Genomic DNA, 461,373 nt, shown 5'->3' with positions numbered 1-461,373 from the left:
TTTTCTATCCCAGCTCTTCCTATTTCTTGCTTTGATGGACGATAAGATGCCGGAATTGCTGCATCACCAAAGTTATTTAGTGAATTTCCTTGAGAAAGGCAAGTTGGATATAACGCAGAATTTTATGCTAACTCTCCTCTGCCTTATCGCACTTATCTTTATCCTGCTTTCTTTCCCCAGCTTTCTAGCTGTTAAGGGATTGCGCGATCTCGCTCAGAATAAAGCCAGTGTTTCTGTTGCTTTTGTGTTGAGTGCAGTGTTTGCCCTTGTCTTTAACTATACAATCCAAAATAGTATCCGAGGAGATGTGATTGTTTTGGATCAGTATCTTTTCACTGGAGCCAGTCTCTTTCAAATCATCGTTTTTTTCATGATTTTTATGGCTCTTTACCTGATTTTCAATCATTTTCTTTTGCCAACCATGCTGATAACAGCGCTAATAGTGGTTGCTACCATAGCCAGTAGTCTGAAATTTCAGTATCGTCAAGAGCCAATATTGCCTAGTGATATGGTCTGGCTGAGAAATCCCAAGACCCTCTTTGACTTTCTCGGAGGCAATTACGGATTTTATGCTATCTTGGGACTAGTTGCTTTAGGCGCTCTCTACTGGTATTTGCGTAAGAAAATCTTGCCAGGCAAGCTCATTACCGTTCTTAAATACCAGCTCCTCTTGCTAGTCCTGCCCCTGGTCTTTTTCTTGGGAGTCATGGATATATTTGCTACTAAAAAGAATGGCAAAATAGTAGAGAATATCCCAGTCATTTCGATCTTAAATAATTACCATGACCTGACATGGATGGGAAATACTGTCAATTCACAGCTTCGCTCCCTTTCTTTTGTCTGGTTTTCACAGATGTCGGATACAACCATGATTGAGCCGCGTGGCTATTCCAAGGAAAAGATTCAAGAGATAGAAAGAAAGTATAAGAATGTTGCGGAAGCTATTAACAAAGAACGCCAGAATAAAATCGAAGATCAAACGGTAATTTATCTTCTGAGTGAAAGTTTTTCTAACCCTGCTCGGGTTGACGGCGTTACCATGTCTGAAAATCCAATTCCTTATATTCAGGAAGTTAAAACTCGCACCACCAGTGGACTTATGAAGTCAGATGGTTATGGTGGGGGAACGGCCAACATGGAATTTCAAACTCTGACTGGTTTGCCTTTTTATAATCTGTCTCCATCTATTTCGGTTCTCTATACTGAAATTGTCCCGAGGATGAATAGATTCCCTTCCATTAGCGATGCTTATTCATCTAAGAATCGGACAGTAATCCATCTGGCCTCCCCTAGCAATTATGCCAGAAATGTCATTTACCAGGATTTGGGATTTGATACCTTTATTCACTATGGTACCAAAGGCCTGAAGGGGGATAATATAGGTGGTAATTACAGCGATAAAACGACTTATAATCAAGTCTTGGAGCATTTGAATGGCAAGCAGGGACAGTTTTTCTCTGTCATGACCATGCAGAACCACATGCCTTGGAGTGAGCCCAATCCTGTCTACATGTCTGCCAGCTATCCTGACTTTAGTAAGGAAGGGAACGAATCTCTTTCCAGCTATGTCAGAATGCTTTACCATACAGATCAGGCGACCAAGGAGTTTTTGGAGAAGCTTTCAAAGGTAGATAAAAAAGTAACAGTCATCTTTTACGGTGACCATTTGCCTGGTCTCTATCCTCAGTCAGCCTTTAAAGAAAATCCAGAAAGCCAATATCTGACAGATTATTTCGTTTGGAGTAATTATGAAACTCCTAAACTCGATTATCCAAGAGTCAATTCTAGTGATTTCTCCGCTCTCTTACTGGAGCAGACAAATTCCAAAGTATCACCTTACTATGCTTTATTAACAGAAGTATTGCATAAAGCCAGTGTCGATAAAAAGGAATTGGACGAAGAAGCTCAAGAAATAGCAGATGATTTGAAACTGATTGAGTATGATATGGTCAGAGGCAAGGGCTACTTGTCTGATAGCTTCTTTAAGACAGCAAAATCATAAATAAAAAATAGAATAGGCAAGTCTACCTGTTCTATTTTTTCTTAATTTATGCTAAACTAATAGTATGGGGGTGTGAGCATGATAAAGATTTTCGGTAAGGTTCGCTATCACTGGCAGCCAGATGTAGCTATCCTGATAATATATTGGTCTTTATCGGTCATTCCGATTTTTGTTGGCCTGGCTTTGATGTATGAAAGCTCACGAGTGCCGACTCTTGTTCTGTTTTCTTTCTTCTTGTTCATGGTTTTGCTGGGAATGGGAGTTCATCGTTATTTTACCATTTATGATGATGGAACCTTGCGAATTATCACAGCTAATCCCTTTACTCCGATAAAGGTCAAGATTTCAGATATTGAAAAAGTCGAAGTGACTAAGACGTCAATTACCTTATATTTTAAAGGGCAGAACCGCAGCCGGAGTTTTTGTATGCGCAAGTGGCCTAAAAAATATTTTGTCAATGCCCTAGCCCTTAATGAGCATTTTAAGGGTGAAGTAGAATTAGTAGATAATTTTACCCATATTGATTATTTTGAAGCTTACTATGGCAGTCAGTCCAAAAAATCCTAGTCTTTTAAAAGAGCTCGGGTTGGGCAGTTTTTGATGGCTTCCACGACATCGGGATCCTCAGCGATTTCCTTTTCTAGGAGCTGGTCGTCCTGGTAAAATTTGACGATGCCATTGTCATGATAGTCAAAAAGATCTGAGTAGGTTTGACAAAGCCCACAGGCAATGCACCGTTCGGGAATGAGTGTTACTTTCATACCCATATTGTAATAAGATTTTAAGAAAAACTCAAGGAGGAAGTCATGGAAAAAGAACCATGGGAAGAAGATGTATACGATAACGGAGAAGATAAGTTGAAACGAACTAAGAAATTTAGCGCCTTGAATGCAGACCGCTTGTTGACCATATTAACCATTATTTTCTGTATTTTAGTGGTTGCGGTGGTGTGCTTCCTGACCTATCTGTCTACTGGAGGAAGTAATAGACAGACCCAAATGGAAGGTTTCTACGGCACTTCAGCAGCAAGTTCCAGCAGTGAAGCGTCTTCTACAGCTGAGCAGACAGCGGCAAATACCACAGAATCATCTGAAGGAACTCTGACGGTTCAGCCTGGTGAAGGTGAGGCAGCCATTGCAGCGCGTGCAGGTATTTCCATTGCCAAGCTGGAACAGCTTAACCCTTCTCATATGTCCACTGGTTCTTGGTATGCCAATCCAGGTGATGTTGTGAAGATTGAGTAGGAGACAGCCATGAGACAGATTCAAATTGCGATTGACGGTCCTGCTTCCAGTGGAAAATCGACCGTTGCCAAGATCATTGCTAAGGATTTTGGCTATACTTATTTAGATACAGGAGCCATGTACCGGGCTGCAACCTATCTGGCTTTGCGTCATCATCTAACAGAAGCGGATGCCACTGAAATTGTAGACTTGCTCAATAATCATTCGGTCAGTTTTGGCCGAGCAGAAGATGGTGAGCAGCTAGTCTTTGTCGGCGACGTGGATGTGACTCACCCAATTCGGGAAAATGAAGTTACCAATAATGTTTCCTGGGTATCAGCCATTCCTCAAGTACGTGAGAAGCTGGTGGCCTTGCAGCAGCAAATTGCAGCACAAGGAGGGATTGTCATGGATGGCCGTGATATCGGAACAGTTGTCTTGCCTCAAGCTGAGCTCAAGATTTATCTGGTAGCCTCGGTTGAAGAAAGAGCTGAGCGCCGTTACAAGGAAAATCTATCTAAAGGCATTCCAGCTGATTTGGAGAAACTGAAAGAAGAAATTGCCGAGCGGGATTATAAGGACAGTCACCGCGAGGTTTCGCCACTGAAACCGGCAGAAGATGCCCTTCATTTTGATACTACGGGTGTTGGTATTTCTGAGGTTGTTGCCTTTATCGAAGAAAAAGCGAAAAAAATCATTGACAAATAAAATGAAACTTGGTATGATAGTAGAGTTGAGAAAAGCAGAAGTGAGAGCTTCTCGCCTTGCGACTAACGTTGTCTGGCTCTACAGGATTCAGTTTCAGTAATGAAATACTATCGTGTAGTGCGGGTTTGCGTTAGCAGGTCCGCACTTGTTTTTCTCTAAAAATAAAAAAAGAGGTGAAAACCATAGCAAAACAAGACTTATTCATCAATGATGAAATTCGTGTGCGTGAAGTTCGCTTGATCGGTCTTGACGGCGAACAATTAGGTATTAAACCACTTAGCGAAGCGCAGTCTCTTGCGGATGAAGCAAATGTCGATTTGGTCCTGATTCAGCCACAAGCTAAACCACCTGTTGCAAAAATTATGGACTACGGTAAGTTCAAATTTGAGTACCAGAAAAAACAAAAAGAACAACGCAAGAAACAAAGTGTTGTTACTGTGAAGGAAGTCCGTCTCAGTCCAACCATCGACAAGGGAGACTTCGACACTAAACTTCGCAACGCACGCAAGTTCCTTGAAAAAGGAAATAAAATAAAGGTATCTATCCGCTTCAAAGGCCGGATGATTACCCACAAAGAAATCGGGGCTAAAGTTTTAGCAGATTTTGCTGAAGCGACTCAGGATGTTGCTATCATTGAGCAAAAGCCTAAGATGGATGGACGTCAGATGTTCATGCAGATGGCGCCAATTCCTGACAAAAAATAGATTGTCAGAAAGATAGAAAAAGGAGAAAACATTATGCCAAAACAAAAAACACACCGCGCATCAGCTAAACGTTTCAAACGTACAGGTTCTGGTGGCTTGAAACGTTTCCGTGCTTACACTTCTCACCGTTTCCACGGAAAGACTAAGAAACAACGCCGTCATCTTCGCAAAGCAGGAATGGTGCATGCAGGAGATTTCAAGCGTATCAAAGCAATGCTTACAGGTTTGAAATAAGAACTACTGTAACGATTATCTAGGAAATATTGGAGGAAATATAAATGGCACGTGTTAAAGGTGGCGTTGTATCACGCAAACGCCGTAAACGTATTTTAAAATTAGCTAAAGGTTACTATGGAGCAAAACATATCTTGTTCCGTACTGCAAAAGAGCAAGTAATGAACTCTTACTACTATGCATACCGTGACCGTCGTCAGAAAAAACGTGACTTCCGCAAACTTTGGATCACTCGTATCAATGCGGCAGCTCGTTTGAACGGACTTTCATACTCACAATTGATGCATGGTTTGAAGTTGGCTGAAATCGAAGTGAACCGTAAAATGTTGGCTGACTTGGCTGTTAACGATGCAGCAGCTTTCACAGCTCTTGCAGATGCAGCTAAAGCTAAGCTTGGTAAATAATTAAATAAGAACCGAGGATTTCCTTGGTTCTTTTTCGATAACTCTTAATGAAAAGTATAAAGAGAGAAATAGCCTGCAATGTACTTATAGTATAGATAAAGGCTTGTTGCAGATGAAATAGCTCTCATGATAAAGCTAGTTAAAAATAGGGATTTGCGATATAATAGAAAAAACAGACGTTTATGTAAATAAAAAATCAGTAGAATGGAGAAATTATGTCAGAGAATCGTTTGGCTTGGGATCAGTATTTTGCGGCTCAGGCTCTCTTAATCGCTAATCGCTCAACCTGCAAGCGGGCCAAGGTTGGCGCTGTCTTGGTCAAGGATAATAAGGTTATTTCAACTGGTTACAATGGCTCAGTTTCAGGGACTGAGCACTGTATTGACCATGAGTGTTTGGTTATTGACGGTCACTGTGTACGGACCTTGCATGCTGAGGTCAATGCCATCTTGCAAGGAGCCGAGCGGGGAGTTCCCAAGGGCTTTACGGCTTATGTGACCCATTTTCCCTGTCTCAACTGTACCAAGCAACTGCTTCAGGTCGGCTGCAAGCGGGTAGTCTACATCAACCAATATCGGATAGATGACTATGCTCAATATCTCTACAAGGAAAAAGAGGTGGAATTAGTTCATCTGCCGCTGGATGATGTCAAGAAGGCTATCGCTCAGACGGATTTGGTTTAGTGTACTTTAAATTTTTAAGATTAGTAGTCTACTTATTCCAAGTAAATCTAAATAATAAAGCTATAGTTTCTGGCTATAGCTTTTTCTATTAAAAAAATTCTGAACTTTTTAGGGAAAAGTGGTATAATGAGAAAGTTATATAGTCCCGATAAGGTGGTAGGAAACTTCTATCAGTACTTTGTAACTCGCAAACAATGACGGCTCCAAAAGTCGCACGTCATTCTACGGTTACCGCTATGCTGCGCTCACCCTATGCGCCTTACTAGCTCAGAAATAAAAAGGTATCGTTTTTATTTCTGAGCGTCGTAACTCGCAGGTGACAAGATTTTCATCATTTTGGAGTTTGTTTATTTGTTTAATATTTTTTAAGGGGGGACATTTCTATGTCAGAACGTAAACTTTTCACGTCTGAGTCTGTATCGGAGGGGCATCCCGATAAGATTGCAGACCAAATTTCCGATGCTATTTTGGATGCTGTCTTGAGTCAGGATCCAGATGCCCATGTGGCTGCTGAAACAGCCGTTTATACGGGCTCAGTTCATGTTTTTGGTGAAATTTCGACCACAGCTTATGTAGATATTAACCGTGTGGTTCGTGATACCATTGCAGAGATTGGCTACACCAATACAGAATATGGATTTTCAGCAGAGACAGTTGGTGTGCATCCGTCTTTGGTAGAGCAGTCGCCAGATATCGCTCAGGGTGTCAATGAAGCCTTGGAGGTTCGTGGGAATGCAGATCAAGATCCATTGGACTTGATTGGCGCTGGAGACCAGGGGCTTATGTTTGGCTTTGCTGTGGATGAAACGCCAGAGCTCATGCCGCTGCCTATCTCGCTCAGCCATAAGCTTGTTCGTCAATTGGCAGAGTTGCGCAAATCAGGAGAGATTGCCTATCTGCGTCCAGATGCTAAGTCACAGGTGACCGTTGAGTATGATGAAAATGACCAGCCTGTACGCGTGGATACAGTGGTTATTTCGACCCAGCATGACCCAGAAGTGACCAATGAAGAGATTCATCATGATGTGATTGAAAAGGTGATTAAAGCAGTTATTCCACCCCAGTATCTGGATGATAAGACGAAATTCTTCATCAATCCAACCGGACGCTTTGTAATTGGGGGTCCGCAAGGAGATTCTGGCTTGACTGGCCGTAAGATTATTGTGGATACTTACGGCGGTTATGCTCGTCATGGTGGCGGTGCTTTCTCTGGTAAGGATGCAACAAAGGTCGACCGCTCAGCTTCATACGCAGCTCGTTACATTGCTAAAAACATCGTGGCTGCTGGACTGGCCAAGAAAGCAGAAGTGCAGTTAGCCTATGCCATTGGTGTGGCTCAGCCGGTTTCTGTACGCATCGATACTTTTGGCACTGGTGCTGTTGCAGAAAGCAAATTGCAGGAAGCAGTTCGTCAGATTTTTGATTTGCGTCCGGCCGGTATCATTCAAATGCTGGATCTAAAACGACCAATCTACCGTCAGACAGCAGCTTATGGCCACATGGGTAGAACAGACGTTGACCTGCCTTGGGAAAAGTTGGATAAGGTAGAGGCATTGAAAGCAGCAGTGCAGTAAGATGACAGTTCTCAATCGTAATGGTTGAGAGCTTTTTTATATAGGTGGCTTTTACAAGGCAAGCAGTCTAGCCTTGCGCTTCTCTCAGTCTTGGTAATACTGTATTTTTCTGAAAGAACTGTTGAAAAAACCATTTTCCCTGTTTCATTTTAATTTCAATTGTCTTATTTATCTAAAAGTATAGGAAATTTCCCGAATCTGTGGTATAATAAATGGCAATACCTTGAAAGAGCTTTAATTTAAACATGAAAAAAATTGTAATACATGGTGGTCGCCCCTTAAAAGGAGAGGTGACTATTAATGGTGCTAAAAACAGTGTCGTTGCCTTGATTCCGGCTGTGATTCTGGCGGATGATATTGTAACGTTGGATGGTGTTCCGGATATTTCGGACGTGGATAGTCTGATTGATATTATGATTGCCATGGGGGCTAGTGTTACTCGCTCTGAGGACAGTCTGACGATTGATCCGCGCGGTATCCAAAACGTCCCTATGCCTTATGGAAAGATCAACAGTCTAAGAGCTTCCTATTATTTCTATGGTAGCTTGCTTGGTCGCTATGGTGAAGCAACGGTAGGTCTGCCTGGTGGTTGTGACTTGGGGCCGCGTCCTATTGACTTGCATCTCAAGGCTTTTGAAGCAATGGGAGCTAAGATGACCATGGATGGCAACTACATGAACCTATCTACAGAAGGTCAGCAGCTGAAAGGCGCTAGCATTTATATGGATACGGTCAGCGTGGGTGCTACCATCAATACTATGTTAGCTGCTGTCAAGGCCAAAGGTCGGACCATTATTGAAAATGCAGCGAGAGAGCCAGAAATCATCGATGTGGCAACTCTCTTGAACAATATGGGAGCGCACATCCGCGGAGCAGGAACTGATATTATTACCATTGAGGGGGTTCCACACCTCCATGGAACGCGTCATCAAGTAATTCCTGACCGTATCGAGGCAGGAACTTATATCGCCCTTGCTGCAGCTATTGGTCAGGGAATTCAGATTAATAATGTCCTTTATGAGCATTTGGAGAGTTTTATTGCCAAGCTTGAGGAAATGGGTGTTCGGATGACGGTTTCTGAAGACAGCATTTTTGTCGAAGAGCAGCAAAATCTGCGTGCTATAAACATTAAGACTTCTCCTTATCCAGGCTTTGCAACTGACCTACAACAGCCCATCACTCCGCTCTTGCTGACAGCTAATGGCCACGGAAAGATTACGGATACCATTTATGAGAAGCGGGTTAACCATGTGGCGGAGCTGGCTAAGATGGCAGGAAAAATTTCGACCAGTAGTGATCAGATTGTCTATGAGGGACCAAATCAACTGCAGGGAGCTCAGGTCAAGGCGACCGATTTACGAGCAGGAGCTGCCTTGGTTATTGCTGGTTTGATGGCTCAAGGAAAGACAGAGATTACTAATATCGAGTTTATCCTGCGCGGCTATTCCAATATTATTGAAAAATTAACAAATCTGGGTGCAGATATCCAGTTGATAAAAGAATAAGCGTTTTTCGCTTATTTTTTGTAGAGGTAGCAGATGAATTTATGGACACATTTAGCAGCTTGTTCATTTATCGAGACAGAGCATGCTTTTTTGCGGCCCATTGTATTTGAAGATGCAGGAGCCCTATATAAGATTGCGTCCAATCCGGAAAATACTCAGTTCATCTTTCCGACAGAAGCAAGCCTAGAGGAAAGTGAATACGTCATTGCCAATTTCTTTATGAAAAATCCTCTGGGGATTTGGGCTATTTGTCACAAGGAAACGCAGGAAATGATTGGCTCTGTCAAGTTTGAAAAGATGGACGAGATTAAGAAAGAAGCTGAGTTAGGCTATTTTCTGCGGCAAGACTACTGGGGACAAGGGCTGATGACGGAAATTGTTCGGGAAATTGCTTTTCTATCTTTTACCCGCTTTGACTTCAAACGTATTAGCATTATCACTCATGCAGAGAACCTAGCTAGTCAAAAGGTAGCTCAAAAATCTGGCTTCAGTCTCTACCGGCAGTTTAAAGGGAGCGATCGGTACACGAGAAAGATGAGAGATTATTTGGAGTACCGTTATGAGAGAGGAGATTTTAATGAGTAAGCATCAGGAAATTTTAACCTATCTTGAAAATCTTCCAATCGGCAAGAGGGTCAGTGTCCGCAGTATTTCAAACTATCTGGGAGTCAGCGATGGGACGGCCTATCGAGCTATCAAGGAAGCGGAGAACCGCGGTATTGTTGAGACCAGACCTCGGAGTGGTACGGTTCGGGTTAAGTCCAAGAAAGTGGTCTTGGAGCATCTGACCTACAAGGAAATCGTTGATATTACTGGCTCAGAAGTATTGGCCGGAGAAGATGGTCTGGAAAAAGAATTTAATAAATTCTCCATCGGAGCTATGACGGAGCAGAATATCCTGCGCTATCTGACAGAGGGTGGTCTTCTGATTGTCGGAGACCGGACGAAAATTCAGCTCTTGGCTCTGGAAAATGAGAATGCGGTGCTGGTAACCGGAGGCTTTGAAGTCAGCTCGGAAGTTCTGAAGATGGCTAATCTGCTTAATATACCGGTTCTCAGGACCAAGCACGATACCTATACCGTTGCAACCATGATTAATCGGGCCCTGTCCAATATGCAGATCAAGACCGATATTTTAACAGTGGAGCAGGTCTATCGCTCCAGCCACGAGTATGGCTTCTTGCATGATACTGATACTGTTCGTGACTATTTGGACTTGGTTCGTCGCAATCGTGCCAGCCGGTTTCCGGTTATCAACCAGCAGCAGATGCTGGTAGGAGTAGTAACCATGCGAGACGCGGGGGATAAGTCTCCTCTGACAACCTTGGACAAGGTCATGTCGAAAAACATCTTTATGACAGGCCTATCTGCCAATATTGCTAATATCAGCCAGCGCATGATTGCAGAAGATTTTGAAATGATACCAGTAGTGCGCAGCAATCAGACCTTGCTAGGTGTGATTACGCGGCGGGACATTATGGAAAAAATGAGCCGTTCTCAAATTTCTAGCCTGCCGACTTTCAGTGAGCAAGTAGGACAGAAGATTAGCCGTCAGGATGATTTGTTTTCATTTACCGTTGAGCCTTTTATGCTGGAGCAAAATGGTGTGCTGGCCAACGGTGTGCTGACAGAAATTTTGACTCGGATTACCCAGCAGCTCATGGTCAACAGCGGCCGCAGCTTGATTATCGATCAACTGATGATTTATTTCTTTCAGGCGGTCCAGATTGATGACCTGCTGCATATTCAGCCGCGCATTATCCGTCAAACTAGGCGGACAGCCATTATTGACTTTGAGATGTATCTGGAAGCGATGCTAGTTGCCAAAGCGACGATTACAGTGAAAATTAATTAAGAAGAGGAATTTAGAGAAAGAATGATTACTTTAAAATCACAGCGTGAAATTGACTTGATGGACAAGAGTGGAGATTTTCTGGCTTCGGTCCATATTGGTTTGAGAGACTTGATTAAGCCAGGAATTGACATGTGGGACATCGAAGAGTATGTCCGCAAGCGTTGTAAAGAAGACAATGTGCTGCCTCTGCAAATTGGTGTTGAAGGCTCTATCATGGACTATCCTTATGCTACTTGCTGCTCTCTTAATGACGAAGTGGCCCATGCCTTTCCTCGTCATCAGAAGCTGGTAGAAGGTGATGTCATCAGCGTTGATATGGTGGTTGGCTTGGTCGATAAGGCAGAGCTGGATGTGTCCAAGCTAGATTTTGACAATATAGCACAGATGAAGCAGCATACAGAGAGCTTCCGAGGCGGTGTGGCAGACTCTTGCTGGACCTATGCAGTAGGGAAGATTAGCCCAGAGGCTCAGCAGCTGATGGATGTGACCAAAAAATGTCTCTACCGTGGAATTGCGGCAGCTAAGGTTGGCAATCGTATCGGTGACATTGGCGCAGCAATTCAGGAATATGCTGAAAGTCATGGCTATGGCGTTGTGCGGGATTTGGTGGGGCACGGTGTTGGCCCAACCATGCATGAGGAGCCTATGGTGCCGCATTACGGTCGAGCAGGACGCGGCTTGCGATTGCGTGAGGGAATGGTTCTGACTATCGAGCCCATGATCAATACAGGTACCTGGGAAATTGATACGGACTTTGAGACCGGCTGGGCACATAAAACGCTGGATGGCAGCCTATCCTGTCAGTATGAGCATCAGTTTGTCATTACAAAAGATGGTCCTGTCATTCTGACCAGCCAGGGAGAAGAAGGGACTTATTAGAAATCAAAGGCTGGGCAGTTGTCTCAGCTTTTTTTGAAGGAGAAGAGAGTGAAGAAATTATTTAGTAAGGTTCGGGAAAATCAGTTTTTAAGAGAATTTTTCCGTTTTTATAAAGAGGCAGATAGTGAGCTGAGCAGCGTTGCAGTTGCTTATTATTGGCTGATTTCCGTTTTTCCCTTGCTCTTAATTGTGGTGAATATTTTGCCTTATTTTCACATTCCGGTGACGGATTTTCTGACAGCTATCAAGGACATGCTGCCAGAGACTTTATATGATGTTGTAGCAAAAGTCATGCGTGAAGTGCTGACCCAGCCTTCGACTGGCCTGCTGAGTTTCTCAGTCTTGTCGGCTCTTTGGACTTTTTCCAAGTCCATGAATTTCCTGCAAATTGCCTTTAACAAAGCCTATGGGGTAGCCAAGAGCCGGGGGCTGATTTCTCATCGCGTCATGAGTCTCTTTGTGAGTCTAGGTCTGCAGATTCTCTTTGCCTTGGCCCTCTTTCTGTCCATGTTTGGCCATATGTCGCTTGATTTCCTCCGTACTTATTGGAAGCTAGATAACCAGCTTTATCAACACTTGCAGCATTTTACGGAGCCATTGATTTACGCCTTACTCTTTGCGGTTTTGGTCATGTTCTATTATTTCCTGCCTAACGTGAAAATCAACAAAAAACGCTATGTTCTGCCTGGCAGCGCCTTTGTGCTCCTGACCATTCTGGCTTTACTGAATATCTTTTCTGTTTACATGGATAATTATTTAAATCACCTAGTTGATGTTCGCTTTTTCAGCTCTATCATTATGGTTGTGATGATGTTTTGGTTTATCATGATTGCTAAAATTTTGATTGTCGGCGCAGTGCTTAATGCCAGTATCCAGAGCTATTGTGAGTCAGGGTTTCAAGTTGAAAGCACTGGACGCTTTACTTTCAAGAAGAAAGAGCAGGATGGGGAAGAGGACTGATGTTGTTTTGGAGTGGAAAAGGATAAATAAGTATGAAAAGTAAAAAACTAACTAAATGGAAGAGTATTGTGGTCGCTTTGCTCTTGCTTCTAGGAGCAGCGGTTTATTTCCTTTGGAGCAAGGAAGAGGCAAAGAAGTTCCAAGAAAAGTACGGGCAGTTTACATATTATGTTCCAGAGTATGAACCAAGGTTTAAAATTTTTGAAAATGGCAATGCACTTGCTTACCATTGGTCAGTAATTCATTCTGAAGAACAGGAGCAAATGTCAAAAGTAAAGTCCTATGCTTCTGTGAAATTTGATGTGATAATGTATTTTGAGAACGGATATTTTGCAAATAGTTTTATGAAACTGAAGGATAATCCATCCCGAGAAAATGTCGAAAAATTTAATCGTAACATACCAGAGAAAGGGGAATATTGGAGATTAGCCATTTATAAGCTTAATGGCCAGAAATTAGATAAAAAAGAGCTAGATATCTTTAAATTGGTCCGTTCCTATAATAAAGACTTAATTCCCTCCGAGCTGAATTCGAAGGTGGTCTTACTAGACTATTCAACTCAGAAAAAATACATTCCGATTCTCCTCCACCATCGTATAGAAAAAACTAATCGGGTTTATTATATTGATTTGAAAGAAGATAAAGTTGTTCATGCTGATGAAGTTCATATTCAAAAGATGACAGACAATAATAATTTCGTTTATCAGACGAATCTATCAGATAATCTTGAGAGAAAAGGCATAACTTTGTTTTCGAAAGGGTTGTATTTAGGTGAAACTTACTTAAAGAAAAATTTAGGTAAAACACTACTAGCACAAAAGTATCCTGAAATATACAAAATCATGCAAGGTGAGGATGCTCGTGTTACTTTCTTAAATAGAGAAACCGATGTTGAATTAGTAAAAAACGTAACTGAACTCTTCTTTCCGCCAGGAACGAATGTATTTGAGAACGTGACTATCCCAGCTAAATATTCAGTAGATGGACAGGAGCATGTCATTAATTCAGCGGAAGAATTGCAAAAATACTATAAGGAAGGAGAAAACTAGAAAAAGATATTTTTGCCAATTTTAAAGAGGATTTTCCTCTTTTTCTTTTAGTTAACTTTATTGCATTTGCAACAAAATATGATATAATATGTTTAAATAAAATTTGAAAGGAGAAGATATGTCAGTATTGCGGGAAATTGGGATTATCGCCCGGGCTTTGGATTCCATTGCTAATATTGAGTTCCGTGACATAGAGCTAGCACGAGGTCAATATCTTTATCTGGTACGAATCGCAGAGAATCCGGGGATTATCCAAGAGGAACTGTCGGAGCTGCTCAAGGTGGATCGCTCAACTGTTGCCCGTTCTGTCAAGAAGCTAGAAGCCAAGGGCTTGGTGCAGCAGAAGGCAGCCAAGGGCAACAAGAAGAACAAGGAATGGTTTGTGACGGAAAAAGGGGAAAAACTCTATCCTTTTATCCTAGCTGAGAATGCCTATTCTGAAGAGACATCCCTGCAGGGCTTTTCTCAGGCGGAAGTTCAAGCATTGGAGAAAATGCTGGTACGAGTGCGTGAAAACATCACAGGTGACTGGGAAGCAGTCAAAAAAGGACAAAAAAGAAAGTATTAAGATTAAAGAGGTGCATCATGAAAGTTACAGTTGAACATGAATTTTGGCAAGTATTTCCGGAAGCTCAGATTAGTATTTTAGTGGTCAAGGAGCTAGATAATAGTGTAGATGAAAGTAAGGACTCTTATTTCAAATCCCTGCTGGATAAGGGAGCGAAGCGAGCTGAGGACTTTATCTTAGATGAGAACTTCACTCAGAATGAAGTCATTCAGGAGTGGCGGCAGGCCTTCAGTCAATTCAAGACCAAGAAAGGAGCGCGTTCCTCTATCGAAGCTCTGCTCAAGCGGGTTAGTCAGGGGCGTGAATTTCATCCAATCAATCCTTTGGTTGATATCTATAACAGTGTGTCGCTGTCTTATGCGGTTCCATGTGGCGGTGAGGATTTGGATAAGATTGTTGGAGATTTACGTCTAGGAAAAGCCAAAGGTGGGGAAGCCTTTTTCCCACTGGGTGCTGAGAGTGACGCACCGGCACTGCCAGAAGAAATCATCTACTATGATGAAGAGGGAGCTATCTGCCGTTGCCTTAACTGGCGAGAAGCCCAGCGGACTATGCTGACAGAGGAGACTAAGGATGCTATCTTGGTCATTGAGGCCATCAATGAAGAGCAGTCAGCGCGTGCCCGAGCAGCTATGACAGAACTCCAGACTCTGATTGAGGACTATTTTGGTGTCAAAGGTGAAATCACCCATCTGACGCTTGATAATCCAAGCTTGGAAATTTAGGAATAAAAAAATCTGGATCAGAATTATCTGGTCCAGATTTGCTTTTATAGGGTGAAATAGACTGATTTGTTGTTATTTCTCCTTGATTTTAAAGACAAAAATCTTACTAAAGACATAGTTGAGAACGATGATCAGTACTTGAGCAATGAAAGTTTCGATGGTATTGACCATTTTGATATTGTTATTGACAAACTGGCCTATGATCTGTGGGAAACTAGTGACAAAGATAAAAGTTAACAGTAAATTTAAGCCCATAGTAGCCAAACGTGCAGTGAAAAATTTGACCAATCGGACTGGCCAGCCCTGTCTTTTCTGCTTGAAAACGATAGTATCGTTGGTTACAAAAGCAAAAAGGATCCCCAAAACATCACCGATGATTGTAGCCAGTAGTTCGTTTCCCGTCAATTCATAGCAGAGCATCCTACTGACAACGGATACGACAGTTGTTGCCACACCAAAGAAAAGATAGGACAGAACCTCATTGTCAAAGAATTTTTTGATTAAAGTTTTCATAAAGATAGTCTATCATATTTCTAGGATTTATGCTATACTAGTTGGGTTGCCAAATCTGTGGAGGAATCATCTAATGATGCTCCTCTCATGTGACGCAACCCTTGGCGCTTAGCTTCTTTCGCCAAGCATATTACACGCGGTAAAGCCGCTAAAGGAGAAAACATGAAACAAGAAAAACTGACAGTTCGTGATTTGGCTCAGATTGCCATTGTTGCTGCCATTTATGTAGCTCTTACGATTACGCCCCCTTTAAATGCTATAAGCTATGGTGCTTACCAGTTCAGAATTTCTGAAATGATGAACTTTATGGCCTTTTATAATCGGAAATATATCATGGGTGTGACCATTGGCTGTATGATTGCCAATCTCTATAGTTTTGGAATCGTTGATGTCTTTGTCGGTGGTGGGTCCACCTTGGTCTTCCTGTCACTGGGTGTCTACCTTTTCAGTCGTTATAAGAATCAATATCTGATTAAAGGTCTGATTCGTTTGGATCATTTCTATTTTGCAGTATTCTTTTCTATTTCGATGGTGACAATCGCTGCAGAATTACACTTCTTGCAAGGCCTGCCATTCTTCCTGACTTGGTTTACAACGGCCATTGGAGAATTTGCTTCTTTGATTGCTGGAGCTATCCTTATTAACCAGATTGCGAAAAGTATTGATTTGACAAAATAAAACAGCAGAGAGCGGAATTTCCGCTCTTTTTGTATCCCTTTCTTTTTTAGGAAGAATTCGGAACAAATAGAGGAAGATTTTGTGTATTTGTGATAAAATAGAAGTATGAAAGAAAGAATGTCAGAATTAGTAGAATTGCTCAATCGATACGCCCATGAATATTATACGGCAGATAGGCCAAGCGTATCGGACAGCGAGTATGACAGACTCTATCGTGAGTTAGCGGAGTTAGAAGAAAAGTACCCAACCGATATCCTGCCTGACAGTCCGACGCATCGGGTGGGAGGGAAGATTTTAGAAGGATTTGAAAAATATCCACACCAGTATCCTCTCTTTAGTTTGCAGGATGCTTTTTCACGTGAAGAATTAATAGCCTTTGACCAGCGAGTTCGTAAGGAGTTTCCTCAGGTCTCTTATCTTTGTGAGCTCAAGATTGACGGGCTCTCTATTTCCCTGACCTATGAAAAGGGAATATTGGTAGCAGGGGCGACTCGGGGGGACGGCTCTGTTGGTGAAAACATCACTGAAAATCTCAAGCGGGTCAAGGATATTCCGCTGACCTTGAAAGAGCCGCTGGACATTACCGTTCGAGGAGAGTGCTACATGCCCAAGGCTTCCTTTGATGCGGTCAATCAGCTGCGGCAGGAGAATGGTGAGCCAGAGTTTGCCAATCCTCGAAATGCGGCAGCGGGAACCTTGCGCCAGCTGGATACAGCAGTTGTGGCCAAGCGCAATCTAGCAACCTTCCTCTACCAAGAAGCCAGTCCGACTCAGGCTGACAGCCAAGAAGAAGTCTTAAACAAGCTGGCAGATTTGGGCTTTTCAGTCAATCCTACTCATATTCTGGCGGATTCTATCGAAGCAGTTTGGAAGTTTATCGAAAAGATTGCTCAGGAGCGAGACAGTCTGGCTTATGAGATTGACGGTATTGTCATCAAGGTTAATGACTTGGCGGTGCAAGAGGAGCTTGGCTTTACTGTCAAGGCACCTAAGTGGGCTATCGCCTATAAGTTTCCAGCTGAGGAAAAGGAAGCCCAGCTTCTATCTGTTGACTGGACAGTGGGTCGGACGGGAGTTGTGACTCCGACAGCTAATCTGACGCCTGTCCAGCTAGCGGGAACGACAGTTAGCCGAGCGACCTTGCACAATGTGGACTACATTGCCGAGAAGGATATTCGTCAGAAAGACACCGTTATCGTCTATAAAGCAGGAGATATTATTCCAGCTGTCTTGCGAGTGGTCGAGTCCAAGCGGGTGTCAGAAGAGGCTTTGGAAGTGCCAAGCCATTGTCCAAGCTGCGAGAGTGAGCTAGTGCACTTTGAAGACGAAGTGGCTCTGCGCTGCATTAACCCGCTCTGTCCAGCCCAAATCAAGGAAGGTTTGATTCACTTTGCCAGCCGGGATGCCATGAATATTACTGGCCTAGGTCCAGCAGTGGTAGAGAAGCTCTTTGCTCAAAATCTGGTCAAAGATGTGGCTGGAATCTATCGGCTGACGGTAGAAAATTTACTAGAACTAGAGAACTTTAAGGAAAAATCAGCAAATAAATTGTATACTGCTATTCAAGCTTCCAAAGAAAACTCGGCTGAACGCCTCTTGTTCGGTTTGGGGATTCGCCATGTGGGAAGCAAGGCCAGTCGAATTTTGCTGGAGAAATTTCATGATATTCCTAAGTTGTCTCAGGCCAGCCAAGAAGAAATTGCAGCTATTGACAGCCTTGGAACTGTGATTGCTCAAAGCCTGCATACCTATTTTGAGCAGGAAGGCTCTCAGATTCTTTTGGCGGAGCTGCAGGAAGCAGGTGTGAATCTAGACTATCTGGGACAAAAAGCAGCAGCTGATGCAGCCCTATCTGGTATGACGGTTGTCTTGACTGGTAAATTACAAAAATTGACACGCAATCAAGCTAAAGAAAAATTGCAGAGTCTAGGTGCTAATGTTTCCGGATCTGTTTCTAAAAAAACGGATCTGGTAGTGGCTGGCCAAGATGCCGGCAGCAAGCTGGCCAAGGCTCAGGAGTTGGGAATTGAAATTCGGGATGAAGATTGGCTTGATAGCTTATGAGGCTGAAGTATGAAGGATAAGATTAAACGAGCACGATTGATTTATAACCCGACTTCGGGACAGGAAATTATTAAGAAAAATATAGCGGAAGTTCTGGATGTTTTGGAGGATGTGGGCTATGAAACCAGCGCCTACCAGACCACTCCAGCGCCTCTTTCTGCTCAAAAAGAAGCTGAAAGAGCAGCAAAAGCAGGATTTGATTTGATTATTGCGGCAGGCGGCGACGGTACCATCAATGAGGTAGTTAATGGCGTGGCGAATCTGGATGAACGGCCTAAACTGGCCTTTATTCCAACTGGCACAACCAACGATTATGCGCGTGCTCTGAAGATTCCCATGGGAGATCCGGTAGCGGCAGCCCGCATTATTGAAAAGAACCAGACCATAAAGATGGATATTGGCCGGGCCTATGGGAACAAGTATTTTATCAATATTGCAGCAGCTGGAACCTTAACAGAGCTGACTTATAGCGTACCTAGCGAGGTCAAATCCCGCCTAGGCTACTTTGCCTATGTCGCAGAAGGAGCAAAAAAGCTCCCTCGCTCTAAGTTCCGCAAGGTCCGTATCAAGCACGATCACGGTGTCTTTGAAGGGAAGATTTCGCTGATGTTTGCGGCTCTGACCAACTCTATTGGTGGTTTTGAAAAGCTAGCGCCAGATACTAAATTAGACGACGGGAATTTTACCTTGATTTTGGTCAAGACAGCCAATCTCTTTGATATGCTGAGCCTGATGATGCAGGCTATCAATGGTGGTCAACACGTAGGGGACATCAATGTAGAATACCTCAAAACAAGCAAGCTGCAGCTAGAAATTTTAGACAAAAAAGGTCCATTTATGCTGAATTTGGATGGAGAATACGGCGGTGATACGCCTGTTGAACTGGAAGTGCTGCACGGACATTTGGAATTTTTTGCCAATATCGATGAAATCAGTCAGACGGCCCTTTCAATAGAATAATTATAGATGAGAGATGAAAGAACATGCTAGACTATAAAGTCTTAGTCCATTACCACAATCCTACTGGAGATTATTTCTCCTATGATATGTGGCAGTGGCAAATAAACCAATGGGGAAAGGAAGCAGCCTTTTCCAAACTTGATTATTTTGGTATTCAGGGAGAATTATCATTTGAGACTTGGGAGCCCTTAAATCACGCTCATGTGATTATCAAACGTTCAGACTGGTCTAGCCAGTCCTGTGACTATCATATTGATTTGTTGCCTCCTCATCTGGTGACGGAGATTTGGCTGATTGAGGGAGATGCTCAGGTGTATTATTCCCTGCAGGCTGCAACGACAAGTCACCAGTATTCACGCCGGCGTCCGCATAACTTTGATATGGCCTTGAGAACAGACTATTTTGATGAATGCTGGGGCTATCAAGGCTGGTTGGGACACCGTCAGACGGACGGCGAACATACTTTCAAAGTTTGGGCACCGACAGCTAGGAAGGTAGAGTTGGTAGTCTATGAATCGGCTGACAATCAAGCTCCTGTTTATAGAATCTTCCCAATGCAAAAAGGAGACCGATATTCTCACGACCATAAGGAAAACACCATTGGTGTCTGGTCAACTGAAATAGCAGAAGACTTGACCGGAAAGACCTATCACTACCATGTTAGCTTTGAATACCGCAATTTCTATACTCGAGATCCCTATACCACTGCAACCAGTCCAGATGGCAAGCGCTCAGCGATTCTTGGAGCGGATGAGACAGAAGTAGCTGGTTTTCAAGTTCTGCAAGGCAAAGAAGCCGTCTGGCGTTTGGACAATCCAAATCAGGCAGTGATTTATGAGATGCACATTCGGGATTTGACCAAGTCGGAGACTTCAGGCGTGGACAGTCAGCTGTGCGGGACCTTCTTGGGAGCCTGTCAAAAAGGCACTACCAATCATCAAGGGCAAAAGACAGGCTTTGACTATATCAGTGATTTAGGCGTTAATGTCGTCCAGCTTCAGCCTGTCTCTGACCGTCACAAGGACTATGATGAAAATGGAGAGCTAATCTACAACTGGGGCTATGACCCGCAGAACTATCATGCTCCAGAGACGAGCTTTTCCAGCAATCTTGCTGACCCAGCGCAGGCTATCCGTGATTTGAAAACAATGATTCAGGCCTACCATGATGCGGGAATCTCTGTGACACTGGATGTTGTCTACAATCACATCTACTCGACCTATGACTCAGCTTTTCAGGCTACGGTACCGGATTATTATTATCGGATGAATCCTAACGGCTCTTTCCAAAATGGAACTGGAGTGGGGAGTGAGACGGCCAGCGAGCACGAAATGTTTCGCAAGTTTATGATTGACTCTCTGCTTTACTGGGTAAAGGAGTTCAATGTAGATGGCTTCCGCTTCGATTTGATGGGAATTCATGATGTAGAAACGATGAATGCTATTCGTCAAGCTATGGATGAGGTGGATCCGCGAATCCTGCTCTATGGAGAAGGCTGGGATATGGGGACGGGCCTGAGACCAGAAGACAAGGCCAAAAAGGACAATGCTTATCAGTTGCCGCGGATTGGATTTTTCAATGATACAGAGCGAGATGCAGTCAAGGGAGCAGAAGTTTACGGTGGCATCAAGGCTGGTTTTGTCAGTGGTCAGGCGACGGAGGATATCGTTGCTAAGTCTATCCTTGGCAGCAGTGAGCTAGGCAGCTATCTCAGTCCTGATCAAGTCCTTAACTATGTGGAGGCTCACGATAATTTCAATCTGCATGATTTGCTTGCGGAGCTGCATCCCGACGATGATGCTCTGACTCGCACCAAGCGGATTGAGCTAGCAACTGCCATGAACCTACTCATGCAAGGTATGGCTTTCATGGAGGTTGGACAGGAATTTTCTCGTACCAAGCTCGTAGCTACGGGGGAGGACGGCCAAGTCCTGCATAGCGATCGCGAAAGGGCTATGAACAGCTACAATGCACCAGATGCAGTCAATCAGGTGAATTGGGATATTTTGCAGGACCATCAAGAGAGTATTGATTTTATCAAGGACATCATTCGCCTCAAGACAAGCTGCAAGGCCTTTTCTTATCAGACCTATGAAGACATTTATAAGCATGTCTTTGTCCAATCAGCAGAGCAGGGCAGTGGCTTAATTATTTTTGAGATTAAGGATGACAAGCATTACCAAGTTATTTTTAATGCCAGTGGCCTACCCTATTATCTGCCTAATGCAGATAAGCTGCGCCTCCTAGTAGGCAATAGTCGTCACAAGAAGCCTTTCTATGTTGAAAATCTGACGGTTTCTGTTTTTGAAGTTATTCAATAAGTTATTAGCTACATAAAAAGCGGCTCTTTGTCAACTGTAGTGGGTTGATGAAAAGTTATAATCTGGAGAGGACTAAATCAGTCCTCTCCTTTTTGATATTCAAAGCGATGAGGATTCTAGTTTTAAAATTGTCAAAGTTCCGAAAGCCAAAAGCATTTCGCTCATTCCTACAGTGGTTTTACCCACTACAGAAATTATAGAGCTACTTTTTCTACCACTTACCTGCAGAAACTTACCACTTACCGAAAAAGGGTAGATTTGGCGCTGCCCTTTTGTTAGGATAAGGGTGCAAAGGGGAAGGCAGTTTAAATTCTAAGGAGGCAATCATGAAAACATCATTTTTGAAAAGCGCTGTGGCGCTGGTAACATGTGGCTTGGTGGCTTTTGGAGCAGCGCAAGTTCGAGCTGACCAGCAAAAATTGCCGTCGGGCACGCCTTATGACCAAATCGGTCAGAAAATTGAAAATTTCCACAAGGAACACGAAAAACCAGCGCGGGACTGGCGGCAGCAGTCTTTGATAAGGACGGCCAAACCATTTACCAAAAGAACTTTGGCTATATGGACAAGGAAAAGAAGCTGGCTGTGGACGACAGTTCAGTTTTCGAGTGGGGCTCTGCCACCAAACTGACCGTCTGGCTCAGCGTCATGCAGCTCTGGGAAGAAGGAAAAATTGACCTAAAAACAGATATAAAAGAGTATCTGCCCAAGGATTTCCTGAAACACCTCAAATACGACAAGCCCATTACCATGCTTGACCTCATGAACCACCAAGCGGGTTTTGATGAAACGCCGCTGAGCACAGGAGCAGGCAAGAGCTTGGAAGAATTACTAAAAAGCCAGCCCGCTCAAACTTATGAGCCAGGGACGGTGACATCCTATTCCAATTACAGTACAGCTCTAGCAGGCTATATCGTGGAGCGCATCAGCGGACAGGACTTTGCGGCTTATGTCCACGAGCATATTTTTCAGCCCTTGGGTATGGAACACACCGCTCTCTTACCTGATTTGTCGGACAATACCTATGTCCGAGACAAGCGGCAGGGCGAGAAAACCTATGATACAAATGGAAACTTATATCTAGATAAATTGCTTCCCGCAGATATTTATCCAGCGGGACAGGCGACAGGGACTTTTGCCGATTTCAAACGGTTCGCGCAAGCTCTTTTGAGAAAGGAAAAGCTCTTTAAGCGCCCAGAAACCTGGAATGAACTGTATCAGACAACTTCTACATTCTCAGATAAAGCAGTCGCTAAGAACGCTCACGGCTTTTGGGTGACAGAGTATGAGACAGGGGCGATTTTAGGACACGGCGGCTATTCTTTTGCCGGTTTTTCCACCCTGATTTCGCTAGATTTCAAATCGGGTATTGGCATGGTTACTATGGTAAATCAGAGAGAAGAAGCCACCTATTCTTTTGGTCTACCCGATTTGGTCTTTGGTAAGAAAAAGCAAGCCCCTAGCCAGTCTCAAAAAGACTTTCAAGAGGGCATGTATCGAACTTCTCGCTCCATTCAGCAAGGCCCGACCTCTATTTCGCGCCTTGCCCCCGCTTATACCTTTTATGTGAAAGATGTGATAAAAGACGGTCATTTATTAGTCAGCAACTATTGGCTTTTGCAACAGCGCCAAGGCCGAACAGAAGTTGAAACAACCTATAATCATTTAGAAAAGCTCTCGCTTTGGGAGGTGATAAAGGATTATGGCTCTGTCGCTCTGCTGGGTCTTGCAGTTGTTTATGCTGTGCTTGTTCTTTTGTTAGCTGCTTTGGGTAAGGTGTATCGCTTGCTTTTTGGGAAAAAAAGTAAAAGAGCGACTCCAAGAAGTTGGAAAATTTGGCATTATGGCACTTGCGGACTGATTTTGGTTAGCCTAGTCAATCTAGCAGGTCTCGTCATAGTTGCCGTTTCGGGGAAGTACATGCCCGATTATCGCTGGCAAGCCATTCTCTTTGCCCTGCTTGCACTGATTTTCTTAGTCAATGCTGGGTTGCCAATCTTTCTGCGTTCAAAATTCCAAGTGAGCAAGGGTCGAAAAATCTTGACCTACTTGACCAGCAGCGCTTCACTTATCGTCGTTCTCAATATCCTTTATTGGAGCCTTTACCAGTGGTGGGCACTTTAATAGAAAGGTAAGTATCATGAAAACATCATTTTTTAAACATTGCTTAACTGTGCTGACTTGCGGCTTGCTCGCTCTGGGAGCTGGTCACGCTTACGCTGACCAGCAGAAGTTGCCGTCAGGCACGCCTTACGACCAAATTGGTCAGAAAATTGAGGATTACTACAAGGAACACGAAAAAACCAGTGCGGGACTGGCGACATCTGTTTTTGACAAGGACGGACAAACCATTTACCAAAATAATTTTGGCTATGTAGACAAGGAAAAAAAGTTGGCGGTGGATGACAACTCAGTTTTCGAGTGGGGCTCTGCCACCAAGTTGACCGTCTGGGTCAGCGTCATGCAGCTTTGGGAAGAAGGCAAGATTGACCTTAAAACAGATATAAAAGAGTATCTGCCCAAGGATTTTCTCAAAGGCAAGCTCACATACGACAAGCCAATCACCATGCTGGATCTGATGAACCACCAAGCAGGCTTTGGAGACACGGGGCTTGCCAAGGGAACTAGTAAGAACTTGGGAGATACGCTCAAAAAAGTACATATCTATCAAGCCTATGAGCCGGGAACAGTGACAGCCTACTCTAACTTTGGGACGGCTCTGGCAGGATATATCGTCGAGCGGATTAGCAGACAATCTTATGCTGACTATGTCCACGAGCATATCTTTGAACCTTTAGATATGAGGCACACCGCTCTCTTACCCGATTTATCAGATAATCCCTATGTAGTAGAAAAACGTAAGGAAGTCAAAGGTTACACTAGAGACGGTCGGTTGATTGGCGAAGCTCCATATCTAATAGAAATGTACCCTGCTGGGCGAGCAACAGGAACCTTGGAAGATTTCAAGGCATTCGCTCAGGCACTCCTGCAAAAGAAGACACTTTTTAAGCGTTCAGAGACTTGGGACACCCTTTATACAGCAACCTCTAACTATCCTGATAGCGATCTTCCTACCAATGCTCATGGTTTTTGGAGTGACCTTTATCAAGACCAAGTTATCCTCGGGCACGGTGGTAATACAGCTGGTTTTTCATCAAGTTTGACCTTAGACTTAAAATCAGGTATCGCTGCTGTCATTTTAACGAACCAACTGGGCGAGAAAAATTATGTTGAGAAAATTCCCGAGCTGGTCTATGGGCAAAAGAAAGATGTTCCCAACAAAAAGAAAGAAGAACTCAAACCCGGCTTTTATCGTGACGCTAGTCAATTCTTTGGGCCTTTATCCATTGCGCGACTAAATATGGCGACCTTCTATATTGATAAAAATAGTGAAAATCGATTTTACTGGAGCTTGGAGAAAGTCGGTAAGCGAGAATTTATCAAGCGCCCAGTTTCTGATTACTTTAAACTATCTAACTGGGAAGTTGCCAAAGAATTCGGCAGTGTCATCCTATGGGGGTTAGCAATCTTCTATGCTCTTCTTAGTTTGGTATCTGCTTTACTGGTCAAGCTCTACCGGCTCCTTGCCAAGCGGACAAACCGCAAACCTGTGACACTTGCTTGGTCGCTCTGGCATTATCTGACTTGCGGACTTGTTTTGTCCACTGTACTCATAACCATTCTCATCGTGCAATATAATATGAACATCAGCGGCTCGCCAAATAACAGTGCTTGGCTCTATGTCATCTTTGCAATAACGGGTCTGCTGCTTCTTGCTAGTTCTGTTTTGCCAATTCTTCTGCGTTCAAAATTCCAAGTCAGCAAAGGCAGAAAAATCTTGACCTACTTGACCAGCAGCGCTTCACTTATCGTCGTTCTCAATATCCTTTATTGGGGCCTGTACCAATGGTGGGCACTTTAATAGAAAGGTAAGTATCATGAAAACATCATTTTTGAAGAGCACTGTGGCGCTGCTGACTTGCGGCTTGCTCGCTTTTGGAGTAGCGCAAGTTCGAGCCGATGAGCAAAAATTGCCGTCGGGGACATCTTACGACCAAATCGGACAGAAGATTGAGGATTATTATCAGAAAAACGAGAAAACCAGCGCAGGACTGACAACATCTATTTTTGATAAGGACGGTCAAACCATTTACCAAAATAATTTTGGCTATGTAGACAAGGAAAAAAAGTGGGCGGTGGATGACAACTCAGTTTTCGAGTGGGGCTCTGTAACGAAATTAACCGTCTGGGTCAGCGTCATGCAGCTCTGGGAAGAGGGGAAAATTGACCTAAAAACCGACATCAAAGAGTATCTGCCCAAGGATTTTCTCAAAAGCAAGCTCAAATTTGACAAACCCATTACCATGCTTGACCTCATGAACCACCAAGCAGGCTTCGCAGATGTTGACTTGGCCAAAAATGAAGACAAAGACCTAGCCCATACGCTACAAAAGGCGCCGATTATTCAAGCCTATGAGCCGGGGACAATAACTGCTTATTCCAATTTTGGAACGGTGCTTGCTGGCTACATCGTCGAGCGGATTAGCGGACAATCTTACGCTGACTATGTGCACGAGCATATTTTTCAGCCCTTAGGTATGAAGCACACCGCTATTTTGCCCGATTTTTCGGATAATGACTATGTGGTCGAAAAACGCAAGGAAATCAAGGGCTACACCTCAGACGGTCAGCTGATTGGCGAGGCAAACAAGCCTAATCCTTACTATCCGAGCGGGCGAGCAACAGGAACTTTGAAAGACTTTAAGACCTTTGCCCAAGCACTCCTGCAAAAGAAGACACTTTTTAGGCGCGCGGAAACTTGGGACACCCTTTATACGGCGACTTCGACTTTTCCTGATAGCAAACTCCCAATCAATGCTCACGGATTTTGGAGTGACCTTTATCAAGACCGCGTTATCCTCGGTCACGGTGGTAATACGGCTGGCTTTTCATCCATATTAACTTTGGATTTCAAATCAGGTATCGCTACCGTCATTTTAACCAATCAACAATACGAAAGTAACTATCTTAAAAAAATTCCTGAGCTGATTTATGGAAACAAGGCACCTACTTCAGAGAAGATAAAAGCAGAGTTTAAACCGGGCGTTTATCGCTCAAGTCGCGTTTTCACCAATGCCTTATCAATCACGCGCATTGCTCCGCCAATAACTAACTATCTTGAGAAAAATAGTAAATTTGTCACTCAAAAATACTGGGAATTGGAGAAAAACGGCAAGCAAGAACGGCTGAAATTGCCTATCGCAGACTACCTTAAACTTTCCACATGGGATGTAGTCAAGGATTACGGCAGTCTCGTCTTGTGGTGCCTCGCTGCTTTCTATGCCCTCCTCATCCCTGTATCTGCTTTACTGGTCAAACTCTATCGGCTTCTTTTCAAGCGGAAAAATCACAAACTTACACCGCTTGCTTGGTCGCTCTGGCAATACCTGACTTGCGGGTTCATTCTATCTACCATGCTCCTGCTTTACTTTTTTATCCAAAGCGTCCTGAGTCTACATTCCTCACCAAACAGCCGTGTTTGGCTTTCTATGGGCTTTGCAGCTGTGGGAGTTAGCCTCCTGGTTAGCCTTATTGCCTCATTCTTCCTGCGCTCAAAATTCCAAGTGAGCAAGGGTCGAAAAATCTTGACCTACTTGACCAGCAGCGCTTCGCTTATTACAATACTCAATCTCCTCTACTGGTCTCTTTATCAGTGGTGGACGCTCTATTAAAAGAAAGGAAAGCTATGACCCATTCTCAAAAAATCGAAACGATGATCCGAAATGGCTCCGACCAGCTCTACACCATCTGCTACCCCAATCCCGACAAAGAAACGATTATCTTGCTACACGGTGGACCGGGAACGCCTGATGACTTCAAGCTCTTTATCCCTAAGCTCGAAAAAGATTATCAACTGATTGTCTTTCACCAGCGGGGAACGAGGAAATCGCCCTGTCCGAGTGGCGACTACAGCATGGAGGCCTACATTGCAGACATCAACACAATCGCCGACCACTTCAATGTAGATATATTTCACCTTTTGGGGCATTCCTGGGGTGGATTGTACGCGCAAATCTACGCCAGCAAAATCCCTGAGCGGGTTCTTAGTCTCTTTCTTTCCTCTCCGGGAACAGGCACGAGCAAGCAGTGGCAGCAAATGGAAAAAGAGATGATGAATTACAATAAAAATCACTGCACGACTATCGAATGGCTAAAAATGGGAATCTATTCTCTGCTCGGCAATCTTGGTAGTTCCAAGGCTTCGCAAGCTCTCTTTCGCCAAGTTGTCCGTAATTACAATGCCGACTATCCAGCCTTTCATGATGTGAAACTAGACATGAGCAATGTTTCAGTCCAAGCAGGCAATCAGACAAGAAAGGAAATTATGGCCTATCCTCTCTTGCCCCGACTAGAAGATCCTGCTTTTCCTATTACCGTGACTTTCGGTGACAATGATATTTTTGGTGCTAGCATGCACTTTGTCATCAGCCGCTATCCCAGCGCTCAGGTGTTCACCATTAAAAACAGCGGCCACTTCCCATTTCTCCACAATCCAGAAGACTACTTTGCTATCTTGCACCAGCATTTTCAACCTTAGCATGAGCCTCTAAAGTTTTCCAACTTTAGAGGTTTTCACTTATCTGCAACTTATCCCTTTTTTTCGGGCTCTTTGTCAACTGTAGTGGGTTGATGAAAAGTTATAATCTGGAGAGGACTAAATCAGTCCTCTCCTTTTTGATATTCAAAGCGATGAGGATTCTAGTTTTAAAATTGTCAAAGTTCCGAAAGCCGAAAGCGTTTCGCTTGATGACCTTGATGAGGTTGTTAGTAGCTTCTAGTTTTGCGTTTGAGTAGGGCAGTTCCAGCGCGTTCAAGATCTTGTCCTTATCTTTCATAAAGGTCTTAAAAACAGTTTGAAAGATAGGCTTCACACACGAAATGTTATCTTCAATGAGTCCAAAGAAATGTTCAGCTTGTTTCTTTTGAAAATGAAAAAGTAAGAGTTGGTAGAGTTTATAGTGTTCTCTGAGTTCTTGAGAGTACGAGAGAATCTTTTCAAGAATCTCTTTATTAGTTAAGTGCATGCGAAAAGTTGGACGATAAAAACGTTTATGGCTTAGTTTTCGACTATCCTGTTGAATGAGTTTCCAGTAGCGTTTGATGGCCTTATATTTGTACGATTTTCTATCCAACTGATTCATGATTTGGATGCGGAGGCGGTTCATAGCCCGGCTGAGATGTTGTACAATGTGAAAACGATCAAGGACGATGTTAGCGTTTGGAAATAGTTTTCTGGCAATATCGTAGTAGGGGCTAAACATGTCCATTGTAATGATTTTCACGCTATTTCGGACCTGTCTGGAATAGCGCAGGAAGTGATTGCGAATCGTTGCTTGAGTCCGCCCATCTTAAGATAGCTATAATCTTTCTGGAATCGAAATCCTGTGCAATAAAGCTCATCTCTATCTGCCGATTGAAACAGTCACTTCCCTGACTGTTTCCACATCCCAGCTCATGTGTTCTGGAAGGTAGTTGAGGTTCGCCTTGAACTCAAACTCTTTCAATTTACGAATGATGGTGGAAGTGGAGATAGCTAGGCTTTCAGCGATAGCTGTCATAGGGACTTTCTCGATTAGCTTTTGAGCGATTTTCTGCTTGACGATGGTTGCGATTTGGTGATTCTTCTTGACTAAGGAAGTCTCAGCGACAGCCACTTTCCTGCAGACTTTACAGCGGAAACGGCGTTTCTTTAACCGAATCAGGGTTTTGTATCCCGCACACTCTAGATAAGGTATTTTCGATTCTTTCTGGAAGTCATATTCAGCCATTTGTCCTTGGCAGTGAGGGCATTTAGGAGCTAGATAATCTAGCTTAGCGGTGATTTCTTTATGAGTTCCAGCATCTAGAACATCCAAGATAGTGATGTTAGGGTCTTTTATTCCCAGTAAGTTTGTGATAAAATTGAACTGTTCCATAAGAGTCTTTCTAATGATAGTTTCATCGCTTTTCATTATAGGACTTATGGGACTTTTTTTCTACAACAAAAGAGACTCCATCATTCCTACAGCGGTTTTACCCACTACAGAAATTATAGAGCCTGAAAAGCCTTAAGTCCATTGGACTTAAGGCTTTTGCTATCTATGGATTGGCTGTGGAACTAGAGCTGGAAGAGCTTGAGTCTTCTTGACTGCTGTCTTCGTCGCTGCTGCTAGTTTGGAACTGCTCTGGATGCAGTGCCCTATAGCTTGGCGAATTAAATAGATCCACAGTGGAGACATTGCCTCGCTTGGAGTAAAGACTGGTTGATTGGTCGCCTTTTTCTTTTTCAATAGCCAACAAGGCTTTCATTGAATTGAGATAAGAGTAATCTTTAGGGTTGACCTTGCCTAAGTCATTTCCTTTGTAGAAGCGAATCAAGTCACCGGTTTGAATAGCGTCACTCATCTTCAGCTGAGTATTGGCGGCATTACGAATCTCATCTAGCTCTTTCTTGATGGTTTCGTCTGGATTGGTAATTTCCTCACCGGTCTGGGTGTAGTAGGTTCGTCCGTTGAAGCTAGTGTATTTTGGAGTGACAAAGTTATTGCTGGATCGGAATGCTGTGATTTGTTGATGCTGAGATGACAGCAGGTCTTGTCCAACCTGAAGGTAGTTTTTAGAGTCAATGCCCAGCAAATGCTCCAATGTTGGCAGCATATCCACTTGACCGCCGTAGGTATCAATGATCTTTCCTTTGTCCATGCCAGGTACCACTACCATGTATGGTACGCGCTGCATCATAGCATTGTCATAATTGGACCAAGTCTCAGAGGATTTGCCTACAAGAGGGGCCAAGTTAGGATTGCGGGTTTGGGAAATTCCAAAATGGTCTCCATAGAGAACGATAATAGAGTTGTCATAGAGGCCAGATTCTTTGAGATAATCAAACAAGGCCTTAACAGAAGAATCTAGATAGTTGGCAGTGGCAAAGTAGCCGTTGATGGTTTCATCCTTGGTCTTAGCCAGCGGGAAGCCAATCTCGTCACCAATCAAGCTAGTCGTGTAAGGATAGTGGTTGGAAACCGTGATATACTTAGCATAGAAAGGCTGCTGCAGGTGTTCCAGATATTTGATGGAATCTTTCAGCATAATCTTGTCGTTCAAACCATACTGGAAAGAGTTGGTGTCGTCCTGCTTGGTAAAGTAAGACGCATCGAAGAAATAGTTATAACCCCATTGCTTGTAAGCTGTATTGCGGTTCCAGAAGCTTCCAGTATTTCCATGGAAAACAGCAGAAGTGTAGCCGCCGTTTTTGGAAAGAATAAAAGGTGCAGCTTGCTGGGTATTGGTACCACCGTAGTTGACCATGAAGGATCCTTGATTGAGACCGAAGAGCCCAGTTTCAATCATAGTTTCAGCATCAGAAGTCTTACCAGCCTTGACCTGGTTGAAGACATTAGAGAAAGCCAGAGTCGAATTGGAGTGGTAGAGGGAGTTGAGAAAAGGTGTCACCTCGTACTCTTTCCCATCTGCCTGCAGCTTATAGTCAATCAGGAACTGCTGGAAGCTTTCCAGATGGACATAGATAACATTGCGACCCTTGGCAATCCCGTAATATTCTGGATTAGGCTCCGCATAGTGGGATTGGATATATTCTGTTACTGGTTCCAAGTCTTTTTCAGAAGCTTTGGAGCGCTCACGATTGGCGGTATATGTCTGGTTAGCACTGTAACCTAGAAAGGCTGGCAAGCCCAGAGCACGAACAACATAATAGTTGGAAAATCCACGTGACAAGAGCTCAGGCCGGTCAATTTCAGCCAAGAAAAGGTTGGCAGAGAAAAGCATGGCGGACAGGGAGGTCACAGCAAAGCTGGCGCGTTTATTGAAAGGCCTGTCATCCATGCGGATGTATTTCTTAAAGAATAAGAAGGCCAAAATCGGGAAATCAATCAGATAAAGAATATCCCAAGGGCGGAAGAGCTCAAGTGCTGCTTCCCCAAGTCCAGCTGAAACGCTGCTAGAAGCCAGCATAGTATTGACTGTGACAAAGTCACTGAACTCGCGGTAGTAAATGGAGTTAGATACCAGCCAAGCAAAGAGGAGAAGATAGATTCCGAAGGCTAGGCTGTAGAATAATTTGGTTCGTTTTACATAAAGTGCCAGTCCTAGCAGCAAGAGGCTGATAGGGAAAGGGTTTATAATAGCTAAAAATACTTGATAGGCACCTTGAATATCAAGGTTGAAATCAATCGTGTAGGCCCACATGGTTTTTATCCAATAGAGGACCAGTAAAATCAAGACAAAACCTAGTCTCGTACTCATGAAATTGAGTAAATTCTTGGTTATTTTTTTCACAAAAAGTTACTTCCTTGTCTTATTTCCTAAAAATTTTCTCCTCTAAGTATAACATAATTTCTCCAGTTAAGGAAAATTTGAGCCGCATTTGAGATATTTTAAATCGGCGAAATTGTAATATTTCTATAAAAGCCTTATCCCCTCTATGGAGAGGTTTATAGTCGTTTTGCACTCGTTTGTGAAATCTTTTATTAACTCAAATGTAAAATATGTTTTGAGAATTTTCACAATCTTTGGTATAATATAATTTATGAATAAACTTACTGTTAGTCAAGAGGCAGAAGAAAAACTGAGAAAGGGCATTCTTTTATTAGATAAAAAGGATTTTGGCGCTCTTTCGCTTCAAAATCAATGTGTGGAGCTGCAAAACCGTCAGGGAAAGTTCTTAGGCACAGCTTATCTCTCTCCGCAGAATAAAGGAGTAGGCTGGCTGATTTCCCAGAAGAAGGTAGAGCTGAACTCGGATTTCTTTCAAGGCCTCTTTGAGCAGGCTAAGAGCAGACGTTCTACTTATTTCCATTCGTCTGACACGACAGCCTTTCGACTCTTTAATCAAGAGGGGGATGGCTTCGGCGGCTTCACGGTGGATTTCTACAATGACTTTGCGCTTTTTTCTTGGTACAATGACTTTGTCTTTGCTATCAAGGAGCAGATTCTGACAGCCTTCGCTAAGGTTTTCCCAGAGATTCAGGGAGCTTATGAAAAGATTCGTTTCAAGGGTTTGAACTACGAATCGGCCTATCTCTATGGAGCGGAAGCACCGGAAACCTTCACAGTCTTGGAGAATGGTGTTCGCTATCAGGTTTTTTTGAATGATGGTCTTATGACCGGTATCTTTCTGGATCAGCACGATGTGCGTGCAAGTCTGGTAGATGGTCTGGCTGCTGGTAAAAGTTTACTCAATATGTTTTCCTACACAGCAGCTTTTTCAGTAGCAGCAGCTATGGGCGGTGCCAGTCAGACGGTCTCTGTGGATTTAGCCAAGCGCAGCCGTGAGCTGTCAGAAGCTCATTTTCTGGCCAATGGTTTGACACTGGATCAGCATCGCTTTCAGGTGATGGATGTCTTTGATTATTTCAAATACGCTAAGCGTCACGATCTAAACTTTGATGTCATTGTGATAGATCCGCCTAGCTTTGCTAGAAATAAAAAGCGCACATTCTCAGTTGCTAAAGATTATCATCGTTTGGTTGCACAAGCTTTGGAAATCCTGAATCCTCAGGGAATCATGATTTTAAGTACCAATGCAGCTAATCTTTCCAAAAGTAAGTTTAAACAAGAAATTGAAAAAGGCCTTGCCGGCAGAAAGCACCGCTATCTTGCGGAGTATGGCCTGCCAGCAGACTTTGTCTATAATAAAAAAGACGGGAGCAGTAATTACCTCAAGGTATTTACAATAAAGGTGGACCAATGAAATTAGTCGTTTCTGTAATGCCCAAGAGTTTAGAAGAAGCTCAAGAAATTGATGTATCACGCTACGAAGATGCGGATATTATTGAATGGCGGGCAGATTTTCTGGCCAAGGATGACATTTTAAATGTTGCGCCAGCTATTTTTGAAAAATTTGCCGGACGTGAATTGATTTTCACCTTGCGGACCCGTCAGGAAGGCGGAGAAATCGAACTGTCCGATGATGAATATGTAGCTCTCATCAAGGAAGTAGCCGGGTTTTACCAGCCGGATTATATCGATTTTGAATATTTCTCTCACAAGGGGAAATTTGAAGAGATGCTGGAGTTTCCTAATCTGGTGCTGAGCTACCACAACTTTGAGGAGACGCCTGAAAATATGATGGAAATCCTGTCTGAGCTGACTTCTCTGACCCCTAAGGTTGTCAAGGTTTCTGTCATGGCTCACAATGAGCAGGATGTGCTGGACTTGATGAACTATACTCGCGGTTTCAAGACCTTGAATCCTGAGCAGGATTTTGTTACCATTTCCATGGGAAAAATCGGCAAAATTTCACGCATTGCGGCTGACTTGACAGGTTCCAGCTGGTCATTTGCCAGTCAGGAGATGGCGTCAGCACCTGGTCAGATTTCTCTGAGCAATATGAAGAAAATCCAGGAGATTTTGAATGAGAATTAATGGCCACACCCGCATGGCTGCTGTGGTTGCCAAGCCAATTAAGCACAGTATTTCTCCTCTTATTCACAATATGGCTTTTGAAAAGACTGGTGTCAATGGTGTCTATCTAGCTTGGGAAGTAGAAGCAAAGGATCTGCAGGCCAGTATAGAAAATATCCGCAGATTCGATATGTTTGGTGTCAATCTTTCCATGCCCTATAAGCAGGAAGTGATACCTTATCTGGACGAGCTTGATGTCAGCGCCCGCCTTATCGGAGCGGTCAATACGGTTGTGAATAAAAATGGAATTTTAGTTGGTTATAACACAGATGGCAAGGGATTTTTTAAGAGCTTGCCTTCTTTTGCTATTCGGGGCAAAAAAATGACGATTTTGGGAGCAGGCGGAGCAGCGACAGCTATTATTGCTCAAGCAGCTTTGGACAATGCCGAGGAAATTTTTGTTTTTACCCGGAAGGCTTCCTATGAGAAGACAGTCAGCAAAATGGAAGTTATCGGCCACCAAACCGAGAGTCGTATCCAAGTACTAACCTTGGAGGATACGGATAGCTTGCAGGATAAAATCAACCAATCAGACCTTCTGGTCAATGGGACTAGTCTAGGCATGGATGGCATCAGCATGCCCCTGCCTGAACAGATTGAACTGCCCAGCCAGATTTTAGTTGCAGATGTTATCTACCAACCTTTCGAAACGCCCTTTCTCAAATGGGCCAGAAATCAAAATGTCACAGCAATCAATGGACTTGGTATGCTGCTCTATCAGGGAGCAGAAGCCTTTGAGCTTTGGACCGGCAAGCCTATGCCCAGTCAGGAAATTTGGCAATGTTTAGAAGAATTGTATAAATAAGGAGGCGCTTATGAAACTGAATGTGAATCTCCCGCATCATCCCTATGATATTCTCATCGAAAAGGGGTCTTTATCTCAGGCTGGAAGTTGGCTGAGTCAGCTTTGGCAGCCTCAGAAGGTAGTTATCGTCACGGACAATCGAGTGGCTCGACTCTATGCGGAAAAGGTCAAGCTGAGCTTGGAAGCGGCTGGATTTGAGACTTTTGTCTTTGACTTTTTGGAGGGTGAAGCCAGCAAGAACTTAAAGACAGTCAACAAAGTCTATGAGTTTTTGGTCAAGGTTGGTCTGACCCGCAGTGATGGTATCGTGGCCTTGGGAGGTGGCGTTGTTGGTGATTTGGCAGGATTTGTTGCTTCTACCTACATGCGGGGCATTCATTTCGTGCAGATTCCGACTAGTCTGACTGCTCAAGTGGACTCCTCTATCGGTGGTAAGACAGGTGTCAATACGCCTTGGGCTAAGAATATGGTCGGCACTTTTACCCAGCCTGACGGAGTTCTGATTGACCCTCAAGTTTTGCATACCTTGGGCCAGCGGGAACTAATCGAAGGCATGGGCGAGGTGGTCAAGTACGGCTTGATTGAGGATAAAGAACTCTGGGATGAGCTGTCAAAAATGTATGGAAGTCCAGAGTCGATTTTAGAGCATGCTGAAAGCATCATTTACCATTCCTGCGATGTCAAGCGTAAGATTGTGGTCGAGGACGAGCTGGATAATGGCGTCCGCCTCTATCTGAATTTCGGCCATACTATTGGGCACGCTATTGAAGCGACAGCGGGCTATGGAAAAGTCATGCACGGTGAAGCTGTGGCGATTGGCATGGTACAAGTTTCCCGCGTCGCTGAAAAGCAAGGCCTTATGCCAGCTGGGATTACAGAAGACATCATCCATATGTGTCAGAAGTTTGGCTTGCAGGTGGATTACCAGCCTTGGAATGAAGCTGCTCTCTATCAGGCACTGACCCATGATAAGAAGGCTAGAGGCAACTCTATAAAGCTAGTACTGGTGCCCGAGCTGGGCTCGGCTAGTATTCACCAGATTCCTCTGGAAGAGATGAAAGAATTTCTGAAGAAATAAGTGCCAGATGGAGTTTAAGACGATTGGACATTTTAGATGAAAAATAGACGGGGTGTCCAGTTTTTTTCCATCCCCAAAATAGGAGAAAATGTATGAGATACTTAACAGCAGGAGAATCGCACGGACCACTTCTGACAGCTATTATTGAGGGAGTGCCAGCTGGTCTTCCTTTGACCGCTGACTATATCAATGCTGAGCTCAAGCGCCGTCAGGGTGGGTACGGCCGTGGTGCCCGCATGAAGATTGAAAGCGACCAAGTCGAGATTACGTCTGGAGTTCGGCATGGCTTGACCATGGGCGGTCCGATTACCCTCAATGTTACAAATCTGGATCATCAGAAGTGGCTGGAGATTATGAGTGCGGCTGATGTGGATGAAAAGAAAAAAGGGCTGCGCAAGATTACTAAACCACGCCCTGGCCATGCGGACTTGGTTGGTGGTATGAAATACCGCTTTGACGATTTGCGAAATTCCCTTGAGCGCTCTTCTGCGCGTGAAACGACCATGCGTGTAGCAGTCGGAGCAGTAGCCAAGCGTTTGCTGGAAGAAATCGGTGTGGAGATAGCCAGCCATATCGTAACCTTTGGTGGCATTGATATTGATGTGCCAGACAATCTGACTGTAGCAGAAATCAAAGAAAGAGCTGCCCAGTCAGAGGTTTCCATTGTCAATCCCGAGCGTGAAGAAGAAATCAAGACCTACATTGACCAGATTAAGAAAGACGGGGATACCATCGGTGGTGTTATTGAGACTGTTGTTGGCGGTGTGCCGGTTGGTCTGGGCTCCTATGTCCAATGGGACAAGAAGCTGGACGCCAAGATTGCTCAAGGAGTCGTGTCCATCAACGCTTTCAAGGGAGTCGAGTTTGGCGTGGGCTTTGAAGCCGGCCGTCTCAAGGGCAGTCAAGTCATGGATGAAATCCTCTGGTCTGAGGAAGATGGCTTCACTCGCAGGACCAATAATCTAGGCGGCTTTGAGGGTGGTATGACCAATGGTCAGCCAATCGTGGTGCGTGGTGTTATGAAGCCCATTCCAACCCTTTACAAGCCACTGATGAGCGTGGATATTGAGACCCACGAGCCTTATAAGGCGACAGTGGAGCGGAGCGATCCGACGGCTCTGCCAGCGGCGGGTGTTGTCATGGAAAGCGTGGTGGCAACAGTTTTAGCCACCGAAGTCTTGGAGAAATTCTCTTCGGACAATCTGGAGGAACTAAAGGATGCGGTAACCCGCCATCGGGACTTTGTCAAGAACTTTTAGAAGTAAGGAGAAGGGCATGGAGAGAAAAACAGTCTATATCGCAGGTCTGGGACTGATTGGAGCTTCCTTGGCTCTGGGCATCAGGCGAGCTCATCCTGAGATTGAAGTTCTTGGCTATAATAGAAGTGAGGAATCGCGCAGAGTTGCATTAGAGCGGGGAATGGTAGACCGGGCAACGGATGATTTTGTCGCCTTTGCTCCATTGGCTGATGTGATTATTCTGGCTGTGCCTATCAAACAGACCATAGCATTTATCAAGGAACTAGCGGAGCTGGACCTGAAGGAGAATCTTATCATCTCTGATGCTGGATCAACCAAGGCTGAGATTGTGGCAGCTGCAGAAAAGTATCTGCAGAATAAGCCCGTCCGCTTTGTCGGTGCTCATCCTATGGCCGGAAGTCATAAGACCGGAGCCAAGGCGGCCCATGTCACCCTCTTTGAAAATGCCTATTATATCTTCACCCCCTCTAATCTGACCAAGCCGGGTACGCTTGAGGAAATGAAAGATTTATTGAGTGGTCTTCAGGCTCGTTTTATTCAGGTAGATGCAGCCGAGCACGACCGAGTGACCAGTCAAATCAGCCATTTTCCGCATATCCTAGCCTCCAGCCTTATGGAGCAAGCGGCAGCTTATAGCCAAGAGCATGAGCTGACCCAGTCTTTTGCCGCTGGTGGTTTTCGAGATATGACGCGGATTGCGGAGAGTGAGCCGGGTATGTGGACCTCTATTCTCTTGACCAATCCTCAAGCTATCTTGGATCGGCTGGAAGATTTTAAAGACCAGTTGGACAAGGTTGCCGCAGCGATTGAGGCTAAGGACGAGATAGCTATCTGGGAATTTTTTGACCGAGGACGGCAGAGCCGCAAGCAGATGGAAATTCATAAACGAGCTGGTGTGGATAGCTTTTATGATCTCTTTATTGAAGTGCCTGACGAAGAAGATGCGATTTTGGGTATTTTGGAACTTCTGCGCGGAATTTCAGTCGTCAATATTCGTATTAACGAGGAAAACCGTGAAGATATCAACGGTATTCTGCAAATCACCTTTAAAAATCACCAAGATTTAGAAAAATCTGCTAAAATAGTAAGAGAACATACGGATTACCTAGTGTCCGTAGACTAATATAGATTGGAGAACTCTATGTCAAATATTTATGATTTAGCCAATGAACTGAGCAGAAATCTGCGTGATTTACCTGAGTACAAGGCAGTTGCAGAAAGCAAGAAAGCAGTGGATGCTGATAGCGAAGCGAAGGCAATTTTTACAGATTATCTGGCATTCCAGCAGGAGTTGCAACAGCTGGCTCAGACTGGTCAGGTACCGACTCAGGAGGTGCAGGACAAGATGACTGCCTTTGGCGAGAAGATTCAGGGCAATGCTGTTCTTTCTGAATTTTTCAATAAGCAGCAGCAACTGTCCATCTATTTAGCGGACATTGAGCGTATTATCTTTGATCCGGTGCAGGATTTGCTTAAGTAAGCTAATAAAAAAGAAGAATCTGGGATGAATACCCGGATTCTTTTAGCTTTAGCTAGGATTCCAGAAATTTTAAGAATTTCTGGTCTTTTTATGATAAAATAAGAAGCAACAAAGGAAAGTACGAGGTCATCTATGAAATTATCAACTAATATAAGAGGCCTGAAGGGCCGTATCCGCGTACCTGGAGATAAGTCTATCAGCCACCGTTCCATTATTTTTGGCAGTTTGGCCAAGGGGGTCACTACTGTTCGCGACATTCTGCGAGGAGAAGATGTGCTGTCTACCATGCAGGTTTTTCGTGAGTTAGGAGTCCAGATTGAGGACGATGGAAATCTAGTCAAGATTCATGGTGTAGGATTTGAAGGTCTGCAAGCACCGAAAAATAAGCTGGATATGGGCAATTCTGGAACGTCTATCCGCTTGATTTCTGGTGTTTTGGCCGGTCAGGATTTCGAAGCGGAGATGTTTGGTGACGACAGTCTATCCAAGCGGCCTATGGATCGGGTGACCATTCCTCTGCGGCAGATGGGAGTAGAGATTGCTGGTCGGACTGAGCGTGATTTACCACCGCTCAAGATGAAGGGGAGCAGGGAACTGCAGCCTATTCATTATCAGCTGCCAGTGGCTTCTGCTCAGGTTAAGTCGGCCTTGATTTTTGCTGCTTTGCAGGCTCAGGGAGAGTCGGTTATTATTGAAAAGGAAATCACCCGTAATCATACAGAAGATATGATTGCCCAGTTTGGTGGGCGAATTGAGGTTGAGGGCAAGGAAATTCGTATTCAGGGCGGTCAGGAATTCACTGCTCAGGAAGTGACGGTTCCAGGTGACATTTCCAGTGCGGCCTTCTGGCTGGTAGCTGGATTGATTGTGCCGGACTCTAAGATTGTTTTAGAGAATGTCGGCATCAATGAAACTCGTACAGGTATTTTAGAAGTGATAGAGGCTATGGGCGGACGGATGACGCTGTCAGATGTCGATCGAGTAGCCAAGTCTGCAACCATCACCGTTGAGACGTCTGTGCTTAAGGGCACTGAGATTGGCGGCGAGATTATCCCGCGCTTGATTGATGAGTTGCCGATTATTGCGCTTCTGGCGACTCAGGCTCAGGGTCGGACTGTCATTCGTGATGCAGAGGAGCTCAAGGTCAAGGAAACCGACCGTATCCAGGTAGTGGCAGACGCTCTAAATAGCATGGGCGCAGCTATTACCCCGACGGAAGACGGCATGATTATCGAAGGGGAAACAGCTCTTCGCGGCGCTCAGGTCAATACCTTGGGAGACCATCGCATTGGGATGATGACGGCAATTGCTGCTTTATTGGCTCAAAGCGGTCAGGTGGAACTTGAACGGTCTGAAGCCATTAAGACCAGCTATCCAAGCTTCTTCAGCGACTTGGAGGGCTTGATGCATGGCTAAGATATTGCTGGGCTTTATGGGAGCCGGAAAATCCACAGTGGCCAGAGGCTTAGCCCAAGATTTTGTCGATATGGATGAACTGCTCTGCCAGCGGCTGGGTATGTCTATCAAGGACTATTTTGATCAGCATGGTGAAGCGGCCTTTCGGGCTGCTGAAACCCAGCTCTTAGCTGAGCTGATCGATACGGACTTGGTCGTCTCAACCGGCGGCGGTGTAGTCGTCAGCCCTGAAAACCGCAGATTACTGGCTCAGAATGCTGATAATATCTACCTGAAAGCAGATTTTGAAACGCTCTATCAGCGAATTCGGCAGGATGCTGAGCAAGAGCGGCCCCTGTTCTTAAACCAGAGCAAATCAGACTTGCAGCAGATTTTTGAGCAGCGTCAGGCCTGGTATGAGGAAGCGGCGACCCAGATTGTCGATACGAGGCTCAAAAGCCCGCAGGAAATTATTGAGGAAATTCAATGAAAATAGCATTTTTAGGTCCTAGAGGCTCCTTTTCTCACCATGTAGCCCAAGCTGCCTTTCCCAGCAAGGACTTGGTGCCTTATCAGAATATCACTGAGGTCATGAAGGCTTATGAGGCTAGAGAAGTGGATTACTCGGTTGTTCCGGTGGAAAATTCCATTGAGGGTAGTGTCCACGAGACGCTGGACTATCTCTTTCATCAAGCAGATATTCAGGCAGTGGCAGAAATCGTTCAGCCCATTAAGCAGCAGCTTTTAGTAACTGATTTAGAAAAGCCAATTGAGAAAATATTTTCTCACCCGCAGGCTATTGCCCAAGGAAAGAAATACATCCGCCAGCATTACCCACAGGCTGCCATTGAGGTGACGGCTAGTACGGCCTATGCAGCTCGTTTTGTGGCAGAGCATCCTGAAAAGAATTTTGCGGCTATTGCCCCGCGCACGGCTGCAGCAGAGTACGGGCTCAAAGTAGCAGCCAGCGATATTCAGGAAATGGAAGAAAATTATACCCGCTTTTGGATTCTAGGCCATGAGGTGCCAAAGCTTCAACTGGCTAAGACAGGAGACAAGCAGACACTGGCTTTGACCTTACCGGACAATTTGCCTGGTGCTCTCTATAAGGCTTTGTCGACCTTTGCTTGGCGTGGGATTGACCTGACCAAGATTGAGAGCCGGCCTTTAAAAACGGCTCTGGGAGAGTATTTCTTCATTATTGACATTGACAACGAGCAGAAAAAATTGGCGGATTTTGCCTATCAAGAGTTGACAAGTCTTGGAATTACTTATAAAATTTTTGGTAGCTACAGTGTGTTTCTGATTCAGGACAAGTAGCAGTAGATTGGAGAAGAGATGAAGAAACCAGAAAATCTTAGCCATCATGAACAGCTCCGCTTAGATTATCTCTATAAAAATTATTATTATCTAAACGATAAAGAAAAGAAAGAATTTGACTATCTGCGTCAGAAGTCCAAGGGGATTGGCGGTTCAGCCAGTGTGCCCGACCATGAAGAGCAGCCGCATACAGTTAGCGACGCCTATGAGCAAGAGCCAGTGGAAATGGATTCTTCTGGCCTCTTGCCCAAGTACCCTGAGCGTTCTTCTCGCAGCAGAAAGCAAAAGAAGGCGCCTGAAGCTCTGGCAGGAGCTGGTCTAGGACAAGACAAGCCTAAGAAGCCCCGCAAAAAAATCCGCTTGAAACGGATTCTGCTTTGGGTAGGGATTTTCCTTCTTATGGTCTTGGGCGGCATGATTTTCATGTTTGTCAAAGGACTGACGACAGCTCACACTGGAAATTCTAAACCAGCAGAAACAGAATTTTTTGACGGTAAGGATACTAAGGACGGAGTGAATATCCTCATTCTTGGGACGGATGGCCGGGTTGGTGACGACTCGACTGAGACGCGGACTGACTCTATTATGGTCTTGAATGTCGGAAATAAGGACCACAAGGTGAAATTGGTCAGCTTTATGCGTGATACTCTTATTCACATTGACGGCGTCAGCAATGAGTACACGGATCCGTCGCAGGCAGATTACTATGACCAAAAGCTCAATTCTGCCTATACGATTGGGGAGCAAAACCACAACCGCGGTGCAGACTATGTCCGCCAGATGCTCAAAGATAATTTTGATTTAGACATCAAATATTATGCACTGGTGGATTTCCAGACCTTTGCGACAGCTATTGACACCCTTTTCCCAAATGGCGTCAGCATGAATGCCCAGTTCTCAACGATTGATGGGGAAAAGGTGACAGAAGTTGAAGTGCCAGATGACCTGAATATGAAGGACGGTGTGGTACCCAACCAAACAATCAAGGTCGGTCAGCAGCAGATGGACGGTCGGACCTTGCTCAACTACGCTCGCTTCCGTAAGGATGATGAGGGCGACTTTGGCCGGACCCGCCGCCAGCAGGAAGTTTTGACGGCTGTCTTCCAGCAGGTCAAGGATCCGACTAAGCTCTTTACCGGGTCAGAGGCTCTTGGTAAGGTCTTTGCCTTGACTTCGACCAATGTACCTTACAGCTTCCTTTTGACCAATGGTCTCTCTATGGCTGGAGATTCCCGCAATGGAGTTGAGCGCCTGACGATTCCGGAAAATGGCGACTGGGTGGATACCTATGACATGTACGGTGGCCAAGGACTTTTGATTGACTTTGAAGCCTATAAAGAAAGACTGCAGCAAATGGGTCTCAGATAAGATATATGATATAATGAAAGGTAGGACGATGTCCTGCCTTTTCTTTTGGTAAATGGCAGAGCGATAAAGCAGAAAGAGAAAAATATGTTAAAAAAGAATGATATGATTGAAGTTGAAATCGTGGATCTGAGCCACGAGGGAGCAGGGGTGGCAAAGGCAGAAGGCCTGGTTTTCTTTGTGGAGAATGCCCTGCCGGGTGAGCTCATCCGCATGCGTGTACTCAAGGTCAACAAAAAAATCGGCTTTGGCAAGGTGGAGGAATTTCTCCGTACTTCAGACCAGCGCAATGAAAATCTTGATATGGCCTATCTGCGTACGGGGATTGCAGACTTGGGGCATCTGAACTATCCAGCCCAGCTGGACTTCAAACGTAAACAGGTCAAGGACAGTCTCTATAAGATTGCTGGTTTGTCTGATGTTGAAGTGCCGCCGACACTTGGTATGGAGCAGCCGCTGGGTTACCGTAATAAGGCTCAAGTGCCTGTCCGCCGTGTCAATGGCCAGCTGGAAACAGGATTTTTCCGGAAAAATTCCCATGACCTCCTGCCGATTGAAGATTTCTATATCCAGGATCCAGTCATTGACCAGGTTATCCTCTTTACACGCGACTTGCTACGTCGCTTTGACCTCAAGCCTTACGATGAGCAGGAAAAGACAGGACTCATTCGCAATCTAGTTGTTCGCCGTGGGCATTATTCAGGGGAAATCATGGTAATATTGGTCACAACTAGGCCTAAAATTTTCCGAGTAGAGCAGCTGATGGAGCGTTTGACAGAAGCCTTTCCATCTATCAAGTCTATCATGCAGAATATCAATGACCAGCCGGGTAATGCGATTTTCGGAAAAGACTGGCGAACGCTTTATGGTCAAGATTACATTACAGACCGCATGCTGGGAAATGACTTCCAGATTGCTGCTCCGGCCTTTTACCAAGTCAATACTGAGATGGCAGAAAAGCTTTATCAGACAGCTATTGACTTTTCCGAGTTGACTGCAGATGATGTGGTGCTTGATGCCTACTCGGGTATCGGGACTATCGGTCTATCAGTTGCTAAGCAGGTCAAGCAGGTCTATGGTATGGAAGTGATTCCAGAAGCTGTCGAAAATAGCCGAAAGAATGCAGCAATCAACGGCATTACCAACGCCAGCTATGTCTGCGCTCCTGCTGAAGAAGCCATTCAAAACTGGCTTAAAGAGGGTATCCAAGCGGATGTCATCCTAGTCGATCCACCACGAAAAGGACTGACGGAGAGCTTCATCAAAGCCAGCGTCAGCATGGAGCCCAAGAAAATCACTTATATCTCCTGCAATGTCGCAACCATGGCGCGTGATATTAAGCTCTATCAAGAATTAGGATATGAGTTGAAGAAAGTCCAGCCGGTGGACTTATTTCCGCAGACGCATCACGTCGAGTGTGTAGCTCTGCTCGTGAAAGCCTAGAAACCTTTTAGCAAAACGCTTTATAAAGTCACTGGAACCAGTGGCTTTTTAGTTTTAGTGGGGATGTATTAAAGTAACCACTCAAGTTGAGGTAGTTAAAATGATACTATATGATTTGAGTCATGAGTGATTATTTATTTCCATAGACTCATGTAGGGGCATCAAATATATAAAAAAGCTCAAAAATTGATAGAGTTTAAGAGCTTATAGGCGATATGAAGTTTGATTCAAAGACAATATTTGTATAGTAAACTAATATTTAAAAATCTACTTTTTAATTATATTAAATTCCTTCAGACTGACTATATAAATATCCTTTATATCAACTATTATCACAATATCAATTGAAGAGCAACTACAGTTACTTTTGTCTTTATTAAAATTTAATTGATAAGACCATTTTAATATAGGAACGGTGTGCTCTATTGAATAAATCTTTTCATTTTTATGAGTGATTCTAAAATAGTGGAATATTTTATTATTAGCTTCTTGTTTTACTAATTTTAAAACTTCAGACAAAATATTTTTTGGAAGATTTGTATTTATTTCTTTTGATAGATGTAGTTTCATGCTTAGCCTCCAATTCACATGTTACCTCTGTTCGCATATATTATCAAGAAAATTTTGACAAAAATTTAAAAAATGATAAAATGTTTAGTGGGCAATAATTAGTATAAAAAACGCTTGATTTCAATCATTTTTAATACTTTATATAGAAGGATTAAAAATATAATAATGGGCATTTAGGAGGAACGATGTTAAATAGATATAATGAAATTAGTAAAGCAATCCAAGATATAAAAGATGAATTAGAATTATCAGAACTTGAATCCGTTATGAGATCAGGAAGATGGAAAGATTTAATGTTTTTTTTGAGTGATGATATCAAGACAGCCGCTTTGAATGCAAATTCTGAAAGTGATATTGCATTTAATTTTGATAAGGTTTTAGTAAAAATATCTGAAGATATCCTTCGTCCTTCAGGTTTTGATGGTTATGTTCCTCTTAGAGAAAGACAAGTTGATTTAATAAACGATTCTTATACTCAAACAATTAGTAAAAAAGGAAGAATTGATAGTAAGTACAATAGTTTAATCATTGAATATAAGAAACCTCAGAGCTATAAAACTATAGCAGACTTCGAAAAAGCTGAAAAACAAGCTATAGAATACTTAAATGCTTTAAATCAAGAGGAGCAAGGAGATTATGCTGCTCTTGTCACAGATGGTTTACGATATCAATTCATTGAGTTCTCAAGTGACGGGCTCAGTATAGAGGCAAATAAAGAGTTTAATGAAGAAGCTCTAAATAGAATAATTAAATCAATAATAAAACTTACTGTAAAGACTTTGGATTCGAAGAATCTAATTTATGATTTATTGAATGTTCAATACTATGGTTCAAACTTAATCAATACACTAACAAAGACAATTCATGAGTCGCTGAAAAATATGAATGCCTCAACAATTATTTCATATGAATCTTGGTTGGATAATTTCGGGTTGTCTCACGAAGATGCTTCTAAACAACAAGCTATCGAGGCAAGAAGGGCCGATTTGGCAAAAATTGTAGATAAACAGGATATTAAGCAAGACGAAGAGTACAAAATATTATTTGCACTTCAGACTTCAACAGCAATTATTGCCATGCTTATTGCTTATAAAGCTGTTTCTATCGTTAAGGGAAAAAAGAATGAGTACTCGTTAAAAAGAATGCATAACATTGGAGTCAGGAATTCTAGAATAGAACTTTACCACATTGCAAGTGGAGCAATCTCCCAACAGACAAAAATCCACAATCTATTAGAAATTGGATGCTTTTCTTGGGTATTTCAGGAGGAACAATGGTCTGAGGAAATTTATTTAGCAATAAATAATATTATTGAAGTATTGTTGAAATACGAAAATATGCCTGAGATAACTGAACACACAGATGATATTTTTAGAGAATTATATATGGCTATTATGCCTACCAGTGTAAGACATTCAATGGGAGAATACTACACTCCAAAATGGTTAGCACGAAATGTTATCACTGATGGATTGAGATATGTACCAGTAAATCGGAAAGATCATGTTCGTATTTTAGACACTGCAGCAGGTTCGGGAACATTCCCTCAACAGGCAATTCTTATGAAAAGAGAGATTTATAAGGATGAACCTAAGAATAGTGCGTTAGATTATATTTTAAAAGAAGTTGTTTCCATAGATGCGAATATTTTGGCTGTCATTCTCGCTAGAATAAATTATTTTATGGCAATTTCTGATTTAGTTGATAGCCAAAAAGCATTATATATTCCAGCTTTTATTGGTGATTCTACTGTTCCGACCTCGGATAAGATTTCTGAAGACGGGGAGTATTTTGTTAGCTATCTACAAGATTCAAATGGAAAAGAGATAGAATTTCGTGTTCCAATAAATTCTGTTTCCAATACCGAGCAGTTTATTGAAACTTTTCAATTTTTAGAAGATATTAGTGAAGGAGCTGCATTAGATGATATTAAGGAGGCATTATCAAAAATCTGTACAGATAGTGAACAGTTGGAAGAAATGACTAAATCTTGGTACAGTTTACAATCCAATGATCTGATAACCCCTTCTATTGTTAGCAATATTATCAATTACTTTTTACTTTGTTCTTTAGGAAAATTTGATATGCTTGTTGGCAATCCACCATGGGTTGATTGGAAAAGCCTTCCCTCAGTACATAGAGAAAAGATAAAAGAAGCGTGTGTAAGCAAGAATTTATTTTCAGGAGATGGGCGTACAGGAGGAATCAACCTAAATATCTGTGCTCTGCTGACAACCATTTCAATTGAAAATTGGCTTCATAATGATGGAGTAGCAACAGTATTAATGCCACAGAATTTGTTATTCCTACAAAGTTATGAAGGCTTTCGTAATCTTAAGATTTCGGATAATAGAACTTTGTATATACAAGAAATTATTGACTGGGAAAAGTCTGGACATCCTTTTAAACCTGTACAGCAATTATTTTGCACATATATTTTATCTGAACGACAACAGGACTATTTCGAAGGAATCCCCTCGAAATGTATTAAAATTAAGAAAGGAATTAAATTAACTAATTCTAGTTTGAATATCAATAGTGAAAACTTTTCTGACTATTTTGATATTGAGAATAAAATCCTTGGGCAGACCACTCCTCAGAGGACCGCATTTACATACGCTATGTCTAAAGAAGAATTAAAGGATTTTCAACTGATATCAGGAAAAACTGACTATTTAGGAAGAGAGGGGGTAGAGTATTACCCACAGGAACTTCAACTATTTAGTTTAGTTGAGAAAACTGGACTAGAAATAGTTAAGCTTGAAACCTACCAGAGTAATCGTTCCAAATATTCAATACCAATTCGTAGACCAGAGATTGAGATAAAATATTTAAGACCTTTAATTAAGGGAATTAATATTTCTAGATTCCACGTTTCAGATTCAGAGTATATTGTGGCATTTCCTTATGATAAGACATCACCAAAGATACCAATAAATAAAACCGATTTAAGAAAACAATCACCTTTATTGTTTAACTATTATAAAGAAAATCGTCAATATCTCGAATTACAAACGGGATATAGTGATTCAATTATAGGTAGTAAATCTGCAGAGTATTACGCACTAGCTAGAACAGGTCACTATTCTCATGCACCGTGGTATGTCATTTTTAGAGATAATACAAAATGGGTCTCTGCTGTTATAGGTGAAATTGATACTGCTTGGGGGGGGAAAAAGTTACCGGCTTTTCAAAATCATTGTGTCTCAATCTGTGAACGACCTGATGGGAAATTTATAACAGAAGATGAAGCGCACTATATTTCAGCTATTCTAAATTCTCACATTGTTGAAGACTTTATTTTATCAACATCAGATAAAAGGACATTTAAAATTCGTATACCAGTTGATATACCGGTGTTTGATATAAAGAATACGACTCACAAAAAATTAAGTAATTTGTCAAAACGTGCACATGAAGTATATGATGATACAGAAAAAGTTGAGAAAATTAGAGACAATATTGATAAACTCTATATTTGTTTATTAAAGGAAAAAAGTTGAAATTAATAATCAATAATTATGGAAATCCATAGTATTGTACCCTGGATGATAGAGGACTCCAATATTTATATCGAAAATCTCTCGGTTATTAATACATATTTAAAATCAAAGCGCAATAGTATTGATTTTAAGAAATATGGCTCAATAATTGAGTCATTTTTTTATTACAGTTTCGTTAATACTCTTTTGATCAGCTTTCCCTTTTCTTATAATAAAGATGCAGATTTCTGGAAAGGAGGAAAAATGGTCAGAAGGAGTTCTAAAAAATTAACGAAGAAGCAAGAGCGTATTCGTAATGCCTTTGAATCCGAGAGAACTGTAGAGGTGATTCCGGCAGTCGTGCAGAATGTTAGCTCAGGACAGCAAAAGACTCGTGTTGCAGCGTATTGCCGGGTGAGCACCTTTGATGAATCCCAATCAGGCAGTTTTGAATTGCAAAAACAAACTTACCTGGAACGGATTCAGAATACTCCGAATTGGGAGCTGGCTGGTATTTATGCTGATCAGGGGGCATCTGGTACTACCATTAAACATCGTGAGCAGTTTCAAAAAATGCTTGAAGACTGTAGGCAAGGAAAAATCGATTTGATACTGGTAAAGAGTATCAGTCGATTTGCCAGGAACCAGCTTGACTTCATCAGCATCTATCGGGAGCTGAAAGCTTTACCCCATCCAGTAGGTATTTTAATAGAGGACATTAATCTAAACACGCTGGATACCAAAGGTGAGTTGGTGCTGGGTGTCATGTCTATCGTGGCTCAAGGCGAGAGTGAACAGAAGAGTGCTTCTATTACCTGGTCGATTATTGAGCGTTTCAAGCGTGGTATCCCTATTATCCCTACGCATAATCTGCTTGGCTATACCAAGGACAAGTACGGCCAAATCGTGATTGATGATTCGGAAGCCAAAGTAGTAAGGTATATTTATGATTCCTACATGAATGGCAGGACTGCGCATGAGATTGCTGATGCGTTAATGGAACATCATATTCCAACGGTCACTGGACTTGAAAACTGGTCTACCCTTGCTGTTAATAACATCCTTAGGAATGAGAAGTATAAGGGTGAGATTATCATGCAGAAGACCTATACGGTAGACTGCTTTAGTCATAAGACGAGGAAGAATAATGGTGAGCGTCCGAAATACCGACTGAGAAATGGAATTCCTTCAATTATATCTGACTGGAGTTTGGTTCAAGAGCTGCTCTCTCAACCGAGAAGAAGAACGAAATCTGCAAAAGTAGCTCTTGTACCAAAACTCTATGTAAAAAGGGTGAAGTCAGGTATATTGAAGGATTTTATTGTACTCGATTCTTCTTGGAAGAAGAAGGAGATTCAAACTGTATTTAAAGGAGAAAAGCCATGAGATTTTCAGACTACGATTTACAAGTTATTACCATTGAGAAAACTGCTAGTGATTACAGCATGACTGTCAATAAGAATTTCGTAACATTCAGCAAGGCCATAGCTGCTGAGCTGAACTATCCTAGTCATGTCATTGTGGCATTTAACAAAGACACAAAAGTCATGGGGATTCAGGTATGCCATGCTAATACCAAGGGGTCTTATGAGTTCTGCAAGTCAAAAAAGATTAGAAAAGGTGTGGTTCAGATGATGAATAAGAATCTGAAAGAGGCTCTCTTTACCATTATGCCAGACTGGGAGAGTGGGAAACGCTATAAAGTACCAGGTATATACATTGCTGAGGATAGGGCCTTTGTCTTTGAGTTGAAAGGCTATGAGGTTCTTAAACCTTATCGCAAAAAAGGTTGATTCTTACTAGGTTTATGGTAGAGTTGATATTGGCTCTACCTTTTTTATATAAAACTATCAATTAAAGTCTAATCGATTACTAAAAATGGTATTACTTTAGCTAAGTCTAGAGCTTGGATTTTTTTAATAGAACTCAATTTCAGTTTGATTGGTAATAGTTTCGTGGTATAATAGCTTCAATTAAGAAGTCTTAGGAGATAGTGGTATGAGAAATGACATTCAGCCCAATTTACAAACAATAAAGGAGTATTTCACAAAGTCAGAATTTTATATTCCGACCTATCAACGTCCATATGCTTGGCAGGTGGCACAATGTGAACAGCTGATTGAAGATATTAACGTACATATGGAAAATTTTGATGATTCTGTTCAAGATAATTATTTTTTTGGAGCGATACTAATCGCTCAAGAGTCAGGTGAGGAGCATGAGGTTGCTCTGATTGATGGTCAACAAAGAACTACAACGTTTATGCTGTTATTAAAGGCATTGCTTTTGAAAATAGAGAATGAGCTAATTGTCCAACCATCAACGGATGCCGATGGAAAAAGAATCATCAAGCGGTTGAACGGACTTAAGGAACAGATTTCAGTTATGTTGTTCAATTTATCTGAAGATGAAAAGGATGATTTTGTTGAGGGAGTTTATTTCCCTACTAAGGATAAGATTAAATATTTTAACGATTCGATTTCTGAGAAGTATGCAAATGATATGAATGTTGTACTTCTTGGGAACGATTTCGATAGTATCAAGAATTCAGCTTTCCAAATATATCGTCGACAGAAAGATAATAGGTATACCAATTTTTTCAAAAATTTCCGTTATTTTTATAACTGGTGTAGTAATCTTAGTGTACTTAGTTGTATAAATTTTGCAAATCATTTTATTAACAGCTGTCAGGTAATTACGATTACTAGCTATAATACTGATCAGGCTATAAACATCTTTAACTCCTTGAATGGTACAGGAGTTCCTTTGACACCAATTGAAGTAATTGTGTCTAAAACCACCGCGAACGCAAAAGATAGAAAAATTTTTGAAAGTAATTGGCAAAATATTGTTGCTAGAACGGATGTATCACGGCTGGACTTAAATACACTTATTACTCATTATATCTTTGTGAAACTTTCTGAACAAAATGGTTCTGATCGAAGAAATCCTGGGATTCGTGCTTTCTTTGCTAAGAATAAGGAGCTTTTAAATCGAGATACATTATTCACTAGTGAGCTAGAAAAAATACTAACAAACTTTGATATTTTTTCTGAATCTATGCTAGGTCAAGTTATTAGCAGACTCAATGGCAATTTGAAGCCGTTTGTTAGTAGCTACTTATTTTATCGAAATGATATCAGCTATCTTGAAGAGTTGTTAAAACTTGGACTTCTCATTGAACTTTCAGAACTCTCGTATAGCCATAGACTGTTTAAAGGGTTTCTTGAAGAAATAAATTTGAAGTATAGTCAAGTTACAACAATTGCTACTCAGGATTTAATTTCTAATATAAAAGACCATATTGAAAATAATTTTGATTATAATAGCATCAGACAGACTCTATCCGAAAGTGGGGTTCCGAATTCGATTCTTTATGTGAATGAGTATCTTTACGCTCTTGAACAGGGCAAAGAATATAATCTTGAGGGCGGTATTGATATTGAACATATTATGCCTCAAAGTGGTTTAAACAGGGAAAACATAATGGCGGATGCTGGTTTTTCTAGTCAAGAAGAATTTCAAGAATATGCTGAAAAACTCGGAAATAAGATTCTTCTCGAATCGGTTATTAATAGAGGTATAGGGGATGCATGGTTTAGAACTAAAAAGGAGAATAATATAACGAGTGGCCGAGGCTACATTGGCAGCAGGTTTCCAATTGCTCATTCACTTGTAAACTATGATAGTGATACTTGGACGAAAAATGATATTGATAAAGCCACAGAGAAAGCTGCAGAACGAATTGCAAATTTTGTATTCAGTAAATAGTTCACATTTTATATTTCGATAATATAACAGCTCAGCACAATTATTGTGCTGAGCTATTTTATATGTGTTACTGTTTTTTGATAACTATACTTCCTGATTAACCTTCCATCATTTATTGTTTCTATATTAAATACAAAGTAATGATCTCGATTGTCTATTGAATTCTCTTTATTTAACTTAAAAAAATTCTTCATGGATTTTGCCATGGTTAGCATGATGTCATCAGTAAGAAAAGTAAGCGGAGTATTTAAAGCAGAATAGCGATAAAAGTCAGTTTCAAATTTTCTGTAGCTTTCACTGAAGTAATCCATCTGCAATTCGTTTCTATTAGATTCAAGCTGTTTCATTCTCAAATTCCTCAACTAATTCTATAGTAAGTATATCAGCTAATTTTAGAGGTACATACCCTTCCGTGCTCTTTAAGAGTATTCTTTCATTATTAACTGTTGAGACAGTACCAAAATAAGATATAGTTTGTTCTAAGTATTTGCTGCGGATACAACTAGTTAGTTGATTTACATAAAGCTGGTTCAATAAAAGTAATTTTTCTTCAAAAGACAATTCGAACTTGAAAGGAGCCTTGTTGCTATCCTCTTTCAAGGCAGAAGTATGTTCAGACAAGAAAAATCCCATCCATTTTGCCATTTTTCTATCATGATATTGTCGGGCATCTGGAAAGGGTAAATAAGAGCGGTCAATCATTTTAATCCCTCCAATCCACCAGCAGAGTGGCCACCAATTAATTTACTACGAGCAATGCTTCGAGAGCTTTCTAGAAGAGAAGTAGCTTTTTGGATTGCTAGGAATCCAAATTCGTTTCGAATACTATCAATGGATTGTTGAAGTTTGTCTTCTTTTTCAATACTCTCATAATCATCGAATAGTGAAAGTAGGCTAAATGATTCATCCACAAAATCATCATATCTCACCCCAATTTGTCTAACTGCCCCTCTTGAGTATTTACTACGAAAGAGAGATAGGACCGTTTCTGTTAGTATTTTTGTGTTATTAGTTGGCTCTATTTTTCGCTGAGTGCTAATTGGTTTTTTATTTTCGATACGAGAATATCCCACAAATATAGAAACAGTGCTAGCTTTTTTATGAGCCTTTCGTAACCTAATTGATACTTGTTCAGCCATCTCGCTTAAGACAATCTCTATATCACGTTGTTGTATATAATCCTTTGGTAGAACTTGTGAATTTCCAAGCCCCTTAGATTTTGGCTTATACGCTATATGAACATTACTTTCATCAACTCCATTTGCGTGAAACCAATGCTGAAGTCCGATAACACCGAATTCTTTTTTTAAAATGGCAGGATCACAATTCGCCAATTCTTTGATTGAAGTAATGCCTAATTTGATCAATCTTTTTTCTGTTCTTGAACCAATCCCCCAGAAATCAGTCATTTTGGGAATAGACCAGACTTTTGTTTCGACATCTTCATAAGACCAATTTGCTCTCATAGTTCGAGTCTTTTTTGCTTCGTTATCCAATGCTAGTTTTGCAAGTAGAGGATTAGCATTGCTCATGCCAACAGTCGAATAGAGACTTGTTTCTCTCCAAATATCGTGCTGAATTTTTGCTGAAATATTATCCAGTTTTTCTCTCCGAGTTAATGTATTTCCAGGAATAAAGTAATTGAGTGAGGATGTCAAGTCGATAAATCCTTCGTCAATTGAATAAGGTAGTATATCTTTGTGACTGGCATAATTTTGAAGGATATTTTGTATATTAATGTTTTTCTTTATGTATAAATCCATTCTAGGCGGAACAATTAAGGTTCTCTTTGCCCAATGTTCAATATAAAAGATATAGTCGTATGAGATTTTAATTCCTTTCTGCTTAGCATTCAGATAATTAAATTGCCTAGTTTTAATATCAAATGGTAAATCATAAGAACGACCTACATTGGATTTTCCAAATACTTTTTTAAACATAGGTGACGAAGCTAAAATAAGTCCTTCAGAATTATCCGCTCGACTCATAACACAGAGTGAAGTAGTTAGTGGGTTTAAACCTCTGTCAATACACTCAACGGAAGCATAGAATGATTTTATATCAAAGAAAGCTATGTCAGAATGAGGTTCTTTTGAATAGTCAATATAAGCCATAATTTACCTCGATTTCATACTTTCCAATTTTGCAATTAGAATATCTAGGTAATTGGTAATATCATATTCAAATAAAGTCAAAGAAATATAAATTCGATTATCACTTAGATAAATCATATCTGTATGTTTTTTGACCATAGTTATCCTCCGATCACAGGCATAAAATGCCCAACAACCAAGCCAACAATTCTTGGTTCGTCCTCAAATGGGATAAAACGATCTGAATACTTTTTATTTAATGAAACCATCCTAAAACCATTTTCTTCCCGATATAGTCGTTTTATATAAATAGACTCATTCCAGGAAAGAGCATAAACTGCCCCATCATAGTCAAAGCCAGTTGCTCGAATTAACGCAATTTCTCCATCTTCGTAGACAGGTTTCATTGAATCCCCCTGTATCCAGGCAGCGACATCATATCCGTATTGTTCCTCATCTGAAAAGACGGTTTCAGTTTCTTGTTCATCAAAGAATGCTTCACCTGCACCGGCTGAGAGAGCAATATCCGACAATACCTTAACAGCAAAAAGCTGAATAGTTTTCTTTTGTTCCTGTGACTGTAGCAAGTCTTCGACATATGTGTCAGCTTTTTGTTGATTCATAGGGTTCAGTTGAAGATAATGATTCATAATGTCATATTCAGACTCAAAATAAGTATCTGAGACCCCAAGGATAGAAGCAAGAGCTGAGAGATTTTTTTGGTTAGGTTTTGCTCGTCCAGATTCCCAACTGTTGTATGATGAGCGATTTATACGGATGATATCTGCTATTTCAGCTTGCGTCATTCCTTTTTCTATACGTTTTTGTTTTAGTCTTTTTCCCGAAAACATGATATAATACTCCTGTGTTGTTTTATAAAACAACACCATTGTATCAAAAAGAAATTTAGTTTTCAATCATTTTTATCAAAAAATATTTTATCTGAGTTTCGTTTACTATGAGTTTAAAAGGAAGTATATATAATATCATCCTATAAAACTTAAGAAATAATGTATTTTTTGATATACTGAATATATTGAAAAACGGATTAAGAAATTTCTTTTGTGATTTATATGGAACTACAACTCAAATTTGTAGAAAATTTATTAAAAAGGGAGATTGTTATGTCATTTAAAACTTTATTCCAAAATACATTTTATAATGAGCTTTTTGCTAAGATTAATTCGTATGTTTATAACTCTAGAGAATCCTTAAATCTATCCTCGTATTTAATTGATGACACCAAGTTTACCAAACTAGATGACTTCTCTATAAAGAGTTTCCATTCAAGTAATAAAAGTGGAGATTTTATTGTTTCGGATTTACTTGTAATTGGTTTTTTAAATATTGGAGGTCATAGCCAATTTGGCTATGAAAAAGAAAGTGCTGAAATTTGGCTTTCAGTAAAAGTGAAGTATTTATTGGCTGATGGTCTTCATCAATTCTCTGTTTTAAAGATCAAGCCTTATGTTCCTTCAAGTGAGAAGGGCCCTACTCCATATTTTTCAAAAGAATTTGTGCCCTATGTTAGCGCGAAGAATATGGATAAAATTGCTGAAGACATTTTAGAACAATATTATCCAGAAATGTTGCAAGCTCCTATGGCACTGCCCATCTATGATTTTGCAGGGAATATTGGAGTTGAGGTTGAAGAAGGTACTCTTTCCTCAGATGGCTCTATTTTTGGTGAGATGGTTTTTAAAGATAGTCTTGTGACTTTCTTTGATGGAGATCAAGAAAAAGAACGTACTGTGAAGGCCGGAACTGCTCTTGTTGACCCTCAGGTAAAAGGACTTCGGAATCAGGGAAGTTTTAATAATACCATTATTCATGAATGTGTTCACTGGCTTCTGCATCGTACTCACAATGAATACAAGAGTTTATTAGGAGCGAAAGATACCAAAATTTCTAGTCGTTTAAATCGCTCAGCTATCAAAGAAGATAAATGGAGTACTTATGACTGGATGGAGTGGCAGGCTAATGGCATTGCGGCGAGGATTTTGATGCCTAGAAAAACCACGAAAATGATGGTCCAAGAACTGTTTCTCAAATATTCATTAGTTTTTGATGAAGATGAACGGATCACTATGTTTGAACAGGTGATTGATGATTTAGCTCAATTCTTTCAAGTGTCTCGATGGGCTGTTAAGATTCGCATGATGCAACTTGGTTATACCGAATTTGAAGGCATCTACAAGTATGTGGGGCATGAATACATCAAGAGCTATACCTGTGAAGCGGATGCGATTCAGAACAATCAAACCTTTACCATCTCTTTTAACAATGCTTGTTTTTTGAACTTCAAGAATGAACGTTTTAGAGAGCTAATGGATTCGGGAAAATATGTTTATGTAGATTCTCATTTTTGCATAAACTCTGAGAAGTATGTTCGTATGGTAGAATATGGAGTTTATCAAATGACTGACTATGCATACTCTCACATGGATGAATGCTGTCTTATTTTTGATATCCACTATGCAGGCCGAAAAAGTATTAGTTATAAGGATTTCAACGATTATATTTTGTATCGTGGAAATTTGCCCGAACTAAAAATTGAGATTGATTTTTCAGAACATATCATTGAAGTCAACTCAATCCCAGAATACTCTGGTCATATTTTTTCTGAGATTCAGCGCATTATGGAATCTCTTCCGAATCATTTTTGTGGGACATTGCGTTTCCATCGAGACAGAAAAGATTGTTCGAGAGAACAATTGGAAGAATACAGTGGTGTCAGTGTTTCTACAATAGAAAGAATGGAAACAAAGCACGGAGAGAATGGGAAGTTGAAGAACATAATTGCTGTCTGTATCGGACTAAAGCTGTATCCAGATTTTAGCTTTGATTTGATAGGAAAGAGCACTCATAGCTTAAGCGATATGATTCCACATCATAGTGCTTATAAAATGATTCTCAGAAACTGTTATCATCTTTCAGTGGAAGAAGTGAATGAAAAGTTAAAATCCATGAATATAGAAACAATTTAAAAAATTTTATTTTTACCCCTCATTTTTTGAGGGGTCTTTTTTGCGTTTTAACAGTCTTTCTAGTTAAAGGTCTACCTACTAACCCCGCATTTTTCGGCTTAAAACCCCTCATTTTTTGCTCTGTTGACTTTCGCCAAATGGTTTTATACTAGTCTTGTGAGTCGGAGATGGCCATCGACAGTAACTCCAAAAAATGATGAAGGACGGATTTTTCCGAATGAAAACAGTGTTTATATGTTCACCCTACAGAGGGAATGTTGCAGAAAACGAAAAGAAGGCACTTGCTTATTCCAAGCAAGCTGCTAAGGCAGGTTATGTGCCCATCGCTCCGCATTTACTTTTGACACAGTTCTTAAATGACCGAAATCCCGATGAGCGAATTCAAGGGCTGACTATGGGACAGGAGCTTTTAAAACGATGTGATGAGATTTGGGTCTATGGTCCCAATATCTCTCAAGGTATGAAGTATGAGATTGAAACGGCGAAAGAGCTGGGAAAAACTTTCCGATTATTCCATGAGAATGGTCAGCCTATTAATCCACATACCATGGAAATTGATGACCGGGTAGAACCTTTATTTGCACTCCAATGCAGCGGACATAAGGTTCGCTATGCAGGAGAAAAAAATCCAAAAGTGACGACTGCTAAAGATTCTGTTTGGTCGAAGTTTCCAAGCATGTTCTTAGAATAAGAAAGGAAAAAGCTATGGCACAAATGAAAAAACTAGAAACCGTTATCTCCAACTTACGGATGCTGGCAGACAGTCTGGAAGAACTATGTGGTGCAGTCAACATTACAGATGAAGTATCTGTTAAAAAAACTGAAAAGGTTTCATCACCAACTATCTCCATTGAAGATATCCGCAAAGTCCTGGCTGAAAAATCTCGGGCAGGCAAGACAGAACAGGTACGAGAACTCCTTCAAAAGTATGGAGCAAACAAGCTCTCTGCGGTAGAAGAAAAGCGCTATTCTTCCCTTCTTGAAGATGCGAAAGGACTCTGATATGGCAGAAAAACAACACGCTCTATTATCAGCATCCTCCAGCCACCGCTGGCTGACGGTGCCGCCTCTTGCTCGCTTAGAGGAGTTCTTTGAACACAAGACTAATCCTGCAGCAGAAGAGGGGACACTGGCCCATGCTCTAGCTGAGTATAAGCTGAAAAGTGCACTTCGGATAGAAGCAGAAGAACCTGAAGGTGAATTGACGCTTGAGATGGAACAAGCCACGGAAGATTATGTTGCCTTCATCATAGATGAGTTTGAACAACTGAAACAAGGTACCAGTGATCCAATTGTTCTTATTGAGCAGAAAGTTGACTTTTCGCGCTATGTTCCAGAAGGATTTGGGACGGCTGACTGTGTCATTGTGGTAGACAGCACCCTGCATGTTGTGGACTTCAAGTATGGCAAAGGGGTGCTGGTCGAAGCCGAGAACAACCCGCAGATGAAGCTCTATGCCCTGGGAGCCTTGGAGTTCTACGATGCTCTCTATGATATTGAAGAAGTCAAGATGACCATTTTTCAGCCACGAAAAGGGAATATCTCAACGGCTATTTTACAACGAGAAGATTTGCTAGAGTGGGCTGAGACGGAGCTGAAACCTAAGGCTGAACTGGCCTTTAAAGGCGAAGGGGAAGTCACCTATGGCCCCTGGTGTCAGTTCTCACCATGTAATGCTGTTCTTCGGGCACGGATGGATTATCATAAAGAGCTTGAACAATTCCAACTGGCTTCTCCTCATCTTTTGACGGATGGCGAGATTGAAGAAATTCTTCTTCATGTGGATGACCTGGTCAAATGGGCGACAGAGGTGAAAGACTATGCGACAAAAGTAGCCATTAATTCTCATAAATCATGGAATGGGTTTAAGTTGGTTGAAGGTCGCTCTATTCGCCAGTTCACTAACGAAGATGAAGTAGCTAAACTTGCAGAAGCAGAAGGCTTCACCAATATCTATAAACAAAGTCTGGTTTCTCTGACTGAACTCGAGAAACGGATGGGAAAGAAAGAATTTAATCGAGTGTTAGGTCACTTGGTTCGCAAACCTCAGGGCAAGCTGACCCTTGTTCCTGAAAGTGATAAACGAAAAGAATACATTCCAGCAGCAGCTGAATTTGGAGGAAACTAATATGTCAAAAGAAACAAAAGTCATTGTTCCTGGTCGCCTGTCCTATGCCAATGTATGGGAACCGCAATCTATCAACGGTTCAGAACCGAAATATTCTGTATCGGTTATTATTCCAAAGAGTGATAAGGCCACCATTCAGAAAATCCAACAAGCCGTAGAGCAGGCCAAACAAGAAGCTATCTCAAAATTTGGCGGGAAGATTCCAGCCAATCTGAAACTGCCACTCCGAGACGGAGACATTGACCGGCCGGATGATGAGGCCTATGCCAATAGTTATTTTATCAACTGTAATTCCAAACAAAAACCCCAGGTCGTAGACCAGCAAGTACAGCCAATCCTGGATCAGACAGAAGTCTATTCAGGCTGTTATGGCCGAGTGTCTGTGACCTTCTATGGATTTAATTCCAATGGCAATCGTGGGGTGGCAGCTGGTCTTGGCAACATTCAAAAATTGAAAGACGGAGAGCCGCTAGGTGGTCGAGTTCGAGCAGAAGATGAATTCGGAACCGTTGATGATGACGACTTTCTAGCCTGAGGTGGGTCTCCACCTCTTTACCTATTGGAGGACGGATGAAAACTCTAAGCATTGATATTGAAACTTATTCAGATGTAGACTTAACAAAATGCGGAGTCTATCGCTATGTGGACAGTCTAGCCTTTGAGATTTTGCTCTTTGCCTATAAGGAGGACGAAAACGAAACGCAGGTGGTAGACTTAGCTCAGGGAGAGCAGATTCCTGAAGAGATTCGTTTAGCTCTATTAGATGATGCCATTATAAAAACGGCCTTCAACGCCAACTTTGAGAGGGTCTGTCTTTCCAAGCTTCTAGGAGAGCATCTTTCAGCTAATTCCTGGTCCTGTACGGCAGTGCTTGCAGCAAGTCTAGGCCTACCATTATCCCTTGAAGGAGTGGGCCGAGTTCTCAACATAGAAGAACAAAAGATGAAAGAGGGAAGCAGGCTTATTCGGTATTTCTGTCTGCCCTGTAAAGCAACGAAAGCCAATGGTATGCGCGAGCGAAACTTTCCTCATCACGCACCAGAGGACTGGGAACTGTTTAAAAGCTATTGCAAGCGAGATGTAGAGGTGGAACAAGCCATTCGAGTTCGTTTAAGAAACTATCCCTTGCTTGAGAGTGAGCAGTTTTTCTATCAGCTGGATCAAGAAATCAATGACCGAGGAATAGAGGTAGACCAGCAGTTGGTTGAACAGGCCATTCTTTGTGACCTCTCTTATAAGGAGCAAGTGACGAAGCGTGCCTATGAGCTAAGTGGCCTAGAAAATCCTAACTCTGTCTCTCAACTGAAAGGCTGGTTAGAAGAACAAGGAGTCTTCATGGACTCGCTGGGAAAGAAAGAGGTAGCGAAACATCTCAAAGAAGCAGATGGAGAAGTGCTTGAAATGTTAAAGCTACGTCTCTTGATGTCCAAGACCTCCGTCAAGAAATACCAGGCTATCGAACGCTGTGTTTGCTCTGACGGTCGGGTACACGGTCTCCTGCAATTCTATGGGGCAAACCGTACCGGCCGCTGGGCTGGACGGTTAGTCCAGGTACAAAATCTCCCTCAGAACAAACTCAAGGATTTGTCCCTTGCTAGAACGCTTGTCAAAGAAGGGCAGTTTGAAACCTTGGATACTCTCTATGAGAATGTCCCGGGTGTCCTTTCTGAACTCATCCGGACTGCCTTTGTCCCTAAAGCAGGTCATCAGTTTATCGTCGCTGACTTTGCGGCGATTGAAGCTCGGGTATTGGCTTGGCTATCTGGAGAATCTTGGCGGTTAGATGTTTTTGAACAGGGCGAGGATATCTATTGCGCATCTGCGTCTTCTATGTTTGGAGTACCGGTTGAGAAACACGGTGTTAATAGCCACCTTCGTCAAAAAGGTAAGATTGCGGAGCTGGCTCTTGGCTATGGTGGTTCAGTTGGTGCTTTAACCGCTATGGGAGCACTGGATATGGGACTGGAAGAAGAGGAGTTGCAGCCGCTCGTCAATCAGTGGCGGTCAGCCAATCCACATATTGTCGCTTTTTGGTGGGAGATAGATAAGGTCGCAAAGCAGGTATACGAAACAAGAGAACCGAAGAAGATTAAGAATCTAGTCATTAGTTATCAATCGGGAATGCTCTTTATTACGTTGCCTTCAGGTCGTAAATTAGCCTATGTTAAACCTCGCATGGGAATGAACGCATTCGGCAAGCCCGGCTTGACCTATGAAGGGATTGGAGAGAGTAAGAAATGGACAAGGCTTGAGACCTATGGACCAAAGTTAGTGGAAAATATTGTTCAGGGTATCGCCCGAGATTTATTGGCCTATGGCATGATACAGCTCAAGCAAAAGGGATTAGCTATTGTTCTTCATGTGCATGATGAAGCGGTGGTAGAAGTGAGAGAAGAGAGTGTGGCAAAAGTCTGCCAGCTACTTGCCACAAAGCCGGACTGGGCCGAAAGTCTGCCTTTACGAGCAGACGGCTATGCCTGTGAATTTTATAAGAAAGATTAAGGAGGAACGAATGGAACTTGCCATTTCATTAGGAAACAAACGAACCGATAAGATTTGGACACAAACCAGTTATAGCTTGGAGCAGTTTGAAGCCCGCATTTCAACAACTATTCGAACGGCTGAAACGGTAGCGGAATATAAGAAATTTGCTAAATCAAAGCAAGATAATATTAAAGATGTCGGTGGCTTTGTTTTAGGAAAGCTAGCCAAAGGAAGACGAAAGAAAGATGCGGTATTATCTCGCTCGGCTTTGACTCTGGATATGGACTTTGCGACACCAGGCATTATAGATGAAGTAGAACTATTCTTTTCTTTTTTTGCCTATTTCTATTCAACGCATAAACATACCAAAGAGCATCCGAGGCTGCGTTTGATACTCCCCTTATCTCGGGAAGTATCGGCTGATGAATACCAGGCTGTTGCCAGAAAAGTAGCTGAAGGCATTGGTATGGAGTTGTTTGATGATACGACCTATGAACCGAGTCGACTCATGTATTGGCCTTCAACCTCGCAAGACGGAGAGTTTGTCTTCAAAAAATTAGAGGGTGACTTCCTCAATCCAGATACGGTTTTAGCACGCTATCAAAACTGGAAAGATACGACTGAGTGGCCTGTATCCAGCCGGCAGAATAAACTGCTGGAGCGAGCCATGGCCAAGCAAGCAGACCCACTAGAAAAGACAGGCTTGATTGGGGCCTTCAATCGCACTTATACAATTACTGAGGCAGTCCAAACCTTTCTTTCAGCAGTTTATCAGCCTTCCAGCATCCCAGGGCGCTTTGACTATGTCCATGCGACAACGAGTGCTGGCCTGGTTATCTATGATGATAAGTTTGCTTATAGCCACCATGCGACCGACCCTTATGGTCACAGGCTTTTATCGGCTTTTGACCTGGTTCGCCTGCATCTCTTTGGTGATCAGGATGATGAGGAAAAGAAAGACTCAGCTAAGCAACCGTCTTATAAGGCTATGCAGGATTATGTCCTAAAAGATGATGCGACCAGGGAAACACTGGCAAAAGAGCGCTTAGCAGATGCGACTTTGGAATTCGCTGATACGGAGAATTGGCAGGCGAGCTTAGAGCTGGATAAGACTGGCCGTGTTAAGGATACCTTATCCAACATTGCGACCATTCTCCACTTTGACCCTAACCTTCAAAATATTGTCTACAATGAATTTAAGAATGTCATTGATGTGATTGGTGAGCTCCCTTGGAGACGGTCACGCCCAGGCTGGAATGATTCGGACTTAGCTAATGCCAAACTCTACTTTGAGCGTGTCTATGGTATTTGGTCACCAACCAAGTTCAAGGATGCTCTTTTAGCTGTGGTGACTTCTTACCGGATCTACCATCCCATTAAGGAATACCTAGAACCTTTGGTTTGGGATGGGGTTGAGCGTATTGATTCGCTCCTTATCGTTTACCTTGGTGCAAAGGACACAGCTTATACACGAGCAGTCATGAGAAAAACCATGGTGGCTGCGATAGCAAGAATTTACGAACCAGGAATTAAATTTGATTCTATTCTTGTACTAAATGGACCGCAGGGGATAGGAAAATCAACCTTCTTTCTCAAGCTAGGCAAAGATTGGTTCTCGGATTCTCTGGCGATTTCAGACATGCGGGATAAGACTGCAGCAGAAAAGCTGCAAGGCTATTGGATTCTTGAGATTTCCGAGATGACTGGAATCCGAAAAACAGATGTGGAGACTGTCAAATCCTTTATATCTCGCCAGGATGATAAGTTCCGTCAAGCCTATGGGGTGAATGTCGAAAGTCACCCACGCACTTGTATTATTGTGGGTTCAACCAATTCAGAAGGTGGCTTCTTGCGAGATGTGACTGGGAACCGTCGCTTTTGGCCGATTCGAGTGTCCGATGCCAGTCAGTTAAAGCCTTGGGAGCTAGTCGATGTAGACCAATTGTGGGCAGAAGCCAAGGTCTATTATGAAGCAGGAGAGGAATTGTTTCTAAAAGGAAAAGCAGAAAATGAAGCGAATAAAGAGCGACAGGAAGCGATGGAATCGGATGACCGAGAAGGCATTGTGGCTGAGTATCTGGATACTTTATTGCCAGATAACTGGTCCAAGATGGACTTATATGAGCGCCGGACTTTCTTGGCTGGGAGTGACTTTGGCAGTCAGACTTTGAAGGGAACTGAGCAACGTGAGCGGGTCTGCATTATGGAAATTTGGTGTGAGTGCTTTGGCAAGGAACGGCAGAATATCAAAAAGGCTGATTCCTATGAGATTGAAGGGATTCTAAATAAAATCGGTGGCTGGAATAAGTACACTGGAAACACGACTGGTAAGATGAAATTTTCCCTGTATGGTACTCAGCGCGCTTTTGTCCGGGTGCCGTAAGGCAACTTGGAAAGCCTTAGTTGGTTTCCAAAGGTTTTCGATTTTACCTTTTAGCAACCAAATGGGAAACTGCTCAAAGCTATTGCCAATAGTGGTTTCTCTAGTACTAGTTTCCTTAGTTGCCTATCTTTTCTAAGAGAGTAGTGTTACTACTATTAAAATAGGGGTAATGGGCACCCGTACGCGCGTAAGGAGTTTGAACCCTTTTGGCAACCCCTATCGGAAACCCTGGGAGGAAAAGAAATGCGAGAAAGAGAAATTGAAGAAAAACTGAGAGTAGAAAGTCAGAAGCGAGGTGGCCTTGCCATGAAGTTTGTCTCGCCCGGCTTGATAGGAGTGCCTGATCGAATCGTGGTTTTACCTCAAGGCAGGCTTGGATTTGTGGAGTTAAAAGCCCCAGGAGAAAAGCCTAGAAAGATTCAGGTCAGGCGCATGGAGCAGTTAAGAAAGCTAGGTTTTCTGGTTTATGTGTTGGACGATAAAGGAAAGATTGGAGAAATACTGGATGACATACAAGGCATATCCTTATCAAGAGGTGGCGACTCGATTCATTGAGGAGCATGAGACAGCTTGTTTGATTCTTGATATGGGATTAGGAAAGACCGTGATTACCTTAACGGCATTGTGGAATTTGATATTGGATTCATTTGAGGTCAGAAAAGTCTTGGTCATTGCCCCGCTTCGAGTAGCCAGTCATACTTGGAAGAATGAGCTGGATAAGTGGGAACATTTAAAGGGGCTAGATATTTCCATTGCCATTGGCAGTGAATCAGAACGGAGAGCAGCTTTATCACGTGCAGCCTTTATCTATACGATTAACCGAGAAAATGTTGTCTGGTTGATTCAGAATCAACTCTTTGATTTTGATATGGTGGTGATTGATGAACTCTCTAGCTTTAAGTCTTATCAGGCTAAACGCTTCAAGGCTCTTAGGAAAGTTCGATTTAGAATCAAGCGCATGGTTGGGCTGACGGGAACTCCTGGAAACATCATGGACCTATTTTCTGAGATTGGCATTTTAGATGGCGGACAGCGCCTGGGACGCTTCATCACAGCTTTTCGCAATCAGTATTTTGACCCCGACAAACGAAACGGTCAGGTTATCTTTTCTTATAAGCCAAAGGATGGCGCGGAAGAAGCCATCTACGATAAGATAGCAGACATGACTATTTCCATGAAAGCAGTGGATTATCTTAATATGCCAGAGCGAGTGGATAATGAAGTCCTTGTTGAGATGTCGGAGCAAGAGCTGGCTGTTTATAAGGAGTTTAAAGCAGAAATGGTGGTTTCACTTAAAGGACAGGTGCTGGATGCCGTAAACAGTGCTAGCCTTTCGAATAAATTACTGCAGATGGCCAATGGCATGATTTATGATGAGAATCGGGATACTGTACTCTTGCATGATCAGAAGTTAGTGGCTCTGGAAGAAATGGTGGAGAGTATGAATGGCCGGCCTTTGTTAGTCGCTTATTGGTTCCAGCATGATTTGAAACGCATCAAGGAACGCTTTCCAGAAGCTAGAGTGATTCAAAGCAATCAGGATATTGAGGAATGGAACAAGGGAAAGATTCCCCTTGGCTTGATTCACCCAGCAAGCAGCGGTCATGGGCTTAATCTTCAAGCCGGCGGCCATACCATTTGTTGGTTTGGCTTAACTTGGTCTTTGGAGCTGTACCAGCAACTTAATGCCAGGCTCTGGCGTCAAGGGCAGAAAGAAACGGTGGTTGTTCACCACATCATTACGAAGAATACCATAGACGAACAAGTCATGAAACGATTGAAAGAAAAGGACATCTCTCAGCAATCCCTGATTGATGCCGTCAAATATGAATTGAGAGAGGAGGAAGCGGATGGATAAAATAGAGAGCCTTTTCTATGATTACAAGAACATGGAAAAGGAGATGAAGCTCTTACGCAGCCAGTTGGACCAGTTTGTCGGCATCTCAGAAAACGAGATGCTGGACATCATGGTCTATGGTCGGTCTGATGAACCAAAGGTACAAACCAGTAAGAATCCCTATCGCAGTGAGGTCATTGCTCTGTCCTACAAGGAAGAAACAGAAAAAGCCAATCGGGAGCTTTATCAATATTTATCAAAGCGCTACTGCCGTTTAGTTCAGGAATTGCATTTCTTTGAAGTAGCTGTCAGTCAGCTTCCGGATGATTTAGCAGAATTTGTGACGGATTTAGTTATTGAGTCAGAAAGCTGGGACAACCTTATGGTCAAGTACCATATCAGCCGGAGTACTATTAGTAGGTGGAAGCAGAAGGCTGTTAAGGAACTCCGTTTGATTTATGCTATCAGAAACCAGCAATTAGAAGATTTTTTACTTAGTTAGAGGAGAATCATATGTGCAAACGAGGCGATATATATTACGTAGATTTTGGAAATCAGAAAAACAGTCATATCCAACAAGGGATTCGACCGGCCATCGTCGTCAGCAATAATAAAGCTAATGACCATTCTCATTTGGTTACGGTTGTTCCCCTAACCAAGCAGGTTCAAAAGAAAAAGCACCTGCCTACTCATGTGTATCTACCTAAGAAAGTTTTCAAAGGGCTCAAATGGTCCAGCTTGGTTTTAGCAGAACAGATCCTTACGGTGGATAAGTTTCAGCTGAAAAATAAGGTCATGACTATTCGAGAAGAAGCCTGGCTGGTGCGGATTGACCGGGCTTTACGGATGCAGATAGGAGTTTAAAAAATTTTATAATTCCTCACAGTTTCATAGTTTTTGAGATATTTCGAAAATGTTTTAAATAAAAATCATCCATAGTATTGAAGGTGCTATCAATCTTAATCCTATAATAATATTGAAGGTATCATGCTTAAACATCTGACAAAACTGAAAAATAACTAAAATAATAATTAAATAACAAACTAAATATAACACTGAAATAATAATTAAATTATAAACTGAATTGACAACTGAAATTAATTTTGTTATTATGTAATTAAATAATTAATAAGGAGGAATTATCATGTCAAATGATTTAATTGTAGCTTATAAATTTGGAAGTCAGTTTGATGGACAACTTAGTGCTAGAGAAGGGATCAATTTATATAAATTGCATGCTCAAGAGCATGAAGGAAAAGTTTTGTTTACCATCAACAAAGCTCCTAGACCTGAGTTTAGAGATCGAATAAAAAAGATTATCTTAATGACAAGAGACGGGAAGTTTGCTATAATTGGAAAAGTTAATGACCTCGGAAAGGGAAGTATTATTAAACCTTCAAACGAATACACAGCTCCATCTATATGGGATAACGAGGACAGGAGTAGTATGGGCTGGTTTGCTATAGAGGATCTGGAACAGATTCAAATTAATCCCGGAGATTTCACTTCAATAAATGGGAAAGATCTTCTCGATAGTATGAGTGCGAATGCTTATATGACCTATATTGAAATTTAATTAGATATTAAGTAATAGGGAAAAACAATTGAAAAAAAAATTAAATTTTATTGATATTTCAGAAGGGTTTCATTAACCGTTAAAAAAATGTCTGAGGTACAGGAAATTGTCATTTCAGACATTTTTTTGTACATTTTGGGGAAAATCAAACCATGATCAGTTGTTTTTAGTTATACTATAAATATTAACAGAAAGAGGTACTGTATTTGAAAATTTTAGAAATTGAAGTTCTATCAACTTTATATGTTTCAGGAGTTTATATCTACCATATCGAGGTTCAATTCCTGTCGATTTATAATCAGGAAACCCACAGTTTGCGGGTTATGCCAGTTACTAAGGAAGCCATTTCTGACATGGCGGCATACATGATGGAGAACTATTACACTCGTCTGGTTCGTTGTTCTTTGGAAAAAGATTTTACTTGCATAGCTATCTGATATGATGTATAATATAATCATAGATAAGGAATATCTATTTCATCGCCATATGAGACGAGTGACGGTTCTGACTCGTCGGTAAAATAAAAATTGACCGAATGATGAGACGAGTGACGGTTCTGACTCGTCGGTAAAATAAAAATTGACCGAGCGATGAAATAAGGCGAGAGAGTCTGGATGATTCTCTCGTATTTTTTTGAGGAACACCATGAATAATGTTTTTGATATTTATAGGCTGAGTACTAAATTCTACAAAGATTACCCTAAAAAACAGTTTCCTGAAATATTAGTTAAACAAGAACGACCTTATAACTGTATTGTTTTTGAAATCCATAAGGATTATTATGTTTGTATTCCTTATCGAACAAATATTAGGCATAGGAACGCATACCATTTTAAAAGTTCCGTTCGCTCTAGAAAAAATCATTCAGGTCTAGACTATACAAAGCTTGTAGTCATTAACGACGTGGAATATTTAGACAAGAGTCCTGACCCAATAGTCGACCATGATGAGTATCTTGAAACAGTACGGAATATTAAAAAGATTGAAAATGAGGTGTTACAATATTTAGATACTTATTGTCAACATCATAATAAACAAAAAATATTACATCCGAGGGAATACAAGCGTAATTATGGTTTTACTACGTTAGACTATTTTCAAGATTTAATACTGTAATAGAATCAACGTAATAGAATAAACCAATTATCGAAAAGTTTTTCTATTGCGTAAATTGCTTACTTTAGGTATAATGATGTCATTACTGAGGCGATTCGCTGCCTATATCCCAAATGCGAGCGTTAAATGAGTTCTATCTTTTACAAGATAGAACTTTTTTATTTGTCAAGCAAAAACTACAAAAATAGAAAAGACGGAACTACCCTGGTACTAATACGGTACTAAGTCGGTACTTCTTTGCACGAATAATTGTGATATGATTAAGATGTGAAAGAATATAGAGAGGGGTGAATGCTATGCCGAGACGACCCGCTCAGCCCTGCAAATTTCCAAACTGTCCAAGGCTCGTACCTTATGGTTTTAAGTACTGCGAGGATCACCAGTGTGTTCTCTCACTTGAGGCGAAGTCAACAAAAGCTAAAGGTTACGACTCTCGTTGGAATAAAGCTCGGATCCGTTTCTTGAAGACACATCCGCTTTGCGTAAGGTGTCGGGCGAAAGGAATGATTACGCCTGCAACAGTGGTGGATCATGTCACTCCTCATCGAGGGAACCAGAAACTCTTTTGGAATCAGGGCAACTGGCAACCTCTTTGTAAGTCTTGTCATGATAGAAAAACTATGATTGAAGACCGTACTCCTGTTTATAGATACTAAAAAGGTGTATAATATAAGTAAAACATTAGATATAATTTTAGGAAAATAGTGAAATGAATTATGAAGAATATGTTGAAGAAAAAATAGATTTGCCCACACCTTATCCAATTTCAACGTCTGCTAAAAATGAAAAATATTTTGAGGCACTTCAAAGATATTGTGGATATCGGTTTGATTACATTAATAGTTTACTTCGTTTAGGGAAGATACCTAATGCTGATGCTAATGCTGTAAAACAAACGGAGCAAACAATTAAGTGTTTGGATGAAATTATTAATGAAGCTCCTCAAGAAAATCACAAGATTTTATACAGAGTCGTTAGCAAACAATTTTTTGAAGAATTAAAATACTTTAGTGTATTATAGCACACTGTGTTTAATCAACTTTTTCAGTAAATCAAGTATTAGCAAATGTTAGTTTTTAGAAATATAATAATTTACCTCTTTAAAACGGATTTAGTATTAAGAGGTATTTTTTATTTTAGTAGTATCACTTTTTTTAAGGTGATTGTGAGCTTCATATGTGTTAAGTAATTGAGATTAATTGGCAAAACTATTGACAAAGAATAATTATCGTATTAGAATAATCTTGAAAAGAGAATTATTCTAATACGATAATTAGAAGGAGGTATACATATGGATAAACTTTTAACGAAAATTGGAGTTATTCTATCTTTTGCACGGTACCTAATTTTTCTGCTTATTTTTCTATTGTTAGTAGGAGTAGCGGGAATTTTCTTTGGAGGGCAGAATAGTCAGGGGAATTTTATATTTGACTATGGGGATTTCATAATTGAAGCACCAATTATTTATCCCTTATTAATTCTTATAATGGCAATAGTTATATGCTTTATATTTATAAAATTATTAGGGATATGGAGTAGGTTATTGTTAGAGTTTAGCAACGATAAGTATTTTAAAATTAAAAATTTAAAATATCTAAAACAATCCTTTCTATTTTTAATTAGTTCAACAATTTTACAGTTATTAATTAATCTAGTTATTAATATTTTGAATATAGATAATGTAAGTAGCTTGTTTGATTTTTCAATAAAAAATTACTTGATTAATATTTTATTTTTGGCATTAAATTATTTTTTAATTATAGTGTTTAAAAAAGGATATTATATACAGAAAGAAAATGAGGAGATTATTTGATGAGATGGAAGAAATTAAGATAAATTTAGATAAAATAATTAAATCTAGGAATATCACTTCTAAAGAATTGGCAAATAGAATCAATATTACAGAAGCGAATTTATCAATATTAAAAACAGGAAAAGCTAAGGGGGTACGATTTGCTACATTATTAAATATTTGCAGAGAGCTTGATTGCCAACCTGGTGATATATTTGAATACAAAAGGAGTTAAGATAATGAGAAAACAAAGTATATTTATAGGTATGATTTGTCTAATCGCTTCATTCATACTTGTATCATGTGATTTCGGCGCTAACGATACCGTGCAAGATATTAAATCAGAAATCAATCAAGAGACCCCCAAAGAAGATATTGAGGATCTAGGAATAACTCAAGTATCTGAGCAAAAGATTGGGGATGAGTTGGCTATAAGTAGTAATTTTTCTGGATATGTTTATGTGATGAGCACAAAAGAAAACATTGAAACAATTAGGAAAACAGACTTTAGTTTTAATAATAACCCTTTTAAATCTGTAGAAAAAGGTTCTTATCATGATTTTAATATTCGTTATCAGGGTAAAACATATTTTGCAATAAAACAGATAAAAGTTGAGTCGATTAATTCATTGAAGATTTCCTCAGATTATACAGGTAAGATTTTATTGGTTCTGAGGGGAAATAATAGTTAGTAGCAGTTTAATTATTTGATCTCATTTCTTATGAAGTCCCGTAAAGATTAATTTATCGGGACTTTATCTTATCGACAGGGTTTTGGATAAACAAAAATCGCGACCTATGGCTTTCTGGGGTTAATGAAATTGTCAAACTTAAAATGACAAGTGGAGAATAATAAAAGGCCCTCCTACCACTATGACCTAACTAATTGCTCAGAGTAGTTGAGAGCCTGAAATTCAAACCATTATAATAAATAACGAATATAGAGTTTGTTAACACAGTCTTTTATTTATTTATAGAGAGGGGTGAAGACCATGCCGAGACGACCCGCTCAACCCTGCAAATTTCCAAACTGTCCGCTGCTTGTTCCTTATGGCTCTAAGTACTGCAAGGAACACGAGAGTGTTCTCTCGCTTGAGGTGAAGTCAACAAAGGATAAAGGTTACGACTCCCGTTGGAATAAAGCTCGGGTTCGTTTTTTGAAAACACATCCGCTTTGCGTGAGGTGTCGGGCGAAAGGAATGATTACACCTGCAACAGTGGTGGATCATGTCACTCCTCATCGAGGGAACCAAAAACTCTTTTGGAATGAGGGCAACTGGCAACCTCTTTGTAAATCCTGTCATGATCGAAAGACTATGACGGAGGATCATAATCCGATTTATGGATATGATTTTTGGTGAGGGGTAGGGGGGATCAAATCTCTGTGACTCACCTCTCAAAAGACCGTGGCCCCCTCAAACGTGCATTTTCGCAAAATGCAAAAGGGGTATATTTTTTGAAGAAATAAATAACTGAGAAACAAGCTGTAACAAGATGTTATGGCTTATTTTTCTTTCGTTTTATGGTTTAAAAGATTAGAGATTTCAGTAAAGAAAGGAGGCAGAAATGGACGATTTTCAACGAAAACAGATTAGAAAACTACGTTCTGAAGGTTTGGGATACCAATCAATTGGAAAGATAGTCGGTTTGTCTAGGGATTCTGTTCGCAATTACTGCAAACGAAATCCGGAACTATTGGGCTATCGAAATGCCGTCACAAAGATGATGAAAGACCAAGCCAGCGGCCTTCCTTGTTGCCTTCACTGTAAAGAAACCTTTATCCCCAAAGGAACTGGTCGACCTAAGAAGTTTTGTTCGGATGCCTGTCGGAGATACTGGTGGCAGAACCATCCAGAATTACACCAGAAACAAAATACAGCTTACTATGAATTGACTTGCCAACATTGCGGTAAGTCTTTTTTATCATACGGCAATGCGAACCGGAAGTTTTGTAGCCATGCCTGCTATATTCAATCTCGTTTTTACTAAGGAGGTAGTATGAAAGTCACACAAGATATGACATGGGTTTCTTTACCCATTGACTCTTTAAAACCAGCGGCTTATAACCCACGAAAGAAACTCAAGAAGGGTGATAAGGAATACGAAAAAATCAAGAAATCCATTGTGGAGTTTGGTTATGTTGACCCAATTATTGTTAATTTCGATGGCACTGTAATTGGAGGCCATCAACGACTGACCGTCTTATCTGACTTAGGCTATAAAGAAGTTCAATGTGTTCAGGTTCGGATTGATGATGAGAATAAGGTAAAGGCCCTGAATGTTGCTTTAAATAAAATCACAGGCGCGTGGAATGAAGAACTTCTCGCAGACCTGATGGTGGACTTGCAAGATGCGGATTTCAATTTGGACCTAACCGGTTTTGAAGCCCCGGAAATCGATCAGCTATTTTCTAAGGTTCACAACAAGGAAGTGAAAGAAGATGACTTTGATGTAGATGGGGAGCTGACAAAACCGACTATCTCGAAACAAGGAGATATCTGGCATCTTGGGAAACACCGAGTGATTTGTGGTGATTCTACAAAGCTAGAAACTTATCAGCTTCTCCTGGGAGATAAGAAGGCCAACCTTGTCGTAACTGACCCTCCTTACAATGTTAATGTGGAAGAAACAGCGGGAAAAATCAAAAATGATGATATGTCCGATGCGGATTTTTATCAGTTCCTTTTTAACATGTTTGTCAATGTAGAACAGTCCATGGAGGATGATGCTTCCATCTATGTTTTCCATGCAGATACAGAAGGATTGAATTTCAGAAAGGCCTTTAAGGACGCTGGCTTTTATCTGAGCGGTTGTTGCGTTTGGAAAAAGAATGCCTTGGTATTAGGTAGAAGCCCTTACCAGTGGCAACATGAACCTGTGCTCTATGGCTGGAAACAAAAAGGAAAACACCAATGGTTTTCTGATAGAAAGCAGACGACCATTTGGGAATATGACCGTCCAAAATCCAGCAAAGAGCATCCGACTATGAAGCCTGTTCAGCTTATGGCTTATCCGATTCAGAATTCTTCCATGCGAGGGACACTTATCCTGGACCCATTTTTAGGCAGTGGCTCTACCTTAATTGCGGCTGATCAGACCGGTCGGGTTTGTTATGGTATTGAATTGGATGAGAAGTTTGTGGATGTTATTGTCAAACGTTATATGGAAGCGACGGAAAAGTCAGATGTGCAGCTAATCCGTGAGGGCAAGACCTTAGCTTTTGAAGAAGCAGTTAGTAAGTATGAGAAGGAAACAAGCGAAGCATAAGAAGGTGACGGAAACAGAAGCCCTCCAATATCTCAAGGGACTGTCTGAACAATTGGTTGACTTATCACAAGATTCTCCTGGGGTACAGGAATTGAGGAACGCTATAGAGCGTGCTCGTAAGACTAGACAATTTGGATGTTTGGAACTAGAGTATTTGGACCAAGCGATGAAAGAACTTGAATCAAAATTTCAAAATTAAGCATAATAATTATCTATTATAACTGGATAAATATGCAGATTAGAGGTATTATACCATTGACCAAATTAAATCCCCCAAAGGAGAAACATATGATGCTCTATTCAAATGCAGAAGCCAACCTGATCTTGGAACAAGCTCGTAATCGTTTAGCCCTCTTATCCAAAGGATTTATAACCTTGGCTCAGGAACAAGAGTTGGACAGTGTAGAACAGGAAGATGCAACTCAGGTTCAGAACTTACTAACTTCTATTCAAGAAGCCGATACGAGTGGAAAAATGGCTGATATGGAATTGCAGCTGATTGTTGAGGATACTAATCGTATCTGGGAAGAAGTATCTTTCACTTAGACGATGGAAGGAAAATAAAAATGAATGCGAAGATTGTAGAATTACTGAAAAGGCGCTATCCTGCTGGAACGAGAGTTCGGCTCTTAAAAATGGAAGACCCGAATCCAGTGCCAGTTGGTATGTTGGGAACGGTGGAAGATGTGGATGATATTGGTTCCTTGATTGTTCAATGGGACAATGAACGGCAACTCCATGTGTTGCATGGTATTGATGAAGTCGAGAAAATCGATTCATAAGAAATAAAGCCTTCGGGCTTTTTTCTTGTGGACTGAAGGAGGTGAGGGCATGGCACAAAAGGGCAGAAAGCCCAAACCAACTAGTTTGAAAATCTTAGAAGGTAATCCAGGCAAGCGCCCACTTCCAAAGAATGAAATTCAGCCTAAGAAGAAAGCTCCTAGATGCCCTTCCTGGCTTGAAGAAGATGCCAAAAAAGAATGGAAGCGTATGGGCAAAGTCCTGGAAGGGTTGGGACTTTTAACTGATATGGATATGATGGCTTTTGCAGGTTACTGCCAAGCTTATGCACGCTGGAAGGAAGCAGAAGAGTTACTTTCAAAACACGGCTCTATCATCAAAACTCCCAATGGCTATCTCCAACAAGTGCCACAAGTTTCCATTTCTCAGACTAATCTCAAAATCATGCTCAAGTTCTGTGAGCAGTTTGGTTTAACTCCATCTGCCAGAACACGGCTGGCTTCAATGGATACAGAAGTGGGGTCAGGTGATGAAATGGAAGATTTACTAGGAGAGCGCTTATGAAGTATCACTATATCCCTTCTCCCTTCATGCTTCCAACTTCTCATTATGATGAGAAAAAGGCAGACCGGGCAGTAACCTTCATTCAGAATCTCTGCCACACCAAAGGGCGCTGGGCGGGAAAGAAATTTTTATTATTACCCTGGCAGGAACAAATTGTACGTGACCTTTTTGGTATCGTAAAGGAAGATGGGAATCGACAGTTCCTGACGGCCTATGTAGAGATTCCCAAAAAGAATGGGAAGTCTGAACTGGCTGCTGCTATTGCTCTTTATCTCTTATACGCAGACGGGGAAGCTAGTGCCGAAGTGTATGGAGCGGCTTGTGACCGAAATCAGGCTTCTATTGTTTTTGATGTGGCCAAGCAAATGGTTTTGATGAGTAGGGCTTTAGAAAAACGCTCCAAAGTCATGGGTGCCACTAAACGTATCATCAATTATTCCAATGCAGGCTTCTATCAAGTGTTATCGGCTGAAACTGGGACCAAGCATGGACTCAATGTATCAGGTTTAGTCTTTGATGAAATTCATGCTCAGCCCAATCGCCATTTATACGATGTCTTAACCAAAGGGAGTGGTGATGCCAGGGAGCAGCCCCTCTTTTTTATTATCACGACAGCAGGAAATGACAAAAACTCCATCTGCTATGAACTGCATACCAAGGCCTTAGATATACTAAAGGGGCGAAAAAAAGATAGTACCTTTTATCCAGTTGTTTATGGCCTTTCAGAAGAAGATGATTGGAACGATGAAGAGAACTGGCTAAAGGCTAATCCTTCCCTTGGTCATACAATTGGGATTGACCGGGTTCGGGAAGCTTATTTGAATGCCTTAGATAACCCAGCAGAAGAAAATGTATTCAAGCAATTGCGACTCAATATCTGGACAAATTCAGCTGTGACTTGGATTCCGGAACATATCTACGATAAGGGGAGTCAACCGATTGATGTGGAGATTTTAAAGGGCAGAGATTGTTATGCTGGTCTGGATTTATCTTCCACTTCAGATATTACGGCCTTTGTCCTAATTTTCCCACCAAGACGTGAAGTAGAAAATTATCAGGTTCTTCCCTTCTTTTGGTTACCTGAAGATACACTAGCTCTCAGGTCCCGACGAGATCATGTGTTGTATGATGTCTGGGAAAAGCAAGGCTTTCTTCTTACCACAGAAGGGAATGTCGTTCATTATGGTTTTATTGAACAGTTCATTGAAGAACTGTCCACTATCTACCATATCAAAGAAATTGCCTATGACCGCTGGAATGCGACACAGATGGTTCAGAACCTAGAAGGCATGGGCTTAACAATGGTTCCATTTGGTCAGGGCTATAAGGACATGAGTCCACCTTCCAAAGAGTACTATAAACTCATGATGGAAGGTAAAATCCAGCATGGAGGTCATCCGGTTCTAAAATGGATGGCCCAAAACGTAGTCATGAGACAGGATCCAGCCGGAAATATTAAGCCTGATAAAGAAAAATCTGTCGAAAAGATTGACGGGATTGTCGCAACCATTATGGCTTTAGACAGGTGCATTCGACATCAAAAGAATGACGGTAGTATTTATGATGAGCGAGGAATCTTATCCTTTTAAATTTGTTAGATTTTCCACAATTGAAAGAGTGATTGTAAAGCATCTCAAGCGAGGTGCTTTTTTTCATGCCTAGAAAAGGAGATGACTATGGGAATATTGGAACGATTAGGACTAAAACGACAGAGGGGAGAGCCCGAAAATAAGTATGAAGGAAATGACTTTTCGCTACTCTTTGGTCGAACCACGAGTGGGAAAACTGTTAATGAACGGACGGCATTACAAACGACAGCGGTTTATGCCTGCGTAAGGATTCTGTCAGAGACCATTGCGTCTTTACCTCTTCATGTTTATCGATACACCGAAGGAGGAAAAGCAAAGGATACGGAACATGTCCTTTACACGCTTTTGCATGATGAGCCGAATCCTGACATGACATCTTTTGTCTTTCGGGAAACCTTGATGAGCCATCTCTTGATCTGGGGAAATGCCTATGCTCAGATTCTTCGTGACCGTTCAGGTCAGGTGATTGGGCTGTATCCTTTGCTGCCGGATCAGATGAGTGTCCACCGAAGTGAGAAGGGGAAGCTCTTTTATGTTTACAACCGCTATGAGGAAGATAATCCTAATTTTCAGGAAAAGGGAAGCATTGTTTTATCGCAAGAAGAAGTGCTTCATATTCCGGGATTAGGGTTTGATGGTCTGATTGGTTATTCTCCGATTGCTCTGGCGAAGAATGCGGTGGGGATGACGCTTGCTTGTGAAGAATATGGCGCTAGTTTCTTTGGAAACGGTGCTAACCCCGGTGGAGTGCTCGAACACCCGGGGATCTTAAAAGACCCTGCTAAGGTCCGAGATTCCTGGAATGCAGTCTATCAGGGGACACGAAATGCTCATAAGGTAGCTGTCCTGGAAGAAGGGATGAGCTATAAGCAAATTGGGATACCGCCTGAAGAAGCACAGTTCTTGGAAACCCGTAAATTTCAAATCAATGAGATTGCGCGTCTCTTTCGGATACCACCGCACATGGTAGGAGATTTAGAGAAGTCCAGTTTTTCTAATATTGAGCAACAATCTCTTGAGTTTGTTAAGTATACCTTGGACCCTTGGGTCGTTCGGTTTGAACAAGCCCTTAAGAAAAGTTTGCTGCTGCCAGAAGAAAAGAAGACCCATTTCATTAAATTTAATGTAGATGGCCTGCTTCGTGGAGACTACCAAAGTCGGATGAACGGCTATGCGATTGGCCGACAAAACGGCTGGCTCTCGACAAACGATATCCGGGAGCTAGAAGAACTCAACCCTATCCCGCCAGAAGAAGGCGGTGACCTTTATCTCATTAATGGCAATATGACCAAGCTAAAAGATGCAGGAGGATTTATGAAAGATAACCATGAAGGAGAGAGTCATGAATAAATTTTGGAATTTCAGCGAGGATGAAACGGGGCGTGTGCTGCATCTAAATGGTACGATTGCTAGTGAATCCTGGGTGGATGATGATGTTACTCCGCAAATTTTTAAGAATGAACTCATGAGTGGCACCGGACCATTGACCTTATGGATTAACTCACCGGGTGGAGATGTCTTCGCGGCAGCTCAAATCTACAATATGTTAATGGACTACAAAGATGACGTCACCGTCAATATTGATGGAATTGCAGCTTCGGCCGCCAGTGTCATTGCTATGGCGGGAACCACCGTCAATATGAGTCCGGTAGCTATGATGATGATTCACAATCCGATGACCGTCGCAATTGGGGACTCTAAAGAAATGGAGAAGGCTATTGCTATGTTATCGGAAGTCAAAGAGTCTATTCTCAATGCCTACGAAATTAAGACTAGCTTGTCTCGTGTGCAGTTGTCCCACTTGATGGATGCTGAGTCTTGGTTTAATGCTAAGAAGGCTCTTGAACTTGGGTTTGCGGATTCTATTTTGTATGAGCCTGTACCTCATGAAGATGGGACGGTTCAAAGTATGATGTTTAGTCGAGCAGCGGTGACCAACCAGCTGCTTTTAAAATTGGCTGATAAAAAACCTCAGCCCAAAACACCAGTTTCTCAGTTAGAGAAACGGTTATCACTCTTAAAATAAGAAAGGAATAACCATGAGTAAAATTTTACAATTGCGGGAAAAACGAGCACAGGTATGGGAGAAAGCAAAAAGCTTTCTGGATACCTGTCGGGATGATAAGGGGCTGGTTTCTGTAGAAGATACGGCCCGTTATGAAGAAATGGAAGATGAGGTTGTTCGCCTTGGTAAAGAGATTGAACGTTTGGAGCGGCAGGAAGCACTGGACAAGGAATTAGCCAGTCCGGTTAGTCAAGCCATTGTTGCCAGTCCAACCGTAGGCGGAGGAAATCCAAAAGGCGGACGTTCCTCTAAAGCCTATAACACAGCTTTTTGGAACAATATCCGCAAGAAAAACTTCTATGATATCGAAAATACCCTCAGTATTGGAGACGACTCACGTGGCGGTTACTTGGTTCCAGATGAATATGAGAAACGTCTGATCCAGGCTCTTCAAGAAGAAAACTTCATGCGGAGTCTTGCAACGGTCATTCAGACTTCAAGCGGGGAGCGGAAGATTCCAGTTGTGTCAGGGAACGGTGAAGCCACTTGGATGGATGAGAACTCTAAGTTCAAGGAATCAGAAGATACCTTTAGTCAAGTAACGCTTGGTTCCCATAAGGTTGGAACAGCTATTAAGATTTCTGATGAGCTGCTCTATGATTCCGTCTTTGATTTGGAAAGCTATATGGCTAATGAATTTGCTCGTCGTATTGGTGTGAAGGAAGAAGAAGCTTTTCTGATTGGTGATGGAACAGGTAAGCCAACTGGAATTTTTCAAACGGTCACTGAAGGGGCGACTAGTGGTGGTGCGACGATTACCTTTGACGATGTCATGGATTTGTATCACTCGCTTAAATCGCCTTATCGGAAAAATGCAGTATGGATTTTGAACGACTCCACCGTAAAAGCTTTACGGAAACTCAAGGACAATAACGGCAACTATATCTGGCAGCCATCTGTTCAAGCTGGTGTACCAGATATGATTCTGAATCGTCCCTATTTCACCTCTAGCTTTGTACCAACGATTGATACAGGTAAAAAAGTTTTGGCTTTCGGTGACTTTTCTTACTACTGGATTGCGGACCGTCAAGGACGTTCCTTTAAGCGTCTGAATGAGCTCTATGCAGAAAGTGGTCAAGTTGGCTTCCTTGCTAGTCAGCGTGTGGATGGTAAGTTAATTCTGAATGAAGCGGTTAAAGTTTTGACCATGAAATGAGGCTTCTCATGAAGATTAGTTTGGAGGAAGCAAAGAACTATCTAAGGGTTGAACACTCAGAGGATGACCACTTGATTCAAGTTATGATTTCTGCCAGTGAAGAGTTGTGTTCCAGTATCCTACGCAAGAATCTGGAGGAAGTGACGGAGGAGAAAGAAGTTGACTTCCTTCAGACGATTGTTTTGTTTGGGACAGCTTATCTTTATGAGCACCGAGAAGAAGGAGGGCAGGATAGTTTGGTAGAACTCCTCAAGGCTCTTCTTTCTGCTCACAGAAGGGATGTGTTCTGATGAAGATAGCTCCATTACGCAAACGGGTTTTCTTTGAAAAACGAGTCATTGTGCAAGATGCTATTGGCAATGAAAGCAGTCAGTGGCAGCCATTGTTTTCTAGGTGGTGTTCCTGCAAGGTACTTCTTGAAACGGAAGGCACTGCAACAGTAATGGTCAAGAATATTCATCAGTTACGCTTTACGCTACGCTACGACCCTGCTATTCAAGAGTTGGATAGTAAAACCACTCGTCTTCGCTTTGAGAATAAGGTTTATAATATCAAGGCCATTGATTCGTTGACTTATCCTCAGAAGATAATCCTGATAGATGCGACAGAGGAGGTACAATATGCCAACAATTGACCCGTCTAACCTAGATCGAGCTATTCAAAAGGAGTTAGAGGATTATGTGGAAAGGTCTACTGAAACTGTGAAAGCAGTGGTGGAAGACAGCACAAAGGAAGCCGTCAATGAGTTAAAGCAACATTCTCCGAAAAAGCGGGGAAAATATGCACGAGGCTGGACCTCTACTGCGACTAAAGAAACGAATCTAGCTTTGACAAAAACGATTTATAATCGAACACCAGGACTGACACATCTCCTTGAAAATGGTCATGCTAAACGAGGCGGTGGTAGGGTGGAAGGAATTCGTCATATTGCTCCTGTTGAAGAAAAGATGATTCGCCAATTTGAAGAGCGCTTGAAGGAGAAATTATGAAGAAAGATGAGTGGTTTCCATTTTTAAGCAGTCTAGGTTTGCCCTGTGCCTATCATCATTTTGAGGAGGGGCATAGTCCAGCTCCTCCCTTTTTGGTGTATTGGTTTCCTGCTTCTCAAAATTATGGTGCAGATAATCTGGCTTATCACAAAGGAAGTCAAGTCAGACTGGAGCTTTATACTGAGAAAAAAAGCCTTGAATTAGAAGAGAAAATAGAAGCCAAACTCGACAGTCATTCTCTCTTTTTTGACAAGGAAGAAACCTATTTGGATACAGAAAAGCTGTATCAGGTTATTTATCATTTAAGTCAATAGAAAGGAAAAATCCGATGGAGAAAAATAAAGTCACCTTTGGTTTGCAGGATGTCCATTGGGCAGAAGTAACCAAAGAAGGAGATGATGGGGCGCTGACCTACGGGACAGTGGAGCGACTTAGGGGTGCCGCAGAGCTGACCTTGGAGCCACAAGGCGATTCTGGTTCATATAAAGCAGACAACATCAATTTTTATACGACAGAATCTAATGATGGCTATGAAGGAACTCTGAAACTGGCTCTTTTGACACAGGAATTTTTGACCCGAGTGTTGGGAGAAACGATTGATGCCCAGAGTAAAGTCATCTCAGAAATTGCAAGCAGTGAGAAGAAAAACTTTGCTTTAATGTTTCGCTTTGAAGGGGATAAGAAAGAAACGCTCCATGTGCTCTATTATTGTTATGCAAGCCGGCCAACAGTAGCTTCTAAAACAAAGAGCGGTTCAGACATCAATGAAGTGGAATTGAAATTCAAAGCCAGTCCTCGGCCGCTTGATAAGCTAGTCCGTCGCAGGACCACAGAGGATACCCCAGAAGATGTCAAAAAGACTTGGTTCGCAAAAGTCTATGAACCAACTGTGAAACCAGGAGGTTAATCATGAGGAAAACGATTCAGTTATCAGGTAAGAACATTGAGCTAGCTAGTAATGCTTACACACCGATTGCCTATAAAAAAGAATTTGGGAAAGATTATTTTCAGGATCTGTTTCAAATGTTGCAGGCAGAGTCGATTCTAAAAAAAGCTGAACAGCTAGAAGAAGGCAAAACTTTATCTGCATCGGATGTGGATATGAGCATGTTAGCGGATTTTGATATGACGTTTTTCCACCGGATCTTTTGGGTTTTTGCCAAATCAGCTAACCCATCTATTGAACCTTTTGAAGAGTTCTTTATGGGCTTAGAAGAATTTCCGCTTCAAACAGTAGGACCGGTTCTGATGGAATTGTTAAATCAAGGAATGACCACCAGAAAAAAGTCGATGCGTCGGAAGAAGCGAGTAGCGAAACCTTCACGGTAGAATCCTATCTTCACTGTTGTAAAGAGACAGGACTATCCATGTCAGATTTAAAAGAGATAACGATTGGCATGGCCTTGGACTATCAGACAGACTATGTGGAAGTGCGTACTAAAGAAGCAGATAGAACTCGCAAGGCTACGCAGGTAGACTTTGATAATTTTTGATGTGGTGGTAAGGAGGTGACGGTATGGCTGGAACGATTAAAGGAATCACAATTGAAATTGGAGGCGATACCCAGCCCTTACAAAAAGCTCTAAAAGGGGTGAACCACGAAGCCTTAGAAGCAAGCCGAGAGCTGAGACAAATTGATAAGGCACTAAAATTTGACACAGGCAATGTCACTCTCTTAACTCAGAAACAAGAGGTTTTAGCCAAGCAAGTTCAAACAACCAAAGAGAAGCTAGAGACACTACGTCAAGCCCAATCTCAGGTAGAAGCTCAGTTTCAAAGCGGGAAAATCGGAGCTGATCAGTATCGGGCTTTTCAAAGAGAGGTCGAAATCACTCAGAACACTCTCAAAAGCTATGAAAATAAGCTAGAGGGTGTCAACCGAGCTTTGGAGCAAAATGGCTCCAGTGTCACCAGCAACAAAAGTAAACTAGCTGCTTTAGGAGCTGAACAAAATCAACTAGCATCAGAGAGTGAGAAAGTCGCTTCCTCCTTTAAGTTGCAAGAAAGTCAGCTAGGTCGTAATGCCAGTGAATCTGAAAAACTGGCCCTTGCTCAGAAAAAGGTTGCGGCTCAGTCAGAGATTGTCGAGAAACAGATTGCCAATTTAGAACGACAGTTAGAGTTGACCAAGGCTGAATACGGTGAGAACTCAGTTGAAGCCAATAAGCTAGAGAAGTCTCTCAATGAAACCAAGACGGCTTATCATCATTTGCAAAATGAGATGGGCAGCATGAGTGGGGCAAGTGATAATGCCAACCACAGCTTAGCAGAAACTAACAATCTACTAAGGTCTGAGATTCTAGCCAACTTCAGTGAAAAACTGAGCGAAATCAGTCAGAAACTGATTGACTTCGGAAAAGCAACACTGGAAGCTTTTCGGGAAGTGGACGAAGGGATGGATATCATCGTCACCAAAACTGGTGCCAGTGGAAAAGCGCTGGATGAGATGACAGATATTGCAAAAGGTCTTGCGACTGAAATTCCAACGGACTTTCAAACAGTGGGCAGTGCTGTTGGTGAGCTTAATACCCAATTTGGGTTGACTGGTGATGCCTTAAAGGACGCTTCTGCGACTTTGATTAAGTATGCGGAAATTAATGGTTCGGACGTGACGGAATCAGCCATTTCCGCAAAACAAGCCATTGAAGCATATGGACTTGAGACGAGTGATTTAAATCGGGTCTTAGATACCGTCACTTATACGGCCCAGGCGACTGGTGTCAGTGTTCAGGATTTGATGACCAAAGCCATTCAAGGTGCTCCACAAATTAAGGCTTTAGGACTTTCGTTTGATGAGGGTGTTGCTCTTATGGGGCAGTTTGAAAAAAGTGGGGTCGATTCTTCGGCTGCTCTTTCTTCCCTCTCCAAAGCAGCAGTCAACTATGCGGCTAAGGGCAAGACACTGAGTGAAGGCTTAAGAGAAACGGTTGAACAAATCCGAAACAGCACTAGTGAAACGGAAGCCTTAACGCTTGCATCCAGTATCTTTGGTACTAAAGCTGCTCCACGGATGGTGGATGCCATTAAGCGGGGGGCTCTATCTTTTGATGGTTTAGCAGGAACCGCAGAAAAAGCAAAGGGAGTGGTTGCATCCACCTATGAAGCAACGCTTGACCCTATCGATCAGTTCACGCTTGCACAAAATGCAGCTAAAGAGGCCATGGCCGAAGTTGGAGGAGCGATTGCAGAAACCCTAGCTCCGTTTCTTCAACAACTTGTTCCGCTTTTAAAAAGTGTTGCGGAATTGTTCGTGAATCTTCCGGAACCTGTGCGGGAGTTCATTCTGGTTTTGGGTGGACTGGTGACTGTTGCGGGTATTCTCTTACCCATTATTGTGGCCTTACAAGCTGCAGCTTTAGCTCTTGGGACGACGATTGGAGGAATGTTAGCTGCGGCTGCTCCGATTGTAGGGATTGTTCTTGCGGTTATAGCAGCTGTTGCTTTATTGGTCATTGGCATTAAGGAACTGTGGGAACATAATGAAGCTTTCAGAGCAGCTATTACGGATGCTTGGAATGCTATCTATTCAGCTATTTCTTTCATCGTTCAGCAAGTTGTGGACTTTGTGATGGAGATTTGGGGAACTTTGGTTTCTTGGTGGCAGGAAAATCACCAGTTGATTCAAGATGCTGCAACAACAGTCTGGAATGCCATTTCGACGGTAATCACCACCATTATGGATTTAATTGGCCCTTATCTAACAGCCGTTTGGGAGAATATCAAACTCGTTGTCACAACAGCCTGGGATATTATCAAGACGATAATAGAAACCATCCTAAATGTTATTCTTAGCATTATCACATTGGTCATGCAGGTGATCACTGGGGATTGGTCTGGTGCCTGGGAAACCATTAAGCAAATTGTATCTACCGTATGGGAAGGGATTCAGTCCATCATTGGCACCATTCTTAATGCCATCTGGCAATTTATAGTGAATAGCTGGAACGGTATCAGAGATAGTGTTTCAAATATTCTATCAGCCCTTTCTTCTTTATTTTCATCCATTTGGAATGCCATTCAATCCACGGTGACAGGGATTGTTCAGGGGATTGCAAGCACACTATCCAATATCTGGAATGGGATCTTGCAGACCATATCAAATGTCCTAAACAACATCTTCTCAACTGTTCGAAATATTTGGGATGGAATCAAAAATGCCATTTCTGGAGCGATTGATGGGGCTAAAAATGCCGTATCCTCTGCAATCAATGTCATAAAGAATCTCTTTAATTTTCATATCTCTTGGCCGCATATTCCATTGCCGCACTTTAGTGTCAGTGGATCCGCTAATCCGCTTGATTGGTTAAAGGGGGATATTCCACGGATTGGGATTGAATGGTATGCCAAGGGTGGGATTTTAACCAAGCCAACCATCTTTGGCCTAAATGGTACGAATCTCTTAGCAGGAGGGGAGGCAGGCAGAGAAGCGGTTCTTCCCTTAAACAGAGAAACATTGGGTCAGATTGGTCGTGGAATTGCTTCTACCTTGGATGCTCTGCCACAGATTACCATTACGATTTCAGATGTTGTAATCAGAGAAGAAGCGGATTTAGAACGCTTGGCAGAACATGTAGCAGGAAGATTGGCAGATGAACTCGCTAGGCAAAAACAACTGAAAGGATTGGGAACATGATTCGATACAATGAATTAGTCATTGATGGAGTGCATACTTCTTCGTTTCCTTTTAAGGTAATAGTGGAAAACAGTCCACCGATTGTCATGAAAAGCAGCAAGACTCAGCTCCTTGAGCATAGAGGTATCAGTGGTGCCGTCGTGGAAACCAACAAGCATCGCAATGTGATGGAGTTAGGTTTTAAAATTTATGTAGTCAAACCAAGTGAAGACCAACTCTTCCAGTTTTTGACACTCTTTTCTAAAGAACAGTTTTGGCTGGAGAGTGAGCAGTTGAAGACAGTCCGGCTTTGGTGCTATAAGGTCCTTGTTTCAAAAATGATAAAGGACAAGCACGGAGTTTATGAGATGGAAGCGACTTTTCAATGCCATCCCACAAAGTTCTTTAAAGATACAGATAGTCAGTCATTCACTCAAAATGGTGCTTTGAGAACTGCGGGTTCGGCTTTGGCTTTTCCCAAATTGACAATAGTTGGAAACAACTCTAGTGAAACCAGTTTTACGGTTGGCAGTCAGGTTATTCGTTTGGAGAAAATAGAGTCTGGTGAAACACTGGTGATGGATAACAACCCTGCCAAACCAAGTTTTAGAACCTTATCGGGTAAACGAGTCAAGTGGTCTGGTGACTTTTTGACGATTGACCCTTCAAAAGATAAAACAGTGGGCGTCGTATTGGGAACTGGGATTCAGTCCATTCGTTTTGAGATTGTCTGGGGGTGGGCTTAATGCTTTATTTATTGGATAAGGAAGTACGGACCGTTAAATGGAACGGTATTCCTCTTTATGAAGCCCTATCTGCTAAGGTAAAGGAAACCTTGAATGGAGATTTTACCTTAACCCTCAAGTATCCTATAACGGACAGCCATCTTTATCGTCTGTTGAAGGTAGATAAACTCATTAAGGCTCCTGTACCTGAACTGGGAGAACAGCTGTTTCGGATTAAGAAACCAGTTGAGATGGATGAACATGTGGAGGTACTATGCTATCACATTACGGATGATGTCATGCAGCATTCCATTAAGCCAATTGGAAATTCTCAAGTAGGTTGTATGACGGCCTTGTCTAGCATGGTCCAGGCGGCTAAGACAAGTCTTGGGCCTTATTCTTTCACAAGTGATATTACCAAACGCAGGGATTTTAACACGACTGAGACAACTACGCTTTATAAGGTCCTGTTAGATGGTACTCATTCTATTGTAGGAACTTGGGAAGGGGAGCTCATTCGAGATAATTTCTCATTCTCCATTCAAGAGCACAGAGGAGAGAATCGTGGAGTCATTGTTACGACTCATCAGAATTTAAAAAACTACAAACGGAATAGAAGCTCACAAAATGTTGTGACCCGTATCCATGTCCATTCGACCTTTAAACCAGAAGGGGCTAAAGAAGAAAAAACGTTAACCGTGACGGTTGATAGTCCTTTACTTGATGCTTATCCTTATATCAACGAAAAAGAATTCACGAATAACAATCTTAAAACCCTTGAGGAATTGCGAAAATGGGGTGAGAGTAAATTCTATCATGATAAGATTGACCGAGAGCAAGATGCCATTGTGATAGAAGCTTATGAGCTAGATGGTCAAACGGTTCATTTAGCCGACTGGATTACTCTAAAGAGCAGAAAACACCATGTAGATGTCATCAAACAAGCAGTAGCTTATGAATATGATGCGCTGACTAAAGAATATATCTCATTAACCTTTGATGATACTGCAAAAGTAAGTAGCCATGGGAGCTCTTCAAATATAACTGCTGCAGCACATTCCATTTTGAATCTTGCTCAAGGCAGTCAAGAGTTGATGATTGAACGAGCCTTAGAAAATGCCAATCGAGCCTTTGATACAGCTTTTGAGAAGCAAGAGACTAGGGTATTAGATGGCATTGAAAAGGCAAAAGCAAAGGCAGAGGAAATTGCAGCTCAGACTCGTGATCAGATTCAGAGTTCGTTTACTGCTTTTACGAAAACGACAGAGTCGTCTCTTCATACGATTACTCAAAAGACGGAAGAAGCCTTAGGGAAGGTAGGAGCCACTCAGAAAGCTCTGAACAACGTCCAAGAAGTAACGAATCGAACAACAGCAGAGTTGAAAGTTTTTCAAACAGAAACTCTTCAGAAAATGGGAACTTTTGTCAGTAAGACAGAAGTCAAGCAGACTCTATCTGGACTTGAAACAACGCTCCAACAGGTTCAGGGGTATGTTTCAAAAGATGGAGAACGGCAGGAACGACTGGAGCAGTATGTACGGACGGAAACAGCCAATCAGGCCAGAACTGTCCGAGAGCAAGTGGCGATGGACTATGTCGCAAAAGTCTCCTATTCAGAAGATGTGAAAGGTTTGAATCGTCGCTTTGAGAATCTGCAGATTGGTGGGCGCAACTACATCCGTCATTATGATTTTGATGGTCTGTTGCCACTCTCGTCTAATGTATCAGAATGGAAGTTTGAACGGGTATCGGATACGAATGCCAAAAGTGGATACTATCTCAAAGCTACTTGTACCAAAGCAGGGAATGGTGGCTTTCATAAGCCCATTTTTGATTTAAGGGGGGCTGAATGGCAAGGGAAGAAAATGGTCTATTCGGCCGACATGAAATCGAGTCGGTCGGTAGTTGTTCGGTTTGGTTTTGAGACAGGTGGTGTTTCAACCGTGACACTTCAAACTGAATGGAATCGGTTTGTTCATCCTTTTACCGTGAAGTTTGAGAGATATTGGTCCTGGGTATGTTATTCGAATGGCTGGCTTGTTGGTGATGTTCTTTATATTCGGGATCCACAATTGGAAGATGGGACAATTGCGACGACACCGAGTCCAGCTCCAGAGGATGACCGGCAGTACACAGAAACCAAGATTGCCTCCTATTCTCAAACAGTGGAGGGACGCTTTTCAGAAATTTTGCAGGCAGTCAATGGCAAAACCAGCAGCAGTGACTTTCAAAAGGTTCAGGAAACAGTTAATCTGTACTCACGGCTCATTGGCTCAAAGGAAGACAGTGTCAAACATAACTTGGCCCAGATTGTCCTGACAGATTCTTCCTATGTGACCAAGGTGACGGATTTGACCCAGAGAGTTTCTACTGTTCAAACTCAGCTCGCAAACAGTTGGTCGGTTCAGCATTTGACTTCAAGTGGGGCAGTACTAAACAGTTTGAATCTATTAGCGAATGGAGTAAATCATATCCATGGTAGACTCACTCATATCACAGGACAAACTTTAATTGACCATGCTGTGATTAAGTCTGCCATGGTGGATAAGTTAAAGACAGCCAACTTTGAATCGGGATCAGTCACAACCGCAATCTTAAGTGCAGAAGCAGTAACGGCTGAGAAACTGAAAGTAGATGATGCCTTGTTTAACAAGCTATCTGCGACCGAAGCTTATCTGAGGAAGCTTTTCTCAAAGCAGGCATTCATCAGCCAGGTGCAGTCGGTAACTTTATCTGCGAACAAGATATCAGGTGGTATCCTAACAGCCATTAACCGAGCTATGGAAATCAGTCTCAATGCGGGTCAAATTTTGTATTATACAGACCAAGCTGCCTTGAAACGAGTTCTGACTGGTTATCCAACCCAGTTTATTAAGTTTGCGACAGGGAATGTCGATGGCAAAGGAAGGGCTGGTGTGACAGTTATTGGGTCTAATCGCTATGGCAGTGAAAGCTCAAATGATAGTGGCTTTGTCGGTATTCGAGCTTGGAATGGGTACAATATTGATTCACTTGATCTGGTTGGGGATGAATTGTCCTTTGCCAGTTCTGCCTATGATAATAAAGATGGTTGGGTCATGACTACAACAGGAAAACTTCAACTGCGTCCGAGCAGGAAACAGGACAGAAGGGATTCAACCATTAATACAGGCGATGTTTGGCTCTATTTAGATACAAGCGGTAATTATGTTTCACTTCACGAGGTATTACTACGGATGTCTAATAGCATTGGGGCGCTCTATGAATACAGGGCTAGCCATAGTGAAGGGCATCCAGCCTGGTGGGATACCAGAAACTTAGTGGGACATTTATAAGAAAGGAAACAAATGAACCCAGAAGAAATTAATCAGGCTCTTCGTTTGACTATTGAAGAGCTGACCAGAAAGCTGGCTGATGAGGTAACATCAAAGAACCTCTTAGCCATTCAATTGACGCAGAAAGAGGAAGTTTACCAAGTTCTCTTTCAGAAGAAAGAAGAATTGGAAGCTAATCTCAAAGAAGCAACTACACCATTAAAAATAGATGGAGGAAAGAAAGATGGAAGAAAAGGAATTACTACCTGATCTAAGTAGAATTACAGAACCTTTTGATTTGGTGGCGGCACTCACTTATATGCGCGAGAATGGTGAGTTCATTCGCTGCAAGAGTGAGGGGGAGGATTTTTATATGTACCGAGAAGTACAAAAGCGTCCCGTGATTAAAGAAGGTCGACGTCAGTTGATGGAAGTCGAAACAGTAGGAACTCTTACTCAGTGGGGTGCGACAGTCTCTACCATTAATCTGGCTGAATTATTTCATAAAAACTTTTATATCATGCAATTTGATGAAAAAGGAAATCCAGACTGGAGAGAACCTCATAGAAAGGAAAATGCATCATGAAGCAGTTAATTTTTGCGAATAAAGTCTTGTTTACCACAGTAGGAGGACTTTTAGGAAGTGTTTTTGGTGATTGGGATGGTTTTATTTTTGCCTTGATTGTCTTCATATCTATTGATTATATTAGTGGGTTGATGGCAGCCATTGTTGAGAAGAAACTTTCCAGTGCAGTTGGTTTTCGAGGACTGTTTAAAAAAGTCATCATCTTGATGTTAGTGGCCATGGGGCAGATTATTGATACCCATATTCTAAAACAGGGCGGCATCGTCCGAACTGCTATTATTTTCTATTACTTGTCTAACGAGGGGCTCAGTATTATAGAAAATGCAGCACGGATTGGTCTGCCAGTTCCAGAGAAACTCAAACAAACTTTGAAACAATTAAAATCGGAGGAAAAATAAGATGGCATTATTTGGAGTAGATATCAGTGAACACAATGGCTTTATTGATTTTGATCAGTTGAAAAACAATGTTGACTTTGTCATTATCCGTTCGTCTTGGGGTAGCTTTGCGGAAGATTTACGAGCCCGGAGGAACGCATCTGAATGTGAACGGGTTGGTATTCCTTATGGCTTTTACCATTACAGTTATGCTCGAAACTTGGGAGAAGCACAAGCTGAGGTCAATGCATTTTTGAACTTTGCAGGACAGTTCCATCCCAGCATGCCTCTTTACATTGATATGGAAGATGCGGACGGCTGGAAAGCCAACAATGGAGGTGTCTCTTGGGAGACTTCTACGGCTATTTGTCAACTGTTTTGTGACAATGTAGAAGCCGCTGGTTACTGGGCTGGTGTGTATGCGAGCCTGTACTGGTTCCAGAATATGGGCGACTTATCCCGCTATACGAATTGGGTAGCTCAGTGGCAGGTAGCTGCTTGTTCTGTTACAACAGATATTTGGCAGTTTACCAGTGACGGAGTTGTTGGCGGTATCAGTGGTCGAGTGGATTCCAACTATATGTATAGGGATTTGCGTTCTGTTTATACCGGACAGGTACCAGAACCTCGGTCAGAAGTTCCGCAACAAGCAACAGCCCCAGTGTCGACTGGGACTTACACGGTTCAAGAGGGGGATACCCTATCAGCTATTGCGTCTCTTTATGGAACAAGTTATCAGGAATTAGCGGCAATCAATGGGATTGACAATCCTGACTTGATTTATCCGGGGCAAGTTTTGCAGGTTACGGGAAGTGCTCAAGTATCCAGTACTACCACCTATACCGTTGAAAACGGAGATACGCTTTCCGCTATTGCAGCTATGTACGGCACGAACTACCAGTACTTAGCGGCTATCAATGGAATTGAGAATCCGGATTTGATTTATCCCGGTCAAGTGTTACGAATTGAATAATCCATCAAGGTCTGTGTGGTTGTCCATGCAGGCCTTTTACATAGACAGCATTTCAACTAGAAAAATGCTTGAATGAGTGGGCTGAATACTTGATAAATTTAGCCTTTAGAGTGATATATAGTAAGGAAGAAAGGAGAATGGGATGAAGCCAGGAAAGATAAGAGTTTGTGCCTATGCGCGGGTTTCAACCATGACAGAAAAACAGCAGGATTCCCTCACTAATCAGCAAGCCTACTATAATCATTTTTTTAAAAATAAAAAAGATGTCGAGTTTGTCGGAGTTTATTATGATCAGGGGATTTCTGGAAAACTGGCCAAGCGTCCAGGCTTTCAGCAGATGTTGGAAGATTGTAGGGCGGGAAAGATTGATGTCATTCATACTAAGTCCATTTCTCGCTTTGCCAGAAACACTGAGTTATTACTTGCAGTAAGCCGGGAACTGAAAACTATTCAAGTGGATATCTTCTTTGAAGAACAAAATCTCCATACCTTATCAAACGAAGGAGAGGTCATGCTTACGGTTCTGGCTAGCTATGCAGAAGAAGAACTGCGCAACATGAGTGAGAACCAACGGTGGGCTTTTCAGAAGAAGTTCCAGCGAGGAGAGCTAGTGATTAACACTAAGCGCTTCTTAGGCTATGACAAGGATGAGAATGGCGAGTTAATCATCAATCCTGAAGAAGCTAAAATCGTCAAACGGATTTATAACCTTTATTTATCTGGTATGGGAGTTCATGTTATCGCAAAGCTATTCAATGAAGAGGAAGTTCCTACAGTAGACGGTGGGCGATGGTATTCAAGCACCATTACCAATATTCTAAAAAACGAAAAGTATAAGGGAGATGCAATCCTACAAAAATACTATTTTGCGGAAATCAAGGCCAAGCAACGGCTCAACAAAGGTCAGGTGCAGCAGTACCTGATTACAGATAACCATGAAGCTATTGTATCCAGAGAAGATTGGGAAGCCGTTCAAAAGCGTCTGAAACAGAATAGAAAGGCAAACCTAAGCATCGATTACAATCGGCGATATCCTTTGAGTGGCTTATTGAAATGCGAGCATTGTGGCTCTACTTTAAAACGGCAGAAGTACTACAAAGGAAAGGTTGTGTGGGCCTGTAGTAAGTACATCCGAGAAGGGAAGGTCGCCTGCATCGGCATGCGCGTGCCTGATAGTGTGGTTCAAGAATGGCATGTGACAACACCGACCATTGTAAAGGAGGAGATCATCAATGGCAAAAAACATTACTGTTATTCCAGCAACGAAAACGATTCACGTGGAAACAGAGAAGCAGGTTCAGAAAATCAGAATGGCGGCTTATTGTCGAGTGTCTACCGACCAAGACGAACAGCTATCAAGTTATGAGAATCAAGTTCGGTATTATCGGGAATACATTAACCAGAATCCCTTGTATGAGCTAGTAGGCATCTATGCGGATGAGGGGATTTCAGGAACCAACACTAAGAAACGTACCGAGTTTAATCGCCTGATTTCGGATTGCCGGCAAGGGAAGGTCGATCGGATCATTGTCAAGTCCATTAGCCGCTTTTTCAGAAACACGCTCGACTGCTTGAAGTATGTGAGGGAGTTAAAGGAACTGGGGATTGGGGTCACCTTTGAAAAAGAGAATATCGACAGCCTTGATGCCAAGGGGGAGGTGCTCTTGACGATTCTGTCCTCCCTCGCTCAAGATGAATCCCGATCCATTTCAGAAAATGCGACCTGGGGGATCCGCAAGAAGTTTGAGCGAGGGGAGGTTAGGGTGAATACGAAAAAGTTTGTAGGGTATGATAAGGGAGAGGATGGGAACCTCGTCATCAACCCGCAGCAAGCCAAAATAGTCAGAAGAATCTTCCACGACTTTTTAGAAGGGGAATCACCGGAAAGTATAGCGAAAACCTTAAGAGAAGAAAGGGTTCCTGGCTGGACCGGCAAGCCCAACTGGTACCCTAGTAGCATCCAGAAGATGCTTCAAAATGAGAAGTATAAAGGTGATGTGCTCCTCCAGAAAACCTATACGGTTGATTTTCTAACCAAGAAGCGCAGTGCGAATAAAGGGCAGGTAAATCAGTATTATATTGAAGGGAACCATGAAGCCATTATTGCCCCAAAGGAGTGGGAGTTGGTACAACTAGAGATGGAGCGAAGAAAGCAGTATCGAGAGCAATACGGGGTGAAAAACTACATCATTCAATGTGCCCAGAATCCCTTTATCAGTAAGGTCTATTGTAAAGAGTGTGGCGGGCAGTTTGGACGGAAGAACTGGACGACCAGTCGAGGAAAACGGCCGGTCTGGCAATGCAATAATCGCTATAAGATAAAAGGAATCCAGGGCTGCATTAACCGCCACATTGATGAAGAAACTCTCCAGCAGGCTTTTCTCAGAGCCTTAGAAATTTTGAGGGAAAACAAGGATCCGCTTTTAGAAAAATGGGCCAACTTTAGTGAGGATCAAAAGCTCGAGAAGTACCATTCGGAGCAACTGAAGAAACTAGTTGAGAGTGACAATACTGCATTTGATGGACGAAGGATGTGCCAGGTGTTAGAGAAAATAGCACTCGGGGAAGACGGCAGCATCAGCATTAAATTCTTAGAAGGAACAGAAGTAAGTTTTTAAGGCCATAGTAAGGAGAGGTTCTTGCTATGGCCTTTTTGTTTATTTGGTGCGCTTTTGTGATATAATACAGTTAGATTTGAGTATGATGTGATTATGGATAGAAACATTCCAGATTCTTCATTGTCAAGATACAGCGTATTTTGATAATGAAGAATCATAGAACTGGTTGGAGGTGGACTAATAATTATGGAAAAAGAGACTTATCGTCAGAGATTAAAAAGCTCTGAGTTTGAAGAAGTAATTACACCTATTTTTGATTTCTTTGAGCCCTTTATCAATCAAGAACCAAAATTTAAAGAGAGCATAAATGAAAATTATAACGATGAAGAAATACTGAACTATTATAATATGCTAATTGAGCAGAATATTGAAGTAAGAATTTCAGCTTTACGTAAAAAAGTTAGTACAGAAAAGTATGTAGCCATGAGAAGCTTTGTGCTATCTCTTCAACAAAATACAACTCAATTTTTATCCAATGAGAAGTACAGATCGAGAGTAAAATGGAAAAAGATTTTGAATTCCTATATAAATGTTTCGAGATTTGTTTTGGAAAACGAAAAAATACAACTTCTTTGGGATGGTTTTCCTGATGTTAGTCAACAATTAGTTGTTGCGATGAGTTTGATAGACCTAAAAGAAGACGATATAAAGGCAAATGACGAAATTGAAAAAATATGTGATTTGTTTAAAGATAATCCAAATGTAATAGTTGTCCCTATCCATGGATGTTCTACTGATGTTTTTAGAACTATTTTGGATAGATTTCCAACATTGAGTATGATTCACTTAGCAGGTCACACCTGTCAGAATTCACGGGGGCAGGTATTATTGAGTTTTGTAGATTCAAATATGACTTTTATGAGATTTTGCAATTTTATTTCTAACTATAGTTTCCATTGTTCATTTCTTAATTGTTGTTCAACTTCAGAATTTGTATCGGATTCATATTTACTGAATTCAGAACACTATATCTTACATAGAGGGGAAGTTTCTTCAACAGTAGCATATGACTTTGCTCAAAATTTCTATACAGTGATTTCAAGCGGTGGAGATTTGGACTATGCTTGGGACCTAGCTGTTTCAAATTGTAATGAGAACCCATTGAATTACCTACGGAGTACTATATGAAGGAGGTAGTCGGTGGTATGGCGAGTAATACTGAGAGAAATGGTATTCATAATTGTGGAAAGAAACAGTTAGATGCTTAGAGAGCAACCAGTTGATGACATAGTCATATGTTAGGTTATCTGCCAGCATTTAAAAATTGGCATGCATGACTATTTGAAAATGGATTTATTGCTGATGTACCAAATCCAATAAACGAGTTTGTAGCAAAGTTCTACGGAATTGGACCTATTTGAAAAACTCCATATTTAATTAGGGATAGTTGTAAGAGTAGAAGATGATGATAATTTACTACATTGTTATGGAATGTAGTAGTAAAAATACAAGTTTTAAACACACAATTTAAGGAGATTATTTAAATGAGCGAGAATCTAGATCCTAATATTGACTCAAAACTTAATTTTAAGCAATTAAGACCAGCTTTAATTATTAAAGGGTACATAAAAAATGAAGCAAGTTGTAACTATGAAAACTATTTACTAGAGTTACTGAATCACTCTTCTTACTTCAGAAGCAAAGGGAAATCAAAGTATAATAAGCCTGTAAATGAGAACAATGGTCAGTGTGATGCAATAGCCAAAAATTATGAACTTGATTTTAAACTTTTATTAGCTGCTACGAGTTTACAAGCTAGCAATATTTTTTCTCCTAGTATTAACAATGTCGGGAATGGTATTACTACCCATGGGGAATGTAAAAATCCAAACGGTGAGATTAAGGCAACTCAAATTCAGGTTGCTTTTCGAACGAGGAACTTATCTGATTTGTTACAGCTAGAAATCAATTATACTGGTGTTAGAAAGCAATGTATAGAGACGGATATTTTAAAAGTTTTAAATAATCTTAAAACTTCAAAGAATCTACTACTGTACTTTCCAGTAAAATTTTGGTTTGATGAGATTGATGTGCCCTCAAAATCTGAGGCTTTAGAAAAAATAATGCAAGCTTTGAATTATGACTTTGAATCTTTATTTGAATATCGCAATTATGTTACGGACAAATTTGACACCTATTTTGTAACAATTTACTTGGATTCATTTTACATATTTAAAATAGAGGAAAATAAGCTAAAGATCATAGACAATATTAAATTTGAGAAGCTACCAACCTTTATCAAACTGAGTAACTATCGTCTATTTTAAAAGAAGATACTGCTAGGTACCGACTCTGAAGTATTGTAAGAACGAATTGTTTATGATTTTTAATGCTGTTCGGTATGTGGAAGATATGCTAAATAACAGGATAAGTTACGTTTAATAGTTTAATTCAAATATCCAGACGGTCTTTATTTCGTTTCATAGTATAGGAAATAACAGTCAAGACATGTCGAGTGTGTAAGCTTGTTAGTGAAACGTAGCTAATCCTCAAAAGGTTCCCCAAACCTTTTGAGTTCCGCAGACGCATCATGTTGAGGCGGTATCACTGCTTGTAAAAGCCTAGAAACCTTTTAGTGAAAGTAATTTAAAAATCCTTGTTTTTAAATTTTTGGCAGTGTAAGTATTAGTAATCGAAATAGGTTAATGCGAGTATGAATGAAATTATTGTAAGCAATCTAAAGAAAAATTTTCGTGGTAAAGTTGTATTGGACATTCCTAGCTTTGGATCGCATTCAGGAGAGATTGTTTCTATAGTGGGCACCAATGGTGCGGGTAAATCAACTTTCATAAAAATTATCTCTGGCTTAATGTTACAAGATGCAGGTGATGTATTTGTTTTTGGCAGTAAGAATACTTCGAAAGATATTCATAACAATGTTAAGCTCGTACTAGAAAGCGGTAGAGGCTACTATGAATATCTGACGGCAAATCAAAATATTGATTACTTTTTACATTTGAATAAAATTTCGCGTGGTCAGGTTAAGGATGAATTGGAGGATTTATTTAATAAACTAGCTTTCCATCCCTATGTTGATGTATTGGTGTCCGAATTGTCACAAGGAACGAGACAAAAATTGTCTTTGATCATTGCCTTACTTTGTAAGCCAAAAGTATTGTGTTTAGATGAGCCAACAAATGGTCTGGATGTCATTGCCAAAAAGCAGTTTGCGAAATTATTACTAACTCTCAGCCAAGAAAAAGGAACTATTGTTCTCATGACTACTCATGATATCTATTTTGCAAAAGAAATATCAACAAGAATTTGTATCATGAGTAGAGGGAAAATAATACAGCAAGGTAGTTTTTCAGAAATCTTTGGGAAAAATACTAGGTGGATTAAATATAGAATTGGTATTTCAGATTCTGAAAAAGATGCTTTTGAGAGGCTGTTTCCTGATTTATCTTATCAAGTAGAAAACGGAAGGTTGATTGTTGAAGTAAAAGATAGTCAGTTAAAAAATAATATCTTTAATAATTTTGAGATTTTATTTTTTGAAGAAGTTGAGGAAAGCATCGAAGAAATATTGTATGAGGTTATCAATGATGATTAAAGAAATAAGAAGGGAGTTAAAGAGGCAGCTGCAAGAGATGATGCAGTTTAAATTTAATTTATTTTTTTCAAATTTTGGAATTTTGATAATGGTTTCAGCTTATCTTCAATACTTTAAAGATACACAAAGTAAATTTTTATTGTTATGTTTGTTATTTACTTGGTATTTTACGAGTCATAGTATTACGCATCCAACTTTTTTTATTGAGGATGACCTTTATGACAGAACTTTGATAAGTGTAATCCAGAGTAGTAAGAGTGTTTTTCATGTTTTAATGTTTAAAATTATTGTTCAGATATTGGTGGATCTAGTTAAAGCCATACCTATATTTATTATTTTATCCACGTTAAATGATATTGATTTTCCGGATAGTATCTTAAAGTTAGTTGCGAGTCTCGCTGCATGTATGCTAACTATTATTAGCATATATGGTTTAGGCTTTTGCCTATCAAGCCTCTGCTTCATTTTTAATCGTACTTCTAGCATTACATCGTTAATTTCTTATTTCATGCTGTATTTTACTGGCATACTAACACCGCTAGGTGGTTTATTTGGCTTTATAGGAAAGCTATTCCCTTACTATGCCTTGAGAAATTTTATTATTTCTCCGTCCTATCAGAGTATCTTTTTTATTATAGTTTATTGTGTAGTATATTGGTCAGCTGGAACTTTCCTATTTTTCACTTTATTGAACATTGCTAAAAAAAGAGGGAGTCTTTTCCATGTTTAGTGAATTAAGAAGATATTTTAATTATAGAGTTCGATACACGTTTGATAGTATTTGCGAAGTGATTTATTCGATGATTTTTATTACAGGAATCATTATTATTTTCAATAGTGATAAACCGATAAACCTACTCTATTTTTTTATTTATTATTCTATAACTAATGTGATATTGATTGCTAATGAGGAGTTGGAATTTGAAATTCGCACTAATCAATATATAAATATCAAAACAACTAGACGGACACCAATGATGATTTATATTGCTAGATCAACAACTTATTTTATTTGGTCGACACTCATTTTTTTGATTTCAATCGTTCTATCGCATCTGTTTTTTAATGGAAAATTTTTTATGCCCTCATTACATTTAGTGGATTTGATTTTGATGTCAATACTTAATTATGCTGTATTTTTTGTCTTATATACCATGGCAATTAAGTTAACAGAACGCTTTAAACGAGTATCCGTCCTATTGAATTTATTTAATACCATAATGTTATTTTATTCTGGACTAGTATTTCCTGCTCCCTTTGTTAGCTATGCAGATGTGTTGGATATATTTTTGAATAAAAAATAAAAGTAAATTGATATGTTTAGAACTAGTTATTTAAGTCTTTTTCGAAAGATTATAAAATAGCAGCCCTACGTTTAATGCTTTCATTCAAATATTCAAGCTCCTATTTTATCCCTGTCTAGAGAAAAAAACGACCATCTAAGTTGGTAAATAACTTCAGGAGGTTTATACGCTATGCTTAGATCTTATGTAACTAAAAAGTATTTATTCTTCTATTTTGTGGCAATTATGATTACTTGGCTGGAGGCTGTTATTACACCAGCTTTGATTCAGTATATTGTCTCTAGTTTTACCAATCACCAGTTGCATTTGCTGTGGCAGGTCTTGATTTGGGGGATTGTGGGGAATTTGATTCTCTTGCTAGGTTTGGCGGGGAAACGCTATTACTATGCACGAGTGCTGACGGACTTCAAGTTGGGGATTAAGCAGGCTATCTTTCAGACTTTCTTATATAGCCGTCGGATAGCGGATGAAGAGGTTTTGTCCAATCTGGAAAATGATGTGAAACAGCTAGAAGATAACTATATTGAGCCGACTGTCATTATCATTTCTTCTTTGGGATTTACAACCGTCTCCATCTGCTATGCTCTCTGGACAAATTTTTATCTAGGCTTGCTCTTTATCATTTTTTATTCGATACCGGTTCTTTGTAGTGGAATTGGCTCTAAACACTTGGATACGATTACTAAGCAGAAGTCCCTAGCTAACCAAGGCTACGTCTCTCAAGTGACCAATATGATTGCGGGTGCTCGTTCCATACGGCATTATCGGGGACAAAGCTTGTTTTACAAACTGTTTTCTAAAGATTTACACAAGGCTTTAGAGCAAGAAGTCGCCTATGAAAAGCAACGGACGCTAAACAGTCTCTTTATCAATGGGATTGATGCCTTTTGCTCGGTCGCGCCGATTGTGATTGGTGGTTTCATGACCTATTATAATTACCTATCTGCAGCCAGCTTTGTTGGGATTTACTTAGTATCGCATAATATCGGCTACCAATTTCAGGAGCTATCTTACTTTATCAATACTAGAAAATCAGCCAAGTCTCTCTGTAATAAGTATCAAAAATTGCTGGGAGAGGAGTTGACGCTGCCTTCTGTTCTTGAAAGTTCCGTCTTTCCTATCCAGCTGGAGCAAGTCGGCGTAGAGCGTGATGGTCAAGAAATACTAGCCCCTTGCGACCTTACTATTGAGGAAGGGGAAAAGATTGCCATTATCGGAGAAAGCGGGTCTGGGAAAACGACCTTACTGAACCTCATCTATGGTGAAATCATGCCTAGTCAAGGTCGAATTCGCTACCATGGACAAGAGCTAAACTCGGATGAACTCTATCAGGCAGGAGCCTACATTCTCCAGTCAAGTCATATCTTTGATGGATTGACACTAGAAGAAAATATCGCTTTGGGACAAGAACTTGATTCCAGAAGGATGGAAGAGATTCTGCAGCAAACCGGTTTGAAAGCTCTCCAAGGCAAAACACCCAGCAATCAAACTCTGTCAGGCGGTGAGAAGCAGCGGCTAGAAATTGCCCGTGCTCTCTATCACAATCGCCAATTTATCCTGGCTGATGAGGTCAAGGCCAATCTGGATCTTAAAAACCAAGAGAAAATCAATCAACTTCTCTTCTCTCTCCCACAAGCACTCGTAGAAGTGATTCATCACTATAGCGAAGAGGACTTGAAGCGCTATGATAAGGTGATAAAATTGGATAGATTTGAAAATATTAGTACAAAAATGTCAAACGAAGATTATGTTGAAGAACTTGATGAACGACTGAATAATTTTAAAAGCTTAAAAAATAAAGCGATTTTCTTGAATTAGAGTTTGAACTATATAGTAATCTTGTAAAGTTAATCGAGGAGTTATTGATGGAGTTTATTAGTAAGATAGCCATAAGTAAAGGCTGGTCAGATGATAAAAAATATTGTGTTACAGACCAGAACCAGCAAAAATATTTATTGCGTGTTTCTGATAAAGAGAAGTTAGATTCTAAGAAAATTGAATTTGATATGATGGAGAAAGTTGCATCTCTTGGAGTTCGTATGTGTAAACCGATTAAATTTGAATTCTGCGGTGACGAAGTACATTCTATACACGAGTGGATAGACGGAAGAGATGCAATAGATACAATTTTAACTTATTCAGAAAAACAACAATACACTTACGGGATAGAAGCAGGAAGGATACTTAGAAAGATTCATACAATTCCTGCTACAGAAGTATGTGAAGACTGGGAAATCTTTTTTAATCGAAAAATTGACGATAAAATCTCCAAATACAAAGAATGTCCCGTCCAATATGAAAGTGGTCAAATCTTTATTGATTTTTTGAATGAAAACCGTGAACTGCTAAAGAACAGACCCCAAGTTTTCCAACATGGAGATTATCATATTGGGAATTTCATGATTGGAGAAGATTTTGAGATTTATGTGATTGACTTTGATCGTTTTGACTTTGGAGATCCTTGGGAGGAGTTCAATCGTATCGTGTGGTCAGCTCAAGTATCTCCCTCTTTTGCATCAGGTATGATAGATGGATATTTTGATGACAAGGTTCCAGATTTATTTTGGAAACTTCTTGCCGTTTACATTCTAAGTAATCTAGTTGGTGCTCTTCCATGGGCTGTTCCTTATGGAGAAGAGGAAATATCAGTAATGCAAAATCAAGCTAAGGAAATTTTAGAATGGTATGATGATATGAACCGATTAGTCCCAAGTTGGTATATGAACAAGAATAATACTGAATAAGCGTTGGAATATCAATTTGGAAAAAGAATAGAAGTAAATAAAATCTCAAGATAGAAAACTACTAAAAGCCTTGTCCTCAAGGCTTTTTAATATTGCCCACTATACCTTTTATTTCCCAACTTGAACAATAGCTTGCAATCATTTTTTTAAAATAGTATACTAGGGCTAAGCTATGGAATCGTTTGCATAAAGTTGCGATGAATTTAAAAAGAGAAATCTAGGAGATGAAAAGTATGGAATTAACAGCCATTTATCATAGACCGGAGTCGGAGTATGCCTATCTTTATAAAGAAGGTCAAGTGCATATCAGAATTAGGACTAAGAAAGAGGATGTAGAGAAAATCGTTTTGCACTATGGCGATCCCTTTATTTTTCTTGAGGATTCTTATGAAGATGTGAAAGAGATGGTCAAAGTGACCTCTGATGCCTTATTTGATCATTGGCAAGTGGCTGTCTCTGTGCGCTTTGCTAGGCTCCAGTATCTTTTTGAGCTTAAGGATAAAGAAGGTCAAAGCATCTTGTATGGAGATAAAGGTTTCGCTGACAATAGTCCAGAAAACCTTGCTTTAGAGGGCAATGGTTTTAAACTCCCTTATATTCACGAAATCGATGGCTGCCAGGTTCCTGACTGGGTTTCAAAAACGGTCTGGTATCAGATTTTCCCAGAACGATTTGCCAATGGAAATGCTGAACTTTCACCAGAAGGAGCTCTAGATTGGGATTCGTCAATCACACCTAAAAGTAGTGATTTCTTTGGTGGGGATTTACAAGGGATTATTGACCATCTGGATTATTTGCACGACTTAGGGATTACAGGGCTTTATCTCTGTCCCATCTTTGAATCTCCAAGTAATCACAAGTACAATACGACAGATTACTTTGAAATCGATCGACACTTTGGGGACAAGGAGACTTTCCGTCAACTTGTGGAGCAAGCTCATCTGCGTGGGATGAAGGTCATGCTGGACGCGGTTTTCAATCATATGGGCGATCAATCCGCTCAATGGCAGGATGTTCTCAAGCATGGTGAAAAGTCAGCTTACAAAGACTGGTTCCACATTCAAAAGTTCCCGGTGATGAATGAGAAGCTTATGAATCCCAAAGAACTCCCTTATCATACCTTTGCCTTTGCCAGCTATATGCCTAAGTTAAATACGGCAAATCCTGAGGTGAAAGACTATCTCTTAAGCGTTGCGACCTATTGGATTGAACATTTTGACATTGATGCTTGGCGACTGGATGTAGCCAATGAGGTTGATCATCAATTTTGGCGAGATTTCCGCAAGGCCGTTTTGGCCAAAAAACCTGATCTTTATATTCTTGGAGAGGTTTGGCATACCTCTCAGCCTTGGTTAAATGGAGATGAGTTTCACGCTGTCATGAACTATCCTCTATCCGATAGTATCAAGGACTACTTTTTGAGCAGGAGCAAGAAGACCAGTCAATTCATAGCTGAGATTAATTGCCAGTCCATGTACTACAAGCAGCAGATTTCTGAGGTCATGTTCAATCTCTTGGATTCGCATGATACGGAGCGTATTCTAGCGACTGCTAAAGGTGATATCCAGCTTGTCAAATCCGCACTCGCCTTTCTCTTTTTACAAAGGGGGACGCCTTGCATCTATTATGGGACCGAGCTAGAATTGGGTGGAGGTATGGATCCGGATTGTAGACGGGTCATGCCTTGGGACCGAGTTTCCAATGACAATGACATGCTCAATTTTATGAAGAACTTGATTCAGCTTCGCAAGGATGTTGTGGGCATTATTCAGCATGGGAAATTTACCTTAGAAGAAATCGCTCCTGATGTGCTGGCTTTAGAGTGGGAAGATGATCATCAAACAATCCGGGCCGTTTTTAATCAGTCCAAGGAGAATTATCTGTTAGACAGAGATTCAGCTGATTTAGTGAGTCGTTGCCAAACTGATGATGAGAAACTTGTCATCTTACCAAAGGGATTTGTAGTTTATTGTGATTAGTCTAAAAAGTAATGGAGTAGAAACAAAGGAACTCGGACAAACAGGCTCTTTGAACCTTCTTTTTTAAAGTGGTAGAATTTTTTCATGGTGGTGTAAGATGAAATCAAAAGGACTTCTGAAGAAAAAGTTGACTAATCTAGCTAGTGGGGAGTTGGTCGCTGTTTTAGTATTTTGGCTGAATTTTTTCCTGCTTAAAAAGTGGATTCTCGCTACTAAAGACTTCATTTCTATTTCTTTCTCCTTGTTTCTCCTAACTTTTATCTTGATACAAGCTTCCGTTTTTTGGTGGATTTTAATCAAGAGGATTTCCAATCCAGGATTTGCTGAAAAGTATACAGGACAAATTTACAAGATATTGAAGAAATTGGATTTTATTTTACTAGCAACGGGAATTTTTGTGATATTATTGAATCACGGAGAGTTTTCTACGTTTATCATCTCTTTTGCAATTTGGATGTTTGCTCTTATAGAGTGGATAAATTACTATCTATTGCAATTGTCATACAGCTTGAATCCTGCTGTTTTATGGAGATACATTAGACATAGGAAATTGAAAAAGAGTAAAATAGCAAAAGAAATTGAGAAGAAACTATAAACGCTGATGATTTGCAAAATGATTTCCAAGAGCCGAAAGATGCAAAGGAGTGCAATCTTATGCCTAGACCGAAAACTAAAGAAGATTTGATGCTAGCTGCTAAGGAAAACTTTGAGAAGTTACAAACTCTCATTTCCAAAATGTCTGATCAAGAGTTAAATACGACTTTTGATTTTTCTCGGGATGAAAAGAAGAAGGAGGCACATTGGAGACGAGATAAAAATGTAAGAGATGTTTTGATTCACCTCTATGAATGGCATCAGCTCTTGTTGAATTGGGTGCATTCCAATCAAAAGGGTCAAGAGCAGCCCTTTCTTCCTGCACCCTATAACTGGAAGACTTATGGAGAGTTGAATCTGGAATTTTGGAAGAAGCATCAAAAGACTTCTCTAAAGGAGGCAACTGAGATCTTTCGTCAGTCCCATCAAGATGTTTTGGACTTAGCCGACACATTTACAAATGAAGAATTATTTTTAAAAGACGTATATAAATGGGTCGGAGGGACTGTACTAGGTTCCTATTTTGTAAGTGCCACCTCCAGCCATTATGACTGGGCCATGAAAAAATTGAAGGCTCATCAGAAAAATTGTAAATTAAAATAGTTAATTGAATACGAGTAGTGGAGAAGAATAAAATATGAAAAAATACAGCAAAATAATCATGTCCTGCGCATGCCTAGCTTTAGCTTTTGGGTTGGCGGCCTGTACTAGTTCGCAGAAAAATAATCAAATAAGTCAAACTACATCGACTTATTCAAATCTAAACAGTAAAAAGAGTGTCGAAGAAGTCAAGAGTTTGTTATCAGCTCATTTGGATAAAGATAGTGTCGATAACTTTGTCAATCTAGTCAATGACTACAATGGACTTGTTGGCTCTACTGGATTAAGGGGCGATTTCACTAAGTTTACCAAAACCGAATATAATGTAGAAAAAATCAATCCTTTGTGGCAGGCCAAGAAGGGCGATTTTATCGGGACAAATTGTCGGATTAATACTTACACTTTGCTGAAAAATAGCATCGAAATCCCTCAAATCGAAAAAGATGACGAACTCTTGTTCATAGATAATGATTCGATTGACAAGGGGAAGCTCTTTGATGCAAAAGATAAGGAAGATTTTAATATTCTGTTTTCAAGAGTTAAGACTGAAGCGACTCAAGATGTCAAAGTCCATGCTAAGAAGATGGAGGAATACTTCAAACAGTTCAAGTTTAATGAAAAGGCTCGAATGCTTTCAGTCATTGTCCACGATAATCTTGATGGTGATTCTCTCTTTGTAGGGCATGTCGGCGTCTTGGTTCCAGATAAAGATGGCTACTTATTTATCGAAAAGCTGACCTTTGAAGAGCCTTACCAGGCTATCAAGTTTGCGACCAAGGAAGATGTCTACAAATACTTGCAGACCAAATATAAGAACTACACAGGGGAAGGTTTGGCCAAGCCCTTTATCATGGACAATGATAAGTGGGTAGAGGGTAAGTAGTGTGCTTCAGTTAGTATTAAGAAAATAGAACTGGGAGATTTAGCGTATGGAATTAAATGATTTTACTGAAAAAGAGCAAGAGCAGATCAATCAAGGGCTCAGCACCGCAGAAATTTCTGATAAGGAAGCTGCCAAAAAGATTCTTGCACTCGTGCCCAAGGAATGGATTAAAAGGATTCCTTTCTTCGTGAGAGGGCATGCGACGACCAAGACGGTTGAGCGAGTTGCCAAGCAATATCCTCAGCTATACGCTGTCGCTAAGCGGCAAGGCGAACTTCCGGACAAGGAAAGAGAAGAATTGCGCGTGATTATGACAAGCATTTTTGAAGAAAAGATGAATAAGCATAAAATCAGATGAACTCCTACTTTGAAAAAAATGAGAGCCTTAGAAAGTCACTGGAAGCAGTGGCTTTTTCGTTTTTTATGGAAATGACGAAGCTATTCACTAACGCTATCTTTGGATGCAGGCTTCTAATTGGGCTTTGGGACTATTCTCCATGAGAATTATTGGCAAAAATGGTATAATGTTCCTATATTTTCTAGAGGAAAAGGCAGGCTATGAAATTACTTTATACAGATATTCGCCATTCTTTGACCAAGGTTTTAGTGGCTGAGGCTGAGAGCTTGGTGGCGGCTGGTAAGCGAGTCTTTTATATTGCGCCAAATTCGCTATCTTTTGAGAAGGAGCGAGCGGTTTTGGAGTGCCTGAAGACCAAGGCTTCCTTTGCCATTACGGTGACGCGCTTTGCCCAGATGGCTCGGTATTTTGTCCTCAATCATGTTCGGCAAGGGCATAGTTTGGACGATATTGGTCTGGGAATGCTGATTTATCGGACCTTGACAGAGCTGGATGATGGAGAGCTTAAGGTCTATGGCCGGATTAAGAAGGATGCCCAGTTTATCCAGCAATTGATGGATCTTTATCATGAACTGCAGACTGCCCAGATGTCCTTTGCGGATCTGGAATTTCTCGAGGAGCCTGAGAAGCGGGAGGATCTGGTCAAGATTTTTACAGCGGTGACTGCTGCTCTGAATAAGGACGATTTTGATTCGTCTTCTCAGATTGCTGCTTTTGCCCAGCATATTCTGGCTGGTGATACGGATGAGGAGTTGGAGAATTTGGCCCTGGTCATTGATGGCTTTACTCGTTTTTCTGCCGAAGAGGAATACTTAGTCGGTCTTCTGCATCGGAAAGGTGTGGAGATTGTCATTGGGACCTATGCCAGCCAAAAAGCCTATCGAGCAGCCTTTCGTGAGGGCAATCTCTATCAGGCCAGCGTGGATTTTTTGAGAAAGCTGGCCGAGGACTATCAGGTTAAGCCTGACTATATCCCTCATGCGGAAGCAGAAGATGCCTTTGGTCGAATTTCCAAGGTCTTGGAGAGTCGCTATGACTTTTCAGAGCCAGCTGTTGAAGTTAGTGAGACAGACCGGTCACAGCTTCAGATTTGGGCTACTATGAACCAGAAAGAAGAGCTGGAGTATGTGGCTAAGTCCATACGGCAGCGGGTTCATGATGGTGTACGCTATAAAGATATTCGTCTGCTTTTGGGAGATGTGGAAGCTTATCAGCTTCAGCTCAAGACCATTTTTGACCACTATCAGATTCCCTACTATCTGGGGCGGAGCGAGTCGATGGCTCAGCATCCGCTGGTTCAGTTTGTTGAGTCCTTGGAGCGGCTCAAGCGCTATAACTTCCAACTGGAAGACCTGCTCAATCTCTTAAAGACGGGGCTTTATGGCGATTTGACTCAGGAAGAGCTGGATCATTTTGAGCAATATCTGCGCTTTGCGGACATCAAGGGAGCCGGCAAGCTAGCAAAGGCTTTCACGGCCAATAGCCAAGGGAAATTTGACCTAGACCGTCTCAATCATATTCGTCTTCGGGTTATGACTCCACTGCAAGACTTTTTCAAATCCCGCAGTCAGACGGCATCAGGGCTCTTGGCTAAGTTCACAGAGTTCGTCCAAGCAGCCCGCTTGTCTGATAATTTGACAGCTCTGCTACAGGGAGCAAGTCAGCAGGAGCAGGAGCGTCATGAGGAAGTCTGGAAGGCTTTCAGTCATGTTCTAGAGCAGTTTGCTCAGGTCTTTGCAGATAGCAAGGTCAAACTGGATGATTTTCTGGCCTTGGTCTTGTCAGGTATGCTTTTGTCCAACTACCGGACGGTGCCGGCGACTGTAGATGTGGTCAAAGTCCAGTCTTATGACCTGATAGAGCCTTTAGCAGCTCCTTATGTCTATGCGATTGGACTGACACAGGAGCGTTTTCCGAAAATCGCGCAAAACAAGAGTTTGCTCAGTGATGAAGACCGGGCTCGGCTCAATGACGCAACGGATTCTCAGGCGGAACTACAGATTGCCAGCTCAGAAAATCTCAAGAAGAATCGCTATACAGCCCTGTCGCTGATGAATTCTGCTACCAAAGAGCTGATCCTGTCTGCACCAGCCTTGGTCAATGAAGTAGAGGACAGCATGTCGACCTATCTACTGGAATTGACTGCAGCTCCGCTTTCCTTGCCCATCATTGTCAAAAAGCCTCAGGCTTCCAGTGATGATATTGGCAGCTACCGTGCTCTCTTGTCTCAAATCATCGAGCTCCATCAAGAGGAGATTGATCGAGAGTGGACAGCAGAGGAGCAGACTTTTTGGGCGGTAGCTGTCCGGGTTATCCGCAAGAAATTGGCAGCAGAAGGCATCAGCATTCCGCAAATCAGCAAGGAACTGAAAACGGAGTCTTTGCAACCTGAAACTCTGCAAGCTCTTTATCCAAAAGATCAGCCCCTCCGACTTTCAGCGTCAGCTCTAAACGAATATTTCCGGCATCAGTATGCTTATTTTCTCAAGTATGTTCTGCGCCTGCAGGAAGAGTGGACCATTCATCCAGATGCTCGAAGTCACGGGATTTTCCTTCACCGGATCTTTGAAAGGGTCCTACAGGATGATTCGTCGGCTGATTTTGACCGGCGTTTAGCGCAGGCTATGGAAGAGACCAGTCGAGAGGCCGAGTTTGAGAGTATCTACAGTGAGTCAGGTCAGACCCGTTTTGCGCGCCAACTCTTGCTAGATACGGCTCGGGCGACCGGCCGGGTGCTGGCTCATCCAAGCGGGATTGAGACCATTGGCGAGGAGACTGGCTTTGGAACTGCTTCTAAGCCTTTCCTGATCTTGGAAAATGGCAGAGCAGTGACCGTGAGCGGTAAGGTGGACCGGATTGACCGTCTGACCAAGACAGAGAGTTTGGGAGTGGTGGACTATAAGTCTGGCGATATTAAGTTCAGCTTTGAAAAGTTCTTTAATGGACTGAATTCTCAGCTGCCGACCTATCTGGCAGCGATTGAGGAGTTAGCAGACTATAAAGAGGATAAGGGAACTTTTGGCGCCATGTATTTGCAGATGACCGATCCGATTGTGGCGCTTAAAGATACCAAGACCTTGGCGGATGCAGTCAGTCAGTCTATGAAGCCACTGCAGTACAAGGGACTTTTTGTGGCTGATGCTGTCAAGGAGCTTGGTCCGCTCTATGAAAAAAATAAGACCAACTTGCTGAGTCAGGTAGACTTGGACTTGCTCCTGACCTACAATGCTTATCTCTACAAAAAAGCTGCAGAAGGCATTCTATCAGGCCACTTTGCAGTCAATCCTTATACAGAGAATGGGCGAAGCATTGCACCTTATGTAGAGCAGTTTAAGGCCATTACTGGCTTTGAAGCCAATCTCCACTTAGGACAGGCACGCCAGCTGGAAAAGCTGGATGCAAGCAAGTTTGATAGGCGGCCGACTGGTGAGAAGTTGCGCCAGGCCTGGCTAGAAAAGATGAGGGAGGAGATGGAAAAATGAAGAGAATTCCTTTTTTAACTGTAGAAGAGATTGCTCTTAAGCAAGCCCAAGAAGCTGCTTCGGACAAGCCACAGAAAAAGACGGCAGAGCAGATTGAGGCCATCTACTCCTCTGGCCAGAATATTCTGGTCTCCGCTTCAGCCGGATCGGGTAAGACTTTTGTCATGGTCCAGCGGATTATAGACCAAATTCTTAGAGGTATTGCTGTCAGTCAGCTCTTTATCTCGACCTTTACTGTCAAGGCGGCAGGAGAGCTCAAAGAGAGACTGGAGAAGGAACTGGGTCAGGCCTTGAAAGAGGCTGAAAGTCCTGAACTCAAGCAACATCTAGCCCAGCAATTAGCTGACTTGCCCAATGCTGACATCGGTACCATGGACGCCTTTACCCAGAAAGTGCTGAGTCGCTATGGTTATCTGCTTGGGTTAGCACCAAATTTTCGGATTCTCCAGTCTGCCAGTGAGCAGCTGATTCTGCAAAATGAAGTTTTCAGCCAAGTGTTTGACCGTTACTATGACAGCGAGCGTCAGGCTTTGTTTAGCCGTTTGGTAAAGAACTTTACTGGTAAGCGCAAGGATTTATCAGGCTTCCGGGAGCAAGTTTATCGGATTTACAGTTTTCTGCAGTCAACTAGCAGTCCTCAGCGCTGGCTGGAGGAGACCTTCCTCTGTGGTTATGAGCACAGTGACTTTTCAGCAGAGAGAGAGAGGATATTTGACCAAATCAAATCAGCCCTTTGGGAGCTGGAAGCCTTCTTTTCCGCCCATTTGGAGCATGAAGGAAGAGAATTTGCGGGTGCTAAATATCAGGAAAATGTCCAAAATGCTCTGACCCTTTTATCAGGCTTGAATGAGCTGTCCTCGATAGAAGAAACAGATCAGGTTCTCAAACAGATTGTGGCACTTTCCCAACTGTCCAATGGCCAGGCCTTTACAGCTCGGGTTGGCAAGAATGCAGACGAGCTCAAAAAAGAGATGGCCAAGGACTACAATGAGGCCAGGAAGCCTATGATTGAGCGACTGCGAAGCTTTGACCAGCAGCTTTATCAACTGGACTTTATTGAGCAGCATCAGGATGAGTGTCTGCCTCTGGTTGAGCTTCTGCGGGACTTTGTGGCGGACTTTGCACAGGCTTACTTGGAGCGTAAGAAGGCAGAAAATGCCTTTGAATTTGGTGACATCAGCCATTTTGCTATTGAGATTTTAGAGACATTCCCAGAGGTGCGTCGCTTTTATCAGGAACGCTACCACGAGGTCATGGTAGATGAGTATCAGGATACCAACCACACGCAGGAGCGCATGCTGGACTTGCTGTCAAGAGGGCAAAATCGCTTTATGGTGGGGGATATCAAGCAGTCTATTTACCGTTTCCGTCAAGCTGACCCGCAGATTTTCAGTGATAAGTTTAAAGCCTATCAAGAGGATAGCAGTCAGGGCAAGCTAATCGTCCTTAAGGAAAATTTCCGCAGTCATCTTGAGGTGTTGGAAGCGACCAATGATGTTTTTAAACGCCTGATGGATGAAGAGGTGGGAGAAATTGACTACAATGAAACCCATTATCTGGTGGCTGGCAATCCAGCCAAACGTGAGCCTAATCCGGCTAACCGCGCTTCCTTCTTAATCTATGAAGGCTCCAAGGAGAGTCCGGAAGATGAGGCTGATGAAGGCTTGCCACAGGCAGTATCAGCTGGGGAAGTGGACCTAGTCATCAAGGAAATCATCCGCCTGCACAATGAAGAAGGAGTGGCTTTTAAAGATATTACGCTGCTGACGGCTTCCAGAACCCGCAATGATTTGATTTTAGCTACCTTTGAGCAGCACCAGATTCCGCTGGTACCAGATGATGGCGCCGCAAACTATCTGCAGTCAGTAGAGGTATTGGTTATGCTAGATACCCTGCGGACCATCAATAATCCGCTGAATGACTATGCCCTGACCGCCCTTCTCAAGTCTCCCATGTTTGACTTTGGCGAGGACGAGCTGGCTCGGCTGTCCCTGCAGGCCAGTCAAGAGCATTCTCAGGAAAATCTTTATGAAAAGCTGGTTAATGCCCTTGAAGGAAGAGGTTTGCACCCTGCTTTAGTCACCCAGGAACTGCAGAAAAAGCTGCAGCATTTCCATGATACCCTGCAAGGCTGGCGGACTTATTCCAAGACGCACTCCCTGTATGATTTGATTTGGAAGATTTACCAGGACCGTTTCTACTATGATATGGTGGGGACTCTAGTCAATGGTGCCCAGAGACAGGCCAATCTCTATGCTCTCTCTTTGCGGGCCAATGAGTATGAAAAGTCTAGCTTTAAAGGTCTCTCTCGCTTTATCGGGATGATTGACCGTATCTTGGAAAATCAGCATGATCTAGCCAGTGTGCCAGTGGCGGCGCCCAAGGACGCCGTTCGTCTCATGACCATTCATAAGAGTAAGGGACTGGAGTTTAAGTATGTCTTCCTGCTCAATATGGACAAGGCCTTCAACCGTCAGGATAGCAGCTCTGCTATTATCCTTAGCCGAGCCAAGGGAGTCGGCATCAAGTATGTGGCGGATGTATCGGTGTCTGTGGAAGACCCCTATGCGCCAAATCAGCTGCGCATTTCCATAGATACGCTGCCTTATCAGCAGAATCTAGCGGAGCTGCAGTTGGCTAGTCTGTCTGAGCAAATGCGCTTGCTTTATGTGGCCATGACGCGGGCTGAAACCAAGCTTTATCTGGTCGGGAAGGGCAGTCAAGAGGCCTTGGAGAAGCGTCAGTGGGGCAAGAGCCAACAAGGGCGTTTGTCTGCCAGTCTGCGCAGCCAGCTCAACAATTTCCAAGACTGGCTCTATGCCATTCAGGCTGTTTTTTCTGATGAGAATCTTGCCTACGAGACCCGTTTTGTCACTGATGAGGAGCTAACTGCTGAAGAGATAGGGCGAATTAATGAGTCTGTGCTCTTTCCAGCGGATGATTTGGCAGATAATCGTCAGTCGGATGATATTCGTCGGGCTCTGGATATTTTAGAAAGCGTGGATCGACTGAATAGCCAGTATCGCTCTGCCATTGAGCTGCCAAGTGTGCGAACTCCAAGCCAGATTAAGAAGTTTTATGAGCCAATCATGGATATGGATGGTCTGGATATCATGGATGAGCGAGCAGCTTTTCGGCCTCAGCCTAACTTTGACTTGCCTGATTTTGGCAAGAAAGCCAAAGTGACCGGGGCTCAAGTCGGCAGTGCCGTCCATGAGCTTATGCAGCGGATTCCTTTAGATCAGAAGCCGGACATGGCAGTTTTAAAATTAAGTTTAAGACAAGTTCAAGCAGAAGAGTCTGTGAAAAAACAGATTGACCTCAATAAGATTGCCGGTTTCTTTGAGAGTCAGCTTGGTGAAATCTTGCTAACTAACTCGGATAAATTGAATCGTGAGGCACCATTTGCCATGCTCAAGAGAGATGAAGCTAGTGGTCAGGAATTTGTCCTTCGGGGGATTCTGGATGGTTACTTGCTCTTTGAAGACCGAATTATCCTCTTTGATTACAAGACGGATAAATACAAGGAAGCATCTGAGTTGATAGCTCGCTACCACAGTCAGCTAGACCTATATGCTCAAGCTCTCAGTCGTTCTTATGGCATTTCTCAGATTGAAAAATATTTGATTCTGCTGGGAGGTGAGCAGTTGCAGGTGGTTCAGGTGGACTGATTGGTTGGTTGATTTCAGAAAGGAAAGAATTAGATGGAGCAGTTAGAACGAATTCAAAAAATGGAAGGACATCTGAATAAATATGCTCAAGTCCTAGCAGATGCTCAGAAAGCTCTAGATCAACTGGAGCGCTGCCAGTCAGATTATATCCAGCTGAGGGACTACTATACTGGTCAGAAATTTTTTGATGATTTAGAATACTCAAATAGTCCAGAATTCCCTGAAAATATAGCTTGCGGCGTCTTAAGCGAAGATGCTGTCTATGACCTGATGGGGGAGCATTTTGAAACTGCAATTAATCTGTTGGATTTGTCTAGCTCTATGCTGAAAGAACGTTAATTTATTTAGAAAGGAAAAAATAATTAATTTTTTTCAATTTTCCTCTTGCTTTTTAATAAAAATTCATGTAGAATATTCAACAATAAATTGAAAGCGATGAGAGAAAAAGTCTAAGACAAGAAACAGAGAGTGCCTAATGGTGAGATGGCATGCAATCCTTAGACGACACATTCTTGAGTGCGGGTGCGAAATCAGTCAGCAGTCTGAGACTAGTGTCCGACGGCTGATTGCCGTTATCAATCTGGAGTCTCGTACTCCCAGAGGGTCCTCAGGCGACTGAGGTCCGAATAAAGGTGGAACCGCGTGTCAACGTCCTTGCAAAGTTTTTTTGCGAGGGCTTTTTATTATATTTAAATTAGAAGATTAACCTATTTTCCTTTGGCAAAGCGGTAAACTTCGTCTTCAATTTTTTAGAAGTCCAAAAATAAGTGTCAGATAATGGCTAGTGTGTGAAAGAGAGGTGGCAAGATGGTTATGCTAAAAGGTCTCAGGCAGATCAATCCCTATGTAGCGGGGCAGCAGCCCAATGAGCCAGACATGATTAAGCTCAATACCAATGAAAATGCTTATGGACCGAGTCCTAAGGTGGCAGAGGCCCTGCAGAACTTTGATGCCCAGGACTTGCGCAAGTATTCCAGTTTGGATCAGGCAGAGCTCTGTCAGGCTTTGGCGACAAACTTGGGTGTATCACCCGACCAGCTCATTATCGGCAATGGGAGTGACGACATCTTGTCCATGGCTTTCCTGGCTTTCTTTAACAGCGGCGAGTCGGTCTTATTTCCGGACTTGACCTATGGTTTTTACAAGGTCTGGGCGGACCTCTACCATGTTCCTTTTCGAGAAATCCCACTGACAGCTGATTTTGAGGTCCATCCGTCAGATTATTTTGGAGATAACGGCGGCATTATCCTAGCTAATCCCAATGCCCCGACGGGGATTTATCTGCCACTGGATCAGTTGGAAGAAATTCTAGCGTCCAATCAGGATGTGGTAGTGGTGGTGGATGAGGCCTACATTCACTTTGGCGGTCAATCTGCTCTGCCTCTTCTAGACACCTATCCCAACCTCTTTATCACACGGACCTTTTCCAAGGACGCAGCCTTGGCTGGTCTGCGGGTGGGCTACGGCATCGGGCATCCAGACTTAATAGCTGTCATGAAAGCCGTTAAGGACTCCATCAATCCTTACTCAGTGGATATGTTAGCAGAGCGCTTAGCCCTTGCGGCAGTGGAAGATTGGGATTATTATCTCGAGACCGGTCGAGCCATCCAAGAGACCCGAGATTGGTTTGTTGAGGAATTGGCTGCGCTGGATTTCCAAGTCCTGCCCAGTCAGACCAACTTTGTCCTAGCGCAGCCTACTAGAATCTCTGCAGCAGAGCTTTTCCAGCAGCTAGAAGAGAGTCGGATTTATGTGCGGTATTTTCCAAAAGCAGAACGAATCAAAGACTTCCTGCGTATCTCTATCGGACGGCGAGAGGAGATGGAGACAGTTCTAGCAGCTATCAAAGAAATTTGCAGCTGCTGAGAGTTTGACTCAAAGCCAGCCAGTGTAAGAATAGAGCAAGAAAGGAAAGCAGCCTATGAATAAAATCACCCTTCCGATTGGCATGCATGACAAGCTTTTCAAGAGGGCGCGTGTGACTTACGAGATTGAGCGGGACATCAGTGATTTCCTGATGGCTCAGGGCTTCAATCGGATTGACACGCCGACTTTGGAGCACTTCGAGGTCTTCAGTGACCATGTGGAGCCCCATCATTATCATCTTTTCGATAAAAAAGGCGAGCTACTGGTACTACGGCCAGATGTGACCAGCCAGATTGGTCGGGTTATTGCTTCGACCAGGGTGCATACGCCGACCAAGTTTTCCTATTCGGGCAAGGTATTTCACTATCAAGAAGAGCTGCGAGGTCTTGCCAACGAGCTCAGCCAAGCTGGTATTGAGATTATCGGCTATCCAGCTCGCGAGGCGGTACTTGAGGCTATCAAGACAGCCAAGCAGTCGCTGGATTTAGCGCAGGTTAAGTCTTATCAGTTTGAGTTTTCCCATGCAGCAATCCTGAAGACAATTCTAGAGAGTCTGGCCTTGGATTCGCATGATGAGGCCCAGCTGCTAGATTATATTCGCAAGAAAAACAGGACGGGAATCTTTGAATTCACCCAGACCAGACCTAGTGAGTTTGATGATTTTTTGCAGGAGCTACCCTATTTGTTTGGTCCTAGCCAACAGGTTTTAGCTAGGGCCAGAGAGATTGTTGACAACGAGCAGATATTGACGGCTCTAGATGATGTAGAGCAGGTTCTGCAGAGCCTATCAGGCTTGCTGGAGCAGACAACCATGGACTTGGGGCAGGTAGCAGCTATGCCTTACTATACTGGTCTGACCTTCAAGGTCTTTGGCGACCGAGTGCCAGATGCCTTTCTATCTGGTGGTCGCTATGACCAGCTTTTCAAGCGCTTCGGGGCAGCAGAGCTGACAGCTATCGGCTGGTCCCTAGACATTGACAGTGTCTATCAGGCCATTCATGATGACCTACCTGACGAGAGCGGAAAGGAAGGTGATGGCAGATGAGTCAGATTACCATTGCCCTGACCAAGGGGCGGATTGAGGAAGATACGGTCAAGCTCTTGACCCAGGCTGGCTTTGATATGTCCTTCATGGCAGACAAGGGGCGCAGCTTGATTTTTGAAAGTCCAGACAGTCGTTTTCGCTTTCTCTTGGTCAAAGGGCCTGACGTGACGACCTATGTGCGCCATGGAGTCGCTGATTTGGGCATTGTCGGCAAGGATATTCTCTTTGAGCATCCGACCGGCTATCTGGAGCTGCTGGATCTGAACTTTGGCCTTTGTAAATTCTCACTGGCCTCGGTGCCCAGCTATGACTCTCATGATCACAAGCGCAAGCGGATTGCGACCAAGTACCCGACGGTGGCAACTGATTATTTTAATCAAAAAGGGGAAGATGTGGAAATTATCTCCATCCAAGGTAGTGTGGAGATTTCACCAGTTCTGGGCTTGGCGGATGCCATTGTTGATATTGTGGAGACGGGGCATACCCTGTCAGCTAACGGCCTGCTGGTTTTTGAAGACATTTGCCGAGTATCAGCCCGGCTCATTGCTAATCAGGCTTCCCTGAAAAATAACCCGGATATCATGCCTTTTGTGGCAAGGATTGAATCCCTAGTAGGAAGAAGAGAGGTGGCTTTTAAATGACAATTATCAAGCGTTTAAGCGGAAGTAACGAAGAAATTTCACAGATTTTATACGAAGAGCAGCTGCAGCTTAGTCAGCAGAACTTAGATGTGGAAGAAGCAGTGGCTGAGATTATAGAAACAGTCAAACAAGACGGTGACCAAGCTTTAAGAGACTATACCATGCTCTTTGACAAGGTTGAGGTGACAGATTTTGAGATTGGGCAGGAGCTGATTGATCAGGCTTTTGAGGAGATTGATTCAGAGGTCTTGGCCGCCCTGAAAAATGCCCAAGCTAATATCGAATCCTACCACCGCCAGCAGTTGGAGACTGGTTTTGAGGACAGTCCCAGCGAGGGCGTTGTCCGTGGTCAGTTGATTCGGCCGATTGAGCGGGTCGGCACCTATGTACCTGGCGGCACCGCAGCCTATCCGTCCTCCGTTCTCATGAATGTTATCCCAGCCAAGATTGCTGGTGTCAAAGAAATCATCATGATTACACCGCCCCAAGAGCACTTTACTCCAGCGATTTTGGTCGCTGCCAAGCTGGCAGGTGTGGATCGGATTTTCCAAATTGGCGGAGCCCAAGGTGTAGCAGCTCTGGCTTATGGAACGGAGACCATTCCCAAGGTGGATAAGATAACGGGACCAGGAAATATCTTTGTGGCTACAGCCAAGAAGATGGTTTATGGTGTCGTGGGAATTGACATGATTGCCGGACCTTCGGAGATTGGAGTCATTGCAGATTGCTCAGCCAGTCCGGTCTATGTGGCAGCTGACCTCTTGTCGCAAGCTGAGCACGACAAGCTGGCTCGGGCTATTCTGGTGACCGACTCGGAGGAGCTGGCAGACCAAGTCGAAGCAGAACTGGACAGACAGCTGAAAGAGCTGCCGCGAGAGAAAATCGCGCGTGCTTCGATTGAGAACAACGGCCGCATCATCCTTGCACCCTCGAAGGAAGCCATGTTTGAGCTCATGAATCAGGTGGCACCGGAGCATTTGGAAATTGCCATGGATGATGCTTACAGCTATCTAGATCAGGTTGAAAATGCTGGCTCTGTCTTTCTGGGGCATTATACTAGCGAGCCAATCGGTGACTACTATGCGGGAGCCAACCACGTTTTACCGACCACTAGCACCAGCCGTTTTTCATCAGCTCTGGGTGTCTATGACTTCATCAAGCGCATCCAGTACACCCAGTACAGCCGTGCTGCTGTAGGAGCAGCTGACAAGGATATTACCAGTCTGGCCTATGCAGAAGGCCTGCAGGGACATGCCAAGGCCATAGAAGCCCGCAGACAGGAAAAATAAAAGGAGTTGCCATGAGACAAGCTGAAATTAAGCGTAAAACACAGGAGACCGATATTGAACTGGCTGTCAATCTGGACCAACAGGAGCCGGTAGCTATCGAGACCGGTGTCGGATTCTTTGACCATATGTTGACACTTTTTGCCCGCCACAGTCGGATTTCTCTGACGGTCAAGGCTGAAGGCGACCTTTGGGTGGACAGCCACCATACAGTTGAGGATGTGGGTATCGTGCTGGGACAGGCTCTGCGTCAGGCCTTGGGAGACAAGGCAGGTATCAACCGCTACGGAACTAGCTTTGTGCCCATGGACGAAACGCTGGGTATGGCCAGTCTGGACCTATCCGGTCGCTCCTATCTGGTCTTTGAGGCGGATTTTGATAATCCCAAGCTAGGGAATTTTGATACCGAGCTGGTGGAGGAATTTTTCCAAGCCCTAGCCTTTAATCTGCAGATGAATCTGCACCTGAAAATCCTTCATGGCAAGAACTCCCATCACAAAGCGGAAAGCCTCTTTAAAGCGACTGGACGAGCTCTGCGGGAGGCTATTACGATAAATTCAGAAATTCATGGAGTCAACTCCACCAAGGGCTTGCTCTAGCTTGCCCTTCTGAGTGAAAGGAGTTGATGTAGAGATGATGATTGTTATTGATTATGACGCGGGAAATACTGCCAATGTTCTCCGTGCTCTGGCTCAGGTCGGAGTAGAAGCGCGCCTGTCAGCTGATCCTCAGGAAATTTTGGACGCTGATGGATTGATTTTACCAGGTGTCGGTGCTTTTCCTGCGGCTATTCAGGAGTTGGAAAGGCGAGGGCTGGTCTCCGTTATCCAGCAGGCTGTGGCCGATGGCAAGCCTCTCTTGGGCATTTGCTTAGGCATGCAGCTCCTGCTGGAGTCTGGATTGGAGAATGGTCAAAGTTGTGGACTGGGCTTGATTCCCGGTGTTTGCCGCCGGATTCCGGACCAGGCTGGTCTGCCTGTGCCTCACATGGGCTGGAATGACTTACAGGTCCAGCAGTCGTCTGCTTTGACAGCTGGTCTAGAGGGCCAGTCAGTCTATTTTGTCCATAGCTACTATACAGATGTTCCGGAAGAGTACTTGGATGTGACGGCTGATTATGGGCGACCTATCCCAGCTATGATTCACCGAGGATCGGTCTTTGGCTGTCAGTTTCACCCAGAAAAGTCAGGGACTGTCGGTCTCGGTATCCTAGAGAAGTTTAAGGAGTATGTCTATGAAAATACTGCCCGCTATTGATATCAAAGACGGCCAGGCCGTCCGCCTTTTTAAAGGGGATTTTAGTCAGAAGACGGTAGTCAATCCCGATGTCTTGGAGCAAGCTCGAGTTTTCAAAGAAGCCGGTGTTACCATGATTCATGTGGTTGACTTGGACGGAGCCTTAGAAGGTCGGGCGGCCAATCGAGATCTGATTGCCCAGATTAAAGCGGAAACTGGCCTAGCTATCCAAGTCGGGGGCGGCATCCGTAATCTGGATCAGATTGAAGATTACCTGGCGGTCGGTATTGATCGTGTCATTATTGGCTCTATGGCTGTTAAGAATCCTGATTTTGTAGAGACCGCACTGGAGTACTTTGGAAGCAGCAAAATCGTGATTGGCATTGATGCGAAAGAGGGGCTAGTTGCGACTGAGGGTTGGCTGGAGACCAGCAATCAGAACTATATCAGCCTGGCGCTGGCCATGGAAAAAATCGGCGTCCGACTCTTTGTCTATACAGATGTGGACCGAGACGGGACTCTGACTGGTCCCAATATCCAGCATTACAAAAAATTGCTGGCGTCCCTCAAGCATGCTCAAGTCATTGCCTCTGGTGGCATCCAGTCAGCGGATGACTTAGAAGAACTGAAAAAACTGGGCTTGGCTGGTGCCATTGTGGGCAAGGCCTATTATAGTGGACGAATTAGCCTAAATCAGATCAAGGAAGCAGAAAGGGGCTAGCCATGCTGAAAAAACGAATCATTCCCTGTCTGGATGTCAAGGACGGTCGGGTGGTCAAGGGCATCAACTTTGTCAATCTGACTGATGTGGGAGATCCAGTTGATGCGGCCAAGGCCTACTATGAAGCAGGCTGCGATGAGTTGGTCTTTCTGGACATCACCGCCACCCATGAGGAGCGGGACACGACGGTCGAGATGGTCCGGCGCGTGGCGGAGCAGGTTTTCATTCCCTTTACAGTCGGAGGCGGCATTCGTACGGTTGAGGACATGAAGCGGATGCTGCAGGCTGGGGCGGATAAGGTTGCAGTTAATTCATCAGCATTGGCAAATCCTCAGCTTTTAGCTGACTGCGCTGAGAAATTCGGCAGTCAATGCGTGGTGCTAGCCGTGGATGCTAAGAAAGAAGCGGATGGCAGCTGGCATGTCTATCTGGCTGGCGGCCGTAAGGACAGCGGTCGCGACCTGTTAGACTGGGTTCAAGAAGCTGTCAGTCTTGGAGCGGGGGAAATTCTTTTGACCAGTATGGACAAGGACGGGACAAAGTCTGGTTTTGACTTGCCAATGCTGGAAGCTGTCTCTCAAGTGGTTTCCGTTCCTATCATCGCATCTGGTGGTGCTGGCAGTAGCCAGCATATCCTTGAAGTTTTTGAAAGGACTGCAGCGACGGGTGCTTTGGCAGCTTCAATTTTCCATTATGGTCAGGTCTCCATCACAGAGACCAAAAAAGCCATGCAGGCAGCTGGATTGGAGGTGCGCATCTGATGACAGAAGTAAAGTTAGATTTTCAAAAGCAAGGCGGTCTCATACCTGCCATTATCCTAGACCACACCAGCAAAGAAGTCCTTATGCTGGCCTATCTCAATGAAGAAGCCTACAAGCTGACCCGCACCAGCGGTCAGATGTGGTACTGGAGCCGGTCACGTCAGGAGCTTTGGCATAAGGGAGCCACCAGCGGCCACTACCAGACTGTCAAAAAAATCACAGCTGACTGCGACCTAGATACCCTGCTGATCGAGGTAGACCAGCTGGGAGCAGCCTGCCACACCGGTACCAAATCTTGCTTTTTCCATACAATCTGGGATGAACAAGACAACAAAACTGACTAAAAGCTCCCTTGCTTTATTATTTGGTTAATGCAAAAATAAAACTAAGAAGTCAGTATCGAGCCTCCGGTCCGCCATTGGAAAGAATTGCTTTTTATAGTAAAATAAGGACAGTAACAAGGAGATACTATGCTAGAAACCCTCTATCAAGAAGCCCTCAAACGCAAAAAAGAGCCCAAGGAAGGCTCCTATACCAGCTATCTCTATGACAAGGGGCTGGACAAGATTCTCAAAAAAGTCGGTGAAGAAGCGACAGAAGTGGTCATTGCGGCTAAAAATGATGATAAGAACGAGATGGCCAATGAGACAGCTGATCTGCTCTACCATCTGGCGGTCGCTCTCGTCGAGACTGGCGTCAGTCTGGAAGAGGTAGAGACCGTCCTCCAGGCTCGACAGGGCAAGCAGAGCCGGATTCACGACCGACCTGAAATTGATAATTACTAAAAGGACACGAGATTTGCAGAAAGGCGGTCCAGCATGCGCGACAACCATCTTCACACCTATTTTTCCTATGATTCTGAGGCGGATTTCTGTGACTATCTGGACCATTATGAGGGCGAGATTGTCACCACTGAGCACTATGATTTGTCAAATCCCTACCCCTACGAAGCGGCTTCACCCCACGATGATGTGCCTGACTATGCGGCCTATTCAGCAAAAATAGCAGAGCTGAACCAGCAATATGGCAACCGCATCAAAAAGGGCATTGAAATTGGCTATTACGCTCCGCGTAAGGACGATATCCTAGCTTTCCTAGCGGACAAGGATTATGATCTCAAGCTCCTGTCTGTCCACCACAATGGCAGTTTTGACTATCTGGAAGATCCTGTCCTGCAGCTGGATAAGATGGAGTTAATTCCCTCCTACCTGAGAGAGTTAGAAGAGGCTATCGAGGCTGTGCCAGCAGATGTACTAGCTCACTTTGACTATGGTTTCCGAAAATTTGCGCTTACCGTAGAGGAGTTAAAAACTTTTGAACCAGAGCTACGACAGCTTTTCCAAAAGATGATTGACCACGATTTGGCCTTTGAGCTCAACTGCAAGTCCATGTACCTCTATGGACACGAGGAACTCTATATCTACGCTCTCTCTCTAGTCAAGGAGCTGGGAGGTCAGCGCTTTTCAGTGGGATCAGACGGCCACAAGCTGGAGCATTTCCGCTTGCAATTTGACCGAGTTGCCAAAATCTTAGCGGAGGCCGGCATAGGCGAGGAGCAGTTGATCTAGAAGGAGAAATCATGGCCGAGATTAGGCCCTTAAAATCAGAGGAAGTCCCGCTCTTAGAGGAATTTCTTTACCAAGCTATTTTTATTCTCCAAGGTCTAGCGCCGCTTTCTAGAAGAATCCTGAAAGAGTCAGATTTAGAGATGTATATCAAGGACTTTGGCAAGCAGCCAGATGATTGGGCTTTAGTTGCAGAAATGGACGACCGGTTGGTCGGAGCCGTTTGGATTCGCATCATGAAAGATTACAGTTATTATGACGACCAGACGCCCTCTCTGTCCATTTCATTCCTGCCTGAGTTCAGAAGCCAAGGACTAGGCCAGCAGTTGATGACGGCCATGCTGGACTTGCTCAAGGCTAAAGGCTACCCAAGTGTCTCCCTCTCCGTTTCCAAAGATAATCCCGCCGCTCACTTTTATAAAAGATTGGGCTTTGTTACGGTTGAAGAGAGGGAAGATGACTATTTGATGCTGTGTCGATTGTAATAAGAAAAGAAAACTCATGAAATTAGAACGATTAATTTATATTTTATTAGCTCTTTTGAACAAGAAACAGATAACAGCTAAAGAAATTGCTGAACGTTTTGAAATATCTACCCGCACAGTATATCGAGATATGGATACGCTCAGCTTAGCTGGAATCCCTATCTACTCTGAACGTGGGGATAAAGGTGGTTTTTATATACCGGATGACTACAAGATGGACAGCAGCTTTTTCACAGAAGAAGAAAAGCAGTTTATCATCAATATGAGCCAAAATGTTGGCAAAATTGTTGGACATCCTAGTTTTGATAATATTGAGCATAAGCTTGTTTCTCAAGAAGCGGCCGATAAGGTTAATCCTTTTTACTTCGATCTCAGTTCCTGGTCCCTCAATACAAATTATTTACTTGAAATTGAGCAGGCTATACAAACAGGGAAGAAAGTTTCCTTTTCTTATTTTTCTAAAAAACAAGAACGAAGTCGGCGAACGATTCTTCCTCATCGACTGATTTTTAAACTAAATGCTTGGTATGTTATCGGCTACTGTTTAGAAAAGTTAGATTTTCGTTTTTTCAAACTCAGCAGAATTCGTGATTTGCAGCCAGCAGAAGAGGCTGTCGATGTTGGAGATTACCCACTTTTATCTCAAGAAAAGCTAGATCTTTTTCTAAATCCGTCTAAAGATAAAGTTGAGGGCAATAAAGAAGAAGTAGAGTTGATTTTCACAGAATCTGCGCTTCCAAAAATTTATGATCATTTCACAGAACAAGAAATCACTGTTGAGCAAACAAGGATAAAGGTACATGCTTTCAGAGCATTAACACCGGCTTTTTTTGAATTGATTTTAAGTTTTGCTCATCAAGTAAAGGTCATATCACCAAAAATCTTACAGGATAAATTAATTGATTCTCTTCAAAAAAATCTTCAGCAATATGACAGACTGTAGTCATATTGCTTTTTGTATACTCTTAAGTGGGCATAAACTTTCATTGGTTTGAAAACAGCCTAAATAATTTTTGGAGGTTCCAAATGGATACAAGAACATTAGTAGAAAGCTATTTTACCGCAGTCAATAAAGGTGGCTGGGAAGATTTCGTAGCTGAAAACTTTGATTATGGGATGTGCGACAGTCAAGAAATCAGGCAAGGTCGTGATGTTTATCTGCAAGGTGCAGGTCAATTCTATGCTTTAAGTCAACATCTTGAAGTGAAGAAGTTATTGGTAGAGGGACGAGAAGTAGTGGCTTTAAATCGCTATCGCCTGCAGTCGCCACACGGAAATGAACTAGAGTTGGATGTGGCAGAATTTTTAAAATTTGACGAATCAGATAAATTGATTGCGTCTACTATTTACTTTGATACTCATCGTTTCCAAGAGTTTATGCAAGGGAGATAGGCATGTAGAAAAGTCACCGAATGGTGGCTTTTTCAGTAACCAATGACTTCTACAAATGCTTTATCGTATTATTTGTAAGTTTTCTTGCCAAGTGGTAAAATAAAGCCGAAATAAAATATGTTCTCCTAGAGCAATCTAATCGATTAGGAACAATTAATTTGACTGTTTTTCGTAGTCATTAAAGGAGTTGATTTTATGTCTAATACTAGGCGAGCAGTGCTAGCACTGAGCTTGGGTATTTTGTTATTGCTAGCAGCGGGAGTTCTACTGCAGGTTCATTTTTGGAGAATGATCATTTTGCTAGGTCTATTCTTTTTTGCGGAAGTATTTATCATCTGGTACTCGGGAAGCAAGTCTAAGTCGCAGATTAATGGCAGGCAAAGCCTTGACCTCTTCTGGCTTTATATCAAACGCTTGAAAATTTTTTATATTACAATTATGTGTGTCGCAATTCCTTTCGTTTCTCTGTCTTCCAATCCTGCTTTCGATTTGTTTTTTGTTCTTGAGCTGTTAGTATTCTTACTCTTAAGCAATTATATCTTAAGCTCTCATGGTATTCAACCGCCCAAGAAAGAGAGGGCTCTTAGAGTCTAATTGCTTTGTTTGCAGCAGTCGATTTGATTGCTGTTTTTTCAAAAAAAGCCTGGATTTTTCCAGGCTTTTTAGTGAAATGTGCAGGCTTAGTGTGCTACACGTTTGCGAGCTGCTTTTTTACGGTTTTCTTCGATGAAAGCTGCTTTTTGTTCTTCAGGTTCGATGACTTTTTTCTTAACTGCATATACTGCGCCTGCCACAGCAGCAACAGTAGCTGCAACTCCTGTAAGAACGCCTTTTCCAAATCCTTTAGCCATGTGATTTCTCCTTTTCTGAACTTTTATTATTTATGTTATAATTAATAGTAACGAAAAATCAAAATTTTTTCAAGGAAAAAAGATGAAAACCAAGATAATTGTGATAGTGGGGCCTACGGCAGTTGGAAAAACAGCTCTGAGTATCGAGGTAGCCAAGCGCTTCAATGGCCAGATCATCAGTGGTGACAGCCAGCAGGTCTATCGTGGCTTGGATATTGGTACGGCCAAGATTCGTCCTGAAGAGCAAGAGGGCATTCCCCATTATCTGCTGGATGTGCGGGAGGTTGGAGAAAGCTACTCGGCCTATGATTTTGTGACTGGGGCGGCTCAGGCAATTCGTGAGATTGCGGCTCAAGGTCAGCTGCCCATCATTTGCGGTGGCACAGGGCTCTATATCCAGAGCTTGCTCGAGGGCTATCATCTGGGCGGCTCCGTTCCTCACGAGGAGATTCTGGCCTATCGGGCGCAGCTGGACAGTTGGTCAGATGAGGATTTGTTTGAAAAAATAGCAGGGCTGAGTATCGAGATTCCCCAACTGAATCGACGCAGGGCTATGAGGGCGCTGGAGATTGCTCAGTTAGGCGGGCAACTAGAAAACAATCAACCAGACTATGAAGCCCTGCTGATTTGCCTAGATGATGAGCGAGAGCGACTTTATGATCGAATCAATCAGCGAGTAGATCTGATGCTAGAAGCTGGACTTTTAGAAGAAGCCCGTTGGCTGTTTGAGAAAGCTCCGACCAGTCAATCCAGCAAGGGTATCGGCTACAAGGAACTTTTCCCCTACTTTGAAGGTCAGATAAGTCTTGAAGAGGCAGTGGACAAGCTCAAGCAGAATACCCGTCGTTTCGCCAAGCGCCAGCTAACTTGGTTTCGCAACCGGATGTCCGTGACCTTCTATCAGGTGGGAAATCCAGACTATAAAAATAAGGTCATGGAGGACATCAAGAATTTTCTGGACAAGTAGCTGGCTGACCAAGTCTTAGTAAGGATATGAGATGATAGAAACAGAGAAAAAAACAGAGCGTGTCTTTCTGGTCGGTGTGGAGCTAGCAGACACGGAGAATTTTGACCTATCCATGGAGGAACTGCAAAGTCTAGCTAAGACCGCAGGGGCAGAGGTAGTCGGGTCTTACAGCCAGAAGCGGGAAAAGTATGATAGCAAGACCTTTGTCGGTTCTGGCAAGTTAGAAGAGATTCGGCAGATGGTTGATGCCGAGGAGATTTCGACCGTCATAGTCAATAACCGACTGACACCTCGCCAAAATGTCAATCTGGAGGAAAGCTTGGGCGTTAAGGTCATTGACCGTATGCAGCTGATTTTGGATATTTTTGCCATGAGAGCTAGGAGTCATGAGGGCAAGCTGCAGGTGCATCTGGCCCAGCTTAAGTATCTGCTGCCTCGCTTGGTTGGTCAGGGAATTATGCTCAGCCGTCAAGCTGGTGGAATCGGATCCCGCGGTCCTGGTGAAAGCCAGCTGGAGCTCAATCGACGCAGTGTCCGCAATCAGATTCATGATATTGAGCGCCAGCTCAAAGCAGTGGAGAAAAATCGGGCTACCGTTCGTGAAAAACGGCTGGAATCCAGCATTTTCAAAATCGGCCTCATTGGCTATACCAATGCTGGAAAGTCTACAATCATGAACTGCTTGACCAGTAAGAGCCAGTATGAGGCCGACGAACTTTTTGCGACGCTAGACGCTACGACTAAGAACATCAACCTCAGTGGTCAGCTCAATGTCACTCTGACGGACACAGTTGGCTTCATTCAGGATTTGCCTACAGAGCTGGTATCTAGCTTTAAATCCACACTGGAAGAGAGTAAAAATGTCGATTTGCTGGTTCATGTCATTGACGCCAGCGACCCTCATCATGAGGAGCACGAAAAGACTGTCCTCGACATCATGAAAGAGCTGGACATGCTGGATATTCCCCGGCTGACTCTCTATAACAAAGCGGACAAGGCGGAGGATTTCACTCCGACCTTGACTCCTTATTCTTTGATTTCGGCTAAGGCGGACAATAGCAGAGCTCTTTTGCAGCAAGTCCTGCTGGAGCGGATGAAAGAGCTTTTTTTGCCTTTTAGCATCAAGGTAGCACCGGCTAAAGCCTACAAGATTCATGATTTAGAGAAAGTCGTGATTATGCGAAATCGAGAATACATAGAGGATGTTGAAGTCATTTCAGGCTGGATTGCCGAGAAAAACAAATGGAAACTGGAAGAATTTTATGACTGATTATATTGACCTGGCCCTGAATTACGGCGGTTTTACAAGTCTAGACAGGGTCTACTTAGAGCAAGTATTGGCTGGACTGACAGAGGAGCAGAAGCGTAGCTTCATCACTCCTCCGCCCAGCGTTATCAATGCTTACTTTGCTGAGCTTTATCAAAAGAAAAGTCCGGAAGCCGCGTCAGCCTATTTTCTAGAAATTACTCAAGCGCTGGACTTGTGGAATCCAAAGCCCAGCTTTCTAGAAACTAAACCTTTTGTCCGACTCAATCTTTCTGGCAAGTCCTATGGATTTTGCTATGAGAGTGAGGAAGTCGGCTTGGTCTTCCCTGAAAAGCCAGAGCCGGTATCAGCTGATTTACTCTTTGAAATTGCCCAAGTCTTTCCACAGTACTTGGTCTACGAAGAAGCTGGGAGAATAAAAATGGCACCTCTCAAAGCAGAATCTCAAGTCTTGGACAGTCAGGCGCTGACTGCTTTGACCGATTGGCAGCAGCTGGCGGATGGCAGCCAGAGAGTTCTTGGCTACAATCAAGATGAAGTCAGTCAGCTAGCCCAGTCCTATGCTGGCAGGAAATACTATCACTCGCAGAATCGCTCTGCCATGATTTATATCATTTAGAAAGAAAAACATGCAATTACAATTTTTAGGAACCGGAGCCGGTCAGCCGTCCAAAGCCCGCAATGTGTCCAGTCTTGTCCTCAAGCTGTTAGAAGAGATCAATGAGGTCTGGATGTTTGACTGCGGTGAGGGGACCCAGCACCAGATCTTGGAGACGACGATTAAACCGCGCAAAATCAGCAAGATTTTCATCACGCATCTGCATGGCGACCATATTTTTGGCTTGCCGGGCTTTTTATCCAGTCGTTCTTTTCAGGCTAATGAAGAGCAGACTGACTTGGAAATTTATGGTCCCAAAGGCATTAAAAACTTTGTCCTGTCTGGCCTGCGCGTGTCTGGTTCTCGTCTGCCTTATCGGATTGATTTTCATGAGTTTGATGAGAACAGTCTGGGCAAGATTCTGGAAACGGACAAGTTCACTGTTTATGCGGATAAGCTGGATCACACGATTTTCTGTGTGGGCTATCGGGTGATGCAGAAAGATTTGGAAGGAACGCTGGATGCAGACAAACTACGGGCAGCGGGCGTACCTTTTGGTCCCCTCTTTGGCAAGGTCAAGAACGGTCAGGATATCGTCCTAGAAGATGGGACCAAAATCATCGCAGCCGACTATATATCAGCCCCTCGTCCAGGCAAGACCATTGCTATTCTGGGTGATACTCGGAAGACTGCTGCAAGCGTTCGCTTAGCAGTAGCAGCAGATGTGCTGGTACATGAAGCGACCTATGGCAAGGGAGACGAAAAACTGGCCCGCAATCACGGTCATTCTACCAATATGCAAGCCGCAGAAGTAGCCAAGGAAGCAGGTGCCAAGCGCCTTCTCCTCAACCATATCAGTGCTCGCTTTCTAGCTAAGGACATTAGCCAAATGCGCCGCGATGCCAGCGCTATCTTTGAAAAGGTCCATGTGGTCAAGGACTTGGAAGAGGTGGAGATATGAGAACCATCATCATCACTGGGGCTAGCGGTGGACTGGCCCAAGAAATGGTTAAGCTCTTGCCCCATGACCGACTGATTTTGGTCGGACGGAGCAAGGCTAAGCTAGAAAAACTATATGGAGAAAGGGAAAATCTTGACCTAGTGGAGCTGGATATCACAGACAGCTCAGCTTTGGAAAGATTTGCTGAGCGGATTGACAGTCAGTACGGTCACGTAGATGTCCTAGTCAATAACGCTGGCTATGGGATTTTTGAAGAATTTGACAAAATTAGCTCAAACGATATCGAGGCCATGTTTGAAGTCAATACCTTTGCCCTGATGAACCTGTCTCGTATCTTTGGGGCTCGTATGAAGCAGGAAGGTCAGGGACATATCGTCAATATCGTTAGTATGGCCGGCCTCATTGCAAGTAGCAAGTCAAGTCTTTACTCAGCGACCAAGTTTGCAGCTATTGGTTTTTCCAACGCCCTGCGTTTGGAACTCTTGCCTTTTGGGGTCTATGTCACGACGGTGAACCCAGGTCCTATCAAAACTTCCTTTTTCGATCAGGAAGATCCTGATGGTTCCTATGTAAAAGCAGTGGATAAGTATATCTTGGAGCCTGACTTTGTAGCAGGAAAAATCGTCAGTTCCTTTGGCAAAAAGAGGCGGGAAATTAATCTACCTGGGATTCTCAATCTAGCTCACAAGCTTTATACCCTTTTTCCAAGAATTGCCGACAAGATGGCAGCTAATATGTTTAACTATAAGTGAGGTTTCATGACAGCAAATCTACAAGCTTACAAAGCTCATCTGCAGGCGCCTTGGGGCAAACTTCAGTATGATATTATTTTTGCCTTTCTTGAGTCGCTGAGGGGCCAGAAAATTCTTGATTTCGGCAGTGGTTTTGGAATTGTGGCTGATTTTCTAGCGGAAAAGAACCAAGTGACCGCCATTGAGCCGAGCCCAGAAATGATTGCCGAGCGCAAACAGGACTTTTTCTATGAGCAATTGCAAGGCAGCTTGGAGCTTCTGCAAAATCTGCCGGACCAGTCTTTTGATGTCATCGTCTGTCATAATGTCTTAGAGTATGTATCTGACCCTGCTCTCTATTTGACAGAATTTTCCCGCCTCTTAAAAAAGGACGGCAAAATTTCTCTGGTCAAGCATCACGAGGTCGGGCGTATTATGCATACGGTGGTTTTTGAAAATAATCCAGAAAAAGCCCAGCAGCTTTTGGCGGGTGAGACATATCAAACCCACAGCATGGGAGCTGCTAAGGTCTATCAGATACAAGATGTGATTTCAGGTCTTCCATTAGAAGTTGAGGATTATCAAGGGATACGGATTTTTTACGGCTTGCAGGCCAATGAATATAAAACTGCCCCTAACTGGGCTGAAAAGATGCTTGAGATGGAGCTGGCAGTCTGCAACCAATCTCCTTATCGGGACATCGCTGCCTTTCAGCATGTTTGGCTAGTCAAGTCCTAGGTCAAAGGAAAAAAGTTCTCATTTACATCTTAAACAAACCTCGTAAGGAGAAAGCTTGATGCAAAAGAGAGAAGTCATAGGGCCAAGGCAGCCAGTCAATTATGCCCTCCTCAGCCTTTTTCAATATATCGCTTCTATTTTGGTAATTCTGGTTCACTGCCAGAGGCTTTTTGAACATGAAGCTCTACATTTTATTCAGAAGAGTATGTTTGGCCGCATGGCGGTCCCTTTCTTTTTAATTTCTTCAGCCTATTTTTTCCGAGTACGCTGGAAGCGAGAGCACGGTTCTACGAAACTGACTCTGTATATTAAAGGAATTTTAAAGGTCTATGGCTTTTGGAGCTTGGTCTATCTCCCCTATGCTTTGACTTATTTCCAATCACTGCATTTGCCCCTCTACCTAGCTCCGCTGGCTATATTAGCAGCGCTCCTCTACATCGGAATGAGTTACCAGCTCTGGTATATCCCCGCCTTTCTCTTAGGCTTGCTGCTGGTCCATTTTTTGTATAGGAAGTTAGGCTCTAAGAAAACATTTGTCCTTTTACTGGTTCTCTATGCCTTAGGTGCTATTGAGACTTATCACGCCTATTTGGCTCCTAGTCTGCTGACAGACTGGTATGATGCCTATGCCAAACTCTTTTTCACCAGCAGGAATGGCCTCTTCTATACGCCCATTTTTATCTATTTAGGCTACTTTCTAGCTGATTATGGGCAGGTAGCATTATTTCAGAAAAAACGCTGGCTATCTCTTCTGCTGGCAAGTCTTTTCCTGGTAGGTGAAGGAGTTCTGGTCTACACCAGGCAGGGACTGGATAAAAACTTTTTCTTTGCTCTCATTCCCTTTACACTTTTCTTATTCAATTGGCTGTTAAAAGCAGAGTGGAAGCGCGAAAAAAACTGGCGACATTTAAAAGATCTAAGTATCCTTTATTTCTTCCTCCATCCTATCTTTATTGAGTTATCTTTCTTTCTGCTCAAATCCCAGCAGCTGACCAAGTGGGAAAATGGCCGTTGGGCCTTCCTTCTGACGATTATCCTGACCCACCTGATGTCAGAGTTGGTGATTGGATGGCGAGGGAAAGGTTAAATGTATCACTAAAAAATTTGTCATGTTTAAGATGAATAGTTACTACTTCTTTATCTAAAATAAAACACACGCATTAAGTTTAGTTTAATGCGTGTGTTTTTAGTTAAGGAATAAGTTAAGCAGAACACCTTTTATATGTCCTTCTACGATTTCAGTGAATTATCCTTTGTGTTATCTCCTTCAGCTATGCCATAGACTGTTGCTAACTGGATTATTTTCTTTGCCCATTTACTATGCGGCTTCATTTCATTCATCCGGTTTTCTTTATATCCTTTTATTACACCAATTTGCTGCTGATTTGTATTAAGAATTGTCAGAGCATCTTGGTAGTCTTCTAAACTAACAATGTTATTCTCAGCAATAAGGCTTAGCTGAGAAGGATGGATGCAAGTTTTTCCAATGAATCCATTAAGTCTGTCTAATTCTAGCTCTTTTTTCAATCCATGAGCCCAATTCCCGTCTTGAAAACGGCTATTAAAGTATTCCCATACTGGTCCTGAACAGATATAATCAGCGGAAAAAATATTTAATATATCTGTTAGACAGTCAGCAATAAGTTTAACATCGTAGATAGTCTGGTGAACATTACGACGAATACCGAAAATATTGCTAAAATCAGTTGCTCCCACACGGATATTTAAAACTTTCTCTTTATAGGGTTTTAATAACTCTGATATAAAAAGAAGTTCTTCCATTCGGGTATTCTTTTTCATGATGCTTTCGCTTTCAAGAATTGGCATTATGTAAAATGTTTGATTCGTTCTTTTGCTGAATTTGTCGAAAACTTGAAGGTAGGTAGCAGCAGTAGTAGAATCAAATTTAGGAAAATTAAATCCAGAAACTAGTTTAAAGATATCAGGAGAAGAATGGTCGAGCATCTGATTAAATTGTTGGGAAGAACGGACTCGGATAAAAATTAAAGGAAGAGAATCAAAATCTAGTTGGCCGGTTTCCAAAGCTTGATTCAGTTTGTCTAAAGTCTCAAAGAGCTGTGATTCAGCTTGATGAACAGTTCCATCTCCGATAGAATCTTCTAGATCTAGACAGATTGAGCTACAGCAAGGATGGAGGCCAGCAATGATTTCATCAACTATCTGAGTTCGATGAGCGGGCATATAAAGAAGTCCAGATATTGCATATTGCAATAAATCTTTAGGGGAATTTTGATTAAATTGGCATCCTTCTTTAAATAGGGGTATAGAATCATAAGTAAATTTCATTCAAATCTTCCATTCAACACTTTTAAGTTTTTTGTTCGAGGACTACTGAAAGAATATCCTCAGCGCCTTCTATTCCTTGATTAACTATCATATAGTCATCTTTATTATCGATAAGCTGGTAAACTTCACTGTTCTTTGGTATCATTTTTATATCGCCTAAAGATAAGAATCCAGCATCTAATTTTCCGTCACCCGAAGTAATAAGAAATTCTTCTTTGAGATAGTCTTGTAAAAAAGAAAGAGCGTTTTCTTTAGAAATTTCTTTAGGGATGATGTAAAGTTTAAGCCCCTGAAGAGTGAAAGTCCATTCTAAATTTTTTAAATCTTTTTCAAGACTTGGCAAGATAAACTCTTGAACGATATCCTGATCTTCGGTAACTTTAGTAAAAAAGAATAAATTGTCAACCAAAGATGGAGTTCTAGTTAAGTATTTTTGATATTTAGTTAAAATGTCTAAGATTTTAGGATAATCTAAAGCTTGTATTTGTCGAGTTCTTTCGATGTGTTCCTGCCAGACTTTTAAAGGTTGACCGTTATGTAAAATGATTCCACCATTAGCAACAACAGCATAAGGGCAGTCCTGTAGGGGTATAATTCGGGAGAATTGCGCTAGAGAGCGAGTTGTAATTGGAAGTAAATGGATATCGGAGCGGTTTTTAACTTTTGCCAGTAATTCCAATGCTCTATGGCTCATATAGGAGATTTCACGTCCGTCTAGATGTTCTACACAAGAAACAGTCTGATAATTTTCAACAAACTTATTAGAATAAATAATGGTTCTATCTAAATCAGTAGCAAAAAGCATAATATTCCTCTCTTTATTGGGACTGATATTTGTAAAGGTTTAATTGAAAACAAAATTTTTAAAATTTTAATCAGTTATATTTAATAGTTATTACAGTTAGATTGATTGTCTTAAATTTTTGGTCAAACTAAAATGATAGAATAGTTTAATCTCAAATGTCTTAAGAGAATAAATTTTAGTTTTCAAAGAGTACAATTCATCAAACTATACCAATCTTACTATAAATGAGCTAATAAGTCTAGTCTTCAAGTATTTTATAAAAAAATTCTAGAAGATTATTGGAATGTATAATTAAAATGAGCAATTTTTCCTATTTATTAAACATTCATACACACTTCTGCAAAAAATGATAAGTAAAAGGCCGAAAAACTAGTGTTTCAGCCTTTTCATAACTAACATTTATTTTGTAAGAGCTTTTCGAATAAAGTCTATAGGAATAATCAGAACAGCAATAGCAAGAGCTACAATATAGTGTTCAATATCCATAGGAACTGTGTTGAAGACCTGCCCACCAAACTGAATGATTAAAGATTGGACGATAGCAATAGAAATCATAACAATAGAGAACTTTTTGTTTTCTGAAATATGTTCAAAAACATTAAGTCCGGTACTTCGAGTATTGAGGGAATTGAAGATAATCGCATAGATAAATACAGTAAAAGTGAAGGTAGTTACCATTTCAAAGTTTCCGCTTCCATTAGTAATAAAATCTTGAATACCAGCTACATTTTTAAGAATAGCAAGACAAACAATAGTAATGAAAATGCTAGCAACTCCAATAGCAGACTTCATATACTTTGTTAGGATATTAGCTTTTTTAGCTACTGGCTTTTCATTCATATACCGTTCTAAGGTAGGTTCTTCACCAAATGCTAGAGCAGCTAGAGTATCCATGATAAGGTTAATCCAAAGGATTTGAATGATTGTAAATGGCTCTTTCAGACCAAAAAGAGGAGAGAGAAGAGACATAGCAATAGTAGTTAAATTAACTGTCAGCTGGAAAATAATGAATTTGCTAACTGATTTGCTCATTGTCCGGCCGTAAAGCACAGCTTTTTCGATAGACGTCAAACTATTGTTTAAAATAACAATATCAGAGGCTTCACGGGCAACCTCAGTTCCGTCTCCCATAGAGAAACCAACATCAGCAGCTTTAAGAGCAGGTGAGTCGTTTACTCCATCACCAGTCATACCACAAACCATATCAAGGTCTTGTGCTGCTTCGATTAAGCGCTTCTTATCCATAGGTAAGGCGCGGCTTACTACTTTCATATTAGGGAGTTGCGCTTTTAATTCTTCGTCAGAGAGGTTTTCTAGCTCATCATGAGTTAGGATTAAATCTGTACCACTGGTAACAATTCCTGCTTCTTTAGCAATGGCAATAGCTGTTTCTTTACGGTCTCCTGTAACCATAACTACTTGAACTCCAGCTTTGTTCATTGTTTCAACAGTTTGTTTAATAGAATCTCTTACATTATCTCGAATACATACAATAGCAATCAAGATTTTATCTGAGCCTTCTTTTTTAAGAATAGCAAGAAGACGCATAGAACGATTAGCCTGTTCCAAAGAGAGTGCAGAGAATTTATCTTTATCAGCTGCAGTAAAAGCAGTCTTATTTCCGTCTTTATCAAGATAGAAATGACAATCGTCTAAAATAAATTCTGGTGCTCCTTTGATGTAAATTTCGCCTGACTTAGTTGTAACACTAGCATATTTTTTAGCAGAATTAAACTGTTCTTTTTCAGCAATAGTGTTTGTATCGAAATCTAAGAGATTACGGTTGATTAGAAAATCTAAAAGAGCACGGTCAGTTGCGTTACTTCCGACAGCTATACCGTCTGCAACATTAGCGTCATTATTCAAACCAATACCATGAATAACTTGCTTGAGTAACTTTTCAGACATACTAGAGAAATCAGCAGCAGAACTCTCATCAGTTGTCTCATAAAGAGTTCCATCGCCAAGGAAGAAATCAACAACAGATAGTTTTCCTTCTGTAATTGTTCCAGTTTTATCGCTGAAAAGGATATTCATATAACCTGCTGTTTCAATAGTATCTGGATGGCGAACCAGAATATTCTGAGCTAGCAAGCGGCCTGAGTTCATTGAAGACACAAGAGCCAGCATCATAGGCAATCCTTCTGGAACTGCCATGATAATGATAGTCACTGCAAAGAGAATTGTTTCAATGACTAATAAGAAAATAGATGAAAGATTCAAATTGTTTGCAGCATTTAAAGCAAGAAAACCAAGAACAAGGTTGATGACAGAGTAAGCCGCACCAGCACTGTATCCAAGAACGCCAATATTTTCTGCCAGTTTATTCAATTTCTCTTTCGATGGAGAATCTTTCCCATCCTCTTGGAGAGAGGTATTGATGCTTCCAAGAACAGTATGGTCACCAACCACAGTCGCTTCCATAACAGCTTCACCAGATGTTACCACAGTTCCACGGAAGATTTTTAATTCTGTAAAGAGGTCCTGACTATCTGGTTCTGCATTATCACCTAAAGCGATTTTTGTAGCATCTTCACTTTCTCCATTCAAGACAGCTTGATTTACCTTTAATTCTCCAGCAAGAATAATACCATCAACAGGAATTTTATCACCAGTTTGAAGAAGAATTTGGTCTCCTTTGACAATATCATCTACTAAAATTTCTTTAAGTTTACCGTCACGATAGACTTTAGCATTTGTTTTGCTGGCTTCTTCTTGTAACGTATTAAACTTTTGCTCATTCTGATATTGTGAGATAGCAGAAAATCCTGTTGACAGGAGAATGGCAAAAATCAAGGAAATTGCTTCGTACCAATTTGCTTCACCAATACCTGGGAAGAGCATGCCTATGAAGTTAAAAATAATTTTGAGTCCTAAGGCTGCAAGCAGAATCAAAATCCACTGATCCTTGAAAGCTTCAATAAAGATTGAAAGAAGTGAGTTGGCTTCTTTACTGGAAAGTTTATTATCTCCATGGGCTGACTTGCTTGCTGCAACCTCAGCTGAGCTTAGCCCTTTAAAGTTATTCATTTGGTTTATTTGTCCTTTCTAAAAATAAAGAGGCTGAGACAATAGTGTTCAGTCTCTTTTTTATATTTCAATAAAACTTGATATGGCAACTGTTTGTCTTTAGCTAAAGAGTGCAGCTATACCATTTAAATCAGCCTGCTTACCTTCCCCAATAGTGTGGAAGGCCCAAGTTGAACCATCTTTTACAAGTTCTGCAAAAACAACAGCTGTATCAGTAGAATAATCATCTTTAAGCTGGAACTTGCAAAGTTCAGAATTGTTCTCTGCATTAACTAAGCGAACATAGGAATTATTAACCATGCCAAATGTTTGACGACGAGCGATAGCCTGATCGATTGTAACAGCGCAAATGACCTTATGGGTACTTGGTGAGAGAGTAGCTAAATCCAAATTGATAACTTCATCATCACCATCACCTGCACCAGTACGGTTATCACCATTTAAGTGAATACCGGGAGCAGTTTTGTTATTATAAAAAATAACATCATTAGCAGAAGTAATTTTACCTGCCTCATTCAATAGGAATGCAGAAATATCAAGGTCAAAATCTGCACCACCAGCAGAGATATCCCAACCAGCGCATAAGTCAACTTTTGTAAGGCCTGGAGCCGCTTTAGCTAAGTCCAGAATAGTATTTTTTTCTAAATCAAGAGACACACCTCCTGCTGCAGGAGCAACTTCAGTGGGTGTTGGAGTAGGATTGGCAGGTCCGCCAAGTGAAGTGAAATTAATAGCCATTAGAGATTCCTTTCTGATTAACGGTAAGATTTTTCAATATCTTGGATTGAAGCGTTTAGGTATTCACCAACTGCTTTGAAGGTCCACCCATTGACAGTACGTGTAAGTTCAGCAAATTTAACGGCCGTCGCTTTGCCACCATCTTCTGATAGATTGAAGCGAGCGATTTCTTTTTCAGGACGTTGTGCCTGATCAACTAAGCGAACGTAGGCATTCTTTACTTGACCAAAATATTGTTTGCGATTTTGACCAGAATAGATAACAACTGCTACAACGATTTGAGCCACGTCTGGATGAATATTATTGAAATTCACAAACATGTTTTCATCATCACCGTCACCAGCACCGGTGAGGTTATCATGATCTAATTGAATACCTTGAGATTTCTTCTTGCTGAAATAGACAAGATTATTAACAGAGCGGGTAAGATGTCCAGAAGCATCAAGAAGGAAGGCACAAAGATCAAGGTCAAAGTCAGAGCCAAAGAGACTTGTCTTAACATCCCATCCTGCTGATACACGAATATTTTCTAAAGAGAAATCTGTTTTAGAAAGATTAAGGAAGTCATTTTTTGCAAGGTTAAGCATGCCTCCTTTATTTAAATCGAGTGTAACTTCACGCCCTTCCGTACTAGCTGTTTGAATAGGTGTGTTAGAAGCAGGAGCTTGAGTTTGTTGCTCATCTCCACCAAATAATTTACCAAAAAGTCCCATAATATTTTCCTTTCTATTTTCCTAATTACATATAGCGAGACAAGAGTTGGTTGAGGTCAGCGATAGCTCCCTCACCGATTGCTTCAAAAGCCCAGCCATTAGCTGTCCGACTGAGGGAACAAGCTGTTACAGATGTATCAGCAGAATAACTGTCACTCAATTCATAGCGGCAGATTTCCTGTTCGTTATTATCGGCATCTAGAAGTCGGACAAAAGCATTTTTAATCATGCCAAAAGTCTGACGTTTAGTGACTGCGTCAAAAATAGTAATGAAGAAGACAATTTTCTTAATTCGAGGTTCGATTGCATCAAGATTAATTTGGATTCGTTCATCGTCGCCTTCGCCTTCTCCAGTACGATTATCACCTTCAAGACGAATTCCAGCTGCAGACATATTATTGAAGAAAATAACATCATTCGGTACTTGTGCAACACGACCGCTTTCTTCAACTAAGAAGGCAGCTAAGTCTAGGTCAGCAGTTGGTCCTGCAACAGCCATATCCCAGCCGCCGCCTAGAATACAATTTTTTAATGCAGGAGCCTGCTTTGTTAAATCTAAAACGCTCCCTTTAGAGAGGTTAAGAGGAGCAGCAGAGCTGCCAGAGTTTAAATTAGTGAAATCCATACAGATATTCCTTTCTGAATCATAATATTATTAAAGCTCTTTAGCTTAAGGGAAGCCAAGTAAGAGTTATCGTTACCATATTTTAAGTCTTATCAATGACCGCTTATAAACCCTTTTTCAGCCATGTCAGATTTCATATGTTCTAACTCAATAGAATCACTTTTTCGTTTTTCAGCAATTTGATTGTTGATTTGTTTAGTTTCTTCAATTCCTTTTTTGATTGTCTCATAAGTTGTACGAAGAGTCTCCATTTGAATAGAGCTTCCTCCAGCCATACGAGCAATATTTACAGATTGATTTGCAGTATTTTGTGCATTACGAATTAGAAGTTCGTTGGTCTTCTCATCTAACTGTTTGATAGACTTAGCTTGAATTTCCTGTCTTTTTAATTGGATAGCTTGAACCAAACATTGCTTGAAGATTGGCAAAGTGATAATAAAGGAAGAATTGATTTTCCGCATCAGATTAAAGTTAGACATTTGCATGGTCTGAATCATAGGACAGGTTTGCATTGCCACGTTTTCAGCAATTTGCAAGTCATATGTTCGCTGAGCAAGCATATCTTTAATCATGCTTAGCTTTTGCTGTTGCGTTTGTTTTTCTTGCTCTGTTATATCAGTACGAGCCAAAATCTGATTACTGTATGCTTCGATTTCTTCTTGAGCAATCTCACCAGCAACAATATATTTTTCTAATTCTTCATAGTAGGCTACATTAGTTTTATATTGTTTTTCCAGATTTTCTTGAGTTTGGTGAATTTGAACTTCATATTGCTTCAATATGGTATAAATCTGATCAACCTCTTTACCCATATCTTCATATTTGGCAAAAAGTTTATCAATACTATTCTTTATTTTGCCAAATAATTTTTGCAGAGCAGATGCTTTTTCTGGATTTTCAATTTCTTTAATATCGAATTTATCCATGATTTTAGTAAGTTGAACGAGCATTCGAGAAGCTTCCTCTGCATCTACCCTTCGCATGGAAGATAATAGAGCATCAGACATTTGAGAAATCCCTTCACTCGGTTTTTGACCGAAAGCCATAATAGAGTTGACATTAGTAATATCAATCTCATTGGTGAGGTTCTGAACCTCAGGCAGTGTTCTTAGCTTCTGCTTATAGGCTAAGTTGTCAGCTAGGACTTCTGGTTTAGCAAGTTCAAGTTCAGTTGATTCAATCTCTTGCGGAGTCGAATCAAAACTTCCTGTGTTGATAGGCATATTGTTTTCCTTTCTTTAATTAAAAAGTTTACTGAAGAAATTTTGTTTTTTCATCTTTCGTTGAATAGCTTGAAAACTTTGCTCATAGTTTATAACATCTAATCTGACAGTGTTAAAGTACTCTGCATTAATGTAAGAGTTCAGGTCAGATAAGCCGGCAGGTGAAAAAATGATGATGTCAAAACCAATTTTTCCAAGATAGGCAAGGACATAGCACGTATTTTTTGATAACTGAGTTTCGCCTTCCAAGAAAAAGACAATCTTGGGTATAAAGCCGGTAAAATCAAAGCTATCTATGAGTCGTATTACTCTTTTATCCAACTGTAGAATCAACAGTGCAAAGTTTAATATTTCTTCTTTGGATACTGTCAATGGTTGTTTGAACAGTCGAGTATCTGCAATGGTTTCGTTAATCTTATTGAGAAGGAATTTTTCTGTTTCATCGTTATAAGGAGCATAGCGATAGAATGGGAGCTTCATAATCTCCTCAATATCAAAACTTCCATTACTGAGTTGACAAAACATAAGCTGATATTTATCGGAATCATTTATTTCATGAGTAATCAGTTCATCACCATTGGATGTTAAAACGAGCGTATTGTCAGACGAAGAACAGATATTGACCAAATGGGCGTACTTGTCAATTGGATTATATTCTCCCTCTATTTCAAAAAAGAAATGTGGGACGTAGACTGTTTTCTCAACGGTCTTAAATCCGTTCCGAACTTTTGCGGGTGCGTTCCAATTTTGTTCTACATCAATTAAAGTTGAATTGAAAAAAATGGGGCTTGTCGTTCCATTTCGGAACTGCCAAGGTCTATAGATGCCAGAATTTGTAAATAACTGTTCTTCAATTTGTGTTTCTATATCCAGTGTAATTGAACGATTTTCCTCTATAATTTGTCCATTTTTAGCTCTTTCTGCCCAACTTTGGATAGGCAGGATTTGAGTGTTTTTATGGACAGTACTGATTTGATCAGAGTCAACTTGAGCAAAATTTTCATCATCTTTTAGTGGATTAATATAAATGACATCAAAACCAAAGCGATTTAGTAACAGCAAGAAATATATATCGTGTTTGGAAATACTACCATAGTAGATGCACTTGTTTGTAAGGTAATCTCTATCTTGATAGGATAAGCTGAAAATATGTAAGTATGCATAGAGTAGCATTTTGCATATAAAATTATTTCTCACGCTGTTATTCAGGAAATTTTCCTGACGGATAGCAAGATTTGTTATATATTCAAGAGCAATCAGAAATTGATGATTGAGCTCTGCATTTTCAAAGAGTGTAATATCCTGACTGGCTATTTGACTAACTTCCATTGAAGCAAGCTCGTTTTTTATGCTGTTAATGAAATCAAAATCTGCATTCATTGGGATTTGGCCGTCAAAGTAAATAGTGTGAGTTGAATCCTCTTGAGCTTTTACCAAAATAGTTTTTAATACACTATCATATTTACTTTGATTTTCAACCCCGATATATCGTGTAAAAACAGGAGCGAAAGTGGCTTGTATTCCTTTTCGTTCTGTGATTGAACGCCAAAGTTCAAAGGGCAGATTTTGCAGACTGGTCGACATGAAATATACCTGCTTTCTACGATTATAATGTCACATCTTTTGTCTTCTTTGTATAAAAGTTAAACGAAGAGTGCAGATGGTTTGCTTTGTACCTCCTAAATCACTGGAGATAGCTTATTAAAGTCTGCTCTCCCCTGCTTTATAGATACCATTGTATATTTATAAAATGGTCTTTGTCAAGAGATAAACTATAAATCAGCGACTTCCTTTATAATGCCACAAACATTATATTTCTGTAGGTTGACATATTCGATTGGGATTTGTTTTTCTTCACATAATTGAAGGATATGTTTAAGGTATTTTTGATTAGCCTTTTCTCTAATTAACACTCTGTCTGGAAGGCGCCTAAGCAGAACTCTAGTTGTCTCACCAACTCCTGGTTTTATTTTATTGATATCACTAATGTTGTAGGATTGGGCGATTTTCTTAACTTCGTCCAATCCTTTGAAATCCTCATTGAGCTCTTCTTGTGAAGGATTGAAATAATCTAATTGAACTTGGTCAAAATAGGATTGCACTTTATCTAAGAATTCCAATGAATGGTCGTAAGCTTCGTTTTCTGCATAATAAACAGCTCCGTGAAGCTCGTCATCTTTCATTTCTTTTAATTTGACCGTCCTGCTGACGAGGCCGCTGACAGTAGCATTTAAGCAAGCGCTAGGGATTAAAAAGTCCTGACGAGTACCATAAAGCGGTGTTACCGAAGCTGGATCACTGAGTACAGCTAGAGTAGGATCTAGTTCGGAAAAGAATTTGTTTTCCTCTGCTAACCTCTGGCAGGCTTCTTCAAGGACGGTATTTATTGCTCCTTTTCCAACCCAACCATCCACAAATTGAATATCTTTAGGATGGTGCTTGTTGGCTATAATATTCATGGCAGCTATGTCAATCCCTTTACCCCTAATGATAGAAATACTATAATGCGGCACATCAAGCTGATATTTATAGTGAAGGTACCTTTTTATTAGAATACCTATAGGAGTCCCTGCCCTTGCTAAGGAAACTAAAACAAGATTTTCTCCTTTTTTCTTAAAAACCTTTTCAGAAAGACTTGCTATAGCGTTAGCAGTCTCAAAAGAAAGAGTTGCGAGGCTTTCTTGATAGATTTTCATATAGCGCTCTGTTGGGGCATATTCTAGAGGTAGCATTTCGGAATAATGAACGCCCTGTTGATTTAACTTTTCTCTTTCAGCAGTGTCTAATACAGGAACCTTTCCACGCACATCTTGTAAGAGGATGGTTACATCGGATTCAGGGTAACTAGTTTTTACTAAATTCATAAAAGCCTTTCTTATTGTTTAACAAAAATTAGTGTTTGCTTACTAAAGGGCTGCAGTTTATTTTGAAGAGTTGCTCGAAATGCATCAGTCATAACCTCATAGACGATGATAATTTGGTCATAATGACGTTCAATATCGTAAAGGAAAGTCATTCTATTAGTTTCGTAAGCACTGGCCAAAGCTATGCCGTTATGGAAAAGATAGTTGTCTTCATTGGAGAGGGAAATAGGACTTCTTGTAGTGGAGCGAACCTCTGCATCAAGTTCTTGGGCTAGCCTAATTGGTAACCACATATTTTCCTCAGTTCCAATGACAGCTATTGTTTCTTCTTTAGATTTCCGAGAGACTTGCGAAGTCAATCGATTTAGAGCAGTTTCTTGGAAGACTAAAAACTCTTCTTTAGTGAGACCTGTTCGAGGATTGAGCTTGTCAGATAAATGATAGTGAACGTCTGAAGTTAGTCTTGGTTTTTCCAGTATTGTTTCTTTCAGCTCTATGAGTGGAGTATTATCTCTCATTTGACCACTGACTAGGTATATTCTTTTGATTCCTTTTTCTTGAAAAATCTTACGATTCTTTGTATTTTGCCAGTTTAATATAGAAGCGGCTGCAAAAGAAATACCGTCTTTAATTTTTTGAAATTTTTCAATAAAGTTAACAATTGTATTTCCTGTTGTTATTTCATCTTCGATAAATAAGACAGTATCATAGTCAGGAATATCTGATCGGTAATATAATTTTTGTGTGCTTGCATGTGAATGCTCTTCTTCGAAAGAGATATTTTGGATATCCGTATTAATGCTTTCTCGAGTAGTCTGTAAATAAAAGACAGTATTCAAATCTTTGTTTTCCAAGGCAATATGCATGATTGCCTGGGCGATTCCAGTAGCCGTCTCAGAAAAACCAACAACTAAAATACGCTTGTCAGAAGGAATTTGCCTTTTTATTTCTTGATAGAGTTCGGAAAATAGCTGAAGCGTGTTATGGGCTTTAACAGGATAATGTTTAGCTTGATATTTATTAACAAATAAATAGTCTCGATTGGGATTATTACTTCGCTTGCAAATAGCAACCATATCATTGATAACGAAGGAACTCTTATTTTCTTCTATATTAACAAAATCTTCTACTTTTAAAAGATAGGTCATTATTATTCCTTTCAAAGTTTGCAATTAATTAACCTTTATTGTCTTAGTATATCACTAATTAGCTCAACTGTCACTTTAATACTTCAAACAAATCTGGACAATCTTATTAGTGCTATTGTGGTATAATAATAAAAACATTTCAAAGGAGTTCCACATGCTTGAACGTCTACAGCAGCAGTTAGCTTTTACCAATGAGCTGGAAAAACTGAAAGCCACTCATCGCAACAATCGGACCTTGGACGCTTATCGTTTTGAGAATTCTGCTGAGCATAGTTGGCAGGGTGCGCTCATGGCGCTAGTCTTTCAAGAATATATTCCCGAAGAAGTTAATCTGGAAAAGGTCATGTCTATGTTACTGATTCATGATTTGGGCGAAATATATGCTGGTGATACCTTTATCTTTGACGACGTGGGCAAGAGCGATTCTTACGATAGAGAGCTTGAGTCCTTGAAAATCAGTTTGGATAAGCTGCCGTCAGATCAGCAGGATACCTTTTTAAAGCTCTGGCAGGAATTTGAGACCGGCATTAGCATAGAGGCTAAATATGCCCGAGTGCTGGATGCTCTGGTTCCCCTGCTCAATCACTTGGAAGTCGCTCAGCCCCATGACAATCCTCATAGCCTGACCAAGTCGCAGGTCATCGCTAAGAAATCCTTTATCCAAGAAACCTCTACAGCACTTTGGGAATTGGCTCAGGAAGTTATTAATCAAAGTGTTGCTAAGGGACTATACCTGGATGAATGAGGTCGGGGACCTTGCCCGTAGATAAGAAGTTTGAGACTGGTTGAACCAGTCTTTTCATGTTATAATATTCAGACAAGATTGAACGGAGAAAGTGTTTCACTTATCATGATTAGCTCAAAATACGACTGGCAGTTTGCCACAAATTTTACAGACGAAAAATTTTTAAAAAAGGCCAAGAAAGCCGGATTGGAACCCGCCGCTGCCAGTCTTCTTTACCAAAGAGGTGTGCAGACTGAAGAAGCTTTACAGGAATTTTTGGAGCCTAGTTTAAACCAGCTTCATGACCCTTATGACCTGCATGATATGGAGCGGGCAGTGGAGCGCATTCGTGCAGCGATTGAGAATTACGAGCAGATTTTGATTTATGGCGATTATGATGCTGATGGGATGACCTCAGCATCTATTGTCAAGGAAGCCTTGGAGCAGTTGGGGGCTGAGTGTCAGGTCTACTTGCCTAATCGCTTTACGGATGGTTATGGTCCTAATAGCAGTGTTTATAAGTATTTTATTGAAAATCAAGGTATTTCGCTCATTATTACAGTAGATAATGGAGTGGCCGGCATTGAAGCTATCGAGCTGGCCCAGTCTCTGGGTGTGGATGTCATCGTGACGGATCACCACTCCATGCCTGAGGAGTTGCCAAATGCCTATGCGATTGTCCATCCGGAACATAGCGGAGCGGATTACCCTTTCAAGCATCTGGCTGGCTGTGGGGTGGCTTTTAAGCTAGCAACAGCCTTGTTGGAAGAAGTCCAAGTCGAACTTTTGGACTTAGTGGCCATTGGGACCATCGCTGATATGGTCAGTCTGACGGGGGAAAATCGGATTCTGGTTAAATATGGCCTTTCTGTTCTCAAAAATACCCAGCGAGTAGGTCTTCAGGAACTCTTCAAAATAGCTGGTATTCAGCCTGATGAACTGGATGAAGAAACGGTTGGCTTTCAGCTTGCCCCCCGACTCAATGCCTTGGGACGATTGGATGACCCCAATCCAGCGGTTGAGCTTTTGACTGGCTTTGATGATGAAGAAGCTCGTGACATTGCTCTCATGATCAACCAGAAAAATGATGAGCGCAAGGAAATCGTCCAGCAGATTTATGAAGAAGCACAAACCATGCTGGATCCTAAGAGACCAGTGCAGGTGCTGGCTAAGGAAGGTTGGAATCCTGGAGTGCTAGGGATTGTCGCTGGGCGCTTGCTGGAAGAGCTGCACCAGCCAGTCATAGTGCTCAATATTGAGGATGGCATCGCTAAGGGCAGCGCCCGCAGTATTGAAGCGGTCAATATTTTTGATGCCTTGGACAGTCATCGTGACCTTTTTGTAGCCTTTGGCGGCCATGCTGGAGCAGCTGGTATGACTCTTGAAGCAGACAAGCTAGAAGAGTTGTCTGATATTTTGACAGCTTACATCTCAGACAATGATTTGGATTTGACTGGCAAAACAGTCCTGTATTTGGACGAGGAGCTGCACCTGCCAGAACTGACCCTGGATACACTCAAAAGTTTTGAAAAACTGGCGCCTTTTGGTATGGACAATAAGAAGCCGCTTTTTTACCTCAAGAACTTTAAAGTGGACAATACTCGGACTATGGGGGCTGGCAACAGTCATCTTAAGCTGAAAATTTCTCAGGAAGATGCATCTTTTGAAGTAGTAGCTTTTGGGCAAGGAAGCCTGGCGACAGAGTTTGCCCAGACCAAGAATCTGGAGCTGGCTGTCAGCCTCTCTGTCAATAAATGGAATGGACAGACCAGTCTCCAGCTCATGCTGGTAGATGCCCGTGTGGACGGTGTTCAACTTTTCAATATCCGCAGCAAAAATGCGACGCTGCCTGATAAGGTTCCAGTCTTGCGTTTCACAGAGGAATTGCCAGATTTGAGAAATAGCAGGGCAGTTGTGGTTTATGACTTGCCTGATGATTTGCAGGATTTGAAGACGATTCTTCAGTCTCAGGATTTCGAAGCTATTTACTTTAAGAATGAGATTGCCAAGCCTTATTATCTGACTGGTTATGGCAACCGTGAGCAGTTTGCCAAACTCTACAAGACAATCTATCAGTTCCCCGAGTTTGATGTACGCTATAAGCTCAAGGACCTAGCAGCTTACCTGAAAATTGACCCAATTCTCTTGGTCAAAATGATTCAGATTTTTGAAGAGCTGGGCTTTGTCAGCATCACCGAAGGCGTCATGACGGTCAATAAGGAAGCTGAAAAGAAAGAAATTGAAAACAGTCACATTTACCAAGACCTCAAGCGCCAAGTCAAGGAACAAGAACTCATGGCACTGGGCACCGTGCAGGAGATTTATGATTATTTGATGGAAGCTGACTGAAAATTGTGCAGGTAATCTCGTTAAAAAGTGAGTGTCTTGGACCTATGGCTCAGCATGTTAGGGAAAAGGAAGTTTCGCTCTTTGAGTTGACAGAAGAAGAAATTATAAAGAATAACCAACTTAATCCCGGCCTCAATGTGATGGTCTATGAATGGCTCAGACATGATTTTTCAGATTAAATAATAGATACCAATAAAAAGTAAGTTTTCTGTTACCATTTGGATGAAAAAGTGATATAATAGAGAGTAAAAAAATTTTTTGAAAGAAAGTATATCATGAATTTAAAAGACTACATTGCAACAATCGAAAATTATCCAAAGGAAGGCGTGACATTCCGTGATATCAGCCCATTGATGGCAGATGGAAATGCTTATAGCTACGCTGTTCGTGAGATTGTGCAATATGCGACAGACAAGAAGATTGACATGATCGTTGGACCGGAAGCTCGTGGCTTTATCGTTGGCTGTCCTGTTGCCTTTGAGTTAGGAATCGGCTTTGCTCCAGTCCGCAAGCCTGGTAAGCTTCCTCGCGAGGTTATCTCAGCTGACTATGAAAAAGAGTATGGTATGGATACCCTGACCATGCATGCGGATGCTATCAAGCCAGGTCAGCGCGTTCTAATCGTAGATGATCTCCTTGCGACTGGTGGAACAGTGAAGGCGACGATTGAGATGATTGAGCGCCTTGGTGGCGTGGTGGCTGGTTGTGCCTTCCTTATTGAGCTGGATGAGCTCAAGGGTCGCGAAGTTATCGGCGATTACGACTACAAGGTTCTGATGCACTATTAATACATAGTTTCTAACTATATCTAGTTAGAGAAAAAGTATAATTGAAAACTATATCTCCTTTCAGTATAATGAAAGTATATTGGATAAACAAAGAATAGGCTGGAAAAGTATTTCCAAGCCTTTCTAACGATTGAAGGAGATATTTTCATGCCAATTAAGATTGATAAGAAACTGCCAGCTGTTGACATTTTAAGTTCTGAGAATATCTTTGTCATGGATGACGATAGGGCGGACCATCAGGATATCCGCCCTCTGAATATTCTGGTACTCAATCTCATGCCCCAAAAAATGGTGACAGAAACTCAGATACTGCGCCATTTGGCTAATACTCCGCTGCAGTTAACTATTGACTTCCTCTACATGAGCTCTCATCAGTCTAAAACGACACGCGCAGAGCATATGGAGACTTTTTATAAGACTTTTGATGAGGTTAAAAATCGCTATTTTGATGGCTTGATTATCACTGGTGCACCGGTAGAGCATCTGCCTTTTGAAGCAGTGGACTACTGGGAAGAGTTCCAACGGGTGATTGAATGGTCCAAGACCCATGTCTTTTCGACTCTGCATATCTGTTGGGGAGCTCAGGCTGGACTTTACGCTCGCTACGGCGTGGACAAACACCAGATGACACGCAAATTATCGGGTGTTTATAGCCAGTCAGCTGACAGCAGCAATCTGCTTTTCCGTGGCTTTGACGATGAGTTTTATGCGCCGCATTCCCGTCATACTGAAGTTCTGAAGGAAGATATTGTCAATCTGACCAATCTGGAAATTCTTTCGTATGGAGAGAATACGGGCCTCTCTGTGCTGGCTAGCCGGGACTTGCGAGAGGTGTATAGCTTCGGTCATATGGAATACGACCGCGATACTCTATCCAAGGAGTATTTCCGCGACTTGAAGGCAGGGAAGAATCCACACATTCCAGAGAATTATTTTAAAAACGATGATGTCCATACGACACCGGCCTTGTGCTGGAGTTCGGCCGCTGCACTCTTTTTCAGCAATTGGGTCAATTATGCTGTCTATCAGGAGACGCCTTTTGACTGGGAAAGTCCTGAAAATGATGTATCGTTTTTTGCTTATCTATAAGAGGTGACATGACTTATTTATCAGCTTTTAAATCGGGCAATCTAGTAATCCCGAGTGCCCTTCTTTTACATTTTAAGGACATCTTTGATTCCAGCGATGATTTTTTGGTCTGGCAGTTTTTCTATCTGCAAAATACGACTTCTCTGGAAGAGCTGGCGCCTAGTCAGATTGCGGAGCATATTGGCAAGACCCTGTCAGAAGTCAATCGCTCTATGTCCCATTTGACGGAGAAAGGTCTCTTGCAGTATAAGACCATTGAGCTGAATGGAGAGACAGAGGTTATATTTGATGCTTCACCGGCTTTGGAAAAGCTGGATGAACTGCTGGTAGCCAAAAGTGGTCATCAGACTGTGGCAAAGGCACCTCAGAATGTCTTGAAAGATTTGGTTGAGACCTTTCAGCAGGAGTTGGGCCGTCTCTTGACACCCTTTGAAATTGAGGACTTGACCAAGACTGTCCAAGACGACAAAACCAATCCTGACTTGGTCAAGGCTGCTCTTCGTGAGGCTGTGTTCAATGGCAAAGCCAACTGGAAATATATTCAGGCTATCTTGCGCAATTGGCATAAAGAAGGCATCACTACGCTTGCTCAGGTAGAAGCCAAACGGGAAGAACGTGAAGCAGCTAATCCTCAAAATGTGACAGTTTCAGATGATTTCCTCAATGCCATGAATTTGTGGAAGGACTGACTTTATTAGATTTATGGTGGCCTGTTAGATATGACAGGCCCTTGGTTTTATAAAAAAGGAGAAAAGTATGACCTATCAATTGCCGAAAGTCTGGTCTGCTGCGGACAGCGACCAAGGAAAATTTTCAGGTATCAATCAGCCTACTGCTGGCGCGCGCTTTGAGCAGAAGCTTCCTGTCGGTAAAGAGCCTTTTCAGCTATATTCACTTGGGACTCCTAATGGGGTCAAGGTGACGATTATGCTGGAGGAACTACTGGCAGCGGGTGTGACAGAGGCAACCTATGACCTTTATAAGATTAGCATTATGGACGGCAACCAGTTTGGCTCAGATTTTGTGAAAATCAATCCCAACTCTAAGATTCCGGCCTTGTTGGATCAGTCAGGTCATAAGCCGATTCCTGTCTTCGAGTCAGCCAATATTCTGCTCTATCTGGCAGAGAAGTTTGGGAAGCTGATTCCGTCAGATTTGGCTGGTCGGACTGAGGTGCTCAACTGGCTCTTCTGGCAGACAGGCGCGGCGCCCTTCTTGGGTGGTGGGTTCGGTCATTTCTTTAACTATGCACCAAAAAAACTAGAATATCCTATCAACCGCTTCACGATGGAAGCCAAACGACAGCTGGATTTATTAGACAAAGAATTGGCTAAGAAAGCTTATATCGCTGGAGAAGACTACAGTATTGCTGATATTGCTATCTGGTCTTGGTATGGTCAGTTGGTCCAGGATAAGCTCTATCCAGGCGCAGCTGAGTTCTTGGATGCCACCTTCTACAAACATCTATCTGCTTGGGCGGAAAAGATTGCGGCTCGTCCGGCAGTCCAGCGGGGGTTAGCTGCCGAGTATCAGGAAATCAAATAAAAAAGTGATGGGCAGAACACCCCATCATCAAGTGGCGAGACAAAATCAGTTTATCAACAGGCTGATTTTTCCTCCGCTGCTTTTTTTATACCCTTAAAAATGATATACTGAATACAAGAATGTTTAGAAAAGAGTAAGCAATGCAAAAAAAGACTATTTCCCAACGCTTGGAGCGAGTAGCAGCTTTTGTGCCGGATGGGGCAAAGTTGCTGGATGTTGGGAGCGATCACGCCTATCTGCCTATTTACCTGATTCAGGAGGGGCGGATTGAAAAGGCTCTGGCCGGAGAAGTGGTAGAAGGGCCTTTTCAGTCTGCTCAGAAAAATGTGGTAGAGCATGCTCTGACGGAGCAGATTGAGGTTCGCTTGGCCAATGGACTGGCTGCTTTTGAAGCAGAAGATCAGATTGACACCATCGTTATCGCTGGCATGGGTGGTCGATTGATTTCAGAGATTTTGGAAAATGGCAGAGCTAAGCTTGGAGCCATTTCCCGCTTGATTTTGCAGCCCAATAACCGAGAGGATGAACTTCGCAGCTGGCTGGTATCTAAGGGCTTTTGCTTGCTGGCTGAGGATATCTTAGAAGAGGCTGGCAAGTTTTATGAAATCCTAGTGGCAGAAGCAGGCCAGCAAACTTTGACAGAGCAAGAAAAGCGTTTCGGGCCTTTTCTGATGAAGCAACAGTCACCTGCTTTTCAGTTAAGATGGCAGAAAGAACTGAAGAAACTAGAAGGAGCTCTAGCCCATATCCCAGAAAAGAATCAGCTGGAACGCTCTGCTATGTCCCAAAAAATCGAAAGTATCAAGGAGGTGCTCCATGCTAGCAAGTGAAATCATCGCCCGTTATGAAGCCTATTGCCCGCAAGAACTGTCCATTGAAGGCGACATTTCAGGCCTGCAAATCGGGACTTTGGATAAGGAAGTGGACAAGGTTCTAGTGGCGCTGGATATTCGGGAGCAGACGGTGGCGGAGGCTATTGAGGCAGGTGCTGGGCTGATTATCGTTAAACATGCACCTATCTTTCGCCCGCTAAAGGACCTAGTAGCGGATAAGGCACAAAATCAAATCGTTTTAGACCTCATCAAGCATGATATTGCTGTTTATGTCAGTCATACCAATATAGATGTTGTGGAGGACGGGCTTAATGATTGGTTCTGCCAGCTTTTAGAGATTGAGGAGACAAGTTTTCTTAGTCAGACGGGGCCAGATTACGGTATTGGCCGCGTGGGGAAGATTGCTCCTCAGACTTTTGGGAATTTTGCGGCTAAGGTCAAAGAAACTTTTGGACTAGATAGTTTGCGTCTGGTCGCTTATGAAGAAGCGGATCTCGAACGCGTGATTGAGCGTGTAGCTATCTGCGGTGGCAGCGGTCAGTCCTTTTATCCAGAGGCTATTTCCAAGGGAGCGCAGGTCTACATTACAGGTGATATTTACTATCACACAGCCCAGGAAATGCTGACAGAAGGTCTTTTGGCGCTGGATCCTGGACACCATATCGAGGTTCTTTTTACGGAAAAATTAAAAGAAAAGCTTGATACTTGGAAGGCAGAAGAGGGCTGGGAGATTGAGATTCTGGCTAGTCAGGCTTGGACCAATCCTTTCCGACATATTTGAGAGGAAGCGATATGAAAAGAGTAGCAGTGATTGGAGCTGGGATTGTCGGATCAACAGCGGCTTACTATTTGTCCAAATCCCCAGATGTGGAAGTGACTGTCTTTGATGACCGCAAGGGGCAGGCAACCAAGGCAGCCGCTGGCATTATCAGTCCTTGGTTTTCCAAGCGTCGAAACAAGGCTTGGTATAGGATGGCGCGTTTGGGCGCTGATTTTTATCAGGACTTGATTGCGGAACTGAAAGAGGCTGGAATCCAGACAGACTTTTACCAACAGACAGGTGTTTATCTGCTGAAAAAGGATGAGAGCAAGCTGCAGGAGCTTTATGATTTGGCTTCTAATCGTCGGGAAGAGTCGCCCTTAATAGGGGACTTGAGTCTTCTCAACCGTCAGGAAGCTCAGGAGAAATTTCCAGACTTGCAAGGCTTTGCTCAACTTCTTTATGCTTCCGGCGGTGCCCGGGTGGAGGGAGCACTCTTGACGGAGACGCTTGTGAAAGCAAGCAAGGCAGAACTGGTTGAGAAAAAGGTAAGCCTGGCAGTAGAAGGAGAGCAACTTCTGGTGGATGGTTGTAGCTTTGACTGTGTTGTCTTGGCTGTAGGGGCTTGGCTGGGAGAAATCTTGAAGCCACTGGGCTATAAGACAGATGTTCGGCCGCAAAAGGGACAGCTACGTGATTTTAAACTGGCTGACCAGACGGATGACTACCCAGTTGTTATGCCTGAGGGCGAGCTGGATATCATTCCCTTTCTGGCGGGCAAGGTCAGTGTTGGTGCCAGCCATGAAAATGATCAGGGCTTTGATTTAACGGTAGATAAGACGGTGCTGAATCAGTTGCAACGAGAAGCGGAAACTTACTTGCCAAGGCTGTCTAAAGCAGAGATTTTAGGCGAGCGCGTGGGAACACGGGCTTATACAAGTGACTTTGCGCCTTTCTTTGGGTCCGTTCCAGACTTGCCGCATATCTACGCTGCCAGCGGATTAGGCTCTTCTGGTCTGACAACTGGCCCGCTCATCGGATGCCAATTGGCTCAGATGGCTATGGGAGAAGCGGGACTGCTGAATACAGCTGACTATCCTATTGAGCGGTATGTGGAGAAGGTTTGAGAATTTTTATAATGAAAAAATTTTATGACCGAAATTATTTTTTTAAAATTTTTTGTGCTATAATTATACTTATACGTATGGCTAGATTTTTGACTTATGATTCGTAAGTTTTTAACTAAGGGTAGCTAGATTTTGCCTTTCTTATCGATAAACAGAAGAGAATTTTTAAATTATTCAACACTGTTTTATGCAGATTCGACTGCGTCGGCATAGTGAGTTGCCATACGTTTTTTTATTTTGTGAGGAAAACAATGGATTGGAACGAGATAAAGAGTTGCCGAGATTTTGCAAGATACCTGAATATTCCTTATAAGCATCTTACTTATTTGCTTTATAATCGAAAAATTGATAAATTATATGAAAGTTTTGAAATTCCCAAAAAAAACGGCGGAATTAGGATTATTCAGGCTCCTAAAAAAGAATTAAAAGAAGTTCAACAGCAAATTTTAAAGATACTAGAGAAGCGTGCTTTATCTCTCGAAAAAGAGAATAAGATTTCTTTTAGATTATCCCATGGCTTTATAAAATATAAAAGCATTATTACAAATGCAGAGAAACATAGAAATAAAAAAATAATTTTAAATATTGATATTGAAAATTTTTTCCCAAGCTTTCATTTTGGTAGGATTGTAGGTTTTTTTGAAAAAAATAAAAATTTTAAACTTCCAAAAGAAGTAGCAATATTTTTAGCTCAACTTACAACAGTTGATGGCTCGTTACCTCAGGGAAGTCCCTGTTCTCCAATAATTACGAATTTAATTTGCCAAATTTTGGATTTTCGAATTAGTAAATTAGCGAAGGAATATAAATTAAATTATTCTCGCTATGTAGATGATATGACATTTTCGACTAATAAAGAAAATTTTTTGGATTGTTATCCTGAATTTTTTAGTAAACTTAGTAATGTTCTGATTAAAGCTGGTTTTTCAATTAATGATAAAAAAACAAGAATACATTTTAATAGGAATAAACAAATAGTAACAGGACTTGTCGTGAATAAAAAAATAAATGTTCAAAAAAATTTTTATAAAAATACGAGAGCGATGGCTCATAACCTTTATAAACAAGGGACATTTTTTATTGACGAAAAAGAAGGAACAATTAACCAATTATTAGGGAGATTTAACTTCATTGATCAGCTTGAAAGATATAACAATAAAAACAAAAAGCAACTATCTCTTCAAAAAAACTATATAGAACAACAAAAATATTTGACTAAAGGACAACAGGAAATTAAAGGAGATTTTGGTTATTTAGGAAAATTGTCTTCCAGAGAAAAAGAATATCGTAAATTTTTATACTATTTTCATTTCTTTTCAAGTTCTAAGCCAGTCATAGTCACAGAGGGAAAAACAGATAGTAGGTATCTTAAGGCTGCTATGAAGAAATGTTTTGAAGATTTTCCTAATCTAATTCAGAAAAATGAAGATGGAACCTTTTTGTTCAAAGTAAAATTTTTAAAAAGAACCTCGTTATTGAAATATTACTTTAAATTTTATGAAGACGGTGCAGATTCTATGAAAAACTTATCTAATTTTTGGCTTACTGGAGAAGAGAACAAGCTTTTTCCGAATTACAATAAGTTTTTTCAAGAATTAACTGGGAGGGTTGCATCGAATCCAATTATATTTCTATTTGATAATGAATTAAGTAATAAAAAGAAGCCAATAAGAAATTTTATTAATCATATTTTAAAGAGTTCTCCAAATGAAGCTGATTCACTAAGAAATGAGATAAGCAATGTAAAATATATAAATATAGTTGATAATCTCTATATGCTGACACATAATTCTTTATCTGGAAATGAAGATGACGAAATTGAGAATCTGTTTTCAATTAATGTATTAAATCATAAAATAAATGGAAAATCTTTTTCTAAAGAAAACGACTATGATTCTACTAAGTTCTATGGGAAGAATGATTTTTCAAAATATGTACTAAAAAATTATAGAAGTATAGATTTTCAAAATTTTATTCCACTACTAAATAATTTAAATAAAATAATATTAGAATATAACTCAAAGTTAACTTTTTAGCTTGCTATTGATTTTTTATTTAAAATATTTTATAAGGAGAAGTTATGGATTGGTTACAATCTTAGCCTGTGGTTATGCAGGCTTTCTTGGCTGGGCTTTTCACATGGGGATGTACCATTGTAGGCTCGGCTGTTGTTTTTTTCTTTAAAAAGGTCAGCCGTAAGCTGCTGGATATTATGATGGGCTTTGCGGCAGGCGTTATGATTGCGGCTTCATTTTGGTCGCTTTTAGCACCGTCGATTGAATATGCGGAGGTTTCTTATGGTAAGCTATCCTGGCTGCCGGCAGCGATTGGTTTTCTAGTGGGAGGTTTTTTCCTGTGGCTGATTGATGCGGTGGTGCCTCACTTGCATTTGAGCAAAGACATTTCGGAGGCTGAGAGTGTTCCTGAGCATAGCCGAAAGAAGCTGTCCAAGACTGCTCTGCTCTTCTTAGCCATTACCATTCACAATTTTCCAGAAGGTTTGGCAGTCGGAGTAGCCTTTGGTGCTTTGGCCGCCAATCCTAGCTCAGAAGCCTTTGTCGGCGAGATTGGCCTAGCTTTGGGAATTGGCCTGCAAAACGTCCCAGAAGGAGCGGCTCTATCCATTCCGATTCGGACGGACGGCAAGTCTCGGCTTAAAGCCTTTTACTGGGGCTCTATGTCTGCTATTGTGGAGCCAATTGGTGCTGTTCTGGGAGCTGTTGCAGTTCTGGCTATGACGGCGATTCTGCCTTATGCTCTATCCTTTGCGGCAGGGGCCATGATTTTTGTGGTGGTAGAGGAATTAATACCAGATTCGCAGACCAATGGCAATACCGATGTGGCTACTTTAGGTCTCATGGTGGGCTTCGTTCTCATGATGGTCTTGGATGTGGCTTTGGGTTGATACCAACTTAGAATCAAAGAGCGGAAGAAAGCGGAATTTCCGCTCTTTTTCTTTTATTTAAGGGTAGTGAAAAGGATGACATCCGCTTTCAAAAATGGTAGAATAAGGAGAATACATTAAGAGAGGAAACTCATATGAAAGGTATTATTCTTGCAGGTGGTTCTGGTACACGTCTCTATCCATTGACCCGCGCTGCGTCAAAACAGCTCATGCCGGTTTATGACAAACCCATGATTTATTATCCACTATCAACTCTTATGCTGGCTGGTATCAAGGACATCTTGATTATCTCAACTCCGACAGATTTGCCTCGTTTTAAAGATCTGCTGGGTGATGGCTCTGAGTTTGGTATCAAGCTCTCTTATGCAGAGCAGCCAAGTCCAGACGGACTGGCGCAAGCCTTTATCATTGGTGCGGATTTTATTGGAGATGATCGCGTGGCGCTGATTCTTGGGGATAATATTTACCATGGCCCAGGTTTGAGTAAAATGCTCCAAAATGCTGCTGCTAAGGAAAAAGGAGCAACTGTTTTTGGCTACCATGTCAAGGATCCAGAACGCTTTGGTGTAGTAGAATTTGATGAGAATATGAATGCTATCTCCATCGAAGAAAAACCGGAACAGCCGCGCTCTAACTATGCAGTGACTGGACTCTATTTCTATGATAATGATGTCGTAGAAATTGCCAAGAACATCAAACCAAGTTCTCGCGGTGAGTTGGAAATCACTGACGTTAATAAGGCTTACTTGGAACGTGGCGATTTGTCTGTTGAGCTCATGGGACGTGGTTTTGCTTGGTTGGATACAGGAACTCACGAAAGTCTCTTAGAAGCTGCTCAATATATCGAAACAGTTCAGCGTATGCAGAATGTTCAGGTGGCAAATCTTGAAGAAATTGCCTATCGTATGGGCTATATCACTAAAGAGCAAGTGCATGAATTGGCGCAGCCGTTGAAGAAGAATGAATACGGACACTATCTCTTGCGCTTGATTGGAGAAGAATAAGAAGATGACGGAACAATTTTTTGATAAGGAATTAGCAGCGCGTGAGGTTCCCGGAATCCCTGGAATGCTGGAATTTGATATCCCTGTACGCGGGGACAACCGAGGCTGGTTTAAGGAGAATTTTCAAAAGGAAAAGATGCTGCCGCTAGGCTTCCCTGAAAGCTTTTTTGCAGAAGGAAAACTGCAAAATAATGTCAGTTTTTCTCGTAAAAATGTCCTGCGTGGTCTTCATGCTGAGCCTTGGGACAAGTACATTTCTGTTGCAGATGACGGTAAAGTGCTAGGCTCATGGGTAGACTTACGTGAGGGTGAAACCTTTGGTAACACCTACCAGACAATAATCGATGCCAGCAAGGGAATTTTTGTGCCACGTGGTGTAGCAAATGGCTTCCAAGTCCTTTCTGACACGGTTTCCTATAGCTATCTGGTGAATGACTATTGGGCTTTGGAACTCAAACCTAAGTATGCCTTTGTCAACTATGCAGACCCAGCTTTAGGCATCCAGTGGGAAAACCTAGAAGCAGCAGAAGTTTCAGAAGCAGACAAGAACCATCCATTACTTACGGATGTAAAACCACTAAGAAAAGAAGATTTGTAAGAAGAATTCTTTTCTGATGCATTAATTGATACTAAAATATATGATTTAGCTCAGCTCCTATCCGAGCGAAGCGAGTGGAAGAAATAATTGCCGCTGTGGTGTAAGTCAAGTAACAAATTATTTAGTTTGTTACATGACAGGGGATTTTTGAGACATGAGGCTCAAAAATAAGCAATGAAACCAGAGGTTTGCTTGCGTCCCCACCATTTGAGGCAATTATAAAAAAGTTAAGGAATAAAAATGACTGAATACAAAAAAATTATCGTGACAGGTGGAGCTGGTTTTATTGGTTCTAACTTTGTCCATTATGTTTATAATAACTTTCCAGATGTCCATGTGACAGTGCTGGACAAGCTGACTTACGCTGGTAATCGTGCCAATATTGAAGAAATTTTAGGCGACCGTGTTGAGCTGGTTGTTGGAGATATTGCTGATGCAGCCTTGGTTGATAAGCTGGCAGCTGAAGCTGATGCTATCGTTCACTATGCGGCAGAAAGTCACAATGATAACTCGCTCAATGACCCGAGCCCATTTATCCACACCAATTTCATCGGAACTTACACACTTTTGGAAGCAGCACGTAAGTACGATATTCGTTTCCACCATGTGTCGACTGACGAAGTCTATGGGGACCTGCCTTTGCGTGAAGATTTACCAGGTCATGGAGAAGGTCCAGGTGAGAAATTTACGGCTGAAACCAAGTACAATCCAAGCTCGCCTTATTCCTCAACTAAGGCAGCTTCAGACTTGATTGTCAAAGCTTGGGTGCGCTCATTTGGTGTGAAAGCGACTATTTCTAACTGTTCAAACAACTATGGTCCTTACCAGCACATCGAGAAGTTTATTCCGCGCCAGATTACCAATATCCTGAGCGGTATCAAGCCAAAACTCTACGGTGAAGGCAAGAATGTCCGTGACTGGATTCATACCAATGACCATTCATCAGGTGTTTGGACGATCCTGACCAAGGGTCAAATTGGTGAAACTTACTTGATCGGTGCTGACGGTGAGAAGAATAACAAGGAAGTGCTGGAGCTGATTCTCAAGGAAATGGGACAGCCAGCTGACGCTTATGACCATGTGACAGACCGTGCTGGCCATGACCTTCGCTATGCCATTGATGCCAGCAAGCTCCGCGATGAACTAGGTTGGAAGCCAGAGTTCACCAACTTTGAAGCTGGTCTCAAAGAGACGATCAAGTGGTACACGGATAACCAAGACTGGTGGAAATCTGAAAAAGAAGCAGTCGAAGCCAACTATGCTAAGACTCAGGAAGTGATTAAGTAAGGATAGGCTATCTATGATGAGCCTTGTAAAACTGGCGCTATGTGATTGAGAGGCTGGGATTATCTGTCCCAGCCTTTTCTCACAGGATTGTTAGCTTTTTAATATGTTTGTTACAGAAAATTATGCAAAAATAGTGTAAAATAAGATAAATCCTTTCTGTGTTTTTAGTTAGAGGGATTTTCTCAAATTAAAGGAATACAAACATGAAAATGGTAAAAAGAGTAGTGGGAATTGCTTTGGTGCTGTTGCTTGCGGCGGTGCTGTTTCTGGTTCCTGCATCTGTTAATCAAAATGAACAATTAAAAAATGTTCAAGGCAGTGCTTCCTGGATGAGTATTATTGAGCCGGCTTTGAGCAATGCCAATGTGACGGCTCAGGGAGTCAGCACGGAAGTTTCTCTCAATAGCGTCCAGCTTAATCAGGTGCTCAAGTCTTCTCTGACTGACTCTGAGAATCAGGAGCTGCTGAACAGTGTTTACAGTATTGAAGGCAATAAGCTGCGCATCCAGTATCCGGTCAAACTGTTCTTCATTGACAGTAAGCTGGACTTAGAGGTGGATGTGACGGTGAGGGATAATGTCTTACACATCACAATCGATAGTGCTAAGCTGGGCTCTCTTCCTATCCCTAAATCTTGGGTGACAGGCATGCTGAAGCAACAAATGCAGGCCTCTAATTCATCTATCACGACCGAGGGAGATAGTTTCCTTCTAGCTCTGCCGCAGAGTCAATTCAGCATTAACAAAATCAGCTTCCAGAACGGAGCTGCTAAAATCCAGTTCAGCATGGGTTATGGAATCTAAAAAAAGAAAACTTCATTTGAGGAAGAAGTCTTCCGAATCAAATGGAGTTTTTATACTATTATTTGAGCAATAGCATTGTGAGGGAGAAAAGATGCCTACAGAACCGCGTTTTGTCCAAGGAAGACTATCAGATCCATTGGCTTGATTGGTGTAAAAGAGAAGCTAGAAAATTTGATAAGAGCTGATATCGCGAAGCTCTTGTGTTATAATAGGTAGAGGGAATCAATATATTAAATCAGAGGTGAGATGATGCTTTATGAATTTTGTGCGGAAAATGTAACCTTGTTAGAAAAGGCTATGAAGGCGGGAGCCCAGCGTATTGAGCTCTGTGATAATCTAGCTGTCGGTGGTACGACGCCCAGCTATGGCGTAATTCAAGCAGCTGTTGACTTAGCCAAGCTTTATGGTGCGACTGTGATGACCATGATTCGGCCTCGGGGCGGTGATTTTGTTTACACTGACTTTGAGATTGAAATTATGCTAGCTGATATCCAAAAAGCCAAGGAAGCCGGCAGTCAGGGAGTTGTTTTTGGTGTCTTGACGGAGAAGAACGAAATAGATGTCCCGAAGATGCAGCGCCTGCTGGAGGCATGCAAGGGACTGGAAGTAGTCTTCCACATGGCTTTTGATGCGATACCGGCTGAATACCAGTTTGGCGAAATGGACTGGCTGATTGAGAACGGCGTCCAGCGAATTTTGACCCACGGAGGGCCTGCTAATGAGCCGATTGAGGAGCATTTTGCTTGGCTGGACGAATTAATCGAGCATGCTGCTGATCGGATTGATATCATGCCGGGCGGTGGCATTCATCTGGGCAATCGTCAGGAAGTTATAGATAGTCTGGCAGTGGACCAGCTGCATGGAACTAAAATTGTATTTTAAGGAGGGGTAAGCTGCGCTAGCAGCGGCTAAGTAGATGTTGGAACTATTTGAAAAATACAAGGCTAATCTAGACAAGCTTCAGACTTACGGCTTTAAGGAGTCTGATGGAGCTTACCGTTTCTCGCAGAAGATTATGAAGGGTGACTTTCGCTTGGAAATAACTATTAGAGATGGGAACCTGGACTATCAGGTCTTTGACTGTGATACTGATGACGCCTATCTGCAGGTCAAGATGGAGCAGGTGACGGGTGAGTTTGTCGGTCAAGTTCGTGAAGCTTGTCAGGCAGCTCTGCTGGCTATCCGTCAGCACTGTTTTGACGAGGTTGGCTTTCTCTATGAGCAGAGTAAGCGACTGCGGGATCATGCGGCTGAGGTTTATCAGGGTCAGATAGAGTATCTCTGGGAGAAGTCTTCCAGAAAGAGCTCGACTAAAGCAGGGGTTTTCCGCCACCAGGACAGTAAAAAATGGTACGGAGCCTTTCTGACCACAGACTGGTCTAAGTTTGAAGCAGACAGAAGCGGCGCTATTGAGGTGCTGAATGTTAAGAATGACCATGTGACAGAGCTGATTCAGAAAAAGGGCATTTACCCGGCCTTTCACATGAATAAGAAATATTGGCTCAGTCTGCCCTTGGATGATAGACTGAGCGATCAGGAAATCTTTGATTTACTGGCTGTTAGTTACCAGCTGACCAGTAAAAAATAGAATCGAAGCACAGCGCTCCAATCCGCTGTGTTTCATTTTTCCTCAAAAAACAGTATAATAAAAAGACTAGTAAGAATAGGAGAAATTATGAACCTCATTAGAAAATTGGCCTGGTTTTTTAAGTTGGAAAAGCGGCGCTATATCATCGGTATCTTGGCCTTGTCCTTGGTCAGCGTCTTCAACCTGATACCGCCCAGAGTCATCGGTCAGGTTATTGACCGAATTGCTAGCAAACATCTGACTTCTCAAGAGCTGCTCTTTAATTTGCTGTTGCTGATTGCTTCAGCTTTTATCATGTACGGCCTGCGTTATGTCTGGCGCCTTTATATCTTAGGAACGTCCAATAATCTGGGACGGATTCTGCGTTCTCGATTGTTTGAACACTTTACTCACATGTCCCCCTCTTTTTATCAGAAATACCGAACAGGGGACTTGATGGCCCATGCGACCAACGATATCAATGCAGTTGTCAGTCTGGCTGGTGGCGGAGTCATGTCAGCTGTGGATGCTTCTATTACAGCCCTGGTGACCCTTCTGACTATGTTTTTCGTTTTGGACTGGCGGCTAACCTTGATTGCCATTGTGCCAATGCCCTTCTTGTCATGGGGCACGGGCTTGATTGGCCGAAAAAATCATGAAAGTTTTAAGGCTGCTCAAGAGGCATTTTCGGATTTGAACAATAAGGTTCAGGAGAGTGTTTCAGGGATTCGAGTGACCAAGTCCTTTGGCTATCAGGAGGCGGAGACTCAGTCTTTTGCCCAAACAAATCAAGAGGTCTACGAAAAAAACGTTTTGGCTGCCAAGTACGATTCTCTTTTTGACCCCTTGGTTTTGCTTTTTATCGGTCTTTCTTATGTTTTGACCTTGATTTTCGGTGGAATTTTCATCTCCCAAGGGCAATTCACCATAGGAGAGTTGGTTACCTTTATCACCTATCTGGATATGCTGGTTTGGCCGTTGCAGGCTACAGGCTATCTTTTTAACATCGGCCAGCGAGGGGCTGTTTCTTATGAGCGGATTGAGAAACTGTTGGCTCAGGAGTCAGATGTCAAGGAAGCTGAACAACCCCTTTCTCATGCGGAAAATGGTCGATTAGATTATGACATTCAGAAGTTTGCTTATGCAGAGGAGACTAGTTTATCGGATATTCATTTTTCCATTGAGCAGGGACAGACACTGGGAATTGTCGGTCAGACGGGCTCTGGGAAGACCACTCTTCTGCGCTTGTTGCTGCGGGAGCAGGATATTCAGGAGGGGGCTATCTATCTGAATGGCCATGATATCCGAGACTACCGCCTCAAAGACTTGCGTCGTCTCATCGGCTATGTACCACAGGAACAGATGCTCTTTGCTCTGTCCATTCGAGACAATATCCGCTTTGCGAATCCCCAGCTGACAGATAGTCAGGTTCTAGCTGCCGCTCAACTATGCGGTGTGTATGAGGATATTCAGGCTATGCCAGAGGGGTTGGATACGATTGTCGGTGAGCGTGGCTTGTCTCTGTCTGGTGGGCAGAAGCAGCGCTTGGCGATGAGTCGGGCTATTATAACTAATCCTGATATTCTGATTTTGGATGACTCTCTGTCAGCTGTTGATGCTAAGACGGAGCACCTGATTTTAGAAAATCTAAAGTCTGAGCGTGCTGGCAAGACAACCATCATCACAGCTCATCGGCTGTCGGCCTTGGTGCATGCAGACTTGATTTTGGTCATGGAAAATGGTCGTATCAAGGAAAGAGGCACCCACCAAGAGTTGCTGGAGCAAAAGGGCTGGTATGCTCAGACGTACCATAATCAGCAGCTGGCAGAGAGCTTGAAGGAGGAAGATTAACATGAAAAAGAAAGCAACTTTTCATCGCCTCCTAGGCTATATGTGGCGCTACAGGATAGTGAGCAGCATGGCCTTGACCTTCATCTTGCTGACGACTCTGGTCACAACGGCATTGCCGCTCTTGGCCCGCTATTTTATTGATCAGTTTATCGGCCGCAATCAAGCCTGGGCTGGCCTGCCTCTCTTGGCTCTTTACTACGGTCTTTTCCTCTTGCGGGTGCTTTTTACCTTCTTGGGAAAGTATTTCTTTGCACGTGTGGCTCAAAGCGTGGTTCGGGACTTGCGACAGGAAAGCTTTGCCAATATTCAGCGGTTGCAAATGGCTTATTTTGATAGAACGCCAGCTGGTGCTATCGTTTCCCGCCTGACCAATGATACTCAGGCAGTCGCAGATATGTTCAGTGAGATTTTTTCTAATTTTTTGAGCTCCTTGCTGATTTTAGTTGTTACTTTGAGCGCTATGTTTGCTCTCAACTGGCAATTGACCCTGATGATTGCTCTCTTTTTACCTCTGATGGCAGCCTCTATCTTGCTCTATCAGCATTTATCTAATCATCAGCTGAAGCAGGTTCGGAATAAGCTCAGCGATTTAAATGTTAAGCTATCTGAGAGTATTGAAGGGATGCGGATTATTCAGGCGTTTGGGCAAGAGAAGCGCTTGTTGCGGGAATTTGAAGAAATTAACGGTCAGCATTTAGGCTTCACCAATCGCTATCTCAATATCAATAGTCTCTTTCTGAGGCCGGCCATGTCCCTGCTGAAAATCTTGACTTATGGAGTGATTCTGACTTACTTTGGCTTGACTTGGCAAGTGGCGGGAATTACGGCTGGTATTATGTATGCCTTTATCCAGTATGTCAATCAGCTTTTTAATCCTTTGATTGATGTTATGCAGAATTACTCTGTTCTGCAGACATCTATGGTTGCTGCGGAGCGGGTTTTTGAAATCATGGATCGCACAGATTATGAGCCTGAGCAGGCTAACCAAGACTTGCAAATCCAAGATGGCAGCATCGAATTCAAGCATGTTTCCTTTTCTTATGATGGAAAGCGAGATGTTTTGCGGGATATCTCCTTTTCTGTCAAAAAAGGGCAGACGATTGCCTTTGTGGGTTCGACTGGCTCTGGCAAGTCCTCCATTATCAATCTTTTCCTTCGTTTTTATGAGTTTGAGCGGGGGCAGATTTTGATTGATGGCCGTGATATTAAAGACTATAGCCAGGCGGAGTTGCGGCGAAAGATTGGCCTTGTTTTGCAGGATCCCTTCCTTTATCACGGTACAGTTGCTTCCAATATCAAGCTTTACCAAGAGCAGCTGACGCGAGAAGAAATTATAGAAGCGGCTAAGTTTGTAGATGCTCATGGCTTTATCAGTCAACTACCCCAAGGCTATGATGCCCCTGTGACTGAGCGGGGAGCGACTTTTTCCAGCGGTCAACGGCAGCTTCTAGCCTTTGCTAGGACCATCGCCACCAAGCCTAAAATCTTGATTTTGGATGAAGCGACGGCCAATATTGATTCGGAGACAGAGGAGCTGATTCAAGCCTCACTGAGAAAGATGCGGCAGGGTAGGACAACCATTGCCATTGCTCACCGTCTGTCTACCATTCAGGATGCCGACTGCATCTATGTCTTAGATAAGGGCCGCATTATCGAATCCGGCAGTCACGAAGAATTGCTAGCACGGGATGGCACCTATAAGAAAATGTACCAACTGCAGGCTGGAATGATGGAATCTTGAAAAGCCTGATTATAAATAAAAGGTGTAGAATTCATTTGGAATTCTACACCTATTTTAAATAGTCTTTTAGTTTCTCTACATTTTCTTCTAAGTTATCATAAGACAGCTTGGCATACTGATAAGGGCAGCTAGCAAGGTAGCTCTGTTCAAAGAAGTCAAGCGGCAGACTGCTGTGTTTTAGAGCACTGACGGAAGAAAGTGACCTCAAGTCTAACAGAATGCCGTCCTTTGTCAGATAGCTGGATAGTGGCAGCTGAGCTTGCTCCAGTAGTATCTGCGCCTTTCTTGCTTCCTCTTCTTGAAGCTGCAGCAGCGCCAGCCTATTTTTTTCAAACATGAGACTGTCGATATAGAGTGATAGGGCCTTCTGCATGATGAGGTTGCTGTCGTAGTCCACGGCGCTTTTGTAAGCGATAAAGGTCTTTTGAATCTGGGGCGGAAGGAGTAGGGCGGTAATCCTCAGGGCTGGGAAAAGGCTGGTTGAAAAGGATTTGATGTAGATGACTTGCTGACTATTGTCTAGATAATGAAAGGTTAGCTCCCGCCGGCTATCAAAGTCCGATAGATAGTCATCTTCTACGATATAGACATTATAGAGCTGTGCCAGCCGAAGAATTTCTTCCTTTTCCTGCCGACTGTAGGAGTGGCCCAAGGGATAGTGAAAACGCGGAATAGTGTAGAAAAACTTGATCTTTCCGCTTTGAAAAATCCTCTCCAGCTCTTGCAGATTAATTCCCTGCGGAGTCCTTTCAATGGTTTCATAAGGAAGTTTTTGTGCTAGCAGAAGATCATTAATCCGATGGTAGGTCGGCTGCTCCACCAAGATACGCTCTTTTTGGTTGGGAAAGTCAATCTGTGAAAGGATATAGAGGGCCTGTTGGGTGCCGGAAGTCAGTACCAACTGATCCCTAGAAGCATAAACAGCAGAGTCCAGCATTAGCTTTTGCACAGAGCGGCGCAAATCCTCCAGTCCTTCCTGCTGAGGGTAATAGTTGAAGAGATAATTTTCCCGGCCTATCAGAGTTTCATTTACACAGAGTCGGAAATCTTCATAAGCTTGATGGCGGTCATCCCTCACAGGCAACTCCAAATCTTGCTTTTTTTCCTGAGCATTCTCCAGCACATAGTAGCCGCTTTTGGGAACGGCATAGATGTACTTCTGATATTTGAGCTCAATCAGAGCCTTCTGCGCAGTATCCTTACTGCAGTGGTAACGCTCTGCAAGCTTCCGGACAGAAGGAATTTTCTGACCAGTTGCCAATTTTCCCTCTTTAATATCCTTAGTAATCTTATCAATTATGCGTTGGTATTTTGCTTTAACCATAAAACTGTCCCCATACAGATTTGATTTTTTCATATTGTAACTCATTTTCAGATATTTTACAATAGAGAGCAAGTAGGAGGAGTCATGAAAACAAAAACAGTCATTCTAGCCACAGATATTTCTGGCTTAGGTAAGGTTGCTGCAACAGCTGCCTTACCACTCTTTGCAATTTGCCAGTTAGAAGTCGCCCTGTTGCCAACCATGATTTTGTCGTCCCATACAGGCGGTTTTCCAGACATTTATATAGATGATTACACGCATGGGATGCTTGCTTTTTTGAAACAATGGCAGAGCCTTGAGTTCGACTTTTCAGCTCTGGTAACAGGATATTTGAAGTCTGACATACAGGTGGAAAATTTGCTGCACTTTAAAGAGGAAAAAAGCTTGCCCCTTATCGTGGATCCTATCATGGGAGACAAGGGGACTTTTTATCAGGGATTTTCAGATGCCCATCTAGACCATATGCGTCGCCTCTGCCGTCATGCCGATTTGGTTCTGCCCAATTTGACGGAAGCCTGTTTGTTGTTGGAAGAACCCTACGAAGAGAGTTTATCAGAAAGTAGATGGGAGGACTATAGCAAGCGTTTGGCTGAGTTAGGACCGAGCAAGGTCTTGCTAACTGGCTTGCCCATGAAAGAGAAGCAGATTGGTGTGGCCTATTTTGATGCGGCAACAGAGGAGTTTAACCTCTTTTCTAGTCCAGCTTTGCCCCAGCAATTTTTTGGAACGGGTGATATATTGACGACACTTGTAGCTGCGGCTTTTGTTCAGGGGATTGACATCAAGCAAGCCCTGCCGGTGATTTTGAAGTTTATTGAAAAGAGCTTGGTACTTAGCTTTAAAGAGCAAATAGATCCAAAGAAGGGCGTTTTTTACCAGCCCTACCTAGGAGAGCTTTTCGCTGATTTTCAAGCCTTAATGGAGGAAAGAGATGAAGAAACAAACACTTGATTTGCAAACCTTAACCATGATTAGTTTATTTGCTGCTTTGATTTTTCTGAGCATTCAGTTTTTCAAAATTCCTGTCGGAGCTCAATTTATTCATTTTGGGAATGCACTGGTGGTAGTGGGCTGTCTGATTTTTGGCAGTAAACTCGGTTTTTTAGCGGCTGCTATTGGACTGGGAATATTTGACTTGCTGAATGGTTACGCCGCGGAAATCCCAATCATCTTGTTAGAAGCACTTGCAGTAGCCGTGGTGATTCATTTTCTGTATGAAGGACTCTTTCAGAGAAGGGATAAACTAAGAAATATTCTTGTGACAGCAGTAGTCGCAGCTTTGGTGAAGATTGTGCTTAATATCCTCAAGTACACTCTGACAGGAACACTGTTTGGCGGGAGTAGTTTACCAGCAGCCTTTTTGCTGGCAGTAGCTAAGATTACTGGTACATTTGGCTCCAGTCTAGCGACAGTCATCGCTGTCCCAATCTTATATCCAATCTTTAAGCAAGTCAGAAAAGCTCACAAGCAAAGAAGGACTCTGGAAAAGCAAGGATGAATCAATAATCAGCAGAAAAAAAGAAACCGTCTGAGAATTCTCGGACGGTTTTAGTGTATTTGTCTTACATAAAATAAACGATAGCAAGGTATTGCAGGGAAGAAGCCGCTAGAATGAAAAGATGCCAAATCATGTGGAAGTAGGGCTTCTTTTGAGCATAGAAGCCGGCTCCTACAGTATAGCAGAGGCCACCAGCCAGCATGAGTCCCCAGAAGACAGGTCCGGTTTGACCGATAATCTGCGGAATGATAAAGACCACCAGCCAGCCCATAATCAAATAGAGAGCTAAGCTGAATTTTTCATTAACCTTCTTAGCGAAAATCTTATAGAGAATACCAAAGATGGTCGTGCCCCACTGGATAGCAATGATGAGATAGCCAAACCAGTTATTCATCAGTGACAGCACGACTGGCGTGTAGCTGCCAGCGATGGCGATGTAAATCATGGAGTGGTCGATAATGCGCAAGATATACTTGTGGGTCGAGCCATAGGACATTGAATGGTAGACAGTTGAAGAGAGGAACATGAGAAAGAGGCTGATAACAAAGATAGAAGTTCCGACAGCAGCCACCAACCCATGCCCTTCATAGCTATAAATAGCTGAGATAGGCAGCAGAATCAGCATCAGGACGGCCCCTACCGCATGGGTAACAGCATTGGCGATTTCCTCTCCGAAGGATAGTTTTTTACTGAGTTTAAGCGCGTAGTTCAAGATTTTCTTCCTCCTCATTTGGTACTTGGATTAGGGATAAGGTCTTTTGATAGAGTTTAACCGTCTGGCAAGCAGTGGAAATGATGGGTGCCACCTCTAGCTTGCTTCCGTTCATATAGTCTACAAAGTCGTCATAGAGTTCTCGCGAATCTGCTTCTTTATGCAGCATATTTAAAGTAGTTGAAATTTCCTGAATAGAAAAGACCGTTTTTAAGGTTGTTATGGCAATCAAGCGAGCTACTTGGCGACGTTGATATTTTTTCTTGACCGGCTTGGCAATATAGCCATGCTTGACATAGTTGTTAATCATAGAAGCGGTCAGTCCCTTGTCAGCAGCTGAAATAGAAGAGCCACAGACATTGTTTACATAGAGCAGGACTTGGTCCAAATATAGCTCCAGATCTGGTAATTCGTCCCACTTGGGAAAAACTTGTTGAGCGTTCAAATCTTTATCACTTTCTTATCTAGTCTTTATAACTAGATGATAACATCTCTGTAAATCAAAGTCAAGCAAAAAATAGAATGTCCCATTGAAATTTGATATAATTTTAAAAAGAAGAAAGGGAGGTTTCAGATGAAAAAACAAACAATCTTTGATATGGCAGCCTTCCTAGGCAGTCTGATTTTTTGGTCTTGGCTCTATATGCGCTTTTTTTATGCCTATGTAGCCGTCGTCTTTTACAAGAATCAGCCAGAGTGGAACCTGCTGATACCAGCTTCTATCATCCTAACATTGACAGCCATTAGCTCGCTTTTTATTCGCGGCCTCTATAGTCGGCACATTCCTCGTTGGCTGGTGCTAGCCAGTTACACACTCTATTTTCTCATTCTATTCTATGCCCTCTTTTTGAAAAATATCGGCAGGCAGGGCTTCAGTCTGGATCTGCAATCTTTTACCTATAATTGGATTTATGGAGATAAGCTGGTACCCACCATGAATATCATTATGTTCATTCCGCTGGGCTCTCTCTGCAAGCTGTCATGGAAACATGTGGCTTATTTTACCTTGGCTATCAGTCTGGTTGAGGGGAGCCAGTATCTCTTTCATCTTGGCATTTTTGACTTGGGTGATATCTTGACTAATCTGCTAGGCTTCATCATCGGCAGCTATCTACTAGAGACAGCCTTGGAAAAATGGGTTGTCCGCCATATTCACTAAATGAAAGAAGGAAACTATGAAAATTCTTATCCCAACTGCGAAAGAGTTGAATCTAACTGCGCCATCTGCAATCCCTAATCCATTTTCAGAACAAACTCAGGCTGTGTTGGATGAGTTGGCAACCATGCCAGTAGCTGACTTGGCATCATTTTATAAAATCTCCCCAGAAAGAGCAGAGGTAGAGTGGCAAGCCATTCAGGCTCTGCGAGAAGGAACTGCGCAGCACGCCCCAGCACTTTATCTATTTGATGGCCTTATGTACCGCCATATCAAGAGGCAGGACTATACCAAGGAGGAAAGTCAGTATATCAAGAAGCATCTTGCTATCACATCAGCGCTTTACGGTGTCATCCCAGCCCTGGAGCCCATAGCGCCCCATCGCTTGGACTTTATGATGCCACTCAAGTTAGATGGAAAGAGTCTCAAGGCATTTTGGAAAGAAGCTTATGACCAGGCTCTGGCAGAAGATGAGGTGATTTTCTCCCTTCTGTCCAGCGAGTTTGAAACAGTCTTTTCCAAGGAAATCCGCCAGCGCATGATAGGCTTCAAGTTTCTGGAAAACCGAGGCGGCAAGCTAAAAGTTCATTCGACCATTTCTAAAAAAGCGCGTGGTGAGTTTTTAACAACTCTAATAACTAACCAAGTGACAGAAGTCAAACAGATGAAAAAATTAAGCTTTGCAGGCTTTACCTACCGACCTGATCTATCTAGTGAACAAGAGTTGGTTTATGTCAAGGAAGTGTGAAAAGGGAAATCAATTTTTGTAATATCTACGTAATATTTTTGTGATAAAATTGTTATAAAACAAATGAAGTTTCTAAGGAGTTTCAGAACTATGGGAAAAATCAAGTCGGATACTATTTCCGCTCAGAATGCTATCAGTGAATTGGTTGGGGTAGATACAAGCGACAAGCAAAATCAGCAGGTAGAGTTTAGCTATACAACAGAGATTGCTGGGATGGAAGCAGGCCGTCAGGTATGCAATCAAATGCTGCAGGCTGTCAGTGACTTTAGCGTAGCTGTCCTGGCTCAGGCTAATAAATTTCCTGATATAGCTTATAAAATTGAAAAGCGTGATGTAGAGCAAGCGCAACGTTGGAGCAACTGATGATAAAAGATAAAAATCAAGAAAAACGTGGGCAATTACATGAGCAGATTATTCACCTTGAGAATCAAGAAGAAGATCTTTTAGTTCTCAAAAGGCGTTATGAAGAGAAGGTAATGGATTTTCGTACAGATATTTGGACGATGAATGCCCAAATAGAAAACTTGATAGATCCCGTATCAGAGACTAGTTCTACCAATCGTAAAATATGGGAAGAAAACCAAGCCTTGCAGCAAGCAATTGACAGCTACGTAGAGCAAGAGTTGGACAATGTTTCCAAACAAACAAGGAAAGTTCGGCAAAAATTAGATGAAAATCGAGAAAAATTGACGAAAGAAAGGAACTCTTTACCATGGGAGTAAAGTACAGTGCGTCAGAGTCTTCACAGCTGATGGAGGCAATGGCTAATAATATTCGAGTGGCTAATGAGGTGACAGACCGATTATCTCAGGGATGTGATCACCTGATAGCTACCCTAGACTCTGGAGAACTCATGGGAGCAGCCTATACAGCAGGGAAAGGCCTCTTTTCAGAGATTATCATTCCTGCCATTAAGAAGCTACAGGCTGCAGTGGACGACATTCAAACGGAGTTAAATTCATACAGAGCTGCAGATGCTCAGGTAGCTGAGTACGGAAACCTCGACCTGGATCAGCTGAAGAAGACAAAAGAGTTGAGAGAGCAGCAGCTAGCCTCTGTCAAAAAGGCTATTGAAGCAAAAGAATCATTCTTAGAGCGCATGAAGTCTATTGCTACATTTAATATCGTTTCTCACATGCAGTCTCTGGTGATTCTTTCTAGTGCAGAATCGCAAATTGAATCACAAATCAAAGAATTGGAAGAGAAGATTGAAAAGCTGGAGTTCTTTGTCGCTCAAGTCTCCCAATATTTCAGCGATAGTCTAGAAGTTCTTCGTCTAGCTATCCAAGGAGCCAGCCAGCTAAGCCAAGTCCTAGTTGATAGTGATGGAAACTACTCAGTTGATGGTGTAGATATGAGTTGGGCTATTAAAATGAAGGGGCAGAAGATTGAGACATACATACCAATAACTAAAAAAGAGAAATTTATTCAAACTATTAGACAACAGTATGGATTTAGTCGAACTGAATCAGAGATATTACTAAATTTATATCAAAAGCTAGAAAAGGAATATGGATCCAAGAAAGCAAATATAGAATTCTTTAAAATAGTTGCATCTTACTCTTATGGTGATAAATCTTATGGAGCTTGGCAAGTGGTCGGTGGATTATATAGCCCGAATGGGGTAAACGGTATAAATGTTGGTATTAATTATAGAATGAAATCTGTTTTGAGAAAATATGGCTTAAAAGATGATGAAATTGATACGATTCAGAAAGCTATTCAGAATCAGCATAATTTTACTAACCTAAAAAAGATTCAGGAAACAGATTCAGAAGCAGAACTTACTCAAAAACTAGATGCTGGTGCTTCAAAGGCATATGGGAAAGATGTTAGATATGCCGATTTAGATGCCAATCAAAAATCTAGAATAAGAGAATTACTATCTCAATTTGGAGGAACCACAGACTATTCCCATATGGCCGCAACTATTTCCGCACATTATACAGGTAATCATTTTATTGAAAATGAAGATGATTTAGCGGGATGGCAAGGTGATGTAGCTGGTACTATGGGACTTCCGCCGAGTCTTGGTAACGATGACTATCGTTCAGATTTAGATGCTGTTAATATTTACAACAAAATGAAGAATGGAGATAGCGTAGTTGATGTTACAAACTCATATTACGATAGTGTTGAGAGAACATCTGGCTATAGAGCTTATGAATTTGTTCAAAATATTGGAGAAGGGGATTACACGAAAGGAATGAATAAATTAGAAGAAACTTATAAATTATACGTTTCTTCTCATTCTAGTGAACGATCATCAAACTTCGAAAAATTCATGAATGCTATCCAACATTTCCAAAAGGATTTAGACAAACCCAATCCCTCTATCGGAGAGTAAAATGTTAAAAAAAATGAAAAACTATTATAAAAACAAACCAACTCAAGCTTTCTTAATGCTCATAGTTCTTATTTGGTCAGTATACGAGATTGGTGCGACTAGTTTAGCTAACAACTCGGCCTTGACCAAGGAATTCATGCATAGTCGGTATGTTATGGTTTGGCCAATAGTAGATAGAAAGGCGAATCTATACCACTATGCGGAAGAATGGACTAGTAACATCTTGGATGGCATTATGCATCTAGACTATGAAAATATAAAAATGACCTGTTACCCTAGTAAATATGATGATCAGGTTTCCGCTGAATACAATCGGATTCCTAATAAGGAAAATTATGCGATATTATTTCCTTTAGACGGGTCGTTGTCCAAATCAAATTTTTCGACATTAGACACTAGATACTATCTAATATCAAAGAATGCAGCTATTGTGGAGCAAAAGACAGGTAAGACTATTGAGGAATTAACCCATGAGATAGGGTATGCAAGGGAGGAGTTTTTGTCTGCTCTTGGTAAGATGAAAATCCTTCGTTTGGTCTATTTGATTCTTCGTATGATAGTACTGTTGCTATGTATCATGTTGTCGGGTCAGCGGAGAAAAAGGAAAGAAAACGAAATCTTACAGAATGGATAGAGCTCCAAGATGGTATGACGACTATAAGGAGATTCACAAATGACCTTGAAAAAAAATTGAATTGGAATTTAGGTTGTAGTTTATTGCTTGTTGGAGTTCTGGCATCTGCTTTTCTCTTTTATTTATGGGCACAAAATCTTGGTAAATATACCTTACAACCTGGCCAGTCTATTAGTCTGAAAGTCAAACCTCGGACACAAGATGTGGAATACTATTCTGTATTAATTTTGAAGAAAAATAATAATAATAAGCTTAAATTATCAGGTTCAGGAGTTTGGTTTGAGATGCATGGCGATATTTTTTATGATGTTGAAGGGCAAAAACTTGTTCGAAGCCATCATTCAGAAGATGCTGATGAAGAGTTACCCAATAATCAAAAAGATATTAAATTAGTGCAGGATGGAATTGTTGTCAGCTACCAGGGGGAAAAAGCTTTTAATGTAACTAATAACAAGTCCTACACGATCACCATCAGCAATGTAGACGACAAGACAGCTCACTTTGAAGCTCAAGTGGTGGACAAGTAAGGTAAAGCGTTGGCAACAACTTAGAATTAGCAATCAAGTTACAGACCGACTGCCTAAAGAGCGTGACTACCTGATAGCTACTCTAGCCTCTGGAGAACTCATGTAAGAAGCTTGTACAGCAGGTGGACAATTTATCAAACATGGCAAAAGATGGGATTTCTTATGGAAACCAGATACGGATGAGCATAAAAAATCAAAAGAAGATTTTTATGATTATTTGAAGCGAGGAGAAGATAAAAATGTCGGTACGTAAAAAAATAATAAGCATCCTACTTTTGATAATAACTGCTTTTGTCATTTGGTTGCTCTTTGGGCCTGATGATAAACCTGAACCAGATTTTTCTTCTGCCAATAAAATTGAACTACTGGCAAGTATTCTCGCAGGTAATAACGAGGATATTATCCGAGATGCTGGCTATGGAATTCCGGATGACCCGGTGATTCGGCGATGGGGAATAAATGAACTTAAAATACCTGGTAAATTAAACTTGGATGTACGCCCACCGACTAGTTTGGAAGACAGTGAGCTTCTGATTAATTTTTCTACTACAATTGATGGTAAAGAAATAGATGCAGGTTTTTTCGTGGATAAAGAATTAAAATTGACTTATTCAAGATATACTTATATAGATAAGGATGCTATTAGGAAAAAAATTGAGATAGATGAGACTCAAGAAAAAGAGCTACTACGTCAGGTTCAAACAGAATTGAATCAGTTTTTTGAAAAAATGAAACAGCAACTAGCTTCTAAATAAAGTGTGAGATATTACGGACAGGGAAGAGTGAAGCCTTTCTTGTAGATCATGGTAAAACTGTTGAAGAGGAAAAATCAGGAATACTTTTTGACTATTTTGAAAGAGGAGCTGATACAAATGTTTGTTAAATTCAAACGCTATAAATTCCTGACTATTGTTTTGTCCTTACTTCTGATCCTTATTCCTTCCTATTTTGCTTATGAACAAAAAACAACTGGATATCTTGAGGTGATTGGATGAAGAAAAAACGATTATTCGTTTCGTTTAATTTACAGAATTGGGGAGAAGTAAAATTTAGAGATGTTTGGAAAACAGAATAGGGAAAATGATACTAAGGTTAGCGTACTTCAGAATCATTTCAAAACAAAACCTGCCCAAACTTTTTTAATGATTATTGCGCTTGTTTGGTCTTTATATGAGATTGGTGCGACTAGTTTAGGTAGCAACTCGGCCTTGACCAAGGAATTCATGCATAGTCGGTATGTTATGGTTTGGCCAATGGTAGATAAGAAGGCAACTCTTTATCACTATGCGGAAGAATGGAATAGTGACGTCTTGGATGGCATTATGCATCTAGACTATGAAAATATTAGAATAACTAGTTTTCCTAAAAAATGGGAGAGTGAAGCTGAAATATACTATACTCTGTCTGAAGATAAGTATGCTGATAGAGTATATTTTTTCTTAGACGAGCCAATATCCAGAGCCTATACCACTAGTTTAGAGCAAAATTATTATTTGATTTCAAAGAATGCAGCTATTGTAGAGCAAAAAACGGGTAAGAATATTGAGGAATTAACTCAGGAGATAGGGCATGTAAGGGAGGACTTCTTGTCTGCTCTTGGTAAGATGAAAATTCTTCGTTTGGTCTATTTGATTCTTCGTATAATAGTACTGTTACTATGTATCAGGTGGTCGGGTCAGCAGAGAAAACGGAAAGAAAACGAAATCTTACAGAATGGATAGAGCTCCAAGATGGTATGACGACTATAAGGAGATTCACAAATGACCTTGAAAAAACAATGGAATTGGAATTTAGGTTGTAGTTTATTGCTTGTTGGAGTTCTGGCAGCTGCTTTTCTCTTTTATTTATGGGCACAAAATCTTGGTAAATATACTCTGCAGCCAGGAAAGTCGGTAAACTTCACAGTAAATCCTCGGATACAGGATGTGGAATATTATTCAGAGTTAATTCTAAAGAAAAATGATAAAAATAAACTAGAGTTAAATGGCAGAGAGTATTGGTCTGTAAGTGGTAGTGAGTTACATTATGATTTAAGTAATCAAAATGTGTTCAAATGGGTTAGAGATGAGTCAGGAGAGTTGACTGAATCTTATGTAGAAAATAGTGATTTAGCTGATATTTATATAGAAAAATCAAATTTAATTATTCAGTATCAAGGAGAAAAAGTTTTTGATGTAACTAACAACAAATCTTACTCCATCACCATCACCAATGTAGACAATAAACCGGCTATATTTGAAGCTCAAGTGGTGGATAGGTAAAGTTTAGGAAGGATTTGAGTCCTCTCAGCCCTAATTTTTTTATTAATATGATGGTATTGAAAAATGAAGAAAACGAAATCTATGATTATCATAGGCGGCTTTCAAGGTCGAAACATCTTTTATGATGCAAAAAGAAAAAAAGTATATTCTAATAAAGTAAATGAGAGAGTTTTTCCTAATCTCAGGTGGTTAGTAGTAGCGATTGGAATTTTGAGAAATGCCTTTCTCGTTCAAGTAAACAATATAAAAATTGAATCCCCTATTTTTAAAGTAATTGTTTTGAGTGCGTGTCTTATTCTTATATCTTTGGTTTGTCACTTTGGATTTAAAGATGAGTATTTAGGGCAAAACGTTGAGGCCTTTAATCCCAAATTATATGAACATGTTGGTTGGTTGAATTTTTTAGCAGGAGAGAGAAACCGATTATACATTCTTCTTATTACATTTGCAGTGAGTTCTTTCTTAACTGTTTTTCAAATGAGAGAATATTTGAACGCTCCTACCATGACAAACTTAATAGAAGTTATTGCCTTTTATTTTATATTTTATATGGTAATAGCAAAAAGCAATTTTATGAAAAGAATGACGGCAATAAAGCAATTGATAAAAAATAAATAAAGAGCTTTAGCTTATAATCTATGGATCAAGGTAATGTATGACCAATTACTTACTGAATGGAAGTGCTATGATTATGAACCGTCGCCACTTGGAAGAAATCAATGAATAAAAATGTATTTTGGTTGGGTAATTTCAAAGATAAGAATATTTTTTATGATAGAAAAACTAGAGAACTATACTCTATAGATAAGAAAGAAGAGAAAGCTCCTAATCTCACTTGGGCTATTCTTCCTGCTTCCTTTCTTTTACGAAACATTTATTCAGAAGCAACAGCACCTCAGGTTGCCAGTGTGCCTATCAGAATATTTATTTTGTGTTCGACTGTTCTCTGCGTTTTAGTTTTGATAATATTTGTTCTAAGAAATATTAGAAAAGGAACTATGAAAAATTTTAATCAGAAACTTTATTTTGACTGGCCTAATTTTCTTTATAACCAACAAACACAATGTAAAGGAATATTGTTTTTTGGGACTATACTATTTTTTACGTCAATTAAATTTATAATTGATTATTATTTTTCAGGAAGCTTTATTTCTTTTATAGCTATCATTGGTTTTCTCCCAGTATCTGGGCTCTTATTATTTGGAAATAGGCCATTAGAAAAATTGATTATCCTTAAAAGGTTGGAAAAGCAATTGAAATGAAGGAAAAAGAATATTTAACCTATCTCTTGACCTTTCAAGGTAGAAACTATTATTTAGATCTAAAAACTAATAAAATTTATGCAAATGTTCATAGTCCACAATTCCATCTCGATCTCACGAAATATGTTCCCGCAGTGAGCATTCTGCTGCTACATGGATTTACTTCTATTTCGAATAGCCGCTTGTCCTTCCTATGGAAAATAATCTTGTTAGTTTTGGGTTATGTTATTGTTGGGTATCTAGTAGAATTGCTTGCAAGGACAAGGAAAGAGCCGTCATTTAAAGAGTTTCATTTTGAAACACTACCTATAAAAGATGAGTTTTTATATATTTTTAGTCGAAATATATATGGGAAGTTTGGAATTGGCTTGATTTTTGCTGTTTTTGCCATCTATCAATCTGTTGAGTATTTAAGCAAAGGCAGCTATTTGTCTTATTTGCTAAGTGACATGGGTTTCTTTCTTGCTTATTTTTGTCTCATAAGATCCCATTTATTCAAACAGATTAAAGTTCTAAACAGATTAAAAAAGAAGAATACTTAGAATTCGAGAAGATTTTTAAAGGAGGTTTCTAATGACTGAGCTACTACCGATAGGGAGTGTTGTCCAACTTAAAAATGGACAAGTAAAAATTATGATTATTAACCGTTATCCTCTTTATGATAATAAGGGTGAAATTGGTTATTTAGACTATTCCGGTTGTGTATATCCTTTTGGTATGACGGATAATCAAGCTTGCTTTTTTAACCAAGAAGATATTGAAAAAATTTGGTTTGAGGGGTATATAGATGAATCATAAGAGAAAATGCTAGCAAAAATAGAAGATAAATTATCTCAAATTCCTTATCCTAAATATTCTTTAGCTGATTTATAATACCTGTTCCTGTCAGTAAAGTATTCTAAAACCCCTCGCAATTTTTGCGAGGGGTTAGTGTCTTATAAGTTTTCTTTTCTTTTTATAATCTTCTCTTTTTAGTTAAGGGCTGCTAAAAGAGCATCAGCCTGTGCTGAGAGTTCAGCAAATTTATCTTCTGCGACAGTCAGTTGACCAGTTCCCCATGCTTCTGGGTTGATACCAACACCTGTGAATGGTTCTACCACATTCATACGAATGAATGGCAGCAGGCTGCGGTAGTGCTTGAATACTTCGTCTGGTGATGTGCCGTTAGCTACAGATGAAACTGTAACAGCCTTAGCATTCAGAGCGGATGGGCCAGTTGGGTCTGACAGATCCAGAGCGCGTGAAGCCCAGTCCAAGAGGTTTTTCACTACTCCTGGAATAGCCCAGTTGTAGACAGGTGAGAAAATCCAGATGGCATCAGCGGCCAAAATTTCTTCACGAACCTTAGCAACAGCAGCTGGAGCAGGACTTTCGATGTCTTGATTGAAGAATGGTACATCTTTGTAATCAAGATATGAAACTTCTGCCTTGCCAGCCAAAGCTTTTTCAGCTTGCTCAGCCAATTGGTGGTTGAAAGAACCTTGACGAAGCGAGCCGACGATGAATAATACTTTAGACATTGCATTGTCTCCTTTTTTATAAAATAAAGAGATATTTCTCTTGTTACAATATATGTTACAACATTAATTACTAGTTAGCAATTATTTAGCTCAATTTTTTGAAATTTTTTAAAATGCGAATCAAATCTTGCTTATCGTCTTCTTCGAGAATGGACAGAGCTTGCTGGATATTTTTAATATGATCAGGCAGGGCGGCTTCAATTTTAGCTTTACCTTGTTCCGTCAAGCCAATCAAAAAAGCCCGGCGGTCATTTGGGTCGCAGGTGCGGACAATCCAGCCGTCGCGTTCCATATTTTTGATGACGACAGTCATGTTGCCAGAAGTAGCCAATATGCGGTCAATCAGGTCCTGAATACGCAGTTCTCCTTTGCTGTACAAGGTTTCTAAGACGGAAAACTGAGTAGGAGTCAAATCATGCTTTTTAAAAATCTGGGCTTCAATGGCACGGATGGTTCTTGCTGCCTTGTGAAAGACAATCATGGTTTTCAAATCAAGCAGAGTTTCTTTGCTTAAATCGTCTGTAATCTTCATAACAATATTTTACCAATAAATAGTATCATATGCAAGGATATTGCTTTAGAATTTTACGAATATTCTCATCAAAAAAAGATAGAAAAATAGGAGTATTTGTAGTATAATGACGGAGTGAAATATAAAAATAGAAATAAAGCCAGTTTTCCAATTTGGCAGTACCTTATCGGTATTTTTATCGTTCTCAGCGTTCTTGTCTTTTCATTTTTTGCTGTTTTGCAAGTGTCTATGCAGCCGAGGCAGTCAGCTAAGGAAGCAAGCAGACGCTTGGCCAAGGAATACGCAGATCTTGAAAAAGTGGATTCTTTTGCCATCTACAATGGGCAGGAATCCTACTACAGTCTGCTTGGTAAGACCAGTAAAGGTGTCGAAAAAGCTGTTTTGATTGCCAAAGATTCCAATGAGATTCGGGTCTATCGACTTGACCAAGGTGTCAGTCAGACAGAGGCGGAGAGCATTGCCAAGGAAAATGGAGCCGGAACTATTGATAAGGTGACCATGGGCTATTTTCAGGATCAGCCCATCTGGGAAGTCAAGTCGGGAGGCACCTACTACCTGATTGGTTTTGAAAGCGGACAGTTGGTCAGCAAGGAGGGACTATGAAATTATCAAATCGTGTCTTAAAGATGGAAGAAAGCGTGACTTTGGCAACAGCAGCGCGTGCTAAGACTTTGAAAGCGCAGGGGCGGGATATTCTGTCTCTGACTCTGGGAGAGCCGGATTTTCCGACGCCTAAGAACATCCGAGATGCGGCTGTAGCTGCCATTGAGGATGGGTGTGCTAGCTTTTATACGGTGACTAGCGGTCTACCAGAGCTAAAAGAAGCAGTGGTAGAGTATTTTGCCAACTATTATGGCTACACCATCCAGCCGAATCAAGTGACGGTGGCAACCGGAGCTAAGTTCTCCCTCTACACCTTCTTTATGAGTGTGCTCAACCCAGGTGATGAAGCTATCATTCCGACGCCTTATTGGGTAAGCTACGGCGACCAAATTAAGATGGCCGAGGGGATTCCTGTTTTTGTTCAAACCACTGAGGAAAATAATTTCAAGGTTACGGTGGAACAGTTGGAAGCTGCTCGGACTGATAAGACCAAGGTCTTGGTTTTGAACTCGCCGTCCAATCCGACTGGTATGATTTATACAGCGGATGAGCTAAGGGCGATTGGAAACTGGGCTGTGGAGCATGATATTCTGATTTTGGCAGATGACATCTATGGACGTCTGGTTTATAACGGTAATAAATTTACACCAATTTCCAGTCTGTCCGAGGAGATTCGCAAGCAGACGGTGGTCATCAATGGTGTCTCTAAGAGCTACTCCATGACAGGCTGGCGGATTGGCTATGCAGTTGGTGAGCCGGAGATTATTGCGGCCATGAGTAAGATTGCAGGTCAGACGACTTCTAACCCGACAGCAGCGGCTCAATATGCAGCAATCGAGGCCTTGACTGGCAGTCAGGAAACGGTTGAAACCATGCGCCAGGCCTTTGAAGAACGTCTTAATACCATCTATCCACTCTTGGCTCAGGTGCCAGGATTTGAAGTGGTCAAGCCGCAAGGGGCCTTCTATCTCTTTCCAAATGTCAAGAAAGCCATGGAAATGAAAGGCTACACAGATGTGACCGAGTTTACGACAGCAATTTTAGAAGAGGTTGGCGTGGCTCTGGTGACTGGAGCAGGATTCGGTGCTCCAGAAAATGTCCGTCTTAGCTATGCGACAGATTTGGACACGCTCAAAGAAGCCGTTCAGCGCTTGCAGCAATTTATGGAGAGTAAATAAAGCTCTCAATCTTACACTACTTTCGAAGATTTATAAACGATAAATAGGGATGAACTCAGCGTTCGTCCTTTTCAATTTATTTTTGACTGTACTGGTAATGAGTTAAATAAAATGGTAAAATAATATAGGATGCCATAAGATTGCTTTCAAATTTTCTGGTTGAATTGAGAAGATTTTGTTCAGAAAATAAAAGCTGGGAGCAGTTGGAATTTAGCTGTCTGGGCTTGCAAACGGGAGTGAAAGGAGAAGGATATGAAACGACATTTATTTTTCTTATTCATGGGAGTCAGTTTGGTTTTATTGGCTGCTTGTTCTGTTGTTGATTCAGAGCAGGGATGGACCACAATTTCTGAATCCAATGGCTATAGTCTGCAAGCCAAAGGTCATCGCTATCGTATCCAATATTATGAGAATGACTCTGCCCGAATAGACTGGTATTTGAACAATTACCAGCCAGAATTGAATTTAAATATGAGAATCTTAGAACGCCCAACTGCTCCAGGTTCTTACACTAAGGAGGAGATATCCGGACAAGGATCTGCACGCTTTTTGATGGTTTGTAGAACTTGGGGTTCTGCAGAGAACAGTCAAAAGTTTTTAATTAAACGTGCCTATTATAAGGTTGATATTAAACTTAATAAAAAGATGGAGGTAGATACTGAGAAGAGCAGTATGACCTACTGGAAGACGGAAGAAGAGGAAAAGGATGATCCGCCTATTGATTAAATAGCGGCTATAATGGTAGATTAAGTTAGTAGGAGTAACTTTCTGATAGAAATCACCACACGACTTATAAATTTGAGGAGTATTTAGTTGAAGATGATGGTGTTTCGGTGTATAATAAAAGAAGTCCATTTGGTCTAGCCCTGCATTCTATTCACATGCAGTGTCTTCCTCATGGTCTTTTTACTTAAGTAATAATAGGGATGAAGATTATTTTGTACAAAAGGAGATAAAATGGGATTTATCAGAAAGGAAATAGAGGAAAGAGAGAAGAAGATTCTCGAGGATTTTTCGATTGCAGAAAAAGAATTGGCTTTGCCATTTTTACTAGAGGATGAGAAGAGAGGAATTTTTCTCTGCGTCAAGCAATTTCGTATCGGGGAAGGGAAATATCAAGTCTTAGCCATGATTCTCGGAGGGCACTTGCTTGAATTTCGCCTAGAAGAAGAACGGGCCGATAGATATCCAGTTCGCAATAAGGAAGATCAAAGTGTAAAAGGTCTATCAACAGAAACAATCTCCCAGCTTGTGATTCCCAAGGTTTTAAAGGGACGAGAGGACAAGATCGTAACAGTGATTCAACATGCCCTGTCGCAGATTAACCCTTATTATGATACGAAGATAAGGGAAGTAAACCACGTGGAGTACAGATAAAGAGGAGATAGGATATGGGATTATTAGAAAAGTGTCTGGATTTTTTACCGACTAGGCGGGCTGTCAGTGACATAGAAGAAGATATGACTTGGGAGGAAGAATTTACCCCTAAAAGAGTTCCCCATAAAGCAGTCAGTAGTAGACCTCAGAAGGAGACTGAGGGAACAGCGACTCTTCCCCAGGAAGGAAGTTGGAAGTTCGTGCACGAGATGATTTCTGAAGAAGGGATTGAGATTTTAAAGGAAGCTGGTATTGATGACGAGCTAGTTTTTGAGACGGGCGATTGGGTTGCAGATCATGATTTGGGGATTTATCTGGTCCTTTATCGCTTTGGTGGCAGAACCAACTGGAAGAAGACTTATAAGCTAATCTTGCAAGGACAGGTGATTGAATTTAAGACCAAGACCATTTTTCATCAGCAGGATTTTTCTTATGAAGATGGGGAATTCACTAAGGGAGTGATTGTCAAAAATGTCTCTAATATGCTCCTGCCCTCGGCTTTCGAAGGTCAACAGCAGCGCGTGCTCCATATCATTCAAGCGGCTCTCTCAGCAGCTAGCCCAAGCTATGATACGGTTATTTACAGGGCGAACTTTGATTTGGTTTAGGAGGGGAAGATGATATATATTACAAAAGAAGATGTTTTGACTTGGCTGGACAAACATGAGCCAGTAGCCAATCGTCAGAAAGACATTGCGACCTTTCATAAGGAACTGTCGTTTCGCCTGCAAAGAATGGACTTTCGACCGTCTACCAGTTCTAAAGATCCTCAGAGAAATGTTTGTGAAGATCCTGACCAAGAGCTCACTGTAGCCTTTACTCAGGATGGGGAGGGGAATTATGCGACGATTGACCAGAGTCCAGGAGGTCAGATTCTCAGTGATCAGCGCTTTAAGATGGCTTTGAAAAAAGTCTTGAACTATGATGATGACATGGTTGATCGACTGCTATATGGAACGAAAAATTAGTCCTCTTATTCAGAGAGAGTTATCCGCCAGCCTTTAGGAGGCTGGTTTTTTAATTTTTCTGAGATTTAGCCTCTTCAAGGATAGCTATTGCAATCGCTTTATGGTAAAATATAGAACAGATGTCCAAAAGATTTGTCTTGAAATAAAGTGACATTTAGCAACCAATCTAGGAGGCAGATATGATTGATCATTTTGAGATAAAGGTCAGGAATCTACAAATTTCAAAAGACTTTTATACAAGTTTTCTTTCTCCTCTAGGCTACAAATTGGCTTTTAGAAGTAGTTCTCTACTCAGTTTTGTTGCTCCCAACAGCCCACATCCTGGTGGAGATTTTTGGTTGGGGGAGGGAGAGCAGTCTCCGATTCACTTTGCTTTTTTGGCAGAAAACCATGAGCAGGTTCAAGCTTGTTATGAGGCTGGTTTAAAGGCAGGGGGAAAAGACAACGGTGCGCCAAATTATCGGGGGAACCTTTCATCATATTATGCAGCCTTTGTCTTGGATCCAGATGGTAATAATGTCGAGGCAGTCTGTCATAAAGAATAAAAAATAGAAAAGAGAAAAAACGTGTCAAAGAAAATCGTAACAATTATTGATGTGAAAAATTATGTTGGTCAAGAAGTGACCATTGGTGCTTGGGTTGCCAATAAGTCAGGTAAGGGTAAGATTGCTTTCTTGCAGTTGCGCGATGGCTCTGCCTTTTTCCAAGGGGTGGCCTTCAAGCCTAACTTCATCGAGAAATTTGGCGAAGAAGAAGGATTGGCGAAGTTTGATACGATTAAAAAGCTTAGCCAAGAAACTTCTGTCTATGTGACAGGGGTTGTCAAGGAAGACGAGCGCTCAAAATTTGGTTATGAGTTGGACATCACCGATATCGAAATCATCGGCGAGTCAAATGACTATCCAATCACGCCCAAAGAACATGGCACTGACTTCCTCATGGATAACCGTCATTTGTGGCTGCGTTCTCGTAAGCAAGTGGCAATGATGCAAATCCGCAATGCCATCATCTACGCTACCTATGAATTCTTTGACAAGAATGGCTTTATGAAGTTTGACAGCCCAATCTTGTCAGGAAATGCAGCAGAAGACTCAACTGAGCTCTTTGAAACAGACTACTTCGGAACTCCAGCATACTTGAGTCAGTCAGGTCAGCTTTATCTGGAAGCAGGTGCTATGGCTCTTGGTCGCGTCTTTGACTTTGGTCCTGTATTCCGTGCCGAAAAATCAAAAACCCGTCGTCATTTGACTGAGTTCTGGATGATGGATGCAGAGTACTCATACTTGACGCATGATGAGTCACTCGACTTGCAAGAAGCTTATGTTAAAGCCTTGATCCAAGGTGTTCTTGACCGTGCTCCTCAAGCTTTGGAAACCTTGGAACGTGATGTAGAACTTTTGAAACGCTATATTGCAGAGCCTTTCAAGCGTGTTAGCTATGATGAAGCGATTGACCTCTTGCAAGCGCATGAAAATGATGAAGATGCTGACTATGAGCATCTGGAACATGGAGATGACTTTGGTTCACCGCATGAAACATGGATTTCAAACCACTTTGGTGTACCAACCTTTGTCGTGAACTACCCAGCAGCTATCAAGGCTTTCTACATGAAGCCAGTTCCTGGAAATCCAGATCGTGTCCTCTGTGCAGACTTGCTTGCTCCAGAAGGCTACGGTGAAATCATCGGTGGTTCTATGCGTGAAGAAGATTACGATGCCCTCGTTGCTAAGATGAATGATCTTGGTATGGATACGACAGAATATGAATTCTACCTGGATCTTCGTAAGTATGGAACAGTTCCGCACGGTGGATTCGGTATCGGTATCGAGCGTATGGTAACCTTTGTAGCAGGGACTAAGCATATCCGTGAAGCCATTCCATTCCCACGTATGCTGCACCGTATTAAACCATAAAATGATTCAAACGCCCATGTGGCGTTTTTTCAGCAATGAACTATGAAATAATCCAAATATAGAATTTTAGAGAAAGAAGAGGTAGAGGTCATGTGAACAGCGGATTAACAAGTGATAAAGGATAAAAATGAAGAAACACTTGTTAAAGGAGAAAATATGTTTAAAAGAAGTTATCGGAAAAATATCGGTCTTATGGCCGGTGTAGAATTTTTTGCCTTTCTAGGCATTACTAGTTTTTGGATTTTATTTCTAAGTCAAAATGGCATGTCCCTTTGGCAGATTGGGCTTTTGGAAAGTATTTTTCATGCGACCAGTGTCATCTGTGAAATTCCTTCTGGGATGTTGGCGGATCGCTTTTCCTACAAGACCAATCTGTATCTGAGCCGGATAGCCGGGATTGTGTCTTCTGTTCTCATGTTGGCCGGGCAGGGGAACTTTTGGGTTTATGCACTGGCTATGGTGATTAGTGCTTGGTCCTATAACTTTGATTCGGGGACAAGTGCGGCCATGGTTTATGATTCTTCTGTAGAGGCTGGACTCAAGGAACGTTACCTGTCCATCTCCAGCTTTATGTCTGGAGTGGCTGAAGCGACCCGGTCTTTGGGAACAGTCTGGGCTGGATTTTTTGTCCATGGACAATTGCATCTGACCTACTATATCATGATTGGCACCTCTGTCATCGTTCTGTTCTTGACCTGGATGCTAAAAGAACCTAGTGTCAAAGCAGAGAAAGCGGAACGTCTGACTATGAAAAAGATTATCTGGGCTGTCAAAGAGGAGTTGCAGAGAAATCCTAGCCTTTTTATCTGGATGATTCTGTCCCAAATCATCGGAACGCTGATGTGTATGTTTTATTTTTATTATCAAAATCAATTGCCGGACTTAAAAGATTGGCAGATTTCAGTAGTTATGCTAATTGGCAGTGCTTTGAATATCTTAGCGGTCTATCTGGCGAGTGTGATTGGAAAGAGATATTCTGCCCTAAAACTTTTCCCTTCAGTGGTACTTTTAACTGGAGCAAGCTACCTGCTGTCCTATTTTGGCACGCCAATCATCTATATTGTGATTTATCTAATCAGCAACGCCTTGTATGCACTCTTTCAGCCGATTTTTGACAACGATTTGCAAAAGCAGCTGCCAAGTGAAGTACGGGCGACCATGCTCAGTGTTTATTCTATGATGTTCAGCTTGAGCATGATTGTCATTTTCCCTGTGACAGGCTGGTTGATTGATTACTTTGGCTTTGACTGGACTTTTATAGCTTTAGGCGGCTTCTTATTTGCTGTAACGCCATTTTTGTATATGAGTCTAAAGAAAATAAGCCAGAACTTACAAGAAGTCTAATATCAATGTTCTCTTTCTGCTGGTCAGAAGGAGAATATTTTTTACCCTTTGAAAATTATGGTAAAATAAATACAGTTTAATGGAGAAGTAGGCGGTATGAAAGATTTATTGAAATATTTCAAGGGCTATATCAGAGAGTCTTTGCTGGGGCCCTTGTTCAAGCTCTTGGAGGCCAGTTTTGAACTCTTGGTTCCGGTTTTGATTGCGGGGATTGTGGACGAGACAATTCCTAGACACGACAGCTCCCATCTCTACTGGATGGTTTTTCTTTTGATGGGCTTGGCTGCGCTGGGCGTGGTGGTAGCAGTGGTAGCCCAGTATTATTCGTCAAAGGCGGCAGTGGGCTTTACTCGCCAGATGACAAGCGACCTCTATCAAAAAATCCTGCGCTTGCCCAAGGCTAGTCGGGATGAGTTGACAACTTCTAGCTTGGTGACTCGGCTGACGAGCGACACCTATCAGATTCAGACGGGCATCAATCAATTTCTTCGTCTCTTTCTGCGGGCGCCCATCATCGTTTTTGGATCTATTATTATGGCCTTTACTATCAGTCCGGTCATTACCTTGTGGTTCTTGCTCATGGTAGCAATTTTAACGGCTATTATCGTTTTCATGTCTCGTCTTATGAATCCTCTCTACGCTAAGATTCGCCAACTGACAGATCAGCTGGTCAATTTGACTCGTGAGCAGCTGCAGGGTATGCGGGTTATAAGAGCTTTCGGTCAGACCCAGCGTGAGGTTCAGACCTTTCGCAATCGCAACGAGCTCTATAAAACTTGGCAAATCAGGACGGGAGCTCTGGCTAGTCTGATTAGTCCTCTGACCTTTCTTACGGTCAATGGTACTCTGATTGCTGTCATTTGGCAGGGGAATACCTTTATCGGCAAGGGCTTGCTGACCCAGGGGATGCTAGTGGCTTTGGTCAATTATTTATTGCAGATTTTGGTGGAATTGCTCAAGCTGGCTATGCTGGTCAACTCGCTCAATCAAAGCTATATCAGTGCAGGTCGTATCAGTCAGGTCTTCGAGCAAGCAGAAGAAGATGTCCTGCAGGAATTAGTGCAGGAAACAGCTCTGCCAAATCAAGCTATTAAAGTCCAGCAGGTCAGCTTTTCCTATCCAAATGCAGCTAGTCCAGCCTTGACTGGTCTGACTTTTGATTTGAAAAGAGGTCAGACTTTGGGAGTTATTGGCGGGACAGGTTCAGGTAAGTCTACTCTGGTTCAGCTGCTGGCTCATCTTTATCCTGTGGCTGCTGGTCAGTTGACCATCTTTTCCCAAGGACGCAGTCCTAAAAATCTCAGAGAATGGCGGTCTTGGATTAGTCTGGTGCCTCAGAAGGCGGAGCTTTTCCAAGGAACCGTCCGATCCAATCTGACTTTAGGATTGTCAGCTAAGCCAACAGACGCAGACTTGTGGCAGGCTTTAGAGATTGCTCAGGCGGCGGACTTTGTCTCTCAGAAGGAAGGTGGCTTGGATGCGACTGTAGAGGCCTTTGGTCGGAATTTTTCTGGCGGTCAGCGTCAGCGTTTAACCATTGCCAGAGCTGTCTTGCGGAGGGCACCTTTCTTGGTTTTAGATGATGCGACATCTGCTCTGGACTATCTGACAGAGGCTAGACTCTTGCAGGCTATTAAGAATGAATTGACTGAGACCAGTCTGGTCTTGATCTCTCAGCGGACCAATAGCTTGCGCTCAGCGGATCAAATCTTAGTCCTAGATAAGGGAGAACAAGTGGCTCTTGGTCGCCATGAGGAACTCTTAGTCAGCTCTGCCATTTACCGAGAAATCCATCACTCACAGCATAGTCAAAGAGAGGAGGGCAAGCATGAAGCATAAGACATCACCTAGCAGCTTGAAGCGCTTGACTCGCGATTTGTTGCAGGCGCGCTGGCTTTTTCTCCTAGCTAGTCTGGGAACGGTGGCTCAAGTGGCTCTGACTGTTCTTCTCCCAGTTTTAATCGGGAATGCGGTCGATAGCGTTCTTCTGCCTCAAGCGGACCAGCATTTGGTGCCGATTTTGGGCCAGATGTTGTTGGTCATCTTAGCCAATACGCTGATTCAGTGGCTCAATCCCTTGCTCTATAATCAGCTGGTCTATCGCTATAGCCAGCAGCTCCGACAAGGTGTCATCAAGAAAATTCATTATCTGCCTTTGGCTTATCTGGATCGACAGGGAACCGGAGACTTGGTTAGTCGGGTGACGACGGACTTGGAGCAGCTCAGCAATGGCCTACTTATGATTTTTAATCAGTTTTTTGTGGGTTTGCTGACCATCTTAGTCACTATCATTAGCATGGCCCGGCTGGACTTTTTCCTCTTGCTTTTGGTTCTGCTTTTGACGCCCCTTTCTCTCTTCTTAGCTCGCTTTATAGCCAAAAAGAGTTTTAGCTTTTTCCAACGTCAGACGCAGGCGAGAGGAGCCCAGACCCAGCTAATTGAGGAAAGTCTGACCCAGGAAAGTCTGATACAGGCCTTTAATGCTCAGGAGCAGTTTGATACAGCTTTTACTCGAAGTAATCAAACTTATGCAGACTATTCTCAGGCGGCTATTTTCTATTCTTCGACAGTCAATCCTTCGACTCGTTTTATCAATGCCCTGATTTATGCTTTGATTGTGGGCTTTGGGGCTGTACGAATCATTCAGGGAACAGGCTTTACGGTTGGGCAGCTGGTGACTTTCCTCAACTACGTCAACCAGTACACCAAGCCTTTCAACGATATATCGTCAGTCATGTCGGAATTGCAGAGCGCTTTAGCTTGTGCGGAGCGAATTTACAGCGTTTTGGACCAAGAAGAAATAGCAGAGTCTGGTCAGGAAATCCTCCAGTCGGAAGATGTCAGAGGACAGATTAGCTTTGAGCATGTGGCTTTTGGCTATGAGCCTGGAAAAGAGCTGATTCAGGATTTGAATATAAGGATTCCAGCAGCTAGCAAGGTCGCAATTGTCGGGCCAACTGGTGCTGGCAAGTCTACCTTGATCAATCTCCTCATGCGCTTTTACAATGTAGACAGTGGTCTTATTTCTTTAGATGGTATTCCCATCACGCATTACTCCAGAGCCTCTTATCGTCAGCAGTTTGGTATGGTACTGCAAGAGACTTGGCTCAAGACGGCGACCATTCATGACAACATAGCTTTTGGCCGGCCAGACGCCAGCCGAGAAGAGGTCATTGCAGCTGCCAAGGCGGCCAATGCGCATTTCTTTATCCAGCAGCTGCCTCAGGGGTACGACACCTATCTAGCGGATGCTGGGGACTCCCTTTCTCAAGGTCAGCGGCAGCTCTTGACCATTGCGCGTGTCTTCCTTGCTGTTCCTAAAATCCTAATCTTGGATGAGGCGACTTCCTCCATCGATACCCGGACAGAAGTCTTGATTCAGGAGGCTTTCAGCAAGCTCATGGTGGGACGGACTAGCTTTATCATCGCCCACCGCCTGTCCACTATTCAAAATGCTGACATCATCCTCGTCATGGTAGATGGTGATATCGTCGAACACGGCAATCATCAGGAACTCATGGCAGCCAGAGGTGTGTATTACCAAATGCAGACGGCGCAGGAGTAGAAGGGGAGCTTTATTAAAGTTCACAGATTGATGCTAAACAGAATTAAAAGAGTTGGAATTTCCAACTCTTTTTGCTTATAATTCAACTTCTTCAAACCCTGTCTCCGTCAGTTTATAAATCTTTTGGCAGACTTCTTTGAGAAAGATTCGGTCGTGGGAGACAGCTATGATGGCGCCAGGATAGGTCGCCAAAAGCTGGCGAACCTGAGGCTGAGAGGTGGGAGAGAAGTTGCGGGTTGGCTCGTCCAGAAGGAGGACATTGGGGCGGTCTAAGACTAGTTTGAGCAGGAGGAGCTTGGCTTTTTGGCCACCGGAAAGCTGTCCAATCGGGTGCCTGGCCTCGTCGCGCGTGAACTGGAGACTGGCTAGATGAGTCAGGATTTTCTCCTCCTGGGACTTGTCGCCAGAGGGAGCCAGAAAGTCCAAGGGACTGCTCTCATCAGCCAGCAAGTCACCATAATGCTGGGGCATGTAGCCTACTCGCATGTCTGTCCGCTCACGCAGGATCTTCCATATTTCCTTCAGCAGAGTAGACTTGCCTGCGCCATTAGCACCAATCAGCCCGATTTTTTCCTGGCCACAGACCTCCAGAGTCAGGTTCTCCGCCAGTTGTTGTTCGTCAGTTTCCAGTTTCATTCCTTCTAATTTCAGGATTCTTTTGGTCAATGGCAGAGCTTCTATGTCTGAGAAGTGAAGGCTGATGGCATCTTCCTGTGTCGGAATTTCTGTCATTTCAGCACCTGCCTTTTCAAATCGTTTGCCCTGCGAGAGGACGTTTTTCATTTTCTTAGCCACCAGTCGACCTGCAGTAGCATCATGGGTGTTTCGTAAAGTATGCTCCACACTCTGCTTAACCTGTCGGTGTTTTTCCATGGTCTTGGCGTGTTCTTCTCGCTCTTTCCGTGCTAGTTGTCCCTGTTTTTCAAAGGCCTCCTGACGCTGATGGCGGTAATTTTCATAGTCCAGACTCTTGGCGCTGGTTCTGGCCTCCTGCTTCTTTTTGATTCGCTCCAGATGAACAATCTTGGTCGCAGCTTGAGCGAGAAAGTGCTCGTCGTGAGAGACGAAAAGGACCGTTCTCTGGCTGTGGCTGATAAAGTTTTCCAGCCAAGTCAGAGTCTCAAGGTCAAGGTCATTAGAGGGCTCGTCAAGAAAGAGAATATCCCAATCACTGGCTAGTTTCTTGATGAGCTGGACCTTGAGCTTTTCTCCTCCAGATAGGCTAGAGAGCTGCTGCTGACTGGCAAAACGCTGGCTGTCAAAGTTGAGCTCTCCAGCATAGCGGTAGAGCTTGGCATAGTCCAGATCGGTCTCAAAATCTGCAAAGAAATAGTCATTGAGCGTCAGTAGGGCATCCTCTGAAGGCAGCTGCTGGGGCAGGTAGACAGCAGCAGTATAGGACTTATCAATCTGTCCGCTGTAGCTGACATAGGAGCTGACCAGTCGCTCGTCTAGCAAGAGCTTGAGCAGGGTGGATTTGCCATTGCCCTCCTCACCGATAATAGCGACCTTGTCTCCTTGATTGACAGTCAGTGACAAATCTTTGACTAACTCTTTCAGGTCTTTTAGATGGGTAATGGTTAGATTTCTTATTTGAAGCATAGATGTCTCCTTCGTTTTATAACACAAAATACAGCCCTGCTTTATTTAGCAGAGCTGTTTTTAGTTGCACAAAGCAGACACAGGAGTGTCTAAGTAGGATTATTCGTTCATAGGCTTCCAGCTTACACTGTCATAGGAGTGACAGGATTGACCTAAAGATAAGCAAAAAGAAGCTAGAAAGCACAAAAAACGAACATCCCGCGGATATGCAGAAACATGACAAAATCTACTAAATAAAGTTTCCTTTAAAAAATAGACTTAATTTTTCATGTCTCCGTGTACCTCCGAAATAGTTCTGCTTTAAGTCTAACAGAAGAAAGTAAATTCGTCAAGCGCTTTCAAAAAAATAAAAATTTTTAAAAGATTTTTGGAGCAAATTTTTATAAACCCTCTAAGGATATTGATTTCAAGGCTTTTAAGCTGATTTTGATATATAATTTTTTAATTATATAAAAATTTGACATATACCAGAAAATTATATATAATCGTCTTGTATATAAAAATTATATATATAAAATGATTATACAAATAGGCCTAAAATTTGTAAAGGATAAGAAGAGCTGGAATGGGATAGATTCCAGTCGTCATTTTAAATTGTATCTAAGGAGTAAGAAACCGTGCCAAAAACGTTATTTCTCTGGCTTTTGACAGTCCTAAGCTTAGGGCTAGTAAAAACGCCTCAAGCTAAGACGATGGAGCAATCCTTGAAGTCTAATACGGTGGTCATTCAGATTAGCCAAAAAATTCAGGACCATGTCAAGAAAGATGATGCGACAAGAGTGGCTGTAGAAGCAGTGACTTTTGATTAGATGATGCAAATCATTACTTAAGAAAGGAGAAAGATATGCTAAGAATTTTTATCCGAATGGTATACAGAAGTATCGCCTATGCGATTGTTGAAGCTAAATAGAAAGGAAATATCATGAAAAAATCATTTATTCTAACACTTTTAACGATTATAACTCTAGGACTCTTCCGGCCGGTTACAGCCTTGGCTGAGGATCAGAAGTTGCCGTCTGGTACAGAGCGCAGCCAAATCGGTCAGAAAATCCAAGACTTTGTCAAGGAACATGAAAAGACAACAGCCGGTATGGCAACAACCATTTTTGACAAGGACGGGACTATTTACCAAGGCAGTTTTGGATATATGAACAAGGAAAAAGGCATTAAAGCCGACGACAACAGCGTCTTTGAATGGGGCTCAGTCGGAAAACTAGCTATCTGGGTCTCTGTCATGCAGCTCTGGGAAGAGGGTAAGATTGACCTTGACGAAGACATTCGCACCTATCTGCCAGAGGGATTTATGAAGACTTTGCGCTACGACAAGCCCGTTACTATGACAGACCTCATGAACCATCAGGCCGGCTTTGGCGAGTCTACCCATGCCTACAAGGAAGATAAGGGCTTGTCTATTGAGGAGATTCTGGCAGTTAATCAGCCAGAACAGTCCTACGAGCCCGGCACCATGACAGCCTACTCAAACTTTTCTGCTAGTCTGGCAGCCTACATCGTCGAGCGAATATCTGGTCAGGACTTCTCAGCCTATGTCCATGAACATATCTTCCAACCACTAGGAATGAAAGACACTGCTCTATCAGCCGACTTTAAAGAAAATCCAAAGATTTACCAGAAGCGGATGGAGCAAATCTCTTATCGGGCGGACGGGACATCTATGGGAACTAGCTATTTTCATTTAGGACTTTACCCGGCAGGGAATGCCGTCTCTACTCTGGCTGACTTCCAGAAGTTTGCCCAAGCGCTTTTGAAGAAAGAAAAGCTTTTCAAGCACGCTGAGACTTGGACAACCCTTTACACGGCAACCTCGAATTATCCAGGAACGGATATGCCGCTCAATATGCACGGATTTTGGACACGGGAGTACGGCACGACGCTTGTTGGCCATGGAGGAAACTCAACTGGCTACTCATCTTATATTCTGCTGGACTTGAAAAATGGTATAGGTATGACTATTATGACGAATCAAGATCATGAGTTGGTTTATAACTATGAAATGCCAGCCTTGGTTTTTGGACCTAAGAAAAAGACGGACTCAGCCACCTTTGACAAATTCCAGTCTGGAAATTACCGATCTGCTCGCTACTTTGCCAGTGGTCCTATGTCTATCTCCAGAACCTTGCTTTACACTCAGTTTGTTGAGAAATCCAAGGACAATCCGCTTTTGAGTCAGAATTTTTCAGTAGTCAGCGGTAGTGGAGACGAGACTAAGGTAACAGCTTCCTATGGCGATAACTTCAGAGTCAAGGATAGCGAGATTCTGAAAGACTGGTCCTTGCTTATTTCAGCGGCAGTCGGAATTGTTTTCAGTATCATTCTCTTTTTGGCACGGGGCGGACTGGATCTCTTCCGCTTGGTCTTCAAAAAAGGTCAATCTAAAACACCAAAACCTCTTCGTATCTGGACTTACCTAACTTCTTTAGCTGGAGTAGGTGTGGCTATAAACTTCCTCCTCCTCTTTAACACATTTGCTACCAGTGATCTGACCTTTTTAGCTAGCTGGCGCTACATTGTTTTTGCCGGTCTGGGATTGATTCTGGCTGGCTGTGCAGTCTTCCCACTTCTGACCAAGGCAAGAAAAGGGCTGAGTAAGAGCCGACTCTACCTGACTGTCTTGACTAGTCTGTCAGCTCTAGCTATCGTTGTCAATATCCTCTACTGGTCGCTCTATCAGTGGTGGGCATTGTGATTATTTTCCCGCTTTCTTTTTGGGAATGGACTAGCTCATGAGGTAAATCGTTTGATTAATTCTTTTTACAATTTTAAGGTTAGTGATTTTTCAACAGGAGCTGAAGTACAATAGCTGTCTTTTATACAGAGCGCGGCTAAATGAGGCAAAAAAATCAAGGACTTTATCAGACTACAAAAAGCAAGCAGATAAAACCAAACCATTTCATTTAAAGGAGAAAATCAGATGACCAATGAAACAAGAAGCAAACCACAACCAAAACTAGTCTGGCCTTTCCTAGCCTGGAACTTCGGATGGACTTGGGGATTTATGTTGCTAGCTATCATTCTCAAAAATCTCTGGCCGGAAAATCCACCTGTACTCTATCTGGCTCTGGAAGGCCTCCTAACGAGTCTCAGTATGTTCGGACCGGTGATAGCAAGCCTAATAGTGCTGAAAATAAAAGGCTTCAAAGCCATTTGTTCCTTTATCTTCTCAAGCAAGAAAGGGACTTGGCTCTATCTCCTACTCTTCTGTGGAAGTCTGGCTGTGACTTTTGCATTAGCTTCCGGAGGCAAGCTAGTAGATGGAGCTCTGCTTTCATTTATTGGATCCTTTATCTACCTTATGACCTTGGCTGGTGGCATGGAAGAGCCTGGTTGGCGAGGGTTTCTGCAGCCGGCTTTGGAAAAGAAGTTCTCTATGCTTATCGCCTCCTCGATAACTGGACTAGCTTGGGCTTGCTGGCATATTCCTCTCTGGTTTTATGACCGCTTTTATGATCGAAGTCAGAATCCCTTTCTAGTCTATACCATTGTAACTATAGTCCAGTCCATCTGGTTTGCTGCGCTGCATAAGAAGACGAAGTCTGTCCTTGCCTGTATGATTTTCCATGCCCTGCTAGATATTCTGATAGCAACGTTTGTCGGCATCAACCTAGCTGATAAGTTTGATTTCTCTCAGGTTAACTCCCTCATTTACCTTGGCGGCATGGGCATTATGACCCTTTACAGTATTTATCTCTGGTATCGGGCGGATAAAGAAGAGAAAAACGCATGACTAAAAAATAAGAATAAGCTGATTCTAAAATTAAAAGGAGACTGTACAAATTATCTGACCTTAGCTCATGTGAATCTTTGAGTCGAACAGAAAGGAAATGCTATGAAAAAATCATTTATTCTGACACTTTTAACGATTATAACTCTAGGAATCTTCCGGCCGACAGCTGCTTTAGCTGACTCGCAGAAGCTGCCGTCTGGCACGGACCGTAGCCAAATCGGTCAGAAAATCCAAGACTTTGTCAAGGAACATGAAAAGACAACGGCCGGTATGGCAACAGCAGTCTTTGATAAAAACGGAACCATCTACAAGGGAAATTTTGGCTATGTGGATAAGGAAAACAAAGTCAAAGTTGACGATGATAGTGTTTTTGAATGGGCTTCAATCACTAAACTGACGGTTTGGGTATCGGTCATGCAGCTCTGGGAAGAGGGCAAAATCGACCTAGAAGCAGACATCAAAACTTATCTGCCAGAAGGCTTTCTCCGCAATCTTCGCTATGATAAGCCTATCACCATGCTGGATCTGATGAACCATCAGGCTGGCTTTGATGAAATGCCACTCTATAAAAAGGGAGACAAGAGCGACTTGGAAGAGCAGTTCCGTGATTACCAGCCTATTCAGTCCTTTGAGCCGGGTACGACGACATCATACTCTAACTTCAGCACGGCTTTGGCATCTTATATCGTGGAGCGGATATCTGGGCAGAAGTATGCAGACTATGTCCATGAGCATGTTTTTGAGCCGCTGGACATGGATCGGACTGCTATCTTGCCGGACTTATCGGACAACGCTTATGTACAGGAAAAGCGCAAGGAGGATAAGGGCTATGATGACCAGGTTAAGCTCTTGGGTGGTACACCATTTAAGCTCTGGATGTACCCAGTCGGAGGGGCTGTGGGGACTCTAGGAGACCTGCAGAAATTCGCCCAGGCCTTGCTGGAACGTAAGACGCTTTTTCATCATCCAGAAACTTGGACCGAGCTTTACTCAACAACCTCTACTCACCCTGGTACGGATATTGTTCGTAATGCTCATGGCTTTTGGGCCAGTCACTACGGTGTTACCTTGCTGGGACACAGTGGTAATGCTGATGGCTTTTCTAGCTATCTCTACTTAGATCTGAAAAATGGCATCGGCCAAGTCATCTTAACCAACCAACTATATGAACAAGTTTACAATGTTCAAATGCCGGAGCTGATATTTGGCAAGATGCAGACTGTCAGCGAAGCTACTAAAAAGCAATTCAAGCCTGGCTCTTACCACTATCTGAGAAGCTATAATAGGGGGCCACTGTCCTTCATGCTCATGATCCCTAGGGCCATCCAAAAGATCAATAAAGTATCAGATCAGCCAGATCTGCTGAGCACTTTCTGGACCATTGACCGAAGCCAAGGTGCTGACCGCCTCGAATTCGGTGTTCTTAATGCGGAAAGGATTTCCGATTCAGTTCTCTTTAGGCATTATCTAGTCGTGTTTCTCGGAGGTTTGGCGCTCGTGTTTGCTCTGGGAAATGTCTTGATTAGTTTTCTGATTGGCGGTTTCCGTCTCATCCTGCGTAAAGCAAAAAGTTCGGTTCCTCGCTCTTGGAAGGTCTGGAATTGCCTGACCTCTCTAGGAATGCTGCTGTTTACTGGCAATCTCATTCTGCTTTTACTAGCTGCCATGAACCAGGACTACTCAATTGTTCAATCTTGGCGTTATATGGTCTTTGCCGGTCTGGGACTGTTCTTAGCAGGATGTGCGGTTTATCCGCTCTTTAGCAAGACTCGAAAGGGTCTCGGAAAAGGTCTTCTCTTCCTGACAGTTCTGACTAGCCTATCTGCCCTAGCTATAGTAGCCAACATCCTTTATTGGTCTCTTTACCAGTGGTGGGTGATGTGATAAGTTGCCTGTCTTCCTTTGGGAAGGCGGGCTTTGCCTGCATAATTCTGCAAAGGAGTATCTCATGAAAAAAACATTTATTTTCACACTTCTAACTATTTTGACATTGGGGCTTTTTCGCCCAGTCACTGCGCTAGCTGAAGAGCAGAAGCTGCCTTCGGGCATAGAGCGCAGCCAAATTGGCCAGAAGATTCAAGACTATGTCAAAGAGCACGAAAAGACAACAGCTGGTATGGCAACGGCTGTCTTTGACAAGGATGGTACCATTTATCAAGGAAATTTTGGCTATATGAACAAAGAAAAGGGAATCAAAGCCGATGATGACAGCGTCTTTGAATGGGGATCCGTGACTAAGCTGACCGTCTGGGTCTCTGTTATGCAGCTCTGGGAGCAAGGTAAGATTGACTTAGAAGAAGATATTCGCGCCTATCTGCCAGAAGGCTTTCTTAGAAATCTCCGCTATGACAAGCCCATTACTATGCTAGATCTGATGAACCATCAGTCTGGATTTGATGAAGCCCCTCTCTATATGCAAGGGGGCAAGAGTTTAGAGGATTTGCTGCTCCAATATCAGCCGGCTCAGTCCTTTGAGCCGGGTACAACGACAGCTTATTCCAACTATAGTACGGGGTTGGCTGCCTATATTGTGGAGCGAATTTCTGGGCAATCCTTTGTTGAGTATGTTCATGAGCATATCTTCCAGCCTCTGGGCATGGAGAGAACGGCCATAGCTCAAGACTTGTCTGACAATGCTTATGTCCAAGCCAAGCGCAAGGAAGTAAAAGGATATGCGACAGATGGCAGCCTGTTAGGCGATGCACTTTATGAAGTCGGCCTGTATCCAGTTGGTCGAGCCACAGGAACATTGAGTGATTTTCAAAGATTTGCTCAGGCCCTGCTGAGTCGTAAAAGTCTCTTTACTCGGTCGGAGACTTGGACAACTCTCTATTTGACAACAGCAACCTATCCTGATACAGATATTGTTCGTAATGCTCATGGCTTCTGGGCCAGTAAATTTGGCGTTACAGTGCTAGGGCACGGAGGGAATACAAATGGTTTTTCCAGCTATCTCCTGCTGGATCTGAAGGATGGTATCGGCCAGGTGATCATGACCAATCAAGGTGTGGAAGAAATTTATAATGATGGCATGCCAGAATTGATTTTCGGAAAACGTTCGACAGCCAGTGCAGAGACTCAGAAAAAGTTCGAACCTGGCTACTATCAAATCCTTCGGAATTTTAACCAAGGTCCGCTTTCTTTGTATCAGCTCTTTCCAGGTAATTTGCTTCATATGAAGAAGCCGTCTTCGGAGCGAATGGATCGTTCGTTTTGGACTATTTATAAAAGTGGAAATGGCAAAACGCGAATCGCTACTCCGGTCAGTGATTTCGAGAAAGTCCCTGACTGGGAAATCTGGACTAAGTTTAGCTTAATTGCTTTGGCTGCTCTTAGTGTCGTTTACGCTTTGGGCAATCTACTTGTGCGATCTGTGCTAGTCCTTTATCGACTGGTTTTTGGAAAAGAAAAAAGCAAGCAAAATCGAGCTTGGAAATGGTGGAACATCTTGACAGCTGCAGGAGTAGTGGCCTCAGCTGGCAATTTACTCTTGCTCCTACTTAGCTCAAGTGCAACGGATCTCAGTATCATCGCCCAGTGGCGTTATATGGCTTTTGCAGGTTTGGGACTGTTCTTAGCAGGATGTGCGGTTTATCCGCTCTTTAGAAAGACTCGAAATGGGCTCGGAAAAGGTCGTCGCTTCCTGACAGTTCTGACTAGTCTATCCGCCCTGGCCATAGTAGCTAATATCTTCTACTGGTCGCTTTACCAGTGGTGGGTGATGTAGTTTAAAAATTTTGAAACAAGAAAAGAGCCGGCTTATAAGCTGGCTCTTCGTTTGGTTTTATACATTCAGTACCTTGTCCAAGAAGTCTTTAAGACGTGGGTGCTGTGGATTGTCAAAGATTTGGTCAGGCTTGCCGTCTTCTAGGAATTCACCGTCAGCGGTAAAAATAACGCGGTTGGCTACTTGACGGGCAAAGCCCATCTCATGGGTCACAATCAGCATGGTCATACCTTGCTGGGCCAGATCCTTCATAACGTTGAGAACGTCGCCGACCATTTCAGGGTCAAGGGCAGAAGTAGGCTCGTCAAAGAGCATGATGTCTGGATTCATGGCCAGACCTCGAGCAATTGCCACCCGCTGCTTTTGACCGCCGGACAGGCTGTCTGGACTAGCATCTGCCTTATCAGCTAAGCCGACCTTTTCCAAGAGCTCCATGCCCAGCTTATCTGCTTCGGATTGAGTCAAGCGCTTATGCTCAACAGGAGCAAAGGTGATATTTTCCAGAACAGTCATGTGCGGGAAGAGGTTGAAGTGCTGGAAGACCATACCGATATTTTCACGGACCAGATCCACGTCAGTCTTCTTGTCCGTCAGATCAAAGCCGTCAACCGTGATAGTCCCGCTGGTCACTTCCTCTAGCAGGTTGAGACTGCGCAGAAAGGTTGACTTACCAGAACCGGAAGGACCGATGATGCAGACCACATCGCCCTCGTAGAATTTAGCAGTAATCCCCTTTAGGACTTCGTTTTCCCCGTAGTATTTATGAAGATCGTTCACATCGATTTTTAATTTTGCCATTACTTAATCCTCTTTTCTAAGCGTTTTGCCAAGCGGGTCAAGAGCGTGATAATGATGAGATAGAGCACAGCTAGGATAGCATACATCCGGAAACTCTGATAGTTGCGGGCGATGATGTCCTTACCCGTTTTGAAGAGTTCGGCCAGTCCAATAGCTGAGACAATCGTTGTATCCTTGAGTGCGATGACAAACTGATTGACAAAGTTTGGCAGCATAATCTTGGTTGCCTGTGGCAGGATAATCTTGCGCATGGTCTTGGAATAGGAAATCCCCAAGCTACGGCTGGCTTCCATCTGTCCAACTGGAACGGCTTGGATACCTCCGCGGACAATTTCTGCGATATAGGCGCCGGCATTGAGAGAGAGGGCGATGGTTCCTGCGACGAAAGCATTGATTGGGCTTTGTTGACCAGTCATGGATTCGATTAGGTTAGGAATCCCCCAGAAGATAAAGGCTGCCACAATCATCAGCGGAATACCACGAATGACATCGACAAAGATTTCTGCAATCCAGCGTAGCGGTTTATAAGGGCTGACGCTGAACATACCAAAGATAATCCCGATGACCATAGCAATCGCAAATGAAATCAGTGCCAAAGCAATCGTCACTCCCAGACCTTTAAGAAGTTCTTGGTAGTTGTTTTGCAGCAAGCCCCAAATAGTGGACTCATCTACAGTGGATTCCTTTTCTTCGCTAGCCAGATACTTGTCTAAAATCTCTTGGTATTTGCCACTTTCTTTGAGGTTGGCCAGTCCATTGTTAAACATCTCAATCAGCTCAGGATTGCTGCCTTTTTTGACTGCGAAAGCGACTTGGCCGCTTGGGGTGCCTTCGATAGGTGTTTTAAGCTTCTTACCTTGTTTGATAGCGTATTTGACAACGGGCTCATCATCCATCACAGCTGCGACAGAGCCAGTATTGAGACTGTCATACATGGAAGCTGCGTCTGAGAAAGTCTTGATAGAGTAGCCGTACTTGCTCTTGTTTTCCTCAAGGAAAGTCTGAGAAGCGGTACCAGTTTTGACACCGACTGTCTTGCCTTTGAGTTCTTCGTAGGACTTGATATTGCTGCTGTCCTTGACTGCCAAGATAGAGTTGGCTGTGTAGTAAGGGTCAGAATAATCAAAAGTTTTCTTACGGGCATCTGTGACAGACATACCGGCGATGATTCCGTCAGCCTGACCGGTCTGAACGCTATTAATAGCTGCATCAAAGCCAGGGTTGGTTACTTCCACGGTAAAGCCTTGGTCTTTGGCAATAGCCTTAATCAGCTCCATGTCAATCCCAGTGTATTGGTTGCTGTCATCTTGGAAGACAAAAGGAGCAAAAGACGAGTCGCTGGCAATGATATATTTGTCTTTTGTAGGAGTAGCTTTTTGACCGGCAGGAGTAGAAGTCTCTGGAACAGCTGAGTCAGAGCTGCCTTTAGAAGCCGTCCATTTATTGATGATTTCATCCAGACTGCCGTCTTCCTTCATCTGCGCCAAAGCTTCGTTAAACTCAGTAACTAAGTGCTCGTGCTTGCTGCCTTTTTTGACACCAAAAGCAAAGCTTCCTACAGCCTCACCCTTCATAGAAATTTTCAGGTTTTGGCCTTGATTGATGGCGTACTCAATGACAGGCTGATCATCCATCACTGCATCGACATCACCAGCAGAAAGGCTGTTATACATCAAGTCACCCGTGTCAAAGGTTTTGAGGGTGTAGCCGTACTTATCCTTGTACTTCTCAAGGAAGCGTTGGGCAGCTGTACCGGTTTTGACACCGACTTTCTTTCCTTTCAGCTGTTCATATTTGCTGATGGTGTTTGCCTTGGTCGTCGCGATAACGACCTTAGTGTCATAGTAGGTATCAGACATGGTAAAGACTTTTTCGCGCTCGCTTGTCTTGGTCATACCAGCCATGATGGCATCCGCCTGGCCAGCTTGGACTGCATTGACAGCTGCATCGAAGCCCGGGAAGCTCATGTCAATGTCCCAGCCTTTGATTTCTGCGACCTTGTTGATGATATCAACGTCAATCCCCTTGTAAGTCTGATCAGAATCTTTAAATTCAAATGGTGCGTAAGCAGTATCGGATACGATTTTGACTGTATCTGCCTGGGCTGTCGCCCCTAACGCAAAAAATGGAAATAATGTTAGCAAAACTGCTAAGAATTTTTTCTTCATTTTCTTCCTCCTTTTTAGCATTCTAGCATTATAGCAAAAAATCACTGATTAGGCAAATTTCTCCTGTTTTTATGTTAGGTTTTCTGACATATAAACTCTGAATTTCTCGCAAAAATAGCCGCAACTTTTCTTTGTTCTTAGAGCAAAGTCTGCTATACTGGAAATAAATGAAAGCAAGGATAGAATGAGGTTCTTATGAAAAAATCACGTATCTTGGACGGAGTCAATCAAGCTCGCTTTGTCCCTCCCTATCTGTTGTCGCTAGTGCTAGCAGTTGTTTTCGTGCAAGGAGGACAACAATTGGCCTATCTGGCTTTGGAGCCAATTTCGGCTGGCCTCAGTCTTATGCTAGGTTTCTTAGGGCAAGGAGGATTCTTTGAAATCTTCTTCAATTTTGCCCTGCCTTTTCTCTTGTTCGGCTTTGTATTTATGATACTGGCTCTCTTTCTTTGGGTGCGCTGGGCTGAAGGACGGCCGCTCGCGACTCTAGGCTTTGTCAAAAAAGGAAGCTTGGTGGAGCTAGTCAAAGGATTTGCAGTAGGTTTTCTTCTCTTTAGTTTAGTCGCTCTGCTTATGCTGTTGAGCGGAGCTGGCTCTTTCGAATGGGGACAGCTGACACTGGAACCTTTTCTCTATATCTTGATTTTGCTTCCGCTTTGGATGATTCAGGGTGGAGCAGAAGAGCTAGTGACACGGGCTTGGCTGCTGCCAGTTGCTGTCAAAAAGACCAACCTGCCCATCGGTTTGCTGACTTCGAGCCTGCTCTTTGCACTTTTGCACCTTGGCAATCCAGATATTGGTATTCTTCCCATTCTTAACATTGCTTTATTTGGCCTCTTTGCAAGCCTCTATCTGCTCCGGACGGACAATGTCTGGGGGATTATAGGACTTCATGCTGCTTGGAACTTTAGCCAAGGCAATATCTACGGTTTCAGCGTTAGTGGTACTGGTGTGGACGCGGCAGTCCTGAACTTTATTCCAAAGTCAGAATGGAACTGGTTGACTGGTGGAGCTTTCGGCGCTGAAGCCTCTGTTTTCAGCTCGCTCATTCTCTTGATGGCTGTCCTCTATTTGATTCTCAAGATGAAAAAAGACGGTAGTTTGACTGAGTTAGTGGAAAAGAACTAGAAACAGTACGAACGGTTCTCTTTTGCTCATCCTAAAATAATATGCTATAATAAAGTAAAACAAGGAAAGGAATGTGTATATGTTTAAATCTCGTATGTTGGATGCTATCAAGCAATCGCGTTATATTCCGCCGATTTGGTTGGCTATCTTGATTGCTATAGGTTTTGTTTATGTAGGTCGTTTTGCTGGAATGTTCGGAATGTTTCCGATTGGGCTTGTTATTGGTATTTTGTTCCGTGCGACAAACCCCACTGGAGGCCAAGCAGCACTTATGGAATTTTTCCGTCACTATAGTCTATTTTTTGAACTATTTACTTTCTTTTTTATCGCTCTTACTGTCTTTCTCTGGGTTCGATATCGTGAGAAGCGTCCTTTTTCTAGTCTGGGATTTTATAAACAGGACTGGTTCAAAAATCTCCTTAAAGGCTTCCTTATTGGAGCGGTTCAGTTTTCACTGGTTGTTGTCTTGCTCTTGGTAACGGGGACAGGCAGTCTGACATTTGGTCAGCTTAACTTGCAGTCTTTGATTTTTGTTGTAGCTATCATTCCTTTCTGGATTCTCCAAGGTGGGACAGAAGAGCTAGTGACGCGTGGTTGGCTCTTTCCAGCAGTTAGCGCTAAGTCAAATATCTTCATTGGTATCTTGATTTCTAGCGCTCTATTTGGGGCTCTGCACCTCTTTAATCCTGGTGTGACCGTTCTTTCTATTGTCAATATCATACTAGACGGTATCTTTGCTTGTTTCCTTATGCTCAAGTATGACAATATGTGGGTACTGGCTGGTATGCATGGCGCTTGGAATTTTGTGCAAGGAAATATCTATGGTATTCAGGTCAGTGGTCAAGGAGCATCTACCTCAATTTTGAACTATAGCTCACAATCTTCTGTGGATTTGCTATCCGGTGGGGCTTTTGGTGCTGAAGGATCTATTTTTGCCAGTATCGTCCTGATTGGCTGCATTGCCTATCTTTACTGGTCACTCAAGAAAGAAAATCGCCTGCCTCAGGCGCTGATCTTTAAGAAATAACCATTTCGCCCAGTTGAGCTGGGCCTTTTTTATGTCTTTAAATGAAATGTGTGACCTGGGACAGACGATGGTAGAATTGCGGGCCACTAGCTCACACCCAAATCCAGAGAAAATAGGGCAAATATGGTAAAATGATAGAAGCACAATTTAAGGAATAAAAGATGATTAACAGAATAACAGATAATAAATTTGAATTGGTTTCCAAGTACGAGCCTTCAGGTGACCAGCCTCAAGCTATCGAGCAGCTGGTGGATAACATCGAGGGGGGCGAGAAGGCCCAGATTCTCATGGGGGCGACTGGTACTGGTAAGACCTATACCATGAGTCAGGTTATCGCTCAGGTCAACAAGCCGACTCTGGTTATCGCCCATAATAAAACGCTGGCCGGCCAGCTTTATGGTGAGTTCAAGGAGTTCTTTCCCAATAACGCTGTGGAATATTTCGTTTCCTACTATGATTATTACCAGCCTGAGGCCTATGTGCCTTCCAGCGATACTTATATCGAAAAGGATAGCTCGGTCAATGACGAGATTGACAAGCTCCGTCACTCAGCGACTTCTGCCCTCTTGGAGCGCAATGACGTGATTGTCGTGGCTTCGGTCTCTTGTATCTACGGTCTGGGTTCGCCTAAGGAATACTCTGATAGCGTGGTTAGCCTACGTCCTGGACTAGAGATTTCTCGTGACAAGTTGCTTAATGATTTGGTAGATATCCAGTTTGAGCGCAATGACATTGACTTTCAGCGGGGGAAATTCCGGGTTCGAGGCGATGTGGTGGAGATATTCCCAGCTTCTCGTGATGAGCATGCCTTTCGGGTAGAGTTTTTCGGAGATGAAATTGACCGGATTCGTGAGGTTGAAGCCTTGACAGGTCGAGTCTTGGGTGAGGTGGACCATTTGGCCATCTTCCCGGCCACTCACTTCGTGACCAATGAAGACCACATGGAAGTAGCCATTGCCAAGATTCAGGCCGAGCTGGAGGAGCAGCTTACTATCTTTGAGAAGGAAGGCAAGCTGCTGGAAGCCCAGCGCTTGAAGCAGCGCACGGAGTACGATATCGAAATGCTGCGTGAAATGGGCTATACAAACGGCGTTGAGAACTATTCTCGCCACATGGATGGTCGAAGCGAAGGAGAGCCTCCTTATACCCTTCTGGACTTTTTCCCTGATGATTTCTTGATTATGATTGATGAGAGTCACATGACCATGGGACAGATTCGGGGTATGTACAATGGCGACCGCTCTCGTAAGGAGATGCTGGTTAATTATGGTTTCCGCTTGCCGTCTGCCTTGGACAACCGTCCGCTGCGCCGAGAAGAATTTGAAAGCCATGTTCACCAGATTGTCTATGTATCGGCTACGCCGGGAGACTATGAAAATGAACAGACGGACACTGTTATTGAGCAGATTATCCGGCCGACAGGCCTTCTGGATCCAGAGGTGGAAGTCCGCCCAACTATGGGACAAATTGACGACCTTTTGGGTGAAATTACTGCGCGTGCAGAGAAGAATGAGCGGACCTTTATCACAACCTTGACCAAGAAGATGGCGGAAGACTTGACGGACTACTTCAAGGAAATGGGTGTCAAGGTCAAGTACATGCACTCGGATATCAAGACCTTGGAACGGACCGAGATTATTCGAGACCTGCGCTTGGGTGTCTTTGACGTTCTGGTTGGGATTAACCTGCTGCGCGAGGGAATTGACGTGCCGGAGGTTAGTCTGGTGGCAATTCTTGATGCGGACAAGGAAGGTTTTCTGCGCAATGAACGTGGTCTGATCCAGACCATTGGACGGGCAGCTCGCAACAGCGAGGGGCATGTTATCATGTATGCGGATACTATGACCCAGTCCATGCAGCGAGCTATTGATGAAACTGCCCGCCGTCGGGCAATCCAGATGGCATATAATGAAGAGCATGGCATTGTACCGCAGACCATCAAGAAAGAAATCCGAGACCTGATCAGTGTGACCAAGGCTGCCCTGCCAGACAAGGAAGAAACAGTCGAAATCGAAAGCCTCAACAAGCAAGAGCGCAAGGACATGATCAAGAAGCTAGAAGGTCAGATGCAAGAAGCTGCCGGCCTTCTCGACTTCGAGCTGGCCGCACAGATTCGCGATATGATTCTGGAAATAAAGGCGATGGATTGAGGGATAAATATGATCTGTTTAAGAAAACTAGTGGAAGAAGATTTAATGCCTTTGTGGGAGATTGCTTATTCGCATCCCAATCCAATTTGGAAACAGTATGATGCACCTTACTTTGATCATTATCAGTATTTTCCAAATTTTGAAGAGTTTAAACTACAAAAATCAGAATATTTTCTAAATAACTCGAATCGTTTAGGAATTTTTGTAGATTGTAAACTAGTTGGAACTGTTTCACGTTATTGGGAATGCCAGCAAACAAGATGGATGGAATTAGGAATTGATATCTATGAGAGTGAATACTGGAATGCTGGCATAGGAAGAAATGCTATGTTGCAGTGGATAGATAGGACCTTTCAGGATTATTTAGAGCTAGAACATTTGGGTTTGACGACATGGTCAGGAAATTTTAGTATGATGAAATTGGCTGAAAAATTAAGAATGAAAAAAGAAGCTCATATTCCAAAAGTTCGTTATTATCAAGGTGTTTATTTTGATAGTATTAAATACGGCATTTTGAGAGAAGAATGGGAGAAAACAAATGGTCATCACAATCAAAGCAATGGAAACAGCTGAGGAGATAGAAAGTAAATCCTTCGTTCATTGGCAAACGTGGCGAGAATCTTATGATGAGATTTTGCCTGCGGAATTTCAAGAGCAGATGACTTTGGATAAGTGCCGGTTTTATACTCAAAAGTATCCTGAAAATACCTTGATTGCCTTGGATGATGCTAAAGTGGTCAGCTTTGTTAGCTACGGTGATTTTCGAGATTCAGCTAGGATAGCTGGTGAAATTTTCGCCTTGTATGTCTTAAAAGATTATTATGGCAAGGGTATAGGACAGCAGTTAATGCAGGCTTCTTTTGCTGCTTTGGATGGTTATCAAGAGATTATATTATGGGTTTTAGAAGATAACAAACGTGCCATCGCCTTTTATGAAAAAATGGGTTTTGTTTTTGACGGCGAGGAAAAGGTCATTGACCTAGGAAAAGCCATGAAAGAAAAACGGATGGTTTACATTAGAAACTCTAACAGTTAGTTTGGAAATAATAGATATATTTTTAAGGAGCACCACATGCGTTATGCACTTTTACTCCGTGGCATCAATGTCGGCGGGAAAAACAAGGTCATTATGGCTGATTTGAAGAAAGATTTAGCTGGGTTGGGGTTTGAAAATCCAGTTTCCTACATTAACAGCGGCAACCTCTTCTTTGATAGCGAGGAGCAGGAGGAGAGGATTCGGGAGATCTTGTCGGCTTATTTCAGTCAGTCTTACGATTTCCCTCTGCCTTTTGTCCTTGTCAGCTCTGCCATGCTTGAAAAAGAAACAGCAAATCTGCCTACTTGGTGGCAGGATGAAACAGCCTTTCGGCGAGATGTTCTCTTTTATCTGCCAGAAGTAGACAGGGAAAGTGTTCAAGAGCTAGCAGGCAGTTGGGCTAATGACAAGGAGCAGCTGCATTTTGGCCAGACGGCTTTCTTTTATAGCAATGCTGACCAAGCGGACTATCTCAAGTCCAACTACCATAAGAAACTGCTCAAGTCTAGTTTCTACAAGCAACTGACTATTCGAAATGGCAAGACTTTCCAGAAGATTGTGGAGTTGGTGAATGAGTAGTAAGACCAAAAAGAAAAATAAAAACAAGAGAAAAGTAAAAGCTCAGGGAAACAAGTTTATCCTTTGGTTGGAAAAACATTGGATAGTAGAAGCTCTTTTAGGTTATATATTCTTTATAATGGTTGCGATTGGAGTGGGATTTTTAACATTTGGAAATAAGTCTATTCCGGGTCCGCTTCGTGAGTTTAAATATATTAGCCCTTTATATTTAAATTTGACACTTTTGATTGTTCTCCCATATTATTCCTGGTTTGGAAGTCTAAGAGAAGAAGGGTTCAACACACTAAAAGGTTTTTCAGAATTTTTTCTTTATCTTAATGGTCTAGTTTTTCTTTTGCATTATTTTGTAGGAATAGAATTAGAAGACGGAGAGGGGGTTCTGCCACCATTGTGGAACCTGAATCCTCGCTATGTTTGGTTTCCGATTGCTACCTATCTAATCTTTTTCTTTATACCAGCATTAACGATGTTGATTTTGAAATATAATGAAATAAAGAGGAAAAAACATGACCAAAGAAAATCTCTCTAAGTTATTTTCATTTAAAACACTCTATCTGGCCTTGTTAACCTTTGTCATTCTTCATTTGATTTTGTTAGCTTTTGGTCTATCCTTTACTCCGGTTTTGTGGAATACTTGGTTTTTTATTCTTTGTTTGACCTTCTTTATCCATTCTTGGATAGTCTTTTTTAGGATAAGAGATTTTCATTGGTATCACCTCATTTTTGAATTATTCAGTGCACTAGTGGCACTTTATCTTTGGTTTTCGGCATTCTTTGCTTTGTCAATCATTCCGAATACTGCCATGCCCATCAATATAGACTATCATATACAAGATAAAGAAATCATTATTGTCAGAGGTTTTGTGGTTCATAGTACCTATGAGCATCATGAATTGATTAATCCCTTTGTCATGAAGTTAGAAGTGAAATATAATGAAGATATGTTTTAATAACTTAGAAAGCGAGTGAATCCATGTCCCGTGCCCAAGAAACAATCCTAACAAACATCTGCCTTGTTGAAGATAAGGCGCGAGGTAAAGTCCTAATGCAGTATCGCTCTCCTGAGCGCTATCGTTGGTCTGGATATGCTTTCCCAGGTGGGCATATTGAGAAGGGTGAGTCTCTCCATGATTCAGTTGTCCGTGAGATTTTAGAGGAAACGGGTTTGACTATAACTCATCCGAAATTGGTTGGGGTTAAGAACTGGCATACGGATGAAGGGATTCGCTACATCGTCTTTTGTTACAAAGCGACTGAATTTTCTGGTCAGATTCATTCGACAGAAGAGGGCAAGATTTCTTGGGTAGACAAGGAGACCCTGCCACAGCTGGACTTGGCCTACGATATGCTTGAACTCCTCCGTATGATGGAAGATGAGGAACTGTCAGAATATTACTATCACGAGCGGATCGAAGGTGGCTGGCGCAAGAGTATGTATTAAAAAATGTTTCCTTTTGTGTCTGAAGTGCAAAGATAGAAAGGTGGATGACTGTCATGATTTCATTATGGATTGCTATTGTTGCATTTTTTCTTTTGGGCTTAAACTATTTTTTTCCTTCTAGAAATGCTGGATTCGGTTTGAGATTTCCATTTGCTTTTCATACTTTAAAAGGATGGAAGCAGAGCCAATCTAGGTTTTATAGATCAGTGATTTTGCTTAATTTGCTCATTTTTCTTTATTCTTTGTACACAGATTTAAACGAGAATAGGGTCTTGGCCTTGTCAATTATTAGTATTGTATTTTCTGGGATATTAATTTTTTTAATTTCTTTTAAAGAATAGTTTGATTGTTTTATCAGTGATTTTTATAGCGACTATCTATCATTTGAAAGCCGGTTGGCGCAAAAGTATGTACTAAAAAGACTGACTAGGTTGGGACCTAATCAGTCTTTTTCTTGCTTGTTATTTATCCTGTAAAAATCCTAGGTCTCTCAAGGCAGCTTCTACATAGTCCAAATCCTGCTGGGAGTCGGCTTGTACTAGGTGATAGTGAACTCCATCTATCAGCTCAGATAAGGGGCGAAAGGCACAGGATGCGACTTGTTGGAGAAAATGCTGGACATCTCGGCGGCAGGTCAGCTTCAGGTAAGTCTGAATTTCGCCGTAAACCGGGTGCTCAATCAAAATAGTCTGCACGCGGCCGCCATTATCCACGATAGCCAGCAGCTCGGCCTCCATATCCTCAGCCCCATGCTGAACCTTGAAGAGCTGATGGACAGCAGCATTTTCTTGGCGGTCTTTATAAAGATAGCCACGATTGGTTGAGAGGATGGGGGCACCATCAGCCCGTAAGAGGGCAATATCTTGCACGATAATCTGTCTGGTCACATGGAAATGCTCCGCCAGTGACTGGCCATTGAGGGCAGCAGATGATGTTTTCAAAAGGTCTAATAGTTCTTCTCGTCTTTGCTTGGTCATAGCTTCATTGTAAACCAAAAGTCAGGAATCTTCAAGCTCTAGCGAATCTTTTTCAGCGCTTTATAGATGAACTTAGCAATGACAAAGTCGACCATGCTATGAATGACCGTACCAAGTCCAACCAGACCAAATAAGATATAGAAAGCATTAGCAGGATAGGCAGACGTTGTGTAAAAGAGGATGCAGACGACCACTTCGCCAAAGGCATGAATCAAGGCTAGTAGGAAATTAAATATCCAAGTCTTCTTCTGGCTGTCCAGTGTGTCTGGGTTCTTTTGCAGATAAAGAGCGCCGATGCTAGCGAAGAGCAAGTGGGAAAGAGCTCTAAGCGTGATAATAAAAGGAAGTCCAGACATTCCAAATCCAATAGCAGAACCAATCACGACAATAACCGTCATGAGAGGGGAGATAAACATAGCCAGAAAGATAGCGACGTGGCTGGCTAAGGTGAAGGAAGCGGGCGGAATGACAATTTTAATTGGCATAACTAGTGGGATAACAATAGCTAGTGCAGTCAAAAAAGCGGTCAGTGTCATAAACTGATTTTTAGATCTTGGTTTCATAGTGACTCCTTTTTATCTGTATATACACTAGTATAGTACACTGTTTTTGCTGAAAGGTCAAGACATATAAAAATCCTAAAAGAGATTTGTCAAAATGCTCAAAATAGCTTATACTAGAAAGGTATGGAAATAGGAGAAAACTAGATTTTTAGGATTTAGTTGACCTTCACATGGCTTAGTGTTCTGCTGGATTTGAAAAATGAAAGAAGAGCTTAATCATATATAGAAGGCTGGTATGGGAATTTAGCAGCCTTGACTAGAAATGGAGAAGAAAATGAACAACTTACCAAACTGCCCCAAATGTAATTCAGAGTATGTCTACGAAGATGGAACGCTCTTGGTCTGCCCAGAGTGCGCCTATGAGTGGAATCCAGCTGAGGTCCAAGAAGCAGAAGAAGGCCCAGTTGCAATCGATGCTAATGGCAATAAGCTGGCTGATGGCGATACAGTTACCTTGATTAAGGACCTGAAAGTCAAAGGAGCACCCAAAGATCTCAAGCAGGGAACGCGCGTGAAAAATATCCGCATCGTAGAAGGCGACCATAATATTGACTGTAAGATTGACGGCTTCGGTGCGATGAAGCTCAAGTCAGAGTTTGTTAAGAAAATTTGAGGTCTCTATGAATCGTCGTTTTATCTTAATTTATCGAATTATTCTTTTTATCCTGGCCTTTTTGGGTGTGTATCTGGAAATCACTAAGTATGGCGTAGGTATGCTCATGTACTATACGGTTTTGTCCAATCTCTTGGTCCTGCTTTTTACGGGCTATCTGGTCTATCTGATGACGAGACCTGGCGATGCTTGGAAAACGCCGAAAATCTTGCGAATCAAGGGCGGGGTGACCATGTCCATCATGATTACTTGCGTCGTTTACCACCTCTTGCTGGCTCCCATTGCGACAGATTTTTACCGTTTAGAGAATTTTCTTTGTCATTATATAGTCCCCTTGGCTTTTCTTCTAGATACAGTAATCTTTGACAAATCGCGTCAGTACCGCTGGTTTGATCCGATTTCTTGGACAAGTGTGCCTTTGGTCTACATGGCCTTTGCTCTCTTTAATGGCTTTTTCCTGAAAATAAACATTCCAAGATCCAAGGACAATCCATTTCCTTACTTTTTCCTCAATGTCTTTAAGAAAGGTTGGCCTTATGTCATCCAGATGTGTCTGATTATTTTTGCGGCCTACCTAATCTTTGGTTTTGTCTTTTACGGGATAAAGTCCATCTCTTCCTCAAAGAAGAAGACTTCTTAAAGACATGTACTTGTAGATAAAAAACAGATTTCACTAATCCTTATCCAGTTAAGCAGAAAAAATACAATTTTTTCTTGAAATAGTTTTGAAATTGTGATATAGTATAAAAAATTAAATAATCCTTTAATTCTATCCAGAGAGATAGACAAGGAGCAAGTAAAAAGATGGGTGGAGTGTAAGCAAGTGCGTCTTGTTTTAGCTTGCCTGACTAGATTTTTCTAAAGTCTCCTTGTAATAAGGAGACTTTTTCTTGTTTGAGGAGGAAAGAATGAAAACAAAAGAAGTTGTCGATGACATCACCATGAATCGCGCGATTACGCGGATTACCTATGAAATCATCGAGCGCAACAAGGACTTAAATCAAGTGGTCTTGGCTGGGATTAAGACCCGTGGGGTTCACTTGGCTCACCGGATTCAGAAGCGGTTGGCTCAGTTGGAGAATATCGATATTCCAGTCGCTGAAGTAGACACTAAGCCTTTTCGTGATGATATCAAGGTTGAAGAAGATACGACAGTGATTCCAGTAGATATTACCGACCGTCAAGTAATCCTGATTGACGATGTCCTCTACACAGGCCGGACCATCCGAGCGGCTATTGACAATCTGGTCAGTCATGGACGGCCCTCTCGGGTTGGTCTGGCTGTCTTGGTTGACCGAGGTCACCGCGAGCTGCCCATTCGGGCAGACTATGTCGGAAAGAACATTCCGACTAGCCAAACTGAGGAGATTGTTGTTGAGATGACCGAGACAGACGGTCAAGATCGCGTTTTGATTATGGGGGAGTAATTAGCTAAATGAGTCAAGATGTTAAGTATGATGTGCATGATATGCCAAAGCCAGGTCTGCTTTTAGGACTATCCTTTCAGCACTTGTTCGCCATGTTTGGGGCGACAGTTTTGGTACCAATTCTGGTCGGAATTGACCCAGCGGTAGCTCTTTTTTCCAGCGGTCTGGGGACATTGGCCCATCTGACTGTTACCAAGTACAAGATTCCAGCCTACATGGGATCCAGCTTTGCTTATATCGCAGCAATGCAGATGCTGATGAAGACAGATGGTATCGGAGCGGTAGCTCAGGGAGCCATCACCGGTGGTTTGGTTTATTTCATCGTAGCCCTGATTGTCAGGTTTGCTGGCAATGCTTGGATTGACAAGGTGCTGCCGCCAGTAGTGGTAGGACCCATCATAATGGTCATCGGTCTGAGCTTGGCTGGAACAGCTGTTAGCGATGTGATGAATAAGACTGCAGCTAATGGCGAAAAGGTTTATGATTTGACCTACTTCATTATTGGTATGGTTACTCTCTTGGCAGTCATTCTCTTTAATATCTATGGTAAGAAGATTGTGGGAATTATCCCAGTCTTGCTAGGCCTGATAGTTGGCTATATCTTTAGCTTGATTCTAGGAGCCGTGACTGGGCAGGAAATCGTCTCTTTTGCCAAGGTAGGAGAAGCTTCTTGGTTCCACCTTCCGCCAATGAGCCTGCCTTTCTTGGACTATGATGTGAAATTTTATCCTAGTGCGATTTTAACTATGGCGCCTATCGCCTTTGTAACTATGACAGAGCATTTCGGCCATGTTATGGTACTAAATAGCTTGACAGGAAAGGACTTCTTCAAGGATCCAGGACTGGACAAGACCTTGACTGGTGATGGTCTGGCTCAGATTATTGCAGGGCTTTTCGGAGCACCGCCAGTGACTAGCTACGGAGAGAATATCGGAGTTATGGCGCTCAATAAAATCTACAGCGTCTATGTCATTGCAGGTGCAGCAGTCCTGGCTATTGTCATGAGCTTTGTGGGTAAGGTCTCAGCCTTACTCCAATCCATCCCGAGTCCTGTGCTGGGTGGTATTTCCATCGCCCTCTTTGGGGTAATTGCTTCTAGTGGTCTCAAGATTCTGATTGAAGCACAGACCAACTTTGACAATAAAAAGAATCTCTTGATTGCCAGTGTCATCTTGGTATCTGGTATCGGTGGTCTGACCTTGCAGCTCTCGGGTCTGCAAATCTCAGGAGTTGCCTTGTCAACTATTCTGGGAATTGTCCTCTATCTTGTCCTGCCTGAGCCCAAGGATTGAGCTAGGTGCTAAATCATTAACTTTCGTTCAAAAATAGCTTGCTCTCAGAGCGACTTTACTTGCAGCACTCTGGAAGCCCTCATTCTTTCATAAAGGAGAATTACATCATGTCATCCAATCAAATCGCTCTTAAGAACCTCGTTTCTATGGAAACTCTGTCAAATGAAGAAGTTATGGCCTTGATTAAACGCGGAATCGAATTTAAAAATGGCGCTAAAGTCCATTATGATGAGCAGCATATCGTGTCTAACCTATTCTTTGAACCTTCGACTCGTACCCACAAGGCCTTTGAAGTAGCAGAGTTGAAGTTAGGTTGCGATCTTCTGGACTTTGATGTCAAGACCAGCTCAGTCAACAAAGGAGAAACCTTGTATGATACTATCCTGACAATGTCTGCCCTAGGCGTTGATGTCTGTGTCATTCGCCACCCAGAAGTAGATTATTACAAAGAGCTAGTTGAAAGTCCAACTATTACGACTTCCATTGTTAACGGAGGAGACGGTTCTGGTCAGCATCCTAGCCAGAGCTTGCTGGACCTGATGACTATTTACCAAGAGTTTGGTCGCTTTGAAGGCCTCAAGGTTGCGATTGCTGGTGACTTGGACCATTCGCGCGTGGCTAAGTCAAATATGCAGATTCTCAAGCGCTTGGGTGCAGAGCTCTACTTTGCTGGTCCGGAAGAATGGCGGAGCCAAGAATTTGCGGACTATGGTAAGTTTGTCACTATTGATGAGGTGATTGATCAAGTGGATGTCATGATGTTCCTGCGCGTGCAGCATGAGCGCCATGACTACGAGTCCATCTTTTCTAAAGAAAATTACCACAGATTGCATGGGCTGACTCAAGAGCGTTATGACCGCATGAAAGATACGGCGATTCTGATGCATCCGGCTCCAGTTAACCGTGATGTAGAAATTGCGGATCATCTGGTCGAAGCACCAAAATCACGTATCGTTGAACAAATGACCAACGGCGTCTTTGTCAGAATGGCTATTATCGAAGCAGTTCTGAAAGGCCGTCAATAATCTCGGACAGTAGGCCGGGAGTGGGTGAAGCTGTGTGAAGCAATCCCACTCCCTATTATTATATGTTGATGTGGAGGGTCGACAGGCAGTCTGCATCTTGGACAGGAGGGAAGAATGACAAAGAGACTTTTAATATTAGAAAACGGCATGATTTTCGAAGGGGAAGCTTTTGGAGCGGATCTTTTTGTGACAGGTGAAATCGTCTTTAACACAGGCATGACTGGCTATCAGGAATCGATTACGGACCAGTCTTACAATGGCCAGATTTTGACCTTTACCTATCCCTTGGTTGGAAATTATGGTGTCAATCGGGACGACTATGAATCCATTCTGCCGACCTGTAAGGGAGTGGTGGTCTATGAGTATGCACGCCGTGCCAGCAATTGGCGCCAGCAATTGTCTTTGGATGAGTTCCTCAAAATCAAGAAGATACCAGGCATTTCGGGAATTGATACAAGGGCGCTAACCAAGATTATCCGCCAGCATGGAACTATGCGGGCGACCATTGCCAATGCGGATGATAGTATTGAGCATTTGCAAGACCAGCTGCAGGCTACAGTTCTGCCGACTGATAACATCAAGCAGGTGTCTACCAAGCAGTCTTATCCAGCTCCGGGAACGGGTCGCAGCGTGGTATTAGTGGACTTCGGTCTCAAGCATTCTATCCTGCGGGAGTTAGCCAAACGCAACTGTAGTGTGACAGTAGTACCTTATGATACCAGAGCTGAGGAAATTCTCCAGCTCAATCCTGACGGCGTCATGCTGTCCAATGGACCGGGAAATCCGGAAGATGTGCCGGAGGCTCTGGACATGATTCGTGGTGTTCAGGGCAAGATTCCAATTTTTGGGATCTGTATGGGACATCAGCTCTTCTCCATGGCTAACGGTGCCAAGACGCATAAGATGAAGTTCGGTCACCGTGGCTTCAACCATGCGGTGCGTGAGATTGCGACAGGCCGAGTTGACTTTACCAGTCAAAATCACGGCTATGCAGTCAGTCGTGAGGATTTGCCAGAATGTCTAATTGTGACTCATGAAGAAATCAATGATAAGTCTGTCGAAGGTGTGCGCCATCGGGACTATCCAGCTTTTTCTGTGCAGTTCCACCCGGATGCTGCGCCGGGACCGCATGATGCAGATTATCTCTTTGATGAGTTTATGGAAATGATGGATGCCCATCAGGCTTACTAGGAAGCAAGATTGAGAGGTGCACTATGCCAAAACGTAAAGATATTCAGAAAATTATGGTCATCGGTTCTGGTCCGATTGTTATTGGTCAGGCTGCGGAGTTTGACTATGCTGGGACTCAGGCTTGCCTGTCCTTGAAAGAAGAGGGCTACAGTGTCGTGTTGGTTAATTCTAATCCAGCGACCATCATGACGGACAAGGAAATTGCAGACCGAGTTTATATCGAGCCTATCACGCTGGAGTTTGTTGCGCGGATTTTGCGTAAAGAGCGCCCGGATGCTCTTCTGCCTACTTTGGGCGGCCAGACCGGACTCAATATGGCCATGGAATTATCAAAGTCAGGGCTTTTAGAAGAGCTGGGAGTGGAACTCTTGGGGACAAAGCTGTCAGCCATTGACCAAGCGGAAGACCGGGATCTCTTCAAGCAGCTGATGGAAGAGTTAGGCCAGCCCATCCCTGAGTCAGAAATTGTCAATACAGTTGATGAAGCACTGGAATTTGCGGCTGGCATCGGCTATCCAGTCATTGTCCGTCCGGCATTTACACTGGGAGGAACTGGCGGCGGTATCTGTAGCAATGAGGAAGAGCTGCAGGAAATCGCAGAAAACGGCCTCAAACTCTCTCCGGTTACTCAGTGTCTGATTGAGCGCTCCATAGCAGGCTTTAAGGAAATCGAATACGAAGTCATGCGGGATGGCGCCGACAATGCGCTGGTCGTATGTAATATGGAAAACTTTGATCCAGTCGGCATCCACACAGGTGATTCTATCGTTTTTGCACCTAGTCAGACTATCTCAGACTATGAATACCAGATGCTGCGGGACGCCAGTCTCAAGATTATTCGAGCGCTGAAGATTGAGGGCGGCTGTAATGTGCAGCTGGCTCTGGACCCGTATAGCTTTAAGTACTATGTCATTGAGGTCAATCCGCGGGTTTCTCGCTCATCAGCCCTAGCCTCTAAGGCGACTGGCTATCCGATTGCCAAGTTGGCGGCGAAAATCGCAGTCGGACTTACATTGGATGAAATCATCAATCCAGTGACAGGCTCTACCTATGCTATGTTTGAGCCGGCTCTGGACTATGTAGTCGCTAAGATTCCACGCTTTCCATTTGATAAATTTGAGCAGGGTGAGCGACGTTTGGGAACCCAGATGAAGGCGACAGGGGAAGTCATGGCTATCGGCCGCAATATTGAGGAGAGTCTGCTCAAGGCCTGCCGCTCTCTGGAAGTTGGTGTGGACCACAACGAGTTGCCTGCTCTCAGTCAAGTAAGCGATGACGAGCTGATGAGGAAGATTGTCAAGGCGCAAGACGACCGGCTTTTCTATATCTCAGAGGCTATTCGTCGTGGTTATAGTCCGGATGAAATTGCCGAACTGACCAAGATTGATGTCTTTTTCCTAGATAAGCTGCTCCATATTTACGAAATCGAGCAGGAACTGGCCAGTCATATCGGAGATAGTTATGTGCTCAAGAAAGCAAAACAAAATGGCTTTGCGGATACTAAGATTGCTACCTTGTGGGGTATGACAGCTGAGCAGGTGCGTCGCATGCGGCAGGAGCAGAAGATTGTGCCGGTTTACAAGATGGTAGATACCTGTGCTGCTGAGTTCGAGTCTGCGACGCCTTATTTCTATTCCACCTATGGCTTTGAAAATGAATCTGTCAAATCCAGCAAGGAATCTGTTCTGGTGCTGGGCTCTGGTCCTATCCGAATCGGGCAGGGAGTTGAGTTTGACTATGCGACCGTCCATTCTGTAAAAGCTATTCAGGCAGCTGGCTATGAAGCGATTATCATGAACAGCAATCCGGAGACTGTATCGACTGACTTTTCTGTCTCTGACAAGCTCTACTTTGAGCCGCTGACCTTTGAAGATGTCATGAATGTCATTGAGCTGGAGCAGCCTAAAGGGGTTATCGTTCAGTTTGGTGGGCAGACAGCCATTAATCTGGCAGAGCCACTGTCCAAGGCTGGTGTTAAGATTCTAGGTACCCAAGTGGCGGACTTGGATCGGGCTGAGGATCGGGATCTCTTTGAGCAAGCTCTGAAGGAGCTGGATATTCCGCAGCCGCCAGGTCAGACGGCCACTAATGAAGGGGAGGCAGTAGAGGCTGCTCGTAAGATTGGCTTCCCCGTTCTGGTACGGCCTTCCTATGTCTTGGGTGGCCGTGCCATGGAAATCGTAGAAAACGAAGCAGATCTACGCTCTTATATGCGGACAGCGGTTAAGGCCAGTCCAGACCATCCGGTTTTGGTGGATTCTTACATTGTCGGTGATGAGTGTGAGGTAGATGCTATTTCCGATGGCCGTCAGGTCTTGATTCCAGGAATTATGGAGCATATCGAGCGGGCAGGAGTTCACTCAGGAGATTCCATGGCGGCCTATCCGCCACAAACCCTATCGCAGAAAGTCAAAGATACCATTGCAGACTATACCAAGCGTTTGGCTCTGGGACTGAACTGTATAGGCATGATGAATATTCAGTTCGTCATCAAGGATGAGCAGGTCTATGTCATTGAGGTCAATCCACGGGCCAGCCGGACTGTTCCTTTCTTGTCCAAGGTGACCGATATTCCAATGGCGCAAGTAGCGACTCGTTTGATTCTTGGGGAAACTTTGGCAGAGCTGGGCTATAAAGATGGTCTTCATCCAGAAAGTTCCATGGTTCATATCAAGGCGCCAGTCTTCTCCTTTACCAAGCTGGCGAAGGTCGACAGTCTTTTGGGACCTGAAATGAAGTCTACTGGTGAAGTCATGGGCAGTGACCGAACCTTAGAAAAAGCACTCTACAAGGCTTTTGAGGCTTCCTATCTCCATCTGCCAAACTTTGGAAATATCGTCTTTACTATTGCAGGCGATAGCAAGAAAGAAGCCTTGCAGCTGGCTCAGCGTTTTGCCAGTATTGGCTATGGTATCTGGGCAACCAAGGGAACAGCCTCTTATTTTGAAAATCATGGCCTACACGTCCGTCTGTTGGAAAAAATCGGCAGTGATGACAACAAAGATATCCCAGCCTATATCCGCAAGGGCAAGGTTCAGGCTATTATCAACACGGTCGGAACCAAGCGGACAGCTGACAAGCATGGTCAAATTATCCGTAGCTCAGCTATTGAGCACGGAGTACCCCTCTTCACCGCCTTGGACACGGCCGATGCCATGCTGAAAGTGCTGGAAAGCCGTAGTTTCACTACAGAAGCGATATAGAGCTGGAGTTTTCAGTTCCAGATTGTCATTTGACAGTCTGAAAAGTAATCTCATACAGCTAAGCTTGAGAAAAGCATCAGTCCAAGCTTATACTGTCATTGAATAGTAATAGCAAATAATGTTTCAAATATATTGAAATTAAAAGCAAAGTGGAAGTGGGAAAGAATCCTACTTCCTTTTTGCTTTATTTTCTTAAAAAGCTTGACAAAGAAGTTGACAAAGTGTATTATATTAACCAGTTAATAAACCGGTTAATAATGAGTTAAGGAGATATTGTGAAACGAGCTTTAAAATTCTTAGCCTGCCTTAGTCTGCTGGCCCTGGCCTTGTGTCTATGGGCTTGTCAGTCTCAAAAGGAATCCAGTCCCTCGCAAGGATTGAGGATTGTAACCAGCTTTTATCCTATCTACTCTATGGTCAAGGCTATATCGGGCGATCTGAATGATGTGCGCATGATTCAGTCTAGCAGCGGCATTCATGATTTTGAGCCTTCAGCCAATGATGTGGCAGCCATCTATGATGCAGATGTCTTTGTCTATCACTCACGGACCTTGGAGTCCTGGGCTGGCGAACTGAATCCTAGTCTCAAGAATTCCAAGGTTCAAGTTCTTGAGGCTTCCCAGGGAATGGAGTTGGATCGAGTCGCTGGCTTGGAAGATGTCCAAGCAGGAGAGGGAGTGGATGAGAAGACGCTCTATGACCCTCATACCTGGTTGGATCCTCAGAAGGCTGCGGAGGAGGCCCAGATTATCGCTGACAGGCTGTCGGAGCTGGATAGTGACCATCGGGATACTTATCAGGCCAATGCCCGAAAATTTCAAGACGAGGCCAAGGAGCTGACAGAACGCTATCAGGATATTTTTGATAAAGTGCCCAACAAGACTTTTGTCACCCAGCATACAGCCTTTTCTTATCTAGCCAAGCGCTTCGGGCTGACCCAGTTGGGCATTGCTGGTATTTCACCAGAGCAGGAGCCTAGTCCGCGCCAGCTGACAGAGATAGAAGACTTTGTCAAGGAGCACAAGGTGAAGACCATTTTTGTGGAAAGCAATGCTTCTTCCAAAGTGGCTCAAACCTTGGTCAAGGCGACCGGTGTACAAATCAAGGAGCTGAATCCTCTGGAAGCAGACCCAGCCAACCAACTATCTTATTTAGAAAATTTAGAAAAAAATCTAGCTGTTTTAGCTAAAGATTTGAAAGGATAAAAGACAACCATGAAAAAGAAATATTTCCTTGCTTGTTCTGCTGTATTAGCTCTCGGTCTCGGAACTTACGGGCTTATCCAATGGCAATCTCAGCCCCGACCCCAGACCAAAAATAACAAAGTAGCCTATATTGAGGACAAGACTTCGGGTGACAAGACGGATAAAAATAAAAATTTGACATCTGAGCAATTCAATGATGAGGAAGGTATTGAAGCAGAGCAAATCGTCGTGAAAATCACAGATCAGGGCTATGTCACTTCCCATGGAGACCATTATCATTACTTTGATGGAAAGGTGCCTTTTGATGCCATTATCAGCGAAGAGTTGATTATCCGAGATCCTAACTACACGCTGCAGGAAGCAGATATTGTCAATGAGGTCAAGGATGGTTATATCATCAAGGTGGAGGGGAAGTATTATCTCTACCTCAAGGATGCCAAACATACCAGCAATGTCCGCTCGGTGGATGAGATTGCTCGGCAGAAGAAGCTGCATAAGACCAAGGAAGAAGGCGATAGTGGCAAATCTTCCACTGCAAAATCAAGCAAGACTCGCGATTTCAGCCAGCCTAGCAAGTCCCTCGCTGCGGGAAAGACAGCCGCAGATCTCGCAGGAGTTTCTTACCAAGGTCAAGGGGGATATAGGACGGATGATGGTTATATTTTTAGTCCGTCTGATATCATTGAGGATACTGGCGATGCATTTATCGTGCCGCATGGCGGGCATTTTCACTACATTCCTAAGAGTGACTTGTCGCCAGCAGAATTAGCTGCGGCTCAGAGCTACTGGAATAGCAGGCAGGCTGGCGGAAGGGTGAATCCGCCTGACTACGGCAGGACGATTGCTTCTTCCAACACATGGAATCAAAATAGTGCTATCAATCAGGGTGGAGCCGTCTCAAATCCGTCTCCACAGCTGCCAAATCATTCAAAGATTGAGCAGCCAAGTCCTGGCTTAGCGGTTACTCAGCCGAGTCCATCCAATCCGCTTCAGCCGTCTCAACCATCTCAGCCATCCATATCAAGTCTGCTGCAGCAACTCTATGCCCTGCCTCAGTCTCAGCGCTATCATGAAGGAGACGGCGTGGTGTTTGACCCGCTGAAAATCAGTCGTCGGACAGAAAATGGAGTCGTTATACCCCACGGAGACCACCATCATTTCATTCCTTATGACAAGCTGTCAGACTTGGAAGCGAAGATTGCCCGCTTGATTCCTATTGGCTATACTTACGAGCCGCTGGGCGATCCACTGCAAGCTTTGAAGCCTCAGCTACCGTCACAGCCTGAGCACGACCATGGTTTTCATGCGGAGGCTGTTATTGGCAAGGACGACCAAGGCTACATGGTATCGCACGGAGACCATGCTCATTACTTTTACAAGAAAGACTTGACTGCTGAACAGATTCAAGCAGCTGAGAAGGTCTTGGCCAAGCAGCAACCAGTAAAACCGTCAGCAGCAGTCAATGACGCTGAACGCTATTCACGCGATGCCAGCGATGAGGAAAAGATTGCTTATATCTCCCAGACCTATGGCGTTCCCAAGGAGGCGGTTCGCATCTCAAACGGTTTCTTTGTCTTTAATAACCCTGACCAAGCCTACGATCCGACTCATATCCACCCCTATGCTGTTCGCAAGGAGCATGTTCGTATTCCTCTGGTAACGGGTAATGCAGAGCTGGACTTCATGAATGAACTCTACACAACAGCCTTGCGCTCAGGTCTTTCGCCTTACAGTCTGCAGGTGGAAGATGGTCAGTTTGTTATTCCTCATGGCGACCATAACCACTATATCAAAATCCAGTCCAAGGGCGCAGCAGAAGCCTTGAAAAATCGTCTGCCTCAGATTCAATCTAAGTATGAGCAGGGCGATTATGATGAGGCTGCTGTTTTGCAAAAAGTAGAAAGCCTAAAATCGGACAGTCAGCGTCTCTATGCCGATGATCTTCTTATGCAGCGGCGGATTGAGCTTGCTTTGGGGCAGTTTGTAGAAACCATGAAGAAGCTGCCAAGCAACTCAACTGCTGGCTATCTGAGCAGTCTAGATAACTTTGATAAGCAGTTTATCCATGTGGATCAGACTGTCAAGCCAATCCAAGAGACCGAGCTAGACAAGACCTATCAAGGACTTTTGGAGAGAATGAACCGGCTTGACACGGATAGCTATGGGCTGAAGAAAGCTGACTTGCTACAGCGTCTGCAAAATGCTTATGCTAGGCAGAATCAAGTTGAAATGGCAGAGCTAGGACAATTACTATCCGCTTTAGAAGATTATCATGATCGGACAGGCGTCACAGCGGTTGATTATATTCGTTATTTCTACCAAGCTTTAGAGGATGGGCGTTTGAGCCCTGAGCTGCGCAGAAAAGCAGCTGGGCTGACCTTGACACTCTATAAGTCTCAAGCCTTTATAGAAGCGACCAATCTTCAGCAGCTTTTCCCTGCCCTCTATCAGACTAAGAAAGAGATTGCAGCTGCCCTTGCTAGCGGTCAGCCTTCTGCGTCCTCTGAAAAAACAGAGCTGGATCAGGGAGAGCCAAATCAGCCAACCTACAAAGCCATGATTTATGACTTTTTGAAGGGGATTTATGATGATTTTGGCACCTCGGATGAGAGCGAGAAGAGTGCTCAAGCCCTTGTCTTCCTTGGAAAAGCGCAGGAACTGCTTGGAGAAGTAAAGAACCAAAACAGCCGAGCAGACTATGCAGCTAGAATCTTAGAATTAGGCAAGGAGTTAAAGAGCAGCAGCTCAGATAAGCAAGCTCTGCTGGCAGCCAGTCAGAAGCTTTTGGAACAGATGAGCCGGACCATTGCCGGACAAAAGGAAGAGCCAGCTAATACGGAAAATCAGGAAGTTTATCAACAGCTTTATAATCTGCTCATGTCTATTCATCAGTATTTGGAAAAGAATCAAGGAAGTGAGCAGCAATACCAGCAGCTGGACCAGCTTTTTGATAAGCTCGGACAGAGAGCTACAGACAAGAAAGAGCTGCTTAAGGAAATCCTGGCCTTCCAGAAGTCACTCGTCCATCCTGAGGGGGCAAACGAGTCTGATTCTCAGCATAGGGACGATGATGGCTATCATTTTAATCTTCAGGATATGGTCGGAGCGGACGAGCAAGGCTATCGGGTAGCTCATCTGGATCACGAGCACTATATTTACAAGAAGGACTTGTCAGAAGCTGAGCGTCAAGCAGCAGATGCCTATGCGGTGCAAAAAGGTTTCTTGAAAGCACCGGTTGAACAGCCTTCTTCTGCTCAGCCAGCAAACAGCAGTGCTCCAGAAACTGCGCAAAATGGCAATTTACCTTCCGAATCTGCCACTAGAGAAGCAGCCCAAAACCAATCTGACAAACCAGCAGAAGCTTCGACAGCTGCAAATCCAGCTGGTCAATCAAGCTTAGCAGCGAGTTTCGGCATGTCAGAGGAAGCATTCAACCAGAAATTGCAGGAGCTTTCTCAGCTCTACGGTGTCAGCCCAGAGACTTTCAGCTATAATGCAGCAACCAGAAGCATCAGCTTTACAGGAGTTGATGGCCAACTGAAAACTGTTCAGATTAGTTAATACTACATTTTGATGTAAAACAACAATAAAACGAATGATGAAGACCAAGCCAAGTCTAAGATCATCATTCGTTTTTGATTTTGACAACCCTATACTTATTTGCATGATATTGTGTTAAAATAAACAGAGACTGATAGATGTTGAACTTCCATATTCAATAAACTAATGGTTTATTGAATATGGACAAAATGCCAGAATAATTAAAAAGGTGAAAAAATGATTAGAGCAAAATATGGTGAAAATATTGTTGTCGCTTTTAAATACCAAAATCAGTATTCTTGGTATATTTCTGACTTGGAGCTATGGTATATTAATTACGAAGAAGCGGGATATAATTTAGATCAGATTGATAAAGAGAGATTACGCTCTCCGATTTTACTGCCTGAGAATATTCTCTATTTTTTAGAAGATATGCAAAAATATAGTTGCGATCTGTCAGAGTTAAGGAAAGTCTTTGCTAATGAGTATAAAATGGATAAATTGAATGCTATTTATGATTTCGCTCCATCTTTATTAGTTGATATGGATAATTTGTTACTGTATTCTAATTATGCAGAATATATTTCTTTTGAGGAATATATCTCAGCTCCATGGATAGGGAAATATCAACATTTCCTAGATTTAATTCCGAAAGAATATAAGTTTTGGGCAGACATAGGGGATAATGTGTTTGACAAAAACATAAAACGTGGATAGAACAAAGAAAATAAAGAGAATAGAGGGAATAAAATAAATGAATGACGACAAAATGACTGTAATTCAAGAGATGTTTAAAAAAGGTGAAACAGATGAATTAGTTCCTGCAGTTACTGTGATACTGGACGGAAAAATTAAAGGTGTGATTGATATCTTGATGGAACAAAAAGGTTATGACGGATATCCAGAAGCTATATCTGATATTATCTTTAAAGGCATTTCAACAATAATTGATCACGAATAAATTAGGCTAATCTTACCGTCAAAATTTTGAAAAGTTGATTCCTAAAAACGAACGATATTAGATAGTAAAGGAAGGTAAATATGATGTCAGATAATAAATTAATTATTTTAAACGAGACATTTGGCAAGGAAGGCTCAGATCAGAAAGTCGAAGGTTTAACTTTAATTGTAGATGGACAAATTAAGACTGCATTTGATGCGATTAAAACGAAAAAAGACTATAGTAATTATAACGAAGTCTTGAGAGATATTGTTTTTGTCGGTTTAGAAAGTATATTGAGAGAAAAATAGTAAAAAATTATGAGTATGAGAGAATCAAATCGGTTCTCTCTTTTGGATATTAAGAGAGATGAGAGCATGCTTATCAGAGTGATTTAAGGGGAGCGAATTTTTGCTTTCTTTTTATGCTCTTTGGGCCTTCATCTCTTGTATGGTATAATGAGATTTGACAATACTAGGACTGAGATTTAAATGAGATTTGTTAGATACAAAAATCGTGAAATTACTTTGCAGGGATTAAAGGACTTCCAATGTAATCCAAATCATTTTAGATTAGAAACACTTTCTGCTAATAGAAGTCATAAGTTTGAATAGGAGATAAGATGGATATTTTCGATATTGTTCAAAATGGGACATATAATGATTTTATAGAGAGTTACAATGGTGACATAACACAAATTGATAAATATACAAACCTTAATTTGTTATGCACGGCAATGCTTAACGATGATTTACCGGAAGAGAAATTGAAAATTATTAAATATCTGCTGCCTGAGAAGGTAGAGGTGAATTTTTTGTCAAAAAAAGAAAACAGAAATGCTCTTCATTATTTCTTCCAAGCTAATTGGCGGCCTAAAACAGCATATGCATATGAGGTGGTGAAATTACTCATTGAGGCAGGAATAGATGTAAATGCTGTTGACAAATTTGGTTCTATTCCGATGACTTACTCAGTAACGTTATTAAAATTAGCAACGGAAGAGTTAGAACCTCTATATAAGCTTTTACTGGAGGCTGGTTCAGATTATAAGTTAAAAAACAAATCTGGTAAATCGTGTCTAGACTATGCGGAAGAATATTCTTGGAGAAGTAGTCTGCTTGATATTATAAAGGAGTATGAAGATGGTAGAAATTAATAACAATGATTTTGGTGGTTTCGTTGTTTCAAACAATATTCTTGATGGAAAAGCTATTCGATATTCCTATCGTGAGAAATCTGCTATTCCCCAATTAAATGGTTGGACACTTTTATCAATCGACGATGACGATGCTTACTTGTCTAATTCAAAAAATTTCTCAATCTTAGGAGCAAATAGCATTGTAAAAATTGCTCCGGTTATGCTGGAAATTTTTGAAGCTCCATACGGTACAGACTTATGCTGGCTATATGAGGAGGGTGTTCATGTAGGATTTTATGATTTGATGAGAGATAGAGAGACCACAATCGAGGAGATCGTTAATTGAGTATCATTTGTATCTCGACTAAGTCTCTATGATGTAGAGTAAGGAACTTTGTCAGCTAAAGTAGAATAGTTTTTTTGAGAAAATTGCATTCTGTGTTTTGGATTAATTGAGGAATTTTAAATGGCATTAGATAAAGAAAAAATACAGGAAAATTTTGAGGAATTTATGTTTTATATTGATGATACCTTGGATGCAATAAAGCAAAAAGCTAGTAAGCAAGGTTATCATCTAGATATGAGTTTAGAAAGCTTGAAGGATTTGGCTCAATTCGTTCGAGAGAATGATGTCAAAAATGATCCTGAAAATATTGACGATTTCTTTAATAGCTGGGTTTATCTTGGTGAGGTTTTTCGCTTACAAGCTAAAGGAGCCTACTGGACAGTTGGTACTGAAAATCCGAAAAACTTAAATTATGGGTTAGAGTATTTGACGGGTTATAATACAATTGGTTCGGAATTTATTCCGTTATTAATTATGAATAACTTTACTTTAAGTTCACCTGATAGGTTAAATAATAATTTTTTTTATGAATTAGTATTGAAACGTTTAAATCCTAAACCAATAAATCTAGATCATCTTCCAACTGAAGAGAGTTAAAGTGAAATAAAGGTTGTTTGGCATTAATAAAGGAAATATAAAATGGCAATACGAGATACTTTAATTACAGAAAAGAATTATAAAGATGGCCTAATGCCAAATAAAGAGGCATTGCAGTATTTTCATGAGAAATTAATAAAACTTCAAATTGATTTAGATAATTGTACATAGAGGCAACGGATTTATTGTATATGAAACAGACGGCTATTACGAAATTAGCTTTTTTAAAGAAATTGGCGGGGTCATGGGACCAGAAGTTCGCTATCCTATTACTAAAGAACTGATTGATAGAGCATTTGAATCTTCTAGGGGAGCATATGAAGTTATGATTTATGCTGAAACAGGGCACTGGCCTTTATAGTAAGGTGGATTACATCATAAGAACAGCCAATAAATAGGGAATAAACAATTAGTAGATATTTGGTAAAAGCCAAAGGAGATAAGAATGGAATCAATTTATGTAAGTCAAAAAGACATGTTGGAAATCTGCCAAGATGGTGATAAGTATTTCTTGCGTTATCCAACTTTTAATATTACCTACCCAGAAGTGATAAGAGAAATCCCCAAAGAAGCTGCAGATAGTTACATGTCGGGAGAACATACTGGCAAAGAGTTGATGACTTATGCGCAATATGGTTTTTGGAAATCTAAAAAACAGTATACACGAGAAGAATCTGGTAAGCTCTTCATCGAAGATCATCCTTCCTTTATTTTGAAGAATCCTAAAAATAGCCGTCGTCTTTTCACAGCAGAGGAATTTACACAAATTGTCACCCAAGCCATTGTTTCAGAACTGGAACCTAGCGAGCTTGACGCTATTGGTATAGTTGATAGTCATTTAGAGCTTCTTCTGGTGGATTCAGTTGGCTGGGAGGAAGAAATAGAGGCAGTCCATCTGGAAATTCTGCAGGAAAAAATTAACAATTATATCTACTTCCTCGAAAGCAAGCAATATGTAGAACGATATGGCGATAGCTTTAATAAAAAAATCATCCATATCACATTCCAGTATTCTCCATCGGATAATGGACTAGCCTTTCTAGCAGCTGTTCAGAAGATATTACAGAATACGGATATGATTTTGAAGATAGAATTGCCGGAGCGAAAAGACTAGCGAAATATAGAGGAGACAATCATCTTCTCTTTTTTAGAGCACTTTGTTTTTTCAGTACCACCTAAGTCCCAATATGTTATAATAAGCAAAGGTAAAATTTCCGATTAGTAGCTTTTAATGTGTCGGAAACGTCGAACAGATTTCTATTTTAATTTGGATTTAGAAACTAAAAAATGGATAAAAGATGTCGTAGCCTATTGAGGAAGAGAAATAGAAGGCTGATTTTTATGATATTTAATGATGAGAGTAGAACTTGCACTAGGAGAATACAAATGAAACCAACAAAACTACAATGGGAAGATGTTATCCAATTTGAAGAGGTAAAAGGTTACGGAAAATCCATCTGGAGAAATGATAACAAGTATTATTTAGTTTCAGAAGAGGGAACCGTAGCTTCTTGGTTAGTTGTCTATGAATTACCACAAGAATTATTTACCTTACTAGAGAGTGGAGAACGGACTCTACTTGAAATATCTTGGAAGGTTCAAAACGATTGTTGGCCACCGACAGAAGAAGAAAAGAAAGCTAGTGAGAAACGATTTATAGAAGAGAGTCCTACATCATTAATTGATTTACCTGAAACTAGAGAGTTATTTACTCAGGAAGAGCTTGAAAGATTAATTCCAATTGCTGAGCAAATGTGGATTGACTGGAGAGGCAAACTTCCAGATGATTATGTATCACCACTTAAGTAAGGAATGTATAAATGAAACCAACAAGACTACAATGGGAAGATGTTATCCAATTTGAATGAGGTAAAAATAATGCAGTTAAAGCAAGAATTAATGGAATTGCTATTAAAAATAGGGGAGACAAATCTTAATCAGTCGGATTTATTTACAGAAGAAAAACCATCTCTATTCTTACCGGAAGGACGTACTATTTATTTAGAGGGCGATCATTACTACATTGTTGGTGTCGAACGTGGCAAAATAAATTCTGAGAAAAAATTTGATAATAAGGAAGATATTCTTTATTATCTTTTGCAATCATATGTTACTAGAATAGCATCAAAGAATGCATGGACTAATGCTAATGGAGATTTTGAACGTTATAATAGCCTTCTTCAAGAAGAACAAATTCGTTTATTTAGTATAATTAATCCTAAGTATGGAGAGAGAAGAAGGAAGGAAATAGACATAAATTAAATTGAAGGGAAAAATAAAGAATTTTAGAGTATATAAAAGTAGGAGATGTTCTATGTGGGGATAAAATACGGAACAATGGATAGAGGAAGCTTTAATGGAAAGCATGTTTATAATACATTCCAAGAAGCAAAAACAAAATTTTTAGATTTTTTAGCAGACATAGTTATTATTAATCGATACTATGCCAAGGAAGGAATGCCCGTTAACTATCTATCCCCCCTCTGGGATGATACCACAGAATAACAAATAGTTCCTTCTTATGATAGAATAAATGAAGCAAGAGTTTATGTATCACCACTTAAGTAGAAAATGCCTGTCATGTGTTGAATACGTGGAGGGATGATGGATAAATTATACATAGTGGTTGATGGAATTGAACATCAATACTTTGATTGTGATAGTACAGGATATTATTTGATTTCCTATGATCCTTTATCAGAGAATAATGGTTATAAATTATTTGATTCAGAGTTGAAACAATATAGAAAATACTTGACAGAAAAACAGGTTGAAAAAAATATAAAATTATAGATCATATTTGGTTTAATGAACAAAAATGGGATATTTTTCAACGAAGTGATGATAATTTAGATAAACCTAATTCATGGGTAACGATTGTTTCTGACGATATAGAATTTTTAAATAGAAATGGACTATGGAAGAAGGATAATTTAGTTGAAAGTAGGTATGGACATTTGTATTACTGTTCTTTACCAATCGAGGCAGAAAAGTTTTCTCTAATTCGAACTAGAAAAATCTCCCTACATTGTTAAGATAGTAAGAAAGTAGTTTATGATGAAATCAGTTATTTTTACAATTACAAAAATTTAACACTATTGTTCAACAAATAGACCGAGTAATTATCTAGAATTGGGTTGAATAAATCAATGGAGTAAATAAATGCAGACATATAAATTGAAAAATAAAGAAAATTATCAAAATTTTGTAAAAGACTATCGTGAAATAATGAAAGAAGGAAAAGAAGCTGAAGTTTTTCTAGGGACGGAAGCTAGGTATCGTTTTCGACAACGAGATTCTTATGAACTTGATAGTACAGATATTGGAGTATTGATAGAATATTGCTTATATCCTTTGTATGTGGAAGGTGATAGGGATATAGCGCGCAGAACTTTTGAAATCTTGAAAGATTTTAGCTTATCTAATGATCTAATGAAATTAAAGAAGGTCACTCAATATATTTCTAATCAAAAATGGTTTGTAACGAATTATTATGATATTCCCTTTGTTATTGAAACAGATGAATTGGTAAGAAATATTATAGAAAGCACTTCCCACCTATCAGATAATCAAAAACGAACGTATACCTATGAAGGGTTGTGTAATGTATTAGAACGTAATCCAGAATACAGACAGTGTGACGAAGAAAAGGTAGAGAAGATTCTCAAGGAATTCAAGGAAAAATACTACAATCCACCTAAGGTAGTAGAAACCATTAAAACAGTTGAGAAAATTGAACTAGACGTTACAAGCATCGATGCTATGGGTGTTTCAGATGACCATCTAGAGTTGTTGTTGATTGATGAAAACAAATGGATAGCGTCATTAGAAGAAGAACATCTGTTGAAGCTTCAAGAAAAACTCAACAACTATATCTACTTCCTTGAAAGCAAGCAGTATGCGGCACGATATGGCGATAACTTTGATAAAAAAGTCATCCATATCACATTCCAGTATTCCCCTTCTGACAACGGATTAGCCTTTCTAGCAGCTACTCAGAAGACATTGCAGAACACAGATATGAGTTTGAAGGTAGAATTCCCAGAGTGAGAAAAAACCACAGAAATCCCTCGTGAACTTCTGTGGTTTCGTTTTTTTACTCTTGATAGGAAACAATACCGATGATGGTATCGACAGCGCGTTCCATGGTTTCTAGGCTGACATACTCAAAGCGGCCGTGCATGTTCTCACCGCCAGCAAAGAGGTTAGGTGTCGGGATGCCCATAAAGGAAATTTTAGAGCCGTCAGTTCCGCCACGGATTGGCTCGATGATAGGCTGGATGTCCAGACTTTCCATGACTGTTTTGGCGATATTGACGGGTGTCATGTCTTTTTCAATGACCTGTTTCATGTTGTAATACTGGTCTTTGAGGGTCAAAATAACACGCTCGCTGCCCAGCTCTTGGTTCATCTTATCAGCAATAGCCTGCATAGAAGCTTTGCGATTTTCAAAAGCCTCTGTCTCAAAGTCGCGGACAATGTAGCTAGCTTGAGCTTCTTCGACAGTACCGGTCAGGTTCATCAGGTGGTAAAATCCTTGGTAGCCCTCGGTCTTCTCTGGTCGGTCGGTTTCTGGCAGCTGGTTGTGGAAGTCAATAGCTAGCTGGAGAGCATTAACCATCTGGTCTTTAGCAGTTCCTGGGTGGACATTGCGGCCTTGGAAGGTCAGCTCTGCTCCAGCAGCGCTAAAGGTTTCGTACTGGAGCTCACCTAGAGGTCCGCCATCTACTGTGTAGGCAAAATCCACATCGAAGTTTTCAGCGTCAAACTTATCAGCGCCGATACCGATTTCTTCATCTGGTCCAAAGCCAACTCGGATTTCTCCATGCTTGATTTCTGGATGGGCAGACAGGTATTCGATAGCAGTCATGATTTCAGCAATACCTGACTTGTCGTCTGCTCCCAAAAGGGTTGTTCCGTTAGTTGTAATTAAGGTTTGGCCCTTGTATTTATGGAGACTGGCGAAGTCCGCAGGATCTAAGTTAAAGCCAGATTGCCCCAGCGGAATCACACCGCCGTCATAATTCTCGATGACCTGTGGCTGGATGTTTTCTGCGTTGAAGTCTGCTGTATCCATGTGAGAAATAAAGCCAATCTTGCGGGTAAAGCTAGGGTCGTTGGCAGGCAGAGTTCCAATCGCAAAGCCGTTAGGCAGGTAGTAGACATTTTCCAAGCCAACCCGCTTCATCTCAGGAATGAGGACATTGTTGGCAAAGTCCACCTGACTCTGGGTGCTGGGTGTAGTAGTAGATGTCTCGTCTGAGCGCGTGTTGACCTTGACATACGTCAGGAAACGCTCTAACAGATTAGGATATTTCATAAATGCTCCTTTTTCATTTCATTTAAATCTATTTTAGCATATTCAGGGGAGAGTGAGAAATGTTTTTCGTTTCTTGAATGCAAAGGTAAAATCTAGCAATTAGTTTTATATCTTGTCAAAATCTGGTAAACTATATCTATGCAAATGGAAAAAACGATCAGCAAAGCTGTGATTTTGGGGGCTTCGGGAGGTATAGGTCGTCAGCTGGCTAGAGAACTGGCTCAAAGGACAGACCAGCTGGTCTTGGTTGGCAGAGATGAAGTTAAACTCACCCAGTTGCAAGAGGACTTGTCAGGAGCTAGGGCTCAGTTGTCCTGTAGAGTTTTGGATTTTCTGGATGCGGCTGCGGTAGACGATTTTGCCCAGCAGCTAGAGGCGGATTTACTGATTAATTGCTGCGGTGTGGCGAATTTTGGTCCAGCGCTATCTCTTTCGGAAGCTGCTGAAAATGCCCTCTGGCAGGTCAATTACCAAGCACCGATTCGGCTGATCAAGCAAGTTGCGGAGCGCAATTGCAAGATAAGACTTGTCCAGCTTTCATCACTAGCGGCACTTTGTCCCCATCCTTATCTGGCAGCTTACAGCGCCAGTAAGGCCGCTTTGCAGACTTACTGTCTAGCCTTGCAAGAAGAGATGCGCCTCAAAGGCTCTGAAATGAGAGTTTGTCTTTATATACTGGGACCGGTTCGGACTGCCATCTTTCCTCCAGAGTTACAGAATGCTTTAGGTGGAAGTCAGTTGCAAATGAGCCCGAAGATAGCAGCACGACGCATCATCGGACTGCTCCAGCAAGGCCGTTCCTATGCTATAGTGGGCAAGAGATATCGACTACTGGCTTGGCTCATGAAGCTACTTCCGCAAAGATGGATTATCCGTTTGATTGGCGCTTATCTACGAAAGGGGCTTTGATCATGAAACTTATTTTTTTCTTGCTGGCTGCTGCCTATTTGCTTCTCTTTATCTTGCGTTGGCTCTTGTCTTTGGCTTATTTGAAAAAAGGGCAGAGCTCTTCATCGGACTTTCAAGAGGAGCTTTATACGGTGGTCCAGCCCATCCTATCTGGTGATCCTCGTTTGGAAAATGATTTATTAGCCAATCTCCAACAGACAGAAGCGGTTGAGTTTTACTGGCTGATTGATCAGTCTGACCCAGAGGCGCAGCGAGTGGCTGATAAGATTTGTCAAAATCCCTCTTATGCCCAGCGTATTCGCGTTTTTCTCATGGAGGATGTCCCTCAGGGGATTAATCCTAAGAGTTATAAGATTGAGCAGGTCATAGATGAGCTGACCAGGCCATATCTGATTGTTCTCGACGACGACAGTGTCATTGATTTTTCAAAAATGGGAGAGTTGACAGCTCATCTAGGTGAGAATGTTATTTTGACCGGCATTCCCTATAATCAAGAGCGAAGTAATTTCTGGTCCAAGCTAGTGGCAGCTTTTGTCAATGGAAATTCTTTCATTACCTATTTTACCATGGCAGAAGTCAAAGCTAACCACTCGATTAATGGAATGTTCTACATCCTGCCACTTGAACTGGTTAGGGAGCAGAAGCTCTTCAGTGCTATTAAAGACTATCTTTGTGATGATTTGGCTGTAGCGGATTTTTTACGCAGCAAGGGAGTGGAGATTATCCAGACACGGGTGACTTGTAATGTTCGGACTACGATTAAGGATGCCAAGCAATATTTGCTGCAGATGAAGCGTTGGCTGCTTTTTAGCTCTATCTATCTGAAGGAGCACTTGGACTGGAAGGTTATTATTTTAATTGCTCTGCCTAGTTTTCTGCCGCTTCCTGCCTTGCTCATTAGTTTCTTTCTTGGCTGGCCTTTTGTGCTGCTGGCTTTGCTTTTACTCTTGATCAAGGCGGTTTGGATGCTGGCTTATCGTCGTCACATTCTATCCGGTCGGCCGCATCCTGATGAGGTGTTCTACGAAGTCCTGAATGATTTACTCTTGCCTTGGCTTTTCCTCTATGTCTTGCTTAGTCCGCGGGTGATTAACTGGCGAGGAAGGAAGATTCGAGTGACGGATGGGAAAATCCGCTATGAGTAAGATGAAGCAGTACTTGGATAAGTTGGATGCTCTGTCGCTAGATCAAACCTTGATAGAATCTAGTAAAGTCTTGCTTTTTCTCAGTGGCAGCAGTCATTTGAACTGCGCTAGTCTGACCGCAGGACAGCTTGAATTTCTTGAACAGATTTGTCCATCGGATTTCTCAGTAGTGCCTAGTAATTTTCCGTTTAACCAGAGATTTGAACATGAGCGACAAACCCAAGTTTCTTTGTTGACAGCTTCCATTTCCAATATCCGTTACTATTGGCATACTCTCTACAATTCTCGCTTTCAGGAGGCTTTGCAGCGACATTTGTCTCCTTTACTAGATGCTGAGGAGGCTGTCATTATCTGCAAGAGCTCAGGGCTCAATATGCTGACCCAGTGGCTGGAGGGCTTGGGTGAGGAAAATCTGCCGATCAGACTGAGAGTGATTGCGCTGGGGCCTGTTTCACGGAGACTCCTAAATCGCAAGGATATTGACTCGCTGGTCATCAAGGGCAGGAAGGATATTTACAGCAGATGCCTAGATGGCCATCCAGCTGATGTGATGGTGGATAGCAACCATTTTGATTATGAATACAGGGAAGATGTGAAAGGATTAGTTCATGACTGGATTAGAAAAAGTGATAAAGATTGATGTGATTAGTGTGCCATTTAGTGGCCACCTGCTGCCTACTTTGACCTTAGTCAAGCCTCTGCTGACGGATCCGCGTTTTCGGATTCGGGTCATTACTGGCTGCCAAAAGAAAGAGCTAGTAGAGGAAATTGGTTTTGACTGTCTGGCCCTCTTTCCAGAAAGACCGACAGTGATGGAAGACATCGCCAATACTCCGCAGCAAAGCAATCTTTTGATTGCCTATCAGCAGTTTCGGGCCAATTCTAGGCTTATTCCAGAGGTTATAGACGAATTAAATCGAATTTGGCAAGAGGGTGGTAAACCGGATTTGGTCATAGCGGATTTTGTTGCTTCACCAGCAGGCTTGATTTCTGATCGCTTTGGTATCCCATGGATAACCACGATTCCGAGTCCGGTTGCGATTGAGTGCCGGACGACAACTCCGACCTATTTAGGGGGCTGGAAACCTCATCAAGGCGTCTTATACAAATTCAGAGATGCTTTAGGCAGGCAAGTTATTCGCTGTGGAAAGAAAATGGCCTTTGCCTTAGTTCGGAAGAGTTTGGGAGACTATCAAGATTTTAAACTCTATAGGGAAGACGGCACAGAAGCTATTTACTCGCCTTACTCTATCTTGGCTTTGGGCATGAAAGAGCTGGAGTTTCGAGATGATTTTCCTAAGCAGCTTCGCTGGGTTGGCTACAAATGCTTTTCCTTTGATTGTCTGCCTACAGATCATGAGTCTTATTTTGAGACTGATAAGAAGCGGGTTTTAGTGACTTGCGGAACGCATTTAAAATGGGAGAAGGAGCGCATGGTGGAGCGAGCGAAAAAGCTAAGCAAACTCTACCCAGACTATCTTTTTTACGTCACCTTGGGAGAAGCTAGTGGCTTGGGTAATGCTCCGAAGAGACTTGCGGAAAACCTGTTGCTCTTTGACTATCTGCCTTATACAGATATTCTGGATAAGATAGATTTTGCCATTCATCACGCAGGGACGGGTATCATGATGGCCTGTATTGAGCACGAGATTCCCAGTCTTATTTTGCCTCAGGATTATGACCAGTTTGACAATGCCGTTCGTGCTGAGCTAGCTCAGGTGGGGCTAGTTGCTCGCAGAAAGACCGATGCAGAAGTGCAGCGCCTTTTTAAGGAATTGACGAATCGCCCGGACTGGTCTCAGTTGAAAACTCTTGCCCAGCAAAGCAAAGAATATCAGCCTACAGAAATTCTCTATCAAGAGCTTGGGCAGCTGCTCAAGGTTGATTTATAACTGGAAAACTCAACAAACTATTAAAGCATACTTCCAATATTAAAGTGTCTGAATTATTAAATTTCCCTATTCTTTTCAAGGAATAGGTTTTTTGGTCTATTCAAGTCTTTTTTAAGATGTTAAAATGAAAGTGATTACAAGAAAGTCGTTGGAAAGTCAACTTGGCTTTCTCTGAGTAACTGAAGAGGAAAGATAATGAAGAAAGCAATTCTAATGATGACTTTTGGCTCGCCAGAGGAGATTAGCTTTGAGGGAGTGGCTGAATTTTTTACCAATATTCGCCGCGGTGTCAGGCCGCAAGACCATGAAATTCAGACCCTCTATGATAACTATGTCCTCATCGGTGGAACGCCTCTGCAGCGTATCAGTCTAGAAGAGGTGGAAAAGGTCCGTCAGCGTTTGGCTGGCGAGTATGCGGTTTATTTTGCCAATAAATTCTCATGTCCTTTTATTCCTGATGTGATTAAGCAGATGGAAGAGGATGGTATTGAGCAATGTATCTGTTTGATCCTAGAGCCTCATTTTTCTTACTATTCTGTCATGGGTTATGAGAAGTTCATCCAGAGTGATTCCATCCGCTTTAATATCATTAAGGAATGGTATCAGGAAGAAGCTATCCTTGATTATTGGGCAGAGGAGCTGAGAAAGATTCTTACAGAAGAGGTTAGAGAAGAGACCTTCAAGATTTTCTTTTCAGCCCACAGTGTGCCTATTCTGGCCTTGGATTTCGGAGATCCTTACATTGATCAGATCTATGACAATGCCCGTTTGATTGCTGACAGGTTGGGTTTGACAGAAGAGGATTATCTCAACGTTTGGCAGAGTGAGAGTGACATTGGGCTCCCTTGGATCAAACCTGACGTGCTGGACTACATGCGCCAGCAAGAAACACATCCGCAGCATTATATTTTTGTGCCGATTAGCTTTATCAGTGAGCATATAGAGGTCCTTTTTGACAATGATGTGGAGTGTAAGGAACTTTGCGATGAACTGGATGTTGCTTATCATAGACCGCCTATGCCCAATGCAGACGACCGTTTAATTGACGCCCTGATTCAAACTATCCGCCACCATGAGCATAAACCCTTCAAAGAATGTTTTCCAGAAGAAGAAACCTTCGATGAATTGCAGCCGTCGGAGGAGAGCTGCCAGATTCTTGCAGAGGATGCAGAGCTGAAAATGCCAGATTTCGTCAAGAAGTTGATTGAGAAAAAGGGGCGCGAGAATGTTAAGATGCCATATTTTGTCAAGAAAATGCTGGAGAAAGCAGGAAAACTGCCCAAGAGTTGATTGTTCATATTCGTTGATGATTCTATAAGATTATTCTAGAAGGAGAAAACCGTGAGACTTTGGCACCAAGATTTAATTGAAAAACTTCCGCGCCAGCAGCTTTTAGGCCAGCACCGAGAGTGTGCAGCCTTACGTGGACGAGGGTGGGGCAAGCCGCATGCGACGGTCAACTATGTTTTTGAGCACAGCCCTTATCGCCTGTATGCTTATCACCTGCTGATTATGGAGGAGATGCAACGACGGGGCTATCAGCCGGATACCCTTTGGCTGGATAGGGACTATCGTGGCAAGACCTGTCCACCTTACCAGAAGTTGCCAGCTGAGGAGCTCGAACATCCCATTTATCTGGAGCATGATGAGGCCTATCTGCAAGAATGCTTGGAAAATCTGAAAGAAAAGGGAATAGAAATTTTTTGATTTCCAAGTGTCAAGACGGCATAGTATTAAGGTTATAGAACGAAAAAGGAAGAGACAGTGCTCTTCCTTTTTGACTTTTACGAATTCAAAATAAACTTTTCAATAGCTGTAGCGACCCCATTTTCCTCGCAGCTGTCTGTGACGGCATCAGCTAGGCTTTTGACATAGTCTGAAGCATTTCCCATGGCAACACCGAGTCCTGCATATTCCAGCATTTCGATGTCATTGTTGGCATCACCGATTGCCATGATTTCTTGAGGATTGACGTCTAATTGTTTAGCCAATCGCTCTAGGGCAAAGGCTTTGGTCACACCAGACGGCATGGCCTCGTAAATGACTGGCTGAGAACGAACACCGCTGAAACGCTGGCAGATTTCTTGACCGAAGTCGGCTTCAAAAGCATCTATCTGCTCTTGGCTGCCTAAAAACATAGCTTGAAACATTCTGTGTTGACCGCTGCAAGCTTCTTCTAGGCTAATCTCGGTTGGAGTAGTGAAGACCAAGCTAGCATCATTCACGACATGGAAACTGGCTTTTTCTCCGACGACGAAATAATGATCCTCATCAAAGAGAGTCAGCTGGACAGGGCTATTTTCAGACAGGCTGTAGAGATAGCGAATATCCTGACCGCTAAGCTCTTGCCAGTCCACCAAACTCCAGTCGCTGGTCTGATGTGTAGCGCAGCCATTGTCCACGATGACATATTCGTTTTCTTGTGCAAGGCCCAGCTTGTTGTAATAAGGCTTGACGCCGACCAAGGGGCGACCTGTACAAAGAACCAATTTGACTCCTTTTTCAATAGCTTGGTGCAGAGCTTCGATGTGAGCCTGGGGAATTTCTTTTTTGCTGTTGAGCAAGGTGCCGTCCATATCAAGTGCAAGAATTTTAATCATAAAGTGTCTCCAAAATTATTCTGTGATAAGTATAGCATAATTTACAGAGAAAGTCCGAGTCTATAGGAAAAATCACTGGTCTTGTGTTATAATAAATAGAATACCCTAAAAGGATGAGAAAAATGAATTTAGAAGATTTGAAAAAACGTCAGGAGAAGATCCGCAATTTCTCCATCATTGCCCACATTGACCACGGAAAATCAACCTTGGCCGACCGGATTTTGGAGGCGACGGAGACGGTTTCCAGCCGGGAAATGCAGGCCCAACTTTTAGACAGCATGGACTTGGAGCGGGAGCGCGGTATCACCATTAAGCTTAATGCCATCGAGCTCAATTATACTGCCAAGGACGGTGAAACCTATATCTTCCACTTGATTGACACGCCGGGACACGTGGACTTTACCTATGAAGTATCGCGGTCATTAGCGGCCTGCGAAGGGGCTATTTTGGTCGTGGATGCGGCTCAGGGGATTGAAGCTCAGACCTTGGCTAATGTCTATCTAGCGTTGGATAATGACTTGGAAATCTTGCCAGTCATCAATAAGATTGACCTGCCAGCTGCGGATCCAGAGCGGGTGCGGGCAGAGATTGAAGACGTGATTGGACTGGATGCTAGCGAAGCCGTATTGGCTTCTGCAAAGGCTGGCATCGGAATTGAGGAAATTTTAGAGCAGATTGTGGAAAAAGTTCCAGCTCCGACTGGAAATGTAGAAGCACCGCTCAAGGCCTTGATTTTTGACTCGGTCTATGACGCCTATCGTGGGGTAATTCTGCAAGTGCGGGTTATGGACGGTGTGGTTAAGCCGGGGGATACCATTCAGCTCATGAGCAATGGCAAGACCTTTGATGTAACAGAGGTCGGTATCTTTACGCCCAAGGCTATTGGACGTGATTTCTTAGCGACAGGGGATGTTGGCTATATCGCAGCCTCTATCAAGACGGTACAGGATACTCGGGTCGGAGATACAGTGACCTTGGCGGATAATCCAGCTGCAGAGCCACTAGCCGGCTACAAGCAGATGAACCCGATGGTCTTCGCCGGTCTCTATCCGATTGAGTCCAATAAATACAACGATCTGCGTGAGGCGCTTGAAAAGCTCCAGCTAAACGATGCCAGTCTGCAGTTTGAGCCAGAAACATCTCAGGCATTAGGATTTGGTTTCCGTTGTGGCTTCCTGGGCTTGCTGCACATGGACGTCATTCAGGAGCGTTTGGAGCGTGAGTTTAATATTGATTTGATCATGACGGCGCCATCCGTTATCTATAAGGTCAATATGACGGATGGTGCTTCAATTGATGTGTCCAATCCGAGCGAGTTTCCGGATCCGACCAAGATTGATTCCATTGAGGAGCCTTATGTCAAGGCGCAGATTATGGTACCGCAGGAATTTGTCGGAGCGGTGATGGAGTTGGCTCAGCGTAAGCGCGGTGACTTTGTGACCATGGATTACATCGATGATAATCGGGTCAATGTCATTTATCAAATCCCACTTGCTGAAATCGTCTTTGACTTCTTTGACAAGCTCAAGTCCTCTACTCGTGGCTATGCTAGCTTTGACTATGAAATTTCTGAGTATCGCTCGTCCAAGCTGGTGAAGATGGATATTCTCCTCAATGGCGACAAGGTTGATGCTCTCAGCTTCATTGTTCACAAGGAATTTGCCTATGAGCGTGGTAAGCTGATTGTAGACAAGCTTAAGAAAATCATTCCTCGTCAGCAGTTTGAAGTACCCATCCAGGCAGCCATCGGACAGAAAATCGTGGCTCGGACAGACATCAAGGCCCTGCGTAAAAATGTCTTGGCCAAGTGTTATGGTGGTGATGTTTCTCGGAAGCGCAAACTCCTAGAAAAACAAAAAGCCGGTAAAAAACGGATGAAAGCTATCGGTTCTGTCGAAGTCCCACAAGAAGCCTTCCTCAGTGTCCTGAGTATGGATGAGGAATAAAGTCTTATATCTCTAGGTAATATATCCCAAAAGGAGAAAATCATGAAACGATCGTATCTGCTTGGAGCAGTTCTGGTATTAACTTCACTTACTCTTGCATCGTGTGCCAATTCTGGACAAAAGCCTGATCAATCTAGTTCTTCGACTAGTTTCAGTGCACAAGTGAAAAAGAATTCTTCAAATTCTTCTTCTAAAAGAAGCAAGAACAAAACCAATCAAGAAACAAAACGTGTTGGTTCTCCAGAGTTTGGTTATATCGATATCCCAAGTAAATGGATTAAATTTTTTGATGCAGAAGTTGAAGGACTTATCCAATATACCGACGGTTCTGCTTATAATATCGTTACCATGAATGCTGTTTCTAAGGCAGAAGCTGAAGTAGCAGATGGTGAGACTTTCAATGCAGAAACAATTGCTCAACATGTAGCCTATAATTGGAGTCAAAAAGATAATATTGAGAAGATGTGGGGCTCTAAAAGTACTGTCTCAGGAATAGAAGCCTTTCAAATAAACATCATTCTGAAATCGGGACAACTTGCTAATACATTAGTTTTCCAAAAAGATGACAAAGTCTATATACTATCCTTTGAAGGCGACGAAGAAACTCTTGATGATTTCATTACAAACATGAAAGATACTTGGAGCCTTGATGGCAAGGGAGCAGTCAGCGAATAATAGTTTAAAAAACAAGAGGCCTATTTATTAAGTCTCTTGTTTTTTTCAGTGTAGAAGCCAATTATGTTTCACAAAAAGATAGTGATAAATCAGAAAAAACGTTCGACTACTATCAAATCCAAGCAAAAAGGCTTACAAAAATTTGTAGGCCTTTTCTTGAAATCCGAACGTTAGGAAATCTTTTTTAGATTTTACTTGACATTTTCTGAAATAGGAATATGATAAAATGTGAACACTGTATAAGACAGACCTTATGCGTGTTCGAAAATAATAGAGCGTTGCATCCGTAAGTCAATTTGACACGGCTCTTAAAAAACAAAAGGAGAAAGAATGAATACTTATATCCAAAAGAAAATCGCAAACATGAAGCTGACGCTTTCTGAAATGTCTGGTGGCTACAAACGAATGGTGACTAGCATGAAGAAGCTCGGCTTTTCTGGTACCTTGAAGCTTATCTGGGACGATTTGTTTGCTCATCGCAGTCTAGGTCAATGGTTTTATCTCTTGATTCTAGGGAGTTTTCCGCTCTGGCTGGAGCTGATATATGAACATCGCATCGTGGATTGGACGGGGATGATTTGCAGTCTAACCGGGATTATCTGTGTGATCTTCGTTTCTGAAGGACGGGCTAGCAATTACCTCTTTGGTTTGATCAATTCTGTGATTTACTTGATTTTGGCTTTGCAGAAAGGCTTCTATGGCGAGGTCCTGACGACTCTTTACTTTACCATCATGCAGCCAATTGGACTCTTGGTGTGGATTTACCAAGGTCAGTTCAAAAAAGAAAAGCAAGAGTTTGTTGCTCGTAAGCTAGATACCAAAGGATGGACAAAATATCTATCACTCAGTGTGCTTTGGTGGTTGGTCTTTGGCTTGATTTATCAGTCCGTGGGTGCCAATCGTCCTTATCGTGATTCAATCACAGATGCGACAAATGGTGTAGGGCAAATCTTGATGACGGCTGTTTATCGCGAACAGTGGATTTTCTGGGCAGCGACCAATATTTTTTCTATCTACCTCTGGTGGGGTGAAAGTCTTCAGATTCAAGGGAAATATTTGATCTATTTAATCAACAGTTTGGTAGGATGGTACCAGTGGAATAAGGCTGCTAAAAAAGCATAGTCCTACAAACAGAAAAGCAATCGGATGTGACAATGTCTCTCTTTCCTTTCGTTCTAAAAATATGGTAAACTAGTATTAGTAAAATTTATTAGATTTAGGAAGGAATGACCATGAAAAAGAAGTACTTTTTGCTCTCCCTGACAATCTTAGCCGGTCTGTCTCTGTCTTCCTGTAGCCTTATTAAGAGCTATAGCAGTCGGAAACCATCTGATTCTTCCAGTCGGGTTTCTCTGAGAGATGACAGCGATACAAGTAGTAGCAGTCGTAGAGAAAAAGATTCGTCAAAGACTACTGGTACGCAGCGGGTTGGCTCTGATGATTATGGCTATATCAGTATTCCTGATAATTGGATTAAGTTTACAGACGTAGATGGTGGCGACAGCGTCCAGTATACGGATGGAAGTGGCTATAACATTGTCACGATGAATGCTTATACAAAAGAAAAAGCCAACATCGGAGAAGGGGAAGAATTCAACGCTGAAACCATTGCCCAACGGATTGCTTACCACTGGAAGGATAATAAGGAAGTCGATGACTTTTGGGGTGCAAAGAGTACTGTAGCCGGCAATGAAGCCTTTCAGATTAATGTTATTTTAAAATCCACTCAAAACTTAACGGTTTGGGTCTTCAAACAAGGCGATAAGGTCTATATGATGTCCTTTGAAGGCGATGAAGATACTCTGTATGAGTTTATCCCCTATATCGAAGAAACTTGGAGCGTCAGCAAGGACGGTGGAAAAAGCATTTAGCAACCGCATGTGATGATTGCTCTCTAAGTTTATAAAAAGCAAATCTGGGACTTATTCTCAGATTTTTTTGTGAGATGAAAAAGCTAATATTCTTTAAGTTTGACAACATTTAAGAGCGCTCATTTTATGATATAATAAAAACAATTTGAATACAGAAAGAAAAATATATGACCCAAGAAATCGACCTTGAAAAATACCATCAGCTAGCCCTGCAAAAGCAGAAAGAGCATCGAAAATTTTTAGCTAGTCTTAAGAAAAAGCCCCCAAAAAATCTAGATAAGATTGCCCAGCAAATTCATGATGAGGTCTTTGAAGAGATTGACTGTACAGCCTGTGCCAATTGCTGCAAGACGCTGGGACCAGACTTTAAGGAAGCCGACATTGTCCGCATTGCCAAGTATTTCAAGATGAAGCTGCCGGCTTTTGAAGAGGAGTTTCTGCAGGTGGACGAAGACGGTGACAAGGTTTTCAAGGCGATGCCTTGCCCTTTTTTAGGTGGAGACAATCTCTGCTCTATCTACGATGTCCGTCCAAAGGCTTGTCGAGAGTTCCCTCACACAGACCGTAAGAAGATTCATCAAATTAATCATCTGACAATCAAAAATACCCTGACCTGTCCTGCGGCTTATCTCTTTGTGGAGAAGCTGCGGGATAGTTTGTAAAATCCTCCTCTAAATCTTGTACAAAAATTCTAGGGCGGAAGTATCTTATATCTGTTAGATTATAGTTAGAATTGAACACGGCCTAAAAGCTGTGTGAAAAAGACAAAATTTTCTCGGAGCAGGAGCCCCTCCGTCAATTTTCACTTTGTTTTTAACGGCCTTAATATCTTTTGTGAGGTGAAAAAGAATATGATGCATCAATTCAATCGAACCATGGAATATTTGGAAAGTAAGTTGGACGCGGAAGTGGACTTGCAGCAATTTCAGCAGCTATCGGGCTATTCTTATGCTCTCTTTAGCAGGCTATTTTCCATCCTTGCGGATATGACTTTAGCGGAATATCTACGCAATCGCAGGTTGTCAGAAGCTGTGACGGACTTGCGGGAAAGCTCTGAGAAAGTCATTGACATAGCGATGAAATACGGCTATGAGTCTGCGGATGCCTTTAGCGCAGCCTTTAAGAAATTCCATGGTACGACTCCCTCAGAAGTTCGAAATGGAAAACCTTATCGGGTCTTTCCTCGACTTCAGTTATCCCTAAAGATTACAGGAGGAAAGAACATGGATATCAAGATTCAAAAGAAACCTGCTTTTACCGTAGCAGGCGTCCTATTGGAAGCTATTGACAATAGCCAGTGCCCGTCTGCATGGGAGCAGCTTTATGCAAATCACAGCTTTGAAAGCCTGGAAAGTTTGGGCAGTGGTCAATCCTTTGGCGTCTGCTCTGATGTCAAAGAAGGCGAAATCATCAACTATATGGCCGCTTATGATGTGACGGATAAAGCTAAAGCAGAAGAACTAGGTCTGTCAATCAAAGAAATCGCAGAAGCTGAATATGCTATCGTACCAGTCAAGGGGACTATACCAACCAGCATCCACCATGCTTGGAAATATGTCTTGGAAGTCTTTTTCCCAGAAACTGGCTATCGCCACTCAGGAGCACCAGACTTTGAAGTCTACACCGAGGGTGACATGTACTCCCCAGACTATCAAATGGAACTCTGGATACCAGTGGTTAGATAAAATGCTGATTTCAAGTTGTTTTTTAGCTGTCGATTACAGAGGAGGGTGATGCTATGCAGATGTATTTTGGGGACGTTTCTCTTTGTTATACATATTCACTTGCGATGGCGCTGTATTCGTATGGTTATGATGTTCGCCCTGAGTTTTTGGAAGCCATTATGGTGATGGGAAATGGCGCTAGTATTGTAAAGGAAGATGAAAAACACCCCTTAGTTTTCTTTGATAATGGGATGCCAGATAGTTCTATCAGCCATTCTTTAGACATTCTGGGTTTTACATATGATGAATACTATATAAAGGATTCTAATACAGTGAATCTTCTGTCTATCAGAGAAATGTTAAGTAAGTTTTTGCTAAGTGGCCCTGTTGTTCTTGGCCCTTTGGACATGGGTTATCTCACTTATAATCCCAATCATATCCATTTGTATGGGGTGGACCATTTTGTTTCAGTTTATGATCTAGACGGTGAGTTTATCTATTTTCATGATCCAGCAGGCTTTGCTTGTATGAAAATGAGTTTCTCAGAATTTTTAAAAGCCTGGGAAGCTAAAAATATCGGCTATAAAAGAGGTTCTTTCTCCATGTGGGGAAACTTTAAAAAAATCAAATCTCCTACTTCCAAAGAGATTTACCAGGAAACATCTATGCTGATGAAGCAACAATATGAACGTGGCGAGGAGAATGTGATAGCAAGATATGCTAAGTCGGTAGCGGAGAATGGCTTGAATGAAGAACAAAAACGTCTTCATCAATACTTTAGTTTCAAATTAGCTTCTATCAGAAATCTATACATGAGCAACGTCTTAAAAGAATACGATGCTGTCAGATCAGAAATAAAAGAAAATTTAGCAAGATTGTTTGGTCAAGCTCATCTATTTTGTATCAAGGAAGATTATCAGAAACTATCAGAAGTCTTGTTTGATATTGCAGCGCTAGATAATAAATTTAGAGATTTGTGTGTTCACTATAAAGTAGAGTAGAAGAAGTGGGAAAAGCGAAGATGCTGTTTGGTAATGTAGCAGGATCGAAAGAAAGGACTCCAAACTATCCAATGGACGCTCTGGATACCAGTTGTGAAGTAGATTAGAAACCAGTCGTTCGTTTTTGAGCGGCTGGTTTTTGTAGCTTGTGGTATAATGGATTTGGGTTAGAATTTACTGAGGAGTTTTTTATGGAAAAGCAGACAATTATTTACTGTTATCGTATGACACATGATTATGGAATTAATCCGTGTGTATTTACAGAAAGCTATGAATCAACACCGGAATTATTAACTGAAGGTGGCTGCATGGTACAACTGCGTCGAAATTTGAAAAGGAACTGGGCTGATAGAATTAATTCTGGTGAAGTTAATGCATATGTTATGGCGATAGCAGGTCATTCGAATGATGGTAATAAGTGGCGTGATGACCAAGGAATGTTCATTTCTCCTAAATATAATCACTTGATTTTTGTGGCAAAAATTACAAAAATTGACTCTATTAGGAATTATTTGAAGTCAGATTGCTCAAATAATCGACGTGATGCCTATGCTTATAATTATTATATTGATCATGAATGGTGGAGTCAAAAAACTATTGATGAACCTATTATTATTTCTCATCGGTTTAAGTATTTTGGTAAATCTCCTCTGGAAGTACCGAGTTCAATATTAGATTTTTTCCCGATGGGAAATCGCGCACGTTTAAGCGGAAAACCATTTCCAAGATGGAATACTAAAAATGGTTTTTATAATTCAAATGAGCGGCCAAATGATGTTGAGGAATTATTAGCTTTTATTACAGAGACTATTGGTGATAAAAACGAAATAGTTGACTTGCCTTATCACCCGTTTTTTATTGGAGGAACACATAAATGAAAATCATTTTATCCAGAAAAGGATTTGATGGTACGGCAGGAGGAGTTCCTAGTCCAATAATGCCTGACGGAACGTTATTGTCCTTGCCGATACCAGCAAAAATGGACAAATTAAGATATTCTGACATACAATACGAAGGGGTTTCTTATTCAGAAATTCTAAGACAATTAAAACCTAAAGATAGTAAAATAGGAAATTGGAATTGTCATCTAGATCCAGATATTCGAGATGGAGTTAGATTAGATAATATCAATGAATGGAAATCTATATTCGGGCAATGTGATACCGCTCAGTCTTATCTAAAAAATCAACAAGTTGATTTAGGCGATTTATTTTTATTTTTTGGATGGTTTAAGCAGACTGAGGGAAATCTACATGATGGTACTTTACGTTATGTGAAAAAAGCGCCGAATTTGCACATAATATTTGGTTATCTACAAGTTGGAGAGATAATTATTGACAATGTACAAATTAAAAACAATTACAGTTGGCATCCACATAGCTTTAATCATTTTATTAATAAAAAATGCAACGCTTTATATCTCCCAACTGATTTTTTGAGTTTTGATAATAGAAAAAAAGGCTATGGAACTTTTAAATTTTCTGAGGAAAAAATTTTAACTTTATCGGGTAAAACTAGAGCTACGTGGAAAGAAATTTCTGCTTTGCTCCCAGATAATATTAGTCGCAATGTCAAAAATTCAGCCAAAAATGAAGGGATTTATTATTCAGGGCAGTGGCAGGAATTGGTTTTGAAAGAAACTGCTATTTCAGAAAAATGGGCAAAGAGTCTGTTTTAAAAAAGTCTTATCATACTGCTTAGAAAGGAAAAAATAATTTGTCATACAAATTTCTACTTTTCGACCTTGACCATACCTTGCTGGATTTTGATACGGCAGAAGACATCGCCCTGACTCATTTTTTGGAGGAGCAGGGCGTGACGGAGATTCAGACCTACAAAGACTATTATATTCCCATGAACAAGGGGCTTTGGCGGGAACTAGAGCAGGGGAAAATCACCAAGCCTGAGCTAGTCAATACTCGCTTTTCTCGTCTTTTCGCTCATTTTGGCATTGAGAAGGATGGCGCCGAGTTAGCCCTTCTCTATCAGCAGCATATTACTCAGCAAGGCCAGACTTACGCTGGAGCTAGCGAGCTTTTGGACAACTTGACAGCAGCTGATTATGAGATTTACGGAGCGACCAATGGCATCACGGCTATTCAGACTGGTCGCATGGCTCATTCCGACATTGCGCCCTATTTTAACCATATTTTCATCTCGGAGCAGATGGGGACTCAGAAGCCCGAAGCCTTGTTTTATGAAAAAATAGCAGAGCAGATACCAGATTTTGACCTGTCTCAGACTTTGATGATTGGAGACTCCTTGACGGCAGATATTGCAGGCGCTAATAATGCTGGACTGGACTCTATCTGGTACAATCCCAAGCAGCTAGAGAATAAAAGTCTTGTTCGCCCGACCTATACCGCCTATTCTTATGTCGACATTATCAGACTCTTGGTTCCATAAGGAGACTGCAAATGAAAAAAACAGTTGCTTTATTTTCACTTCTTGCCAGTTTGTTGCTACTGACAGCCTGTTATGCTAAGAAAGAAGAAGTTGATGAAAGCATTCGAACAACGAAGGCTCTTTTTAAAAAGCTCCCTTTTCAGCCCGTCAAGGTTAGTTCTGATGGCAGTTATCATTACGAGGGAGGCGGTGCGACAATCGATTTGTATTTCACCGAGGAAGATATCCAAAAGTACGCTATTCTAAAATACCACCCAGATCGAAAGGGCAGTAAAATCGAATTTTATGAGATATTTTACGGAGAGCGAACAGCAGATCAGTTACTGGATTGTTTGGTAGACCAAGAAATAACTAGCTTAATTGATGAGATTAAGGGTGAGACGGAACATGACATGACAGCTGAATACCAGCAAAAATCAGAATTTGACAGAGCTCAATTTCAGACTATAAGCGTGTCGTCCTCTAAAAAAGTTGATGATTCAGAAAGTCTAAATAAATATCTCATGCTATATAGTAAGTTTTTAGTCGAATTCAGGAAGAATCCAGAAAATCATGATAAGCTAAAAGAGATTGTCCAAAAAATGGATAAAGCTGATCTATTAAAATGGTCTTTCGAATTTCATTCAGACCAAGTGCTGGATGAGAAAAGTATATCTGAAGATGAAGTAAAAACTAGGTCCTATAATAGTCGTAGTGGAGACACAGAGTATTATGCACTGGAGACCATTAATAAGTATATGGATTTAGATGCTTTTCCTAAAGACGCTTCAGTCAAATTGTTTTTTAAAAAATATGAAAACCTTTCTGAACAGATAGTTTTAAACAACCAAAAAGACTAATCTAAAAAATTTTTAACTCTGTCAAGAAAAAAACTTGACAGCTGTCTTTAATCTGCTATAATAGAACATGTGCTTAATAGCTCTGCTATTTCACCAAAAGAAAAAAATAAAGAAAAGAGACCTTAATAATGGCAGTAAAAATCCGTTTGACTCGTATGGGTTCTAAGAAAAAACCTTTCTACCGTATCAATGTTGCAGACTCACGTTCACCTCGTGACGGACGTTTCATCGAAACAGTTGGTACTTACAACCCACTTGTAGTTGAAAACCAAGTGACTTTGAAAGAAGACCGTATCCTTGAGTGGTTGGGTAATGGTGCACAACCTTCTGATACTGTACGCAACATCCTTTCAAAAGAAGGCGTATTGAAGAAATTCCACGATTCAAAATACTCTAAATAATAGAAGCGTAGGTTGACATATGGACACGATTGAAAATCTAATTATTGCGATAGTGAAACCTTTGATTTCACAGCCAGATGCCTTAACTATCAAGATTGAGGATACACCTGAATTTTTAGAATATCACCTGGATCTTGATCAGAGTGATGTTGGACGTGTAATCGGTCGTAAAGGTCGTACTATTTCCGCTATAAGGACGATTGTTTACTCTGTCCCAACTGAATACAAAAAAGTTCGCATCGTTATTGATGAGAAGTAAGAAGAACGGGACCGGTGTGTCCCGTTTTTTTCTATTTCTCTTAGCGAGCTGAGTACGTGGCTCTCAAGTGAGCTTAGAGAAATTGATGCCCAGCTAAGCGTTGGTACAAGGCCCTTAATGAAACAAGCCGTTAGGCGCAGTTGAATTTAGTAGTATTGATGCAGTTCGAGCGTATGCGAGAACTATCTAGCTTAGCATCTTCAACGAGGAAAGCGAGAAGCGTGGAAAACGGAGGAAATATGAAGTCAGAAGATTATGCTTGGAACGCCCATGAACGAGAGTGTTATGAGAATGGACAAGTGAGTCTACCCAGTCCTTACAAGCTAAAGATTCTTGATAACGGTCAGAAAAGGTTGGAACTGGAACAAATCTTGGTCCAGCTTCCTCAGAAGCAGCTTGCCCAATGGGCAATGCAGCATGCCACTCGCTATATAGCTCTGATAGATATTGGTGATGATATTGAAAAACAGCAAATCTTGACTCAGGTTCAGGAAGTGTTTGAAGCGCGACTTGCGGGAAATGTTTCTGCCTATGAGCTGAGGAAGGCTGGTTTCTTGGCTCAGCAGCTGTCGCAGCAAGCCAAATCACCAGTTAGCAAGTATGCTGCTCGTGTCTTTTCCCAAGCAGTCGCAACAGCCCACATGCGAGGTCATGCCATTGTCTCGGCTGATTATGCAGTGAAAGTAATAAATATGCAGAGTCCAGATGATATGAAAGCAGTTATCAGCGAAAGAAAACAACAGATTCGATTGGCCAAAGAATGGCAGAAATGTATAAATGAGCTGTAGAATGGAGGCAATAGGATGGACCATATCGAAAGAACCGATGCTAAGATATTCTATCGGATAGAAGGGCGAGGTCATAAAGAAACAATCGTGCTCCTGCATGGTCTGAGTGCTGACTCGGGCATGTTTCAGCCTCAGATAGATTTTTTTAAGGATCGCTATCAGGTTATTGCGCCTGACCTACGTGGAAATGGGCAATCAAGCCAGCTGACTTGTCAGGTGGATCAGGTTCTAGATATACAAGCTGCAGATGTGCTGGCGATTTTGGAAAAAGAAAGCATCAGCCAAGCCATTATCGGAGGGACTTCCTATGGCGGTATTTTAACCATGCACCTCATGACTCAAAATCCGCAAATCTTTAAGGGAGCTTTCTTGTGCGATACTTTTTGTGCGACGGATTTGTCACCAATGATGAATACTCTGGCTCAACTTACAGCTCCTTTAGTGAAATACTCATGGTTTATGAAGCTATCAACCTTGCCAATCTATAAACGCTGGCCTTTAGCTCGCTCTTATTTTGTTGATTTATTCGACCGGATGCGACCTGAGGAGTCTGTTTTGCAGCGCAGGGCAATTGAAGCCATTGATTATCGTGCTGCCTTGGGTAAGTGCAAGATTCCTACACTTTTGCTGGCGGGAGATTTTTCAGGAAAATTAGTCCAAATGATGAAAACAACCAAGGAACATCTGAGGCTTGCTCAGGATCTTGTCATTGCTGATTCTTTTGATCCGTCGAATCTATGCCAACCAGGCAAGTTTAATGCTTTGCTGGAGAACTTTGCTAAACAGGTTTTCGAAGAGAGGTCTTAATGCTTTTAAGGCAATACTAGCAACTGCCTCTTGTAACACAGTCCTTGGTTGAATATGAACAAAATCTGGTATAGAGGTGTCCTTATTCCACTAGTAAAATAGCTATCTCTCAGATAGTAGTGTGTGCCCAGATAATTTTTTTTAGAATTGATTAGAAACATTATGAAAGAAAAAATAATCAAAACAAAAGTAGGACAGCTATTTATATCTTATCAACCTGCGGAAAAGATTGCTGTATTTTTAAGCGGTGCAGGGAGTCTGCCAACCTATGAAAATTTTTTGCCAGTTATTCGGAAGTTACCTAAAAGTTGGGGCTATTTAACAATAGATTACCCTAATGCTGGGCAAAGCCCACTGGAAAATCAAGAAAATTTTGTTTTGGACGATTTGGTCCAATCTATTATAGAGGTTTTATCGCATTTTAAAGTTATTCAGTATGCTATTTGCGCGCACAGTATTAGTGGCCTTGTAGCAGTTAAAGTTGCTGAGTCAAAGACGTTTTGTCAGGGACTAATCTTGATTGAGCCGACCACTTATTCTGTTCTATATGGAGAATTAGCTCAGAATCCTTATCACGAATTTTTATCCTTACAGGAGAAAGTTCAGATGCTCGGTGGTGGATATGAATATCTGAAAAAAATAGGACAAGAGAGTTTTCCAGTAGCTGATTTTAAAATCTTATGGGCTAAGGCAGAAAAGAGTTCAGATAGATTAAAATCTGTACAAGAAGGATTTCAACATTACTGCAGTATCTCAGAAAATGATTTTCAGAACTTAGATATCTCTTTTCAATTCTCGGTTTTTATCCTTAGTCTGGCCTATCGAGAACAAGAATATAAAGATTCCGAATTTGCTTCACAAAATACCCAGATTATTTTAGGAGGCAACCATCATTATTTACATTGGAGTGAGTCAGAAAAGATAGCTGAGCTTCTTTTAGAAATGTGATGAAAAGTTGTATGCAAACTTTAATTAGTATATCGAAAGCGGGAGTAAATATACATGCAAAATAGCTGAGATTTTAATCTCAGCTATTTAGTACGTATTTATGAGAGTCTATCCTAGAATCTCAGCAATAGCATCTCGAATTTCCTGAACGGTTGCGGATTTGCTATGGTCACTGGTATCAAACTCAATGTATTTGCCATAAGCATCAACAGTTCCACCTACAGGCCCTTCGGATCCGTCCACAGATGTTCCGATGGCTGGTGGCAAACTTTTATCCGCATCATCAGTATCAATAACTATGATGCGAGTATTGGACTCGAGATCATCTATCATTGGAAGAGACGATGCGGAGGTCATGTTCTGACTAGCATAGTATTCTAGAAAAGCCTTGATGGTTCGATTGTCAATTTGAGCAATTTTTTCATCAAGGGCTGAGAGATTTCTAGTTTCCCTCGTTTCATTTTCCATTGCTTGGCCTTTTTTGACCTGTGTCAAAGCAGTCAGACTGGCGGCTGTTGTGGCTAGAATAGCAGTAGAGAGCAGGAGTTTACTTAACTTTTTTCCCATAGTCGTCACCAACTTCTTTCTAGTTTTGCGTAAACACACTTGAGTGTTTATAGTGTTGTGGCTCTGTATGTATAATTATACGTTAAATAGCAACTTTAATCAAATAAATATAGGTAAGGGAATTCCCTCTTATCTCGCTTGTACATTCCCCTATATCATGATAAAATACTAGGCAGAGTATAATATGTTGGAGTCGAGATGAATTATTTTAATGTTGGAAAAATCGTCAATACGCAAGGTCTGCAAGGTGAGATGCGGGTTTTGTCAGTGACGGATTTTGCAGAAGAGCGTTTTAAAAAAGGTAATACCCTTGCCCTGTTTGACAAGAAAGATCAGTTTGTCATGGACGTGGAGATTGCCAGCCATCGCAAGGTTAAGAACTTTGATATTATCAAGTTTAAGGGGATGTACCACATCAATGACATTGAGAAATTTCGTGATTTCACTCTGAAAGTCCGAGAAGAAGATTTGACGGACTTGGAAGACGGTGAATTTTACTACCATGAAATCATCGGCCTTGAAGTCTATGAAAATGACGTTCTTATTGGTAGGATTAAGGAAATTCTGCAGCCAGGAGCCAATGATGTCTGGGTGGTCAAACGTAAAGGCAAGCGTGATTTACTTTTACCATACATTCCGCCAGTTGTGCTGGGGATTGACATTAAGCAAGGTCGGGTTGATGTTGAGATACCGGAAGGACTGGACGATGAAAATTGATATTTTGACTCTCTTTCCGGAGATGTTTGCGCCCTTGGAGCACTCGATTGTAGGTAAAGCAAGGGAAAAAGGTCTCTTGGAAATCAACTATCATAATTTCCGAGAAAATGCAGAAAAATCCCGGCATGTAGACGACGAGCCATACGGCGGAGGTCAGGGTATGCTGCTACGGGCTCAACCTATTTTTGATGCCTATGATGCCATTGAAAAGAAGCAACCGCGCGTGATTTTGCTAGATCCTGCTGGTCGGACTTTTGACCAAGCCTATGCTGAGGAGTTGGCTAAGGAAGAAGAACTCATTTTCATCTGTGGCCATTACGAAGGCTATGATGAGCGGATCAAGACTTTAGTGACAGATGAGATCTCGCTTGGGGACTATGTCCTTACTGGAGGAGAATTGGCGGCCATGACCATGATTGATGCGACCGTTCGCCTGATTCCAGAGGTTATTGGCAAGGAAGTCAGTCATACAGATGATAGTTTTTCATCTGGGCTCTTGGAGTATCCTCAGTACACTCGGCCCTATAACTACCGAGGTATGGTCGTTCCGGAAGTCCTTATGAGCGGCCATCATGAAAACATCCGCAAATGGCGTCTCTATGAAAGTCTGAAAAAGACCTATCTAAGACGACCTGACTTGCTGGAACACTATGAAATGACGGCCGAAGAAGAAGCGATGTTAGAAGAAATTCGACAAGCTCAATCGGACTGACAAGCAAGGTTAACTCTTAGAAAGGATCTAGGAGTTTTTGCTTTATTTGATAAAGAAATGCTCATTTTTGTTGGAAAAACCAGCTTATTTTTCTAATAAAACATTTTTGTAACTAAAATGTAATAAAAAAACTATTAAAACAATACGTTTGCTACTAGTTAATACTAGCGTTTTGTGATAGTATATTACTATGTGGGCTACTATACCCAGGTTAATTATAGTATGTGAGATTATAAAAAGGAGATTGATTATGGAAAAGAAAATAGGCAAGTCTGTTGTAGCGACTGGTATCGCGGCTACAACTATTATTTCTGGTGGACTGACCCATCAAGTGCACGCGGATGAGTTGGTTGAATCAACTGTAACAGCTCCAAAAGCGACTGAAGTAACTGAGAAACCAGTGACAGCAGCAGATGTAGCTGTTGCCCAAGAAAATGCTGAAGCAGCCAAAGCTAAACTTGATGAGCAAAGATCGATAGTAGATACTGCTAAAACAGAAGCTGAAGATGCAAAAACTAGCGTGAAAGTGGCTGAAGCCGCTGTTGAGACTGCTAAAGAAGTGCAGGCAGAAGCAACAGAAGAAAATGTTGCTAAGGCGGAGACGGAAGCAAAAACAGCAGACCAAGAGGTTGGCGCAAAAGACACTGCTGTTCGAGAAGCAGCGGCTAAGGCTGCCAAGGCAGACCAAGCTGTTAAAGATCAAGCGAATACTATTAAGGCGAGCCAATCTCTGGTAGACATTGCCGAGACTGAATTGAAACAAGCTAAAACACCACTTAACTCAGAGGAGCAAGCTGTAGCAACTGCTAAGAGCCAGCAAAGTCAAGCACAGACCGCTTTAGACAATGCAAAGACTGAGTTGACAAAGGCGGAACAAGCAGCGTCTTCTGCTCCACAAGTGCAGGCTGATATTCAGAATAAAATCAATCAGGCAAAGGCATCTTTGAGCCAAACCAATCAAGCTATCAGCTCGCTTGAAGGACAGATTCCGACTGCCGAGAAAGCAGCATCAACAGCTCCTGTTGACCTTCGCAATACGACTTATTCCCAATTTTTAGAAAATGTTCGTAACAATGCGGCTAATCAGGAGATTCGTGATGCTGCCAATAATGCTCTTGCAGTTTATCAACGTGGACAAAATGAATTTGGTATCTCAGTTAATTCTGACCCAACCAGTCCAGCTAATCTAGAAAATAACCTGCAAGCTTTAGAGTTGGTTAAGGCGATTAATGCTTACCGTCGTAATGCCGGCTTACAAGAGTTGTTGGTTGATCCGTATGCGAATGTGGCTAACCAGATTCAGACTATCTACTTTGAGCGCAATAACTGGCATATGGGTAAGCTGATTGGTAATGAGAATGTGGCGATTAGTTTTGACCCGCAAGGGGCTGTCAATTTCTGGCACAAAGAAAAAGAAAAGTATCAAGAGATTGCGGCGCAATATGGACTGCCTACTGATGAAACTCAGATTGATGCTAATGCTATCTATATGAGAGTTGGAGCGGGTGTATTTGCTCAGATTGGCCACTATGTTCAGATGATGGACAATAAAGCCAATGCTATCTCAGCAGCTTATGATAAACATCCAAATCAATGGGGCACTCCTCATGGTACATCCGAGGTTGGTTTCCATCACATTAGCAACTTTGACCAGCGTGTTAATAATGGTACGTTGCTGACTGTTGCTGCTATGGAGCAGTTGTTGCGTGCTGGTGGTGGTCGTTCTGCAGGTTCTAACGCTAATGTTACAGCACTTAAGAATCAATTAGCTGAACTTAAGGCTCAAAAAGTTGGTCAGGAATCAGCTATCAATATCCTAAATGCTCAATTAGCTGATGCTCAAAAGACAGCGGCAGCTCAAATTGCAGCAGTTGAAGCAGCTCGTCAGAAGGTAGCAACTGCTGAAAATAATCTAGCCTTGACCAAGCAAAATGTTGCCCTTAAGCAGGAAGCTCTCGACAGAGCGACAGCTAAGATTGCAGCAAACCTAGCACCTTATCAGACTAACTTGAGCAATGCTCAGGCAGTTCTAGCAGCAGCTAAAGATAAGTTGGTAGAACTTCAGGCAGCTCAAGAAGCTGCAAAAGCTAATTTGGGAACTGCTCAAGAGGACTTCATGGCTGCTCAAAAGACATTAGCAGCAGCTAAAAAGAAAGTTATTGACCTTCAGAATGCTCCTCAGTTACTTGCAGAAGCAGAGCGGGAGTTGGCAGAAGCGCAGCTTGATTATGAAGCTAAACAAGCAATCTTAAATCAAGAGACTGCAACTTTAGCTGTTCTTGAGGAATCCTACAACAGTCTTCAAGCGAATTATGAAACTCTCTTGAATATCTTGAATCAAGCAGCTCTCCTGTATGGAAATGCTCTGAATAGTAACTATCGCTCAGGTGAAGATAAACAGACTCTAACTGCTGTAAAAGGCGGAGCTGCTGGTCCAGGTGCAGAGGATGAATCTAAGAAAGATTCAGATGCTAAGACTGCAGAAGTTCATGCGAACACTCGTGAAGTCAAAGGAGCAACTACAGGTGCTGTTCAAGCGGCAGGTAGTGACGTATTCACTGATTTTGTTGTAAATCCTGCAGCTCAGCTTGCTAGCGTGGCTACAACTGCCGATAAGGCTCCAACAGTTCCTGCTATTCTGCCAAATACTGGTTCGGAAGCAGAACGCCTTGCAATTTTTGGTATGGCACTTGGTGCAGCTGCCTTTTTGGGAACCAACAAGCGCCGTCGCAGAGACGAAGATTATAATTAATGAATACAAAATGAGTCTGGAAATTATTCCACACTCATTTTTTGTGTTTACAGCAAATAACCAATCTCATATAAAAGGGATGAGGAGTTAAGTTCTGCATTTTCTAAGAAAGATAAAAACTTCCGATATTAACTGTCGGAAGTTTTTGATATACATAATAGATTCTATTTGACTGCTCCACCTGTAACACCTTCTACATAGTATTTCTGCATGAAGATGAAGAGAAGAGTAATTGGGATAGCGATGATAATCGCTCCAGATGTGAAAGGTAAGAACCATTTATTGATGGCGTCCTTATTAAGCATTTGGAAAAGTCCCAAAGCCACTGTGTATTTTTCCTTGACATCGCCTAGGATGACAGAGGCAAAGATGAAATCAACCCAAGGTCCCATGAAAGCCATAAGCGCTGTATAAACGATAATCGGTTTTGAAAGCGGCAATGTAATAGTCCGAAAGATTTGGAAGCGAGTCGCTCCGTCGATCATAGCGGATTCGTCCAAAGAATATGGGATAGTATCAAAGAAACCTTTAGCAATATAGAAGCCTAGAGCCGCTCCAGCCGAATAAACCAGAATCAATGAAGTCAGGGTTTGTGTCAAATTGAGTGCTTTCAAGATGTAGTAAACCGCAATCATAGACATGAAGCCTGGGAACATGTTAAGTACCAGAGCCAGCTTGAGGAAACGATTTTTATGCTTGAATTTGATACGGCTGAGTGAGTAAGCCATACCCACAGTAATCAAAGTAGACAGGATACAGGTCGCTGTCGCAACAATCAGGGTATTCATAAACCACTGAACAAAAGGATAAGTGTTGTTATTAAACAGTCTAATATAGTTGTCAAGAGTATAAGTCTTAGGGAAGAAGTAAGGGACTGCATTAGATCCTTCACCACGGAAGCTGGTCAGAAAAATCCAGATAATTGGTGTAAGCCAGATGAATGCTAAAACAGCCAGTAAGACATAAATCCCTAATAAACTGAGTTTTTTTCTATTTTTCATTATTTAGCAGTTCCTTCCTTGAATGATGCGGATCTAGTATAGGCTAAGAGACTGAAGGCTGCAGAGATTGCAAAGATCAGGATACCGATAACAGATGCCAGATTGTAGTCCTTGGCTGAAACGGTCAGTTTATAGAGCCAGGTAACCAAGAGGTCAGTTGAGCCTGCCTGATAGTAGGAAGAGTTAGTAGGTCCACCACCTGTCAGGAAGTAGATAACGTTGAAGTTGTTGATGTTCCCGATAAACTGCTGGATAAGTGATGGCGCCATAATCAAAAGAATTTGAGGGAAAGTAATGCTCTTGAAGATTTGAAGCTTGCTAGCTCCATCAATCTCAGCGGCTTCGATTTGCTCGCTAGGAAGGTTCATGATAATCCCGGTTGCCACCAGCATGGTAAATGGAATACCAATCCACATATTGACAAGGATGATTGAGAACTTAGCCCAAACGGGATCACTCAGGAATGGAATTGGATTCTGGATGAGATGGAGGCTTTGCAATAGTCCGTTCAAAGGTCCATTGTCATTCAGGAAATTGCGCATCAAGAGCAGGGATACGAATTGGGGTACAGCAATAGTGATAACGAAGAGCGTGCGCCAAACTTTCTTGTACTTAAGCCCTTTTGTATTGAGCAAGAGAGCGAGAACAATACCGAAGAAGAAAGTCGTAGCTGTCGCAGCAACCGCCCAAATCAAGGTCCAGCCTAAAAGTGGGAAGAAGGTGCTAGCCATGCGACCTGAGAAAACATCACCGAAGCTAGAGAAGCCAACCCAGTCAAAGAGTGACTTAGGAGCTGGATGGTTATGGTCAAAGTTAGTAAAGGCCAAACAGATCATATAGATCAGAGGCAGGATGGTAAAGAGCAGTACTCCGATAAGAGGGATGCTCATTAGGCCCATGTGGAAGCGGCCGTCAGCCAGCGTCTTGAAGTCTTCAACGAAGTTAGGAATTTTCTGACCGGACTGCTTGAGAGCCATTAAGTGACGAGCACTTTTCAGGTTACACCAGTAGATGTAGGCGAAGACTGCACAGAAGATGAGAGAAGCAAGTCCAAAAATCAGCATCAGCATAGAGTTGTCACCCGCTACTTGAACGGTGATTTCCAAGCCGTTAACTTTTTTGATAGCCTCTCCTTGTTCTTGAGTCCCCAATGTAATCATGCCGCCAATAGCTGGTATGATTTGGACTGCAAAAGCAATCAGGAAAGCAATTTCTGAGAAGAGGAAGAGCAGCCCCTTGATGAACTGTTTATGTACGAGGTTGCTCAGTCCCATTACCAGAAAAGAGAGTTTGACATCCCAGGTTCCCTCTTTAAAGACCTGAACCATGGATGCATTGTCATAAGATGACTGAGTCATAGTATTCTCCTTATATTTACAAAGAAAGAAGTGAGGAGGCTGCCCCCCTCACTTCAATGCTTATTTAAATTTGCTTGAGTATTATTTAGCTGCTGCTAAATCTTTATCAAACTGTTGTAATTTTGCGAGGTATTGATCTTCACCAAATTTACCGTTGTAAGCATCGCTGAGGATTGCAGCACTTTCAGTCCAGAAGACAGACATTTGGCTAAGTTTAGGCATAACTGTTGTGTAGGTATCAGAAGAACCCATTGTGATAACAGCTTGTGCCAAGGCATCTTTCTTCACATCTTCAGACTCTTGTACTTCTTTGTTAGCTGGGATGATGTGACGTCCTTCAAACTTGAATTGGTTTTCTTGGCTTTCTTTGCTAGTAAGTGCTTGAGCCAGTTTGTAGCTTGCTGCGATACGTTCTCCGTCACCGTTTGAAGGTGTTTGGTTAACTGCGTAAAGTTTTACACCAAGGAAGGCTTTTTGTTGAACATCTTGTCCACCGATGTTAACAGTTGGGTAAACAGAGATACCAAGGTTGTCTTTGCCGACAGCTTTTTCAGCAGCTGCGTAGTCCCATGGACCTGATTGGAAAGCGTCAACTGAACCATCTTCAAATTTAGCAAGAAGGTTAGAAGCATCTACGTTTACAAAACCGCTGTTATTCTTTTGAGCTGCGATGAACTTCAGAACGTTCACACCGGCTTCGTTACCCCAGTTTGTTCCGTCTACTTGCTCACCATCTTTACCAAAGAGAGTGTCGCCAACAGAAAGGAAGAGTGGAGCAGTGATGTATCCATTAGCCTCTTTCAAGTTTCCACCAAATTTAGCTTTAGAAGTGATGGTTTCATAAGACTTAACATCATCAGCGGAAAGCTTTGATTTGTTATAGTAGGTTACTTGTGATTCGATACCGTATGGGAAAGCATAAGTTTTGCCTTTGTATTGAGCACCAATAGCTGCTTGTTCTGTATCGTTCTTCTTGATTTCTTCTGCCATATTAGAAGGAACTTCTTGGATAGCTCCGGCTTCAACTAATTTACCAAGTTGGTCATGTGGCAGAGAGAAAACATCGGCAGCAGTACTAGCATCTTTTGTCAGATTTTCCTGAGCGTTTGGATCTTCCATTTCGACTACGTCAACCTTGTAGCCTGATTCTTTCTCGAACTTGCTAACTGTATCAGAGTAAGAATCTTTAGCACCGGTTGGTACCCAAAGTTTCAAGGTCTTGCTATCGGCTTTAGAAGAAGAGCTCTCCTTGCTGCTATTCGAGCTACAAGCTGCTAACAGCGTTCCTGCAGCCAGCAAGCTGACACTGCCTAATACCACTTTTTTCCATGTTTTCATTCCTATTTCCTCCCGGAATTTTTATTTACAATTCTATTATGCAACCGTTTGCAATTTTTGTCAAGTCTTTTTTTGAAATTTTTTTAAAAATATATTAATTTTTCTAAAATTTTTCTATTTTATTTCTGTTTATATAATAAAAGCCTATTAAAATGGCTGTGCAATCGCTTGCTTGATTTTTACCTAGAAAACGCTTTATTATGAAGAAAATCATGTTTCTTTTGAGATAGATTTTTGGTACATGCAAGAAGATATAAAGACAAGTTATAGTTCAGCATTACCAAAGAAAGGAATCAAACTTATGATTTTCTAATAATCTAGTGTCTACCTGTTGAATGCTTCTCTTTTCTGCTATAATAGACCTATGAATAAGCTAATCCAATCAAAGCTGGAACTGTTGCCGACTAGTCCCGGCTGTTACATTCACAAAGACAAAAACGGTACCATTATCTATGTCGGCAAAGCCAAGAACCTTCGTAATCGGGTTCGTTCTTATTTCCGTGGCAGTCATGACACCAAGACTGAGGCCCTGGTTTCCGAGATTGAGGATTTTGAGTTTATTGTCACCGAGTCTAACATTGAGGCTTTGCTTCTGGAGATTAATCTAATCAAGGAAAACAAGCCTAAGTATAATATCATGCTCAAGGACGATAAGTCCTATCCATTTATCAAGATTACCAACGAAACCTATCCGCGTCTGATTATCACGCGCCAAGTCAAAAAGGACGGTGGGCTTTATTTTGGTCCCTATCCTGATGTTGGTGCGGCCAATGAAATTAAACGTCTCTTAGATCGCCTCTTTCCTTTTCGTAAGTGTACCAATCCACCTGAAAAGGTCTGCTTTTACTACCATCTAGGGCAGTGCAAGGCCCACACTATTTGCCAGGTAGACAGCCAGTATTTCAAGGACTTGGCTCAAGAGGTAGCAGCCTTTCTCAAGGGCCTGGATGACCGGATTATTGAGGATTTACGGGGGAAAATGTCTGGCGCTGCGCAAGCTATGGAGTTTGAAAAGGCAGCTGAGTACCGCGACTTGATTCAGTCCATTGGCACCTTACGAACCAAGCAGCGGGTCATGGCCAAGGATTTGCAGAATCGCGATGTCTTTGGCTACTATGTGGACAAGGGTTGGATGTGCGTGCAGGTCTTCTTTGTCCGCCAGGGCAAGTTAATCGAGCGTGACGTCAATCTTTTTCCCTATTACAATGATCCGGACGAAGATTTTCTGACCTATATCGGCCAGTTCTACCAGGAAAAATCCCACCTCAAGCCCAATGAAATTTTGATTCCAGCAGATATTGACGAAGAAGCTGTCCGAGCCATGGTGGATACCAAGGTGCTTAAGCCCCAGCGAGGCGAAAAGAAACAGCTGGTCAATCTCGCTATCAAAAACGCCCGAGTTAGTCTCCAGCAGAAATTTGACCTCTTGGAGAAATCTATTGAAAAGACCCAAGGTGCTATTGAGAATCTAGGGCAGCTCCTTAACATTCCAACGCCTGTTCGTATTGAGTCTTTTGATAACTCCAATATCATGGGTACCAGTCCTGTATCAGCTATGGTAGTCTTTGTCAATGGTAAACCTAGCAAGAAGGATTATCGCAAATATAAGATCAAGACTGTCGTAGGACCTGATGACTACGCAAGTATGCGTGAGGTCATCAAGCGGCGCTATAGTCGGGTGATTCGAGATGGACTGACTCCGCCTGATCTGATTGTCATTGACGGTGGACAGGGCCAGGTCAATGTCGCTAAAGAAGTTATCCAGGATCAGCTGGGACTAGATATTCCCATCGCTGGACTGCAAAAAAATGACAAGCACCAGACTCATGAATTGCTCTTTGGTGACCCTTTACAGGTTGTAGAATTATCCCGAAATTCGCAGGAATTTTTCCTACTCCAACGTATCCAAGATGAGGTCCATCGTTTTGCTATTACCTTCCACCGCCAGCTCCGGTCTAAGAATTCCTTCTCATCGCAGCTAGATGGCATTGAAGGCTTGGGACCAAAACGCAAGCAAAATCTTATGAAACACTTCAAATCTCTAACCAAGATTAAAGAAGCCAGTGTCGACCAAATTGTCGAAGTCGGTGTACCGCGAGCAGTGGCAGAAGCAGTGCGGGAGAAGTTGAATCCGAAAACTCAGGAGCGGGAACAAACACAGTTGCAAGAGGTGGCGGAGCCAGTTGTAGACATAGATTGAAAGATTAGTTTATCGGATTTTAGAGAGTCTTATAAAATAAACTTAAATGAAAGCTTTTCAAAAATTGGGAAAATTATAACTGTTATAATGGAGTTGTCTTTGGGAATGGATAGTCATCAGTTGCAAAAAATATCTGATATCTTGTATGCTGAAAGCAATGCTAAAGCTGTATCGTATATTAAGAGTCTTCAAACCGAAGATGAACTGTTTGTTTTACTTGATAATTTTAACTGGGATAATGGTTTTGAAGTACCCCAAGCAGTTATTGAACATTCTAAGTGTACTCTTTCAATTGTTTTATTATCCTCTTATCGAGCAGCTGGCATCAGGTATTTATTAGAAGCAGAAGCAGCCTTTGTAAATTCTTCATCTAAGGAGTGGGAAGAATTTGTAAAAGATGTCTATGATAGAATTATCAGAAGGAAATTTCCGGATGGTAATATCTCTTTTCGACCCGAAATAACGAGAATTCAAAAGTTCAAACTTAAAAAATTAAAATCGGCATTAAATCCACTTTTCATTGATGGAGTTTCTGGAAAAGATTTGAATATAGTAATTTAATTAAAATAACCATCCAGACATTGTGGATGGTTTTTGTGTTATGTCCTAAAGCCATAATAAAAGGATTGGCGAGCGCCAATCCTTTTATTATTTCAACTCAGAGGAATCTGGTAGGTAGGAACCACCAAGGTAGGTATTGCTGAGTTTTTCAAGGCTTCCGTCTTGATAGAGTTCTCTTAATGCATTATCAAATTGTTCCTTGAATGCTTTTTCTTCGCTAGAAAATATAATATAGTTGTTAGGACTGTCAGTGGAAGGAAGATCAACAACAGATAGATCCAAGCCACGTTCTTTAATAATTTTTTGAACGGAAACTTTGTCAAAGATTAGGAAATCAAAGTCACCATTAGAAAGGTCAAAGATACGTTTTCCTATATCTTCTCCTGAGTAATGGATAGTGGCTGGATTTTCAGTGTGTTTTTGATTCCAATTGTTGATGAATTGGGCGTTCGATGTTCCGATATCCTCTTGAGTTGTTTTACCAGCAATTTGCTCAAGAGAAGTTAAAGGATTCTTCTTATTACTAACGAGTACTAAAGGATTTTTTGAGATAGGGAGTGAGTAGAGGTATTTATCTGCTCTCTCTTTTGTGTAACTCAAGTTATTGGCTGCAGCTTGATAGTGACCGGAATCAAGTCCTGGGAAGATACTTTCCCAAGCGGTTCTTTGAAAGTGAATTTCGTAATCACTGAGCTTCTCATCAATTGCTTTAAGTACTTCAATATCGTAGCCAGTCAGGTTGCCGTTTTCCTCATAGGCGAATGGTGGGACATCGCCAGCTGTTGCAACAGTAATTGTTTTTGGGGACGAATTTTTTTGAGGTGTGCTCTGGTGACTGCAAGCGGCTAACAGTGGAAGGATGATTAGTAACAGGACGATTTTTCTCATGTTTTACTCCTTTCAAATTGGTATTATTTTATAGCTTATCAGAAACTATCTTGATTATCCAATATATATTTTTTATAGCTGCGATAAGAAACCTTAATAATGAAAAACTTCTGCAAACTCTTACAAAATATGATAAAATGAAGTTAGTATATTTAGAAAAGGATGCGACTTATGAAATTTCTAGAACTCAATAAAAAGCGTCATGCAACCAAGCATTTCAACGACAAACCTGTGGATCCAAAGGATGTTCGCACAGCGATTGAGATTGCAACGTTGGCACCCAGTGCTCACAATAGTCAGCCGTGGAAGTTTGTAGTAGTACGAGAGCGCAATCAGGATCTAGCAGAGACAGCTTTCGGTGGAAATGTGGACCAGATTAAGGAAGCTCCAGTGACTATTGCCCTCTTTACAGATACAGATTTGACCAAGCGGGCTCGCAAGATTGCGCGTGTAGCTGGAGTTAAGAATTTCTCTGATGAGCAGCTCCAATTTTACATGCAAAATCTGCCAGCTGAGTTTGCTCGCTATAGCGAACAGCAAAAGAGCGATTATTTATCTCTCAATGCTGGTCTGGTGGCCATGAATCTTGTTTTGGCTCTGACTGACCAAGGTATCGGCTCTAATATCATCTTAGGTTTCGATAAATCTAAGGTTAATAAGGTTTTGGAAATTGATGAACGTTTCCGTCCGGAACTCTTGATTACGGTTGGTTATACTGATGAAAAACTAGAACCAAGTTATCGTTTGCCGGTTGATGAAATTATTGAGAAACGTTGATATAAAAGTGTTTACGATTTAATTCATAGTTGAAATGATTTAAATCGAATTGGAAGTTGGGGTGAAATAATGACAATTGATTTTAAAGCAGAAGTTGAAAAACGAAGAGAAGATCTCTTAGCTGACCTGTTCAGTCTTTTGGAAATCAACTCAGAGCGGGACGATTCCAAGGCAGACAAGGAGCATCCTTTTGGACCTGGACCTGTTCAAGCTCTGCATAAGTTTTTAGAAATTGCTGAACGCGATGGTTATGAAACGAAGAATGTGGACAATTATGCTGGTCACTTTACTTTTGGTGAGGGTACGGAAGAACTTGGGATTTTTGCCCACATGGATGTAGTCCCTGCCGGGAGTGGCTGGAATACAGATCCTTACAAACCTGAAATTATTGATGGTAAGCTTTATGCGCGTGGTTCATCTGACGATAAAGGTCCAACTATGGCTTGTTATTATGGTTTGAAAATCATCAAAGACTTGGGATTGCCAGTGTCTAAGCGTGTGCGTTTTGTAGTGGGAACAGATGAAGAATCGGGCTGGCAAGATATGGACTATTATTTCAAACATGTTGGTCTGCCTGAGCCAGACTTTGGTTTCTCGCCAGATGCGGAATTTCCAATTATTAACGGTGAAAAAGGGAATATCACAGAATACCTCCACTTTGGTAACAGTAATGATGGCAGCTTTAAACTCAAGAGCTTTACTGGCGGACTTCGTGAGAATATGGTGCCAGAATCAGCGACAGCTATTTTTACAGCAGCAGTTGATGCAGCGGAATTGGATAAGAAATTACAAGACTTTGCTTCTGCCCACAAGGTTTCAGCTAGTCTGAGAGCAAATGGCGACGCTCTTGAAGTGACAGTCATTGGGAAGTCAGCTCATGGTTCTACACCAGAGGACGGTATCAACGGAGCAACTTATCTGGCTCTCTTCCTCAACCAATTTGACTTTGCTGGTGATGCCAAAGCTTATCTGGAAGTGGGAGCTCAAGTTCTGCACGAGGACTTTACTGGTGAGAAGTTAGGAATTGCTTATACAGATGCTAAAATGGGTGCTCTCAGCATGAATGCTGGTGTTTTCCATTTTGACAGTGCCAAGGCTGACAATACTATTGCTCTGAACATCCGTTACCCGCAAGGAGCTGATCCGAAAACAATTCAGGCCGGTCTTGAAAAAGTTACTGGTGTTGTGTCTGTGAGCTTGTCTGAACACGGACACACTCCACACTATGTTCCAGCAGATGATGAATTGGTAGCAACTCTTTTGAGTGTTTATGAAAAACAAACAGGTCTCAAAGGACATGAGCAAGTCATTGGAGGTGGAACCTTTGGCCGTCTTTTGAAGCGCGGTGTGGCTTTTGGCGCCATGTTCCCAGACTATGTCAACACTATGCACCAAGCCAATGAATTTACAGATGTAGAAGACCTTTTCCGTGCTGCGGCCATTTACGCAGAAGCTATCTACGAATTAATCAAATAAAAAATAAGAACTCGTTTGGTCTTGCCAAATGAGTTTCTTTGCAAGGAGCTATCATGCAAACAATAGAGGATATTGCTAAGGCCATCATGGCCGACCCAGAAAATAAAGAATTTACGGAGCAGGGAATCAAGCCACTCTTTGCGGCACCAAAGAATGCTCGGATTAACATTGTTGGTCAAGCGCCGGGACTGAAAACTCAGCAGGCAGGGCTTTACTGGAAGGACAAGAGTGGTGATCGGCTGAGAGAATGGCTAGGTGTCGATGAGGAGACTTTTTATCATTCTGGTTACTTTGCTGTTTTGCCCATGGATTTTTATTTTCCAGGACATGGGAAATCTGGTGATTTACCGCCTCGTAAGGACTTTGCGGACAAATGGCATCAGCCGATTTTAGAGCTTTTGCCAGATATTGAGCTGACTATTTTGATTGGTCAGTATGCACAGAAATACTATCTGCATCAAAAAGGAAATATCAAGCTGACCGAGACAGTTCAGCATTATCAAGACTACCTGCCTGATTTTTTCCCTTTGGTACACCCATCGCCCCGCAACCAAATCTGGATGGCTAAAAATCCTTGGTTTGCAGAGCAGGTTGTGCCAGACTTGCAAGCATTGGTACAAAAGATTATTCATTAATAAAGGAGAAAAACCATGGATGCTTATCAACAAGTGGCTAATAAATTGCAAGAGTTGGGGATCGCATTTGATGTGGTGGAGCACCCACCTGCATTTACGACAGAGCAGGCAGATGGTTATATTGAAGGTATGGAAGGCGTTCGAACCAAGTCCATGTTCTTGACCAATAAGAAGAAAACTCAGTATTATCTTCTAATTATGGATGACAAGAAGAGTCTGGACATGGATTTGTTTAAAGAGCTGGTTTCAGCCAATCGTATTCGTATGGCTTCAGCAGATTCTCTCTTTGAAAAAATGCAGCTGCCTCCAGGAACTGTATCACCTTTTGGTCTGCTTAACAATGAGGAGAAGGACATCCATGTTTATTTCGATAAAGAGATCATCGACGAAGAACGCATGACTTTTCATCCTAATACCAATGAAAAGACCATCTTTGTCTCTACAACAGATTTGTTTAAATTCTTGCAAGATTTGGGTTATTCTTATCAAGTTCTGGAGCTTTAACTAGCTGTTTTGCTAAGTTAGAGGAGCGTTATCCAGCTTCTCTCTCAGGTGGTCGAACCGAGTGTCTTGTCCCTCTATCTTGAACTTGGATGAAGGACGTATCCAGCAATTTGTTTTCTTTCAGGAGATTCTCCAACAGTCAGCCAATGATTTTGTCAAAGTTCAGTTTGATTTTCAGAAGTATCTGACTGTCTTTTTGATAAGTCTAAGCTTAGAATGCTAAACTTTGTAGAAAGCGAGGTGATTCTATGGAAACGATGAAAGCTATAGTCATTTACGAAGCGGGTGGCCCAGAAAAGCTTCTGCTGGAAGAAAGACCGATTCCAGAACTTCAAGAAGGCTGGACCTTGGTCAAGGTCAGAGGGTTTGGGATTAACCGATCGGAGATTTTTACTCGTGAGGGTTTATCGCCTAGTGTCGCCTTTCCTCGGATTTTAGGTATTGAGTGTGTTGGCCAAGTGGCCAAGACGACTCGAGAAGATTTAAAGGTCGATCAAAAAGTGGTTTCCATCATGGGAGAAATGGGGCGAGCTTTTGATGGTTCTTATGCTGAGTATGTTCTCCTGCCGAACGATCAAATTTATACAGTCGAGACCAACCTGACCTGGACAGAGCTGGCAGCAGTGCCAGAGACCTATTATACTGCTCTAGGTTCTATGAAAAATCTGCGCATTGAGCCCAATGACAAGATTTTGGTTCGGGCTGCCACTAGCGGTGTCGGTTTGGCCTTTGCTCGTCTGGTCAAGGCACAGTTTCCAGACACACATATCGTTGGTTCGGTCAATAGCGGTTCTAAACAATTTCTGCTCAAACACCAAGCTTACGACGATATCATTATAGATCAGGATGGCCGACTGGAAACAGAGGAGAAGTTTGATAAAATTCTGGAGTTGGTCGGTCCGGCAACTGTCAAGGATTCTTTTGACCATATCGCAGAGGGCGGGATTATCTGTGTGACTGGACTCTTGGGTGGCCAGTGGGAGCTGAATGGTTTCAACCCAATTGAGGAAATTAAAAATAACAGTTTTCTGACAAGTTTTCACTCTGCTCATGTGAGCCAAGACCTGATGGATGAATTATTTGATTACATTGACCGCTACCAGGTCAATGTTACACCAAGGCGTGTCTTTTCCCTAGAGCAAGTGCCCAAAGCTCATGCATTTATCGAAGGGACGGCAGGTTTTGGAAAAATCGTGATTATGAATGAATAGGAGAAAAATGATGCAAAAAATTAGTGCGAAAGATTTATATGACAAATTACAGGCAGAAGAACTACAGTTGATTGACGTTCGCGAGGTGGATGAATTTACTGCTGGACATATCTCTGGGGCTCAGAATCTGCCTCTCAGCAGCCTAGCTGAGAATTATGGGCAATTGGATAAACAAATTCCCTACCATATCATCTGCCAAAAAGGCGGACGCTCAGCGCGTGCCTGCGAATTTTTGGAAGCTAAGGGTTACCAAGTGATCAATGTCGAAGGAGGAGTGGAAGCTTTTCCTGATAAATTGACGATATGACAAGCGATTAAGAAGAGCAAATGCCGGAATAGATTGAATTTCCGGCCCTTTTTTTGTATACTATAGTAGTATAATAATTTATAGATAGGAGATATTTTATGTCAAAACAAGATTGGCTTGAATATTTTGAGGCCGTTAATGGACGCTCGGCTACAGAGGAAGAAATTGCCCAAGCATTGGCTGCCGGGGAATTTGTTAAAGCTGAACAGGTAAGTGCGGATCAAGCCTCTAGTGAAGCTAGTCCGGCTTCATCAAGCTTTGAACAGCCGCAAAACTTCCAACAGCCTTTTGCTCAGCAGGCTTCTCAACAATATCAAGAAGTTCCTCAGCAACAAGCAAATCCAAATCAATTTGCAAATCAGGGACAAGCTTATCAGCAACAAGGATTTCAGCAAGCAAGTCCCTTTGCTGGACAGCCTCAGTCTTCTGGTCCGCAAGCTTATCAGAACAACCAGCAGCAAGGACAGTTCAATTCACAAATACCTCAACAAGGACCACAGGCTTATTACAGTCAGCAACCTCCTCAACCCAGCGAGTTTTCTAAAACAATGAAAGGTTTCTGGGCTTGGCTCGTTTCAGCTTGGAAATCACCGACATCTGAAGTTGAGAGCAGTAAGGTGAATGGTTACCTTTCTCTAGGTTTGACAGCGTTCTTTTTTGCTATTGTTGCAAACTACAATATTTTCAGTACCATTGGTATCATGAGTTTTGGTATGTATAATGGACCGACTTTTAATTTCAAAGTCTTCTTTGTTTCACTGATAGCAGCAGCTCTCTTCCTTTTTTCTATTATTTTAGGTGGTTTTGTTGTGAAGCGTTTGGTCTACCAAGATAGAAGTTTTACCTTTAATAAGGCTTTTGATTGGTATGGTCGACTGTATGCTATTGTTCTTCCATTTATTGTTGCTTCAGCTCTGTTTGCTCTGTTGGGTGTTATTCATTTATCCCTGTTCTTCACATGGATTGGGCTTTTGTTGATTGGAGTTGGAGCTACCTTTGCTTTGATTTATTCCAAGACAAACAACTCTATGGATCCTTTTTATAAATATCTATTGGCCATTATTATCAATGGTGTGATTACAATTATCTTCTCTTTCATCGCTTTTTCTCTACTAGCTAGTATCGCAATGATGTAATATTGGAGGAGATTTATGGCAACAAAAGAAAAATGGGTTGATCTCTTTGAAAAAGTAATTGGTCGAAAACCAACTGCAAGTGAGTTCCAAGCCGGCAAACAATCTAACTTTGATCCAAAAATGATTAAGGAGATTGCAGGCGAAGCAGAGGAAGCGACCACAGATACTTCATCAGTAGAAAATACTACTGATGAAGCTTCTGATAATCAAGATATTGTTCAGGAGACACCTTCTGAAGATTCTGTCACAGAAGAATTGATTCAACCAACCTCCCAACATGAGAAGCAAGGCGCGTTTGAATCTAGCCAATATGAAGAACTTCGTAAGAATTGGCTGCAAGCTTTTGAAAATAATATTGGTCGAAAACCTACCAAAGAAGAATTTGCAGAAGCTAAGAGTCAAGGATTCTCTAACTTGCCTATTCGGTCTGAATTGCTCGACTCACAATTACCACAGAAGTCAGTAAAAAAGGCTAAAAAGAGAATATCAAAGAAGCAAGCAATCATGATTGGGGCTCCAACCGTTTTAGTTGCCGCTTTGATTGGAGCATTCTTCTATTTAAACTCTATAACTGGAGTTAAAGTGGTCACAGACCATTTTGCAAAAGCAGTCTCTAGCAAAGACTTTGATGAAGTGGCAAGTCTTCTCTCTACTCAATCCGACAAGTGGACGCGTGCTGAAGCAAGAGCACTGGTTGAGCACCTAGAGAGCCAGGAGATTAATCTCGAAACTGAGCTAGATAACATTGTTGAGTCAAATGGCAAATCTGCTTATATCGATGACAACAATAATAAGATTTTAGGTGTTACTGAAAAGAGTAAGAAATTTGGTATTTTCCAGGAATATCAGATGGTTTCCTATCCAGTCAAAGTTAAAGTCAATACTAATTTGGATAACGCTACCATTAAACCTGGTGAGAAAAAAACTATTACTCTTAAGAAAAATACAGACACTGAATTGGGTGAATATCACTTCATTAAACAAGACTTTACTCTCAAAGGTAAGACGGATGTTGGAGATGTAGAGAGTAAGGTTCAGCTTGATTTAGCTACGGCTAAGGATAATGAAATCAAACTGGATCTCAAGTCTGAAAAGAAACAGCTAAAAATTACGATGCCTTCTGAAACTTCAAAAGCAACAGATATTAAAATAGTTGTTAATGGTAAAGAAAGTGGTAGCAGTTTGACCCCTGAACTGCAGCTTGTTCCTTATCAAGAACTTGAAATTTATGCTAAGTTTACTATCTCTGATACTACCTTTACTACCAATAAAGAGACAGTTATTGTGGAAGATGATACCACGAATGTAAAATTATCTCTTCCTAAGGAAGTGCTTTCTAAGATTAGAGAAAAGAACGAAGAAGCGAAAAAGGTTGAGGCTCAAAAGGCAAAAGTCTCTACTTTCCTTAATGACTACCGCAGTGCTGTTTTCAGCTCTGTTTCTAACAGAAGCAACAACTATTCTCAATACTACGATACATCTAGTGCAGTATATCGAGAAATGGTTGAGTGGACCACTGGTGGTGGTGTTAAGAAAGCAAAAATTAACTATTATGAGCCAGGAGCTTTGGATATCCGTGAAATCAAGGAAGAAAATGGTTCCTATATCGTGACAACATATGAGGACTATACGGTCCACTATACCGATAACACTCCAAATAGTGTAAATCGTAAAAATAAGACTTATTACTTGAAACCTAGCGGGGATTCTTTTGTAATCTATAATCTTGAAGTTTCAGAAGGTTGATATTATGACAATGAAATACAGTAAACTAATTTTTCTTGCAGCATCTGTTCTTGTTCTAGGCGCGTGTTCGTCAGGTAAAGATACTACTGGAGATAGCTCTGATAAACAAGCGGCTAGCTCAACTAGTACAGTTAAGAAACAAGATGCTGAAAAAGATAAAAAGTCTAGCCAAGATACGGCATCAGAAAGCACTGATACTAAAAAGGAGCAAAATCACGAAGCCAAAACTCTTGATCAAAATGTTTCTTATAACGGCAGCTACTACAGTGTCAAAGGGAAATATGATGAGATTCTTGTTGTCAATAAACATTATCCTTTGTCTGCTTCCTATAACCCAGGTGAGAATGCGACTGCTAAAGCAGAATTGCTCAAACTGATTGCAGACATGCAGGCACAAGGCTATGCCATTAGCGACCAATACAGTGGTTTCCGCAGCTATGATACGCAGACAGAACTCTATCAAAACTATGTCAATCAGGATGGTAAGGCAGCTGCAGACCGCTATTCGGCTCGACCAGGCTACAGCGAGCATCAGACCGGCTTAGCCTTTGACTTGATTGATAAGAATGGCAATCTCGTACAAGAAGCTGGAGCAAGTCAGTGGCTTCTAGATAACGCCTATAAATACGGTTTTATCGTTCGCTATCTAGAGGGTAAGGAAGGTTCAACTGGCTATATGCCTGAAAGCTGGCATCTGCGCTATATTGGTCAAGAAGCCAAGGAAATTGCTCAATCAGGCAAGTCTTTAGAAGAATATTTCGGCATTACTGGTGGAGGCTATGAAGATCAGTAGTCACATCATCCATTAGAAGGAGAAAGAAAATGAAATTTTTTGTTACCAATCCCAATAATGATTTTGCAGAAACACCTGTGCAAGAAGAAGGCAGAATCATCCATCATCTGCATCTTGCTAAAGGAAAAGAAGTACCAGAGCACAGTGCTGATGCACTAGTAACAGTTGTTTGTTTGTCGGGAGATGTGAGCTTTTCTGCTGGAGAACAAACTGTGCGGCTGGTGGCAGGTTCCTTTTTAACCATGGAGCCCAATGAGCCACACAGTTTGGTTGGAGAAGAAGATAGTCACCTCTTGGTTATCAAACAACTCAAATATTAATAAATACAAAAATACTAGAAGCTGGAATAAATGCTTCTAGTATTTTTTACTACTTTTTAAGACTTATTCATTTCTGTGAATAAAAATCCATAATGAAGAAATGTATGAACAGATTCTTTGATTCTTAAAACAAACTTAAGTTTAGCTTAAAAAAGGCTTAATATAAGCTTAAAATAAACTTAAATAAAAAATCGTAATGATAGGGTGAGGAGTTTTTATAAATAAGTAATAAAAATAATTTACACAGTGTAAACCAAATTATAAACATTTTTCTATTATTTTGGTTCGTTAAAAAGAAGATTTTATAGATTTTAAAAGGTAAAAAACAGAAAAACAAACAAAAAGACGAACTATAAAAAAATTACCCATAAAAATAATTTACACCTTGTTAACTAAAATGCTTGCATTCAAAAATTTCTTGTGCTATAATTCGTCTTGAGGGTGAGATATGCATAAAAAAGTATTTTCAAGCATATTGACTTCTTTGTTTCTAAATCAAATGTTATAAAAACATTTATGTGCAACCTTTAAATAGGTGGATTCACTAACTAGTGATTCGTTTTTTTCGTTTGATAATGATGGAGCAGTCAACTGTCAGCTGGCAGTATTTCGTGAAATTCTTTTTTATGAAGTTGTGCACAAAAAATAAATTCCCCCCACAAAAAATAAAGTGATGTTGGTCACTTTGGAGGTTTAATTAATATGAACAATCGTTTCAGACTCTTATCAAGATCTGTTGTAGCGGCTGCGGCTATTATTCCAGCAATTGCTCTTGCGAATAATGCTCAGGCTCAAGATTATGGCTATAACTACTATCAACCAGGCTATAATTACTGGAATGGTGGTTACAACAATTATAACTATGGTTATAACAACTATAATTACCGTAACAGCCGCAACTACCGTTACAATAACTACAACTATGGTTACAACAATTATAACTATGGTTACAATAACTACAATTATGGCTATAATAACTATAACTATGGTTACAATGGCTATAATTATGACTATGGTTATAATAACTATTATCCAGGCTATAACAACTGGAATTATAACTATAGCAACAACTACGGATATAATGGTTGGAATAACTACAACAATCTGGCAAATGATGAGAACTATATTTACTGGAATGGTAACCATTACTACCGTATGACAGATGGTTCTTACCGTATCTATCGTGATGGTGAGTGGAAACCACTGACAAATACTAACAATAACAGCACATCCAATAACAACCTGGAAAACGATCCACATTATCGTTATGAAAATGGTTATCATTACTATGTGCTGGATAATGGCGACTATTACTACTATCAAAATGGCAAGTGGGTGTTTGTTAAGGATTCTACTGATAATTCTACTAATCCAACAACTCCAAGCCAGCCGGAAGAACCAAAACCAGAAGTTCCAACTCCGACTCCAGCGGAACCAGAACAACCAACGCCAGCTCCTACTGATAAACCAGATGAGCCTACTACACCAGCAGAACCAAAACCAGAGGTACCAAGTGTTGATTTGCCAGAAAATCCTCCAATTAATGGTGCAGAAGGCGACCTTAATCCATTTGCTCCGAAACCAGAGCAACCAGCAGAACCAAAACCAGAAACTCCGACAAGACCTGCTGTGCCAGAGACTCCTGGTTTGGTAACAACTGATAAACCAAGTGAAGATCAAATTCCGCCGTATGTTGAAAAACCAGCAGAAGGTCTTGAACATTTGACATGGGCACCGAATGGACGAGCTCCAAAAATCATCTACCCAACTGGAAAACCAGGTGACAAGGCTCTCGAGTCAGATCCTAACTATTACTTTGATGGTTCTACCCATTATTACCGTATACCATCTGACTCAGAAGCGAACGGCTACTCTCCATATTGGAAATGGTTTGGTGACAAATGGAAACTTCAAGGTATGACTGATCCAAACGATCCAGCTCTTGATCCAAAACTTCACGAAAACACTGCTGATGATGAATACATGTACAGTGATAAAGACTCTAGCGTGAAATTGTACTCAACTAACCTAGTGACAACGGCTAAAGCTGGTCAGCCGCTGCCATTCAAGAACGTTGAAGAGTTCAAGAACTACGTTATCGAAAAGATGAATCCTAAGTTCCTTGATAACGCAGGATGGGATGCCAAAGTTGAATGGGAAATCGAAGATCCAGAAATCTTTGAAAAAACCAAAGAAAACCCATATGCTAAGGATTATGTCTTGATTGCAAACCTTAAGAGTGGCGTTGAGGACAAGAAATACAGTGATGTAGAATTTGGTTATGTTAAGTTTGTTTACCGTGTTGAAGCGACAAACGATACAAACTATGACTATGTTTCAAAAGCTAAAGAAGCTTTCGCTAAAATCAATGAAGAACGTAAAGCTCAAGGCTTGAAAGAGTTGACTTGGTCAGAAGACATTTATCAAAATCAAGCACTTCCAAAAGTAAATGAAATCTCACGTCAATACGATAGCTCAGGCTTTGTTGGACGTCGTGATGAAGATCCATCTGTTGTCGTTAAGAAATGGGCTAACAGCGGTCTGAGAGAATTGCTTCTTGATCCTAACGTAACTGAAGGTGCAGTAGCGACAGTTGTAGACGGAAATGGTGTTTACTACTGGGCTTACAGCTATAAATAATAAGGAATTGGATTCTTAACCGTATATGCTCTTAATCTTTGGTTGCATATAAACCACACTCCAAAAGTTAGATTTTAATCGTCTGACTTTTGGAGTTTTTTGTTGAATTCACTAGAAATAAAAAGTAGCGGTTGTGAACAGATTTTAAAGTTTAAAAAGGCGAAAAGAAATTTTGAGTACAAAAAAAGCACCGATTGGTGCTTATGGTTATTTGAGACCGTATTTTTTGTTGAAACGATCCACACGTCCATCTGCTTGAGTGAACTTTTGACGTCCAGTGTAGAATGGGTGTGAGTCTGATGAAATTTCTACACGGATCAATGGGTAAGTTTCTCCTTCGAATTCAACTGTTTCGTTTGAACGCTTAGTTGAACCACTAAGGAACTGGTAGCCGGTAGAAGTGTCCATGAAGACAACTGGGCGGTATTCTGGATGAATATCTTTTCTCATTTTACAAAAATTTCCTTTCTGCCATGGTCTCTTTGCGAGCCATAGATTAGTTACTTTGATAGTTTATCAAATTCTGATTGATTTGACAAGACTTTTAGACTAATTTCTTGCTTTTTTGCCAATTCTTTCATCTCGGTGTAGATTTGCTCTATTTCTTCTTTAGAAAATGCATTGGCTCCGCTGGCTAGTGGGTGTCCTCCGCCGTGATGATTTTTCGCAATACCGTTGATAGGAATAACCTTGCTGCGCATGCGAACACGGTAGTGACCTTCAGGCTGCTCAACAAAGATAGCCCACAGACCGACTTCTTCGATTCGTCCAGGTGCTCCGACAATGGCCGCAGTATCAGCATCGGTCAGTTGATAGGCTTGTAAAACTTCCTGAGGCAGAATGACCCGCGCAGTTCCATTTTCATCTATTTCCAACTGCTCATATACATAGCCCTGCAGTTTAGCGACTTGGCGGCTGATAGAGTCCATTTTGCGAGACAAGGCTGATAGGTCGAAATCGTATTGACGCAGCTTGGCAGCTACTTCGAATGTGCGGGCGCTCGTAGAAGGATAAAGGAAGCGGCCGGTGTCGCCGATGATACCAGCATAGAGGAGTTCAGCAGCTTCCTTGCTCAAGTCTAAGTTATTTTCAAAGGCAAAGAGAGCAATCATCTCACTGGCACTGCTAGAGCTTGTATCTACCAGAGAAATATCTCCGTAAACCTCATCATCAGGATGATGATCAATTTTGATGAGGAAATCGCCTGTCGTGTAGCGTTGGTCGTCAATGCGGGCTGTATTAGCGGTGTCACAGACGATGACTAGGGCCTCTTGGTATTCTTTGTCTGCGACTTGGTCCATTTGTGCCAACCACATGAGATTGGGCTCATCGTAGCCTGTCGCTTTAATTGTCTTTTCTGGGAAGTGGTACTGAAGCAGCTTTTGCAGTCCGACCTGACTGCCAAGAGCATCAGGATCTGGCCGCATATGGCGATGGATAATAATAGTATCGTATTCTTTGATCTTACTTAAAATATCATGATAAAGAGTCATAAATAACCTCGTCAACTTTCTTTACCCATTGTAGCATAAGAGTTTTTATTTTTAAAATAAAAAAGATATGATATAATGAGAGCAGATTAGAATTTGGAGGAAACTATGACCTTAGCGAAAATTGTATTTGCCAGCATGACTGGAAACACCGAGGAAATTGCTGATATTGTGGCGGATAAGCTAAGAGAACTGGATGTAGAAGTTGAAGTGGACGAGTGCACCACTGTCGATGCAGAAGATTTCTTGGAAGCAGATATTACGATTGTAGCAACCTACACCTATGGTGACGGTGAGTTACCTGATGAGATGATGGACTTCTACGAAGACTTGTCTAGTTTGGATTTGTCTGGCAAGGTCTATGGGGTGGTCGGTTCAGGCGATACTTTCTATGACGAATTCTGCAAGGCTGTCGATGACTTTGATGCTGCCTTTGCTGCTACAGGAGCGACGAAGGGTGCAGAAAGTGTTAAGGTGGACCTATCTGCGGAAGATGATGATATTGCACGCTTGGAAGCTTTTGCGGAAGGCTTGGTTAATAAAGTTTAAAGTGATAAATAGAGGAAACGGCTGCGGCCGTTTTTATTTTGCGAAAGTGTTATTTTCTGACAATTCTCATGATTAGGAGTATAATATAGGTAAGCGCTATCTATCAGATAAAGGAGGAGTTCCTATGAAAGAACGTGACTACGCTTTTGGTTTTCATGATGATGTCAAGCCGCTCTTTTCGACTGGTAAAGGTTTGACCGAAGAAGTTGTTCGAGAAATCTCAGAAATCAAGAATGAGCCCCAGTGGATGTTGGACTATCGTCTGCGCTCCTTGGAACTCTTTCATAAGCTGCCTATGCCCGACTTTGGCCCAGATTTGTCAGGGATTAGCTTTGATGATGTTATCTATTATCAGAAGCTAAGCGGAGATCGGGCTCGCAGTTGGGATGAGGTTCCAGAAGAGATTAAGAAAACCTTTGACCGCTTGGGAATTCCAGAAGCTGAGAAGCAGTTCCTATCTGGAGCTGTGGCTCAGTATGAATCTGAAGTGGTTTACCACAATATGAAGGAAGAGTTTGCCAAGCTGGGGATTATCTTCACCGATACGGATACGGCTGTTCAGGAATATCCGGACTTGGTCAAGCAGTATTTTGGTACTGTGATTTCAAATGCTGAGCATAAATTTTCTGCGCTTAATAGTGCGGTTTGGTCCGGCGGAACCTTTATCTATGTTCCCAAGAATGTCCAGTGCCAAGTTCCTGTTCAGACCTATTTTAGAATCAATGGTGAAAATGCCGGCTAGTTTGAGCGCTCCTTGATGATTATCGAGGAGGGCGGTTCTATCCAGTACATCGAGGGCTGTACAGCACCGACTTACACAAGCAATAGTCTTCATGCGGCAAATGTCGAAATCATTGTCAAAAAGGATGCCTTTTTCCGATATACGACCATTCAAAATTGGTCGGACAATGTCTATAACCTCGTAACGGAGCGGGGGATTGTTGATGAAGGCGGCACCTTAGAGTGGATTGATGGGAACTTAGGCAGCAAGGTCAATATGAAATATCCCTGCAGTATTCTCAACGGTCGCAACGCAAGGACTTCTGTTCTCTCTATGTCCTTTGCCAATTATGGCCAGCACTTGGATGCAGGCTGCAAGGTCTTTCATAATGCGCCCAAGACTTCCAGTACCTTAATTTCTAAATCAGTGGCCAAGGATGGTGGAAAGACTGATTATCGCGGTCAGGTTCGCTTTGGCAAGAATAGTGCTGGTTCCAAATCTCATATCGAGTGCGATACCATTCTCATGGATGGTGAATCCAGTTCTGACACCATTCCTTTTAATGAAATCCATAATTCAAATGTCGCGCTAGAGCATGAAGCCAAGGTTTCCAAAGTATCTGAGGACCAGCTCTACTATCTGATGAGCCGAGGTATCAGCGAAGAAGAAGCCACAGCTATGATTATCAACGGATTTATGGAACCCATTACCAAAGAACTACCAATGGAATACGCCGTCGAACTCAACCAACTCATCAATATGAGCATGGAAGGCTCAGTTGGTTAAAAAGGTTCGGGGAACCTTTTTAATCTGCGGATAAAAACTCGCTTTTGCGAGTTCTCCTTAATCCAAGGTTCGGTGGACTTTTTTAATCTGTGGATGAGAACCGACGGTAGTCGGTTTACCCTGAGACAAGCCTAACGGGTATTTTTAGGTTGTGGCTAAGCACTCGGTTAAGCGAGTGCTCTTTAATAAGGTTCGGGGAACCTTTTTAATCTATAGATAGGAGCTGTTTTAGGTTGCAGATAAAGACTCGCCCTTGCGAGTTCCCTTTAATCAAGGTCCAGTGGACCTTTTTATTTAGAATTAAACTAGAAAATTTTACTATTTTTTGATATGATAGATAGAATATAAGGAGGAATGAGATGACGTTAGAAGAAATCAGACAGGAAATTGATCAAGTGGATGATGCAATCGTTGCCCTGCTGGAGCAACGCATGAATCTGGTTGGCCAAGTCGTGGCTTTAAAAAAATTAACAGGCACAGCTGTCTTGGATAGTAAAAGAGAAGATGTGATTTTTGCCAGAGTGGCGGATAAGGTTGAAAACAAAGACTACAAGGAAACTATTGTTGCTACCTTTTCTGACATTTTAAAACGTTCGCGTGAATTTCAGAATAAAAATATCTAATGAAAGAAGTACAGAACTCAATAGCTGTGGCTTTATCTGCGATGGTAGGCGGATGGCTGCGTTATCAGATAGCTCTTTTATTAGTTGTTGCTGATTCATTTCCGCTAGGTACCTTGCTTGTCAATTATTTGGGAACTTTTTTGCTGGTCTATATTATCAAGGGCTATCTTAGCAGTAAAGTTAAGTCCCAGCGTCTAATTCTAGCGCTTTCGACCGGTTTTTGCGGAGGTTTGACGACTTTTTCTGGTCTTCTGCTAGACAGTATCAAACTAGCAGATTCAGGGCGTTATACGGAGCTTCTTATCTATCTAGTTTTAAGTGTAGGTGGTGGCCTTGCAATCGCCTTATGGGCTGGAAAGCAGGTGAAGGCATGATGTGGGCGATGTTAATCTGCTGCTGCGCTGGTGCTCTTGTGCGTTATGTTTTCTCCAAGGTCAATAGCAGAGCATCTCTTCCGCTTGGGACTTTGGCGGCAAACCTTCTAGGTGCTTTTCTCATTGGATATTTTTATAATCATATAGAAGACAAGCAACTTTATGTGATTTTAGCAACAGGCTTCTGTGGTGGACTGACGACTTTTTCTACAATGAACGCTGAGCTAGCAGAGCTCTTTTCAGAGAGAAAGAAATTTGTTTTCTATTTGGTTTCGACATACATCCTCGGATTTTTAGCGATTCTTTTAGGAATTTTCATTTAAACATCTTTACATTTTTAGAAATTTTGATATAATATAGTTTGTGCCTAATGGAAGCACAAAAAAACGGCTAATCCGCTGCGGTCTTGAACCTTAAGATTAGTAAGATAGGAGTAGAAAAAATGAATCCATTAATCCAAAGCTTGACTGAAGGTCAACTTCGTACTGACATCCCTGCATTCCGTCCTGGTGACACTGTCCGCGTTCACGCGAAAGTTGTCGAAGGAAGTCGCGAACGTATCCAGATCTTTGAAGGTGTGGTTATCGCTCGTAAAGGTGCTGGTATCTCAGAAACTTACACCGTTCGTAAAATCTCTAACGGTATCGGTGTTGAACGTACTTTCCCAATCCACACTCCACGTGTTGACAAGATTGAAGTCGTTCGTTACGGTAAAGTCCGTCGTGCTAAATTGTACTACCTTCGTGCATTGCAAGGTAAGGCAGCACGTATCAAAGAAATTCGCCGTTAATCTTAGAAAGACTCTGTCGTTGGGCAGAGTTTTTCTCTAAGTCCCCTTAGTTCAATGGATATAACAACTCCCTCCTAAGGAGTAGTTGCTGGTTCGATTCCGGCAGGGGACATTCTTAAAGCCTAACTAAGGCTTTTTTCAATGCTCTCAGGAGGAAAAGAAGATGGGTTGTCATTTTCTCTTGATCCTGACTTAGTCAATAACGTCAGTTTTGGACGAAGTATTTAGAATATTAAATAAAGAAAGAATAGTCTCTATCGAAAGTCTCACGATAGGGATTATTTAGTGTAGTGTTTTAAATCTTAAGATAGAAATAACTATTCCTGCTCCCCTACTGCATAATACTCCCTCGGAAATAATTAAAAAAGCGTTGCATTTTTAGTTGAGTTTTTTGAGATTTAGTTATAAAATAGATTTAATATAATAATCTCTTCTTTTGGGGGTGAATAAGGTAAATTATGATATTAGCACATAAAGATAACAAAGGGAATAAACAATCCCTAGAAAAACATTCATTTAATGTTGCTGTTCAAGCAAGGGAAAGTGCACAAATTATTAAGCAAGGTGACATTTTATTTTTATTAGGATTGTATCATGATCTAGGTAAAGCAAACACAGCTTTTCAAGATAAATTAGAGATTTACCCGAATAAACATGTTGATCACTCTTCTGCAGGAGCTAGGTATCTTTTTCAAAAAATACAAACCTGTTTAAAGGATTCATTTGTTCAGACAAAAGACAGAATACTGTTTCAAGAGATTATTGCTTATGTTATCTCAGCTCATCACGGCATGTATGACATTCCTCTGCAAGACGAAGGTGTTCAAGCAGAGCGATTTGCATTTAACAAGTTGAGGCATCGAATTATAGAAGGCATAGCGAACGAGCCTTATCAAAAAGATATTCTACCCTTTGCTCAAAAATTAGAAGATGAATTAAGTACCTATGGTTACAGAGATTTAAACGATTTAATCGAAAAAGCTTTTGGGAATTACCAGCAAGCCTGGTCTCAACTTAATTGGTTTGATGAAAGTGAGAGAGAATACTATAGTGGTTGTTTTATTAGGATGTATTTATCTTTTTTGAAGAATGCAGATATCTTAGATACTATCAATGCTTATGGATTACTCATTGAACTTTTAAAAGATGAAGAAAAACAAAAATTAAATGAGTCTTATCTTGAAGCTATTGAGCGAAAATATGAGAGTTTTAGTCATCCGACTACAAGCCTTAATGAAATTCGCTCACAAATTGGTGAACGAGTTAAGAGTAGGGGTGAAAAAGATTCAACGGGAATATATCGTTTAGATCTTCCTACTGGCGCTGGGAAAACGAATCTTAGTATGAGGTATGCCTTTCATCAGTTAGTTGATCAAAATAAATCAAGATTTTTCTATATCACACCATTTTTATCTGTCCTGGAGCAGAATGCTTCTGAAATTAGAAAAGTAATTGGCGAGGTAGGTGTTTTAGAGCACCATTCTAATGTTGTTAAACAGACTGCCGACAATGATGAAAAAGAAGCTGTAATGTCTGACTATCTAATTGAAAGTTGGGATAGTCAGACTGTTCTTACGTCAATGGTTCAATTTTTTCAAACATTATTTAAGACAAAATCAGCAAATATTCGTCGTTTTTCTAATTTAGCTAATAGTGTTTTGATTTTAGATGAAGTACAATCATTGCCTATTGAGGTGACAACTTTATTTAATTTAACCATGAATTTCTTAAATAAAGTTATGAACACGACTATTGTCTTATGTACGGCTACACAGCCTGCTTATGATTCTACTGTTATTAAACATAAACTTTCTTATGGAGGGAAATATGGTGAAGCTGCTGATATTGTTGAGTTAACTCATGACGAAAAAGAAGTCTTTTCAAGAACAGAACTTAGAAAATTCGATGAAAACAATCAACATTCGAATCTGTCAGATTTAGTAGATTTTGTACTGGAAAATGACGAGTCTATTCTTGCGATTTTTAACACCAAAAAGACAGTTGATAAATTCTATATGATGCTTGAAGGATTGACTGATAGACCTATTTATCAACTTTCGACTAATATGTGTGCTCAGCACAGATTAGACATTATATCGGAAATTAAACAGTATCTAAAAAAAGGAATACCTATTATTTGTGTTAGTACGCAACTAATTGAAGCTGGAGTTGACATTGATTTTAATCGAGTTATCCGATCTTATGCAGGAGTTGATTCTATTGTGCAAGCTAGTGGACGATGTAATCGTGAAGGTAAACGTGATAAAGGTCAAGTTACCTTAGTTAATCTCACAAATCAAGAAGAAAATATCTTACCACTTAAAGAAATAAAGGCTAAGAAAGACACTGCAGAGTATATTCTACATAAGATTTCATCGCCTATTGAAATGACGCTTTTAAATCGGGATTTTTTTGAATATTATTATGCTAATAATCAAGGTTCGATAGATTATCCTCTGTCCCATGGTGAATCAGTTTACGATTATTTAAGTATAAATTCATATCAAGACAGAAATAATTTTAAAGGAAAGTTAAAACAAGCCTTTAAAACTGCTGGTTTGAAAATGAATTTAATAAACAATGACACAATAGGCGTGTTGGTTCCATATGGAGACGCTATTGAGAAATTGTTGATTTTAGAAGAATTGTGTGAGTACGATTATCCATCTGTTGAAGACTATCAAACAATAAAAGCTCTTTTAAAGGAATTGCAGCCCCATACGGTAAATGTTCGTAAGCACGATCAAATACTTGAAGCGACAAAATCATATCTGAATGGGCAAATTCAGATATTGTCAGATGGTTATTATGATAAGAAAAAGGGCATCACCCTAGATTCAGGAAGTTTCCTGATGTAAAAGTTAAATGAAAACAGGCCAACGAGAGTCGGCATAGGCTTTCGTAGACCTGTAATTCAATATAAATAAGCACTAAATATAATTTCAATCCACATAGATAGAACTATGATGGCTAGATTATATCAAAATTGATTCAGATAATTTAATAGGAGTTATATAAATAACAAATACAGAAATAAATTTATTAACTTTTGAGATTTTAAGTACTATGATAGGATTATAAAATAACATAAGGAGGTTTTAACTTTGTACAGATCAAGAAATTTCTATGTGAAAATAAGTGGTGAACGGGCGCTCTTTACAAATCCTGCCACTAAAGGCGGGAGCGAGAGAACGTCGTACTCGATTCCTACTAGACAAGCTTTGCAAGGCATAATTGATAGTATTTATCATAAGCCGACATTCATAAATATTGTTACTGAAGTTAAGGTTGTTAATCAAATTCAGACAGAACTACATGGCGTTCGTGCTTTGTTACATGATTACAGTGCGGACTTGAGTTATGTTTCATATTTGAGTGATGTAGAGTACCTTGTTAAATTCCATTTTATATGGAATGAAAATCGTAAAGATTTAATGCAAGATAGACTACCTAACAAGCACGAGTCTATTATGGAACGTTCGATTCGAAGGGGTGGACGACGTAATATTTTTTTAGGGACTAGTGAATGCTTTGGATTAGTCGATGAAATTAGTCAAGAAAAGTACGAGAACACGTCTTCTTACTACGATGGCGTTACTATTGATTTAGGTATTATGTTTCATTCTTTTGCTTATCCCAAAGACGAAACGACACCATTAAAATCTTATTTTACAAAAACAGTTATGGATAATGGGGTGATTAAGTTTAAGCCTCAGTCTGAGTGTGAAATTGTAAATACTTTGTCTAATTATACATTTAAGACACCTGGCCAGGTTAAGTCCGTTGATGATGAACTTAAGGAATACGATGCTATGGAGAAAGGAGAAGAATAATGGATTTTTTTACTTCTCTCTTAAAAGCTTATGAAAAAGCAGAAGAAATTGGCTTAGTTGACCAGCAAGATGGGCATAATCCTGTTTTACTTCCGCTTTATCATACTAGTTTGAAGTCAAATAGTAAAAATATTATTTCAGTTAAGTTGGATCAGGATGGCAGTTTCTATAAGGCAGAGGTCATGGCTGATAATCAAACGATTGTATTTCCTGTGACTGCAAATTCTGTAGCAAGATCTGGTAGTAATCCTGCTCCACATCCTCTTGTAGACAAGTTTTCTTATTATGTATCAGAAGCGAATCAAACACAATATGATGATTTTCATAAACAATTGGCTAATTGGATTGATTATTGTGATGAGGGCGAGGTTAAAGGATTTTTAACAAAGATTCAGCGTTTTATTCTCCAAACTGATTTTCTAAGTAGTATTCTTCAGTCTTTATATGGTGATTATTACCAAAGGGAGGGATTGAAAATCACCTATTCTGACTCTGATGGAAAAAATAAGACTGTTGATTTATCAGCTTATTTCTTAGAGTTTTCAATTGTACAATTTCATGGCTTTAAAGATGAATCGGTGACCAGCTACAAGGAATTACATCAATCATATATTTCGTTTGTAAGAGCTAATCAGGATAATTTGGGAACATGTAATATTAGCGGACGAACGGAGCAAATTACCAATAAGCATCGAGGTCTCATGGGGAATGCTAAAATTATTTCAGTTAGTAATAAAGGAGAGGCCTATAAAGGGCGCTTCAAGGAGCGGGAAGATGTTTTTAGTGTTGGCTATGAAACTTCGGAAAAAATTCATTTAATGATTAAATATCTGCTGGAAAATAAGAATAGTAGTACTTGGCTGGAATCGTCACAATATCTCATCAATTGGTTTAGTGATGATTTAGCGAATGAGAGTCAATTAGATATTGTAAAGCCAGAGTTTAATGAGTTATTTGAAGATTCTGAAGATGAAAGAGATAGTCTCGTTTTCATCAAACCGAACAAAGAAAACAAGAAGATAGGCTCTTCGTTTATTAAAGGTCAAAAATTATTTAGTAATGATGCAATGTATAACATCGCTATATTGAACAAAACAAGTAATGGCCGTATTGCTTTAAAATATTTCCGTCAAGTTCAAGTTTCCCAGTTATTGAAAAATCTGGAAACTTGGCAGGAAAACTATTCTTGGGAGGCAAAAACTAAATCTGGAAATTATAAATTAAGAACACCTACTTTTAATGAAATAATCAACGCTGCCTACGGTATTGATAGAGAACGTTATTTGGAATTGGACAATGACAGTTTTAAGAGCGATCAATATCAGCAATTAGTAACAGCTTTGATTGATGGAAGATTAATACCAAATACTATTGTTAAAAAATTAGAAGATAACATTAAACAAAGACAAAAGTATTCTAAGCACTGGTATCAAGTACAACAAGTTAGTTTAGCGGTTTTACAAAAACAATATGGAAGGGAGTTCACACCAATGTTAGATCATCAAGAAACAGATCGTTCTTACCTATTTGGACGCTTACTTGCAATTTATGAGCTGTTTGAGACTCAGCGCTATGCTCTAGATGGTAGTAGCCAAGAACGCATCACGAATGCTGAGCGTTATTGGAATGCTTATACAGGTCAACCAGCCAAAATGATGAATCATTTAGAAAATAAAATTAAGCCTTATGAGGAAGTTTTGAAATTGAATAGGCCTGGTATTTGGCATAAATTGGAGAGAGAAAGAAAAGAAATTATTCAACTTTTGACCCCATTATATGCTAAAAAAGAGTTTACACAACCATTAGATTATAAATTTATCTTTGGCTACTATGCTGAAAAACAATTTTACTACACTAAACAAACTAAAGAAAACGAGGGATAAGATATGTTGGAACACAAAATTGATTTTATGGTGACGATTGAGGTACGTGAAGCAAATGCAAATGGCGATCCTTTATCTGGTAATATGCCAAGAACAGATGCTAAGGGTCATGGCTTGATTTCAGATGTAGCCATTAAACGTAAAATTAGAAATCGTATGCAAGATTTTGGTTGTCCTACTTTTGTACAAGCAGGTGATCGCATTGAGGACGAGTTTCGTTCGCTTGAAAAACGTTTTTCTAATCAATTCACTTCGAAAGATTCAGATGCAGAAATTGAAGAAAAAGCTAATCAATTATGGCTGGATGTGCGTTCTTTCGGCCAAGTATTTACCTATTTAAAAAAGTCAATCGGTGTTCGTGGTCCAGTTTCTCTGAATATGGCTAAATCTTTGGAACCAATTGTGATTTCCAGTCTACAGATTACTAGAAGTACTAACGGTATGGAAGCAAAAAATGAAAGCGGTCGTTCGTCAGACACCATGGGAACTAAGCATTTTGTTGATTATGGTATCTATGTCATCAAAGGTTCGATTAATCCAAATTTTGCTGAAAAAACAGGATTTTCTGATGAAGATGCTGAGGTAATTAAGAAAGCACTTATCAGTCTGTTTGAAAACGATGCGTCATCCGCTCGTCCTGAAGGTTCTATGCGAGTAAGGGAAGTCTTCTGGTTTACACATTCTAATAAGTTGGGAAATGTTTCCAGTGCTCGTGTTTTTGATTTGTTTGAATTTGACAAAGAAAAACAGGATAAGGATAGTTATGAAGACTATGCTATCTATCTTAATCAAGAGAAATTGGCAGAATACGAAGCTAAAGGATTAAAAGTTGATATCTTAGAAGGACTGTAATATGGTTTATGCTGAAAGTGACTATTTGATGTTGTCTGGAATTCAGCATTTCCAATTCTGCAAGCGCCAATGGAGTTTAATTCATATTGAGCAGCGGTGGGCTGAAAATGAAGCGACAGCTCATGGGCAGATTTTACATCAAAAGGCAGACAATCCATATATCAAAGAAAAACGAAAGGATGTCATTACCTCACGGGCTATTCATGTCTCATCAAAAGAGCTTGGTCTCTATGGAATATTGGATGTGGTTGAATTCCATAAGGATGAAAACGGAGTTTCGCTAAAAGGAAAACTTGGTAAATGGCTTCCTGTCATTATTGAATATAAGCGTGGAAAACCAAAAAGGGATACTTGCGATATTGTTCAGCTGGTTGCTCAAACGATTTGTCTTGAAGAAACTCTTGGGTGCGCAATCGAGTATGGTTATCTTTATTACCATAGTGTGAATCAAAAGAAGCGAATAGAAATTACTTCTGATTTACGAAAAGAAGTAGCCGAGTTAGCTTGCCAAATGCATGAATATTATGATAAACAGCTTATTCCGAAAGCTGAATATTTTAAAAACTGTCAGTTATGCTCCTTAGTTGATATTTGCATGCCACGTCTGAGCAAAAAGGCACGCAATGTTGACAATTATATTTTCCAAGCACTAAAAAGTGAGGATAGCTTATGAAAAAGCTACTTAATACTCTATATTTGACTCAAGATAATTTTTATTTAACGCGTGAAAGAGATAATATAGTGATCAAACAAGAAGGGAAAGTTGTCAGTCGTTTCCCATATCGAATAATTGATGGCATTGTTTGTTTTTCTTATTTGGGGGCGTCTCCTTCTTTGATTGAACTATGTTCTAAAAATCAGATAAATTTGTCCTTCCATACACCACAAGGGCGCTTTTGCGGTCGATTTGTTGGGCAAACAAATGGGAATGTTTTGCTAAGGAGACAGCATTATCGTTTGGCGGATGAAGAACAATCTCTAGAATATGCAAAACACTTTATTCTTGCTAAGATTTCAAATTCTAGAAAATATTTATTGCGCTTCAAGCGTGACCATCGGGATCGGATCGATAGTCATCTCTTTGAAGAGGTGAATACGGAATTGGCTTGGGCTTTGGAACAGGTTCAAGCAGCTGGAGACAAGGATTCTCTTTTAGGAATTGAAGGTCAGGCAGCTAACCAATATTTTCGTATTTTTAATAGTTTAGTATTGACTGATAAGGAGACTTTTCAGTTTAATGGGCGGACTAGACGCCCTCCATTAGATTGTGTCAATGCTTTGTTATCATTTGGCTATAGCTTGTTAACATATGAATGCCAGTCTGCTTTGGAAGCAGTGGGGCTCGATAGTTATGTTGGTTTCTTTCATACAGATAGGCCAGGTCGTGCTAGCTTGGCATTGGATTTAGTCGAAGAATTTCGTGCTTATATAGTTGACAGATTTGTATTTTCTTTGATAAATAAAGGTCAGCTGACAAAAAAACATTTTGACTTTAAAGAAAATGGAAGTGTCATATTAACTGAAAAAGGGCGTGCAATCTTTATTGAAGCCTGGCAAAAGCGGAAACATCAGGAAGTAGAACATCCTTTTACTAAAGAAAAAGTAAAATTGATGTTACTGCCCTATATCCAAGCACAGTTATTGGCTAAAGCAATTCGTGGAGAATTGGAATCCTATCCGCCGTTTTTAATATAGGAGGCAGTTTATGATGGTATTAGTAACATATGATGTGAATACTGAAACTGCACAAGGCAGGAAAAGACTGCGTCATGTAGCAAAATTATGTGTTGATTACGGTCAACGCGTTCAGAATTCAGTCTTTGAATGCTCAGTAACTCCTGCAGAATTTGTAGAAATAAAGGCTAAGCTTTTGAGTATTATTGACACTGAGTCTGACAGTATTCGTTTTTATTTGCTAGGTAAGAACTGGCAAAATCGTCTAGAAACGATTGGACGTGATACGAGTTATGATCCCGATATAGGTGTATTACTCCTTTAAATTGCTTAGTGCGAATAGTGGTTACTCATAAAAAAGTAGGGCTTTCGCGCGAAAAATAAACAAAAATAAGGTAAAATTTCAAAATTCTGGAAGAGTTTTCTTTCCTTGAAACATAATTTTTGCCTAAAACAGTGCAACTACGCGCTGTCGCTCCCTTCACGGGAGCGTGGATTGAAATAGTTCGTCTTTTGTCATGTCGTTTCCTCCTAGTCGTGTCGCTCCCTTCACGGGAGCGTGGATTGAAATACGTCTAGCTGGTGCAAGACCAAACCCGAGGTAAGTCGCTCCCTTCACGGGAGCGTGGATTGAAATATAGACAGACTTACCAACACTTAGCCAAAAGGTCGTCGCTCCCTTCACGGGAGCGTGGATTGAAATATGACAACGCATAACGGGCGCACTTAGCGCCCCTTGTCGCTCCCTTCACGGGAGCGTGGATTGAAATATCGTACGCCCGCAAGTATGCGGCGCAGGGATTGTGTCGCTCCCTTCACGGGAGCGTGGATTGAAATTCCTATGAGCTGGAGCTTAAATAATGGGAATACGGTCGCTCCCTTCACGGGAGCGTGGATTGAAATTCTACCAAGTTTGAAAGCTACTTGAACGAAGCAGGTCGCTCCCTTCACGGGAGCGTGGATTGAAATTATTTTCAGCGTGAAAGTATTTAGCAAGTAAGGAAGTCGCTCCCTTCACGGGAGCGTGGATTGAAATACAAAGCCACGATCCAGCGTTGGGAATACGGCGCAGGTCGCTCCCTTCACGGGAGCGTGGATTGAAATGCAGAAGTCGGGGAGGTTTTGGAAGAAATCAATGTCGCTCCCTTCACGGGAGCGTGGATTGAAATTGGGTCATTGTGTCAGCTCTCCCTTTTTCGTTGTGTCGCTCCCTTCACGGGAGCGTGGATTGAAATAAAATAATATCTGCCGTCTCATTGAACGGATAGTCGTCGCTCCCTTCACGGGAGCGTGGATTGAAATTTGTACGGCGTAGAAACCTACAAGCGGGCTAATGGTCGCTCCCTTCACGGGAGCGTGGATTGAAATATTGAAGCTATCGAGCGCAAGCGAAAGGACGCAGTCGCTCCCTTCACGGGAGCGTGGATTGAAATCAACTATCAAACGAAGCCTATTCGTTGCTTAAATGTCGCTCCCTTCACGGGAGCGTGGATTGAAATTGGTATTGTCGAAAATCTCGCGGGGGTCGTCCCGTCGCTCCCTTCACGGGAGCGTGGATTGAAATCTGTGAGGTCTGCCGAGATTGTGACTGTCTTGTGTCGCTCCCTTCACGGGAGCGTGGATTGAAATAAAGTCGGGTAGGTCTTGACGCCGAACAGCTCGGTCGCTCCCTTCACGGGAGCGTGGATTGAAATGTATCCGTTGAAATATATTGCGTATTTGTCGCATGTCGCTCCCTTCACGGGAGCGTGGATTGAAATTAACCATTGTATTGACACCCCCTGCAGCATAATAGTCGCTCCCTTCACGGGAGCGTGGATTGAAATATCATACAACAACCAAGATAAAAGCTTATCCCACCGTCGCTCCCTTCACGGGAGCGTGGATTGAAATACACGCATCTTCCAGTTCCTTGACGTACAGCGACGTCGCTCCCTTCACGGGAGCGTGGATTGAAATTATGGTGCTGTTCTGGGGGCACTCATAACATTAAGTCGCTCCCTTCACGGGAGCGTGGATTGAAATTTTCCAGCAGCTAAATAATCTTGTACCATTTTTTGTCGCTCCCTTCACGGGAGCGTGGATTGAAATTTAATAACATTATTTCTGGCATTTTTAAGTCAGGTCGCTCCCTTCACGGGAGCGTGGATTGAAATTACTAGTCAATCAGAAGGGATCAATTATGCAGGAGTCGCTCCCTTCACGGGAGCGTGGATTGAAATAAGTACATTTAACAGACTTAAACGAGGAATTAAGTCGCTCCCTTCACGGGAGCGTGGATTGAAATCGTGTCAACCCCATCATCAGTGGTGAACCTGTAGTCGCTCCCTTCACGGGAGCGTGGATTGAAATTGCTCAATGGTAGATATCAGCTTGCTATCATCAGTCGCTCCCTTCACGGGAGCGTGGATTGAAATTAATGGCTATGCGCCACAGTCTCCTACTCGAGACGTGTCGCTCCCTTCACGGGAGCGTGGATTGAAATAAAAAAATCACCTCATAAACATTAACACTACGAGCGTCGCTCCCTTCACGGGAGCGTGGATTGAAATTCAATGGTCGCAAACACTGCTCGCATACCCATGGCTGTCGCTCCCTTCACGGGAGCGTGGATTGAAATATGGCTGCTGTGTACAAGGTGTTCCTGGATCCGCGTCGCTCCCTTCACGGGAGCGTGGATTGAAATCGAAGTATCCGTATTCGTCTTTACTTTTATCATGTCGCTCCCTTCACGGGAGCGTGGATTGAAATCTTTAGTTCCAAGTACTTATCATAATAATATGTGGGTCGCTCCCTTCACGGGAGCGTGGATTGAAATTTTTGTATGCTTGGAAAAGGTCTCGATCGCTTTGTCGCTCCCTTCACGGGAGCGTGGATTGAAATCTTTCTCGTAAACCCTAACAAGAAAATCACCTTTCGTCGCTCCCTTCACGGGAGCGTGGATTGAAATTCAATAAAATCTCGCTCAACCAGCTTCCTATCTGGTCGCTCCCTTCACGGGAGCGTGGATTGAAATATCAACAAGTACCACTACTGGCTTGTCATAGATAGTCGCTCCCTTCACGGGAGCGTGGATTGAAATTGAACCTATGCTTGATACTGAATATATGGACAAGGGTCGCTCCCTTCACGGGAGCGTGGATTGAAATTATTGTTCGTGATAAAGAAGGTAATCCTGTAGTTAAGGTCGCTCCCTTCACGGGAGCGTGGATTGAAATAAATGCTATTCAATACTTGGGAGCTCAACTTTTCCGTCGCTCCCTTCACGGGAGCGTGGATTGAAATAAGTATGGTAAATTTGTAGGTCAGGCAGAAATGCCGTCGCTCCCTTCACGGGAGCGTGGATTGAAATAGTTATCAAATCTATCGGCGGTGCGATTAAATCTGTCGCTCCCTTCACGGGAGCGTGGATTGAAATGCAACAGGATGAGAGGGGTGGAAATTTGACAAAAATGTCGCTCCCTTCACGGGAGCGTGGATTGAAATCATCCAGAGAAAATGATCAGTCAATCTGCAGGCTCGTCGCTCCCTTCACGGGAGCGTGGATTGAAATGAAAGATAAAGCGAGCTTTTAAAGACATCATTGTGGTCGCTCCCTTCACGGGAGCGTGGATTGAAATTCGTAAAAATAATTAGGGGGTAATCTATGTTAGGTCGCTCCCTTCACGGGAGCGTGGATTGAAATAATATTTATTTGCTCTAAATCAATCTCTTTTGATGTCGCTCCCTTCACGGGAGCGTGGATTGAAATTGTTGTAGGTTTAATTTCTTGAACCTTATCTGCTCGTCGCTCCCTTCACGGGAGCGTGGATTGAAATTGATAAGGGGCAAGCTATCGATCCACTGACTATGTCGCTCCCTTCACGGGAGCGTGGATTGAAATAATGACTACTTTAAGGAACACCCTCTGAATAAAGTCGCTCCCTTCACGGGAGCGTGGATTGAAATTTTAGATGGTGCTAAAGATTTACCCGTTGGTTGGTGTCGCTCCCTTCACGGGAGCGTGGATTGAAATTGGACGGACACGCGCGCCGTCATGAGCAGCAACGGGTCGCTCCCTTCACGGGAGCGTGGATTGAAATCTGAGTAAGTCGTTCCTGCACTTGTAGCCGTTTAGCGTCGCTCCCTTCACGGGAGCGTGGATTGAAATAGGTGTTCCTTGACATGAAGCTAAATGGAGTACGTCGCTCCCTTCACGGGAGCGTGGATTGAAATTAAAATATAGGCTAGCTGCGTCACAATGTCACTAGTCGCTCCCTTCACGGGAGCGTGGATTGAAATAGGCAGCTTCTCATCGAAAGACGGATATACTTCGTCGCTCCCTTCACGGGAGCGTGGATTGAAATTGAACTACAAAGTAATCCATATCCTCTCCGTCCGGTCGCTCCCTTCACGGGAGCGTGGATTGAAATGTGCTGGTGTCTCTGGCATGAAAACTGTCCTGAAGTCGCTCCCTTCACGGGAGCGTGGATTGAAATTGGTCTGCTCAAAGTCCTAGAAGTGAAATCAAGCAGTCGCTCCCTTCACGGGAGCGTGGATTGAAATTGCAAGTCTAAACGGCTCATTGTCGCTAGAAAGCAAGTCGCTCCCTTCACGGGAGAGTGGATTGAAATGACGACGTTTAGAATGCCGCCGAGTTCGTGCTTTGTCGCTCCCTTCACGGGAGCGTGGATTGAAATGCGGAAGCGGTGAAGGAAGTAGCGAGCTTTTACGGTCGCTTCCTATATTTAGCTTTCTAGAGGAGAGCGAAGTAGAGAACTAATAATGTACGAAATGCTATTAAAAATAATCGAATATACTGCATTCGAAAAGAGACCTAAATTTTAGGTCTCTTGTTTCTCTATTTCCCCAAGCAGAATTGGCTGAAGAGTTGGGTGATGAGTTCGTCTGGTGCGGCGTCACCAGTGATTTCGCCGAGGATTTCCCAAGTGCGAGTCATATCGACTTGGAGAAGGTCAACCGGCATACCCATTTCCAAGCCTTGGTTGACGGCTTGCAGGCTTTCTAGGGCTTTTTCAATCAAGGAAATGTGGCGGGCGTTGGATAGGTAGGTAGCATCTTGCTCGACGATACCAGCATTTTCAAAGAAGAGCTGATTGATGCGTTCTTCAATTTTATCGATATTTTGATTGTGGAGGACAGAAATCTTGATAGCATCTGCTGGCAGCTGGTCCAGCTCAATCTTTTCTTCAAGGTCAGTCTTGTTAAGCAGGACGATGCGATTGCTGTCTTGGCTGATTTCGAGCAATTGTTTGTCCTGATCCGTCAGAGGCTCGCTGGCATTGAGAACTAAGAGGACCAAGTCTGCTTCCTGCAGAGCTTTTTTAGAGCGCTCAACTCCAATTTGTTCTACAAGGTCATCGGTTTCCCGAATTCCTGCTGTATCAATGAGCTTGAGCGGCACACCCTTGATATTGACATACTCCTCAATCACATCCCGAGTCGTACCCTCGATATCAGTCACAATGGCCTTGTCCTCGCGCAGGAGATTGTTGAGCAGGCTGGACTTGCCAACATTAGGCCGACCGATGATAGCAGTGGAAATGCCTTCGCGCAAAATCTTGCCTCGTCGTGCAGTATTGAGGAGGTTGCTTAGGAGTGCCTCGAACTCAGCCGTTTTCTCTCGCATCAACTGGGTCGTCATCTCTTCCACATCGTCGTACTCCGGATAGTCAATGTTGACCTCGACCTGAGCCAAAGTGTTGAGAATTTCCTGACGGGTATTGTTGATAAGGTCGGAAAGAGAGCCATCCAGCTGCTTGACAGCATTGTTCATGGCTTTATCAGTCTTGGCGCGGATGATGTCCATGACAGCCTCAGCCTGAGTCAAATCTACGCGCCCATTGAGAAAAGCCCGCTTGGTAAACTCACCAGGCTCAGCCATTCTAGCCCCCTCTCGGATAGCCAGCTGCAAAATTTCATTAGTAACCGCAATTCCACCGTGAGTGTTAATCTCGATGATATCCTCGCGCGTGAAGGTCTTTGGAGAGCGCATGGCACCAAGCATAACCTCATCCAGAATTTCCTGATTTTGAGGGTCGACGATATGGCCGTAGTTGAGCGTGTGGCTTTCCACTTTGCTTAGATTCTTCCCTTTGAAGATTTTTTGGGCAATAGCAAAGCTGTCAGTTCCGCTTAGTCTAACGATACCGATGGCTCCTTCGCCAAGAGGTGTAGAAATCGCAGCGATTGTATCAAATTCTCTGGTAATCATATTGCATTTTTCCTTGTGTTTAAAATCAATTACTCTAATTGTAACGCAAAAATCAAGGAGGAGCAAGGCTTTCGATTATCAAGCCAAAGGAATGAAATTTAAGTCTGGTAAAGAAAACACTTTCATGTTAGTGAGAATCATGATATAATAAAAGTAGTGTGATTTGAGGAGGTGCTATGGAAAATCTAAAGAAACTGGCAGGAATCAAGGCCGCTGAATTTGTCCAAAGCGGGATGATAGTTGGTCTCGGGACGGGTTCGACCGCTTATTATTTTGTCGAAGAGATTGGTCGGCGTATCAAGGAAGAAGGACTACAGATTACAGCTGTTACGACTTCCAGTATCACTAGTAAACAGGCGGAAGGTTTAGGTATTCCGCTCAAATCCATTGATGAAGTTGACTTGGTTGATGTGACAGTTGATGGTGCTGATGAGGTTGACGCAGCCTTTAACGGTATTAAGGGCGGTGGTGGCGCGCTTCTCATGGAGAAAGTCGTAGCGGTGTCTACAAAGCACTATATCTGGGTGGTTGATGAAAGTAAGATGGTCGAGAAGCTAGGTGCCTTCAAGCTACCAGTAGAAGTTGTTCAGTACGGTGCTGAGCAGCTCTTTCGTCGCTTTGAGCGTGCGGGCTATAAGCCAGCCTTTCGTCAGAAGGACGGTCAGCGTTTTGTTACGGACATGCAGAATTTCATTATCGACTTAGATTTAGGTGTGATTGAAAATCCAGTTGAGTTTGCGCAAGAACTAGATCATGTAGTGGGCGTAGTGGAGCATGGACTGTTTAATCAAATGGTAGACAAGGTCATTGTTGCTGGAAAATCGGGTCTTCAAGTTTTAGAGGCTAATAAATAGAAAGAGGTATTTTATGCCAAAATTTAATCGTATTCACTTGGTAGTCATGGACTCAGTTGGTATCGGTGCTGCACCAGATGCTAATAATTTTGTCAATGCAGGGGTACCAGATGGTGCTTCAGATACTCTGGGACATATTTCCAAAACGGTAGGACTGAATGTGCCAAACATGGCTAAGATCGGCCTGGGAAATATCGAGCGTCCTGCTCCTTTGAAGACCGTTCCTCAAGAAGAAAATCCTAGTGGTTACTATACCAAGCTGGAAGAAGTATCTCTTGGAAAAGACACGATGACAGGACACTGGGAAATCATGGGTCTCAATATTACTGAGCCTTTTGATACTTTCTGGAATGGCTTCCCAGAAGAAATCCTGACTCAGATTGAAGAGTTTTCTGGTCGCAAGATCATTCGTGAGGCTAACAAGCCATACTCTGGTACAGCAGTTATTGATGACTTTGGTCCTCGTCAGATGGAAACAGGCGAGCTGATTATCTACACCTCTGCAGACCCAGTATTGCAAATCGCGGCACACGAAGAAGTGATTCCTTTGGAAGAGCTCTATCGCATCTGTGAGTTCGCCCGCTCTATTACCTTGGAACGCCCTGCACTTCTGGGACGTATTATCGCTCGTCCTTATGTAGGTGAGCCAGGCAACTTCACTCGTACAGCCAACCGTCACGACTATGCCGTTTCTCCGTTTAATTCAACTGTACTTGATAAGCTCAATGAAGCTGGAATTAATACTTATTCTGTTGGTAAGATAAATGACATCTTCAACGGCGCTGGAATTAACCATGACATGGGACACAATAAGTCTAACAATCATGGTGTAGATACTTTGGTCAAAGCCCTGCAAGACGAAAACTTCAAAGAAGGTTTCTCATTTACTAACCTAGTAGACTTTGATGCTCTTTATGGTCACCGCCGTGATCCACATGGCTACCGTGACTGCCTAGAAGAGTTTGATGCTCGCATCCCAGAAATCATTGAAAATATGCGTGAAGATGATCTGCTCATGATTACTGCTGACCATGGTAATGACCCAACCTATGCCGGAACCGACCACACTCGTGAGTACATTCCGCTTTTGATCTTCGGAAAATCGCTGAGCGGTCATGGTCATATTCCTGTCGGACACTTTGCAGATATCTCAGCTACCGTTGCTGAAAACTTCGGAGTGGACAAGGCGATGATTGGTGAAAGCTTCCTGGATAAATTGGTATAAGCGTAATAGGAGAGTGAGGAAAATATTTTATGACAAGCTTATCAGAAAAAATCAAAGAAACAGCAGCCTTCTTAAAAGAAAAAGGTATGACAGAACCTGAATTTGGTCTGATTTTGGGATCTGGTTTGGGAGAATTGGCTTCTGAAATCGAAAATGCCGTTAGTCTTGACTATGCGGATATTCCAAACTGGGGCCGCTCGACTGTTGTTGGCCACGCTGGGAAATTAGTCTATGGAGACTTGGCAGGACGGAAAGTCTTGGCACTGCAAGGCCGTTTCCATTTCTATGAAGGAAATCCTTTAGACATCGTTACTTTCCCAGTGCGTGTGATGAAGGCTCTTGGTGCGACAGGTGTTATTGTGACCAATGCTGCCGGCGGTATCGGCTATGGTCCTGGTACGCTTATGGCGATCACTGACCACATCAATATGACTGGTCAAAATCCTTTGATCGGTGAAAACTTGGATGAATTTGGTCCACGTTTCCCTGATATGTCTAAATCTTACACTCCAGAATACCGTGCCGTCGCTCACAAAGTTGCTGATAAGTTTGGTATCAAGCTAGATGAGGGTGTCTATATCGGTGTAACTGGCCCAACTTATGAAACGCCAGCAGAAATCCGTGCTTATAAGACGCTTGGGGCGGATGCAGTCGGCATGTCTACTGTTCCTGAAGTGATTGTAGCAGCACATTCTGGTTTGAAAGTCCTTGGAATTTCATGCATTACAAACTTTGCTGCTGGTTTCCAAGAAGAGCTTAATCATGAGGAAGTGGTTGAAGTAACAGAACGTGTCAAAGGTGATTTTAAACGACTGCTTAAAGAAACACTTGCTGAATTGTAAAAAAAATGTTGAAAGGCGTAGTGTCTGAGTTTGTAATTGAATCCGAACTAGCCTTTCTATGGAATATTAAAATTAAGAAAGAAAGGAATTGAACCCACCCTAAAAGCGGTGGGAAAAAGATAGTTGGTCTTGCGAGCATCGCTCACTGCGACCATCTCCTATTTTCCCTTTGCTTTTGACGGGTTTGGTATCTTAACTATGTCTATTCATATTGCTGCTAAACAAGGCGAGATTGCTGATAAAATTCTTCTTCCAGGTGATCCGCTTCGGGCTAAGTTTATTGCGGAGAATTTCCTGGAAGATGCTGTTTGCTTTAATGAAGTCCGCAATATGTTCGGCTACACTGGTACTTATAAAGGCCAGCGTGTTTCTGTTATGGGAACGGGGATGGGAATGCCCTCAATCTCTATCTACGCGCGTGAGTTGATTGTTGACTACGGTGTGAAAAAGCTGATCCGTGTAGGAACTGCGGGTTCGTTAAATGAGGATGTCCATGTCCGTGAATTAGTACTGGCGCAGGCAGCTGCAACTAACTCCAACATTATCCGTAATGACTGGCCACAGTATGATTTTCCGCAAATTGCTAGCTTTGATTTGTTAGATAAGGCTTACCATATCGCCAAAGGTCTTGGTATGACAACCCATGTTGGAAACGTCTTGTCGTCTGATGTCTTTTATTCAAACTACTTTGAAAAGAATATCGAGCTTGGTAAGTGGGGGGTTAAGGCAGTTGAAATGGAAGCGGCAGCTCTTTACTATTTGGCAGCTCAACACCGTGTGGACGCTCTTGCTATCATGACTATTTCTGACAGCTTGGTCAATCCTGAAGAGGATACGACAGCTGAAGAACGCCAAAATACCTTTACCGATATGATGAAGGTTGGTTTGGAAACCTTGATTGCAGAAGCATGAAAGTAGATGTCAAAGAAGCCATTCTCTTTGCTATTTCCCGCTATGACTATGCTTATGCGTATAAGCTGGCTGAGCGAGCAGGAAGCAGTGTCCAGTCTGACTTGGTCCTTCTTCTTGAGGCCTTAGCGGAGCGAAGAGAGCTCAATATCCAATCTATGATGAATCTAAAGTTGGAAATCACTGGGTCTGACCTAGCTGATTTTCAGCTTTTTTACCATGAAAATGAAGCGGATGAACAGCTGGTCAATTACCTTTATGATCTAGAAGCCAAGCTAAGAAATGAGCAGCTGATTGATTTTATCCGAGCTGTCAGTCCAGCTATTTATCGGATTTTTATGCGGCTGATTCGCATGCAAATACCGGACATTGACTGCTATATTCATAACTCTCGAGGAGCAAGCTACGACCGTTGGAAGTTTGAAAAGATGCGACATTCTGATAATCCTGACCTGCAAAATTTTCATGCGGAAAGCACGGTCAATTCTTCTAGTTTGACGGAGATGATTTTGCAGTTGAATTTGTCCGAATCTGTCAAGGAATCAGCACAGCAGCTAAGAGAGTTAGAAAAGTCAGTTCGCAATCCGCTGGCTCATCTTATTAAGTCTTTTGATGAGGAAGAATTGCACAGGACGACAGGTTTCTCATCTCAGCACTTTATGGAGCTTCTGGTTGATTTGGCGCAGGAGACAGGCATTGTCTACCAGAGGGAACCTTTTTACTTCGACCGAGCAAATGCGGTAATAGAAAGTCTCTTATAAGGAGTAGCAGGATGGATAAGATTGCAAGGCTGCAAGAATTGATAGACCAAAGTCAGAATATCGTCTTTTTCGGTGGGGCGGGTGTTTCGACGGAGTCCAATATTCCAGACTTCCGCAGTTCAGATGGGATATATAGCGTTAAGCTAGGACAGCATTTTACAGCAGAGCAGCTGGTTTCTCATACTATGTTTGAGCGCTATCCGCAGGAGTTTTTTGACTTTTACAAGAAGTACCTGCTCTATCCAGATGCTAAGCCCAATGCGGCACATGCCTACTTGGCAGACTTGGAGAAGACAGGCAAGATCAAGGCTGTGGTAACTCAGAATATCGATAGCTTGCATGAAATGACCGGTTCGAAAAAGGTTCTCAAGCTTCATGGTAGTGCGGATAGAAATTACTGTCTGCATTGTCAGCGATTCTATGATTTGGATGGCTTTCTGGCTCTGGCCGGTACCATTCCTTGCTGCCTTGACTGTGGCGGTATTGTCAAACCAGATGTGACTCTCTATGAAGAACCTCTAGATATGGAAGTTTTCCAGCAGGCAGCTCAAGCTATTCAGCAAGCAGACCTGCTGATAATTGGTGGCACTTCCTTAGTCGTCTATCCCGCAGCCAGCCTTATTCAGTACTTTGCAGGTAAGCATCTGGTCGTTATCAACAAGACCAGCATCCCTCAGGATAGTCAGGCAGATCTAGTCATTGAGGGTAAGATCGGAGAAGTGTTGGGGAAGTTGAAACAATAGAAAAAACACCTGAGATAGCTTTTTCAGGTGTTTTTTGCAGTTCATTTATCAAACTTCACTTCCTCAATCAGATACTCAATGAATCGTTCTCCCATTTTGGATAGGCTAGCTTTTTCGTGCTGGATGTAAACCAGTTCAATCGGATCATCGATGTCCAGTGGGATTGACACGATATTATCTCCGTTGAGGTTGCTGTTGAGGATACCGGTTGCAATTGTGTAGCCATCCAGACCAATTAAAAGATTAAAGAGTGTTGCACGGTCGCTGACGACGATTGATTTTTTATGGTGTTCCTGAGAGAGAATTTCCTCAGAAAAGTAGAAGGAGTTGTGAGTTCCTTGGTCATAGCTGAGGTAGGGGAAGTTTTCTAAGTCAGATAATTGAACCAGCTTTTTCTTGGCCAGCGGATTGGATTTGCTGACAAAGATATGGGGTTGAGCTGTGAAGAGATGAGTGGCAATCAGATGATTGTCATCCAGCATCTTGGATAGGACATCGCGGTTGTAGCTATTGAGAAAGAGGACGCCGATTTCGCTGCGGAAGTTTTTTACGTCGTCAATAATTTCCCAAGTCCGAGTTTCCCGCAGGAAGAGCTCGTATTTCTCCATATCGCTTTTTTTAAGCAGGGAGACAAAGGCATTGACCACAAAAGCATAGTGCTGGGCAGAAACGCTGAAAAGCTCGCGGTGGGCGACAGGGTTTTTGTATCGCTCCTCTAGAAGCTGAGTCTGCTCAACTACCTGCCGAGCATAAGAAAGAAACTCCATGCCGTCCTTGGTCAAGGTAATTCCTTTTGGATTGCGAATGAAAATCTCGATACCCATTTCGTTTTCCAAATCCCGCACAGCATTAGACAAACTAGGCTGAGTAATGAAAAGCTGCTTGGCAGCCTCATTCATGCTACCAGTCTCGACAATTTTGATAATATAGTGTAACTGTTGAATTCTCATAGGACTATTTTATCACAAACTGAGTTGATTTTTCTAGTGATTGCTAGTTCTGAGGATAAACTTCACATATGTAAGAACTTCTATATGTTACTATGAATATAGAATGGTGGAGGTAGCTTTTCTCGATCTATCTGTTTTTAATACTATCTATGTAGTCTAAACTAAATTTATAAGTTAGTAAGGTAATTTAATCAAGAAGTTATGAAAAAGATGCTGTAAATTTGAACTAACTCTAGATTTTATTTTCTGATGCATTATTTTTTTTTAGTTACCTTGACAATCCTCATCTCTAACGATATAATGTTTACAATTTAACCTTTAATCAAGTCCAGTGAGGCTGTAAGGTAGGAAAAACGGTATAAGAGGCAGTTGGCTGCCTTGTTTTTTGCGAAACCTTGCTGCGGCGAGGTTTTTTCTTGTAGAAAGTGAGGTTGTCATGGTTAGTGACAGTTGTAAAAAGAGATTTGGAAAGATTATGCTGGAGCAGATGGAGCTGCTGGAGCAAGTCAAAATTGCACCTAATATTTTTTCTATGACTCTAAAGGGGCAAATGGTCAGCCAGATGAAGGCTGGGCAGTTTTTACATATTCGGGTACCAGATGACAGCAAGCTTTTGCGCCGGCCTATCTCGATTGCAGAGATTGACCGAGACAATCTGACTTGTCGCATCATCTATCGGATAGAAGGCGGCGGGACGGCTATTTTTTCTCAACTGCCAGTTGGATCTTTTCTTGATGTTATGGGGCCTCAGGGCAATGGCTTTGATTTGAGTCCTGTAAGGGAAGGTGAGCGAGCTTTGATTATCGGTGGGGGGATTGGTGTCCCTCCTCTGCTTGAGGTTGCTAAAGAATTGCATGCCAAAGGAGCTCAAGTAACAGCTGTGCTGGGATTCGCTGACAAATCTGCTGTCATTTTAGAGGAAGAAATGAAAAAATACGCTGAGGTCATTGTCACGACGGATAACGGCTCTTATGGCCGCCAAGGCTATGTATCAGCCGTTGTGGATGAGTTGTCCCAAGACTATGCGGCTGTTTATTCCTGTGGTGCGCCAGCTATGCTTCAGTATGTGGATCGTAAGTTTCAGGACCATCCGCATGCTTATCTCTCCATGGAGTCTCGTATGGCGTGTGGTATGGGCGCCTGCTATGCCTGCGTAGTTCATGTTGCAGGTCAGGACGAGTCGGTCAATAAGCGCGTTTGTGAAGACGGTCCGGTCTTTGAGACGGGCACGATTATTGTCTAGGAGGGGAAAGAATGAGTGACCAACGTTTAAGAGTTTCCTTGCCAGGCTTGGACCTGAAAAATCCAATTATTCCAGCATCTGGCTGTTTTGGTTTCGGACAGGAATATGCCAAATACTATGACCTAGACTTGCTAGGCTCCATCATGATAAAGGCTACGACTTTGGACCCCCGCTTTGGCAATCCCACTCCGCGTGTGGCAGAAACACCAGCTGGGATGCTTAATGCCATTGGCCTGCAAAATCCAGGTGTTGAGGTTGTCCTAGCTGAAAAACTGCCCTGGCTGGCAAAGCATTATCCCGACCTGCCAATCATCGCCAATGTAGCAGGCTTTTCCAATCAAGAATATGCGACAGTGGCTGGGAAAATTTCTCAAGCCCCCAATGTCAAGGCTATTGAGCTCAATATCTCTTGTCCTAATGTTGACCATGGAAATGCTGGACTTTTGATTGGTCAAGTTCCGGAGTTGGCTTACGAAGCAACCAAGGCAGCAGTAGATGCTTCTGCTGTACCAGTTTATGTCAAATTGACTCCGAGTGTGGCAGACATCACTCAGGTAGCTAAGGCAGTTGAAGATGCTGGTGCTGCTGGTTTTACCATGATTAATACCTTAGTAGGTATGCGATTTGACTTGAAGTCGCGCAAGCCTATTATCGCTAATGGCACTGGTGGCATGTCTGGTCCGGCTGTCTTTCCGGTAGCTCTCAAGCTGATCCGTCAAGTGGCGCAGGCAAGCAAACTTCCTATCATTGGTATGGGGGGAGTTGATTCTGCGGAGGCTGCTCTGGAGATGTTTATAGCAGGCGCTTCAGCCATTGGAGTGGGAACTGCCAATTTCACAGATCCATATGCCTGCCCGACCATCATTGAAGATCTGCCAAAGGTTATGGACAAATACGGTATCAAAAGTCTTGAAAGCTTACGAAAAGAAGTTCGAGAGAATTTGCTTTAAAGTTACATTTTTACTTGACAATCCTGCTGTGAAATTATAGAATGAACTAAATATAACCTTTAAAGAAGTCCAGAGAGGCTACTAAGGTACATACGTTTGAATGGCAACTACTGCCACATTTTCGTGTAACCTTGCTCTCGGGCAAGGTTTTTTCTATGTCTCTGAGCCTAACGTAACAGTTGGTTTTGATATAGGATTGCCTAGCAGACTTCTTTGAAGATAATAATTTAAAAGGAGATTTTTCCCTCATGCGTGAAGAACGGCCTATTATCGCCCTCGACTTTCCATCTTTTGATGATGTCAAAGATTTCTTGGAGCATTTTCCGGAAGATGAAAAACTCTATGTCAAAATCGGCATGGAATTCTTCTATGCCATCGGTCCAGAAATCGTTCATTACCTTAAAGGTCTTGGGCACAGCATTTTCTTGGATCTGAAACTGCACGACATTCCCAATACGGTGCGCTCAGCTATGTCTGTCTTAGGAACATTTGGCATTGACATGGTGACGGTCCATGCAGCAGGCGGTGTGGAGATGATGAGCGAAGCCAAGAAGGTCTTGGGGGATAAGGCTAAGCTAGTTGCGGTGACTCAACTGACCTCGACCAGTGAGGAAGATATGCGGGATTGTCAAAATATCCAGACTACGGTTCAGGAGTCTGTTGTCAATTACGCTCGGAAAGCCAAGGAAGCTGGTTTGGATGGCGTAGTTTGCTCAGCTCAAGAAGTGGAACTGATTAAGGCGGCAACTGCAGCTGATTTCCTCTGTGTGACACCAGGTATTCGGCCTGCTGGATCAGAAATCGGCGACCAAAAACGGGTCATGACACCGCAGGAAGCTCATCAAATTGGTAGTGACTATATTGTAGTAGGTCGTCCAATTATCCAAGCTGAAAATCCTTGGGATGCTTACCACGAGATTACGAAGCAGTGGAATAGCTAAGTAAGAATAAGAGATACGATTTAAATCGTTATACGAAATTAACAGCATCATAAACATTCAAATTTATAAGGAGCAACAAATGACTTTAGCAAAAGAGATTGCGCGTGATTTATTGAAAATCAAAGCTGTGTATTTGAAGCCAGAAGAACCTTTTACATGGGCATCAGGTATCAAGTCACCTATTTATACGGACAACCGTGTGACCTTGGCTTATCCAGAGACTCGAACCTTGATTGAAGATGGTTTCGTCGAAAAGATTCGGGCGGAATTTCCAGATGTAGAAGTCATTGCTGGAACTGCGACAGCAGGCATTCCTCATGGAGCCATTATCGCGGATAAGATGAACCTGCCATTTGCCTATATCCGCAGCAAACCAAAAGATCACGGAGCGGGCAATCAAATCGAAGGTCGCGTAGCGCCTGGGCAGAAGACGGTTGTCATCGAAGATTTAATCTCGACTGGTGGTTCTGTCTTGGATGCTATCGCTGCCGCCAAACGTGAAGGTGCTGATGTGATTGGCGCAGCAGCTATCTTTACCTATGAGCTGCCAAAGGCAGAAAAGAACTTTAATGAAGCGGGTGTGAAATTAATAACGCTTTCTAACTACACTGAGCTAATCACTCTAGCTGAAGCAGAAGGGTATGTCAGTCCTGAGGGCTTGGCCTTGCTTGAGAAATTTAAGCATGATCAAGAGAATTGGCAGGCCTAGACCGAAGAAATAAAATGATCTGACTCTTATTCAGGTCATTTTTCAGTAAAACGTCCTTATCTTGCCTTTTAAAATGGCTTAAAGTCTCTGTGTTTGGTATAATAGAGCTATGTCTAAGATTTATCATCTATCCTTTTCGATATTACAGAAAGTTATGCTGATTACAGCGGTTCATTGGTTTCTGATTGCCATCTGGCATGTTTCAGAGCTGAATAGTATAGCTATTATTGCTTTTGCTGGCTTGACTTATATGGCCTATCGCTATCGGCATTTGCTAGAAAAAGCTTATCATTGGTTGATGAAGCATAAATTTCTTATTATGCTAGCTGTCTTTATTTTTCAGCTGATTATGCTCTTTTCGGCAGAGCTTTTGATTAGACGGGATGCAGCAGTTGTCTTTACAGGTGCTTTCAAAACTCTGAAAGAAAGCTCCATTTCCAGCTATCTGACCCGGAATCCTAACAATGTCTCTCTCTTTCTCTACGAGCGTTTTTTCTTTAATGTATTTGGGGAATCTGGTCTATGGGTCATGCAGGCCTTGAATATTGTTTATACTAACGTAACGGCCTTGATTCTCTACAAGGGCTGCCAAAAGTATTTTTCCCAAAAGGCTGCAGATGCTGTCTTTAGTCTTTATGTGCTTTTACTGGGCTTTTCTCCTTATTTCTTTTCAATGTATACCGATATTCCGCCCCTTCCTTTCATCAGTCTGCAGATTTTCCTAGTTCTGGGATTGCTGAAGGGAGAGGAAACCAGTCGACAGCTGATTTGGCGTAGTATTTTGCTTGGGCTGATGACTAGTCTGGCTTTCTTCTTTAGACCAACAGTAATGATTCTGCTGATAGCCGTCTTTGGAGTCCTCTTTTTCAAAAAGAACTGGAGGAAGTTCTTTCTGACACTAGTCGTTTTTGCTTGCAGTTTTGCGATTAGCTATGCCCCGCTGCATTACTGGTCCAAGCATCAGACAGAGGTGCCAATTATGAAAGGAGAGGGACTATCAAAGGGTCCCCTGCTCTTTATCAATTTGGGTCTGACCTTCAATGGCCACAATCAGGAAGATATGAAAGAAGGGCTCTTGCAGTATATCGAGCCCGATAAGCAATATGACTATAACAATGGCATGTTTGCCAAGGAATATGTTGTTAAGGAAATCAAGCGTCGCTTAAGTGAATATAATCCTTTGACTTTAGCTCATCATCTCTTCCACAAGCAGTCTCTGACTGTAGCAGAAGGAGATTTGGGCTGGCTCTACCGCAGTGTTGAAAATGAAAAGACGCCTTATATATCGCCTTTTTACCAAGATACGAAAGATAATCCTTTAACTCAGTTTGTCCGTGACTTCTTCCTGAACACTGACAAGTCAGAATTTGTCTATTTCTCGCTGTTCAAGCAGGTGGTTTGGATTGTTATGGCAGCAGGACTTATCTTTGCCCTTTGGAAATATCGCTCCAGTGATGAGCTGAATTTTCTAACTTTAGCTGTTTTTGGTGGCCTGCTCTTTTTGCAGATTTTCGAAGGAGGCAAGACGCGTTATCTGATTCAGTTTTTGCCACAGATTTTGGTTCTGTCTGCCTTAGGATTGGCCCAGTACCCACAAGCTCTAGGGAAGTTTCGCTTTTGGATTAGAAAGAAGGACTCTTTGAAATGAAAAAACCTGTTCCTACCTATGAACCGCTTTATACCTTGAAACCTATTGCCGAGAATATCTGGATTGTCGACGGTGATTTGATTGAGATGGATGCGGTTCTGACACAGTTGCCCTTTTCCACCCGCATGACTGTCATCAAGTTAGCAAATGGCCAGCTCTGGTGTCATTCACCAATCCAACCAAATCAAGCCTTGTTTGACCAGTTGGACGCTTTGGGACCAGTTGCGCATCTTGTTTCACCTAATAAGATTCACTATGCCTATATAGCTGACTGGAAGAAGCGTTATCCTGAGGCAATTGCTTGGTCTAGCCCAGGAGTGGAAGAGAGAGCAGCCAAGCAGAAAATACCAGTCTCTTTTGATGAAAAGCTGACAGATGAGGCTCCAGAAGCTTGGGCAGGTCAGATAGATCAGTTGGTTTTCAAGGGAAGTACTTATATTGAGGAAGTTGTCTTTTTTCATAAGGACAGTCAAACCTTGATTTTGACAGATTTGATTGAGAATTTTGAAACAGAGCATTTTCCAAGTCAGATTCGCGGCAAGGCTTATAAATTAGTTCGTGTTGCAGCTCCGGATGGCCAGACGCCTATTGACTACCGTATGACCTTTATCGGTCATCAAAAAGAAGCCAAAGAATGTCTAGAGCAGATGCTAGCTTGGCAACCGGAAAAAATCATCCTAGCCCACGGTTCTTGTTTTCTGGAAAATGGCAGAGCAGAACTCAAAAGAGCACTTAGGTGGATAAGATAAGAGAATTTTATCGTAGGAAATGAGAGGAGACATATATGCAACATTCAGCTTGGCACGCTTTGATTAAGGAGCAGCTGCCGGAAGGTTATTTTGCAAAAATCAATCATTTTTTAGACGAAGTGTATGCTTCAGGGACCATTTACCCACCTCGGGAAAAGGTTTTTAATGCGATTCAGACGACAGATTTAGCGGATGTTAAGGTGGTTATTTTAGGGCAGGATCCCTACCATGGACCGAGACAGGCACAGGGCTTGAGTTTTTCTGTACCCGATGACATTCCGGCTCCGCCTTCTTTGCAGAATATTCTCAAAGAACTGGCTGATGATATCGGAGTGAAAGAGTCGCATGATTTGACTTCCTGGGCTCAGCAGGGTGTTCTCTTGCTCAATGCTGGTCTGACAGTGCCTGCTGGCCAGGCCAATGCGCATGCCGGCTTAATCTGGGAGCCTTTTACAGATGCTATTATCAAGGTAGTTAATGAGAAGACCGATCCAGTCGTCTTTATCCTATGGGGGTCTTACGCCCGCAAGAAAAAAGCCTTGATTAGTAATTCCCAACATTTGATTATCGAGTCAGCTCACCCAAGTCCACTGTCTGCTTACCGTGGTTTCTTTGGTAGTAAACCTTTTTCTCGGACCAATGATTTCTTAGTGGCTAAGGGATTGGAGCCTATCAATTGGTTAGCATAGGAGGTAGTATGGTTCAGTTAGCAACGATTTGTTATATCGATAATGGCCGGGAATTTCTCATGCTGCACCGCAACAAAAAGCCCAATGATGTTCATGCTGGGAAGTGGATTGGTGTCGGTGGCAAGCTAGAGCGAGGAGAAACCCCGCAGGAATGCGCTGCACGTGAGATTTTAGAGGAAACAGGTCTAAAGGCCAAGCCTGTTCTTAAAGGCGTTATCACTTTTCCGGAGTTTACTCCCAACTTGGACTGGTACACCTACGTCTTCAAGGTGACGGAGTTTGAGGGGGAATTGATTGACTGCAACGAAGGTACTCTGGAATGGGTGCCTTATGATCAGGTTTTGTCTAAACCAACCTGGGAAGGCGATCACACCTTTGTGGAGTGGCTTTTAGAAGACAAGCCTTTCTTTTCTGCAAAGTTTGTTTATGACGGGGATAAGCTATTAGATACTCAGGTGGATTTTTACGAATAAGGAGATAAGACGATGCTATTAATCAAAAACGGACGAGTTATGGATCCTAAGACTGGTTTTGACCAAATTACTGACCTCTTGGTTGAGGGGAAGAAAATTGTCAAAATCGGTCAAGATTTGCAGGCAGCAGGAGCAAAAGTTATTGATGCCAGTGGTTTGGTTGTGGCTCCAGGTTTGGTGGATATACATGTGCATTTCCGGGAGCCGGGCCAGACTCATAAGGAAGATATTCACACGGGGGCCTTGGCAGCAGCAGCAGGTGGTTTTACGACCGTTGTAATGATGGCCAATACCAATCCGACCATTTCTACAGTTGAAACTCTGAAGGAAGTGCTGGACTCGGCTAGTCGTGAAAATATCCATATCAAGTCGGTCGCGACAATCACAGAGAATTTTGATGGACAGCATCTGACAGATTTCCAAGGTCTCTTGGCAGCTGGTGCAGTGGGTTTTTCTGATGACGGTATTCCACTGACCAACGCTGGCATTGTCCGTCAAGCGCTCGTAGAAGCGCGTAAAAATAACACCTTTATCAGCTTGCATGAGGAAGATCCCAATCTCAACGGCATACTCGGTTTTAACGAGCATATTGCCAAAGAGCATTTTCATATCTGTGGCGCGACAGGTGTGGCAGAATACAGCATGGTTGCCCGCGATGTCATGATTGCTTATGATGCAAAGGCTCATGTGCATATCCAGCATTTGTCCAAGGCTGAGAGTGTAAAGGTGGTTGAATTCGCTCAGAAGCTAGGCGCTCAAGTCACCGCTGAAGCAGCACCTCAGCACTTCTCTAAAACAGAAGCTTTGCTATTGACCAAGGGCAGCAATGCTAAGATGAATCCGCCTCTGCGCTTAGAATCGGACCGGCTGGCGGTTATTGAGGGGCTCAAATCAGGTGTCATTTCTGTCATTGCGACGGACCATGCTCCACATCATGCTGACGAGAAAAATGTAGAAGACATCACTAAAGCACCTTCTGGTATGACTGGTCTTGAGACTTCGCTTTCTCTGGGACTGACCTACTTGGTTGAGGCTGGTCATCTGAGCTTGATGGAACTTTTAGAGAAAATGACTTTTAATCCAGCTCAGTTGTATGGTTTTGATGCTGGATTCATCGCTCAGGATGGTCCTGCTGATTTGACAATATTTGACCCAGAAGCAGATAGACTTGTGACGGACCATTTTGCCTCCAAGGCAGCCAATTCACCTTTTGTTGGTGAAAAGCTTAAAGGCCAAGTGAAGTTTACCATCTGTGATGGGGAAGTTGTCTTTAAAGGATAATGCAGATTAGACTCTGATGAATTTCAGGGTCTTTTTTAACACAGAAAATTTTCTAGTAATTTTCTGAAAAACCGAATGTTTGTTAAAATAGTAGTGGTTTAGTTCCTTTTTAAGCAAAAAAGATGTATAATATAACAAAATACTAAAGAGGAGTGTTCGTTATATGAAGAAGAAATTTTTCATCTTACCTGTTCTATCAACAGTGCTTTTGGCACCTGCTTTTTTGGCTCATCAAGTCTCTGCAGAAGAGGCACAGGCTAGTCCAGAGCCGGCAACGACTGAGTTGACCAATCAGCCAGCTGCTGAGACAGCTTCTGAAGCGCAACTAACTGCTCCAGCAGCTTCAGCAGAAGAAAAGCCAGCAGATAGTCAGAATACAGCTGCTCCAGCTGGTCCAGCTGCGACAGAAGCCGCTGCAGCACCAGCCCAGTCAGAAAATCTACCAGAGGCTACGATTCTCCATACTAACGATGTGCATGGTCGCATCGTAGAGGAAAAAGGCGTTATCGGTGATGCTAAGCTGGCAACTGTCATCAAGGAAGAGCGCGCTAAAAATCCTAAAGTGCTAGTTGTGGATGCGGGTGATGCCTTCCAGGGTCTGCCAATTTCCAATAGTTCAAAAGGGGAGGAACGTGCGAAAATCCTCAATGAAATTGGCTACGATGCTATGGCAGTCGGGAACCATGAGTTTGACTTTGGTCTAGATGAGGCAAAGAAATACAAGGAAATTCTTAAATTCCCACTTCTCAGCTCCAATACCTACGCTAATAATGCTCGAGTTTTCCAAGCCTCTACCATTGTAGACAAGGACCCAGCGGTTGAGGGAGATGAGTTTGTGGTAATCGGTGTGACAACACCAGAAACTTCTACAAAAACTCACCCTAAAAACATCCAAGGTGTGACCTTCACTGATCCAATCACAGAAGTTAATCGGGTTATTGACGAAATTGAAGCACGCGCAGCGGCAGAAGGAAAGAACTACAAAAACTACGTTGTTTTGGCTCACTTAGGTGTTGACACGACCACACCGACTGAGTGGCGCGGCTCAACATTGGCTGAAGCCCTTTCTAAAAATCCTAAGCTCAAAGGTAAGCGTGTAACCGTTATTGACGGCCACTCCCACACAGTAGAGTCTACCACTTATGGTGATAATGTAACTTACAACCAGACCGGTAGCTATCTACACAATATCGGAAAAGTGACTTTCAAGGCCAATCAGCTTCTGGGAAATCCTCAGCAAATCTCTGCTGAAACAGCTAAAAAAGTCGCTCCAGACCCAGTTGTAGCAGACATGGTCAGCAAGATTAAAGCTAGGTACGACGCAGATAATGCCAAGGTTATTGTGGCAAACAGTCCTGTAGAGCTTAATGGTGACCGTGAAAATGTCCGTGTTCGGGAAACCAATCTGGGTAATGTTGTAGCCGATGCTCTCTACGATTATGGTCAAACTGGCTTTGCCAATAAAACAGACCTGGCTGTTACTAACGGCGGTGGCCTGCGTGAAACTATTGCTAAAGACAAGCCAATCACCAAGGGAGATGTCATCGCCGTATTGCCTTTCGGGAACACTATTTCGCAAATCAAGGTAACTGGTCAAAACATCGCAGATATGTTTGCCAAATCTCTGGGCTCTATTCTTCAGGAAAAAGATGGCAAGCCTGTGCTGGATGAGAACGGACAACCCTTGCTAGAACCAAGCGGTGGTTACCTGCAAATCTCTGGGGCTAAAGTCTACTACGACACGACTCTGACAGCTAATCAGCGTGTCCTCCACATTGAGATTAAGAACAAAGAAACGGGTGTTTATGAGCCTCTTGATCCAAATAAGACCTACTATCTGACGACCAATGACTTCTTGGCTGCTGGTGGGGATGGCTATACCATGCTGGGTGGCCCTCGCGAGGAAGGACCATCTATGGATGTGGCCTTCGCAGACTATCTGGCAAAAGCTGATTTGACAGCCTATGCGGTTATCAATCCAAACTCACGCGCTATCTCTATTTCATCCACTAAGGATACAGATGGTGATGGCTACAAAGATATTGAAGAAATCAAGCAAGGAACGGATCCGGCTAATGCGGCTTCCTACCCAGCTGGCTCCAAAGCAGTTGATCCTGGAAAACAGGCAGCGCCACTGGTTAACACGCCAAATCAAACCAAGCAAGTAGCAGTTCATGTTGCCAAGACCTTCACTAAGGATCCTGCAGCTAAAGAACTGCCACAGACAGGCAGCGAATCAACAGTTGCCCTGAGCTTAGTTGGTATGGTTTTAGGATTCTTTGGATTGGCAGGAATCAAGAAAAGTCACAAAGAAGACTAGTTAGAAGACACAATAAAACGGAAGTTGTTCACTTCCGTTTTATTTCTTAGCCTCAGGATTTTGATGTGTGATATTCAAGCCCCAAGGGATTAAGTTTTCTTTTTTCTGCTTTATACGTTGGATATTGTCCTTGTGCCGGAGGATAATAATCAAGGCTAGCGCAATGATAATCAGAGTGAAGAAGAGGTCATAGTTGGGCAGGATAAAGCCGACTAGAGGAAAAAGCAGCGCCGACAGGATGGCGATAACTGCCGAAAGCACACTTGCCAGAGAAATCATACTTCCCAGATAAAGGATGCTGGCAAAGATAACAATCAGATAAATAAAGAAGGCTGGTGAGAAGCCCAGAACAACCCCTGCACTGGTTGCCACAGCCTTGCCGCCCTTAAAGCCAGCAAAGATAGGAAAAGTATGGCCAATCACAGCCAAGAGGCCAAAGATAAGCGGCGAAACTCCCTCAATATGCAAAAAGAAAGGCAGCAGGGTCGCTGCAGTTCCTTTGAGAAAGTCGATAGCAAAAGTAGCCGTTCCCGCGGTCTTTCCCAAAATCCGGAAAGTATTGGTTGTTCCGGTATTGCCGCTTCCGTATTCTCTCAGGTTCTTTTTAAAGAAAATTTGCCCAATCCAAAGCCCAGTCGGAATAGAGCCCAGTAAGTATGCTAGTATTAATCCAATTATCGTGTTCATCATGATTTTATTATACCATTATTTCGCTTTCTTACAATAGAAAAGGATAGAATTTATAGCAGGAAATGTCTACTCGGATATTGGATTCTTCTTCGTGTAAAATCCGCTCTCATCAGCAGTTTTTTCAAAAAAATCTTTGCAATATTTGCCAAAAACTTGTAAGATAGAAAAGATGAATCATTAGGAGGTTCTTGTGGCAAAAAAGGAAATCAATATTAACAATTATAATGACGATGCCATTCAGGTATTAGAAGGGTTGGATGCGGTCCGCAAACGTCCAGGGATGTATATCGGATCGACCGACGGAGCGGGACTCCACCATCTGGTCTGGGAGATTGTGGACAACGCTGTCGATGAAGCCCTGTCAGGCTTCGGTGACCGGATCGATGTGACTATCAACAAAGACGGCAGTCTGACTGTCGCAGACCACGGACGCGGGATGCCAGTCGGCAAGCACGCTATGGGTATTCCTACGGTTGAGGTCATCTTCACCGTTCTCCACGCTGGTGGTAAGTTCGGTCAAGGTGGCTATAAGACCTCAGGTGGTCTCCACGGTGTAGGTTCTTCTGTTGTCAATGCCCTGTCCAGCTGGCTGGAAGTGGAAATCACGCGGGATGGGACTGTTTACAAGCAGCGCTTTGAAAATGGCGGAAAACCAGTCACTACGCTCAAGAAAATCGGCACGGCACCTAAGTCCAAGTCTGGGACCAAAGTGACCTTCATGCCGGACGATACGATTTTTTCAACTACGGACTTCAAGTACAACACCATTGCGGAGCGGCTTAAGGAATCAGCCTTCTTGCTCAAGAATGTCCGCCTGTCGCTGACCGATGCGCGGACTGGCGAAGAAGTAGAGTTCCACTATGAGAACGGGGTTGAAGACTTTGTCAGCTATCTCAATGAAGACAAGGAAACCCTGACTCCTGTTCTCTATTTCGAGGGCGAGGAGAGTGGCTTCCAAGTTCAGGTGGCTCTGCAGTACAACGACGGCTACGCCGATAATATCCTCTCCTTTGTCAATAACGTCCGCACCAAAGACGGCGGTACCCACGAGACGGGGCTCAAGACCGCTATCACCAAGGCCATGAACGACTATGCCAGAAAGACCGGCCTGCTCAAGGAAAAGGACAAGAATCTGGAAGGCTCGGACTACCGCGAGGGTCTAGCTGCTGTCCTATCCATCCTGGTCCCTGAAGCTCACCTGCAGTTTGAAGGCCAGACCAAGGACAAGCTGGGCAGTCCTTTGGCTCGTCCGGCCGTGGATTCCATCGTCTCTGACAAGCTGACATTCTTCCTCTTAGAAAATGGTGAGCTGGCTTCCAATCTCATCCGCAAGGCTATCAAGGCTAGAGATGCAAGAGAAGCAGCCCGCAAGGCACGTGACGAAAGCCGGAATGGCAAGAAGAATAAGAAAGACAAGGGTTTGCTGTCTGGGAAGCTGACTCCGGCCCAGTCCAAGAACCCAGCCAAGAACGAACTCTATCTGGTCGAGGGAGACTCTGCCGGTGGCTCTGCCAAGCAAGGCCGTGACCGTAAGTTCCAAGCTATACTGCCTCTACGCGGTAAGGTTATCAATACTGCTAAGGCTAAGATGGCTGACATTCTCAAGAACGAAGAAATCAACACCATGATTTATACGATTGGAGCAGGTGTTGGTACAGACTTTACCCTTGAGGATGCCAACTATGACAAGATTATCATCATGACCGATGCGGACACCGACGGTGCCCATATCCAGACCTTGCTGCTGACCTTTTTCTATCGCTATATGCGCCCGCTGGTCGAGGCTGGCCGCGTCTATATTGCCCTGCCGCCTCTCTACAAGATGTCCAAGGGCAAGGGCAAGAGCGAAGTTGTCGAGTATGCCTGGACCGATGGAGAGCTGGACGACCTGCGCCGTAAGTTTGGTAAGGGAGCCATGCTTCAGCGCTACAAGGGGCTCGGTGAAATGAACGCCGACCAACTCTGGGAGACCACCATGAACCCTGAAACCCGCACCCTCATCCGTGTCACCATCGAAGACCTGGCCCGCGCCGAACGCCGTGTCAATGTCCTCATGGGCGACAAGGTCGAACCACGCCGCAAGTGGATTGAGGATAACGTCAAGTTTACGCTTGAGGAGAGTGGGGAGATGGTGTTTTGAGAAGGATGAAAAAGAAAAAATGAGTTATACCAAATATACAAATCAAGAATTTGCGAAACTGGCTGACGATGGCCAAATTAATATTATGGCTTTGTTTGGTAATGGAGTAGATATTCAGTTAATGGAGTATGTAAATTCTCCATACCGGACCTCGTATCAAAATTTCTATAGTTATCTTTGTTATAAAAATTTTGATAAGGATAATCTTATTTTCAAGAAAATAACAGAAGATAAGAGAAAAAATGAAAATGATCCTAATATCAAGCAAAATTAGAGTGATTTTGAAAATAGTTTAATTGAGATTTTTAATGAAAACTACTATATTGATGAGGCAAAGTTGGCACATGATTTTAATCAAATTCAGGTTGAATTCTCCAATTTTTTAAATGATATCATTTATCCTGAAATGTTGGCTTGGATTGGTTTTGATAGTACAGAAAAAGGAATCGCAATTAGAACTTTCCAAAATTTTTTAGGCGATTTAAATTTGGTGAACTACAACAAATTACATTTTCCTACTAGACTATATCATTATAAGTTATTCAATTGGGAAATTTTAAATTTTAATTATACTTCTTTATTAGACAATGTTTTAATTTTAGACAAGGAACAATTTGATCCTCATCCATGGACATATGCAGATAGGCAAATTAGTTTCTTCGCTAACCCTTGTGGATATAATAATATCAATAAGACTTGGAATAGTGATACTAATTTCTCAAGTTATTTAATGATTAACATCACTCATCCTCACGGTTATCAAAATGTTCCGAAATCAATGTTATTTGGCTTTGATAACGAAAATCAAATAACAGATACTTTTAATAGAACCAAAGCAAAATATTTTTTAAAACCTTATTGGGCCCAAAACGATAAAAGATATAAATCGTACTTTAATGACACTGATTTGTTCATTATTTATGGCATGTCAATAGGTAGTAGTGATTTTTGGTGGTGGAATAATATTCTTAACTCACTATTGAAGACAGACTCTGAATTGATTATTTATAATTACAATAGCAATAATGAGTCCGATAGTGATACAATTAATCGATTTATTGATGTTGCAAAAGAAAAACCGCTTTCTTTCAAAGATATAAATAAGCTTCATCAAAAGATTGCCGTTGTTCAGTATAATTCTGGAACAAAACTATATGCATTCAAATTGGATCGTTTGGACTAGATTAATCCCACACAAAGAATCAACTTTCCCAACCCTAAAACAAGAGAATTCACATCAAGATTTTCTTATTTTAGAGCAAAAAACCAAATCGCACATGTGTGATTTGTATTTTTAGAGCAAAAGCCGAACGTTTACATGTGTTCCGAGCGGTTTTGTAGCAAAAGATTAGAAAACACATGAAGAAAGAGGAGTTTTATGAAAAAAGAATATGGAATCACTAGTTTAACTGTACGCAATTTAGAAAACAACGAATTTTTCCAGCTGATGTCCGAGAGTTGGAGCGAGGTTGCGGCATTTATCAAGGAAAATAAGGTGGATGGCATTTACACGACCAAGCTGGATGAGATGGACAAACTTCTGGAACAGCTGCAGGGTGGGCTTCATCAGACCAAGTCCAGCAAGCTGGTGGCTAGTTTGGATCAGGCTGACCGCGAGCGTGATGATGCTTTGGGTACGCTCCAGTCTTTGGTTCGGGCATTTGCAAGGGTCAAGGATGCAGCGACCAAGGAAGCTTATGAGCCCCTGTCTCAGCTCCTGAAAAACTACACTGGTCTAGCTGCAACTAGCTTGGAAAAGGAGACCGAGGGCATCAACCACCTACTCCAAGAGCTGAAAAAGCCGGCCTACCAGACAGCACTGGCTAAGCTTCATCTGGAAGCCCATGTCGACAGTCTGGCAGCTGCTCAGAAGGCCTTTGAAAAGGTCTACAAGGAGCGACTGACTGAGCTCAAGGGCAAGACACCGAGCCAGAATAAGAACGTCCGCCTCAAGCTGCAAGAAATCTATGATTTTCTAGTGGATTTCACTGCAATCATTGCCTATGCTTATCCTGAAAGAACTCACGTGGTTAATCTCCGCGACCACCTCAACACTATCCGTAGCCGCTACAAAAAACGCAAACCTGCTAAGAAGGTAACGGAAGTAGTGGGGAGTGTTAATTAAGTCTGACAGATTTGGAGGAATAGAAGATGATTATCAGACCTGCAAGCAGAAAAGATTGTCAAGCTATTTATAGCCTTTATCAAAGTGAAAAATGGCTTTCTTTTACAGAGGAAAAAGTGACATCTCTATTTTCAACAAATCTGTCTCATTACTTGGTGCTTGAAGAGGACCAGAAAATCCTTGGCTTTGCCCGTTATCTGACGGATGAAGTGCTGACAACATTTTTAGCTGAAATAATCATTGAGAAATCCTGTCGAGGAAAAGGTTTAGGGCGGCAGCTGATTGAGGAGATCCACAAAAAATATCCTTTGACACGGATTGAATTAATATCTGAAGCAGATGGATTTTATCGGGCAGTAGGTTTTAAGCCTGTTGGTACAGGATTTAGAAAATCTGAATGAGAGGAGCAAGCCAATGACGCTTGACAATAAACTGGGTCTGACGGATTCGCTTGAACTAGCCAAGATGGAAGAAAAAATCAGCAAGACCCGAGCTAAAGAGCTTTTTGAAGAGCAGCTTCTGGACGATAAAGCAGCTGGCACCTATGCCACTCTGGCCTTTATTCATGCTTTCTTGTTTGAAGAAATCTATGACTTCGCTGGCCGGATTCGGACAGTCAATCTCTCCAAAGGGAATTTTCGCTTTGCGCCTGTCATGTATCTGGCAGCTTCCTTGGAAAATGTTGACCGCATGCCTCAGCAGACCTTTGATCAGATTGTCGAAAAGTATGTGGAGCTAAATATTGCCCATCCTTTCCGCGAGGGAAATGGTAGGAGCATGAGGCTTTGGCTGGACCACCTACTAAAGGCTGAGCTGGGGCAAGTCGTGGACTGGTCTCAAGTAGATAAGGAAGATTACCTTTTGGCTATGGAGCGCAGCCCCATTCGAGATACAGAAATCAAGCATGTCCTCAAGCAAGCCCTCACAAAGGACATTCATAACCGTAACCTCTACATGAAGGGCGTAGACCATAGTTACTACTATGAAGGCTATAGCCTATACAAAGCTGAGGACTTGTGAGATAAGAAAGTTTGCAGAGGAGTGATTAGATGACAATGCTTGAAACTGACCGTCTCATTTTACGGGACTTGCAGGAATCTGATTTGCCGGCTTTGATTGCTCTGAATCAGGATCCAGAGGTCATGCAGTATTTCCCAAAGCCATATAGTCAAGCGGAGTCCTTGCGGCTTTATCAGGGCATTCAAGATGAAGTTAAGGCTTATGGCTACAGTCTTTGGGCTGTTGAAGAAAAGTCCAGTCAGGAGTTTATCGGCTTGGTAGGTCTGCACCATTCGGATTTACAGATTTTTGCTGGAAAAAAAGCTGTAGAAATAGGCTGGCGTCTGCGAAAAGAGTTTTGGAATCGTGGTTATGCGACAGAGGCTGCCCAAGCCTGTCTAGACTTTGCTTTTCAGCAAGCTGGCTTATCAGAAGTTTACTCTTTTACATCCTTACTCAATCTCCCTTCGCAAAAAGTCATGCAAAAGCTAGACATGGAATTTGTCAAAGAATTTGATAATGAAAAAGTCCCTGCTGACAGTCCGCTTTATAGACATGTCCTCTACAGAATCAAGAGTTTCTCCTAAAAAGGCAGGTATTCCCATGAGAACTGAAACCGAGATGTTTGATGTGATTTTGCAAACAGCAAAAGCGCTACAGGTTGACGCTGTCGCTATGTCCGGATCGCGGACAAACCCAAAGGCTCCCAAGGACGAGTTCCAAGACTATGATGTGGTCTATATTGTGGAGGATTTGGATGCTCTGGTGGCTGACCTTGCTTGGTTGGACCGGTTTGGCAAGCGCATGATTGAGCAGCATGTCCTACTAGACCATCGACGCCTCTATCTCATGCTCTTTGAAGATGGTAATCGGATAGATTTGACCCTTTGCCCAAAGGAGCACATCAAAGAGTGGGTGGATAGCGAAGCGGATTTCACAGTGCTGGATGACCCGCAGGGGCTGTTTGCTCCTTATGCACCGACACCCAAGCGCTATTGGACGGCACCAGCCAGTGCGACTGACTTTGACAAATCCTGCAATGAATTCTGGTGGGTCTCAGCCTATGTGGTCAAGGGCATTCATCGAAACCACCTGGTCTATGCGACGGATCATCTGTATGGAATCTGTCAGCAAGAATTGCTTAAGCTTTTAGCTTGGCAAGCAGCAGACAAGGGGACGGTCGACGTTGGCAAGAACTACAAGTATCTCTTTCAGCATTTGCCTGCTGAGAAAGAGAAAGAATTTACAGCTTTGCTTGACTTTTCTGACCAGAAAAGCCTCACCAAGTCTCTCTTAGCTACCATAGGCTTTTTCCATAAAGAAGCACAAGCTTTCTCTCTCAAAACTGGTTTCTATTATGACAAAGCAACTGCAGAGAAGATGATTGAGTATGCTAAAGAGAGGCTTAGCTTCTAGTTATTATTAAAAAGAAAAATAAAAAGAGAATTATTATGTCCAATATTCAAAACATGTCCCTTGAGGACATCATGGGAGAGCGTTTTGGTCGCTACTCCAAATACATCATTCAAGAGCGGGCCTTGCCGGACATTCGAGATGGCTTGAAGCCTGTGCAGCGCCGTATTCTTTATTCCATGAACAAGGACGGCAATACCTTTGACAAGGGCTACCGCAAGTCAGCCAAGTCTGTCGGGAACATCATGGGGAATTTCCACCCCCACGGTGACAGCTCCATCTACGATGCCATGGTTCGCATGTCTCAGGACTGGAAAAACCGTGAGATTCTCGTTGAGATGCACGGAAACAACGGTTCCATGGACGGTGATCCACCAGCGGCTATGCGTTATACTGAGGCGCGGTTGTCTGAGATGGCTGGCTATCTTTTGCAGGATATCGAGAAAGATACCGTTCCTTTTGCTTGGAACTTTGATGATACCGAGAAGGAGCCGACTGTTCTGCCGGCAGCCTTCCCTAACCTCTTGGTCAATGGAGCAACTGGGATTTCCGCTGGTTATGCAACCGACATTCCACCTCATAATCTAGCCGAAGTCATTGACGCGGTCATCTATATGATTGACCATCCGTCTGCCAAGGTGGACAAACTCATGGAGTTTCTGCCTGGTCCAGACTTCCCGACAGGAGCCATTGTCCAAGGTCGTGATGAGATCAAGAAAGCCTATGAGACTGGTAAAGGTCGCGTCGTGGTGCGCTCCAGAACTGAGATTGAAAAGCTGAAGGGCGGAAAAGAGCAAATCGTCATCACCGAGATTCCTTACGAGATTAATAAAGCGGTCTTGGTCAAGAAGATTGACGATGTGCGGGTCAATAATAAGGTGGCTGGCATTGCTGAAGTGCGGGACGAATCGGACCGGGACGGTCTTCGCATTGCTATTGAACTTAAGAAAGATGCTAATACCGAGCTAATTCTCAATTACCTTTTCAAATACACTGATCTGCAAGTCAATTATAACTTCAACATGGTGGCAATCGACAATTTCACGCCTCGTTTGGTGGGGATTGTACCAATCTTGACCAGTTATATTGCCCACCGCAAGGAGATTATTCTGGCTCGAAGCCGCTTTGACAAGGCTAAGGCTGAGAAACGACTTCATATCGTGGAAGGACTGATTCGGGTGCTTTCCATCTTGGACGAGGTGATTGCCCTGATTCGTGCTTCCGAAAACAAAGCAGACGCCAAGGAAAATCTTAAGGTTAGCTATGATTTCACCGAGGAGCAGGCTGAGGCTATCGTCACTCTCCAACTCTACCGTTTGACAAATACAGACGTAGTGGTTCTGGAAGAGGAAGAAGCAGAGCTGCGCGAGAAGATTGCCATGCTAGCAGCCATTATCGGCGATGAGCGCACTATGTATAACCTCATGAAGCGGGAGCTCCGCGATGTCAAGAAGAAGTTTGGCAATCCGCGTATCAGTGAGCTGCAGGATACGGCAAACGCTATTGAGATTGATACAGCTAGTCTGATTGTTGAGGAAGAGACCTATGTCAGCGTGACACGTTCTGGTTATATCAAGCGGACCAGTCCGCGTTCCTTCTCAGCTTCGACCCTAGAGGAGATGGGCAAGCGTGACGATGACCGACTGATTTTCGTCAGTGCAGCCAAGACGACTCAGCATTTATTGATTTTCACTAGCCTGGGAAATGTTATTTACCGGCCTGTTCATGAGCTGTCAGATATCCGCTGGAAAGAAATCGGAGAACACCTCAGCCAGACCATCAGTAACTTTGACACCAAGGAAGAGGTTATCTATACAGAATTGCTTGACAGCTTTGAAGAGGGGACTTACTTTGCAGCAACCAAGTTAGGTCAAATCAAGCGTGTAGAGCGCAAGGAATTTAGTCCTTGGCGGACCTACAAGTCTAAGTCGCTCAAGTTTGCTAAACTGAAAAATGAAGACGACCGGGTCATTGCTCTGGCACCGATTAAGCTGGATGATGTTATGCTCGTGACCAAGAATGGCTATGCACTGCGCTTCAATATTGAGGAAGTTCCTGTCATCGGAGCTAAGGCGGCTGGGGTTAAAGCCATCAACCTCAAGAAGGACGATGTCCTAGCGGCAGCCTTTATCGCCAATACTGACTCGCTTTACCTCCTGACTCAGCGAGGTTCGCTCAAGCGTATGGCAGTCGCTGATATTCCTGTTACCAGTCGGGCAAATCGTGGTCTTCAAGTTCTGAGAGAGCTTAAGACCAAGCCACATCGTGTCTTTGCAGCTGGACCTGTCTTTGGCGAAGCAGTGGACTTTGATCTCTTCACAACAGAAGCAGAAGCTAGTGAGGAGCAGATTTTGCAGGTGCTTTCCAATAAAGGAACTGCCTATGAGATCAATCTGGCTGACCTCAGCCTGTCTGAGAGAACTAGCAATGGAAGTTTCATTTCTGATACCATTTCAGATGAAGAAGTCTTCTCAGCTTATATCAAGTAATTATCAAACCAGTTCACAAGAGCTGGTTTTTTTCAATTTCTAAAAGTTTGATAGCAGGAAAAAGTCTGAATAACAAAATTTTCTGAAAATTGAAAATAATACTTGAAAATATCTTAAAAAGGTGTAAAATAGGGAGTATCTAAAAATGAAGTTTGGAAGAAGAGGAGAAAGACAATGACTGTAAATCTTGACTGGGAAAATCTAGGATTCTCATATATGAAACTGCCTTATCGCTACATAGCATACTATCGCAATGGCCAGTGGGAAGAAGGAACGTTAACAGAGGACGCTACGCTCCATATCTCTGAGTCGTCTCCTAGCCTTCACTACGGCCAGCAGGCTTTTGAAGGTCTGAAGGCTTATCGAACTAAGGACGGCAGTATTCAACTCTTCCGTCCGGATAAAAATGCGGAGCGTCTGCAACGAACAGCTGATCGCTTGCTCATGCCGCAAATTCCTACAGAAATGTTTGTGGATGCAGTTAAGCAGGTTGTCCGAGCTAATGAAGAATATGTTCCACCTTATGGAACAGGTGGAACTCTTTACATTCGACCTCTCTTGATTGGAGTCGGCGATATTATTGGCGTGAAACCAGCTGAAGAATACATTTTCACAATCTTTGTAATGCCGGTCGGCAATTACTTCAAAGGCGGTCTGACTCCAACTAACTTCATTGTCTCAGATGACTATGATCGCGCGGCACCGCACGGAACTGGTGCGGCAAAAGTTGGAGGCAATTACGCTGCTAGCTTATTACCAGGAAAGATTGCTAAGGATAAGCATTTCTCTGATGTGATTTATCTGGATCCAGCAACCCATACCAAGATTGAAGAAGTGGGTTCTGCCAATTTCTTTGGTATCACCAAGGATAATGAGTTTGTAACACCGCTCAGTCCGTCTATCTTGCCATCCATCACCAAGTATTCTTTGCTTTATCTGGCAGAGCATAGACTAGGGCTCAAACCAATTGAAGGAGACGTTCCTCTGGCAGACTTGGGTAAATTTACTGAAGCTGGCGCTTGTGGAACAGCTGCAGTCATCTCTCCTATCGGTGGTATCCAGCATGGAGATGATTTCCATGTCTTTTATAGCGAGACTGAAGTCGGTCCAGTCACTCGCAAGCTGTATGACGAATTGACTGGTATCCAATTCGGCGATGTTGAAGCACCAGAAGGTTGGATTATTAAAGTATAATCTAAAAACTGTCCTTGATTGGGCAGTTTTTTTCTGCAATTCTAGCCTAAGATAGCTTGCGAAGTCAACCTTTTTCGTGTACAATAGAAATTTGAAAGAGGTAAGTTATGAGTAAAAAAGATAAAAAAATTGAAATTCAAATCACAGATAGCAAAGTGAAAGTCGGAGCAGACCAATTTGACGGTTACAGTCTTGCTATTGGCAAGAAGGTTATCGGAGAGATAGCCGAGCTAGATGGCCAGTTTGCAATTATCAAAAATGGAAATGCTGAAAGTTTTTATAAAAAACTTGAAAGAGCCGTGGAAACTTTGATTGAAACCTATAATTTAAGCAAATAGGGCTTGCATTTTCATTGTATCAATGTTATAATAGATAGCGTTGATTGTCGGAGAGATAGCGAAGAGGCTAAACGCGGCGGACTGTAAATCCGCTCCTTCGGGTTCGGGGGTTCGAATCCCTCTCTCTCCATTCTTTATATTAATGGGGTATAGCCAAGCGGTAAGGCAAGGGACTTTGACTCCCTCATGCGTTGGTTCGAATCCAGCTACCCCAGTTCTTAGGTAATAGATCTGATAAAATAATAAAATGTCTTTAGGTGTTTTATTTCTTTATAGGATGGAAATCGTTAACGATAGATCAATGTCATTTGCGGGTGCTTAGGAAAATAAATAAGTAGTATGTCAAGCGTAAGCTTGATTGTTGGAGGATTTTTTTAGATGAATGAATTTGAAGATTTGCTAAACAGTGTTAGCCAAGTTGAGCCAGGTGACGTCGTTACTGCTGAAGTATTGACTGTTGACGCTAACCAAGCTAATGTTGCAATCGCTGGAACTGGTGTTGAAGGTGTTTTGACTCTTCGTGAGTTGACAAATGACCGCGACGCTGATATCAACGACCTTGTAAAACCAGGTGAAACACTTGAATTGCTTGTTCTTCGTCAAGTAGTAGGTAAAGATACAGACACCGTAACTTACCTGGTATCTAAAAAACGTTTGGAAGCTCGCAAAGCTTGGGACAAATTGGTTGGTCGTGAAGAAGAAGTTGTCACTGTTAAGGGCACTCGTGCTGTTAAAGGTGGACTTTCAGTTGAGTTTGAAGGACTTCGTGGATTTATCCCTGCTTCAATGCTTGATACTCGTTTCGTTCGCAACACTGAGCGTTTTGTAGGTCAAGAGTTTGATGCTAAGATCAAAGAAGTAGATCCAAAAGAAAACCGCTTCATCCTTTCTCGTCGTGAAGTTGTAGAAGCTGAAGCTGCAGCAGCACGTGCTGAAGTCTTTGGTAAGTTGAATGTTGGCGATGTTGTAACTGGTAAAGTTGCTCGCATCACTAGCTTCGGTGCTTTCATTGACCTTGGCGGAGTTGACGGATTGGTTCACTTGACTGAATTGTCACATGAACGCAACGTATCACCTAAGTCTGTTGTATCAGTTGGTGATGAAATTGAAGTGAAAGTTCTTGACTTGAACGAAGAAGAAGGACGCGTATCCCTCTCTCTTAAAGCAACAACACCTGGACCATGGGATGGCGTTGAACAAAAACTTGCTGCTGGCGATGTGATCGAAGGAACTGTAAAACGTTTGACTGATTTTGGTGCTTTCGTTGAAGTATTGCCAGGTATCGATGGATTGGTTCACATTTCACAAATTTCACACAAACGTGTTGAAAGCCCTAAAGATGCCCTTAAGGTTGGTCAAGAAGTGACTGTTAAGGTTCTTGAAGTGAATGCTGCTGATGAGCGTGTTTCACTTTCTATCAAGGCTCTTGAAGAACGCCCAGCTCAAGAAGAAGGACAAAAAGATGAGAAACGTCAATCACGTCCTCGTCGTCCAAAACGTCAAGAAAAACATGACTTTGAACTTCCAGAAACTCAAACTGGATTCTCAATGGCTGATTTGTTTGGCGATATTGAATTGTAATTAGATAAAAGAAGTTGAGAAATGTCAACTTCTTTTTCTGATTTTCACTTGTATTTTCAAAGAAAATCAGTTATAATGAATTAGTTGCCACCCTTAGTGTAATGGATATCACGCAAGATTCCGGTTCTTGAGATGGGAGTTCGATTCTCTCAGGGTGGATGACTTAAAATTGGACTCTTCGGAGTCTTTTTTTGCTCTTTTTTTGGAGGAACATGCAATGACAGTAAAATTAATCGCCCATACCTTAATCGAGAAAGACGGGAAGTATTTGCTTATCAAACGCTCGAAAATAAAGCGAGGTCGTCCTAATGTCTATCCATCTTATTGGGACATTCCTGGTGGGAGTGTAGAAGAGAATGAACTGCCTAGAGAGGCTGCTCTACGTGAGGCTATGGAGGAGGTTAATCAAAAGATTCGGATTAATAAGATTATCCATGAAGATAGTCAATTCGACTCTAGCAAAGATACTGTCTTTACACGCCTAGTTTATGCTGGCGAAATTTTGGCAGAGCGCGATATTATATTGGATGCGGAAGAGCATACAGACTTTGTCTGGATTTCTTCTTTAGAAGACATAGAGAGTGATCTCGTTGTGCCTTATTTGATTGATGTTTTTACTGACAAATCTGTATAAAGCAACAAAAAACATCCCCTTTTATCAGGAGATGTTTTTTTATAATTAGTTTTTAGATGCTTCTTGGAATTCAGGATTCTTCCATGCTTCATCAATAATTGCTTGCAATTCTTTAGCAGAAGCTTGCATTTTTTGAGTTTCAGCATCGTTCAATGGGATGTTTACTGGACGTACGATACCGTGAGCACCAACGATAGCAGGCTGACCAATGAAGACATTTTCAACACCATATTGGCCTTCTTGGAAGACTGACAAAGGCAATACAGCATTTTCATCGTCAAGGATAGCTTTTGTGATACGAGCCAAAGCAACCGCGATACCGTAGTAAGTTGCACCTTTTTTGTTGATGATAGAGTAAGCTGCATCACGAACGGAGATGAAAAGATCAACCAAGTCTTGTTCATTCAAGTCACGGTTAGCTTGCAACCATTGCTCCAATTTCACACCTGCAACGTTAGCATGTGACCAAACGGCAAACTCAGAGTCACCATGCTCACCCATGATGTAGGCATGGACAGAACGAGCATCGATGCCAATCTTTTCAGCAAGAGCTTGACGGAAGCGAGCTGAGTCAAGTGAAGTACCTGAACCGATAACGCGCTCTTTAGGGAAACCAGAGAATTTCCAAGTTGAGTATGTCAAAACGTCCACTGGGTTAGCAGCAACAAGGAAGATACCGTTGAAGCCTGATTCTACGACTTGAGTAACGATAGATTTGTTGATAGCCAAGTTTTTACCAACAAGGTCAAGACGAGTTTCGCCTGGTTTTTGAGGTGCACCTGCAGTGATAACAACCAGGTCTGCATCTGCACAGTCTGCATAAGTAGCTGCGTAGATTTTCTTAGGTGAAGTGAAGGCAAGGGCATGACTAAGGTCTTCAGCATCACCGACAGCTTTTTCAAATAATTGAGGAATTTCAATGATACCAAGTTCTTGAGCAATACCTTGGGTTACAAGAGCAAATGCGTAAGATGAACCTACAGCACCGTCACCGACAAGGATGACTTTTTTATGTTGTTTAGTAGCAGTCATTTCTAAACATCTCCTTATTTTTTTAGGGAAGATTTCCCATACACATTCATTCTACCACTTTTGACATATTTTGTCACGGTCAACTTGTATATCTAGTGATGTAAACGTTTTTACAAACGGTTCAAAATACTGAAAAATTAAAGAAAATGTGGTATAATTAGGATAGTTTAATATGAAAGAAAGGCATTTTTTAATGCAAGACAGAAACTTAGTGAATGTTAATCTGACTAGTGAAATGAAGACTAGTTTCATCGATTACGCTATGAGTGTTATCGTGGCTCGGGCACTTCCAGATGTTCGTGATGGTCTCAAACCAGTTCACCGTCGGATTCTCTATGGTATGAATGAGCTGGGCGTGACGCCTGAGAAGCCTCACAAGAAATCAGCTCGAATCACTGGGGATGTCATGGGTAAGTATCACCCGCATGGTGACTCCTCTATTTATGAAGCGATGGTGCGGATGGCTCAATGGTGGAGCTATCGTTATATGCTAGTAGACGGCCATGGGAACTTCGGTTCTATGGATGGAGACGGAGCCGCTGCCCAGCGTTATACAGAAGCACGGATGAGCAAGATTGCTCTGGAGATGCTTCGTGATATTAATAAAAACACTGTTGATTATATTGACAACTATGATGCCAGCGAGAGAGAGCCTGTAGTTCTTCCTGCTCGCTTCCCTAACTTACTTGTAAATGGTGCGACAGGGATTGCGGTTGGGATGGCGACCAATATCCCACCACATAATCTTGGTGAGTCTATTGATGCAGTTAAGCTTGTTATGGACAATCCGGATGCAACAACTCGCGATATTATGGAAGTCCTGCCTGGACCAGATTTTCCTACAGGTGCACTGGTTATGGGTAAGTCTGGTATTCACCGGGCTTATGAAACAGGGAAGGGTTCGATTGTTCTTCGTTCTCGCACTGAAATTGAAGAGATGAAAAATGGCCGTGAGCGAATTGTCGTAACCGAGTTTCCATACATGGTTAATAAGACTAAGGTCCATGAGCATATTGTTCGCCTAGTGCAGGAAAAACGCATTGACGGTATCACAGCTGTTCGTGATGAGTCCAACCGTGAAGGAGTTCGTTTTGTCATTGAGGTTCGTCGTGATGCCTCTGCTCATGTCATTCTAAATAACCTTTTTAAGCTGACCCAGATGCAGACCAATTTCAGCTTCAATATGCTGGCCATTCAAAATGGTGTGCCGAAGATTCTGTCTCTTCGTGAGATTTTGTTGGCTTACATTGAGCACCAAAAGGAAGTGGTGACTCGACGGACGGTCTTCGATAAAGAAAAGGCAGAAGCTCGAGCTCATATCTTGGCTGGTTTGCTGATTGCGCTGGATCACATTGATGAAGTGATTCGCATTATCCGTAATAGCGAGACGGACGCAGAAGCACAGGCTGAATTGATGGCTAAGTTTGAACTGTCTGAGCGCCAGAGTCAGGCTATCCTTGATATGCGTCTGCGTCGTCTGACTGGTTTGGAACGAGATAAGATTCAGTCAGAGTACGATGAGCTGATTGCTTTGATTGCGGACTTGGCTGATATCTTGGCTAAGCCAGAGCGCGTTATCGCTATTATCAAAGAAGAGTTAGACGAGGTCAAACGTAAATTTGCGGATGACCGCCGAACTGAGCTGATGGTGGGAGAAGTCCTTTCTCTTGAAGATGAAGATTTGATTGAGGAAGCAGATGTTTTGATTACCCTGTCTAATAAAGGTTATATCAAACGTCTGAATCAGGCTGAATTCACTGCTCAGAAACGCGGAGGCCGCGGTGTTCAAGGAACTGGCGTCAAAGACGATGACTTCGTCAAAGAGCTGGTTTCAACTAGTACTCACGATAGACTGCTCTTCTTTACTAACAAAGGCCGAGTCTATCGTCTCAAAGGATATGAAATTCCTGAGTATGGTCGGACAGCTAAGGGCTTGCCGGTGGTCAATCTCTTAAAGTTGGATGAAGGAGAGACTATTCAGACCATTATTAATGTCCAGCAAGACCGAAGTGATGATTCCTATCTCTTCTTTACTACCCGTCATGGGGTGGTCAAACGGACCAGTGTAACGGAATTTGCTAATATTCGTCAGAACGGACTCAAGGCTTTGAATTTGAAGGATGAAGACGAGTTAATCAATGTTTTTCTGACGGACGGTGCTGCAGACGTTATCATTGGTACTAAGTTTGGTTATTCTGTCCGCTTCAATGAGACAGCTGTTCGGAGCATGAGTCGTATAGCGACTGGTGTTCGCGGAGTCAATCTTCGAGAGGGGGACCAGGTCGTTGGAGCTGGTGTGATTGCTGAGGGAGACGAAGTGCTTGTCATCACCGAAAAAGGCTATGGTAAGCGAACTCTTGCTAGTGAGTATCCAACCAAGGGCCGTGGTGGTAAAGGGATTAAAACAGCCAATATCACTGATAAGAATGGACCTCTTGCCGGTCTGATGACAGTAACTGGCGAGGAAGATTTGATGATTATCACTAATACTGGTGTCATCATTCGGACAAGTGTGGCGAATATTTCTCAGACTGGCCGCTCAACCATGGGAGTTAAGGTCATGCGTCTGGACCAAAATGCACAGATTGTCACCTTTACAAGCGTCGAAGCAGATGATAAAGAAGATGTAGCAGAGGAAGAAAACGAATCGTAAAAGAGGACCTCTATATGGTACAAGGAAAAAGAAGTCGAAAAAGAAAACAAAAAAGCAAAAGAAATATTTTTATCAATATTGTTGCGTCATTATTAATTATTGTGGCTCTGGGTTTAATCTTTAATGCGCAAATCCGAAACATGATTATGGTTTGGCATACCAACCAATATCAGGTCAGCAAGGTTTCCAAAGACTCTATTAATAAAAATAAAAATGCTGAGACTAGCTTTGATTTTAATAAGGTAGAGTCACTTTCTACAGAAGCAGTTATCAATGCTCAGTGGAAAGCTCAGCAACTGCCTGTTATCGGAGGCATCTCTATTCCAGAAGTTTCCATGAATTTGCCAATCTTCAAAGGACTGGATAATGCTGGATTGTATTATGGTGCTGGTACGATGAAAGAGACCCAGCAGATGGGGCAGGGGAATTATGCCTTGGCTAGCCACCATGTCTTTGGCATCACAGGGGCTAGTAACATGCTCTTCTCCCCACTGGATCGTGCTAAGGCTGGCATGAAGATCTATATTACTGATAAAGAGCATGTCTATACTTATGTAATCACTAGTGTTGAAACGGTAACTCCAGATCGAACGGATTTGATTGAGGATACCGAAGGCGTCACAGAGATTACTTTGGTTACTTGTGAGGATGCTGCGGCAACCAATCGAACGATTGTCAAGGGAACGTTAGAAGGCTCTGTCGAGTATGACAAGGCTCCTAAGGATGTTCTTGAATCTTTCAGTAAGTCCTATAATCAAATGCAGATTTAAAGGCAAGAGACTAAAAAAATTTCACTCCAAAGGTTAGAAAGAACTCTAACTTTTGGAGTTTTTTTATATCAATTCTTGCTGATTTTGACTCTTTTTCCGAATAATAAGGTAAGGAGGTTTCTATGTATAGCATTTCATTTCAAGATGATATTAGCATGATGCCGCGGGAGCGTTTGATGAGAGAAGGGGCTGAAAAACTCAGTAACCAAGAGCTTCTATCAATTTTCCTCAGGACAGGCAACAAAAAAGAAACTGTTTTTCAAGTTTCTCAAAGAATTTTATCATCGATTTCGAGTTTGAACGATCTTAAGTATTTAACTTTGCAGGAATTGCAGACTATTTCTGGAATCGGTCCGATTAAGGCTGTGGAGCTGCAGGCCATTATCGAATTAGGACGTCGGATTAACCGAGCAGAGGTTCTGCAGAAAGAGCAGATTATGGGCAGTCAAAAATTAGCCCAGAAGATGCAGCAAGAACTTGGAGATATGAGGCAGGAGTGCTTGGTTGCTATTTATCTTAATAGTCAAAATCAAATTCTTCACCAGCAGACAATTTTCATGGGGACGGTAAGCAGAAGCATTGCTGAGCCGAGAGAAATTCTCCACTACGCTCTTAAGCATCTGGCGACATCTATCATACTGGTACACAATCATCCATCAGGCTCAGTCGTTCCCAGCAGGAATGATGATGAGGTGACCCAGCATATGAAAGAAGCATGTGAGATGATGGGCTTGGTTCTTTTGGATCATTTGATTGTGTCTAAGTCCAACTACTATAGCTACCGAGAGGAGACAGATATGATATAATTTGATTTACTTGAATATAAAAAACTTCTATTCGTGTAGAACAGAAGTTTATCTAGGAATAGAGGCTTTTTAAAGAGTATTGACAACATAATCAAACAGAGCTAGGTCTCCTTCTCTGGAGCCAAACAAGAACTCTGGGTGCCATTGGACACCAAGGAATGGACTGCCGTCAGTAGAAGTTATTGCTTCAATAATTTTATCTCTAGGATCATAGGCAATGACTTCTAGGCCAGCCGCTAAATCCTTGATACTCTGATGGTGGAAGGAGTTGATTTCAGATGCTGGTCCATAGATTTCGTGCAGAATAGAACCGTTCTTGGTCACCATGCTTTGAGTCGTGTATTCAGCAGAGCTATCTTGCCAATGATCTTCAATATCTTGATGAAGAGTACCTCCTAGGGCTACATTATAAAGTTGGGTTCCGCGGCAGACGGTGAAAATTGGTTTATTTTGACGGCGAGCTTCCTTAATTAAAGCTAATTCAAAAATATCTCGTTTGAGCAGATAATCATCGCTGTCAATGGTTTTCTCTTCACCATAGAATTGAGGGCATACATTCTGACCGCCTGTGATGATTAATTTATCGACAATGGAAACATACTGTTTAGCCATTTCTTCATCACCGATTGGCAAAATCATTGGAATTCCGCCAACTTCTTTGACACCCTCAACGAATCCTGTCGCCGTATAGCTCATATGGATGAAGTGATCGTCTGGGATTTCTCTTTCATTTCCGGTTATTCCAATAATAGGTTTACTCATAGAGTGTTTAATACCTCTTTCAAATTAATAATCATTTTTTCTCATGAAGTACAGTAGAGTCTGCAGTTCGCTAGTCAGGTCAACATACTGGACGACCACATCCTTAGGCAGGGATAGGTTTACAGGTGAGAAACAGAGAATGCCCTTGACACCAGCCTGAACTAAGATAGATGCGACTTCTTGAGCTTTTACGCTAGGTACAGTTAGGATGGCAGTTTGCACATTTCCTGACTGTATTTTTTCTTTGATTTGGGAAATTCCATAGATAGGAATCCCATCGCTGGTTGTGCTGCCAACTTCTGGATGGTCATCTACGTCAAAAGCCATTACAACCTTCATTTTATTGCGCTCATGAAAACGATAGTGTAGCAGAGCACGTCCCATATTACCAACACCAACAATCATGACATTGGTAATAGCATTATCGTTCAAGAGGTCAGCAAAAAAGTTCATCAATTTCTTGACATCATAACCAAATCCTCTGCGGCCAAGTTCACCGAAATAAGAAAAATCTCGTCTTACAGTAGCAGAGTCAATACCAATGGCTTCTGCAATTTGCTTGGAGTTTGCTTTTTCAATCTTCTCAGCATTAAAACGTTTAAAAATACGATAGTAGAGCGATAGCCTTTTAGCAGTAGCTCGGGGAATTGTAGTATTTTTTTCAGTTTTCACAAAATCACAACCTTTCTAATTCTATTTTATAGGAAGTTTGTGAAAAAATCAACTAATTAAGGATGTTTAATGCACTAAAAAAGAAAAGAGTTAACGTTTAAGTTATGTTGCAGTTGCGAAGAGATTAGTCCTGATAGGGAGTTAAGTCTAACTGGTACATCTGGCGGTACAAGTCTCCAATTAGCCCTGTAAAAGGCAGCTGGTGTCCGTTATAAGTGATAGAAAGTACTTTGAGCGAGTCAGGAACCGTGACGCAGCCAGAGAAGGCTAGAAGAAATTCGTCAAAGTCGTCGTAGGTGAGTGTTCGTTGCACCTTATATGAGTCCAAATAGGTCAGTTCAACCATCGTTAATCCTTTCATTTGTTTAAATGTTCATTTTGATATTCTTCAAGTGTTCTAAGTAGAAGTCAAGCTCGTTTTTTTAAGAGTCTAAATCAAAAAAGCAAAATTGCGAGAATCTTGCTTATTGTGGTGTCTTTTCAAAAATATTTCTTTCAACCAAGCTATCCATCAAGAAATAAAATTTTTGCTGGATAATGTGATGGTCTTCTGATTTGAAAATATTGACCAAGCGCAGGCCTGATTTGTCAGTGATGTTGATTTTGAAACCATTCAAATCTTTATTGACGATGATTTTCAGCAGAAAACCATTTCCGCTATTGGGTACAGATTCCAACAGACGAGAGAGTTCATAGTTGCCAACCTTGCTTTCAGCGAAAGTATTGTCGCGCAAGGTGAATTTCTTGACATTTGGGTGAAGTGAATAGGTATATTCACAGTTTGCTAAGCTAACAGATGTTTGAAAGGCCATCTTATCCTCCTAAAATTTCTTTTAATTTCTTTGTAAATAATTGAATGTCTTGCAGAGTTGTTTGGTCCGAAGTGCTGAGCCGAATAGACTCATGCAAGCGGTTGGAATCTTTGCCATACATAGCCTGCAGGACATGACTGGGTTGTATAGCTCCGGCTGTGCAGGCTGATCCTGTTGAAATGGAAAAGCCATTTAAATCCATTTGAAGCAGAAGCAGGTCATTCTTTTGATTGGGAAATCCCAAATTGATGACGTAAGGCAAGCTTGGTTGGCTTTCATTTAAGTAAAAGTCAATGTCCGATAAGTCAGCAAGTAAGCTGTTTTTTAAGTCTTGCGCATGCGCTAAATTCTCCTCAAGATGTTTCGTGCTATCTGACAGAGCCGCCGCCATACCTGTGATAGAGATTAGATTTTCAGTTCCGGCCCGGTGTTTTTCTTCCTGGTCGCCACCGTGCATGAAATTGTCAAAATCCATCTTCTTGGCATAAAGGAAGCCAACGCCTTTGGGACCATGAAACTTATGCGCTGAAGCAGATAGAAAGTCAATCCCTAGCTCGTCAGGGTAGATGGGAAGTTTACCAATTGCTTGGACAGCATCAACGTGAAAAACAGCAGGATGTTCGTGCAGTAATTCACCAATTTCCTTAATGGGGAGCATGGCACCCGTCTCGTTATTAACCGCCATGACGGACACAAGAATAGTGTCAGGTCTAAGTGCCTTTTTAATATCCGCCGCTCGAATCTGACCATCCACCGGCTGAACAAAAGTAGCTTCAAAGCCGAATTTGTCTACTAAGTACTCCACCACTTCTAAGACAGCATGGTGTTCAATAGCAGTGGTAACAATATGTTTTCCTCGGTTCTGGTGACGAAGGGCATTGCCTTTGATAGCAGTATTGTTGCTTTCAGTGCCACCTGAAGTAAAAAGAATCTTATTGCTTTGAGTATGCAGAGCTTGAGCAATATCCTCACGCGCCTGTCTGAGGAGTTTACTAGCTTCTCGGCCATGACTATGCGTACTGGATGGATTTCCAAAGACGGTCATAGTTTTGGTCATTGCTTGGATTGCAGCAGGCGACAAAGCAGTTGTAGCGGCATTATCTAAATAAATCACTCCGGTTACCTTATTTCTTTTGATAGGCAAAGAGTGGGCTGACTGGTTTTCTCTCTTGAATGCGGACAATAGCATCACCAATCAGTTCACTAGCTGTAATGTAGTGGAGATTCTTAGGTGTTTTTTCTTTGGTATCAACAGAGTCTGTCACAAGAATTTCCCTGATAGGAGAATTATCCAGCAATTCTGCAGCTTTATCTGCAAAGAGTCCATGACTAGATACGGCATAAATTTCTACTGCGCCTTCGCGGCTGACAATTTTAGCTGCTTCAGAGAAAGTCCGACCGGTATTTAAAATGTCGTCAATCAGAATTGCTTTCTTGCCTTCGACATCTCCGATGATATAGCCCTCAGAGCGATCCGCCTCATCTTCGCCATAATCAATGATAGCGATAGGGGCATCCAGATATTCAGCCAAATTGCGGGCGCGTTTTACACCAGAGTTTTTAGGGCTGACAACAACGACATCATCTCCCGTTAACTCTATATTACAATAATGTTTGGCAAAGAGTGGGATAGTGAAGAGATTATCGACTGGGATATCAAAGAATCCTTGGACCTGCACTGCATGAAGATCCAGAGAAATCACGCGATCCACTCCAGCACCGACAAGCATATTGGCAACCAGTTTAGCTGTGATTGGCTCGCGAGGGGCAGCAGTCCGATCCTGACGGGCATAACCAAAATAAGGCATCACAACATTAATCGTGTTGGCACTTGCACGCTTGCAGGCATCCACCATAATCAAGAGTTCCATCAAGTGATTATTGACAGGGAAGCTAGTAGACTGAATGATGTATATATCATAGCCACGGACACTTTCTTCAATGTTAATCTGAATCTCGCCGTCCGAGAATTGGCGGGAGGAAAGTTTTCCCAAAGGAACCCCAGCCGCCTCAGCGATTTTTTCAGCTATGGAATGATTGGAGTTGAGGGAAAAAAGCTTCATATTTTTTTTATCTGACATGAGTTGGACCGTCCTCTTTTTGTGTCATTTCTATAATCTAATGCTCCATGAAATTTATATTTCAATAGTCTTTAGATTGCTACCTTTTATTTTACCAAAAAAATTAGATTATTTCAGCTATTTTGTGGTCGTTGATTTACAAGTTTTCAGAAAATCTTGCTATCTTGCTCTTACCAGGTTTGTAGTCGATGCTGTGCTGTTTTAGGAAGTTCAGGAAATTTTCTTTTCCCTTTTCGAAATCTTCAACTTCGACTTCGAGTTCGAAGTCTGTTTTGCCCAAGTAGCGGCTCTCATCCAGAGCAAATAGACCGATTTTGTCTTCTTTTTCATAGCGGATAGTCTCTAGAGAGCCAAGAATCTTCAAGTCTTGGATGGGAATTTCTTTCTGAAGCAGCGTCTCTAAAATCTCTCCCGTAGGAAATTCATTGTTCTGCAAAATGTTTTCGGTTTCTTCTGGTGTCAAGTTCTGATTGAGTTCCAAGGCTCCGACTTCTTGAGGAATCTTGAGTGTCAGCTCAGCTTCGCGATGATTAAAAGTTCGTACTCGAAAAGCCATGTGTGCGTGTCGGATACTTTGTTGGTCTGAGTCGATGTAGTGGTTGGTTTGGCTAATAGGCGAAATATCAGCAAAAAACTGGAGCAAACGGTCGTTCTCTTCTTTGGTCAGCATGGTTTTGAATTCAATTTCTAAGTGATTCATTTTCATATCCTTTTCTTTTTTTTGAAAGCGATTTATGTTATAATAACAGTTGTGTTTATTTTATACAAAAAATAATGATATGACAAGGTAAGTGTATGACAATAGAATGGGAAGAGTTTTTAGACCCCTATATTCAAGCAGTTGGAGAGCTGAAAATTAAGTTGCGTGGGGTGCGAAAGCAATACCGTAAGCAGCAGCGCCATTCTCCGATTGAGTTTGTGACCGGACGTGTCAAGCCGATTGAGAGCATTAAAGAAAAGATGATTCTGCGAGGTATTCGCGAGGAAAATATCGAGCAGGAGATGCAGGATATCGCTGGCTTACGGGTCATGGTACAGTTTGTTGATGATGTGGATGAAGTTTTAGAAGTCCTGCGAAACCGGACTGATATGCGCATTGTGCAGGAGCGGGATTATATTAAAAACAAAAAAGCCAGTGGCTATCGGAGCTATCATGTGATTATAGAGTATCCGGTCGATACAATTAATGGTCATAGGCTTATTCTGGCTGAAATTCAGATTCGCACACTTTCGATGAATTTTTGGGCTACGATTGAGCATTCTTTGAATTACAAGTATAAAGGAGAATTTCCCGAGGAAATCAAATGCCGCTTGGAAACGACAGCTAATCTTGCCTATCAGCTGGATGAGGAGATGGGAGAAATCCGTGATGCTATCCAGGAGGCGCAGGCTCTCTTTGATCCTCTTCACCGCAAGTTAAATGACGGTGTGGGAAATAGTGATGATACAGATGAAGAATACAGATAAAAAAATAGCGATTATCCGCAATCGGAAAAGACAGAGTGAACAAGTCTATCAGGATTTGAAGCAGAAGCTTAAACAGAACGGCTTTATTTTAACTCCTAAGAATCCCGACATCGTGATTTCGGTGGGTGGTGACGGCATGTTGCTGTCGGCTTTTCATATGTATGAAGAACAGCTGGATCGGGTCCGCTTTGTCGGTGTGCATACAGGGCATCTCGGCTTTTATACAGACTACCGTGATTTTGAACTAGATAAGCTGGTAGAAAATCTCAAATTAGATACTGGTGCTCAGGTTTCTTATCCAATTTTAAATGTGAAAATCACTTTTGAAAATGGTGCTACACGCACTATTCGTGCTTTGAACGAAGCAACAATCAAGCGTTCGGATCGAACTATGGTTGCTGATGTCATTATCAATCGGGTTCATTTCGAGCGTTTCCGAGGAGATGGGATTTCCGTTTCTACTCCGACAGGCAGTACAGCCTATAACAAATCTCTAGGTGGAGCGGTATTGCATCCGACAATCGAAGCCTTGCAGGTGACAGAGATTGCCAGTCTAAACAATCGGGTTTATCGGACGTTGGGCTCGTCGGTCATTGTTCCTAAAAAGGATAAGATTGAGTTAGTGCCGACCCGCAGTGATTATCACACTATTGCGGTCGATAATCAGACTTTCTCTTTCAAAAACATTGTCCGCATTGAGTATCAGATTGACAATCACAAGATACATTTTGTGGCTTCACCAAGCCATACCAGCTTTTGGAATCGTGTCAGAGACTCCTTTATTGGAGAGTGCAAGGAATGAGGTTTGAGTTTATTGCTGATGAGCATGTCAAGGTAAAGACCTTTTTGAAGCGACACGAAGTTTCCAAAAGCCTCTTGGCAAAGATAAAATTTTCCGGCGGAAACATTCTTGTCAACCATCAACCTCAGAATGCTATTTATCTCTTGGATATTGGCGATAAAGTGACGATTGACATTCCTTCTGAAAAAGGATTTGAGAGTCTGAAAGCTGTTGATAAGGACTTGTCTGTCGTCTACGAGGATGAGCATTTCTTGGTTTTGGATAAACCGGCAGGGGTGGCCAGTATTCCCAGTGTTAATCATTCCAATACTATGGCAAACTTTGTTAAGGCTTACTATATTCGTCATGCCTATGAAAACCAGCAGGTGCATATCGTGACGCGTCTGGATAAGGATACAAGTGGGCTCATGCTCTTTGCCAAGCATGGCTATGCTCATGCCAGATTGGACAAACAGTTGCAGAAGAAGCTGATAGAAAAGCGCTATTACGCTCTAGTTCGGGGGACTGGTGACTTAGAAGAGCAAGGTGAGATTATTGCTCCGATTGGACGCAATCCTGAGAGTATCATTACGAGGCGCGTGACAGAGGATGGCAAGTACGCTCATACCAGTTACAAGGTCATAGAGCGATTTGGAGATGTCTATCTAGTGGATATTCATCTGCATACTGGGCGGACTCATCAAATCCGCGTTCACTTTTCACATATTGGCTTTCCGCTTTTGGGTGACGACCTTTATGGTGGGAGTTTGGAACACGGAATAGAGCGTCAGGCTTTACATTGTCATTCTTTGAAATTTTATAATCCTTTTAGCGGACAGGAAGTTGATCGTGCAAGTCCTTTGCCGGAAGATTTTAAACAAGTTATCGAGAAATTAAAAGCTAAATAGATAAAGGAGTGTTAAGAAGCATGAAAATTTTTGACTCAATTCGTGAAGCCTTGAAGGATAAGGAAGTAAAGATTGTCTTGCCAGAGGGGGAAGAACCGCGTATTCTGCAGGCGACTAAACTATTGGTAAAAGAAACCAGTATTACACCAGTTCTTTTGGGTAATCCTGATAAAATCCGTATTTATCTAGAAATTGAAGGAATAAAAGAAGGGTATCAGGTTATTGATCCTTCAAACTGTTCTTGCTTTGAGGAAATGGTAGAAGCTTTTGTTGAGCGTCGTAAAGGGAAAATCACAGCAGACGAAGCACGCCAGTTGCTCAAAGAAGACGTCAACTACTTTGGTGTCATGTTGGTTTATCTTGGTAAAGTCCAAGGAATGGTATCTGGCGCGATTCACTCCACTGCAGCGACTGTTCGGCCGGCTCTACAAATTATCAAGACTCTGCCTTGGGTTTCTCGCACTTCCGGAGCCTTCCTTATGGTGCGTGATGACGAACGCTACATTTTCAGTGACTGTGCCATCAATATCGATCCAGATGCCAATATCTTGGCAGAGATTGCTGTTAACTCAGCCCTAACAGCGCAGATTTTCGGTATCGATCCTAAAGTTGCTATGCTCAGCTATTCGACCAAGGGCTCTGGTTTCGGAGAAAAGGTTGATAAGGTAGTAGAGGCAACTAAGCTAGCTCGGGAAATGCGTCCAGACTTGGTTATCGATGGTGAATTGCAGTTTGATGCAGCTTTCGTTCCTGCAACAGCAGAGCTGAAAGCACCTGGCAGCCCGGTGGCTGGTCAAGCGACCGTCTTTGTCTTCCCAAGTATTGAGGCTGGTAATATCAGCTACAAGATGGCAGAGCGTTTGGGTGGCTTTTCAGCAGTAGGACCTATCCTGCAGGGCCTTAACCATCCAGTTAATGACCTTTCCCGAGGATGTAATGCGGATGATGTTTATAAGCTGACTTTGATTACAGCCAGTCAGGCTGTCGGTCATTATTAAACGATAAGAAACAATTGGAGGGCATAAGCTCTTCAATTTTTCTTGCCTTATGCTATACTAGATTTATGTTAGATTTGAAAGAATACGGAATTGAGATGTGGGAGGTAGATAAAATTGCCTCTTTTAGAGAGAAATTATTAACTTGGTATGATGAAAATAAACGTGACCTGCCTTGGCGCAGAACAAATAATCCTTATCATATCTGGGTTTCCGAGATTATGCTGCAACAGACTCGGGTAGATACGGTGATTCCTTACTATGAAAGTTTTCTAGACTGGTTCCCGACAGTAGCTGACTTAGCACAGGCGCCAGAGGATAGACTGCTCAAGGCTTGGGAAGGGTTGGGTTATTATTCGCGGGTGCGAAATATGCAAAAAGCAGCCCAGCAGATAATGACAGATTTCGCTGGAAAATTTCCTGATAGCTATGAAGGACTTGCTAGCCTCAAAGGGATTGGACCTTATACAGCTGGTGCCATTGCTAGTATTGCCTTTGGACTAGCTGAGCCTGCGGTAGATGGCAATGTCATGCGGGTGCTGAGTCGCTTGTTTGAAGTTGATATAGATATTGGCCAACCTAGCAATCGGAAGGTATTTCAGGCTATGATGGAGATTCTGATTGATCCAGACAGACCTGGAGATTTTAATCAAGCGCTGATGGATCTGGGGTCAGATATCGAAGCTCCTGTTAATCCTCATCCAGAAGACAGTCCTGTAAAGGAGTTCAGCGCAGCTTATTTGCATGGAACAATGGATAAATACCCAATCAAAGCCCCTAAAAAGAAGCCGGTTCCGGTCTATTTGCAGGGCTTGATTATCGAAAACGAACAGGGACAGTTCTTGCTTGAAAAGAATGAGGCTGCTGGCTTGTTATCAGGTTTTTGGCATTTTCCCTTGATTGAAATCGAGGAATTTCAAACTGAAAATCAGATGTCGCTCTTTGAGGTGGCAGAAAATCAGCCAAGTCTGGACTTGTCTCCTCAAGAAAGCTTTGAGCAGGATTATGATTTGATTGTTGATTGGCAGCAGCAGTCCTTTTCAAAAGTGCAACATGTTTTCAGTCATCGCAAGTGGCATATCCAGCTGGCTTATGGCCGAGTTAAGGATAGCCAGATCGCAGCTGATGGAGAGGTCTTGTGGCTTCATCCAGAAGATTTTGGCAATTACCCCTTTGCCAAACCCCAGCAGAAGATGTGGCAGGCTTTTAGGAACGTAAAAGATGGAAACTAAAGTTAAATAGTCTGTTGAACTTGATTAAATTTACGAAGAATAGGAAATCATTAAAATATGTCCCATACCCCTAGTCCTCCAGATAAAACTTTTATTGGACGTCGTAGCAGACTTGCTGGTGTCATTTATTTTATATTAGGAGCTTTGAATTTCTTACATTGCCTTCTTTATTTTCAGTGGATATTTTCCCCAACTGCGAGAACTGACTTCATCATTATTCTAATTTTTATAGGTTTAAATATTTATTTTTTGACTCGCGAGTTCATCTATAAATGCTTCCATTGGTGTGGCTATCATGCCTTACCTGAGTTAGCTAAGTTCGGGAGTGGACGCTATTCCTGTCACTTGCCTGTCTTCGAAAGACATACCGAAAACTATAAAGTCTATTACAGTAAAAGATCAAAGAAACATCAATTTCTCTTCTTTGTGAGCTATATTTTATATGTGAATTTAATTTTAGTAGTTCTTTTGCTCTTCTCATGTGCGTACTGGAATATGTTCATTGAGAGTTCCTCGAAATTTCAAGATTGGCACGCTTTTCTATTTATCTTTTTAATAATCATCCTGTATATCTGTATTGAAGCTTTATTTAAAAAATATAAACATTGGTTTAAAAATTATTTTAAACTAGATGATAGAATAGTAGAACACGGCTTTCCGATATATACTTTGAAAGAAAAATAAAAGACAAACAATATAGTTTGTCTTTTTCGCTTTTAAAATAACTTATAGTCCTTCTCGCTCTGTAAGGAGAGAGGCTAATAAACTAGCCTTTAGATGGATATTCGTGCTTAAATCCCGGCAAAAGCTTTAATCTCATCTGCAGTCATAGAAGAATCACAACGAACAGATACTTGGCCGTCTTGAACATGAACAAAACCAGGAACTGTCGGAATGCTGTATTCAGAGCGGAAGGCTTGCAGTTTCTCTAATTCGCTAGCTTCTTCGCTATTGATAAAGAAAATATACGCCTTGGTATCAGCGACCACGCCAGCAAGAGTAGCAGCGAATTTACGACAGTAAGGGCAAGTTTTGCGACCGACGAAGAAAGTTGCTGTCTCTTTGTCAGCAATTGCTTGACGAGCACGATCAACAGTTGTGACTTCTAAGTCTTTAATATTTTGAGCAAATTGTTCCATAAATAATCCTCATTTCTTTTGATAAAACTAGTATGCCATAAAAAGCAGAAAAATGCTTGATTTGGAAACGAAAAACCAGAGAATGTGAAATTCATCCTCTGGTTGCTTGGTTGATAGTGTTATTTTACTTGATAAAAGCATTAATCTCTGCTTCAATAGCAGCAATTTTTGATTGAGCGTCTTCATTGCTGTCACCGACAACGGCAATGTAGAACTTAATTTTTGGTTCTGTTCCGGATGGCCGGACAGCAATCCATGAGCCATCAGCCAAAGTGTATTTCAGCACATCGCTTGGAGGAGTTGTCAGAGCTGTAACAGTACCGTCTGCGGCGGTAGAAGTCTGCGCCTTAAAGTCTTCTGTAACAGAAATAGCAGTAGCGTTGAATTCTTTCGGAGCATTGTCACGGAACTTAGCCATGATAGCCTTGATTTGTTCAGCTCCATCAACACCAGACAAGGTCACAGAGATAGTCTTTTCAGCAAAGTAACCATACTCTTTGTAGATTTCTTCGATACCGTCAGCCAGAGTCAAGCCACGTGAGCGGTAGTAGGCAGCAAGCTCAGCAACAACCAAAACAGCTTGGATAGCATCTTTATCACGTACAAATGGTTTAATCAAATAGCCGAAGCTTTCTTCAAATCCCATCATGTAGGTGTGGTTGTGATTTTCTTCGAATTCTTGAATCTTTTCAGCGATAAATTTGAAACCAGTCAAGACATTGAACATGGTTGCGCCGTAACTTTCAGCAATCTTAGTCACTAGGTCAGTAGAAACGATAGACTTGCAGAGAGCTGCGTTAGCTGGCAGAGTTCCAGCACTCTTATGAGCTTCCAAGATGTATTTAGCCATGATGGCTCCGATTTGGTTACCTGAAAGGTTGAGATAGCTACCGTCTTTTTGTAGAACTTCTACACCGACACGGTCAGCATCTGGGTCAGTTGCAACCAAGACATCTGCACCAACCTTGCGACCTAATTCCTCTGCCAAGGCAAAGGCTGCTTGGCTTTCAGGGTTTGGAGACTTGACAGTAGAGAAGTCAGGATCAGCTACAGCTTGAGCTTCAACAACTTCTACAGAATCAAATCCAGCTTGAGCCAAAGCGCGACGAGCCAACATCTCACCAGTACCGTGCAGAGGAGTATAGACAATCTTCATGTCCTTACCGTATTCGTCAATCAATTTTTGGTTGATATTGACATCTTTAACTTCCTTGAGGTATTCAGCATCAATAGCATCGCCAATCACTTCAATCAAGCCAGAAGCTTTTTCAGCTTCAACATCAGCGACCTCAATAGCAAAAGGATTTTCAATCGCACGGATGTAGTCAGTCAATGCATCTGCATCATGCGGAGGCATTTGTCCGCCGTCTTCACCATATACCTTGTAGCCGTTAAATGGAGCAGGGTTGTGGCTGGCTGTAATCATGATACCAGCGAAAGTTCCAAGATGGCGTACTGCAAATGAAAGTTCTGGAGTTGGGCGCAGACTTTCAAAGACATAGGACTTGATGCCGTGCTTAGCTAAAACAGCAGCAGATTCAAAGGCAAATTCTGGTGAGAAATGACGGGAGTCGTAAGCAATCGCAACACCGCGTTTTTTGAACTCATCACCTTTCTCTTCAATCAAGCGAGCCAAACCTTCGGTTGCCTGACGGACAACATAAATATTAATACGGTTGGTACCAGCGCCAATTAAACCACGCATACCAGCAGTACCAAACTCAAGATTGGTGTAAAAGGCATCTTCCTTAGTTTTTTCGTCCATACTGTTCAAGTCTTCACGAAGATAGTCAGGAAGTTCAGCGTAATCAAGCCATTTTTTGAAGTTATCTTGATAAGTCATAGGTGGAGTCTCCTTTATTTTTGAAATGAAGAGATGGAAATTTTAGTAAAAAATCCTACTCTTAAATTTTCTTAATCGCTTACATTGTAGCATATTTTCATTAATTTTGAAAGAGGTTACCTAGAAAACGATGAAATACTTTTCAAGGTATTGTTTCAAGGATTTCAGAATGGTATAGCGGAAATGCTGGATCAAAAAAGACCAAAGCATTGCTTGGTCCGAAAACTAACTCATCATCATTTTTGGGCTTTTTCAAGCGCAGGAATGATAGTTGCTGTCAAAATCGCAGAAATGATTAACTCGGCAATGGAATTTGCTGATAGAATCACAGCCAGAAGTGCTTTGATATCCCCTTGGTATACATTTGAAAAGAGAAAGAAGATACCTCCCAAGACGAAGATGGTATTGGTGGCAGAACCAACGGAACCAGCTACAATCAAGCCAGCCTTATTTTTCATTGCTTTATATACGAAATAAGGAGTGATACCAATGAGAATGCGAGGCACCATGGCAACAAGAAGCGAAGAAAGGCTTCCATTTGGCACAAAAGGGCTAAAAAGATAGCTGGTTGGCAGCAGCACCAAGGTATTGGTAATAACGCTGATACATCCCATAAGGCCGCCTAGAACAGCTCCGACTTTAGGACCATAGAGGATACTGGCAATGATAACTGGAATGTGAATAATCGTAGGTTTAATCGGTACTGGAAGCAGGTTGAAAATGACCGAACTTAGCAGGTGCAGTACCAACATAATGGCAAAGAAAATAGCAATTTGAGCAATTTTAGACTGTTTTTTCATAAATAAGTTCCTTTACTGTATCAATAATTGTATCAATTTCGGCTAGAGCACCTGTCCCCTGATCGCCACAGGCTAGAACAGCTTCACGCGGTTGGATAATCTTCCATCCAAAACGCTGTAGACGCTCCAAATTGTGTTGGGTTAGTGGATTTTCAAACATCTTAGTGTTCATAGCTGGAGCCAAAACTTTCTTAGTATGAGTCGGCAGAGCCAGGGCAGTAGCTGTCACCATATTGTCAGCTAAGCCGTTGGCTAGTTTAGCGATGGTATTGGCTGTAGCGGGGGCCAGCAAAAAGAGGTCAGACTTTTTAGCGATATCAATGTGATTGACCTTGCTAGGGTCAGGTTCTTGCATAATATCGATTGCAACTTGTCTTTGCGACAAGACTTGCAGGGTCAGCGGTGTGATAAATTCTGTTGCTGCATTTGTCATGAGGACAACTACTTCAAAGTTCTCTTTCTTTAGACGGCTAGTGATGTCAGCAGCCTTATAGGCCGAGATACTTCCACTGACAGCCAAGGTAATCTGTGTCATCTTTTCCCTCCTTATAGACTGTGAATATGCAAGTAGAGGAGCTGAGCAATTTCTTCTTTGGATTGAGCTTGAGTTACAGTCTCTTTTCCGACAAGATAGGCTCTATGCTCTTGGTTAGAAATCTCTGCCAAATCATTGGCGACAATGATTTCTGCCTGATTTTTTATAAGACTGGCTCGTGCGGTCTTGAGTAACTCTTCCTTAGTAACATTGACCAAGAGTTTGAATCCAATCAAGCGAATGGCTGGATTCCATTTTTTTACTAAACTGATGATTTTAGGTGTCTTTTTGAGAAAAAGAACTTGAACATCAGCCTGAGAAGAAATCTTGGTTTCTGAGTTAGTTTTATTCAGAAATTCAGTCATGTCAGGGCTAGCCGCTACAGCTTCCAAACCAGTCATGTAGACGGGAGTATAGTCAGAAACAGCCATTGCATGAATCAATACATCATGTGTGTGAACGAGCGGCTCTAAGGCTTCAAGCAGTTCTGCAACGTTTTCAATTTGGACAATGGTAAGATTGGGATGAGTTGCCGGGTGGACAGCCTTGGGAGTCGTCACCAGAGTCACCTGATCGCCTTTGTCTAGGAATGTTTCAGATATAATTTTCCCTAGCCTGCCCGTCGAATGATTTGTAATAGAGCGGACACGGTCGATTTTCTCGCTGGTCCCGCCAGAAGTAATCAATATGTTCATAGCATTATTTTACAAGAAAAAAGAAATTTAGTAAAATAATTCTAATCGCAGAGTGTCACAGCGGAGAAGTGACTCTAAAATCTTATAGTTTAGAGGACAAAAATTTCCAAGTTTTTTGTTTTTCCCGAACATTAAAATCTATTTAGAGCTTAATCATGTAGATTTTGCTCTTTTTTGTTATAATCTTTATATTAATTGACAGAGGAGTTCTTGATGAAAACAGATATTGAAATTGCTCAAAGTGTTGAATTGCAGCCTATTGTTGATGTAGTGAAAAAAGTTGGCATCGACTATGACGACTTGGAACTATATGGTAAGTATAAGGCCAAGCTCAGCTTTGATAAGATTCGTGAGGTTGAAAAAAATCCTGTTGGAAAACTGATTTTGGTAACAGCAATCAATCCCACACCTGCCGGAGAAGGTAAGTCTACCATTACCATTGGACTAGCTGACGCGCTCAACAAAATTGGCAAGAAAACTATGATTGCTATCCGCGAACCATCTCTGGGTCCAGTGATGGGGATTAAAGGAGGAGCAGCTGGCGGCGGCCACGCGCAGGTTCTACCTATGGAAGATATCAACTTGCATTTCACTGGTGACATGCATGCCATCACGACTGCTAATAATGCCCTGTCTGCTCTCATTGACAATCATCTTCATCAGGGAAATGCACTGGGAATCGATCAGCGCCGCATAATCTGGAAACGGGTGGTTGACCTGAATGACCGGGCTCTTCGTCATGTGACCGTTGGCTTAGGAAGTCCGGTTAATGGTATTCCACGCGAAGATGGTTTTGATATTACCGTTGCTTCTGAAATTATGGCAATTCTTTGCCTGGCTACGGATATTGAAGATTTGAAAAATCGCTTGGCTAACATCGTTATCGGCTATCGGTTTGACCGTACACCAGTCTATGTTCGTGACCTTGAGGTGGAAGGTGCCTTGGCTTTGGTATTGAAAGATGCGATTAAGCCAAATCTAGTTCAGACTATTTACGGGACACCAGCCTTTGTTCATGGCGGGCCTTTTGCCAATATCGCCCATGGCTGTAACTCTGTTTTGGCGACTAGTACAGCGCTCCGTTTGGCTGATTATACAGTGACTGAAGCAGGGTTTGGTGCGGACCTTGGTGCTGAAAAATTCTTAGATATTAAGACGCCAAACTTGCCAACCTCTCCTGATGCGGTCGTAATTGTTGCGACTTTACGCGCTCTCAAGATGAATGGTGGCGTGGCCAAGGATGCTCTGACAGAAGAAAATGTTGAGGCGGTAAGAGCTGGCTTTGCCAATCTCAAACGTCACGTTGAAAATATCCGCAAGTTCGGTATTCCAGCGGTAGTGGCCATCAATGAATTTGTCTCTGACACGGAAGCTGAAATTGCTACTCTCAAAGAACTTTGTGCAGAAATTAAGGTGCCCGTTGAGTTAGCTAGCGTCTGGGCTGATGGTGCTGAAGGTGGTGTGTCTCTAGCTGAGACTGTAGTCAAAACTATTAATGAAGAACCTGCTCATTACACTCGCCTCTATGACAATGATCTTTCTATTGAAGAAAAAATCGAAAAAATTGTCAAAGAAATCTATCGTGGTTCGAAGGTGAATTTTGAGAAAAAAGCGCAGACGCAGATTCGGGAAATTATCAAAAACGGCTGGGACAAGCTGCCAATCTGTATGGCCAAAACACAGTATAGCTTCTCTGACAATCCTGCAGCTCTGGGGGCGCCAGAAAATTTTGAAATTACCATTCGTGAACTGGTACCAAAACTTGGAGCGGGCTTTATCGTGGCTTTGACAGGAGATGTCATGACCATGCCAGGATTGCCGAAACGTCCTGCGGCACTCAATATGGATGTGGCGGCAGACGGCACAGCCATTGGTCTATTTTGATCTTGGTTTAAAAGGCTCTTTACGGGTCTTTTTTGGTATAATAGTGAAAATAATGAGAATAGAATATGGAGTCAATATGAACATTAGATTAGCAAGACCATCAGACGCTGTGACCTTGCTTGCTATTTACGCGCCTTATGTGGAAAATACAGCCATTACTTTTGAATATGAAGTCCCGACCATTGAGGATTTTGCAACTAGGATTGAGAAAATATTGGAAAAATATCCTTATCTGGTAGCGGAAGAAGATGGTTTAATTTTAGGCTATGCCTATGCTTCGACTTATTATGCGCGTGCAGCCTATGATTGGGCAGTGGAATTATCGGTTTATGTCAGTCAAGATGCTAGAGGAAAAGGAGTCGGCAGTAAGCTTTATGATAAGCTTGAAGACCTGTTAGATCAGATGGGATATATGCATTTTCTAGCCTGTATTTCTCTGCCTAACGAAGCTAGCCTGGCTTTGCATCGAAAAAGAGGCTATCAGCAGGTTGCGTATTTCCCTAAAATGGGCTATAAATTCGAGCGTTGGCATGACATTGTTTGGCTGCAGAAATCCTTGGACAAGCAAGCTGGACCAATTAAACTTTTAAAAGAAATGGAGTGTAAATGATGAAAAAGAAACACCTATTAATAACTCTTCTAAGCATTGCCCTTTTGACTTTGAGCGGCTGTCAGGCCGTTGAAAATTGGTTTAAAAATGCCAAGGAGGAATGGATTGGTTTAGAGATGACAGTTCGCACCTATGATGAAAATTCTCAGCTTATTGACCAGATGTCGGGCAAGTCACTATCCATCTCGCGTAACGAGGAGTTTGACTCAGTTGATGCGGAAGGAAATTCCAAGGAAGATTCTTCTGTGCTCAAAATCACCTTGGGTAAGTATGAGATTGACCATGTGGGCTCTTCCTTGATTGCAGAAGAAAAAGGCTTGAAAGATGTATTTGCTCAATATCAAAAGACTGCAGATGTTGAGGAGAATAGTCATTCAGTTCCCGTTTTGAATCGCATGATTTCAGCCTTTAAAAACGACTTTACTGGAAAGAAAAAGGTTATTCTGATTCGTTCTCAAAACGGCACTCCGTTGGCTGCCTATGCTGGCGACCGAGTCTCTCTAGATAAATCCGATGCTCCTAAAACTTCTGAATTACTGATTGACGGTAAGCGTCTCGTGATTTATCGCTGCGACTACACTATTTATGACCGTGAATTGCTGGAGTAAGCTATGAATGTAGAGGAATTGGTAAAAGAGTTAAAAGCTGTAGCCATACCTAAAGATGCGGTGGCTATGAAAGCCTATATGAAAAATAAATTTGAGTTTCTAGGAGTCAAGACTCCGGCCAGGCGGAAACTCGCAAAGGCTTTTTTCAAACAGCATACTGATTCCGTCATTGACTGGAATTTTATAAATGAAGCTTGGAAAAATCCCTATCGAGAACTGCAGTACACTGCGCTAGATTATCTGGAGATTCGCAAGAAACTATTGACTCCATCTGACTTGCCACGTTTGAAAAAGCTGGCCCAAACAAAATCCTGGTGGGATACGATTGACTTTCTAGACCGCTTGGTCGGATCCATTATTGCCCGATTTCCAGAAACCAAAGCTACTATTTTATCCTGGAGTTGTGATGAGGATATTTGGTTACGGCGCTTGGCCATCGATTATCAGCTGCTACGAAAAGAGAAAACAGACACAGAGCTCTTGGAGAAGATTTTAGTGAATAATCTAGGCCGAACAGAATTCTTTATTAACAAGGCCATCGGCTGGGCGCTGAGAGATTATTCCAAAACCAATCCAGACTGGGTCAGAGCTTTTATCGAACGGCATCAGACAGAAATGGCTGCACTTAGTATTCGAGAGGGAAGTAAGTATTTATGAAACATATTTATTTAAAATATCTGGAAGAGGAGGATTACTTAGTTTGGATGGAAGGATTTTCCGATAGACTTCCTTCTCAATCACCATTTGATGATGGGCTTTTAGATATGACAATTTGTACAGAAAGTTGGTTTGTGGATTTGGTGACTAAGCACCGCGATTTTCGAGAGAAAGACCAACAGTATATTTGGGGAATTTATGACGCAAAAAGCGGAAAACATGTAGGTATGGTTAATTTATTTGTGCTAGCTAGAGACAATTTTCAATGGGCGGAAATAGGTTATACGATACATAATCAATTTTGGCGTCAGGGCTACGCCAGAGCTATGCTAGAAGAACTCAAGAAAGTCAGTCGCGAACTAGGATTTCATCGTTTAGAAGCACATGTTGATCTACAGAATATCCCTTCGCAAAAATTACTAGAGCAAGCTGATTTCTATCTTGAAGGAGTACGAAAAAAATTCCAAAAAGAAGGGCAGGAGTGGAAGGATAGACAAGTTTTTGTTTATATTTTAGATTAAATACCTTGACAAAACGGAAAAAGATAAGGTAAACTATATTTCGTGCGATGAGTCGATATGCAGATTTTCTGCAAATTGAAGCATGGGAGGTCATAAACGCAGGAGCGGACCTTGATCAGTTGTGTGAACCTGCTGATCACACGAAAGTGCCCTTATCCCCAGTCTACGGATTGGGGATTTTCTATTGCTCTTATGAAACGAGTCCGCAGGAAGAAGTTGAGTTTTAGAGCAATGGATGTAGTTTTGTTCGTAAGAACAAAAGCTGTAAACCTTGAAAGCTCTCTTAGATAGACAAGAAGGTTTGCCTCAGCCGAGTTTAGAGATATTGATGCTGAGGCGGTTGGCGTCGTGAGTGTTATTGCTCTTGATGAAATGAGTCCGCAGGAGGAAGTTGAGATGTAGAGCAGTGGATGCAGTTTTGTTCGTGAGAACAAAAGCTGTAAACCTTGAAAGCTCTCTTAGATAGACAAGAAGGTTTGCCTCAGCCGAGTTTAGAGATATTGATGCTGAGGCGGTTGGCGTCGTGAGTGTTATTGCTCTTGACGAAACGAGTCTCTAGGAAAAAGTTGAGTCATAGAGTAGTGGTGTATAGTTTATCAAAATATCGAACTTATATTCTTCAGAAATATTTGCATTTTTCCCTAAAAATAGTATAATACTAACAATACAAAATTTTTTGAAAATTCAGAGAGGTTATCGCATGGGATATACAGTTGCTGTAGTAGGTGCCACTGGTGCCGTTGGATCTCAAATGATTAAAATGCTGGAAGAGTCTAGCCTTCCAATTGATAAAATACGCTATCTGGCGTCCGCTCGCTCAGCTGGTAAAGTTCTCCAGTTCAAGGGACAAGATATTACTATTGAAGAGACGACTGAGACGGCTTTTGAAGGTGTAGATATTGCTCTCTTTTCAGCTGGTGGTTCTACCTCAGCAAAATTCGCTCCTTACGCAGTCAAAGCTGGAGCAGTAGTGGTCGATAACACCTCTTATTTCCGTCAAAATCCTGATGTTCCTCTGGTTGTGCCAGAAGTCAACGCCCATGCCTTAGATCAGCACAAGGGAATTATCGCTTGCCCTAACTGCTCGACAATTCAGATGATGGTGGCTTTAGAGCCTGTTCGTCAGCAATGGGGGTTGGAACGTATCATCGTTTCAACTTATCAAGCTGTTTCTGGTGCAGGTATGGGAGCCATTCTTGAAACCCAAGCTCAATTGCGCTCTGTTCTCAATGATGGTGTGAATCCTAAGGACACGGAAGCCAATATCCTCCCATGTGGCGGCGATAAAAAACATTATCCTATTGCTTTTAATGCCTTACCTCAGATTGATGTCTTTACAGATAACGACTATACTTACGAAGAGATGAAGATGACCAAGGAAACTAAGAAAATCATGGAAGATGATTCTATTGCTGTTTCTGCGACATGTGTCCGTCTTCCTATCTTGTCTGCTCACTCAGAGTCTGTTTACGTTGAGACTAAGGAAGTTGCACCTATTGACCAGGTAAAAGCAGCAATTGCAGCCTTCCCAGGTGCTGTTCTGGAGGATGATGTAGCTCATCAGGTTTATCCACAAGCAATCAATGCGGTTGGTAAGAAAGAAACCTTTGTTGGCCGAATTCGTAAGGATCTTGATGCAGAAAAAGGAATTCATATGTGGGTTGTTTCAGACAATCTTCTTAAAGGAGCAGCTTGGAATTCTGTTCAAATCGCAGAGACACTGCATGAGCGTGGTTTAGTTCGTCCGACAGCAGAAGTTGTTTTTGAATTAAAATAAAGTGACCAAGGAAACTTTACAGCACAGGGTTGAATAATCGTTCTTTCAACCCTCTTTTCGTATAAAGAGAGGTAAGTTTATGGCGTATGCGGATCTGAAAAACTGTAAAATCATCACAGCTTTTATCACACCTTTTCATGAAGATGGATCCATTAATTTTGAAGCTATTCCAGACTTGATTGAGCACCTTTTGGCGCATCATACGGATGGGATTTTGCTAGCTGGAACAACTGCTGAAAGTCCAACCCTGACTCACGATGAAGAATTGGAATTATTTTCGGCTGTTCAAAAGGTTGTCAAGGGGCGCGTCCCTTTGATTGCGGGTGTTGGTACCAATGAAACGCGCGACTCTATCGAATTCGTCAAAGAAGTAGATGCATTTGGTGGTTTTGCAGCTGGTTTGGCCATCGTACCCTATTACAACAAACCTTCTCAGGAAGGGATGTATCAGCACTTTAAAGCCATTGCAGATGCTTCAAACCTGCCTATCATTATCTACAATATACCTGGCCGGGTTGTTGTTGAGATGACACCTGAGACTATGCTGAGGTTGGCAGAACATCCAAATATTATCGGCGTTAAAGAATGTACCAGTCTGGCGAATATGGCCTATCTGATTGAGCATCGTCCAGAGGAGTTTCTGATTTACACTGGTGAGGATGGTGATGCCTTTCATGCTATGAATCTGGGGGCTGATGGAGTTATTTCAGTTGCTTCTCATACAAATGGCGATGAAATGTTTGAAATGCTGGATGCTATTGAGCACAATGACATCAAAAAAGCAGCAGCTATTCAACGAAAATTCATCCCTAAAGTCAATGCACTCTTCTCTTATCCAAGTCCAGCACCAGTCAAGGCTGTTCTTAATTACTTGGGGTTTGCGGCTGGTCCAACCCGCTTACCGCTTGTGCCTGCGCCTGAAGAAGATGCCAAACGCATTATCAAGGTCGTTGTTGATGGCGACTATCAAGCGACCAAAGAGACGGTTAAAGGTGTCCTGAGACCGGATTATTGATTGATAAGATTGAAAAAAATAGGATTGCCCAGAGCGATCCTTTTTCATATGGTCTTTTAAGGCTAAAAAAATGGAAGCATTCTTTGAAAAATATTGGAAAAAATTATATAATGTAAAGGTATGGTCTGGTTTTCAGAATTCTTTTTGAGCAGACTATAGACAACCGGATTGGCAGCAGTCATGTTAGAGACATACATTAGATTAGAAATATATAATATAAAAGGAGTTTTTTATGCAAGTTATTAAACGGAGTGGTGAGGTTGTAGAATTCGATCCAGATAAAATTTATCAAGCAGTTTTAAAGGCAGCGCAGACTGTCTATGTGTTGACAGATGATTTGCGTCAGAATTTAGCGCAGGTTACAAAGAAAGTCGTTCTGGATTTGGAAGAAGCTAAGGTTGAACGTGCGACAATCAGCATGATTCAGTCCATGGTTGAAAGCCGCCTCTTGGGTGCAGGTTATATTACTATTGCCGAGCATTATATTTCTTATCGCCTGCAACGCGATTTAGAGCGCAATGGCTATGGAGATCATATCGCTGTGCATCTGCATTTTGAGCAAGTAAGATAAAGTTAGAAAGCCCTCTAGGGCTTTTTTTGCTCTTGCGGTAGAGAGTATCACTTTAGCATTCACCTGCTTAAATCCTAGAAATATGTTAAAATAGTTAAAGATATAAAATTTTAACAATGATATTCGTTGAAAGGATAAATTATGGCAACGATTCAATGGTTTCCGGGGCATATGTCTAAGGCACGGAGACAGGTACAGGAAAATATTAAGTTTGTTGATTTTGTGACGATATTGGTTGATGCGAGACTTCCTTTATCTAGTCAGAATCCTATGCTGACTAAGATTGTGGGCAATAAACCTAAGCTTCTGATTTTAAACAAGGCTGATTTGGCAGACCCTGTTCGTATTAAAGAATGGCAAATCTATTTTGAAAGTCAGGGAATTCCGACTTTATCTATTAATTCCAAAGAGCAATCTGCTGTTAAAAAAGTAACAGATGCAGCTAAGAAGCTTATGGCCGACAAATTGGCACGTCAAAAAGAGAGAGGAATTCGCATCGAAACCCTGCGTACCATGATAATCGGTATTCCCAATGCTGGCAAATCAACCCTCATGAATCGCTTAGCTGGTAAGAAAATCGCTGTTGTAGGGAATAAGCCAGGTGTGACAAAAGGTCAGCAATGGCTCAAGTCAAATAAAGACTTGGAAATCTTGGATACACCAGGAATACTCTGGCCTAAGTTTGAAGATGAGACGGTTGCTCTCAAGCTTGCTCTGACTGGAGCTATTAAGGATAATCTGCTGCCTATGGATGAGGTGACGATTTTTGGCCTTAATTATTTTAAGGAGCATTATCCTGAGGAACTAACAGCTCGCTTCAAGCAGCTGGACCTAAGTCAGGAAGCGCCAGACATGATTATGGATATGACTCAAAAACTCGGCTTCCGCGATGACTATGACCGTTTTTACAGCCTTTTTGTCAAAGATGTCCGCGATGGCAAGCTAGGCCGTTATTGCTTGGATACGGTTGGTGAACTAGATGGCAACGATTAAAGAAACCCAGCAACGTTTAGAGTTAGTGACTGATTTGGCTGATCCTTTTCTGGCAGAAGCAGCTAATGACCAGCGGAGCGGAGTTCAAAAGGCGATTGAAAAACGTAAAAGAGCTATTCAGGCAGAGTTAAATGAGGATTTGCGTCTGGAGCAGATGTTACGGTATGAAAAAAAGCTTTATAAAGCTGGCTATCAGGCGATTGCTGGGATTGATGAAGTCGGTCGTGGTCCTCTAGCTGGACCAGTTGTCGCTGCAGCTGTTATCTTACCTCCAGGATGTAAGATTAAGGGGCTCAACGACAGTAAAAAAATTCCTAAGAAAAAACATCAAGAGATCTATCAGGCAGTTCTAGATAAAGCCTTGGCAGTCGGTATTGGCCTGATGGACAGCGAGATTATTGATAAAGTCAATATCTACGAAGCAACCAAGCTTGCTATGAAAGAGGCTTTGTCTAAGCTTTCTCTCAAGCCCGATTATCTGCTGATTGATGCCATGAAACTGGATGTTGAGATTCCGCAAGAGTCCATCATCAAAGGCGATGCCAATTCTCTGTCTATTGCAGCGGCCAGTATTGTAGCGAAGGTTACTCGGGATAAGCTGATGACAGACTATGATAAGGAATTTCCTGGCTATGATTTTTCGCAAAATGCTGGTTATGGGACTAAAAGTCATTTGCATGGCTTGGAGCGATACGGCGTAACTCCTATTCATCGCAAAACATTTGAGCCCGTAAAATCAATGTGTGAATAAGCACGGAGAGGTGAGGCATGCTAATCAGTAAAATCTTAAACAATAATGTGGTGATTTCTGAAGAAGACCAAGAAGAAGTTATTCTCATGGGACGAGGACTGGCCTTTGGTCGAAAAGTTGGCCAGGAGATTCCAGATGAGCTGATTGAGAAAAAGTATGTCTTGTCAGAAAATAGACGCTAGCTTCTGATGGAGTTGCCAGCAGAGGTCATGGAAATGTCGGATAATGTTATTTCTTTCGCAAGGGAGAAACTGCAGAAGAAGCTCAAAGACACTGCTTTTCTGGCGATGGCAGATCATATCCACGGAGTCTTGCTGCGCTTGGAAGATGATATTTACCTCAAGAATTTCCTTATGTGGGATATGAGACGCTTTTTTCCTATAGAGTTTGAGGTTGGTCAGTATGCCAAACAGCTTTTGAGTGCTTATGTCAGCAAGGAACTTCCAGATGATGAAGCAGCTTTTATGGCGCTGACCTTGGTCAATGCAGAGTTGGAAAATGGCGACGGAACCGCGCGTGATTTGACTATGATGATGGAGGAAATCATGACCATTGTCAAGTACAGTTTGGAAATTTCTTTAGACGAGGAAGATATTTACCTTGAGCGCTTTATGACCCATCTAAAATTTTTCTGTGAGAGAGTCCTGACTGATAATGGACACCGTGACTTGGAGGACAATGAGATGTTTGGCTTACTTAAATGTAAGTACCCCTTGGCTTATGAGACAACTAGGAAGATTGCTGAATTTTTAAAGCAAACCAGAAATTACCAAACATCAGGGGATGAACAACTTTACCTGACCATCCATTTGTCACGCATGAAAAGGAGGATGCCATGCGAAGCGAATACGAAAAAATGATTGCTGGAGAGATTTACAGACCGCAAGACGAAGATTTAAGAAAAATTAGAGCTCGATCCAAAGAATTTCAATATCGTTTTAACCAAGAGCAAGACAGCGACAAGAGAAGTGCTATTATCAAAGAATGGTTTGGCTGCACAGGAGAGAATCTTGCTATGAAGCCTGATTTGGTCTGTGATTATGGAATCAATATTCATCTAGGAGAGAATTTTTGTTCTAACTGGAATCTGACTATGCTGGACGTTTGCCCGATTCGCATCGGAGACAATGCTATGCTTGGTCCAAATTGCCAGTTTCTGACACCTCTTCATCCACTTGATCCAGTGGAAAGAAATTCCGGAATTGAGTACGGAGCACCAATCACTATTGGTGATAACTTCTGGGCTGGCGGAGGTGTGACGATTCTGCCAGGCGTGACGCTAGGAGATAATGTGGTAGTTGGAGCAGGAGCGGTTGTGACCAAGTCTTTTGGTGACAATGTAGTCTTGGCTGGCAATCCTGCTAAGATTATTAAGGAAATCCCTGTTCATAAAGAGTGTTAAAGGCAATAGGCAAAGAGACCAGCTATTGACAACATCAAATTAAATAAAATCATAAGGAAGGAACTGTACTGCAGTTCTTTTTTTGAACTTTTTACGAATAAGAAAGTGAGGTGAAAAAATGAATAATTTTGAAATTTATAAAATGAAAAAAGCTGGCTTGACCAATCATCAGGTTTTAAATGTTTTGAGATACGCTGAGAGTAGAGATGGCAAGCTTTCTCTGCGAGATAAGGCTGTCGTATCTGAGTGCCGCAATCCTGCTCTCTTTATTGAGAAATACAAGAGGCTTGATTTGCCGGCTTTGAAGGAAGAATTTGAACTTTTTCCGTCCTTTTCTATCTTGGATGATATTTACCCTTGGGATTTATGCGAGATTTATGATGCCCCGACCTTGCTGTTCTATCAGGGAAATCTAAATCTACTAGAATTGCCCAAGGCTGCAGTCGTTGGCAGTCGAGACAGCAGTAAGCAAGGAAATGCCTCTGTACAAAAGATTATCAAAGAGCTAAACAATGAATTGGTTATCGTCAGTGGCCTGGCTCGAGGGGTTGATACAGCGGCTCACATGGCTGCCCTGCAAAACGGAGGTCAGACCATTGCTGTCATTGGTACTGGATTAGACGTCTTTTATCCTAAGGCCAACAAAAAACTACAAGCTTACATTGGAAAAAATCATTTATTGCTGACAGAGTATGGTCCAGGTGAACAGCCCTTGAAATTTCATTTTCCAGAGCGAAATCGTATCATCGCCGGTCTATGTCGAGGCGTCATCGTGGCAGAAGCCAAGATGCGCTCAGGCAGCCTGATTACCTGTGAGCGAGCCATGGAAGAAGGGCGGGATGTCTTTGCTATTCCAGGGTCAATTTTAGATGGAAAATCTGACGGTTGCCATCATTTGATTCAAGAGGGCGCAAAGTGCATCACATCAGGCTCTGACGTCCTTTCTGAGTTTGATTTTTAAAACAAGTTTTCCTATAAGAAAAGTTAGTAGTTGACATCTATCAAAAAATAGTTTAAACTCTATGAGATTTATTTCTTATAGAAGGTGTCTAAATTGGTAACAAAAACAAAGAAAAAGTCTACGACCAAGAAAAATCTTGTCATCGTAGAGTCGCCTGCTAAGGCAAAAACAATAGAAAAATATCTGGGACGAAATTATAAGGTTTTAGCCAGTGTCGGGCATATTCGTGACCTGAAAAAGTCTACTATGTCCATTGATTTTGAGAACAACTATGAGCCGCAATACATCAATATTCGTGGCAAAGGTCCCTTGATTAATGACTTAAAAAAAGAAGCGAAGAAAGCTAAGCAAGTCTTTCTGGCAAGTGACCCGGACCGCGAAGGAGAAGCTATTTCTTGGCATCTGGCTCACATTCTGAATCTGGATGAGAAAGAAAAAAACCGCGTCGTCTTTAATGAAATCACCAAAGATGCGGTCAAGAATGCATTTAAAGAGCCGCGCCAGATTGATATGGATCTAGTCGATGCGCAGCAGGCTCGCCGAGTTCTGGATCGCTTGGTTGGTTATTCCATTTCTCCTATTCTCTGGAAGAAAGTCAAAAAAGGTTTGTCAGCTGGTCGGGTGCAGTCTGTCGCCCTCAAGCTGATTATCGACCGAGAAAATGAAATTAATGCCTTCAAACCAGAAGAATACTGGACAATTGACGGAACCTTCAAGAAAGGAAGTCGTCAGTTCCAGGCCAGCTTCTATGGTATGAATGGTAAAAAGATGAAGCTGACCAACAACGATGAGGTCAAAGAAGTTCTGTCTTACCTAAAGGGTGATGACTTTACAGTTGAAAGTGTCGAAAAGAAGGAGCGTCGACGCAATGCTCCGCTACCCTACACGACTTCCTCTATGCAGCAGGATGCTGCTAATAAGATTAATTTCCGGACTCGTAAGACCATGATGGTGGCTCAGCAGCTCTATGAGGGGATTAATATCGGTTCTGGCGTACAAGGTCTGATTACGTATATGCGTACCGACTCGACTCGTATCAGTCCAGTAGCACAAAATGAAGCAGCAAGCTTTATCACGGATAAATTTGGTGCTAAATATTCCAAACATGGCAGTAAGGCTAAGAACGCTTCTGGCGCTCAAGATGCCCACGAGGCTATTCGTCCTTCCAGCGTTTTCAATACACCGGAAAGCATCGCAAAGTATCTGGACAAGGATCAACTTAAGCTCTATACGCTGATTTGGAACCGTTTTGTAGCCAGCCAAATGACAGCAGCAGTCTTTGATACTATGAATGTCAAGCTGGGGCAAAATGGTGTCCAATTTGCTGCCAACGGCAGTCAGGTCAAGTTTGATGGCTATCTAGCTATTTACAATGACTCTGACAAGAATAAAATGCTGCCGGATATGGAAAAGGGGGATACAGTCAAGCGTGTTAATACCAATCCAGAACAGCACTTTACCCAGCCGCCTGCTCGTTATTCTGAAGCGACTCTCATCAAGACTTTAGAAGAAAATGGTGTTGGTCGTCCGTCTACCTATGCACCGACCATTGAAACCATTCAGAAACGATATTACGTTAAGCTGGTTTCCAAGCGCTTTGAGCCGACGGAATTAGGTGAGATTGTCAATTCATTGATTGTCGAATTCTTCCCAGGCATCGTAAATGTGAAATTTACAGCTGAAATGGAAGCGAAGCTGGATGATGTAGAAGTCGGGAAAGAACAGTGGCAGAAGGTCATTGACGAGTTTTATCGACCTTTTGAAAAGGAAGTCGCTAAAGCCGAGACCGAAATGGAGAAAATCCAAATCAAGGATGAACCAGCTGGTTTTGATTGTGAAGTCTGTGGCAGTCCGATGGTCATTAAGTTAGGTCGATTTGGCAAGTTCTACGCCTGCAGTAATTTCCCAGACTGCCGTCACACTCAGGCTATCGTCAAGGAAATCGGCGTGACCTGTCCACAGTGCCAGAAAGGTCAAGTTATCGAGCGTAAGACTAAGCGAAATCGCATTTTTTATGGCTGTGATCGTTATCCAGACTGTGATTTCACATCTTGGGACAAGCCAGTTGGTCGGAACTGTCCAAAATGTGACCATTATCTGATTGAAAAGAAAGTACGTGGTGGCGGCAAGCAAGTGGTCTGCAGCAACGGCGATTATGAAGAAGAAAAAGTGAAATAGTTTTTTTACATAATTTATATTACGTAAAACATTTTTCTAAAGAAGAGGTGCAGTTTTATGACAGATAAATTTGCAGAATTTCTAAAAATCGCGGCTCAACTGAACAAGATGGGAATTGTGCCACTACTAATGGGCTCCTTGGGGCTCGAACAGACTACTGGTCAGGACTGGCAGGCTCGTGATATTGATATTCATGTTCACGGTGATGAGCGTGGCTGGGAAGCGCCAGATGAAGAACGAATTTATGATATGGATAAGATTGAATCCATGATGGAGCGGCTAGGCTATCATTTGGTTGACCTGCACGAGCATGAATTTCAAAAGGAAGGTTTATCTGTTGAATTCGGAGCCATGGAAACCTTGGAGGCATTTTCAGGTGTGCCGCTAGAGAAGTTGACTCGAAAAGAAGTTGAAGGTGTTGAATTTCTACTGCCGACTGCGGAGCAGTTTTTAGCTATCTACCGTGCTTCTTCCCAAGATTCTTATCGAAATGAAAATAACAATCATAAGGATTTTGCTAAGATTGCTTACTTGGAAAAAATGACAAAATGATGGACAGACGGGAATCCTCCTGTCTGTCTTTTTTACTATCTTTTTGTTATAATGGTCAGAGTGAAAATCTAGAAATATCCAAGGGAGAGAATCATGTCATCATCCTATATCAATGTTATCGGTGCTGGTCTGGCTGGCAGTGAAGCAGCTTACCAGATTGCCAAGCGTGGCATCCCAGTCAAACTCTATGAAATGCGGGGTGTTAAGTCAACTCCTCAACACAAAACTGCGGACTTTGCAGAACTGGTTTGCTCTAACTCTTTGCGAGGAGATGCGCTGACCAATGCAGTCGGTCTGCTCAAGGAAGAAATGCGACGGTTGGACTCGGTCATCTTAAAGTCAGCAGAGGCAACTCGGGTGCCAGCAGGTGGTGCTCTAGCGGTTGATAGAGAAGGCTTTTCGCAGCTGGTGACGGAGCTAGTGACCAACCATCCATTGATTGAGGTCATTCGCGAAGAAATCACTGAAATTCCTGAAGATGCCATCACAGTCATTGCGACAGGGCCCTTGACCAGCGATACTTTGGCTGAAAAAATCCACGCGCTCAATGGAGGCGACGGTTTTTATTTCTACGACGCAGCAGCGCCAATCATCGATGTCAATACCATTGATATGACCAAGGTCTATCTCAAATCCCGCTATGATAAGGGCGAAGCTGCCTATCTCAACGCACCCATGACCAAGCAAGAATTTATGGATTTCCATGATGCTTTGGTCAATGCCGAGGAAGCACCGCTCAATTCCTTTGAAAAAGAAAAATACTTTGAAGGCTGCATGCCTATTGAAGTCATGGCTAAGCGAGGTATCAAAACCATGCTTTATGGTCCGATGAAGCCGGTTGGTTTAGAATATCCAGATGACTACCAAGGGCCTCGAGATGGTGAATATAAGACGCCATACGCTGTAGTGCAGTTTCGTCAGGACAATGCAGCAGGTAGTCTTTACAATATCGTTGGCTTCCAAACTCATCTCAAGTGGGGGGAGCAAAAGCGGGTCTTTCAAATGATTCCTGGCCTTGAGAATGCAGAATTTATCCGCTATGGTGTCATGCATCGAAACTCCTATATGGACTCTCCAAATCTGCTGGAACAGACTTTCCGCTCTAAGAAACAGCCAAATCTTTTCTTTGCAGGTCAAATGACTGGCGTCGAAGGCTATGTTGAGTCTGCAGCTTCTGGTCTGGTTGCTGGTATCAATGCCGCTCGACTCTTCAAAGGAGAAGAAGCACTTGTTTTTCCAGAAACAACAGCTATTGGTAGCCTGCCGCATTATGTTACCCATGCTGACAGCAAGCATTTCCAACCCATGAATGTCAATTTTGGCATTATCAAAGAACTGGACGGCCCTCGGATTCGTGACAAGAAAGAGCGCTATGAGAAGATTGCTGAGCGCGCCCTGCAGGATTTACAGCCTTATTTGGAGAAATAATCTATTTTCTATCATTATCTAATAAAAATCATCAAAAAGTTAGGAAATCCCTAACTTTTTTGCTTAATTTGTGATATAATAAATAAAAATTTTGAAAATAGAAAGTTTTCTGAAAATGAATAAATCCTATTTTTATCTTGAAATGAAAACACATGAGTTGGTCGTTCCTTATACTAAGCAAAAACGCCGTGTCCGCGTCTTACTTCCAAAAAACTATAGCCAGGACACAAATAAGACGTATCCAGTCGTTTATTTTCACGACGGCCAAAACGTTCTCTATAGCAAGGAGTCTTTCAGCGGCCATTCGTGGAAGGTGATTCCGACAATCAAGCGTAATCCAGATATTGAAAAAATGATTGTCGTGGCTATTGATAACGATGGTCAACGGCGGATGAATGAGTATTCAGCATGGAAGTTCCAAGAGTCCAATATTCCCGGCATTCAGTTTGGCGGCAAGGGAACGGAGTATGCGGAGTTTGTCATGGAAGTCGTCAAGCCTTTCATTGACCAGCATTATCGGACCAAGTCGGATCGGCTGCATACAGCTATGATTGGTTCCTCTCTTGGGGGAAATATCAGCCAGTTTATCGGTGTTGAATACCAAGATCAGATTGGTTGTCTGGGGATTTTTTCATCAGCTAATTGGCTGCATCAGGAAGCTTTTGACCGTTATATTGAGAGAAAGACACTTCAGGCTGACCAGCGAGTTTTCATTTATGTTGGAACAGAAGAGGCTGATGATACAGATAAGACATTGATGGCTGGTAACATCAAGCAGGCCTATATTGATTCATCGCTCAGCTATTTCCGGCAGTTACTTGTATCTGGGGTTGATTTGTCCAATATTCAGATTAAGATCCAGTCTGGAGCTATTCACAATGAAATCGCTTGGGCAGAGCACTTGCCAGACTGTTTCCGTTTTATCAGCGAAAAATGGTAATCTAGTCAAACAGTGAGAAAGAGGTAGAAACTATGCATGTAGAATTTTTAAGTCATTGGAGCGGCAATCTAGGCCGTGAAATGTATGTCAATCGCTATGGCCACGCTGGACTCCCAATTATAGTCTTCGCATCATCAGGCGGCAGCCATAATGAGTATGCTGATTTTGGCATGATTGAGGCCTGTGCAGGTTTTATTGAGGCTGGTAAAGTCCAGTTTTTCACTCTCAGCAGCGTTGATAGCGAGAGTTGGTTGGCGGACTGGAAGCATCCTCACGACCGAGCAGAAATGCATCGTGCCTATGAGCGTTATGTCATTGAAGAGGCGATTCCGTTTGTCAAGCATAAGACAGGTTGGTTTGACCCTATGATGACGACAGGCTGCTCCATGGGTGCTTATCATGCCCTTAATTTCTTCCTGCAGCATCCAGATGTTTTCAATAAAGTGATTGCCCTCAGTGGTGTCTATGATGCACGTTTCTTTGTTGGTGACAATTTGAATGACGAAGTCATTTATCAAAACTCTCCAGCAGACTATATCTGGAATCAAAATGATGGCTGGTTTATTGACCGCTATCGACAGGCTGATATTATCGTTTGTACTGGCTTGGGTGACTGGGAGCAGGATGGCCTGCCTTCCTTCTACACGCTGAAAGAAGCTTTTGAGCATAAGAATATTCCAGCTTGGTTTGCCGAATGGGGTCATGATGTTTCCCATGACTGGATTTGGTGGCGTAAGCAAATGCCTTATTTCCTCAATGAACTCAATCTTTAAAGGAGGTTTCCTATGAATTATATCGTTATTTCTCCCTATTATCCACAAAATTTTCAGCAGTTTACAGTGGAGCTGGCTAACAAAGGAATCACTGTTCTGGGAATCGGTCAGGAGCCTTATGACCAGCTAGACCAGCCTTTGAAGGATTCATTGACTGAATACTTTAGAGTAGAAAATCTTGAAAATCTTGACGAAGTAAAAAGAGCGGTGGCCTTTCTCTTCTACAAGCATGGACCTATCGATCGGATTGAGTCACATAATGAATACTGGCTAGAACTGGACGCTGAGTTGCGTGAGCAATTCAATGTATTTGGAGCGAAGCCAAAAGACTTGAAAAAGACCAAGTTCAAATCAGAAATGAAGAAACTCTTTAAAAAAGCAGGCGTTCCAGTCGTACCTGGTCAGATTGTCAATACAGAAGCAGGCGCTGATTTGGCTGTCAAGAAACTTGGTCTGCCTTTGATTGCCAAGCCTGATAATGGAGTGGGGGCAGCTGCGACCTTTAAATTGGAAACAGCAGAAGATGTTGAACGTTTCAAGCAAGAATGGGATCATCAGACAGCTTATTTCTTTGAAAAGTTTGTCCAGTCTGGCGAAATCTGTACTTTTGACGGTTTGGTAGATAAGGACGGTCAGATCGTCTTTTCGACCACCTTTGACTATGCTCATACACCGCTGGATTTGATGATCTATAAGATGGACAATTCCTACTACGTTCTCAAGGATATGGATCCCAAACTCCGTGCATATGGAGAAGCGATTGTCAAAATCTTCGGCATGAAAGAACGCTTTTTCCATATTGAGTTCTTCCGCGAAGGTGATGATTATGTAGCCATTGAGTACAATAACCGTCCAGCAGGTGGTTTTACCATTGATGTCTATAATTTCGCCCACTCAATCGATCTTTACAGAGGCTACGCAGCGATTGTAGCAGGAGAGCCTTTCCCAGCTGCTCACATGGAGCCACTGTATTGTTTGGCAACCTCGCGCCGTGCATCGACAAACTATGCTTACCCTGAGGCTGACTTGCTGGAGAAATACAGAGATAACTTCAAGGTTAAAAAAGACATGCCGGCTGCATTTGCGGAGCTTCAAGGTGACTACCTCTATATGCTAACAACACCAAGCCGTGAGCAAATGGAGCAGATGATTGCAGATTTTGCTAAACAGGCAGACTAATCAAAAGCATGCTCTATGATTATTTTCGTATAACAGTTTCAAAATAGTAAAAACTACTCTAGCACAAAAAGTTTGTGAAATTTCTATTTTGGTGTCTAAAACCAGTTTATCCAAAGGATTGACTGGTTTTTCTTTGTGAAATTCAAGTGAGCAAAAGTTTTGACAGTGCTTACAGCTTTAGATAGAATTAAATAGAAGAATTATGCTTAGAAAGGCAAAAAAATGGCAACTTTAGATAAAAATCTTTTGTTAGAGATGTTCCGTAAGATGGAAGAAATCCGTCGTATGGACTTAAAAATTGCTCAACTTGTAAAAAAAGGAAAGGTCCCTGGGATGACTCACTTCTCAGTAGGTGAGGAAGCAGCCAATGTCGGTGCTATGCTGGCCTTAAATGAGGATGATTTACTGACTTCTAACCACCGGGGGCACGGTCAAGCTATCGCCAAAGGAATCAACCTCAATGAAATGATGGCGGAAATCCTAGGGAAATACACCGGGACCTGTAAAGGAAAAGGCGGCTCTATGCATATTGCTGACCTAGATGCCGGAAACCTTGGTGCCAATGGTATTGTGGGGGGTGGCATGGGAATTGCTGTTGGAGCAGCTCTGGCCCAGCAAATGCATAAGACAGGTAAGATTGTTGTCTGCTTCTTTGGTGACGGTGCTACCAACGAAGGTGTCTTCCACGAAGCAGTCAACATGGCTTCTATCTGGAATCTACCCGTTATTTTCTATTGTATCAATAACGGCTATGGTATTTCTGCTGACATCAAGAAAATGACCAATGTAGAGCATATCCACGAGCGCAGTGCAGCTTATGGCATTCCAGGTATGTTCATCGAAGATGGCAATAATGTTCTGGATGTCTATGAGGGCTTCCAAAAGGCTGTGGAGCATGTTCGCAGTGGTAAAGGACCTGTCTTAATCGAGAGTGTGACCTATCGTTGGTTGGGACATTCGTCTTCTGACCCAGGTAAATACCGTACTCGTGAAGAAGTAGAAGAATGGAAGAAAAAAGATCCAATCGAAAATCTTCGTAAATACTTGCTGGAAAACAAGATTGCAAGCGAGGAAGAGCTAGAAGTTATCCAAGCTGGAGTCAAAGAAGCAGTAGAAGCATCTGTGAAGTTCGCAGAAGAGAGCCCATTTCCGCCGCTTGAATCTGCCTTTGAAGATATTTACGCAGACTAAAGAGAGGAGAAAAAGAAAATGGAAACTAAAACTATGTCTTTTCGTGACACCATTATCCTCGCTATGTCTGAGGAAATGCGTCGTGATGAAAATGTACTCTTGATGGGAGAAGATGTCGGAGTCTTTGGTGGAGATTTCGGAACATCTGTTGGTATGCTGGAAGAGTTCGGGCCAGAGCGTGTACGTGACTGTCCGATTTCAGAAGCAGCTATTTCTGGGGCAGCAGCTGGAGCAGCTATGACAGGGCTGCGTCCAATCGTAGACATGACCTTTATGGACTTCTCTGTAATCGCTATGGATGCTATTGTCAACCAAGCCGCTAAAACGCGCTATATGTTTGGCGGAAAAGGACAAGTCCCAATGACTGTCCGTTGTGCGGCAGGTAATGGAGTTGGGTCAGCGGCTCAGCACTCTCAGTCTCTAGAGTCTTGGTTTACCCACATTCCAGGTCTTAAGGTAGTCGCTCCAGGAACTCCTGCTGATATGAAGGGTCTCCTTAAGGCTTCTATCCGAGACAACAACCCGGTCATTATCCTGGAATACAAGTCTGAATTTAACCAAAAAGGCGAAGTACCACTAGATCCTGAGTATGTAATCCCACTCGGTGTAGGTGAAATCAAAAAAGAAGGTACCGATGTAACAGTTGTTACCTATGGAAAAATGCTTCGCCGTGTCATGCAGGCAGCGGAAGAATTGGCAGAAGAAGGCATCTCTGTAGAAGTGGTCGACCCACGTACATTGGTGCCGCTTGATAAGGATATTATCATTAATTCTGTTAAGAAGACTGGTAAGGTTGTTCTGGTTAATGATGCCCACAAAACAAGTGGATACATTGGTGAAATTTCAGCGATTATTTCTGAGTCTGAAGCGTTTGACTATCTAGATGCGCCAATCCGCCGCTGTGCAGGTGAAGATGTCCCTATGCCTTATGCACAAAACTTGGAAAATGCTATGATTCCGACAGTTGAAAGCATCAAAGACGCTATTCGGAAGACATATCATAAAGAATAAGGTATAATAAAGAAAAGGCTTTCTTATGAATTAGATTACATAAATTATTTTATGTAATCTAATCTTGTGTAGAGGGTCAAAGTAGCTAAAATTTTACAAATTACAGACAATCGCTATTCGGACCGATTTTATCCGATGAGCGAATTATTAAGTCTACTAGGTTGGTCGCAGATAGCGACAACCGTAGTAACTTGAGATACGTTTCGTATCCAAGTTACTTGTAGAGTTGAACATGGGCTAAAAGTTCGGAAAAAAGATAGATTTCCTTGTGTTCATCGAACACAGCGTCAATCTCCTATTTTTTCATTGCCCTTTGCGTCCTTAATATCTTATATTCGAACACGGGCTAAAAGCTCGGAAAAAAGATAAATCTCCTTGGCTTCATCGAAGCTTGCGTAGATTTCCTATTTTTCAGTCGCTTTTTACGCCCTTAGTATCATAATTAGAATTGGAGAGGTCATGGCTGATGACAAGCTAAGAGCGACTCCTGCAGCTAGAAAGTTAGCGGATGATTTGGGAATCAACCTCTATGATGTTTCTGGCTCAGGTGCAAATGGTCGTGTCCACAAAGAAGACGTGGAAACTTATAAAGATACAAATGTGGTGCGCATTTCACCACTGGCAAAACGAATTGCCCAAGAACACAATATTGCTTGGCAAGAGATTCAAGGAACTGGCCATCGTGGCAAGATTATGAAGAAAGATGTTCTTGCTTTCTTGCCTGAGAATGTTGAGAGCGATACAATCAAATCTCCTGCTCAAATTGAAAAAGTTGAAGAAGTGCCTGATAATGTCACTCCTTACGGTGAAATTGAGCGTATTCCAATGACGCCAATGCGGAAGGTTATCGCTCAGCGGATGGTAGAATCTTACCTGACGGCGCCAACATTCACACTTAACTATGATGTTGATATGACAGAAATGCTGGCCTTGCGTAAAAAAGTGCTGGAGCCAATCATGGAAGCAACTGGCAAGAAAGTAACTGTTACAGACCTGCTTTCGCTGGCTGTTGTGAAAACACTGATGAAGCATCCTTATCTCAACTCAACTTTGACAGAGGATGGCAAGACCATTATCACACACAACTATGTCAACCTTTCAATGGCAGTCGGTATGGATAACGGCCTGATGACACCAGTTGTCTACAATGCAGAAAAAATGAGCCTATCAGAGCTTGTGGTAGCCTTTAAAGATGTGATCGGACGTACTTTGGAAGGCAAGTTGGCTCCAAGCGAGCTGCAAAACTCAACCTTCACAATCAGTAACTTGGGTATGTTTGGCGTTCAGTCCTTTGGTCCAATCATCAACCAGCCAAACTCTGCTATCTTGGGTGTGAGCTCGACAGTAGAGAAACCTGTTGTTGTTAATGGCGAAATTGTTATTCGTCCAATTATGAGTCTGGGCTTGACCATCGACCACCGTGTAGTTGACGGAATGGCTGGAGCTAAGTTTATGAAGGATTTGAAGGCTTTGATTGAAGATCCAATTTCAATGTTGGTATAAGATTTTCTTTGTTAGTTTAAAAAGTAAAGAAACGAAACACTCAGCAAGTGAAAAATTAAATTAGAAAAGGAAAGAAAAATGGCTTTAGAAGTAATTATGCCAAAAGCCGGCGTGGATATGACCGAAGGGCAAATTGTCCAATGGAATAAGAAAGTCGGCGAATTTGTCAAAGAAGGGGAAATCCTTCTGGAAATCATGACTGACAAGGTCAGTATGGAATTGGAAGCTGAAGAAGACGGCTACCTGATTGCCATTCTCAAAGGTGACGGTGAAACCGTGCCAGTAACGGAAGTCATCGGTTACTTGGGAGAAGAAGGAGAAAACATTCCAACTGCTGGCGGATCTGCACCTGCGGAAGCACCAACTCCTGCTGCAGCGGCAAATACAGATGATGATAAGAGTGATGATGCTTACGATATCGTTGTTATCGGTGGCGGACCTGCTGGTTATGTAGCGGCTATCAAAGCAGCTCAGCTGGGTGGTAAAATTGCCTTGGTAGAGAAGTCTGAGCTAGGCGGAACCTGCTTGAACCGTGGCTGTATCCCTACTAAGACTTACTTGCACAATGCTGAAATCATTGAAAACCTTGGTCACGCTGCTAATCGCGGTATCATCATTGAAAATCCAAGCTTCACAGTAGACATGGACAAGGTTCTGGAAACCAAAAACAAGGTTGTCAATACGCTTGTTGGCGGTGTTGCCGGTCTTCTCCGTAGCTATGACGTAGATGTCCATAAGGGAATTGGTACCATTACTAAAGACAAGAATGTTCTTGTAAACGGAAGCGAGCTGCTAGAAACGAAGAAGATTATCTTGGCTGGTGGTTCCAAAGTCAGCAAGATCAATGTTCCTGGTATGGAATCAACTCTAGTTATGACCAGTGATGATATTCTAGAAATGAACGAAGTGCCAGAAAATCTGGTAATTATCGGCGGTGGTGTTGTCGGTATTGAGCTCGGCCAAGCCTTCATGACATTTGGCTCAAAAGTCACTGTTATCGAAATGATGGACCGTATCGTACCTGCTATGGATGCGGAAGTTTCTAAAAACCTTCGCCTTATCCTGGAGCGTAAGGGCATGACAATTCTAACTGAAACTAAGTTGGAAGAAATCATCGAAGAAAACGGCAAACTTCGTATCAAAGTTGAAGGAAAGGAAGATATTCTAGCAGATAAGGCCCTGCTTTCTATCGGACGCGTGCCAGACCTAGAAGGCATTGGTGAGGTTGAGTTCGAACTGGATCGCGGCCGTATCAAGGTCAATGAGTACATGGAAACTTCTGTTCCAGGTATTTACGCACCAGGAGATATCAATGGTACTAAGATGCTGGCTCATGCAGCCTTCCGTATGGGTGAAGTCGCTGCTGAAAATGCTCTGAAAGGTAACCACCATATTGCTAAACTCAATCTGACACCTGCAGCTATCTACACCTTGCCAGAAGTAGCAGCAGTAGGTTTGACAGAAGAGCAAGCTCGTGAGAAATACGATGTAGCGATTGGTAAGTTTAACTTCGCTGCTAATGGTCGTGCTATTGCTTCAGACGCAGCTCAAGGCTTCGTTAAAGTCATTGCTGACAAGAAGTATGGTGAAGTGCTCGGTGTTCATATCATTGGTCCTGCCGCAGCAGAATTGATCAATGAAGCATCAACCATCATCGAAATGGAAATCACTGTAGAAGAAATGCTTAAGACCATTCACGGTCATCCAACCTTCTCAGAAGTTATGTACGAAGCATTTGCGGACGTACTGGGATTGGCAGTTCACTCACCTAAGAAAAAATAATTTAAAAGATAGATTAGACTGGGCATAAATCATCGTTCCAGTCTCTATCGTATAAAGAGGTAGCTTATGAAATACATTGTTAACTACTCAAATGATACAGCTTTTAATATTGCTCTGGAAGAATATGCTTTCAAACACCTCTTGGATGAGGATGAAATTTTCCTGCTCTGGATTAACAAACCTTCTATCATTGTGGGGCGCCACCAAAACACCATCGAAGAAATCAACCGTGATTATGTTCGTGAGCATGGCATTGAGGTCGTACGTCGTATTAGCGGCGGTGGAGCTGTTTATCATGATCTAAACAACCTCAACTACACCATTATCTCTAAGGAAAGCGAAGATCGTGCTTTTGACTTCAAGAGTTTTTCTACGCCAGTTATCAACACCTTGGCAGAGCTTGGAGTAAAGGCTGAATTCACTGGCCGTAATGACTTAGAGATTGATGGCAAGAAGTTCTGTGGCAATGCGCAGGCCTATATCAATGGCCGTATCATGCACCATGGTTGCCTGCTCTTTGATGTTGATTTGTCTGTCTTGGCCAATGCGCTTAAGGTTTCTAAAGACAAGTTCGAATCAAAAGGGGTTAAATCTGTCCGTGCACGTGTGACAAATATTGTTGATGAATTGCCAGAAAAGATTACCGTCGAAGAATTCCGCGACCTGCTTCTGGACTATATGAAGAAAGAATATCCAGAAATGACAGAATATGTCTTTTCCGAGAAAGAACTGGAAGAAATCAAGCAAATTAGAGATAGCAAGTTTGGAACTTGGGACTGGAACTACGGTAAATCGCCTGAATACAACGTGCGCCGTGGCACTAAGTTTACCAGTGGTAAGGTAGAAATCTTTGCCAATGTTGTTGAATCCAAGATTCAGGATATTAAAATCTATGGAGACTTCTTTGGTATTGAGGATGTAGCAGCAGTAGAAGATGTGCTGCGCGGCCTTAAATACGAACGTGAAGATGTTCTGAAAGCTCTTGAAACGATTGATATTAGCCGCTACTTTGCTGGAATCAGCAGAGAAGAGATTGCCGAAGCTATCGTTGGTTAAAATATGACATAAAGAAAACCAAGCTCTCGAAGAGTTTGGTTTTTCATGTAAACGATATATTTCAAATCAACAACATTCTTACGTTTCCTTAACCAGCTAGTTTTCTCTGGGCTTTATCTACTAGATATGATAAAATGATAGGGAATCAGAGAAAGAGGTGTCTTGATGCAGAAAGTCCCAGTAGAAAGCCTTGGTCTGTTTGAGCAGTTGGACCGCACAGTTGTAGCTTTTCTGAAGAAAAAACCATCTCCTAATCCAGACAACTTTTATGTTAGCATATCTCCAGAAGATTATGAGAAAAAGAAAGAAGAATTTGAAAAATCAGGCTATCAAGCCGTGGAATTGCCGCTCGGTATGGCGTTAGATAATGTCATTCAGCAACCTTCTTTCCAAAACCTAGTCATTGGCGGGCTCTACATGGTAGATGTCTTCGTTCCCAAGGAAGACCTGATGCCCTTGAAGGACCTTGTAGACAGCTTTTGTATCATGTTTGCAGCAGCTAATAATCGAATAGAGAATATCAAGGCTTACGATCTGATGAAGAGTAAGACAGTTTACTTTATAGGAAAACTCTTTACGGATAATCCTCAGCCGGGTGATGAAATTAGCTTTGAAGGGCTGAATAGAGAGACAGCAGAAGGCTCCTACGAAGCGGTCAAATGCTTTCTAACTAGAGAAAGCGCTGAAAAGTACAACACCAAAAATCGACCAGTTACAGCAGCAAATCTAGAACATCTCAAGCACTTCTGGGGCAAACCGTTGATTGTTGAACCCCATCGTAATTATTGGATTGAGTTTTTATAAGAAAAAGAGCGAAGCATCTAAAATAGATTTTCGCTCTTTTGTTATCATTCAATGCACATATTTTAAATTATGTAATATTACAATTTGTCCAAAGCATTCTTTTGCTCGTCATTGACAATGTGGGTGTAGAGGTCCGTCACCTGAGTGCTAGCATGCCCTAGCTGATGGCTGACGAGAACTTGAGATTTGGTTGCATCGTATAAACGTGTAGCAAGCGTGTGGCGGAGTTTGTGAGGCGTTACTCGCACCTTGAAGTCCTCAGAATACTTGGCCACCATTTTTTCAACACTGGAAGCATCGATTCGATTAGGAGTGCCGCGGTATTCAGTCAAAAAGAAGGCTGTATCTGTCTTTTCGGCCTTGTATCGCTTGCTCCGAATGCTCAAATACTCTTCTAAATAGGGCTTAGCAAAAGCAGCAACATTGACAGAGTCCCTTTTACCGCCTTTTCTTGTCACTTCAATGACCATCATCTTTAGATTGATGTCTTTCAGGTCTAGATTAACAGCTTCAGACAGACGAACACCAGAGGCTAGCAGCAAGGCAATGATGGCTAAATCACGTTCTTTGTTCTTGTTAAAAGAAGACAGAGCGCGATTAGACAGCTTCTTAGGGTACTCCGTATCAATATACTGGAGGAATTCTTCTGTCTCATCCCCTAAAAATAGCTTCTGCTTAATATTCTCTGCACGAGCAGCAAGAGTTTCCTTTTTCTTCTTAGTAGCAACCTTTTTCATCACATTTCGATAGAAGTAGGGCTCACCCTGCTCGTTTTCAACTTCCTCAGTCAAATATTTGTAGAGGCTGGACAAAGCTGACAGAGTTCGGTTGATAGTTGTCTGAGAAACACCGTTTTGTGTAGTGTTGGCATTGAGAAGCGGCCGCTCTCGCAGATAAAGAATAAAGGCCTCCATGTCTTTCTTGCTCATGTTTTCCAAGACAGAAAGAGGAATCTCAGCAATATGCGAAGCATCCGTGATACCAGATTCTAGCACCCAGTTAAAAAAGCGATCATATTCTTTGAGATATTCGTATAAGGTTGTAAAACTATAAGGCACTGCCAGCTTAGACTGGTAATATTCCAGAATGTACCAGGGCATGGTAGCCTTGAGTTTATCAATTCTTTCTAACAACAGTTCACGTCTCATCACATTTCTCCGTTTTTCTATAACAGTAGTATAGCATATCTAGATATATTTTTCAAGAAAATTATAGTTTTTCGGAAAGATGTAAGAGGGCATATATAGTCCAACCTTATTACAAAAACGGATAATAAAAACAAGACAGTATTGAGAAATTAGACTCTGTCTTGTTTCACTAAAACTTATTCTTCTAATTCAATTTTTTGAAAATAATCCAGTTGCCATTTTTGTGTTGCCTGAGCTGTTTTATTTAAATTTGTGCACCAGGACGGATAAAACCGCATAGCCACCTTTCCTTTACAATCCTTTGTAGAAAGAATTTTTTTACTGATAGCCTCCTCTTTGGGAATGATAAATATACCGCAATGATGGTCGTCGATGACGACAATAACCAGTTCATCACCTAAGTCTTTATCAGTATAAGGGATATTCTTGTTGCCTTGGTCCTTTTTCCAAAAGACTGTAAAGTAGCCTTCTTTTTTAGGTGTTTTCTTTGCCAAACGACATCTTTTATATTCTTGATCATTTTTTGGCTTAATCAAAATGCTTTCATAGTCTTCATTCCATTTTTCATTTATCAGATCAAAGTTACCATAATACCTATGAAGAATGTCTGTCATTTTCATTGTTTTATCGCCTTTCTATTTTTTACCAAAATTAAATTATGTAAAATAATTACTAGAATAAAAACCCTTTAATCAAATCAATGACTTGATCATTTTGCGGCAAGGAAGAATGGTGAGCATCCTTTCCTACAATGACTACCTCTCTGTGTGAAGCAATCTTTTCTTTATAAATCAAGCTCCCAGCCTCTACACTGCTTTTATGGACAATTCCGTCACCGTCTCGGAAAAAAATTCCCAAAATTGACAAATGCTGCAGCTTCTTAGGAAGTTTTCCCTGGTTGGATACAAAGTCATCTAGCATCGGGACTCGATGATTGAGATTTTTCTTGTTTAGATTATAAGGACTGCCGATAGTCAGGAGCTTTTCCATCTCTAACCCAGAATGGTTTGCTAGGTATTGCTGCAAGAATACTGTATAAACCAGACCACCGTTAGAATGCCCCAGCGCTTTAAAGCTGTTAAAAGAATACTTCTCTCGCAAAACAGTTAAGGCAACGTCAAACATTGCGGCCTGTTTTTTGATATTTTCGTAACCATCACGATTATTCTGAAAACCAATCACAAAAATGGGGGTTCTGTCCTTGCGCTTCAAATGCCCTCGGTAAGTCATATGTCCATCATTCCAGACTTTGATCCTCACAAGACTATGACGTGGATGCTGATTGCGGTTGAGCTTTTTAACCATTCGATTAAATCGATTCTCTGTCGCCGAACTACCTGGAATCATGATAATGGGACATATTTCGACCTTGCTGGCAGGTAGATGAGAAATAGGGTGGGAAGGCAGCTTATTTAATAAATTTTGAAAGGTTTTAGCAAGTCGATGAATCAATTGAGTCAAAAAAGGCTTCATTCTAGTCTCCGTATCTGAATCTGATGTTTCCAAAAACAAGCCACATAAAACTTAGTTATGTGACTTATTTTTTTGTTATTACTTCCGCTTCTTCTTGTTTTTCTTCATTTGCTTGGCCATTTTGTTCATGCTGCGTCGCATCAGAAACTCTCCAGCCTTACCCTTAAGACCGCCACCAAACATTTGGCTCATATCCGGCATGCCGGCTCCTCCTAAGCCTGACATATCTGGCATACCGCCTTGGCCCATCATACCTTCAAGAGCTGACATGTCGGGCATTCCTCCGCCACCAGGCATGTTCTTAGGCATATTGTTTGGATTGAGCCCCATTTGCTTCATCATCTTGCTCATATCGCCTGATAGAACGCCCTGCATCATCTGCTTAGCTTGATTGAAGTCTTTGATAAATTTATTGACATCAACGAAACTGTTACCTGAACCATTGGCAATCCGACGGCGACGGCTAGGACTCAACAAGTCAGGATTTTCTCGCTCAGCCGGTGTCATAGAGGATACGATAGCACGTTTGCGGGCAATTTCTTTCTCATCCACTTTGATATTCTTGAGAGCAGGATTATTGGCCATACCTGGAATCAGCTTGAGCAAGTCTTCCATAGGTCCCATGCCTTGTACCTGATCCAACTGATCAATAAAATCATTGAAATCAAAGGTGTTTTCCCGCATCTTTTCAGCCATTTCAAGCGATTTTTTCTCATCATATTCTTGAGAGGCTTTTTCGATCAGAGTCAGCATGTCCCCCATGCCCAAAATCCGGCTGGACATACGGTCTGGGTGGAAGGTTTCGATATCAGTGATTTTTTCACCGGTACCAGTAAATTTAATAGGCTTACCAGTAATCTGACGGACAGACAAGGCTGCACCGCCACGAGTATCACCATCAATCTTGGTCAGGATAACCCCGGTCACTTCCAGTTGACTGTTAAATTCACGAGCGACATTAGCCGCTTCCTGACCAATCATGGCATCGACAACCAAGAGGATTTCATTCGGATTAGCCAGCGCTTTGACATCAGACAGCTCCTGCATAAGCTTTTCGTCAATCTGGAGACGCCCAGCCGTATCAATCAAGACATAGTCGTTGTGGTTGGCTTTTGCCTGCTCCAAACCTTGACGGACAATCTCAACAGCCGGAACTTCCGTACCTAAAGCAAAAACAGGTACATCAATTTGCTGTCCAAGTGTTTTCAGCTGATCAATAGCCGCCGGACGGTAAATATCCGCCGCAATCATGAGCGGACGAGCATTTTCTTCTTTCTTGAGCTTATTAGCAAGCTTACCGGCAAAAGTAGTCTTACCAGCCCCTTGCAGACCAACCATCATGATAATAGTTGGAATCTTTGGTGACTTGATAATCTCGGCAGTATCAGAGCCAAGGATAGTTGTCAGCTCTTCGTCAACAATCTTGATAATCTGTTGCGCTGGATTGAGGGTGTCGATAACCTCATGACCGACAGCGCGCTCACGGACTTTCTTGATAAAGTCTTTGACAACTGGCAGGGCAACGTCAGCTTCTAAAAGGGCCAGACGAATCTCTTTGGTTGCTTCCTGAACATCGCTCTCTGAGATTTTTCCTTTTCTGCGCAGATTTTTAAAGACGTTCTGCAAACGTTCCGTTAAACTTTCAAATGCCATTTTTTATTTCTCCTAGTTTCTATTTCAATCAATTCAGTGGAAATTTTCCAAAACGAGTTAAACAAGCGTATTCCTCAGCAGAGACTTCTTTCATAATCTCATTAGGGTAGCCCCAGCAGCTGAAGCCTTCTTGCATTGCCTTAGAAAGATCGTCAGGGGAGATGAGTTGTACCCTAGCAGGAAAAGATTCTTCCAACTCTAACAACCAGCAAGTCATTCCCTTGTAGATAACTTGTTTAGGCATGGTCACTCTCGGTTGTCAATACCAGACAGAATCCCAATCTGCTCCTGAAGATAGCTGTCGTCAGGGTATTTCTCTGTAATCTGGTCAAATATCTGACTTCTGACAATGTAGTCCGAGTACATGTGCAGCTTTTTCTCATAGTCTTCCAGAATCTTCTCTGTCCGCTTGATATTATCATAAACGGCCTGACGGCTAACACCAAACTCCTCGGCAATCTCCGCCAGACTGTAATCATCTGCATAGTAGAGTTCAATATAGTTCATCTGCTTGTCAGTCAAAAGCGCCGCATAAAACTCAAAGAGAGCATTCATTCGGTTTGTTTTTTCAATTTCCATAAGAAACATTATACCAGAAAAGCATGATAAACTCTAGTCTGACAAGGGAAATAAACACTCGAAATATGAGATTGCAAAAGGTCAATCAGCTTTTTCTGCCGAGTAAAAGACAAGTTAAAAACTCTTAGTGATAACCAAGAGTCTTGCAATAATTAATTGTTTTCTAAATAAAATTCAAAACGATCGCCGACATACTGGCTTTTTACATATTCAAAAGCTGTGCCGTCATCAAAGTAAGAAATCTGAGTCAGTCCTAATATAGCATGACCGCGGGGAATATCAAGGTAATTGGCGATTTTTTCCTTAGCCAGTCGAGCATAAATGGTCTGCTGAGACTTGCCGATCTTATAGCCATGTTCCTGCAAGGTCTGGAAGAAATGACTGGTCACCTCTTCTTTTTTAAAATTCTTAATGAACTTCTCTGGAATTGAAGCCACCTCGTAAACCACCGGCAAATCGTCAGCGTAGCGAACCCGCTCCATCCGAATGACATTTTCCGTCTTATGGATGCCTAGCTTCTCCACTTCCTGCTCACTCGGCAGGGTACGCCGATAAGAAATAAGCTGGCTGGATGGCGTTTTGCCTTGCGCCTTCATGATTTCTGTGAAGCTGGTGGTGCCGCGCATTTTCTCCTGAACACGTGTACTGGCAACGAAGGTGCCACTACCGACCCGACGCTCCAGCACTCCCTCCTCAACCAAGAGCGTGATGGCCTGACGCAGGGTCATACGGCTGACCTTAAAGGTTTCGGCTAGATCTCGCTCACTGGGCAGGCGCTCTCCAATCTCCCAAACGGCATCGTCGATGTCTTTCTTAATCTGATCATGAATTTTGATATATGCGGGTAACATGTCGGCTCTTCTTTCTTATTTGGTACCTTCCTTTATTTTAGTACCAAATACTTCAAATGTCAAACTAAATGATAAGTATTAGCTCTCAAATGCTTGCTTTTATCACGATTCTAGCTGTTTAGCCAAATAAAGACTCATATTCGTTTTTTCATCACTCTTACTCCTTATTACCTTGGAAAAATTCCTTTTTTGTGATAAAATGAGGGGAAAAGATTACTTCTTTTAAGAAAGGGAACAGATGACTACTAGAACTGAATTGCAAGATGTCGAAAAGATCATCGTGCTTGATTACGGAAGCCAGTACAACCAGCTGATTTCACGCCGCATTCGTGAAATCGGTGTTTTTTCTGAGCTTAAGAGCCACAAGATTACCGCTGACGAAGTCCGTGCTATCCAGCCTGTCGGGATTATCCTTTCCGGCGGTCCGAATTCTGTATATGAAGACGGCTCTTTTGATATTGACCCGGAAATTTTCGAGTTGGGCATCCCGATTTTGGGGATCTGCTATGGTATGCAGCTGTTGACTCACAAGCTGGGCGGCAAGGTTGTCCCTGCTGGTCATGCTGGAAATCGAGAATATGGGCAGTCAACTCTGTCACATACTGCCAACTCCAGCCTTTTCAACGGAACACCTGAAAGTCAGCTAGTTCTTATGAGCCACGGAGATGCAGTAACAGAGATTCCTTCTGACTTTGTCCGTACTGGTACTTCTGCTGACTGTCCTTTTGCAGCCATTGAAAATCCAGCTAAGAAAATCTATGGCATTCAGTTCCACCCTGAGGTTCGTCATTCAGAGTTTGGTTATGATATCCTGCGCAACTTTGCTCTTAATATTTGTGGAGCCAAAGGCGACTGGTCTATGGATAACTTCATTGACATGGAAATTCAAAAAATCCGCCAAACTGTTTGTGACAAGAAGGTGCTGTTGGGACTTTCTGGTGGTGTAGACTCTTCTGTCGTCGGTGTTCTCTTGCAGAAAGCAATCGGTGATCAACTAATCTGTATCTTTGTGGATCATGGTCTTTTGCGTAAAGGCGAAGCAGATCAGGTCATGGATATGCTGGGCGGTAAATTTGGTTTGAATATCGTCAAGGCTGACGCGGCTAAACGTTTCCTTGATAAACTAGCCGGTGTCTCAGATCCAGAACAAAAACGTAAAATCATCGGAAATGAGTTTGTCTATGTCTTTGACGACGAAGCCAGCAAACTGAAAGATGTAAAATTCTTGGCTCAGGGAACGCTATATACAGACGTTATTGAATCCGGTACCGACACTGCTCAGACTATTAAATCTCACCATAATGTTGGCGGTCTTCCGGAAGACATGCAGTTTGAGCTGATTGAACCGCTGAACACGCTCTACAAGGATGAAGTGCGTGCCTTGGGTACCGAGCTTGGTATGCCTGATGAAATTGTCTGGCGCCAGCCATTCCCAGGACCAGGACTCGCTATTCGTGTCATGGGAGAAATCACTGAGGAAAAATTGGAAACTGTCCGCGAATCTGACGCTATTCTCCGCGAAGAAATCGCCAAAGCTGGTCTTGACCGCGACATCTGGCAGTACTTTACTGTTAATACTGGCGTCCGATCTGTTGGTGTCATGGGTGACGGCCGGACTTACGACTACACAATTGCGATTCGCGCTATCACTTCTATCGATGGTATGACAGCTGACTTTGCCAAGATTCCTTGGGATATTCTGCAAAAGATCTCTGTTCGTATTGTTAATGAAGTAGACCATGTCAATCGCATCGTCTACGATATCACCAGCAAACCACCTGCAACTGTAGAGTGGGAGTAACAAACAAATCTTATTTTAATACAGTCTTGGAATTAACCGCCAAACAATCCTTTAAAGAAGTTGACAATGGCATTCCAGATATTAGAAAAGAAATTACCGCCTTCTTGAATGAGGCCGTTTGCATCAAAGTTGAGGTTAATATTGTTAAAAGTATCCCCTGCCTTTGAAACAATGCTGTCTTTCAAGTCACTAAGTGTCTTTGTAAAGTCAGAATCTGTAATGACTCCGCTGTTTGAAAGATTGACAGCAAAATTCACGATGAGGTTGATTTGGTCACTGGTCACTGACTGAGTCAGACCATAGTTTTTCAAGGTTTCTTCAACAATCTTACGGACATCATCTGCTGTCAGATTGCTGTTGTTCTTCTTAGCATTGGCGACAGCCGCTTTGATATCAGCTAGGGCTACATTGAGCTTGTCTGCGTCATAGCCTTCCTTACCTGTATTTTCAGCATTGATGCCAGAAAGGGCAGCAAGTTCTTCCTGCGCTAGGTTTTTATTTTCCTGAGGAATGGTCGCACCGTTATCTTCTAGAGAGTAGTAAATCCCTGCCAAGGCGCTCTCACCTGTTACCGGAATTGGTGCCGCAACGGTTATCTGCGCGTGCTGAACACCCAGAGTAACAGCTGCATTGCGATACATATCTTCTGTAACCTTAGTGATGTTTTGCGGAGTGACAATTTTGACCTCTAATGGCTTGTTGCCGCCTAACTTCTGGATTTTTACAGAAGAATAAAGCTGCAGACTAGGGTCGTTGGCAACATCCATGATTTTAGAGTAGACTTCCGGTGTCATGGTCTTAAGTGGCTTGCTGTCGCTGGATGAATTGTAGCCTAGCATTTGCAAGGTCTGCTGTTTTTGGCTTTCATCCAAGGAATAACCCAGCACATACTCTGGCTGCACGTAAGTCTCATCAATGACTTTCTGAACATTTGAATCGGCAGCTGCGGTCGATACAGTAAACAGAGTAGCCAGCAAGGCTCCTGCTGTCATTAAAGTTTTTTTGAATTTCATATTTTTTCCTCTTTTCCCCCCGCTATAGTTTCCCAAATTCTATAGCTTTTTTATAGAGCAAACTTCTTTCTGAGTGACTCGAATTTCTGTTTCTTGAGCTTGTGATTCCCGCTCCTTTTGATATTCAGAGTGCTTCAGTTAAGTTGCTGCAATGATGGAGTTATTATTATCTCATCCATTGAGGGCTTGAGATAATAGATACATTTTACAACATTTCTCAAAGAAGTTCAAAGAAAAAACAGTCGCTGGATTTGCTAGCCAGTAACTGCTCTTTTCTACTTTTTCCAAAGGAAATCAATTAATAACTCGTCTACTTCTGGATTCTCATGCAATTGGCTATGCTGAGCCAACTGACCTGTGATTTTCTTTTCCTGGTAAGATTTGGCATTCTCAACTAGGAGATATTTGAGGCTGCGAGAAGAGGTATTGAGTACGGAGCCATCGGATTCATTTTTGAAATCGCCGTAGATATTAAGGACATCTACCTGCTCTTGTGGATATACTTCTCGTAATCCCAGTAGTTTTTGATAAGTCTGACTCATAGCACTAGGCTGGCCAGTTTGGTCGTCTAGGATTCTCAAATCTTCAGGCAAGTCCCTTCCTTCCAGGCCATTAACATGGTTGGCAATATTGACCTGCTTATGCAGCTCGGGCAGCTTTTCATCCTGACCGTTCTCCAGCATATAAAAGAGGATAGACATATTCCCCATCGAATGGCCTACCAGATTCATCTTATCAAAGCCATAAGTTTCTTGTAGCTTGCGAATCACAGCTGCTGCATATTTGCCGTCTTGAGCGTAGTCAGTATTGCGGTTATCTTCATAGTTTACCATGATAATGGGATTGATAGCACCTTTCGGTATCTCTCCTAATAAGCTTACTTGACCGTTTTTACTGACATTTGCTGTGATAATTGTCTGAGTGACTCCAGCCTTTTTGGCTGCCTCTGTCATATGATTTTCAGCATTAGAGCTGGATCCAAAACCGTGGAAAAACAAGGTCGGCGTTGTTGACTGAACATATTGTTTTGTATTAAGACTAGTAGCTTCTTTATGGTTGTAAAAAGCTGTTAGACCGGCAATTGTCACCAAGACCAGAATCAGGAGCTTAAAAGCAAGTTTCTTATTCATTTTTCATTCCTTTTAATGATAGATGTACAAAATTATATCATGTATCCATCGTGGTTACAAATATCCGGATTATTACTTTACCATCAAAAAAAGAAAGAAGCTTAACTACTTCTTTCTAAAACCATTTTAAGAGGCGCATGATGTGCATGTTCATCTTGACCTGACGGGAATAATAATAATTACCGCCGTTGATATAGAGCTCTGGGCCGTGGAAAATAGAAATCAGGTTATAGTAGCCGTAGGTCTTGCCAGTTACATTCCCTAAGCTTGGCGCCACCACATCTTTTGAATATTTCTTAGCCAGCTCCAGCGTATTTTCGCCACCGTTTTTAGCGACGTAGTCGATATAGGCCTGACCGAAATTATAGGCTTGTACTGCTGTCCAAACATCTACCTTTTTCTCGCTGGCTAACTCTAGGTTATCAGACAGGGTCTGGACGCCCTGGCGAATACTTTCTTTGTTGTCCGTGATGGCATTGGTCTGACCAGTCGCGCTTTCACTGGACTGCATGACATCAGTGTCTTTTCCCTTGGTCTCTGTATAAATCATGGCCAGTACCAATTCTTCATTGGCCGCTGTATCCTGCTCGTCCAGCACTTCTCTGACTAAGCTCTGATACTTCATGACCTGCTTGACATCATGATGAACCTGATAAATCTTGTAGCAGGCAAAGAGCACGAAAAGGACTAAAATCAGTCTTCTTAGAAATTTAAACATTATTTATTTTGGATATCCTCGATGTTCTTAATCAAAATAGAATAGGTCCCGTTGTCGTTCTGTATAAATTCTACAGACTCTGCGTCCTGATAGATATTATTGGGAACTATGAGCTCAATTCCATTTGAAAGGGAGAGTTTCTGATTTTCGAACTTTTTCTTCTGGCGGCTGCTGTCAATCTCATCAAACTTGACTGGCTCAGGAATAGCTTCCTTGACTTGGTCAATAAAGGTAAGTCGGGCAGTTAGATTGCTGTCAAAAAGATCATCGGCCAACTTTTCAGGCGACAGTTCGTCATTTTCTTCCAGATTTTTAAAAATACTGGATTTGACCTTGGACTGGAACTGGAAATCGTCTTTGTTAAAACTTTCGGCAACCTTCTGAGCTGTCTTCTCTAGAGCTTTGATTGATTTCTTGGCTGAGATTGTCGGATTGACCTGCAAGAGATTGTCTGACATATAATTGAGAAAGGCACCGTTATACTTGATGCGCTTTTCAATCAGATGGTACTTGCGAGACTTGAGATTGATGACCAAAGCCTCGTCCGCACCCGTACCAAAGCCAGGCAGATTGTTCTGCGTCAGTTTGATAGGATTGTCCACCTCACCCCCTAAGTGGGTTAGGGTTTCCCGCAGAGCAATCCGCAGAAAAGCGAAGTGCTCCACACCTTCTTTGTCAAACTGGACAAAAATCAGATCGTTGGTTTTCTGGTTTTCACTGACAGAAAAGTCCTCCTGCCAGAGCTTGGCCACTGTCACTGATGTTTCCAATAGGTCGTCTGAAAGCTGGGCTAAAAAGACGTTTTCAGGATCGAAAACACCTGTTTTAGCATCGTCAGAATAAACCCTCTCAATCTTCTTGCGCAGGTATTCTTCAATCTTAGGAGTAATGTTGAGAAACTTATCCGCCAGCAGCAGTTCGGTATCAGCTGGGCTGAATTGATGAATAATTGCTTTTTTTACGTAAATATCCATCTTAGTTCAAGCCCTCATAGAGTGGAAAAGCGTCCGTTAGTTCGCGAACTTCCGCCCGCACTTGATTCAGCACTGCTTCGTTTTCAGCGTTTTCCAGAGCCTTGATAATAAGCTCGGCTACCTTGATACTTTCTGTTACACCAAAGCCTCGAGCTGCAATAGCTGCTGTGCCGATACGAATGCCGCTAGTCTTAAATGGTGACAAAGTCTCGTAAGGGATGGAGTTTTTATTAAGGGTAATATTGACTTCATCCAAGAGATTTTGAGCGACTTTTCCATTTTCTACAACCTTAGTGACATCCACTAAGAAAAGGTGATTTTCAGTACCATCAGAAATCACACGGAACTTGTCATGCTGACGGAAGACTTGGGCCATGGCTTGGGCATTATCCAAAATCTGCTGAGCATAAACCTTGAAAGCTGGATCAAGTACTTCTTTAAAGGCAACTGCTTTGGCTGCAATAACATGCTCCAATGGTCCGCCCTGAATTCCTGGGAAGATAGCTGAGTTGATTTTCTTAGCTAGGTCTTCATCATTTGTCAAAATCAATCCACCGCGAGGTCCGCGCAAGGTCTTGTGGGTCGTCGTGGTTGTGATATCCGCATAAGGCACAGGGCTTGGATGGAGGCCTGCAGCGACTAAGCCAGCGATGTGAGCCATATCTACCATCAGCTTAGCCCCTACCGCATCAGCAATTTCACGGAATTTTGAGAAGTCAATAATATGAGAGTAAGCTGAAGCTCCCGCCACAATCAGCTTAGGCTGAACCTCTTTGGCTTGCAGGAGGATGGCATCAAAGTCCAGTAATTCTGTTTCGGGATCTACGCTATAAGATACAAAATTGTAGGTTTTCCCAGAGAAGCTGACTGATGCACCGTGTGTCAAGTGACCACCTGCAGACAAATCCATACCCATAACTGTATCACCTGGCTCAATCAAAGCCATATAAGCTGCGCAATTAGCCTGGCTGCCTGAGTGAGGTTGCACATTGGCAAACTTAGCACCAAAGATTTCCTTGGCACGTTCAATCGCTAGACTTTCAATTACATCCACTACATCTGTCCCACCATAGTAACGGCGACCTGGGTAGCCCTCGGCATATTTATTGGTCAAAATAGAACCTTGAGCGGCCATGACAGCTTTAGAAACGACATTTTCTGAAGCAATCAGCTCAATATTATGCTGCTGACGTTCTTCTTCTTTGGCAACTGCTTCCCAAATCTCTGGGTCAAATGCTTTGTAGTTTTCTTGGTCAAAAATCATAAGGTGTCTCCCTTCTTTTGCGAAAATAGGACCTTAGGTCCTAAAGTTAAAAATTTATATCATTTACTTGGGCGAGAATATCCTCGCGCGTGATTGCCCCTTGGCGTAAAATGAGTGCCTTTTCTCCAGACAAGTCCAGAATAGTTGAATCCTGACCTGTCAAAGATGCATCATCTTCTACACCTGAGATCTCTTCTTGAAAATCCATCATAATCTGCTGGAAAGAAGTTCCACTAGCTTTTCCAGAAAGATTGGCGGATGGACCAATCAAGGGACCGTACTTGCGAATCAAGTCAAGCGTAACCGGATGCTTAGGAATCCGGAAGCCCACAGTTTCCATACCTGAGTTGATCCAAGTCGGCACTCGGTCATTGGCTTGGAGGATAATAGTCAGCGGCCCAGGCAGAAAGGCTTGATAGAGTTGCTTCAGATAACTGGGCTGGTTCTTAGAAAAAGCATAAATCTCTTCTATGCTAGCCACATTGAGATTAAGAGCCTTGTCACGAGGTCTTCGTTTTAATTCGTAGACTCGCTCAACTGCCTCTTCATTTAAAGCCTGAGCAAAGAGGCCATAAACAGTTTCTGTCGGCAGGACAACCGCTCCACCTGCTACCAGAGTCTTTTCTATCTTATCCATTGTCCATCGCCACCATTCTATCTTTGCCAAATTGATCTTTCAGGACTCGGATTCGTTTTTGAGGGAAGTTTTTTTCCAGCAACTCCTTGATGCCATCTCCTTGCTTGTAACCAATTTCCAGATAGATTTTTCCTTTTTTTGTCAGATAGTCTCCTGCTTGCTCGGCTATTTTCCGATAGACGGCATAGCCATCTTCCTCAGCAAAGAGGGCCATGTGAGGCTCTGAGGTCAAAACATTGAGTCCAACTTCGTCTTTATCTGCTTCTGAAATATAGGGCGGGTTGGAGACGATAATGTCAAATTTTCCTTGAATCGAATCCAAGCAATCGGATTGGACAAAAGCAAGGTTAAGTTCGCAGGACTGAGCGTTTTCTGCTGCCAAGGCAAGAGCATCGCCAGAGAGATCAGAAGCAGTAATCTGCCAGTCTGGACGGCTATTTGCTAGTGCCAGAGCAATGGCTCCGCTACCCGTTCCGATATCCAAGACAGACAGAGAACTTTCAGGATTTTCCGACAAAATCAGCTCCACCAGCTCCTCCGTCTCAGGCCTTGGAATCAGAACTCGCTCATCAACCTTGAGAGTCAGGCCGTGAAAGTCACTGCTGCCAATGATATACTGAGCTGGCTTGTGAGCAAGCAGCTGCTCTTGAATCGCTTTTAGCTGGTCACTATCTTCCTGGCTGACTTCTGTCCGAAGTTTGAGAACAAAGTCGGTAAAGGAGAGCTCATTGAGAACCCGATAAACGAAAGACAGGCTTTCTGCTTCTTCTCCCGCTACTAGCAGCTCCTGCTCTAGCTCCGCCAAATATTGAGCCAATGTCATTATTTATTCAGCTCTTCTAGTTTTTGCGTTTGGTCATAGAGAACCAGAGCGTCAACGACTTCATCCAGTTTGCCAGCTAAAATCGTGTCCAGCTTTTGCAAGGTCAAGCCGATACGGTGATCTGTCACTCGATTTTGCGGAAAATTATAGGTGCGAATCCGCTCTGAGCGATCACCTGTACCAATTGTGGACTTGCGCTCTGCATCCTGCTCATCTTGAGCTATTTGAGCAAAGTGGTCTGCTACACGAGCTCGGATGATTTTCATAGCCTTATCCCGGTTCTTCTGCTGAGTACGCTCTTCCTGCATTTCAACCTTGATATTGGTAGGCAGATGGACGATACGAACAGCAGTTGCAACCTTATTGACGTTCTGTCCGCCAGCACCAGATGCATGGTAGATGTCAATACGAAGATCTTTAGGATCAATGTCGTATTCTACTTCTTCGATTTCTGGCATAACCAAGACAGTTGCTGTGGAAGTATGAACGCGACCTTGGCTTTCGGTTACAGGAACCCGCTGTACGCGGTGAGCACCTGATTCATACTTAAGCTTTGAGTAGACCGACTGACCCGAAACCATAGCGACTACTTCCTTGATCCCGCCTACACCATTATAAGAAGCCTCCATGACTTCGAAGCGCCAGCCTTGGCTTTCAGCATATTTTTGATACATCTGCAAGAGGTCTCCTGCAAACAACTGCGCTTCGTCTCCTCCTGCAGCCCCGCGGATTTCCAAAATGATATTCTTATCGTCATTTGGATCCTTAGGCAAAAGGAGGATTTTTAGTTTTTCCTCGTATTCTTCTTTTTCAGCCTTGGCATCCTTAAGCTCCTGCTTGGCCATTTCCTCCAAGTCTGCATCACCAGAGGCGTCTTTAATCATATCTTCGGCGTCTGTGATGTTTTGCAGGACTTTTTTATACTCGCGGTATGCCGTCACCGTATCTCGGGTGCTGGCTTCTTCCTTAGAAAGCTCCATAAAACGCTTGGTATCGCTGACCACATCAGGGTCACTTAGGAGTTCACCAAGCTCTTCGTAGCGATCTTCAACCGCTTGTAACTGTTCATAGATGTTCATAGATTTTTCATCATCTCCTTTTTTCTATCGTTGGATTACTTAATATCGGGGTTAAAATAGTGCTTGCGGCAGACTGAGATATAGGTCTCGTGGCCGCCAATTTTGATCTGCTCACCATCATAAACAGGCTTTCCGTTATCAGTCCGTAAAACCATGGTAGCCTTACGAGAGCAATATTGACAAATCGTTTTAATCTCCTCAATCTTGTCAGCCAAGAGCAAGAGGTGCTTAGAACCCTCAAAAAGTTCATTGCGAAAATCGTTCTTCAGACCAAAAGCCATAACTGGAACATCCAGCTCATCCACCACTCTAGCCAAATCATAGACATGATGGCGTTTCAAGAACTGAGCCTCATCAATCAAAACGCAATAAGGCTTTTCAGGCAGCTGCTGGATATAGCCAAAAATATCCGTCTGTTCTTCAATAGCTACGGCATTTCGTTTCATGCCGATGCGACTAGAAACAACGCCAAAACCGTCACGGGTATCAACAGCTGAGGTCATGATGACTACGCTCTTGCCTTGTTCTTCGTAATTGTGGGCCACTTTTAAAATTTCAATGGTCTTGCCCGAATTCATCGTGCCATATTTGTAGTATAACTGAGCCATAATTTAAATCTTTGCTAATTCATTATCTCCATTTTTACTTCACATTATTTTACCATAATTCACTACTCTTTAAAACCTCATTTGTGATAAAATAATAATAACGAAATAAAGGAGGCAGAAAATATGCCATTTGTTAGAATTGATTTGTTTGAAGGACGTACTCTGGAGCAGAAAAAAGCTCTTGCCAAGGAAGTAACTGAAGCTGTTGTCAGAAATACAGGCGCACCTCAGTCTGCTGTCCATGTCATTATTAACGACATGCCAGAAGGAACCTACTTCCCACAAGGTCAAATGCGGGAAAAATAAAAGAGACAAGCCAGCAGTTTGTGAAGATATAAACTGCTGGCTTTTTTCTATGAATGACTCCTACTGTTATCTCTTTTATTCTCAAATTCTTTAATTAATTTTTGATACCAATAAAAACTATCTTTTCGAATCCGCTCTAGACTACCACCTTCTTCCTCATCACGGTCTACATAAACAAATCCATAACGCTTGCCATAGCCGTTGAGCCATGAAAGTAAATCTGTGAAAGACCATGTACAATAGCCGATGACTTGGCAACCATCTTCTATGGCGTCTTGTACAGCTGTAATATGCTTATCAAGATATTCAATCCGATATGGGTCATGTATCTTTCTATCTTCCGTTAAGGTATCATACTCTCCTAGTCCATTTTCAGTTATCATAATCGGGATGTCATATCTACTGGTAATCCGCCGTAAAGCAATTCGCAAACCAATTGGATCTATTTCCCACTCCCAGCTAGTACGCTCTAAGTGTTCGTTTGGCACATGCTTAAACTGGTCTGGCTCTCCAGCTTCAGCATTCGGTACATTAGCAGAAAAAGTATGGGATTGGTAATAGTTAACGCCTACGAAATCTGGACGGCCTGCTTTTAAAATATCTAAATCTCCTTCTCGGATATCTAATTCTATACCGAATTGATTTCTCAAATATGCTAGAGCTGTCCTTGGATAACGTCCCAATAAATAAGCATCCATCCAGTACCAAACATTGACATCCAAAGATTTCTCCATGGCTAGAACATTTTCTGGCTGATTATCCAGAGCATAGAGGACAGGAAAAGCAAAGCTTGGACCGATTTGACCTTTTATTTTTAAATCATGGAATCGTTTGATAATCGTCGCATTAGCTAAGTTGACAATGTGATTGACTTGATGCATTCGCTTGATGTCTTTAATCCCTGGTGGGAAATAGCCATCTCTGTAGCCGAGTCCAACAAAGACATTTTGCTCGTTAAGTCCTATCCAATACTTTACTCGATCTCCAAAGTTTTCAAAGAGAACCTCTACATAATACAGGAAATCATTGATTATCTTTCTGGATTCCCAGCCTCCATACTCATCTTGCAGTACTTGAGGCAAATCCCAGTGATAGATTGTGATAATGGGTTCGATATTATATTTGAGAAGTTCATCAATCAGATTTGAATAAAACTCAATCCCTTTCTGGTTAACCTCTCCTCGTCCCTCAGGTAAAATACGGGTCCAGGCAATAGAAAATCGATAAGCTTTCAGACCCATTTCGGCCATCAGTTTAACATCTTCTTTATAGTGATGATAATGGTCCACTGCCACATCGCCTGTCGTGTTTTTAAAGGTCCTATTAGGCTGGCGGACAAAGGTGTCCCAGATAGACAGACTTTTACCATCTTCATCCCAAGCTCCTTCAACTTGATAGGCTGCTGAAGCCGATCCCCAGAGGAAGTCTCTAGAAAATTTTGTTACATCAATCAAGCTGCTGCACCTCCTTTGGCTTCTAGAGCTTCCATTTCAGCTTCTTGCTTAACTAATTGCTCTTCGTATTTTTTGAAGAATGGATAGTAGATTAACATAGCTGGTAAAATCAAGATATAGTCCCAAACAAAGTTTTGCCAACGAAGGGTGGTCAGATAGTTACTAAAGCCCATTGGCAACTGAGCGCTGACAACAATCCAAGCTGGAATGATAAAGCCTGTTTTGTAAGCAAAATAAGTCAAAATCATCATAATAGGCACATTGAGTACATAAGGGATACAAAGAATTGGGTTGAACATAATTGGCATACCAAATGTTACTGGCTCGTTGATACCAAACCACCCAGGAATGAGTGAAATCTTTGATACGGCACTGATTTGTTTAGATTTTGATCGTAAGCCCATCAAGACCAGGGCCCAGGTATTCCCTGTACCACCAACCAAGGCCATAGAAGTATAAAGCAAGACTGGGAAGAATTGCATTGGCTGACCGTTCGCATGAAGAGCAGCATTAGTTGTTGCCGCTTGAATCCCAAGCGGAGAAATGATTGGAATAATGATGAGGGTACCATGAATACCGAAGCACCAAAGAATCAGCGCTAACATACAAAGCATCACAATACCTGGAACAGATGATACAGCGCCAAGCGGTGCACGCAAGAGAGCCATAAAACCAGACGGAACATTATAAGCTCCTGCTGTCAAGGCTCCAATTCCAACATTCAGCAAGAGGAAGAGAGTGATGGAGAAGAATACTGGCAGAATAGAGCCGAAACTATCTTGCAGGAACTGCGGCACAACATCGGGCATCTTTATTTTAATATCTTTTTCATAACAGAATTTTTCAATCTGTACGACGACAAAGACAATAAAGAAGCTGATAAACATACCTTGTGAGCCAAGGTAGTCTAATTGCAGGCCGGAGAATTCTTCAGTATCAACAAAAGCTCCTGCCACAAGCATGAAAGTAACTGCTGTATCAACAGCTGCCATAATAGGGGATTTCAATTTCAAATTCTTAGCATAATGATAAGCAAAGAAGATAGCAACCCAGATAGAAATAAAATCCATTGAATAACGGAAAGGCAAGGTCAATGTATTATACACTGCATCCCCTGTTTTGAACCAACCTAGAGCTGTTTCATTTCCAATCGCAGCTAAGACTTGAAATAAGGAACCCACGGTAATCAATCCCAAGAGAGATCCTAATCCAGCTTGTAAAGACTGTATAAACACATTGTTGGCCAGTTTATAACCAATTTCCTGAAGTTTAGTCATAAATTTACTGTTAAAGAATTTTTCCATCAGAAAAACCTCCTTAAGATATTCCTTTAATTAATTGAAAGATATTCTTACAATCTCCCATTGCATAATCCATGGCTGGAATGGTGGCAACAGGTTTTGATACTGTCTCTTTGACCGAATCAAGTTTATAAGAGACCTGAGGGCCTAATAAAATCACATCATAATCCTGAGCATAATCTTGATAGTCCATCAATCCGACCGCTTTGATATCGAGGTCAATACCTTGGTCATTTGCATATTGCTCCATTTTTTTCATCAGGATACTCGTGGACATACCAGCCGCACATATTAATAAGATTTTCATTGTCTTTCTCCTTCTCGATTGGAATACAGCTCAATCATCTCAGTGATAAGGTCAATGGCCAAAAGACTGGTCATAAAATGGTCTTGCGCATGAACAAGCAGTATACTCAACTGATGACCGTTTCCTTGTGCCTCTTCCTGCAATAAATCTGTTTGGGAATGATGGGCCTTTAAAATAACACTATTTGCCTCATCCATTAATTCCTTAGCTGCATCGAATTCTGCTAGTTTTGCTTTTTTAAGTGCTTCAAAAGCTAAGGATCGGGCTGCACCAGAATTAGCAATTAAGGACATGGCAATAATCTCTGCTGAACTATTCCATTCTTCCATACAAGCTCCTCCTTTCCAGTTGACTTCTTACCCACAGTTTACTATAGCTCTATTCTACTGTCAAAAGCGCTTAGATTTTCTTGATATACAGTTTTCTAGCTTAGTGTATCCATTTTCAAATGCCATTCATACTCAATTTGTTATAAAAAAATTACAGCAATCGTTTCTTGCGTGCTTTACTGCTGGCACTCGCTATTTTTAAATTGTTCCCTTAATATATTTTAGAACCTATCGTAAAATTAGTGTATAAAAAATAATCGTTTTTTATGATAATGTATAACACAAAGCTAAAGAGTATAAAAAAGCGCTAAAAACCGTCTCATTTCCCTAAAGGGGTTACTTTCCACAAGGGCTTATTATATACTTAATTTATGAAGATTATTAGAGAACTCCAAGTCACTTCAAACGAATTTTATGACTTCTTGGAAAGCGAGTTTCTGAATCAAATCAATCAAGCTGACAATCAAACAAAAAAGATAGATAGGTTAAAGAAAGGACTTCGTTACTCAAAATTGTCAGACAATGTCTATACTAAGACTGATTATGAGATTCTGGACTATCGTCGCCATGAAACCTACGTCATTCAAATCTCGTCCCATAGTGAAAAAACGATTACTTCCTACAAGACCAAGCCTTGCTCAAAAGGGCTGGAGGTTACGCTAGAACAAGAACAAAATAAATTGACAAAAAATTCAAAAAGCAAGATCATCAAGTGGATGGGAGAGCTACTCTACTTCGGTCGTCTTTCGGAAAATCTTTATAAGATTCAAGGCGAAATCGAGAAGGCTAGAAAAGCGAAAACTCAGTAAAAACAAATCCGATCCATACCTTCTTTTCTGCGCCCAGATTTTTTATGACTCGCAGATATTCAGATAGTTCAAGGAGTAGATTATGAAACAAGGTATCACACCTCAATATTGGAAACAAGAAAACAGCGGTCGCTATTTCACTAAAGAAACTCAAATATTCAGCCCTCTGCCTATTTTGACCGACACTTTACGGGCTCATCCAATAGCAAGAAATGATAGACAACTAGCTTTCCATGCCATTCATTTCATAGAAGGGATTTCCCGAGAAGTTGGTCAAGAGGTCATGCAGTCCTTTTCACTTCCCTATCCATCCAATCCCGAAGCGCACATCGTAAAGATTACTGAAGACGGCATTTTCGTTTATGCTTTGTCCCAACGCGGCTTATTTTATGGGGCAATTTCAATTATTCAAATGTTACAGGATGGCTACTTGCCTTATGGCTTGGCCTACGACGAACCTGTCTGTTCCGAACGTGGCCTCAAGGTCTTTTTACCGTCTCGTAAGAATATGGATTTCTTCAAGCAATTTGTGGATATGCTTGCTTTTTTCAAGTACAATACGATTATGATTGAAATCGGTGGTGCTATGGAATATAAAAAACACCCTGAAATTAATCAAGAGTGGATTAAATATTGTGCTGATATGGCTGAATACTCTGGCAAGACCAAAGAAATCCAAGACTATACCTTCCCTTGGTACAAGAATGCCATTCACATGGAAAATGGTGACGGGGAGTTTCTAAGTCAAAATGATGTGAAAGATCTGGTCCTCTACTGCAAGGAACGATTTTTTGAAGTGATTCCTGAAGTGCCATCCCTCGGTCACTGCGATTATTTGATGCTTGGTCACCCAGAAATCGCAGAAATCCCTGAAGATCCTTATCCGGATACTTACTGCCCATCAAATCCTGCCTCTTATGAACTCCTATTTGATGTTCTGGATGAAATCATTGAGGTCTTTGAACCTGAAGTCATCAATATCGGGCATGATGAATACTATTCAATTGCCATGTGTGAGCGTTGCAAAGGGAAGGCTGGAGCTGATATCTTTGCAGAGGACATTATCAAGATTTATGATCACCTCAAGCAGAAAAATATCCGAACCATGATTTGGGGAGACAAGTTACTGAAAAACGCTATCGTTCCTGATGCAGGGCCTTTTGGTGGAGCAGAAATCATCATGTACACTCCCCAGTTCAAAAAAGATACAGGCACAAAAGTTGGCATTATGCCGGCAACCTGGCAGGCCATTCACCAGATTCCCAAAGATGTCGAAATTCTCCATTGGCTCTGGAGTTTGGATGAAAAACTGGAAGATGAAGTTTTAGAAGAAGGCTTTAGCATCCGTTATGGTAATTTTGAAGGCTACCTCTTTCCACATTGGGCTGAGCACTTGAAGAAGGGCAGCAAGGGAGCTATCATCTCCAACTGGAGCACCTTAAATGAGGTAATCCTGCAGAGAAATGTCATTTTCTTCGGCTTGGCCTATGCTTACGAGATGTTTTGGAATCATGACTATCGTGATGAAGACTATGCGACTATCCGTGATAAAACCTTATCTTATCTCTTCCATTACCACTATCCTGACCTGCAAAATCACACGCGCAGTCTTGAAGCACTGGCGCATCCCAGCTGGATTGAAATCGGCTATGCTACTGACTATTTTGTGGAATACCAATGGTTTGTGGACGGTGTCTTCCCCGAAATGGAAACCTATCAAATCGGCAATATCCTTCTAACCTATACCGATCAGACAGAGGTTGCTGTTCCAATTATCTTTGGAGAAAACATTGGCAAAACAAGTGTTGAATGGGATCGGACTACCAATACCAACCCTCTACCTGGTGAACCCATCTATAAGGTAGATGAGCAATTATTTGAAGTTTCGCTTAGCACCAAACCTTATCAAAAAGAGCAACAAACTTTCTTCGCATTTCCTATTCAAAACCCTTATCCTGAAAAGGAATTGAAGAATGTAGAAGTTCAAACAGAAGCTGACAAAGATTGTCAAATTTTTGTTGATCAAATTGCCTATTATCACTAAACTTGAGGCTTAGTTCAAGCTATCAGGTAGAAAGAACGAAGTTTATGAGGAATCAGAGTCATCCAATTCAAAAAAAGCAGAAACTTTCTAGATATCAGATTACTAGACATACTGATTGCTTATCCTATTTGAAACGAAAGGAGGTGGGAGAGTGAGTGAAAAGAAAACATTTCTGAAAAAATTCTTACGTCTCAGCCTACCGTTTTCTCTTCAATTTCTACTGGCTAGCGCTGTCAATCTAGCTGATGTTGTCATGATTGGACAGCTAGGGGAAAAACAAATCGCAGCTGCTGGTGCTGCCAACCAGATTTTCTTTCTCTTGACTATTGTACAGTTTGGTATCGGTAGCGGAGCTTCTGTCTTCATGGCCCAATACTGGGGAGCCCAGCGAATTGCGGATATGAGAAAAACCTTGGGATTAGTCTATATGCTGAGCGGGCTCATCTCCGCTTCCTTTACTTTAGTCGCTTTACTTTTTCCCAAGCAACTAATTGGCTTTTATATCCATGATAACGAAGCTATTCAGTTGGGCGCCCAGTACTTATCTATCGTCTCCTGGACCTACCTGATGACAGCTATTACAACTTCTCTGGCTACTATGTGTCGGTGCAGTAATGAAGTTTTCTTACCAACTCTTGCTAGTCTCCTATCCATGGCGACCAATATCATTGGCAATGCCGTCCTTATCTTTGGGCTGATTGGATTTCCTAAACTTGGACTGGTTGGGGCTGCTATTGCTACTTTTATTGCTCGATTGCTGGAGCTTTGCTGGTTAGTCTTTGGTGTCTATCGAACAAGGATGGCTGGAGCCGCTAGCATAGCTGAACTCTTTGCTTTCCACAAAGACTTCGTTTATCAATTTTTGAAAAAAACCTTACCAGTCGTCTTTAATGAAGGCGCTTGGTCTCTTGGAACATCAATTGGCTTGGCTATTATCGGACTATTAGGTACTGAAGTGGTGGCCTCCACCCAGATTGCTAGCGCCATTGCCCAAATTGGATTTGTCTTTGTACGTGGTGCGGGAAATGCCGTAGCTGTTATGCTAGGCAATACCATCGGAGAGAATCAAGTAGAAAAAGCCTTACAAGATGCCAAGCGCTTCTTACTTCTATTACCTCTCATCGGTCTCATCGTCAGCATCCTACTCATCTGGGCCATGCCCTTAGCCCTGAAACTCTACAACTTAAGCAATCAGACAGAGCAGCTAACCATCTTGATGATTCAGTTAAATGCCATGTTGTTTATCCCAAAAGCTTTTAGTGTTGTTTTAATCGTTGGGATTTTACGTAGCGGAGGCGATACCAACTATGCCTGCCTGCTAGATATTTTACCTGTCTGGCTCTTCAGCATTCCACTTGGCTATGCCTTGGTTAGCCTGCAGGCTCCCATTTGGCTAATCTTTCTTGTGATAAATGGAGAAGATATTCTCAAGCCAATCTGGGGAATCCCTCGTGTTTTCTCAGGAAAATGGCTGCATAATCTTGTGCACGAGCGCATGTAAAAAAGCATCTAAATCACAACATTACCACAGAAATCGGAAATGTAAATTCCGACTAAAACGGTAATGAGAGTTAGGTGCTTTTTTATTGGCTTGCGACTTCAACTTACAATTTTATAATTTGCGCAGCATCTGAATTAAAACACTGACCTCTGCGTCATCTATAAGAATCTTAAAGTTTCGCTCCACCGTTCGGATGATTTTCCTCACGTGCTTATAGTCATCAGGGAATTTTTCGATAACACCAGCAATTTCTTTACTGCTCTTCTTCAAGCATTCTCCTGAAAGGGTTCGCTCCACCAGACACGCAATATGAACAAACAAGCCTATTGATTGCTCCTCTATCAGCTGATAATAAAAATCAAATTCATCTAAAATAGCAGGAAGAATCTTTTTAATCTTAGCTAAGGAAGTATAGACAAATTGCTCTTCTAAAAATTGGTAAACTTTCTCATAATCGTAGCTATTGACAGAGTTTGGTACAAACATCAATAATTTATCTAGGTGCTCCTTGGGCTGCTCAAAGACATCTTTAATGGAAATGAAAGGGATGCCCATAATTTGAGGGTCGAAAGTTCCAACAAAAGCATGGACTTGATAGGTCTTTCTTAAAGCCATCACTTCCTCAATCAACATCTCCTTATTGGCAACTGACAAAGCAATGACACGGTAACCTAACTTTGAATACTGATCAAGATAGTGCTTTAGCTGAAGAGAACCGCCCTCGCTAGTATAACAGAGTGTAATGATGATTTTTTCCTGGTCCCTATTTTTATACAGCTGATTCATTTCCATATGAAAAGCGTGAAAGACACTGTCAATATCATTTTCTATCAAACAACGCCGTGCAATCCCCATGCCAATCATAGTAATGGGAATTTCAAATTCTCTGATCTTAATCAGAGTTTCTTCTCGAATTTTATCCAGCATTTCTTTAATCGATCCCATATCATAGAGAACGATGACACCTAAACCTTGGTCTAGCCCCTCAATTTGCTCTTTTAATTTTCGATAGCTTTCCTCTAGAGATTCTTCTAATAGAATATCAAAGCCATACACTTGGCTATTTTTAGTCAGCATCTTGGTTGACTCAGCCAAGGACTTGGCAACCCCTTTACCATGCAGAACGTAGAGCAAGATAGGTCGTAGACTATCTTGTTTCTTTTCGGATTCAATAATAAACATGGTTAGGATGACGATTTCATCTATTGGAACAGCCAGTTGAAATCTTGTTTCTAGTTGCCTGGCAAATTTAGAACATTGTGCATACTCTATTGGATAATCCCGAATCACTTTCACAATAGCATCATTATCCAACTGCCGGTTTAACGAGCCTTTCTGCTTGATCATCGCATTGACATGAAGACTGATGCCGTAATATGCTGTCGAATTAAGCTCTATATTGAGTTCTTTTTGAACAGATAGAACAAAGGCTTGTACCAACTGGATCACTTCAGCAGAAACAATCGTCTCAAGCTGATTAAGATTTTCCAACTCATCTTCTTTCTTAACAAAAGGTTTGTATTCAATATAGCTTTGAATATAATTTCTCACTGCCTCAAAAACATCATCCTGCTCAATGCCTCTTTCTGATAACTGAGAATATTCTGATTTAATTTTGTTATATAAATCATCCGACTCTTGCTCTGGAAAATCCAGCAATCCCAACTCCTTATCATAAATCAGCACCTTACGTTTGCCAATCAATTTATCGATTTTAACTACATTATGACTACTTAAATGCCGAATTCCTTGATAAGGAATGGGCAAATCGTCATTACTAAGTGTTAAATCTTTTAGCTCCGACCTCAGACTTCTTACAAAAGCATTGGCACAAGCAGTTCGAACTGCATATTCTAATTCTTTTATATTGCTAATATTCGCTGATAGGATGAAGGAATGAATGACATCACGCGGTACTTGAATATCATGCGCAGAATTCTTTGATTCGATAGCTAAAAAGTAATTTAGTAACTCTAGCTTTTCACTAATCGGTCGATTCGGATAAGAAGGCAGCTGGATTACAACAGGAAGTTTATTGGATAAATGTTCAGATAGCTTAGCGCTGCTTCCGATAATTACCAAACCTTTCTTCTGACGTCTCTTTTGTTCTCCTTCTCTGTGATTCAGCCAGGAAATCAATCTATTTTGATCCGCCGAAGATAGAACCTGTATGTTATCTATAAATAAAATTCCTTCTGCCACTTTCTCAAATACAGACTTCGTCCCCTCTGAGCCAAATAACAACTTCAGCAAATCATCCAGAACATCAATATAGTCTAAGCAGTTAATTTTTTCAAACAACTGAGATTTACTAATCGCTTGATTTTGAATGGCAAACTCCATCATTTTATTAACGAAGTGAGTTCTACCAGCACCGACCTCGGATAAAATGAGAACTGGAAGGGCATAATTTGGGTATAGAATAGCTGCTTGTGCTAACTGGATGGCTGTTCGCAAAGTGCCATTTTCACCTATAATGCTTGGAAAATCCAAAGGATTTTCTACAAATACCTCTATTAACTTATATTGAACTGGCCTTGTATTTCCTTTAACAAGCATTCCTTCTTTTACCAATTGATTCAAAATGGTACTCACATTTGAGCGTTGCATTCCTAAAGCAGCAGCAATCACTTTTGTTTCAAGGCCTTGCTTATTATTCTTTAGTAATTCTTGCTCTAGATATTCTAAGACTAGTGTTTTGGCAACCTTCATATTCTACCTCACTGATATTTTTCTCCCATTATCGTCATTCAATTTATCTTATACTGCAGCTTGATTCACCTACTTAGAGCCTTAGAACTTACTCCCTATCATCCTGTCATTTCCTTATCTAACCATTATAAATTTGAAGCAAGAGAATGATAGAATACATAAAAGCCAACTGTTAATGAGTGATATAAACAGCTGGCCTTTTTCTTTATCATTCAGGAATGAAATTCTTTATTCATTCTTTTATCAGAAAACCAAGTCGTAAGGAGATTCCAACTTGTCCGCTAAACTGGCTAAGAATTCCGCTGCAGGCTGACCATCTACGACTTGATGGTCAAAAGTCAGGCTGAGCGGCAGGAATTTCTGCTCATAGACCTGTCCTTGGCTGTCAAGAGCCAGCGCCGTTTGCAGGGCACCAACTCCTAAAATGGCCACTTCTGGAGTATTTAGGATAGGAGTGAAATATTCAACCCCTGCTGCCCCGAGATTGGTAATACTGAAGGTTGAACCTGAGTAAAGAGCTGGATCTAAAGTGCCTTTACGAGCTTGGGTGGCCTCTGTTTTGATAGCTAAGCCCAAGTCAGCCAGCGTTAGCTTATCCACGTGTCGGATAACCGGCACCACCAGACCATCACTCAGCGCCGTCGCAATACCGATATGAATATCTTCTACTTCCTGATACTGACCATTGAAATACCAAGCGTTGAGTTGAGGGTGATCTTTCAACGCCTTGGCAACTGCCTTTGTCAGCAGAGTCGTGATGCTGATTTCTCCGTTTTCTAGTGGAGAAGCCACCTTATCCTTCATATCCTGTCTAAAGGTCATCAGCTGACTAATATCCACCTTACGGTGCAAGGTGACCTGAGCAGATGCTTGCAGACTGGTCATCATCCGCTCTGCAATAGTCTTACGCATACCTGTCAATCCTGCACCGTAGTCAGCCTGACTAGTTGGCTGAAGGATCGCAGAGCTATTTTCAGGTGTTTGGTTTGGAAGCGCCTCTGGTTTATAATTTTCCACATCTCGTCGGGTAATACGGCCATTGCCTCCCGTTCCTGAAATCAAGGAAATATCATATCCTTTTTCCTTAGCAATCTTGCGGGCAAGAGGAGTGATGAAAATACGTCCATGTTCACTGTTTCCGACAGAGTTGGAACTTGCTGTCGCAGTTTTTTCTGCTAGTCCAACCCCTGCATCAGCGGCTTCTTGCTCACTTTCTGATTTATTCGCAGAAACTTCTTCCGTCTCCATACCTGGAATAGATTCTCCTGCTTCACCAATCCATGCAATTACTTTCTTGCACGGGACAGTATCGCCCGCCTGACTGATAATTTTTAAAATCACTCCTGCGCTTGGCGCCTCTACATCGCTGGTCAATTTTTCAGAACTGATTTCCAAGACAGGCTGACCAGCAGCTACGGTGTCGCCTTCCTTGACCAGCCAGTTATTTATCAGACCTTCGGTCATTGTTAAGCCTAGCTTAGGCATTACAATTTCTGTAGCCATACTTGCCTCCCTTCTATCTCTTCAGATCGTCAATCAATTCTGCAGCAACAGTCAGAACCTTATCAGCATTAGGGATATAGAGCTGTTCCAAATTCACCGCAAATGGTACCGGCACATTTGGCGCGCAGACGCATTTCACTGGGCCGTCTAGATAGTCAAAGCATTTGTCTGTCACAGCTGCTGCAATATCCGTCGCGGTGTTATTGTGAGGGTTGGATTCATCAACGATAATCAACCGTCCAGTTTTCTTAACTGATTCAAAGACAGTCTCCTCATCCCAAGGAGCTACCGTTCTCAAGTCAATGACTTCAACCGAAATACCATCTTTTTCCAAGCGATCCGCCACCTCATAAGCGACGTAAAGCATTTTACCTATAGTAACGATAGTGAGGTCTGTTCCCTCACGGCGGACAGCAGCCTTTCCAATTGGAACTGTATAATATTCTTCTGGTACCTCTCCCTTGATACCATAGAGAGTCTTATCTTCTGAATAAATCACGATATTGTCGTCTTCAATGGAAGCCAGCAGTAACCCTTTAGCATCATACGGAGTTGCTGGAACAACTACCTTGATACCAGGAATAGATCCAAAGAGACCGTAATATGAACCCGAGTGTTGAGCTGCAGCCGAAGCTCCTGCCCCATGCATGGTCCGCATTGTCATCGGAACCTTAGCCTTACCGCCAAACATATAGCGCATTTTTGAGCCTTGCCCCAGAATGGCATCAAAGCAGAAACCGATAAAGTCATTGAACATCAGCTCCGGTACTGGCCGCAAGCCAGTCAGAGCCATTCCAACAGAAGCTGACACGTATCCGTGCTCAGAAATTGGAGTATCAATCACTCGCTCTCGTCCGTATTTTGGCATGAGTCCCTTGGTTACACCCATTACGCCGCCCCAAGCATCTTCGTTTTCTTCTTCCAAGTGCTTGACTGTTACACCGCCAGCAATATCTTCTCCCAGAAGGATTACGGTGTCATCTTTTGCCATTGCCTGATCCAGCGCTTCATTGATTGCTTTCATAAATAACAGTTGTCTAGCCATTTGATCAACCTCCTTCTATCAATCAGCAAATACATCTTCCAGCAGAGACTCGGAACGAGGAATTGGACTGTCTTGAGCAAATTTAATAGCTTCTTCCACATCCTTTCGAGACTCCTCTAATATGGCATCAAGTTCCTCTTCAGTCAAGAGGCCATGCTCGATAGCGTAGTCACGGAAGACATCTAGAGCATCCACATCAGCCCAGTCTTTTTCTTCACCTTCCAAAGCCTTATACTTCTGCTCATCCCCTTCAAAGTGACCATGATCGCGATATGTTACAGCTTCAATCAAGGTAGGTCCTTCACCTCTACGAGCCCGCTCTACAGCTTCCTTAGCTACTTGGTAGACAGCGAATAAATCCTTACCATTAACCCGAACGCCGGGCATATTATAAGCAGCCGCTCTCTCAGCAATGGTGCCAGACGCAGAAGAATACCATTGCGGTGTCGATTCTGCAAAGAGGTTGTTTTCATTGACAAAGATAACCGGCAGTTTCCAAATTGATGCCATATTGAGACATTCGTGGAAATTTCCTTCATTGGCTGCACCGTCACCGAAGAAGCAGACAGCTACACTGTCGGTTTTCAAGTACTTGTTGCGCATAGCAGCACCAGTTGCTAGACCAAAGCCTCCACCAACCATACCATTGGCACCGAGAATCCCCTTGTCCAAATCGGCGATGTGCATAGATCCGCCTTTTCCTTTTCCAAGTCCAGTCTCCTTGCCAAAAATTTCTGCCATCATTCCCTTTAAATCTCCGCCCTTAGCAACACAGTGACCGTGTCCCCGGTGAGTACTGGTAATATAGTCCTTGTCTGTCAGATTGGCACAGACGCCGGTAGCAATCGCTTCCTCTCCAGCATAAAGGTGAACAAAACCAGGAATCTGTCCTGCAGCAAAGAAACGCCGAGTATTTTCCTCAAAATTACGGATATCCCACATGGTTTTATACATGGTCTTGACTTTTTCTTTGGAAACCTGCTCTACTTCAACTTCAGTAGCATCATAGACTTTTAAATCTACTAGCTCTGATACAGCACTTTGGTTTCTTGTTTTGCTCAATTGTTGTGGTAAATTTTTATAATTTGACATATTTTTACCTCCTCATTAATCGTCCTGAACGAGTCTTTTAGCGACCTCTTGTATTAGTTCTGATGTGGTAGGATGGGCAAAAACTGTTTCAAGAACTTGATCCAGCGTTGCTTCAGCCTGCCTCAGCAAAATCAAATTCTGCAGAAGATCTGTACCGTTCGGACCAACGATGACTGCACCTAGTAGAAGATGATATTTCTTTTCTGAGATTAGCTTGACATAGCCCTCTGTCTCACCTATAGCAATTGCCCGCCCATTATAAGAGAAAGGCAGCTGTTGGACCAGAACATCATAGCCCGCCTGCTCAGCCTCTTCCTTGCTGAGACCAAAAGAAGCCACTTCAGGACTGGTATAGAGCGAGCGGGGAACACCGAGCGGATCAACTGCTTCTTCACCTCTCCGGCAGATAGCTCTCACAGCTTTTATCCCTTCTGCACTAGCAACGTGAGCCAGCATATAAGATTCCAAGAGATCACCGATAGCATAAACATGCTCTTTGGATGTTTCGTAGTATTGATCTACCTTGACAAAATTCCGTTCTGTCAAGGCTAATCCCATATCCTTTGCTAGCTCTAGATTTGGTTTGCGGCCAGTAGCGATTAAAAGATGGTCGAAAGCAACCTGCTCGTTCTCAAGTAAGACAGAATTAGCAGTTACTTCCTTTATCTGCGCTCCCTGATAAATCATCACCCCCATTTTCTTTAGTTTCTTTTGAATCACACGTCGCGCTTCTGCTTCTTCGGTCAAAAGAATTTCCGGCGCAACCTCAATAACAGTGACCTCAACACCTAGAGGAGCCATAGCGAAAGCTAGCTCAATTGCGATAACGCCACCTCCGATAATGACTAACTTCTCTGGAAGATCCCTCAAGTCAAAAAACGTATCCGTCGTTAGATAATCAATCTGTTCCAATCCCTTGATAGGAGGCACAAAAGGATAACTGCCAGTAGCCAAAATCACATCTTTGCCACTGATTTCTTTACCATTGACGGAGAAAGTTCGGTCTTTGACAAACTTGGCCTGCCCTTGGATATATTCAATACCTAAAGACTTAAAGCTAGCATGAATTCCAGATTGCAAACTGGCAATAACCTGATTCTTTCGGTCTACCAATTTCTCAAAATCAATCCTTTCAAGCTTGCTCTCAATGCCATAACGCCTAGCTTCCTCCATTGTCAGCAACCAATGACCGTGCTGGAGATAGGCCTTAGACGGTATACATCCTACATTCAGGCAGGTTCCGCCGATAGACTTCTTTTCTACTACGGCGACTTTCTTACCTAAACGAGCTGCTTTTTCAGCAGCCACATAACCACCCGGTCCAGCACCGATAATCAAAACATCATAAACAGACAAAACAGGCCTCCTTTCATAAAATGCAAAGGGTGCTCCAACAATCAAAATGATTGCTTTCGGCTATAGATACAAAAAGTATCTCATTATTTTTCGTATTCCTAAGACTCATTTCAAAATCTCAGGATAGAGTCTGCTCAGAAACTACGAACCCCCTTTCTGTATTTTTCTTCGCTTACAAATGGTAAGCGCTTACTTTTTAGAAGAAGCTTATACCAAATAATTAAACTCCAGTTGCCTATCCTTCAAACTGACTTGAACTGTCAGTTCAGTTGTTTCCTTATTTTCAACCAAATAACGAGCCAAAGGCGTCTCTAGATAGCGCATAATGCTTCTTTGAATAGGACGAGCACCAAACTCCGGCTGGTAGCCATTCTGGGCTAAAAAAGCGTAAACTTCTTCGCTCAGATGAAGCTGAATCTTCTGATGTTTCAACCTTTCCTGAAGTTGCTGGACCATAATTTTTACGATATTGATCATATCTTCTGCCCTTAGAGGGTTGAAAATAACCGTCTCGTCAATCCGATTTAAAAACTCTGGTCTAAAGCTATGTTGCAGCAAGGACAGAACTTCTTCCTGCGTTTCAGCAGTCAGTCCCTGTTCACTTTTGAGACTTTCCAAAATCTGCTGGGAGCCAATATTGCTTGTCATAATCAAAATAGTATTTTTAAAGTCAATAGTACGCCCTTTCGAATCTGTCAAGCGTCCTTCGTCCAAGACTTGCAGCAGGGTGTTGAATACATCCGGATGGGCTTTTTCAATCTCATCCAGCAAGACAATTGAATAAAGCCTCCTACGAACAGCTTCTGTCAGCTGTCCTCCCTCTTCAAATCCGACGTAACCTGGCGGCGGACCAACTAAACGAGCTACGGCATGTTTTTCCATGTACTCAGACATATCCAGCCGGACCATTTCCAGCTCATTACCAAACAGCCGCTCAGCAAGGGATTTTGCCAGAGCAGTCTTCCCGACTCCAGTTGGCCCCAGAAAGAGAAAGGACCCAATAGGACGCTTTGGATTTTGAATTCCTGCTCTCGAGCGCAAAATAGCCTCCGAAACCTTTTGAACAGCTTGGTCTTGCCCTACAATTCTCTGGCGCAGGAGCTTGTCTAGATTTAGAAGGTGTTCGCGCTCATTGTCCATGATTCCCTGCACTTTGATTCCCGTTATACGCTCTACTATACTAGCTATATCTTCACGACTGACGTCTGGTCGTTCAGTTTGCGCTTGACCTAGCTGGATTTTCTTAACAGCACACGCCTCATCAATCAAGTCCAGTGCCTTATCAGGCAAATAACGATCTGACAGATAACGAATTGAAAGACTGATTGCTGCCTGCAAAGCTTCGTCCGTCAGCCTAACTCCGTGAAAGTCCTGATAATTTTCCCGCAGTCCTTGCAGAATTGTCAATGCTTTATCTTGATCGGGCTCCTCAACGCGAACCCGCTGGAAACGCCCCTCCAAAGCTTGATCTAGCTCGAAGCTTTCCCGATAAGCAGCAAAAGTCGTTGTACCAATGATATTAATCTGTCCCTGAGCCAAGAGTGGCTTTAAAAGATTGCCTGCATCAAGAGAGCCCTCCGTCCGCCCTGCTGTCACGATTTGGTGAATATCCTCAATGTAAAGAATAATCTTCCCCTTAGCAGCCAGCACCTCATCCAAAACAGCCTTGAAGCGCTCTTCAAACTCTCCTCTATATTTAGTTCCAGCAATCAATCCGCCTAGATTTAACTTAAAAACTTCCTTGCCCAATAAATGTTCCGGAACGTCATCAGCAAGCAATCTGCCAACAACCCCCTCTATCACTTTGGATTTTCCAACGCCTGGAAAACCTAGGAGAATGGCATTGCTTTTCTCTTTCCTACACAGCACACGGATAATATCGTCAATTTCGTCTTTTCGACTAATTACTTGTCTACCGGTCTGGTCAGCCAGCCACTGATTAAAGTTAGTTGCATATTTGCTCAAGGCTTGATAGCGACTCTCCTGACTTGGAGAGATTGCTCGTTTGCCTTGGCGAACCTTATTCAACTTTGCCGCAACTAGCTCCTTATCAATTCCTGCCTGTTTCAAAAAGACAGTTATCGGATTTCGCTGCTGATGAAATAGACTGAGAATCAGGTGCTCTACTGTTACCACCTCGTCCCTCAGTTCCGCCCTTTCAGCCTCTGCATCATCCAAAAGATTCTTGAGACGTTGACTATACTGACGTCCGTAGCGGTTCGTATCCGTATGTGAAAATACAGGAATCTTGGCTAGTTCCTGATTGATGACGCTAATAAATTCATTAATATCAAGTTCCAGACCGGTATAGAATTCCAAGGCAAAGGCCTGAGGCTGGGTCAGCACTGTCCAAACATGCGGAATGTCCACTTGATAATTGTGTTTTTGAATAGCTAATTCCTTTGCAGCATTTAATACTTCTTGCAAAAGATTGGTATAGTGTTCGGTCATATAGTTTCCTCGCTTTTCTACTGAAAACCAAAGTCAACTGCAAACAATATTTTAAAAATTAACCTATTTTAACAAAAACTTAACTTGATAACCTTATGTTTATTATATCATTTTCACAATCAATATACTAGAAAAAATGTAAGCGTTTTTCGTGTTTTAATCTAATTTTAACAAAAGATTGTGAAAAAAAGAGCACTAATTTATCCTAAAGGGACAAACCAACACTCTTTAATTTGTAATATTTTTAGCCAAACGATTAAGCCGCCACTGAAAGAGAATGCCGCTCGTCACCAAGCTGGCAATGAGACCAATCCAATATCCATAAGGGCCTAAACTAGTAAAATGATCTAAGAAGAGTCCCAGGGGCAGCGAAACTCCCCAATAAGCAATCAAACCCAAGTAAAATGGCACTTGAGTATCCTTGTATCCCCGAAGAATGCCCTGCAAAGGAGCCGCAAAAGTATCTGCCAACTGGAAAAAGAGGCTGTAGGTCAGAAAAACAGATGTCATACGGATAAACTCGGTATCCGAACCATAGAGAGCAGCCACTCGGTCGCGGAAGATATAGAGAAAGAGGAAAGTAAATCCAGCAATTCCCAAGGCCGTCAGCCGCCCAAGTTTACAGAATTTCTTAACATCGTCAGGACGATTGGCTCCAATTTCATAAGAAACAATGATGGACATTGAGGTTGAAATACTCATAGGAAAGGCATACATTAAGTTTGAAAAATTCATGGCCGCCTGATGGCTGGCAATGATTAGTGACGAAAACTTAGCCATGATCAGGCCAACAACAGAGAAAATCACAACTTCTGCAAAAAACGTTCCGCCAATAGGCAGTCCAAGTCGAATGCCTTCGATTAAGCCTTTTTTGTCTAGCGGTCGAATCTTCCATAGCTCATAGGCTCGAACTTTTGGATGTTTGACTGCTACTAACAAGGATATGAGGAGTAAAACCCAATAAGCCAAAGAAGTCCCAAGTCCAGCTCCAGCTCCTCCCATTTCCAGAAAGCCAAATGCTCCGTAGATTAGGGCATAATTAAAAGTGCCATTCAAAGGTAAAAGTAAGAGCATGAGATACATGGAAAGCTTGGTCAACCCTAGAGCATCAAACAGAGAACGAATGGTGCTAAAGAGCAAAAGAGGGATAATGCCGAGCGCTAGATACCAAAGATAGTTCTTTGCCACTTCTTCTACCAAAGGCTCTAGACCAAGGTGAGACAAAACTAGAGGAGCGCCCACAAATACCAAGGCAAATAAAATTAGCGATAGCCCCAAAGAAAGATAAATAAACTGATAAAAATCAGAAGCAATCTTTTCTTTTTTCCCCTGCCCTAAATGGTGCCCGATTATGGGTACCAAGGCAGACACAATCCCTATCAATAGGTCGAAAAATGGAATCCAAAGACTAGTTGCCATAGAAACACCAGCCAGATGCAAGGTGTCATACTGACCAGTCATGGTCGTATCAACAAATGAAGCAGAAAAATTGGCCAGTTGGTAGATCAAAATTGGCAAAAAAATAGAAATAAAGAGCCGCATCCGCTGATTTAAATTATGAGTTTGGTGCATAGAAATCCCTCAAAAACTTTTTCTACCCAAGTAAAATCAATGAGCTTAGATTTTAGAATATCAACTATCTTTACTATACTATAAGCCAGACAGATAGTCAAAAGGAAAAGGAAATTATATATCTGCCTCGGTGAAGACAATCTGCCCTTTATCAAATCCTGCGATTCGCGCCAAAGAAAGGACACGATAACCAGCAGTTTCCAAAAGTTGACGGCCACCCTGAAACGATTTTTCAATGACAATGCCAACTGCCTCAACCTGGGCTCCTGCTTGCTCAATAATGGTGATCAATCCCTTGGCTGCCTGACCATTCGCCAAAAAATCGTCAATAATCAGCACTTTATCATCAGAGTTGAGAAATTTCCCAGCAATCGAAACGGTCGAAGTCACTTGCTTGGTAAAAGAATAAACTTCAGCCGTCAAAATCCCTTCTGTCATCGTGATGTTTTTGGCCTTCTTAGCGAAAATCATTGGTAGACCCAGTGCCTCTGCTACGTAGACAGCCGGAGCAATACCAGAAGCCTCGATGGTCACTACCTTGGTAATTCCTGCATCCTTTACCGCCTCCGCAAAGACCTGGCCAATCTCTTTCATCAGAGAAAAATCAACCTGATGGGTCAGAAAAGAGTCAACTTTCAGGATATTTTTACCTAACACTTGTCCATCTTGGAAAATGCGTTCTTCCAATTTTTTCATTTTTACTCCTTATCACAAGCTATACTTGATGCTAGAAGAAAAACACGGCTATCCGTGCTTTTCCTTTACTCTTTTTCATTTTTATTCTCGGTCTTGTCTTCTGCTCCAGCGTGATTGACTGCTTTTTTGAATTCTGAAAACATTTTACCGATAGATTGCCCCAGTTCGGGCAGGCGTTTTGGTCCGAAAATAAGCAGGGCTCCCAGAACAATAATGATTACCCCAGGTACTCCGATATCTTTTAAAAGTCCCATTAATTTCTCCTCGTTGATTTTCTTTGATAAATGATGCGACTGAGCAAGATGCTGACTTCATAGAGCAAAATCAAAGGTATTGTCATAGACAAATCGCTGATAAAGTCGGCCGGTGTCAGGACAACAGCTAAAACCAGCAAAACGAAGTAAGCGTATCGTCTATATTTTACCAAAAATTTCGGATTGAGCAAACCGATAGAAGTCAGAAAGGACACAAGAACTGGCAGCTCAAAAAGGCAAGCGATCGGAATAGTGGTATGAAAGACGAAACTAATATAATTCTGTGCTGTCAGCCGAGTCTCAAAGAGACCCTCACCCAGCGACAGCAAAACCTGTAAAATAGCCGGAGTCACAAAGTAAAAGCCGAAAGCCAGCCCCAAAACAAAACAGATAAAGGTAGCCGGGATATAAGCGAAAACGGCTCGTGCTTCATTGGCTCGCAAAGCTGGTCGGACAAACTCCCAGACCTGATAAACCAAAAAAGGCAAGGTCAGGGAAAAAGCGACCAGACTAGCCAGACTGATATAAATCCAAAGGATATCATCCGGCCCCAGCACCAGCAGCTTCTGCTCAAAATTACTAGTCAGCCATCGATAAATATCAGCCGAAAAAAGCAAGCTGACCAGAAAAACCACGAAGAAGCAAGCCAATACCGCTAAAAAACGCCGTCTGAACTCAATCAAATGCTCAATAATTGTCTGCTCTTTTTTATCCATGCTGCCGCTCGCTTTTCAGATTTTTAAAGCTTACATAGACCACCAGCAGGATAAAGAGCACCTGACTGACGACCACTTCCAGGCTTGGATAAATCCCCATCCAGTCTACTGTCACAAAACCATTGATTAGGTGAGTCGGTAGGATATTGGTCAGCTGAAGGGCATGAATGCTGACACCCAGCATCTTAAAGGCCAAGGCGTAGATTAGCCAGGTCAGCCAGAAGAAAATGCTGTGTGGCTTGAGAAGACCAGAAGCCTTGCTCATGATAAAGGCAAACAAAACCAAGACCAGAAGAGCCAAGCCGATTCCCAAAAGGAAATCAGTCATAGTGATGCGTGGCAGAATTCCTACATAAAAGAGGATGGTCTCAGCTCCTTCACGAAAAACTGCCAGAAAGCTAAGAGCAAACATGGAAAGAAAACTGCCTGTGGCTGTTACAGCCTTCATTTGGCTTTCCATAAAGTCATTCCATTTTTCGATAGATGACTTGCTATGTAGCCAGATACCAACCAATATCATCATGGCGACAGCGAAAATACCCACTGCACCCTCGATAATCTCACGATTGGATCCAGAAGCAACTGCCGGGAAAAGAAACTGCAACAAAGCCGCAATCACAGCACTGGCTAGAACCCCACTCGCTGCGCCGACATAGACCCATTTGAGTCCTTTTTTCATCTTGGAGGCTTTCAGAGTCGTTATCAAAGCCATGATGATCAAGAGTGCTTCTACACCCTCACGCAGCAAAATCAGCATAGCATCAAAGAAATGATAGGAAGCTGTCGTGTCAATCTGGGACAGCTCACTAATCAAGGATTCTAGCTGCTTTTGATACTTCTCTTCGCTCCCCTTGACCATAATAACAGGTGTCTGACTCTCAACCTTGGTATAAAGCGAAGGATTATTGACGCTGACATCTCCTTCTATCGTTGGCCAAATGGTGATGAATTCTTTTATCTTAGCAGCAGCCTTTTTATCCTCTCCACTTTGGAAGAGACTCAAAGCCTCTTCTAGGAGCTTAATTCCATCTTTCAGCGTCAGATTTCCAGCAGCTTCTTGGACTTTCTCACCTTTGACAAAATTATCAATGGCGGCCTTCAAATCATCAAAAGAAGACTGAATCATGTCAAAGTCAGTAGGCTCCGTCTCAATGGCACTGCGCAGAAATGAAATGGCTGTTTCTACCTTGCCGTAATGGGCTGTGCTGTTGTCTCGCACTACGCTTTCATTGGTGGTCCAGGTGCTATTCATCTTCTTGTATGCTTCTCTTGTCGCTTCTAAATCCTTAGCGCTAATAGCCTTTTGTAGATTTTCAAATTTTGGCTCTAGCTTACTGAGAAGCTTCTTTTTCTCAGCCTCTAAGTCGACTGGATTCTGCTCTTTCTCAAATTTCAAGAGGGCCGAAGAGATTTGTGTCAGCTTCTCCTCCGTCACCTGACCCGATAAGTCTAGTGCCTTGCTTACCTCTTGTCCCGCTGCAGAGTCGTGATTAGCCACCCTTTCAAAGTCAGTCTTGATTTCTTCGACCAGCTGCTTGGCTTTTTCCTGGTCCTTCTGCTTGACTGCAGTGCTGGCATCAGTGATTTTGACGAATAAACTGCTGTAGCTCTCGTCCGCTAAAACCGGCTTAGCTAAAAAGACAAGCAAAAGCCCCAAGACAAGTAAGCTTTTATTCAAATAATTTTTGACCAAGGTATTCTCCTTTTTTCACTCCACCAAAGCAAGCAAACAAACCACTGCCAATATGCGTGACGTATTCATTCATCTTATCTTGAGCGCCTAGATTAGTTAGAACTTTGACAAAGCTGTCTGGATCTTTTTGGAAGGAAAGAAAGAGTAAGCCTGTGTCGAACTGACCAGTACTTTCATCAATCCCATCTGAGTACGAGTAAGACCGGCGATATATGGGCTTATCAACCTCCTTGGCCAGACGGACGTGTGAATCCTCTGGCAGCAATTTCAAGTCAACCTCATCAAACTCGTCTTTCTTGCCAAAAGGCGCTCCGCTATCTTTATAGCGGCCGAAAGTGTTTTCCTGCTCCTGCAGATTGGTTCGGTCCCAGGTCTCAAGGAACATCTGGATTCGGCGGACAGCCATGTAAGAGCCCCCCTGCATCCAGTCCTTGCTATCGCACCAAATGACCTTGTCGAAGTCTTTTTCCTTGGTCACATTGGCTGTGCCGTCCTTAAATCCAAAGAGATTACGAGGCGTTGACATCCGGTCTCCGATAGCAGCAAAGCCTGACTGACTCCACCTCATAGTGATGGCATTTCTCCCCTTGCGGACCAGATTGCGGACCGCATGAAAGGCCACCTGCTCATCATCCGCGCAGGCCTGGATGACAATATCGCCACCTGTATATTTTTCTTTAAGCTGCTCCTTTGGAAAAGGAGGCAAATCCCGAAAAGCCTTAGGTCGTTTGTCTGACAAGCCCATTTTTTTCAGAAAAGAGGCTGAGACACCAAAGGTCAAGGTCAGTCGATAAGGGTTGAGACCAACAGTTTCTCCAGTATCCGTTGGCGGCAAAAGAGCATTAGAATTATCTTTTTTGACCAATTCTCCATCTACTAGCTTCTCGCTGTAGGCCGTCCAGTCCTTAAAGAGCTGGATAATGGACTCCCTATCTGTCGTATGCAAATCCAACACGACAAAGTAGATATTCTTCTGCATCGGAGTTGTGATACCCGCCTGATGCTCTCCATAAAAGCTGATTTCTTCCTCACCGTCAGCGAATTTCTTATCTTCCTTGGCCTGATTAGCGAAAAAAGCAGATGCACCAGAGACACCCAGTGCAAGACCAGCGCCTCCAATCCCTGCTTTTTTAAGAAATTCACGACGATCCATCTTTTTATTAAACCATTTTTCGTCGTTTGTCATATGATTACTCTCCGTTTAGAATGACTCCCATTTGCGAAAGAGGCTCACCCAGTTTGGTCACTGCTTCTGCCAGTTCCTTGGTGTCTTCTTTTGTCAATTCTGTATAGAGCTTGTAGTTTTCCGAGTCAGTCATGTGCTTGTCCAAGAGACCGTTGACATTTTTAAACTCAAGTTCCAAGGTTTTGACGAGTTTCTCGTCCTTATCCTTAATCAATGGCTTAAAGAGCTCAAAAATCTTTTCTGCTCCTTCAATATTCGCACGGAAATCATAGAGATCTGTATGGGAGAATACTTCTTCCTCACCTGTAATCTTGCTGGTCGCTACTTCATTGAGCAAGTCAACAGCACCTGTCAGCATCATATCTGGCGTCACTTCAACTGTTGCGATTTTAGCTTTTAGATCCTTAATATCGTTGACCAGCTGATCGGCATAGCTTTCCGTTCCCTTGGTCGTATTTTGCTCCCACATGATTTTTTCAATGCGGTGGAAACCAGACCAGCCTTCTTCGGTCTTGTTTTCGTCCACATAGTCAACCAGGCGGAAGTCAATTTTAACATCTGATTCACCAAAGCTCTCAGCAATCGGCTCCGAGCGCTCGTAGGCCATCCGGATAAGCGGATATTGCTTTTTAGCCTCATCAAGCTTGCCTTCTTTAAGGGTGTCACGAAACTTCTCCGTATCTGTCAGGAGCTGATCGATTTGTCCTTGGACAAAAGATTTGTAATCCGCTGTCGCCTTGTCCAATTCTTTCTGATTGACAGCCGTTTGGCTGCTAGATGTTTGACTGCTTGAACCAGTCTTGTTTGTAGAATTGTTGGCTGCACAGCCAGTCAGTAAAATTGCCGTTGAAAATAGGACGATGCCAAGTTTTTTCATGGTGACTCCTTTATTTTCTCTCTGATATGAGATTATTTCCTGTAAATTATACCAGTTTTTCTCTCATATTTCAAGAAATTGTCTGACAATTTAATCAAAAACTATATATTAAGACCATTAAAGCAGCTCTTCTTTGATTTTTCCGATTTCCGTCTTTTTCAGCACTAAGTAAATCGTATCACCCAGATAGAGGCGAGTGCTGCCATTGACCGTTTGAGTCTTTCCCTTGTGGACATTCATGGTAATCAAGACCCCCTCAGGCAAGTTTAGCTCATGCACCTGCCGACCAGCGATCTTTTCAGAAACAGGGATTTCAATTAAAGTAGTATCTCCCTGGTCCTCGATACTGTCTGGCAACATTTTTTCCAGCATGGCTTCATAGACTGGCGCTCCTTTTAGCAGATCCATGATAATGTAAGCAGTCAGAGTGACCAGTCCCAGCGGCATGAGATTACGGATGTCGCCGACCATCTCTGTGACCAGAATAATAGCTGTCAGAGGAGCCTTGGAAATGGCTCCAAAATAACCACTCATGCCCAGAATAATGAAAATCGGAAATTGCTCCTGAGAAATCAAACCCAGCTGCAGACAGACTGCACCCATTGCTCCACCAAGAAGTGAACCCAAAGCTAGAATGGGCAGGAAAATACCGCCCGGCAGCCCACTGCCGTAACTTAACATACTCCAGACAAAACGCAGAGCAAAAAACAAGAGCAAGGTTCCCACAGTGTAATGACCAGCAGTCAAAGATAAAATCAATTGATTGCCCCCGCCTAGCAAGTGAGGAAGGAAATAACCAATCGGAAGAATCAAGACAAAGGCCAGAATAGGATAATAGGCTTCTGAAATCCTAAACAAGCGCCCCAAAAACTGATAAACCAGCTGAATATTCAAAATGACTTTCTCATAAATAAAGCCTGAAAAGCCCAGCAGCAAGCCCATTACTAAGTAAATCCAATACTGCTCCAGTCTCATGACCGGGATATTATCCGGCATGTCCAGTACTGGTGTTAGACCAAACATTGAGAGCGAGATAAAGTTAGCAACTAGACTGGCTGCCAGCGTAGAAACCCAGAAAAAGCGTGAAAAATGACGGTAAACTTCTTCTACTACGAAAAGCAGTCCTGCGATTGGTGCATTAAAAGCTGCTGCTAAGCCCGCTGCTGCACCGCTAGCAATGAGCGCTCTCTCCTCAGCGGCACTCAAATTCAGAAATTTAGAGACGCCTTTGCCGCTCATGGCGCCCAGCTGAATACTTGGTCCTTCTCGCCCCAGCATCAGGCCGCTGGAAATGGCTAAAATCCCCAATACAAACTTCTTCCAGAGAACACTCCCCCAAGAAAGCGACACCAGACCCTTCAGCTCTGCTTCAACCTGCGGAATCCCTGACCCCTTGATATTTTTCTCCGACTTTACCAAGCGAGCGTTGAGCAAGACAATGAAACAATAAAGCAATACCAAGGACAGTAACCAAAGCAAAGACTGCTGACTCCTATGGTAGACATCCTGCACTAAATGAAAGATTTTTTCAATCAGAAATCGAAAAATCCCCACTACTAGTCCAGCTAAAATCCCAACTAAAACACCTCGCAAAACCTGGGAAATAATCGAATGAGTTGTGAAATTAAATTCTCTCTTGATATCGTCCTCTTGCGAGATAGACTCTTTTGCCATTCCCAATCTCCTCTAAATTGTTACTTTACCACTATTCTAGCACAAAGCAGGCCTGATAAACAGATGAAATATAAATTTCTTCTTTCACTTTTCTTTTTACAGGCTCTACAAAAAAGTCTGGAAATTATTCCAGACTCATTTTCTTATTTTGCTTTCAAAGCTGCTTGAGTAATGTAGTTGTATGGTTTGTTGAAGTGTGGCAAGAAGAAAAGATCCAGCAAGGCCAGTTTATCAATTGTAACCTTTTCCTGAATGGCCAATGAGAACATGTGAATACCCATAGACATATCTTCTCTAGAAACCATCTGAGCTCCAAGAACTACACGCGTGTCCTTATCATAGACAATCTTAATTGTAACATCATGATGCTCAACTTTTTCAAGGAAAGTTGGTTTTTGAGTGTCTTTAAACTCAACTACAGCTGGGCTGTAACCAAAGCGTTTTGCTTTTTCTTCTGTCAGACCAGTTGAAACCATCTTCAAACCAAAGATTTCAATACCGTTAGAACCTTGGACTCCGTTTGATTCCAATTCATGTCCGCAAGCATTATGAGCTGCTACGATACCAGAGCGCAGGGCGTTAGAAGCCAAAGCGATGTAGTTTGTATCATTGATAGAGTTATCGTAGACAGTCGCACAGTCACCGATTGCATAAACATCTTTGATGCTAGTTTCTTGTTTCTTATCCACCAAGAAAGCACCATTGCGGAATGTTTCCAACTTGCCAGCGCCAAGACCAGTGTTTGGTCGGAAACCAACCGCCAGAACAACCATATCTACATCATAGCTAGCCTTATCTGTTACAATGCGTTCTACCTTGCTTTCACCTTCAATAGCCTGAACAGTTTGACCAAAGGCTAATTGAACACCATTATCTTCAAGATTTTGACGCATCATTTCAGACAAGTCGTGGTCATAGTAACCCGCCAAGCAAGTATCCACAACGTCGATCAGAATCACTTCTTTACCAAGGCGTTTGAAGGCTTCTGCCAACTCAACCCCAATGTAGCCAGCACCTACTACTGCCACACGTTCGATATGTTTGCTCTTGTCTTGCAATTTTTCAATAACATCTGCAGCATTTTGATACAATTTAACAAACTGCAGATTTTCCAAGGTTGACTTAAATTCCCGACTGTTAGGATCCATTTCAGCACCTTTAATCGGAGGCAGAATTGGCTGAGAACCTGTTGCCAAAATCAATTTGTCATATGACTCTACATGCTCTTTACCGTCTACAATAGCTGTAACTTTTTTCGCATCATAATCAATTGACTCAACTGGTGAATTCATATAAACTTTTGCGCCTTTTGCTTCAAAAGTTTCTTTATCTGCATAAAAAAGTCCATCTGGCTTGCTGATTTGCTGTCCAATCCAAAGGGCCATTCCGCATGCCAAGAATGAAATGTTTGAGTTTTGGTCAAAAATAACTACTTCGTTTTCTGCACCATAATTGTCCAACATTGTATTAATACACGCTGTACCTGCGTGGTTTGCACCAACTACAACGATTTTACTCATAAGAATAGTCCTACCTTAATTTATAATTTACTAGAACAGTATATCATCTCCTGTGAGCGTTTACAAGAAATTTGCTCGAAATTTTCAAAAATTCTTATACTGCTAAAAAGCTATACCACCGCTGTCTAATCGCTTCGAAAATACAGCTTTGTGCGAAAGTTAATTTTCTGAAAATATAACAATTTTAAGATTGTGAAACCGGTATCTTTTTGATATAATAAGGTAAGAGAGGTTAATTTTAGAAAGGTTGTGATAATGTGGACTTCGCTTCTCGCTCACTCCATTTGATGGGGAGTACGATTTGTATCTCTCTCTATCATGAGCGAGCGGAAATACTCTTAGATGAGGCGATCCAACTGCTTCATCTCTATAAAAATCGCTTCAGTGCCAATGATGAAGACTCTGAACTTATGACTATCAATCATCTGGCAGGAATTGAAAGCGTCTCAGTTCACCCAGAACTTTTTGAGCTGATTGAGCTGGGGAAATATCACAGCCTAGCAGAAGGCAGCCACTTAAATATCACGATTGGCCCTCTCGTCCAGACCTGGCGGATAGGATTTTCAGACGCCCGTCTCCCAAGTAAGGAGGAGATTCAGCATGCTCTGTGCTTGACTGACCCAAACTTACTTGAGTTGAATCCAGAAGATTGTAGTGTCTTTTTGACTAAGAAAGGCATGAAGCTGGATTTAGGTGCCTTGGCTAAAGGTTATATCGCTGATAAGATTAAGGACTATTTGCTTAGTCAGGGAGTGACCTCTGCTCTTATCAATCTCGGTGGCAATGTCCTGACGATTGGGCAAAATGCAGTCAGCCAGCGTGCCTGGCGAATTGGCATCCAAAATCCCAAGCATCCTCGTGGCAATCACTCAGCTATACTAGCGGTCACCAATCAGTCAGTGGTCACATCAGGAATCTACGAGCGAACCCTTACAGTTGAAGGGCGGAACTACCATCACATTCTGGATCGCAAAACAGGCTATCCTATCGAGAATCAATTGGCTAGTCTGACCATTGTTTCAGACAAGTCGGTAGATGGTGAAATCTGGACAACCCGTCTATTTGGTGAAAGTCCGACATCAATTCTGTCCCAGATTGAACAGCAAGAAGGGATTGAAGCATTGATTATCACCCAAGACAGTCAGCTCTTCTGTAGCTCAGGCCTTTTAGAGCAGATAATTCCTGCATCTTAATTCAAAAGTGATGAATTTGCTGCCACACTAAGCGGTACCTCTATCGCTCTAGCTTTTATAACTAATGCCCATTTAAAAACGCCCTCTCTTTCTTCTGGTTTTACTTGCCTAAAGAAAAATAAATGCACTTACGAGGGATTTGTATCTTAATTTCAGAAAGGAAATTTTATGTTAAAACTTATTGCAATTGTTGGAACAAATTCTAAACGTTCTACAAACCGGCAACTTCTTCAATATATGTCTAAGCACTTTGCTGATAAGGCTGAAATCGAGCTGGTAGAGATTAAAGATATTCCAATGTTTAATAAACCTGCTGACAGAAACGTGCCTGAATTGGTATCAGAAATTGCCGAAAAAATCGATGCAGCAGACGGCGTACTTATCGGTACACCTGAATACGACCATTCTATCCCAGCTGTGCTTATGAATGCTCTGGCTTGGCTTTCTTATGGTATCTATCCACTGCTGAACAAGCCAGTCATGATCACTGGTGCTTCTTATGGTACACTTGGCTCCTCTCGTGCCCAATTGCAGCTCCGTCAAATTTTGAACGCTCCAGAAATCAAGGCAACTGTTCTTCCAGATGAGTTCTTGCTTTCGCATTCCCTTCAAGCTTTTGACCAAAGCGGAGACTTGGTAGATCTTGATGTTGTCAAAAAATTGGATGCTATCTTTGATGACTTCCGTATCTTTGTCAAAATCACTGAAAAATTGCGCAACGCACAAGAATTGCTTCGCAAAGATGCTGAAGAATTCAACTGGGAAAAATTGTAAGATAGGAGACCGAAAGAATGAAATTTGTTGGAATTGTAGGATCAAACTACGAACAGTCATATAACCGAAAATTATTGGAATTCATCCGCCGTCAGTTCAAAATTAAATTTGAATTGGAAGTCTTAGAAATTGATGAAGTCCCAATGTTTAATCAGGATGAAAAATGGGATGAAAGCTTCCAGTTGCGTTATTTGTATAACAAAATCACACGTGCAGACGGTGTCATCATCGCAACTCCTGAGCACAATCATACTATCAGCGCTCCTTTGAAGAGCGTCTTAGAATGGCTCTCTTACGAGGTTCATCCTTTCGAAAACAAGCCTGTCATGATTGTTGGTGCATCATACTACGACCAAGGAACATCTCGCGCTCAAGTTCACCTGCGTAAAATCCTAGACGCACCTGGTGTCAATGCTTACACTCTTCCAGGCAATGAGTTCTTGCTGGGCAAAGCCAAGGAAGCTTTTGACAATGATGGTAATATCACCAACGAAGGAACTGTGAATTTCCTTGAAACATGCTTAGATAACTTTATCAAATATGTAGAGGTCGTTTCAAAATTGAAAAAACCAAAACCAATTGAACCTGAAGACTTAGACTGCGGAAAACCAATCGCTACGACAATTACAGAAGTTGATCCAGATGATCCAGAATGGGTAGAAAAAGTCGCTGAAATCACTGGAGCTGTTTCTGGTGATACTTATGTCAAACTTGACCATGGTATCTTGACAGTTAACCAGATTGATATGTTCTTAAAAGCTATGCCATTTGAATTGACATACGCTGACGATAACAACCAATTCCTCTACTACAACAACGCCCACCAAGACCCAGACACCATGTTTGCCAAACGTGTGCCACCTCAATCAGGTAGCCGCATGTCAACTGTTCATGGTTCTCTTCCACCAGCTCGGATGAAGAATGTAGAGTGGGTTATTGGAACACTTCGCAACGGAAACCAAGAATACGTACGTACTATCGTCCCTGGTTCGCCTGCAGGCGTTATCAATACTCACAACTATCAAGCAATGTACTATCCTGACGGATCATACGCAGGTATCAATGAAATCGTCTTTAATTTCCAACCATGGCTCGACTGGTACTTAAAAGAAACTGGTCAACGTTTGGTTGGAGGCAGCGGACCATTTGCTCCTGCCGGAGGTCATGGAGACGCAGACGCTACTTCTGGTGCTTCTGATGCTGGAGGCGATGGAGGTCATGGAGACGGAGGAGCCGATGCGACATCAGGTGCTAGCGCTTAATTACTTTACAAACTAAAAAAGAATGGATGATAAGTCCATTCTTTTTTGCTTTATTTCATTTCTTTGAAAGCTGCTTCTGCATCAGCATTACTGATAGCGCCAAACTGGATTTTACCGATTTTCCCTTGACTGTCAATGAGGATTTCAGTTGGGATGCTACGAATCTGATAGGCTTGGAAAATTTCACCTGAAGTGTCAAATAGAACTGGTACATCTTTATAACCTTGTTCTTGAAACCATTTTGGGAATTCCTCGACAGACTTCTCTCCTTGGAGGCCTGGTGCTACAACTGTCAAGATTTCAAAATCACGATCCGTTTTACCAGCTAATTCGACCAATTCCGGCATACTCTTCTTACAAGGTCCACACCAAGAAGCCCAGAATTTTAGATAAACCTTCTTGCCTTTATAGTCAGAAAGTTTGACTGTTTTTCCATCCATAGATTGCAGAGTAAAGTCAGGCGCCTCTTGACTGACAGCTGCTTGAGTGACTGCGCTTGTCTGAGCTGTCTCACTAGACGAACTGCTGGTTGTGGGCATAGTCATAGGCTTCTCTTCCTGTTCCGAGCAAGCTGCCAAAAAGGCTACAGCTGACACAGTTGCTAATAACGTAACGAATTTTTTCATATTTATTTCTCCTTTTATCCAAAAAGTCCCGACAGGGCGTTGAGCTGTCCTAGCATCAGCAGAATTCCCATCAGAATAATCAGGGCTCCGCCAATTTTCTTCATCAGGCCCATATAAGGCTTGATTTTATTAAAATACTGCATAACAAAGCTAGATGCCAAAGCTAAGATTAAGAAAGGCAGGGCCATTCCTAAGGTGTAAATCAAGGTCAAAATTGCTCCCTGAAAAGCACCATTCCCACCTGAAGCTGCTAAGGCTAAGACTGAGCTGAGAATCGGACCAATGCAAGGAGTCCAGCCGAAGCTAAAGGTAATCCCCAGTAAGAATGCAGACCAAAAATGATGCTTCTGACCGTTCTTTTTGAAAGTCAAGCTCTTTTGAATCTGTAGCTGGCGAATATTAATAAGCTCCATCTGATGCAGACCTAGCAGAATGATGAGGCCGCCCATCACATAACGAAAGGTCGAACTGTAAATAATAGTACCTAGAAAACCTGCTCCAAAGCCTAGCAAAAAGAAGACTGTCGAGATACCTGCAATGAAAAAAAGTGTTCTAACCATTCCCTGCCAAGCAAGCTCCCGGCCGAATACTTTCAGGGGCTTGACCTCCTTGTCATCCAGCAAAATACCAATATAAACCGGCAATAATGGAAAAATACAAGGGGAAAAGAAGGATAAAATACCTGCTAAAAAAACTGAAACAAAAAATAAAGGCGACTCCATTTACTCTCCTCTAACTCCTTACCTAGAATATACATTCATTTATCATTATAAATGAATCTTATAGATTTTTCACAAATCTGCTACGGTAATTTTCTGGCAAGCGTGATGAGAGTAGAAAGAGAGAAAAATTCGCTTGATGAACAGCAAAACCAGTGCATTTTTTCAAACAGTAAAAAGCCGGAGAAAATTCTACCGGCTTGAATATTTTAAAACTTAATAGACCTAATCATCTGTAACTAGCGGCAAATAAAGACTAATCTGGGTAAATATATCTGGTTCGGACTGGATTTCCATATGGTAGTCGTCTCCGAACTGCAATCTCAAGCGTTGATTGATATTTTTTAGACCAACACCACCTAAGCGAAGGAGAGTCTTGTCCGTAGAGTCGCGGAGTTCAAAGCCACGGCCGTTATCATAGATAGACAGTATCAGATGCCCCTCTTCCGCTGCTGCTGTAACGCGAATCATGCCTTGTCTGTCAATTTCCTTGATGCCGTGGTAGATGGCATTTTCAACCAAAGGCTGAAGTACCAGCTTGGGCAGTTTATAATCAGCTATAGATTCATCCTCTTCAATCTCATATTGGAGCTTGTCACCATAGCGCTGCTTCTGGATAAAAAGATACTGACGAACGTGATCAATCTCATCTTTGAGAGCAATCTGTTCATGCCCTTGATTAAGCGCCAAACGGAAATATTGAGCGAGTGATTTCGTTACCTCAACAACACGCTTGCTGTCATTAAACTCAGCCATCCAGACAATCGTATCTAAGGTATTATAAAGGAAATGGGGATTAATTTGAGCTGAGAGAGCTCGGAGCTCATAGCAGCGGACATTTTGTTCTTCAGCCTTGACAGCTTCCATTAGTTGTTCAATTTGGTCCAGCATTTTATTGAACTGCTGAGCCAAGTCAACCAACTCTGGAGAACCCTTAGCTTCCGCTCGCAGATTTGAGTCGCCTGCCCCAATCTTCAGAATAACAGCTTGTAGATTCTGAAGAGGCTTAATCCACAAACGCAGGACAAACCAAATACCAGTCAAGCACATCAGGAGTGCTAAAACGCCCATTCCTATAAAAGAATTAAGCATCTGTGACTGAAGCATCTGTAATTGCTCTAAAGAGGCAACGCCAATTAAAGTCCAGTCGCTGTCTGCGATATCAATCTGATAGACAAAAGCCTCTTTCTGGTCTGCGTAACCATCCTTGACCGAGATATAGGACTGCATAGCTTTCATTTCCTGACTGGAGGAGTAAACACTTTTCTTAGGATGATAGACAAATTCATGCTGGCTATTGACAATAAAACTAAAGCCTTTCTTCCCTAGCTGAAGCCGATCCAGATAGGCTTTGAGACTCTTATAGCCAATATCCAGACGCAAAACACCGAGATTCTGCCCTGCTTCATCCACCACTTCCTGAGTGACAGAAACAACCCACTTCTCCTTCTCTGATGACAGAGATTCCTTGCGAGCAGGGGTCAAGACAGGCATGGCTTTGGTATGAACAGCTTCCTGATACCATTTTTCATTCATCATATCAGAAGATGTCTGCATGCTAATTTGAGAATCTGTTGAGACCACGCGCCCGTCCTTGGTAACCAATACTGCCGACACCAAATCCGGATCTGTCTCAATAATGGTTTTCATCAAAGCCTGTACTGACGTTTCGCTGCTTTCTTGATTCTGAGCAAACTTCCGAATCGTTTCTTCCTTGCTCAGTGTGGAGGTGGTTTGTTTTAATTTTTGCAAATAAGAAGCAATGAACTGCCCGCTTTGCTCCATACTATTACGCGTCGTCCGCTCTGTCAGCTGTCGAATAGTCCCCGAGCTAGTCTGATAGTAGAGGCTTCCAACAAACCCCAAGAGTAAAAGGACCAGCAGAAAAATATAGACAATCAATTGGATAAGAAGCGGATATCGTTTCATTTCTCCTCTCCTTTTTTAAACTGCCGAGGTGTCAGCCCAACCACCTGCTTGAAGCGCTGAGAAAAATAGTTCATATCTTCAAAACCTACCTGCTCTGCTATTTCATAAATCTTCAAATCTGTAGTCAGGAGTAAGAGTTTTGCTTTTTTCATCCGCTCTTGGATCAGATAATCTTGAAAGGGCAAGCCTAGTTCTTTTTTGATAAGAACGCTAAGATAGGACGGACTAAACCCCAATTGGAAAGCTAAACTTTTCAGACTTAATTCTGAATCAGCTAGACGCGCGTGAATAGCCTCTTCCAACTCAGAGCGCTGTCCCTGATCAACCAAGTTTTGAATCTGGGCTTTTTTTCGTTCCTTATCAAGCTTAGTCTGCACCTTGGCCAACATTTCCTCAACATCATCTTTGGAAAATGGCTTGAGAAGATAGTCATCTGCGCCTAGTTTAATGGCGGTCCGAGCATAGTCAAAATCATCATAGCCCGTCAGAAAAACGATATGGCACTTAGGAGCCTGGTCCCTGACTAGCTTGGCCAGTTCGAGGCCGTTCATCTGTGGCATGTTGATATCGGTCAGCAGGATATCAGCAGGATTTTCCTGAAATTTCTGCCAAGCTTCTCTTCCATTTTCAGCCTGGGCAATGACTTGCATGCCAAACTGTTCATAGTCTACCAAGGACGCAATCCCCTGTCTTACCAGATACTCATCCTCTACAATCATAATTGAATACACCAGATTCAACTCCTTATTTATACTGGATTTATTATAGCAAATTTTCGATCAAAATGCTCTTAAACATAATCCAAAAGATAACCGTAGCCCTTCTCCTCCATTTCAGCTTTGGGAATGAACTTGATTGACAAACTATTAATACAATAGCGTAAGCCACCCTTGTCCTTAGGACCATCTGTAAAAACATGCCCCAGATGTGAATTTCCAACCCGACTGCGAACTTCCGTCCGTGTCATGTTGAAACTCTTGTCTTCTTTGTAAGTCGCAACATCTGGACTGATAGGACGGGTGAAACTGGGCCAACCGCAGCCTGAGTCAAACTTATCCTTTGATGAAAAGAGTGGCTCTCCTGTCACCACATCAACATAGATACCAGCATCGAACTTATCCCAGTAGCGGTTAGAAAAGGCCCGCTCTGTGTCATTCTTTTGTGTGACTGCGTATTCTTCAGGAGAGAGCTTAGCCTTAATCTCTTCATCGCTAGGCTTAGGATAGCGACTAGCTTCAATAACAGGGTAGGCAGCTTGATTGACATCGATATGGCAATATCCATTAGGATTCTTTTTTAGGTAATCCTGATGATAATCTTCTGCTTTGATAAAGTTTTTCAGAGGTTCTTTTTCAACAGCTAAAGGCTTATCATATTTCTTAGCAACCTCATCAAAGACCTGGTTAATCGTATCTAGATCAGCTTCTTCCTTATAATAAACACCTGTCCGGTACTGAGTACCCTGATCATTTCCCTGCTTGTTTTTAGAAGTTGGATCAATGATGCGGAAATAATGCAGCAGAATTTCTTTGAGAGAGATTTTTTTGGCGTTGTAAGTAATGTGAACAGTCTCAGCGTGACCAGTTTGAGAGATCAATTCATACTTGGTCGTGTCTCCCTTACCATTTGCATAGCCTGATACTGCATCAAGTACACCTGGCACGCGAGAAAAGTACTCTTCTACTCCCCAGAAACAGCCACCAGCCAGATAAATCTCCTGCTTATCTTCTTCCTTGACGTCTTCTTGCTTTTGTTTGGCTACCGCTTCTGTCTTGCTCATAGAGGCTTTCTTGATCTGCTCAGGAGATGACTCCTTACCATTCCCTGCAATCACATAGACCAGTCCAAAGCAGACAAGCAAGCCAAGCAGAACCAGAAGAATCTTCCATTTGCCTTCCATGTTTATTACTCCTTTCTACTTGATTTCTTTTAGTGTTTTCTCAATATCTTCCTTGCTCATGTAGCCAATATGCGTCTTGGCAAGAGAACCGTCGCTGCCTACGAAAAGAGCAGATGGATAAGAGCGAATACCGTATTCTTTCAGCAATTCTCCCTTAGTATCCATGAGAACTGGGAAGTCTTTGTAATCCAAAGATTTGTACCATTCCTTGAAATCATCAGCAGACTTTTCTCCATTAAAAGTCGGAGACACCACCGTCAGCACAACATAATCTTTTCCTGACTGCTCCTTAGCCAAATCATTAGTATCACCAAGTGTAGATAGACAGATAGAGCACCAAGAAGCCCAAAACTTTAAATACACTTTCTTGCCTTTGAAATCAGACAGCTTGTAGGTCTTGCCATCTACTCCTTGCAGACTAAAGTCTTTGGCCATCTTGGTAGATTGCTCAGAATCAGCTTTTGTTTCCATATTGCTTTTATCACTTTTAGAAACTTCCGAGTTCATCTTCTGATTTGAACAGGCTCCCAAAAAGCCGACACAAAGCAGACTGATAGTCAATATTGATAACTTCTTCATCGTTTTCTTTCCTTTCAAAATAAGGAGAAAGCCGACAAAACTGACGACTTTCTTTCCTATGGTGGAATTCTTATTTGTCAGATGACATTTCGGATGAATCTTTCATCTCATCCTTCATGCTTGAATCGCTTGATTTCATATCATCTTTCATATCAGACTTATTGTCAGACATCATAGAAGAATCCTTCATATCATCCTTTTTCATTTTATTATCAGACATGCTGGAGTCTTTCATATCCTCCTTCTTCATGTCGTCTTTTTTCATATCATCTTTCTTCATCATACTGCTGTCATCCATCTTCTTCATATTAGAATCTGATTTTTGATTAGAGCAGGCTGCTAGGACAAAGATACTAAGTGCAGCGATTGTAAGTGTAGTGATTTTTTTCATGATGTGTCTCCTTTAATTATATAATTTTTATCCAAATAATGATGCTAAAGCGTTTAGATTTCCAAGCATCAGCAAAATTCCCATGAGAATGATGAGTGCACCGCCGATTTTCTTAAGCGTTCCCATATAAGGTTTGAGTTTCGCAAAGCGCTGTAATACCCAGCCAGAAGCCAAAGCCATAGCTAGAAAAGGAAGTGCTAATCCAAGTGTATAAACCAACATAAGCAAACCTCCCTGAAGAGCGCCGTTACCGCCAGAAGCAGCAATTGCTAAAACAGAACTCAGAACAGGTCCCACACAGGGCGTCCAACCAAAGCTAAAGGTGATACCCAAGAGAAAAGCGTTAAGAAAATCACTTCTTTTACTATTCTTTTTAAGTTGGATGCTCTTTTGCTTTTGCAGTTGCTGGATATTAATGATTCCCATCTGATGGATTCCCAGTAGAATGACAATCCCGCCCAAAACGTAGCGAAACCAAGGGGCATAGAGGACTTGCCCCAAAGCACCAGCTCCATAGCCCAAAACTAAGAATACAGTTGATAAGCCAGCTATAAAGCAGAGAGTCTTAGCTAGACCATACCAGGAAATATCTTTTCCCATAAACCGAACCGTTTTCGGCTGATCCGAATCCAGCAAAATCCCCACATAGACTGGCATAAGTGGTAAAATACAGGGCGAGAAAAAAGATAGAATCCCCGCCAGAAAAACAGAAATAAAGAATAAAAAACTTGTTGCCATTTCAAAAACCTCTCTATCAATTTCTGACTCTAGTATAAAATAAAAATCCCCCTAAAAATAGGGAGATAGATTTGAAAAAACTTGAATTTGATGTTATATTGCTTGAGATTTCTGGATTTGGCAAAAAAATCCACCATATTGTGGCGGATGTTATCTATTAGCTCTCCATCTCAAAGCGCTCACTCTTCTGCTTATTTGGCAAAAGAAGAGAAAGCAGGATTCCAACTAGAGCCGGCACCAACCAAGGCAGGGAAGCCTGAGCAAATGGAAGAGAGTTTATAATATCACTTACCTTAGTGATATGGAACTGCTCCCCAAGAACACCAGCAAAGGAAATCAGAGTTACTGCTGCTACCGTCAATTGCATACCGATTTTGGACAGTGGCAATAATTTATTAACAATGATAATCAGAACGATAACAATGGTAATCGGATAGAGGATTTGCAAGACTGGAACAGAATATTGAATAATAGCATTAAGCCCAAGATTGGCAATCGCAAACCCAATCAAAGTAAAGACCGTTGCGTACACTTTATAAGATACCTTAGGGAAAGTTTTATGGAAGAATTCCCCAGTCGATACAATAAGTCCTGCTGTTGTGGTGAAGCAAGTTACAGTAACCATAGCCGCAAGGAAAATCTGTGCGGTAGGTCCAAAGATAGCCTGTGTCGCCTGCGACAGGACATAAACACCAGGATTGCCTTTGGCAATTATCTCAGCTGGAACTGGGAAATGATTGCCCAAATAAGCTAAACCAATGTACATGGCACTAAAAGCTAGTGCCACCACTATGCCAACAACCCAGATAGTTGAAACATATTCCTTTTTATTCTTGAAACCTAGCTGGTTAAGAGTTGTTACTGCAATGACGCTAAAAGCTACGGAAGCTAAGGCATCCAAAGTGTTATAACCTTCCAAGAAGCCCTTTCCAAAAGCTGACGCAGCATAAGCTTGCGAAGCCTGCTGAGGTGCATTTGAGCCGTATTTCAAAGCTCCTAGAATGACTAAGATGATAATCAAAACTGCAAAAACTGGCGTCAGAATACGTCCAATCCGATCCAAAATCTTAGATGGATTCAAAGAAATCAGATAAGCAGCTGCAAAGTAAAGTGTCGTGAAAACAATTAATCCGATGCCCGCCATATTTTTAGACAACATAGGGGCAATACCGACTTCATAGGCCACTGTCGCTGTCCGCGGAATAGCAAAGAAAGGCCCGATTGACAGATACAAGGCTACAAGATAGACAATAGCAAACCAAGGCGCAATCTTCTGAGAAATCTCGTGAATATAGCCCTTGGGATTGAGCGTTCCTATAATCAAAGTCAGCACAGCAAGCCCAACCCCAGATAGGACAAATCCTGCAATAGCTGGCCAAAAATGCTGACCAGATAATGTTCCAAGCGAAGGCGGGAAAATCAAATTCCCAGCACCGAAAAATATTCCAAATAAGAGCAAGCCTGTCAAGGCACCTTTTTTAATCACGGGAAACTCCTTTAAATTTTTTCATGCTTTATCATTATATACGGAAATAGCCACCTCCGCAAGATTTTTAACCTTTTCAGAATATTGATTCGAATCAAAAGAGAAAATATGATTTAAATCAAATCATATATCAATAGGTTTTAGCAAATTCCTGACTTATCCACAGATTTAAGGCTTATTTTAAAGTAAGATAAATAATTTTGTTTTAAATCGTATACTTTGCCAACCTCTCTCTATCTTTTTTAATGGTTTACTTTCTTTAAACAGACATGCTCTACTGTTGCTGAATGCGAGAAAAATACAATATTGTCCTTCCAGATCCAAAACAAAATAAAAGAGATTTTTCATAGTAAAAAGGTTGAGACATCCTATCTCAACCTTTTAAAAATGGCTATAAAACATTTAGCACTCTTTACACATCGCTAAATCTTCGGTACTTAATTTCAAATTCAAAGAAGTTCTTCTCTTGCAGCATATGGAAAATATCTCGATAAGCCTCCTCATCAAAATGATGTCCCAAATACAAGATTTCAAAGCTTAACCCTTCATATTCCAGAAAGGCATTGGTCGTTCGAAAGCCATTACGCTTATAGAAGTCCATACGTGCTTGACGTTGCTCTAAATTCTCACATTCTTCATCGACACGTTCTACCTCTAGAACCATAGTTTTTTGATAAAACTCTGTCAGTTTATGAATGATTTCTCCCCCATAGCCATGGCTACGAAGGTGCGGCATAATCGCAAAGAAGCTGACATAGAACATTTTTTCGTTATAAACTGCAAAAGCAAAACCTACAAATTCTTCCTCATTGTAGAAGGCGAAGAAATGAGACTGCTTATCGTTTGTATAACGAAGAAATTCGCTGATAGGAACCCTTTCCTCTACAGGAAAAGCTTCGCGATTTAAGGCCTCAACCTTATCCAAATCGGGAAATTCTGCTGTAATAATTTGACTGGTTAAAGACATTGCTACCTCACTTTGCTTATATTCTAGCAGTTATCAAATGATTTAGCAAACCTTTTAAACTTCTTCCTCTTTTTTAGAAAATTGACTCTGGTAAAGGTCATAATAGAATCCTTTATCTGCCAAGAGACTCTCATGATTCCCTTGCTCGATAATCTGACCATCCTTGAGCACCAAAATCTTATCTGCTTCTTGAATGGTCGACAGTCGGTGAGCAATGACAAAACTGGTCCGCCCCTGCATGAGAGTCTTCATAGCTTTCTGAATCAAGAGCTCCAGCCGTGTATCGACAGATGAGGTCGCTTCATCCAAAATCAGAATCTTAGGATTGGCCAAAAGAGCCCTCGCAATCGTAAGCAACTGCTTCTGCCCCAGCGAGATATTGCTGGATTCTTGATTCATTTCCATATTGTAGCCACCTGGCAAAGTCCGGATAAAGTGATCCACATTAGCCGCCTTGGCTGCCTCTACAATTTCTTCATCAGTGGCTTGCAGATTGCCAAAACGAAGATTTTCCTTGATAGTCCCCTCATAAAGCCAAGCATCCTGCAGCACCATACCGAACTGTTTACGGTAGTCCTGACGGGACAGATGTCGTATATCATGCCTATCAACTGTAATCGCGCCTTTAGACACATCGTAGAAACGCATGAGCAAATTAATCAGCGTGGTCTTACCAGCACCAGTTGGACCAACAATGGCGACCATTTCTCCAGGTTTGACTTCCAGATTGAAATTCCGAATGAGCGGCTTGTCTGCTACATACTGGAAGTCCACATCCTTGAAGCTAACCTGACCTGTCAAATCTTGCTCTAGCTTTTCTGTCTTATCATTGACTTCATCTGCTTCGTCCAGCACTTGGAAAATCCGGTCCAAAGAAGACTTGGCACTCTGCAGCTGACCAGCCAGCTGAGTCAGATTTTGAATAGGCTGATTAATCTGCCAAACATACTGAACAAAAGCCTGCATATTTCCAACTGTCAATCGCCCAGCAATAACCTGAAGACCGCCCAGCAGAGCCAGTAAGAGGTAGGTCAGATCCGAAATAACATTCAAAACAGGCATCATCAAACCGGAGATAAAGCTGGCTTTAAAACCTACTTTCTGCAGCTTTTGCGTAATTTGTCGAAAATCCTCCTGCGAACTTTCTTCTCTGACATAGAGCTTCAAGATATTAAAACCTGTCAGATTTTCCTGAACAAAGCCATTCATAGCCCCCAGTACATCTGCCTGCTGTTTAAAGTAAGGTTGCGATTTCTTCACGATAAAGCGGGCACTAAGGTAGGTAATCGGAATCGAGATTACCACAATGATACCCAACTGCAGATTAAGCACCAATACCATGACGATAACCAAGATCAGAGTGAAGACTGCATTGATAACCTGCAGAAAGGACTGCTGCAAGGCATTTGAAACGGCTTCGACATCGCTGGTAAAACGTCCCAGCAAATCACCAAACTGGTGCTTATCAAAGTAAGAAACGGGGATGCGATTAATCTTATGACTAAGTTCATCGCGCAAGTCACGAATGGTAGCCTGCACTGCATTGGTCATAAAGTAATTAGAATAGTAAGAACCGATTTCATAAAAAATCGCCCGCACAAAATACAAGACCATGACCCAGCCAACATAGGACACATTAATTTGGGCGCCAGCCACACCTTTAGCCATATCCAGCAGATTATTTGTCAATTCTGTAATGGCTAGACCTAAGACAAAAGGCTCGACAACGCTCATGACGACACTTAGGATTTTGAGGAAGATGGCAAAGGCGACTGCAAATTTATAAACTTTTAGGTAGCTCCATAGACGAGCAAAACTTGATGTGTTTTTCATGTCAGTCTCCTTTCTATTCCTCTGTCAAAGCTTGATTCTTCAGCTGCGAATCCGCAATTTCACGATAAATATCATTGGTTTCCATCAGCTCTTCGTGCTTGCCGCGTCCGACGATTTCGCCCTGATCTAGAACGATAATCTGGTCAGCATCCATGATGGTTCCCACACGTTGGGCCACAATCAGCACCGTTGCCTGACCTGTCACTTCCTTGAGACGACGACGCAGCACCGCATCCGTCTTATAATCCAGAGCAGAAAAAGAGTCGTCGAAGATATAAATATCCGGCTTTTTAACCACCGCTCGGGCAATAGAGAGTCTCTGCTTCTGCCCACCGGATAGATTGCTGCCTCCCTCGGCCAGATGAGTCTCAAAACGCTCTTCCCGACTTTCGATAAAGTCCTTGGCTTGAGCCACCTCAGCTGCCTGACTCAGCTCTTCCTGACTGGCCTCTTCCTTTCCATAGCGTAGGTTTTCTGCGATAGTTCCAGTAAATAACAGAGCCTTCTGCGGGATAAAGCCAATCTTCTGACGCAGAGCTTTCAGATTGTACTCACGGACGTCCACACCGTCCACTAAAATCTTACCAAGTGTTACATCGTAAAAGCGCGGAATCAGCTGTACCAGCGTAGACTTACCAGAACCAGTTGAACCGATAAAGGCAATAGTCTCACCCGGCTTAGCCTTGAAGGAAATATTATGCAGCACAGGACTCTCCGTCTCACCCGGATAAGCGAAGGTTACATTGTCAAACTCCAGATACCCCTGCGTATCTGTCTCAGTTATACCATCTTCATTAGGATTGATTGAAATGGGCATATCCATAACTTCCTTGAGCCGCTGGCTCGATACCGCTGTCCGCGGATACATGGTAAAGAGATTGGCCAAGAAGAGAAAGGACAGCAGGGCGTGAAAGCTGTATTCGATAAAGGCAACGAGATTTCCGATTTCAAGACTGCCGTCCCTCAATGGATCTAGGGCAAACCAGACAATGGCCACAATCATCGCAATAATAATCTGCACAAAGAGCGGCTCTGTCAGACCAGTCAGCTTAAAGAGCTTATTGGAGTTTTGCGCATAGACCTCATTTTCATCAGCAAAACGCTTCTCTTGAAATTCCTCACGCGCAAAAGCTCGAATAACGCGTAGGCCAGTCAGATTTTCCCTCACATACTGATTAATCTTATCAAGGGTCTTCTGCTGCTTTTCAGACAGGGGCTTGGTTTTAACCGCTACATAGATGACCACGACTGCCAAGAAAGGCACTGAAACAGCTACAATCCATGCCAGAGACGGACTGGTCAGAAAAATCATGAGAATACTAGACAGCATCATCATGGGAGTAATGACACCCATTTTAAGGGTTTGCTCCGCAAACTGCATGAGTACAAAAGCATCCGAAGTCAAGCGCGTGACCAAAGAAGACACTCCAATCTGCTCATACTCATGATGAGAATACTCTTGCAGCTTGGCATAGAGATCATTGCGCATATCCTGTACCATGGTCGTCGTCAGCTTCCCAGCCGCATAAGCCAGAACGATTCGCCCCAGCACTCCTAAGATAATAACGCCAAACATGACCCAAGCCCAGAAAAAGAGCCGGTCTGTCTGCTTAGGATTGATTCCCTCATCAATCATTCGAGCCAGCACCGTTGGCAACCCTAGATTGACAATCACAAAAAAGATTGCCGCAACAAAGTCCAAGACTAGCCACTTAGGATATCTCTTTAAATAAGACCAAATGTATAACATAATTCCTCCTTCACCATCTATTCAAAAATAACTCACTCTAAAGCACCCAAGTGCTTTTAAAACACAGAAAAGAGCGCGCAAATGCACGCTTTAATACAAATATTATAACAAAAATATGAAGTAGGGTAAAGGTCATTTCAGACTTTTTCTGCTTATCATCTGCCTCATCAATGACTGTCAGCAGTAAACTGCCTGAAAGCAGACTAGCAACTGTTTTAATTGCATGACTTATATAGAAAAACAAACCTAGTTCTCACTAGGTTTGTAATTTCTTATCTACAAGAAGGTCGCAGTCTGAGAGCAATCAATCTCGTAACTCTGCCCTAAATTTCAGACTTGCAACTTTGCAGACCATTTAACAACTCAAACCAATCACTTCTGGTTTTCAAAGATTGATTTTCTGAAATCATTGGTTTGATCGAGGTAAGCTTTGAAGACCGCTTTTTTAAGCTTGTGGACAGCACTGTCATGTTCTGGTTTATAGCCGCTCCAAGAATACCAATTATCATTGGCATCTTTGAGAACGGCTTCATCCATCAAGGTTTGCAACTCTTCTACAGTGCTTATAGTCTTAGTAGCATAACTTGTCCATGGTTGTCTTGTATCATCAAATGTGACCTTGTTCAGGCTGTCGAACTTGTTTTTACGTTCTTCATACATAGCCTTCTTAAACTCAGTCCAATTATTAAACTGACCATTGAAGACCTTGCGTAAAACTAAGTCATCTGTTACCAGACCTCTGGTCTTACCATAGATACTGATGGTTTTTCCGTTTTGCTTGGCATCATCTTCATACTGATTAGAGATATAAGGGACCATACCATCTTTAAAACCTTTGGCTGCAAGAAGCTCATAAGCCATACGGCGTCCCATAAGATCTCCAGGCGTTCCTTTTTCGCTGCTTAATGCCGAATAAATCGGAGAGAAGAGCTTAATCGTATGGTAGCCGTTTCTTTCTACATCACCATTTTTGTACTCACGCGCTGAAAGGATATCATTTTCAATGAGACTGTCGAATGAATTTAATTTTTGCGCATCCGCCATTGTAATATTTTTTATCACATTCGTTGCGTAAACATCATTTCCATCCGCATCTCGGACATATTTATTATCGATTTTTCTTAGCGCGTTCACTTTCTGCACATCGGAAAGACGGTTCACGATTGACATCCCTTCTAGGTACTCCAACATATAAATGACATCAAACATGTTGTGAACATAATTTTTCAAATCATCCGCATTTTGGAAACGTTTAGTTGGATCCAGGACTTGCAAACGAGATTTTTCAGTTGCATCATTCTTGTCATATTTGAGAATTGAGTTGACCGTGATTGTAGCATCATCTGGATGATCCGGTGCTTGCAACAAGCCCTTGGCAAAGAATTCAGGACCAAGTCCACTTCTTCTTCCATATCCGCCTAAATAAATCTCGTTATCCGAATCATGCGTCATTTCATGGGTATAGGTAATGGCTCCATCCTTGTCCAGCATCCGATAGCCCATGTAGTAAACACTATCACCAGTAGCATAGGCACCGTGCTTATTGTGCACGACCTTGTTTCCAACCGGTCCGAAGAAATACTTCATAGCTGGATTAGAACTGTCAAATTGTGCCTCCGCTGTAGCCTTGCCGACTGTAGCATCATCACCAAACTTATAGGCATCATAGAGCAAGATATTTCGATAGAGCTTTTCACGGCCCTGCTCGTCTAATATTCTGTACCAATAATCATAATGGTCGCGTTGGCGTTTTGCGGTTTCCTGAGCATTATCCTCAACAAACTTATTGAGTTCTGCTCCTGCTCTGTGCTCATTATTTCTATATCTGTCATAGGCACCAAATCCAAGACTGGATATAGTCGATATGACAAAGACAGATCTTTCAGGCATCGTCAGCAATGGCAAGACCATATTTCGGTATTTCCAAGTGTCGCTGGTAATTCGATCATACACCCCGATAGAGTATTTGCTGCCAGCCTGCTCTTGTTTGACCCTCACCTCATCAATAGCTGATTTTTCTTCAACGATATAAGCCTTGGTTTGCTCTTTGAACCATTGATTATTTGTTTTGTTTGGTAAAAATACTTCTCGGTAATTGGCAAGCGTGCTAAACAAATCTTTCGTTGCATTATTATTTGCAAGGCTGATGCTATAGGCATCTACGTTGTTCTTGGCCAGAAGATTGTTATAGCCTGATTTACCTAATTCAATGATCGTGTCTAGCGGTGATACGTTTCCTTTACCAAAGAAATCCATATGGTACATAACTAAGTCTTTGACATTCACGTCACCATAGTTAAAGTTGTACCAGCGCTCTAAATAGGTCAAACCTAGAAGCAAGGCTTCCTTGTTGCGTTTGATTTTATCAACGACATAACCATTAATCGTTTGATTTTCGCTAGCAATAACTGCATCGGCAGACAAAAGTTTCTCCAGTGTATTCGCTAGATTTTCCTTGGTTTTGGCAAACTGCTCTTCTAAGTATAATTCCGTCAGTGAAACTCCTGAAGAAATACCTAGGGTGTTTCTGATAGCCTCTGACTGATAATCAACCGCTCTCAAATTAGGCAAAACTTCATTGATGATTGAATTATGATTATGCAAAAATTGATTTGGCGTATAGATGAGACCTGTATCGCCCACACGATATTCTGCTAACTTACTAAAGTCAGATTGGTAGGTGAGATCTAGCTTTTCAGATGAATGATCCTTATAGTGCAGCAAGAGCTTATTAGCCACCTCTTTATGCGAAGTAATATCTGTAATCACTTCATTATCCTTCATCATGACTGCAGATAGAACTTCTTTTTTAAACAAAGCGCTATCTTCTTTTACCAGATTACCGTATTTGACAATGGTTGCCTTATTATAAAACGGCAGTAATTTTTCGATATTCTTATATGCTAAAGCTCGACTGGCTTGATAGTCTTCAACCTTAGAAAAATCACTTTCTTTATTGCTGCTAGTCAGTAGGGGTTCAACAATCGGTACAGAAAGAGATTTGATTTCAGATTTCTTACTTGCGATTTGAGATGCATCAAGGATTGTTCCTCTCTCTTCGAGAGATTCCTTGGTGACAACCTCATCCTTTTCAAGAGTCACTTTGTAGACTCTGTTGTCCTTGTTGCTAAATGAGTCAGTTATCCTCATTCCTCGATAGTGATAACCACTAATCGCATTCCCATTCATAACATTGACATCGCTAAGAACATTGTGCAATCTTCCAGCATGCCTCTCTTCGCTAGAATCTCTATCCCACAAGTAGCCAGCCACACCAGCAACACTTCCAAAGCGCTTCACGTTATTAATCTGGCCCTCGGCGTAACTATTGCTGATAAGCGCATCTTTCTCGACAAGACCTGCAAGGCCGCCGACAGTTTGGTTTGTACTATCAGCGTTTGATGAGATAGTAATCGTGGCCTTTGATTTATCAACCAGTGCATTGATTCCAGTCAGTTGACCTACTAATCCTCCGATATTGTACGGTGCCCTCGTTTCATAGGAGTTGACAATTCTTCCCTTGAAACTGCTGTTCGTAATCTTAGAATTATCAGCCTTCCACACCAAGCCACCAATGCCACTTTCGCCAGCAAGAATACCATCTACATGGACATTGTTAATCCTTGTTGCATTATTCGCTTCGTTTGCAAGGGCGCCAATATCAGTTTTCCCTGAGATATTTACATCTTTAAGAGACAGATTTTCTACAGTAGCATCGCTCAATGTGTCAAATAAAGGCTTCTTCAAATTATAAATAGCATAATGTTTTCCGTCTTTGCTGCCAAAGAGTTTACCAGTAAATCTGCCCTTTATATAACTGCTAGCTACATTTTCTAGTTCGACCTCATTGGCATTCAGACTAGCACCTAAATAATAGGTTCCACTGAGATCGTTATTTATAGCTTGAACCAAGTTACTAAAGGAAGTAAAGTTTGTGACTTCTCTCTCAACCTTTTTAGCTAGATAGAAAGTAAAATTGTCCTCGTACTTATTATTGATATCCTGTTTTAATTTTTCAGCACTTGCAGTAATTTTATAAACTGGCTGACCATCTTTCGTGCTATCTACTATTGACGAAATCGGCAAGAAAACATCTTTAAATTTAGACGATTTTACTTTCACGAAATAATTCTCTCGATCGCTTGGAATAGCATCCAGAGAAACGTGCTGTTTGTATTTTCCATCAGTTAGACTATACAGCTCTACATCAGATACATTTCTTAGCTCGATATTCTTTTCTGGTTCTTGCTTCTGCTCTTTAGGCTCTTGAGCTTTTTCAGCAGGATTTTCCGCTTCTGGCGCTGCTGGTTCGATGTTTCCAGTATACTCTTGCGGAGGTTCTACCTGCTCAGGCTCAACAATCGCTCCTGCTTGAGATCCTGTGTATTCCGGCAATGTCGTAACTTGCTCGGGTGCCACTACTGCACCGGATTGAACGCCTGTATATTCAGGCGATGGGGTGACTTGTTCGGGTTCGACTTTCGCACCTGCTTGAGTTCCCGTATACTCTGGCAATGTCGTAACTTGCTCAGGTTCTACTATTGCCCCTGATTGGACACCTGTGTATTCAGGTAATGGTGTGACTTGTTCGGGTGCTACTACTGCACCAGATTGAACACCTGTGTATTCAGGCAATGGTGTGACTTGCTCAGGTTCGACTATGGCCCCTGATTGGACACCTCCAATCTCTGGTTCAATTTGTTCAGGCTCAACAATGGCTCCAGATAGTGTATTTGAATACTCAGGCAAAGAAGCCACCTGCTCGGGCTCAACGATTGCACCGGATTGGACGCCTATGTACTCTGGTAAGGGAGCGACTTGCTCGGGTGCCACTAAGTTAGAAGCTGTTGGTTTTTCGCTAGGCGCTTCAAGCTTTTTAGTCCCTTTTTCCACTATTTTAGGAGTCGCTTCCTCTATTTTTGTCGAAAGAACTTCCCTAGAAACTTCCGCATTATCTACAGTGAAAATCCGAACGACTTCGATTTTACGGCCTGGTTTGCCTTCTTGTTTTACTCTTACAGTACCTTCAGCTAAATCAGGATTCTCTTGTATTTGTTCTCCAAAGGCTATCTCAGTTTCAACGGTCACTTCTTTGTATAATAGTTCCGGCTTAGCTACTCGGCCAGACAAGACTTCATCTTGAAGCTCAATTGTATTGACACCAACCGTTTGATTTTTCAGCCCATTCTTATCAAAAGAAAGAGAATAATCTATCTTCTTATTTTGGTTTAAAGTTTCTTTATCTAGATTAGCATTCTGCTGATTATCAAGAATCTTATTATCTAATAATTTTTTAATTGATTCATCTTTTATATAGCCAACATAGGTATAGCCTGAGATCTCACCAGGTGAAGGCAGACTTTCCCCAGCAGACACTTGATATTCGGCATTATACTGTAGCAAGATCCCATTTTCCAGCGCATTGACGGATAGTATCAAACCTCCTCCGACACCAGCACCCACCAAAACAGTCAATAGGAACTTGCTTTTAACCTTTCTTTTCGATACAACAAAAACAACCAATCCTATCGTCGTTAACAGACCGGCCGTCATCATAGTATTGGAATGGTTATTGTCTCCTGTATTCGGTAAGGTTTTTGCTCCAGCATTTGAGTTTAACCTGTAGACAAGATAGTAAGTCTCCTCATTGCCTTCAGGCATTTTAGGAAATTCACTTACAATCAACTCCTTTTCTTGCGGAGTTATTTCAGTATCTGTCACGTATTTATAGTGTACATTCAACTTTTCCTGTGCCTGAACAGAGTCAACCCCAACGATAGAAACAAAAAACAAACTAGAAATAGCAGCCGAAACAAGCCCGACAGCTAATTTCCTAAAAGCAAACCGAGTTTGCTTCTCCCCAAAAAACTTTTTCATAAAATCCCTTTCAAATTATTCTAAAAAGAATAACAAATCCTTTAACCAGAGAATGAGCAACAGTAAGCCATTGCATTCATTCATCTGAATCCCCCTAACAAAAATCTCCTAATCAACAATCTCATATAACTTTTATCTTATTCATAATATCTCCTAAATCGCAATAATCTGTCTCAATTATATCATACGATCCTATTTTTTGTTAGCGTTTTAACATAAAAATGATTTTTGGATACAAAAAAACCAAGTCTTTCGACTTGGTTGATTTCTATGATTGGAAACTCTATTATTTAAGAGTAACTGAAGCGCCTGCTTCTTCCAATTTAGCTTTAAGTTCTTCAGCTTCTGCTGCAGCAACGCCTTCTTTGATAACGTTTGGTGCACCATCAACAAGTTCTTTAGCTTCTTTAAGGCCAAGACCAGTGATTTCACGTACAACTTTGATAACGCCGACTTTTTTGTCGCCAGCAGCAGTCAATTCGATATCGAATGAATCTTTAGCAGCGGCAGCTTCACCAGCACCAGCAGCAGCTACAGCTACAGGAGCAGCTGCAGTTACACCAAATTCTTCTTCGATAGCTTTTACAAGGTCGTTCAATTCAAGGATTGAAGCTTCTTTAATTTCAGCAATAATGTTTTCAATGTTCAATGCCATTGTTATTTCCTCCAAATAATTTTTAAATTTATAATATTTTTTCGTAGCTAGGCTACGCTGCGTAGCTTAAGATTAAGCTGCGTCTTCTTTGTTGTCTGCAACTGCTTTGACAGCAAGTGCAACGTTGCGAACTGGCGCTTGAAGTACAGAAAGGAGCATAGAAAGAAGTCCTTCGCGGTTTGGAAGAGTTGCAAGTGCAAGAATCTCTTCTTTTGATGCGACAGCGCCTTCAATTGCACCACCTTTGATTTCAAGTGCATCAGCGTTCTTAGCAAAGTCGTTCAAGATTTTCGCTGGAGCAACAACATCTTCGTTAGAAAATGCTACTGCAGATGGTCCAACAAAAACAGATGCCAAGTCTTCAAGTCCAGCTTTTTCAGCTGCACGACGCAAGATTGAGTTTTTGATAACTTTGTACTCAACTTCACTTCCACGAAGCTCACGACGAAGAACGGTATCTTGCTCAACAGTCAAACCACGAGCGTCAACAACGACGATAGATGCAGCAGCTTTCATTTTCTCAGCAACTGCGTCAACCAGTTCCGCTTTTTTAGCAATAATAGCTTCACTCATTTAGTGTTTCACCTCCGTAATTATTTTGCTTGGGAATTTTCCAAAAGAAAAACGCGCCCAAACCTAGACACGAAAGTACAATACGCTTCTTTTTACATGATACGTTTTGTCCTCGGTAGGATCTTTATGAGTCGAGCTCCCCTACTGTCTTAGGCAGTTTTTTCAAACCATTGATAATTATAGCAAAAGAAAAAAAAGATTGCAAGCTTTTTATACAATCTTTTTAAATTTAGTCATTATTTTCTGCAAATTTCTTACTTGACTAATATCTACTTCTTTCCCTTAGTCGTATGTTTCGAGTTCAATATAATCAAAGTTCTCTCTTATATAATCAAATAAGGCATCTTTACGAGCTTTCTGATTAATTCCGGCAAAACTTCGCAACTCATTTGTTCGGAGCTCAGATTCACTGCCATCAAGATACCATGCAGAAAAATGAACTCGTCTCACCTTATAACGACTACCTAAACGATACATCTTCATAAATGCATCTATCTTAGAACATTCTGGCAGGTAGGCAATATCAAATGTCCTGTAACAAATGAGATGATCGCCATAAACCAAAACTTGCAAATCTTTGTCAAGGTAGTCCGCATCATTAAGATTTTGCCAGTCCTCCTCAAGCTCAGGATAACAATCTCTCAATTCCTGAATATTACTGTTTAACAAAAGATTATTTTTTATCATTCTATAGATAGACTTGACTAAACTCATATTGAACCAAATAAAGGAAAGAACCAACATAAAATCTTCACGAATCATATCTAGCCAAAATGATAATCCTACTTTTAATGTATGATCAATAAAACTACACGAACCTAAACCAAAGAAGATAGCGCAAAACATTGGACTGACCATCATCAAAATTCTAGCTTTTAGCGGAGAAAACTTAATCCTTTTTCCCATTTCCCTCAGCTCCTCCTAAACTCAATTCTTTATCTCCTTTTATATCGCATTTCCCCTCTTGAGTATTTAACTTTGCTTCCATCTGGTGACTGAATAGTGATTTTATTCATAACATCTCCTTTTGATTACATAATATACCAAATCAATTTAACAAGCTTAAGCATTTTCCACTGGGTAAGTTAAGCGCAACACATACGCTGTCAATTCACTACTCATTATCATTCACCTCTCTATATTCATTTATTATAGTTTCTGATTTTAGGGAACGCGAAGTAGACATATTAACTTGAACATATTTTCTATCATCACTGATATTTCTAGTAAACGAAAGAACAAAATTTTCATTTTGATTTCTCCAAGATGAATCCAAGTGATTCTTTTTTGCTAATTCCTCATCCAAATAATATGCCAAATGATAGGCAGGAATTTCAGGGTTATATCGACTATTAATTAATTTATAGCCGGCCAATATTTTTTCAGAAAAAACATTGGATTGAAAGAGAAAAGTGATGTTTTTCGCTTCTTCCTCCATAACATAATCTGAATCTAAACTCTCCCACCCTTGAGCAGAATATTGAATATTGTGTTTGTACTCAATCTCACTAGTTGTATCATCTTCAAAAAACTGTCCAGTTTTTTTTCAATAAATCCTTTAATGGATTTATCAATAGGATTCCCTGAAACATTTATAGAATATTGAACATCTTTCCCAGTCTCGTCAAAATTTGAAACTGTATAAATAATTTCAAATCCTTTTGAATAAAATTTAAACAAGTCCAAAACATTTGCAGTAGAATAAATTTTTTCTAAATCCACAAACTGACTTTCCACATAAGCTCGGCTATTTTTATCACAACCGAACAAATTTGTCATCATTACTAAACCTCCTAAAATTATAATGAATATTTTTAAAAATTTCTTCATAACCTTCTCCTTTTCCTTAGCCATCATCCCATTGTTTGAAAAACCATGGTTTATCCTTGTGATTTTATTCCATTATCTCCTCCTTCATCTTGGTCAGTACCTTAAGCATTTCTTGAACTTGGTGCAGGAAAAGACTGATAGAATCCTGACCAGCAGGTTTTTCACAGGGGTTTATTCATTTATAAATCGTCTGATTAGAGATGCCATACTCTTTGACTAATTCCGAGAATAGCTTACATGAATCATGTAAACGAACAAGGGGTTCCTTGAATTCTTGGCTGTACTTTTGTGATATGTAAACATCTCCCTTAGTTATCTACTATTCTACAAAATGCGTCCGTGCAATCATGCTAACATCATCATTATCTAATAGAAAATAACTATTTATTTCTATATAGTAACGGATATGAAATCTATCTCCCAAATCTTTATACTCTTTACATAAATCTCCTTTTATAACATATTAACCTACATCCTATTATAGATTACTTTGATTGTTTTGTAAATCAATTTGGAAGATAAATACGAACTTTTAATTGCGTTATAATTTTATAGTTCGTGTTTAGAAAGTTTTGCCAATGTCAAATAAAAAACTAAAGGAATTTCAGCTCATTCCTCTAGCTATTTGATTAGCTTCCAACAAACTGCTCTGTAAAGAGATTGATGATTGTAAAATAGCTTATCACAAACAAATAACAATGGGTTATCAAATTTGTCCACAAAGTTCTATTTATTTTAAGGAGACATCAAAAAAAGGATTCGAAAATCCTTTTTTGTCAGTCCACATAATTACTTTCTTCCTTATTAAACCAAGCGTATGGCAAACCTATGAGTAGGCCACCACCGATGAGATTACCGATAAAGGTTACGCCCCAGTGGCGTAGGATATTTCCAATACCAAAATTTTGCACTTCCGCTGCTGCTGAGCTGAATTTCACGATAGCAAAGGAAGCAAAGTTGGCTGCCAAGTGTTCGTTAGTCAGGAATACAAACATATAAATGGCTGATATAACTAAGAAAAGCTTAGCTGTACTATCCTTGACCAGAACGAAGGAAAGAATAGCGATATTAACAAAGATATTGGCCAAGACTCCCTCGAGCAGAATCAGCTCATTTGATCGAGCAAGCTTCATCTGCACAACACCAGAAATGAAACTATCTTTGCTAAGTCCCGCATAAGCAGCCGAGTTAGCAAAGAGCCAGCCGGGAATCAAGGCGCCAATCAGATTGAAAAAGGTACAATAAAGCAAAATCATCAAGGCTTTTTTCCAGTCAATCTTCTTCAAAAAGGTACCAGCAGTCAGAAACATCATGTTGGAAGTCACTAACTCTGCATTTAGAAAGACAATGTAAGCCAATCCCCAAGCAAAGATGAAAGGAAAGAGAAAACGCCCAGTTCCTGGAACAATCTTATTCGTCAAATCTGCCGCAATAGCTCCAGCACCAGTACTAAAGGTTAGGAAAGCTCCGGCAAAGATGGAACGAACAGCGTACTTGGCCTTGCTTGTATCAAACAAAGCTTCTTTCTTGCGGCAAGCTGCTTCAATTTTAGGGATAAATGTCGATTCAGGCATAAAAAATTCTCCTATTAATTTAAACTATGTATAGTATATCACAAAGTTCTTTCTTTTGATAGCGTTTTCGAGAACCCTTTTAAATTTTCTAAAAAAGGATTGAAAATCTATTTTCAACCCTTAAATCCTTTTGATAACTGAGCAATATCTTCTGGCTGTGTTCGGCAGCAACCACCAAAAAGACGCACTCCTTGCTCTTGCCAAAGTTTACTATTTTCCAGCAAGCTCCGCTCCTGCTCTGGATCGTCATGCCAAGTCTTGGTCAAGCCATTATAAGTTTCGCCAGAGTTTGGATAGGTCAGAAAAGGTTTGTTGCACACTTGTCCAAGCCCATCTAATAATGGAGCAATTAAATGTGGAGCTGTACAGTTAAAACCAACTGACAAGACTTGTGGGCTTTCTTGAGCCAAGTTTCCTAATTCCTCAATCTTAGTGCCATCTGATATAGCATTCTCCGACTGGGCGACAAAGGACAAATAAGCCTCAGCTTGCGGAAATTCCTCAGCTAAAAGTCGGAGGATTGCTGCCGCTTCTGCCCCATTTGGAATCGTTTCAATAGCTAACAAGTCACTCCCAGCTTCCAATAAAGCTTGGATACGCGGACGGTGGAAATCTCGAAATTCTTCCTCACTCAGCTGGTAGTCTCCCGTATACTCGGAACCATCAGCTAAATAAGCAGCATAAGGCCCTACCGATCCTGCAACCAGAGGATAGAGTCTCTGTTTCTGTTCTTCTGGAGATAATGCTTGCCAGACATTTTTGATAGCTTTCTGTGCTAAGAAGACTGTTTCTTTCAAAAGATCATAAGCCTTTTCAGGAGTTAGTCCTGCCTCTACAAAAGCTAGAATGCTAGCCTGATAACTGGACGTAGTGATGATATCACTGCCAGCTCTCACATAGCTTTCATGCACATTTTGAATAATCTGAGGCTGGTCTAATAGGTATTGAGCTGACCAAAGCTTACCAGATACATCATAACCCAGACTTTCCAACTCTGTACCTAAGGCGCCGTCTAAAATAATAATTTCTTGCTTGTCAAGCAAATCTTTAAATTTTCCCATAAAATACTCCTAAAATCTATGAATAAACATAAAAAGAGGTCTCCCTCTTTTTGTGTTGTCTTCATTAAAATCTATTCGCCCAGGCAGTATCAACATCCAAGATATCTTGAGTGGTATATTGCTGACGATAAGGATTGTAAACGATATAACCAGCACCAGATTCATAGAGTGGTGAATCAAAGCGAGTCAAATCGTATTTTTCAATAATATAATTCAATTTAGCATTGTAACTAGTATCTGTCGCATAGACACCAGTCAGGGCAGCTGTTGCATCCTGATAGGTTGGCGCATTGCTCTTCCATGCACCTGCAAAATGCCCCTGTTTGAGAACCGAAACATAGTCTTGCAGAGACTCTACATAGCTAGGATATGAACGGAAACTATCGTTGATGGTATAAGCATTTCCCTCTCCATCATCTTCCCAAGTCTCCATATTAGCAGACTGACCGTCGTAGTGACCTTTGATACCGAAAAGGTTATAATGAGGCTCACCAGACAGACCAGACTGTCCTGAACCACTTTCCAAAATAGCCTGTGCAATCATAACAGAGGCATAAAGATCATTGTCCTGTCCCAACTGACGCGCTGGCTCACCGATTTGTGAGATGAAATAGTCTGTTTGATTCATAGGCTGCTGGTCGCTATTATTGGCACTAGCAGGATTAATATGCTTTGCCAAGACGAAACCAACAGCAATCGTCGTCGTCATGATGAATAAAGCTGAAAGGATTCTCTTACCTTTTTTTGAAATTCTCTTTTTCACAGCACTTCTCCTGAATAAGATGTTAATGATACCATTGTAACATACTAAAGATTAAAAAAACACTATTGATAATTTACAAGTATATGACATTTTTCGTTTTATTTCAAAAAATCCAACTCAAAGATAAGTTGGATTTAATTCGTAATATTAAATTTTTGACAAAATTGCATCCCAAGCAGCATCTAAGCCATCCTTGGTGACAGAGGAAAAAAGAATGAAATCATCATTTTTGTCAAAGTCCAGTTTTTTCTTAATAGCTGACTCGTGCTTATTCCATTTTCCGCGAGGGATTTTATCAGCTTTGGTTGCTACTAGGATAACCGGAATGTCATAATATTTCAGAAATTCATACATTTGCACATCATCTGCGCTCGGATCATGTCGAAGATCGACAAGGCTGACAACCGCTCTGAGATTTTCACGACTGGTCAGATATTCCTCAATCATCCGGCCCCATTTTTCACGCTCTTTTTTGGAAACACGGGCATAGCCGTAACCTGGAACATCGACAAAACGCAGCTTGTCATCAATGTTGAAAAAGTTTAGCAGTTGAGTTTTTCCAGGTTTTCCAGAAGTTCGCGCTAAATTTTTGCGATTGAGAAGTGTATTGATGAAGCTGGACTTTCCTACGTTTGATCGGCCAGCTAAGGCAATCTCTGGAATATCATCTTGAGGGTAGTGCGATTTATTGGCTGCACTCAGCAAAATCTCTGCGTTGTGGGTATTGATTTCCATAAGCACCTCGTTAGGCAGTTTCTAGAATAGGCTTATCTGTTCCATCTACTGCTTCTTTGGTAATGCGGACAAGTTTAACATTTTCCTGACTCGGAACTTCAAACATGACATCCATCATAGTTTCTTCGATGATAGAGCGAAGCCCACGTGCACCTGTTTTACGTTCAATCGCTTTATTGGCAATCTCCTGCAGAGCATCTTCGTCAAATTCAAGCTTAACATCATCATAAGATAGAAGCGCCTGGTACTGCTTAATAAGGGCGTTTCTAGGCTCTTTCAAAATCCGGACCAAATCATCAACTGTCAGTTGCTCCAGAGCAGCAAAAACAGGCAAACGGCCAATCAACTCAGGAATAATTCCAAATTTTTGAACGTCTTCTGATATAATTTCCTGCATATAGGAACTATCTTCGTCGATTGCTCGGTTGTTCTGACCGAAACCGATGATTTTCTCACCCAGACGCTGTTTTACGATTTCTTCAATACCGTCAAAAGCACCACCAACAATGAAGAGAATGTTCTTAGTATCAACTTGAATCATTTCCTGCTGCGGATGCTTGCGTCCACCTTGCGGAGGTACACTAGCTACGGTACCTTCGATAATCTTCAGCAGAGCTTGCTGAACTCCTTCGCCTGAAACATCACGAGTAATTGAGACGTTCTCACCTTTCTTGGCAATTTTGTCGATCTCATCAACATAGATAATCCCGCGTTCTGCACGTTCAATATTAAAGTCAGCTGCCTGCAAAAGTTTGAGCAGGATATTTTCCACGTCTTCACCGACATAACCAGCTTCAGTCAGAGCAGTTGCGTCCGCAATGGCGAAAGGCACATTAAGGCTGCGAGCCAGAGTCTGTGCCAGGAAGGTCTTACCTGACCCGGTCGGACCAATCATCAAAATATTTGACTTTTGAAGTTCCACATCTTCTTCTTCTCGGCTGTCGTGGTAGTTAATACGCTTGTAGTGATTATAGACCGCTACTGCCAAGGCACGCTTAGCTCGGTCTTGCCCGATAACATAGTGGTTCAAGATATTCAGCAGCTCCTGAGGTTTTGGTACCTCAGATAAATCTGCCAGCACTTCCTCGGCTAGCTCTTCACGGATGATCTCCTGTGCCAGCTCCACACATTCATTACAGATAAAGGCATTGTTACCAGCGATAATCTTCTGAACCTCATCTTGGTTCTTCCCACAGAAAGAACAAAAAACCATCATATCATCATTACGACTTGTAGGCATTGTTTACTCCAATTCTAAAATTCTAAATCTATTTATTTTCTTTCGTACATGTTAAAAAAGTGTCATATAAAAAGCATGAATGGAATTTACCAGATTTGTAAAAGCATTCAGCAAAAATAAAGCTGCCAGTCCAAACCGCTTTTTCCGAAAGGTTTGAACGGCACAAATAAGACAAATGACACATAAAAAGGCCGTAAAAAAACCAAAAATACTACGTTCCATTCTTACGAGTCCTTCCTTTGGTATCTTTTTATAGTGAAATCATAAGGATTCTTTTCATCTTTGGCATGAAATTCACTGCTAACTTCCTGATAAGGAGCCCAGTCAAATGTCTCAGGGAAATAGGTATCTCCTTCCAACTTAGCAGCAATCTGCGTCTGAATCAATTCTTCCAAATACGGTTCAAAAGCCTTGATAATCTGCGCTCCGCCAATAATATACAAGTTTCTATCTTGCTTGTGGTACCAATCCAAGACATCTTCCACATTGCTGAACAGCAAGACATTCTCATTGTCAACTTGATAGTTCTTGTCCCTGCTCAAAATCAGACTAATCCGATTTGGCAAAACGCGACGCTGCAAACCATCAAAGGTCACACGCCCCATCAAAATAGCATGTCCAGTCGTTGTTACCTTAAAATGCTGCAATTCTGCGGGGAGATGCCAAGGCATGACCTTGTCTTTTCCAATCAGACCATCCTCTGCCTGAGCCCAAATGGCAATAATCTTCTTTGTCATCCTTTTATCCTTTGTATTAGTAACTCTATTCTATCAAATTTGCTGTAAAAAGGCATGTTTAAAGTATGATTCAAGCAGAACTTTTGCAGAGGTTGGCAGTTTTCGCATACACTTATCAAAATCGTTAAATAGCCAAATCAAACTTCAGCTGAGGTTTAACGGGATTATAGTCCAGCAACTCAAAATCTTCTGCTTTGATATCAAAAAAATTAGTCCCATCCGGCACATTTAACACGAGCTGAGGTTGGCAGTTGCTAGGTTCCCGACGCAATAGCTCTTCTGCCTGCTCGAACTGATTGTCATAGATGTGCAAGTTATTGATAAAGTAAAAGAACTTGCCGACCTTCCAACCGAAATGCTTGGCAATCATCATCTGCAGAGCCACATACTGCATAGCATTAATGTGGTGAGCAACCAACATATCATTTGAGCGCTGAGTCAGAGTCGCATCCAGATAAATGTCTCCATCTACACGCCGAACGTCAAACATGGTTTGAAAAGCGCATGGAAGCAGGCCGTCACTCTCTTCAAAAGCTTCATAATCCCAGAGAGAGATGATATTGCGACGGTTCCAAGGATTGGCTTCCAACTGTTGGAGAATTTTATTGATAATATTGTGCTTCTTGACAACAGCACCGTAACGCTGGCCGATAGTACCCGTATCGCCAACTTCCCAGTCATTCCAATAGTGAACATTATACTTGTCGTTGAGCAGTTCCAGGCTATTGGACTGGTCTTGATAGATCCAAAGGACTTCCTTGATGGCGGACTTGATGGCAATAGGGCGCAGAGTCGTGATTGGGAACTCGCCCTTGCTCAAATCGTATTCCGCAAAAGAACCAGTGATATATTTGGAGTTAGCCACATTTCCATCTTTGTAGCGCGGACGGGCATTTTCAGAAAAAACACCTTGCTCCATAATTTTTTTAATATTCTCTTTGAAAATCGTATCTGCTAGCGTCATGATTTCTCCTTCGTTCAGTGAGCTTTTTCTAGTATAGCAAATTTTCCATAAAAATTCTCCTACAGACCTTTCTGCAGGAGAACAAATAAAGCATACTTGTTGAATTATTGTAAAACCAATGAAGCTGCCCCGATAACGCCAGCATCATTTCCAAGAGTAGCCAAGGCCAACTTGGTTGAAGTACGAACCTGCGGGAAGCTATTCTCTTCATAAACCTTGCGAACGCCATCAAGTAAGAAATCACCTGCAGCTGATACGCCACCTCCGATAACGATTGTAGATGGATTTAGGATAGAGCCGATATTGGCACAGGCAATTCCTAGATAGCGCGCGAAATTGCGATAGACAATCAGAGCCAGCTCATCGCCCTCTTTCGCCAAGTCGAAGACAACCTTTGCATTGACATCTTCACCATTGTCAATCAGTTTTTTCAGCTCAGCATCACCAGCATACTCATCAGCATAGCGACGAGTCAGATTAACAATACCAGTCGCAGATGCAACAGTCTCTAGGCAGCCTTTCTTGCCACAGGTACATTGAATCGGCTGATCGAAGTCAACAGTGATGTGGCCCAACTCTCCTGCTGCTCCAGCAAGTCCATGCAAGAGCTTACCTTCTGCAACGATTCCTCCACCAACACCTGTACCCAGTGTCATAAAGACTACATCAGGCTGGTTTTCTCCAGCTCCCATCCAGCGTTCACCCAAAGCAGCAACATTAGCATCATTGTCAATATAGAAAGGAATCCCAGTCGCTTTTTCAATCTTATCCTTGACCGGCTGCAGCGTCTTCCAATTGAGGTTGTAAGCACCAATAACAGTGCCCTTTTCTCGGTCAACAACTCCTGGCGATCCCATACCAATTCCGATAAAATCCTCTGCTGAAAGCTGAAGCAAGTCCAAACGATGCAGGATTGACTCAATCATATCATCTACGATGTGGCTACCTTCGTCCAAAATATTGGTTTTAATGGACCATTTTTCCTGAATTTCGCCCTCTGAAGTCAAAATAGCAAACTTAATAGATGTTCCACCAAGGTCAATTCCGATTATTTTTTTCGACATGATGTTCTCCTCTGTGTTTTATTTATCATCATTATATCAGATTTTTTCAGTAAGGAAAAGGTTTGCATAAAGAAAAGTGAAAATCAACAAAAATCTAACTTTGCTAATTCTCTTAGCCACTTTTATCCTTTACTTTCTTGTACTAGTAATTTCTTTTTCTTAACCAATGGCTTATGGTTAGATTCTATCCTCCACTCTCTTTCATAATACTTCATTGAATCATATATACGTTCCAGAAACGTTTCTTCAAGAAAAATCAACGGGATAATTAAATCAACTTGATTTTTAAAGACGCGCTTCTTATTTTTACGTACAATAGCTGAAGTTTTACAAAGTCCCTCGACGTCATCAAAATTTATTTCAATTCTGTAAGAAGTTGTAAACCTGTTTCGTATTATACGAAAATTTATCTCTGACACATCTTTCCATGAAAAAAATTCTCTATCAGCCACTAGAGAAGGCTTATAATAGAAACCGTTCACCGTTAGTCTAATGAACTCTTTGTCAGCAAAAAGAAGACTCCAAGAAGCGAACAAAATTATATATAAAATCAAAAGTAATACTAATAAAATGTAAGAATAAAAATATGTCAGTCGATTTTCCACAACGATAAAACAGACAAAAAAATAAGACAAAAAAATAGAAAATAAACTATTAAGAATTGCCCAAAAAAGTATTTTTTTCGAACTTCTTTTTATTATTCTTTCTTGCACTATTTTTCACCAATAATCTTTTCTATATTTACTCATCCTAACTCACAACTCTTTTGTAAAATAATATCTTTCACCAGTATAAGGGTATTCTTTCAACGCGAACACTTCTGTATAGCCGTGCTTTTTATAAAAATCCGGGGCTTGAAACTGATATGTGTCTACAAATGAATATTTGCATTTCCTTTCTCTGGCTTCTTGTTCAGCCCTACACAGTATTTTTGAGCCTAAGCCTTGTCCTCGCAAATCCTCGTTCACATACAAATACTCAATCTCCAGCCAGTTTCCAAAAGTTTCGGCCGCCATACCAGCCAGCAGATTTCCTTGTTCGTCTTCTACATAGATGTTAAGAGGCTCACTTTTGGAGGACTCTCTTTTAGAGCGATTGTAGGATCTGATTAAATTTCCCAGTTCTTGTGTCTTCTTCGAGTTGGTATTTCCCAATCTTAGTTTCATAGATGCCTCCGTTCCATCTCTAAAGGTTTTAGATTTACAGTTTATGAAACTGTTCGGACTATATCTTCACTTTAAATATCCTTCTGATTTGCTCGCCATTGATTATGGTAATCCATCATCGTTTCATAAATATATTTTGGTTTCTCTTTTTTCAATAACATAAGAGTAATTTCTAACGGTTCAGGAATACCAAACTTATATCTTTTGCTCTTTCTAGAAGCAAGCCTACTTCTCTCCAAAACTGCAGGATCCACTGAATGAAAACAAATCGTCAAAATATGACTCTTATTGAATAATTGATATTTTGCATAATGTCGAATACGTTCAATTCTATAGTCTATTCTCTGGATTTCTTCCCAACTATAAAACGAAACTTCTCTAAAAAGAAGGGGGTTAAAGTAAAAGCCCTGTTCCGTTAGACGAAGAAAACGTTTATCCCTAAACAAACAAATCCATACCAAAATAGAGAGAAAATCAAAAACAATTGTACCTATCACTAAAAACATTTTTTCAATCACAGAAATATTGGAATCGAATAATAGGTATCCGTTTTTAGATGGTAATACAAGAACTGTAGTCATAAAGACAGCATGAGCGCTCGCCGATATAGCTAAGATGAATATCTTCAACCAGCTCTGACTAAACACTACTTCTTTCATCCATCTAACTCACTCAGGTATTCATAGCGCTCGTATTTTTCCAGCTGTTTCTCGTTCTGCTCATCCAGTTCTTGCTGGAGTTGAGACAGGCGAGCAAAGTCAGAGCCATTCTCCTGCATGGCCGTTTCAATCTCAGAAATCCGCTCCTCCAGCGCCTCGATATCAGCCTCAATAGACTCCCACTCCTGCTTTTCAAAGTAGGTCATGCGCTTTTTCTCCTCGCGCACCTTGGTAGATTTTTCCTTTTCAGTCTTTTGAGAAATAGCAGAGCGTTCTGCCAGAAAGGCTTTTTCGTCTAAGTAATCTGTGTAATTTCCGAAAAACTCTCTGATACTTCCATTCTCAAAAGCCAAAATCTTGCCGGCTACCTTGTCTAGGAAATAGCGGTCGTGGCTGACTGTAATAACTGGACCGGCAAAGCCTTGCAGAAAGTTTTCCAAGACCGTCAGAGTTGCAATATCCAAATCATTGGTTGGCTCGTCAAGAAGCAAGACATTCGGCTTTTCTAAGAGCAGCTTGAGCAGATACAGCCGCTTTTTCTCTCCGCCAGAAAGCTTTTCGATTAAAGTCCCATGAGTAGAACGAGGAAAAAGAAACTGCTCCAAGAGTTCTGCAATGGAAGTCGTTCCACTGCCTATCTTGACCTCCTCGGCCACTTCTTGTAGGTAATTAATGACCCGCTTAGACTCATCCAAGCCCTCAATCTGCTGAGAGAAATAGGCCACTCGAACTGTCTCGCCGATAATGAGCTGACCAGCCTGAGGCTGAAGTTTTCCAGCAATCAGATTGAGCAAGGTTGACTTGCCGACACCGTTATCTCCGACAATCCCAATGCGGTCCTTGTTCTGGATCAAAAGACTGAGCTGAGAGAGAATAGGCTTCTGATTATAAGCAAAGTCTACATTTTGAAATTCGATAACTTTCTTACCGATACGGCTGGTTTCAAAGTTCATTTCCAGATTGCTGTCCGTCGTCTGACCGACCAAATCTTTCTTTAGATCATGGAAACGATTGATACGAGCCTGTTGCTTGGTTGCCCGAGCCTGAGGCTGCCGCCGCATCCAGGATAGCTCCTGCTTGTATAGTTGCTGTTTCTTATGAAGCAAGGCCGCATCTCGTTCATCCTGCTCAGCCTTAAGACGAACATAGTCTTGATAATTTCCTTGGTATTCAATCAAGCGACCGCCATCCAGCTCAAAAATCCGTGTTGAAATATTATCCAAGAAATAGCGGTCGTGGGTGATGAAAAGGACAGTCTTTTTGGAATTTTTCAAGAAATGGGTCAGCCATTCAATAGTATCAATATCTAAGTGGTTGGTCGGCTCATCAAGTAAGAGTAAATCTGCATCGCCTAAGAGAACCTGTGCCAGCTGCACTCGGCGACGAAGACCACCCGATAACTGACCAACCTTAAGTGACAGATTAGTCAGACCAAGCTTGGACAGAACCGTCTTGACCTGACTTTCGATTTCCCAAGCATGGAGCGAGTCCATCTCAGACATAACCACTTCTAGTCTAGACTGTTGATTTTCATCATAAGCCGTCAAGAGCAGCTCGTACTCTCGAATCAACTGCATTTCCCGTAAATCACTTGATAGAACAGTGTCAAGCACCGTCTGCTCCTCATCAAAATCAGGCTCCTGAGTCAGATAAGCAATTTTATAGTCTGTCTTAGCAGAAAAAGGGCTGACATCTCCGTCAAAGCCCGACTTGCCCGACAAGACATCCAGCAGCGTTGTCTTTCCTGTTCCATTGACACCAATCAGACCAATCCGGTCTAGGTCGTGAATGATAAAGGAAATATCCCGAAAAACAGTCTTATCTCCTACTGATTTGGTTAGCTTGTCAACGATAAAATCGCTCATTTTTTCTCCTTGATATAGGCGTAAATGGCCTCTAGTTCATTAGGTAAGTGGCCGTCTACAATAGCATATTCTAACTCTTTCAAAATTTGTCCAAGTTTTGGTCCTGGCTCAAAGCCGAACTCCCGCATCAGCATGCCGCCATTGACCACCATTTCCTGCTTGCTGTGAATAGTCAGACTGGCATCAAGATTCTGAATGGCAGAGAAATCAACTGCCAAACCTTGCGCCTGCCGAAGCTCTTCTGCTTGTAGCAATAAGTCAATATCATAGTCATAGCAGTCTCGCTTGGTCAAGTCTCGTTCTGAGCGAATGGCCGCAATCTCAACTAAATCTTGTACTTTATTAGCAAATTCACGAGAAGTCTTCCATTTTTTTAGAAAGTCTTTAACATTTTGCACATCCAAAGCCAATAAAAGTGCTGCCCAAGCTTGCTCGGATGCTGAAAAGAAAAAATCTGAAGCCAAGTCAAAGAGCCGTTCTAACTTAGCTCTGCTTCCCTTCAAATCTGGCAAAAATTCTATGGCACCGCTTGTCAAGAGTGCCTCTAAACCCTTGCGCCAAAACGGAGCCAGCAAGAGCTTGTCAAACTCGATAAAAATTCGTTCAACTGAAATTTTTTCCAACAAGGGAGCACAATCCTTCATAGCTACGAAAGTATCTTGCTCCAGGTCAAAATCTAAGGCAGCCTGAAAACGAAAACCCCGCATGATACGGAGAGCATCTTCATTAAAACGCTCTGCAGCAGTTCCAACTGCCCGCAAAATCTGATTTTCCAAGTCATCCAAGCCTTGGAAAAGATCAATAACTTGGCCGTTTTCATCCAATGCTAGAGCATTGATGGTGAAATCGCGCCGCTTGAGATCTTCTTCCAACGAGCGCACAAAAGAAACCTTGCTGGGCCTGCGGTAGTCCACATAGACATCCTCGGTCCGGAAAGTTGTCACTTCATATTCACGGTTATTTTCCAGAACCAAGACAGTTCCATGCTCAATCCCCACATCAACTGTCCGGTCAAAGATACGCTTGGTTTCCTCAGGATAGCTGGAGCTAGCGATATCCACATCGTGAATAGGTCGCTGCAAAAGGGCATCTCGAACAGAGCCCCCAACAAAATAAGCTTCAAAGCCAGCCGCTTTTATCTTCTCTAATACTGGCAAAGCCTCCTGAAATTCAGAAGGCAGAGTTTCTAATCTCATAGTAAATGTTCCAATCCATAGACTAATTCTGAGCGTTTGACAACTTCTTTAATGGCAAGATTAACCCCTGTCATAAAGGAAGCACGGTCATAGGAATCATGTCGCATGGTCAATCCCTCTCCCTGGCTGCCGAAGATTACTTCTTGATGGGCAACCAAACCTGGCAAGCGGACCGAATGAATACGCATGCCATCGAAATCAGCTCCGCGGGCGCCAACTATAGACTCTTCCTCATCAGCAGCTCCCTGCTGCTTGCTTGGTCTGACTTGACTGATGAGCTCGGCTGTCTTGATAGCCGTCCCACTCGGAGCATCCTTTTTCTGATCATGATGCAACTCGATAATTTCTACATTTGCAAAATACTTAGCTGCCTGAGCTGCAAACTGCATTAGTAAAACAGCCCCCAAAGCAAAGTTTGGAGCAATCAATCCACCCAGCTTCTTTTCCCTAGACAGTGTGATTAACTCTTCCAACTGCTCAGGAGTAAAACCTGTAGTTCCGACCACTGGGCAAAATCCCTGTTCTAGGGCGAAGCGAGTATTGTCATAAGCTACTTTTGGGGTTGTAAAATCAACCCAGACATGGGCTTCCAGTCCAGCCAATTCTTCCTTGGCATTGAAGACGGGAACACCAGCCACTTCTTTTTCATCCGTAAAGGGATCCAGCAGTCCAACTAATTCTAGTTCAGAATCTTCTGTTACCATTTTATAGGCTGCTTGGCCCATTTTCCCTTTAAAACCAGCAATAATAACTTTGATACTCATGTTTTCCTCCTTACAGAGACAAGCTCAGATATTCAGACAATCAAATCACAGGAATATAAGCAAGTGCAACGCTCCCCTTGCCTAGATGCGTTCCAATGACACTGCCAAAGGTTGCGATAGGAACTTCACTAGCAATACCGCTGTCTAGCAGATTTTTCTGAAGCTCGGCTGCTTTTTTTGGCGCATTGCCATGGATAACCATAATCTGATAAACACCGCCCGCTGTTCTTTCTTGGACAAGTTCCAGCATACGCTTGGTAGCCTTCTTCTCCGTCCGAATCTTTTCAAAAACTTCTATCACACCATGATTGTTAAAATACAGAATAGGCTTGATGCTGAGCAGATTTCCCAGAATAGCTGCGCCGTTAGACAGGCGTCCTCCTTTGACCAAGTGGTCCAAGTCGTCCACCATGATAAAGGCGCTGGTGCCATCAATCTGCTTCTGGACATTAGCTAAAATTGTTTCAAAATCTAGTCCTTCTTCTGCCCACTCTAGAGCAGATTGAACCATAATACCGAGCGGTGCACTGGTAATCTTAGAATCTGGAAAGGCAATTTGCAAACCATGAAATTCATCTTTCAGATACTGAATGTTTTGATAAAAACCAGAAATTCCGCTAGATAGAAAGAGTCCCAGAACATGGGTATAGTCTTTGCCGTCTAGAATGGTAAGAATCTCTTCTAGGTCCGCAATGCTAGGCTGACTGGTCTTAGGCAATTCATCTGACTGAGCCATTTTTTCATAAAATTCACTAGCTGTTAAGTTTCTTCCTTCGACATAAGACTCACCGTCAATCACGACCGGAATATCCAAGACGAAAAGATTTTCGCTCTCTAGCAGCGAAGCCGGCAGATAGGCCGATGAATCTGTGATAACCGCTAACTTCATGATTAAAACTCCAAATTAATGCCTGGCAAATCTAGAGCAATTTCTGTCACTTCATAAGTCAAGCGATTGAGCATGGTTAAGCAAGGCCGAGCCAGCTCTTCTACTTCATCGTGGTCAAATTCACTCGGTTCCTCAATAAGACGACCGTGAATGTGGTTAGCTTGCGAAATAGTTCCGCTGATAACAAAATTCTCAAAAACAATCATAAAAGTCAAAATCACAATCAATGAAGTTGTATGGGCTTCGACATCTCTTTTGACCAATTGGAAATTCACATCAACCTTGGTTTCAGGTGTTCCATTTTCTTTTTCCCACTCAAAATTTCGAGCGTCAAAATGGTACTGACTAACAAATTCTTTTTCGCGCTGTATGTTCATTTTTATTCTCCTAAAAATATGCGATAGGCCCATTATACCATATATCGAGCGAAGTTTCCATGCTAAAATTTGCAGGCCGGAAAACACAAAAAAGAATCTCACTGACAAGCGAGATTCTTTTAAATATTATTTCTTAAGTGGTTTGCGCAGGTAACCAAAGATAATACCGCTGACTACTGCACCAATCAATACATATACCAAGTAAAGGATTGGATTGTTTGTCAAACCGATAACGAAGATTCCTCCGTGAGGAGCCATGAGCTTGATACCTGACAATCCTACAAGAGCACCTGTTAGAGCTGAACCTACGATAAAGCTTGGAATAGCACGGGCTGGGTCAGCAGCTCCAAAAGGAATCGCTCCTTCTGTGATGAAAGATAGTCCCATGACGATGTTGGTAATTCCAGAGTCACGCTCTTCTTCTGTAAATTTATTTTTGAAAAGAATTGTTGCTACAAACACTGCTAAAGGCGGAACCATACCAGCTGCCATAACAGCCGCCATAACAGTTGAACCACCACTTGTCAATGATTCAGCCAAAGAAAGAGTACCCACAGTATAAGCGGCCTTATTAACCGGCCCACCCATATCGACAGCCATCATTCCTCCTACCAAAAGTCCAAGAATGACTGCTGATGTTCCACTCAAGCTCATAAGGAAGTCATTGAGTGCTGTATTAATCGCTGACATTGGAATATTTACTGCCAACATAGCAAATCCGGTAAGAGCAACACCTAACAAAGGGAGAAGAAGAATAGATTTCACGCCTTCAAGTGAACGAGGAACTTTAATGTATTTTCTAAGCAAAAGTACAATACCGCCAGCTAAGAAACCGCCTACCAGAGCTCCTAGGAACCCTGATGAAACTTGGGATTCAGCTAGGGATTTCAAAATCTCTTGAACTTGTTCTGGAGTTTTATCTGCAAGATCCTTATATACAGGAATATTTCCATAAGCAATACCTGCTTTAGCAATTGCACCTGCCACAAAACCAGCCACCAATCCAGGTTTTTCAGCAATGGAATATGCAATATAAGCAGCTAATACAGGAACCATGAAGCCAAAGGCTGCTCCACCAATCTGATTGAAGAGAGCTGACAAACCATTATAATTCCCCAAGTGACTCAACTGGTCTTTAGGAACCCCTTGGTCAAGCAAGAATGAGATAGCAATCATAATCCCACCACCGATAACGAATGGCAACATTTGGGAAACACCGCTCATCAAGTGCTTGTAGAAAGCAGCTCCCAGACTAAGTTTCTCATCGCCGGATTCTGCCGTACCGCCACCATTGGCTGCCTTGTAAACTTCAGCATTTCCTGAAAGAGCCTGATTGATCAGTTCTTCTGTCTTACGAATACCATCCGCAACAGGTCGTTTAATTAACGGCTTGCCGTCAAAACGATTCATTTCTACCGCTTTATCTGCCGCGATGATAACAGCTTTTGCTTTTTTTATATCTTCAGCTGTCAGCTTATTTCCAACACCGCTAGCACCATTGGTTTCAACCTTGATGCCGACACCCATTTCAGCTGCGACCTTCTGCAAAGCCTCTTGAGCCATGTAGGTATGCGCAATCCCTGTTGTACATGCTGTTACAGCCACTAGGAAGTCTCCGCCTTCATTGGCAGGTTCGACGACAGCAGGTTCTTCTGCTTTTTCTGAAGCTTGGTCAAAGAGCTCAATCACCTGATCAGGCGAAGTAACTTGGCGCAGTTTATCCGCAAAGCCATCTTTCATCAGGTATTGGGACAATTCAGCCAAGGCTGCCAAGTGAGTGTCGTTAGCACCTTCTGGAGCTGCAATCATGAAGAAAAGATCAGTTGGTTGTCCATCCAAACTCTCATAATCGACGCCTTTATTTGACTTAGCAAAAAGGACAGTCGCTTCTTTCACTGCAGTATTTTTGCTGTGAGGCATAGCGATTCCATCACCCAAGCCTGTGGAAGTCAAGGCTTCACGAGCCAAAATCCCTTCTTTGAAAGTCTCGAAGTCTGTCACATAACCATGATCCACTAGGCTCTGAATCATTTCTTCGATAACAGCTTTTTTCTCTGTTGCCTGCAAGTCTAGCAACATCACATCTTTTCTTAGTAAGTCTTGAATTTTCATATTTTTTCTACCTCTACTTTTTCATAGATTTCTTTTATATAATCAGCTGTCGCCAAATCATCTGAGAAGGTGGTTGCTGTTCCGCAGGCCACTCCCCATTTGAAGGCTTGAATAACATCGCCAGAGCGGACAAACTCTCCGGTAAATCCAGCCACCATAGAGTCGCCAGCGCCAACAGAATTTTTCACATTGCCCTTGATAGGCTTAGCGAAATAGGCACCATCTCGAGTTACCAGTAAAGCACCGTCACCAGCCATGGAAATGATGACATGCTGGGCACCCTTGTCTAAGATTTGGCGGGCATAACTCTCAATCTGATCCAAGCTTTCAAGCTTGACTCCGAAAATATCACCTAGTTCGTGGTTATTAGGTTTGACCAAGAGCGGCTCAAACTCTAAAGAATCCAGTAGCGTCTGACCTTCAAAGTCACAAACAACTTGTGCTCCCGTCTTTCTGGTTAAGCCAATCAGCTTCTTGTAGACAACATTTCCTAGATTTTTAGGACTGCTGCCTGCGAAGACTACCGTATCCCCTGATGTCAGAGAAGAAAGGAACTTCTCAAGTTCTTCTAGTTTCTGACTGGAAATTTCTGGACCTGGTCCGTTAATTTCTGTCTCAGCATCTGCTTTAATTTTGACATTGATACGAGTATCCTGCTCAACTTCTACAAAATGGCTGGAAATCCCTTCCTCTTTCAGAGTATCTGTGATGAACTTGCCAGTAAAACCACCGATAAAGCCAGTCGCTGTATTCTCAATACCTAGACGTTTGAGAACTCGGCTAACGTTGATTCCCTTTCCGCCAGCGAATTTGTCGTCACTGTCCATCCGATTGACGCTTCCTATAAGAACCTTGTCCAGACGGACAATATAGTCGATGGAAGGGTTTAGTGTGACAGTATAAATCATACTTCAATCACCTCCGTTTTTTCTTTGAGCGCTTGAATCACTTCAGATTCATTTTGATTAGTAATAATGCTTGCTTTGGCAAGAGGAGCGACCTTGACAAAGGACGTCTGTCCTAGTTTAGAAAGATCAGCCAAGACATAAGTCTTCTTAGCGTTCTCTAAAATCGCTCTTTTGACAGCACCTTCCTCCATATCTGGAGTGGTAAAGAAGCCATCGTCAATGCCATTCATTCCAATAAAGGCCTTATCGAAATTCAACTGACCGATTTGATTCAGAGCCACACCGCCAATACTGGCATCCGTCGAGCGCTTGACCTTTCCGCCGATAATGACCGTCGGAATATTACGCTCTACCAACTTGGTCGCATGGTGAATAGAGTTGGTGACAACTGTCACTCTTGGATCATGCAGCTCATTGACTAAAAGCTCATTGGTTGTCCCCGCATCAATAAAAATCACATCATGCTCTTGAATCAAGCTTGCTGCCATCTTGGCAATAGATGTCTTTTCTTGAATGCTTTTGATAGATTTTTCC

451 protein-coding genes, 4 tRNA genes, 8 pseudogenes, 1 CRISPR repeat array, 1 riboswitch and 2 other annotated features (2 of these 467 running past the window's edge) are annotated in these 461,373 nt (G+C 42.0%); of the genes and pseudogenes, 335 read left to right on the top strand and 128 right to left on the bottom strand.

The genetic code is table 11. The annotated features are described in order from the left end of the window. Positions 1–2,002: the 3' portion of an LTA synthase family protein gene (locus tag J1C86_RS07560; RefSeq protein WP_125405092.1), read on the top strand. The gene continues 467 nt to the left of window position 1, outside the view; the window shows 2,002 of its 2,469 coding nt (coding positions 468–2,469); its start codon lies beyond the left edge, outside the window; it ends in the stop codon at positions 2,000–2,002. A gap of 78 nt (positions 2,003–2,080) precedes the next feature. Then, a complete protein-coding gene (locus J1C86_RS07555; RefSeq protein ID WP_002900006.1) occupies positions 2,081–2,569 on the top strand; it encodes an EbsA family protein in 489 nt (162 codons plus the stop codon). Here J1C86_RS07555 and J1C86_RS07550 read toward each other — a convergent pair. Continuing rightward, positions 2,566–2,763, bottom strand: coding sequence for a ferredoxin (locus J1C86_RS07550; protein WP_295345912.1), 198 nt, complete (start codon positions 2,761–2,763; stop codon positions 2,566–2,568). The two genes, J1C86_RS07555 and J1C86_RS07550, sit on opposite strands and share 4 nt — an antisense overlap. Positions 2,764–2,808: 45 nt before the next feature. On the opposite strand from J1C86_RS07550, the gene J1C86_RS07545 reads away from it, so the two are divergent. The 15 genes from J1C86_RS07545 (at position 2,809) to J1C86_RS07475 (ending at position 15,073) form a co-directional block, all read left to right on the top strand. Further along, positions 2,809–3,246, top strand: coding sequence for an SAG1386/EF1546 family surface-associated protein (locus J1C86_RS07545; protein ID WP_002895035.1), 438 nt, complete (start codon positions 2,809–2,811; stop codon positions 3,244–3,246). 9 nt (positions 3,247–3,255) lie between these two features. After that, positions 3,256–3,933, top strand: a complete 678-nt coding sequence (gene cmk, locus J1C86_RS07540; RefSeq protein WP_125405088.1) for a (d)CMP kinase — start codon at positions 3,256–3,258, stop codon at positions 3,931–3,933. 26 nt (positions 3,934–3,959) lie between these two features. After that, positions 3,960–4,090 (top strand) — a sequence feature (ribosomal protein L20 leader region). A gap of 16 nt (positions 4,091–4,106) precedes the next feature. Next, positions 4,107–4,637 (top strand): translation initiation factor IF-3, encoded by a 531-nt coding sequence (infC, locus tag J1C86_RS07535; protein WP_002895037.1) that lies wholly within the window; start codon positions 4,107–4,109, stop codon positions 4,635–4,637. A 33-nt stretch (positions 4,638–4,670) separates the two neighbouring features. Then, positions 4,671–4,871, top strand: a complete 201-nt coding sequence (rpmI, locus tag J1C86_RS07530; RefSeq protein ID WP_002895038.1) for a 50S ribosomal protein L35 — start codon at positions 4,671–4,673, stop codon at positions 4,869–4,871. Positions 4,872–4,915: 44 nt separating this feature from the next. After that, positions 4,916–5,275: a 50S ribosomal protein L20 gene (rplT, locus tag J1C86_RS07525; RefSeq protein WP_000124830.1), complete on the top strand. Its 360-nt coding sequence runs from the start codon at positions 4,916–4,918 to the stop codon at positions 5,273–5,275. Between the two features lie 215 nt (positions 5,276–5,490). Continuing rightward, on the top strand, positions 5,491–5,958 hold the full coding sequence (locus tag J1C86_RS07520; RefSeq protein WP_002895042.1) for a deoxycytidylate deaminase: 468 nt from the start codon (positions 5,491–5,493) through the stop codon (positions 5,956–5,958). A gap of 383 nt (positions 5,959–6,341) precedes the next feature. Further along, positions 6,342–7,532: a methionine adenosyltransferase gene (gene metK, locus J1C86_RS07515; RefSeq protein WP_125405085.1), complete on the top strand. Its 1,191-nt coding sequence runs from the start codon at positions 6,342–6,344 to the stop codon at positions 7,530–7,532. A 245-nt stretch (positions 7,533–7,777) separates the two neighbouring features. Beyond that, positions 7,778–9,037, top strand: coding sequence for a UDP-N-acetylglucosamine 1-carboxyvinyltransferase (locus tag J1C86_RS07510; protein WP_125405082.1), 1,260 nt, complete (start codon positions 7,778–7,780; stop codon positions 9,035–9,037). 33 nt (positions 9,038–9,070) lie between these two features. After that, the gene (locus J1C86_RS07505; protein ID WP_124765933.1) at positions 9,071–9,622 is read left to right on the top strand and encodes a GNAT family N-acetyltransferase; all 552 of its coding nucleotides are present in this window, start codon (positions 9,071–9,073) and stop codon (positions 9,620–9,622) included. Then, positions 9,615–10,892, top strand: coding sequence for a CBS-HotDog domain-containing transcription factor SpxR (gene spxR, locus J1C86_RS07500; protein WP_185755718.1), 1,278 nt, complete (start codon positions 9,615–9,617; stop codon positions 10,890–10,892). The genes J1C86_RS07505 and spxR overlap by 8 nt, the downstream gene beginning before the upstream one ends. A gap of 21 nt (positions 10,893–10,913) precedes the next feature. Next, complete coding sequence (locus tag J1C86_RS07495) at positions 10,914–11,771, top strand: methionyl aminopeptidase (protein ID WP_125405076.1); 858 nt, start codon at positions 10,914–10,916, stop codon at positions 11,769–11,771. A 33-nt stretch (positions 11,772–11,804) separates the two neighbouring features. Next, positions 11,805–12,731, top strand: a complete 927-nt coding sequence (locus J1C86_RS07490; protein ID WP_185755728.1) for a YihY/virulence factor BrkB family protein — start codon at positions 11,805–11,807, stop codon at positions 12,729–12,731. A gap of 32 nt (positions 12,732–12,763) precedes the next feature. Then, the gene (locus tag J1C86_RS07485; protein WP_125405071.1) at positions 12,764–13,780 is read left to right on the top strand and encodes a hypothetical protein; all 1,017 of its coding nucleotides are present in this window, start codon (positions 12,764–12,766) and stop codon (positions 13,778–13,780) included. A 118-nt stretch (positions 13,781–13,898) separates the two neighbouring features. Beyond that, entirely contained in the window at positions 13,899–14,348 is a 450-nt protein-coding gene (locus tag J1C86_RS07480; protein WP_125405068.1) for a MarR family winged helix-turn-helix transcriptional regulator, read from the top strand. Between the two features lie 17 nt (positions 14,349–14,365). After that, on the top strand, positions 14,366–15,073 hold the full coding sequence (locus J1C86_RS07475) for a B3/B4 domain-containing protein (RefSeq protein ID WP_125405066.1): 708 nt from the start codon (positions 14,366–14,368) through the stop codon (positions 15,071–15,073). A gap of 72 nt (positions 15,074–15,145) precedes the next feature. Here the strand turns inward: J1C86_RS07475 and J1C86_RS07470 are convergent, their stop codons facing one another. Further along, positions 15,146–15,586, bottom strand: coding sequence for a GtrA family protein (locus J1C86_RS07470; RefSeq protein WP_125405063.1), 441 nt, complete (start codon positions 15,584–15,586; stop codon positions 15,146–15,148). Between the two features lie 28 nt (positions 15,587–15,614). Further along, positions 15,615–15,751, top strand: a riboswitch (PreQ1 riboswitch). Between J1C86_RS07470 and J1C86_RS07465 the strand changes: the two genes are divergently transcribed. From J1C86_RS07465 to J1C86_RS07430, 8 genes and pseudogenes are all read left to right on the top strand, one after another. Further along, on the top strand, positions 15,749–16,264 hold the full coding sequence (locus tag J1C86_RS07465; RefSeq protein ID WP_101771539.1) for a QueT transporter family protein: 516 nt from the start codon (positions 15,749–15,751) through the stop codon (positions 16,262–16,264). It overlaps the preceding riboswitch by 3 nt. 105 nt (positions 16,265–16,369) lie before the next feature. Beyond that, the gene (gene ligA, locus J1C86_RS07460) at positions 16,370–18,328 is read left to right on the top strand and encodes an NAD-dependent DNA ligase LigA (RefSeq protein ID WP_125405060.1); all 1,959 of its coding nucleotides are present in this window, start codon (positions 16,370–16,372) and stop codon (positions 18,326–18,328) included. A 9-nt stretch (positions 18,329–18,337) separates the two neighbouring features. Further along, on the top strand, positions 18,338–19,288 hold the full coding sequence (locus J1C86_RS07455; RefSeq protein WP_002906169.1) for a diacylglycerol kinase family lipid kinase: 951 nt from the start codon (positions 18,338–18,340) through the stop codon (positions 19,286–19,288). A 23-nt stretch (positions 19,289–19,311) separates the two neighbouring features. Further along, positions 19,312–21,609 carry a type I pullulanase gene (gene pulA, locus J1C86_RS07450; RefSeq protein ID WP_125405057.1) on the top strand — a complete coding sequence of 766 codons (2,298 nt, stop codon included), beginning with the start codon at positions 19,312–19,314 and terminating at the stop codon, positions 21,607–21,609. 326 nt (positions 21,610–21,935) lie between these two features. Then, positions 21,936–23,731 (top strand): annotated as a pseudogene (locus J1C86_RS07445) (serine hydrolase domain-containing protein). A gap of 16 nt (positions 23,732–23,747) precedes the next feature. Continuing rightward, positions 23,748–25,529, top strand: coding sequence for a serine hydrolase domain-containing protein (locus J1C86_RS07440; protein ID WP_002906173.1), 1,782 nt, complete (start codon positions 23,748–23,750; stop codon positions 25,527–25,529). A gap of 16 nt (positions 25,530–25,545) precedes the next feature. Continuing rightward, positions 25,546–27,339 carry a serine hydrolase domain-containing protein gene (locus J1C86_RS07435; protein ID WP_125409323.1) on the top strand — a complete coding sequence of 598 codons (1,794 nt, stop codon included), beginning with the start codon at positions 25,546–25,548 and terminating at the stop codon, positions 27,337–27,339. A gap of 14 nt (positions 27,340–27,353) precedes the next feature. Beyond that, complete coding sequence (locus tag J1C86_RS07430) at positions 27,354–28,205, top strand: alpha/beta fold hydrolase (RefSeq protein WP_125409325.1); 852 nt, start codon at positions 27,354–27,356, stop codon at positions 28,203–28,205. A 100-nt stretch (positions 28,206–28,305) separates the two neighbouring features. Here the strand turns inward: J1C86_RS07430 and J1C86_RS07425 are convergent. Together J1C86_RS07425 and J1C86_RS07420 are read right to left on the bottom strand one after the other, a co-directional pair. Continuing rightward, positions 28,306–29,583 (bottom strand): annotated as a pseudogene (locus J1C86_RS07425) (ISL3 family transposase). A 163-nt stretch (positions 29,584–29,746) separates the two neighbouring features. After that, on the bottom strand, positions 29,747–31,942 hold the full coding sequence (locus J1C86_RS07420; protein WP_125409327.1) for an LTA synthase family protein: 2,196 nt from the start codon (positions 31,940–31,942) through the stop codon (positions 29,747–29,749). Between the two features lie 250 nt (positions 31,943–32,192). On the opposite strand from J1C86_RS07420, the gene J1C86_RS07415 reads away from it, so the two are divergent. The 12 genes from J1C86_RS07415 (at position 32,193) to rlmD (ending at position 44,214) form a co-directional block, all read left to right on the top strand. Continuing rightward, on the top strand, positions 32,193–33,356 hold the full coding sequence (locus tag J1C86_RS07415) for a class I SAM-dependent rRNA methyltransferase (protein ID WP_125409329.1): 1,164 nt from the start codon (positions 32,193–32,195) through the stop codon (positions 33,354–33,356). After that, positions 33,353–34,030: a type I 3-dehydroquinate dehydratase gene (aroD, locus tag J1C86_RS07410; protein WP_125409331.1), complete on the top strand. Its 678-nt coding sequence runs from the start codon at positions 33,353–33,355 to the stop codon at positions 34,028–34,030. The genes J1C86_RS07415 and aroD overlap by 4 nt, the downstream gene beginning before the upstream one ends. Then, complete coding sequence (locus J1C86_RS07405) at positions 34,020–34,874, top strand: shikimate dehydrogenase (protein ID WP_125409333.1); 855 nt, start codon at positions 34,020–34,022, stop codon at positions 34,872–34,874. The genes aroD and J1C86_RS07405 overlap by 11 nt, the downstream gene beginning before the upstream one ends. 10 nt (positions 34,875–34,884) lie before the next feature. Continuing rightward, positions 34,885–35,952, top strand: coding sequence for a 3-dehydroquinate synthase (aroB, locus tag J1C86_RS07400; RefSeq protein WP_125409335.1), 1,068 nt, complete (start codon positions 34,885–34,887; stop codon positions 35,950–35,952). A gap of 92 nt (positions 35,953–36,044) precedes the next feature. Continuing rightward, entirely contained in the window at positions 36,045–37,211 is a 1,167-nt protein-coding gene (aroC, locus tag J1C86_RS07395) for a chorismate synthase (protein WP_125409337.1), read from the top strand. Positions 37,212–37,227: 16 nt separating this feature from the next. Then, complete coding sequence (locus J1C86_RS07390; protein ID WP_125409339.1) at positions 37,228–38,334, top strand: prephenate dehydrogenase; 1,107 nt, start codon at positions 37,228–37,230, stop codon at positions 38,332–38,334. An 18-nt stretch (positions 38,335–38,352) separates the two neighbouring features. Continuing rightward, positions 38,353–38,691, top strand: a complete 339-nt coding sequence (locus tag J1C86_RS07385; RefSeq protein WP_125409341.1) for a YlbF/YmcA family competence regulator — start codon at positions 38,353–38,355, stop codon at positions 38,689–38,691. A gap of 132 nt (positions 38,692–38,823) precedes the next feature. Then, positions 38,824–40,107, top strand: coding sequence for a 3-phosphoshikimate 1-carboxyvinyltransferase (gene aroA / locus J1C86_RS07380; RefSeq protein WP_125409342.1), 1,284 nt, complete (start codon positions 38,824–38,826; stop codon positions 40,105–40,107). Continuing rightward, positions 40,100–40,576 (top strand): shikimate kinase, encoded by a 477-nt coding sequence (locus tag J1C86_RS07375; RefSeq protein WP_125409344.1) that lies wholly within the window; start codon positions 40,100–40,102, stop codon positions 40,574–40,576. Before aroA ends, J1C86_RS07375 begins: the two co-directional genes overlap by 8 nt. Next, positions 40,573–41,406 (top strand): prephenate dehydratase, encoded by an 834-nt coding sequence (pheA, locus tag J1C86_RS07370; RefSeq protein ID WP_125409346.1) that lies wholly within the window; start codon positions 40,573–40,575, stop codon positions 41,404–41,406. Before J1C86_RS07375 ends, pheA begins: the two co-directional genes overlap by 4 nt. Positions 41,407–41,424: 18 nt before the next feature. Beyond that, on the top strand, positions 41,425–42,774 hold the full coding sequence (locus J1C86_RS07365; RefSeq protein ID WP_125409347.1) for an LCP family protein: 1,350 nt from the start codon (positions 41,425–41,427) through the stop codon (positions 42,772–42,774). An 84-nt stretch (positions 42,775–42,858) separates the two neighbouring features. After that, complete coding sequence (gene rlmD, locus J1C86_RS07360) at positions 42,859–44,214, top strand: 23S rRNA (uracil(1939)-C(5))-methyltransferase RlmD (protein WP_125409349.1); 1,356 nt, start codon at positions 42,859–42,861, stop codon at positions 44,212–44,214. Between the two features lie 267 nt (positions 44,215–44,481). Here rlmD and J1C86_RS07355 read toward each other — a convergent pair whose 3' ends face one another. Then, entirely contained in the window at positions 44,482–44,784 is a 303-nt protein-coding gene (locus J1C86_RS07355) for a hypothetical protein (RefSeq protein WP_004186300.1), read from the bottom strand. 185 nt (positions 44,785–44,969) lie between these two features. Here J1C86_RS07355 and J1C86_RS07350 point away from each other — a divergent pair, with 185 nt between their 5' ends. From J1C86_RS07350 to J1C86_RS07335, 4 genes are all read left to right on the top strand, one after another. Further along, entirely contained in the window at positions 44,970–48,287 is a 3,318-nt protein-coding gene (locus J1C86_RS07350; protein WP_004186302.1) for an Eco57I restriction-modification methylase domain-containing protein, read from the top strand. A gap of 243 nt (positions 48,288–48,530) precedes the next feature. After that, positions 48,531–49,652, top strand: a complete 1,122-nt coding sequence (locus tag J1C86_RS07345) for a recombinase family protein (RefSeq protein ID WP_125409703.1) — start codon at positions 48,531–48,533, stop codon at positions 49,650–49,652. Next, positions 49,649–50,059, top strand: a complete 411-nt coding sequence (locus tag J1C86_RS07340) for a hypothetical protein (RefSeq protein ID WP_125409702.1) — start codon at positions 49,649–49,651, stop codon at positions 50,057–50,059. The genes J1C86_RS07345 and J1C86_RS07340 overlap by 4 nt, the downstream gene beginning before the upstream one ends. 205 nt (positions 50,060–50,264) lie before the next feature. Further along, positions 50,265–52,037, top strand: a complete 1,773-nt coding sequence (locus J1C86_RS07335) for a DUF262 domain-containing protein (protein ID WP_427150793.1) — start codon at positions 50,265–50,267, stop codon at positions 52,035–52,037. Between the two features lie 53 nt (positions 52,038–52,090). Here J1C86_RS07335 and J1C86_RS07330 read toward each other — a convergent pair whose 3' ends face one another. The 4 genes from J1C86_RS07330 to J1C86_RS07315 form a co-directional block, all read right to left on the bottom strand. After that, the gene (locus J1C86_RS07330) at positions 52,091–52,384 is read right to left on the bottom strand and encodes a DUF5960 family protein (protein ID WP_002904853.1); all 294 of its coding nucleotides are present in this window, start codon (positions 52,382–52,384) and stop codon (positions 52,091–52,093) included. Next, positions 52,371–52,739, bottom strand: a complete 369-nt coding sequence (locus J1C86_RS07325; RefSeq protein ID WP_125409721.1) for a hypothetical protein — start codon at positions 52,737–52,739, stop codon at positions 52,371–52,373. Before J1C86_RS07325 ends, J1C86_RS07330 begins: the two co-directional genes overlap by 14 nt. Then, entirely contained in the window at positions 52,736–54,151 is a 1,416-nt protein-coding gene (locus J1C86_RS07320) for a Y-family DNA polymerase (RefSeq protein ID WP_427150792.1), read from the bottom strand. Before J1C86_RS07320 ends, J1C86_RS07325 begins: the two co-directional genes overlap by 4 nt. Before the next feature lie 140 nt (positions 54,152–54,291). Next, complete coding sequence (locus J1C86_RS07315; protein WP_185757539.1) at positions 54,292–54,981, bottom strand: LexA family transcriptional regulator; 690 nt, start codon at positions 54,979–54,981, stop codon at positions 54,292–54,294. 273 nt (positions 54,982–55,254) lie between these two features. Between J1C86_RS07315 and J1C86_RS07310 the strand changes: the two genes are divergently transcribed. From J1C86_RS07310 to J1C86_RS06940, 75 genes are all read left to right on the top strand, one after another. Then, entirely contained in the window at positions 55,255–57,117 is a 1,863-nt protein-coding gene (locus J1C86_RS07310; protein ID WP_427150791.1) for an ImmA/IrrE family metallo-endopeptidase, read from the top strand. Positions 57,118–57,334: 217 nt separating this feature from the next. Next, complete coding sequence (locus J1C86_RS07305; protein WP_260468055.1) at positions 57,335–57,808, top strand: DUF4406 domain-containing protein; 474 nt, start codon at positions 57,335–57,337, stop codon at positions 57,806–57,808. A gap of 14 nt (positions 57,809–57,822) precedes the next feature. Beyond that, the gene (locus J1C86_RS07300) at positions 57,823–58,119 is read left to right on the top strand and encodes a hypothetical protein (RefSeq protein WP_002904839.1); all 297 of its coding nucleotides are present in this window, start codon (positions 57,823–57,825) and stop codon (positions 58,117–58,119) included. Next, positions 58,103–59,245 (top strand): DUF2800 domain-containing protein, encoded by a 1,143-nt coding sequence (locus J1C86_RS07295; protein WP_004186313.1) that lies wholly within the window; start codon positions 58,103–58,105, stop codon positions 59,243–59,245. Before J1C86_RS07300 ends, J1C86_RS07295 begins: the two co-directional genes overlap by 17 nt. A 1-nt stretch (position 59,246) precedes the next feature. Further along, on the top strand, positions 59,247–59,780 hold the full coding sequence (locus tag J1C86_RS07290; RefSeq protein ID WP_000032506.1) for a DUF2815 family protein: 534 nt from the start codon (positions 59,247–59,249) through the stop codon (positions 59,778–59,780). A gap of 35 nt (positions 59,781–59,815) precedes the next feature. Next, a complete protein-coding gene (locus tag J1C86_RS07285) occupies positions 59,816–61,747 on the top strand; it encodes a DNA polymerase (RefSeq protein ID WP_125409638.1) in 1,932 nt (643 codons plus the stop codon). A gap of 10 nt (positions 61,748–61,757) precedes the next feature. Beyond that, a complete protein-coding gene (locus J1C86_RS07280) occupies positions 61,758–64,112 on the top strand; it encodes a virulence-associated E family protein (protein WP_032911916.1) in 2,355 nt (784 codons plus the stop codon). A gap of 243 nt (positions 64,113–64,355) precedes the next feature. Beyond that, a complete protein-coding gene (locus tag J1C86_RS07275) occupies positions 64,356–64,667 on the top strand; it encodes a VRR-NUC domain-containing protein (protein WP_002904828.1) in 312 nt (103 codons plus the stop codon). Then, the gene (locus tag J1C86_RS07270) at positions 64,618–65,970 is read left to right on the top strand and encodes a DEAD/DEAH box helicase (protein ID WP_002904826.1); all 1,353 of its coding nucleotides are present in this window, start codon (positions 64,618–64,620) and stop codon (positions 65,968–65,970) included. Before J1C86_RS07275 ends, J1C86_RS07270 begins: the two co-directional genes overlap by 50 nt. Further along, a complete protein-coding gene (locus J1C86_RS07265) occupies positions 65,963–66,451 on the top strand; it encodes a hypothetical protein (protein ID WP_002904824.1) in 489 nt (162 codons plus the stop codon). Before J1C86_RS07270 ends, J1C86_RS07265 begins: the two co-directional genes overlap by 8 nt. A gap of 11 nt (positions 66,452–66,462) precedes the next feature. Next, positions 66,463–66,813, top strand: a complete 351-nt coding sequence (locus J1C86_RS07260; protein ID WP_002904822.1) for a type II toxin-antitoxin system PemK/MazF family toxin — start codon at positions 66,463–66,465, stop codon at positions 66,811–66,813. Positions 66,814–67,093: 280 nt separating this feature from the next. Next, positions 67,094–67,525 (top strand): hypothetical protein, encoded by a 432-nt coding sequence (locus tag J1C86_RS07255; protein ID WP_002904820.1) that lies wholly within the window; start codon positions 67,094–67,096, stop codon positions 67,523–67,525. A gap of 206 nt (positions 67,526–67,731) precedes the next feature. Beyond that, the gene (locus tag J1C86_RS07250; RefSeq protein ID WP_002904818.1) at positions 67,732–67,962 is read left to right on the top strand and encodes a hypothetical protein; all 231 of its coding nucleotides are present in this window, start codon (positions 67,732–67,734) and stop codon (positions 67,960–67,962) included. Between the two features lie 208 nt (positions 67,963–68,170). Next, positions 68,171–68,641 carry a type III toxin-antitoxin system TenpIN family toxin gene (tenpIN, locus tag J1C86_RS07245; RefSeq protein ID WP_002904817.1) on the top strand — a complete coding sequence of 157 codons (471 nt, stop codon included), beginning with the start codon at positions 68,171–68,173 and terminating at the stop codon, positions 68,639–68,641. A gap of 296 nt (positions 68,642–68,937) precedes the next feature. Next, entirely contained in the window at positions 68,938–69,297 is a 360-nt protein-coding gene (locus tag J1C86_RS07240) for an HNH endonuclease signature motif containing protein (protein WP_427150790.1), read from the top strand. A gap of 53 nt (positions 69,298–69,350) precedes the next feature. Then, positions 69,351–69,662 (top strand): ADP-ribosyltransferase, encoded by a 312-nt coding sequence (locus J1C86_RS07235; protein WP_427150789.1) that lies wholly within the window; start codon positions 69,351–69,353, stop codon positions 69,660–69,662. Between the two features lie 270 nt (positions 69,663–69,932). Then, on the top strand, positions 69,933–70,454 hold the full coding sequence (locus tag J1C86_RS07230; protein WP_002906198.1) for a DUF2975 domain-containing protein: 522 nt from the start codon (positions 69,933–69,935) through the stop codon (positions 70,452–70,454). 4 nt (positions 70,455–70,458) lie between these two features. After that, positions 70,459–70,668, top strand: coding sequence for a helix-turn-helix domain-containing protein (locus J1C86_RS07225; protein ID WP_032908247.1), 210 nt, complete (start codon positions 70,459–70,461; stop codon positions 70,666–70,668). A gap of 4 nt (positions 70,669–70,672) precedes the next feature. After that, a complete protein-coding gene (locus J1C86_RS07220; protein WP_125409749.1) occupies positions 70,673–71,125 on the top strand; it encodes a hypothetical protein in 453 nt (150 codons plus the stop codon). Positions 71,126–71,425: 300 nt separating this feature from the next. Then, positions 71,426–71,794, top strand: a complete 369-nt coding sequence (locus J1C86_RS07215) for an HNH endonuclease signature motif containing protein (protein WP_032911919.1) — start codon at positions 71,426–71,428, stop codon at positions 71,792–71,794. A 205-nt stretch (positions 71,795–71,999) separates the two neighbouring features. After that, positions 72,000–72,422 carry a helix-turn-helix domain-containing protein gene (locus tag J1C86_RS07210; RefSeq protein WP_032911921.1) on the top strand — a complete coding sequence of 141 codons (423 nt, stop codon included), beginning with the start codon at positions 72,000–72,002 and terminating at the stop codon, positions 72,420–72,422. Between the two features lie 9 nt (positions 72,423–72,431). Beyond that, positions 72,432–73,700, top strand: a complete 1,269-nt coding sequence (locus tag J1C86_RS07205; RefSeq protein ID WP_002904805.1) for a site-specific DNA-methyltransferase — start codon at positions 72,432–72,434, stop codon at positions 73,698–73,700. A 288-nt stretch (positions 73,701–73,988) separates the two neighbouring features. Beyond that, positions 73,989–74,246: a hypothetical protein gene (locus J1C86_RS07200; RefSeq protein WP_235787774.1), complete on the top strand. Its 258-nt coding sequence runs from the start codon at positions 73,989–73,991 to the stop codon at positions 74,244–74,246. A gap of 20 nt (positions 74,247–74,266) precedes the next feature. Beyond that, the gene (locus tag J1C86_RS07195; protein WP_125409476.1) at positions 74,267–74,482 is read left to right on the top strand and encodes a DUF4314 domain-containing protein; all 216 of its coding nucleotides are present in this window, start codon (positions 74,267–74,269) and stop codon (positions 74,480–74,482) included. Between the two features lie 49 nt (positions 74,483–74,531). Beyond that, complete coding sequence (locus J1C86_RS07190; protein WP_125409474.1) at positions 74,532–75,005, top strand: phage terminase small subunit P27 family; 474 nt, start codon at positions 74,532–74,534, stop codon at positions 75,003–75,005. Continuing rightward, on the top strand, positions 75,002–76,594 hold the full coding sequence (locus tag J1C86_RS07185; RefSeq protein ID WP_125409472.1) for a terminase large subunit: 1,593 nt from the start codon (positions 75,002–75,004) through the stop codon (positions 76,592–76,594). Before J1C86_RS07190 ends, J1C86_RS07185 begins: the two co-directional genes overlap by 4 nt. Positions 76,595–76,681: 87 nt before the next feature. Further along, positions 76,682–77,944, top strand: a complete 1,263-nt coding sequence (locus J1C86_RS07180) for a phage portal protein (protein ID WP_125409470.1) — start codon at positions 76,682–76,684, stop codon at positions 77,942–77,944. Continuing rightward, the gene (locus J1C86_RS07175) at positions 77,937–78,620 is read left to right on the top strand and encodes a head maturation protease, ClpP-related (protein ID WP_125409468.1); all 684 of its coding nucleotides are present in this window, start codon (positions 77,937–77,939) and stop codon (positions 78,618–78,620) included. The genes J1C86_RS07180 and J1C86_RS07175 overlap by 8 nt, the downstream gene beginning before the upstream one ends. Before the next feature lie 13 nt (positions 78,621–78,633). After that, entirely contained in the window at positions 78,634–79,815 is a 1,182-nt protein-coding gene (locus tag J1C86_RS07170) for a phage major capsid protein (RefSeq protein ID WP_125409467.1), read from the top strand. An 8-nt stretch (positions 79,816–79,823) separates the two neighbouring features. Then, complete coding sequence (locus J1C86_RS07165; RefSeq protein WP_185757527.1) at positions 79,824–80,105, top strand: head-tail connector protein; 282 nt, start codon at positions 79,824–79,826, stop codon at positions 80,103–80,105. Continuing rightward, positions 80,105–80,449 (top strand): head-tail adaptor protein, encoded by a 345-nt coding sequence (locus tag J1C86_RS07160; protein WP_125409462.1) that lies wholly within the window; start codon positions 80,105–80,107, stop codon positions 80,447–80,449. Before J1C86_RS07165 ends, J1C86_RS07160 begins: the two co-directional genes overlap by 1 nt. Beyond that, a complete protein-coding gene (locus tag J1C86_RS07155) occupies positions 80,436–80,804 on the top strand; it encodes an HK97 gp10 family phage protein (protein ID WP_125409460.1) in 369 nt (122 codons plus the stop codon). Before J1C86_RS07160 ends, J1C86_RS07155 begins: the two co-directional genes overlap by 14 nt. Next, positions 80,801–81,118, top strand: a complete 318-nt coding sequence (locus J1C86_RS07150) for a hypothetical protein (protein WP_002904782.1) — start codon at positions 80,801–80,803, stop codon at positions 81,116–81,118. Before J1C86_RS07155 ends, J1C86_RS07150 begins: the two co-directional genes overlap by 4 nt. A 14-nt stretch (positions 81,119–81,132) precedes the next feature. Next, positions 81,133–81,711 carry a major tail protein gene (locus J1C86_RS07145; protein WP_000414381.1) on the top strand — a complete coding sequence of 193 codons (579 nt, stop codon included), beginning with the start codon at positions 81,133–81,135 and terminating at the stop codon, positions 81,709–81,711. 2 nt (positions 81,712–81,713) lie between these two features. After that, the gene (locus J1C86_RS07140; protein WP_125409459.1) at positions 81,714–82,133 is read left to right on the top strand and encodes a hypothetical protein; all 420 of its coding nucleotides are present in this window, start codon (positions 81,714–81,716) and stop codon (positions 82,131–82,133) included. Between the two features lie 38 nt (positions 82,134–82,171). Beyond that, on the top strand, positions 82,172–82,297 hold the full coding sequence (locus tag J1C86_RS07135) for a hypothetical protein (RefSeq protein ID WP_001281455.1): 126 nt from the start codon (positions 82,172–82,174) through the stop codon (positions 82,295–82,297). A 23-nt stretch (positions 82,298–82,320) separates the two neighbouring features. Then, positions 82,321–85,437, top strand: a complete 3,117-nt coding sequence (locus tag J1C86_RS07130) for a phage tail tape measure protein (protein WP_125409457.1) — start codon at positions 82,321–82,323, stop codon at positions 85,435–85,437. Continuing rightward, positions 85,434–86,162 carry a phage tail protein gene (locus J1C86_RS07125; protein ID WP_125409455.1) on the top strand — a complete coding sequence of 243 codons (729 nt, stop codon included), beginning with the start codon at positions 85,434–85,436 and terminating at the stop codon, positions 86,160–86,162. Before J1C86_RS07130 ends, J1C86_RS07125 begins: the two co-directional genes overlap by 4 nt. Continuing rightward, entirely contained in the window at positions 86,162–89,455 is a 3,294-nt protein-coding gene (locus J1C86_RS07120) for a phage tail spike protein (protein WP_125409453.1), read from the top strand. Before J1C86_RS07125 ends, J1C86_RS07120 begins: the two co-directional genes overlap by 1 nt. Positions 89,456–89,467: 12 nt before the next feature. Next, positions 89,468–89,704, top strand: coding sequence for a hypothetical protein (locus tag J1C86_RS07115; RefSeq protein WP_125409451.1), 237 nt, complete (start codon positions 89,468–89,470; stop codon positions 89,702–89,704). Next, entirely contained in the window at positions 89,679–90,020 is a 342-nt protein-coding gene (locus J1C86_RS07110) for a hypothetical protein (RefSeq protein ID WP_125409449.1), read from the top strand. The genes J1C86_RS07115 and J1C86_RS07110 overlap by 26 nt, the downstream gene beginning before the upstream one ends. Next, entirely contained in the window at positions 90,017–90,418 is a 402-nt protein-coding gene (locus J1C86_RS07105; protein ID WP_125409447.1) for a phage holin family protein, read from the top strand. The genes J1C86_RS07110 and J1C86_RS07105 overlap by 4 nt, the downstream gene beginning before the upstream one ends. Before the next feature lies 1 nt (position 90,419). Then, the gene (locus tag J1C86_RS07100) at positions 90,420–91,370 is read left to right on the top strand and encodes a LysM peptidoglycan-binding domain-containing protein (RefSeq protein WP_125409445.1); all 951 of its coding nucleotides are present in this window, start codon (positions 90,420–90,422) and stop codon (positions 91,368–91,370) included. Between the two features lie 142 nt (positions 91,371–91,512). Then, the gene (locus J1C86_RS07095; RefSeq protein ID WP_125409443.1) at positions 91,513–92,736 is read left to right on the top strand and encodes a recombinase family protein; all 1,224 of its coding nucleotides are present in this window, start codon (positions 91,513–91,515) and stop codon (positions 92,734–92,736) included. Further along, positions 92,648–93,988: a recombinase family protein gene (locus J1C86_RS07090; RefSeq protein WP_427150830.1), complete on the top strand. Its 1,341-nt coding sequence runs from the start codon at positions 92,648–92,650 to the stop codon at positions 93,986–93,988. The genes J1C86_RS07095 and J1C86_RS07090 overlap by 89 nt, the downstream gene beginning before the upstream one ends. A gap of 186 nt (positions 93,989–94,174) precedes the next feature. Further along, positions 94,175–95,116 (top strand): hypothetical protein, encoded by a 942-nt coding sequence (locus J1C86_RS07085; protein WP_125409441.1) that lies wholly within the window; start codon positions 94,175–94,177, stop codon positions 95,114–95,116. Positions 95,117–95,472: 356 nt separating this feature from the next. Further along, a complete protein-coding gene (locus tag J1C86_RS07080) occupies positions 95,473–96,255 on the top strand; it encodes a hypothetical protein (protein ID WP_427150788.1) in 783 nt (260 codons plus the stop codon). Between the two features lie 386 nt (positions 96,256–96,641). Continuing rightward, on the top strand, positions 96,642–97,541 hold the full coding sequence (locus J1C86_RS07075; protein ID WP_125409716.1) for an ABC transporter ATP-binding protein: 900 nt from the start codon (positions 96,642–96,644) through the stop codon (positions 97,539–97,541). Next, positions 97,531–98,271, top strand: coding sequence for an ABC transporter permease (locus tag J1C86_RS07070; protein WP_427150787.1), 741 nt, complete (start codon positions 97,531–97,533; stop codon positions 98,269–98,271). The genes J1C86_RS07075 and J1C86_RS07070 overlap by 11 nt, the downstream gene beginning before the upstream one ends. Then, a complete protein-coding gene (locus tag J1C86_RS07065; protein WP_111675623.1) occupies positions 98,264–98,845 on the top strand; it encodes an ABC transporter permease in 582 nt (193 codons plus the stop codon). The genes J1C86_RS07070 and J1C86_RS07065 overlap by 8 nt, the downstream gene beginning before the upstream one ends. Positions 98,846–99,016: 171 nt before the next feature. Further along, positions 99,017–100,663 (top strand): streptosactin export ABC transporter GggC, encoded by a 1,647-nt coding sequence (gene gggC / locus J1C86_RS07060; protein ID WP_111675624.1) that lies wholly within the window; start codon positions 99,017–99,019, stop codon positions 100,661–100,663. Positions 100,664–100,710: 47 nt separating this feature from the next. Next, positions 100,711–101,589: an aminoglycoside phosphotransferase family protein gene (locus tag J1C86_RS07055; protein WP_125409178.1), complete on the top strand. Its 879-nt coding sequence runs from the start codon at positions 100,711–100,713 to the stop codon at positions 101,587–101,589. Between the two features lie 233 nt (positions 101,590–101,822). Beyond that, positions 101,823–103,568 (top strand): glycoside hydrolase family 13 protein, encoded by a 1,746-nt coding sequence (locus J1C86_RS07050; RefSeq protein WP_185757510.1) that lies wholly within the window; start codon positions 101,823–101,825, stop codon positions 103,566–103,568. A 97-nt stretch (positions 103,569–103,665) separates the two neighbouring features. Beyond that, positions 103,666–104,163 (top strand): hypothetical protein, encoded by a 498-nt coding sequence (locus tag J1C86_RS07045; RefSeq protein ID WP_004186394.1) that lies wholly within the window; start codon positions 103,666–103,668, stop codon positions 104,161–104,163. Positions 104,164–104,222: 59 nt separating this feature from the next. Further along, on the top strand, positions 104,223–104,765 hold the full coding sequence (locus J1C86_RS07040; protein WP_125405033.1) for a ClbS/DfsB family four-helix bundle protein: 543 nt from the start codon (positions 104,223–104,225) through the stop codon (positions 104,763–104,765). Positions 104,766–104,799: 34 nt separating this feature from the next. Further along, a complete protein-coding gene (locus J1C86_RS07035) occupies positions 104,800–105,645 on the top strand; it encodes a DUF4300 family protein (protein ID WP_125405031.1) in 846 nt (281 codons plus the stop codon). A gap of 46 nt (positions 105,646–105,691) precedes the next feature. Continuing rightward, positions 105,692–106,003 carry a hypothetical protein gene (locus tag J1C86_RS07030; RefSeq protein WP_125405028.1) on the top strand — a complete coding sequence of 104 codons (312 nt, stop codon included), beginning with the start codon at positions 105,692–105,694 and terminating at the stop codon, positions 106,001–106,003. 200 nt (positions 106,004–106,203) lie between these two features. Then, a complete protein-coding gene (gene rexB / locus J1C86_RS07025) occupies positions 106,204–109,485 on the top strand; it encodes an ATP-dependent nuclease subunit B (RefSeq protein WP_125405025.1) in 3,282 nt (1,093 codons plus the stop codon). Next, positions 109,482–113,156, top strand: a complete 3,675-nt coding sequence (gene addA / locus J1C86_RS07020; protein ID WP_125409183.1) for a helicase-exonuclease AddAB subunit AddA — start codon at positions 109,482–109,484, stop codon at positions 113,154–113,156. Before rexB ends, addA begins: the two co-directional genes overlap by 4 nt. Before the next feature lie 33 nt (positions 113,157–113,189). Continuing rightward, a complete protein-coding gene (locus J1C86_RS07015) occupies positions 113,190–113,495 on the top strand; it encodes a DUF4298 domain-containing protein (protein WP_125405018.1) in 306 nt (101 codons plus the stop codon). A gap of 468 nt (positions 113,496–113,963) precedes the next feature. Then, positions 113,964–115,022, top strand: coding sequence for a histidinol-phosphate transaminase (gene hisC, locus J1C86_RS07010; RefSeq protein ID WP_049543537.1), 1,059 nt, complete (start codon positions 113,964–113,966; stop codon positions 115,020–115,022). Between the two features lie 55 nt (positions 115,023–115,077). Continuing rightward, positions 115,078–116,067, top strand: a complete 990-nt coding sequence (locus J1C86_RS07005; RefSeq protein WP_125405015.1) for an ATP phosphoribosyltransferase regulatory subunit — start codon at positions 115,078–115,080, stop codon at positions 116,065–116,067. After that, positions 116,064–116,708, top strand: a complete 645-nt coding sequence (hisG, locus tag J1C86_RS07000) for an ATP phosphoribosyltransferase (RefSeq protein WP_125405012.1) — start codon at positions 116,064–116,066, stop codon at positions 116,706–116,708. The genes J1C86_RS07005 and hisG overlap by 4 nt, the downstream gene beginning before the upstream one ends. After that, positions 116,705–117,997 carry a histidinol dehydrogenase gene (hisD, locus tag J1C86_RS06995; protein WP_125405009.1) on the top strand — a complete coding sequence of 431 codons (1,293 nt, stop codon included), beginning with the start codon at positions 116,705–116,707 and terminating at the stop codon, positions 117,995–117,997. Before hisG ends, hisD begins: the two co-directional genes overlap by 4 nt. Positions 117,998–118,008: 11 nt before the next feature. Beyond that, positions 118,009–118,593 (top strand): imidazoleglycerol-phosphate dehydratase HisB, encoded by a 585-nt coding sequence (gene hisB, locus J1C86_RS06990; protein WP_125405006.1) that lies wholly within the window; start codon positions 118,009–118,011, stop codon positions 118,591–118,593. 34 nt (positions 118,594–118,627) lie between these two features. Then, entirely contained in the window at positions 118,628–119,251 is a 624-nt protein-coding gene (hisH, locus tag J1C86_RS06985) for an imidazole glycerol phosphate synthase subunit HisH (protein WP_125405002.1), read from the top strand. Continuing rightward, entirely contained in the window at positions 119,229–119,951 is a 723-nt protein-coding gene (hisA, locus tag J1C86_RS06980; RefSeq protein ID WP_185755714.1) for a 1-(5-phosphoribosyl)-5-[(5-phosphoribosylamino)methylideneamino]imidazole-4-carboxamide isomerase, read from the top strand. The genes hisH and hisA overlap by 23 nt, the downstream gene beginning before the upstream one ends. A gap of 2 nt (positions 119,952–119,953) precedes the next feature. Beyond that, positions 119,954–120,712: an imidazole glycerol phosphate synthase subunit HisF gene (gene hisF / locus J1C86_RS06975; protein WP_008809342.1), complete on the top strand. Its 759-nt coding sequence runs from the start codon at positions 119,954–119,956 to the stop codon at positions 120,710–120,712. After that, positions 120,712–121,056 (top strand): phosphoribosyl-AMP cyclohydrolase, encoded by a 345-nt coding sequence (gene hisI / locus J1C86_RS06970; protein WP_125404996.1) that lies wholly within the window; start codon positions 120,712–120,714, stop codon positions 121,054–121,056. The genes hisF and hisI overlap by 1 nt, the downstream gene beginning before the upstream one ends. A gap of 126 nt (positions 121,057–121,182) precedes the next feature. Further along, on the top strand, positions 121,183–121,497 hold the full coding sequence (gene hisE / locus J1C86_RS06965) for a phosphoribosyl-ATP diphosphatase (protein ID WP_125404992.1): 315 nt from the start codon (positions 121,183–121,185) through the stop codon (positions 121,495–121,497). Between the two features lie 33 nt (positions 121,498–121,530). Then, entirely contained in the window at positions 121,531–122,280 is a 750-nt protein-coding gene (locus J1C86_RS06960; RefSeq protein WP_002904739.1) for a PHP domain-containing protein, read from the top strand. 11 nt (positions 122,281–122,291) lie between these two features. Continuing rightward, positions 122,292–122,762: a GNAT family N-acetyltransferase gene (locus tag J1C86_RS06955; protein ID WP_125404989.1), complete on the top strand. Its 471-nt coding sequence runs from the start codon at positions 122,292–122,294 to the stop codon at positions 122,760–122,762. A 16-nt stretch (positions 122,763–122,778) separates the two neighbouring features. Next, positions 122,779–123,705, top strand: a complete 927-nt coding sequence (locus J1C86_RS06950; RefSeq protein WP_125404986.1) for a helix-turn-helix transcriptional regulator — start codon at positions 122,779–122,781, stop codon at positions 123,703–123,705. 83 nt (positions 123,706–123,788) lie between these two features. After that, positions 123,789–124,154 carry a nuclear transport factor 2 family protein gene (locus tag J1C86_RS06945; protein WP_125404983.1) on the top strand — a complete coding sequence of 122 codons (366 nt, stop codon included), beginning with the start codon at positions 123,789–123,791 and terminating at the stop codon, positions 124,152–124,154. A gap of 195 nt (positions 124,155–124,349) precedes the next feature. Further along, positions 124,350–124,748: a hypothetical protein gene (locus J1C86_RS06940; protein WP_125409186.1), complete on the top strand. Its 399-nt coding sequence runs from the start codon at positions 124,350–124,352 to the stop codon at positions 124,746–124,748. A gap of 86 nt (positions 124,749–124,834) precedes the next feature. On the opposite strand, the gene J1C86_RS06935 is transcribed toward J1C86_RS06940, so the two are convergent. Beyond that, positions 124,835–125,005, bottom strand: a complete 171-nt coding sequence (locus J1C86_RS06935) for a DUF3042 family protein (RefSeq protein ID WP_002895160.1) — start codon at positions 125,003–125,005, stop codon at positions 124,835–124,837. Positions 125,006–125,087: 82 nt separating this feature from the next. Between J1C86_RS06935 and miaA the strand changes: the two genes are divergently transcribed. From miaA to J1C86_RS06900, 7 genes are read left to right on the top strand one after another with little or no spacing between them, the layout of a single operon-like run. Further along, positions 125,088–125,972, top strand: coding sequence for a tRNA (adenosine(37)-N6)-dimethylallyltransferase MiaA (gene miaA, locus J1C86_RS06930; RefSeq protein ID WP_125404977.1), 885 nt, complete (start codon positions 125,088–125,090; stop codon positions 125,970–125,972). Positions 125,973–126,003: 31 nt separating this feature from the next. Next, positions 126,004–127,242: a GTPase HflX gene (gene hflX, locus J1C86_RS06925; protein WP_125404974.1), complete on the top strand. Its 1,239-nt coding sequence runs from the start codon at positions 126,004–126,006 to the stop codon at positions 127,240–127,242. Next, positions 127,235–127,858, top strand: coding sequence for a cystathionine beta-lyase (locus tag J1C86_RS06920; protein WP_185755713.1), 624 nt, complete (start codon positions 127,235–127,237; stop codon positions 127,856–127,858). Before hflX ends, J1C86_RS06920 begins: the two co-directional genes overlap by 8 nt. A 10-nt stretch (positions 127,859–127,868) precedes the next feature. After that, the gene (gene rnz / locus J1C86_RS06915; RefSeq protein ID WP_125404968.1) at positions 127,869–128,798 is read left to right on the top strand and encodes a ribonuclease Z; all 930 of its coding nucleotides are present in this window, start codon (positions 127,869–127,871) and stop codon (positions 128,796–128,798) included. Further along, a complete protein-coding gene (locus J1C86_RS06910) occupies positions 128,795–129,550 on the top strand; it encodes an SDR family NAD(P)-dependent oxidoreductase (protein ID WP_427150786.1) in 756 nt (251 codons plus the stop codon). Before rnz ends, J1C86_RS06910 begins: the two co-directional genes overlap by 4 nt. 6 nt (positions 129,551–129,556) lie before the next feature. Next, positions 129,557–130,267 carry a class I SAM-dependent methyltransferase gene (locus J1C86_RS06905; RefSeq protein WP_125409188.1) on the top strand — a complete coding sequence of 237 codons (711 nt, stop codon included), beginning with the start codon at positions 129,557–129,559 and terminating at the stop codon, positions 130,265–130,267. A 58-nt stretch (positions 130,268–130,325) separates the two neighbouring features. Next, positions 130,326–131,354, top strand: a complete 1,029-nt coding sequence (locus tag J1C86_RS06900) for an acyltransferase family protein (protein ID WP_125404961.1) — start codon at positions 130,326–130,328, stop codon at positions 131,352–131,354. Positions 131,355–131,497: 143 nt separating this feature from the next. Here J1C86_RS06900 and J1C86_RS06895 read toward each other — a convergent pair whose 3' ends face one another. The 10 genes from J1C86_RS06895 to J1C86_RS06850 form a co-directional block, all read right to left on the bottom strand. Next, positions 131,498–132,574, bottom strand: coding sequence for an HpcH/HpaI aldolase/citrate lyase family protein (locus J1C86_RS06895; RefSeq protein WP_125404958.1), 1,077 nt, complete (start codon positions 132,572–132,574; stop codon positions 131,498–131,500). A gap of 22 nt (positions 132,575–132,596) precedes the next feature. Then, positions 132,597–133,379 carry an HAD family hydrolase gene (locus J1C86_RS06890; RefSeq protein ID WP_125404955.1) on the bottom strand — a complete coding sequence of 261 codons (783 nt, stop codon included), beginning with the start codon at positions 133,377–133,379 and terminating at the stop codon, positions 132,597–132,599. A gap of 399 nt (positions 133,380–133,778) precedes the next feature. After that, entirely contained in the window at positions 133,779–136,409 is a 2,631-nt protein-coding gene (locus J1C86_RS06885; protein ID WP_125404952.1) for a calcium-translocating P-type ATPase, PMCA-type, read from the bottom strand. A 99-nt stretch (positions 136,410–136,508) separates the two neighbouring features. After that, a complete protein-coding gene (locus J1C86_RS06880) occupies positions 136,509–137,147 on the bottom strand; it encodes a TerD family protein (RefSeq protein ID WP_125404949.1) in 639 nt (212 codons plus the stop codon). A gap of 17 nt (positions 137,148–137,164) precedes the next feature. Continuing rightward, the gene (locus J1C86_RS06875; RefSeq protein ID WP_125404947.1) at positions 137,165–137,860 is read right to left on the bottom strand and encodes a TerD family protein; all 696 of its coding nucleotides are present in this window, start codon (positions 137,858–137,860) and stop codon (positions 137,165–137,167) included. Between the two features lie 25 nt (positions 137,861–137,885). Then, on the bottom strand, positions 137,886–138,485 hold the full coding sequence (locus tag J1C86_RS06870; RefSeq protein ID WP_002900106.1) for a TerD family protein: 600 nt from the start codon (positions 138,483–138,485) through the stop codon (positions 137,886–137,888). Positions 138,486–138,577: 92 nt separating this feature from the next. Continuing rightward, positions 138,578–139,708 carry a toxic anion resistance protein gene (locus J1C86_RS06865; RefSeq protein ID WP_125404944.1) on the bottom strand — a complete coding sequence of 377 codons (1,131 nt, stop codon included), beginning with the start codon at positions 139,706–139,708 and terminating at the stop codon, positions 138,578–138,580. Between the two features lie 15 nt (positions 139,709–139,723). Continuing rightward, positions 139,724–141,292, bottom strand: coding sequence for a YceG family protein (locus J1C86_RS06860; protein ID WP_125404941.1), 1,569 nt, complete (start codon positions 141,290–141,292; stop codon positions 139,724–139,726). Between the two features lie 188 nt (positions 141,293–141,480). Then, complete coding sequence (locus J1C86_RS06855) at positions 141,481–142,572, bottom strand: cysteine protease StiP family protein (protein ID WP_125404938.1); 1,092 nt, start codon at positions 142,570–142,572, stop codon at positions 141,481–141,483. Positions 142,573–142,583: 11 nt separating this feature from the next. Next, positions 142,584–143,720: a phosphoribosyltransferase domain-containing protein gene (locus J1C86_RS06850; protein WP_125404936.1), complete on the bottom strand. Its 1,137-nt coding sequence runs from the start codon at positions 143,718–143,720 to the stop codon at positions 142,584–142,586. 154 nt (positions 143,721–143,874) lie between these two features. Here J1C86_RS06850 and J1C86_RS06845 point away from each other — a divergent pair, with 154 nt between their 5' ends. From J1C86_RS06845 to J1C86_RS06745, 21 genes and pseudogenes are all read left to right on the top strand, one after another. Next, on the top strand, positions 143,875–144,465 hold the full coding sequence (locus J1C86_RS06845) for an HD domain-containing protein (RefSeq protein WP_125404933.1): 591 nt from the start codon (positions 143,875–143,877) through the stop codon (positions 144,463–144,465). 105 nt (positions 144,466–144,570) lie between these two features. Next, positions 144,571–146,793, top strand: coding sequence for a single-stranded-DNA-specific exonuclease RecJ (gene recJ / locus J1C86_RS06840; RefSeq protein WP_125404930.1), 2,223 nt, complete (start codon positions 144,571–144,573; stop codon positions 146,791–146,793). Between the two features lie 44 nt (positions 146,794–146,837). Beyond that, positions 146,838–146,972 (top strand): hypothetical protein, encoded by a 135-nt coding sequence (locus tag J1C86_RS06835; protein WP_260468053.1) that lies wholly within the window; start codon positions 146,838–146,840, stop codon positions 146,970–146,972. Between the two features lie 96 nt (positions 146,973–147,068). Continuing rightward, positions 147,069–147,581 carry an adenine phosphoribosyltransferase gene (locus J1C86_RS06830; protein WP_002906315.1) on the top strand — a complete coding sequence of 171 codons (513 nt, stop codon included), beginning with the start codon at positions 147,069–147,071 and terminating at the stop codon, positions 147,579–147,581. Between the two features lie 147 nt (positions 147,582–147,728). Next, positions 147,729–148,670 carry a homoserine O-acetyltransferase MetA gene (metA, locus tag J1C86_RS06825; RefSeq protein ID WP_125401972.1) on the top strand — a complete coding sequence of 314 codons (942 nt, stop codon included), beginning with the start codon at positions 147,729–147,731 and terminating at the stop codon, positions 148,668–148,670. Positions 148,671–148,678: 8 nt separating this feature from the next. Then, the gene (locus J1C86_RS06820; RefSeq protein WP_125404924.1) at positions 148,679–149,359 is read left to right on the top strand and encodes a DnaD domain-containing protein; all 681 of its coding nucleotides are present in this window, start codon (positions 148,679–148,681) and stop codon (positions 149,357–149,359) included. A gap of 67 nt (positions 149,360–149,426) precedes the next feature. Then, complete coding sequence (yghU, locus tag J1C86_RS06815; RefSeq protein ID WP_125404921.1) at positions 149,427–150,215, top strand: glutathione-dependent disulfide-bond oxidoreductase; 789 nt, start codon at positions 149,427–149,429, stop codon at positions 150,213–150,215. Between the two features lie 140 nt (positions 150,216–150,355). Further along, the gene (locus J1C86_RS06810) at positions 150,356–151,045 is read left to right on the top strand and encodes a tRNA (adenine(22)-N(1))-methyltransferase (protein ID WP_125404918.1); all 690 of its coding nucleotides are present in this window, start codon (positions 150,356–150,358) and stop codon (positions 151,043–151,045) included. After that, entirely contained in the window at positions 151,032–151,829 is a 798-nt protein-coding gene (locus J1C86_RS06805) for a Nif3-like dinuclear metal center hexameric protein (protein ID WP_125404915.1), read from the top strand. Before J1C86_RS06810 ends, J1C86_RS06805 begins: the two co-directional genes overlap by 14 nt. An 11-nt stretch (positions 151,830–151,840) precedes the next feature. Beyond that, on the top strand, positions 151,841–152,935 hold the full coding sequence (locus J1C86_RS06800) for an NAD(P)/FAD-dependent oxidoreductase (RefSeq protein ID WP_125404912.1): 1,095 nt from the start codon (positions 151,841–151,843) through the stop codon (positions 152,933–152,935). A 251-nt stretch (positions 152,936–153,186) separates the two neighbouring features. Next, positions 153,187–154,971, top strand: coding sequence for a retron Ec67 family RNA-directed DNA polymerase/endonuclease (locus J1C86_RS06795; protein ID WP_427150785.1), 1,785 nt, complete (start codon positions 153,187–153,189; stop codon positions 154,969–154,971). A gap of 74 nt (positions 154,972–155,045) precedes the next feature. After that, on the top strand, positions 155,046–155,840 hold the full coding sequence (gene tmpA, locus J1C86_RS06790) for a ZIP family manganese transporter TmpA (protein ID WP_125409524.1): 795 nt from the start codon (positions 155,046–155,048) through the stop codon (positions 155,838–155,840). 134 nt (positions 155,841–155,974) lie between these two features. Continuing rightward, positions 155,975–156,844, top strand: a complete 870-nt coding sequence (gene rfbA / locus J1C86_RS06785; RefSeq protein WP_125409522.1) for a glucose-1-phosphate thymidylyltransferase RfbA — start codon at positions 155,975–155,977, stop codon at positions 156,842–156,844. 4 nt (positions 156,845–156,848) lie between these two features. Beyond that, positions 156,849–157,442 (top strand): dTDP-4-dehydrorhamnose 3,5-epimerase family protein, encoded by a 594-nt coding sequence (locus tag J1C86_RS06780; protein ID WP_125409520.1) that lies wholly within the window; start codon positions 156,849–156,851, stop codon positions 157,440–157,442. 240 nt (positions 157,443–157,682) lie between these two features. Then, positions 157,683–158,729 carry a dTDP-glucose 4,6-dehydratase gene (gene rfbB / locus J1C86_RS06775; RefSeq protein ID WP_002909476.1) on the top strand — a complete coding sequence of 349 codons (1,047 nt, stop codon included), beginning with the start codon at positions 157,683–157,685 and terminating at the stop codon, positions 158,727–158,729. Positions 158,730–158,932: 203 nt separating this feature from the next. Continuing rightward, positions 158,933–159,532: a hypothetical protein gene (locus J1C86_RS06770; RefSeq protein ID WP_125409518.1), complete on the top strand. Its 600-nt coding sequence runs from the start codon at positions 158,933–158,935 to the stop codon at positions 159,530–159,532. Positions 159,533–159,627: 95 nt separating this feature from the next. Beyond that, positions 159,628–159,717 (top strand): annotated as a pseudogene (locus J1C86_RS06765) (GNAT family N-acetyltransferase); the annotation flags it as partial. Positions 159,718–159,781: 64 nt separating this feature from the next. After that, positions 159,782–160,414 carry a copper homeostasis protein CutC gene (locus tag J1C86_RS06760; protein ID WP_185757531.1) on the top strand — a complete coding sequence of 211 codons (633 nt, stop codon included), beginning with the start codon at positions 159,782–159,784 and terminating at the stop codon, positions 160,412–160,414. A 34-nt stretch (positions 160,415–160,448) separates the two neighbouring features. Then, positions 160,449–161,120, top strand: coding sequence for an MmcQ/YjbR family DNA-binding protein (locus tag J1C86_RS06755; RefSeq protein WP_125409514.1), 672 nt, complete (start codon positions 160,449–160,451; stop codon positions 161,118–161,120). Positions 161,121–161,207: 87 nt separating this feature from the next. Next, positions 161,208–162,950, top strand: coding sequence for an ABC transporter ATP-binding protein (locus J1C86_RS06750; protein WP_125409512.1), 1,743 nt, complete (start codon positions 161,208–161,210; stop codon positions 162,948–162,950). 1 nt (position 162,951) lies between these two features. Further along, positions 162,952–164,691 (top strand): ABC transporter ATP-binding protein, encoded by a 1,740-nt coding sequence (locus J1C86_RS06745; RefSeq protein ID WP_125409510.1) that lies wholly within the window; start codon positions 162,952–162,954, stop codon positions 164,689–164,691. Between the two features lie 49 nt (positions 164,692–164,740). Here J1C86_RS06745 and J1C86_RS06740 read toward each other — a convergent pair whose 3' ends face one another. After that, the gene (locus J1C86_RS06740) at positions 164,741–166,060 is read right to left on the bottom strand and encodes a PLP-dependent aminotransferase family protein (RefSeq protein ID WP_125409508.1); all 1,320 of its coding nucleotides are present in this window, start codon (positions 166,058–166,060) and stop codon (positions 164,741–164,743) included. A gap of 39 nt (positions 166,061–166,099) precedes the next feature. Here J1C86_RS06740 and J1C86_RS06735 point away from each other — a divergent pair, with 39 nt between their 5' ends. Together J1C86_RS06735 and J1C86_RS06730 are read left to right on the top strand one after the other, a co-directional pair. Then, positions 166,100–166,966, top strand: a complete 867-nt coding sequence (locus tag J1C86_RS06735) for a pyridoxamine kinase (protein WP_125409506.1) — start codon at positions 166,100–166,102, stop codon at positions 166,964–166,966. After that, positions 166,947–167,513 carry an ECF transporter S component gene (locus J1C86_RS06730; RefSeq protein ID WP_061591655.1) on the top strand — a complete coding sequence of 189 codons (567 nt, stop codon included), beginning with the start codon at positions 166,947–166,949 and terminating at the stop codon, positions 167,511–167,513. Before J1C86_RS06735 ends, J1C86_RS06730 begins: the two co-directional genes overlap by 20 nt. Positions 167,514–167,577: 64 nt before the next feature. On the opposite strand, the gene trhA is transcribed toward J1C86_RS06730, so the two are convergent. After that, complete coding sequence (gene trhA / locus J1C86_RS06725; protein ID WP_061591656.1) at positions 167,578–168,225, bottom strand: PAQR family membrane homeostasis protein TrhA; 648 nt, start codon at positions 168,223–168,225, stop codon at positions 167,578–167,580. Further along, complete coding sequence (locus tag J1C86_RS06720) at positions 168,209–168,670, bottom strand: DUF1836 domain-containing protein (RefSeq protein ID WP_061591657.1); 462 nt, start codon at positions 168,668–168,670, stop codon at positions 168,209–168,211. The genes trhA and J1C86_RS06720 overlap by 17 nt, the downstream gene beginning before the upstream one ends. 129 nt (positions 168,671–168,799) lie before the next feature. Here J1C86_RS06720 and J1C86_RS06715 point away from each other — a divergent pair, with 129 nt between their 5' ends. From J1C86_RS06715 to J1C86_RS06650, 14 genes and pseudogenes are all read left to right on the top strand, one after another. Then, positions 168,800–169,384 carry a VanZ family protein gene (locus J1C86_RS06715; RefSeq protein WP_061591658.1) on the top strand — a complete coding sequence of 195 codons (585 nt, stop codon included), beginning with the start codon at positions 168,800–168,802 and terminating at the stop codon, positions 169,382–169,384. A 16-nt stretch (positions 169,385–169,400) separates the two neighbouring features. Continuing rightward, the gene (gene yaaA, locus J1C86_RS06710) at positions 169,401–170,129 is read left to right on the top strand and encodes a peroxide stress protein YaaA (protein WP_061591659.1); all 729 of its coding nucleotides are present in this window, start codon (positions 169,401–169,403) and stop codon (positions 170,127–170,129) included. Between the two features lie 63 nt (positions 170,130–170,192). Further along, the gene (locus tag J1C86_RS06705) at positions 170,193–170,492 is read left to right on the top strand and encodes a TIGR04197 family type VII secretion effector (RefSeq protein ID WP_185756454.1); all 300 of its coding nucleotides are present in this window, start codon (positions 170,193–170,195) and stop codon (positions 170,490–170,492) included. Then, positions 170,492–170,851 carry a hypothetical protein gene (locus J1C86_RS06700; RefSeq protein ID WP_061591661.1) on the top strand — a complete coding sequence of 120 codons (360 nt, stop codon included), beginning with the start codon at positions 170,492–170,494 and terminating at the stop codon, positions 170,849–170,851. Before J1C86_RS06705 ends, J1C86_RS06700 begins: the two co-directional genes overlap by 1 nt. Next, positions 170,842–172,476 carry an ATP-binding protein gene (locus J1C86_RS06695; RefSeq protein WP_061591662.1) on the top strand — a complete coding sequence of 545 codons (1,635 nt, stop codon included), beginning with the start codon at positions 170,842–170,844 and terminating at the stop codon, positions 172,474–172,476. Before J1C86_RS06700 ends, J1C86_RS06695 begins: the two co-directional genes overlap by 10 nt. A gap of 1 nt (position 172,477) precedes the next feature. Further along, on the top strand, positions 172,478–173,110 hold the full coding sequence (locus tag J1C86_RS06690) for a hypothetical protein (RefSeq protein WP_061591663.1): 633 nt from the start codon (positions 172,478–172,480) through the stop codon (positions 173,108–173,110). 14 nt (positions 173,111–173,124) lie between these two features. Beyond that, positions 173,125–173,637, top strand: coding sequence for a hypothetical protein (locus tag J1C86_RS06685; protein ID WP_061591664.1), 513 nt, complete (start codon positions 173,125–173,127; stop codon positions 173,635–173,637). Between the two features lie 239 nt (positions 173,638–173,876). Further along, a complete protein-coding gene (locus tag J1C86_RS06680) occupies positions 173,877–174,392 on the top strand; it encodes a hypothetical protein (protein ID WP_061591665.1) in 516 nt (171 codons plus the stop codon). A 300-nt stretch (positions 174,393–174,692) separates the two neighbouring features. Next, positions 174,693–175,358, top strand: a complete 666-nt coding sequence (locus tag J1C86_RS06675) for a hypothetical protein (RefSeq protein ID WP_061591667.1) — start codon at positions 174,693–174,695, stop codon at positions 175,356–175,358. 39 nt (positions 175,359–175,397) lie between these two features. Beyond that, entirely contained in the window at positions 175,398–175,898 is a 501-nt protein-coding gene (locus J1C86_RS06670) for a hypothetical protein (protein ID WP_023916366.1), read from the top strand. A 63-nt stretch (positions 175,899–175,961) separates the two neighbouring features. Next, the gene (locus tag J1C86_RS06665) at positions 175,962–176,516 is read left to right on the top strand and encodes a hypothetical protein (protein ID WP_061591668.1); all 555 of its coding nucleotides are present in this window, start codon (positions 175,962–175,964) and stop codon (positions 176,514–176,516) included. A gap of 101 nt (positions 176,517–176,617) precedes the next feature. Next, positions 176,618–177,160, top strand: a complete 543-nt coding sequence (locus J1C86_RS06660; protein ID WP_061591669.1) for a hypothetical protein — start codon at positions 176,618–176,620, stop codon at positions 177,158–177,160. Continuing rightward, the gene (locus tag J1C86_RS06655; protein ID WP_023916361.1) at positions 177,157–177,702 is read left to right on the top strand and encodes a hypothetical protein; all 546 of its coding nucleotides are present in this window, start codon (positions 177,157–177,159) and stop codon (positions 177,700–177,702) included. The genes J1C86_RS06660 and J1C86_RS06655 overlap by 4 nt, the downstream gene beginning before the upstream one ends. Before the next feature lie 31 nt (positions 177,703–177,733). Beyond that, positions 177,734–177,955, top strand: a pseudogene (locus tag J1C86_RS06650) (DUF4176 domain-containing protein); the annotation flags it as partial. 176 nt (positions 177,956–178,131) lie between these two features. On the opposite strand, the gene J1C86_RS06645 reads toward J1C86_RS06650, so the two are convergent. Both J1C86_RS06645 and J1C86_RS06640 read right to left on the bottom strand, forming a co-directional pair. Further along, positions 178,132–178,680, bottom strand: a complete 549-nt coding sequence (locus J1C86_RS06645; protein ID WP_023916357.1) for an NADPH-dependent FMN reductase — start codon at positions 178,678–178,680, stop codon at positions 178,132–178,134. 85 nt (positions 178,681–178,765) lie between these two features. Continuing rightward, positions 178,766–179,212 (bottom strand): MarR family winged helix-turn-helix transcriptional regulator, encoded by a 447-nt coding sequence (locus tag J1C86_RS06640; RefSeq protein ID WP_002906346.1) that lies wholly within the window; start codon positions 179,210–179,212, stop codon positions 178,766–178,768. A 114-nt stretch (positions 179,213–179,326) separates the two neighbouring features. Here J1C86_RS06640 and J1C86_RS06635 point away from each other — a divergent pair, with 114 nt between their 5' ends. The 11 genes from J1C86_RS06635 (at position 179,327) to J1C86_RS06585 (ending at position 190,160) form a co-directional block, all read left to right on the top strand. Further along, a complete protein-coding gene (locus tag J1C86_RS06635) occupies positions 179,327–179,815 on the top strand; it encodes a DUF5590 domain-containing protein (protein ID WP_002906347.1) in 489 nt (162 codons plus the stop codon). Beyond that, entirely contained in the window at positions 179,812–180,993 is a 1,182-nt protein-coding gene (locus tag J1C86_RS06630; protein ID WP_125409594.1) for a pyridoxal phosphate-dependent aminotransferase, read from the top strand. The genes J1C86_RS06635 and J1C86_RS06630 overlap by 4 nt, the downstream gene beginning before the upstream one ends. 252 nt (positions 180,994–181,245) lie before the next feature. Next, entirely contained in the window at positions 181,246–181,719 is a 474-nt protein-coding gene (locus tag J1C86_RS06625) for a hypothetical protein (RefSeq protein WP_111675681.1), read from the top strand. A gap of 231 nt (positions 181,720–181,950) precedes the next feature. After that, positions 181,951–182,370, top strand: a complete 420-nt coding sequence (locus J1C86_RS06620; RefSeq protein ID WP_002897374.1) for a hypothetical protein — start codon at positions 181,951–181,953, stop codon at positions 182,368–182,370. A gap of 14 nt (positions 182,371–182,384) precedes the next feature. Next, the gene (locus J1C86_RS06615) at positions 182,385–182,978 is read left to right on the top strand and encodes a hypothetical protein (protein WP_002897375.1); all 594 of its coding nucleotides are present in this window, start codon (positions 182,385–182,387) and stop codon (positions 182,976–182,978) included. A 9-nt stretch (positions 182,979–182,987) separates the two neighbouring features. Beyond that, positions 182,988–183,338 (top strand): hypothetical protein, encoded by a 351-nt coding sequence (locus J1C86_RS06610; protein WP_002897376.1) that lies wholly within the window; start codon positions 182,988–182,990, stop codon positions 183,336–183,338. Between the two features lie 179 nt (positions 183,339–183,517). Beyond that, positions 183,518–183,883: a VOC family protein gene (locus J1C86_RS06605; RefSeq protein ID WP_002906354.1), complete on the top strand. Its 366-nt coding sequence runs from the start codon at positions 183,518–183,520 to the stop codon at positions 183,881–183,883. A gap of 21 nt (positions 183,884–183,904) precedes the next feature. Beyond that, complete coding sequence (asnS, locus tag J1C86_RS06600; RefSeq protein WP_009659378.1) at positions 183,905–185,251, top strand: asparagine--tRNA ligase; 1,347 nt, start codon at positions 183,905–183,907, stop codon at positions 185,249–185,251. A gap of 156 nt (positions 185,252–185,407) precedes the next feature. Next, the gene (locus J1C86_RS06595) at positions 185,408–186,595 is read left to right on the top strand and encodes an MFS transporter (RefSeq protein WP_111675682.1); all 1,188 of its coding nucleotides are present in this window, start codon (positions 185,408–185,410) and stop codon (positions 186,593–186,595) included. Positions 186,596–186,691: 96 nt separating this feature from the next. Continuing rightward, entirely contained in the window at positions 186,692–188,434 is a 1,743-nt protein-coding gene (locus tag J1C86_RS06590; protein ID WP_125409593.1) for an ABC transporter ATP-binding protein, read from the top strand. Continuing rightward, the gene (locus J1C86_RS06585; protein ID WP_125409591.1) at positions 188,424–190,160 is read left to right on the top strand and encodes an ABC transporter ATP-binding protein; all 1,737 of its coding nucleotides are present in this window, start codon (positions 188,424–188,426) and stop codon (positions 190,158–190,160) included. The genes J1C86_RS06590 and J1C86_RS06585 overlap by 11 nt, the downstream gene beginning before the upstream one ends. A gap of 75 nt (positions 190,161–190,235) precedes the next feature. On the opposite strand, the gene J1C86_RS06580 is transcribed toward J1C86_RS06585, so the two are convergent. Continuing rightward, a complete protein-coding gene (locus tag J1C86_RS06580; RefSeq protein WP_125409589.1) occupies positions 190,236–191,762 on the bottom strand; it encodes an ATP-binding cassette domain-containing protein in 1,527 nt (508 codons plus the stop codon). Between the two features lie 617 nt (positions 191,763–192,379). Here J1C86_RS06580 and J1C86_RS06575 point away from each other — a divergent pair. The 5 genes from J1C86_RS06575 to J1C86_RS06555 all read left to right on the top strand — a co-directional run bounded on the left by J1C86_RS06575 (position 192,380) and on the right by J1C86_RS06555 (position 199,231). Then, the gene (locus J1C86_RS06575) at positions 192,380–192,571 is read left to right on the top strand and encodes a hypothetical protein (protein ID WP_125409209.1); all 192 of its coding nucleotides are present in this window, start codon (positions 192,380–192,382) and stop codon (positions 192,569–192,571) included. Positions 192,572–192,684: 113 nt separating this feature from the next. After that, positions 192,685–194,466 carry a serine hydrolase domain-containing protein gene (locus J1C86_RS06570; RefSeq protein WP_124766131.1) on the top strand — a complete coding sequence of 594 codons (1,782 nt, stop codon included), beginning with the start codon at positions 192,685–192,687 and terminating at the stop codon, positions 194,464–194,466. 225 nt (positions 194,467–194,691) lie between these two features. Further along, positions 194,692–195,504, top strand: a complete 813-nt coding sequence (locus tag J1C86_RS06565; protein WP_048772736.1) for a CPBP family intramembrane glutamic endopeptidase — start codon at positions 194,692–194,694, stop codon at positions 195,502–195,504. A gap of 102 nt (positions 195,505–195,606) precedes the next feature. Beyond that, entirely contained in the window at positions 195,607–197,388 is a 1,782-nt protein-coding gene (locus J1C86_RS06560) for a serine hydrolase domain-containing protein (RefSeq protein WP_125407820.1), read from the top strand. Between the two features lie 64 nt (positions 197,389–197,452). After that, positions 197,453–199,231 (top strand): serine hydrolase domain-containing protein, encoded by a 1,779-nt coding sequence (locus J1C86_RS06555; RefSeq protein WP_125378526.1) that lies wholly within the window; start codon positions 197,453–197,455, stop codon positions 199,229–199,231. A 57-nt stretch (positions 199,232–199,288) separates the two neighbouring features. Here J1C86_RS06555 and J1C86_RS06550 read toward each other — a convergent pair whose 3' ends face one another. Both J1C86_RS06550 and J1C86_RS06545 read right to left on the bottom strand, forming a co-directional pair. Further along, entirely contained in the window at positions 199,289–200,029 is a 741-nt protein-coding gene (locus J1C86_RS06550) for an amino acid ABC transporter ATP-binding protein (protein ID WP_002904679.1), read from the bottom strand. Further along, a complete protein-coding gene (locus J1C86_RS06545) occupies positions 200,029–202,197 on the bottom strand; it encodes an ABC transporter substrate-binding protein/permease (RefSeq protein ID WP_125407818.1) in 2,169 nt (722 codons plus the stop codon). The genes J1C86_RS06550 and J1C86_RS06545 overlap by 1 nt, the downstream gene beginning before the upstream one ends. A gap of 195 nt (positions 202,198–202,392) precedes the next feature. On the opposite strand from J1C86_RS06545, the gene J1C86_RS06540 reads away from it, so the two are divergent. The 10 genes from J1C86_RS06540 to J1C86_RS06495 all read left to right on the top strand — a co-directional run bounded on the left by J1C86_RS06540 (position 202,393) and on the right by J1C86_RS06495 (position 209,899). Beyond that, positions 202,393–203,325, top strand: coding sequence for a CPBP family intramembrane glutamic endopeptidase (locus J1C86_RS06540; protein ID WP_125407816.1), 933 nt, complete (start codon positions 202,393–202,395; stop codon positions 203,323–203,325). A 79-nt stretch (positions 203,326–203,404) separates the two neighbouring features. Continuing rightward, on the top strand, positions 203,405–204,352 hold the full coding sequence (locus J1C86_RS06535; protein ID WP_125407814.1) for a CPBP family intramembrane glutamic endopeptidase: 948 nt from the start codon (positions 203,405–203,407) through the stop codon (positions 204,350–204,352). 161 nt (positions 204,353–204,513) lie between these two features. Beyond that, positions 204,514–206,502 carry an excinuclease ABC subunit UvrB gene (uvrB, locus tag J1C86_RS06530; RefSeq protein WP_125407812.1) on the top strand — a complete coding sequence of 663 codons (1,989 nt, stop codon included), beginning with the start codon at positions 204,514–204,516 and terminating at the stop codon, positions 206,500–206,502. A 9-nt stretch (positions 206,503–206,511) separates the two neighbouring features. Beyond that, positions 206,512–207,075, top strand: a complete 564-nt coding sequence (locus J1C86_RS06525; RefSeq protein WP_125407810.1) for a GNAT family N-acetyltransferase — start codon at positions 206,512–206,514, stop codon at positions 207,073–207,075. Beyond that, entirely contained in the window at positions 207,041–207,538 is a 498-nt protein-coding gene (locus J1C86_RS06520; protein ID WP_125407808.1) for a GNAT family N-acetyltransferase, read from the top strand. The genes J1C86_RS06525 and J1C86_RS06520 overlap by 35 nt, the downstream gene beginning before the upstream one ends. 36 nt (positions 207,539–207,574) lie before the next feature. Beyond that, positions 207,575–208,117 carry a DUF1697 domain-containing protein gene (locus J1C86_RS06515; protein WP_125409211.1) on the top strand — a complete coding sequence of 181 codons (543 nt, stop codon included), beginning with the start codon at positions 207,575–207,577 and terminating at the stop codon, positions 208,115–208,117. After that, complete coding sequence (locus tag J1C86_RS06510; RefSeq protein WP_427150784.1) at positions 208,110–208,646, top strand: hypothetical protein; 537 nt, start codon at positions 208,110–208,112, stop codon at positions 208,644–208,646. Before J1C86_RS06515 ends, J1C86_RS06510 begins: the two co-directional genes overlap by 8 nt. Continuing rightward, positions 208,624–209,067 carry a hypothetical protein gene (locus J1C86_RS06505; RefSeq protein WP_125409215.1) on the top strand — a complete coding sequence of 148 codons (444 nt, stop codon included), beginning with the start codon at positions 208,624–208,626 and terminating at the stop codon, positions 209,065–209,067. Before J1C86_RS06510 ends, J1C86_RS06505 begins: the two co-directional genes overlap by 23 nt. Before the next feature lie 23 nt (positions 209,068–209,090). Further along, positions 209,091–209,558 carry an 8-oxo-dGTP diphosphatase gene (locus J1C86_RS06500; RefSeq protein WP_125409217.1) on the top strand — a complete coding sequence of 156 codons (468 nt, stop codon included), beginning with the start codon at positions 209,091–209,093 and terminating at the stop codon, positions 209,556–209,558. Positions 209,559–209,602: 44 nt separating this feature from the next. Then, entirely contained in the window at positions 209,603–209,899 is a 297-nt protein-coding gene (locus J1C86_RS06495) for a hypothetical protein (protein ID WP_125409219.1), read from the top strand. A gap of 120 nt (positions 209,900–210,019) precedes the next feature. Here the strand turns inward: J1C86_RS06495 and J1C86_RS06490 are convergent, their stop codons facing one another. Both J1C86_RS06490 and J1C86_RS06485 read right to left on the bottom strand, forming a co-directional pair. Then, entirely contained in the window at positions 210,020–210,553 is a 534-nt protein-coding gene (locus J1C86_RS06490; RefSeq protein WP_185757513.1) for a transcription repressor NadR, read from the bottom strand. A 20-nt stretch (positions 210,554–210,573) separates the two neighbouring features. Beyond that, on the bottom strand, positions 210,574–211,098 hold the full coding sequence (locus J1C86_RS06485; protein WP_125409223.1) for a hypothetical protein: 525 nt from the start codon (positions 211,096–211,098) through the stop codon (positions 210,574–210,576). Between the two features lie 274 nt (positions 211,099–211,372). Between J1C86_RS06485 and J1C86_RS06480 the strand changes: the two genes are divergently transcribed. The 24 genes and pseudogenes from J1C86_RS06480 (at position 211,373) to ifs (ending at position 231,665) form a co-directional block, all read left to right on the top strand. After that, entirely contained in the window at positions 211,373–211,711 is a 339-nt protein-coding gene (locus tag J1C86_RS06480; RefSeq protein ID WP_002897401.1) for a zinc ribbon domain-containing protein YjdM, read from the top strand. Between the two features lie 7 nt (positions 211,712–211,718). Beyond that, positions 211,719–212,351 carry a Pr6Pr family membrane protein gene (locus tag J1C86_RS06475; protein WP_125409225.1) on the top strand — a complete coding sequence of 211 codons (633 nt, stop codon included), beginning with the start codon at positions 211,719–211,721 and terminating at the stop codon, positions 212,349–212,351. 268 nt (positions 212,352–212,619) lie between these two features. Next, a complete protein-coding gene (gene pyrR, locus J1C86_RS06470) occupies positions 212,620–213,138 on the top strand; it encodes a bifunctional pyr operon transcriptional regulator/uracil phosphoribosyltransferase PyrR (RefSeq protein ID WP_125407804.1) in 519 nt (172 codons plus the stop codon). An 8-nt stretch (positions 213,139–213,146) separates the two neighbouring features. Then, complete coding sequence (locus tag J1C86_RS06465; RefSeq protein WP_125407802.1) at positions 213,147–214,430, top strand: uracil-xanthine permease family protein; 1,284 nt, start codon at positions 213,147–213,149, stop codon at positions 214,428–214,430. 107 nt (positions 214,431–214,537) lie between these two features. Continuing rightward, positions 214,538–215,455: an aspartate carbamoyltransferase catalytic subunit gene (locus J1C86_RS06460; protein WP_002917113.1), complete on the top strand. Its 918-nt coding sequence runs from the start codon at positions 214,538–214,540 to the stop codon at positions 215,453–215,455. Positions 215,456–215,569: 114 nt separating this feature from the next. After that, positions 215,570–216,646, top strand: a complete 1,077-nt coding sequence (locus tag J1C86_RS06455; RefSeq protein WP_125407800.1) for a carbamoyl phosphate synthase small subunit — start codon at positions 215,570–215,572, stop codon at positions 216,644–216,646. A 23-nt stretch (positions 216,647–216,669) separates the two neighbouring features. Continuing rightward, complete coding sequence (gene carB / locus J1C86_RS06450) at positions 216,670–219,849, top strand: carbamoyl-phosphate synthase large subunit (RefSeq protein WP_125409227.1); 3,180 nt, start codon at positions 216,670–216,672, stop codon at positions 219,847–219,849. 275 nt (positions 219,850–220,124) lie between these two features. Then, positions 220,125–221,054 carry a metal ABC transporter solute-binding protein, Zn/Mn family gene (locus J1C86_RS06445; RefSeq protein ID WP_125407796.1) on the top strand — a complete coding sequence of 310 codons (930 nt, stop codon included), beginning with the start codon at positions 220,125–220,127 and terminating at the stop codon, positions 221,052–221,054. 9 nt (positions 221,055–221,063) lie between these two features. Further along, positions 221,064–224,615: a pneumococcal-type histidine triad protein gene (locus J1C86_RS06440; protein ID WP_125407794.1), complete on the top strand. Its 3,552-nt coding sequence runs from the start codon at positions 221,064–221,066 to the stop codon at positions 224,613–224,615. Between the two features lie 216 nt (positions 224,616–224,831). Then, the gene (locus J1C86_RS06435; protein ID WP_002913485.1) at positions 224,832–225,311 is read left to right on the top strand and encodes a hypothetical protein; all 480 of its coding nucleotides are present in this window, start codon (positions 224,832–224,834) and stop codon (positions 225,309–225,311) included. 37 nt (positions 225,312–225,348) lie between these two features. Further along, complete coding sequence (locus J1C86_RS06430) at positions 225,349–225,555, top strand: hypothetical protein (RefSeq protein WP_002913486.1); 207 nt, start codon at positions 225,349–225,351, stop codon at positions 225,553–225,555. 80 nt (positions 225,556–225,635) lie between these two features. Next, positions 225,636–225,845 carry a hypothetical protein gene (locus J1C86_RS06425; protein ID WP_002913487.1) on the top strand — a complete coding sequence of 70 codons (210 nt, stop codon included), beginning with the start codon at positions 225,636–225,638 and terminating at the stop codon, positions 225,843–225,845. A gap of 180 nt (positions 225,846–226,025) precedes the next feature. Continuing rightward, positions 226,026–226,148 (top strand): GH-E family nuclease, encoded by a 123-nt coding sequence (locus tag J1C86_RS06420; protein WP_111680930.1) that lies wholly within the window; start codon positions 226,026–226,028, stop codon positions 226,146–226,148. Positions 226,149–226,156: 8 nt separating this feature from the next. Then, positions 226,157–226,690, top strand: a complete 534-nt coding sequence (locus J1C86_RS06415) for an ankyrin repeat domain-containing protein (RefSeq protein WP_125407792.1) — start codon at positions 226,157–226,159, stop codon at positions 226,688–226,690. Then, a complete protein-coding gene (locus J1C86_RS06410) occupies positions 226,677–227,018 on the top strand; it encodes a DUF2185 domain-containing protein (protein ID WP_125407790.1) in 342 nt (113 codons plus the stop codon). The genes J1C86_RS06415 and J1C86_RS06410 overlap by 14 nt, the downstream gene beginning before the upstream one ends. 120 nt (positions 227,019–227,138) lie before the next feature. After that, on the top strand, positions 227,139–227,615 hold the full coding sequence (locus tag J1C86_RS06405) for a hypothetical protein (protein ID WP_125407788.1): 477 nt from the start codon (positions 227,139–227,141) through the stop codon (positions 227,613–227,615). 42 nt (positions 227,616–227,657) lie between these two features. Beyond that, entirely contained in the window at positions 227,658–227,786 is a 129-nt protein-coding gene (locus J1C86_RS06400) for a hypothetical protein (protein WP_260468060.1), read from the top strand. After that, positions 227,776–227,976, top strand: a pseudogene (locus tag J1C86_RS06395) (hypothetical protein); the annotation flags it as partial. The gene J1C86_RS06400 and the pseudogene J1C86_RS06395, both read left to right, overlap by 11 nt. Before the next feature lie 84 nt (positions 227,977–228,060). After that, positions 228,061–228,729 carry a DUF6572 domain-containing protein gene (locus J1C86_RS06390; RefSeq protein WP_125407786.1) on the top strand — a complete coding sequence of 223 codons (669 nt, stop codon included), beginning with the start codon at positions 228,061–228,063 and terminating at the stop codon, positions 228,727–228,729. A gap of 272 nt (positions 228,730–229,001) precedes the next feature. Next, positions 229,002–229,424, top strand: coding sequence for a hypothetical protein (locus tag J1C86_RS06385; protein ID WP_125407784.1), 423 nt, complete (start codon positions 229,002–229,004; stop codon positions 229,422–229,424). A gap of 51 nt (positions 229,425–229,475) precedes the next feature. Beyond that, positions 229,476–229,877 carry an Imm63 family immunity protein gene (locus J1C86_RS06380; protein WP_002913501.1) on the top strand — a complete coding sequence of 134 codons (402 nt, stop codon included), beginning with the start codon at positions 229,476–229,478 and terminating at the stop codon, positions 229,875–229,877. 54 nt (positions 229,878–229,931) lie between these two features. Beyond that, entirely contained in the window at positions 229,932–230,120 is a 189-nt protein-coding gene (locus J1C86_RS06375) for an Imm59 family immunity protein (RefSeq protein WP_239682248.1), read from the top strand. 96 nt (positions 230,121–230,216) lie between these two features. After that, the gene (locus J1C86_RS06370) at positions 230,217–230,408 is read left to right on the top strand and encodes a hypothetical protein (RefSeq protein WP_002913504.1); all 192 of its coding nucleotides are present in this window, start codon (positions 230,217–230,219) and stop codon (positions 230,406–230,408) included. Positions 230,409–230,777: 369 nt separating this feature from the next. Further along, positions 230,778–231,665 (top strand): NAD glycohydrolase inhibitor, encoded by an 888-nt coding sequence (gene ifs / locus J1C86_RS06365; RefSeq protein WP_125408252.1) that lies wholly within the window; start codon positions 230,778–230,780, stop codon positions 231,663–231,665. A 46-nt stretch (positions 231,666–231,711) separates the two neighbouring features. Here ifs and pepT read toward each other — a convergent pair whose 3' ends face one another. Then, the gene (pepT, locus tag J1C86_RS06360; RefSeq protein WP_125408254.1) at positions 231,712–232,935 is read right to left on the bottom strand and encodes a peptidase T; all 1,224 of its coding nucleotides are present in this window, start codon (positions 232,933–232,935) and stop codon (positions 231,712–231,714) included. Positions 232,936–233,073: 138 nt separating this feature from the next. Between pepT and J1C86_RS06355 the strand changes: the two genes are divergently transcribed. The 6 genes from J1C86_RS06355 (at position 233,074) to J1C86_RS06330 (ending at position 238,588) form a co-directional block, all read left to right on the top strand. Further along, entirely contained in the window at positions 233,074–233,844 is a 771-nt protein-coding gene (locus J1C86_RS06355; protein WP_125409354.1) for an SDR family NAD(P)-dependent oxidoreductase, read from the top strand. Positions 233,845–233,846: 2 nt separating this feature from the next. Continuing rightward, complete coding sequence (locus J1C86_RS06350; RefSeq protein WP_185757520.1) at positions 233,847–234,989, top strand: glycosyltransferase; 1,143 nt, start codon at positions 233,847–233,849, stop codon at positions 234,987–234,989. After that, positions 234,982–235,629 (top strand): hypothetical protein, encoded by a 648-nt coding sequence (locus J1C86_RS06345; RefSeq protein ID WP_185755813.1) that lies wholly within the window; start codon positions 234,982–234,984, stop codon positions 235,627–235,629. The genes J1C86_RS06350 and J1C86_RS06345 overlap by 8 nt, the downstream gene beginning before the upstream one ends. Further along, complete coding sequence (locus J1C86_RS06340) at positions 235,598–236,881, top strand: glycosyltransferase (protein ID WP_125408262.1); 1,284 nt, start codon at positions 235,598–235,600, stop codon at positions 236,879–236,881. The genes J1C86_RS06345 and J1C86_RS06340 overlap by 32 nt, the downstream gene beginning before the upstream one ends. A 195-nt stretch (positions 236,882–237,076) precedes the next feature. Next, a complete protein-coding gene (gene hemH / locus J1C86_RS06335) occupies positions 237,077–238,171 on the top strand; it encodes a ferrochelatase (protein WP_185755814.1) in 1,095 nt (364 codons plus the stop codon). Positions 238,172–238,222: 51 nt separating this feature from the next. Beyond that, entirely contained in the window at positions 238,223–238,588 is a 366-nt protein-coding gene (locus J1C86_RS06330; protein ID WP_125408266.1) for a TIGR02328 family protein, read from the top strand. A gap of 77 nt (positions 238,589–238,665) precedes the next feature. Here J1C86_RS06330 and J1C86_RS06325 read toward each other — a convergent pair whose 3' ends face one another. Further along, positions 238,666–239,481 (bottom strand): Cof-type HAD-IIB family hydrolase, encoded by an 816-nt coding sequence (locus J1C86_RS06325; RefSeq protein WP_125408268.1) that lies wholly within the window; start codon positions 239,479–239,481, stop codon positions 238,666–238,668. A gap of 122 nt (positions 239,482–239,603) precedes the next feature. Between J1C86_RS06325 and lepA the strand changes: the two genes are divergently transcribed. From lepA to J1C86_RS06245, 16 genes are all read left to right on the top strand, one after another. Further along, positions 239,604–241,427 carry a translation elongation factor 4 gene (lepA, locus tag J1C86_RS06320; RefSeq protein WP_032908149.1) on the top strand — a complete coding sequence of 608 codons (1,824 nt, stop codon included), beginning with the start codon at positions 239,604–239,606 and terminating at the stop codon, positions 241,425–241,427. Between the two features lie 42 nt (positions 241,428–241,469). Beyond that, on the top strand, positions 241,470–242,102 hold the full coding sequence (locus tag J1C86_RS06315) for a hypothetical protein (RefSeq protein ID WP_002903031.1): 633 nt from the start codon (positions 241,470–241,472) through the stop codon (positions 242,100–242,102). 330 nt (positions 242,103–242,432) lie between these two features. Then, positions 242,433–243,224, top strand: coding sequence for a nicotinamide riboside transporter PnuC (pnuC, locus tag J1C86_RS06310; protein WP_002924477.1), 792 nt, complete (start codon positions 242,433–242,435; stop codon positions 243,222–243,224). A 104-nt stretch (positions 243,225–243,328) separates the two neighbouring features. Further along, positions 243,329–243,973 (top strand): hypothetical protein, encoded by a 645-nt coding sequence (locus J1C86_RS06305; protein ID WP_125409358.1) that lies wholly within the window; start codon positions 243,329–243,331, stop codon positions 243,971–243,973. A gap of 167 nt (positions 243,974–244,140) precedes the next feature. Further along, complete coding sequence (locus J1C86_RS06300) at positions 244,141–244,635, top strand: YkgJ family cysteine cluster protein (protein WP_125409360.1); 495 nt, start codon at positions 244,141–244,143, stop codon at positions 244,633–244,635. A gap of 189 nt (positions 244,636–244,824) precedes the next feature. Then, positions 244,825–245,658: an AraC family transcriptional regulator gene (locus tag J1C86_RS06295; RefSeq protein WP_125409362.1), complete on the top strand. Its 834-nt coding sequence runs from the start codon at positions 244,825–244,827 to the stop codon at positions 245,656–245,658. Between the two features lie 53 nt (positions 245,659–245,711). Continuing rightward, positions 245,712–246,638, top strand: coding sequence for a DNA repair protein RadC (locus J1C86_RS06290; RefSeq protein WP_125408274.1), 927 nt, complete (start codon positions 245,712–245,714; stop codon positions 246,636–246,638). Positions 246,639–246,829: 191 nt separating this feature from the next. Then, positions 246,830–247,516, top strand: coding sequence for a hypothetical protein (locus J1C86_RS06285; protein ID WP_185755815.1), 687 nt, complete (start codon positions 246,830–246,832; stop codon positions 247,514–247,516). Beyond that, positions 247,513–248,316: a hypothetical protein gene (locus J1C86_RS06280; protein WP_125408276.1), complete on the top strand. Its 804-nt coding sequence runs from the start codon at positions 247,513–247,515 to the stop codon at positions 248,314–248,316. The genes J1C86_RS06285 and J1C86_RS06280 overlap by 4 nt, the downstream gene beginning before the upstream one ends. A gap of 38 nt (positions 248,317–248,354) precedes the next feature. Then, the gene (locus J1C86_RS06275) at positions 248,355–249,044 is read left to right on the top strand and encodes a YjjG family noncanonical pyrimidine nucleotidase (protein ID WP_023916324.1); all 690 of its coding nucleotides are present in this window, start codon (positions 248,355–248,357) and stop codon (positions 249,042–249,044) included. 11 nt (positions 249,045–249,055) lie between these two features. Next, positions 249,056–249,883: a hypothetical protein gene (locus tag J1C86_RS06270; protein WP_002903024.1), complete on the top strand. Its 828-nt coding sequence runs from the start codon at positions 249,056–249,058 to the stop codon at positions 249,881–249,883. Positions 249,884–250,011: 128 nt separating this feature from the next. Beyond that, positions 250,012–250,284, top strand: a complete 273-nt coding sequence (gene rpsP, locus J1C86_RS06265; RefSeq protein WP_002903023.1) for a 30S ribosomal protein S16 — start codon at positions 250,012–250,014, stop codon at positions 250,282–250,284. A 19-nt stretch (positions 250,285–250,303) separates the two neighbouring features. Beyond that, a complete protein-coding gene (kphA, locus tag J1C86_RS06260; protein ID WP_002895313.1) occupies positions 250,304–250,543 on the top strand; it encodes an RNA-binding protein KphA in 240 nt (79 codons plus the stop codon). A gap of 239 nt (positions 250,544–250,782) precedes the next feature. Beyond that, on the top strand, positions 250,783–251,331 hold the full coding sequence (locus J1C86_RS06255; RefSeq protein WP_032908949.1) for a putative immunity protein: 549 nt from the start codon (positions 250,783–250,785) through the stop codon (positions 251,329–251,331). A gap of 15 nt (positions 251,332–251,346) precedes the next feature. Continuing rightward, entirely contained in the window at positions 251,347–252,138 is a 792-nt protein-coding gene (locus tag J1C86_RS06250; protein WP_002903021.1) for an alpha/beta fold hydrolase, read from the top strand. 162 nt (positions 252,139–252,300) lie between these two features. Further along, the gene (locus J1C86_RS06245; RefSeq protein ID WP_002903020.1) at positions 252,301–253,086 is read left to right on the top strand and encodes an alpha/beta fold hydrolase; all 786 of its coding nucleotides are present in this window, start codon (positions 252,301–252,303) and stop codon (positions 253,084–253,086) included. A gap of 108 nt (positions 253,087–253,194) precedes the next feature. Here J1C86_RS06245 and J1C86_RS06240 read toward each other — a convergent pair whose 3' ends face one another. Beyond that, positions 253,195–253,653, bottom strand: coding sequence for a hypothetical protein (locus J1C86_RS06240; RefSeq protein WP_125408278.1), 459 nt, complete (start codon positions 253,651–253,653; stop codon positions 253,195–253,197). Positions 253,654–253,851: 198 nt separating this feature from the next. Here J1C86_RS06240 and rimM point away from each other — a divergent pair, with 198 nt between their 5' ends. The 3 genes from rimM to J1C86_RS06225 all read left to right on the top strand — a co-directional run bounded on the left by rimM (position 253,852) and on the right by J1C86_RS06225 (position 257,834). After that, on the top strand, positions 253,852–254,370 hold the full coding sequence (rimM, locus tag J1C86_RS06235; protein ID WP_125408280.1) for a ribosome maturation factor RimM: 519 nt from the start codon (positions 253,852–253,854) through the stop codon (positions 254,368–254,370). After that, positions 254,360–255,082 carry a tRNA (guanosine(37)-N1)-methyltransferase TrmD gene (trmD, locus tag J1C86_RS06230; protein WP_125408282.1) on the top strand — a complete coding sequence of 241 codons (723 nt, stop codon included), beginning with the start codon at positions 254,360–254,362 and terminating at the stop codon, positions 255,080–255,082. The genes rimM and trmD overlap by 11 nt, the downstream gene beginning before the upstream one ends. A 190-nt stretch (positions 255,083–255,272) precedes the next feature. After that, positions 255,273–257,834, top strand: a complete 2,562-nt coding sequence (locus J1C86_RS06225; protein ID WP_125409364.1) for a CAP domain-containing protein — start codon at positions 255,273–255,275, stop codon at positions 257,832–257,834. Between the two features lie 164 nt (positions 257,835–257,998). Here J1C86_RS06225 and J1C86_RS06220 read toward each other — a convergent pair whose 3' ends face one another. From J1C86_RS06220 to J1C86_RS06210, 3 genes are all read right to left on the bottom strand, one after another. Further along, complete coding sequence (locus J1C86_RS06220) at positions 257,999–258,835, bottom strand: sugar ABC transporter permease (RefSeq protein WP_002895328.1); 837 nt, start codon at positions 258,833–258,835, stop codon at positions 257,999–258,001. Further along, on the bottom strand, positions 258,835–260,193 hold the full coding sequence (locus tag J1C86_RS06215) for a carbohydrate ABC transporter permease (RefSeq protein WP_125408286.1): 1,359 nt from the start codon (positions 260,191–260,193) through the stop codon (positions 258,835–258,837). Before J1C86_RS06215 ends, J1C86_RS06220 begins: the two co-directional genes overlap by 1 nt. 81 nt (positions 260,194–260,274) lie before the next feature. Continuing rightward, positions 260,275–261,531: an extracellular solute-binding protein gene (locus J1C86_RS06210; protein WP_002903015.1), complete on the bottom strand. Its 1,257-nt coding sequence runs from the start codon at positions 261,529–261,531 to the stop codon at positions 260,275–260,277. Between the two features lie 364 nt (positions 261,532–261,895). On the opposite strand from J1C86_RS06210, the gene uvrC reads away from it, so the two are divergent. Together uvrC and J1C86_RS06200 are read left to right on the top strand one after the other, a co-directional pair. After that, positions 261,896–263,731 carry an excinuclease ABC subunit UvrC gene (gene uvrC / locus J1C86_RS06205; protein WP_125409632.1) on the top strand — a complete coding sequence of 612 codons (1,836 nt, stop codon included), beginning with the start codon at positions 261,896–261,898 and terminating at the stop codon, positions 263,729–263,731. Between the two features lie 87 nt (positions 263,732–263,818). Then, positions 263,819–264,292: a DUF4274 domain-containing protein gene (locus J1C86_RS06200; RefSeq protein ID WP_002903011.1), complete on the top strand. Its 474-nt coding sequence runs from the start codon at positions 263,819–263,821 to the stop codon at positions 264,290–264,292. Between the two features lie 87 nt (positions 264,293–264,379). Here the strand turns inward: J1C86_RS06200 and J1C86_RS06195 are convergent, their stop codons facing one another. Next, the gene (locus J1C86_RS06195) at positions 264,380–265,180 is read right to left on the bottom strand and encodes an amino acid ABC transporter substrate-binding protein (protein ID WP_002903010.1); all 801 of its coding nucleotides are present in this window, start codon (positions 265,178–265,180) and stop codon (positions 264,380–264,382) included. Positions 265,181–265,351: 171 nt separating this feature from the next. Here J1C86_RS06195 and J1C86_RS06190 point away from each other — a divergent pair, with 171 nt between their 5' ends. The 11 genes from J1C86_RS06190 to J1C86_RS06140 all read left to right on the top strand — a co-directional run bounded on the left by J1C86_RS06190 (position 265,352) and on the right by J1C86_RS06140 (position 276,725). Beyond that, positions 265,352–265,957 carry a nitroreductase family protein gene (locus J1C86_RS06190; protein WP_002903006.1) on the top strand — a complete coding sequence of 202 codons (606 nt, stop codon included), beginning with the start codon at positions 265,352–265,354 and terminating at the stop codon, positions 265,955–265,957. 69 nt (positions 265,958–266,026) lie between these two features. Then, a complete protein-coding gene (pepV, locus tag J1C86_RS06185) occupies positions 266,027–267,433 on the top strand; it encodes a dipeptidase PepV (RefSeq protein ID WP_002913520.1) in 1,407 nt (468 codons plus the stop codon). Positions 267,434–267,486: 53 nt separating this feature from the next. Beyond that, positions 267,487–268,068, top strand: a complete 582-nt coding sequence (locus tag J1C86_RS06180; RefSeq protein ID WP_002903002.1) for a uracil-DNA glycosylase family protein — start codon at positions 267,487–267,489, stop codon at positions 268,066–268,068. 15 nt (positions 268,069–268,083) lie between these two features. Continuing rightward, a complete protein-coding gene (locus J1C86_RS06175) occupies positions 268,084–268,572 on the top strand; it encodes a prolyl-tRNA synthetase associated domain-containing protein (RefSeq protein ID WP_002913521.1) in 489 nt (162 codons plus the stop codon). Positions 268,573–268,820: 248 nt separating this feature from the next. After that, on the top strand, positions 268,821–269,783 hold the full coding sequence (locus J1C86_RS06170) for a zinc-binding alcohol dehydrogenase family protein (protein ID WP_002912592.1): 963 nt from the start codon (positions 268,821–268,823) through the stop codon (positions 269,781–269,783). After that, positions 269,776–270,090 (top strand): rhodanese-like domain-containing protein, encoded by a 315-nt coding sequence (locus J1C86_RS06165; protein WP_002902997.1) that lies wholly within the window; start codon positions 269,776–269,778, stop codon positions 270,088–270,090. The genes J1C86_RS06170 and J1C86_RS06165 overlap by 8 nt, the downstream gene beginning before the upstream one ends. Positions 270,091–270,188: 98 nt before the next feature. Further along, the gene (locus J1C86_RS06160; protein ID WP_002902995.1) at positions 270,189–271,226 is read left to right on the top strand and encodes a DUF6574 domain-containing protein; all 1,038 of its coding nucleotides are present in this window, start codon (positions 270,189–270,191) and stop codon (positions 271,224–271,226) included. Between the two features lie 15 nt (positions 271,227–271,241). Next, the gene (locus tag J1C86_RS06155; RefSeq protein ID WP_125409634.1) at positions 271,242–272,972 is read left to right on the top strand and encodes a TcaA second domain-containing protein; all 1,731 of its coding nucleotides are present in this window, start codon (positions 271,242–271,244) and stop codon (positions 272,970–272,972) included. A 4-nt stretch (positions 272,973–272,976) separates the two neighbouring features. Then, positions 272,977–273,765, top strand: coding sequence for an LD-carboxypeptidase LdcB/DacB (ldcB, locus tag J1C86_RS06150; protein WP_376739616.1), 789 nt, complete (start codon positions 272,977–272,979; stop codon positions 273,763–273,765). A gap of 29 nt (positions 273,766–273,794) precedes the next feature. After that, complete coding sequence (locus J1C86_RS06145) at positions 273,795–274,085, top strand: cupin domain-containing protein (protein WP_002895366.1); 291 nt, start codon at positions 273,795–273,797, stop codon at positions 274,083–274,085. Positions 274,086–274,787: 702 nt separating this feature from the next. Then, positions 274,788–276,725, top strand: a complete 1,938-nt coding sequence (locus J1C86_RS06140) for a hypothetical protein (RefSeq protein ID WP_011837024.1) — start codon at positions 274,788–274,790, stop codon at positions 276,723–276,725. Between the two features lie 207 nt (positions 276,726–276,932). Here the strand turns inward: J1C86_RS06140 and J1C86_RS06135 are convergent, their stop codons facing one another. Beyond that, complete coding sequence (locus J1C86_RS06135; RefSeq protein ID WP_002895374.1) at positions 276,933–277,175, bottom strand: type B 50S ribosomal protein L31; 243 nt, start codon at positions 277,173–277,175, stop codon at positions 276,933–276,935. Between the two features lie 50 nt (positions 277,176–277,225). Continuing rightward, positions 277,226–278,218, bottom strand: coding sequence for a DHH family phosphoesterase (locus J1C86_RS06130; RefSeq protein WP_125407001.1), 993 nt, complete (start codon positions 278,216–278,218; stop codon positions 277,226–277,228). Positions 278,219–278,323: 105 nt separating this feature from the next. Between J1C86_RS06130 and J1C86_RS06125 the strand changes: the two genes are divergently transcribed. The 14 genes and pseudogenes from J1C86_RS06125 to cas2 all read left to right on the top strand — a co-directional run bounded on the left by J1C86_RS06125 (position 278,324) and on the right by cas2 (position 290,625). Further along, positions 278,324–278,764 carry a flavodoxin gene (locus J1C86_RS06125; protein WP_002917149.1) on the top strand — a complete coding sequence of 147 codons (441 nt, stop codon included), beginning with the start codon at positions 278,324–278,326 and terminating at the stop codon, positions 278,762–278,764. Between the two features lie 124 nt (positions 278,765–278,888). After that, positions 278,889–280,271: pseudogene (sufB, locus tag J1C86_RS06120) on the top strand (Fe-S cluster assembly protein SufB). A gap of 359 nt (positions 280,272–280,630) precedes the next feature. Continuing rightward, on the top strand, positions 280,631–280,894 hold the full coding sequence (locus J1C86_RS06115) for a chorismate mutase (protein WP_125407004.1): 264 nt from the start codon (positions 280,631–280,633) through the stop codon (positions 280,892–280,894). Next, a complete protein-coding gene (crcB, locus tag J1C86_RS06110) occupies positions 280,894–281,268 on the top strand; it encodes a fluoride efflux transporter CrcB (RefSeq protein WP_002912583.1) in 375 nt (124 codons plus the stop codon). Before J1C86_RS06115 ends, crcB (J1C86_RS06110) begins: the two co-directional genes overlap by 1 nt. Next, a complete protein-coding gene (gene crcB, locus J1C86_RS06105; RefSeq protein ID WP_185755780.1) occupies positions 281,265–281,591 on the top strand; it encodes a fluoride efflux transporter CrcB in 327 nt (108 codons plus the stop codon). Before crcB (J1C86_RS06110) ends, crcB (J1C86_RS06105) begins: the two co-directional genes overlap by 4 nt. 119 nt (positions 281,592–281,710) lie before the next feature. After that, the gene (gene rplS, locus J1C86_RS06100) at positions 281,711–282,058 is read left to right on the top strand and encodes a 50S ribosomal protein L19 (protein ID WP_002900259.1); all 348 of its coding nucleotides are present in this window, start codon (positions 281,711–281,713) and stop codon (positions 282,056–282,058) included. A 40-nt stretch (positions 282,059–282,098) separates the two neighbouring features. Further along, a tRNA-Arg gene (locus J1C86_RS06095) sits at positions 282,099–282,170 on the top strand. Positions 282,171–282,516: 346 nt separating this feature from the next. Continuing rightward, the gene (gene cas3 / locus J1C86_RS06090; protein WP_125407010.1) at positions 282,517–284,916 is read left to right on the top strand and encodes a CRISPR-associated helicase Cas3'; all 2,400 of its coding nucleotides are present in this window, start codon (positions 282,517–282,519) and stop codon (positions 284,914–284,916) included. Between the two features lie 246 nt (positions 284,917–285,162). After that, positions 285,163–285,891, top strand: a complete 729-nt coding sequence (gene cas5c / locus J1C86_RS06085; protein ID WP_125407013.1) for a type I-C CRISPR-associated protein Cas5c — start codon at positions 285,163–285,165, stop codon at positions 285,889–285,891. After that, positions 285,891–287,774, top strand: coding sequence for a type I-C CRISPR-associated protein Cas8c/Csd1 (gene cas8c / locus J1C86_RS06080; protein WP_125407016.1), 1,884 nt, complete (start codon positions 285,891–285,893; stop codon positions 287,772–287,774). The genes cas5c and cas8c overlap by 1 nt, the downstream gene beginning before the upstream one ends. Before the next feature lie 3 nt (positions 287,775–287,777). Further along, positions 287,778–288,626 carry a type I-C CRISPR-associated protein Cas7/Csd2 gene (gene cas7c / locus J1C86_RS06075; RefSeq protein WP_125407019.1) on the top strand — a complete coding sequence of 283 codons (849 nt, stop codon included), beginning with the start codon at positions 287,778–287,780 and terminating at the stop codon, positions 288,624–288,626. A 1-nt stretch (position 288,627) separates the two neighbouring features. Further along, positions 288,628–289,299 (top strand): CRISPR-associated protein Cas4, encoded by a 672-nt coding sequence (gene cas4 / locus J1C86_RS06070; RefSeq protein WP_185755776.1) that lies wholly within the window; start codon positions 288,628–288,630, stop codon positions 289,297–289,299. Further along, positions 289,296–290,321 (top strand): type I-C CRISPR-associated endonuclease Cas1c, encoded by a 1,026-nt coding sequence (gene cas1c / locus J1C86_RS06065; RefSeq protein ID WP_125407022.1) that lies wholly within the window; start codon positions 289,296–289,298, stop codon positions 290,319–290,321. Before cas4 ends, cas1c begins: the two co-directional genes overlap by 4 nt. A 10-nt stretch (positions 290,322–290,331) precedes the next feature. Then, entirely contained in the window at positions 290,332–290,625 is a 294-nt protein-coding gene (gene cas2 / locus J1C86_RS06060; RefSeq protein WP_002930608.1) for a CRISPR-associated endonuclease Cas2, read from the top strand. A 146-nt stretch (positions 290,626–290,771) separates the two neighbouring features. Continuing rightward, positions 290,772–294,979: a CRISPR direct-repeat array (repeat unit 32 nt; unit sequence GTCGCTCCCTTCACGGGAGCGTGGATTGAAAT). Between the two features lie 161 nt (positions 294,980–295,140). On the opposite strand, the gene mnmE is transcribed toward cas2, so the two are convergent. Further along, positions 295,141–296,514 (bottom strand): tRNA uridine-5-carboxymethylaminomethyl(34) synthesis GTPase MnmE, encoded by a 1,374-nt coding sequence (mnmE, locus tag J1C86_RS06055; RefSeq protein WP_125407025.1) that lies wholly within the window; start codon positions 296,512–296,514, stop codon positions 295,141–295,143. A 176-nt stretch (positions 296,515–296,690) separates the two neighbouring features. Here mnmE and rpiA point away from each other — a divergent pair, with 176 nt between their 5' ends. The 6 genes from rpiA (at position 296,691) to J1C86_RS06025 (ending at position 301,848) form a co-directional block, all read left to right on the top strand. Next, positions 296,691–297,368: a ribose-5-phosphate isomerase RpiA gene (gene rpiA / locus J1C86_RS06050; RefSeq protein ID WP_125409289.1), complete on the top strand. Its 678-nt coding sequence runs from the start codon at positions 296,691–296,693 to the stop codon at positions 297,366–297,368. 13 nt (positions 297,369–297,381) lie between these two features. Continuing rightward, positions 297,382–298,593, top strand: coding sequence for a phosphopentomutase (locus tag J1C86_RS06045; protein WP_125409291.1), 1,212 nt, complete (start codon positions 297,382–297,384; stop codon positions 298,591–298,593). 29 nt (positions 298,594–298,622) lie between these two features. Then, a complete protein-coding gene (locus J1C86_RS06040) occupies positions 298,623–299,435 on the top strand; it encodes a purine-nucleoside phosphorylase (protein ID WP_125409293.1) in 813 nt (270 codons plus the stop codon). A 198-nt stretch (positions 299,436–299,633) separates the two neighbouring features. After that, positions 299,634–300,347, top strand: coding sequence for a purine-nucleoside phosphorylase (gene deoD / locus J1C86_RS06035; RefSeq protein WP_185755777.1), 714 nt, complete (start codon positions 299,634–299,636; stop codon positions 300,345–300,347). After that, entirely contained in the window at positions 300,344–301,105 is a 762-nt protein-coding gene (locus tag J1C86_RS06030; protein WP_125407040.1) for a hypothetical protein, read from the top strand. The genes deoD and J1C86_RS06030 overlap by 4 nt, the downstream gene beginning before the upstream one ends. Before the next feature lie 11 nt (positions 301,106–301,116). Further along, entirely contained in the window at positions 301,117–301,848 is a 732-nt protein-coding gene (locus tag J1C86_RS06025; RefSeq protein ID WP_125407043.1) for an NAD-dependent protein deacylase, read from the top strand. A gap of 41 nt (positions 301,849–301,889) precedes the next feature. Here the strand turns inward: J1C86_RS06025 and J1C86_RS06020 are convergent, their stop codons facing one another. Continuing rightward, the gene (locus tag J1C86_RS06020) at positions 301,890–302,798 is read right to left on the bottom strand and encodes a LysR family transcriptional regulator (protein ID WP_002897493.1); all 909 of its coding nucleotides are present in this window, start codon (positions 302,796–302,798) and stop codon (positions 301,890–301,892) included. A gap of 436 nt (positions 302,799–303,234) precedes the next feature. Between J1C86_RS06020 and J1C86_RS06015 the strand changes: the two genes are divergently transcribed. From J1C86_RS06015 to nt5e, 10 genes are all read left to right on the top strand, one after another. Next, the gene (locus J1C86_RS06015; protein ID WP_125407045.1) at positions 303,235–304,041 is read left to right on the top strand and encodes a dihydroorotate dehydrogenase electron transfer subunit; all 807 of its coding nucleotides are present in this window, start codon (positions 303,235–303,237) and stop codon (positions 304,039–304,041) included. 11 nt (positions 304,042–304,052) lie between these two features. Beyond that, positions 304,053–304,991 carry a dihydroorotate dehydrogenase gene (locus tag J1C86_RS06010; RefSeq protein ID WP_125407048.1) on the top strand — a complete coding sequence of 313 codons (939 nt, stop codon included), beginning with the start codon at positions 304,053–304,055 and terminating at the stop codon, positions 304,989–304,991. Positions 304,992–305,239: 248 nt separating this feature from the next. Then, positions 305,240–305,932: an orotidine-5'-phosphate decarboxylase gene (gene pyrF, locus J1C86_RS06005; protein WP_125407050.1), complete on the top strand. Its 693-nt coding sequence runs from the start codon at positions 305,240–305,242 to the stop codon at positions 305,930–305,932. Positions 305,933–306,011: 79 nt separating this feature from the next. Beyond that, the gene (gene pyrE, locus J1C86_RS06000; RefSeq protein WP_125407053.1) at positions 306,012–306,641 is read left to right on the top strand and encodes an orotate phosphoribosyltransferase; all 630 of its coding nucleotides are present in this window, start codon (positions 306,012–306,014) and stop codon (positions 306,639–306,641) included. A 109-nt stretch (positions 306,642–306,750) separates the two neighbouring features. Continuing rightward, positions 306,751–308,289, top strand: coding sequence for a glycosyltransferase family 39 protein (locus J1C86_RS05995; protein ID WP_125409295.1), 1,539 nt, complete (start codon positions 306,751–306,753; stop codon positions 308,287–308,289). Further along, positions 308,286–309,038, top strand: a complete 753-nt coding sequence (locus J1C86_RS05990) for a DUF4336 domain-containing protein (protein ID WP_002924579.1) — start codon at positions 308,286–308,288, stop codon at positions 309,036–309,038. The genes J1C86_RS05995 and J1C86_RS05990 overlap by 4 nt, the downstream gene beginning before the upstream one ends. Positions 309,039–309,073: 35 nt before the next feature. Then, positions 309,074–309,727 (top strand): uracil-DNA glycosylase, encoded by a 654-nt coding sequence (locus tag J1C86_RS05985; protein WP_002924580.1) that lies wholly within the window; start codon positions 309,074–309,076, stop codon positions 309,725–309,727. A gap of 8 nt (positions 309,728–309,735) precedes the next feature. Next, a complete protein-coding gene (locus J1C86_RS05980; protein ID WP_002895418.1) occupies positions 309,736–310,200 on the top strand; it encodes an NUDIX hydrolase in 465 nt (154 codons plus the stop codon). Positions 310,201–310,212: 12 nt separating this feature from the next. Beyond that, positions 310,213–311,481, top strand: coding sequence for a dihydroorotase (locus J1C86_RS05975; protein ID WP_125407055.1), 1,269 nt, complete (start codon positions 310,213–310,215; stop codon positions 311,479–311,481). Between the two features lie 163 nt (positions 311,482–311,644). Next, a complete protein-coding gene (gene nt5e, locus J1C86_RS05970; protein ID WP_111675774.1) occupies positions 311,645–313,801 on the top strand; it encodes a cell surface ecto-5'-nucleotidase Nt5e in 2,157 nt (718 codons plus the stop codon). A 39-nt stretch (positions 313,802–313,840) separates the two neighbouring features. Here nt5e and plsY read toward each other — a convergent pair whose 3' ends face one another. Further along, a complete protein-coding gene (plsY, locus tag J1C86_RS05965) occupies positions 313,841–314,491 on the bottom strand; it encodes a glycerol-3-phosphate 1-O-acyltransferase PlsY (RefSeq protein ID WP_111675775.1) in 651 nt (216 codons plus the stop codon). 190 nt (positions 314,492–314,681) lie between these two features. Here plsY and parE point away from each other — a divergent pair, with 190 nt between their 5' ends. The 16 genes and pseudogenes from parE (at position 314,682) to J1C86_RS05885 (ending at position 327,404) form a co-directional block, all read left to right on the top strand. Continuing rightward, positions 314,682–316,631 carry a DNA topoisomerase IV subunit B gene (gene parE, locus J1C86_RS05960; protein WP_002917184.1) on the top strand — a complete coding sequence of 650 codons (1,950 nt, stop codon included), beginning with the start codon at positions 314,682–314,684 and terminating at the stop codon, positions 316,629–316,631. A gap of 19 nt (positions 316,632–316,650) precedes the next feature. Then, complete coding sequence (locus tag J1C86_RS05955) at positions 316,651–316,905, top strand: hypothetical protein (RefSeq protein WP_125409297.1); 255 nt, start codon at positions 316,651–316,653, stop codon at positions 316,903–316,905. Positions 316,906–316,968: 63 nt separating this feature from the next. Beyond that, positions 316,969–317,814, top strand: coding sequence for an AbiH family protein (locus J1C86_RS05950; RefSeq protein WP_427150783.1), 846 nt, complete (start codon positions 316,969–316,971; stop codon positions 317,812–317,814). A 195-nt stretch (positions 317,815–318,009) separates the two neighbouring features. Beyond that, a complete protein-coding gene (locus tag J1C86_RS05945) occupies positions 318,010–318,756 on the top strand; it encodes a DUF6261 family protein (RefSeq protein WP_125409408.1) in 747 nt (248 codons plus the stop codon). A 26-nt stretch (positions 318,757–318,782) separates the two neighbouring features. Next, positions 318,783–319,157: a GNAT family N-acetyltransferase gene (locus J1C86_RS05940; RefSeq protein WP_125409410.1), complete on the top strand. Its 375-nt coding sequence runs from the start codon at positions 318,783–318,785 to the stop codon at positions 319,155–319,157. A 13-nt stretch (positions 319,158–319,170) separates the two neighbouring features. Beyond that, on the top strand, positions 319,171–319,776 hold the full coding sequence (gene fic / locus J1C86_RS05935) for a protein adenylyltransferase Fic (protein WP_125409412.1): 606 nt from the start codon (positions 319,171–319,173) through the stop codon (positions 319,774–319,776). 29 nt (positions 319,777–319,805) lie between these two features. Beyond that, positions 319,806–320,342, top strand: a complete 537-nt coding sequence (locus tag J1C86_RS05930; protein ID WP_125409414.1) for a GNAT family N-acetyltransferase — start codon at positions 319,806–319,808, stop codon at positions 320,340–320,342. A 16-nt stretch (positions 320,343–320,358) separates the two neighbouring features. Further along, positions 320,359–321,171: an aminoglycoside 6-adenylyltransferase gene (locus J1C86_RS05925; protein ID WP_125409416.1), complete on the top strand. Its 813-nt coding sequence runs from the start codon at positions 320,359–320,361 to the stop codon at positions 321,169–321,171. A gap of 35 nt (positions 321,172–321,206) precedes the next feature. Further along, positions 321,207–323,657, top strand: a complete 2,451-nt coding sequence (gene parC, locus J1C86_RS05920; RefSeq protein ID WP_125409418.1) for a DNA topoisomerase IV subunit A — start codon at positions 321,207–321,209, stop codon at positions 323,655–323,657. Between the two features lie 168 nt (positions 323,658–323,825). Continuing rightward, a pseudogene (locus tag J1C86_RS05915) lies at positions 323,826–324,851 on the top strand (branched-chain amino acid aminotransferase); the annotation flags it as partial. A gap of 107 nt (positions 324,852–324,958) precedes the next feature. Then, entirely contained in the window at positions 324,959–325,189 is a 231-nt protein-coding gene (locus J1C86_RS05910) for a DUF2969 domain-containing protein (RefSeq protein ID WP_002895433.1), read from the top strand. Positions 325,190–325,238: 49 nt separating this feature from the next. After that, positions 325,239–325,319: transfer RNA gene (locus tag J1C86_RS05905), tRNA-Tyr, on the top strand. A 13-nt stretch (positions 325,320–325,332) separates the two neighbouring features. Beyond that, positions 325,333–325,404: transfer RNA gene (locus tag J1C86_RS05900), tRNA-Gln, on the top strand. A gap of 163 nt (positions 325,405–325,567) precedes the next feature. Beyond that, positions 325,568–326,770, top strand: coding sequence for a 30S ribosomal protein S1 (gene rpsA / locus J1C86_RS05895; protein ID WP_427150782.1), 1,203 nt, complete (start codon positions 325,568–325,570; stop codon positions 326,768–326,770). An 87-nt stretch (positions 326,771–326,857) separates the two neighbouring features. Then, a tRNA-Arg gene (locus tag J1C86_RS05890) sits at positions 326,858–326,929 on the top strand. Between the two features lie 58 nt (positions 326,930–326,987). Next, positions 326,988–327,404 carry an NUDIX hydrolase gene (locus J1C86_RS05885; protein ID WP_009660441.1) on the top strand — a complete coding sequence of 139 codons (417 nt, stop codon included), beginning with the start codon at positions 326,988–326,990 and terminating at the stop codon, positions 327,402–327,404. Positions 327,405–327,449: 45 nt separating this feature from the next. On the opposite strand, the gene J1C86_RS05880 is transcribed toward J1C86_RS05885, so the two are convergent. Next, complete coding sequence (locus tag J1C86_RS05880) at positions 327,450–328,436, bottom strand: L-lactate dehydrogenase (RefSeq protein WP_009660370.1); 987 nt, start codon at positions 328,434–328,436, stop codon at positions 327,450–327,452. Between the two features lie 193 nt (positions 328,437–328,629). Between J1C86_RS05880 and gyrA the strand changes: the two genes are divergently transcribed. The 3 genes from gyrA to radC all read left to right on the top strand — a co-directional run bounded on the left by gyrA (position 328,630) and on the right by radC (position 332,665). Next, complete coding sequence (gyrA, locus tag J1C86_RS05875) at positions 328,630–331,089, top strand: DNA gyrase subunit A (protein WP_221761857.1); 2,460 nt, start codon at positions 328,630–328,632, stop codon at positions 331,087–331,089. Positions 331,090–331,103: 14 nt separating this feature from the next. Beyond that, the gene (locus J1C86_RS05870) at positions 331,104–331,859 is read left to right on the top strand and encodes a class A sortase (protein ID WP_002904537.1); all 756 of its coding nucleotides are present in this window, start codon (positions 331,104–331,106) and stop codon (positions 331,857–331,859) included. Positions 331,860–331,981: 122 nt separating this feature from the next. Further along, a complete protein-coding gene (gene radC, locus J1C86_RS05865) occupies positions 331,982–332,665 on the top strand; it encodes a RadC family protein (protein ID WP_002900302.1) in 684 nt (227 codons plus the stop codon). Positions 332,666–332,734: 69 nt separating this feature from the next. Here the strand turns inward: radC and J1C86_RS05860 are convergent, their stop codons facing one another. The 7 genes from J1C86_RS05860 to J1C86_RS05830 form a co-directional block, all read right to left on the bottom strand. Beyond that, positions 332,735–333,427: a gamma-glutamyl-gamma-aminobutyrate hydrolase family protein gene (locus tag J1C86_RS05860; RefSeq protein WP_060976341.1), complete on the bottom strand. Its 693-nt coding sequence runs from the start codon at positions 333,425–333,427 to the stop codon at positions 332,735–332,737. Between the two features lie 24 nt (positions 333,428–333,451). Then, positions 333,452–334,099, bottom strand: a complete 648-nt coding sequence (locus J1C86_RS05855; protein WP_060976342.1) for a redox-sensing transcriptional repressor Rex — start codon at positions 334,097–334,099, stop codon at positions 333,452–333,454. 124 nt (positions 334,100–334,223) lie between these two features. Continuing rightward, complete coding sequence (locus tag J1C86_RS05850; protein ID WP_125409437.1) at positions 334,224–334,445, bottom strand: DUF4649 family protein; 222 nt, start codon at positions 334,443–334,445, stop codon at positions 334,224–334,226. A gap of 118 nt (positions 334,446–334,563) precedes the next feature. Continuing rightward, positions 334,564–334,911, bottom strand: a complete 348-nt coding sequence (locus J1C86_RS05845; RefSeq protein ID WP_002902952.1) for a DUF1831 domain-containing protein — start codon at positions 334,909–334,911, stop codon at positions 334,564–334,566. Position 334,912: 1 nt separating this feature from the next. After that, on the bottom strand, positions 334,913–336,025 hold the full coding sequence (locus J1C86_RS05840) for a cysteine desulfurase family protein (protein ID WP_312022658.1): 1,113 nt from the start codon (positions 336,023–336,025) through the stop codon (positions 334,913–334,915). A 10-nt stretch (positions 336,026–336,035) separates the two neighbouring features. Beyond that, positions 336,036–336,992: a ribose-phosphate diphosphokinase gene (locus J1C86_RS05835; protein ID WP_125409427.1), complete on the bottom strand. Its 957-nt coding sequence runs from the start codon at positions 336,990–336,992 to the stop codon at positions 336,036–336,038. A 136-nt stretch (positions 336,993–337,128) separates the two neighbouring features. Beyond that, entirely contained in the window at positions 337,129–337,692 is a 564-nt protein-coding gene (locus J1C86_RS05830) for a CYTH domain-containing protein (RefSeq protein WP_312022659.1), read from the bottom strand. A gap of 95 nt (positions 337,693–337,787) precedes the next feature. Between J1C86_RS05830 and J1C86_RS05825 the strand changes: the two genes are divergently transcribed. The 5 genes from J1C86_RS05825 to mutY all read left to right on the top strand — a co-directional run bounded on the left by J1C86_RS05825 (position 337,788) and on the right by mutY (position 342,375). Next, positions 337,788–338,459 (top strand): GTP pyrophosphokinase, encoded by a 672-nt coding sequence (locus J1C86_RS05825; RefSeq protein ID WP_002895452.1) that lies wholly within the window; start codon positions 337,788–337,790, stop codon positions 338,457–338,459. Next, positions 338,443–339,261 carry an NAD kinase gene (locus tag J1C86_RS05820; protein WP_312022660.1) on the top strand — a complete coding sequence of 273 codons (819 nt, stop codon included), beginning with the start codon at positions 338,443–338,445 and terminating at the stop codon, positions 339,259–339,261. Before J1C86_RS05825 ends, J1C86_RS05820 begins: the two co-directional genes overlap by 17 nt. Further along, on the top strand, positions 339,258–340,148 hold the full coding sequence (locus tag J1C86_RS05815) for an RluA family pseudouridine synthase (RefSeq protein WP_125409433.1): 891 nt from the start codon (positions 339,258–339,260) through the stop codon (positions 340,146–340,148). The genes J1C86_RS05820 and J1C86_RS05815 overlap by 4 nt, the downstream gene beginning before the upstream one ends. A 20-nt stretch (positions 340,149–340,168) precedes the next feature. Beyond that, the gene (gene pta, locus J1C86_RS05810; protein WP_009660434.1) at positions 340,169–341,146 is read left to right on the top strand and encodes a phosphate acetyltransferase; all 978 of its coding nucleotides are present in this window, start codon (positions 340,169–340,171) and stop codon (positions 341,144–341,146) included. A gap of 65 nt (positions 341,147–341,211) precedes the next feature. Continuing rightward, a complete protein-coding gene (mutY, locus tag J1C86_RS05805) occupies positions 341,212–342,375 on the top strand; it encodes an A/G-specific adenine glycosylase (protein WP_125409435.1) in 1,164 nt (387 codons plus the stop codon). Between the two features lie 791 nt (positions 342,376–343,166). On the opposite strand, the gene J1C86_RS05800 is transcribed toward mutY, so the two are convergent. The 5 genes from J1C86_RS05800 to J1C86_RS05780 all read right to left on the bottom strand — a co-directional run bounded on the left by J1C86_RS05800 (position 343,167) and on the right by J1C86_RS05780 (position 347,387). Further along, positions 343,167–343,514: a PedC/BrcD family bacteriocin maturation disulfide isomerase gene (locus J1C86_RS05800; RefSeq protein ID WP_125407117.1), complete on the bottom strand. Its 348-nt coding sequence runs from the start codon at positions 343,512–343,514 to the stop codon at positions 343,167–343,169. 124 nt (positions 343,515–343,638) lie between these two features. Then, positions 343,639–345,357, bottom strand: a complete 1,719-nt coding sequence (locus J1C86_RS05795) for a phospho-sugar mutase (RefSeq protein ID WP_125407120.1) — start codon at positions 345,355–345,357, stop codon at positions 343,639–343,641. A gap of 236 nt (positions 345,358–345,593) precedes the next feature. Then, positions 345,594–346,157 (bottom strand): ECF transporter S component, encoded by a 564-nt coding sequence (locus tag J1C86_RS05790; RefSeq protein WP_125407122.1) that lies wholly within the window; start codon positions 346,155–346,157, stop codon positions 345,594–345,596. Continuing rightward, the gene (gene coaC, locus J1C86_RS05785) at positions 346,141–346,692 is read right to left on the bottom strand and encodes a phosphopantothenoylcysteine decarboxylase (protein ID WP_125408904.1); all 552 of its coding nucleotides are present in this window, start codon (positions 346,690–346,692) and stop codon (positions 346,141–346,143) included. Before coaC ends, J1C86_RS05790 begins: the two co-directional genes overlap by 17 nt. An 11-nt stretch (positions 346,693–346,703) precedes the next feature. Further along, on the bottom strand, positions 346,704–347,387 hold the full coding sequence (locus J1C86_RS05780) for a phosphopantothenate--cysteine ligase (protein ID WP_427150781.1): 684 nt from the start codon (positions 347,385–347,387) through the stop codon (positions 346,704–346,706). A gap of 213 nt (positions 347,388–347,600) precedes the next feature. Between J1C86_RS05780 and J1C86_RS05775 the strand changes: the two genes are divergently transcribed. From J1C86_RS05775 to J1C86_RS05655, 25 genes and pseudogenes are all read left to right on the top strand, one after another. Beyond that, positions 347,601–349,271 carry a formate--tetrahydrofolate ligase gene (locus tag J1C86_RS05775; RefSeq protein ID WP_125408900.1) on the top strand — a complete coding sequence of 557 codons (1,671 nt, stop codon included), beginning with the start codon at positions 347,601–347,603 and terminating at the stop codon, positions 349,269–349,271. 76 nt (positions 349,272–349,347) lie between these two features. Continuing rightward, positions 349,348–349,881: a GNAT family N-acetyltransferase gene (locus J1C86_RS05770; protein ID WP_221761852.1), complete on the top strand. Its 534-nt coding sequence runs from the start codon at positions 349,348–349,350 to the stop codon at positions 349,879–349,881. After that, the gene (locus tag J1C86_RS05765) at positions 349,878–350,489 is read left to right on the top strand and encodes a DUF5052 family protein (protein ID WP_002915174.1); all 612 of its coding nucleotides are present in this window, start codon (positions 349,878–349,880) and stop codon (positions 350,487–350,489) included. The genes J1C86_RS05770 and J1C86_RS05765 overlap by 4 nt, the downstream gene beginning before the upstream one ends. A gap of 3 nt (positions 350,490–350,492) precedes the next feature. Continuing rightward, on the top strand, positions 350,493–351,146 hold the full coding sequence (locus J1C86_RS05760; RefSeq protein WP_125408897.1) for a DNA alkylation repair protein: 654 nt from the start codon (positions 350,493–350,495) through the stop codon (positions 351,144–351,146). Continuing rightward, positions 351,143–351,667: a GNAT family N-acetyltransferase gene (locus J1C86_RS05755; protein WP_125408895.1), complete on the top strand. Its 525-nt coding sequence runs from the start codon at positions 351,143–351,145 to the stop codon at positions 351,665–351,667. Before J1C86_RS05760 ends, J1C86_RS05755 begins: the two co-directional genes overlap by 4 nt. Before the next feature lie 700 nt (positions 351,668–352,367). Then, positions 352,368–353,444 (top strand): aspartate-semialdehyde dehydrogenase, encoded by a 1,077-nt coding sequence (locus J1C86_RS05750; protein ID WP_125408891.1) that lies wholly within the window; start codon positions 352,368–352,370, stop codon positions 353,442–353,444. 79 nt (positions 353,445–353,523) lie between these two features. Beyond that, the gene (dapA, locus tag J1C86_RS05745) at positions 353,524–354,459 is read left to right on the top strand and encodes a 4-hydroxy-tetrahydrodipicolinate synthase (protein ID WP_125407139.1); all 936 of its coding nucleotides are present in this window, start codon (positions 353,524–353,526) and stop codon (positions 354,457–354,459) included. Between the two features lie 232 nt (positions 354,460–354,691). After that, positions 354,692–355,030: an ATP cone domain-containing protein gene (locus J1C86_RS05740; protein ID WP_002895476.1), complete on the top strand. Its 339-nt coding sequence runs from the start codon at positions 354,692–354,694 to the stop codon at positions 355,028–355,030. A gap of 141 nt (positions 355,031–355,171) precedes the next feature. Continuing rightward, entirely contained in the window at positions 355,172–356,023 is an 852-nt protein-coding gene (gene ylqF / locus J1C86_RS05735) for a ribosome biogenesis GTPase YlqF (RefSeq protein WP_125408889.1), read from the top strand. Next, positions 356,010–356,774, top strand: a complete 765-nt coding sequence (locus J1C86_RS05730; RefSeq protein ID WP_125408888.1) for a ribonuclease HII — start codon at positions 356,010–356,012, stop codon at positions 356,772–356,774. The genes ylqF and J1C86_RS05730 overlap by 14 nt, the downstream gene beginning before the upstream one ends. 17 nt (positions 356,775–356,791) lie before the next feature. Further along, positions 356,792–357,634 (top strand): annotated as a pseudogene (locus J1C86_RS05725) (PRD domain-containing protein). Next, the gene (locus J1C86_RS05720; protein ID WP_125408886.1) at positions 357,610–358,176 is read left to right on the top strand and encodes a sugar O-acetyltransferase; all 567 of its coding nucleotides are present in this window, start codon (positions 357,610–357,612) and stop codon (positions 358,174–358,176) included. The pseudogene J1C86_RS05725 and the gene J1C86_RS05720 overlap by 25 nt, the downstream one beginning before the upstream one ends. 118 nt (positions 358,177–358,294) lie before the next feature. Beyond that, positions 358,295–359,137: a DNA-processing protein DprA gene (gene dprA / locus J1C86_RS05715; protein WP_002904500.1), complete on the top strand. Its 843-nt coding sequence runs from the start codon at positions 358,295–358,297 to the stop codon at positions 359,135–359,137. An 84-nt stretch (positions 359,138–359,221) separates the two neighbouring features. Further along, on the top strand, positions 359,222–361,315 hold the full coding sequence (gene topA / locus J1C86_RS05710; protein WP_125407153.1) for a type I DNA topoisomerase: 2,094 nt from the start codon (positions 359,222–359,224) through the stop codon (positions 361,313–361,315). Between the two features lie 57 nt (positions 361,316–361,372). Next, positions 361,373–361,867, top strand: coding sequence for a phosphoribosylanthranilate isomerase (locus tag J1C86_RS05705; protein ID WP_125407155.1), 495 nt, complete (start codon positions 361,373–361,375; stop codon positions 361,865–361,867). 93 nt (positions 361,868–361,960) lie between these two features. Then, complete coding sequence (gene trmFO / locus J1C86_RS05700; protein WP_125407157.1) at positions 361,961–363,295, top strand: methylenetetrahydrofolate--tRNA-(uracil(54)-C(5))-methyltransferase (FADH(2)-oxidizing) TrmFO; 1,335 nt, start codon at positions 361,961–361,963, stop codon at positions 363,293–363,295. 115 nt (positions 363,296–363,410) lie between these two features. Next, the gene (locus J1C86_RS05695) at positions 363,411–364,235 is read left to right on the top strand and encodes an alpha/beta hydrolase (RefSeq protein WP_002902923.1); all 825 of its coding nucleotides are present in this window, start codon (positions 363,411–363,413) and stop codon (positions 364,233–364,235) included. A gap of 32 nt (positions 364,236–364,267) precedes the next feature. Further along, positions 364,268–365,008 (top strand): esterase family protein, encoded by a 741-nt coding sequence (locus J1C86_RS05690; RefSeq protein WP_009660368.1) that lies wholly within the window; start codon positions 364,268–364,270, stop codon positions 365,006–365,008. Positions 365,009–365,020: 12 nt separating this feature from the next. Continuing rightward, positions 365,021–366,187 (top strand): ATP-grasp domain-containing protein, encoded by a 1,167-nt coding sequence (locus J1C86_RS05685; RefSeq protein ID WP_009660321.1) that lies wholly within the window; start codon positions 365,021–365,023, stop codon positions 366,185–366,187. A gap of 222 nt (positions 366,188–366,409) precedes the next feature. Then, on the top strand, positions 366,410–367,378 hold the full coding sequence (locus J1C86_RS05680) for a thiamine pyrophosphate-dependent dehydrogenase E1 component subunit alpha (RefSeq protein ID WP_125407160.1): 969 nt from the start codon (positions 366,410–366,412) through the stop codon (positions 367,376–367,378). Between the two features lie 18 nt (positions 367,379–367,396). Then, complete coding sequence (locus J1C86_RS05675) at positions 367,397–368,389, top strand: alpha-ketoacid dehydrogenase subunit beta (protein ID WP_009660433.1); 993 nt, start codon at positions 367,397–367,399, stop codon at positions 368,387–368,389. Between the two features lie 459 nt (positions 368,390–368,848). Further along, entirely contained in the window at positions 368,849–369,892 is a 1,044-nt protein-coding gene (locus tag J1C86_RS05670) for a dihydrolipoamide acetyltransferase (RefSeq protein ID WP_061591774.1), read from the top strand. Between the two features lie 78 nt (positions 369,893–369,970). Continuing rightward, a complete protein-coding gene (lpdA, locus tag J1C86_RS05665; RefSeq protein WP_125407166.1) occupies positions 369,971–371,674 on the top strand; it encodes a dihydrolipoyl dehydrogenase in 1,704 nt (567 codons plus the stop codon). Positions 371,675–371,740: 66 nt separating this feature from the next. Next, a complete protein-coding gene (locus J1C86_RS05660; RefSeq protein ID WP_125407169.1) occupies positions 371,741–372,730 on the top strand; it encodes a lipoate--protein ligase in 990 nt (329 codons plus the stop codon). Between the two features lie 165 nt (positions 372,731–372,895). After that, on the top strand, positions 372,896–373,534 hold the full coding sequence (locus J1C86_RS05655) for a hypothetical protein (protein WP_125407172.1): 639 nt from the start codon (positions 372,896–372,898) through the stop codon (positions 373,532–373,534). Between the two features lie 77 nt (positions 373,535–373,611). Here the strand turns inward: J1C86_RS05655 and xerS are convergent, their stop codons facing one another. The 7 genes from xerS to J1C86_RS05620 form a co-directional block, all read right to left on the bottom strand. Further along, positions 373,612–374,682 (bottom strand): tyrosine recombinase XerS, encoded by a 1,071-nt coding sequence (gene xerS, locus J1C86_RS05650; protein ID WP_125407175.1) that lies wholly within the window; start codon positions 374,680–374,682, stop codon positions 373,612–373,614. Positions 374,683–374,858: 176 nt separating this feature from the next. Next, positions 374,859–375,302 (bottom strand): MepB family protein, encoded by a 444-nt coding sequence (locus J1C86_RS05645; protein WP_125407178.1) that lies wholly within the window; start codon positions 375,300–375,302, stop codon positions 374,859–374,861. Between the two features lie 52 nt (positions 375,303–375,354). Then, the gene (locus J1C86_RS05640) at positions 375,355–376,155 is read right to left on the bottom strand and encodes an alpha/beta hydrolase (protein ID WP_125407181.1); all 801 of its coding nucleotides are present in this window, start codon (positions 376,153–376,155) and stop codon (positions 375,355–375,357) included. A 78-nt stretch (positions 376,156–376,233) separates the two neighbouring features. Continuing rightward, the gene (gene ffh / locus J1C86_RS05635) at positions 376,234–377,808 is read right to left on the bottom strand and encodes a signal recognition particle protein (protein WP_002906577.1); all 1,575 of its coding nucleotides are present in this window, start codon (positions 377,806–377,808) and stop codon (positions 376,234–376,236) included. A 28-nt stretch (positions 377,809–377,836) separates the two neighbouring features. Then, positions 377,837–378,052, bottom strand: a complete 216-nt coding sequence (locus J1C86_RS05630) for a 2-oxoglutarate:acceptor oxidoreductase (protein WP_125407184.1) — start codon at positions 378,050–378,052, stop codon at positions 377,837–377,839. Between the two features lie 2 nt (positions 378,053–378,054). Next, positions 378,055–378,387 (bottom strand): putative DNA-binding protein, encoded by a 333-nt coding sequence (locus J1C86_RS05625; protein ID WP_032907526.1) that lies wholly within the window; start codon positions 378,385–378,387, stop codon positions 378,055–378,057. Between the two features lie 152 nt (positions 378,388–378,539). Beyond that, positions 378,540–379,238 carry a GntR family transcriptional regulator gene (locus tag J1C86_RS05620; protein WP_002909746.1) on the bottom strand — a complete coding sequence of 233 codons (699 nt, stop codon included), beginning with the start codon at positions 379,236–379,238 and terminating at the stop codon, positions 378,540–378,542. A gap of 238 nt (positions 379,239–379,476) precedes the next feature. Here J1C86_RS05620 and guaA point away from each other — a divergent pair, with 238 nt between their 5' ends. Next, the gene (gene guaA, locus J1C86_RS05615; protein WP_125408880.1) at positions 379,477–381,039 is read left to right on the top strand and encodes a glutamine-hydrolyzing GMP synthase; all 1,563 of its coding nucleotides are present in this window, start codon (positions 379,477–379,479) and stop codon (positions 381,037–381,039) included. Between the two features lie 32 nt (positions 381,040–381,071). Here the strand turns inward: guaA and J1C86_RS05610 are convergent, their stop codons facing one another. The 9 genes from J1C86_RS05610 to J1C86_RS05570 all read right to left on the bottom strand — a co-directional run bounded on the left by J1C86_RS05610 (position 381,072) and on the right by J1C86_RS05570 (position 389,285). Continuing rightward, a complete protein-coding gene (locus J1C86_RS05610) occupies positions 381,072–382,052 on the bottom strand; it encodes a DUF1002 domain-containing protein (RefSeq protein ID WP_125407190.1) in 981 nt (326 codons plus the stop codon). Between the two features lie 275 nt (positions 382,053–382,327). After that, complete coding sequence (locus tag J1C86_RS05605; RefSeq protein WP_125407193.1) at positions 382,328–383,182, bottom strand: alpha/beta hydrolase; 855 nt, start codon at positions 383,180–383,182, stop codon at positions 382,328–382,330. 115 nt (positions 383,183–383,297) lie between these two features. Next, positions 383,298–383,900: a lysozyme family protein gene (locus J1C86_RS05600; RefSeq protein ID WP_002924716.1), complete on the bottom strand. Its 603-nt coding sequence runs from the start codon at positions 383,898–383,900 to the stop codon at positions 383,298–383,300. Beyond that, positions 383,900–384,874: a nucleoid-associated protein gene (locus J1C86_RS05595; RefSeq protein WP_125407196.1), complete on the bottom strand. Its 975-nt coding sequence runs from the start codon at positions 384,872–384,874 to the stop codon at positions 383,900–383,902. The genes J1C86_RS05600 and J1C86_RS05595 overlap by 1 nt, the downstream gene beginning before the upstream one ends. Position 384,875: 1 nt before the next feature. Next, the gene (glyA, locus tag J1C86_RS05590; RefSeq protein ID WP_125407199.1) at positions 384,876–386,138 is read right to left on the bottom strand and encodes a serine hydroxymethyltransferase; all 1,263 of its coding nucleotides are present in this window, start codon (positions 386,136–386,138) and stop codon (positions 384,876–384,878) included. 46 nt (positions 386,139–386,184) lie between these two features. After that, positions 386,185–386,775 carry an L-threonylcarbamoyladenylate synthase gene (locus tag J1C86_RS05585; RefSeq protein WP_002897582.1) on the bottom strand — a complete coding sequence of 197 codons (591 nt, stop codon included), beginning with the start codon at positions 386,773–386,775 and terminating at the stop codon, positions 386,185–386,187. After that, entirely contained in the window at positions 386,768–387,598 is an 831-nt protein-coding gene (gene prmC, locus J1C86_RS05580; RefSeq protein WP_125407202.1) for a peptide chain release factor N(5)-glutamine methyltransferase, read from the bottom strand. The genes J1C86_RS05585 and prmC overlap by 8 nt, the downstream gene beginning before the upstream one ends. Then, a complete protein-coding gene (gene prfA, locus J1C86_RS05575) occupies positions 387,598–388,677 on the bottom strand; it encodes a peptide chain release factor 1 (protein ID WP_125407206.1) in 1,080 nt (359 codons plus the stop codon). Before prfA ends, prmC begins: the two co-directional genes overlap by 1 nt. Positions 388,678–388,712: 35 nt before the next feature. Beyond that, complete coding sequence (locus tag J1C86_RS05570) at positions 388,713–389,285, bottom strand: thymidine kinase (RefSeq protein ID WP_002906591.1); 573 nt, start codon at positions 389,283–389,285, stop codon at positions 388,713–388,715. A gap of 105 nt (positions 389,286–389,390) precedes the next feature. Here J1C86_RS05570 and J1C86_RS05565 point away from each other — a divergent pair, with 105 nt between their 5' ends. Further along, entirely contained in the window at positions 389,391–389,591 is a 201-nt protein-coding gene (locus tag J1C86_RS05565; protein ID WP_223310287.1) for a 4-oxalocrotonate tautomerase, read from the top strand. Between the two features lie 47 nt (positions 389,592–389,638). Here the strand turns inward: J1C86_RS05565 and J1C86_RS05560 are convergent, their stop codons facing one another. From J1C86_RS05560 to J1C86_RS05545, 4 genes are read right to left on the bottom strand one after another with little or no spacing between them, the layout of a single operon-like run. After that, on the bottom strand, positions 389,639–391,045 hold the full coding sequence (locus tag J1C86_RS05560) for a glycoside hydrolase family 1 protein (RefSeq protein WP_125407209.1): 1,407 nt from the start codon (positions 391,043–391,045) through the stop codon (positions 389,639–389,641). Beyond that, positions 391,042–392,349 carry a PTS sugar transporter subunit IIC gene (locus J1C86_RS05555; protein ID WP_002909757.1) on the bottom strand — a complete coding sequence of 436 codons (1,308 nt, stop codon included), beginning with the start codon at positions 392,347–392,349 and terminating at the stop codon, positions 391,042–391,044. The genes J1C86_RS05560 and J1C86_RS05555 overlap by 4 nt, the downstream gene beginning before the upstream one ends. A 13-nt stretch (positions 392,350–392,362) precedes the next feature. Next, positions 392,363–392,653: a PTS sugar transporter subunit IIB gene (locus J1C86_RS05550; RefSeq protein WP_002897591.1), complete on the bottom strand. Its 291-nt coding sequence runs from the start codon at positions 392,651–392,653 to the stop codon at positions 392,363–392,365. After that, positions 392,650–392,982 carry a PTS lactose/cellobiose transporter subunit IIA gene (locus J1C86_RS05545; protein WP_002895529.1) on the bottom strand — a complete coding sequence of 111 codons (333 nt, stop codon included), beginning with the start codon at positions 392,980–392,982 and terminating at the stop codon, positions 392,650–392,652. The genes J1C86_RS05550 and J1C86_RS05545 overlap by 4 nt, the downstream gene beginning before the upstream one ends. A gap of 371 nt (positions 392,983–393,353) precedes the next feature. Between J1C86_RS05545 and J1C86_RS05540 the strand changes: the two genes are divergently transcribed. From J1C86_RS05540 to J1C86_RS05530, 3 genes are all read left to right on the top strand, one after another. Then, positions 393,354–393,791 (top strand): DUF3284 domain-containing protein, encoded by a 438-nt coding sequence (locus J1C86_RS05540; RefSeq protein WP_125407212.1) that lies wholly within the window; start codon positions 393,354–393,356, stop codon positions 393,789–393,791. An 82-nt stretch (positions 393,792–393,873) separates the two neighbouring features. After that, on the top strand, positions 393,874–395,835 hold the full coding sequence (locus J1C86_RS05535; RefSeq protein WP_125407215.1) for a family 20 glycosylhydrolase: 1,962 nt from the start codon (positions 393,874–393,876) through the stop codon (positions 395,833–395,835). Between the two features lie 115 nt (positions 395,836–395,950). Then, positions 395,951–397,336 (top strand): MATE family efflux transporter, encoded by a 1,386-nt coding sequence (locus tag J1C86_RS05530; RefSeq protein WP_185755779.1) that lies wholly within the window; start codon positions 395,951–395,953, stop codon positions 397,334–397,336. A 111-nt stretch (positions 397,337–397,447) separates the two neighbouring features. Here J1C86_RS05530 and J1C86_RS05525 read toward each other — a convergent pair whose 3' ends face one another. The 15 genes from J1C86_RS05525 to nox form a co-directional block, all read right to left on the bottom strand. Continuing rightward, positions 397,448–400,048, bottom strand: coding sequence for a PRD domain-containing protein (locus J1C86_RS05525; RefSeq protein WP_125407221.1), 2,601 nt, complete (start codon positions 400,046–400,048; stop codon positions 397,448–397,450). Positions 400,049–400,291: 243 nt separating this feature from the next. After that, a complete protein-coding gene (locus J1C86_RS05520) occupies positions 400,292–401,551 on the bottom strand; it encodes a dihydrolipoamide acetyltransferase family protein (RefSeq protein ID WP_125407224.1) in 1,260 nt (419 codons plus the stop codon). A 13-nt stretch (positions 401,552–401,564) separates the two neighbouring features. Further along, positions 401,565–402,596 carry an alpha-ketoacid dehydrogenase subunit beta gene (locus J1C86_RS05515; RefSeq protein WP_125407227.1) on the bottom strand — a complete coding sequence of 344 codons (1,032 nt, stop codon included), beginning with the start codon at positions 402,594–402,596 and terminating at the stop codon, positions 401,565–401,567. A gap of 18 nt (positions 402,597–402,614) precedes the next feature. Continuing rightward, a complete protein-coding gene (locus tag J1C86_RS05510) occupies positions 402,615–403,688 on the bottom strand; it encodes a thiamine pyrophosphate-dependent dehydrogenase E1 component subunit alpha (RefSeq protein ID WP_125407230.1) in 1,074 nt (357 codons plus the stop codon). 15 nt (positions 403,689–403,703) lie between these two features. Further along, the gene (gene lpdA / locus J1C86_RS05505; protein ID WP_125409031.1) at positions 403,704–405,044 is read right to left on the bottom strand and encodes a dihydrolipoyl dehydrogenase; all 1,341 of its coding nucleotides are present in this window, start codon (positions 405,042–405,044) and stop codon (positions 403,704–403,706) included. A 207-nt stretch (positions 405,045–405,251) separates the two neighbouring features. Then, entirely contained in the window at positions 405,252–407,495 is a 2,244-nt protein-coding gene (locus J1C86_RS05500) for an ATP-dependent Clp protease ATP-binding subunit (RefSeq protein WP_125407235.1), read from the bottom strand. Positions 407,496–407,723: 228 nt separating this feature from the next. Beyond that, entirely contained in the window at positions 407,724–409,067 is a 1,344-nt protein-coding gene (locus tag J1C86_RS05495) for an MATE family efflux transporter (protein ID WP_125407238.1), read from the bottom strand. 114 nt (positions 409,068–409,181) lie between these two features. Continuing rightward, the gene (locus J1C86_RS05490; protein WP_125407241.1) at positions 409,182–409,763 is read right to left on the bottom strand and encodes a xanthine phosphoribosyltransferase; all 582 of its coding nucleotides are present in this window, start codon (positions 409,761–409,763) and stop codon (positions 409,182–409,184) included. 65 nt (positions 409,764–409,828) lie between these two features. Next, a complete protein-coding gene (locus J1C86_RS05485; RefSeq protein WP_125407244.1) occupies positions 409,829–410,017 on the bottom strand; it encodes a twin-arginine translocase TatA/TatE family subunit in 189 nt (62 codons plus the stop codon). Next, positions 410,017–410,733, bottom strand: a complete 717-nt coding sequence (gene tatC / locus J1C86_RS05480) for a twin-arginine translocase subunit TatC (RefSeq protein WP_125407247.1) — start codon at positions 410,731–410,733, stop codon at positions 410,017–410,019. The genes J1C86_RS05485 and tatC overlap by 1 nt, the downstream gene beginning before the upstream one ends. Then, entirely contained in the window at positions 410,726–412,426 is a 1,701-nt protein-coding gene (locus J1C86_RS05475; protein ID WP_125407250.1) for an FTR1 family iron permease, read from the bottom strand. The genes tatC and J1C86_RS05475 overlap by 8 nt, the downstream gene beginning before the upstream one ends. Next, complete coding sequence (efeB, locus tag J1C86_RS05470; RefSeq protein WP_125407253.1) at positions 412,404–413,612, bottom strand: iron uptake transporter deferrochelatase/peroxidase subunit; 1,209 nt, start codon at positions 413,610–413,612, stop codon at positions 412,404–412,406. The genes J1C86_RS05475 and efeB overlap by 23 nt, the downstream gene beginning before the upstream one ends. A gap of 4 nt (positions 413,613–413,616) precedes the next feature. Further along, positions 413,617–414,489, bottom strand: a complete 873-nt coding sequence (gene efeO, locus J1C86_RS05465; RefSeq protein WP_125409033.1) for an iron uptake system protein EfeO — start codon at positions 414,487–414,489, stop codon at positions 413,617–413,619. 117 nt (positions 414,490–414,606) lie between these two features. Beyond that, on the bottom strand, positions 414,607–416,163 hold the full coding sequence (locus J1C86_RS05460; RefSeq protein WP_125407258.1) for a ClC family H(+)/Cl(-) exchange transporter: 1,557 nt from the start codon (positions 416,161–416,163) through the stop codon (positions 414,607–414,609). A gap of 143 nt (positions 416,164–416,306) precedes the next feature. Next, positions 416,307–417,683, bottom strand: coding sequence for a H2O-forming NADH oxidase (nox, locus tag J1C86_RS05455; protein WP_002900394.1), 1,377 nt, complete (start codon positions 417,681–417,683; stop codon positions 416,307–416,309). Positions 417,684–417,940: 257 nt separating this feature from the next. On the opposite strand from nox, the gene J1C86_RS05450 reads away from it, so the two are divergent. The 3 genes from J1C86_RS05450 to J1C86_RS05440 all read left to right on the top strand — a co-directional run bounded on the left by J1C86_RS05450 (position 417,941) and on the right by J1C86_RS05440 (position 420,912). Beyond that, a complete protein-coding gene (locus J1C86_RS05450) occupies positions 417,941–418,876 on the top strand; it encodes an FAD:protein FMN transferase (protein ID WP_125407261.1) in 936 nt (311 codons plus the stop codon). 168 nt (positions 418,877–419,044) lie between these two features. Beyond that, on the top strand, positions 419,045–419,650 hold the full coding sequence (locus J1C86_RS05445; protein ID WP_002900396.1) for an NADPH-dependent FMN reductase: 606 nt from the start codon (positions 419,045–419,047) through the stop codon (positions 419,648–419,650). A 17-nt stretch (positions 419,651–419,667) separates the two neighbouring features. Then, the gene (locus tag J1C86_RS05440) at positions 419,668–420,912 is read left to right on the top strand and encodes an NAD(P)H-dependent oxidoreductase (RefSeq protein WP_002895552.1); all 1,245 of its coding nucleotides are present in this window, start codon (positions 419,668–419,670) and stop codon (positions 420,910–420,912) included. A gap of 50 nt (positions 420,913–420,962) precedes the next feature. Here the strand turns inward: J1C86_RS05440 and sdbB are convergent, their stop codons facing one another. The 38 genes from sdbB to J1C86_RS05250 form a co-directional block, all read right to left on the bottom strand. Continuing rightward, positions 420,963–421,538 carry a thiol-disulfide oxidoreductase-associated lipoprotein SdbB gene (gene sdbB, locus J1C86_RS05435; RefSeq protein ID WP_125407264.1) on the bottom strand — a complete coding sequence of 192 codons (576 nt, stop codon included), beginning with the start codon at positions 421,536–421,538 and terminating at the stop codon, positions 420,963–420,965. 14 nt (positions 421,539–421,552) lie between these two features. Beyond that, the gene (ccdA2, locus tag J1C86_RS05430) at positions 421,553–422,260 is read right to left on the bottom strand and encodes a thiol-disulfide oxidoreductase-associated membrane protein CcdA2 (protein WP_125407266.1); all 708 of its coding nucleotides are present in this window, start codon (positions 422,258–422,260) and stop codon (positions 421,553–421,555) included. Positions 422,261–422,482: 222 nt separating this feature from the next. After that, complete coding sequence (locus J1C86_RS05425) at positions 422,483–424,186, bottom strand: cache domain-containing sensor histidine kinase (RefSeq protein WP_125409035.1); 1,704 nt, start codon at positions 424,184–424,186, stop codon at positions 422,483–422,485. Next, positions 424,183–424,917 carry a response regulator transcription factor gene (locus J1C86_RS05420; RefSeq protein ID WP_002909786.1) on the bottom strand — a complete coding sequence of 245 codons (735 nt, stop codon included), beginning with the start codon at positions 424,915–424,917 and terminating at the stop codon, positions 424,183–424,185. The genes J1C86_RS05425 and J1C86_RS05420 overlap by 4 nt, the downstream gene beginning before the upstream one ends. 59 nt (positions 424,918–424,976) lie before the next feature. After that, positions 424,977–426,086, bottom strand: a complete 1,110-nt coding sequence (gene msrB / locus J1C86_RS05415; RefSeq protein ID WP_125409037.1) for a peptide-methionine (R)-S-oxide reductase MsrB — start codon at positions 426,084–426,086, stop codon at positions 424,977–424,979. Between the two features lie 15 nt (positions 426,087–426,101). After that, positions 426,102–426,665: a redoxin family protein gene (locus tag J1C86_RS05410; RefSeq protein ID WP_002909791.1), complete on the bottom strand. Its 564-nt coding sequence runs from the start codon at positions 426,663–426,665 to the stop codon at positions 426,102–426,104. A 70-nt stretch (positions 426,666–426,735) separates the two neighbouring features. Then, the gene (locus J1C86_RS05405) at positions 426,736–427,056 is read right to left on the bottom strand and encodes a hypothetical protein (RefSeq protein ID WP_125407274.1); all 321 of its coding nucleotides are present in this window, start codon (positions 427,054–427,056) and stop codon (positions 426,736–426,738) included. A gap of 27 nt (positions 427,057–427,083) precedes the next feature. After that, positions 427,084–427,794, bottom strand: coding sequence for a thiol-disulfide oxidoreductase-associated membrane protein CcdA2 (gene ccdA2 / locus J1C86_RS05400; RefSeq protein ID WP_002897620.1), 711 nt, complete (start codon positions 427,792–427,794; stop codon positions 427,084–427,086). Positions 427,795–427,951: 157 nt separating this feature from the next. After that, positions 427,952–429,280, bottom strand: a complete 1,329-nt coding sequence (brnQ, locus tag J1C86_RS05395) for a branched-chain amino acid transport system II carrier protein (RefSeq protein WP_125409039.1) — start codon at positions 429,278–429,280, stop codon at positions 427,952–427,954. Positions 429,281–429,692: 412 nt separating this feature from the next. Continuing rightward, complete coding sequence (locus J1C86_RS05390; protein WP_125407279.1) at positions 429,693–430,247, bottom strand: GNAT family N-acetyltransferase; 555 nt, start codon at positions 430,245–430,247, stop codon at positions 429,693–429,695. 54 nt (positions 430,248–430,301) lie between these two features. Further along, positions 430,302–432,080 carry an ABC transporter ATP-binding protein gene (locus tag J1C86_RS05385; RefSeq protein WP_125407282.1) on the bottom strand — a complete coding sequence of 593 codons (1,779 nt, stop codon included), beginning with the start codon at positions 432,078–432,080 and terminating at the stop codon, positions 430,302–430,304. 13 nt (positions 432,081–432,093) lie between these two features. Continuing rightward, complete coding sequence (locus J1C86_RS05380; RefSeq protein WP_125407285.1) at positions 432,094–433,830, bottom strand: ABC transporter ATP-binding protein; 1,737 nt, start codon at positions 433,828–433,830, stop codon at positions 432,094–432,096. Positions 433,831–434,202: 372 nt separating this feature from the next. Continuing rightward, complete coding sequence (locus tag J1C86_RS05375) at positions 434,203–439,707, bottom strand: ZmpA/ZmpB/ZmpC family metallo-endopeptidase (RefSeq protein WP_427150828.1); 5,505 nt, start codon at positions 439,705–439,707, stop codon at positions 434,203–434,205. A gap of 286 nt (positions 439,708–439,993) precedes the next feature. Beyond that, entirely contained in the window at positions 439,994–440,362 is a 369-nt protein-coding gene (gene rplL, locus J1C86_RS05370) for a 50S ribosomal protein L7/L12 (protein ID WP_002900419.1), read from the bottom strand. Between the two features lie 72 nt (positions 440,363–440,434). Further along, on the bottom strand, positions 440,435–440,935 hold the full coding sequence (gene rplJ, locus J1C86_RS05365) for a 50S ribosomal protein L10 (RefSeq protein WP_002897628.1): 501 nt from the start codon (positions 440,933–440,935) through the stop codon (positions 440,435–440,437). A 36-nt stretch (positions 440,936–440,971) separates the two neighbouring features. Beyond that, positions 440,972–441,107 (bottom strand) — a sequence feature (ribosomal protein L10 leader region). Between the two features lie 110 nt (positions 441,108–441,217). Then, a complete protein-coding gene (locus tag J1C86_RS05360) occupies positions 441,218–441,841 on the bottom strand; it encodes a hypothetical protein (protein ID WP_125407293.1) in 624 nt (207 codons plus the stop codon). Positions 441,842–442,049: 208 nt separating this feature from the next. Further along, on the bottom strand, positions 442,050–442,373 hold the full coding sequence (locus J1C86_RS05355; protein WP_260479710.1) for a hypothetical protein: 324 nt from the start codon (positions 442,371–442,373) through the stop codon (positions 442,050–442,052). A 14-nt stretch (positions 442,374–442,387) separates the two neighbouring features. Continuing rightward, positions 442,388–442,765 (bottom strand): hypothetical protein, encoded by a 378-nt coding sequence (locus J1C86_RS05350; protein WP_260479711.1) that lies wholly within the window; start codon positions 442,763–442,765, stop codon positions 442,388–442,390. A 776-nt stretch (positions 442,766–443,541) separates the two neighbouring features. Beyond that, positions 443,542–444,339 (bottom strand): formate/nitrite transporter family protein, encoded by a 798-nt coding sequence (locus J1C86_RS05345; RefSeq protein WP_125409688.1) that lies wholly within the window; start codon positions 444,337–444,339, stop codon positions 443,542–443,544. 113 nt (positions 444,340–444,452) lie between these two features. Beyond that, the gene (gene mmuM / locus J1C86_RS05340) at positions 444,453–445,400 is read right to left on the bottom strand and encodes a homocysteine S-methyltransferase (RefSeq protein WP_125406677.1); all 948 of its coding nucleotides are present in this window, start codon (positions 445,398–445,400) and stop codon (positions 444,453–444,455) included. 64 nt (positions 445,401–445,464) lie between these two features. Continuing rightward, entirely contained in the window at positions 445,465–446,163 is a 699-nt protein-coding gene (locus tag J1C86_RS05335; RefSeq protein ID WP_125351350.1) for a glucosaminidase domain-containing protein, read from the bottom strand. A gap of 147 nt (positions 446,164–446,310) precedes the next feature. After that, entirely contained in the window at positions 446,311–446,898 is a 588-nt protein-coding gene (gene yihA / locus J1C86_RS05330) for a ribosome biogenesis GTP-binding protein YihA/YsxC (protein ID WP_002915299.1), read from the bottom strand. Positions 446,899–446,908: 10 nt separating this feature from the next. Beyond that, positions 446,909–448,138, bottom strand: a complete 1,230-nt coding sequence (clpX, locus tag J1C86_RS05325) for an ATP-dependent Clp protease ATP-binding subunit ClpX (protein WP_002895582.1) — start codon at positions 448,136–448,138, stop codon at positions 446,909–446,911. Positions 448,139–448,189: 51 nt separating this feature from the next. Then, positions 448,190–448,360, bottom strand: a complete 171-nt coding sequence (locus tag J1C86_RS05320) for a hypothetical protein (RefSeq protein WP_002895584.1) — start codon at positions 448,358–448,360, stop codon at positions 448,190–448,192. A gap of 2 nt (positions 448,361–448,362) precedes the next feature. Next, entirely contained in the window at positions 448,363–448,875 is a 513-nt protein-coding gene (locus J1C86_RS05315; RefSeq protein ID WP_125406680.1) for a dihydrofolate reductase, read from the bottom strand. Between the two features lie 124 nt (positions 448,876–448,999). Continuing rightward, positions 449,000–449,839, bottom strand: a complete 840-nt coding sequence (locus J1C86_RS05310; protein WP_125406683.1) for a thymidylate synthase — start codon at positions 449,837–449,839, stop codon at positions 449,000–449,002. Between the two features lie 104 nt (positions 449,840–449,943). Beyond that, entirely contained in the window at positions 449,944–450,903 is a 960-nt protein-coding gene (locus J1C86_RS05305; RefSeq protein WP_002917315.1) for an ROK family glucokinase, read from the bottom strand. 122 nt (positions 450,904–451,025) lie between these two features. After that, positions 451,026–451,616: a hypothetical protein gene (locus J1C86_RS05300; protein WP_427150827.1), complete on the bottom strand. Its 591-nt coding sequence runs from the start codon at positions 451,614–451,616 to the stop codon at positions 451,026–451,028. Positions 451,617–451,658: 42 nt separating this feature from the next. Beyond that, positions 451,659–452,069 (bottom strand): GNAT family N-acetyltransferase, encoded by a 411-nt coding sequence (locus tag J1C86_RS05295; protein ID WP_125406686.1) that lies wholly within the window; start codon positions 452,067–452,069, stop codon positions 451,659–451,661. A 71-nt stretch (positions 452,070–452,140) separates the two neighbouring features. Further along, the gene (locus J1C86_RS05290; protein ID WP_125406689.1) at positions 452,141–452,728 is read right to left on the bottom strand and encodes a hypothetical protein; all 588 of its coding nucleotides are present in this window, start codon (positions 452,726–452,728) and stop codon (positions 452,141–452,143) included. Further along, positions 452,725–454,593: an ABC-F family ATP-binding cassette domain-containing protein gene (locus J1C86_RS05285; protein WP_125406692.1), complete on the bottom strand. Its 1,869-nt coding sequence runs from the start codon at positions 454,591–454,593 to the stop codon at positions 452,725–452,727. The genes J1C86_RS05290 and J1C86_RS05285 overlap by 4 nt, the downstream gene beginning before the upstream one ends. Then, positions 454,590–455,789, bottom strand: a complete 1,200-nt coding sequence (locus tag J1C86_RS05280; RefSeq protein ID WP_023916181.1) for a CCA tRNA nucleotidyltransferase — start codon at positions 455,787–455,789, stop codon at positions 454,590–454,592. The genes J1C86_RS05285 and J1C86_RS05280 overlap by 4 nt, the downstream gene beginning before the upstream one ends. Further along, positions 455,786–456,553: a 4-hydroxy-tetrahydrodipicolinate reductase gene (gene dapB / locus J1C86_RS05275; RefSeq protein ID WP_002897644.1), complete on the bottom strand. Its 768-nt coding sequence runs from the start codon at positions 456,551–456,553 to the stop codon at positions 455,786–455,788. Before dapB ends, J1C86_RS05280 begins: the two co-directional genes overlap by 4 nt. 40 nt (positions 456,554–456,593) lie before the next feature. After that, positions 456,594–457,442 carry a DegV family protein gene (locus tag J1C86_RS05270; RefSeq protein ID WP_002897645.1) on the bottom strand — a complete coding sequence of 283 codons (849 nt, stop codon included), beginning with the start codon at positions 457,440–457,442 and terminating at the stop codon, positions 456,594–456,596. 2 nt (positions 457,443–457,444) lie between these two features. Then, entirely contained in the window at positions 457,445–457,819 is a 375-nt protein-coding gene (locus J1C86_RS05265; RefSeq protein ID WP_002915309.1) for a DUF1149 family protein, read from the bottom strand. A gap of 126 nt (positions 457,820–457,945) precedes the next feature. Continuing rightward, positions 457,946–459,931, bottom strand: coding sequence for a PTS fructose transporter subunit IIABC (locus J1C86_RS05260; RefSeq protein WP_002897647.1), 1,986 nt, complete (start codon positions 459,929–459,931; stop codon positions 457,946–457,948). Next, positions 459,928–460,839: a 1-phosphofructokinase gene (gene pfkB / locus J1C86_RS05255; RefSeq protein WP_125406695.1), complete on the bottom strand. Its 912-nt coding sequence runs from the start codon at positions 460,837–460,839 to the stop codon at positions 459,928–459,930. Before pfkB ends, J1C86_RS05260 begins: the two co-directional genes overlap by 4 nt. Further along, positions 460,836–461,373, bottom strand: the 3' portion of a protein-coding gene (locus J1C86_RS05250) for a DeoR/GlpR family DNA-binding transcription regulator (RefSeq protein ID WP_125406698.1). It continues 206 nt past the right edge of the window; only the last 538 of its 744 coding nucleotides appear in the window; its start codon lies beyond the right edge, outside the window; the stop codon is at positions 460,836–460,838. The genes pfkB and J1C86_RS05250 overlap by 4 nt, the downstream gene beginning before the upstream one ends.

It is taken from the genome of Streptococcus sanguinis (genome assembly GCF_050220005.1).
GTDB classification, from domain to species: Bacteria; Bacillota; Bacilli; order Lactobacillales; family Streptococcaceae; genus Streptococcus; species Streptococcus sanguinis_Z.
This window is presented reverse-complemented; position numbering and strand designations above follow the sequence as displayed.

Excerpts from the sequence above, each read along its gene's own strand:
- J1C86_RS07005 (WP_125405015.1), top strand. The coding sequence starts at position 115,078 with ATGAATAAAATCACCCTTCCGATTGGCATGCATGACAAGCTTTTCAAG.
- J1C86_RS07050 (WP_185757510.1), top strand. The coding sequence starts at position 101,823 with ATGGAATTAACAGCCATTTATCATAGACCGGAGTCGGAGTATGCCTAT.
- J1C86_RS07485 (WP_125405071.1), top strand. The coding sequence starts at position 12,764 with ATGAAAAGTAAAAAACTAACTAAATGGAAGAGTATTGTGGTCGCTTTG.
- J1C86_RS07135 (WP_001281455.1), top strand. The coding sequence starts at position 82,172 with ATGTCAGATTTAAAAGAGATAACGATTGGCATGGCCTTGGACTATCAG.
- hisB (WP_125405006.1), top strand. The coding sequence starts at position 118,009 with ATGAGACAAGCTGAAATTAAGCGTAAAACACAGGAGACCGATATTGAA.
- J1C86_RS05285 (WP_125406692.1), bottom strand. The coding sequence starts at position 454,593 with ATGAGCGATTTTATCGTTGACAAGCTAACCAAATCAGTAGGAGATAAG.
- J1C86_RS05925 (WP_125409416.1), top strand. The coding sequence starts at position 320,359 with ATGAGAACTGAAACCGAGATGTTTGATGTGATTTTGCAAACAGCAAAA.
- J1C86_RS05520 (WP_125407224.1), bottom strand. The coding sequence starts at position 401,551 with ATGGCTACAGAAATTGTAATGCCTAAGCTAGGCTTAACAATGACCGAA.
- J1C86_RS06675 (WP_061591667.1), top strand. The coding sequence starts at position 174,693 with ATGTTTGGAAAACAGAATAGGGAAAATGATACTAAGGTTAGCGTACTT.
- trmD (WP_125408282.1), top strand. The coding sequence starts at position 254,360 with ATGAAAATTGATATTTTGACTCTCTTTCCGGAGATGTTTGCGCCCTTG.
- J1C86_RS05980 (WP_002895418.1), top strand. The coding sequence starts at position 309,736 with ATGGTTCAGTTAGCAACGATTTGTTATATCGATAATGGCCGGGAATTT.
- J1C86_RS06315 (WP_002903031.1), top strand. The coding sequence starts at position 241,470 with ATGAAACGATCGTATCTGCTTGGAGCAGTTCTGGTATTAACTTCACTT.
- J1C86_RS07070 (WP_427150787.1), top strand. The coding sequence starts at position 97,531 with ATGATGATTAAAGAAATAAGAAGGGAGTTAAAGAGGCAGCTGCAAGAG.
- J1C86_RS06895 (WP_125404958.1), bottom strand. The coding sequence starts at position 132,574 with ATGAAATTTACTTATGATTCTATACCCCTATTTAAAGAAGGATGCCAA.
- J1C86_RS06595 (WP_111675682.1), top strand. The coding sequence starts at position 185,408 with ATGTTTAAAAGAAGTTATCGGAAAAATATCGGTCTTATGGCCGGTGTA.
- rfbB (WP_002909476.1), top strand. The coding sequence starts at position 157,683 with ATGACTGAATACAAAAAAATTATCGTGACAGGTGGAGCTGGTTTTATT.
- mnmE (WP_125407025.1), bottom strand. The coding sequence starts at position 296,514 with ATGATTACCAGAGAATTTGATACAATCGCTGCGATTTCTACACCTCTT.
- hisI (WP_125404996.1), top strand. The coding sequence starts at position 120,712 with ATGACAGAAGTAAAGTTAGATTTTCAAAAGCAAGGCGGTCTCATACCT.
- J1C86_RS05955 (WP_125409297.1), top strand. The coding sequence starts at position 316,651 with ATGAGTTATACCAAATATACAAATCAAGAATTTGCGAAACTGGCTGAC.
- J1C86_RS07280 (WP_032911916.1), top strand. The coding sequence starts at position 61,758 with ATGGAACTTGCCATTTCATTAGGAAACAAACGAACCGATAAGATTTGG.
- J1C86_RS07315 (WP_185757539.1), bottom strand. The coding sequence starts at position 54,981 with ATGTTTTCGGGAAAAAGACTAAAACAAAAACGTATAGAAAAAGGAATG.
- J1C86_RS07505 (WP_124765933.1), top strand. The coding sequence starts at position 9,071 with ATGAATTTATGGACACATTTAGCAGCTTGTTCATTTATCGAGACAGAG.
- J1C86_RS06695 (WP_061591662.1), top strand. The coding sequence starts at position 170,842 with ATGGGAGTAAAGTACAGTGCGTCAGAGTCTTCACAGCTGATGGAGGCA.
- J1C86_RS06680 (WP_061591665.1), top strand. The coding sequence starts at position 173,877 with ATGTCGGTACGTAAAAAAATAATAAGCATCCTACTTTTGATAATAACT.
- hisE (WP_125404992.1), top strand. The coding sequence starts at position 121,183 with ATGCTAGAAACCCTCTATCAAGAAGCCCTCAAACGCAAAAAAGAGCCC.
- J1C86_RS05860 (WP_060976341.1), bottom strand. The coding sequence starts at position 333,427 with ATGAGTAAACCTATTATTGGAATAACCGGAAATGAAAGAGAAATCCCA.
- J1C86_RS07375 (WP_125409344.1), top strand. The coding sequence starts at position 40,100 with ATGGCTAAGATATTGCTGGGCTTTATGGGAGCCGGAAAATCCACAGTG.
- J1C86_RS06495 (WP_125409219.1), top strand. The coding sequence starts at position 209,603 with ATGACTGTCATGATTTCATTATGGATTGCTATTGTTGCATTTTTTCTT.
- J1C86_RS06140 (WP_011837024.1), top strand. The coding sequence starts at position 274,788 with ATGAACAATCGTTTCAGACTCTTATCAAGATCTGTTGTAGCGGCTGCG.
- J1C86_RS06250 (WP_002903021.1), top strand. The coding sequence starts at position 251,347 with ATGGACCATATCGAAAGAACCGATGCTAAGATATTCTATCGGATAGAA.
- J1C86_RS05535 (WP_125407215.1), top strand. The coding sequence starts at position 393,874 with ATGAAACAAGGTATCACACCTCAATATTGGAAACAAGAAAACAGCGGT.
- J1C86_RS06510 (WP_427150784.1), top strand. The coding sequence starts at position 208,110 with ATGAGTAGTAAGACCAAAAAGAAAAATAAAAACAAGAGAAAAGTAAAA.
- cas2 (WP_002930608.1), top strand. The coding sequence starts at position 290,332 with ATGATGGTATTAGTAACATATGATGTGAATACTGAAACTGCACAAGGC.
- J1C86_RS07130 (WP_125409457.1), top strand. The coding sequence starts at position 82,321 with ATGGCTGGAACGATTAAAGGAATCACAATTGAAATTGGAGGCGATACC.
- J1C86_RS07075 (WP_125409716.1), top strand. The coding sequence starts at position 96,642 with ATGAATGAAATTATTGTAAGCAATCTAAAGAAAAATTTTCGTGGTAAA.
- J1C86_RS06270 (WP_002903024.1), top strand. The coding sequence starts at position 249,056 with ATGAAAAAAACAGTTGCTTTATTTTCACTTCTTGCCAGTTTGTTGCTA.
- J1C86_RS05310 (WP_125406683.1), bottom strand. The coding sequence starts at position 449,839 with ATGACGCTAGCAGATACGATTTTCAAAGAGAATATTAAAAAAATTATG.
- J1C86_RS07240 (WP_427150790.1), top strand. The coding sequence starts at position 68,938 with ATGCCGAGACGACCCGCTCAGCCCTGCAAATTTCCAAACTGTCCAAGG.
- J1C86_RS05625 (WP_032907526.1), bottom strand. The coding sequence starts at position 378,387 with ATGGAAATTGAAAAAACAAACCGAATGAATGCTCTCTTTGAGTTTTAT.
- J1C86_RS06300 (WP_125409360.1), top strand. The coding sequence starts at position 244,141 with ATGACCCAAGAAATCGACCTTGAAAAATACCATCAGCTAGCCCTGCAA.
- J1C86_RS07035 (WP_125405031.1), top strand. The coding sequence starts at position 104,800 with ATGAAAAAATACAGCAAAATAATCATGTCCTGCGCATGCCTAGCTTTA.
- rexB (WP_125405025.1), top strand. The coding sequence starts at position 106,204 with ATGAAATTACTTTATACAGATATTCGCCATTCTTTGACCAAGGTTTTA.
- J1C86_RS07480 (WP_125405068.1), top strand. The coding sequence starts at position 13,899 with ATGTCAGTATTGCGGGAAATTGGGATTATCGCCCGGGCTTTGGATTCC.
- J1C86_RS06130 (WP_125407001.1), bottom strand. The coding sequence starts at position 278,218 with ATGACTCTTTATCATGATATTTTAAGTAAGATCAAAGAATACGATACT.
- nt5e (WP_111675774.1), top strand. The coding sequence starts at position 311,645 with ATGAAGAAGAAATTTTTCATCTTACCTGTTCTATCAACAGTGCTTTTG.
- J1C86_RS06910 (WP_427150786.1), top strand. The coding sequence starts at position 128,795 with ATGAGAACCATCATCATCACTGGGGCTAGCGGTGGACTGGCCCAAGAA.
- J1C86_RS06505 (WP_125409215.1), top strand. The coding sequence starts at position 208,624 with ATGACCAAAGAAAATCTCTCTAAGTTATTTTCATTTAAAACACTCTAT.
- J1C86_RS06345 (WP_185755813.1), top strand. The coding sequence starts at position 234,982 with ATGAGTAAGATGAAGCAGTACTTGGATAAGTTGGATGCTCTGTCGCTA.
- J1C86_RS06615 (WP_002897375.1), top strand. The coding sequence starts at position 182,385 with ATGGGATTATTAGAAAAGTGTCTGGATTTTTTACCGACTAGGCGGGCT.
- J1C86_RS06715 (WP_061591658.1), top strand. The coding sequence starts at position 168,800 with ATGAAAAAACAAACAATCTTTGATATGGCAGCCTTCCTAGGCAGTCTG.
- J1C86_RS06545 (WP_125407818.1), bottom strand. The coding sequence starts at position 202,197 with ATGAAGAAAAAATTCTTAGCAGTTTTGCTAACATTATTTCCATTTTTT.
- J1C86_RS06430 (WP_002913486.1), top strand. The coding sequence starts at position 225,349 with ATGAATGACGACAAAATGACTGTAATTCAAGAGATGTTTAAAAAAGGT.
- J1C86_RS06290 (WP_125408274.1), top strand. The coding sequence starts at position 245,712 with ATGCAGATGTATTTTGGGGACGTTTCTCTTTGTTATACATATTCACTT.
- J1C86_RS05740 (WP_002895476.1), top strand. The coding sequence starts at position 354,692 with ATGCAAGTTATTAAACGGAGTGGTGAGGTTGTAGAATTCGATCCAGAT.
- J1C86_RS07405 (WP_125409333.1), top strand. The coding sequence starts at position 34,020 with ATGAGAATTAATGGCCACACCCGCATGGCTGCTGTGGTTGCCAAGCCA.
- J1C86_RS06355 (WP_125409354.1), top strand. The coding sequence starts at position 233,074 with ATGCAAATGGAAAAAACGATCAGCAAAGCTGTGATTTTGGGGGCTTCG.
- J1C86_RS07235 (WP_427150789.1), top strand. The coding sequence starts at position 69,351 with ATGAATTATGAAGAATATGTTGAAGAAAAAATAGATTTGCCCACACCT.
- J1C86_RS06810 (WP_125404918.1), top strand. The coding sequence starts at position 150,356 with ATGCAAAAAAAGACTATTTCCCAACGCTTGGAGCGAGTAGCAGCTTTT.
- ifs (WP_125408252.1), top strand. The coding sequence starts at position 230,778 with ATGCAGACATATAAATTGAAAAATAAAGAAAATTATCAAAATTTTGTA.
- J1C86_RS05705 (WP_125407155.1), top strand. The coding sequence starts at position 361,373 with ATGACAGATAAATTTGCAGAATTTCTAAAAATCGCGGCTCAACTGAAC.
- J1C86_RS06640 (WP_002906346.1), bottom strand. The coding sequence starts at position 179,212 with ATGAAGATTACAGACGATTTAAGCAAAGAAACTCTGCTTGATTTGAAA.
- J1C86_RS05620 (WP_002909746.1), bottom strand. The coding sequence starts at position 379,238 with ATGTTACCCGCATATATCAAAATTCATGATCAGATTAAGAAAGACATC.
- J1C86_RS07265 (WP_002904824.1), top strand. The coding sequence starts at position 65,963 with ATGGATAAAATAGAGAGCCTTTTCTATGATTACAAGAACATGGAAAAG.
- J1C86_RS07520 (WP_002895042.1), top strand. The coding sequence starts at position 5,491 with ATGTCAGAGAATCGTTTGGCTTGGGATCAGTATTTTGCGGCTCAGGCT.
- J1C86_RS07355 (WP_004186300.1), bottom strand. The coding sequence starts at position 44,784 with ATGAAACTACATCTATCAAAAGAAATAAATACAAATCTTCCAAAAAAT.
- J1C86_RS07230 (WP_002906198.1), top strand. The coding sequence starts at position 69,933 with ATGGATAAACTTTTAACGAAAATTGGAGTTATTCTATCTTTTGCACGG.
- J1C86_RS06475 (WP_125409225.1), top strand. The coding sequence starts at position 211,719 with ATGAATCGTCGTTTTATCTTAATTTATCGAATTATTCTTTTTATCCTG.
- pnuC (WP_002924477.1), top strand. The coding sequence starts at position 242,433 with ATGAATACTTATATCCAAAAGAAAATCGCAAACATGAAGCTGACGCTT.
- aroD (WP_125409331.1), top strand. The coding sequence starts at position 33,353 with ATGAAATTAGTCGTTTCTGTAATGCCCAAGAGTTTAGAAGAAGCTCAA.
- J1C86_RS06590 (WP_125409593.1), top strand. The coding sequence starts at position 186,692 with ATGAAAGATTTATTGAAATATTTCAAGGGCTATATCAGAGAGTCTTTG.
- J1C86_RS05830 (WP_312022659.1), bottom strand. The coding sequence starts at position 337,692 with ATGAATCACTTAGAAATTGAATTCAAAACCATGCTGACCAAAGAAGAG.
- pheA (WP_125409346.1), top strand. The coding sequence starts at position 40,573 with ATGAAAATAGCATTTTTAGGTCCTAGAGGCTCCTTTTCTCACCATGTA.
- J1C86_RS07340 (WP_125409702.1), top strand. The coding sequence starts at position 49,649 with ATGAGATTTTCAGACTACGATTTACAAGTTATTACCATTGAGAAAACT.
- plsY (WP_111675775.1), bottom strand. The coding sequence starts at position 314,491 with ATGATGAACACGATAATTGGATTAATACTAGCATACTTACTGGGCTCT.
- tatC (WP_125407247.1), bottom strand. The coding sequence starts at position 410,733 with ATGGATAAAAAAGAGCAGACAATTATTGAGCATTTGATTGAGTTCAGA.
- parC (WP_125409418.1), top strand. The coding sequence starts at position 321,207 with ATGTCCAATATTCAAAACATGTCCCTTGAGGACATCATGGGAGAGCGT.
- J1C86_RS05610 (WP_125407190.1), bottom strand. The coding sequence starts at position 382,052 with ATGAAATTCAAAAAAACTTTAATGACAGCAGGAGCCTTGCTGGCTACT.
- J1C86_RS06610 (WP_002897376.1), top strand. The coding sequence starts at position 182,988 with ATGATATATATTACAAAAGAAGATGTTTTGACTTGGCTGGACAAACAT.
- J1C86_RS05685 (WP_009660321.1), top strand. The coding sequence starts at position 365,021 with ATGAATTATATCGTTATTTCTCCCTATTATCCACAAAATTTTCAGCAG.
- J1C86_RS05775 (WP_125408900.1), top strand. The coding sequence starts at position 347,601 with ATGAAAACAGATATTGAAATTGCTCAAAGTGTTGAATTGCAGCCTATT.
- J1C86_RS05675 (WP_009660433.1), top strand. The coding sequence starts at position 367,397 with ATGGAAACTAAAACTATGTCTTTTCGTGACACCATTATCCTCGCTATG.
- J1C86_RS07015 (WP_125405018.1), top strand. The coding sequence starts at position 113,190 with ATGGAGCAGTTAGAACGAATTCAAAAAATGGAAGGACATCTGAATAAA.
- J1C86_RS06795 (WP_427150785.1), top strand. The coding sequence starts at position 153,187 with ATGGATTGGAACGAGATAAAGAGTTGCCGAGATTTTGCAAGATACCTG.
- J1C86_RS06630 (WP_125409594.1), top strand. The coding sequence starts at position 179,812 with ATGAAATTATCAAATCGTGTCTTAAAGATGGAAGAAAGCGTGACTTTG.
- metK (WP_125405085.1), top strand. The coding sequence starts at position 6,342 with ATGTCAGAACGTAAACTTTTCACGTCTGAGTCTGTATCGGAGGGGCAT.
- J1C86_RS06255 (WP_032908949.1), top strand. The coding sequence starts at position 250,783 with ATGAAGTCAGAAGATTATGCTTGGAACGCCCATGAACGAGAGTGTTAT.
- J1C86_RS07140 (WP_125409459.1), top strand. The coding sequence starts at position 81,714 with ATGAGGAAAACGATTCAGTTATCAGGTAAGAACATTGAGCTAGCTAGT.
- J1C86_RS06740 (WP_125409508.1), bottom strand. The coding sequence starts at position 166,060 with ATGAGTTACAATATGAAAAAATCAAATCTGTATGGGGACAGTTTTATG.
- J1C86_RS07310 (WP_427150791.1), top strand. The coding sequence starts at position 55,255 with ATGTCATTTAAAACTTTATTCCAAAATACATTTTATAATGAGCTTTTT.
- cas4 (WP_185755776.1), top strand. The coding sequence starts at position 288,628 with ATGGTTTATGCTGAAAGTGACTATTTGATGTTGTCTGGAATTCAGCAT.
- J1C86_RS06165 (WP_002902997.1), top strand. The coding sequence starts at position 269,776 with ATGAATAGGAGAAAAATGATGCAAAAAATTAGTGCGAAAGATTTATAT.
- glyA (WP_125407199.1), bottom strand. The coding sequence starts at position 386,138 with ATGATTTTTGACCAAGAAAACTACAAAGCATTTGACCCAGAGATTTGG.
- J1C86_RS07220 (WP_125409749.1), top strand. The coding sequence starts at position 70,673 with ATGAGAAAACAAAGTATATTTATAGGTATGATTTGTCTAATCGCTTCA.
- J1C86_RS07055 (WP_125409178.1), top strand. The coding sequence starts at position 100,711 with ATGGAGTTTATTAGTAAGATAGCCATAAGTAAAGGCTGGTCAGATGAT.
- trmFO (WP_125407157.1), top strand. The coding sequence starts at position 361,961 with ATGTCATCATCCTATATCAATGTTATCGGTGCTGGTCTGGCTGGCAGT.
- J1C86_RS06385 (WP_125407784.1), top strand. The coding sequence starts at position 229,002 with ATGAAACCAACAAAACTACAATGGGAAGATGTTATCCAATTTGAAGAG.
- efeB (WP_125407253.1), bottom strand. The coding sequence starts at position 413,612 with ATGACAAACGACGAAAAATGGTTTAATAAAAAGATGGATCGTCGTGAA.
- xerS (WP_125407175.1), bottom strand. The coding sequence starts at position 374,682 with ATGAGACGTGAACTGTTGTTAGAAAGAATTGATAAACTCAAGGCTACC.
- J1C86_RS06585 (WP_125409591.1), top strand. The coding sequence starts at position 188,424 with ATGAAGCATAAGACATCACCTAGCAGCTTGAAGCGCTTGACTCGCGAT.
- ldcB (WP_376739616.1), top strand. The coding sequence starts at position 272,977 with ATGACAATGAAATACAGTAAACTAATTTTTCTTGCAGCATCTGTTCTT.
- nox (WP_002900394.1), bottom strand. The coding sequence starts at position 417,683 with ATGAGTAAAATCGTTGTAGTTGGTGCAAACCACGCAGGTACAGCGTGT.
- J1C86_RS05990 (WP_002924579.1), top strand. The coding sequence starts at position 308,286 with ATGAAAAAACCTGTTCCTACCTATGAACCGCTTTATACCTTGAAACCT.
- J1C86_RS05280 (WP_023916181.1), bottom strand. The coding sequence starts at position 455,789 with ATGAGATTAGAAACTCTGCCTTCTGAATTTCAGGAGGCTTTGCCAGTA.
- J1C86_RS06025 (WP_125407043.1), top strand. The coding sequence starts at position 301,117 with ATGGATAAGATTGCAAGGCTGCAAGAATTGATAGACCAAAGTCAGAAT.
- miaA (WP_125404977.1), top strand. The coding sequence starts at position 125,088 with ATGAAAACCAAGATAATTGTGATAGTGGGGCCTACGGCAGTTGGAAAA.
- J1C86_RS05985 (WP_002924580.1), top strand. The coding sequence starts at position 309,074 with ATGCAACATTCAGCTTGGCACGCTTTGATTAAGGAGCAGCTGCCGGAA.
- J1C86_RS06870 (WP_002900106.1), bottom strand. The coding sequence starts at position 138,485 with ATGGATTTCACTAATTTAAACTCTGGCAGCTCTGCTGCTCCTCTTAAC.
- J1C86_RS07455 (WP_002906169.1), top strand. The coding sequence starts at position 18,338 with ATGAAGGATAAGATTAAACGAGCACGATTGATTTATAACCCGACTTCG.
- J1C86_RS05790 (WP_125407122.1), bottom strand. The coding sequence starts at position 346,157 with ATGAAAAAACAGTCTAAAATTGCTCAAATTGCTATTTTCTTTGCCATT.
- J1C86_RS05380 (WP_125407285.1), bottom strand. The coding sequence starts at position 433,830 with ATGTTATACATTTGGTCTTATTTAAAGAGATATCCTAAGTGGCTAGTC.
- J1C86_RS05390 (WP_125407279.1), bottom strand. The coding sequence starts at position 430,247 with ATGTCTTTAACCAGTCAAATTATTACAGCAGAATTTCCCGATTTGGAT.
- kphA (WP_002895313.1), top strand. The coding sequence starts at position 250,304 with ATGGACACGATTGAAAATCTAATTATTGCGATAGTGAAACCTTTGATT.
- J1C86_RS05640 (WP_125407181.1), bottom strand. The coding sequence starts at position 376,155 with ATGAAGCCTTTTTTGACTCAATTGATTCATCGACTTGCTAAAACCTTT.
- rnz (WP_125404968.1), top strand. The coding sequence starts at position 127,869 with ATGCAATTACAATTTTTAGGAACCGGAGCCGGTCAGCCGTCCAAAGCC.
- J1C86_RS06390 (WP_125407786.1), top strand. The coding sequence starts at position 228,061 with ATGGAATCAATTTATGTAAGTCAAAAAGACATGTTGGAAATCTGCCAA.
- J1C86_RS06665 (WP_061591668.1), top strand. The coding sequence starts at position 175,962 with ATGAAGAAAACGAAATCTATGATTATCATAGGCGGCTTTCAAGGTCGA.
- J1C86_RS07300 (WP_002904839.1), top strand. The coding sequence starts at position 57,823 with ATGGCACAAATGAAAAAACTAGAAACCGTTATCTCCAACTTACGGATG.
- J1C86_RS06155 (WP_125409634.1), top strand. The coding sequence starts at position 271,242 with ATGGCAACAAAAGAAAAATGGGTTGATCTCTTTGAAAAAGTAATTGGT.
- J1C86_RS06465 (WP_125407802.1), top strand. The coding sequence starts at position 213,147 with ATGAGTCAAGATGTTAAGTATGATGTGCATGATATGCCAAAGCCAGGT.
- J1C86_RS05815 (WP_125409433.1), top strand. The coding sequence starts at position 339,258 with ATGAGGTTTGAGTTTATTGCTGATGAGCATGTCAAGGTAAAGACCTTT.
- J1C86_RS07430 (WP_125409325.1), top strand. The coding sequence starts at position 27,354 with ATGACCCATTCTCAAAAAATCGAAACGATGATCCGAAATGGCTCCGAC.
- J1C86_RS05945 (WP_125409408.1), top strand. The coding sequence starts at position 318,010 with ATGAAAAAAGAATATGGAATCACTAGTTTAACTGTACGCAATTTAGAA.
- J1C86_RS05410 (WP_002909791.1), bottom strand. The coding sequence starts at position 426,665 with ATGAAGAAGTTATCAATATTGACTATCAGTCTGCTTTGTGTCGGCTTT.
- radC (WP_002900302.1), top strand. The coding sequence starts at position 331,982 with ATGTATAGCATTTCATTTCAAGATGATATTAGCATGATGCCGCGGGAG.
- J1C86_RS07105 (WP_125409447.1), top strand. The coding sequence starts at position 90,017 with ATGAAGCAGTTAATTTTTGCGAATAAAGTCTTGTTTACCACAGTAGGA.
- J1C86_RS07150 (WP_002904782.1), top strand. The coding sequence starts at position 80,801 with ATGAAGAAAGATGAGTGGTTTCCATTTTTAAGCAGTCTAGGTTTGCCC.
- hemH (WP_185755814.1), top strand. The coding sequence starts at position 237,077 with ATGAAGAAAGCAATTCTAATGATGACTTTTGGCTCGCCAGAGGAGATT.
- rplT (WP_000124830.1), top strand. The coding sequence starts at position 4,916 with ATGGCACGTGTTAAAGGTGGCGTTGTATCACGCAAACGCCGTAAACGT.
- J1C86_RS05720 (WP_125408886.1), top strand. The coding sequence starts at position 357,610 with ATGCGAAGCGAATACGAAAAAATGATTGCTGGAGAGATTTACAGACCG.
- J1C86_RS07440 (WP_002906173.1), top strand. The coding sequence starts at position 23,748 with ATGAAAACATCATTTTTTAAACATTGCTTAACTGTGCTGACTTGCGGC.
- J1C86_RS07205 (WP_002904805.1), top strand. The coding sequence starts at position 72,432 with ATGAAAGTCACACAAGATATGACATGGGTTTCTTTACCCATTGACTCT.
- J1C86_RS05460 (WP_125407258.1), bottom strand. The coding sequence starts at position 416,163 with ATGGCAAAAGAGTCTATCTCGCAAGAGGACGATATCAAGAGAGAATTT.
- J1C86_RS06565 (WP_048772736.1), top strand. The coding sequence starts at position 194,692 with ATGACCAATGAAACAAGAAGCAAACCACAACCAAAACTAGTCTGGCCT.
- J1C86_RS05835 (WP_125409427.1), bottom strand. The coding sequence starts at position 336,992 with ATGTCAGATAAAAAAAATATGAAGCTTTTTTCCCTCAACTCCAATCAT.
- cas8c (WP_125407016.1), top strand. The coding sequence starts at position 285,891 with ATGGATTTTTTTACTTCTCTCTTAAAAGCTTATGAAAAAGCAGAAGAA.
- J1C86_RS06805 (WP_125404915.1), top strand. The coding sequence starts at position 151,032 with ATGCTAGCAAGTGAAATCATCGCCCGTTATGAAGCCTATTGCCCGCAA.
- J1C86_RS06935 (WP_002895160.1), bottom strand. The coding sequence starts at position 125,005 with ATGGCTAAAGGATTTGGAAAAGGCGTTCTTACAGGAGTTGCAGCTACT.
- hisC (WP_049543537.1), top strand. The coding sequence starts at position 113,964 with ATGGTTATGCTAAAAGGTCTCAGGCAGATCAATCCCTATGTAGCGGGG.
- dapA (WP_125407139.1), top strand. The coding sequence starts at position 353,524 with ATGGCGTATGCGGATCTGAAAAACTGTAAAATCATCACAGCTTTTATC.
- J1C86_RS07190 (WP_125409474.1), top strand. The coding sequence starts at position 74,532 with ATGGCACAAAAGGGCAGAAAGCCCAAACCAACTAGTTTGAAAATCTTA.
- J1C86_RS07180 (WP_125409470.1), top strand. The coding sequence starts at position 76,682 with ATGGGAATATTGGAACGATTAGGACTAAAACGACAGAGGGGAGAGCCC.
- yaaA (WP_061591659.1), top strand. The coding sequence starts at position 169,401 with ATGAAAATTCTTATCCCAACTGCGAAAGAGTTGAATCTAACTGCGCCA.
- J1C86_RS05820 (WP_312022660.1), top strand. The coding sequence starts at position 338,443 with ATGAAGAATACAGATAAAAAAATAGCGATTATCCGCAATCGGAAAAGA.
- rplS (WP_002900259.1), top strand. The coding sequence starts at position 281,711 with ATGAATCCATTAATCCAAAGCTTGACTGAAGGTCAACTTCGTACTGAC.
- J1C86_RS07295 (WP_004186313.1), top strand. The coding sequence starts at position 58,103 with ATGCGAAAGGACTCTGATATGGCAGAAAAACAACACGCTCTATTATCA.
- spxR (WP_185755718.1), top strand. The coding sequence starts at position 9,615 with ATGAGTAAGCATCAGGAAATTTTAACCTATCTTGAAAATCTTCCAATC.
- J1C86_RS06770 (WP_125409518.1), top strand. The coding sequence starts at position 158,933 with ATGAAAATGGTAAAAAGAGTAGTGGGAATTGCTTTGGTGCTGTTGCTT.
- J1C86_RS06200 (WP_002903011.1), top strand. The coding sequence starts at position 263,819 with ATGGAGTTGTCTTTGGGAATGGATAGTCATCAGTTGCAAAAAATATCT.
- J1C86_RS06850 (WP_125404936.1), bottom strand. The coding sequence starts at position 143,720 with ATGACCTATCTTTTAAAAGTAGAAGATTTTGTTAATATAGAAGAAAAT.
- J1C86_RS05290 (WP_125406689.1), bottom strand. The coding sequence starts at position 452,728 with ATGAAAGAAGTAGTGTTTAGTCAGAGCTGGTTGAAGATATTCATCTTA.
- J1C86_RS05730 (WP_125408888.1), top strand. The coding sequence starts at position 356,010 with ATGGCAACGATTAAAGAAACCCAGCAACGTTTAGAGTTAGTGACTGAT.
- rpsP (WP_002903023.1), top strand. The coding sequence starts at position 250,012 with ATGGCAGTAAAAATCCGTTTGACTCGTATGGGTTCTAAGAAAAAACCT.
- J1C86_RS06655 (WP_023916361.1), top strand. The coding sequence starts at position 177,157 with ATGAAGGAAAAAGAATATTTAACCTATCTCTTGACCTTTCAAGGTAGA.
- J1C86_RS06305 (WP_125409358.1), top strand. The coding sequence starts at position 243,329 with ATGACCATGAAAAAGAAGTACTTTTTGCTCTCCCTGACAATCTTAGCC.
- J1C86_RS05660 (WP_125407169.1), top strand. The coding sequence starts at position 371,741 with ATGAAATACATTGTTAACTACTCAAATGATACAGCTTTTAATATTGCT.
- J1C86_RS06285 (WP_185755815.1), top strand. The coding sequence starts at position 246,830 with ATGGAAAAGCAGACAATTATTTACTGTTATCGTATGACACATGATTAT.
- J1C86_RS05870 (WP_002904537.1), top strand. The coding sequence starts at position 331,104 with ATGGTACAAGGAAAAAGAAGTCGAAAAAGAAAACAAAAAAGCAAAAGA.
- J1C86_RS06370 (WP_002913504.1), top strand. The coding sequence starts at position 230,217 with ATGATGGATAAATTATACATAGTGGTTGATGGAATTGAACATCAATAC.
- J1C86_RS06045 (WP_125409291.1), top strand. The coding sequence starts at position 297,382 with ATGCCAAAATTTAATCGTATTCACTTGGTAGTCATGGACTCAGTTGGT.
- J1C86_RS07495 (WP_125405076.1), top strand. The coding sequence starts at position 10,914 with ATGATTACTTTAAAATCACAGCGTGAAATTGACTTGATGGACAAGAGT.
- J1C86_RS06800 (WP_125404912.1), top strand. The coding sequence starts at position 151,841 with ATGAAAAGAGTAGCAGTGATTGGAGCTGGGATTGTCGGATCAACAGCG.
- J1C86_RS07555 (WP_002900006.1), top strand. The coding sequence starts at position 2,081 with ATGATAAAGATTTTCGGTAAGGTTCGCTATCACTGGCAGCCAGATGTA.
- J1C86_RS06890 (WP_125404955.1), bottom strand. The coding sequence starts at position 133,379 with ATGCTTTTTGCTACTGATTTAGATAGAACCATTATTTATTCTAATAAG.
- gggC (WP_111675624.1), top strand. The coding sequence starts at position 99,017 with ATGCTTAGATCTTATGTAACTAAAAAGTATTTATTCTTCTATTTTGTG.
- J1C86_RS06920 (WP_185755713.1), top strand. The coding sequence starts at position 127,235 with ATGACTGATTATATTGACCTGGCCCTGAATTACGGCGGTTTTACAAGT.
- J1C86_RS06900 (WP_125404961.1), top strand. The coding sequence starts at position 130,326 with ATGCAAAAGAGAGAAGTCATAGGGCCAAGGCAGCCAGTCAATTATGCC.
- aroB (WP_125409335.1), top strand. The coding sequence starts at position 34,885 with ATGAAACTGAATGTGAATCTCCCGCATCATCCCTATGATATTCTCATC.
- J1C86_RS07465 (WP_101771539.1), top strand. The coding sequence starts at position 15,749 with ATGAAACAAGAAAAACTGACAGTTCGTGATTTGGCTCAGATTGCCATT.
- J1C86_RS05445 (WP_002900396.1), top strand. The coding sequence starts at position 419,045 with ATGTTAAAACTTATTGCAATTGTTGGAACAAATTCTAAACGTTCTACA.
- J1C86_RS05645 (WP_125407178.1), bottom strand. The coding sequence starts at position 375,302 with ATGAAAATGACAGACATTCTTCATAGGTATTATGGTAACTTTGATCTG.
- J1C86_RS05760 (WP_125408897.1), top strand. The coding sequence starts at position 350,493 with ATGAATGTAGAGGAATTGGTAAAAGAGTTAAAAGCTGTAGCCATACCT.
- J1C86_RS05750 (WP_125408891.1), top strand. The coding sequence starts at position 352,368 with ATGGGATATACAGTTGCTGTAGTAGGTGCCACTGGTGCCGTTGGATCT.
- hisD (WP_125405009.1), top strand. The coding sequence starts at position 116,705 with ATGACAATTATCAAGCGTTTAAGCGGAAGTAACGAAGAAATTTCACAG.
- J1C86_RS06180 (WP_002903002.1), top strand. The coding sequence starts at position 267,487 with ATGCAAACAATAGAGGATATTGCTAAGGCCATCATGGCCGACCCAGAA.
- J1C86_RS07255 (WP_002904820.1), top strand. The coding sequence starts at position 67,094 with ATGTCAAATGATTTAATTGTAGCTTATAAATTTGGAAGTCAGTTTGAT.
- pepT (WP_125408254.1), bottom strand. The coding sequence starts at position 232,935 with ATGAAATATCCTAATCTGTTAGAGCGTTTCCTGACGTATGTCAAGGTC.
- J1C86_RS05910 (WP_002895433.1), top strand. The coding sequence starts at position 324,959 with ATGAGTAAAAAAGATAAAAAAATTGAAATTCAAATCACAGATAGCAAA.
- J1C86_RS07080 (WP_427150788.1), top strand. The coding sequence starts at position 95,473 with ATGAGCGAGAATCTAGATCCTAATATTGACTCAAAACTTAATTTTAAG.
- pfkB (WP_125406695.1), bottom strand. The coding sequence starts at position 460,839 with ATGATTTATACTGTCACACTAAACCCTTCCATCGACTATATTGTCCGT.
- J1C86_RS06780 (WP_125409520.1), top strand. The coding sequence starts at position 156,849 with ATGACGGAACAATTTTTTGATAAGGAATTAGCAGCGCGTGAGGTTCCC.
- J1C86_RS07475 (WP_125405066.1), top strand. The coding sequence starts at position 14,366 with ATGAAAGTTACAGTTGAACATGAATTTTGGCAAGTATTTCCGGAAGCT.
- J1C86_RS07415 (WP_125409329.1), top strand. The coding sequence starts at position 32,193 with ATGAATAAACTTACTGTTAGTCAAGAGGCAGAAGAAAAACTGAGAAAG.
- J1C86_RS05425 (WP_125409035.1), bottom strand. The coding sequence starts at position 424,186 with ATGAAACGATATCCGCTTCTTATCCAATTGATTGTCTATATTTTTCTG.
- J1C86_RS06685 (WP_061591664.1), top strand. The coding sequence starts at position 173,125 with ATGACGACTATAAGGAGATTCACAAATGACCTTGAAAAAAAATTGAAT.
- J1C86_RS06860 (WP_125404941.1), bottom strand. The coding sequence starts at position 141,292 with ATGTCGACCAGTCTGCAAAATCTGCCCTTTGAACTTTGGCGTTCAATC.
- J1C86_RS05680 (WP_125407160.1), top strand. The coding sequence starts at position 366,410 with ATGGCAACTTTAGATAAAAATCTTTTGTTAGAGATGTTCCGTAAGATG.
- clpX (WP_002895582.1), bottom strand. The coding sequence starts at position 448,138 with ATGCCTACAAGTCGTAATGATGATATGATGGTTTTTTGTTCTTTCTGT.
- rfbA (WP_125409522.1), top strand. The coding sequence starts at position 155,975 with ATGAAAGGTATTATTCTTGCAGGTGGTTCTGGTACACGTCTCTATCCA.
- J1C86_RS06620 (WP_002897374.1), top strand. The coding sequence starts at position 181,951 with ATGGGATTTATCAGAAAGGAAATAGAGGAAAGAGAGAAGAAGATTCTC.
- pepV (WP_002913520.1), top strand. The coding sequence starts at position 266,027 with ATGACAATTGATTTTAAAGCAGAAGTTGAAAAACGAAGAGAAGATCTC.
- deoD (WP_185755777.1), top strand. The coding sequence starts at position 299,634 with ATGTCTATTCATATTGCTGCTAAACAAGGCGAGATTGCTGATAAAATT.
- J1C86_RS06540 (WP_125407816.1), top strand. The coding sequence starts at position 202,393 with ATGAAAAAATCACGTATCTTGGACGGAGTCAATCAAGCTCGCTTTGTC.
- uvrC (WP_125409632.1), top strand. The coding sequence starts at position 261,896 with ATGAATAAGCTAATCCAATCAAAGCTGGAACTGTTGCCGACTAGTCCC.
- J1C86_RS07115 (WP_125409451.1), top strand. The coding sequence starts at position 89,468 with ATGAACCCAGAAGAAATTAATCAGGCTCTTCGTTTGACTATTGAAGAG.
- J1C86_RS06660 (WP_061591669.1), top strand. The coding sequence starts at position 176,618 with ATGAATAAAAATGTATTTTGGTTGGGTAATTTCAAAGATAAGAATATT.
- sdbB (WP_125407264.1), bottom strand. The coding sequence starts at position 421,538 with ATGAAAAAATTCGTTACGTTATTAGCAACTGTGTCAGCTGTAGCCTTT.
- recJ (WP_125404930.1), top strand. The coding sequence starts at position 144,571 with ATGATTAGCTCAAAATACGACTGGCAGTTTGCCACAAATTTTACAGAC.
- J1C86_RS07155 (WP_125409460.1), top strand. The coding sequence starts at position 80,436 with ATGCCAACAATTGACCCGTCTAACCTAGATCGAGCTATTCAAAAGGAG.
- J1C86_RS06170 (WP_002912592.1), top strand. The coding sequence starts at position 268,821 with ATGGAAACGATGAAAGCTATAGTCATTTACGAAGCGGGTGGCCCAGAA.
- J1C86_RS06415 (WP_125407792.1), top strand. The coding sequence starts at position 226,157 with ATGGATATTTTCGATATTGTTCAAAATGGGACATATAATGATTTTATA.
- J1C86_RS06835 (WP_260468053.1), top strand. The coding sequence starts at position 146,838 with ATGGCTCAGCATGTTAGGGAAAAGGAAGTTTCGCTCTTTGAGTTGACA.
- prfA (WP_125407206.1), bottom strand. The coding sequence starts at position 388,677 with ATGAACATCTATGAACAGTTACAAGCGGTTGAAGATCGCTACGAAGAG.
- J1C86_RS07045 (WP_004186394.1), top strand. The coding sequence starts at position 103,666 with ATGAAATCAAAAGGACTTCTGAAGAAAAAGTTGACTAATCTAGCTAGT.
- J1C86_RS05755 (WP_125408895.1), top strand. The coding sequence starts at position 351,143 with ATGAAACATATTTATTTAAAATATCTGGAAGAGGAGGATTACTTAGTT.
- J1C86_RS06580 (WP_125409589.1), bottom strand. The coding sequence starts at position 191,762 with ATGCTTCAAATAAGAAATCTAACCATTACCCATCTAAAAGACCTGAAA.
- J1C86_RS05880 (WP_009660370.1), bottom strand. The coding sequence starts at position 328,436 with ATGACTGCTACTAAACAACATAAAAAAGTCATCCTTGTCGGTGACGGT.
- J1C86_RS05350 (WP_260479711.1), bottom strand. The coding sequence starts at position 442,765 with ATGAAGAAATTTTTAAAAATATTCATTATAATTTTAGGAGGTTTAGTA.
- mmuM (WP_125406677.1), bottom strand. The coding sequence starts at position 445,400 with ATGGGAAAATTTAAAGATTTGCTTGACAAGCAAGAAATTATTATTTTA.
- J1C86_RS06225 (WP_125409364.1), top strand. The coding sequence starts at position 255,273 with ATGTGGGCTACTATACCCAGGTTAATTATAGTATGTGAGATTATAAAA.
- J1C86_RS05315 (WP_125406680.1), bottom strand. The coding sequence starts at position 448,875 with ATGACAAAGAAGATTATTGCCATTTGGGCTCAGGCAGAGGATGGTCTG.
- rpiA (WP_125409289.1), top strand. The coding sequence starts at position 296,691 with ATGGAAAATCTAAAGAAACTGGCAGGAATCAAGGCCGCTGAATTTGTC.
- J1C86_RS07550 (WP_295345912.1), bottom strand. The coding sequence starts at position 2,763 with ATGAAAGTAACACTCATTCCCGAACGGTGCATTGCCTGTGGGCTTTGT.
- J1C86_RS06820 (WP_125404924.1), top strand. The coding sequence starts at position 148,679 with ATGACTTATTTATCAGCTTTTAAATCGGGCAATCTAGTAATCCCGAGT.
- J1C86_RS06220 (WP_002895328.1), bottom strand. The coding sequence starts at position 258,835 with ATGAAAAATAGAAAAAAACTCAGTTTATTAGGGATTTATGTCTTACTG.
- J1C86_RS05440 (WP_002895552.1), top strand. The coding sequence starts at position 419,668 with ATGAAATTTGTTGGAATTGTAGGATCAAACTACGAACAGTCATATAAC.
- hisG (WP_125405012.1), top strand. The coding sequence starts at position 116,064 with ATGAGTCAGATTACCATTGCCCTGACCAAGGGGCGGATTGAGGAAGAT.
- J1C86_RS05375 (WP_427150828.1), bottom strand. The coding sequence starts at position 439,707 with ATGAAAAAGTTTTTTGGGGAGAAGCAAACTCGGTTTGCTTTTAGGAAA.
- J1C86_RS06420 (WP_111680930.1), top strand. The coding sequence starts at position 226,026 with ATGAGATTTGTTAGATACAAAAATCGTGAAATTACTTTGCAGGGATTA.
- J1C86_RS06905 (WP_125409188.1), top strand. The coding sequence starts at position 129,557 with ATGACAGCAAATCTACAAGCTTACAAAGCTCATCTGCAGGCGCCTTGG.
- J1C86_RS05885 (WP_009660441.1), top strand. The coding sequence starts at position 326,988 with ATGACAGTAAAATTAATCGCCCATACCTTAATCGAGAAAGACGGGAAG.
- yghU (WP_125404921.1), top strand. The coding sequence starts at position 149,427 with ATGACCTATCAATTGCCGAAAGTCTGGTCTGCTGCGGACAGCGACCAA.
- tmpA (WP_125409524.1), top strand. The coding sequence starts at position 155,046 with ATGCAGGCTTTCTTGGCTGGGCTTTTCACATGGGGATGTACCATTGTA.
- J1C86_RS05545 (WP_002895529.1), bottom strand. The coding sequence starts at position 392,982 with ATGGAAGAATGGAATAGTTCAGCAGAGATTATTGCCATGTCCTTAATT.
- coaC (WP_125408904.1), bottom strand. The coding sequence starts at position 346,692 with ATGACACAGATTACCTTGGCTGTCAGTGGAAGTATCTCGGCCTATAAG.
- J1C86_RS06215 (WP_125408286.1), bottom strand. The coding sequence starts at position 260,193 with ATGACTCAGTCATCTTATGACAATGCATCCATGGTTCAGGTCTTTAAA.
- pyrR (WP_125407804.1), top strand. The coding sequence starts at position 212,620 with ATGAAAACAAAAGAAGTTGTCGATGACATCACCATGAATCGCGCGATT.
- J1C86_RS05405 (WP_125407274.1), bottom strand. The coding sequence starts at position 427,056 with ATGAAAAAAATCACTACACTTACAATCGCTGCACTTAGTATCTTTGTC.
- carB (WP_125409227.1), top strand. The coding sequence starts at position 216,670 with ATGCCAAAACGTAAAGATATTCAGAAAATTATGGTCATCGGTTCTGGT.
- J1C86_RS05690 (WP_009660368.1), top strand. The coding sequence starts at position 364,268 with ATGCATGTAGAATTTTTAAGTCATTGGAGCGGCAATCTAGGCCGTGAA.
- J1C86_RS06115 (WP_125407004.1), top strand. The coding sequence starts at position 280,631 with ATGACGTTAGAAGAAATCAGACAGGAAATTGATCAAGTGGATGATGCA.
- guaA (WP_125408880.1), top strand. The coding sequence starts at position 379,477 with ATGACTACTAGAACTGAATTGCAAGATGTCGAAAAGATCATCGTGCTT.
- J1C86_RS07065 (WP_111675623.1), top strand. The coding sequence starts at position 98,264 with ATGTTTAGTGAATTAAGAAGATATTTTAATTATAGAGTTCGATACACG.
- J1C86_RS05260 (WP_002897647.1), bottom strand. The coding sequence starts at position 459,931 with ATGAAAATTCAAGACTTACTAAGAAAAGATGTGATGTTGCTAGACTTG.
- J1C86_RS06280 (WP_125408276.1), top strand. The coding sequence starts at position 247,513 with ATGAAAATCATTTTATCCAGAAAAGGATTTGATGGTACGGCAGGAGGA.
- J1C86_RS05355 (WP_260479710.1), bottom strand. The coding sequence starts at position 442,373 with ATGGAGGAAGAAGCGAAAAACATCACTTTTCTCTTTCAATCCAATGTT.
- J1C86_RS05585 (WP_002897582.1), bottom strand. The coding sequence starts at position 386,775 with ATGGATAAGATAGAAAAGACTCTGGTAGCAGGTGGAGCGGTTGTCCTG.
- J1C86_RS05765 (WP_002915174.1), top strand. The coding sequence starts at position 349,878 with ATGATGAAAAAGAAACACCTATTAATAACTCTTCTAAGCATTGCCCTT.
- hisA (WP_185755714.1), top strand. The coding sequence starts at position 119,229 with ATGAAAATACTGCCCGCTATTGATATCAAAGACGGCCAGGCCGTCCGC.
- J1C86_RS07320 (WP_427150792.1), bottom strand. The coding sequence starts at position 54,151 with ATGGCTTATATTGACTATTCAAAAGAACCTCATTCTGACATAGCTTTC.
- J1C86_RS06535 (WP_125407814.1), top strand. The coding sequence starts at position 203,405 with ATGTTTAAATCTCGTATGTTGGATGCTATCAAGCAATCGCGTTATATT.
- J1C86_RS06410 (WP_125407790.1), top strand. The coding sequence starts at position 226,677 with ATGGTAGAAATTAATAACAATGATTTTGGTGGTTTCGTTGTTTCAAAC.
- J1C86_RS06735 (WP_125409506.1), top strand. The coding sequence starts at position 166,100 with ATGAAAACAAAAACAGTCATTCTAGCCACAGATATTTCTGGCTTAGGT.
- rplJ (WP_002897628.1), bottom strand. The coding sequence starts at position 440,935 with ATGAGTGAAGCTATTATTGCTAAAAAAGCGGAACTGGTTGACGCAGTT.
- J1C86_RS07110 (WP_125409449.1), top strand. The coding sequence starts at position 89,679 with ATGGAAGAAAAGGAATTACTACCTGATCTAAGTAGAATTACAGAACCT.
- J1C86_RS05360 (WP_125407293.1), bottom strand. The coding sequence starts at position 441,841 with ATGGGAAAAAGGATTAAGTTTTCTCCGCTAAAAGCTAGAATTTTGATG.
- J1C86_RS05655 (WP_125407172.1), top strand. The coding sequence starts at position 372,896 with ATGCAGAAAGTCCCAGTAGAAAGCCTTGGTCTGTTTGAGCAGTTGGAC.
- J1C86_RS06160 (WP_002902995.1), top strand. The coding sequence starts at position 270,189 with ATGTCAAAACAAGATTGGCTTGAATATTTTGAGGCCGTTAATGGACGC.
- J1C86_RS06295 (WP_125409362.1), top strand. The coding sequence starts at position 244,825 with ATGATGCATCAATTCAATCGAACCATGGAATATTTGGAAAGTAAGTTG.
- J1C86_RS07325 (WP_125409721.1), bottom strand. The coding sequence starts at position 52,739 with ATGATTGACCGCTCTTATTTACCCTTTCCAGATGCCCGACAATATCAT.
- J1C86_RS07195 (WP_125409476.1), top strand. The coding sequence starts at position 74,267 with ATGAATGCGAAGATTGTAGAATTACTGAAAAGGCGCTATCCTGCTGGA.
- J1C86_RS05800 (WP_125407117.1), bottom strand. The coding sequence starts at position 343,514 with ATGGAACAATTTGCTCAAAATATTAAAGACTTAGAAGTCACAACTGTT.
- J1C86_RS07345 (WP_125409703.1), top strand. The coding sequence starts at position 48,531 with ATGGTCAGAAGGAGTTCTAAAAAATTAACGAAGAAGCAAGAGCGTATT.
- J1C86_RS06015 (WP_125407045.1), top strand. The coding sequence starts at position 303,235 with ATGGTTAGTGACAGTTGTAAAAAGAGATTTGGAAAGATTATGCTGGAG.
- cas1c (WP_125407022.1), top strand. The coding sequence starts at position 289,296 with ATGAAAAAGCTACTTAATACTCTATATTTGACTCAAGATAATTTTTAT.
- J1C86_RS05540 (WP_125407212.1), top strand. The coding sequence starts at position 393,354 with ATGAAGATTATTAGAGAACTCCAAGTCACTTCAAACGAATTTTATGAC.
- J1C86_RS07040 (WP_125405033.1), top strand. The coding sequence starts at position 104,223 with ATGCCTAGACCGAAAACTAAAGAAGATTTGATGCTAGCTGCTAAGGAA.
- J1C86_RS05570 (WP_002906591.1), bottom strand. The coding sequence starts at position 389,285 with ATGGCTCAGTTATACTACAAATATGGCACGATGAATTCGGGCAAGACC.
- J1C86_RS07125 (WP_125409455.1), top strand. The coding sequence starts at position 85,434 with ATGATTCGATACAATGAATTAGTCATTGATGGAGTGCATACTTCTTCG.
- addA (WP_125409183.1), top strand. The coding sequence starts at position 109,482 with ATGAAGAGAATTCCTTTTTTAACTGTAGAAGAGATTGCTCTTAAGCAA.
- J1C86_RS06020 (WP_002897493.1), bottom strand. The coding sequence starts at position 302,798 with ATGAGAATTCAACAGTTACACTATATTATCAAAATTGTCGAGACTGGT.
- J1C86_RS07165 (WP_185757527.1), top strand. The coding sequence starts at position 79,824 with ATGAAGATTAGTTTGGAGGAAGCAAAGAACTATCTAAGGGTTGAACAC.
- J1C86_RS07270 (WP_002904826.1), top strand. The coding sequence starts at position 64,618 with ATGACATACAAGGCATATCCTTATCAAGAGGTGGCGACTCGATTCATT.
- cas3 (WP_125407010.1), top strand. The coding sequence starts at position 282,517 with ATGATATTAGCACATAAAGATAACAAAGGGAATAAACAATCCCTAGAA.
- J1C86_RS06730 (WP_061591655.1), top strand. The coding sequence starts at position 166,947 with ATGAAGAAACAAACACTTGATTTGCAAACCTTAACCATGATTAGTTTA.
- J1C86_RS05605 (WP_125407193.1), bottom strand. The coding sequence starts at position 383,182 with ATGAATAAGAAACTTGCTTTTAAGCTCCTGATTCTGGTCTTGGTGACA.
- J1C86_RS05525 (WP_125407221.1), bottom strand. The coding sequence starts at position 400,048 with ATGAAGGTTGCCAAAACACTAGTCTTAGAATATCTAGAGCAAGAATTA.
- J1C86_RS05510 (WP_125407230.1), bottom strand. The coding sequence starts at position 403,688 with ATGTCAAATTATAAAAATTTACCACAACAATTGAGCAAAACAAGAAAC.
- ccdA2 (WP_125407266.1), bottom strand. The coding sequence starts at position 422,260 with ATGGAGTCGCCTTTATTTTTTGTTTCAGTTTTTTTAGCAGGTATTTTA.
- J1C86_RS07435 (WP_125409323.1), top strand. The coding sequence starts at position 25,546 with ATGAAAACATCATTTTTGAAGAGCACTGTGGCGCTGCTGACTTGCGGC.
- J1C86_RS06670 (WP_023916366.1), top strand. The coding sequence starts at position 175,398 with ATGACCTTGAAAAAACAATGGAATTGGAATTTAGGTTGTAGTTTATTG.
- J1C86_RS07510 (WP_125405082.1), top strand. The coding sequence starts at position 7,778 with ATGAAAAAAATTGTAATACATGGTGGTCGCCCCTTAAAAGGAGAGGTG.
- J1C86_RS05595 (WP_125407196.1), bottom strand. The coding sequence starts at position 384,874 with ATGGATATTTACGTAAAAAAAGCAATTATTCATCAATTCAGCCCAGCT.
- lpdA (WP_125407166.1), top strand. The coding sequence starts at position 369,971 with ATGGCTTTAGAAGTAATTATGCCAAAAGCCGGCGTGGATATGACCGAA.
- cas7c (WP_125407019.1), top strand. The coding sequence starts at position 287,778 with ATGTTGGAACACAAAATTGATTTTATGGTGACGATTGAGGTACGTGAA.
- hisH (WP_125405002.1), top strand. The coding sequence starts at position 118,628 with ATGATGATTGTTATTGATTATGACGCGGGAAATACTGCCAATGTTCTC.
- J1C86_RS07470 (WP_125405063.1), bottom strand. The coding sequence starts at position 15,586 with ATGAAAACTTTAATCAAAAAATTCTTTGACAATGAGGTTCTGTCCTAT.
- J1C86_RS07030 (WP_125405028.1), top strand. The coding sequence starts at position 105,692 with ATGGAATTAAATGATTTTACTGAAAAAGAGCAAGAGCAGATCAATCAA.
- J1C86_RS07305 (WP_260468055.1), top strand. The coding sequence starts at position 57,335 with ATGAAAACAGTGTTTATATGTTCACCCTACAGAGGGAATGTTGCAGAA.
- J1C86_RS06440 (WP_125407794.1), top strand. The coding sequence starts at position 221,064 with ATGAAAAAGAAATATTTCCTTGCTTGTTCTGCTGTATTAGCTCTCGGT.
- J1C86_RS07290 (WP_000032506.1), top strand. The coding sequence starts at position 59,247 with ATGTCAAAAGAAACAAAAGTCATTGTTCCTGGTCGCCTGTCCTATGCC.
- crcB (WP_002912583.1), top strand. The coding sequence starts at position 280,894 with ATGAAAGAAGTACAGAACTCAATAGCTGTGGCTTTATCTGCGATGGTA.
- J1C86_RS06855 (WP_125404938.1), bottom strand. The coding sequence starts at position 142,572 with ATGAATTTAGTAAAAACTAGTTACCCTGAATCCGATGTAACCATCCTC.
- J1C86_RS06945 (WP_125404983.1), top strand. The coding sequence starts at position 123,789 with ATGGATACAAGAACATTAGTAGAAAGCTATTTTACCGCAGTCAATAAA.
- dapB (WP_002897644.1), bottom strand. The coding sequence starts at position 456,553 with ATGAGTATCAAAGTTATTATTGCTGGTTTTAAAGGGAAAATGGGCCAA.
- J1C86_RS07275 (WP_002904828.1), top strand. The coding sequence starts at position 64,356 with ATGCGAGAAAGAGAAATTGAAGAAAAACTGAGAGTAGAAAGTCAGAAG.
- J1C86_RS06865 (WP_125404944.1), bottom strand. The coding sequence starts at position 139,708 with ATGCCTATCAACACAGGAAGTTTTGATTCGACTCCGCAAGAGATTGAA.
- J1C86_RS06340 (WP_125408262.1), top strand. The coding sequence starts at position 235,598 with ATGACTGGATTAGAAAAAGTGATAAAGATTGATGTGATTAGTGTGCCA.
- J1C86_RS06350 (WP_185757520.1), top strand. The coding sequence starts at position 233,847 with ATGAAACTTATTTTTTTCTTGCTGGCTGCTGCCTATTTGCTTCTCTTT.
- pta (WP_009660434.1), top strand. The coding sequence starts at position 340,169 with ATGAAAATTTTTGACTCAATTCGTGAAGCCTTGAAGGATAAGGAAGTA.
- lepA (WP_032908149.1), top strand. The coding sequence starts at position 239,604 with ATGAATTTAGAAGATTTGAAAAAACGTCAGGAGAAGATCCGCAATTTC.
- J1C86_RS07085 (WP_125409441.1), top strand. The coding sequence starts at position 94,175 with ATGGAAAAAGAGACTTATCGTCAGAGATTAAAAAGCTCTGAGTTTGAA.
- hisF (WP_008809342.1), top strand. The coding sequence starts at position 119,954 with ATGCTGAAAAAACGAATCATTCCCTGTCTGGATGTCAAGGACGGTCGG.
- J1C86_RS06245 (WP_002903020.1), top strand. The coding sequence starts at position 252,301 with ATGAAAGAAAAAATAATCAAAACAAAAGTAGGACAGCTATTTATATCT.
- hflX (WP_125404974.1), top strand. The coding sequence starts at position 126,004 with ATGATAGAAACAGAGAAAAAAACAGAGCGTGTCTTTCTGGTCGGTGTG.
- J1C86_RS05295 (WP_125406686.1), bottom strand. The coding sequence starts at position 452,069 with ATGAAACTAAGATTGGGAAATACCAACTCGAAGAAGACACAAGAACTG.
- J1C86_RS05265 (WP_002915309.1), bottom strand. The coding sequence starts at position 457,819 with ATGAACATACAGCGCGAAAAAGAATTTGTTAGTCAGTACCATTTTGAC.
- rplL (WP_002900419.1), bottom strand. The coding sequence starts at position 440,362 with ATGGCATTGAACATTGAAAACATTATTGCTGAAATTAAAGAAGCTTCA.
- J1C86_RS07210 (WP_032911921.1), top strand. The coding sequence starts at position 72,000 with ATGGACGATTTTCAACGAAAACAGATTAGAAAACTACGTTCTGAAGGT.
- J1C86_RS07385 (WP_125409341.1), top strand. The coding sequence starts at position 38,353 with ATGTCAAATATTTATGATTTAGCCAATGAACTGAGCAGAAATCTGCGT.
- prmC (WP_125407202.1), bottom strand. The coding sequence starts at position 387,598 with ATGACATTGGCTCAATATTTGGCGGAGCTAGAGCAGGAGCTGCTAGTA.
- J1C86_RS05795 (WP_125407120.1), bottom strand. The coding sequence starts at position 345,357 with ATGACTTATCAAGATAACTTCAAAAAATGGCTTGATTACGCTGAACTT.
- J1C86_RS06460 (WP_002917113.1), top strand. The coding sequence starts at position 214,538 with ATGTCATCCAATCAAATCGCTCTTAAGAACCTCGTTTCTATGGAAACT.
- J1C86_RS07215 (WP_032911919.1), top strand. The coding sequence starts at position 71,426 with ATGCCGAGACGACCCGCTCAACCCTGCAAATTTCCAAACTGTCCGCTG.
- J1C86_RS07285 (WP_125409638.1), top strand. The coding sequence starts at position 59,816 with ATGAAAACTCTAAGCATTGATATTGAAACTTATTCAGATGTAGACTTA.
- J1C86_RS06030 (WP_125407040.1), top strand. The coding sequence starts at position 300,344 with ATGAAAGTAGATGTCAAAGAAGCCATTCTCTTTGCTATTTCCCGCTAT.
- J1C86_RS07335 (WP_427150793.1), top strand. The coding sequence starts at position 50,265 with ATGAGAAATGACATTCAGCCCAATTTACAAACAATAAAGGAGTATTTC.
- J1C86_RS06525 (WP_125407810.1), top strand. The coding sequence starts at position 206,512 with ATGATCTGTTTAAGAAAACTAGTGGAAGAAGATTTAATGCCTTTGTGG.
- J1C86_RS06040 (WP_125409293.1), top strand. The coding sequence starts at position 298,623 with ATGACAAGCTTATCAGAAAAAATCAAAGAAACAGCAGCCTTCTTAAAA.
- J1C86_RS06325 (WP_125408268.1), bottom strand. The coding sequence starts at position 239,481 with ATGATTAAAATTCTTGCACTTGATATGGACGGCACCTTGCTCAACAGC.
- J1C86_RS06240 (WP_125408278.1), bottom strand. The coding sequence starts at position 253,653 with ATGGGAAAAAAGTTAAGTAAACTCCTGCTCTCTACTGCTATTCTAGCC.
- J1C86_RS05270 (WP_002897645.1), bottom strand. The coding sequence starts at position 457,442 with ATGAAGTTAGCGGTTATCACAGATTCATCGGCCTATCTGCCGGCTTCG.
- J1C86_RS06875 (WP_125404947.1), bottom strand. The coding sequence starts at position 137,860 with ATGGGACTTTTTGGTAAATTATTTGGTGGAGATGAGCAACAAACTCAA.
- J1C86_RS06425 (WP_002913487.1), top strand. The coding sequence starts at position 225,636 with ATGATGTCAGATAATAAATTAATTATTTTAAACGAGACATTTGGCAAG.
- J1C86_RS06520 (WP_125407808.1), top strand. The coding sequence starts at position 207,041 with ATGGTCATCACAATCAAAGCAATGGAAACAGCTGAGGAGATAGAAAGT.
- crcB (WP_185755780.1), top strand. The coding sequence starts at position 281,265 with ATGATGTGGGCGATGTTAATCTGCTGCTGCGCTGGTGCTCTTGTGCGT.
- ffh (WP_002906577.1), bottom strand. The coding sequence starts at position 377,808 with ATGGCATTTGAAAGTTTAACGGAACGTTTGCAGAACGTCTTTAAAAAT.
- J1C86_RS05490 (WP_125407241.1), bottom strand. The coding sequence starts at position 409,763 with ATGAAAAAATTGGAAGAACGCATTTTCCAAGATGGACAAGTGTTAGGT.
- J1C86_RS06400 (WP_260468060.1), top strand. The coding sequence starts at position 227,658 with ATGGCAATACGAGATACTTTAATTACAGAAAAGAATTATAAAGATGGC.
- J1C86_RS07260 (WP_002904822.1), top strand. The coding sequence starts at position 66,463 with ATGTGCAAACGAGGCGATATATATTACGTAGATTTTGGAAATCAGAAA.
- J1C86_RS07545 (WP_002895035.1), top strand. The coding sequence starts at position 2,809 with ATGGAAAAAGAACCATGGGAAGAAGATGTATACGATAACGGAGAAGAT.
- J1C86_RS06175 (WP_002913521.1), top strand. The coding sequence starts at position 268,084 with ATGGATGCTTATCAACAAGTGGCTAATAAATTGCAAGAGTTGGGGATC.
- J1C86_RS06515 (WP_125409211.1), top strand. The coding sequence starts at position 207,575 with ATGCGTTATGCACTTTTACTCCGTGGCATCAATGTCGGCGGGAAAAAC.
- pulA (WP_125405057.1), top strand. The coding sequence starts at position 19,312 with ATGCTAGACTATAAAGTCTTAGTCCATTACCACAATCCTACTGGAGAT.
- rpmI (WP_002895038.1), top strand. The coding sequence starts at position 4,671 with ATGCCAAAACAAAAAACACACCGCGCATCAGCTAAACGTTTCAAACGT.
- J1C86_RS07390 (WP_125409339.1), top strand. The coding sequence starts at position 37,228 with ATGGAGAGAAAAACAGTCTATATCGCAGGTCTGGGACTGATTGGAGCT.
- J1C86_RS06190 (WP_002903006.1), top strand. The coding sequence starts at position 265,352 with ATGAAATTTCTAGAACTCAATAAAAAGCGTCATGCAACCAAGCATTTC.
- J1C86_RS06570 (WP_124766131.1), top strand. The coding sequence starts at position 192,685 with ATGAAAAAATCATTTATTCTAACACTTTTAACGATTATAACTCTAGGA.
- J1C86_RS07200 (WP_235787774.1), top strand. The coding sequence starts at position 73,989 with ATGATGCTCTATTCAAATGCAGAAGCCAACCTGATCTTGGAACAAGCT.
- yihA (WP_002915299.1), bottom strand. The coding sequence starts at position 446,898 with ATGGAAATCAATACCCACAACGCAGAGATTTTGCTGAGTGCAGCCAAT.
- J1C86_RS07160 (WP_125409462.1), top strand. The coding sequence starts at position 80,105 with ATGAAGATAGCTCCATTACGCAAACGGGTTTTCTTTGAAAAACGAGTC.
- pyrF (WP_125407050.1), top strand. The coding sequence starts at position 305,240 with ATGCGTGAAGAACGGCCTATTATCGCCCTCGACTTTCCATCTTTTGAT.
- uvrB (WP_125407812.1), top strand. The coding sequence starts at position 204,514 with ATGATTAACAGAATAACAGATAATAAATTTGAATTGGTTTCCAAGTAC.
- ccdA2 (WP_002897620.1), bottom strand. The coding sequence starts at position 427,794 with ATGGCAACAAGTTTTTTATTCTTTATTTCTGTTTTTCTGGCGGGGATT.
- rimM (WP_125408280.1), top strand. The coding sequence starts at position 253,852 with ATGAATTATTTTAATGTTGGAAAAATCGTCAATACGCAAGGTCTGCAA.
- J1C86_RS07185 (WP_125409472.1), top strand. The coding sequence starts at position 75,002 with ATGAAGTATCACTATATCCCTTCTCCCTTCATGCTTCCAACTTCTCAT.
- cmk (WP_125405088.1), top strand. The coding sequence starts at position 3,256 with ATGAGACAGATTCAAATTGCGATTGACGGTCCTGCTTCCAGTGGAAAA.
- J1C86_RS06700 (WP_061591661.1), top strand. The coding sequence starts at position 170,492 with ATGATAAAAGATAAAAATCAAGAAAAACGTGGGCAATTACATGAGCAG.
- ylqF (WP_125408889.1), top strand. The coding sequence starts at position 355,172 with ATGGCAACGATTCAATGGTTTCCGGGGCATATGTCTAAGGCACGGAGA.
- J1C86_RS06690 (WP_061591663.1), top strand. The coding sequence starts at position 172,478 with ATGTTAAAAAAAATGAAAAACTATTATAAAAACAAACCAACTCAAGCT.
- J1C86_RS06940 (WP_125409186.1), top strand. The coding sequence starts at position 124,350 with ATGTCTAATACTAGGCGAGCAGTGCTAGCACTGAGCTTGGGTATTTTG.
- J1C86_RS05975 (WP_125407055.1), top strand. The coding sequence starts at position 310,213 with ATGCTATTAATCAAAAACGGACGAGTTATGGATCCTAAGACTGGTTTT.
- J1C86_RS06760 (WP_185757531.1), top strand. The coding sequence starts at position 159,782 with ATGCTTTATGAATTTTGTGCGGAAAATGTAACCTTGTTAGAAAAGGCT.
- J1C86_RS06750 (WP_125409512.1), top strand. The coding sequence starts at position 161,208 with ATGAACCTCATTAGAAAATTGGCCTGGTTTTTTAAGTTGGAAAAGCGG.
- J1C86_RS05770 (WP_221761852.1), top strand. The coding sequence starts at position 349,348 with ATGAACATTAGATTAGCAAGACCATCAGACGCTGTGACCTTGCTTGCT.
- J1C86_RS06455 (WP_125407800.1), top strand. The coding sequence starts at position 215,570 with ATGACAAAGAGACTTTTAATATTAGAAAACGGCATGATTTTCGAAGGG.
- J1C86_RS05940 (WP_125409410.1), top strand. The coding sequence starts at position 318,783 with ATGATTATCAGACCTGCAAGCAGAAAAGATTGTCAAGCTATTTATAGC.
- dprA (WP_002904500.1), top strand. The coding sequence starts at position 358,295 with ATGAATAATTTTGAAATTTATAAAATGAAAAAAGCTGGCTTGACCAAT.
- J1C86_RS06955 (WP_125404989.1), top strand. The coding sequence starts at position 122,292 with ATGGCCGAGATTAGGCCCTTAAAATCAGAGGAAGTCCCGCTCTTAGAG.
- J1C86_RS07365 (WP_125409347.1), top strand. The coding sequence starts at position 41,425 with ATGAAGAAACCAGAAAATCTTAGCCATCATGAACAGCTCCGCTTAGAT.
- J1C86_RS06960 (WP_002904739.1), top strand. The coding sequence starts at position 121,531 with ATGCGCGACAACCATCTTCACACCTATTTTTCCTATGATTCTGAGGCG.
- rpsA (WP_427150782.1), top strand. The coding sequence starts at position 325,568 with ATGAATGAATTTGAAGATTTGCTAAACAGTGTTAGCCAAGTTGAGCCA.
- J1C86_RS07175 (WP_125409468.1), top strand. The coding sequence starts at position 77,937 with ATGAATAAATTTTGGAATTTCAGCGAGGATGAAACGGGGCGTGTGCTG.
- J1C86_RS05550 (WP_002897591.1), bottom strand. The coding sequence starts at position 392,653 with ATGAAAATCTTATTAATATGTGCGGCTGGTATGTCCACGAGTATCCTG.
- aroC (WP_125409337.1), top strand. The coding sequence starts at position 36,045 with ATGAGATACTTAACAGCAGGAGAATCGCACGGACCACTTCTGACAGCT.
- J1C86_RS05305 (WP_002917315.1), bottom strand. The coding sequence starts at position 450,903 with ATGTCGAAAAAAATAATCGGAATTGACCTTGGTGGAACATCTATTAAG.
- J1C86_RS05495 (WP_125407238.1), bottom strand. The coding sequence starts at position 409,067 with ATGCACCAAACTCATAATTTAAATCAGCGGATGCGGCTCTTTATTTCT.
- metA (WP_125401972.1), top strand. The coding sequence starts at position 147,729 with ATGCCAATTAAGATTGATAAGAAACTGCCAGCTGTTGACATTTTAAGT.
- J1C86_RS06500 (WP_125409217.1), top strand. The coding sequence starts at position 209,091 with ATGTCCCGTGCCCAAGAAACAATCCTAACAAACATCTGCCTTGTTGAA.
- J1C86_RS06555 (WP_125378526.1), top strand. The coding sequence starts at position 197,453 with ATGAAAAAAACATTTATTTTCACACTTCTAACTATTTTGACATTGGGG.
- msrB (WP_125409037.1), bottom strand. The coding sequence starts at position 426,086 with ATGGAAGGCAAATGGAAGATTCTTCTGGTTCTGCTTGGCTTGCTTGTC.
- J1C86_RS06880 (WP_125404949.1), bottom strand. The coding sequence starts at position 137,147 with ATGGCTATTAATTTCACTTCACTTGGCGGACCTGCCAATCCTACTCCA.
- pyrE (WP_125407053.1), top strand. The coding sequence starts at position 306,012 with ATGACTTTAGCAAAAGAGATTGCGCGTGATTTATTGAAAATCAAAGCT.
- J1C86_RS07225 (WP_032908247.1), top strand. The coding sequence starts at position 70,459 with ATGGAAGAAATTAAGATAAATTTAGATAAAATAATTAAATCTAGGAAT.
- J1C86_RS06705 (WP_185756454.1), top strand. The coding sequence starts at position 170,193 with ATGAAGTTTCTAAGGAGTTTCAGAACTATGGGAAAAATCAAGTCGGAT.
- efeO (WP_125409033.1), bottom strand. The coding sequence starts at position 414,489 with ATGAAAAAACTTGGCATCGTCCTATTTTCAACGGCAATTTTACTGACT.
- J1C86_RS07145 (WP_000414381.1), top strand. The coding sequence starts at position 81,133 with ATGGAGAAAAATAAAGTCACCTTTGGTTTGCAGGATGTCCATTGGGCA.
- fic (WP_125409412.1), top strand. The coding sequence starts at position 319,171 with ATGACGCTTGACAATAAACTGGGTCTGACGGATTCGCTTGAACTAGCC.
- J1C86_RS05500 (WP_125407235.1), bottom strand. The coding sequence starts at position 407,495 with ATGACCGAACACTATACCAATCTTTTGCAAGAAGTATTAAATGCTGCA.
- J1C86_RS05485 (WP_125407244.1), bottom strand. The coding sequence starts at position 410,017 with ATGGGACTTTTAAAAGATATCGGAGTACCTGGGGTAATCATTATTGTT.
- J1C86_RS06745 (WP_125409510.1), top strand. The coding sequence starts at position 162,952 with ATGAAAAAGAAAGCAACTTTTCATCGCCTCCTAGGCTATATGTGGCGC.
- J1C86_RS06550 (WP_002904679.1), bottom strand. The coding sequence starts at position 200,029 with ATGGCAAAATTAAAAATCGATGTGAACGATCTTCATAAATACTACGGG.
- J1C86_RS06405 (WP_125407788.1), top strand. The coding sequence starts at position 227,139 with ATGGCATTAGATAAAGAAAAAATACAGGAAAATTTTGAGGAATTTATG.
- J1C86_RS06605 (WP_002906354.1), top strand. The coding sequence starts at position 183,518 with ATGATTGATCATTTTGAGATAAAGGTCAGGAATCTACAAATTTCAAAA.
- J1C86_RS06645 (WP_023916357.1), bottom strand. The coding sequence starts at position 178,680 with ATGTCTAAAGTATTATTCATCGTCGGCTCGCTTCGTCAAGGTTCTTTC.
- J1C86_RS05780 (WP_427150781.1), bottom strand. The coding sequence starts at position 347,387 with ATGAACATATTGATTACTTCTGGCGGGACCAGCGAGAAAATCGACCGT.
- J1C86_RS06145 (WP_002895366.1), top strand. The coding sequence starts at position 273,795 with ATGAAATTTTTTGTTACCAATCCCAATAATGATTTTGCAGAAACACCT.
- J1C86_RS07170 (WP_125409467.1), top strand. The coding sequence starts at position 78,634 with ATGAGTAAAATTTTACAATTGCGGGAAAAACGAGCACAGGTATGGGAG.
- J1C86_RS07330 (WP_002904853.1), bottom strand. The coding sequence starts at position 52,384 with ATGAAACAGCTTGAATCTAATAGAAACGAATTGCAGATGGATTACTTC.
- J1C86_RS05320 (WP_002895584.1), bottom strand. The coding sequence starts at position 448,360 with ATGGAACGTAGTATTTTTGGTTTTTTTACGGCCTTTTTATGTGTCATT.
- J1C86_RS06625 (WP_111675681.1), top strand. The coding sequence starts at position 181,246 with ATGAAACGACATTTATTTTTCTTATTCATGGGAGTCAGTTTGGTTTTA.
- tenpIN (WP_002904817.1), top strand. The coding sequence starts at position 68,171 with ATGAATAATGTTTTTGATATTTATAGGCTGAGTACTAAATTCTACAAA.
- J1C86_RS06480 (WP_002897401.1), top strand. The coding sequence starts at position 211,373 with ATGAACAACTTACCAAACTGCCCCAAATGTAATTCAGAGTATGTCTAC.
- J1C86_RS06195 (WP_002903010.1), bottom strand. The coding sequence starts at position 265,180 with ATGAGAAAAATCGTCCTGTTACTAATCATCCTTCCACTGTTAGCCGCT.
- J1C86_RS05930 (WP_125409414.1), top strand. The coding sequence starts at position 319,806 with ATGACAATGCTTGAAACTGACCGTCTCATTTTACGGGACTTGCAGGAA.
- J1C86_RS05600 (WP_002924716.1), bottom strand. The coding sequence starts at position 383,900 with ATGTTTAAATTTCTAAGAAGACTGATTTTAGTCCTTTTCGTGCTCTTT.
- J1C86_RS06010 (WP_125407048.1), top strand. The coding sequence starts at position 304,053 with ATGAGTGACCAACGTTTAAGAGTTTCCTTGCCAGGCTTGGACCTGAAA.
- J1C86_RS05825 (WP_002895452.1), top strand. The coding sequence starts at position 337,788 with ATGACAATAGAATGGGAAGAGTTTTTAGACCCCTATATTCAAGCAGTT.
- J1C86_RS06560 (WP_125407820.1), top strand. The coding sequence starts at position 195,607 with ATGAAAAAATCATTTATTCTGACACTTTTAACGATTATAACTCTAGGA.
- aroA (WP_125409342.1), top strand. The coding sequence starts at position 38,824 with ATGAAATTATCAACTAATATAAGAGGCCTGAAGGGCCGTATCCGCGTA.
- J1C86_RS06755 (WP_125409514.1), top strand. The coding sequence starts at position 160,449 with ATGTTGGAACTATTTGAAAAATACAAGGCTAATCTAGACAAGCTTCAG.
- ligA (WP_125405060.1), top strand. The coding sequence starts at position 16,370 with ATGAAAGAAAGAATGTCAGAATTAGTAGAATTGCTCAATCGATACGCC.
- J1C86_RS06845 (WP_125404933.1), top strand. The coding sequence starts at position 143,875 with ATGCTTGAACGTCTACAGCAGCAGTTAGCTTTTACCAATGAGCTGGAA.
- J1C86_RS06125 (WP_002917149.1), top strand. The coding sequence starts at position 278,324 with ATGACCTTAGCGAAAATTGTATTTGCCAGCATGACTGGAAACACCGAG.
- J1C86_RS06135 (WP_002895374.1), bottom strand. The coding sequence starts at position 277,175 with ATGAGAAAAGATATTCATCCAGAATACCGCCCAGTTGTCTTCATGGAC.
- J1C86_RS07100 (WP_125409445.1), top strand. The coding sequence starts at position 90,420 with ATGGCATTATTTGGAGTAGATATCAGTGAACACAATGGCTTTATTGAT.
- J1C86_RS07350 (WP_004186302.1), top strand. The coding sequence starts at position 44,970 with ATGTTAAATAGATATAATGAAATTAGTAAAGCAATCCAAGATATAAAA.
- J1C86_RS07095 (WP_125409443.1), top strand. The coding sequence starts at position 91,513 with ATGAAGCCAGGAAAGATAAGAGTTTGTGCCTATGCGCGGGTTTCAACC.
- J1C86_RS05385 (WP_125407282.1), bottom strand. The coding sequence starts at position 432,080 with ATGAAAAACACATCAAGTTTTGCTCGTCTATGGAGCTACCTAAAAGTT.
- J1C86_RS05845 (WP_002902952.1), bottom strand. The coding sequence starts at position 334,911 with ATGGCCTTTCAAACATCTGTTAGCTTAGCAAACTGTGAATATACCTAT.
- J1C86_RS06435 (WP_002913485.1), top strand. The coding sequence starts at position 224,832 with ATGATTAGAGCAAAATATGGTGAAAATATTGTTGTCGCTTTTAAATAC.
- J1C86_RS06830 (WP_002906315.1), top strand. The coding sequence starts at position 147,069 with ATGAATTTAAAAGACTACATTGCAACAATCGAAAATTATCCAAAGGAA.
- J1C86_RS05670 (WP_061591774.1), top strand. The coding sequence starts at position 368,849 with ATGGCTGATGACAAGCTAAGAGCGACTCCTGCAGCTAGAAAGTTAGCG.
- J1C86_RS06885 (WP_125404952.1), bottom strand. The coding sequence starts at position 136,409 with ATGAATAACTTTAAAGGGCTAAGCTCAGCTGAGGTTGCAGCAAGCAAG.
- J1C86_RS06485 (WP_125409223.1), bottom strand. The coding sequence starts at position 211,098 with ATGAAACCAAGATCTAAAAATCAGTTTATGACACTGACCGCTTTTTTG.
- J1C86_RS05345 (WP_125409688.1), bottom strand. The coding sequence starts at position 444,339 with ATGCCTGAATCGACATTTATCCCTAAAATTGAAGCAGCTTGCCGCAAG.
- J1C86_RS07120 (WP_125409453.1), top strand. The coding sequence starts at position 86,162 with ATGCTTTATTTATTGGATAAGGAAGTACGGACCGTTAAATGGAACGGT.
- rlmD (WP_125409349.1), top strand. The coding sequence starts at position 42,859 with ATGTTAAAAAAGAATGATATGATTGAAGTTGAAATCGTGGATCTGAGC.
- J1C86_RS05630 (WP_125407184.1), bottom strand. The coding sequence starts at position 378,052 with ATGCCTAAACAAGTTATCTACAAGGGAATGACTTGCTGGTTGTTAGAG.
- J1C86_RS06950 (WP_125404986.1), top strand. The coding sequence starts at position 122,779 with ATGAAATTAGAACGATTAATTTATATTTTATTAGCTCTTTTGAACAAG.
- J1C86_RS05695 (WP_002902923.1), top strand. The coding sequence starts at position 363,411 with ATGAATAAATCCTATTTTTATCTTGAAATGAAAACACATGAGTTGGTC.
- J1C86_RS05850 (WP_125409437.1), bottom strand. The coding sequence starts at position 334,445 with ATGGTTGAACTGACCTATTTGGACTCATATAAGGTGCAACGAACACTC.
- J1C86_RS06210 (WP_002903015.1), bottom strand. The coding sequence starts at position 261,531 with ATGAAAACATGGAAAAAAGTGGTATTAGGCAGTGTCAGCTTGCTGGCT.
- J1C86_RS05995 (WP_125409295.1), top strand. The coding sequence starts at position 306,751 with ATGTCTAAGATTTATCATCTATCCTTTTCGATATTACAGAAAGTTATG.
- J1C86_RS05555 (WP_002909757.1), bottom strand. The coding sequence starts at position 392,349 with ATGGAAAAATTCTTTAACAGTAAATTTATGACTAAACTTCAGGAAATT.
- gyrA (WP_221761857.1), top strand. The coding sequence starts at position 328,630 with ATGCAAGACAGAAACTTAGTGAATGTTAATCTGACTAGTGAAATGAAG.
- J1C86_RS05515 (WP_125407227.1), bottom strand. The coding sequence starts at position 402,596 with ATGGCTAGACAACTGTTATTTATGAAAGCAATCAATGAAGCGCTGGAT.
- mutY (WP_125409435.1), top strand. The coding sequence starts at position 341,212 with ATGTTAGATTTGAAAGAATACGGAATTGAGATGTGGGAGGTAGATAAA.